The organism is Bradyrhizobium sp. B039 (assembly GCF_038965675.1).
Lineage (GTDB): Bacteria > Pseudomonadota > Alphaproteobacteria > Rhizobiales > Xanthobacteraceae > Bradyrhizobium > Bradyrhizobium diazoefficiens.
Genome location: NZ_CP152416.1, coordinates 4694306 through 5148796, shown reverse-complemented (window position 1 = coordinate 5148796; position 454491 = coordinate 4694306). Strand labels below are relative to the sequence as shown.

Annotated in this window: 424 protein-coding genes, 5 tRNA genes, 4 pseudogenes and 1 riboswitch (2 of these 434 only partly in view); of the genes and pseudogenes, 266 read left to right on the top strand and 167 right to left on the bottom strand. The window is 64.6% G+C overall.

Annotated elements, in window-relative coordinates:
* The 4 genes in view from AAFG50_RS24105 to AAFG50_RS24090 are tightly spaced (at most 19 nt apart) and all read left to right on the top strand, a layout consistent with a single transcriptional unit that may run on beyond the window.
* A protein-coding gene (locus AAFG50_RS24105; RefSeq protein WP_231166496.1) for an adenylate/guanylate cyclase domain-containing protein crosses the window boundary here: on the top strand, positions 1–1373 show its end. Its footprint begins 1651 nt before the window's first position; only the last 1373 of its 3024 coding nucleotides appear in the window; the start codon falls outside the window, past its left edge; the stop codon is at positions 1371–1373.
* The gene (locus tag AAFG50_RS24100) at positions 1370–2656 is read left to right on the top strand and encodes a hypothetical protein (RefSeq protein WP_011087803.1); all 1287 of its coding nucleotides are present in this window, start codon (positions 1370–1372) and stop codon (positions 2654–2656) included. The genes AAFG50_RS24105 and AAFG50_RS24100 overlap by 4 nt, the downstream gene beginning before the upstream one ends.
* 19 nt (positions 2657–2675) lie before the next feature.
* Positions 2676–4487 carry a hypothetical protein gene (locus AAFG50_RS24095; protein WP_028171626.1) on the top strand — a complete coding sequence of 604 codons (1812 nt, stop codon included), beginning with the start codon at positions 2676–2678 and terminating at the stop codon, positions 4485–4487.
* Complete coding sequence (locus tag AAFG50_RS24090) at positions 4484–5923, top strand: Dyp-type peroxidase domain-containing protein (protein ID WP_231166495.1); 1440 nt, start codon at positions 4484–4486, stop codon at positions 5921–5923. The genes AAFG50_RS24095 and AAFG50_RS24090 overlap by 4 nt, the downstream gene beginning before the upstream one ends.
* A 20-nt stretch (positions 5924–5943) precedes the next feature.
* Here the strand turns inward: AAFG50_RS24090 and AAFG50_RS24085 are convergent, their stop codons facing one another.
* The 3 genes from AAFG50_RS24085 to hemB all read right to left on the bottom strand — a co-directional run bounded on the left by AAFG50_RS24085 (position 5944) and on the right by hemB (position 8787).
* The gene (locus AAFG50_RS24085) at positions 5944–6720 is read right to left on the bottom strand and encodes an arginyltransferase (RefSeq protein WP_011087800.1); all 777 of its coding nucleotides are present in this window, start codon (positions 6718–6720) and stop codon (positions 5944–5946) included.
* A gap of 119 nt (positions 6721–6839) precedes the next feature.
* Complete coding sequence (locus AAFG50_RS24080; protein ID WP_028171628.1) at positions 6840–7397, bottom strand: RDD family protein; 558 nt, start codon at positions 7395–7397, stop codon at positions 6840–6842.
* Between the two features lie 328 nt (positions 7398–7725).
* Complete coding sequence (hemB, locus tag AAFG50_RS24075; RefSeq protein ID WP_028171629.1) at positions 7726–8787, bottom strand: porphobilinogen synthase; 1062 nt, start codon at positions 8785–8787, stop codon at positions 7726–7728.
* A 123-nt stretch (positions 8788–8910) separates the two neighbouring features.
* On the opposite strand from hemB, the gene AAFG50_RS24070 reads away from it, so the two are divergent.
* The 12 genes from AAFG50_RS24070 to AAFG50_RS24015 all read left to right on the top strand — a co-directional run bounded on the left by AAFG50_RS24070 (position 8911) and on the right by AAFG50_RS24015 (position 19625).
* On the top strand, positions 8911–9402 hold the full coding sequence (locus tag AAFG50_RS24070; RefSeq protein WP_028171630.1) for a DUF6163 family protein: 492 nt from the start codon (positions 8911–8913) through the stop codon (positions 9400–9402).
* Positions 9403–9881: 479 nt separating this feature from the next.
* Positions 9882–10400 carry a MarR family winged helix-turn-helix transcriptional regulator gene (locus AAFG50_RS24065; RefSeq protein WP_011087797.1) on the top strand — a complete coding sequence of 173 codons (519 nt, stop codon included), beginning with the start codon at positions 9882–9884 and terminating at the stop codon, positions 10398–10400.
* Between the two features lie 194 nt (positions 10401–10594).
* Positions 10595–10831: a hypothetical protein gene (locus AAFG50_RS24060; protein ID WP_028171631.1), complete on the top strand. Its 237-nt coding sequence runs from the start codon at positions 10595–10597 to the stop codon at positions 10829–10831.
* Positions 10832–10868: 37 nt separating this feature from the next.
* On the top strand, positions 10869–11090 hold the full coding sequence (locus AAFG50_RS24055; protein WP_011087795.1) for a hypothetical protein: 222 nt from the start codon (positions 10869–10871) through the stop codon (positions 11088–11090).
* A 266-nt stretch (positions 11091–11356) separates the two neighbouring features.
* Complete coding sequence (glyA, locus tag AAFG50_RS24050) at positions 11357–12655, top strand: serine hydroxymethyltransferase (RefSeq protein WP_028171632.1); 1299 nt, start codon at positions 11357–11359, stop codon at positions 12653–12655.
* Between the two features lie 15 nt (positions 12656–12670).
* Entirely contained in the window at positions 12671–13153 is a 483-nt protein-coding gene (nrdR, locus tag AAFG50_RS24045) for a transcriptional regulator NrdR (RefSeq protein ID WP_011087793.1), read from the top strand.
* Positions 13150–14298, top strand: coding sequence for a bifunctional diaminohydroxyphosphoribosylaminopyrimidine deaminase/5-amino-6-(5-phosphoribosylamino)uracil reductase RibD (gene ribD / locus AAFG50_RS24040; RefSeq protein ID WP_028171633.1), 1149 nt, complete (start codon positions 13150–13152; stop codon positions 14296–14298). The genes nrdR and ribD overlap by 4 nt, the downstream gene beginning before the upstream one ends.
* Before the next feature lies 1 nt (position 14299).
* Positions 14300–14908 (top strand): riboflavin synthase, encoded by a 609-nt coding sequence (locus AAFG50_RS24035; protein ID WP_028171634.1) that lies wholly within the window; start codon positions 14300–14302, stop codon positions 14906–14908.
* Positions 14909–15060: 152 nt separating this feature from the next.
* Positions 15061–15552, top strand: coding sequence for a 6,7-dimethyl-8-ribityllumazine synthase (ribH, locus tag AAFG50_RS24030; RefSeq protein ID WP_011087790.1), 492 nt, complete (start codon positions 15061–15063; stop codon positions 15550–15552).
* 3 nt (positions 15553–15555) lie between these two features.
* Positions 15556–16053, top strand: coding sequence for a transcription antitermination factor NusB (nusB, locus tag AAFG50_RS24025; RefSeq protein WP_011087789.1), 498 nt, complete (start codon positions 15556–15558; stop codon positions 16051–16053).
* 157 nt (positions 16054–16210) lie between these two features.
* On the top strand, positions 16211–17209 hold the full coding sequence (thiL, locus tag AAFG50_RS24020; protein WP_028171635.1) for a thiamine-phosphate kinase: 999 nt from the start codon (positions 16211–16213) through the stop codon (positions 17207–17209).
* Between the two features lie 295 nt (positions 17210–17504).
* Positions 17505–19625, top strand: a complete 2121-nt coding sequence (locus AAFG50_RS24015) for a sodium-translocating pyrophosphatase (RefSeq protein ID WP_028171636.1) — start codon at positions 17505–17507, stop codon at positions 19623–19625.
* A 276-nt stretch (positions 19626–19901) separates the two neighbouring features.
* Here AAFG50_RS24015 and AAFG50_RS24010 read toward each other — a convergent pair whose 3' ends face one another.
* Together AAFG50_RS24010 and bamE are read right to left on the bottom strand one after the other, a co-directional pair.
* Complete coding sequence (locus AAFG50_RS24010; RefSeq protein WP_011087786.1) at positions 19902–20903, bottom strand: tripartite tricarboxylate transporter substrate binding protein; 1002 nt, start codon at positions 20901–20903, stop codon at positions 19902–19904.
* Positions 20904–21020: 117 nt separating this feature from the next.
* Positions 21021–21506, bottom strand: a complete 486-nt coding sequence (gene bamE / locus AAFG50_RS24005; protein ID WP_028171637.1) for an outer membrane protein assembly factor BamE — start codon at positions 21504–21506, stop codon at positions 21021–21023.
* A 98-nt stretch (positions 21507–21604) separates the two neighbouring features.
* Between bamE and AAFG50_RS24000 the strand changes: the two genes are divergently transcribed.
* From AAFG50_RS24000 to AAFG50_RS23960, 9 genes are all read left to right on the top strand, one after another.
* Positions 21605–22156, top strand: a complete 552-nt coding sequence (locus AAFG50_RS24000) for a ubiquinol-cytochrome C chaperone family protein (RefSeq protein WP_028171638.1) — start codon at positions 21605–21607, stop codon at positions 22154–22156.
* Positions 22153–22716, top strand: coding sequence for a DUF177 domain-containing protein (locus AAFG50_RS23995; protein WP_028171639.1), 564 nt, complete (start codon positions 22153–22155; stop codon positions 22714–22716). Before AAFG50_RS24000 ends, AAFG50_RS23995 begins: the two co-directional genes overlap by 4 nt.
* A gap of 298 nt (positions 22717–23014) precedes the next feature.
* A complete protein-coding gene (gene plsX, locus AAFG50_RS23990) occupies positions 23015–24076 on the top strand; it encodes a phosphate acyltransferase PlsX (protein ID WP_011087782.1) in 1062 nt (353 codons plus the stop codon).
* On the top strand, positions 24073–25053 hold the full coding sequence (locus AAFG50_RS23985) for a beta-ketoacyl-ACP synthase III (RefSeq protein WP_028171640.1): 981 nt from the start codon (positions 24073–24075) through the stop codon (positions 25051–25053). Before plsX ends, AAFG50_RS23985 begins: the two co-directional genes overlap by 4 nt.
* 134 nt (positions 25054–25187) lie before the next feature.
* The gene (locus tag AAFG50_RS23980; RefSeq protein ID WP_028171641.1) at positions 25188–25529 is read left to right on the top strand and encodes an integration host factor subunit alpha; all 342 of its coding nucleotides are present in this window, start codon (positions 25188–25190) and stop codon (positions 25527–25529) included.
* Between the two features lie 26 nt (positions 25530–25555).
* On the top strand, positions 25556–26134 hold the full coding sequence (locus AAFG50_RS23975; RefSeq protein WP_028171642.1) for a MerR family transcriptional regulator: 579 nt from the start codon (positions 25556–25558) through the stop codon (positions 26132–26134).
* Between the two features lie 125 nt (positions 26135–26259).
* A tRNA-Pro gene (locus AAFG50_RS23970) sits at positions 26260–26337 on the top strand.
* Between the two features lie 592 nt (positions 26338–26929).
* Positions 26930–27172, top strand: coding sequence for a hypothetical protein (locus AAFG50_RS23965; RefSeq protein WP_162185839.1), 243 nt, complete (start codon positions 26930–26932; stop codon positions 27170–27172).
* 195 nt (positions 27173–27367) lie between these two features.
* Positions 27368–27775 carry an EF-hand domain-containing protein gene (locus tag AAFG50_RS23960; protein WP_028171644.1) on the top strand — a complete coding sequence of 136 codons (408 nt, stop codon included), beginning with the start codon at positions 27368–27370 and terminating at the stop codon, positions 27773–27775.
* Positions 27776–28047: 272 nt separating this feature from the next.
* Here the strand turns inward: AAFG50_RS23960 and AAFG50_RS23955 are convergent.
* Positions 28048–28131 (bottom strand): annotated as a pseudogene (locus AAFG50_RS23955) (integrase); the annotation flags it as partial.
* A 262-nt stretch (positions 28132–28393) separates the two neighbouring features.
* Between AAFG50_RS23955 and AAFG50_RS23950 the strand changes: the two are divergent.
* The 3 genes from AAFG50_RS23950 to AAFG50_RS23940 all read left to right on the top strand — a co-directional run bounded on the left by AAFG50_RS23950 (position 28394) and on the right by AAFG50_RS23940 (position 30743).
* Complete coding sequence (locus AAFG50_RS23950; RefSeq protein ID WP_028171645.1) at positions 28394–28813, top strand: CopG family transcriptional regulator; 420 nt, start codon at positions 28394–28396, stop codon at positions 28811–28813.
* Between the two features lie 3 nt (positions 28814–28816).
* Positions 28817–30007 carry a PHB depolymerase family esterase gene (locus tag AAFG50_RS23945; protein WP_028171646.1) on the top strand — a complete coding sequence of 397 codons (1191 nt, stop codon included), beginning with the start codon at positions 28817–28819 and terminating at the stop codon, positions 30005–30007.
* A 223-nt stretch (positions 30008–30230) separates the two neighbouring features.
* Positions 30231–30743, top strand: a complete 513-nt coding sequence (locus AAFG50_RS23940; protein WP_028171647.1) for a phasin family protein — start codon at positions 30231–30233, stop codon at positions 30741–30743.
* Positions 30744–31094: 351 nt separating this feature from the next.
* Here AAFG50_RS23940 and AAFG50_RS23935 read toward each other — a convergent pair whose 3' ends face one another.
* The 4 genes from AAFG50_RS23935 to AAFG50_RS23920 form a co-directional block, all read right to left on the bottom strand.
* Positions 31095–31295, bottom strand: a complete 201-nt coding sequence (locus AAFG50_RS23935) for a hypothetical protein (RefSeq protein ID WP_323922752.1) — start codon at positions 31293–31295, stop codon at positions 31095–31097.
* 148 nt (positions 31296–31443) lie between these two features.
* Complete coding sequence (locus tag AAFG50_RS23930) at positions 31444–32229, bottom strand: outer membrane beta-barrel protein (RefSeq protein WP_028171648.1); 786 nt, start codon at positions 32227–32229, stop codon at positions 31444–31446.
* Between the two features lie 160 nt (positions 32230–32389).
* Positions 32390–32779 (bottom strand): hypothetical protein, encoded by a 390-nt coding sequence (locus AAFG50_RS23925; RefSeq protein ID WP_311996925.1) that lies wholly within the window; start codon positions 32777–32779, stop codon positions 32390–32392.
* Complete coding sequence (locus tag AAFG50_RS23920; RefSeq protein ID WP_028171650.1) at positions 32766–33050, bottom strand: hypothetical protein; 285 nt, start codon at positions 33048–33050, stop codon at positions 32766–32768. Before AAFG50_RS23920 ends, AAFG50_RS23925 begins: the two co-directional genes overlap by 14 nt.
* 170 nt (positions 33051–33220) lie before the next feature.
* Here AAFG50_RS23920 and AAFG50_RS23915 point away from each other — a divergent pair, with 170 nt between their 5' ends.
* Positions 33221–33736, top strand: coding sequence for a class I SAM-dependent methyltransferase (locus AAFG50_RS23915; RefSeq protein WP_231166494.1), 516 nt, complete (start codon positions 33221–33223; stop codon positions 33734–33736).
* Positions 33737–33914: 178 nt separating this feature from the next.
* Positions 33915–34571 (top strand): phosphoribosylanthranilate isomerase, encoded by a 657-nt coding sequence (locus AAFG50_RS23910; protein ID WP_028171652.1) that lies wholly within the window; start codon positions 33915–33917, stop codon positions 34569–34571.
* A 1174-nt stretch (positions 34572–35745) separates the two neighbouring features.
* Here the strand turns inward: AAFG50_RS23910 and AAFG50_RS23905 are convergent.
* The gene (locus AAFG50_RS23905; protein ID WP_028171653.1) at positions 35746–36369 is read right to left on the bottom strand and encodes a TetR/AcrR family transcriptional regulator; all 624 of its coding nucleotides are present in this window, start codon (positions 36367–36369) and stop codon (positions 35746–35748) included.
* Positions 36370–36491: 122 nt separating this feature from the next.
* Here AAFG50_RS23905 and AAFG50_RS23900 point away from each other — a divergent pair, with 122 nt between their 5' ends.
* Positions 36492–37466, top strand: coding sequence for an alpha/beta fold hydrolase (locus AAFG50_RS23900; RefSeq protein WP_028171654.1), 975 nt, complete (start codon positions 36492–36494; stop codon positions 37464–37466).
* Between the two features lie 132 nt (positions 37467–37598).
* Here AAFG50_RS23900 and AAFG50_RS23895 read toward each other — a convergent pair whose 3' ends face one another.
* Positions 37599–37838, bottom strand: coding sequence for a hypothetical protein (locus AAFG50_RS23895; protein WP_027547402.1), 240 nt, complete (start codon positions 37836–37838; stop codon positions 37599–37601).
* A 327-nt stretch (positions 37839–38165) separates the two neighbouring features.
* On the opposite strand from AAFG50_RS23895, the pseudogene AAFG50_RS23890 reads away from it, so the two are divergent.
* The 3 genes and pseudogenes from AAFG50_RS23890 to AAFG50_RS23880 all read left to right on the top strand — a co-directional run.
* Positions 38166–38510, top strand: a pseudogene (locus AAFG50_RS23890) (dihydrodipicolinate synthase family protein); the annotation flags it as partial.
* A 300-nt stretch (positions 38511–38810) separates the two neighbouring features.
* Positions 38811–39782, top strand: a complete 972-nt coding sequence (locus AAFG50_RS23885; RefSeq protein ID WP_028171656.1) for an SDR family NAD(P)-dependent oxidoreductase — start codon at positions 38811–38813, stop codon at positions 39780–39782.
* Between the two features lie 272 nt (positions 39783–40054).
* On the top strand, positions 40055–41170 hold the full coding sequence (locus AAFG50_RS23880; protein WP_028171657.1) for an alpha/beta hydrolase: 1116 nt from the start codon (positions 40055–40057) through the stop codon (positions 41168–41170).
* 15 nt (positions 41171–41185) lie between these two features.
* On the opposite strand, the gene AAFG50_RS23875 is transcribed toward AAFG50_RS23880, so the two are convergent.
* On the bottom strand, positions 41186–41692 hold the full coding sequence (locus AAFG50_RS23875; RefSeq protein ID WP_028171658.1) for a MarR family transcriptional regulator: 507 nt from the start codon (positions 41690–41692) through the stop codon (positions 41186–41188).
* Positions 41693–42099: 407 nt separating this feature from the next.
* On the opposite strand from AAFG50_RS23875, the gene AAFG50_RS23870 reads away from it, so the two are divergent.
* A complete protein-coding gene (locus tag AAFG50_RS23870) occupies positions 42100–43656 on the top strand; it encodes a porin (RefSeq protein WP_011087746.1) in 1557 nt (518 codons plus the stop codon).
* Positions 43657–43920: 264 nt separating this feature from the next.
* Here AAFG50_RS23870 and AAFG50_RS23865 read toward each other — a convergent pair whose 3' ends face one another.
* From AAFG50_RS23865 to AAFG50_RS23855, 3 genes are all read right to left on the bottom strand, one after another.
* Positions 43921–44397, bottom strand: a complete 477-nt coding sequence (locus AAFG50_RS23865) for a GcrA family cell cycle regulator (protein ID WP_028171659.1) — start codon at positions 44395–44397, stop codon at positions 43921–43923.
* A 73-nt stretch (positions 44398–44470) separates the two neighbouring features.
* On the bottom strand, positions 44471–44668 hold the full coding sequence (locus AAFG50_RS23860) for a hypothetical protein (RefSeq protein ID WP_007603456.1): 198 nt from the start codon (positions 44666–44668) through the stop codon (positions 44471–44473).
* Between the two features lie 201 nt (positions 44669–44869).
* The gene (locus AAFG50_RS23855) at positions 44870–45811 is read right to left on the bottom strand and encodes an acetamidase/formamidase family protein (protein WP_028171660.1); all 942 of its coding nucleotides are present in this window, start codon (positions 45809–45811) and stop codon (positions 44870–44872) included.
* A gap of 131 nt (positions 45812–45942) precedes the next feature.
* Between AAFG50_RS23855 and AAFG50_RS23850 the strand changes: the two genes are divergently transcribed.
* From AAFG50_RS23850 to AAFG50_RS23840, 3 genes are read left to right on the top strand one after another with little or no spacing between them, the layout of a single operon-like run.
* Positions 45943–46746 carry a YdcF family protein gene (locus AAFG50_RS23850; RefSeq protein WP_028171661.1) on the top strand — a complete coding sequence of 268 codons (804 nt, stop codon included), beginning with the start codon at positions 45943–45945 and terminating at the stop codon, positions 46744–46746.
* 60 nt (positions 46747–46806) lie between these two features.
* Entirely contained in the window at positions 46807–47589 is a 783-nt protein-coding gene (locus AAFG50_RS23845) for a DUF169 domain-containing protein (protein ID WP_028171662.1), read from the top strand.
* Positions 47590–47598: 9 nt separating this feature from the next.
* The gene (locus tag AAFG50_RS23840; protein ID WP_028171663.1) at positions 47599–48777 is read left to right on the top strand and encodes a saccharopine dehydrogenase NADP-binding domain-containing protein; all 1179 of its coding nucleotides are present in this window, start codon (positions 47599–47601) and stop codon (positions 48775–48777) included.
* A 131-nt stretch (positions 48778–48908) separates the two neighbouring features.
* On the opposite strand, the gene AAFG50_RS23835 is transcribed toward AAFG50_RS23840, so the two are convergent.
* Positions 48909–50105, bottom strand: coding sequence for an FAD-dependent monooxygenase (locus AAFG50_RS23835; RefSeq protein WP_028171664.1), 1197 nt, complete (start codon positions 50103–50105; stop codon positions 48909–48911).
* Positions 50106–50252: 147 nt separating this feature from the next.
* Here AAFG50_RS23835 and AAFG50_RS23830 point away from each other — a divergent pair, with 147 nt between their 5' ends.
* Entirely contained in the window at positions 50253–50729 is a 477-nt protein-coding gene (locus AAFG50_RS23830; protein ID WP_049832408.1) for a MarR family transcriptional regulator, read from the top strand.
* Here the strand turns inward: AAFG50_RS23830 and AAFG50_RS23825 are convergent.
* From AAFG50_RS23825 to AAFG50_RS23815, 3 genes are all read right to left on the bottom strand, one after another.
* Positions 50698–51954 (bottom strand): O-antigen ligase family protein, encoded by a 1257-nt coding sequence (locus AAFG50_RS23825; protein ID WP_028171666.1) that lies wholly within the window; start codon positions 51952–51954, stop codon positions 50698–50700. The genes AAFG50_RS23830 and AAFG50_RS23825 overlap by 32 nt on opposite strands.
* A 178-nt stretch (positions 51955–52132) precedes the next feature.
* Positions 52133–53680 (bottom strand): undecaprenyl-phosphate glucose phosphotransferase, encoded by a 1548-nt coding sequence (locus AAFG50_RS23820; protein ID WP_028171667.1) that lies wholly within the window; start codon positions 53678–53680, stop codon positions 52133–52135.
* Positions 53681–53797: 117 nt separating this feature from the next.
* Positions 53798–54931, bottom strand: coding sequence for a glycosyltransferase family 4 protein (locus AAFG50_RS23815; RefSeq protein WP_028171668.1), 1134 nt, complete (start codon positions 54929–54931; stop codon positions 53798–53800).
* Between the two features lie 201 nt (positions 54932–55132).
* On the opposite strand from AAFG50_RS23815, the gene AAFG50_RS23810 reads away from it, so the two are divergent.
* Positions 55133–57403: an exopolysaccharide transport family protein gene (locus tag AAFG50_RS23810; RefSeq protein WP_028171669.1), complete on the top strand. Its 2271-nt coding sequence runs from the start codon at positions 55133–55135 to the stop codon at positions 57401–57403.
* Between the two features lie 211 nt (positions 57404–57614).
* Here AAFG50_RS23810 and AAFG50_RS23805 read toward each other — a convergent pair whose 3' ends face one another.
* Positions 57615–58796 (bottom strand): GNAT family N-acetyltransferase, encoded by a 1182-nt coding sequence (locus AAFG50_RS23805; protein ID WP_028171670.1) that lies wholly within the window; start codon positions 58794–58796, stop codon positions 57615–57617.
* Between the two features lie 130 nt (positions 58797–58926).
* On the opposite strand from AAFG50_RS23805, the gene AAFG50_RS23800 reads away from it, so the two are divergent.
* Complete coding sequence (locus AAFG50_RS23800) at positions 58927–59967, top strand: polysaccharide deacetylase family protein (protein ID WP_028171671.1); 1041 nt, start codon at positions 58927–58929, stop codon at positions 59965–59967.
* An 18-nt stretch (positions 59968–59985) separates the two neighbouring features.
* Here AAFG50_RS23800 and AAFG50_RS23795 read toward each other — a convergent pair whose 3' ends face one another.
* Positions 59986–60204 (bottom strand): DUF2842 domain-containing protein, encoded by a 219-nt coding sequence (locus AAFG50_RS23795; RefSeq protein WP_011087732.1) that lies wholly within the window; start codon positions 60202–60204, stop codon positions 59986–59988.
* A 124-nt stretch (positions 60205–60328) separates the two neighbouring features.
* On the opposite strand from AAFG50_RS23795, the gene AAFG50_RS23790 reads away from it, so the two are divergent.
* The gene (locus AAFG50_RS23790) at positions 60329–61411 is read left to right on the top strand and encodes a COX15/CtaA family protein (RefSeq protein ID WP_028171672.1); all 1083 of its coding nucleotides are present in this window, start codon (positions 60329–60331) and stop codon (positions 61409–61411) included.
* 19 nt (positions 61412–61430) lie between these two features.
* Here AAFG50_RS23790 and AAFG50_RS23785 read toward each other — a convergent pair whose 3' ends face one another.
* From AAFG50_RS23785 to AAFG50_RS23770, 4 genes are all read right to left on the bottom strand, one after another.
* On the bottom strand, positions 61431–61775 hold the full coding sequence (locus AAFG50_RS23785; protein ID WP_028171673.1) for a hypothetical protein: 345 nt from the start codon (positions 61773–61775) through the stop codon (positions 61431–61433).
* 205 nt (positions 61776–61980) lie between these two features.
* Entirely contained in the window at positions 61981–63261 is a 1281-nt protein-coding gene (locus AAFG50_RS23780) for an O-acetylhomoserine aminocarboxypropyltransferase (RefSeq protein ID WP_011087730.1), read from the bottom strand.
* A 138-nt stretch (positions 63262–63399) separates the two neighbouring features.
* Positions 63400–63984 (bottom strand): CoA-binding protein, encoded by a 585-nt coding sequence (locus AAFG50_RS23775; RefSeq protein WP_028171674.1) that lies wholly within the window; start codon positions 63982–63984, stop codon positions 63400–63402.
* 131 nt (positions 63985–64115) lie between these two features.
* Positions 64116–64940 (bottom strand): enoyl-CoA hydratase, encoded by an 825-nt coding sequence (locus tag AAFG50_RS23770; RefSeq protein WP_028171675.1) that lies wholly within the window; start codon positions 64938–64940, stop codon positions 64116–64118.
* A gap of 85 nt (positions 64941–65025) precedes the next feature.
* Between AAFG50_RS23770 and AAFG50_RS23765 the strand changes: the two genes are divergently transcribed.
* The 6 genes from AAFG50_RS23765 (at position 65026) to AAFG50_RS23740 (ending at position 68700) form a co-directional block, all read left to right on the top strand.
* Entirely contained in the window at positions 65026–65454 is a 429-nt protein-coding gene (locus tag AAFG50_RS23765; protein WP_011087727.1) for a PaaI family thioesterase, read from the top strand.
* A 158-nt stretch (positions 65455–65612) separates the two neighbouring features.
* Entirely contained in the window at positions 65613–66077 is a 465-nt protein-coding gene (gene rplM, locus AAFG50_RS23760) for a 50S ribosomal protein L13 (RefSeq protein ID WP_011087726.1), read from the top strand.
* Position 66078: 1 nt separating this feature from the next.
* On the top strand, positions 66079–66558 hold the full coding sequence (rpsI, locus tag AAFG50_RS23755; RefSeq protein WP_011087725.1) for a 30S ribosomal protein S9: 480 nt from the start codon (positions 66079–66081) through the stop codon (positions 66556–66558).
* Positions 66559–66788: 230 nt separating this feature from the next.
* Positions 66789–68009, top strand: coding sequence for a GGDEF domain-containing protein (locus AAFG50_RS23750; protein WP_342714007.1), 1221 nt, complete (start codon positions 66789–66791; stop codon positions 68007–68009).
* Positions 68010–68065: 56 nt separating this feature from the next.
* Positions 68066–68302, top strand: coding sequence for a hypothetical protein (locus tag AAFG50_RS23745; RefSeq protein WP_028171677.1), 237 nt, complete (start codon positions 68066–68068; stop codon positions 68300–68302).
* Positions 68303–68403: 101 nt separating this feature from the next.
* The gene (locus AAFG50_RS23740; protein WP_028171678.1) at positions 68404–68700 is read left to right on the top strand and encodes an antibiotic biosynthesis monooxygenase family protein; all 297 of its coding nucleotides are present in this window, start codon (positions 68404–68406) and stop codon (positions 68698–68700) included.
* A 6-nt stretch (positions 68701–68706) separates the two neighbouring features.
* Here the strand turns inward: AAFG50_RS23740 and AAFG50_RS23735 are convergent, their stop codons facing one another.
* Positions 68707–69840 (bottom strand): AI-2E family transporter, encoded by a 1134-nt coding sequence (locus tag AAFG50_RS23735; RefSeq protein WP_028171679.1) that lies wholly within the window; start codon positions 69838–69840, stop codon positions 68707–68709.
* 253 nt (positions 69841–70093) lie between these two features.
* Between AAFG50_RS23735 and AAFG50_RS23730 the strand changes: the two genes are divergently transcribed.
* Complete coding sequence (locus AAFG50_RS23730; protein WP_028171680.1) at positions 70094–70867, top strand: gamma-glutamyl-gamma-aminobutyrate hydrolase family protein; 774 nt, start codon at positions 70094–70096, stop codon at positions 70865–70867.
* 95 nt (positions 70868–70962) lie between these two features.
* Here AAFG50_RS23730 and AAFG50_RS23725 read toward each other — a convergent pair.
* The 3 genes and pseudogenes from AAFG50_RS23725 to AAFG50_RS23715 all read right to left on the bottom strand — a co-directional run.
* Positions 70963–71232, bottom strand: a pseudogene (locus tag AAFG50_RS23725) (EF-hand domain-containing protein); the annotation flags it as partial.
* 154 nt (positions 71233–71386) lie between these two features.
* Positions 71387–71944: a cytochrome b gene (locus tag AAFG50_RS23720; protein WP_028171681.1), complete on the bottom strand. Its 558-nt coding sequence runs from the start codon at positions 71942–71944 to the stop codon at positions 71387–71389.
* Positions 71945–72233: 289 nt separating this feature from the next.
* Positions 72234–73211 carry a helix-turn-helix domain-containing protein gene (locus AAFG50_RS23715; RefSeq protein WP_028171682.1) on the bottom strand — a complete coding sequence of 326 codons (978 nt, stop codon included), beginning with the start codon at positions 73209–73211 and terminating at the stop codon, positions 72234–72236.
* Positions 73212–73363: 152 nt separating this feature from the next.
* Between AAFG50_RS23715 and AAFG50_RS23710 the strand changes: the two genes are divergently transcribed.
* The 4 genes from AAFG50_RS23710 to AAFG50_RS23695 all read left to right on the top strand — a co-directional run bounded on the left by AAFG50_RS23710 (position 73364) and on the right by AAFG50_RS23695 (position 77186).
* Complete coding sequence (locus tag AAFG50_RS23710) at positions 73364–73621, top strand: tautomerase family protein (RefSeq protein WP_011087716.1); 258 nt, start codon at positions 73364–73366, stop codon at positions 73619–73621.
* Between the two features lie 180 nt (positions 73622–73801).
* Positions 73802–75208: a nodulation protein NfeD gene (locus AAFG50_RS23705; protein WP_028171683.1), complete on the top strand. Its 1407-nt coding sequence runs from the start codon at positions 73802–73804 to the stop codon at positions 75206–75208.
* On the top strand, positions 75205–75966 hold the full coding sequence (locus AAFG50_RS23700; RefSeq protein ID WP_028171684.1) for a slipin family protein: 762 nt from the start codon (positions 75205–75207) through the stop codon (positions 75964–75966). Before AAFG50_RS23705 ends, AAFG50_RS23700 begins: the two co-directional genes overlap by 4 nt.
* Before the next feature lie 131 nt (positions 75967–76097).
* Complete coding sequence (locus AAFG50_RS23695; RefSeq protein ID WP_231166493.1) at positions 76098–77186, top strand: asparaginase; 1089 nt, start codon at positions 76098–76100, stop codon at positions 77184–77186.
* A gap of 82 nt (positions 77187–77268) precedes the next feature.
* Here the strand turns inward: AAFG50_RS23695 and glnA (AAFG50_RS23690) are convergent, their stop codons facing one another.
* Positions 77269–78678 carry a type I glutamate--ammonia ligase gene (glnA, locus tag AAFG50_RS23690; RefSeq protein WP_011087712.1) on the bottom strand — a complete coding sequence of 470 codons (1410 nt, stop codon included), beginning with the start codon at positions 78676–78678 and terminating at the stop codon, positions 77269–77271.
* 153 nt (positions 78679–78831) lie between these two features.
* Positions 78832–79170 (bottom strand): P-II family nitrogen regulator, encoded by a 339-nt coding sequence (locus AAFG50_RS23685; protein ID WP_007603495.1) that lies wholly within the window; start codon positions 79168–79170, stop codon positions 78832–78834.
* 380 nt (positions 79171–79550) lie between these two features.
* Between AAFG50_RS23685 and AAFG50_RS23680 the strand changes: the two genes are divergently transcribed.
* Positions 79551–81050 carry a bifunctional ADP-dependent NAD(P)H-hydrate dehydratase/NAD(P)H-hydrate epimerase gene (locus AAFG50_RS23680; RefSeq protein ID WP_028171686.1) on the top strand — a complete coding sequence of 500 codons (1500 nt, stop codon included), beginning with the start codon at positions 79551–79553 and terminating at the stop codon, positions 81048–81050.
* Positions 81051–81158: 108 nt separating this feature from the next.
* On the opposite strand, the gene AAFG50_RS23675 is transcribed toward AAFG50_RS23680, so the two are convergent.
* Positions 81159–82463 carry a multicopper oxidase domain-containing protein gene (locus AAFG50_RS23675; protein WP_028171687.1) on the bottom strand — a complete coding sequence of 435 codons (1305 nt, stop codon included), beginning with the start codon at positions 82461–82463 and terminating at the stop codon, positions 81159–81161.
* Between the two features lie 154 nt (positions 82464–82617).
* Here AAFG50_RS23675 and AAFG50_RS23670 point away from each other — a divergent pair.
* The 9 genes from AAFG50_RS23670 (at position 82618) to AAFG50_RS23630 (ending at position 93348) form a co-directional block, all read left to right on the top strand.
* Positions 82618–82702: transfer RNA gene (locus AAFG50_RS23670), tRNA-Leu, on the top strand.
* Positions 82703–82879: 177 nt separating this feature from the next.
* Entirely contained in the window at positions 82880–84241 is a 1362-nt protein-coding gene (tig, locus tag AAFG50_RS23665) for a trigger factor (protein ID WP_028171688.1), read from the top strand.
* A gap of 291 nt (positions 84242–84532) precedes the next feature.
* Positions 84533–85168, top strand: a complete 636-nt coding sequence (locus tag AAFG50_RS23660) for an ATP-dependent Clp protease proteolytic subunit (protein ID WP_011087708.1) — start codon at positions 84533–84535, stop codon at positions 85166–85168.
* Positions 85169–85616: 448 nt separating this feature from the next.
* Entirely contained in the window at positions 85617–86888 is a 1272-nt protein-coding gene (gene clpX, locus AAFG50_RS23655) for an ATP-dependent Clp protease ATP-binding subunit ClpX (RefSeq protein WP_008547851.1), read from the top strand.
* A 324-nt stretch (positions 86889–87212) separates the two neighbouring features.
* Positions 87213–89636 carry an endopeptidase La gene (gene lon, locus AAFG50_RS23650; protein ID WP_011087707.1) on the top strand — a complete coding sequence of 808 codons (2424 nt, stop codon included), beginning with the start codon at positions 87213–87215 and terminating at the stop codon, positions 89634–89636.
* A 70-nt stretch (positions 89637–89706) separates the two neighbouring features.
* Complete coding sequence (locus AAFG50_RS23645) at positions 89707–90111, top strand: GFA family protein (protein ID WP_011087706.1); 405 nt, start codon at positions 89707–89709, stop codon at positions 90109–90111.
* Positions 90112–90160: 49 nt separating this feature from the next.
* Positions 90161–90237: transfer RNA gene (locus AAFG50_RS23640), tRNA-Val, on the top strand.
* Positions 90238–90420: 183 nt separating this feature from the next.
* Positions 90421–92376: an acyltransferase family protein gene (locus AAFG50_RS23635; RefSeq protein WP_080668034.1), complete on the top strand. Its 1956-nt coding sequence runs from the start codon at positions 90421–90423 to the stop codon at positions 92374–92376.
* Between the two features lie 111 nt (positions 92377–92487).
* Positions 92488–93348, top strand: coding sequence for a methyltransferase domain-containing protein (locus tag AAFG50_RS23630; RefSeq protein WP_028171689.1), 861 nt, complete (start codon positions 92488–92490; stop codon positions 93346–93348).
* Between the two features lie 51 nt (positions 93349–93399).
* On the opposite strand, the gene AAFG50_RS23625 is transcribed toward AAFG50_RS23630, so the two are convergent.
* The 11 genes from AAFG50_RS23625 to AAFG50_RS23575 all read right to left on the bottom strand — a co-directional run bounded on the left by AAFG50_RS23625 (position 93400) and on the right by AAFG50_RS23575 (position 107546).
* Positions 93400–94368 (bottom strand): cation diffusion facilitator family transporter, encoded by a 969-nt coding sequence (locus tag AAFG50_RS23625; RefSeq protein WP_028171690.1) that lies wholly within the window; start codon positions 94366–94368, stop codon positions 93400–93402.
* 2 nt (positions 94369–94370) lie between these two features.
* Entirely contained in the window at positions 94371–97583 is a 3213-nt protein-coding gene (gene ihpC, locus AAFG50_RS23620) for a divalent metal ion exporter subunit IhpC (protein WP_028171691.1), read from the bottom strand.
* Positions 97576–98553 carry a divalent metal ion exporter adaptor subunit IhpB gene (gene ihpB / locus AAFG50_RS23615; protein WP_028171692.1) on the bottom strand — a complete coding sequence of 326 codons (978 nt, stop codon included), beginning with the start codon at positions 98551–98553 and terminating at the stop codon, positions 97576–97578. Before ihpB ends, ihpC begins: the two co-directional genes overlap by 8 nt.
* A complete protein-coding gene (gene ihpA, locus AAFG50_RS23610) occupies positions 98550–99824 on the bottom strand; it encodes a divalent metal ion exporter subunit IhpA (protein WP_028171693.1) in 1275 nt (424 codons plus the stop codon). The genes ihpB and ihpA overlap by 4 nt, the downstream gene beginning before the upstream one ends.
* A gap of 56 nt (positions 99825–99880) precedes the next feature.
* On the bottom strand, positions 99881–100246 hold the full coding sequence (locus AAFG50_RS23605; protein ID WP_028171694.1) for a hypothetical protein: 366 nt from the start codon (positions 100244–100246) through the stop codon (positions 99881–99883).
* Positions 100247–100397: 151 nt separating this feature from the next.
* Positions 100398–103556 carry a CusA/CzcA family heavy metal efflux RND transporter gene (locus AAFG50_RS23600; RefSeq protein ID WP_028171695.1) on the bottom strand — a complete coding sequence of 1053 codons (3159 nt, stop codon included), beginning with the start codon at positions 103554–103556 and terminating at the stop codon, positions 100398–100400.
* Entirely contained in the window at positions 103553–104989 is a 1437-nt protein-coding gene (locus AAFG50_RS23595) for an efflux RND transporter periplasmic adaptor subunit (protein WP_028171696.1), read from the bottom strand. Before AAFG50_RS23595 ends, AAFG50_RS23600 begins: the two co-directional genes overlap by 4 nt.
* A complete protein-coding gene (locus tag AAFG50_RS23590) occupies positions 104986–105384 on the bottom strand; it encodes a FixH family protein (RefSeq protein ID WP_028171697.1) in 399 nt (132 codons plus the stop codon). Before AAFG50_RS23590 ends, AAFG50_RS23595 begins: the two co-directional genes overlap by 4 nt.
* Positions 105385–105505: 121 nt before the next feature.
* Complete coding sequence (locus tag AAFG50_RS23585) at positions 105506–105865, bottom strand: hypothetical protein (protein WP_028171698.1); 360 nt, start codon at positions 105863–105865, stop codon at positions 105506–105508.
* Between the two features lie 485 nt (positions 105866–106350).
* Entirely contained in the window at positions 106351–106992 is a 642-nt protein-coding gene (locus AAFG50_RS23580; RefSeq protein ID WP_011087694.1) for a DUF1109 domain-containing protein, read from the bottom strand.
* Positions 106989–107546, bottom strand: coding sequence for a sigma-70 family RNA polymerase sigma factor (locus AAFG50_RS23575; protein WP_028171699.1), 558 nt, complete (start codon positions 107544–107546; stop codon positions 106989–106991). The genes AAFG50_RS23580 and AAFG50_RS23575 overlap by 4 nt, the downstream gene beginning before the upstream one ends.
* A 293-nt stretch (positions 107547–107839) precedes the next feature.
* On the opposite strand from AAFG50_RS23575, the gene AAFG50_RS23570 reads away from it, so the two are divergent.
* Positions 107840–108496 carry a cation transporter gene (locus tag AAFG50_RS23570; RefSeq protein ID WP_231166734.1) on the top strand — a complete coding sequence of 219 codons (657 nt, stop codon included), beginning with the start codon at positions 107840–107842 and terminating at the stop codon, positions 108494–108496.
* 176 nt (positions 108497–108672) lie between these two features.
* Here AAFG50_RS23570 and pepT read toward each other — a convergent pair whose 3' ends face one another.
* Together pepT and AAFG50_RS23560 are read right to left on the bottom strand one after the other, a co-directional pair.
* Positions 108673–109923, bottom strand: a complete 1251-nt coding sequence (pepT, locus tag AAFG50_RS23565; protein WP_028171701.1) for a peptidase T — start codon at positions 109921–109923, stop codon at positions 108673–108675.
* A gap of 104 nt (positions 109924–110027) precedes the next feature.
* Positions 110028–110327: an HU family DNA-binding protein gene (locus AAFG50_RS23560; protein WP_028171702.1), complete on the bottom strand. Its 300-nt coding sequence runs from the start codon at positions 110325–110327 to the stop codon at positions 110028–110030.
* Positions 110328–110561: 234 nt separating this feature from the next.
* Here AAFG50_RS23560 and AAFG50_RS23555 point away from each other — a divergent pair.
* Both AAFG50_RS23555 and AAFG50_RS23550 read left to right on the top strand, forming a co-directional pair.
* A tRNA-Asp gene (locus AAFG50_RS23555) sits at positions 110562–110638 on the top strand.
* Positions 110639–110857: 219 nt separating this feature from the next.
* Positions 110858–111700 (top strand): FkbM family methyltransferase, encoded by an 843-nt coding sequence (locus AAFG50_RS23550; protein ID WP_231166492.1) that lies wholly within the window; start codon positions 110858–110860, stop codon positions 111698–111700.
* Positions 111701–111845: 145 nt separating this feature from the next.
* On the opposite strand, the gene AAFG50_RS23545 is transcribed toward AAFG50_RS23550, so the two are convergent.
* From AAFG50_RS23545 to AAFG50_RS23535, 3 genes are all read right to left on the bottom strand, one after another.
* On the bottom strand, positions 111846–112049 hold the full coding sequence (locus AAFG50_RS23545) for a hypothetical protein (RefSeq protein ID WP_028171704.1): 204 nt from the start codon (positions 112047–112049) through the stop codon (positions 111846–111848).
* A 144-nt stretch (positions 112050–112193) separates the two neighbouring features.
* Complete coding sequence (locus AAFG50_RS23540; protein ID WP_028171705.1) at positions 112194–113489, bottom strand: MFS transporter; 1296 nt, start codon at positions 113487–113489, stop codon at positions 112194–112196.
* Positions 113490–113552: 63 nt separating this feature from the next.
* The gene (locus tag AAFG50_RS23535; RefSeq protein ID WP_028171706.1) at positions 113553–114743 is read right to left on the bottom strand and encodes an aromatic ring-hydroxylating dioxygenase subunit alpha; all 1191 of its coding nucleotides are present in this window, start codon (positions 114741–114743) and stop codon (positions 113553–113555) included.
* Positions 114744–114959: 216 nt separating this feature from the next.
* Between AAFG50_RS23535 and AAFG50_RS23530 the strand changes: the two genes are divergently transcribed.
* Together AAFG50_RS23530 and AAFG50_RS23525 are read left to right on the top strand one after the other, a co-directional pair.
* Complete coding sequence (locus tag AAFG50_RS23530) at positions 114960–115469, top strand: MarR family transcriptional regulator (protein WP_028171707.1); 510 nt, start codon at positions 114960–114962, stop codon at positions 115467–115469.
* Between the two features lie 177 nt (positions 115470–115646).
* Positions 115647–117902, top strand: a complete 2256-nt coding sequence (locus tag AAFG50_RS23525; protein ID WP_028171708.1) for a TonB-dependent siderophore receptor — start codon at positions 115647–115649, stop codon at positions 117900–117902.
* A gap of 344 nt (positions 117903–118246) precedes the next feature.
* Here the strand turns inward: AAFG50_RS23525 and AAFG50_RS23520 are convergent, their stop codons facing one another.
* Positions 118247–118441, bottom strand: a complete 195-nt coding sequence (locus tag AAFG50_RS23520; RefSeq protein WP_028171710.1) for a hypothetical protein — start codon at positions 118439–118441, stop codon at positions 118247–118249.
* A 164-nt stretch (positions 118442–118605) separates the two neighbouring features.
* Between AAFG50_RS23520 and AAFG50_RS23515 the strand changes: the two genes are divergently transcribed.
* From AAFG50_RS23515 to mtnK, 22 genes are all read left to right on the top strand, one after another.
* On the top strand, positions 118606–118971 hold the full coding sequence (locus AAFG50_RS23515; RefSeq protein ID WP_008136158.1) for an NADH-quinone oxidoreductase subunit A: 366 nt from the start codon (positions 118606–118608) through the stop codon (positions 118969–118971).
* On the top strand, positions 118962–119549 hold the full coding sequence (locus AAFG50_RS23510; protein ID WP_028171711.1) for an NADH-quinone oxidoreductase subunit B: 588 nt from the start codon (positions 118962–118964) through the stop codon (positions 119547–119549). The genes AAFG50_RS23515 and AAFG50_RS23510 overlap by 10 nt, the downstream gene beginning before the upstream one ends.
* A gap of 11 nt (positions 119550–119560) precedes the next feature.
* Entirely contained in the window at positions 119561–120172 is a 612-nt protein-coding gene (locus AAFG50_RS23505; protein WP_011087683.1) for an NADH-quinone oxidoreductase subunit C, read from the top strand.
* 2 nt (positions 120173–120174) lie between these two features.
* Positions 120175–121371 (top strand): NADH-quinone oxidoreductase subunit D, encoded by a 1197-nt coding sequence (locus AAFG50_RS23500; protein ID WP_011087682.1) that lies wholly within the window; start codon positions 120175–120177, stop codon positions 121369–121371.
* Positions 121371–122363, top strand: coding sequence for an FkbM family methyltransferase (locus AAFG50_RS23495; protein WP_028171712.1), 993 nt, complete (start codon positions 121371–121373; stop codon positions 122361–122363). The genes AAFG50_RS23500 and AAFG50_RS23495 overlap by 1 nt, the downstream gene beginning before the upstream one ends.
* Before the next feature lie 10 nt (positions 122364–122373).
* Positions 122374–122985: an NADH-quinone oxidoreductase subunit NuoE gene (gene nuoE / locus AAFG50_RS23490; RefSeq protein ID WP_011087680.1), complete on the top strand. Its 612-nt coding sequence runs from the start codon at positions 122374–122376 to the stop codon at positions 122983–122985.
* Positions 122985–123191 carry a hypothetical protein gene (locus tag AAFG50_RS23485; RefSeq protein ID WP_011087679.1) on the top strand — a complete coding sequence of 69 codons (207 nt, stop codon included), beginning with the start codon at positions 122985–122987 and terminating at the stop codon, positions 123189–123191. Before nuoE ends, AAFG50_RS23485 begins: the two co-directional genes overlap by 1 nt.
* Positions 123192–123206: 15 nt before the next feature.
* Complete coding sequence (nuoF, locus tag AAFG50_RS23480) at positions 123207–124532, top strand: NADH-quinone oxidoreductase subunit NuoF (protein ID WP_011087678.1); 1326 nt, start codon at positions 123207–123209, stop codon at positions 124530–124532.
* 5 nt (positions 124533–124537) lie between these two features.
* Positions 124538–126613, top strand: a complete 2076-nt coding sequence (gene nuoG, locus AAFG50_RS23475; protein WP_028171713.1) for an NADH-quinone oxidoreductase subunit NuoG — start codon at positions 124538–124540, stop codon at positions 126611–126613.
* A gap of 10 nt (positions 126614–126623) precedes the next feature.
* A complete protein-coding gene (gene nuoH, locus AAFG50_RS23470) occupies positions 126624–127691 on the top strand; it encodes an NADH-quinone oxidoreductase subunit NuoH (protein ID WP_074076914.1) in 1068 nt (355 codons plus the stop codon).
* 14 nt (positions 127692–127705) lie between these two features.
* Entirely contained in the window at positions 127706–128194 is a 489-nt protein-coding gene (nuoI, locus tag AAFG50_RS23465) for an NADH-quinone oxidoreductase subunit NuoI (RefSeq protein WP_026232873.1), read from the top strand.
* A gap of 137 nt (positions 128195–128331) precedes the next feature.
* The gene (locus AAFG50_RS23460) at positions 128332–128970 is read left to right on the top strand and encodes an NADH-quinone oxidoreductase subunit J (protein ID WP_028171715.1); all 639 of its coding nucleotides are present in this window, start codon (positions 128332–128334) and stop codon (positions 128968–128970) included.
* Positions 128967–129275 (top strand): NADH-quinone oxidoreductase subunit NuoK, encoded by a 309-nt coding sequence (nuoK, locus tag AAFG50_RS23455; RefSeq protein WP_008547737.1) that lies wholly within the window; start codon positions 128967–128969, stop codon positions 129273–129275. Before AAFG50_RS23460 ends, nuoK begins: the two co-directional genes overlap by 4 nt.
* Before the next feature lie 8 nt (positions 129276–129283).
* The gene (nuoL, locus tag AAFG50_RS23450; RefSeq protein WP_161534773.1) at positions 129284–131356 is read left to right on the top strand and encodes an NADH-quinone oxidoreductase subunit L; all 2073 of its coding nucleotides are present in this window, start codon (positions 129284–129286) and stop codon (positions 131354–131356) included.
* Positions 131357–132865: an NADH-quinone oxidoreductase subunit M gene (locus tag AAFG50_RS23445; protein WP_028171717.1), complete on the top strand. Its 1509-nt coding sequence runs from the start codon at positions 131357–131359 to the stop codon at positions 132863–132865.
* A gap of 22 nt (positions 132866–132887) precedes the next feature.
* The gene (gene nuoN, locus AAFG50_RS23440; RefSeq protein ID WP_011087671.1) at positions 132888–134324 is read left to right on the top strand and encodes an NADH-quinone oxidoreductase subunit NuoN; all 1437 of its coding nucleotides are present in this window, start codon (positions 132888–132890) and stop codon (positions 134322–134324) included.
* Between the two features lies 1 nt (position 134325).
* A complete protein-coding gene (locus AAFG50_RS23435; protein WP_028171718.1) occupies positions 134326–135132 on the top strand; it encodes a biotin--[acetyl-CoA-carboxylase] ligase in 807 nt (268 codons plus the stop codon).
* Positions 135132–136802 carry a ribonuclease J gene (locus AAFG50_RS23430; RefSeq protein WP_028171719.1) on the top strand — a complete coding sequence of 557 codons (1671 nt, stop codon included), beginning with the start codon at positions 135132–135134 and terminating at the stop codon, positions 136800–136802. Before AAFG50_RS23435 ends, AAFG50_RS23430 begins: the two co-directional genes overlap by 1 nt.
* Positions 136803–136868: 66 nt before the next feature.
* Entirely contained in the window at positions 136869–137273 is a 405-nt protein-coding gene (mce, locus tag AAFG50_RS23425) for a methylmalonyl-CoA epimerase (RefSeq protein ID WP_011087668.1), read from the top strand.
* 9 nt (positions 137274–137282) lie between these two features.
* Positions 137283–137558 (top strand): DUF1467 family protein, encoded by a 276-nt coding sequence (locus AAFG50_RS23420; protein WP_011087667.1) that lies wholly within the window; start codon positions 137283–137285, stop codon positions 137556–137558.
* 36 nt (positions 137559–137594) lie between these two features.
* Positions 137595–137942, top strand: a complete 348-nt coding sequence (locus AAFG50_RS23415; protein WP_011087666.1) for a hypothetical protein — start codon at positions 137595–137597, stop codon at positions 137940–137942.
* Positions 137943–137975: 33 nt separating this feature from the next.
* A complete protein-coding gene (gene mtnK / locus AAFG50_RS23410; RefSeq protein ID WP_028171720.1) occupies positions 137976–139268 on the top strand; it encodes an S-methyl-5-thioribose kinase in 1293 nt (430 codons plus the stop codon).
* Positions 139269–139281: 13 nt separating this feature from the next.
* On the opposite strand, the gene AAFG50_RS23405 is transcribed toward mtnK, so the two are convergent.
* Positions 139282–140157, bottom strand: a complete 876-nt coding sequence (locus AAFG50_RS23405; protein ID WP_028171721.1) for a hypothetical protein — start codon at positions 140155–140157, stop codon at positions 139282–139284.
* 298 nt (positions 140158–140455) lie between these two features.
* Here AAFG50_RS23405 and AAFG50_RS23400 point away from each other — a divergent pair, with 298 nt between their 5' ends.
* From AAFG50_RS23400 to AAFG50_RS23380, 5 genes are read left to right on the top strand one after another with little or no spacing between them, the layout of a single operon-like run.
* On the top strand, positions 140456–142045 hold the full coding sequence (locus AAFG50_RS23400; protein WP_028171722.1) for an ABC transporter substrate-binding protein: 1590 nt from the start codon (positions 140456–140458) through the stop codon (positions 142043–142045).
* Positions 142046–142105: 60 nt separating this feature from the next.
* Positions 142106–143029: an ABC transporter permease gene (locus tag AAFG50_RS23395; RefSeq protein WP_028171723.1), complete on the top strand. Its 924-nt coding sequence runs from the start codon at positions 142106–142108 to the stop codon at positions 143027–143029.
* Complete coding sequence (locus AAFG50_RS23390; RefSeq protein WP_011087661.1) at positions 143026–143847, top strand: ABC transporter permease; 822 nt, start codon at positions 143026–143028, stop codon at positions 143845–143847. Before AAFG50_RS23395 ends, AAFG50_RS23390 begins: the two co-directional genes overlap by 4 nt.
* Entirely contained in the window at positions 143844–144824 is a 981-nt protein-coding gene (locus AAFG50_RS23385) for an ABC transporter ATP-binding protein (protein ID WP_028171724.1), read from the top strand. The genes AAFG50_RS23390 and AAFG50_RS23385 overlap by 4 nt, the downstream gene beginning before the upstream one ends.
* Complete coding sequence (locus AAFG50_RS23380) at positions 144817–145869, top strand: oligopeptide/dipeptide ABC transporter ATP-binding protein (RefSeq protein WP_028171725.1); 1053 nt, start codon at positions 144817–144819, stop codon at positions 145867–145869. Before AAFG50_RS23385 ends, AAFG50_RS23380 begins: the two co-directional genes overlap by 8 nt.
* A gap of 87 nt (positions 145870–145956) precedes the next feature.
* On the opposite strand, the gene AAFG50_RS23375 is transcribed toward AAFG50_RS23380, so the two are convergent.
* Both AAFG50_RS23375 and AAFG50_RS23370 read right to left on the bottom strand, forming a co-directional pair.
* Complete coding sequence (locus AAFG50_RS23375; protein ID WP_028171726.1) at positions 145957–146790, bottom strand: hypothetical protein; 834 nt, start codon at positions 146788–146790, stop codon at positions 145957–145959.
* A gap of 259 nt (positions 146791–147049) precedes the next feature.
* Entirely contained in the window at positions 147050–148504 is a 1455-nt protein-coding gene (locus AAFG50_RS23370) for a DUF1254 domain-containing protein (protein ID WP_011087657.1), read from the bottom strand.
* A 680-nt stretch (positions 148505–149184) separates the two neighbouring features.
* On the opposite strand from AAFG50_RS23370, the gene AAFG50_RS23365 reads away from it, so the two are divergent.
* Positions 149185–149460, top strand: a complete 276-nt coding sequence (locus tag AAFG50_RS23365; RefSeq protein WP_028171727.1) for a hypothetical protein — start codon at positions 149185–149187, stop codon at positions 149458–149460.
* Positions 149461–149567: 107 nt separating this feature from the next.
* Here AAFG50_RS23365 and AAFG50_RS23360 read toward each other — a convergent pair whose 3' ends face one another.
* Positions 149568–150194: a LysR family transcriptional regulator gene (locus tag AAFG50_RS23360; protein ID WP_011087656.1), complete on the bottom strand. Its 627-nt coding sequence runs from the start codon at positions 150192–150194 to the stop codon at positions 149568–149570.
* 128 nt (positions 150195–150322) lie between these two features.
* Between AAFG50_RS23360 and AAFG50_RS23355 the strand changes: the two genes are divergently transcribed.
* Together AAFG50_RS23355 and AAFG50_RS23350 are read left to right on the top strand one after the other, a co-directional pair.
* Entirely contained in the window at positions 150323–150715 is a 393-nt protein-coding gene (locus AAFG50_RS23355; RefSeq protein WP_028171728.1) for a RidA family protein, read from the top strand.
* A 47-nt stretch (positions 150716–150762) separates the two neighbouring features.
* Entirely contained in the window at positions 150763–151452 is a 690-nt protein-coding gene (locus AAFG50_RS23350; RefSeq protein WP_028171729.1) for an L-2-amino-thiazoline-4-carboxylic acid hydrolase, read from the top strand.
* Positions 151453–151809: 357 nt separating this feature from the next.
* On the opposite strand, the gene AAFG50_RS23345 is transcribed toward AAFG50_RS23350, so the two are convergent.
* The 4 genes from AAFG50_RS23345 to AAFG50_RS23330 all read right to left on the bottom strand — a co-directional run bounded on the left by AAFG50_RS23345 (position 151810) and on the right by AAFG50_RS23330 (position 155946).
* Positions 151810–152838, bottom strand: coding sequence for an ABC transporter permease (locus tag AAFG50_RS23345; RefSeq protein WP_028171730.1), 1029 nt, complete (start codon positions 152836–152838; stop codon positions 151810–151812).
* 12 nt (positions 152839–152850) lie between these two features.
* Positions 152851–154353 (bottom strand): sugar ABC transporter ATP-binding protein, encoded by a 1503-nt coding sequence (locus AAFG50_RS23340; protein WP_011087652.1) that lies wholly within the window; start codon positions 154351–154353, stop codon positions 152851–152853.
* Between the two features lie 21 nt (positions 154354–154374).
* Positions 154375–155397, bottom strand: a complete 1023-nt coding sequence (locus tag AAFG50_RS23335) for a sugar ABC transporter substrate-binding protein (protein WP_028171731.1) — start codon at positions 155395–155397, stop codon at positions 154375–154377.
* Positions 155398–155541: 144 nt separating this feature from the next.
* Positions 155542–155946, bottom strand: coding sequence for a globin (locus tag AAFG50_RS23330; protein WP_028171732.1), 405 nt, complete (start codon positions 155944–155946; stop codon positions 155542–155544).
* Positions 155947–156427: 481 nt separating this feature from the next.
* Between AAFG50_RS23330 and AAFG50_RS23325 the strand changes: the two genes are divergently transcribed.
* From AAFG50_RS23325 to AAFG50_RS23290, 8 genes are all read left to right on the top strand, one after another.
* Positions 156428–156802 carry a DUF2946 domain-containing protein gene (locus tag AAFG50_RS23325; protein WP_028171733.1) on the top strand — a complete coding sequence of 125 codons (375 nt, stop codon included), beginning with the start codon at positions 156428–156430 and terminating at the stop codon, positions 156800–156802.
* 84 nt (positions 156803–156886) lie between these two features.
* A complete protein-coding gene (locus AAFG50_RS23320) occupies positions 156887–159355 on the top strand; it encodes a TonB-dependent receptor (protein WP_063623007.1) in 2469 nt (822 codons plus the stop codon).
* A gap of 40 nt (positions 159356–159395) precedes the next feature.
* Entirely contained in the window at positions 159396–159917 is a 522-nt protein-coding gene (locus AAFG50_RS23315) for a copper chaperone PCu(A)C (RefSeq protein WP_028171735.1), read from the top strand.
* Positions 159918–159949: 32 nt separating this feature from the next.
* A complete protein-coding gene (locus AAFG50_RS23310) occupies positions 159950–160468 on the top strand; it encodes a DUF1775 domain-containing protein (RefSeq protein ID WP_028171736.1) in 519 nt (172 codons plus the stop codon).
* A complete protein-coding gene (locus tag AAFG50_RS23305; protein ID WP_028171737.1) occupies positions 160468–162027 on the top strand; it encodes a CopD family protein in 1560 nt (519 codons plus the stop codon). The genes AAFG50_RS23310 and AAFG50_RS23305 overlap by 1 nt, the downstream gene beginning before the upstream one ends.
* Positions 162028–162179: 152 nt before the next feature.
* A complete protein-coding gene (gene proS / locus AAFG50_RS23300) occupies positions 162180–163499 on the top strand; it encodes a proline--tRNA ligase (protein WP_011087644.1) in 1320 nt (439 codons plus the stop codon).
* Between the two features lie 90 nt (positions 163500–163589).
* A complete protein-coding gene (locus AAFG50_RS23295; protein ID WP_011087643.1) occupies positions 163590–164870 on the top strand; it encodes a lipoprotein-releasing ABC transporter permease subunit in 1281 nt (426 codons plus the stop codon).
* Positions 164871–164877: 7 nt separating this feature from the next.
* Positions 164878–165582, top strand: coding sequence for an ABC transporter ATP-binding protein (locus tag AAFG50_RS23290; RefSeq protein WP_011087642.1), 705 nt, complete (start codon positions 164878–164880; stop codon positions 165580–165582).
* Between the two features lie 131 nt (positions 165583–165713).
* Here AAFG50_RS23290 and AAFG50_RS23285 read toward each other — a convergent pair whose 3' ends face one another.
* On the bottom strand, positions 165714–166793 hold the full coding sequence (locus AAFG50_RS23285; protein ID WP_028171738.1) for a zinc-binding alcohol dehydrogenase family protein: 1080 nt from the start codon (positions 166791–166793) through the stop codon (positions 165714–165716).
* Positions 166794–166902: 109 nt separating this feature from the next.
* On the opposite strand from AAFG50_RS23285, the gene AAFG50_RS23280 reads away from it, so the two are divergent.
* Positions 166903–167688 carry a helix-turn-helix domain-containing protein gene (locus AAFG50_RS23280; protein WP_011087640.1) on the top strand — a complete coding sequence of 262 codons (786 nt, stop codon included), beginning with the start codon at positions 166903–166905 and terminating at the stop codon, positions 167686–167688.
* A gap of 19 nt (positions 167689–167707) precedes the next feature.
* Here the strand turns inward: AAFG50_RS23280 and AAFG50_RS23275 are convergent, their stop codons facing one another.
* Positions 167708–168964, bottom strand: a complete 1257-nt coding sequence (locus AAFG50_RS23275) for a hypothetical protein (RefSeq protein ID WP_039184594.1) — start codon at positions 168962–168964, stop codon at positions 167708–167710.
* Between the two features lie 218 nt (positions 168965–169182).
* Between AAFG50_RS23275 and map the strand changes: the two genes are divergently transcribed.
* A complete protein-coding gene (gene map, locus AAFG50_RS23270; protein ID WP_028171740.1) occupies positions 169183–169932 on the top strand; it encodes a type I methionyl aminopeptidase in 750 nt (249 codons plus the stop codon).
* Between the two features lie 35 nt (positions 169933–169967).
* Here map and AAFG50_RS23265 read toward each other — a convergent pair whose 3' ends face one another.
* Positions 169968–171305, bottom strand: a complete 1338-nt coding sequence (locus AAFG50_RS23265; RefSeq protein WP_049832401.1) for an MFS transporter — start codon at positions 171303–171305, stop codon at positions 169968–169970.
* 253 nt (positions 171306–171558) lie between these two features.
* On the opposite strand from AAFG50_RS23265, the gene AAFG50_RS23260 reads away from it, so the two are divergent.
* Positions 171559–171921, top strand: a complete 363-nt coding sequence (locus tag AAFG50_RS23260) for a hypothetical protein (RefSeq protein ID WP_162185838.1) — start codon at positions 171559–171561, stop codon at positions 171919–171921.
* A 499-nt stretch (positions 171922–172420) separates the two neighbouring features.
* Here the strand turns inward: AAFG50_RS23260 and AAFG50_RS23255 are convergent, their stop codons facing one another.
* Together AAFG50_RS23255 and AAFG50_RS23250 are read right to left on the bottom strand one after the other, a co-directional pair.
* Positions 172421–172675 carry a DUF3551 domain-containing protein gene (locus AAFG50_RS23255; protein ID WP_028171742.1) on the bottom strand — a complete coding sequence of 85 codons (255 nt, stop codon included), beginning with the start codon at positions 172673–172675 and terminating at the stop codon, positions 172421–172423.
* 1 nt (position 172676) lies between these two features.
* A complete protein-coding gene (locus tag AAFG50_RS23250) occupies positions 172677–172985 on the bottom strand; it encodes a DUF3551 domain-containing protein (RefSeq protein WP_028171743.1) in 309 nt (102 codons plus the stop codon).
* 255 nt (positions 172986–173240) lie between these two features.
* Here AAFG50_RS23250 and AAFG50_RS23245 point away from each other — a divergent pair, with 255 nt between their 5' ends.
* From AAFG50_RS23245 to fabZ, 17 genes are all read left to right on the top strand, one after another.
* A complete protein-coding gene (locus tag AAFG50_RS23245; protein ID WP_028171744.1) occupies positions 173241–173963 on the top strand; it encodes an outer membrane beta-barrel protein in 723 nt (240 codons plus the stop codon).
* 506 nt (positions 173964–174469) lie between these two features.
* The gene (gene dnaE / locus AAFG50_RS23240) at positions 174470–177973 is read left to right on the top strand and encodes a DNA polymerase III subunit alpha (RefSeq protein ID WP_028171745.1); all 3504 of its coding nucleotides are present in this window, start codon (positions 174470–174472) and stop codon (positions 177971–177973) included.
* Between the two features lie 114 nt (positions 177974–178087).
* The gene (locus tag AAFG50_RS23235; RefSeq protein WP_011087633.1) at positions 178088–178831 is read left to right on the top strand and encodes a carbonic anhydrase; all 744 of its coding nucleotides are present in this window, start codon (positions 178088–178090) and stop codon (positions 178829–178831) included.
* 208 nt (positions 178832–179039) lie between these two features.
* Positions 179040–179480 (top strand): DUF2846 domain-containing protein, encoded by a 441-nt coding sequence (locus AAFG50_RS23230; RefSeq protein WP_231166491.1) that lies wholly within the window; start codon positions 179040–179042, stop codon positions 179478–179480.
* A 59-nt stretch (positions 179481–179539) separates the two neighbouring features.
* Positions 179540–180280 (top strand): carbonic anhydrase, encoded by a 741-nt coding sequence (locus tag AAFG50_RS23225; RefSeq protein ID WP_028171747.1) that lies wholly within the window; start codon positions 179540–179542, stop codon positions 180278–180280.
* Positions 180281–180522: 242 nt separating this feature from the next.
* Entirely contained in the window at positions 180523–183030 is a 2508-nt protein-coding gene (locus AAFG50_RS23220) for a caspase family protein (protein ID WP_028171748.1), read from the top strand.
* Positions 183031–183262: 232 nt separating this feature from the next.
* Positions 183263–184258, top strand: coding sequence for a 30S ribosomal protein S2 (locus AAFG50_RS23215; RefSeq protein ID WP_028171749.1), 996 nt, complete (start codon positions 183263–183265; stop codon positions 184256–184258).
* A 133-nt stretch (positions 184259–184391) separates the two neighbouring features.
* The gene (tsf, locus tag AAFG50_RS23210) at positions 184392–185315 is read left to right on the top strand and encodes a translation elongation factor Ts (RefSeq protein WP_011087628.1); all 924 of its coding nucleotides are present in this window, start codon (positions 184392–184394) and stop codon (positions 185313–185315) included.
* A 61-nt stretch (positions 185316–185376) separates the two neighbouring features.
* Positions 185377–186093 carry a UMP kinase gene (gene pyrH, locus AAFG50_RS23205; RefSeq protein ID WP_027545778.1) on the top strand — a complete coding sequence of 239 codons (717 nt, stop codon included), beginning with the start codon at positions 185377–185379 and terminating at the stop codon, positions 186091–186093.
* A 68-nt stretch (positions 186094–186161) separates the two neighbouring features.
* Positions 186162–186725, top strand: a complete 564-nt coding sequence (gene frr, locus AAFG50_RS23200; RefSeq protein ID WP_028171750.1) for a ribosome recycling factor — start codon at positions 186162–186164, stop codon at positions 186723–186725.
* Positions 186726–186735: 10 nt separating this feature from the next.
* The gene (locus AAFG50_RS23195; protein ID WP_011087625.1) at positions 186736–187494 is read left to right on the top strand and encodes an isoprenyl transferase; all 759 of its coding nucleotides are present in this window, start codon (positions 186736–186738) and stop codon (positions 187492–187494) included.
* A complete protein-coding gene (locus AAFG50_RS23190; protein ID WP_028171751.1) occupies positions 187491–188333 on the top strand; it encodes a phosphatidate cytidylyltransferase in 843 nt (280 codons plus the stop codon). The genes AAFG50_RS23195 and AAFG50_RS23190 overlap by 4 nt, the downstream gene beginning before the upstream one ends.
* A 4-nt stretch (positions 188334–188337) precedes the next feature.
* Positions 188338–189561, top strand: coding sequence for a 1-deoxy-D-xylulose-5-phosphate reductoisomerase (dxr, locus tag AAFG50_RS23185; protein ID WP_028171752.1), 1224 nt, complete (start codon positions 188338–188340; stop codon positions 189559–189561).
* Positions 189562–189605: 44 nt separating this feature from the next.
* Complete coding sequence (gene rseP, locus AAFG50_RS23180) at positions 189606–190757, top strand: RIP metalloprotease RseP (RefSeq protein ID WP_028171753.1); 1152 nt, start codon at positions 189606–189608, stop codon at positions 190755–190757.
* Positions 190758–190933: 176 nt separating this feature from the next.
* The gene (gene bamA, locus AAFG50_RS23175) at positions 190934–193468 is read left to right on the top strand and encodes an outer membrane protein assembly factor BamA (protein WP_028171754.1); all 2535 of its coding nucleotides are present in this window, start codon (positions 190934–190936) and stop codon (positions 193466–193468) included.
* A gap of 148 nt (positions 193469–193616) precedes the next feature.
* Positions 193617–194684: a UDP-3-O-(3-hydroxymyristoyl)glucosamine N-acyltransferase gene (gene lpxD, locus AAFG50_RS23170; protein WP_011087620.1), complete on the top strand. Its 1068-nt coding sequence runs from the start codon at positions 193617–193619 to the stop codon at positions 194682–194684.
* The gene (fabZ, locus tag AAFG50_RS23165) at positions 194681–195142 is read left to right on the top strand and encodes a 3-hydroxyacyl-ACP dehydratase FabZ (protein WP_011087619.1); all 462 of its coding nucleotides are present in this window, start codon (positions 194681–194683) and stop codon (positions 195140–195142) included. The genes lpxD and fabZ overlap by 4 nt, the downstream gene beginning before the upstream one ends.
* A 25-nt stretch (positions 195143–195167) precedes the next feature.
* Here fabZ and AAFG50_RS23160 read toward each other — a convergent pair whose 3' ends face one another.
* The gene (locus tag AAFG50_RS23160; RefSeq protein ID WP_028171755.1) at positions 195168–195491 is read right to left on the bottom strand and encodes a KTSC domain-containing protein; all 324 of its coding nucleotides are present in this window, start codon (positions 195489–195491) and stop codon (positions 195168–195170) included.
* A 175-nt stretch (positions 195492–195666) separates the two neighbouring features.
* Between AAFG50_RS23160 and lpxA the strand changes: the two genes are divergently transcribed.
* The 3 genes from lpxA to lpxB are packed head-to-tail and all read left to right on the top strand — an operon-like array spanning position 195667 to position 198510.
* The gene (lpxA, locus tag AAFG50_RS23155) at positions 195667–196458 is read left to right on the top strand and encodes an acyl-ACP--UDP-N-acetylglucosamine O-acyltransferase (protein WP_028171756.1); all 792 of its coding nucleotides are present in this window, start codon (positions 195667–195669) and stop codon (positions 196456–196458) included.
* Between the two features lie 19 nt (positions 196459–196477).
* Complete coding sequence (gene lpxI / locus AAFG50_RS23150) at positions 196478–197335, top strand: UDP-2,3-diacylglucosamine diphosphatase LpxI (RefSeq protein ID WP_039185206.1); 858 nt, start codon at positions 196478–196480, stop codon at positions 197333–197335.
* Positions 197332–198510 (top strand): lipid-A-disaccharide synthase, encoded by a 1179-nt coding sequence (gene lpxB, locus AAFG50_RS23145; protein ID WP_039184587.1) that lies wholly within the window; start codon positions 197332–197334, stop codon positions 198508–198510. The genes lpxI and lpxB overlap by 4 nt, the downstream gene beginning before the upstream one ends.
* Before the next feature lie 20 nt (positions 198511–198530).
* On the opposite strand, the gene AAFG50_RS23140 is transcribed toward lpxB, so the two are convergent.
* The 5 genes from AAFG50_RS23140 to AAFG50_RS23120 all read right to left on the bottom strand — a co-directional run bounded on the left by AAFG50_RS23140 (position 198531) and on the right by AAFG50_RS23120 (position 201365).
* Positions 198531–199307, bottom strand: coding sequence for a GntR family transcriptional regulator (locus AAFG50_RS23140; RefSeq protein WP_063623008.1), 777 nt, complete (start codon positions 199305–199307; stop codon positions 198531–198533).
* Positions 199308–199490: 183 nt separating this feature from the next.
* Entirely contained in the window at positions 199491–199823 is a 333-nt protein-coding gene (locus tag AAFG50_RS23135) for a 2Fe-2S iron-sulfur cluster binding domain-containing protein (protein WP_028171759.1), read from the bottom strand.
* A 37-nt stretch (positions 199824–199860) separates the two neighbouring features.
* Positions 199861–200157 (bottom strand): hypothetical protein, encoded by a 297-nt coding sequence (locus AAFG50_RS23130; RefSeq protein WP_028171760.1) that lies wholly within the window; start codon positions 200155–200157, stop codon positions 199861–199863.
* Positions 200158–200246: 89 nt separating this feature from the next.
* Complete coding sequence (locus AAFG50_RS23125; protein WP_039184585.1) at positions 200247–200579, bottom strand: 2Fe-2S iron-sulfur cluster-binding protein; 333 nt, start codon at positions 200577–200579, stop codon at positions 200247–200249.
* Positions 200580–200594: 15 nt separating this feature from the next.
* Entirely contained in the window at positions 200595–201365 is a 771-nt protein-coding gene (locus tag AAFG50_RS23120) for an iron-containing redox enzyme family protein (protein ID WP_049832404.1), read from the bottom strand.
* Positions 201366–201655: 290 nt separating this feature from the next.
* Between AAFG50_RS23120 and AAFG50_RS23115 the strand changes: the two genes are divergently transcribed.
* The 4 genes from AAFG50_RS23115 to AAFG50_RS23100 all read left to right on the top strand — a co-directional run bounded on the left by AAFG50_RS23115 (position 201656) and on the right by AAFG50_RS23100 (position 206213).
* Positions 201656–203206, top strand: a complete 1551-nt coding sequence (locus AAFG50_RS23115; RefSeq protein WP_342714005.1) for a hypothetical protein — start codon at positions 201656–201658, stop codon at positions 203204–203206.
* A gap of 13 nt (positions 203207–203219) precedes the next feature.
* Positions 203220–204713, top strand: a complete 1494-nt coding sequence (locus tag AAFG50_RS23110; RefSeq protein WP_198046583.1) for an aldehyde dehydrogenase family protein — start codon at positions 203220–203222, stop codon at positions 204711–204713.
* A 103-nt stretch (positions 204714–204816) separates the two neighbouring features.
* Positions 204817–205248, top strand: coding sequence for a heme-binding protein (locus AAFG50_RS23105; RefSeq protein ID WP_231166490.1), 432 nt, complete (start codon positions 204817–204819; stop codon positions 205246–205248).
* Positions 205245–206213: an alpha/beta hydrolase gene (locus tag AAFG50_RS23100; RefSeq protein WP_198046584.1), complete on the top strand. Its 969-nt coding sequence runs from the start codon at positions 205245–205247 to the stop codon at positions 206211–206213. The genes AAFG50_RS23105 and AAFG50_RS23100 overlap by 4 nt, the downstream gene beginning before the upstream one ends.
* 84 nt (positions 206214–206297) lie before the next feature.
* Here the strand turns inward: AAFG50_RS23100 and AAFG50_RS23095 are convergent, their stop codons facing one another.
* The 9 genes from AAFG50_RS23095 to gltX all read right to left on the bottom strand — a co-directional run bounded on the left by AAFG50_RS23095 (position 206298) and on the right by gltX (position 216334).
* A complete protein-coding gene (locus AAFG50_RS23095) occupies positions 206298–207065 on the bottom strand; it encodes an SDR family oxidoreductase (RefSeq protein ID WP_028171765.1) in 768 nt (255 codons plus the stop codon).
* A complete protein-coding gene (gene ugpC, locus AAFG50_RS23090) occupies positions 207062–208177 on the bottom strand; it encodes a sn-glycerol-3-phosphate ABC transporter ATP-binding protein UgpC (RefSeq protein ID WP_028171766.1) in 1116 nt (371 codons plus the stop codon). Before ugpC ends, AAFG50_RS23095 begins: the two co-directional genes overlap by 4 nt.
* Positions 208178–208187: 10 nt before the next feature.
* Positions 208188–209045, bottom strand: a complete 858-nt coding sequence (locus AAFG50_RS23085) for a carbohydrate ABC transporter permease (protein WP_028171767.1) — start codon at positions 209043–209045, stop codon at positions 208188–208190.
* The gene (locus tag AAFG50_RS23080; RefSeq protein ID WP_028171768.1) at positions 209038–209961 is read right to left on the bottom strand and encodes a sugar ABC transporter permease; all 924 of its coding nucleotides are present in this window, start codon (positions 209959–209961) and stop codon (positions 209038–209040) included. The genes AAFG50_RS23085 and AAFG50_RS23080 overlap by 8 nt, the downstream gene beginning before the upstream one ends.
* Positions 209958–211244 (bottom strand): ABC transporter substrate-binding protein, encoded by a 1287-nt coding sequence (locus AAFG50_RS23075; protein ID WP_028171769.1) that lies wholly within the window; start codon positions 211242–211244, stop codon positions 209958–209960. Before AAFG50_RS23075 ends, AAFG50_RS23080 begins: the two co-directional genes overlap by 4 nt.
* Before the next feature lie 58 nt (positions 211245–211302).
* Entirely contained in the window at positions 211303–212481 is a 1179-nt protein-coding gene (locus AAFG50_RS23070; RefSeq protein WP_028171770.1) for an ROK family transcriptional regulator, read from the bottom strand.
* 147 nt (positions 212482–212628) lie between these two features.
* Positions 212629–213393 (bottom strand): hypothetical protein, encoded by a 765-nt coding sequence (locus tag AAFG50_RS23065; RefSeq protein ID WP_028171771.1) that lies wholly within the window; start codon positions 213391–213393, stop codon positions 212629–212631.
* A 41-nt stretch (positions 213394–213434) separates the two neighbouring features.
* On the bottom strand, positions 213435–214739 hold the full coding sequence (gene gltA, locus AAFG50_RS23060) for a citrate synthase (RefSeq protein WP_011087607.1): 1305 nt from the start codon (positions 214737–214739) through the stop codon (positions 213435–213437).
* Between the two features lie 167 nt (positions 214740–214906).
* Positions 214907–216334: a glutamate--tRNA ligase gene (gltX, locus tag AAFG50_RS23055; protein ID WP_028171772.1), complete on the bottom strand. Its 1428-nt coding sequence runs from the start codon at positions 216332–216334 to the stop codon at positions 214907–214909.
* Between the two features lie 154 nt (positions 216335–216488).
* Between gltX and AAFG50_RS23050 the strand changes: the two genes are divergently transcribed.
* Together AAFG50_RS23050 and AAFG50_RS23045 are read left to right on the top strand one after the other, a co-directional pair.
* Positions 216489–218165 carry a glutamine--tRNA ligase/YqeY domain fusion protein gene (locus AAFG50_RS23050; protein ID WP_028171773.1) on the top strand — a complete coding sequence of 559 codons (1677 nt, stop codon included), beginning with the start codon at positions 216489–216491 and terminating at the stop codon, positions 218163–218165.
* Between the two features lie 7 nt (positions 218166–218172).
* A complete protein-coding gene (locus AAFG50_RS23045; protein ID WP_028171774.1) occupies positions 218173–218559 on the top strand; it encodes a nuclear transport factor 2 family protein in 387 nt (128 codons plus the stop codon).
* Positions 218560–218594: 35 nt separating this feature from the next.
* Here AAFG50_RS23045 and glnA (AAFG50_RS23040) read toward each other — a convergent pair whose 3' ends face one another.
* Both glnA (AAFG50_RS23040) and AAFG50_RS23035 read right to left on the bottom strand, forming a co-directional pair.
* Positions 218595–220025 (bottom strand): type I glutamate--ammonia ligase, encoded by a 1431-nt coding sequence (gene glnA / locus AAFG50_RS23040; protein ID WP_011087603.1) that lies wholly within the window; start codon positions 220023–220025, stop codon positions 218595–218597.
* 126 nt (positions 220026–220151) lie between these two features.
* The gene (locus tag AAFG50_RS23035) at positions 220152–220334 is read right to left on the bottom strand and encodes a hypothetical protein (protein ID WP_028171775.1); all 183 of its coding nucleotides are present in this window, start codon (positions 220332–220334) and stop codon (positions 220152–220154) included.
* 236 nt (positions 220335–220570) lie between these two features.
* On the opposite strand from AAFG50_RS23035, the gene AAFG50_RS23030 reads away from it, so the two are divergent.
* Positions 220571–220933 (top strand): SPW repeat protein, encoded by a 363-nt coding sequence (locus tag AAFG50_RS23030; RefSeq protein WP_039184579.1) that lies wholly within the window; start codon positions 220571–220573, stop codon positions 220931–220933.
* Positions 220934–220996: 63 nt separating this feature from the next.
* Here the strand turns inward: AAFG50_RS23030 and AAFG50_RS23025 are convergent, their stop codons facing one another.
* Complete coding sequence (locus AAFG50_RS23025; protein WP_011087600.1) at positions 220997–222325, bottom strand: MFS transporter; 1329 nt, start codon at positions 222323–222325, stop codon at positions 220997–220999.
* A gap of 392 nt (positions 222326–222717) precedes the next feature.
* On the opposite strand from AAFG50_RS23025, the gene AAFG50_RS23020 reads away from it, so the two are divergent.
* Complete coding sequence (locus AAFG50_RS23020) at positions 222718–222951, top strand: DUF2171 domain-containing protein (protein ID WP_028171777.1); 234 nt, start codon at positions 222718–222720, stop codon at positions 222949–222951.
* 95 nt (positions 222952–223046) lie between these two features.
* A complete protein-coding gene (locus tag AAFG50_RS23015; RefSeq protein WP_028171778.1) occupies positions 223047–225320 on the top strand; it encodes a ComEC/Rec2 family competence protein in 2274 nt (757 codons plus the stop codon).
* A gap of 9 nt (positions 225321–225329) precedes the next feature.
* On the opposite strand, the gene AAFG50_RS23010 is transcribed toward AAFG50_RS23015, so the two are convergent.
* The 8 genes from AAFG50_RS23010 to AAFG50_RS22975 form a co-directional block, all read right to left on the bottom strand.
* Positions 225330–226271, bottom strand: coding sequence for a GAF domain-containing protein (locus AAFG50_RS23010; protein ID WP_028171779.1), 942 nt, complete (start codon positions 226269–226271; stop codon positions 225330–225332).
* Positions 226272–226495: 224 nt separating this feature from the next.
* Positions 226496–226927, bottom strand: coding sequence for a hypothetical protein (locus AAFG50_RS23005; protein WP_028171781.1), 432 nt, complete (start codon positions 226925–226927; stop codon positions 226496–226498).
* A gap of 193 nt (positions 226928–227120) precedes the next feature.
* Positions 227121–227312, bottom strand: a complete 192-nt coding sequence (locus AAFG50_RS23000; protein ID WP_028171782.1) for a hypothetical protein — start codon at positions 227310–227312, stop codon at positions 227121–227123.
* 287 nt (positions 227313–227599) lie between these two features.
* Positions 227600–228295, bottom strand: a complete 696-nt coding sequence (lexA, locus tag AAFG50_RS22995) for a transcriptional repressor LexA (RefSeq protein WP_011087594.1) — start codon at positions 228293–228295, stop codon at positions 227600–227602.
* Between the two features lie 175 nt (positions 228296–228470).
* Positions 228471–229682 (bottom strand): gephyrin-like molybdotransferase Glp, encoded by a 1212-nt coding sequence (gene glp / locus AAFG50_RS22990; RefSeq protein ID WP_028171783.1) that lies wholly within the window; start codon positions 229680–229682, stop codon positions 228471–228473.
* Positions 229683–229905: 223 nt separating this feature from the next.
* Positions 229906–230124, bottom strand: a complete 219-nt coding sequence (locus AAFG50_RS22985; RefSeq protein ID WP_039184576.1) for a hypothetical protein — start codon at positions 230122–230124, stop codon at positions 229906–229908.
* Positions 230125–230289: 165 nt separating this feature from the next.
* Positions 230290–230916: an HAD family phosphatase gene (locus tag AAFG50_RS22980; RefSeq protein WP_028171784.1), complete on the bottom strand. Its 627-nt coding sequence runs from the start codon at positions 230914–230916 to the stop codon at positions 230290–230292.
* A gap of 14 nt (positions 230917–230930) precedes the next feature.
* On the bottom strand, positions 230931–232064 hold the full coding sequence (locus AAFG50_RS22975; RefSeq protein ID WP_028171785.1) for an alpha-hydroxy acid oxidase: 1134 nt from the start codon (positions 232062–232064) through the stop codon (positions 230931–230933).
* A 304-nt stretch (positions 232065–232368) separates the two neighbouring features.
* Between AAFG50_RS22975 and AAFG50_RS22970 the strand changes: the two genes are divergently transcribed.
* Entirely contained in the window at positions 232369–233706 is a 1338-nt protein-coding gene (locus AAFG50_RS22970) for a S41 family peptidase (protein ID WP_011087590.1), read from the top strand.
* A 73-nt stretch (positions 233707–233779) separates the two neighbouring features.
* Here AAFG50_RS22970 and AAFG50_RS22965 read toward each other — a convergent pair whose 3' ends face one another.
* Complete coding sequence (locus AAFG50_RS22965; protein ID WP_080668037.1) at positions 233780–234016, bottom strand: hypothetical protein; 237 nt, start codon at positions 234014–234016, stop codon at positions 233780–233782.
* A gap of 148 nt (positions 234017–234164) precedes the next feature.
* Positions 234165–234428: a hypothetical protein gene (locus AAFG50_RS22960; protein WP_028171787.1), complete on the bottom strand. Its 264-nt coding sequence runs from the start codon at positions 234426–234428 to the stop codon at positions 234165–234167.
* 492 nt (positions 234429–234920) lie between these two features.
* Between AAFG50_RS22960 and AAFG50_RS22955 the strand changes: the two genes are divergently transcribed.
* From AAFG50_RS22955 to AAFG50_RS22920, 8 genes are all read left to right on the top strand, one after another.
* Positions 234921–236150 (top strand): OpgC domain-containing protein, encoded by a 1230-nt coding sequence (locus AAFG50_RS22955; protein ID WP_049832411.1) that lies wholly within the window; start codon positions 234921–234923, stop codon positions 236148–236150.
* Positions 236147–236560 carry a DUF1622 domain-containing protein gene (locus AAFG50_RS22950; RefSeq protein WP_028171789.1) on the top strand — a complete coding sequence of 138 codons (414 nt, stop codon included), beginning with the start codon at positions 236147–236149 and terminating at the stop codon, positions 236558–236560. The genes AAFG50_RS22955 and AAFG50_RS22950 overlap by 4 nt, the downstream gene beginning before the upstream one ends.
* The gene (locus AAFG50_RS22945) at positions 236538–237392 is read left to right on the top strand and encodes a Spy/CpxP family protein refolding chaperone (RefSeq protein WP_074076924.1); all 855 of its coding nucleotides are present in this window, start codon (positions 236538–236540) and stop codon (positions 237390–237392) included. The genes AAFG50_RS22950 and AAFG50_RS22945 overlap by 23 nt, the downstream gene beginning before the upstream one ends.
* Positions 237393–237415: 23 nt before the next feature.
* The gene (locus AAFG50_RS22940; RefSeq protein WP_011087584.1) at positions 237416–239365 is read left to right on the top strand and encodes an FAD-binding oxidoreductase; all 1950 of its coding nucleotides are present in this window, start codon (positions 237416–237418) and stop codon (positions 239363–239365) included.
* 1 nt (position 239366) lies between these two features.
* Entirely contained in the window at positions 239367–240074 is a 708-nt protein-coding gene (locus AAFG50_RS22935) for a hypothetical protein (protein ID WP_039184572.1), read from the top strand.
* An 11-nt stretch (positions 240075–240085) separates the two neighbouring features.
* The gene (locus AAFG50_RS22930) at positions 240086–240850 is read left to right on the top strand and encodes a cytochrome c3 family protein (RefSeq protein ID WP_311995817.1); all 765 of its coding nucleotides are present in this window, start codon (positions 240086–240088) and stop codon (positions 240848–240850) included.
* Positions 240847–241467 carry a hypothetical protein gene (locus AAFG50_RS22925; RefSeq protein WP_131234182.1) on the top strand — a complete coding sequence of 207 codons (621 nt, stop codon included), beginning with the start codon at positions 240847–240849 and terminating at the stop codon, positions 241465–241467. The genes AAFG50_RS22930 and AAFG50_RS22925 overlap by 4 nt, the downstream gene beginning before the upstream one ends.
* A gap of 350 nt (positions 241468–241817) precedes the next feature.
* On the top strand, positions 241818–242429 hold the full coding sequence (locus AAFG50_RS22920; protein WP_028171794.1) for an RNA polymerase sigma factor: 612 nt from the start codon (positions 241818–241820) through the stop codon (positions 242427–242429).
* Here the strand turns inward: AAFG50_RS22920 and AAFG50_RS22915 are convergent.
* Positions 242426–245158 carry an EAL domain-containing protein gene (locus tag AAFG50_RS22915; RefSeq protein ID WP_028171795.1) on the bottom strand — a complete coding sequence of 911 codons (2733 nt, stop codon included), beginning with the start codon at positions 245156–245158 and terminating at the stop codon, positions 242426–242428. The two genes, AAFG50_RS22920 and AAFG50_RS22915, sit on opposite strands and share 4 nt — an antisense overlap.
* Before the next feature lie 312 nt (positions 245159–245470).
* On the opposite strand from AAFG50_RS22915, the gene AAFG50_RS22910 reads away from it, so the two are divergent.
* Positions 245471–245635 (top strand): Flp family type IVb pilin, encoded by a 165-nt coding sequence (locus AAFG50_RS22910; protein ID WP_028171796.1) that lies wholly within the window; start codon positions 245471–245473, stop codon positions 245633–245635.
* Between the two features lie 11 nt (positions 245636–245646).
* Here AAFG50_RS22910 and moaC read toward each other — a convergent pair whose 3' ends face one another.
* From moaC to AAFG50_RS22890, 4 genes are read right to left on the bottom strand one after another with little or no spacing between them, the layout of a single operon-like run.
* Positions 245647–246165, bottom strand: a complete 519-nt coding sequence (gene moaC / locus AAFG50_RS22905; protein WP_028171797.1) for a cyclic pyranopterin monophosphate synthase MoaC — start codon at positions 246163–246165, stop codon at positions 245647–245649.
* Position 246166: 1 nt separating this feature from the next.
* Complete coding sequence (gene trpC, locus AAFG50_RS22900; RefSeq protein ID WP_028171798.1) at positions 246167–246985, bottom strand: indole-3-glycerol phosphate synthase TrpC; 819 nt, start codon at positions 246983–246985, stop codon at positions 246167–246169.
* Positions 246986–246992: 7 nt separating this feature from the next.
* Positions 246993–248006: an anthranilate phosphoribosyltransferase gene (gene trpD, locus AAFG50_RS22895; RefSeq protein WP_028171799.1), complete on the bottom strand. Its 1014-nt coding sequence runs from the start codon at positions 248004–248006 to the stop codon at positions 246993–246995.
* 14 nt (positions 248007–248020) lie between these two features.
* Positions 248021–249919 carry a SurA N-terminal domain-containing protein gene (locus AAFG50_RS22890; RefSeq protein WP_028171800.1) on the bottom strand — a complete coding sequence of 633 codons (1899 nt, stop codon included), beginning with the start codon at positions 249917–249919 and terminating at the stop codon, positions 248021–248023.
* Between the two features lie 223 nt (positions 249920–250142).
* Between AAFG50_RS22890 and tpiA the strand changes: the two genes are divergently transcribed.
* The 3 genes from tpiA (at position 250143) to AAFG50_RS22875 (ending at position 253226) form a co-directional block, all read left to right on the top strand.
* Positions 250143–250898, top strand: a complete 756-nt coding sequence (gene tpiA / locus AAFG50_RS22885; protein ID WP_028171801.1) for a triose-phosphate isomerase — start codon at positions 250143–250145, stop codon at positions 250896–250898.
* Positions 250899–251038: 140 nt separating this feature from the next.
* A complete protein-coding gene (gene secG, locus AAFG50_RS22880) occupies positions 251039–251428 on the top strand; it encodes a preprotein translocase subunit SecG (protein ID WP_011087574.1) in 390 nt (129 codons plus the stop codon).
* Positions 251429–251594: 166 nt separating this feature from the next.
* Positions 251595–253226: a CTP synthase gene (locus AAFG50_RS22875; protein ID WP_028171802.1), complete on the top strand. Its 1632-nt coding sequence runs from the start codon at positions 251595–251597 to the stop codon at positions 253224–253226.
* 4 nt (positions 253227–253230) lie between these two features.
* Here the strand turns inward: AAFG50_RS22875 and AAFG50_RS22870 are convergent, their stop codons facing one another.
* The 3 genes from AAFG50_RS22870 to AAFG50_RS22860 all read right to left on the bottom strand — a co-directional run bounded on the left by AAFG50_RS22870 (position 253231) and on the right by AAFG50_RS22860 (position 256052).
* Positions 253231–253893, bottom strand: coding sequence for an rRNA adenine N-6-methyltransferase family protein (locus AAFG50_RS22870; RefSeq protein WP_039184566.1), 663 nt, complete (start codon positions 253891–253893; stop codon positions 253231–253233).
* A 111-nt stretch (positions 253894–254004) separates the two neighbouring features.
* Positions 254005–255381: a HAMP domain-containing sensor histidine kinase gene (locus AAFG50_RS22865; protein ID WP_028171804.1), complete on the bottom strand. Its 1377-nt coding sequence runs from the start codon at positions 255379–255381 to the stop codon at positions 254005–254007.
* Positions 255378–256052 carry a response regulator transcription factor gene (locus tag AAFG50_RS22860; RefSeq protein WP_028171805.1) on the bottom strand — a complete coding sequence of 225 codons (675 nt, stop codon included), beginning with the start codon at positions 256050–256052 and terminating at the stop codon, positions 255378–255380. The genes AAFG50_RS22865 and AAFG50_RS22860 overlap by 4 nt, the downstream gene beginning before the upstream one ends.
* A gap of 196 nt (positions 256053–256248) precedes the next feature.
* Between AAFG50_RS22860 and AAFG50_RS22855 the strand changes: the two genes are divergently transcribed.
* The 4 genes from AAFG50_RS22855 to glsA all read left to right on the top strand — a co-directional run bounded on the left by AAFG50_RS22855 (position 256249) and on the right by glsA (position 260725).
* Entirely contained in the window at positions 256249–256575 is a 327-nt protein-coding gene (locus tag AAFG50_RS22855) for an NIPSNAP family protein (protein ID WP_028171806.1), read from the top strand.
* Between the two features lie 115 nt (positions 256576–256690).
* Positions 256691–257539: a 3-deoxy-8-phosphooctulonate synthase gene (kdsA, locus tag AAFG50_RS22850; RefSeq protein WP_028171807.1), complete on the top strand. Its 849-nt coding sequence runs from the start codon at positions 256691–256693 to the stop codon at positions 257537–257539.
* Positions 257539–258744 carry an MFS transporter gene (locus AAFG50_RS22845; RefSeq protein ID WP_028171808.1) on the top strand — a complete coding sequence of 402 codons (1206 nt, stop codon included), beginning with the start codon at positions 257539–257541 and terminating at the stop codon, positions 258742–258744. The genes kdsA and AAFG50_RS22845 overlap by 1 nt, the downstream gene beginning before the upstream one ends.
* 106 nt (positions 258745–258850) lie before the next feature.
* Positions 258851–260725, top strand: coding sequence for a glutaminase A (gene glsA / locus AAFG50_RS22840; protein ID WP_028171809.1), 1875 nt, complete (start codon positions 258851–258853; stop codon positions 260723–260725).
* A 10-nt stretch (positions 260726–260735) separates the two neighbouring features.
* On the opposite strand, the gene AAFG50_RS22835 is transcribed toward glsA, so the two are convergent.
* Genes AAFG50_RS22835 through AAFG50_RS22825 form a run of 3 tightly spaced genes read right to left on the bottom strand, consistent with a single transcriptional unit; the run spans position 260736 to position 263043 of the window.
* On the bottom strand, positions 260736–261545 hold the full coding sequence (locus AAFG50_RS22835) for a substrate-binding domain-containing protein (protein ID WP_028171810.1): 810 nt from the start codon (positions 261543–261545) through the stop codon (positions 260736–260738).
* A gap of 16 nt (positions 261546–261561) precedes the next feature.
* Positions 261562–262014, bottom strand: a complete 453-nt coding sequence (gene queF / locus AAFG50_RS22830; protein ID WP_038967228.1) for a preQ(1) synthase — start codon at positions 262012–262014, stop codon at positions 261562–261564.
* Positions 262015–262065: 51 nt separating this feature from the next.
* Positions 262066–263043 (bottom strand): lyase, encoded by a 978-nt coding sequence (locus AAFG50_RS22825; protein ID WP_028171811.1) that lies wholly within the window; start codon positions 263041–263043, stop codon positions 262066–262068.
* Between the two features lie 177 nt (positions 263044–263220).
* On the opposite strand from AAFG50_RS22825, the gene eno reads away from it, so the two are divergent.
* The 4 genes from eno to AAFG50_RS22805 all read left to right on the top strand — a co-directional run bounded on the left by eno (position 263221) and on the right by AAFG50_RS22805 (position 270287).
* Entirely contained in the window at positions 263221–264504 is a 1284-nt protein-coding gene (gene eno, locus AAFG50_RS22820) for a phosphopyruvate hydratase (protein ID WP_011087562.1), read from the top strand.
* Between the two features lie 208 nt (positions 264505–264712).
* Complete coding sequence (locus AAFG50_RS22815) at positions 264713–268204, top strand: hypothetical protein (protein ID WP_231166489.1); 3492 nt, start codon at positions 264713–264715, stop codon at positions 268202–268204.
* Between the two features lie 35 nt (positions 268205–268239).
* A complete protein-coding gene (locus AAFG50_RS22810; RefSeq protein ID WP_011087560.1) occupies positions 268240–268995 on the top strand; it encodes a hypothetical protein in 756 nt (251 codons plus the stop codon).
* 155 nt (positions 268996–269150) lie between these two features.
* Entirely contained in the window at positions 269151–270287 is a 1137-nt protein-coding gene (locus AAFG50_RS22805; protein WP_028171812.1) for a zinc-binding dehydrogenase, read from the top strand.
* 29 nt (positions 270288–270316) lie between these two features.
* Here AAFG50_RS22805 and AAFG50_RS22800 read toward each other — a convergent pair whose 3' ends face one another.
* Entirely contained in the window at positions 270317–271054 is a 738-nt protein-coding gene (locus AAFG50_RS22800) for an SDR family oxidoreductase (protein WP_011087558.1), read from the bottom strand.
* Positions 271055–271150: 96 nt separating this feature from the next.
* Here AAFG50_RS22800 and AAFG50_RS22795 point away from each other — a divergent pair, with 96 nt between their 5' ends.
* The 15 genes from AAFG50_RS22795 (at position 271151) to AAFG50_RS22725 (ending at position 286575) form a co-directional block, all read left to right on the top strand.
* Positions 271151–272131, top strand: coding sequence for an AraC family transcriptional regulator (locus AAFG50_RS22795; RefSeq protein WP_028171813.1), 981 nt, complete (start codon positions 271151–271153; stop codon positions 272129–272131).
* Positions 272132–272240: 109 nt separating this feature from the next.
* Positions 272241–273239: an MBL fold metallo-hydrolase gene (locus AAFG50_RS22790; protein WP_028171814.1), complete on the top strand. Its 999-nt coding sequence runs from the start codon at positions 272241–272243 to the stop codon at positions 273237–273239.
* 174 nt (positions 273240–273413) lie between these two features.
* Positions 273414–273965: an NAD(P)H-dependent oxidoreductase gene (locus AAFG50_RS22785; RefSeq protein WP_028171815.1), complete on the top strand. Its 552-nt coding sequence runs from the start codon at positions 273414–273416 to the stop codon at positions 273963–273965.
* Between the two features lie 145 nt (positions 273966–274110).
* Complete coding sequence (locus tag AAFG50_RS22780; protein ID WP_011087554.1) at positions 274111–274428, top strand: septum formation initiator family protein; 318 nt, start codon at positions 274111–274113, stop codon at positions 274426–274428.
* Positions 274429–274636: 208 nt separating this feature from the next.
* The gene (locus tag AAFG50_RS22775) at positions 274637–275596 is read left to right on the top strand and encodes a GAF domain-containing protein (protein WP_028171816.1); all 960 of its coding nucleotides are present in this window, start codon (positions 274637–274639) and stop codon (positions 275594–275596) included.
* A 280-nt stretch (positions 275597–275876) separates the two neighbouring features.
* The gene (adh, locus tag AAFG50_RS22770; RefSeq protein WP_028171817.1) at positions 275877–277394 is read left to right on the top strand and encodes an aldehyde dehydrogenase; all 1518 of its coding nucleotides are present in this window, start codon (positions 275877–275879) and stop codon (positions 277392–277394) included.
* 226 nt (positions 277395–277620) lie between these two features.
* Positions 277621–278643 carry a pyruvate dehydrogenase (acetyl-transferring) E1 component subunit alpha gene (gene pdhA / locus AAFG50_RS22765; RefSeq protein WP_028171818.1) on the top strand — a complete coding sequence of 341 codons (1023 nt, stop codon included), beginning with the start codon at positions 277621–277623 and terminating at the stop codon, positions 278641–278643.
* A gap of 29 nt (positions 278644–278672) precedes the next feature.
* Positions 278673–280064, top strand: coding sequence for a pyruvate dehydrogenase complex E1 component subunit beta (locus AAFG50_RS22760; RefSeq protein WP_028171819.1), 1392 nt, complete (start codon positions 278673–278675; stop codon positions 280062–280064).
* Between the two features lie 3 nt (positions 280065–280067).
* Positions 280068–280370, top strand: coding sequence for a DUF5076 domain-containing protein (locus tag AAFG50_RS22755; protein WP_008142223.1), 303 nt, complete (start codon positions 280068–280070; stop codon positions 280368–280370).
* A gap of 2 nt (positions 280371–280372) precedes the next feature.
* Positions 280373–280825 carry a nucleoside deaminase gene (locus AAFG50_RS22750; RefSeq protein ID WP_027548267.1) on the top strand — a complete coding sequence of 151 codons (453 nt, stop codon included), beginning with the start codon at positions 280373–280375 and terminating at the stop codon, positions 280823–280825.
* A 62-nt stretch (positions 280826–280887) separates the two neighbouring features.
* Complete coding sequence (locus AAFG50_RS22745) at positions 280888–282243, top strand: pyruvate dehydrogenase complex dihydrolipoamide acetyltransferase (RefSeq protein ID WP_011087547.1); 1356 nt, start codon at positions 280888–280890, stop codon at positions 282241–282243.
* Positions 282244–282251: 8 nt separating this feature from the next.
* A complete protein-coding gene (locus tag AAFG50_RS22740; protein ID WP_028171820.1) occupies positions 282252–282485 on the top strand; it encodes a hypothetical protein in 234 nt (77 codons plus the stop codon).
* 17 nt (positions 282486–282502) lie between these two features.
* Entirely contained in the window at positions 282503–283924 is a 1422-nt protein-coding gene (gene lpdA / locus AAFG50_RS22735) for a dihydrolipoyl dehydrogenase (RefSeq protein WP_011087546.1), read from the top strand.
* A 229-nt stretch (positions 283925–284153) separates the two neighbouring features.
* Positions 284154–285395 carry a threonine synthase gene (locus AAFG50_RS22730; protein WP_028171821.1) on the top strand — a complete coding sequence of 414 codons (1242 nt, stop codon included), beginning with the start codon at positions 284154–284156 and terminating at the stop codon, positions 285393–285395.
* 208 nt (positions 285396–285603) lie between these two features.
* Positions 285604–286575, top strand: coding sequence for a tripartite tricarboxylate transporter substrate binding protein BugD (locus tag AAFG50_RS22725; RefSeq protein ID WP_028171822.1), 972 nt, complete (start codon positions 285604–285606; stop codon positions 286573–286575).
* Positions 286576–286644: 69 nt separating this feature from the next.
* Here AAFG50_RS22725 and AAFG50_RS22720 read toward each other — a convergent pair whose 3' ends face one another.
* The 3 genes from AAFG50_RS22720 to AAFG50_RS22710 form a co-directional block, all read right to left on the bottom strand.
* Entirely contained in the window at positions 286645–287031 is a 387-nt protein-coding gene (locus tag AAFG50_RS22720; protein ID WP_028171823.1) for a response regulator, read from the bottom strand.
* Positions 287032–287117: 86 nt separating this feature from the next.
* Entirely contained in the window at positions 287118–287783 is a 666-nt protein-coding gene (locus tag AAFG50_RS22715; protein ID WP_011087542.1) for a response regulator transcription factor, read from the bottom strand.
* A complete protein-coding gene (locus tag AAFG50_RS22710; protein ID WP_039184555.1) occupies positions 287780–290218 on the bottom strand; it encodes a PAS domain S-box protein in 2439 nt (812 codons plus the stop codon). The genes AAFG50_RS22715 and AAFG50_RS22710 overlap by 4 nt, the downstream gene beginning before the upstream one ends.
* Positions 290219–290928: 710 nt before the next feature.
* Between AAFG50_RS22710 and AAFG50_RS22705 the strand changes: the two genes are divergently transcribed.
* The 3 genes from AAFG50_RS22705 to AAFG50_RS22695 all read left to right on the top strand — a co-directional run bounded on the left by AAFG50_RS22705 (position 290929) and on the right by AAFG50_RS22695 (position 291862).
* Complete coding sequence (locus AAFG50_RS22705; RefSeq protein ID WP_231166488.1) at positions 290929–291300, top strand: hypothetical protein; 372 nt, start codon at positions 290929–290931, stop codon at positions 291298–291300.
* Positions 291297–291485, top strand: coding sequence for a hypothetical protein (locus AAFG50_RS22700; RefSeq protein ID WP_060912348.1), 189 nt, complete (start codon positions 291297–291299; stop codon positions 291483–291485). Before AAFG50_RS22705 ends, AAFG50_RS22700 begins: the two co-directional genes overlap by 4 nt.
* Positions 291486–291697: 212 nt before the next feature.
* Positions 291698–291862: a hypothetical protein gene (locus AAFG50_RS22695; protein WP_231166487.1), complete on the top strand. Its 165-nt coding sequence runs from the start codon at positions 291698–291700 to the stop codon at positions 291860–291862.
* A gap of 84 nt (positions 291863–291946) precedes the next feature.
* Here the strand turns inward: AAFG50_RS22695 and AAFG50_RS22690 are convergent, their stop codons facing one another.
* Positions 291947–294133 (bottom strand): lytic transglycosylase domain-containing protein, encoded by a 2187-nt coding sequence (locus tag AAFG50_RS22690; RefSeq protein WP_028171826.1) that lies wholly within the window; start codon positions 294131–294133, stop codon positions 291947–291949.
* Positions 294134–294458: 325 nt separating this feature from the next.
* On the opposite strand from AAFG50_RS22690, the gene AAFG50_RS22685 reads away from it, so the two are divergent.
* From AAFG50_RS22685 to AAFG50_RS22645, 9 genes are all read left to right on the top strand, one after another.
* The gene (locus AAFG50_RS22685) at positions 294459–296195 is read left to right on the top strand and encodes an adenylate/guanylate cyclase domain-containing protein (protein WP_028171827.1); all 1737 of its coding nucleotides are present in this window, start codon (positions 294459–294461) and stop codon (positions 296193–296195) included.
* 103 nt (positions 296196–296298) lie between these two features.
* Positions 296299–296475: a hypothetical protein gene (locus AAFG50_RS22680; RefSeq protein WP_166466009.1), complete on the top strand. Its 177-nt coding sequence runs from the start codon at positions 296299–296301 to the stop codon at positions 296473–296475.
* A gap of 155 nt (positions 296476–296630) precedes the next feature.
* Positions 296631–296843, top strand: a complete 213-nt coding sequence (locus AAFG50_RS22675) for a hypothetical protein (RefSeq protein WP_028171828.1) — start codon at positions 296631–296633, stop codon at positions 296841–296843.
* A 139-nt stretch (positions 296844–296982) separates the two neighbouring features.
* Complete coding sequence (locus AAFG50_RS22670; RefSeq protein WP_028171829.1) at positions 296983–297240, top strand: hypothetical protein; 258 nt, start codon at positions 296983–296985, stop codon at positions 297238–297240.
* A gap of 87 nt (positions 297241–297327) precedes the next feature.
* Positions 297328–297549, top strand: coding sequence for a hypothetical protein (locus tag AAFG50_RS22665; protein WP_028171830.1), 222 nt, complete (start codon positions 297328–297330; stop codon positions 297547–297549).
* A gap of 65 nt (positions 297550–297614) precedes the next feature.
* Positions 297615–297829, top strand: a riboswitch (cobalamin riboswitch).
* 113 nt (positions 297830–297942) lie between these two features.
* Complete coding sequence (locus AAFG50_RS22660) at positions 297943–300177, top strand: TonB-dependent receptor (RefSeq protein WP_028171831.1); 2235 nt, start codon at positions 297943–297945, stop codon at positions 300175–300177.
* Positions 300178–300251: 74 nt separating this feature from the next.
* Entirely contained in the window at positions 300252–300833 is a 582-nt protein-coding gene (locus AAFG50_RS22655; RefSeq protein WP_028171832.1) for a hypothetical protein, read from the top strand.
* A 1247-nt stretch (positions 300834–302080) separates the two neighbouring features.
* Entirely contained in the window at positions 302081–303805 is a 1725-nt protein-coding gene (ilvD, locus tag AAFG50_RS22650) for a dihydroxy-acid dehydratase (protein WP_028171833.1), read from the top strand.
* A complete protein-coding gene (locus tag AAFG50_RS22645) occupies positions 303792–304613 on the top strand; it encodes a tetratricopeptide repeat protein (protein ID WP_028171834.1) in 822 nt (273 codons plus the stop codon). The genes ilvD and AAFG50_RS22645 overlap by 14 nt, the downstream gene beginning before the upstream one ends.
* Positions 304614–304739: 126 nt before the next feature.
* Here AAFG50_RS22645 and xth read toward each other — a convergent pair whose 3' ends face one another.
* Positions 304740–305537 (bottom strand): exodeoxyribonuclease III, encoded by a 798-nt coding sequence (gene xth, locus AAFG50_RS22640; protein WP_039185184.1) that lies wholly within the window; start codon positions 305535–305537, stop codon positions 304740–304742.
* A 133-nt stretch (positions 305538–305670) separates the two neighbouring features.
* Between xth and AAFG50_RS22635 the strand changes: the two genes are divergently transcribed.
* Entirely contained in the window at positions 305671–307998 is a 2328-nt protein-coding gene (locus tag AAFG50_RS22635; protein WP_271557906.1) for an ATP-binding protein, read from the top strand.
* A 4-nt stretch (positions 307999–308002) separates the two neighbouring features.
* Here the strand turns inward: AAFG50_RS22635 and erpA are convergent, their stop codons facing one another.
* Positions 308003–308332 (bottom strand): iron-sulfur cluster insertion protein ErpA, encoded by a 330-nt coding sequence (gene erpA, locus AAFG50_RS22630; protein ID WP_011087527.1) that lies wholly within the window; start codon positions 308330–308332, stop codon positions 308003–308005.
* A gap of 124 nt (positions 308333–308456) precedes the next feature.
* On the opposite strand from erpA, the gene AAFG50_RS22625 reads away from it, so the two are divergent.
* From AAFG50_RS22625 to surE, 12 genes are all read left to right on the top strand, one after another.
* Positions 308457–309665, top strand: coding sequence for a deoxyguanosinetriphosphate triphosphohydrolase (locus AAFG50_RS22625; RefSeq protein WP_028171837.1), 1209 nt, complete (start codon positions 308457–308459; stop codon positions 309663–309665).
* Between the two features lie 9 nt (positions 309666–309674).
* Positions 309675–311465, top strand: coding sequence for an arginine--tRNA ligase (gene argS, locus AAFG50_RS22620; RefSeq protein ID WP_028171838.1), 1791 nt, complete (start codon positions 309675–309677; stop codon positions 311463–311465).
* A gap of 140 nt (positions 311466–311605) precedes the next feature.
* The gene (locus tag AAFG50_RS22615) at positions 311606–313177 is read left to right on the top strand and encodes an SPOR domain-containing protein (RefSeq protein WP_028171839.1); all 1572 of its coding nucleotides are present in this window, start codon (positions 311606–311608) and stop codon (positions 313175–313177) included.
* Positions 313178–313223: 46 nt separating this feature from the next.
* Positions 313224–314252: a beta-N-acetylhexosaminidase gene (nagZ, locus tag AAFG50_RS22610; RefSeq protein WP_028171840.1), complete on the top strand. Its 1029-nt coding sequence runs from the start codon at positions 313224–313226 to the stop codon at positions 314250–314252.
* Positions 314249–315088, top strand: a complete 840-nt coding sequence (locus tag AAFG50_RS22605; RefSeq protein ID WP_011087521.1) for a ScpA family protein — start codon at positions 314249–314251, stop codon at positions 315086–315088. Before nagZ ends, AAFG50_RS22605 begins: the two co-directional genes overlap by 4 nt.
* A 21-nt stretch (positions 315089–315109) precedes the next feature.
* On the top strand, positions 315110–315862 hold the full coding sequence (gene scpB / locus AAFG50_RS22600; protein ID WP_028171841.1) for an SMC-Scp complex subunit ScpB: 753 nt from the start codon (positions 315110–315112) through the stop codon (positions 315860–315862).
* Between the two features lie 166 nt (positions 315863–316028).
* Positions 316029–316262 (top strand): twin-arginine translocase TatA/TatE family subunit, encoded by a 234-nt coding sequence (locus AAFG50_RS22595; protein ID WP_011087519.1) that lies wholly within the window; start codon positions 316029–316031, stop codon positions 316260–316262.
* Positions 316263–316351: 89 nt separating this feature from the next.
* On the top strand, positions 316352–316879 hold the full coding sequence (tatB, locus tag AAFG50_RS22590; RefSeq protein WP_011087518.1) for a Sec-independent protein translocase protein TatB: 528 nt from the start codon (positions 316352–316354) through the stop codon (positions 316877–316879).
* Positions 316876–317688 (top strand): twin-arginine translocase subunit TatC, encoded by an 813-nt coding sequence (gene tatC, locus AAFG50_RS22585; RefSeq protein WP_011087517.1) that lies wholly within the window; start codon positions 316876–316878, stop codon positions 317686–317688. Before tatB ends, tatC begins: the two co-directional genes overlap by 4 nt.
* 216 nt (positions 317689–317904) lie before the next feature.
* Positions 317905–319236: a serine--tRNA ligase gene (gene serS, locus AAFG50_RS22580; RefSeq protein ID WP_028171842.1), complete on the top strand. Its 1332-nt coding sequence runs from the start codon at positions 317905–317907 to the stop codon at positions 319234–319236.
* Positions 319237–319330: 94 nt separating this feature from the next.
* On the top strand, positions 319331–319693 hold the full coding sequence (locus tag AAFG50_RS22575) for a hypothetical protein (protein WP_028171843.1): 363 nt from the start codon (positions 319331–319333) through the stop codon (positions 319691–319693).
* 188 nt (positions 319694–319881) lie between these two features.
* Positions 319882–320649 (top strand): 5'/3'-nucleotidase SurE, encoded by a 768-nt coding sequence (gene surE / locus AAFG50_RS22570; protein WP_028171844.1) that lies wholly within the window; start codon positions 319882–319884, stop codon positions 320647–320649.
* A gap of 3 nt (positions 320650–320652) precedes the next feature.
* Here surE and AAFG50_RS22565 read toward each other — a convergent pair whose 3' ends face one another.
* Positions 320653–321024, bottom strand: a complete 372-nt coding sequence (locus AAFG50_RS22565; RefSeq protein ID WP_011087513.1) for a response regulator — start codon at positions 321022–321024, stop codon at positions 320653–320655.
* Between the two features lie 241 nt (positions 321025–321265).
* On the opposite strand from AAFG50_RS22565, the gene AAFG50_RS22560 reads away from it, so the two are divergent.
* From AAFG50_RS22560 to AAFG50_RS22530, 7 genes are all read left to right on the top strand, one after another.
* Entirely contained in the window at positions 321266–321916 is a 651-nt protein-coding gene (locus tag AAFG50_RS22560) for a protein-L-isoaspartate(D-aspartate) O-methyltransferase (RefSeq protein WP_011087512.1), read from the top strand.
* Positions 321917–322025: 109 nt separating this feature from the next.
* A complete protein-coding gene (locus AAFG50_RS22555; RefSeq protein ID WP_028171845.1) occupies positions 322026–323411 on the top strand; it encodes a LysM peptidoglycan-binding domain-containing M23 family metallopeptidase in 1386 nt (461 codons plus the stop codon).
* A 622-nt stretch (positions 323412–324033) separates the two neighbouring features.
* Positions 324034–325026 (top strand): formylglycine-generating enzyme family protein, encoded by a 993-nt coding sequence (locus AAFG50_RS22550; RefSeq protein WP_028171846.1) that lies wholly within the window; start codon positions 324034–324036, stop codon positions 325024–325026.
* A gap of 109 nt (positions 325027–325135) precedes the next feature.
* Positions 325136–326806, top strand: a complete 1671-nt coding sequence (locus tag AAFG50_RS22545) for an arylsulfatase (protein ID WP_074077696.1) — start codon at positions 325136–325138, stop codon at positions 326804–326806.
* A gap of 375 nt (positions 326807–327181) precedes the next feature.
* Entirely contained in the window at positions 327182–328159 is a 978-nt protein-coding gene (locus tag AAFG50_RS22540) for an HAD family hydrolase (RefSeq protein WP_049832412.1), read from the top strand.
* 284 nt (positions 328160–328443) lie between these two features.
* Positions 328444–329511, top strand: a complete 1068-nt coding sequence (locus AAFG50_RS22535) for a transporter (RefSeq protein ID WP_231166486.1) — start codon at positions 328444–328446, stop codon at positions 329509–329511.
* A 103-nt stretch (positions 329512–329614) separates the two neighbouring features.
* Positions 329615–330928 carry an arylsulfatase gene (locus tag AAFG50_RS22530; protein WP_342714003.1) on the top strand — a complete coding sequence of 438 codons (1314 nt, stop codon included), beginning with the start codon at positions 329615–329617 and terminating at the stop codon, positions 330926–330928.
* A gap of 220 nt (positions 330929–331148) precedes the next feature.
* Here AAFG50_RS22530 and AAFG50_RS22525 read toward each other — a convergent pair whose 3' ends face one another.
* Complete coding sequence (locus AAFG50_RS22525; RefSeq protein WP_028171850.1) at positions 331149–332153, bottom strand: ATP-binding protein; 1005 nt, start codon at positions 332151–332153, stop codon at positions 331149–331151.
* Between the two features lie 181 nt (positions 332154–332334).
* Here AAFG50_RS22525 and yajC point away from each other — a divergent pair, with 181 nt between their 5' ends.
* From yajC to AAFG50_RS22495, 6 genes are read left to right on the top strand one after another with little or no spacing between them, the layout of a single operon-like run.
* Positions 332335–332712 (top strand): preprotein translocase subunit YajC, encoded by a 378-nt coding sequence (gene yajC, locus AAFG50_RS22520; protein ID WP_028171851.1) that lies wholly within the window; start codon positions 332335–332337, stop codon positions 332710–332712.
* 47 nt (positions 332713–332759) lie between these two features.
* Positions 332760–334364 (top strand): protein translocase subunit SecD, encoded by a 1605-nt coding sequence (gene secD / locus AAFG50_RS22515; protein ID WP_011087503.1) that lies wholly within the window; start codon positions 332760–332762, stop codon positions 334362–334364.
* Positions 334365–334374: 10 nt separating this feature from the next.
* On the top strand, positions 334375–335394 hold the full coding sequence (gene secF, locus AAFG50_RS22510) for a protein translocase subunit SecF (RefSeq protein WP_011087502.1): 1020 nt from the start codon (positions 334375–334377) through the stop codon (positions 335392–335394).
* A gap of 60 nt (positions 335395–335454) precedes the next feature.
* Complete coding sequence (locus tag AAFG50_RS22505) at positions 335455–335838, top strand: Mth938-like domain-containing protein (RefSeq protein WP_011087501.1); 384 nt, start codon at positions 335455–335457, stop codon at positions 335836–335838.
* Positions 335835–336698 carry a phytoene/squalene synthase family protein gene (locus AAFG50_RS22500; protein WP_028171852.1) on the top strand — a complete coding sequence of 288 codons (864 nt, stop codon included), beginning with the start codon at positions 335835–335837 and terminating at the stop codon, positions 336696–336698. Before AAFG50_RS22505 ends, AAFG50_RS22500 begins: the two co-directional genes overlap by 4 nt.
* A gap of 45 nt (positions 336699–336743) precedes the next feature.
* Entirely contained in the window at positions 336744–337988 is a 1245-nt protein-coding gene (locus AAFG50_RS22495; protein WP_028171853.1) for a threonine ammonia-lyase, read from the top strand.
* 17 nt (positions 337989–338005) lie between these two features.
* Here AAFG50_RS22495 and AAFG50_RS22490 read toward each other — a convergent pair whose 3' ends face one another.
* The 6 genes from AAFG50_RS22490 to AAFG50_RS22465 all read right to left on the bottom strand — a co-directional run bounded on the left by AAFG50_RS22490 (position 338006) and on the right by AAFG50_RS22465 (position 343181).
* Positions 338006–339184 carry an aminotransferase class V-fold PLP-dependent enzyme gene (locus tag AAFG50_RS22490; RefSeq protein WP_028171854.1) on the bottom strand — a complete coding sequence of 393 codons (1179 nt, stop codon included), beginning with the start codon at positions 339182–339184 and terminating at the stop codon, positions 338006–338008.
* Positions 339185–339209: 25 nt separating this feature from the next.
* Entirely contained in the window at positions 339210–339623 is a 414-nt protein-coding gene (locus AAFG50_RS22485) for a GFA family protein (RefSeq protein ID WP_027546610.1), read from the bottom strand.
* Positions 339624–339714: 91 nt separating this feature from the next.
* Positions 339715–340299 carry a CAP domain-containing protein gene (locus AAFG50_RS22480; RefSeq protein WP_028171855.1) on the bottom strand — a complete coding sequence of 195 codons (585 nt, stop codon included), beginning with the start codon at positions 340297–340299 and terminating at the stop codon, positions 339715–339717.
* A gap of 73 nt (positions 340300–340372) precedes the next feature.
* A complete protein-coding gene (locus AAFG50_RS22475) occupies positions 340373–341467 on the bottom strand; it encodes a serine/threonine protein kinase (protein WP_028171856.1) in 1095 nt (364 codons plus the stop codon).
* A gap of 7 nt (positions 341468–341474) precedes the next feature.
* Positions 341475–342902, bottom strand: a complete 1428-nt coding sequence (gene trmFO / locus AAFG50_RS22470; RefSeq protein WP_028171857.1) for a methylenetetrahydrofolate--tRNA-(uracil(54)-C(5))-methyltransferase (FADH(2)-oxidizing) TrmFO — start codon at positions 342900–342902, stop codon at positions 341475–341477.
* Positions 342903–343028: 126 nt separating this feature from the next.
* A complete protein-coding gene (locus AAFG50_RS22465) occupies positions 343029–343181 on the bottom strand; it encodes a DUF1127 domain-containing protein (protein WP_007590701.1) in 153 nt (50 codons plus the stop codon).
* 666 nt (positions 343182–343847) lie between these two features.
* Here AAFG50_RS22465 and AAFG50_RS22460 point away from each other — a divergent pair.
* The gene (locus AAFG50_RS22460; protein WP_028171858.1) at positions 343848–344174 is read left to right on the top strand and encodes a hypothetical protein; all 327 of its coding nucleotides are present in this window, start codon (positions 343848–343850) and stop codon (positions 344172–344174) included.
* Positions 344175–344232: 58 nt separating this feature from the next.
* On the opposite strand, the gene AAFG50_RS22455 is transcribed toward AAFG50_RS22460, so the two are convergent.
* Both AAFG50_RS22455 and AAFG50_RS22450 read right to left on the bottom strand, forming a co-directional pair.
* Complete coding sequence (locus tag AAFG50_RS22455; RefSeq protein ID WP_011087492.1) at positions 344233–345057, bottom strand: lytic murein transglycosylase; 825 nt, start codon at positions 345055–345057, stop codon at positions 344233–344235.
* Between the two features lie 131 nt (positions 345058–345188).
* Positions 345189–346097 (bottom strand): DUF2189 domain-containing protein, encoded by a 909-nt coding sequence (locus tag AAFG50_RS22450; RefSeq protein ID WP_028171859.1) that lies wholly within the window; start codon positions 346095–346097, stop codon positions 345189–345191.
* Positions 346098–346431: 334 nt separating this feature from the next.
* On the opposite strand from AAFG50_RS22450, the gene AAFG50_RS22445 reads away from it, so the two are divergent.
* Entirely contained in the window at positions 346432–346833 is a 402-nt protein-coding gene (locus tag AAFG50_RS22445; RefSeq protein WP_028171860.1) for a DUF3597 domain-containing protein, read from the top strand.
* A gap of 52 nt (positions 346834–346885) precedes the next feature.
* Here the strand turns inward: AAFG50_RS22445 and AAFG50_RS22440 are convergent, their stop codons facing one another.
* On the bottom strand, positions 346886–347161 hold the full coding sequence (locus tag AAFG50_RS22440) for a GNAT family N-acetyltransferase (protein WP_028171861.1): 276 nt from the start codon (positions 347159–347161) through the stop codon (positions 346886–346888).
* Between the two features lie 104 nt (positions 347162–347265).
* Between AAFG50_RS22440 and AAFG50_RS22435 the strand changes: the two genes are divergently transcribed.
* Together AAFG50_RS22435 and AAFG50_RS22430 are read left to right on the top strand one after the other, a co-directional pair.
* Positions 347266–348201 (top strand): tetratricopeptide repeat protein, encoded by a 936-nt coding sequence (locus tag AAFG50_RS22435; protein ID WP_028171862.1) that lies wholly within the window; start codon positions 347266–347268, stop codon positions 348199–348201.
* Between the two features lie 194 nt (positions 348202–348395).
* On the top strand, positions 348396–348794 hold the full coding sequence (locus AAFG50_RS22430) for an SPW repeat protein (RefSeq protein ID WP_028171863.1): 399 nt from the start codon (positions 348396–348398) through the stop codon (positions 348792–348794).
* 49 nt (positions 348795–348843) lie between these two features.
* Here AAFG50_RS22430 and AAFG50_RS22425 read toward each other — a convergent pair whose 3' ends face one another.
* The 5 genes from AAFG50_RS22425 to AAFG50_RS22405 all read right to left on the bottom strand — a co-directional run bounded on the left by AAFG50_RS22425 (position 348844) and on the right by AAFG50_RS22405 (position 357057).
* Positions 348844–349119 carry a GNAT family N-acetyltransferase gene (locus AAFG50_RS22425; protein WP_028171864.1) on the bottom strand — a complete coding sequence of 92 codons (276 nt, stop codon included), beginning with the start codon at positions 349117–349119 and terminating at the stop codon, positions 348844–348846.
* Positions 349120–349130: 11 nt separating this feature from the next.
* Positions 349131–349646, bottom strand: coding sequence for a DUF3828 domain-containing protein (locus AAFG50_RS22420; protein ID WP_028171865.1), 516 nt, complete (start codon positions 349644–349646; stop codon positions 349131–349133).
* A gap of 135 nt (positions 349647–349781) precedes the next feature.
* Complete coding sequence (locus AAFG50_RS22415) at positions 349782–350633, bottom strand: outer membrane protein (RefSeq protein WP_011087483.1); 852 nt, start codon at positions 350631–350633, stop codon at positions 349782–349784.
* 109 nt (positions 350634–350742) lie between these two features.
* The gene (locus AAFG50_RS22410; RefSeq protein ID WP_053815132.1) at positions 350743–356319 is read right to left on the bottom strand and encodes a tail fiber protein; all 5577 of its coding nucleotides are present in this window, start codon (positions 356317–356319) and stop codon (positions 350743–350745) included.
* A 372-nt stretch (positions 356320–356691) separates the two neighbouring features.
* Positions 356692–357057, bottom strand: a complete 366-nt coding sequence (locus tag AAFG50_RS22405) for a hypothetical protein (protein ID WP_028171867.1) — start codon at positions 357055–357057, stop codon at positions 356692–356694.
* 94 nt (positions 357058–357151) lie between these two features.
* Between AAFG50_RS22405 and AAFG50_RS22400 the strand changes: the two genes are divergently transcribed.
* From AAFG50_RS22400 to AAFG50_RS22390, 3 genes are all read left to right on the top strand, one after another.
* Positions 357152–357649, top strand: a complete 498-nt coding sequence (locus tag AAFG50_RS22400; protein WP_028171868.1) for a hypothetical protein — start codon at positions 357152–357154, stop codon at positions 357647–357649.
* A gap of 105 nt (positions 357650–357754) precedes the next feature.
* Entirely contained in the window at positions 357755–359362 is a 1608-nt protein-coding gene (locus AAFG50_RS22395; protein ID WP_028171869.1) for an acyl-CoA synthetase, read from the top strand.
* Positions 359363–359371: 9 nt separating this feature from the next.
* Positions 359372–360232: a DUF296 domain-containing protein gene (locus AAFG50_RS22390; RefSeq protein ID WP_028171870.1), complete on the top strand. Its 861-nt coding sequence runs from the start codon at positions 359372–359374 to the stop codon at positions 360230–360232.
* A 16-nt stretch (positions 360233–360248) separates the two neighbouring features.
* On the opposite strand, the gene AAFG50_RS22385 is transcribed toward AAFG50_RS22390, so the two are convergent.
* Entirely contained in the window at positions 360249–362312 is a 2064-nt protein-coding gene (locus AAFG50_RS22385) for a DUF1217 domain-containing protein (RefSeq protein WP_028171871.1), read from the bottom strand.
* Between the two features lie 267 nt (positions 362313–362579).
* Here AAFG50_RS22385 and AAFG50_RS22380 point away from each other — a divergent pair, with 267 nt between their 5' ends.
* From AAFG50_RS22380 to AAFG50_RS22370, 3 genes are all read left to right on the top strand, one after another.
* Positions 362580–363347 (top strand): AAA family ATPase, encoded by a 768-nt coding sequence (locus tag AAFG50_RS22380; RefSeq protein WP_028171872.1) that lies wholly within the window; start codon positions 362580–362582, stop codon positions 363345–363347.
* A 791-nt stretch (positions 363348–364138) separates the two neighbouring features.
* Positions 364139–364705, top strand: a complete 567-nt coding sequence (locus AAFG50_RS22375; RefSeq protein ID WP_011087475.1) for an SRPBCC family protein — start codon at positions 364139–364141, stop codon at positions 364703–364705.
* A 2-nt stretch (positions 364706–364707) separates the two neighbouring features.
* On the top strand, positions 364708–365655 hold the full coding sequence (locus AAFG50_RS22370; protein WP_028171873.1) for a cytochrome D1 domain-containing protein: 948 nt from the start codon (positions 364708–364710) through the stop codon (positions 365653–365655).
* A gap of 39 nt (positions 365656–365694) precedes the next feature.
* On the opposite strand, the gene AAFG50_RS22365 is transcribed toward AAFG50_RS22370, so the two are convergent.
* Both AAFG50_RS22365 and AAFG50_RS22360 read right to left on the bottom strand, forming a co-directional pair.
* Positions 365695–366621: a nucleoside hydrolase gene (locus AAFG50_RS22365; RefSeq protein ID WP_028171874.1), complete on the bottom strand. Its 927-nt coding sequence runs from the start codon at positions 366619–366621 to the stop codon at positions 365695–365697.
* 35 nt (positions 366622–366656) lie between these two features.
* On the bottom strand, positions 366657–367298 hold the full coding sequence (locus AAFG50_RS22360; protein WP_028171875.1) for an HAD-IA family hydrolase: 642 nt from the start codon (positions 367296–367298) through the stop codon (positions 366657–366659).
* A gap of 99 nt (positions 367299–367397) precedes the next feature.
* On the opposite strand from AAFG50_RS22360, the gene AAFG50_RS22355 reads away from it, so the two are divergent.
* Complete coding sequence (locus AAFG50_RS22355) at positions 367398–367625, top strand: DUF433 domain-containing protein (RefSeq protein ID WP_028171876.1); 228 nt, start codon at positions 367398–367400, stop codon at positions 367623–367625.
* A 249-nt stretch (positions 367626–367874) separates the two neighbouring features.
* Here the strand turns inward: AAFG50_RS22355 and uvrA are convergent, their stop codons facing one another.
* From uvrA to AAFG50_RS22335, 4 genes are all read right to left on the bottom strand, one after another.
* Positions 367875–370850, bottom strand: a complete 2976-nt coding sequence (uvrA, locus tag AAFG50_RS22350) for an excinuclease ABC subunit UvrA (RefSeq protein WP_028171877.1) — start codon at positions 370848–370850, stop codon at positions 367875–367877.
* 299 nt (positions 370851–371149) lie between these two features.
* Positions 371150–371902, bottom strand: a complete 753-nt coding sequence (locus AAFG50_RS22345; protein WP_028171878.1) for an outer membrane beta-barrel protein — start codon at positions 371900–371902, stop codon at positions 371150–371152.
* Positions 371903–372125: 223 nt separating this feature from the next.
* Positions 372126–372797 carry an outer membrane protein gene (locus tag AAFG50_RS22340; protein WP_028171879.1) on the bottom strand — a complete coding sequence of 224 codons (672 nt, stop codon included), beginning with the start codon at positions 372795–372797 and terminating at the stop codon, positions 372126–372128.
* A gap of 235 nt (positions 372798–373032) precedes the next feature.
* Positions 373033–373812 (bottom strand): outer membrane beta-barrel protein, encoded by a 780-nt coding sequence (locus tag AAFG50_RS22335; RefSeq protein WP_028171880.1) that lies wholly within the window; start codon positions 373810–373812, stop codon positions 373033–373035.
* 448 nt (positions 373813–374260) lie between these two features.
* Between AAFG50_RS22335 and AAFG50_RS22330 the strand changes: the two genes are divergently transcribed.
* From AAFG50_RS22330 to gyrA, 3 genes are all read left to right on the top strand, one after another.
* Positions 374261–374755 carry a single-stranded DNA-binding protein gene (locus AAFG50_RS22330; protein WP_011087466.1) on the top strand — a complete coding sequence of 165 codons (495 nt, stop codon included), beginning with the start codon at positions 374261–374263 and terminating at the stop codon, positions 374753–374755.
* A 200-nt stretch (positions 374756–374955) separates the two neighbouring features.
* A complete protein-coding gene (locus AAFG50_RS22325) occupies positions 374956–375354 on the top strand; it encodes a DUF2306 domain-containing protein (protein ID WP_028171881.1) in 399 nt (132 codons plus the stop codon).
* A 167-nt stretch (positions 375355–375521) separates the two neighbouring features.
* Positions 375522–378254, top strand: a complete 2733-nt coding sequence (gyrA, locus tag AAFG50_RS22320) for a DNA gyrase subunit A (RefSeq protein WP_028171882.1) — start codon at positions 375522–375524, stop codon at positions 378252–378254.
* Between the two features lie 123 nt (positions 378255–378377).
* Here the strand turns inward: gyrA and AAFG50_RS22315 are convergent, their stop codons facing one another.
* Positions 378378–380231: a KUP/HAK/KT family potassium transporter gene (locus AAFG50_RS22315; protein ID WP_011087463.1), complete on the bottom strand. Its 1854-nt coding sequence runs from the start codon at positions 380229–380231 to the stop codon at positions 378378–378380.
* A gap of 218 nt (positions 380232–380449) precedes the next feature.
* Positions 380450–380707, bottom strand: coding sequence for a hypothetical protein (locus AAFG50_RS22310; protein WP_008131028.1), 258 nt, complete (start codon positions 380705–380707; stop codon positions 380450–380452).
* Between the two features lie 257 nt (positions 380708–380964).
* On the opposite strand from AAFG50_RS22310, the gene coaD reads away from it, so the two are divergent.
* The 6 genes from coaD (at position 380965) to AAFG50_RS22280 (ending at position 385516) form a co-directional block, all read left to right on the top strand.
* Positions 380965–381462, top strand: coding sequence for a pantetheine-phosphate adenylyltransferase (gene coaD / locus AAFG50_RS22305; protein ID WP_028171883.1), 498 nt, complete (start codon positions 380965–380967; stop codon positions 381460–381462).
* Between the two features lie 37 nt (positions 381463–381499).
* The gene (locus AAFG50_RS22300) at positions 381500–382075 is read left to right on the top strand and encodes a peptidylprolyl isomerase (RefSeq protein ID WP_028171884.1); all 576 of its coding nucleotides are present in this window, start codon (positions 381500–381502) and stop codon (positions 382073–382075) included.
* 8 nt (positions 382076–382083) lie between these two features.
* A complete protein-coding gene (locus AAFG50_RS22295) occupies positions 382084–382494 on the top strand; it encodes a hypothetical protein (RefSeq protein ID WP_028171885.1) in 411 nt (136 codons plus the stop codon).
* The gene (locus AAFG50_RS22290; RefSeq protein WP_028171886.1) at positions 382491–382955 is read left to right on the top strand and encodes a peptidylprolyl isomerase; all 465 of its coding nucleotides are present in this window, start codon (positions 382491–382493) and stop codon (positions 382953–382955) included. Before AAFG50_RS22295 ends, AAFG50_RS22290 begins: the two co-directional genes overlap by 4 nt.
* 113 nt (positions 382956–383068) lie before the next feature.
* Positions 383069–384169 carry a tRNA preQ1(34) S-adenosylmethionine ribosyltransferase-isomerase QueA gene (gene queA / locus AAFG50_RS22285; RefSeq protein WP_028171887.1) on the top strand — a complete coding sequence of 367 codons (1101 nt, stop codon included), beginning with the start codon at positions 383069–383071 and terminating at the stop codon, positions 384167–384169.
* 417 nt (positions 384170–384586) lie between these two features.
* Positions 384587–385516 carry an acyltransferase family protein gene (locus tag AAFG50_RS22280; protein WP_074076939.1) on the top strand — a complete coding sequence of 310 codons (930 nt, stop codon included), beginning with the start codon at positions 384587–384589 and terminating at the stop codon, positions 385514–385516.
* 48 nt (positions 385517–385564) lie between these two features.
* On the opposite strand, the gene AAFG50_RS22275 is transcribed toward AAFG50_RS22280, so the two are convergent.
* From AAFG50_RS22275 to AAFG50_RS22260, 4 genes are all read right to left on the bottom strand, one after another.
* Complete coding sequence (locus AAFG50_RS22275) at positions 385565–386602, bottom strand: aspartate-semialdehyde dehydrogenase (RefSeq protein WP_028171889.1); 1038 nt, start codon at positions 386600–386602, stop codon at positions 385565–385567.
* 283 nt (positions 386603–386885) lie between these two features.
* Positions 386886–387488 (bottom strand): PepSY domain-containing protein, encoded by a 603-nt coding sequence (locus AAFG50_RS22270; RefSeq protein ID WP_028171890.1) that lies wholly within the window; start codon positions 387486–387488, stop codon positions 386886–386888.
* Between the two features lie 251 nt (positions 387489–387739).
* Positions 387740–388486: a TetR/AcrR family transcriptional regulator gene (locus AAFG50_RS22265; protein ID WP_028171891.1), complete on the bottom strand. Its 747-nt coding sequence runs from the start codon at positions 388484–388486 to the stop codon at positions 387740–387742.
* A 126-nt stretch (positions 388487–388612) separates the two neighbouring features.
* Entirely contained in the window at positions 388613–389821 is a 1209-nt protein-coding gene (locus AAFG50_RS22260; protein WP_028171892.1) for a patatin-like phospholipase family protein, read from the bottom strand.
* Positions 389822–390011: 190 nt separating this feature from the next.
* Between AAFG50_RS22260 and tgt the strand changes: the two genes are divergently transcribed.
* Positions 390012–391169 carry a tRNA guanosine(34) transglycosylase Tgt gene (gene tgt / locus AAFG50_RS22255; protein WP_028171893.1) on the top strand — a complete coding sequence of 386 codons (1158 nt, stop codon included), beginning with the start codon at positions 390012–390014 and terminating at the stop codon, positions 391167–391169.
* Positions 391170–391172: 3 nt separating this feature from the next.
* Here the strand turns inward: tgt and AAFG50_RS22250 are convergent, their stop codons facing one another.
* On the bottom strand, positions 391173–391391 hold the full coding sequence (locus AAFG50_RS22250) for a hypothetical protein (RefSeq protein WP_028171894.1): 219 nt from the start codon (positions 391389–391391) through the stop codon (positions 391173–391175).
* A gap of 223 nt (positions 391392–391614) precedes the next feature.
* Between AAFG50_RS22250 and cysK the strand changes: the two genes are divergently transcribed.
* The 3 genes from cysK to ltrA all read left to right on the top strand — a co-directional run bounded on the left by cysK (position 391615) and on the right by ltrA (position 394690).
* Positions 391615–392592, top strand: coding sequence for a cysteine synthase A (gene cysK, locus AAFG50_RS22245; RefSeq protein ID WP_028171895.1), 978 nt, complete (start codon positions 391615–391617; stop codon positions 392590–392592).
* A 3-nt stretch (positions 392593–392595) separates the two neighbouring features.
* Positions 392596–392835, top strand: a complete 240-nt coding sequence (locus AAFG50_RS22240; protein ID WP_028171896.1) for a BrnA antitoxin family protein — start codon at positions 392596–392598, stop codon at positions 392833–392835.
* A 478-nt stretch (positions 392836–393313) separates the two neighbouring features.
* Positions 393314–394690, top strand: a complete 1377-nt coding sequence (gene ltrA, locus AAFG50_RS22235) for a group II intron reverse transcriptase/maturase (RefSeq protein ID WP_028144467.1) — start codon at positions 393314–393316, stop codon at positions 394688–394690.
* A 97-nt stretch (positions 394691–394787) separates the two neighbouring features.
* Here the strand turns inward: ltrA and AAFG50_RS22230 are convergent, their stop codons facing one another.
* Both AAFG50_RS22230 and AAFG50_RS22225 read right to left on the bottom strand, forming a co-directional pair.
* Positions 394788–396215: a caspase family protein gene (locus AAFG50_RS22230; RefSeq protein WP_028173937.1), complete on the bottom strand. Its 1428-nt coding sequence runs from the start codon at positions 396213–396215 to the stop codon at positions 394788–394790.
* Between the two features lie 201 nt (positions 396216–396416).
* Complete coding sequence (locus tag AAFG50_RS22225) at positions 396417–397292, bottom strand: DMT family transporter (RefSeq protein ID WP_028173938.1); 876 nt, start codon at positions 397290–397292, stop codon at positions 396417–396419.
* 147 nt (positions 397293–397439) lie between these two features.
* Here AAFG50_RS22225 and AAFG50_RS22220 point away from each other — a divergent pair, with 147 nt between their 5' ends.
* On the top strand, positions 397440–397838 hold the full coding sequence (locus tag AAFG50_RS22220; RefSeq protein WP_011087447.1) for a RidA family protein: 399 nt from the start codon (positions 397440–397442) through the stop codon (positions 397836–397838).
* 52 nt (positions 397839–397890) lie between these two features.
* Here AAFG50_RS22220 and AAFG50_RS22215 read toward each other — a convergent pair whose 3' ends face one another.
* The 3 genes from AAFG50_RS22215 to AAFG50_RS22205 form a co-directional block, all read right to left on the bottom strand.
* A complete protein-coding gene (locus AAFG50_RS22215; protein ID WP_028173939.1) occupies positions 397891–398436 on the bottom strand; it encodes a hypothetical protein in 546 nt (181 codons plus the stop codon).
* Positions 398381–398731: a hypothetical protein gene (locus AAFG50_RS22210; RefSeq protein WP_038967470.1), complete on the bottom strand. Its 351-nt coding sequence runs from the start codon at positions 398729–398731 to the stop codon at positions 398381–398383. Before AAFG50_RS22210 ends, AAFG50_RS22215 begins: the two co-directional genes overlap by 56 nt.
* Positions 398732–398903: 172 nt before the next feature.
* Positions 398904–399491 carry a formyltransferase family protein gene (locus AAFG50_RS22205; protein ID WP_011087445.1) on the bottom strand — a complete coding sequence of 196 codons (588 nt, stop codon included), beginning with the start codon at positions 399489–399491 and terminating at the stop codon, positions 398904–398906.
* Between the two features lie 190 nt (positions 399492–399681).
* On the opposite strand from AAFG50_RS22205, the gene AAFG50_RS22200 reads away from it, so the two are divergent.
* Together AAFG50_RS22200 and AAFG50_RS22195 are read left to right on the top strand one after the other, a co-directional pair.
* Positions 399682–399966 (top strand): hypothetical protein, encoded by a 285-nt coding sequence (locus AAFG50_RS22200; protein ID WP_028173940.1) that lies wholly within the window; start codon positions 399682–399684, stop codon positions 399964–399966.
* A 333-nt stretch (positions 399967–400299) separates the two neighbouring features.
* Entirely contained in the window at positions 400300–400533 is a 234-nt protein-coding gene (locus AAFG50_RS22195) for a hypothetical protein (RefSeq protein WP_028173941.1), read from the top strand.
* 5 nt (positions 400534–400538) lie between these two features.
* Here AAFG50_RS22195 and AAFG50_RS22190 read toward each other — a convergent pair whose 3' ends face one another.
* On the bottom strand, positions 400539–400841 hold the full coding sequence (locus AAFG50_RS22190) for a hypothetical protein (protein WP_028173942.1): 303 nt from the start codon (positions 400839–400841) through the stop codon (positions 400539–400541).
* A 199-nt stretch (positions 400842–401040) separates the two neighbouring features.
* Here AAFG50_RS22190 and AAFG50_RS22185 point away from each other — a divergent pair, with 199 nt between their 5' ends.
* Complete coding sequence (locus tag AAFG50_RS22185; RefSeq protein WP_028173943.1) at positions 401041–401253, top strand: hypothetical protein; 213 nt, start codon at positions 401041–401043, stop codon at positions 401251–401253.
* Between the two features lie 6 nt (positions 401254–401259).
* Here the strand turns inward: AAFG50_RS22185 and AAFG50_RS22180 are convergent, their stop codons facing one another.
* Both AAFG50_RS22180 and AAFG50_RS22175 read right to left on the bottom strand, forming a co-directional pair.
* A complete protein-coding gene (locus tag AAFG50_RS22180) occupies positions 401260–403308 on the bottom strand; it encodes an acetoacetate--CoA ligase (RefSeq protein WP_028173944.1) in 2049 nt (682 codons plus the stop codon).
* 263 nt (positions 403309–403571) lie between these two features.
* Positions 403572–404141 carry a pyridoxamine 5'-phosphate oxidase family protein gene (locus AAFG50_RS22175; RefSeq protein ID WP_028173945.1) on the bottom strand — a complete coding sequence of 190 codons (570 nt, stop codon included), beginning with the start codon at positions 404139–404141 and terminating at the stop codon, positions 403572–403574.
* Positions 404142–404239: 98 nt separating this feature from the next.
* Between AAFG50_RS22175 and AAFG50_RS22170 the strand changes: the two genes are divergently transcribed.
* Complete coding sequence (locus tag AAFG50_RS22170) at positions 404240–405043, top strand: helix-turn-helix transcriptional regulator (protein ID WP_028173946.1); 804 nt, start codon at positions 404240–404242, stop codon at positions 405041–405043.
* A gap of 55 nt (positions 405044–405098) precedes the next feature.
* Here AAFG50_RS22170 and AAFG50_RS22165 read toward each other — a convergent pair whose 3' ends face one another.
* Complete coding sequence (locus AAFG50_RS22165; protein WP_028173947.1) at positions 405099–405326, bottom strand: hypothetical protein; 228 nt, start codon at positions 405324–405326, stop codon at positions 405099–405101.
* Positions 405327–405581: 255 nt separating this feature from the next.
* Between AAFG50_RS22165 and AAFG50_RS22160 the strand changes: the two genes are divergently transcribed.
* From AAFG50_RS22160 to AAFG50_RS22150, 3 genes are all read left to right on the top strand, one after another.
* Positions 405582–406304 (top strand): outer membrane beta-barrel protein, encoded by a 723-nt coding sequence (locus AAFG50_RS22160; protein ID WP_231166485.1) that lies wholly within the window; start codon positions 405582–405584, stop codon positions 406302–406304.
* A gap of 150 nt (positions 406305–406454) precedes the next feature.
* The gene (locus AAFG50_RS22155) at positions 406455–407546 is read left to right on the top strand and encodes an AI-2E family transporter (protein WP_162185837.1); all 1092 of its coding nucleotides are present in this window, start codon (positions 406455–406457) and stop codon (positions 407544–407546) included.
* A 145-nt stretch (positions 407547–407691) separates the two neighbouring features.
* Complete coding sequence (locus tag AAFG50_RS22150) at positions 407692–408087, top strand: NUDIX hydrolase (RefSeq protein ID WP_028173949.1); 396 nt, start codon at positions 407692–407694, stop codon at positions 408085–408087.
* Between the two features lie 100 nt (positions 408088–408187).
* Here the strand turns inward: AAFG50_RS22150 and AAFG50_RS22145 are convergent, their stop codons facing one another.
* Together AAFG50_RS22145 and AAFG50_RS22140 are read right to left on the bottom strand one after the other, a co-directional pair.
* Complete coding sequence (locus tag AAFG50_RS22145) at positions 408188–408370, bottom strand: hypothetical protein (RefSeq protein ID WP_231166484.1); 183 nt, start codon at positions 408368–408370, stop codon at positions 408188–408190.
* A 325-nt stretch (positions 408371–408695) separates the two neighbouring features.
* Positions 408696–408935, bottom strand: coding sequence for a hypothetical protein (locus tag AAFG50_RS22140; RefSeq protein ID WP_028173951.1), 240 nt, complete (start codon positions 408933–408935; stop codon positions 408696–408698).
* Positions 408936–409513: 578 nt separating this feature from the next.
* Here AAFG50_RS22140 and AAFG50_RS22135 point away from each other — a divergent pair.
* Complete coding sequence (locus tag AAFG50_RS22135; RefSeq protein ID WP_039185169.1) at positions 409514–412618, top strand: DEAD/DEAH box helicase; 3105 nt, start codon at positions 409514–409516, stop codon at positions 412616–412618.
* A 63-nt stretch (positions 412619–412681) separates the two neighbouring features.
* Here the strand turns inward: AAFG50_RS22135 and AAFG50_RS22130 are convergent, their stop codons facing one another.
* Both AAFG50_RS22130 and AAFG50_RS22125 read right to left on the bottom strand, forming a co-directional pair.
* Positions 412682–412924 (bottom strand): hypothetical protein, encoded by a 243-nt coding sequence (locus tag AAFG50_RS22130; RefSeq protein WP_011087435.1) that lies wholly within the window; start codon positions 412922–412924, stop codon positions 412682–412684.
* Between the two features lie 701 nt (positions 412925–413625).
* Positions 413626–413796 carry a hypothetical protein gene (locus AAFG50_RS22125; RefSeq protein ID WP_165448161.1) on the bottom strand — a complete coding sequence of 57 codons (171 nt, stop codon included), beginning with the start codon at positions 413794–413796 and terminating at the stop codon, positions 413626–413628.
* 271 nt (positions 413797–414067) lie between these two features.
* On the opposite strand from AAFG50_RS22125, the gene AAFG50_RS22120 reads away from it, so the two are divergent.
* Positions 414068–414736 (top strand): hypothetical protein, encoded by a 669-nt coding sequence (locus AAFG50_RS22120; RefSeq protein ID WP_028173954.1) that lies wholly within the window; start codon positions 414068–414070, stop codon positions 414734–414736.
* 333 nt (positions 414737–415069) lie between these two features.
* Here the strand turns inward: AAFG50_RS22120 and AAFG50_RS22115 are convergent, their stop codons facing one another.
* The 5 genes and pseudogenes from AAFG50_RS22115 to AAFG50_RS22095 form a co-directional block, all read right to left on the bottom strand.
* The gene (locus tag AAFG50_RS22115; RefSeq protein WP_028173955.1) at positions 415070–415282 is read right to left on the bottom strand and encodes a hypothetical protein; all 213 of its coding nucleotides are present in this window, start codon (positions 415280–415282) and stop codon (positions 415070–415072) included.
* A 735-nt stretch (positions 415283–416017) separates the two neighbouring features.
* Positions 416018–416254, bottom strand: a pseudogene (locus AAFG50_RS22110) (hypothetical protein); the annotation flags it as partial.
* Positions 416255–416891: 637 nt separating this feature from the next.
* Positions 416892–416967: transfer RNA gene (locus tag AAFG50_RS22105), tRNA-Lys, on the bottom strand.
* Positions 416968–417296: 329 nt separating this feature from the next.
* Entirely contained in the window at positions 417297–419966 is a 2670-nt protein-coding gene (locus AAFG50_RS22100) for a glycosyltransferase (RefSeq protein ID WP_028173956.1), read from the bottom strand.
* 218 nt (positions 419967–420184) lie between these two features.
* Positions 420185–420781: a hypothetical protein gene (locus AAFG50_RS22095; protein WP_011087384.1), complete on the bottom strand. Its 597-nt coding sequence runs from the start codon at positions 420779–420781 to the stop codon at positions 420185–420187.
* Positions 420782–421004: 223 nt separating this feature from the next.
* Between AAFG50_RS22095 and AAFG50_RS22090 the strand changes: the two genes are divergently transcribed.
* Entirely contained in the window at positions 421005–422669 is a 1665-nt protein-coding gene (locus tag AAFG50_RS22090) for a beta-1,6-glucan synthase (RefSeq protein WP_011087383.1), read from the top strand.
* On the opposite strand, the gene AAFG50_RS22085 is transcribed toward AAFG50_RS22090, so the two are convergent.
* Together AAFG50_RS22085 and AAFG50_RS22080 are read right to left on the bottom strand one after the other, a co-directional pair.
* Positions 422629–423009 carry a hypothetical protein gene (locus tag AAFG50_RS22085; protein ID WP_011087382.1) on the bottom strand — a complete coding sequence of 127 codons (381 nt, stop codon included), beginning with the start codon at positions 423007–423009 and terminating at the stop codon, positions 422629–422631. The genes AAFG50_RS22090 and AAFG50_RS22085 overlap by 41 nt on opposite strands.
* A 114-nt stretch (positions 423010–423123) precedes the next feature.
* A complete protein-coding gene (locus AAFG50_RS22080) occupies positions 423124–424503 on the bottom strand; it encodes a hypothetical protein (protein ID WP_028173958.1) in 1380 nt (459 codons plus the stop codon).
* Positions 424504–424676: 173 nt separating this feature from the next.
* On the opposite strand from AAFG50_RS22080, the gene glmU reads away from it, so the two are divergent.
* Positions 424677–426032: a bifunctional UDP-N-acetylglucosamine diphosphorylase/glucosamine-1-phosphate N-acetyltransferase GlmU gene (gene glmU / locus AAFG50_RS22075; protein WP_028173959.1), complete on the top strand. Its 1356-nt coding sequence runs from the start codon at positions 424677–424679 to the stop codon at positions 426030–426032.
* 3 nt (positions 426033–426035) lie between these two features.
* Here glmU and AAFG50_RS22070 read toward each other — a convergent pair whose 3' ends face one another.
* Entirely contained in the window at positions 426036–426254 is a 219-nt protein-coding gene (locus AAFG50_RS22070) for a hypothetical protein (RefSeq protein ID WP_028173960.1), read from the bottom strand.
* Between the two features lie 220 nt (positions 426255–426474).
* Here AAFG50_RS22070 and glmS point away from each other — a divergent pair, with 220 nt between their 5' ends.
* The 4 genes from glmS (at position 426475) to panE (ending at position 431291) form a co-directional block, all read left to right on the top strand.
* Positions 426475–428301, top strand: a complete 1827-nt coding sequence (gene glmS / locus AAFG50_RS22065; protein ID WP_028173961.1) for a glutamine--fructose-6-phosphate transaminase (isomerizing) — start codon at positions 426475–426477, stop codon at positions 428299–428301.
* 79 nt (positions 428302–428380) lie between these two features.
* Positions 428381–429151: a DUF502 domain-containing protein gene (locus tag AAFG50_RS22060; RefSeq protein ID WP_011087377.1), complete on the top strand. Its 771-nt coding sequence runs from the start codon at positions 428381–428383 to the stop codon at positions 429149–429151.
* Positions 429152–429256: 105 nt separating this feature from the next.
* Complete coding sequence (locus AAFG50_RS22055) at positions 429257–430126, top strand: NAD(P)-dependent oxidoreductase (RefSeq protein WP_028173962.1); 870 nt, start codon at positions 429257–429259, stop codon at positions 430124–430126.
* Between the two features lie 235 nt (positions 430127–430361).
* On the top strand, positions 430362–431291 hold the full coding sequence (gene panE / locus AAFG50_RS22050) for a 2-dehydropantoate 2-reductase (RefSeq protein ID WP_028173963.1): 930 nt from the start codon (positions 430362–430364) through the stop codon (positions 431289–431291).
* Here panE and recG read toward each other — a convergent pair.
* A complete protein-coding gene (gene recG, locus AAFG50_RS22045) occupies positions 431288–433396 on the bottom strand; it encodes an ATP-dependent DNA helicase RecG (RefSeq protein ID WP_011087374.1) in 2109 nt (702 codons plus the stop codon). The genes panE and recG overlap by 4 nt on opposite strands.
* Before the next feature lie 218 nt (positions 433397–433614).
* Here recG and AAFG50_RS22040 point away from each other — a divergent pair, with 218 nt between their 5' ends.
* The 3 genes from AAFG50_RS22040 (at position 433615) to AAFG50_RS22030 (ending at position 438449) form a co-directional block, all read left to right on the top strand.
* Positions 433615–433905: a succinate dehydrogenase assembly factor 2 gene (locus AAFG50_RS22040; RefSeq protein ID WP_011087373.1), complete on the top strand. Its 291-nt coding sequence runs from the start codon at positions 433615–433617 to the stop codon at positions 433903–433905.
* A complete protein-coding gene (gene mfd, locus AAFG50_RS22035; RefSeq protein ID WP_028173964.1) occupies positions 433902–437420 on the top strand; it encodes a transcription-repair coupling factor in 3519 nt (1172 codons plus the stop codon). The genes AAFG50_RS22040 and mfd overlap by 4 nt, the downstream gene beginning before the upstream one ends.
* 318 nt (positions 437421–437738) lie before the next feature.
* A complete protein-coding gene (locus AAFG50_RS22030) occupies positions 437739–438449 on the top strand; it encodes a carboxymuconolactone decarboxylase family protein (protein ID WP_338141320.1) in 711 nt (236 codons plus the stop codon).
* Positions 438450–438489: 40 nt separating this feature from the next.
* Here the strand turns inward: AAFG50_RS22030 and AAFG50_RS22025 are convergent, their stop codons facing one another.
* Positions 438490–439383, bottom strand: a complete 894-nt coding sequence (locus AAFG50_RS22025) for a LysR family transcriptional regulator (RefSeq protein WP_011087370.1) — start codon at positions 439381–439383, stop codon at positions 438490–438492.
* Positions 439384–439666: 283 nt separating this feature from the next.
* Between AAFG50_RS22025 and AAFG50_RS22020 the strand changes: the two genes are divergently transcribed.
* The 6 genes from AAFG50_RS22020 (at position 439667) to AAFG50_RS21995 (ending at position 444146) form a co-directional block, all read left to right on the top strand.
* Positions 439667–440062 (top strand): cupin domain-containing protein, encoded by a 396-nt coding sequence (locus AAFG50_RS22020; protein ID WP_028173966.1) that lies wholly within the window; start codon positions 439667–439669, stop codon positions 440060–440062.
* A gap of 39 nt (positions 440063–440101) precedes the next feature.
* Positions 440102–441097, top strand: a complete 996-nt coding sequence (locus AAFG50_RS22015; protein ID WP_028173967.1) for an aldo/keto reductase — start codon at positions 440102–440104, stop codon at positions 441095–441097.
* A 42-nt stretch (positions 441098–441139) separates the two neighbouring features.
* On the top strand, positions 441140–441904 hold the full coding sequence (locus AAFG50_RS22010) for an SDR family oxidoreductase (protein WP_028173968.1): 765 nt from the start codon (positions 441140–441142) through the stop codon (positions 441902–441904).
* Positions 441905–442139: 235 nt separating this feature from the next.
* On the top strand, positions 442140–442349 hold the full coding sequence (locus AAFG50_RS22005) for a cold-shock protein (RefSeq protein ID WP_028173969.1): 210 nt from the start codon (positions 442140–442142) through the stop codon (positions 442347–442349).
* A 202-nt stretch (positions 442350–442551) separates the two neighbouring features.
* A complete protein-coding gene (locus AAFG50_RS22000) occupies positions 442552–443676 on the top strand; it encodes an acyl-CoA desaturase (protein WP_049832508.1) in 1125 nt (374 codons plus the stop codon).
* 233 nt (positions 443677–443909) lie between these two features.
* Positions 443910–444146, top strand: a complete 237-nt coding sequence (locus tag AAFG50_RS21995) for a hypothetical protein (protein ID WP_028173972.1) — start codon at positions 443910–443912, stop codon at positions 444144–444146.
* Between the two features lie 62 nt (positions 444147–444208).
* On the opposite strand, the gene AAFG50_RS21990 is transcribed toward AAFG50_RS21995, so the two are convergent.
* From AAFG50_RS21990 to AAFG50_RS21980, 3 genes are all read right to left on the bottom strand, one after another.
* Positions 444209–445429: a hypothetical protein gene (locus AAFG50_RS21990; RefSeq protein WP_028173973.1), complete on the bottom strand. Its 1221-nt coding sequence runs from the start codon at positions 445427–445429 to the stop codon at positions 444209–444211.
* An 84-nt stretch (positions 445430–445513) separates the two neighbouring features.
* Positions 445514–447016 (bottom strand): class I adenylate-forming enzyme family protein, encoded by a 1503-nt coding sequence (locus AAFG50_RS21985; RefSeq protein ID WP_011087362.1) that lies wholly within the window; start codon positions 447014–447016, stop codon positions 445514–445516.
* A gap of 23 nt (positions 447017–447039) precedes the next feature.
* On the bottom strand, positions 447040–448878 hold the full coding sequence (locus AAFG50_RS21980; RefSeq protein ID WP_028173974.1) for an extracellular solute-binding protein: 1839 nt from the start codon (positions 448876–448878) through the stop codon (positions 447040–447042).
* Positions 448879–449138: 260 nt separating this feature from the next.
* On the opposite strand from AAFG50_RS21980, the gene AAFG50_RS21975 reads away from it, so the two are divergent.
* Positions 449139–449966 carry an invasion associated locus B family protein gene (locus tag AAFG50_RS21975; RefSeq protein ID WP_028173975.1) on the top strand — a complete coding sequence of 276 codons (828 nt, stop codon included), beginning with the start codon at positions 449139–449141 and terminating at the stop codon, positions 449964–449966.
* A 77-nt stretch (positions 449967–450043) separates the two neighbouring features.
* On the opposite strand, the gene hspQ is transcribed toward AAFG50_RS21975, so the two are convergent.
* Positions 450044–450376, bottom strand: a complete 333-nt coding sequence (gene hspQ, locus AAFG50_RS21970) for a heat shock protein HspQ (protein ID WP_011087359.1) — start codon at positions 450374–450376, stop codon at positions 450044–450046.
* 106 nt (positions 450377–450482) lie between these two features.
* Here hspQ and AAFG50_RS21965 point away from each other — a divergent pair, with 106 nt between their 5' ends.
* Positions 450483–451436, top strand: coding sequence for an AEC family transporter (locus tag AAFG50_RS21965; RefSeq protein ID WP_028173976.1), 954 nt, complete (start codon positions 450483–450485; stop codon positions 451434–451436).
* A gap of 6 nt (positions 451437–451442) precedes the next feature.
* Here AAFG50_RS21965 and AAFG50_RS21960 read toward each other — a convergent pair whose 3' ends face one another.
* Entirely contained in the window at positions 451443–452627 is a 1185-nt protein-coding gene (locus AAFG50_RS21960) for a UbiH/UbiF family hydroxylase (protein WP_028173977.1), read from the bottom strand.
* An 87-nt stretch (positions 452628–452714) separates the two neighbouring features.
* Between AAFG50_RS21960 and pcsA the strand changes: the two genes are divergently transcribed.
* The 3 genes from pcsA to AAFG50_RS21945 all read left to right on the top strand — a co-directional run.
* Positions 452715–453482 (top strand): phosphatidylcholine synthase, encoded by a 768-nt coding sequence (gene pcsA, locus AAFG50_RS21955; RefSeq protein WP_028173978.1) that lies wholly within the window; start codon positions 452715–452717, stop codon positions 453480–453482.
* A complete protein-coding gene (locus AAFG50_RS21950) occupies positions 453479–454204 on the top strand; it encodes a TerC family protein (protein ID WP_028173979.1) in 726 nt (241 codons plus the stop codon). Before pcsA ends, AAFG50_RS21950 begins: the two co-directional genes overlap by 4 nt.
* A 92-nt stretch (positions 454205–454296) precedes the next feature.
* Positions 454297–454491: the beginning of a quinone oxidoreductase gene (locus AAFG50_RS21945; protein WP_028173980.1), read on the top strand. Its footprint extends 780 nt past the window's final position; only the first 195 of its 975 coding nucleotides appear in the window; the start codon lies at positions 454297–454299; its stop codon lies beyond the right edge, outside the window.

The window sequence follows — 454491 nt, the reverse complement described above, 5'->3', positions numbered from 1 at the left end:
GCCTATCGCTCGAGTCGCAGGCGTTCGCGTTCCGCCACGCGCTGGTGCGCGACGTCGTGCTCGGGGTGCTTACGCGCAGCAGGCTCAAGGCGCTGCATCGACAGGCCTTCCTGGCGCTCCACGCGCAGCCGGGAGCCGCGGATGCCGATGCCGCGCCGGTGTTGGCGCATCATTCCTTCAAAGGCGAGGAATGGGAGCAGGCGGCGAAGTTCGCCATCAAGTCGATGGCACGAGCCATCTCGCATTCGGCCAATCAGGAGGCCCTCCAATTGTTCGAGAAGGGGATCCAGGCTGCACGGCGTGTCGACGGCGCCCCGACTGCGCAAGCCCTGGAGCTTGCGCTTCGTCTGGAAGCCATCGGGGCAATGATGGCCCTTGGGCAGATCGACGACATCTTCAGCAACATGGAAAGGGCTGAAGCCATTGCCGTGCAACTGAACGATCAGCGCGCACGGGCGGCGGTTTCGACCGAGACAGCGGTGTTTCTGTGGATGCGCGGTCGTTTCGAGCAAGGCTTGCGCTACGCCTCGCAGGGCCTGGAAGCGGCCCGCCTTGCACAGCGTCGCCACATGACGATGGCGGCGCATCAGACGCGCCTGATGCATCTGCATGCCCTCGGGCGATACGCGGAAGCGGCCATCGAAGGCAACGTCCTGCTGTCCGAATACGGCCCGGAACTGTCGGCGCACTACGTTCAGCCCGGATGGGCCGCCATTCCCATCATCAACCTGTATGCGTTTCACGCCAGCACGCTCTGGCGCCTCGGGGACAGCGAAGCCGGTAGCGCCTTCTGCGCCAAGGCCTACGAGATCTTGTCGAACATCGACCACCCATACTCCCGTCTGCTGATCGATACCGTCCAATCGCAGATGTGGATCGAGAACGACGAGCTCGACCGGGCGGAACGCATGATGCGCATGGACCTGCAGCAGTGCCGGACGCACAACGTGCCGACCATGCTTTCCGTTTGCATGGGCGTTCTCGGCAGCGCGCTTGCACGCAACGGCAAGGCTGCCGAAGCGGTGCCCATGCTGGAGAGAGGGTTCGCCGATCGCATCTACGAGGCGGCCGGCCCCTACGGCCGGACGTTCATGCGTGTGAGCCTCGGTGTCGCCTATCGCAAGCTCCGACGGCTGGACGATGCGATCGCGGTCGGACGCAAGGCGGTCGAGCAGGCCGCTGAAGAATACGGGCACCAGACCGAAGCTCTGTACGAGCTCGCTGAAACGTTGCGGCACGCTGGCGATCAGGCCGGGGCCGAAGCGCATTTCAAGCGAGTCGCCCTGGCGGCGGAACGCCTGGGCATGCCCCACTATCAAAGGCGGGCCGCAGCGGCCCTCGCGGATTGGCGGAAGGATGGGCATGCAGCATGAAACTCTCCACTTATGAACCCGACGCCTTGCAGCCGGGAGCACGCAGTCTCTCCTATGGTGTCTTTTGCTGGCTCAACCGCCACATCACCGTCTTGCGTGCGCTCGGCGCACTGCTGCGGCGCTGGCCCTCGGTGGGGGGCTTGTTCGGCATGGTGGCGCGCGCCAGTGCCGTCAAGGACGTGCTGACGCGCACGCGCAGCTTTTCCAACACGGCGCATGCGGCCAACATGGTCTCCGGAGACTATCTCATCGGGATGGATCCCGGCCCGACCTATTCGGCCGATCGGGATCTCGTCCATGCGCGGTTGGCGGCTCTGGACGTTCCAGCCGATTCCGATGCCGAGGCACAGCGCCGGATCAAGGACCTGAGCAAGCCCGGAGCGGCCGAATTCGATCTGATCGATGATTACCTGATGTGGGTCGTATTCCACGCCATGAGACCCCTGTTTGGAGATGCGATAGGCGCCGTGGTTGCGGGGTCGGCGACCAACGCTGCGCAAGGCGATGTCGATGAAGGCTTGCAACGACAGTACATGCTTGAGATCCGATACGTCGCGGGGCAGCTGCTGGCCGGCAACCTGGCGACACTCGACCTCCGGCGGCGGGCGGAATCGTGTGGGGATGCGCTACAGGCGCGCATCGATCGCGTCACCGGCCCCATCGGCGCTGCGTGGGGCGTCAAAAGCTCCTCCGAGGACATTGAACGAAACGCGGTAGGCCTTGCCTGGATCTCACATCCGGTCACCGTCCAGTCGGGAGCCCTTGTCATGCAAGAGCTGCTGGGACGCCAAAAGGTCTATGAACAGCTGCGATCGCGGGCCAGGGCTCTCGGCGAGTCCCGCGTCTGGACCGACCCCGATTTTCGCAAGGCCGTGCGCAACCATGTACTCGAGCTCATGCGCTTCCGGCCGATTTTTCCGCTGCTGGCGCGCGACGTGCCGCGGGATACGGAAATGGAGACGGGCGCGCGAAGCAACGCTGGATGTCCGGGCGGCGGCAAGGTCTCGCTGTTGTCGATCGCTGCCCTGTTCGATCCCAGCGCGGTGCCCCAAAGCGGTCGCTTCTGCCCGAACCGCGATTGGGGCAGCGAAGATGCCTTGCGGTATCTCATGTTCGGCTATGGCTACCGCCAATGTCCCGCCCGGGACTACGCGGTGGATATCCTGACAAGCGCGCTGATCGGCTTGCTCACCTTGCCCCGGCTGCAACTGGCGCGCGGTGAAGGCAAGGCCATTGCGTATGACGGACCGCTGATGTTGTGCATGCGCATGCGTATCACCTGAGCACGCGGAGAAGACAGCCATGCTCGAGATTGTCCGGCAGCAGATGATCTGCATCGTTGCGCCCGGCTGGCCCGGCGGAGGCGGTCTCCCGCAATCACTCCAGGATGCGCTGGACAGCCTCTTGCGCGATGTCGCGGTGGTTCACTTCGCTTCGATCGGGCTCCTGCCGGCGGTGGCCGATGCCGCGGAGCAAAGGCCCTCGCTGATGCTCGAGCTTGCGGTCGAGGAGGGCCTGCGCCCGTACGACCTGCTGTATCGCCTCATCCACCATCCCGGCGGCGCGATGTGGTCGCTGTTCGGCGCCATGGTCGCTCCCGGCGTTGCGGTCCCCACGGCGCAGCACGAGCAGCAATTGCTGGACAAGCTGATGCAGTGGCACAGCATCGCCGATGGCGCCTTCGTCGGCGCCCGCGACCGGTCGGTCCGGCAGATCAAGATGGAGCAGGACCTGCTCGAGCGCACGCGAGCCGAGGCGCGGACGCTGAAATCCAAATACGGCAATGATCGCACTGCGTTCGCGCTGGCGCTGGCGCGATGGGCATACGCAGACCCACGCTTCGAGTGGGCGGCCACGCCTGCACCGCGTTCCTACTGGCGCGGGAAGGGGGCCGGCATCGGCGCGAAGCTCGCCTATCCGGTAGCGGCGATCGTCCTGTGGTTTGTCGCGCTCTGGCTCATCTCGGCACTTCCGCGCGCCTACAATTGGTTCTTCGGCGAACCGGGTCCCATCGTGCAGGCCGTGGAGGACGCTGTCAGCAAGACGAGCAAATGTCTGCTGGCGATAAGTGGACACGGTTTGCTGGCGTTCGCGGTGATTGCATTTCTCGTGTGGCTGTTCCTGGTCCCGCTGCCTGCGCAATTCGTGTCATGGAGGCGCTGGTTGAACAGCGTTCAGCAAGAGCTCGACCGGCCGACTGAGACGTTCTCATCGCTGTCGACCTATGTCGGTGGCTGGGTCATCGGCGTGCCGCTGCTGCTGGCCATAGCCGCGTGCGCCATAGCCTACACTTTCGCGCCGCTGGCCTATGCGCTCGCTCCGGACTATATGGCGCGTATCGTCGAACCAAAGATACCAAAGCTGACCGGATTGGAGATCATCGGGATCGCCGTCGCTGTGATCGCCGTGGTGCTTTGCATCGGTGCGCTGTTCTATTGGCTCAATCGCCGCTTCACGAAGCTGAGCGAGCAGTTCTTCCATCCGCTCGAAGACGACGTTCCGCGTGCCCAGCAGATCCATCCGTCGGTCGAGAGATGCGAGGCGGAGCTGGTCCGCAAGACCCAGCACATGTTCAGCCTTACGGATGTGCGTCGTCCGAACGGGTGGAGCGCGTGGTGCATCCGGACGGCCCTGCGTATCGTGACATTCGCCGGACGGGTGTTTTTCACGCAAGGGTGGCTCGGAAATGCGCCGGGCATCCATTTCGGTCACTGGCACATCATCGACAACGGTCGCCGCTTTCTGTTCTGCTCGAACTATGACGGCAATTTCGGCGGCTATCTCGACGATTTCATCAACGGTGCTTCTACCGGAACCACGCTGGCCTGGCGCTGGACGGAGCTCAGTCCACGCGCGCCGGCGGTGGACGGTCAGCCTGGCATTGCCGCGCCGCGCAGCTTCCCGCCGACGCGCTTTGTCATCTTCCGTGGTGTGAAGTGCGAGCTGAAATTCAAGTCCTACGCGCGCGACAGCATGCTCCCGCACATCTACCATTTCGACGCGTGCAACAGGACGATCGAGCAGATCAATCTTGCGACCGGACTGCGCGACGCCCTGTTCGGCGAGCGCAACGAGAAGAACGACGACCTGATCATGAGGGCGATCGAGACATGAAGCACGCACCGCTTCTCTCCGAGCAAAGCGACGACATCCAGGGCATGCTGAAGAGCGGCTTCGGCTGGCTCAAGAGCAGCCGTTTCTGGTTGCTCACGATCCGCGAAGGCCGCGTGGATCAGGCCCGGGCCTGGCTCGCGAAACTCGTCGACAGCGGTTTGGTCGTCAGCGCCAAGCGTGTCGGGACGGGCAGGAAGAAACCGGAAGAGTCGATCAGCGAGGCCGTGGCGGTCGCCTTCAGTTTTTCAGGGCTGAAGAAGCTTGGCTGTACCGAGGCGGAAACGCATCCGTTTCCGACTGCTTTCAGCAGTGGCATGGGAAGCGCATTGCGCAAAGAGCTGTTGAGGGACGCTGGGCGTGATCAATGGCGCTGGTCGGATGTTGAAGACCCCGACGGCCGCCAAACCGTTCACATCCTCGTTGCGCAATGGTGGGTGCTCGACAAGAAATCGCGAATGGAGGATCCCGATCCGGATGCGTTCATCGTCAGGACCGTTGAAAACAATCCTTGCTCGTTCAAGAAAGAGGAAGATGGCAAACTGCGCGAGCCGTTCGGGTTCCGCGACGGCCTCGCTCAACCCGTGATCCGCGGCCTCAGGGAAGAGGGGGGTGCCGCGCTGAAGCAGGCCAAGCGCGATGCCGGGGACCTCTATGAGGATCGTGTCGTCGAGCCCGGAGAATTCATTCTTGGCTATCGCAACGAATATGACGAACTCACCTACTGTCCCAACGTGAAGGAGTGGCCGCAGTCCAGTGCCCGCTTCACGCTGAACGGAAGCTACCTGGCCGTGCGGCAGATCGCGCAGGATGTCGATGCGTTCGAGCAGTTCAAGACGGCTAATGGCCAGCACATCTGCGAAAAAATGATGGGGCGTCGGATGGACGGCATGCCGCTCGGATGGCAGGGACCTCTGGGGTCGGATTCGGCGGCGGACGCCTTCCGCTATCGAGTCCAGGACGCAAACGGCTTCGTTTGCCCCCAGGGAGCTCATGTCCGCCGGTCCAATCCGCGCGATTCCCTTGGCATCGATGTGCCATCGAGCATCAAATCATCCAAGCTGCACAGGTTGCTCCGCCGTGGACGGCCCTATCGTGAGACGACCGAAAGCGGCACGTCGTGCGATGGCTTGTTCTTTATCGCGTGCAATGCCGATCTCGAGCGCCAGTTCGAGTTCATCCACCAGCGCTGGGTGCAAAACCCCCGGTTCGGGACTCTTGAAGGCCAGGACGATCCTGTCGTGGGTTCGTCGCCTGTCCCGAAGACGTTCACCATTCCGGGATTGCCGAGCGGCAGCGAAGTGACGCTGGCCTCGTTCACGCAGGCGCTCGGAGGCGGTTACTTCTTCTTGCCGGGGATCGCGGCGCTTCAGTTCATCGCCGGAGGTCGCGCCGGTGCAAAGCCTGCCCCGTCGCGTCAGGTTGAAGCGGCCTCCTGAGAGGGAAGACGGCGGAGGGCTTAGTCCTGCGGCTCTGACGCCGCATCCCCTTGCGCGTCGATGCGCAGCCAGCCCGACGGAGCGAGGCGCTGCTGCGGCAGGAAGCGGGCCTTGTAGTCCATCTTCTTCGAGCCCTCGATCCAGTAGCCGAGATAGACATAGGGCAACCCTTGCCGACGGGCGCGGGCGATGTGGTCGAGGATCATGAAGGTGCCCATCGAGCGGCTGACCTGGCTCGGCTCGAAGAAGGAATAGACCATCGACAGGCCGTCGCTGAGCACGTCGGTGAGCGCAACCGCGATCAGCTCCTCGCCGCGGCCGGTGATACCGCTGTCGGGGCCGCGCTTGCGGTACTCGATGATGCGGGTCTCGACATGGCTGTCCTCGACCATCATGGCGTAGTCGAGCACGGTCATGTCGGCCATGCCGCCGTGGCGGTGGCGAGCGTCGAGATAGGCACGGAATACCGAATATTGCTCGGAGGTCGGGACCGCACTGCGCTGCTCGCCGATGATGTCGGCGTTACGCGCTATCACCTTGCGGAAGTTGCGGGACGGGCGGAACTCGTTGGCGATGACCCGGACCGACACGCAGGCGCGGCACTGGTCGCAGGCGGGCCGATAGGCGATCGACTGGCTGCGGCGGAAGCCGCCATGGGTCAGGAGGTCGTTGAGGTCGCCCGCGCGGTCACCCACGAGGTGCGTGAACACCTTGCGCTCATGCCGGCCCGGCAGATACGGGCAGGGAGAAGGCGCCGTAAGGTAAAATTGGGGGGTGTCGCGCGAGTGCTGGGTCAAGGGACGTCGTGGGCCTCCAAAACGGGTGTCAGCATCGCGCTACGGAAGCCCCCGGTCAATTGGTCTGCTCGGCAGGTCAGATCAGTCAGCTTAGCCGGTCCTGGTTGATAGGTTCTTGATCAGTAGGTTCTGGCGCCCTGGGGCAGGGGTGCGCGGACCGAGTTGTTGATCACGACCGTTCCGAGCACGAAGTCATGCAAAAGGCGCCGCCGGCCGTTGAACAGGCCGACCAGGACCACGAAGGGCGACAGGAACGAAACCGTCACCCAGAACAATACGGCATGGGTGGCGCCGAGCACGAAATAGCCAGGAGCGCCGTACCAGGTGCGCAACTCCAGGTCCATCACCCGCATGCCGATCGTCGCCGACGACGGACCGCCGATGCAGGCGCCGTAATAGACGATGGCCCAGATCACGGACGCCGGCCAGGCCAGCCAGAACAGCGCCCAGCCGATACCGAGCGTGACCACGCCGAACAAGGCGATGAAGAGGTAGCCGAGGATGACCGGCACCGCGATCACGACCATGTCGATCAGGAAGGCGAACACCCGCCGCGTCGCGACGCCGCGGAACAGTTCCGGGTGCAGATATGGATCGTAAGCGTGCGGTTGCACCCCGCCGTCATTGCGCCAGGCGCCTGCCTGGGGTCCTGAATTGCCCGAGTCCGAATACGACATGGTCCATCCTCCAGATGGGAAACTTCCGTGGCAGGACATGGGAACAGGCCGTCCGCGTGCCAAGGGCGTCGGGATTAACAAGCCGAAATATTCCGGCGATTCGGGGGCGAGGGGGCGGGAGGGACGAGCTGCAACCGCGAACCCAAGCGTCGTCCTGGCGAAAGCCAGGAGCCATTACCCCAGGGAGGAGTTTGGCGAAGACCAGAAGTTTGATTCCTTCGCTGGTACGAATACCGCCCGCCATCGATGGATCACGCGGTATGGGTCCTGGCTTTCGCCAGGACGACGACGGAGGCGAGGTCCCGGCCATCGCCAGGACGACATGACCTTACCCCTGCGCCCGCAGCTTCTCCGCCGCCTTCGGGGCAAAGTAGCTCAGCACGCCATCCGCGCCGGCGCGCTTGAAGGCGAGCAGGCTCTCCATCATCGCGCGGTCGCCGTCGAGCCAGCCGTTGCCCGCGGCCGCCGCGATCATCGCGTACTCACCGGACACCTGGTAGGCGAAGGTCGGCATCGCAAAGGTGTCCTTCACGCGGCGGACCACGTCGAGATAGGGCATGCCCGGCTTCACCATCACCATGTCGGCGCCCTCGGAGATGTCGAGCTCGACCTCGCGCAGCGCCTCGTCGGTGTTGGCGCTGTCCATCTGGTAGGTGCGCTTGTCGCCGGTCAGCGTCTTGGCCGAGCCGATGGCGTCCCGGAACGGGCCGTAGAAGGCGGAGGCGTATTTGGCCGCATAGGCCATGATCTGCACGTCGATGAGCCCTGCCTGGTCCAGTCCCTCGCGGATCGCGGCGACGCGGCCGTCCATCATGTCGGAGGGCGCGATGATGTCGCAGCCGGCTTCGGCCTGCACCAGGGCCTGGCGCACCAGCACGGCGACCGTCTCGTCGTTCAGGATCGCGCCGTCCGCGATCAGGCCGTCATGGCCGTGGCTGGTGAAGGGATCGAGCGCGACGTCGCAGAGGACGCCGATCTCCGGAAATTCCTTCTTGATCGCGCGTACCGCCTGGCAGACCAGATTATTCGGGTTGCAGGCCTCCGAGCCTTCCTCGTCGCGCAGGGACGGGTCGGTGTAGGGAAACAGCGCGATGCAGGGGATCGTGAGCTTCATCGCGCGCTCGGCCTCGCGCACGGCCTGGTCGACGCTGAGGCGCTCGACGCCCGGCATCGAGGCGATCTGCTCGCGCTTGTTGTTGCCGTCGATCAGGAACAGCGGCCAGATCAGATCGTCGGTGGTGAGCACGTTCTCGCGCACCATCCGCCGGGCCCACTCGGCCTTGCGGTTCCGGCGCGGACGGATGGCCAGATCGAGGGCAGGGGAGGCGGCTGCGCCATCCCGGCGCGAAACCTCGCGCAATTCGATCGGACGCCCGTATTTGATCGCCATCACTCTTCCTCCGGCTAGAATTATTCTTATACCAGCTCGCATGGTTCCCGTCACCGCGGCTTGACCTGCCGCAAGGGATGGCAGCCGATTGATTTTGCGGGGCGAAACAGCCAGAAGGGAGCCATGTCCGAGATCTCCACCCGCGATGCGGCCCGCGACAGCGCCAACGCCAGGGACGCCGCCAGAGACAATGCAATGTCGGTGGCGGCGATCTCCTCGGAGCGCCCGGAGTCCGACGACAATGTCTGGACGCGCCGGCTCGTGCTGTTCCTGCGGGTGATGGCGGTGCTCTCGATCCTCAAGGGCCTCTATCACTGGGCGCAGGTGACCGGCTTCGTCGGCGGCGAGGACGAAGCGTTCGAGAACCAGTCGATGGCCTGGCAGGCCGCGACCGTCTACTTCGCCGTGATCGAGCTCGTCGCCGCCGTCGGGCTGTGGCTCGCAACGCCCTGGGGCGCGGTGGTGTGGCTGACGACCGTGGTGTCGATGGCGGTGATCGAGCTGATGTTCCCGGGAATCTACGGCGGCAGCCTGGTCGTGGTCGGCGTCGAGGTCTTCATGCTCGCCGCTTATCTGGCGCTCGCCTGGATGGCCGCGCGCGAACGGCCGCCGTAGGGCGGATGCAGGACTCTTGTAGGATGGGTAGAGCGCAGCGAAAGCCATCACCGACGTGCGCCCGCATCGATGGGTTTCGCTTCGCTCTACCCATCCAACGATCTGTTCAGCTCCGGGACACGAGAGCAGAGTTCGGCGCTTGGTTGACCGCTGGTTGCCTAAAATTCGAAGTAAGTTTTCGCTAACCTAGCCTGGTCCGCCACAGCTCTTACGCGCGCGTTTCGAAACGGGGCGGGGCTGTTCTGGAATGCGACAACCGGGGCGGACGGAGGGTGAACAGGACCTTGCGAGGGTCAACAGAGGGTTGCGAAAAGCCCTTGTGGCACAGGCTTAATCCGCAATTCACTGTCTTAAATTCATGATCTCTTTATTCTCTTATTTAAGCCGATCTTCAAACGAGCCCCTTAAGTTGCACCTATCAGACGGGACACAAGTTTCGTCGAATAAGTGTCGATAAAAACGACAACAGGGGAAGTGTCATGATGAAAGCCGTCGCAACTGCGGCAGATACCGCAGAGCGCGTCTCCGGCCAGCAGGGTTCGGTGCAGTCGCTCTATCTGGAAGCTTTGACTCTGGTGGAGCGGCTGCATCGCCGGCTCCTCGACGTCATCAAGGACGAGTTCGATCGCCGCGGTCGCGCCGACATCAACTCGGTGCAGGCGCTCCTGCTCTACAACATCGGCGACAAGGAGCTGACCGCGGGCGAGCTGCGCACGCGCGGCTACTATCTCGGCTCCAACGTCTCCTACAATCTGAAGAAGCTCGTCGAGCTCGGCTTCCTCGATCACCAGCGCTCGCGCGTCGATCGCCGCTCGGTGCGCATCCGCCTGACGCCGCAGGGCCAGGAAGTCCGCCGTATCGTCGACTCGCTCTACCAGAAGCACGTCAAGACGGTCGAGCAGGTCGGCGGTATCTCGGGCGAGGAATTCTCGACCCTCAACAAGTCGCTGCACCGTCTCGAGCGGTTCTGGACTGATCAGATTCTCTATCGGCTCTGAGTTTCCAAGGGATGGCCAAGCCGGCCCGCAACAAGACCGGCAAGCCTCCCGAACGTGCCTGACTTCCCCAAGCGCACCGGCCCGGTTTCTCCCGGACCGGTGCGTTTTGTCATTTTGCAGCTGCGAGAAAATTCGCCGATCGGGTGGAACCGGAGCCCGGTATCGCCGTTAGTTCTCTGGATTCGGAGGATGCGATGCTGGTCGGGCGCGGGCTGCAGGTCATGAACGTCCAACTCGTGAGTGATGCCTATGCCATCGCCGCGAATTACCTCCGCCGCTCCGGTGCGATTCCCGACACGCTCGTCACCAACGAACACCTGCTCGAGATCATCATCAAGCTGCTCCAGCACGGCGAATTCAACAAGATCAGGCTCGCCAACAAGGCGATCGCCAGATTCGAGACGCAGTCCGAGGCCCGCGCGGTTGCCTGATCAAAACTCCCGACATTCCAGAGAACCAGAGGGTGCCATGGACGCTGCCATCGACCGCATCATGCAGACTTATGACCTGCTCGCCAATCGCACGGCGGCGGCCAGCGAGGAGGCACGCGCCAAGGTGACGAACTACCTCAACACGCTGATTGAAGCGGGTGAGAAGGACCCGCACAGGTTGACGGTCTGTGGCCTGACCTATCTGCGCCAGCTCGACGGCAGCGTGGACCCCGTGAAGGCCGGGTATACGGGGCTCTAAGGGGGAGGGGCGGCTCTCATCGGCCGGCAGGACTTTAAGGTCCAAAACGGCCCCTTCAGGCATCATCGGAACGGGGCGGTTCCAGCGAACCGCTCCAGCGTCCGGATCCTTCAATCCCCACCATATCTTGCATAAATATCAGGCCCGACCCGCAACTACTTGGCCGGGGGCGGGCGATGTGGTAGATCGCGCTCGCCGCTTCCGATCGCCACACCAGACCCGCCCGTAGCCCGCCAAAAGGCTGCGGCGGTGGAGATATTCGCAAGATGACCTCAGCCAGAACCGCCTCCGCACCCGATTCGTTTTTCACCGCCTCGCTCGACCAGGCCGACCCGGAAATCGCAGCCGCCATCAAGGGCGAGCTCGGCCGGCAGCGCCATGAGGTCGAGCTGATCGCCTCCGAGAACATCGTCAGCCGTGCCGTGCTGGAAGCGCAGGGTTCGGTGATGACCAACAAATATGCGGAAGGTTATCCGGGCGCGCGTTACTATGGCGGTTGCGAGTGGGTCGACGTCGCCGAGAACCTCGCGATCGACCGCGCCAAGAAGCTGTTTGGCGCTGGCTTCGCCAACGTCCAGCCGAACTCCGGCAGCCAGATGAACCAGGCGGTGTTCCTGGCGCTGCTCCAGCCCGGCGACACCTTCATGGGCCTCGACCTCGCGGCCGGCGGCCATCTCACCCATGGCTCGCCCGTCAACATGAGCGGCAAGTGGTTCAAGGCCGCGCACTATACCGTGCGCCGCGAGGACCAGATCATCGACATGGACGCGGTCCAGAAGCAGGCCGAGGAGGTCAAGCCGAAGCTGATCGTGGCCGGCGGCTCGGCCTATTCGCGCGCCTGGGACTTCAAGCGCTTCCGCGAGATCGCGGACAGCGTCGGCGCGTATCTGCTGGTCGACATGGCGCACTTCGCCGGCCTCGTCGCCGGCGGCGTGCATGCCTCGCCGGTGCCGTATGCGCACGTCACCACCACGACGACGCACAAGTCGCTGCGCGGTCCGCGCGGCGGTCTGATCCTCTCTAACGACGAGACACTCGCCAAGAAGCTCAACTCGGCGATCTTCCCGGGCCTGCAGGGCGGCCCCCTGATGCATGTGATCGCGGCGAAGGCGGTCGCCTTCGGCGAGGCGCTGCGTCCGGACTTCAAGGTCTATGCGAAGAACGTCGTCGAGAACGCCAAAGCGCTGGCCGAGGCGATGAAGAGCCACGGGTTCGATATTGTGTCCGGCGGTACCGACAACCATCTGATGCTGGTCGACCTCAGGCCGAAGGGCCTGAAGGGCAACGTCTCGGAGAAGGCGCTGGTCCGCGCGGCCATCACCTGCAACAAGAACGGCATTCCCTTCGACCCCGAAAAGCCCTTCGTGACCTCGGGTCTGCGTCTCGGCACCCCGGCGGCGACGACCCGCGGTTTCGGCGTCGCTGAATTCCAGCAGGTCGGCGGCATGATCGCCGAGGTTCTCAACGCGATCGCGCAGTCCGACGACGGCAAGGCGCCGCTGGTGGAAGCCGCGATCAAGGAACGGGTCAAGGCGCTCACCGATCGGTTCCCGATCTATCAGTAAGGCTAGGCCAAGCGGATGCGCTGCCCGAACTGCAACAGTCTCGATACGCAGGTAAAGGACTCGCGTCCGACCGAGGACTCGTCCGTGATCCGCAGGCGGCGCGTGTGCGTCGCCTGCAATTTCCGCTTCACCACCTTCGAGCGCGTGCAGCTGCGCGAGCTCACGGTGATCAAGCGCAACGGCCGCCGTGTGCCGTTCGACCGCGACAAGCTGATGCGCTCGGTGCAGATCTCGCTTCGCAAGCGGCAGGTCGAGCCGGAGCGGGTGGAGAAGATGGTCTCCACCATCGTGCGCGAGCTCGAGACCGGGGGCGAAGCCGAGATCTCCTCCGAGGTGATCGGCGAGACCGTGATGGAGCATCTGCGCACGCTCGACGACGTCGCCTATGTGCGCTTCGCCTCGGTCTACCGCAATTTCCGTGAGGCCAAGGATTTCGCCGACGTGCTCGGCGAGCTCTCCGGTGAGGAGGAAGCGCGGCTCGCCGCGATCCGCAAATGATCTTCCGCATCCTGGAGGATCAGTTCGCGCAGAAGATCCGCGAATCCAAGGACGCCGATCGCCGCTTCATGCAGCTTGCGCTGGCGCTCGGCCGGCGCGGGCAGGGACGGACTTGGCCCAATCCGGCCGTCGGCGCCGTCATCGTGAAAGACGGCGTCATCGTCGGCCGCGGCTGGACGCAGCCCGGCGGACGTCCGCATGGGGAGCCCGAGGCCTTGCGGCGTGCTGGTGAGGCGGCGCGCGGGGCCACGCTCTACGTCACGCTGGAGCCGTGCTCGCATTTCGGTAAATCGCCGCCTTGCGCCGATGCGGTGATTGCGGCCGGCATCAAGCGCGTGGTGGCGGCGATCGAGGATCCCAATCCTGAAGTCGCAGGCCAGGGCCATGCCCGTCTGCGTGCTGCCGGCATCACCGTGGACGTGGGTCTCTGCGCGGCGGAGGCTGCGTTCGACCACGCCGGGCATTTCCGCCGCATCCGCGACAGGCGCCCACATGCGATCCTGAAGCTCGCAGTCTCGCCCGACGGCAAGATCGGCGCCGCCGGCGGCAAGCCGGTCGCGATCACGGGCGAAGCTGTGCGCAATCGCGTCCATCTGCTCCGCGCGCAGAGCGATGCCATCCTGGTCGGCATCGGCACGGTGCTGGCGGATGATCCGCTTCTCACCTGCCGCCTGCCGGGCATGGCGGCGCGTTCGCCGGTGCGCGTTGTGCTCGACCAGAGCCTGCGCATGTCCGCGGCGAGCCAGCTCGTGCGCTCCGCGCGCGAGACGCCGCTGTGGGTGGTGGGCTCTGAACTTGCCGAGGCTGCGGCCGCCACGCGGCTTGGAGCAGCCGGCGCGCAGATCATCCGCGTACCGCCGGGAAACGCCTCCGGGCTCGATCTGCCGGCAGTGCTGCATGTGCTGGCCGAGAAGGGCATTTCGCGGTTGATGGTCGAGGGCGGCAGCCGCGTTGCGGCTTCGTTCGTGGCGGCCGATCTCGTCGACGAGATCTGGCTGTTCCGCGGCGCGGAAGAGGTCGGCAGCAGCGGCGTCGATGCGCTCGATGCATTGCCCCTGTCGAAAATCACGCAGTCGCAGGCCTACAAGGTTCATGCTAGCGAGACATTCGACAAGGATACTCTCACCATCTACGAGCGCGCCTAACATGTTCACCGGCATTGTCACCGATCTCGGCGAGATCGTCAGCTTCACGCCAACGGCGCAGGGCCAGTTGCACCGGCTGCGCATCGCCTGCAGCTATGATCAGACCACCATTGCCGATGGCGCCTCGATCGCCTGCAATGGCGTCTGCCTGACGGTCGTCGCTTCAGGTGTCGCGGGCGGCAAGACCTGGTTCGACGTCGACGCGGCCGCCGAGACGCTGGCGCTCACGACGGCAAAGCACTGGAGGGTGGGCACCAGGCTCAACCTCGAACGCGCGCTCAAGATCGGCGATGAGCTCGGCGGCCATATCGTCGCCGGTCACGCCGACGGGATCGCGACCATCGTCAGCCGCGAGGACCTGCCCGACATGGCGCGGTTCGTGCTCTCCACGACGCGCGAGCTGGCGCGGTTCATCGCCACCAAGGGATCGATTACGCTCGACGGCGTCTCGCTGACAGTCAATACGGTTGCGGACGTGACCTTTTCGGTGCTGATTATCCCGCACACGCTGACCGTCACGACGATCGGCGGCTGGAAGGCGGGGGCCGAGGTCAATATCGAGGTCGACCTGATGGCCCGCTACGCGGCGCGGCTGACGGAAATGAAGTGACGGCAAAGCCGTCATTCCGGGGCGGTCCGTAGGACCGAACCCGGAATCTCGAGATTCCGGGTTCGCTTCGCGCCCCGGAATGACAGTTTAAAACTTGGCTTACATGCGTTCGGCGACTACATAGCGCCGACCCCTGTGAAACGGATTGAACGATGGCAGACGCGCGGCGCGCACCCTTGAAGGACCAGACCGACATTTCCGGCGCGCGTGCGCTGATTGTCGAGGCGCGGTTCTATGACGATCTCCAGGATGCGCTACTGGACGGCGCAGTGGCCGAGCTGAAGGCCGCCGGCCTGACGCATGACGTCATCACGGTTCCCGGTGCGCTGGAGATCCCGGCGGCGGTGGCCATTGCGGTCGATGCCGCGGCGGCCAACGGCAAGCCCTACGATGCGGTGATCGCGCTCGGCTGCGTGATCCGCGGCGACACCATCCATTTCGAGATCGTCTCGCAGGAATCCTCCCGAGCGCTGATGGACCTTGCGGTTTCGCGAAAGCTCCCGCTCGGCAACGGCATTCTCACCGTCAACACCGAGGCGCAGGCCTGGGCGCGGGCGCGCGCCAGCGAGCTCAACAAGGGCGGCGATGCCGCGCGCGCTGCGCTTGCGATGCTGCGCATCAAGCGCCGCCTGGCGCGGGCCTGAGCCATGGCCGACAACAACAAGAAGCCGGCGGGGCTTACGGAGAAGAAGGCGAACCGGCGCGGTGCGGCGCGGCTCGCGGCCGTCCAGGCGCTGTACCAGATGGATATCGCCGGCGCCGGCATCAACGACATCTTCGCCGAGTTCGAGAGCCACTGGCTCGGCAACGAGGTCGAGGGCGACACCTACCTGCCGGCCGAAGCCGCGTTCTTCCGCGACGTCGTCTCCGGCGTCGTGCGCGACCAGAAGAAGCTCGACCCCCTGATCGACGAGGCGCTGTCGAAGGGCTGGCCATTGAAGCGGATCGAGGCGATCCTGCGCGCGGTGCTGCGGGCCGGGGCCTATGAGCTCCAGCATCGCAAGGACGTGCCGGGCCGCGTCGTGGTCTCCGAATATGTCGACGTTGCCAATGCCTTCGTCGATCGCGAGGAGACCGGCATGGTGAATGCGGTGCTCGACCAGATCGGCCGTCAGTTTCGCGGTGACGAGTTCGGGCGAGGGTAAACACAGATTCCGCTGTCATCCCCCGCCTTGTGCGCAGTTGCGCACTGGGGCGGGTGATCCAGTACGCCGCGGCAGCGGTTATTGAAATCGGGCGTCTCGGCGTACTGGATCGCCCGGTCAAGCCGGGCGATGACAGTGGAGTTTGGGGCTAGCGCCGATGACCAACGCACCGGAAAACTCCGCCGAAGACTCCCTCATCGCGCGCTATTTCAAGCCGCTGGCGACCGATCCCGGTGCGTTCGGGCTGGTCGACGATGCCGCGGTCCTGTCCTCGTCCGGCGACGACATCGTCGTCACCACCGATGCCGTGATCGAGGGTGTGCACTATCTTGCCACCGACCCACCCGACACCATCGCGCGCAAGGCGCTGCGGGTGAACCTGTCCGATCTCGCCGCCAAGGGCGCCGTGCCGGCCGGCTTCGTGCTGACGCTGGCGCTGCGGAGCAAGGAGGACGCCTGGCTCGGGCCGTTCGCGGATGCGCTGGGCGAGGATGCGAAAACCTTCGCGTGCCCGCTGCTCGGCGGCGACACGGTGTCGACGCCGGGGCCGCAAATGATCTCGATCACCGCCTTCGGCCGTGTGCCGCGGGGTCGGATGGTCGGCCGCACCGGGGCGCGGCCAGGCGACCGTATCCTGGTGACAGGCACGATCGGCGATGCCGCGCTCGGACTTGACGTGCTCACGGGCGGCGCTGCGGCTGCGGCGCTGGCGTCCGATCCTGCCGCAAGGGAAGCTCTGGTTTCGCGCTATCGCATTCCGCAGCCACGCAACATGCTGGCGCGCGCGGTGAGGGACCATGCGTCGGCTGCGATGGACGTCTCCGACGGGCTCGCCGGCGACCTGATAAAACTCTGCGCGGCGTCGGGCGTCTCGGCCTCTGTGGACGTGGCGAACGTGCCGCTCTCGGCCGCCGCGGCGGGCCTGATCGTGCGCAACGCCGTTTGCGTCGAGACGCTGCTTGCCGGGGGCGACGATTACGAGGTGCTGTGCACGGTGCCGCCGGCGCAAAGCGATGCGCTGATTGCCGCGGGGCGGGCCGCTGGCGTTGCGGTCACGGCGATCGGCACGATTGTCGCAGGGAGCGCACGGCCGCGCTTCCTGGACGGGCAGGGCCAGGAACTGGCTTTGAAGCGGCTGTCCTACAGCCACTTCTAGGAATTGCTCCAAATCGCGGCGTCCGGGCGATGGGCTCAGGACTTGGAGCTCAGGACTTGGAGCTCAGGACTTGGAGCTCAGGACTTGCTCAGGACTTGGCCTAAATACTTGCCGAGATCGGCTTTTTCGGCCGCTTCCGGCGTTGCACCATCAAGTTGATTTTGGCAAGCTCGCGACCGACTGAGGCCGCCCCTTCGGGAAAGGGGGCGGCCTTGTTCGAAATCAAGGCGCCGCACCGCACGACGGACAATAAAAGGCGCCGGGGACACATCAAGGATCTGAGGCAAAAAATCACATGACAGCATTATGGTTGATAGTGCTCTGCGGAGTGCTTTCCGTCGTCTACGCGATTTGGGCGACGTCTTCGGTGTTGAGCGCGGATGCGGGGTCGCCGCGCATGCAGGAGATCGCAGCTGCGGTGCGCGAAGGCGCACAGGCCTATCTGCGGCGCCAGTACACCACGATCGGTATCGTCGGCATCGTCATCTTCGTGCTGCTTGTCTATTTCCTCGGGCTCTATGTCGCGATCGGATTTGCCATCGGTGCCATCCTGTCGGGGGCGGCCGGCTTCATCGGCATGAACGTCTCGGTTCGCGCCAATGTGCGCACCGCCCAGGCGGCGACCACGTCGCTCGCCGGCGGCCTCGAGCTCGCCTTCAAGGCGGGCGCGATCACCGGCATGCTGGTGGCGGGTCTCGCGCTGCTCGGCGTGACCCTCTATTTCGGCTTCCTGGTCTATTCGCTGAAGCTCGCGCCTGACAGCCGCGTCGTCGTCGACGCCATGGTGGCGCTTGGCTTCGGCGCCTCGCTGATCTCGATCTTCGCCCGTCTCGGCGGCGGCATCTTCACCAAGGGTGCGGACGTCGGCGGCGACCTCGTCGGCAAGGTCGAGGCCGGCATTCCCGAGGACGATCCGCGCAACCCGGCGACCATTGCCGACAACGTCGGCGACAACGTGGGCGACTGCGCCGGCATGGCCGCCGACCTGTTCGAGACCTATGCGGTGACCGCGGTCGCCACCATGGTGCTCGCGGCGATCTTCTTCGCCAAGACGCCGATCCTCATGAGCATGATGACGCTGCCGCTCGCCATTGGCGGCATCTGCATCATCACCTCGATCATCGGCACCTTCTTCGTCAAGCTCGGGCCGAGCCAGTCGATCATGGGCGCGCTCTACAAGGGCCTGATCGCAACCGGCGTGCTGTCGCTGATCGGCATTGCCGTGGTGATCTACACGCTGATCGGCTTCGGCAAGCTCGATGGTGTCGATTATACCGGCATGTCGCTGTTTGAATGCGGCGTCGTCGGCCTGATCGTCACCGCGCTGATCATCTGGATCACCGAATACTACACCGGCACCGACTATCGTCCGGTGAAGTCGATTGCGGCTGCGTCGGTGACCGGCCACGGCACCAACGTGATCCAGGGCCTTGCGATCTCGATGGAGGCGACCGCGCTGCCCGCGATCGTCATCATCGCCGGCATCCTCGTCACCTACAGCCTTGCCGGCCTGTTCGGCATCGCGATCGCGACGGCCACCATGCTGGCGCTGGCCGGCATGATCGTCGCGCTCGACGCCTTCGGTCCGGTGACGGACAACGCTGGCGGCATCGCCGAGATGGCGGGCCTGCCGAAGGAGGTGCGCAAGTCGACCGACGCGCTCGACGCCGTCGGCAACACCACCAAGGCGGTCACCAAGGGCTACGCGATCGGTTCGGCCGGTCTCGGCGCGCTCGTGCTGTTCGCGGCCTACAACCAGGACCTCAAGTTCTTCGTTGCGGACTCCGCGCATCACACCTACTTCGCCGGCGTCAATCCGGACTTCTCGCTGAACAATCCCTATGTGGTGGTGGGCCTCCTGTTCGGTGGTCTGCTGCCGTATCTGTTCGGCGCGATGGGCATGACGGCCGTGGGCCGCGCGGCGAGCGCGATCGTCGAGGAGGTGCGGCGTCAGTTCCGCGAGAAGCCCGGCATCATGCAGGGCACCGACAAGCCGGACTACGGCAAGGCGGTCGACCTGCTGACCAAGGCGGCGATCAAGGAGATGATCATCCCCTCGCTGCTGCCGGTGTTGTCGCCGATCGTCGTCTACTTCCTGATCTACGCGATCGCCGGAGGCGGTGCGACCGGCAAGTCGGCGGCGTTCTCGGCGGTCGGCGCGATGCTGCTCGGCGTGATCGTGACGGGCCTGTTCGTCGCGATCTCCATGACCTCCGGCGGCGGCGCCTGGGACAACGCCAAGAAGTACATCGAGGACGGTCACTACGGCGGCAAGGGCAGTGATGCCCACAAGTCAGCGGTGACCGGCGACACCGTCGGCGATCCCTACAAGGACACGGCGGGACCGGCGGTGAACCCGATGATCAAGATCACGAACATCGTGGCTTTGCTGCTGCTGGCGATCCTGGCGCACTGAACCTGTCGCGCGCTACAAACGACAAACCCGCGGTGCAAACCGCGGGTTTTTTGTTGTCCGCTTTACGGGGGACCGTCGCCATGAAGGTCGAGACGACCAAGTGTATCCGGTGCGGCTGCGACATGCTGATGGCCGACACGGTCTGTCCGACTTGCGGCAGGGTGCAAGCCGGTGGCCGGCAATCCGGTGCGCGTACAATGCTGGCGGTCGCGCTGGCGGCGGCCGTCCTCATCGCCTTCAACTGGTTCAAATCTCCTGCGCCGCAAGCGAGCCCGCCTACTGCACATCCATCTGCAAACCTTCCTTCTGGATGATGCCGGCGAACTTCTTCGTCTCGGCGTCCACGAAGTCGGCGAACTGCTGCGGCGTGCCGTAGTCGGCGCGGGCGCCCATGGCGGCGATGTTCTTCTTGATGTCGTCGCGCTCCAGCATCGCCTTCACCTGGAGATTGAGCGCTTCGAGCACCCCGGCGGGGACGCCTTTCGGCAGGAACACCGAGAACCACGACGAGACGTCGAAATTGGCCAGCTCCGGTGCGCTCTCGCGCATGGTCGGCAGGTTCGGCGCGAGGTCGCTGCGCTCGGCGGTCGTCACGCAGAGGCCGGTGAGCGTGCCGTTCTGGACCTGCGGCAGGCTCGGATAGAGGTTGTCGAACAGGATCTGGATGTCGCCGGCGAGCGCGGCCTGGAGCGCGGGCCCGGCGCCGCGGAACGGGATGTGCGTCATCTTCAGCCCGGTGAGCTGCAAGAACCAGGCGCCGGTGAGGTGAGGGCTCTGGCCGACGCCGGAGGAGGCATAGCTGAGCTTGTCCGGATTGGCCTTGAGATAGGCGATCAGCTCGGCGACCGACTTGATGCCGGTCTTCGGATGCGCCGACACGATGTTCGGGATCCGGATCATGTTGGAGACCGGCTGGAGCTGGTCCGGCTTGTAGGTGAGGTTCTTGAAGATGCTGTAGGCGATCGCGTTCGGCCCGGGGTTGCCAATCAGGATGGTGTGGCCGTCCGGCTTGGCGCGAACCACCTCGGCGGTGCCGATCGTGCCGCCGCCGCCGGAGCGGTTTTCCACGACGGCCGACTGGCCCCAGGCGGTTTGCAGATGGGCGGCCAGGAGCCGGCCCATGACATCAGTCGAGCCGCCGGCCGCAGCCGGCACGACGAGGCGGACGTTTTCGGTGGGTTTCCAGTCCGCCAGGCTCGATCGCGGCAGGATCGCTGCAGCCGACAGGCCGGCAGCGCCGGTGAGCACGCGGCGGCGGGACAACAAGGTTTTCGGCACGAATCCACTCCCAGCTTCTTGTTTTGCAGGGAGCGTATGGAACCCGGCGCGCGACGGCAAGTCGCACGCGCCGGTAAGTGCCGCGCGGAGGGCGGCACGACGCCGCAGGCTGAAGGCTCAGTTAAAGCTGAGCAGCTTGAACAGCGGCGTGAGGTAGCTCATCTCCTGGCCCGATGTCGGCGTGGTGCGGCTGATGAAGTCGAAGATCTTGCCGTCCTGGAGGCCGTAATTCGCCAGCCGGCGCACGCGCCGATTCTTGTCGAAATAGATCGCGATCACGCGTTGATCGACCACCCTCTGGTTCATGAAGGCGACCATCCGCTCCGAGCGCTGCGAGATGTAGTAGAAGACCTCGCCGTCGAGGGTCGCGACCGTGGAGGGCGTGCCCATCACGATCAGCACCTGGTCCTGGCTCGCGCCGATCGGAATCTGCTCCAGCGCGCCGGGCGGCAGGATGTAGCCCTTCTGGAACTGCTCGCCGGTGCAGCCCGCGAGCGCCACGCCGACCAAGGCCGCAGCGGCAGCCATGCGCAGGCCGCGCCAGCGTGCATGAAGGCCGCGCCGCGTGTCTGCGCGCGGGCTCGTCTGGTTCGTTATCGTCATAGCGGAACTGATTCCGTCCCCTTGCGTCGCGCGAGGCGCTGAAGTACCGGGCTGAGGCTCTGAATGCAATACGCGCGCGCCCGCTTGCGGAAACCACAATGCTTTGGCCGTTCAATCACTTCAGGAAACCCCGGCTAGCCCCGCCGGGCACCATTGAAGCCATCTATGGCATGATCGTGACGCAGGCGCGAGAACCCATATTTTACCGCGACTTGGGCGTGCCCGATACGGTTAACGGGCGTTTCGACCTGTTGCTGCTCCATCTCTGGCTGCTGCTGCGGCGCCTGCGCACGGTGCAGGGCGCCACGGAGCTGTCGCAGGCGCTGTTCGACCGCTTCTGCGAGGACATGGACGACAATCTGCGCGAGATGGGGGTGGGCGACCAGACCGTGCCGAAGCGGATGCGGGCCTTCGGCGAGGCCTTTTACGGCCGGGTGCAGGCCTACGATCATGCGGTCGAAGGCGGCGGTGGGGCGCTGGCGGCGGCGATCTGCAAGAATATCTTGAATGGGTCCGGCATGGACCAGGCGGAGCGGCTCGCGGCCTACACGCGGGCCACGGACGCCGATCTCGGCCGGACCGGCGAGGCCGCGCTGCTGCGCGCGGCCTTCAACTTTCCCCCGGCGCTTCCCGAGGATGTCACGCCATGAGCCGACCGAATACTGGACCCGATCCCTGGCGGTCCCCCGTCATCGTTGCGCAGATTCCCGACACCGGCCTGCACCGCGAGATCGAGGCGTCGGCCGCCGAACGGCAGGTCATGGCCGAGGTCGCGGGCGTGCGGGAGATCCTGTCCGCTAACGCCAGCTTCGACGTCGTGCCGAAAAGCGGCGGCCGGGTCCAGGTCACGGGCCACGTCCGCGCCCGGGTCGGCCAGACCTGCGTGGTCTCGCTCGATCCGATCGAGAACGAGATCGAGGAGGAGGTGGACCTGACGTTTGCCCCCGAGGCCGAGGCACGCCGCCTGTCCGACCTGATCGAGGAGGGCCAGGACGACGAGGAGCCACCGGAGGTCATCGACCCGCCGGAGGCCATCATCAATGGCATCATCGACCTCGGCCGGCTCGCCACCGATGCCCTGTTCCTGGCGATCGACCCCTATCCGCGCAAGCCGGGGGCTGTGTTCGAGGCGGAGGTCGTTGAGCTCGACCCGGCGGACCATCCCTTCGCAGCGCTGAAGGCGCTTCAGGACAAGAAGAAGGGCCAATAGCTGCCGATTCCCCGTAAGACCGCTCTGCCAGGCAGCGCGAGGCCTTTGCGGGAGTGGTTTGAAAACCTGATTTATCTATCTGATTTCCATATATTTCTTGCGAATCTTCTGGTTTGCCGCCGGATCGCCCCGAATGCAAAAGGCTGGGGGCAAGAGGTTGTTTCGGGATAACAAAACGCTATTGTCGCGCCCCGGTCCGGGCGCGGCGTGGCGCTTGGCCGCCGCCACGTCCGTGGCGAACCCATTTCGCGGCCCCCGCTCGTTGAAGACCGCACCAGACCAGGTTTCCAGGACTTTTATGCTAAGCAAGGTTCGCATCGCGCTTGACGCCATGGGAGGCGATGTCGGCCCCGCCGTGGTCATTCCAGGCGCCGCCATCTCGCTTCAGAGGCATAGCGCGACCGAATTCCTGCTGGTCGGCGACCGCGCCAGGATCGAGCCCGAGCTCGAGAAGCACCCCGCGCTCAAGGCTGCTTCCAGGATCGTCCATACCGACGTCGCCGTCAGTGGCTCGGACAAGCCGAGCCAGGCGCTGCGCCGTGGCCGCAGGACCTCCTCGATGTGGCTTGCCATCGATGCGGTGAAGAAGGGCGAGGCGGATGTTGCGGTCTCCGCGGGCAATACCGGCGCGCTGATGGCAATGTCGCGCTTCCACCTGCGCACGCTGCCGGGCATCGACCGCCCGGCGATCACGGGGATATGGCCGACCAAGCGCGGCGAGTCCGTCGTGCTCGACCTCGGCGCCACCATCGGCGGCGATGCGCACCACCTGGTGTCGCTGGCCGTCATGGGGGCGGCGATGGCAAGCGTCCTGTTCAACAAGCCGCGCCCCACGGTCGGCCTGCTCAACATCGGGGCCGAGGAGATCAAGGGGCACGAGGAGATCCGCGAAGCCAGTGAAATCCTGCGGGCGAGGAACCTGCCGGAACTCGACTATATCGGCTTCGTCGAGGGCGACGGCATCGGCAAGGGGCTGGCCGACGTGATCGTCGCCGAGGGTTTCAGCGGCAACATCGCGCTTAAGGCTGCCGAGGGAACCGCGCGGCAGATGGCGGAATTACTCCGCAACGAGATGCAGCGGAGCTGGCTGTCCAAGCTCGGCTATCTCTTTGCGCGCAGCGCCTTCCAGGCCCTGCGGGACAAGATGGACCCCAACAAGTCCAATGGCGGCGTGTTCCTGGGGCTCAACGGACTGGTGGTTAAAAGCCACGGCGGAACCAGCGCCGAAGGCTTTGCCTATGCGATCGATGTTGGCTATGAGATGGCTCACTACGATCTCCTGAACAAGATCAATCAGATGCTCAACCGCGAGGGTGGTGCACTCAATTCCGTGCAGGCCGCGCAGGAGGCTGTTTCGTGACCAAAATTCGTTCGGTCGTGCTGGGCTGCGGCTCTTACCTGCCGGAGCAGGTGGTGACCAACGCCCAATTGGCGGCGCGTATCGACACGTCCGACGAGTGGATCGTCCAGCGTACCGGCATTCGCGAGCGGCACATTGCGGCCGAGGGCGAGTTCACCTCGCACTTGGCGATCAAGGCCGCGCAGGCCGCGCTCACCGATGCCGGCGTGGACGCGCAGTCGATCGACCTGATCGTGCTGGCGACCTCGACGCCTGACAACACCTTCCCCGCGACGGCGGTCGCCGTGCAGCACGGGCTCGGCATCAACCACGGCGCGGCCTTCGACCTGCAGGCGGTGTGCTCGGGCTTCGTGTTCGCGCTCGCCACTGCCGACAATTTCCTGCGCACCGGCGCCTTCAAGCGCGCGCTGGTGATCGGCGCCGAGACCTTCTCGCGCATCCTCGACTGGAACGACCGCGGCACCTGCGTGCTGTTCGGCGACGGCGCCGGCGCGGTCGTGCTGGAGGCCCAGGAGCAGCCGGGCAGTGCCGCGACCGACCGCGGTGTCGTCACCACGCATCTGCGCTCCGACGGCCGCCACAAGGCAAAGCTGTTCGTCGACGGCGGCCCGTCCTCGACCCAGACCGTCGGCCGTCTGCGCATGGAGGGCCGCGAGGTCTTCAAGCACGCGGTCGGCATGATCACCGACGTGATCGTCGATGCCTTCGAGGCGACCGGGCTCAATGCCGACAGCATCGACTGGTTCGTGCCGCACCAGGCCAACAAGCGAATCATCGACGCCTCCGCGCACAAGCTGCACATCGCGCCGGAGAAGGTGGTGCTGACGGTGGACCGTCACGGCAACACGTCGGCGGCCTCGATCCCGCTGGCGCTGGCGGTGGCGCGCAAGGACGGCCGCATCAAGCGCGGCGACCTGATTCTGCTCGAGGCCATGGGCGGCGGCTTCACCTGGGGCTCGGCGCTGGTGCGCTGGTAGAGCCACAGTCGATAAAATTTTGCCGGAATCAGCGGCGATTATCGATGCTTCTGCATTGATGAGCGCTGTTGACCGGCGTATCGTAACCTCATAATTTCAGACAACAATTGTTCGCCGTGATGTGGGGCAGGGCGATGACCGATACAAGTAAAACCGTAACGCGTGTTGATCTGTGCGAAGCCGTCTACCAGAAGGTCGGCCTGTCGCGCACGGAATCGTCCGCCTTCGTGGAACTCGTGCTGAAGGAGATCACCGACTGCCTTGAGAAGGGCGAGACGGTGAAGCTGTCGTCGTTCGGGTCCTTCATGGTCCGCAAGAAGGGGCAGCGCATCGGCCGCAACCCGAAGACCGGCACCGAGGTGCCGATCTCGCCGCGCCGGGTCATGGTGTTCAAGCCGTCGGCGATCCTGAAGCAGCGGATCAACGCCCAGCACCGTACCAACGGCGACGGCAGCAAGGTTCAACCCGAGGCGTAATCGCCTTTCGGATAAGGATTTGGCATTTGGACAAGGCGCCGGATGCGTTCCGAACCATCAGCGAAGTAGCGCAGGAACTCGACATTCCGCAGCACGTGCTGCGGTTCTGGGAGACCCGGTTCTCCCAGATCAAGCCGATGAAGCGCAGCGGCGGCCGCCGCTATTACCGCCCCGACGACGTCGACCTGCTCAAGGGCATCCGCCGGCTGCTCTACGGGGAGGGCTACACCATCCGCGGGGTGCAGCGGATCCTGAAGGAGCACGGCGTCAAATCGGTACAGGGCCTCGCCGACGGCGCGGCCGCGGTCTCGTTCGGAGCCATCGAGGACGCCATCGGCGCGAGCCTGATGGAGCCGGACGACGAGGCACCGATCAAGGGCGTCGCCGACGCCGACGATGATGACTACCAGGGCGACGAAGAGGACGGCATCGACTTCCGCTTCACGGAGGTCGACGACGAGGAAATCCTCACCACCTTCCGCAAGGGCGGCACCCCCGCCGCGCCGGCCGGCCCCAGCGCGCTCGACCGGGAGCGGTTAGGGCGGGTGCTCGCCGACCTCGTCGCCTGCCGGGAAATGCTGGACCAGGCGCTGAAGGACGGCTAGGGCGGTATCGGCCGGCTTTGCGGGCAGTTCCGGGGCTCTGGGCTCAGAGCCAATCAGAGCGCGATACCAAAATGCTGCGACCTCGCCTTGCGCAAAGCGGCGATCCTAGCTAATGGAACGACGTTCGGAGCGTGGCGCAGCCCGGTTAGCGCACTAGTCTGGGAGACTAGGGGTCGGAGGTTCAAATCCTCTCGCTCCGACCATTTTTTCCAACTCATCTGTCGGGTGGATTGAGGGGCGGCGTGGAGCCGGCTCCCGCCGGTGACGCATGTGCGATCGATGGCGGGTGGCCGCGTCGGGGGGCGGCAAACTAAAATGCCGAAAACAACCCCATGCACAGTAGCGAAGCTGTTGGCGAATCATGTTTTTCCGAATCGGTTTGACCCGTCGGGCAAAACAAGGGCATGATGTCATCGTGGCAGCCCGTCGGATGGAGGAGTATCTACGACAGCTGCTTCATGCGTTGCGTCGCAGGGGTCTGGGCGCGCGACTTCGGGAGCGGAGTTGTCTTCTCCCCGGCGCAGATCTTCGCCGCCGAGCGCGAGAACGTCGAACGACGAGCGGACTTTCAACCAAATTCTGCGGAAGCTATCGCGCGGCGGCTGTAACACAAATGAGATTGGCACGCGATCAAGCAGGATGATCTGTCGATGCGGTCTTCTCTTGCGCACTTGGAACGACATAGGACCGATTGGCGCATCTCAAACAGCGCCGCTGACCTATTGATCTGCATCATGGCGCTTTACGGCTTTAGTGGTCCGCTTCCTCTGCTGTCAGCTAAGCTGGGAGAAGATCATGACAATCAAATACGTTCTCGCAGTAGCGCTCGTCATGCCACTCCTGATGGTGTCCAGCATTGCGCAAACCGTGGACCGGCACACCTATCAGGGCGGCCCAAAAACAAACATTCCTCATGCCACACGTATGCCAACCGCGAGCAGCGCATTCGCAATGGCACCTTCCGCAGTCGCACCAAAGCCCAAGCGTCAGCATTTTTATAGCGGCGGGCCACAAACGGTCGTGCCGCATTCCTATTGAGATAAAGATAAAATACTCGGCAGTGGTCGAGAGCAGCTTTCTTCTGGTTGCACCGCGTGGGATCGCCGTCACGTTATCTAGTCACATGGGCGTGAGAGTGTAAGCGACACAGTCCGGCCGAGTAGCAATTGACGGCGCGAAGCGCCTTCGATTTGGCTCTTTGGGGTGACCGCAGCTTTTCGGAGGAGGTTCGAAATGTATACGCGCGTTCTACAACTCACGATATCCGCTCTCATTCTAACGTATGGCACGTTCGGTGCCTTTGCACAGAGCCAAATGACACCGCAACCAGATCAGCAACAAATGCAATCGCAATCGCATCCCATGGGCCAGGAAGGCGTGGGTACGATGGGACACGGAAGCATGCCGGGCGGCGGCATGATGGGACATATGATGGGGCGCAGCATGATGGGTGGAGGCGCGATGGGACCACCTTTTATGATGCGTATGATGTTCGCACTGATGGACGCCGACGGCGATGGGACCATCTCACTGCAGGAGTTTCAGGCAGCTCACGAACGAATTTTCAAGGCAATGGACAGCAATAAAGATGGCAAGCTTACGTTAGAGGAGATGCAAACGTTCATCCACGGAACCAGGTGATCGGCTGCCCGCGGATGGCGCGTCATCCCGTGTGCCATCTGCTCCTACAATGGATCTTTCCTGCTGATGAAACGAAGCCTTAAGCCTTCAGGTCCGCGATCCGCGTAATCGCGACCACGTTCGCGTCGTTGTACGCTTGTTCTTTTGTCTCCTTGTTTACGTCACCTGCCGCGTCCACGCAGACATTGCAGCCTCGTTAGGAATGGCCGCAGTTGGCCCGAAGCCGGCTGCAAATGAGGGGCAGAGCATGTCCGCTCTGCCCAGTTAGTTCGGACGTCGACCTGCTCTGCTATTGCGAGTGCATCGTCGACTTCAATTCCCAGGTGCCGGACGGTGCTCTCGATTTTGGTTTGCCCCCGGCGTGGGAGCACGACGAACCTGTTTCCGTTTGATGCCTTTGAACGAGCTGGCCAGTGGGCTTGCGATGATCGGAGAGGCGCGTTTCGCCAGGAATTTGTCTGGCCTCCACGATGCGACGACCGCCCTCGACGTGAGACGGCCCGCCTGCGCGAGCGGCTCATGCAGGTCATTGGATGGCTCCATCCCTTGAAAGGCGCCCGGGAGCATCTAGATAACATCCATAAGCCATCCAAGGGGATGGTGAATGGATGTTTCGCGATGCCCGCTAATGTGCACGAGCTGCGACCCAAGGCCCCCGACACCGAGAAGATCACGATCAACCTTGGCTATGTCGACCTCGGTCACGTCGATCTTATGGTGCAGGAAGGATTTTATTCGAACCGGACCGATTTCATCCGGACAGCAATCCGGAACCAGCTCGAGCGACACGTAGAGGTCGTCAGACAGTCCACGGCCCGGAAGAAATTGGACCTCGGGCTGCGCAACTACACTCGCGAGGATCTCGAAGCGGCGCGGCGCGCCGGCGAGATGCTGCAGATCAATGTTTTGGGCTTAGCCACCATCGCCCAGGACGTCACTCCCGAGTTGGCTCGCGCCACAATCGCGTCGGTCTCGGTGCTGGGGGCCCTTCACGCCACTCCCGCGGTCAAGGCCGCACTCGCCGACAGAACGAGGTGAACGATGCTGAATCAAGACATAGTCCGCGAAGCAACCCGCCTCACGCGTGCCGGCCAACTGGTCGAGGCCACCGCGCTGCTGCAGCGCATGCTCCAGGGCGGTCGCGCTCCAAGACCGGAGTCTCGCAGCGCCTCTCAGGCTCGGCTCCCGCGGCTCGATCCGCTTACTATCGACGCCACGGCCGACGTCGTCGAGGAGCGGAAAGCTCCGCAGATTGCGCCGGCCCGCTCTGCTCAGGGACGCAGACACTCCTTACCGCTCGACGGCATGCGGGATTTTTCCGGACTCGGCCTGCGCAGTCCGATCAAGCGCGCCCCTCTGTCCCCATCGGACATCGTGCCCGAGGGCACACGGTTTATCGCCGGTACCTTCAGTAACGCCGCGGGAAGCCGGACCTACAAGCTGTTCATCCCAAGCCGCTGTCAGGGACAACGGCTTCCCCTGATCGTCATGCTTCACGGCTGCACCCAGTCGCCGGACGATTTCGCGGCCGGCACCCGGATGAACTTCCTGGCGGAAGAGCAGAATTGCTTCGTGGTCTATCCGGAGCAGCCGAGCGGATCCAACCAGGCGAAGTGCTGGAACTGGTTTCGCACGAGCGACCAGCGCCGCGGTGGGGGCGAGCCCTCGATGATCGCCGGCATTACCCGGCAGATCATGCGCGACCATGTGATCGATCCGAAGCGCGTATACGTCGCGGGTCTGTCGGCCGGCGGGGCCGCCGCCGCCATCATGGGCGCAACGTATAGCGACCTGTACGCGGCCGTCGGTATTCATTCAGGCCTCGCGTGTGGAGCCGCGAGCGATCTTCCCTCCGCGTTCGTCGCCATGCGGCAGGGAGGCGGCTCCAAGGCAATTGCGGATGGCATAACTTCTGTGCCGACCATCGTTTTCCATGGCGATCGTGACACTACTGTGCATCCAAAGAATGGCGATCAGATTATCGAGCAGTCCGCCGGGGCAACGAGACCGACGACGAAGGTACTTCGCGGACGCGTACCCCACGGCCATGCCTATACTCGCACCGTCCTGATTGACGGGGCCGGTCGGGCGATATCCGAACACTGGAACATCGACGGCGCCGGACACGCGTGGTCAGGCGGCAGCCCCGCCGGGTCCTACACTGATCCGCAAGGACCGGATGCGACGAGGGAAATGCTGCGCTTCTTCCTCGAGCATTCGCTCGGTGGATAGTCTGGCTTATTCTCAGACTGACGCCGCTGAGCATGGGTCAGGAAGATCGCCAATTAGACGTTTGTTGGTTGGAGTTGCTACCTAAAATCATCGTCGACCTCGTAGAACGTGCGATTGATGCGGGACTCCAACGATGCACGGGTTTGGAACGCTACGTCACAAAGCCTGTTGTCCTTTCAGAAGTGACCGTTTTGGTCGCCCCCCCATTTTCGTGGAGCGTCAGATGAGCAAACGCAAACCGGAGACAGCGCCAAAGCGCGCCCGCAATCCGAAAATGGCCGCGCGGGCCCAACGGAACAAGCAGGCCATTGTTAGAAGCCCGAAAGAGAATTTACTTCACTCTGCTGCGGCAGTCTCGGTCGAACCGCCTCCCGAGCTTCATGATGATCCTAAACACGAGGTTTCTATCATTAAGCCTCGGATGGATACCTTACCAGGTGACCTCAGTCAGAGAATGACGGATAGCGATCCAACGAACGGCTTTGCTTTAGCGACGGCAAACATGCAGGCGTATCAAGCGAAGCTTCTTGAGATAGCCGGGGCCAACGCGCAATTTGCTTTTGAATTCGGCCTGAGACTTGCGACGATCAGGTCACCAACTGAATTTTTCGGCGTCATTACGGAATTTACAAGCAGACGGGTCGATATGTTCGCGCAGCATTCGAAAGAACTGGCGGCATATCCGTTCTGGCGCATCAAGCCGCCCCGAGAGCTCACGGCTCTGCCGGGACGATAACTGCAAGCCGTACCCGCTGCGGCAAAGCTTGTCGTTCTGATCCTCGGCGGCGACAAGGCGCTGCCCCAGGAACGCCGGCCTCTCTTGACCGCGCGCTGCGCATCATGTTCCCGATGATCTCGGAGGTCGCCGAATTCAACAGGAGGCCCGCCGGTTCACGCTGGCGGGCCTTGGTGACTAAACCCGGCAAGGTGTATCCTTCCAAAGGGGCGGGCGGAGCTTGATTCGTCATGCTGGAAGCCATTCTCCTATTGCTGGGAATTGGGGCCGCAGCTCTCCTGCTGATCGCGTTTTGGGGACTGCATCGCCACGTATAGGCACAAAAAAAAGCTCGGAGGCGTATCTGGCGGATCAGAAGCTCGAATGCCCGCCGCGTTTGGGGGCTACCTTCAGCTGCAAGCCCATAGCCGTGAGTACCCCCAGGACGGTAGAAAAATTCGGAAGCTGTTCGTTGCCGAAAGCACGATAAATGCTCGTTCGCTGCAGCTCGGCCATTTTCGAGATTTCTGAAATGTTGAAATCTTTGAGGGCCTGTCCGATCGCCCTGGAGATTGTGTGAGGTTCGGTCGAGGCGAATGCTTGGTTCAGCTCATCGGCGAGCTGCGAAAGGTGTGACTGGTCGGTAGGTCTTCGTCACTCGAGCCTCCCAACGCACAAGGCCGGCTCAAAGAGCCGGCCTTGTTCGTTTGCATAATGCTAATCAGTACCTCGCGACGAGAGGGCCGCCGAACCGATAGTTCAGGCGCACGAGACCCATATCGACATCTTGGCTGATGCGATTAGTCTGAAATAACAACCCGGTCCCAGGGACCGTGAGGTCTCTCGTTTGATGGCCGAGGAAGATGTGATCGTACTCAACACCGACCGACCAGTTCGGCGCAAAGCCAAACTCAAGGCCGGCGCCAACTGTGGCCCCCCAGCGCGTGTCGCGACCTGAGGCTAGCAATGTGCCAGCACCGGGAGTGCCGGGAGCAGCGTAGATGTCAAACTTATCGCCGACCACAGCCGCGCCACCCTTCACGTAGAGCAGAACGCTGTTCCAGGCGTAGCCCACCTGACCCGTGATGAGACCGAAGGAATCGATCCGTGACCGATTGCGGTCGCCCGTTACCAGAGCGCTACCCGGGAACAGGAGGCTGATGTTGTCGCCGGAGAAGTCGGCCCAATTGCCCTGGCCTTCGAGACCGAACACCCAACTTGCTGACTGCCAGCGATAGCCGACCTGACCACCGACCGTGCCGCCAGTCGCGTTGTGACAGCCTTCACCGACGAGGGTGCCGGTAACTGGCGTGACAAAGTCCCAGCAGCTGTGCGCGGAGCCGCCGCCACCGTTGATACCAATGTAGAAGCCGCTCCAGTCGTAGATGGCGGCGACCATCGGCGCCGGGGCCTTGGTGTACGGCCGGGCGGCCAGATCCGCCGCACCGGCGGGAGCCGCCAGAGCGAGAGCCAATGTTCCGGCCGCAGCCGCAAGAACCTTCTTCATGCGAGTATCTCCCCAGAGTAACGAGTTCAATGAATTGGCGCGTTCGCCCACCTGCCTGACAAAGAGTAAGTCGATGGTTGATAATTGCTGTAGCCCGCATGCCACACTCGTTGCCAAAGGTTGGCCGAAATTCTCAACGTTTACAGATGGTTGAGTGGAACTAAACGCACGTTAGCGTGCGTATGATGTCGAGAGTGCCAAGAGTATCCGGGCCCGTGGAATATGTGAGACCACATTGCCTTGCGCAGACTCGGCGGCAGCTGGCGCAAATCTTCGCCGCCGAGCGCGAGAACGTCGAATGCGTAGAGCTGCACCTCGTTGTCGTGCCAGCGCGAATGCTGCGCGTTGAAGTCGGACACGCCGTCGACGCCGAGCACCACGCCTCGCCGTCGATGATGAATTGTTGCTCGCGGTTCTTCAGCACGGCCTCGACGATCCAGGGGAAGCGCGTGGTCCGGTCGTGGCCGTTGCGGGTGAATAGCCGGGCGGTCTTGCCGTTGCGCTCGACGCGCGAGCGGTAGGCGTCATATTTGATTTCAGTCGGGGCCATCAGGCACCGCCTTGGCGGCGGTGGCCAGGCAGAACGCGAACGCGCGGTGCATGCGAACGGGATAGTCACGCGGCTGCGAATATGCGAATCTCGCTAGCGTTTCAGCATCGGAATTCGTCAGTGAGGAACCGATGACAATTGCATTGCCGTACCTTGGAATTGCGCTCTGCTGCTCGATCGCGCTCTGGTTGGTGAGCCAGGTGCTGTAGGGTGTGGAACATCGCGACAGCGGCAGCGACGCTACTTGTGGCGTTTGCTGCAACTCGCGCATATGCCGCTGACATAGGTTATCTGGCTCCTCCCGGAGTCGCTGCAAACGAGTTTCCCTCACCGCAGCGCCCCGTCGCACGAATTGTCAGCCCACGCCGCGCCGCCGAAGAGCACCGCGACGCTCTCAATGAGGCCGGCCAGATCGCACGTGTTCTTGAACTGAAACCTGGCATGACAGTCGGCGACATTGGTGCGGGCAGTGGCTACCATACGGTTAGACTCTCGTACCTCGTCGCACCCGCCGGCTCTGTTGTTGCCCAGGACGTCACGCGGGATTACCTCATAGAACTCGCCAGGCGAACAAAACTCCTGAAGTTGACGAACGTGCAATTCGCGCTCGGCGAACCACACGACCCGCGTCTGCCCGCTTCCTCGCTGGATGCCGCAATCCTCGTGCACATGTATCACGAGATAGCCCAACCCTATGCCTTCCTCTACAATCTCGCGCCCGCCTTGAAGCAGGGTGCACGGGTCGGAATTGTCGACCTTGAGCTTCCGACGTCGAAGCATGGCACGCCAATTGAGCTCCTGCGCTGCGAATTGACCGCCGTCGGCTATCGCGAGGTCGCCACATACAAGCTCGAAGGGGACGGAGGGTACCTCGCAGTATTCTCTCCGCCGGAGGTCGCGGGTCGAAAATCTCCCCGCGACATCGTTGCTTGCAGGGATCCCGCCGGCACTCGCTGACACCACGCCCGCCGCCCGGCCTATTCTTTTCGCGCCAGGGAGCGCGTCGCCAGCAAGGACGATCGCGATCAGAAGCGGTTGGCCGAGCGCCCGACCGACGCGATTGACCCAAAACGGCCGTTGACCCAGGACCAGCCCATCCTGTCTACTCAACTGAGTGGTGGCAGCGTGTAAGACAATGCTGACGCAAATTTACGAAGTCGCGACACCTGCGGAAGCCGAGGCGATATCGGTAATCGGCGTGGATCATGTCGGCGTGCTCGTCGGCGATGGAGCCTTCCCCCGGGAGCTTCCGGTTCAGAAGGCGTTAGCGGTTATGAAGATGGTGCGGGCGCCGTCCGTAGTTTCCGCGCTGTTCCTTTCGGCGGATGTCGCTCTTATCGAACGGATGGCGAGAGAGCTTGATCCGCCCATTGTTCATCTTGGCGCATCCAGCGAATTGCTTACGCCTGATCTTGTCGTGGCGCTGCGAAAGTCCCTGCCGAAGACCAAATTCATGCGCAGCGTACCTGTCACGGGACCTGAGGCAGTAGGCGTGGCGCAAGCTTATGATGGGGTTGTCGATTGGATCCTGCTCGACAGTCATCGGACAGGTGATGTGCAAATCGGCGCGCAAGGGGTGACGCACGACTGGAGCATCAGTCGAACGATAGTGGAGAGTGTTCGCACCCCGGTCATACTTGCTGGTGGCCTCGGACCGGACAATGTCAAGGAAGCTATTCGGTCGGTGCGACCTGCCGGCGTTGATTCGAAAACAAGAACGGATCGAGAGGGCACTCACTCAAAAGACCTGAGGAAGGTAGAAGCCTTCTATCGCGCTGCGACGAGCGGTTAGATCGCACCTCTCTTCTTGGCCCATCGCGTCAGATCTGACCCGGAACAGCAATCGCAATGCGCCCAATGCGCCAACGCCCACCTTCCTAGCGGCAAACGCGGGCTCTGCGTCTGGCACGTTTTTAGCTTGTTTTGGTGCGGGGCTGGCGCGGCAGCTCCCCGCTCGACGGCCTAGACCACCAGACAGGGGCGGGGAGCTTGCCGAGGTTGCTTTCAATCTTCCCGCCAACCGAGGCGGCCTTACGGGGTTACCAGTTGTTGCTCCAAGCACCTGTCTGCGACGCTGTCTAATTCTCGAATTACGAAATACTCTTGAAACAATGAGTCGCCATAGTCACCGGTATTTTTGAGGAACTTTGCCACCACTCTGTTTCATTTCGATCGGTCTCTTTGCGAGGCGCAACCATGGATTTGAGAACAAATAGGATTGAAGTCGGCGCGCGTTTTAAGCTCAGCGAAATCGGAAAAATTCGTTGCCCAGACCTGGCTGACAAGGTTGGCGTCGTTGTCGCCCTAGGCCAACGTACAACCGGCATCACCGTTCTGTTCGATGGTGCCCAACGACCAACCGTTCTGCATAGGGATTACATCAGACCCAGCTCTGATGAGGATTAACGGATCGCTCCGTTCCGGCACTCGGGCCATCCTGATGAGGTACCCAAAAGGGGTCGTCAGAATAGCCGGCGCGTCTTGATTCGCTTCCTGGACAGTCGCAAACTGCCCGTAGGGGCTCGTTACGCAGTTCTTCTACTTTCCCTGCTTCAGTCAGTTTGCAATCTCCACCAGGTCACCTCAGACGGGGGGCGCGACTCATGGAAATATTCCGTGCTGAGAAGATTTGCGTTGTCGAGGACAACTCAACCAGAACGTGCCGCATCTGCGGCAAGAAAATGAAGCTTGTCCGAGCGGTGGTGGACTCTGAGAGCGGAGCCATCACTCGTATGTTCGAATGCGGCTGCGGCAAGCGCGTCTGGGACGACTGAGGCGCGCGACCGGTAGTGGCTGATGACGCATTGCCGCCGGCTGATGCGGTAGAGTGGTACAGGGCGGGTTTCGCGTCCTTTTTTAATTCCCCAAGCTTCGCGGAGCGAAAGTTTGGAGCGGAGTTCTCTCCTATGCTCAGTCCTAGCTTTCCAACGTTCTTGTAGGCGTCCACTCTCCAGACATCGTTCCACCTACCTCAAATACCCCACCACCATCCTCGTCGTCTCGTCCACCAGCGTCCGCACCGTCTTCTCCGACAGCATTTCGGCGTGGTTCAGCACCGTGTTGTGCGCGACGGCCTCGATGGCGCTGACGCAGATGAAGGTGGCAAGGGCCGGGTCGATCTTGCGCATCTCGTTGCGGCGGCTTTCGAGATAGGCGCGGACGAGGGTGTGGACCTCGCGATTGAAGGCCTCGACGTCCTTGAGCTGGCCGGTGCGCGGGATCTGCTCGGCGAGCACCCGATGTAGTTTCGGATCGATGCGGTGGGCCTCGATCGCGACGCTCACGAGTTTTCGCACCGCCTTCTCGATCGGCATGTCGGCGACCTCGGTCAGCGCTGAGCGGACGATGCCCATGATCTCCTCGTTGTGGCGGTCGATCACGGCGGCGACGAGGGCCTCCTTGCCCGGAAAATATTGGTAGAGCGAGCCGACGCTGACGCCGGCGACTTCGGCGATCCGGTTGGTGCTCGCCTTCTCAAAACCTTCGCGGACCAGAATGCGAGCGGTTGCCTCGACCAGTGCGTCGACGGTGGCGCGGGACCTCTTCTGGGAGGCGGTTTTCCGGGGTTTTGTCGGTGGTTTGCGCGCCATGGGCCAGCGGTCCGAATGCGAGTAGGAAAAGCGAGTGAATGCTCGCATTATATCCGCAAGTGGCGACGGGTCGGCAAGCGTCTTTGCCGCCGCGTCGGGAGAGCCCGGAGGGGAGGTGGCCAATGAGCGTTGCGAAGATCGTGTCGGCGTTGCAGTTTTGCCCTGGCGGCCGCGCGCTGGATGCGCCGCCGCAGCGCGATCCCGCGCCGAGCTTGCAGAGCCGTTGCTTCAACGTGCTGCTCAGGCTGCTTCCGTTCAGGAAGCAGCTCGCATCCGCCGAGGCGGTGCAGGCGCATGTGCACAAGCGCGCCTTGCAGCCGGCCTCGCATGAGCCGACGGGGCTCGGCCGCGGTGTCGAGGTGACGCTGACCAGGATGGGCGGATGGCCGGTCTATTACACCGCGCCGTCTTCCGGCCATGAGGGCTGCAACTACGTCATGTTCCTGCATGGCGGCGGCTTCATCAACGAGATCGTGCCGGCGCATTGGCGGCTCATTGGTCAGATGACGCGCGAGGCGCGCGTCGTTTGCGTCGTGCCGATCTATCCGCTCGCGCCGCGCGTCACCGCGAAGGACGTCGTGCCGGCGACGGCCGAGCTGTTGCGGATGCTGCTGGAAGATGCCGGGCCTGCAAAGGTCACGGTGGTCGGCAATTCGGCCGGCGCGGGCCTGGCGCTCGCCGCCTGCCAGTGGCTGCGTGATCGCGGACATCGGCAGCCGAACCTGATGGTGCTGATCTCGCCCGCCGCGGATGCGTCGGTCAGCCGTCCGGAGCAGGTCGAGATCGCGGCGCGCGATCCGATGCAGGACATTCCGGGGATCATCGAGGCGGGACGCCTCTATGCCGGCGAGCTCGATGTCGGCCATCCCTTCGTCAGCCCGCTCAACGGCGCGTTCCGTTCGCTGCCGCCAATGACGATCTTCGCAGGGACTCGCGATCTGCTCTACCCCGACAGCGTCGATCTTGCGGAGCGGGCGAGGGCGGTTGGTGTGCCGGTCGAGCTGCATCTGCTCCGCAACCAGCCGCACAATTATGCGCTGATGCCGACGCCGGAGGGGCGAAAGGCGCGCGCGATCATCTTGCGTGCGATTGCTTGAGGGAAGAGCGTGACGATAGTCACAAAGCGCGCCGCCGCGATGGGTCTGGCGCCAGCGGTGCCCGCGCAGAGGAGAAAGGCGGCCCCCGGGGCGTTTCCTCAGTCGTCTTGATATCAGTAGTTTTGCGGGGCCTTAGGCGTGGCCCTTGATCTCGTAGTGACCCGGCACGCATTTGTAGCGCTCGAGGCGCCAGTTGGCGTGATAGATCGGATGCTCGCCCATCCACTTCGCCAAGGGTGCCTGTGCGCCGATTGCACACTGCATCATCGACATTTCGGGCGTCATGTTGCTGTCGGTCACGATTTCCTCGACGCAAGCGCCCGAGGCAGATGCACCAAGCCGGCAGAGCACGGCAACGACGGTCACGAACATTCCTGTCACCTCATCGGTAGTTTCTGACCACGAAGAGGATGCAAGCGGAGTGCCAGAGCCTGTGACACAAACAACACGCTGACCTGGCCGACTCGACCCAGCGTCCACCCCATTTGATGATTCGGATTGTAAAAAAATTGCCCCTAACCCGAAGCCGGACAAATACGGGAACCGGAGGGGGTGATCACAGGAATGTTGGATTCTGCGGGGCTGCGCCGCGCGGGCGGCCCTTCACAGGGCTTGCACAGCCAATAGGCTTCGAAGCGGGCGGATACTCGTCAAAAGAGCGGGACCGCCACAAGGGTTATGGAAACGCGAGGGCAGAACATGAAGGTACGTCCGACCGGCGTGATCCCGCCGATGACGACGCCGTTCCGGAAAGACGGCGAGATCGACTTTGGGCTCGTGGCGCCCCAGGTCGACTGGATGATCGGCGCCGGCGCGCACGGCGGCTCGACCGGCGAGGGGCACACGCTCGATCACGAGGAATATCGCGACCTGATGGCCGCAACGGTGGAGGCGGTGAAGGGGCGCATTCCCGTGATCGCCGGCATCATCGTGGACTCCACGCGCGATGCGATCCGCCGCGGCAAGCTGGTTCGCGACATGAATGTCGCCGCGCTCCAGGTCACGCCGGTGCACTATTTGTTCGAGCCGGACGAGGAGGCGCTCGGTGCGTTGAACGGGCCGTGCGTCGAAGCGGCGGAATAGTCCGTCCGCCGAAATAACGATGGCGAAGATGGCAGCGCCGATCCGCTTTTACCTGCGGATGCGGCGCTGTTACATTTTGCGCGCGCTGCGATGAGCGGCGCTAAAGCGCGATGAGATTGGGATGAATCGTCATCGCGCTTTAGGTTATTGTTTGAGCATGATCTCTTCGGAAAACCGCTTCACACTTTGCGCTAACGCGGCCCTCCGGGTCCGGATCATGCTCTGAAGAAACATACCGACAAGGGAGGGGCCGAAAGTCCCATGAAGGATTTTGCAGGAAAGATCGCGGTCATCACCGGCGGCGGCACGGGAATGGGACGCGAGCTCGCGCGACAGCTCGTGGCCGAAGGCTGCAATGTCGCAATGTGCGACGTCTCGGAGGCCGCAATGGCCGAGACCAAGCGGCTCTGCGAGGTCGAGAAGCTGCCGCAGGGCCTGCGCGTCACGACGCATGTTGCCGATGTCGCGATCGAGGATCACCTGAAGCGCTTTCGCGACGAGCTCGCCGAGCAGCAGAAGACCGACAAGATTCATCTGCTGTTCAACAATGCCGGCATCGGCGGCGGCGGCAGCCTGTTCACCAACACGCGCGAGCAGTGGGAGCGCACCTTCAACATCTGCTGGGGCGGGGTCTATCTCGGCGTGCGCACCTTCCTGCCGATGCTGGTGGCGGCGGACGAGGCCCACATCGTCAACACCGCGAGCGTCAACGGCTTCTGGGCCTCGATCGGCATGGGACAGGCGCACACCGCCTACAGCTCCGCCAAGTTTGCGGTGAAGGGATTTACCGAAGCGCTGATCAACGACCTCCGCCTGCATGCCCCGCACGTCAAATGCTCGGTGGTGATGCCCGGCCATATCGGCACCTCGATCGTCTCCAATTCGCGCAAGGTGCAGAGCACGGACGGGTCGGAGCGGCTCAACGCCGACGAGGTCGCGCTGACCCGCAAGCGCATGGTCGCGGCCGGCGTGCCGGATGCCGACAAGATGTCGGACGAGGACATCCAGGCGGCGTTCGCCGAGCGGGCCCGCAGCTTCCTGGAGGATGCTCCGACGACGGCTGCGCAGGCCGCGAAGATCATCCTCGACGGGGTCAAGGCGGAGCGCTGGCGCATCCTCGTGGGCGAGGACGCCAAACGCCTCGACGAGCGCGTGCGCGCGACGCCCGAGCAGGCCTATGACCGCGCCTTCTACGAGAGCTTTACGCAGGAGGTCGGCTGGCGGCTCGGCTGAGTCTACCTCGCTGTTGTGACCAGCGAGGCGCGGATATGGGTATGATGATCATCATGACAAGAGGTGCGCAGGTCATTTGACGTGCCAGCTCTTGCCAATATTCGCGGCCTCATGACGAATTGGAATGTCACGCATGCGGCGCGGCGCATCGTTCAATCATCGTTCAAGCGATGGTGATCTCAAACACCTGTAATGGCGCGCACGGCGGCTTGGTTGGCGAACCAAAATAGTTTAGTGAATCAGGGGTAACGCGATGATAGAGCGTAGCTCCGATGATACCCGCATGCCTCTCCGACGACTGGTCCCTTTGCCCGGAGAGAGAGGACATCTCCGCTGAATTCACGCGGCTCCTGACCGCAGCCCAGGAGGGCGGCGCCACGATCGCGGAATGCCTGATGATCGCGCGGCAGCTCAAGCGGGGCGACGAGCAATCCTGGCACCGCGAGTGGAAGCGGCTTGCGCAGGCCAACCGGCACCGCGCCGAGGCTGCGTTCGCGGAGGGCCACATGGCGACCGCGCAGCGCAACTGGCTGCGGGCGTTGAACTACTACGGTGCAGCGGCAATGCCGCTCGATCAGGCCGATGAGCGGCGCTGGGTTGCGGTGCTGGCGATGCAGGAATGCGCCCGCCGCTACCTCACGGCGCGCGCACCGGCCGGCGAGGTCGTGACGATTCCCTGGGTCGACGATCATGCGTTGCAGGGCTACTTCCTGCCCGCGGCGTCGGCGAGCGGACGGGCGCCGACCGTGATCTGCATCGGCGAGCCGGGACACCGCAAGGAGGAATTCCTGTTCAAGCTCGCACCGCATGCGCGCGAGCGCGGACTGTCGATGCTCGCGCTCGACCTGCTCGGCGACCAGCGCGACGATTATACCGATACGCTCCTGCAGCGCCGCGATCTCGAGAGCTCGATCGCGAGCGTCATGGATTATCTGGAAACGCGCGGCGACGTCGATTTCGATCGCGTCGCCATCGTGGCGGACGGGTGGGGATCCTCATTCGTGGCGCGCGCGGTGTTGCAGGAGCCGCGGCTCGCCGCCGCCGTCTGCGATGGCGGCCTGTGGGATCTGCACGAACGATCGTTCTTCGCCAGCCGCTTCGCGATGAGCGACCTCAGCATCGTCCCGGTGCCGCATGCGCCGCTGATGGCCTCCAGTGCCGACTGTCCGGTGCTGATCACGCTCGGCGAGGATGGCTGGCTCAAGGCCGACCGGGCGCGTCAGATCGTCCAGAAATCCCGGCTCGGCAGCTCCGATATCGTGTTGAAGGTGTTCACCGCGGCGGAGACCGGCGCGGCGCAGGCCCATGCGGACAATCCGAGTCTCGCCAACGAATACATCTTCGACTGGCTGGAATCGCGGCTCGGCGCCGCCGGTCGGCGGAGCTGAGCGCGGCCTCGCGTCTCAGAAGTCGAGCGATATCCTGACGCAGGCCTTTTCGAGCCGGTTCTTGAGCGTCGCGAGCTTGGTGGTGAATTCCGTCAGCTCGTTCTCGTCGAACTCCTGGAAGACGAACTCGCGAATCGTCTTGTACTGCTCGTTGAGGCTCGCAATGTGCTTCTGGGTCTTGTCGACCAGTGACAGCCGCACGACCCGGGCGTCGGTCGGCGAGGGCCGCCGGCGGAGCAGGCCCTTCTTCTCGAGCAGCTTGGACTGGGTGGTGACGAACGAGGGATCGACGTGGAGCAGCTTGGAGACCACGTTGACCGGTACGCCGTCGTCCTTGTCGAGGTCGGAGATCGCCATCAGGATCAGCCATTGCGGGCCGCTGATGCCGAGCGTCCTCGCCCAGAACTGACGCAGCTCCTCGAGATACATGTTGATCGACGATATCTCCCAGGTGAAACGCCTGATGAGATCCAGGTTACCGATGGGGCGCAGGCGCGCTCCTTCTTTCCTCGTCGCGGACACAGCGTCACTCCCGTGAACTGATTCTTCAGGCCAGTGTTCGTGGAAGGCCATAGTCCACGCAAGCCTGCTCTGACGCAAGTGCAGAGCAGGGTAATTTTGTCACTAAAATTACAAAGATGAGCAGGTCAGCATATTTGGTCCGCCCGGGTGTGGCGCCCGGGGCACAGGTTTAGTGAAACTACAAAGCTTACCAAATAAACTATTTTAATTAGCGTAATGGCGCAGGCATAGTGGTGCGCGACGGTGGGGGGTACTCGATCGTCCCGTTGCAGGTGGTTCGCTCACGTCCCTCGCGTCGAATGCGGGTGTGTCCGAAAGCGCAAAGCGGCCGAGCGGATTTGAAAAGACGGGGATCTGGGGGGCCTCACGGTCCGGTCTCCGTAAAATGAGCAACTTGGAGGTTTTATATGAAAGTGGTGAAGAGCCTTTTGCTCGGCACTGCGGCGGGTCTGATCGCCGTCGGTGGAGCCCAGGCGGCCGATCTTCCGGTCAAGGCCAAGGCGGTCGAGTACGTCAAGATCTGCACGCTCTATGGCGCGGGCTTCTACTACATCCCGGGCAGCGACACCTGCATCAAGCTCGGCGGCTATCTGCGTGCCGAAGTGGCGCTCAATGCCGGCGGTAACTACAGTGCCCAGTACAACGGCGTGTTCGCGGCCAACAACCGGCTGACCAACTACTACTCGATGCGCGCTCGTGAAGATCTCAACATCGACACGCGCACCGCAACGGAATACGGCGTCGTCCGCACCTATTTCGATGCGGTCTTCACCTGGACGACCGGCAACTATGGCGGCACCGGTTCGGGCACGGGCGCGACCCAGTACAGCGGCACGATCGGCCTCAATGCCGCGGGGACCGGTCTCACGGGCTCGGGCGGCGGCAACGTCAACGGCACCGACGGCAACCTCTCGGGCGGCGCGCTCGGCGTCTACTACGCGTTCATCCAGTTCGCCGGCTTCACCATGGGTAAGGCGGTGTCGCAGTTCGACGCGCCCTGGATCAACTATCCCGGCAACAACTTCGACCAACTGGTCGGCGGTAGCGGCACCACCAACGGTGTTACCCAGTTCACCTACACGGCCGATTTCGGCCAGGGTGTGACGGCCGCGTTCTCGGCGCAGGACCAGACCCAGGTCTTCCAGACCAACATCTGGAACACCGCCGGCATGTCCACGACCGGCGTCCTCGGCGGAGCCTACGGCTCGAACGATCTCGGCGGCACCCGGGCTCCCGACCTCGTGGGCATGGTCCGCGTCGATCAGGCCTGGGGCCTGTTCCAGGCGTCGGTTGCCGCGCACGACAACCATGTCGGCTACTACGGCGCGAGCGAAGTCACCGGCCATCCGGAAGACAAGTGGGGCTGGGCCGTTCAGCTCGCTCTCCAGATCAAGAACATCCCGACCGGCGCCGGCGACGTGATCAACCTCTCGGGCGTCTATACCGACGGTGCGAGCCGCTACAACTTCCAGGAGCTGGCCGCGACCAGCTACTCGATGTTCGGCAGCTCCAACGCGGCGTATCAGAGCATCGGCTTTGCCGGCGTGTCTGACGCGGTGTTCGGTCCGGGCGGCGGCCTCGAGCTGACCAAGACCTACGGCTTCCGTGGTGCCTATACCCACAACTGGAGCCCGTACTGGAACACGGCGCTCTACGGCGCGTGGGCTGCGGTCAACTACAGCGGCACGGCCAAGGGCCTGATCTGCGGCAGCGCCGCGTTCGCCACCCTGACCGGCACTTGCAATCCGGACTTCAACATCGGCCAGGTCGGCGTCATCACCCGCTGGACGCCGGTGAAGAACCTGACCTTCTCGGCTGACTTCACCTACAGCCATCTCGACCAGAAGTACTCGGGCGTGATCACGACCCCGGCGCTCACGGGCGTTGCCAAGCCTGCGGCAACCTATGAGCTGAAGGATCAGGACACCTACAGCCTGCTGCTGCGCGCCCAGCGCAACTGGTAAGCTTCAGGGCTTTCGGATCTGACGCAGCCCCGGCGGGACACCGCCGGGGCTTTCTGCTGGGCCTTCGGAAAATCCGGCAGCCTGTGCAGGCGACGAAGACGAGCCATGCGATTCGATCGCCTCAAACTTATTTACTTACCTGAGTTACTAAGCTATATAGCTTTCAGCCAAATACGAAAGTTGCGGCTCTTAGCTTCACGCTAAGCCTCCAGAAACCTCCGGTGATGCCCCGCCGGAGGTTTTTCGTTTTTGGGACGTGCGGCCTCAGCCTCGCATCATGCGGGCGCGCGAGTTCGGCCGGTAGGCGAGGCGGCTGTGGCCGGCGCAATACGACTGGCCGTCGGGCGCAGTATTGCCGCAGAAGCAGAAATCGTCTTCACCCGGCGTCGAGATCGGCCAGCGGCAGCGGTTCTCGGACAGCTCCAGCAGCGAGCAGCGATTGGCGTCGTCGATTGGACCGGCGACCACGGGCGCGTCGGTCTCGCCGTAGATGGTGGCGAGCATCTCGTATTGCAGCCGCGGCACGGCCCTCCTCGTACGCGGCGGCGCAAGGCTCCGCTCGAGCCTGCGGTCTTCGACCGCGCGGCTGCGCGTCAGATTGAGCCGGGACAGCTTGCCGATCACCGCGTTGCGGCTGACGCCGATGTCGGCGGCGATCTCGCGGCAGGAGAGACCGGCCTCGAAATGTTGCTTCAGAAGTTCAATTCGTTCGTCAGTCCAGGTTGGTGAGAGAACAGGCATTTGTAACGGTCCCAGGTTGCAGATGTCGGCCATCCGCCTCTCGAGATCCGTCCGCCTCACGTCCGGCGCGCGCTCACGTCCTGCCATTGTCGCGAATCGACAAAAGCCCGTCCTTGATGGCGAGACGGATGCCTTCCTCGATCAATGTCCGTGCGACGCCGGGAACGCTGGTGCCGTGGGTGCCCTGTCTCACCAATTTCTCCAGATAGGTGATGGTCGAGAGCGCCAAGGTTACGGGAATGCGGTCAGTCTCGGCTTTTTCGGTGGCCATGGCCCGAACGCTAGCCTCTTACTCGGGTACATAAAAGTAACGATTAAGACTCTATTTAGGTTCGGGGCCGGAAGTCAAATCCGGACTGAATCGGCGTTTCAGCTCATTGGAATCGCTTGAGAAATTGGGCACGGCGCGGCGCGCCGCGCGGCAGACCGGGCGGCGGCGTGGCGTCAACGGGTCAGGAAAGGCGCCGGCGGCTCAGCCGTGCACGATCGCCTTTTCGATCATGCAATGGATGCCCTTGGAGCCGTTGACGGTCTGGGTCACCCGTAGATCGGCCGCCAGGCTGCACAGCGTGTAGGCGTCCTCGCGCGACAGGTTACGCGTCTCGCCGAGCAGCGCGATCATGTCGCGCAGCGCGCGCACCACGCACTGGTCGAGATCGGGGTCCATCGCCATGGTCATGTAGTGCGTCGGCGTCTCGGCACGGGGATAGTCGAGCCTGAGGTCCTTGCGCAGCGTCAGGCGGAAGCGGCCCTGGAGCGCGGTCTCGATCGCGGTGACGCAGACCTCGCCGTCGCCCTGCACGCCATGGCCGTCGCCGCAGGAGAACAGCGCCCCCGGGACGATCACCGGCAGGTACAGTGTCGCACCGGCGCCGAGCTCCTTGTTGTCGAGATTGCCGCCCATGGCGCGCGGGACCAGCGAGGAGATACGGCCCCAGGCCGGCGGCGGCGAAACGCCCATCACGCCGAAGAACGGCTTCAGCGGCAGGTCGAGGCCCCAGGGCATGCGGCCGACCATTCGCGTCCGATCCAGCGGGATGTTGAGGATGCGCGTCTCGTGGAAATCGTCGGGCAGGGTGCCGGACAGCGGCCTGATCAGATTCCAGCCCCAGTCCTGCCGGAGCTGGACGTCGAGGATCTCGACCGCGAGCACGTCGCCGGGTTCGGCCCCCTCGATCGCGATCGGTCCGGTGAGGATGTGGCCGGGCAGCATGCGCTCACTCTTCGCGTGGACCTCGTGCATCTCCGGCGGAATGTGAAATTTGTCGCGGTCGGGCAGCACGTCCGGGCTGCCGCTGATGGTGTCGACCGTCACCTCGTCGCCGCTCTTGACCGTGAGGACGGGCTCGAGCGCGGCTTCGAAGAAGCCCCAATGGCAGGTTTCGGGGCTTGAATGCAGGTGATGATGGGTCATTTGCGGCCGTCCGTTCGGTTTGACTTGCTGTGCCCGGGCTTGACCGGGCGATCGATCCTCTTTCAAGAAGATTTAAGATGGACGGGCCGGTCAAGCCCGCGCATGACCCGATCATTCCAGCGAGGCTCCCCCTGTATTTCGTTCTTTCCAAGACCCTCGGCACGGCGCTGCTGCCGACCAATCTTCTGGTTGAGCTCGGAATCCTGTCGCTGGTGTTGATGCTGACGCGCTTTGCGGCGCTCGGCCGCAAGCTTGCGGTGACCACGCTGGTCCTGCTGGCGCTCGCCGCGTTCTCGCCGCTGGGCAACCTCCTGCTTTATCCGCTGGAGTCGCGCTTTCCGAAGTGGGACCCGTCGCGGGGCGCGCCCGACGGAATCATCGTGCTCGGCGGTTCCGTCGACACCGATCTGTCGGCCGCGCATCGCACGCCGGTGGTCGCGTCCGCAGCCGATCGCATGCTGGCACCGGCCGAGCTCGCGCGCCGCTATCCGAATGCGCGCATCGTCTTCACCGGCGGCTCGGCGAACCTCGTCTCCACCGATGCGAAGGAGGCCGACTACTCCGCGCCGATCCTGGAAAGCCTCGGGATCCCGAAGGAGCGCCTGATCGTCGAGCGGGACTCGCGCAACACCTGGGAGAATGCGGTCTTCACCAAGCAATTGGTGTCGCCGAAGCCGGGCGAGCGCTGGCTCCTGGTGACGTCGGCTTTCCACATGCCGCGCGCGATGGGGATCTTTCACAAGGCCGGATTTGACGTCGAGGCCTATCCGGTGGACTGGCGAATGGGCGGGCGTGACGATCTCTTCGCGTTCACCCATATCGGCAAGGAGGGGCTCGGCAGGACCGACGTCGCCATGCGCGAATGGATCGGCCTGTTGACTTACCGCGTCATGGGCCGGACCGGCGAGTTGCTTCCGGGGCCGGGCAAGGACTAGAACGAGAGGCGCAAAACAAGAACACAGCACCGGCGCACGATCGCCGGCCCGGAGGACGCCATGCAGCAGCAGAGCGCTGAGAACATCGATCTTGCCGGCCTCGTCGCCGATCTCAACAGCCTGTTGCGGCTGAAGACCACGGTGATCGGCATGAAGCTGTTCGCACGCGCCGCGGACATGGAAGCGATCCCGAAAATCCGGCGGCCGAACGCGATCCACACCACCGACCAGATCGTCAGCATGGCCGCGCGTCTGGGGTGGACCGTCGGCATCACCGCCGACGATCTCGTAGGTAGCCAGTGCCGCGCGGTGATCGGCCTTGCGCCGCAGGACGACAAATGGCTCGCCGGCGAAAATTACGTCGGGGTCTGGCACGGCACGGCGGAGGACGCGCGCAAGCGCCAGGAGGCGCTGGACGTGGTGCCGTTCGGGCACTATCAGGCGCTCGCGGTCAGCCCGCTCGCCAGCGGCCGGCTCGATCCGCCCGACATCTGCCTCGTCTATGCGACGCCCGGGCAGATGATCATCCTGATCAACGGGCTGCAATATACCGGCTACAAGAAGTTCGAATGGGGCGTGGTCGGGGAGACCGCTTGCGCGGATTCGTGGGGGCGGGCGCTCAAGACCGGGGAGCCCAGCCTGTCCTTGCCATGCTATGCCGAACGGCGCTATGGCGGCGTGCCGGACGAGGAGATGCTGATGGCCCTGAAGCCCTCGCATCTCGCCAAGGCGATCCTGGGCATGAAGGCGCTGGCGAAGAACGGCCTGCGCTATCCGATTCCGCCCTATGGCATTCAAAGCGACGTCCGTGCCGGCATGGGCGTGAGTTACGCGAAAAAGTAAAGGCCAGTCATGAGCTCTGCGAAATTCGACATCGTCGTCTACGGTGCGACCGGTTTCACCGGCCAGCTCGTCGCCGAATATCTGGCGGCGCATTACAAAGACGACAAGGCGCTGAAATGGGCGATGGCGGGCCGCAGCCTCGACAAGCTGAAATCGGTGCGCGAGGCGATCGGCGCGCCCGCGGATACGCCGCTGATCGTAGCAGATGCGTCCGATGCCGCCTCGCTGAAGGCAATGGTCGCGCAGACCAAGTCGGTGATCACGACGGTCGGTCCGTATCAACTCTATGGCGAAGAGCTGCTCGCGGCCTGCGTCGCTGGCGGCACGGATTATTTCGACCTCTGCGGCGAGCCCGTCTGGATGCGGCAGATGATCGACAAGTACGAGGCGGCGGCCAAGGCGAGCGGCGCGCGCATCGTGTTTTCCTGCGGCTATGATTCCGTGCCGTTCGAGCTCGGTACGTTCTTCGTCCAGGAGGAAGCCAAGCGCGTGTTCGGCGCAGCGGCTGCGCGCGTGAAGGGCCGCGTGCGCGACATGCGCGGGACGTTGTCGGGTGGCACCGCGGCGAGCGCGAAAGCGACCTTCGATGCTGTCGCGAAAGATCTCAGCCTTGTCGCCATTCTCAACGACCACTTCGCGCTGACGCCCGGGTTCACCGGACCAAAGCAGCCGAAGGGCAACAAGGCGGCGTTCGAGGAGGATCTGCAATCCTGGGCCGCGCCGTTCATGATGGCGCTGATCAACACGCGCAACGTCCATCGCTCCAACATGCTGATGGGATTCCCTTACGGCCAGGAGTTCGTCTACGACGAGATGGTCTTGACCGGTCCCGGCGAGAAGGGCGAGGCCAATGCGAAGCGCGTGATGGCCGTCAACGCCGAAAAGACCGGTCCGAAGGCGCCGAAACCGGGTGAGGGGCCGTCGAAGGAAGAGCGGGAGAACGGTCTCTTCAATCTGCTCTATGTCGCGATCGCGCCTGACGGCCGCCAGGTCCGTGCCGGCGTCACCGGCGACCGCGATCCCGGCTACGGCTCGACCTCGAAGATGATCTCGGAATGCGCGATCTGCCTGCTGCGCGACACGCCGGACGTCGCTGCGGGCTTCTGGACGCCGGGCGCAGCGATGCAGCACAAGCTGATCAAGCGGCTGCAGGATCATGCGGGGCTGACGTTCGAGGTGGAGGGGTAGGGCCGCATCACGGACGCTGTCATGCCCCGCGAAGGCGGGGCATCCAGTACGCCGCGACTTCTCCGTATCCCATCGCTGTCTCTGGAATACTGGATCGCCCGCCTTCGCGGGCGATGACACCGTGTTCGGCGCTACACCGCCCGCGCATCATACGCGTACATGAACTCCATGCTCTTCGAGCCCAGCGGCAACAGCCATTTCAGCATCTGATTGCGCATCCACGCGCCGGTGGCGCTGAACTCGCGCTTGCTGTTGCCGTTGCGGCGGGCCATGGCGACGATCTTTTCCGTGCGCGGGCGGCGCTCGGCTTCGAAGGCCTGGAAGGTGGTGCCGAGCTCCTGTCCGTCCTGCATCAGGCGCGCGAGCCGCATCGCGTCCTCCAGCGCGAGCGAGGCGCCCTGGCCGGCATGGGGGCTGGTCGCATGCGCGGCGTCGCCGATCAGCAGCGAGCGCTTGCGCGACCAGGTCGGCAAGGTCGCGACATCGAGCGTGTCGGTGACCACGATGTTCTCGGCCGCCTCGATGATGTCGGGGATCGGATCGTGCCAGCCGCGATGGAAGCCGCGCAGATGCTGCTTCAGTGTCGCCGCATCGAGCGCGCGGAACATCGCCGCGTCCATGCCGTGCGCGGGCTGCGTGCTCCACCACATCACGCCGTCGTTCGGATCCGGGCTGCAATAGCCGTAGCCGAAGAAGCCGCTCTGGCCGAACGTGGTCTCGACGTGCCGGCCGATCGGCCTGCCGTCGAGCACGGCGTGCGGCACGAAGCCGCCGAAGCCGATCAGGCCGGTGTCGAAGGGCCGGGGTCCGTCCGGCACCACCTGGCGTCGCGTGATTGAATGCACGCCGTCTGCGCCGATCAGGAAGTCGCCTTCGGCGGTGGTGCCGTCGGCGAAATAGGCGATGATCGGCTGGTCGCCGCGGTCCTCGATCTTGATCAGGCGCTTCTCGAAATAGAGCGAGACGCAGGCGCACCAGGCCTTGTCGATCAGCATTTCGTTCAGCGTGGCGCGGCAGACGTTCACCGCGGGCTGGCCGAAGCGGCGCTGCATGTCGCGGTTGATCGAGCCGAGCTTTCGGCCTTCCTGCGAATAGAAGTCGAAGGCCTCCGCGACCGAGCCGCGGCTGATCAGCTCGTTCGAAAGCCCGATCTCGTCCATCACATGCATGCCGTTCGGCGCGATCTGAAGGCCGCCGCCGATGCCCTTCGAATAGGGCCAGGTCTCGTAGATCGCGGACTCGATGCCGGCGCGGCGGAGCAGGATGGCGGCGACGGGCCCGGCGATGCCGGCGCCGATGATCAGGGCTTTGCGGGGACGGTTGGACATGGCTTGCTCCCGACGTTTCCGTGGTGCTAGGAGAAATTACGGTCGCTAAATCTCTTAGTGACTAAGATATATATCGACTAAGATATGAGGTCGGCCTTGTCAAGGACGAAGGCGCGCGCGGCGCTGTTGCAGGAGCTCGAGGAGGCGATGCGCCGGTCGTCCGCGCAGGGCGTGCTTTATGGCCAGACCGTTGCGAACGTTGCCGGAATTGCCAATTCCGACCTCGAATGCATGGACATCCTCTATCTCGAGGGACGCGTCACCGCGGGCCGGCTCGCCGAGGTGACAGGCCTCACGACGGGCGCCATCACCGGCGTGATCGACCGGCTCGAGAAGGCTGGCCTCGTGCGCCGCGAACGGGACGAGAAAGACCGCCGCAAGGTCTTCATCGCGGTCGTGCCGGAGGCGGCGATGAAGATCGGCCAGTTCTACGTGCCGATGCAGCAGGCGATGGAGAAGGTCTTTGGCGCCTATTCCGACGAGGAGCTGCGTCTTTTGCTGCGCTTCGCGACTGAGGGCTACAAGGGCGTGCTTGCCGCCACTGAAGCGCTGAAGAGCCTCCTCGACACGCCGCCGGAGAAGCGTCCCGATCTCAAGCTGAAGAAGCTTCGTCGCCAGCCCTAGTCTTATAGACTTGGGCTGCCGCGATCATGCCCCACATCGCGCCCAGCATCATCCAGAAGTGCCGCCAATGGTCGGTGTCGATCACGAAGCTTTCGCCGACGGTGCCGACGAAGGCTGAAAACACGGCGAGATAGGCGCGCTGCCAGGGCACGCGGACGAAGATGTGCCGGAAGCCCGTGATCACCGTGGTGAAGACCAGCGCGGGATAGCACACGCCGGACAGCCAGCCGCCCGACATGAAGGCGTTGAGATAGGAGTTGTGGGTGTCCTCGGGGAAGAAGCGGTGGAATTGCAGGGGGCCGATCCCGAATGGCAGGTCGAGCGCCATCTCCGCACCCAGGATGTGCCGGCCGAACCGGCCGAAGCGGCCTTCGTCATAGCTCTGGTCGAAGCTGGCGCGCTGCTTGAACATCTCGGCGGTGGAATCGAACGACAGCAGCACCGCGATCAGCGCAACGCCCAGCACCGCGGCGACGATCGCCATGACGACGATGCGCGAGCGCTGCGCGTTGGTGCGGCTGGTCAGCACCATCAGCGCCAGCATGAAGGCTGAGGTCAGCGCCAGCCCGCCCCAGGCGGCGCGGGAGAAGGCGAGCAGGATGGCCAGTGACATGATTCCGAAGGCGATGACGTTGCGGAAGGCCTTAGCCGGCTTGTCCGAGACCACGCTCTGGAGCGCGAACAGCGCCGGCAGGATCAGGAAGGCGCCGAGCACGTTCGGGTCCTTGAACGTGCCGCGCGCGCGCCCGTAGAGCGTGAGGAGGTCGTCTCCGCCGGGAATCAGGTGGAAGTAGCCGGCGACCGCCGACAGCGAGGCAATCATCGCGCCGACCACGAGGCCGCGGCGGAGCATATCGAGCCGGGCCGCGGTGTCCTCGGACGTGATCGTGGCGAAGAACACCACGGTCACCGCCATGTACCAGGAGGTTGCGATCCAGCTCACCACCTCGGGCTGATCGCACAGCGGGATCGCGCTGATGGTGTAGCCGACATTGAGCAGGACCAGCATCAGCAGCAGCGGCATCAGCGCGAGTCGCAGGCGCAGGCCGGTGGCGAAGAAGGTGACGGTGGCGAGCAGCGTCACGATCTCGTAGGGGCTGGGTTCGATGAAGACGATGGCGCCGGAGGCGCCGACCAGCCACACCAGCGCGCGCTGGAGGGCCAGCACGCCGGGCGCAGCGCGAACGGCTGCATTCATCTCCCCGGCTGTTGCCGCATACGCCATCACACGCTCACGCTACTCGTACACACAACTTCCGCCGTCATGCCCCGCCTAGTGCGCGCTTGCGCACGGGGGCGGGGCATCCAGTACTCCGCGCCGTCAGTGGCGACGTTCGCCGCCGGCGTTTACTGGATCGCCCGGTCAAGCCGGGCGATGACAGCGCGTTCTTGACGCAAACAACTCAATACGCGTTCTCGTTCTTGGTCAGCAGCGAGATCGGCGTCTTCAGGAGAATGACGAGGTCGAACAGCACCGACCAGTTCTCGATGTAGTAGAGGTCGAACTCGACGCGCTTCTGGATCTTCTCTTCATTGTCGATCTCGCCGCGCCAGCCGTTGATCTGGGCCCAGCCTGAAATGCCGGGCTTGACGCGGTGGCGGGCGAAATAGCCGTCGACGGCCTCGTCGAACAGGCGGCTCTGGAGCTTGCCCTGCACCGCATGCGGGCGCGGGCCGACCAGGGAGAGGTTGCCGGAGAAGACCACGTTGAAGAGCTGCGGCAGCTCGTCGAGGCTGGTCTTGCGGATGAAGCGGCCGACGCGGGTTACGCGCGGATCGTTCTTGGTCACGACCTTCGAGGCCGTCGGATCCGCCTGGTGATGGTACATCGAGCGGAACTTGTAGACGTCGATGCGCTCGTTGTTGAAGCCGAAGCGCTTCTGGCGGAACAGCACCGGGCCGGGGCTGTCGAGCTTCACCGCCAGCGCCACCAGTCCCATCACCGGCAGGGCTGCGAGCAGCGCGAGGCCGCCGACGACACGGTCGAACAGCCATTTCATCACGAGGTCCCAGTCGGTGATCGGCGCCTCGAACACGTCGAGCGTCGGCACTTCGCCGAGATAGGAATAGGAGCGCGGACGGAAGCGCAGCTTGTTGGTGTGGGCGGACAGGCGGATGTCGACCGGCAGCACCCAGAGCTTCTTCAGCATCTCCAGGATGCGCGTTTCCGCCGAGATCGGCAGCGCGAACAGCACGAGATCGACGCGGGTGCGGCGGGCGAACTCGACGATATCGTCGACCTTGCCGAGCTTGCGCGCGCCGGCGCAGGTGTCCAGCGCCCGGCTGTCGTTGCGGTCGTCGAACACGCCGAGTACGTGGATGTCGGAATCGTCCTGCGCCTTCAGTGCCTCCACCAGTTGCTCGCCGTTACTGTCGGAGCCGACGATGATGGTCCGGCGGTCGAGCCGGCCCTCGCGCCCCCAGGCGCGCACCAACGAGCGCAGCACCAGGCGCTCGGCGATGAGCGCTGCGAGCCCGATGAAGTAGAAGGCGGCAAGCCACAGCCGCGATATTTCGCTGCCGAACTTGGCGAAGAAGGAGATGCCGATGAAGAGCAGGAAAACGAATGACCAGGACGAGATCATCCGCGTCATCTGCCGGAGTTGACCGCGGAACAGCTGCACCTGATAGATGTCGGCGGCCTGGAAGCAGACCACGGCGGCGACCGCGACGGCGAGGATCTCCGCCGGATATACCCAGCTGAAGCCGGAAAGCGGCATGACGTAGCCGACATAGACCGCGATGCCGACGAGGCTCAGCAGCGCGAAGTCGGCAAGGCGTACGATGCCGGTGATCACGATCGGCGAATAGGCGCGGGCGACCTTCTGGTTGACGACGTCGAGTGCAGCGGGCGAGAGCCGGCGGCGGCGCTCCACAAAGGGCTGGTCAGCCGGCTTGGCCGCGGCACTGGTCGCGGCATCGAGCATCGAGCGTGCGTTGAGCGGTTCCACGGGCGTCCACGTCCATTCCAAAAACCCGTGGCGCAGCCTTGCACCCCGGGCGAGCATCCCCCGGCACCTCGATTATCGGACAAATCGGAAGAATCTCTAAAGCGACCTTAAGGGTGGTTAATGATTGGCAAATGCGTCGCGATAGCCCGCGATCACGCCGTCAACCATCGCCTGCTGGGAAAAATGCGCGGAGATGCGCTCGCGCAGGGAGGATGCGCGCTGCGCTGTCGCCTGCGGATCGTCGAGTGCGGCCGCAATCGCTTCCGCCATCGCCTCGGCGTTGCTTGCCGCGAACAGGGCCGGGCTCTCCGTGCCGAAGATCTCTGGAATGCCGCCGACGCGCGCGGCGATCATGGGAATGCCGGCCGCGCCCGCCTCGATCACCACATAGGGCATGGAATCGCCGCGCGAGGGAACGACCAGCAGCCGCCCTTTGGAGAAGCCGTAGCGTGCCTTGACGTGGCCGATGAAGCGGATCGCGCCGGAGAGGCCGAGCCTCTCGACCTGCGCCTTCAGCGCTGCCGTCTCCTCGCCGTCGCCGCCGAGCGTGAGGGTGACCTTCTTGCCGCCTTCGTGCAGGCGCGCCACGGCATCGACCAGCAGATCCGCGCCCTTGATGTGCCTGAACTCGCCGACATAGCAGAGGTCGGTGGCATCCTCGGTGGTGACAACAGGCTCGAATTCCTCCGGCGTCACGCCATTGAAGACGCAATGCACCACGCCCTTGGGTGTGCCGACGATGCGCTGATAGGTGTCGCGGGCAAACGCGCTCTCGAACAGGAACAGGTCCGTCGAGTCCATCAGCGAGCGTTCGAGCCGCGCATAGAACTCGCCCTTCAACGTGTTGAGCGGATAGTGCAGTGAGCCGCCATGGGGCGTGTAGATGCGGATGGTGTCATCGGAGCGCCGCCGCATGCGAATGAACGCGCCGGCCTTGGCGCCGTGGCCGTGCATGACATCGGGCTTGAGCTCCGCGATCAGGCGCCGCATCCGAAGCCACACCAGGACATCGTCGGGCGACGGCTCGCGGCGGATCGCCATGCGGTGCACGCCGAGCTTCAGTCGCGGCGCGAGCTCGGCCAGCGCCTTGTCGGCGCGCTCGCCGCCGGTGAGGCGGTCGGCGAGAATCCCGACATGGTGGCCGCGATCGACCTGGCCGTTGGCGACGTCGAGGATGTGGCGGAAGATGCCGCCCACGGGGGCGCGCACGGCGTGCAGGATGCGAAGCGGCCGGTCGGGAGAGGGGGGCATGATCTGAACCAGCGCTCGACGGCGAATGCCGAACAATTTCCGAAATATCGAGACGGATTAAGAGGCCTCGTGGTTAACAAATGGTGACGGGCGCGCGTGTACCCATCGCGGGATTAACGCGATTAACCCAGCGGCAACCTTAATGGAGTGTAATCGCCCCGGTTGAGGTAGCTTGGTGGCGTTGCCCTGCGGGAGTGTTCGATGCGTTTAGCGTTCTGGCGTGCCGGCAAGGACAAGGCGGTGGTCGAGCGGGCTGTTTCGAAGTCCAAAGCCGAAGCCAAGCCCGAAGCCACGCCCAAGGTCGAAGCAAGACCTGCGCCTGCTGTCACCAGGCAGGCGTCCGGTGAATCCGGCGACATCGATCTGCACGCGCTCGGTGGCGCGCTCGCCCGCAAGCGCGGCTGGATCATCGTGCCGACGGTGCTGGCGCTGGTTGCGTCCGTCGCCGCCGTCAATCTCGTGACGCCCCGCTACAAGTCCGAGTCGCGCATCCTCATCGATGGTCGCGAGAACGTATTCCTGCGTCCGAGCAGCGACCGCAGCACCGAGGAGCGGCAGGCGCTCGACCCCGAGGCTGTCACCAGCCAGGTACAGCTCGTGCTGTCGCGCGATCTCGCGCGCGAGATCATCAAGAAGAACAAGCTTGCGGAGCGGCCCGAATTCGATCCGGTGCTGCAAGGCATTTCGCCGCTGAAGTCGCTTGCGGCGCTGGTCGGCATCGGCCGCGATCCGTTCTCGATGACGCCGGAAGAGCGGGTGCTCGACGCCTATTACGATCGCCTCCAGGCCTATGCCGTCGACAAGTCGCGCGTGATCGTGATCGAATTTCAGTCGGCTGACCCGGATCTCGCCGTGCGCGTCGCCAATTCGATCGCCGACGGCTATCTCGTGCTTCAGCAGAATGCGCGCCAGGACCAGGCGCGCAATGCCAGCCAATGGCTCGCGGGCGAGATCGAGAATCTGCGCAAGAAGGTTTCCGACGCCGAAGCGAAGGTCGAGGACTTCCGCTCCAAGTCGTCGCTGTTCGTCGGGACCAACAACACGACGCTGTCGAACCAGCAGATGGGCGAGGTCAATACCCAGCTCAACAACGCGCGCTCGATGAGGGCAGATGCGGAATCCAAGGCGCGGCTGATCAAGGAGATGCTCCAGAGCGGCAAGCCGATCGAGGCGTCCGAGGTGGTGAACTCTGAATTGATGCGGCGGCTGTCCGAGCAACGAGTCACGCTGCGGGCGCAGCTCGCCGAACAGTCGTCGACGTTGCTCGGCAATCACCCGCGGATCAAGGAGCTGAAGGCGCAGCTCGGCGACCTCGACAACCAGATTCGCGACGAAGCGGCCAAGATCTCCCGCTCGCTCGAAAGCGATGCGCGCATCGCCGGTGGCCGGGTCGACGGCCTGACCACGAGCCTCGAGCAGCTCAAGAAGCAGGCGACCTCGACCAACGGCCAGGACGTCCAGCTCCGCGCGCTCGAGCGCGAGGCCAAGGCGCAGCGCGACCTGCTGGAAACGTATCTTGGCAAGTACCGCGAAGCCAGCACCCGCGAGAGCATCGATACGGCGCCGGCGGAGGGCCGCATCATCTCGCGCGCCGTCGTCTCGAACACGCCGGCCTATCCGAAGAAGCTTCCGATCGTCCTGATCGCAACCATCGCGACATTGCTACTCTCGTCCGGTGTCGTCGTCACCGGCGAGCTATTGCGCCAGACCGCGCCGCGCGCTGCGGCTGTCTTTGCTCCGGCGCAGCCGCAGGCACAGGCGGCGGTTCGTCAAGAACCATTCGTCCGGCCGATGGTCGAGCCGGTGGTCGAACCGGTCATGGACGAGCCCGCGCCGCTTCAGCCGGAGATGACGGCCGATGCCGATGTCACCGAGTTTGCAGAGATCGAGCATCTGGCCGACAGGCTGCGCGCCGCGGCGGCAAAGAAGATCACGGTGCTCGGCACCGCGCCAGGCGAAGCCGTCACGCTGTCGGCGCTGACGCTGGCCCGGCACCTGGCGCGCGATGCGCGGGTGGTCGTGGTCGATCTCGCCGCGTCCTCGCCGACGATTGCCGCGGTGTCCGTCGATGCCTCGGCGCCCGGCCTTGCCGAGCTGATGCAGGGCGAAGCCTCGTTTGCGCAGGTGATCACCCGGGACAAGCTGTCGCGGCTGCATCTGGTCATGGCTGGTCGTCCCGGCTTCGACCGCAGCCTGCTGCAATCGCCGCGCGTGACGCTCGCGATCGACGCCTTGCTTCGCGCCTACGACCACGTGCTGCTCGACGCCGGCAGCGCCTCCGACCTGCCGGCAGAATTGCTGACCGCCAATGCCCGCGCCGTCGTGGTGCCCGATGCGTCAATGGAGCCGGATGCGCGCAGGCTGATGAGCGAGCAGCTCAAGGCCGTCGGCTTCAGCGAGGTGACGATGCTGAGTAGGCCGGTCCAGCCGTCGGATGCACGCGAGATGGGACCGCGCGTGGTCGCGGCTTAGTAGATTTTACCCTCTCCCCGTGTGGGCCCCGTGTGGGAGAGGGTGGCTTCGCGAAAGCGAAGCCGGGTGAGACGGGTGAAGGGTCTCTCTCCACGAGTTCGGAATCGTAGGGTGGGCAAAGGCGCACTTGCGCCGTGCCCACCACCCTTCAACGATTGCGGCAGAGGTGGTGGGCACGCTTCGCTTTGCCCACCCTACGTTACTACGAAGTCTACCCGAACGCGCGTCGCAGCCGCTGCGCCAGGTCGAACAGCATCTGGTTCTGCTTCACCAGCCGCTTGCCGTGGCTGAGCGAGGACATCGCCATCGCCGCAAGCTTGCCGCGCGAGGTCAGCGGCACGAAGCTGTCAAAGATGTCCTCGTCGTCCTTGCAGAACATCCGCTTGTAGTCGTCCGAGCCGATGCCGAGGTCGAGCGAGCGGTAGCCGCGCTCGGCGTAGCGGTCGATGATGTAGCGCATCAGGATCAGGCCCGGGCTGTAGCGGGCGTGCTCGGACATGGTGTAGGTGTTGAACATCATCGAGAAGCGCTGGCCGTCGGCGACGCCGGCGAAGATCGCGATCACCTCGTCGTCGCATTCGAGCGCGTGGATGTCGATGACACGGCCGTCGCCGCGCGGCGACAGGCAGGCGCTGCGGACGAACTGTTCGACGCCCGGCTCGGCGAAGACGTTGGGCAGTTTCTGTTCGGCCATCCGCACCGGCTTGACGCGGAAGAACCAGTCGAGCAGGCGGGTGACGTCGGCGTCGTTGGTGGCGAGGTGATAACGATAGCCGGCGAGCGCCTGGAGCTTCTTCTCCTTGCTCTTGAGGCGGCGGCGGAAGGAGTTGCTGATCCGCGACGCGGGCGGGCCGCCCGGCTCCATCACCAGCAGCGGGCAGCCGTTGATCGCACTCTGCCGCGGGAGAGCCGCGAACGGGTTCTGCTGATCGTTCCAGCGCAGCGGCTGCTGCGTCAGCGAGAGCACGTCGACATGCTCGCGCAGCGGCGCGAGCAGTGCGTCGAGATCGGCGGCGACGGCCTGTGCCGCGAACTCGGCGTTCCACAGTCCCATGTTGAAGGTCGTATGCTTGCCGCCCATGAAGCAGGCCGTGCGCACCCCGTGGCCTTGGCGCAGCGAGAGCGGCAGCAGCAGGACCGGTGCATGTTCGGCGTCGCGGGCGATCACGATGAAGGGGCGCGCGCCCTCGCAGCCGCCGACCAGCCGCTGCCAGGGGCTGAGCAGGTCGAAGCGCTGGTAGGGCGTGAAGAGGTGGCCGCTCTCCTCGAGGGCGCGCCAGACCGGCTCGGCCTGATCGAGATCGGTGACGATATCGACCTGCGCGATACGGCTCGCTTTCGACCGCGCTGGCGCTTCTGCCGTCCGGCTTTGCATCGCCGCAGCCATGGTCATTCGCGAAACCTGTCGAGAAATCAAAAATATGCGTAATTCGGCCTGTGGCCGACCTTTGCAAAGAAATGTCAACAAAGGGTAATGACAATAGGCGAGGGAACGGGCCGCCGGCGAGCGCGAAGGTGGGATATTGGCATCCGACGACAGATGGCTGGAACGGCTGCGCCATGAGCTGACCTGGTTCACCGGCCAGGCCGCGCTGCGCAGTCGTGGAGCTGGCGCCATCCTGCGCTTTCAGCACGTGCGGCCGCGGCGGCGCGGCGGATTTCAGCCGCTGCGCGAGAACGAGATCACGCCGCAATTCCTCGACCGTGCCATTCGGGCGCTGAAGCGCTGGAAGTACGACATCCTCGGCATGGACGAGGTTTGCCGGCGTGCAGTGACGCTGCCGGAGAAGCGGCGCTTCGCGGCGCTCACCTTCGACGGCGCCAGCAAAGATCTGATCACGTTCGCCTACCCGGTGCTGGCCCGCCACGCCGTGCCGTTCACGATCTATGTGCCCACCGCGTTTCCCGACGGGGTCGGAGAGGCCTGGTGGCTCGGGCTCGAGCAGGTGATCGCGCGCGAGAGCCGCATCAGCCTGATGATGGGCGAGAAGGAGCAGCGTTTCACAGTCACTGATAATGCCGAGAAGCAGGCGCTGTTCTCGCATCTCGAGATTTGGCTGCGTTCGCTGCCGCCGGCGGATGTGTCGGCTGCGATCGCCGATCTCCGCACGCGCTACCGGATCGATCTGGCTGCGCTCTCGCGCGAAGCGTCGATGGATTGGGAGGATCTGGCGAAGCTCGCGGCCGATCCGCTCGTCACGATTGGCAGCGCGACCGTGAACTATCCCGTTCTCGCCAACATGAAGGACAGTGCGGCGCTGCGTGAGATGACGATGGGCAAGGTGGTTGCGGAAGCGGCCTTCCACCGCGAGATCAGGCATCTCGCTTTTCCGTTCGGCGATCGCGCCTCGTTCCGGCGCAGCCACGTGGTGATGGCGGAGGAGGCGGGCTTTACCAGCGCGGTGTCGGCGATACCAGGCATCGTGGATGCGGAAGGGCGAACCAATCTGCGCGCGCTGCCGCGCATTTCCTGGGATGGCCGGGTGCGCTCGTTGCGCATGCTGCGCGTGCTGGCGTCGGGTGTCGCCTTTGCGCCGGTGAAACCGACCGGCCGCGCGACGTAGGAGCGTTACGTAGAAGCGTTAGGTGGGCTTGGCGCGATCAGGCCGCTGCATCCAGCTCACGATCGGCATCGCCGGCAGCACCCAGCCCATGCCGACCACCACGTAGTAGATCGCCTGCCGCCAGCCGGATTCGGCGATCCACGGCATCTGCGCCGCCGCCATGCCGAGCAGGGCCCAGACGGTAGCCAGCACCAGGAGCAGGATGGCGCCGAGGAACTTGCGGGTGCGGATCGTCATGACGGAATGTCGCGGTCTCTTGCGTAACTTGCGCTGCGGGAGCGGGGGACTATAAGGGGCACGCAGTCCGGTTCAAGCCTCCTGGTTCAAGTCTCTTAGCTACAAGGTTTGGTTTCGCCCTGAAATGACGACGATTTCCGCCCCGTCCGAGCCGTATCGCGCCGTGCGCTGGTGGCTGATTTCCGTGGCCGCGCTGATCGCGCTGATGGTGCTGGTCGGCGGCGCGACGCGGCTGACGGAATCCGGCCTCTCGATCGTCGAATGGAAGCCGGTAACGGGCAGCCTGCCGCCGCTCTCGGCGGCGCAGTGGACCGAGGCGTTCGAGGCCTACAAGAAGATCCCGCAATATCGCGAGCTCAACGCGGGCATGAGCCTGTCCGAGTTCAAGGAGATTTTCTGGTGGGAGTGGAGCCACCGGTTGCTCGGCCGCTTCATCGGCGTCGCTTATCTGTTGCCGTTCCTGTTCTTCCTGTGGCGCGGGGGCTTGTCCCGTGAGTTGAAGCGCAGGCTGTGGCTGCTGTTCGCGCTCGGCGGGCTTCAAGGCGCGGTCGGCTGGTGGATGGTGGCCTCGGGTCTCTCGGAGCGGGTCGAGGTGTCGCAATATCGGCTGGCGACGCATCTTGTGCTCGCGCTGCTGATCTTCGCCGGCATCGTCTGGACGGTGCGGCGGCTCAAGGAGCGGGCGCAGATCGCCGCGCCCGCGCGGCTGCGGTTCACAAGTGCGCTGCTGCTTCTCGTGACCTTCGTGCAGATCTATTTCGGTGCATTGGTCGCGGGCCTGCGCGCGGGCCGCGCCTACAACACCTGGCCTGAGATCGACGGCGCGCTCATTCCCTCCGCCGAGCGGCTGTGGTTCGAGACGCCGTGGTGGCGCAACATGTTCGACAATGTGCTGACGGTGCAGTTCGAGCACCGCATGACGGCCTATGCGCTGTTCGTGTTGGCGGCGCTGCATGCGTTCGACGCGGTGCGTTCGCGCGCGGGTCTGGCTGCGAGCGGCGCGCTCTGGCTGTTTGCGGCGGTGAGCCTGCAAGCGGTGCTCGGCATTCTCACGCTGCTCAACCAGGTGCCGATCGGGCTTGCGCTCGCGCATCAGGCAGTCGCGATCGCGGTCTTGACGCTCGCGGTGATGCAGACGGAACGGCTGGCCTCGCGGCAATCTGCCGAGACGCAGCCGCGCGTGGTTCCGGTCAGTCAGCCCGGCTGATCACCATCAGCCCGGCTGATCAGCAATAGCCGTAGACGCCGCACGCGTAGGGCAGGCGCCAGAAATAGTCGACCTGTTTCCCGCCGTAATACGGGCCCTGATAGTCGTAGTCCCAGGGGCGGCCATAGTAGCCCGGCAGCGTGTGAGAGCCGGGCAGCAGCGGCGTGCCCGGCAGATTGCGGACGTAGCTGCCGATGCCATAGGCCGGCGAGATCAGCGCATCCGGATCGGTCTCGACATAGACGGTTGGCGCCTCCTGCGGCGGCACGGCGGCCCGCCGCTTCGGCGTGGCCGGAAGGTCGGCGGCGAGCGCGCTTGAGAGCGTCAGCATCGCCGCAAGGGCAGGCACCATCCAGCGCAGCATCGTCGGCTCCGAATCAAAGGGCGATCCAAAGACGATGTATGCGGCCGATATGGTTAATGAGTGTTAACTGAGGGGCGGCGCCGCCACCATGCGCCGTCCGTCATTCCGGGGCGGTCCGGTAGGACCGAACCCGGAATCCAGAGATGAGCAAATGACGTCGAGATTCCGGGTTCGGTGCTTCGCACCGCCCCGGAACGACGGGCAACTAAGCCCCCAGCGCCTGTTCCAGATCGGCGATCAGGTCTTCCTTGTCCTCGATGCCGATCGAGAGCCGCACCACGTCGGGGCCGGCGCCGGACTTCACCTTGGCGGCGTCGTCGAGCTGGCTGTGCGTGGTCGAGGCCGGATGGATCACCAGCGAGCGGGTGTCGCCGACATTGGCCAGATGCGAGAACAACTGCAGTTTCGACACCAGGCTGACGCCGGCGTCATAGCCGCCCTTCAGGCTGAAGGTGAACACGGCGCCTGCGCCCTTTGGCGCGTATTTGCGCGCAAGCCGGTTGTACTTGTCGCTGGCAAGGCCCGCGTAGCTGACCGAGGCCACCGCCGGATGGCCGGCGAGGAATTCGGCGACCGCCTTGGCGTTGTCGCAGTGCTTCTGCATGCGCAGCGGCAGCGTCTCGATGCCGGTCAGGATCATGAAGGCGTTGAACGGCGACAGCGCCGGCCCGAGGTCGCGCAAGCCCAGCACGCGGCAGGCGATCGCGAAGGCGAAATTGCCAAAGGTCTCCTGGAGGCGGATGCCGTGATATTCCGGCCGCGGCTCCGACAGCATCGGATATTTGCCGCCGGTCGACCAGTCGAACGTGCCGGCATCGACGATGATGCCGCCGAGCGAATTGCCGTGGCCGCCCAGAAACTTCGTCAGCGAGTGCACGACGATGTCGGCACCGTGATCGATCGGGCGGATCAGGTAGGGCGAGGCCAGCGTGTTGTCGACGATCAGCGGCACGCCCGCCTTGCGCGCCACCGTCGAGACCGCCTCGATGTCGGTGATGCTGCCGCCGGGGTTGGCGATGGACTCGATGAAGATCGCCTTGGTGCGCGGGGTGACGGCGCGCTCGAAGCTGGCGATGTCGTCGGAATCGGCCCACACCACGTTCCAGCCGAAGCTCTTGAACGCATGCGTGAACTGGTTGATCGAGCCGCCATAGAGCTTTCGCGCGGCGATGAACTCGTCGCCGGGCTGGAGCAATTGCTGCAACACCACGACCTGCGCGGCGTGGCCGGAGGCAACGGCCAGCGCCGCCGTGCCGCCTTCGAGCGCCGCGACGCGTTCTTCCAGCACCGCGTTGGTTGGGTTGCCGATGCGGGTATAGATGTTGCCGAACGCCTGCAATCCGAACAGCGAGGCGGCGTGGTCGGCGTCGTTGAAGACGAAAGAGGTCGTTTGATAAATCGGCGTCGCGCGCGCACCGGTCGTGGGGTCGGGCTGTGCACCGGCATGCACGGCGAGGGTTGAAAATCCCGGAAGGCGATCGCTCATTGAGGGCGTCCTGTTCTTGTGGTCTGAAATCGCGCGGCATGCTGATCGGCGCCGCTGCTGCCGTCAAGGCGCGGCTTCACATCGGAACGATCGTTCTGCGTATTGTCGCGTTCGCGAAACGAATCGTTCGCAATTGCGTCAGCTTTGCTCGCTCTTGTTTTTGGCGGCACGATCGGATGCCGCGGTATCGCCACCGCCGACACTCATCCGATTGAGGGAGAGCCGCATACCTTGCGTCGGCGCCGGCGCGCGCTTGGAGCTGAGCGTGCGCGAATTGACGCCCATCCAGGAGATCTCGGACGACAGGCGGCCATATTCGATCTTGGGGCAGCGGTTCATCACGACCTTGATACCGGCCGCTTCCGCCTTCGCCGCCGCGACGTCGTCGCGCGCGCCGAGCTGCATCCAGATCACCTTCGGCAGCGGATCGAGCGTCAGCGCTTCCTCGACCACGGGCATGATGTGACTGGAGTTGCGGAAGATGTCGATCATGTCGACGGGACGGCCGATGTCGGACATCGAGGCGACGAAGGGTTTTCCGAGCAGCTCCTTGCCGACATGGCCGGGATTGACCGGAATCATGTCATAGCCGCGCTGCGCCAGATATTTGAACGCGAAATAGCTCGGCCGCACATTGACCGGCGAGGCGCCGACCATCGCGATCGACTTCACGCTGTTGAGGATGGCGCGGATGTAATTGTCGGGATAGGCGTCGTGGTTCATCTTTTTCTTTCGTTCGTCATTCCGGGGCGGCTCGCAGAGCCGAACCCGGAATCTCGAGATTCTCAGGTGCGCAATTGCGCACCATAGTTCGATGCTCCGCATCGCCCGGAATGACGGTGTGTGAAACGTCGCTATTCATCCCGCCATGTCGGGGGGCGCTTCTCGATGAAGGCGCCGATGCCTTCCTCGGCGTCGCGCGCCATCATGTTCTCGGTCATCACCTCTGCCGCATAGCGATAGGCGTCCGCAAGGCTCATCTCGGCCTGACGGTAGAAGGCCTCCTTGCCGAGTTTGACCGTATAGGCCGATTTGAGTGCGACCTGTTGCGCGAGCTCGATCGCGGCACCGAGTTCGGTGCCGGCGGGCACCACGCGATTGACGAGGCCGATCTCGCGGGCGCGGTCGGCCGTGACAGGCTCGCCCGTCAGCAGCATCTCCATCGCCTGTTTGCGCGGAACGTTGCGCGACAGCGCCACCATCGGCGTCGAGCAGAACAGGCCGATGTCGACGCCGGGCGTGGCGAACTTCGCGTCCTCCGAGGCGATCGCGAGATCGCAGCTTGCGACGAGCTGGCAGCCGGCGGCGGTCGCGATGCCCTGGACGGCGGCGATCACGGGCTTTGGCAGGTGCACGATCGCCTGCATCATCGCGCTGCAGGAATTCATCATCGCGGCGAAATATGCGCGGCCGCGATCGGGGTCGCTGCGGCGCGCGGTCAATTCCTTCATATCGTGGCCGGCGGAGAAGGCCGGACCGTTGGCGGCGATGACGGCGGCGCGGATGCGCTTGTCCTCGGCAATTGCGTTGAAGCTCGCATGCAGCTGGCCGATCATCGCCTCCGACAGGCTGTTGCGCGCGGCGGGGCGGTTCAGCGTGAGCACGGCGACGGTGCCGACGATCTCCCGCAGCAGGATCGGCGGTTCCGGGAAGGGGGGGCGGGCGGGCTGGACGGACATCGAAGCGTTTCCAGTTGGATTATTGCAATTGGATGATGCAGATAACCTAATGTAACAGCGGACCTGAAGCGAGGGTGGGGGTGGCATGGCGTTAGCGAAAATGAGCGTGGCGGAGGTCGAGCAGTTTCTCCGTGACGAGTTTCCCCAGGCCTTCAGTGGCGGCGACATCACGATCGAGAGCGCGGACGGCCAGACCTGCCTTTTGCGCCAGCGCTACAGCGAAAGGATGCTGCGGCCGGGCGGAACCGTGTCCGGCCCGACGCTGATGGCGCTCGCCGATTTTGCGATGTACGTGGTGCTTCTGTCCGCGATCGGGCCGATCGGGCTCGCGGTCACCACCAATCTCAACATCAACTTCCTGCGCAAGGGCCAGCCCGGCCAGGACGTTCTGGCCGAGGCGCGGCTGCTCAAGCTCGGCAAGCGCCTGGCGGTCGGGGAAGTGAACCTCTTGTCCGGCACCTCGCCCGATCCGATCGCCCATGTCACCTCGACCTATTCCATTCCAAATGTTTGAGCTTTTTGCGGGTAATATAGCACCATATTTTTAAGCTGTTGATTTTACGAGCGTAATTTCCGTCTTCGGGCATTGACCGTTGCGCGTCTCTTCTCTAGAAAACCGCGCAGTCCGGTGCGGTGTTCGCGCCGATATCTCCCGTCCACGGAAACTCCGATATGAAAACCTTTTCGGCAAAGCCGGCTGAGGTGACGAAGAAGTGGGTGCTGATCGACGCCAAGGGTCTGGTCGTCGGCCGTCTCGCCACCATCGTCGCCATGCGCCTGCGCGGCAAGCACCTCCCGACCTACACCCCGCACGTTGATTGCGGCGACAACGTCATCATCATCAACGCGCAGCATGCGGTCCTTACCGGTCGCAAGCGCGAGCAGAAGACTTACTACAAGCACACCGGCTATGTCGGCCACGTCAAGGAGCGCACCGCGCGCCAGATCCTCGAGGGCAAGCATCCCGAGCGCGTGCTCGAGAAGGCCGTCGAGCGCATGATTCCGCGTGGTCCGCTCGGTCGCGTGCAGATGGGTAACCTCCGCGTCTACGGCGGGGCCGATCATCCGCACGAGGCGCAGCAGCCCGAGAAGATCGACATCGCCAAGTTGAACCGCAAGAACACGAGGGCCGCATAACATGGCCGAATCCATTCAGTCGCTCGACCAGCTCTCGCAGCTCAAGACGGCGGCCGCGCCCGACGCGCCCAAGCACGAGAAGAAGGTCGACAAGTTCAACCGCGCCTATGCCACCGGCAAGCGCAAGGACGCGGTCGCCCGCGTCTGGATCAAGCCGGGTGCCGGCAAGGTCACGGTCAATTCGCGTGAGGTCGAGGTCTATTTCGCGCGTCCCGTGCTGCGCATGATGATCGAGCAGCCGTTCTCCGTGGCCCAGCGTTCCGGCCAGTACGACGTGATCTGCACCGTCGCCGGCGGCGGTCTGTCCGGCCAGGCCGGCGCCGTCCGTCACGGCATCTCCAAGGCGCTCACCTATTTCGAGCCGGAGCTGCGCACGGTGCTCAAGAAGGGCGGCTTCCTCACCCGCGACAGCCGCGTGGTCGAGCGCAAGAAGTACGGCAAGGCCAAGGCCCGCCGGTCCTTCCAGTTCTCGAAGCGTTAATCGCTTCGGTCACATTCGCCGCGAAAGCGGCTTCAATGAGATGCAAAAGGGCGCTGATTTCAGCGCCCTTTTTGTTGTTCGTTTGTATGCAAATTGACGACGTGTTTCCCGAAAAGTTGGGGCCGCGTGAAAACCTGAATGGAACCCGCGGGAACTTAGCGTCGCCTTTGGAAGGGCGCGCAAATCGGCTGGGCCGGTCGCGTAACTGCTATGTTTTCAAGGGGGCCGACATGATGTCGCTCGATAGCATCACGCTCTATTTGGTTGCCACCATGGTCGCCGCACTGCTCGGCGCCATGATGGTGTTCTTCGGCAGGCAGGAGAACAGTCCTGCGCTGAAATGGTGGGGCACCGCCTATCTCCTCGGCGCGGCCTCGGTCGCGTTGTGGACGGCGGCAGGCGACAGGCTGGGGCCGCATCTCTATCTGGCGTTAAATGCCGTCGGCTTCGTCGCCTGCGGCATGGTGTGGAACGCGGGGCGCGTCTTCCACGGTCGCAAGCCGAACTGGCCCGGCCTCGTGCTCGGCGCGTTCGCATGGGCCGCTGCCGTGACGCTGCTCGATCCCGCGGCGTCCATGCTGCGCATGATCATCGGCGCCGGCATCGTCTCGGTCTATGCCGCGCTGACCGCAAGCGAGCTCTGGGTCGAGCGGCGCAAGAGCCTGCAACGGCGCTGGCCGGCCTTCGTGGTGCCGGTGATGCACGGCTGCGTGCTGATGCTGCCGATCCTGCTCGGCAGCTTCCTCCGCCCGCACGATGCCGGCTTCTCCAGCAGCATCTGGGTCACCGTGTTCGCGGTCGAGCTCGTGCTCTATGCCGTCGGCACCGTGTTCGTGATCTTCATGCTGGTCTCGGAGCGCACCGTCACCGCGCACCGGACCGCCGCGTCCACCGATCCCCTGACCGGTATGCTCAACCGCCGCGGCTTCTCCGAAGCCTGCGGCCGCGTGATCGAGCGCGAGGCCAAGGCCGGGCGTCCCGTGACCGTGATGATCTTCGACATCGACCACTTCAAGTCGATCAACGACCGCTTCGGCCATCCCGCCGGCGACGAGATGCTGAAACTGTTCTCGACCGTGGTCGTCAGCAATCTGCGCATCACCGACATGTCGGGCCGCATCGGCGGCGAGGAATTCGCGGCGTTGCTGCCGTGTTCGCTGGAGGAGGGCGTGCTGGTCGCCGAGCGCGTGCGCGAAGCCTTCGAGACCTCCGGCGTCGTGGTCGATGAGGGCCCGGTCGACACCACCGTCAGCATTGGCGTCGCCGGCGGTCCGGCCGGTACCGAGCTCGAGGTGCTGCTGGCCTCGGCCGACACAGCACTCTACCAGGCCAAGCGTGGCGGCCGAAACCGCGTCGAGGCGGCGGAGGAGCTGCCGTTGTCGCTGGAGAACTGGCGCCGCCAGAGCGCCGCGCGGATCGGCGCGCCGCAGGCGCGTCAGGTCACGGCTTGAGGCAAAGGGCCCTGCGGTAATTCCTTGTTTACCATTCGATCCCTACCATTCCGGTCATGGAATCGATCCGTCGACAGACCCCGCAGGCCGCCCTGATGTCGCTCGAAGCTCAAGCCGCCTCGGCGCGAGGCGGCTTCGCCTGTCTGTTCTCGACCGCGGAGGAATATGAGACGGCGCTGATCACCGAGCGCCGCGCCCAAGGACGCTACACGCAGGGCCGCAGCTATTGGCCGCTCGCGCTGTTCGTCGGTTGCGCGCTCATCGTGGCAGGCACCGTCCTGCTGTTCGCCTGAGAGACCTGCAGTTTCCGGCCAGCCAGGGCGCCATTTCGGCGCCTTTTTCTTTTGGGCGGGGTGCGGTAGACACGCCCGTCAAACAAGAAGGGTGGAAGCCGATGATCACCGAGATCGCGCAAATCGACGTCAAGCCGGGCAGCGAGAAGGATTTCGAGGCCGCTGTCGCCAAGGCCAAGGCCGCGTTCGGCCGCTCCAAGGGCTTTCACGGCTTCGAGCTGCACAAATCGATCGAGAAGCCGCAGCGCTATCGCCTGATGGTGAAGTGGGCGACGCTGGAGAACCACACCGTCGATTTCCGCGGCTCCGAGAATTTCGCCGAATGGCGCGGCCTCGTCGGCCAGTATTTTGCCGCGCCTCCGGAGGTCGAGCACACCGAGACCGTGCTGACGACCTGAGCCGCCTCAAGCCGCCTCCGCCAGGGGCGGCGCCTCATAGGTCTTGAAATGGTCGATCATGACCTTGGCGATGGCGACCAGTGGCAGCGCCAGCGCCAGGCCCCAGATTCCGAAGACGACGCCGAGCAGGATCTGGAACGCGAACAGCGTGGCCGGCGGAATGTCCAGCGCCTGCCGCTGGAGCAGCGGCGTCAGCACGTAGCTCTCCATCGCATGCACGCCGAGAAACAGGATCAGTGCGGATAGCGCCGGGATCCAGCCCGAGGCGAGACTCGCCAGCACCACGACGACGCCGGCGATGATGGCGCCGACGGTCGGGATGAAGGCGAGGAGGCCGGCCTGGATTCCCAGGATGAACGAGCCGGGGATGCCGATGATGGCCAGCCCGATCCAGGTCACCACGCCGACTGCCAGCATGACGATGATCTGCGCGATCAGCCAGCGCTCCAGCGTCTCGCTGATGCGGTCGACGATCAGCGTAGCCCGCGTGCGGTGCCTGGCCGGCACGAGGAACAGCAGGCCGTCGTGATAGACGCTGGGCTGGGCAGCGAAGGCCAGCCCGAGAAACAGCACGATGAAGATGTTGCCGACGGCGCTGATGGTGCCGAGCAGCAGCTTGAAGGTCTGGCTCACGATCGCCCCGCCGCTGGACGCGAGGGCGCCTGCACCCGGCAAATTGCCGCGCGGGGCCGTGTTTGGGGTGGGCGTCGACCCTGCATCGGTGGAGGCGGCGGGTGCGGGGTTGCCGAAATCGAAGAAGCTGGTGTCGATGCCGTGGTTGTCGAGAAAGGACTTCACGTTGGTGATCTGCGACCTGATGGTCTTGCTGAGCAGCGAGGCCTGTTCGGCGATGGTGGCGCCGCCGAGATAGGCGACGCCCGCGAGCATCAGGGCCAGCGCGATGCAGACGATCGCAAGCCGCATTGTGTGCGGCAGGTGCACGCGGCGGCCGAGTGCATTGGTCAGCGCGTTGAGGCCGACGCCGAGCAGCATGCCGGTGAAGATCAGGAGCAGGGTGGCGGCAAAATACCAGGTGAAGGCGAGCAGCGCCGTGACCAGCACGACGCTGATGCCGCCGACCGAGATGGCCCAGGCCAGGTCGCTGCGGGTCCGGGGTCGTTCATCTCGGGAAATTGTCACGTCGTCTCCTTTTGGGAAGGCCGCAGAGCGCACTCTTTCGCCAAATCTCACCTGGGATCAAGCCGAGGCTAAGCACCGGGGTTTGACGCCTCGGCGGGCCTGCTTTGGCCGACGCCGGGGCGCGAAAGGGGGGCCGAGGCGGCGCCAAAGGCGCGAAAATAGCATTGCCGTCCCGCAATCCCTTCGGTTGAATTTGTTCCATCGGAAGGGCATGTTTGGAGAATCTTCTTACGGGGGAGGTCGGAAACGGAAGATGAGAAAGCCGGTCGTCGGCGTGATCGGGAACGCCCATCGCGTCGAAAATCGATTTCAGGTCCAGATGGTCGGCGAGCGCAATTTGCGTGCGGTGGCCGAGGTCTCCGGCGGCCTGCCGGTGATGTTTGCGGGCTCGCCCGACATCACCGACATCGGTGCGTTGCTCGATACCGTCGACGGCATCGTCCTCACGGGCGCCCGCGCCAACGTCCATCCGACCCGCTTCAACGTAGACCCTTGCGAGAAGCACGAGCCCTACGACATCCACCGCGACGAGGTGGCGCTGGCGCTTTCGGTCGCCTGCGTTGCGCGCGGCATCCCGCTGTTCGGCATCTGCCGCGGCCTCCAGGAGATGAACGTCGCCTTCGGCGGCTCGCTGCACCCCGAGATCCGCGAGATCCCGGGCCGCATGAACCATCGCATGCCCCGGCTCGAGAACGGCGAGATCCACCCTGATCCGACCGTGGTGTTCGCCGACCGCCACGATGTCGACCTCACGCCGGGCGGGGCGTTCGCACGGCTGCTGGGCTGTGAGAGGATCCGGGTCAATTCTCTGCACGGCCAGGGCATCCTCGATCCCGGCAAGCGCGTGCTGATCGAAGGTGTCGCCGAGGACGGCACCATCGAGGCCATCCGCATCGCGGAAGCCCCGACCTTTGCGCTCGGCGTGCAATGGCACGCCGAATACGATCCCCAGCGCAATCCGATCAACCGGAAGCTGTTCGAGGCGTTTGGCGCAGCGCTGGTGGAGCGGCAGCGCGCGACGGCGTAGATCACGTTCGTGTCCCGGACAAGCGAAGAGCTGATCCGGGACCCACGCCGCTCGGAGGTCCTGCTGGGGGATAGCTCGTTTGGCGGATAGTCAGCCTATCTTCTGGTTTGTAGGAACGCTTGCATCTCTTCCGGCGTGAGTTTGCCATCCTCATTGCTGTCCATTGCCTTGAAAATTCGCTCGTGGGCTGCCTGAAACTCCGCCGACGAGATGGCTCCGTCGCCGTCGGAGTCCATAAGCGCAAACATCATGCGGAACATTATGGGAGGCCCCATCGCGTCCACACCCATCGTGCTGCGCCCCTTCATCGCGCGACCCATCATGTCTCCACCACCCATCATGCCTTGTCGCTCTCCGGACGGGCTTGCGGGGGGCGTCGTTTGCGCTGGATGAGCCGGTCGCGAACCTGCACCCACGGTTCATGCGGCGCCACAAAGGTCCAGAAATAGCACGTTGGTCCGCCGCCGCCTCGATCGTTGCATCACTCGCCGAGGATGTTGCGGTACCCGTGGTACGCCATCATTTGCCGCGAGGTAGCATGCGGTTCAACGTATTGTCGCGAAAAACGATATGATGGATCAGAGCTGCGCCAGCATGAAAGAACGCGACGAATACAAGCGCGTGGGCCGCAATTTCGTGGATCTCCTTGACCGAATGCGCGAAAGCTCTATCTCGTATCCATGGCGATGATATTTCGTAGATGCCGAGCAGCGGCAACGCCTCGCCACGCGCAAACTGCGTAACGATCCCGGCGACCGGAACGACAACGAGCAAGGCGTAGAGCGTATAATGAAAAAGACGGGCGGATGGGTCGGCGAAGGCGCCAAGCCATCTGCGGAATTCGTTTGGCTCGGGAGGTGGCGGCGGAACGGCCGCCCTCCACACCAGCCGCATGATCAGTGCGGCCAGGATCAACAGGCCGGCGGAAACATGAACAAGCAGGCCTGTCTCGCGCGCGCCACCCTTGGGCAAGTCATCGCCAAATATGCCGAGCGTCCACGCAACGATCACCAGAACTACCGTCGCCCAGTGGAGGAACTGGGGAACAGTACCGTATCGGTCAGGGGAACTCGTCAATGTCGCCTCCCTTCGGCTTCGATCCGGTGGCGCGGGTCAACTCTTCAAACATCATTACATCAGAAAAGTCGCGCCAACTCGTTGATCCACCTCATGGCGCGACCTGTTTCTCGCGCGAGGATGGCTGCATCTTTCTGAGACGAGTTCGATTACTGCGTATTACGGTATTGCTCGGCCGCGATCTGCTCACGGCGTCGGGCCGGAGCAGAGTTAAGTGCACTGTCGCCGCAGTTGTGGATTTGCCGGGCGAACAAGGCGCTAAGCTGGGTCGAACACCCTTGGTCAGCGGTTACGCCGTCCGCTCCATCCGCCGCGCGCGATACGCCTGAGGCGACATCAACGTCAGCTTGCGGAACGCCTTGCGAAAGCTGCTCTCGTCTTCATACCCTGTCGTGCGCGCGATGGTCTTGATCGGCTGCGTCGTCGTCTCCAGCAGCGTGCGCGCGTGCTCGACGCGGCGGCGCATGATGAAGGCTTGTGGCGGCTCGTGCGTGAGCTCCTGAAACTTCCGGTTCAGCGTGCGCTCGCTGAGGCCGAGCGCGCCGGCAAGGCGCTTGACCGTCATCGGGCTCTTGCCGGTGCGACGAACCAGCAGGTCGGCCCTGGTCAGCAGCGGGTCCTGCGAGAGCAGGTAGCCCACGGGCATGAAGATCGATTGGGTGCGCTGTGCGGTGTCGATGACGACGTAGTCCGCGCACAGTTTTGCGATCTGCTTGCCGTCGACCATCTCGATCAGCCTGAGCAGGAGGTCGACCCACGACATCGGGCCGGCGGCGCAGACGACGCGGTCCGCGCTGGTGATGACTGCGTCGGGGGCGAGATCGATCGCGGGATGGCGCTGCCGGAGCTCGCTTTGCAGCCACCAGGTGATGGTGGCGCGGCGGTTGTCGAGCAGGCCCGCTCCGGCAAGCAGGAAGACGCCGCTGCAAAAGGCGCCGATCAGCCGGCCGTTGGCGTGCTGTTGCCGCAGCCAGGCGCCGGCACGGACGTATTGCGGCCGCAGGCGCTCGGCCGTGACGTGATCGACGAGGTTGCCGGGGACGAGGATCGCGTCGAAGCCGGCGCGCTTGCCGATCGCGCCGTCGACTGCGACCGTCTGGCCGCCGCCGGCGCGCACCGCCTTGCCGTCGAGCGACAGCGTCTGCCAGGTGAAGCGGGATTTTTCGCCGCTCTGCTGCATGACATGATTGGCGAGCGACAGGACGTCGGCGACGCCTGAGATCGCCGAATGCATGCAACCTTCCAGCGCCAGAACTGCGAGCTTCATGGGATCTCCTGCCAGCCACTGGCGACCCTAACCGATCGGCGCCAGCGATGCGTGGCGGAAATTGCCCGATCTCTGGCTGATCCGCCACTGCCCTGCCCGGGGCGCCGGGTCCAAATTCGCTCTGTCGTCACACGACATGATTGGAGAGAGACATGCCTTACGTCACCATATCCACCGTCCGCGGCATCCTGGACGCCGCGCAGAAGAAAACGCTGCTCGAACGCGTCACCGACCTCCTGGTCGAGGTCGAAGGGCAGGGCAGTCCGGACTTCCGCCGCAACGTCTGGGTCAGGATCGAGGAGCAGGAACCTTCGCACTGGTCGCTCGGCGGCATGCAGCCGACGAGCGAGATCATCGCGAGTACGTTCGGCGCGATCGGAGCGGACGGGGTGCGGATCGCGAGGCCGTAGCCGCCAAGTGCGCGGGCGGATCAGCCCAAGGCATGGTCCCCAAGGCATGGTCCGCCACCGCCCTGCTCAACCGATCCGCGGGGCGATTTCCATTGCATCGCACAATCAGACAAGGGCCTGCACACGGCTGCATTGAGGTTCAAGAGACGAACACCATATGCTCTGCAAGGGAGCCCTGCCGTGCAGACCATGAAGGCGGCCCTCGTTACGGCGATTGGCGTCGTGGCTTTGATCTGCTGCCTCCTTCCCAGTTCAGCAGAGGAGAACGGCCGTCTTGCACTGATTGTTTCGATCGACGGGGCCATTGGCCCCGCGTCGGCCAGTTACGTGAAGGAGGCCTTGGCCCACGCAAGCGAGCGGCGCGCCGAGGTCGTGCTTCTGAGAATCAACACTCCCGGCGGACTCAATTCCAGCATGCGCGAGATCATTGCGGATGTGCTGGCCTCACCCGTCCCTGTCGTCGGTTACGTCGCTCCCTCCGGCGCCCACGCGGCGAGCGCGGGGACCTATATCCTTTATGCGACCCACATCGCGGCGATGGCGCCGGGCACCAATATTGGTGCAGCAACGCCGGTGCAGATTGGCGGACCGCTGCCGGGTCTGCCGAGCGGTACACCGGACAAGGGCGGCAAGGACAAGAAGGACGGTGACCAGCAGGGCGAGAAGGATCAGCCCAAGGATGCGATGACGGCAAAGGTGACCAATGATGCGGTTGCATTCATCCGTAGCCTTGCGGAGCTGCGCAACCGCAATGTGGACTGGGCGGAGAAAGCGGTCCGTGAGGCCGCCACTCTCTCTGCCAACGGCGCGCTAGAGGCCCATGCCATCGATCTCGTCGCGCGCGATCAGGCCGAATTGCTGAGGCAACTCGATGGCCGCGTGGTGGAGGTTGCAGGCGGCAAAACGCAACGCCTCGCGACGAAGGATGCGGTCGTTGAAGCCATCGACCCCGGATGGATATCCCGCTTCCTGGCGGTCATCACCGATCCGAATGTGGCGTTCATTCTCCTGATGGTCGGCATCTACGGCCTGATCTTCGAGTTCATGTCTCCCGGGGCCGTCGCTCCGGGAGTCGTCGGCGCGATCTGCCTGTTGATCGGCCTCTATGCGCTCAATTTGCTGCCGATCAACTATGCCGGGCTTGCCCTGATGCTGGTCGGCATAGTGCTTCTCACTGTCGAAGCCTTCAATCCGACGGTGGTGATCGGTCTCGGAGGGATCGTCGCTTTCGTGCTGGGAGCGCTGATGCTTTTCAGGGTCGAGGCGCCCGGCTACCACCTGTCGTGGTGGGTAATCGGCATCGCTGCAGCTGTGTTCACCGGCTTTGCGCTCGTCGTGCTTGGTTCGCTGCGGCGTGCCGCCAACGCTCCTGAACGGGTCGGCGCGCAAGCCATGCGAGGCTTGCCCGCCGAGGTTCTCGACTGGCGTGGGAGCGAAGGTCATGTCTTCGCCCATGGCGAGCGCTGGCAGGCGCGCGGCGCCGAAACGTTCAAGCCCGGAGAGACGGTCGAAGTCGCAAACGTCGTCGACCTGACGCTGCTGATACGGCGCGCACCAGCCCGAACAGGCGAGGGAGATCCGTCATGATGCTGGAATATCTGACCTATGCGGCGCTCGCGTTGCTTGTCATCATGTTCCTATCCCAGGCTATTCGAATCCTGCGTGAATACGAGCGTGGCGTCGTCTTTACGCTCGGTCGCTTTACCGGCGTGAAGGGCCCGGGCCTCATCATCCTCATTCCGGTAGTGCAGCAATTGGTAAAGGTCGATCTACGGGTGATGGTGCAGGTCGTCCCGCCCCAGGACGTGATTTCGCGGGACAACGTCTCCGTCAAGGTCAACGCCGTTCTGTATTTCCGCATCGTCGATCCCGAGCGGGCCATCATCAAGGTCGGCGATTACATGGCCGCCACCAGCCAGCTCGCGCAGACCACGTTACGCTCGGTGCTCGGCAAGCACGAGCTCGACGAGATGCTTGCCGAACGCGACAGGTTGAACGCCGACATCCAGGAGATCCTCGACAAGCAGACCGACGTCTGGGGCATCAAGGTCACCGGGATCGAGATCAAGGACATCGATCTCAACGAAACCATGGTGCGCGCGATCGCCAAGCAGGCCGAAGCGGAACGGTTGCGGCGCGCCAAGGTGATCAACGCGATGGGCGAGCAGCAGGCCGCCGAAAAGCTCGTCGAGGCCGGCCGGATTCTCGCGCAGGAGCCACAGGCGATGCAGCTACGTTACTTCGCGGCCCTGCACGACATCGCGGGCGAACGGTCGTCGACCGTCGTCTTTCCGCTACCGACGGGTTTGCTCGATCATTTTATGCCGCGGCGGGACAACCCATAGGGAAAGCAGCAGGCTGACCCATCTTCGGCCTCAATGGGCGTATCGAATGTCGATCCCTACTTGAACGGGAGGACAATTCGATGACGAAGCCTACCGCCAGCCCAGCCAGCTGTCGCCAACGTCGAACATCCATGCTTGCCATTCCACTGCTGTCTTTTGCGCTCTGGTCCGGCGGCATCGGCGCAGCGGCGCACGCTGCAGAGCCGGGCAAGGACGCTTCGGCCGGAGGCCTGCCGCGCATTCTCGTGCTTGCGACCGGAGGCACCATCGCAGGCCAGGCCGACGCGCGTGCGACCGGTGCGTACAAATCGGGCCAGATCACGGGCGAGCAATTGATGCAGTCGGTGCCGGGTCTGGACAAGCTGGCAAAGCTGAACGCCGAACAGATTTCGTCGATCGGATCCCAGGACATGAACGACAAGGTCTGGTTTGCGCTGGCCCGTCGTATTCAGGAGGCCTTCGACAAGAACGAGGCCGACGGCGTCATCGTGACCCACGGCACGGATACGCTGGAGGAGACGGCGTTCTTTCTCGACAATGTGGTGCGTGGCGACAAGCCGGTGGTCATCGTCGGCTCGATGCGTCCGGCTTCAGCCGTCAGCGCGGATGGCCCCGGCAATCTGTACGAAGCGGTCCAGGTGGCCGCCGATCCCCGATCCCGCGGTCGCGGCGTCATGGCCGTGCTGAACGACAAGATCGAGGGAGCACGCTCGGTCACCAAGACCAACACCACGAGCATCGAGACGTTCAATTCTCCCAACGGCGGGCCGATCGGCTATGTCGACACCGCGGGCGGCATCCGTTTCATGGCCCAGGCTGCCGGTCTCAAGCGCGCGGCCTATCAGCTCCCGGCAGGCGAGCAATTGCCGCGGGTCGAGATCGTCTACTCGCATGCCAACATGGACGCCGTTCCGATCGAGGACGCCATTTCCCACGGCGCCAAAGGCATCGTGCTGGCCGGTGTCGGTGACGGCAATACGTCGAAGCCGGCGCTCGATGCGCTCGAAGCGGCCGCGAAGAAAGGGATCCTCGTCGTCCGTTCCACGCGGGTTCGGTCTGGCTTCGTCACCCGCAATGTCGAGGTCGACGATGACAAGAACGGCTTCGTCGTGTCCGAGGACCTCAATCCCCAAAAGGCACGGGTTCTCACCCAGTTGCTGATCGCGAGCGGCGTGACGGGGCCGGCCGAGCTCCAGCGGGCTTTTACAGCGACATGGTGACTGGATCGGCGACGAGGCGCCCCAAAACGAAAAGGCGCCCCTCGCGGAGCGCCTTTTGCTTGTCGCAGACAGTTCGGGCCGCTTAGCCCGAATAGTACATGTCGAACTCGACCGGGTGCGGGGTCATTTCGAAGCGCTCGACTTCGGTCATCTTCAGCTCGATGTAGCTGTCGATGAAGTCGTCGTCGAACACGCCGCCGGCCTTGAGGAAGGCGCGGTCCTTGTCGAGGTTCTCGAGCGCCTCGCGCAAGCTGCCGCACACCGTCGGGATCTGCTTCAGCTCTTCCTTCGGCAGGTCGTAGAGGTCCTTGTCCATCGCCGGACCCGGATCGATCTTGTTCTTGATGCCGTCGAGGCCGGCCATCAGCATCGCGGCGAAGCCGAGATAGGGATTGGCGAGCGGATCCGGGAAGCGCACCTCGACACGCTTGGCCTTCGGCGAAGCGGTGTAGGGGATGCGGCAGGAGGCCGACCGGTTGCGCGCGGAATAGGCGAGCAGCACGGGAGCCTCATAGCCCGGGACCAGACGCTTGTAGGAGTTGGTCGAGGGGTTGGTGAAGGCGTTGATCGCCTTGGCGTGCTTGATGATGCCGCCGATGTAGTGGAGGCAGGTCTCCGACAGGTCGGCATATTTGTTGCCGGCGAACACCGGCTTGCCGTCCTTCCAGATCGACTGGTGCACGTGCATGCCCGAGCCGTTGTCGCCATAGACCGGCTTCGGCATGAAGGTGGCGGTCTTGCCGTAGATGTGGGCGACCTGGTGGATGCAGTATTTGTAGATCTGCAGATGGTCGGCCATCAGCGTCAGCGTGTCGAACTTCATGCCGAGCTCGTGCTGGGCGGAGGCGACCTCGTGGTGATGCTTCTCGACCTTGACGCCCATCTTGGCCATGGCGCCGAGCATTTCCGAGCGCATGTCCTGCACCGAGTCCTGCGGCGGGACCGGGAAGTAGCCGCCCTTGGTGCGGACGCGGTGGCCGAGATTGCCGCCTTCATATTCGGTGTCGGTGTTGGTCGGCAGCTCCGAGGAGTCGAGCCTGAAGCCGGTGTTGTAGGGGCTGGAGGAGAAGCGCACGTCGTCGAACACGAAGAACTCGGCTTCGGGGCCGACGAAGACGGTGTCGCCCACGCCCATCGACTTCACCATGGCTTCCGCCTTCTTGGCGATGCCGCGGGGGTCGCGGTTGTAGGGCTCGCCGGTGGTCGGCTCGAGCACGTCACAGGTGATGACCATGGTGGTCTCGGCGAAGAACGGATCGATCGTCGCGGTCACCGGATCCGGCATCAGGCACATGTCGGACTCGTTGATCGCCTTCCAGCCGGCGATCGAGGAGCCGTCGAACATCGTCCCTTCGGCAAATATGTCTTCATCGATCATGCTGACGTCGAACGTCACATGCTGCCACTTGCCGCGCGGATCGGTGAAGCGCAGGTCGACGTACTTGACGTCGTTGTCCTTGATCGATTTCAGGACGTCTTTGGCGGTCTTCATGCATACCCCTTTTGGCTCTGCGGGTCGGTTTCCAGATGAGCAGGATTATTCTCGCTTTTGGCGAGTTCGCGCGCGACCGCACAAACGAATTCGGGCCGCCGAAGCAGCCTTATTTCTTGTCAGAGTGTCGCAAAATGCGGGATAGCACCCGGCTCAGATAGCGTCCAGCCCGGATTCGCCGGTTCGGATGCGGATCGCCTCTTCGATGTTGGAGACGAAAATCTTGCCGTCACCGATGCGACCGGTCTGCGCAGCGCGGCGGATCGCGTCGATGGCGCGCTCGACCAGATCGTCGCCGATCACGATCTCGATCTTCACCTTGGGCAGGAAGTCGACGATGTATTCTGCGCCGCGGTAAAGCTCGGCGTGTCCCTTCTGCCGGCCAAAGCCCTTGGCCTCGGTGACGGTGATGCCCTGAAGGCCGACTTCCTGAAGCGCTTCCTTCACCTCGTCGAGCTTGAACGGCTTGATGATGGCTTCGATTTTCTTCACTGCGCGCCTCCCGGCATTTCGATCAAATAGCAACGTCTTCGTCAGGATGCGCTTTTCTCACGCACGATCTTGTCTTCGCTATGCCGGGATCCCTGACCAGCCCGGCACCAACGGCCGGCCACACCCTGATAGATGTCAGTGAGCACGACGAACCGAAGCGGCTTCCTCGAAAGCAGGGTCTATGCCAAGTTGCAAATGCCCTGATTATTGGAGCGTTATCAGCCTTTTAACGAGCATCTCTGATAGGTGGAGCCGACCGGCCCAAAATACCGAAGACTACGAAATAGGCAAACGGTTCAATCTGTGGGCAAATCGGCGTTCCGGCGGTCGGATCGGCACCGAAGATGCCTGTTGAAGAGGCGTTTGTACAGGGAAGTGGCATGGAAGTTCTGACCAACGCCGAAATGCAGCGCGCCGACCAGCTCTCGATCGCGGCCGGCACGCCCGGCTTCAAGCTGATGCTGAGCGCGGGCCAGGCGGTCGCCGAGGCCGCCAACGCGCTGGTGGAGGAGGGGCCTATCCTGATCGTGGCCGGCCCCGGCAACAATGGCGGCGACGGTTTTGTCGCAGCCGCCGAGCTCGCCGCCCAGGGGCGCGAGGTCTCGGTGATCCTGATGTGCGAGCGCGACCAGCTCCAGGGCGACGCGGCCTCCGCCGCGCGCGGCTGGAAGCACCCGGTGCTCCCGTTCAATCCGCAGGCGATCGGAAAGCCCGCGCTGATCATCGACGCGCTGTTCGGGGCGGGCCTCAGCCGCCCCGTCGACGGCGAGGCGCGCGCGATGATCGAGGCCGTCAACGCCAACGGTGCCTTGGTGCTCGCGGTCGATCTGCCGAGCGGCATCAACGGCACCAGTGCCGCCGTGCTGGGCGCCGCGGTCAACGCCACCGAGACCGTCACCTTCTTCCGCAAGAAGCCGGCGCACCTGCTGGTGCCGGGGCGGATGCATTGCGGCCGCGTGCGCGTTGCCGATATCGGTATCGACGCACAGGTGCTTGACGAGATCAGGCCGCAGACCTTCGAGAACGACCCGGATTTCTGGGGCGCGGCCTTTCCGGTGCCGCGGATCGACGGCCACAAATATGCGCGAGGGCAAGTGCTGGCGGTCTCGGGCGATGCAGCCGCGACCGGCGCGGCGCGGCTTGCCGCGCGCGGCGCGTTGCGGGCCGGCGCGGGCCTGGTGACGCTGGCGAGCCCGCGCGATGCGCTCGCGATCAATGCGGCCGCGCTGACCGCGGTGATGGTTCGCCCCGTCGACACCGCGATCGAGTTCGGCGAGCTGCTCGGCGACAAGCGCTACAACACCTGCATCATCGGCCCCGGCACGGGCGTTGGCGATCGCACCTGCGATTTCGTCCACACCGCGCTTGGCGCGCAGCGGCATCTGGTGCTCGACGCGGATGCGCTGACGAGCTTTGCCGCAAATCCCGAGCGCCTGTTCGAATCGATCAAGTCCTCGCACGACAATGCGGTGGTGCTGACGCCGCACGAGGGCGAGTTTCCGCGCCTGTTCTCCGATCTCAGCAACAAGCACCCCGGCCGTTCCAAGCTCGAGCGCGTCCGTGCCGCCGCCGAACGCTCCGGCGCGGTGGTGCTGCTGAAGGGGCCGGATACCACCATCGCCGCGCCGGACGGCCGCGCCACCATCGCCGCCAATGCGCCGCCCTGGCTCGCCACGGCGGGTGCGGGCGACGTGCTCTCCGGTATCATCGCGGGGCTCCTGGCGCAGGGCGTGCCGGCCTTCGAAGCCGCCAGCATCGGCGTGTGGATGCATGGCGAGGCGGCAAGCGAGGCGGGGCCGGGGCTGATCGCGGAGGACCTGACTGAGACGCTCCCGGCCGTGCACCGGCGGATTTATAACGCACTGGGGATCGAGTACTGAGCTGCTCGCTACGGCGGGTAGGATGGGTAGAGCGAAGCGAAACCCATCATCTCAAACCTCGGCACGGTGGCGGTGGGTTTCGCTGCGCTCTACCCATCCTACGAAACCTCACTCCACCGCGTACCAGCGCACCAGCCGCGGCGCGGCCCAGTCGGTCACGACGGATTCGATCAGCCATCGTCCGGGCGAGGTCGCCGCGAACGCGATGCGTTGGGTCTGGCCGGACTCGATCGCGAGCGTGTCGAGCCAATAGGGCTTCCAGCCGTCGTCGAGCTTGTCGAGCAGGCGAAAGGGATGGCCGTGCAGGTGGAACACCGTGGTCAGGGGCGCGGGGTTCTTGAGGGTCAGCACGACGGTGCGGCCGGTCCTGGCGCGGAAGGCGGGCGCCGAGGAGGTGGAGAAATCCGCAGGCCGCGTCCAACCGGTATCGGGTGCACTTAGCGCGACATCGAACCGCAGGGCGCCTTTGAGATCGAGCTGGTCGGGCAGGGCATTCGCAGGGAGCGGTTGTGGCGGCAACAGCGGCGCGCGCCGCTCCAGTCTGCCGGAGATCGAGAGGTTTCCGATCGGGCGGGCCTCCTTGCTGTCATGCAGCAGAAATTGGGCCGATGTGGCTGCGTCCACAAAAGCGTCGGCCCGTCCGCCCGGGGCCAGCACCAGGGCGCCGTTGCGGGCCGGGAACGGCTCGGCCGGCTGTCCGTCCAGGGCCATCACGCGGACCTCGTGATTCTCCAATTTGATTGCGAGGACAGTGCGTTGGGAGCCATTGATAAAGCGCAGCCGCAGCCGCTCATTGGCGGCGGCTGAGAGCTCGCATGAAGTCTGCCCGTTGATTGTATAGAGCGGGGTCGTGTCCTTGGGGTCGCGGCCCGGGGGCAGCGCGGTCCCATCCGGCCGCAGGCGCCATTCCTCGATCAGCAGGACCTCGTCACGATCGACGGCGATGCGGCTCGTCTCCTCCGCGATGATCGGAAGCGGCCGCGCCGGCTGCTTCAGGCCGTCCTCGAAGAGGCGAAAGTCGGTCAGCAGGGTTCCGGCGTTTGGTATTGAAATAATTGAAGTTTCAGTCGCATCCGGCGCCGTCGGCGCGCGTCCTCGCAGCGGGTCCGCCGCAGCCGGGCCGTTGAGGCCGTACCAGACTGGGGCAAGCGGCACAGGCAGGTCGTTGCGGAACACCACCTCGCAGCGGTCGCCGCGCTTGAGATGGACGCCCCTGGTATGGCTTACGGCGGCCAGCTCCCAGATTGGTGTGGGCGGCTGCCCCGGCTTCAGAGCCAGCGTTGCCGGCCTCGCCTGAAGGGCGATCTGGGCGGTCACGGACGGACCTGCGCCGCCGGCCATCAGCCCCGCAGCCGAGGCTCCGAGGCCAACCAGAACCTCGCGTCGGCTCGGGTGAAAGATCCGCGGTTTCATGGCCCGATCCGGACCACGCCGCGCTGGATAAGTCCAGCCATCGTGCCTACTTGAAGCCTGCCTCCATCAGGCCATTTTTTTGCTGCGAACAGTCAGGCGCATGCTATAAGCCCGGCCGCCCGCGGCATCGCGGCCGGTCTTGATGCAAATTCACGCGGGCGTGGCGGAACTGGTAGACGCGCTGGATTTAGGTTCCAGTGACGAAAGTTGTGGGGGTTCGAGTCCCTCCGCCCGCACCAAGCGCTTTCAGCGTTTGCACGGATTACCGAAGGGCCTCGCTTCGTGCGGATGTTTTCCGTCTGGAGCAGGGCTCTGATGAACCACCGGCGTTGAGGCGTTTGCCTCGCGTTGGATCGATTAATGACAGCGTCCCGACGCATGCGTGCCGGGGCCGAACGAGAAGAAGATTGGACGCCATGCAGGTCACAGAAACCCTCTCGGAAGGTTTGAAGCACGAGTTCAAGATCAGCGTTCCCGCGTCTGATCTCGACGCCAAGGCCGGCGCCAAGCTCGTCGACCTCAAGGACAAGGTCCGCATCAACGGCTTCCGTCCCGGCAAGGTGCCGGTCGCTCACCTGAAGAAGGTCTATGGCCGCTCGGTGATGGCCGAGACCATCGACCAGACCATCCGCGACACCAACACGCAGCTGTTCTCCGAGCGCGGCTTCCGCCTCGCGACCGAGCCGAAGATCACGATGCCGAGCGAGCAGGCCGAGGTCGAGGAGCTGCTGAGCGGCAAGACCGATCTGACCTACACGGTTGCGATCGAGGTGGTGCCGTCGATCGCGCTCGCCGACTTCAAGACTTTCCAGGTCGAGAAGCCCGTGGCTGACGTTACCGACGCCGACGTCGACGAGGCGATCAAGCGCATCGCCGACACCAACCGCGGCTATGCCGCGAAGGCCGACGGCGCCAAGGCCGGGTCGGGCGACCGCGTCACCATCAACTTCAAGGGCACCATCAACGGCGAAGTCTTCGAGGGCGGCACCGGCGAGGGCATTCAGGTCGTCATCGGCTCCAACACCTTCATCCCCGGCTTCGAGGAGCAGCTCACCGGCATCGGCGCGGGCGAGACGCGCACGCTGAAAGTGTCGTTCCCCAAGAACTACATGAACGACAAGCTCGCCGGCCAGCCGGCCGAGTTCGAGACCACCGCGACCTCGATCGAAGCGCCGCAGGACATTGCGATCGATGACGAGTTCGCCAAGACGCTCGGCCTCGAATCGCTGGACAAGCTGAAGGAAGCCGCGCGCGAGCGTCTGGTTGCCGAGTTCGCCGGTGCGACCCGCCAGCGCGTCAAGCGCGCGCTGCTCGACCGTCTCGACGAGGCGCATCGCTTCGAGGCGCCGCCCTCGCTCGTCGACGAGGAGTTCAATCTGATGTGGAACTCGGTCAAGGCCGAGATGGACTCGGCCGGCAAGACCTTTGCCGACGAGGACACCACCGAAGATGCCGCCAAGGAAGAGTACCGCAAGATCGCCGACCGCCGCGTGCGCCTCGGCCTCGTGCTCTCCGAGATCGGCGAGAAGAACAAGATCACCGTGACCGACGACGAGGTCGGCCGCGCCGTGATCGAGCGGGCCCGCCAGATGCCCGGCCGCGAGAAGGAAGTCTGGGACTATTACCGCAGCAACGCCCAGGCGCTGGCCCAGCTTCGTGCGCCAATCTATGAGGACAAGGTCGTCGACTTCATCCTCGAGCTCGCCAACGTGACCGAGAAGAAGGTTTCGCGCGAGGACCTCTACAAGGACGACGAGGCGGAAAAGACCGCGGCCTGAAGGCTTTGAGACAGTCTTCTATTAAGGATGATCAGCGGAAGGGCCCGGCTAGCCATGTGGCTGGCTGGGCCTTCTTGCGAGAATCAGCTTCAAGTGCCCGGCGGATTAAGCCTTAATGCGCTCCGCACTTGTCTGGCGCGAATTGGGCTATATCTGTCGGTACACCCTGTACCCAAACTTCTACCGCTACCAACTTCCTGCATCACGGGCGTCCATCGGCCCTCCGGCAAATCCAGCCCAAACTGGCAGCCAAGAGTGGCGATGTCCGCCTCCGAAAACCCTAGGTGACTCATGCGCGATCCGGTTGAAACCTACATGAACCTCGTGCCCATGGTGGTCGAGCAGACCAACCGTGGCGAGCGCGCCTACGACATTTTCTCGCGCCTGCTGAAAGAGCGCATCATTTTCCTGACCGGTCCGGTCGAGGACGGCATGTCGACGCTGGTCGTCGCGCAGCTGTTGTTCCTCGAAGCGGAAAATCCGAAGAAGGAAATCTCGATGTACATCAACTCGCCGGGCGGCGTGGTGACGTCGGGGCTTGCGATCTACGACACCATGCAGTTCATCCGCCCGCCGGTCTCGACGCTGTGCACGGGGCAGGCGGCCTCGATGGGCTCGCTGCTGCTCGCCGCCGGCGAGAAGGACATGCGCTTCTCGCTGCCGAACGCGCGCATCATGGTGCATCAGCCCTCCGGCGGCTTCCAGGGCCAGGCCACCGACATCATGCTGCACGCGCAGGAAATCCTGAACCTGAAGAAGCGGCTCAACGAGATCTACGTGAAGCATACCGGCCAGACCTACAAGACGATCGAGGACGCGCTGGAACGCGACAAGTTCCTGACCGCCAACGACGCCAAGGAGTTCGGCCTGGTCGACAGGGTCATCGACAAGCGCGCCGAAGAGCCGGCCGCGGCGAAGACCCAGTAGCACTACCGGTCGGTAGCGGCGTCCCTCGGGGGCGCCCGGGTACCTTCAGGGGAGTGTTCACGTTTAGGACTCGTGTGCGCGCTGCAAAACGCCGTTTTGCGCCCTGCGACAGGCAGAAAGTTCCGCTTTCGTGCTTGTTTTTCGTGGCAATCCAGCAACGCCGGGGTGATTTCGATCACTTCGCCCGTGCCAAGACCTGAAATCACGGTATTGTCACGGGTAGCCGGCGACCCCCGATTAGCGAATTCTTGATAGTCGGGTGACAGCATGGTTGGCTACGAATGATCCGCTATGATCGCGGGAGAATCGAGTGACCGTGATTCGCACGGGATGTAGCGCGTAGGGTCTTTTTTGGTACGGAATTTGCTCTATTTGAACTTCATACCGACCGGTGTGTCGGGATGGAGCGATCGAGCGGAACGGGATCGAACCGCGGACGGAGACATGAATGAGTAAGGTCGGCACGAGCGACTCCAAGAACACGCTATATTGCTCGTTCTGCGGCAAGAGCCAGCACGAAGTCCGCAAACTGATCGCGGGTCCCACGGTCTTCATCTGCGACGAGTGCGTCGAGCTTTGCATGGACATCATCCGCGAGGAGAACAAGTCCTCGCTGGTCAAGTCGCGCGACGGCATTCCGACGCCGAAGGAAATCTGCAAGGTGCTGGACGATTACGTGATCGGCCAGAGCCACGCGAAGAAGGTCCTGTCGGTCGCGGTGCACAACCACTACAAGCGCCTCAACCACCAGACCAAGCACAACGACGTCGAGCTCGCGAAGTCGAACATCCTGCTGATCGGTCCGACCGGTTCGGGCAAGACGCTGCTCGCGCAGACGCTCGCCCGCATTCTGGACGTCCCCTTCACGATGGCGGACGCAACGACGCTGACCGAAGCCGGCTATGTCGGTGAGGACGTCGAGAACATCATCCTGAAGCTGCTCCAGGCCGCCGACTACAACGTCGAGCGCGCCCAGCGCGGCATCGTCTACATCGACGAAATCGACAAGATCAGCCGCAAGTCCGACAATCCCTCGATCACGCGCGACGTGTCGGGTGAGGGCGTGCAGCAGGCGCTCTTGAAGATCATGGAAGGCACGGTGGCTTCGGTCCCGCCGCAGGGCGGCCGCAAGCATCCGCAGCAGGAGTTCCTGCAGGTGGATACCACCAACATCCTGTTCATCTGCGGCGGCGCCTTCGCCGGCCTCGAAAAGATCATCTCGGCACGCGGACGGTCGACCTCGATCGGCTTCGGCGCCCAGGTGCTCGCGCCGGAGGACCGCCGTACCGGCGAGATCTTCCGTCACGTCGAGCCTGAGGATCTCCTGAAGTATGGTCTCATCCCCGAGTTCGTCGGCCGTCTGCCTGTCGTGGCGACGCTCGAGGATCTGGACGAGACCTCGCTGAAGAAGATCCTGACCGAGCCGAAGAACGCGCTTGTGAAGCAGTACCAGCGCCTGTTCGAGATGGAGAACATCGAGCTGACCTTCGCCGACGAGGCGCTTGGCGCGGTCGCCCGCAAGGCGATCGAGCGCAAGACCGGCGCCCGTGGCCTGCGTTCGATCCTCGAGGCGATCCTGCTCGAGACCATGTTCGACCTGCCGGGTCTGGAAGGTGTGGAAGAAGTCGTGATTTCCCGCGAAGTCGTGGAAGGCACGGCCCGTCCGCTCTACATCTACGCCGATCGATCCGATCGCGCCGTCGAGAACGCCAGCGCCTGATTTGCGGCGCTGGAACGCTCCAATCGTCCTGAGAAGTGACGGCTGCGGAAGGTATCTCCGCAGCCGAGTTTGCGTCGCTTACCCGTGTGCGTAAGCGCCTGATGGCGCGCGTTTTTCAATGACTTGACACCCCCCCGGTCGATAGCCACCTAATGTCGGCGGCGAGCGTGAATTCTCTTCAAGATTCGCCTCAGTTCCGATCCGGCAAGCCCGGTCCACCCTTGGAATGGTAGACTGGTTTTGTGGATCACCTCGGCACCTTGTGGCGGTTGCGCATGAGCATGGCGGGCTGCGTGCAAGGGGGCAAAGCAAAAGGAAAAGGCCATGACTAATCCAAAACCCAGGCCAACCATCGTCCATGGCGAAACGCACGCTTATCCCGTGCTTCCCTTGCGCGACATCGTCGTCTTCCCGCACATGATCGTGCCGCTCTTCGTCGGCCGCGAGAAGTCGATCCGCGCGCTCGAAGAGGTGATGAAGAACGACGCGCTGATCATGCTCGCGACGCAGAAGAACGCGTCCGACGATGATCCGGCGCCCGATGCGATTTACGAGACCGGTACGCTTGCCAGCGTGCTCCAGCTCTTGAAGCTTCCCGACGGCACCGTGAAGGTGCTGGTCGAAGGGCTCGAGCGTGCGCGCGTGCAGAAATACACCGATCGCGCCGACTACTATGAAGCGACCGCGATTGCGCTCGCCGATACCGATGCGAAGTCGGTGGAGGCGGAAGCGCTGGCACGCTCGGTCGTGTCCGACTTCGAGAGCTATGTGAAGCTCAACAAGAAGATCTCGGCCGAGGTCGTCGGCGTCGTGCAGGCGATCACCGATTTCGCCAAGCTCGCCGACACGGTCGCCTCCCATCTCGCCGTCAAGATCGCGGATCGCCAGGGCATCCTGGAGACGCTGTCGGTCACCACGCGCCTCGAAAAGGTGCTGGGCCTGATGGAGAGCGAGATCTCGGTGCTTCAGGTCGAGAAGCGCATCCGCTCGCGCGTCAAGCGCCAGATGGAGAAGACCCAGCGCGAGTATTATCTCAACGAGCAGATGAAGGCGATCCAGAAGGAACTCGGCGACGACGACGGTCGCGACGAGCTCGCCGATCTCGAAGAGAAGATCTCCAAGACCAAGCTCTCCAAGGAAGCGCGCGAGAAGGCGCAGCACGAATTGAAGAAGCTGCGCCAGATGTCGCCGATGTCCGCGGAAGCGACCGTCGTGCGCAACTACCTGGATTGGCTGCTGTCGATCCCGTGGAACAAGAAGTCCAAGGTCAAGAAGGACCTGGAATCGGCGCAGGCTATCCTGGACTCCGATCACTACGGTCTGGAGAAGGTCAAGGAACGTATCGTCGAGTATCTCGCGGTGCAGTCGCGCGCCAACAAGCTGACGGGACCGATCCTGTGCCTCGTCGGACCTCCCGGCGTCGGCAAGACCTCGCTCGGCAAGTCGATCGCGAAGGCGACCGGACGCGAGTTCGTGCGCGTCTCGCTCGGCGGCGTGCGCGACGAGGCCGAGATCCGCGGTCACCGCCGCACCTATATCGGCTCGATGCCCGGCAAGATCATCCAGTCGATGCGGAAAGCCAAGTCGTCCAATCCGCTGTTCCTGCTGGACGAGATCGACAAGATGGGCGCCGACTTCCGCGGTGATCCGTCCTCGGCTTTGCTCGAGGTCCTCGACCCCGAGCAGAACGGGACCTTCAACGACCACTATCTCGAGGTCGACTACGATCTGTCCAACGTGATGTTCATCACGACCGCGAATACGCTCAATATTCCGGGACCGTTGATGGACCGCATGGAGATCATCCGGATCGCGGGCTACACCGAGAACGAGAAGGTCGAGATCGCGCGCAAGCACCTGATCCCGAACGCGGTGTCCAAGCACGGCCTGGACTCCAAGGAGTTCTCGATCGACGACGACGCGCTGCTGCTGCTGATCCGCCGCTACACCCGCGAAGCGGGCGTGCGTAACCTGGAGCGTGAGCTCTCCACACTCGCCCGCAAGGCGGTGAAGGAGCTGATGATCTCCAAGAAGAAGTCGGTCAAGGTCACCGAGAAGTCGCTCGAAGAGCTTCTGGGTGTGCCGAAGTACCGCTTCGGCGAGATCGAGAGCGAGCCGCAGGTCGGCATCGTCACCGGCCTTGCCTGGACCGATGTCGGCGGCGAGCTGCTGACCATCGAAGGCGTCATGATGCCGGGCAAGGGCAAGATGACGGTCACGGGCAACCTGCGCGACGTGATGAAGGAATCGATCTCGGCGGCGGCGTCCTACGTCCGCTCGCGCGCGATCGTCTACGGGATCGAGCCGCCGCTGTTCGACCGGCGCGACATCCACGTGCACGTGCCGGAAGGCGCGACGCCGAAGGACGGTCCGTCGGCGGGCGTGGCGATGGCCACCGCGATCATCTCGGTCATGACCGGCATCCCGGTCCGCCACGATGTCGCGATGACCGGCGAGATCACGCTGCGCGGCCGCGTGCTGCCGATCGGCGGTCTGAAGGAGAAGCTGCTGGCTGCTGCCCGCGGCGGCATCAAGACGGTGCTGATCCCCGAGGACAACGCCAAGGATCTCACGGAGATTTCCGATGCGATCAAGGGCGGCATGGAGATCATCCCGGTCTCCCGTCTCGACGACGTCGTCGCCAGGGCGTTGGTGAAGAAGCCGGTGCCGATCGTCTGGGAAGAGGACACCAAGGTGACGGTGAAGCCGGACGGCGACGAAGCCGCCGGTGGCCTGACCGCTCACTGAGCTCCAGCGAAAGATGATAAAACGGCGCCTTCGGGCGCCGTTTTTGCTTTGATGCAAGGGAACGAGGGCGATGCAGATCGACGGGCAATGCCATTGCGGGCAGATCACCTTTGAAGCCGAGATCGACCCCGAGGCGGTCTCGGTCTGCCATTGCCAGGACTGCCAGACGCTGACGGGATCACCGTTCCGGGTCACCGCGATCTGTTCCGCCGGCGACGTCAAGCTCACCGGCGGCACGCCAAAAATCTACGGCAAGCGCGGCGACAACGGCCGGATGCGCTTCCAGCATTTTTGCGCCGACTGTGGTTCCCCGCTGTTCACCAGCGGCGAGGGCGACCAGGCCGACGACTGGGGCATCCGCTGGGGCAGCATCCGCCAGCGCGACGCTCTGAGGCCCAGCCGACAGATCTGGTGCCAGTCGGCGGCAGTGTGGATCGACGCCGTGCCGGGGCTGCCGGGGAGGCCGCAGGATTGATGTTCCGTACTTGCTCACCGAGGGCGGGTAGGGATAAAGAGGCGGCGAGGGGCGGTTAGCTCAGCTGGTTAGAGCATCTCGTTTACACCGAGAGGGTCCGCGGTTCGAATCCGTGACCGCCCACCAACGCGTTTTTCGGTACTGCCTCGTCAATTGGAACGGGCCGAGCGGGCAGCACCGAGCCGACGGCCATCGGTTCCGGCTGCATCTTGTGCTTGCGGCCGGTCTTCGCGTCGGGCATATCGGCCCGAACTGGGACGCGTAGAGCGGCTGCCCTGCCAAGCACCACCTGGATCCGACGCCGGCCATATGCCGACCAAGCTGCCCTACCGACCGGAGATCGACGGCCTGCGAGCGATCGCGGCCCTGCCTGTCATTCTCTATCATGCCGGGGTTCCCGGATTCTCGGGCGGCTTTGTCGGAGTCGACGTCTTCTTCGTGATCAGCGGCTATCTGATCACGTCGATCATCCTCGACGAATATGAAAATGGCGGCTTCAGCTTCGTCGGCTTCTACGAGCGGCGCGCCCGGCGCATTTTGCCGCCTTTGTTCCTGGTCTGCCTTGCGTGCATTCCGTTCGCCATCTATTCGCTGAGCCCGCGCGATCTCGAGGAGTTCGCCAGGAGCCTGCTCTCGGTCTGCGGTTTCGTTTCGAACTTCTTCTTCTGGTCGCAAAGCGGATATTTCGACGGGCCGACCGAGCTCAAGCCACTCGTCCATACTTGGAGCCTTGCGGTCGAAGAGCAGTTCTATCTGGTCTTTCCGATCGCGCTGTTCTTGTTGCTCAAGCTCGGTCGACGTCACGCCATCGCGTTGTTTGTCGCGACCGCTGTACTGAGCTTCGCTCTCGCTGTTTGGGGATCGCGTCACGCGACGGCAGCGACCTTCTACCTCCTGCCGGCAAGGTATTGGGAGCTTTTGATCGGTGCGCTGCTGCCGCTGTGCCGCATCGAGACCGAAGCGCGGCGCCTGCCGCGCCGGCTCGCCGAGCCGCTTGCGTTGCTCGGTCTTGCATTGATCGCGATTCCGATCTTCACCTATCACAACATTCCCTATCCCGGCGTTTACACGTTGCCGCCGACACTCGGCACGGCGCTGGCGATCGTGTTCCTGCGACCCGATACGCTATCGGGCCGCATCGTTGCGACGCGCGGCCTCGTTGGCATCGGCCTGATCAGCTACAGCGCCTATCTCTGGCATCAGCCCGTGTTTGCGTTTGCGCGGCTCGGCGCGATCTATGAGGCCAATATCCCGGTCTTCATCGGCCTTTCGGCGATTGCGCTGCTCCTGGCCTACCTGACCTACGTGCTGGTCGAGCGCCCGGCGCGCGACCGCAAGCGGTTCACCCGGAACGAGGTGTTCGCCTATTGCGGTGCTGCCTCCGCGGGACTGGCCGGCCTCGGACTGGTCGGCATCTTCACCGGCGGGCTCGAGAACAGCTATCTCGCCCGCAACGACATGGCGACCCAGCGGGCCTATGCGCTCATCAAGCAATATGGCTTGCGCGATATCAAGGCCCGGCTGATCGACAGCGGCTGCCAGTTCTGGTCTCCCCGTCCGGACGAGGCGTTCGAGGCGCGGTTTCGATCCTGTGCCGAGAAGTTTGGCCCGGCCACCATGGTCGTCGGCGATTCCCACGGCGAGAACGTCTACAATGCGGTGGCCAAGGCGAGCCCCGGCGAGTTCGTCGTCGGTCTGGTCGACGAAGGCTGCCGTGCGTGGAACGACAGCGATGCCTGTCCGTATTCCAGGCTCAAGGGCTTCCTCGATCGCAACGGAGCTTCCGTGCGCGGGATCGTCTTCAACGTGTCGGGAGCTCACCTTCTGACCGACCTGGAAGGCAATTCGGAAAACCACCACCTGTTCGAGTGGAAGACGGGATATCTCATCAATTACGAGAAGGTCGCCTTCACGATCAACTATCTGCGGACGATCGCGCCGCTGGCGAAGATCGTGTGGCTCGGTCCCTTTGTCGAAGCACGGGTCAACTTCCGCGATCCGCCGTCAATCGCAAGGGACGCGTTCAGGATGAATCCCGTCTCGCTCCATCATTTCAAGGCGCTGGACGCCGAGATTGCCAAGGAAGTCGCCGAAGGGCCACAGACCTTCAAGTATCTGTCATTCTACGACGTGCTCAAGGTCGATCAGTATTTCCTGCTGACCGGCGATTGTCTGACGTTCAGCGATCCCGATCATCTGAGCGCCTGCGGCGAGGAGTTGCTTGGCGAGAAGCTCAAGGCCCAACTGCCCTGGCCGAATTCGTAGGCTCCAGGCACAAGCATCCAAGCGGTGCCCGTCCGACCTTCAATTTGAATGGGCCGCAACTTCGGTTCGTGATATGGGCTGAACGGCGCGTGAGTGCGCGATGAGGTCCCGATGCAGCAACCCAGCGGACACGAGCAGAATGTCGACCAGATCGCCTATTGGAACGGCCCCAGCGGGCAACGCTGGGCCGATCGACATGCGGTGCAGGAGAGGCTGCTCGGGCCGATCGCGGATGTCCTGATCGATCGCGCCGGGCCGAAGCCGGGCGAGCGCGTGATCGACGTCGGCTGCGGCTCCGGCGCAACGACGGTGGCATTTGCGAAGGCGGTGGCGCCTGATGGCTTCGCGCTCGGCCTCGATGTCTCCGACCCCATGTTGTCGCAGGCGCGTGCGCTGGCGCCAAAGGGCCTGCCGCTCGATTTCGTGCTGGCGGATGCGACGGTGCATCCGTTCGAGCCGGCGAGCTTTGACCTCCTGGCCTCGCGCTTCGGCGTGATGTTCTTCGCCGATCCCATTGCGTCCTTCACCAACCTTCGTCGCGCGCTGAAGCCGTCCGGGCGGCTCGCCTTCGCCTGCTGGCGCGAGCCGAAGGAGAACCCGTGGATGATGGCGCCGCTGATGGCGGTCTACAAGCACGTGCCCAAAATGCCGCCGGTCGGGCCGGAGGAGCCGGGCCCGTTCGCCTTCGCATCCGAAGAGCGCGTGATGCGCATCCTGAAAGGGGCGGGCTTCGTCGATGTGGCGACGGAGCCGCACAATCTCGCGATGGATATCGCCATCGGCGGCGGCCTCGATGCCGCCGTCGAGGGCTCGCTCCAGATCGGCCCCGCCAGCCGAGCGCTGCAAGGGCATCCGCCGGAGACGTATGAGGCCGCTAAGGCCTCGATCCGCAAGACGCTCGCGCCGTTCTTGAAGGGACAGTCGGTGGCGCTTCAGGGCGCGATCTGGATCGTGACGGCGAAGGCGTCGTAGCGCTCGCTGCTCGACGCGGTTGTGCGCAGTTGAAGCTGAGCAAATGCCGTTTCACACCACGTCATCCGGCGCCAGCGCACAGCCATTATCCGGATGCGTCTCCACCTGAAGCGTGGTGTGGCCGATGCGGAAGGATGTCTTCAGCATCTGCGCGGTCTCCATCAGGAACGCATCGCCGCTACCTGCGGGCATGACGAGATGGCAGGTCAGCGCCGTCTCGGTGGTCGAGATCGGCCAGACGTGCAGATCGTGGATCGCGGACACACCCGGGCGCGCCAGCAGGAGCGCCCTGATCGCGGCGAGGTCGGTGCCCTTGGGGGCGGCCGCCATTGACATGTCGATGGAGCCGCGGAGCAGGCTGGTCGTGCTCCAGAGAATGGCGGCGCAGATGACGAGGCTGGTGACGGGGTCGAGCCAGAGCCAGCCGGTCCAGATGATCAGCGCCGCCGAGACGACGACGCCAAGCGAGACGGCGGCGTCGGCGGCCATGTGCAGATAGGCGCCCTCGATGTTGATGTCGTCCTTGCGACCGCTCGCGAACAGCATGGCGGTGAAGCCGTTGACGAGGATGCCGATGCCGGCGACCACCATCACGGTCACCCCCGCGACCGGCTCCGGCTCGCGCAGGCGTAAAATCGCCTCCCAGCCGATCGCGCCGGTCGCGACCAGCAGGAACACGGCATTGGCCAGTGCCGCCAGGATGGTCGAGGCACGCAGGCCGTAGGTGAAGCGTCCGCTCGGCGCGCGCCGCGCCGCGATTGCGGCGCCCCACGCCACGACCAGGCCGAGCACGTCGGAGAGATTGTGTCCGGCGTCCGCGAGCAGGGCGGTGGAGTTGCCGATATAGCCATAGACCGCCTCGGCCACGACCAGCGCAGTGTTGAGCGAAATGCCGATCGCGAAGGCCTTGCCGAAACTGGCGGGCGCATGGACATGCGCGTGGCCGAGACCACGACCATGATCATGCCCGTGACCTGCATCGTCATGATGGTGATCGCCGTGGTGGTCGTGGCTGCCCAAACCTAGCGCTCCCCGGACGCTGCCAAATCAGCCGCCATTGTAGGCGTTTCGCTTGCCACGTCACGCCGGAACAGCATGTAGAGCGCCGGTAGCACAAGGAGCGTCAGCACGGTCGAGGAGATGATGCCGCCGATCACCACGGTTGCGAGCGGCCGCTGCACCTCGGCGCCGGCGCCGGTGGCGAGCGCCATCGGCACGAAGCCGAGCGAGGCGACCAGCGCGGTCATCAGCACCGGGCGCAGCCGGGTCAGCGCGCCCTCGCGCACCGCCTCCGCAACGGATCGTCCCTCGCTGCGCAGCCGCTCGATGAAGGCGATGATGACGAGGCCGTTGAGTACGGCGACGCCCGACAGCGCGATGAAGCCGACGCCGGCGCTGATGGACAGCGGGATGCCGCGCAGCAAGAGCGCCGCGACGCCGCCCGTCAAAGCCAGCGGCACGCCGGAGAACACCAGCGCCGCATCAGCCGCCGATCCCATGCCCATGAACAGCAGCAGGAACACCAGCAGCAGCGCCACCGGCACCACGATGGTCAGCCGCTTGGTGGCCGAGACCAGCTGCTCGAACTGGCCTCCCCAGCGGATCCAGTAGCCCGGCGGCAGCTTGACCTTCTCCGCGACGGCGGCTTGCGTCTCGGCGACGAAGGAGCGCAAATCGCGCCCGCGAACGTTGGCCATCACCACGACGCGGCGCTTGCCGTTCTCGCGGCTGATCTGGTTGGGACCCGGCGCGATCTCGATTGCCGCAACGGAAGAGAGGGGCACGTAGCGCGGCGTCGTTCCCGATGTCCCCGGCCAGGCGGTTTTCGTGACGGCCGCGACGTCTTCGCCCGGCGGCAGCGGGATCGGCAGCGACTTGATCGTGTCGGGGTCGGCACGCAGGCTTTCCGGCAGCCGGACCACGATGTCGAAGCGGCGATCGCCTTCGAACAGCTTGCCGACCGGCTTGCCGCCGATCGCGATCTCGAGGAGGTTCTGCACCTCGCTGAGGCTGAGGCCATAGCGCGACAGCGCCTGGCGATCGAGCTTGACGGTGAGGATCGGCAGGCCCGCGACCTGCTCGGTCTTGACGTCGGCGGCGCCCTCGATGCCGCGGACCACGCCGTTGACCTGCTGGGCGATGCCGGCGAGCACGTCGAGATCGTCGCCGAAGATCTTGACGCCGACGTCGCTGCGGATGCCGGCGATGAGCTCGTTGAAGCGCATCTGGATCGGCTGGGTCATGCCATAGGCGGTGCCGGGCAGGGTGTTGGCGGCGCGTTCGATCTCCTCGATCACCTCGTTCTTCGGCTTGGCGGGATCGGGCCATTCCTCGCGCGGCTTGAGCGTGACATAGGTGTCGGCGGCGTTCGGCGGCATCGGGTCGTTGGCGATCTCGGCGGTACCGACCTTGGAGAAGATGGTCGCGACCTCCGGCACTTGCTTGACCGCCTTCTCCAGCCGAATCTGCATGTCGACGCTCTGGGTCAGGCTGGTGCCGGGAATCCGGATGGTCTCGATGGTGATGTCGCCCTCGTCGAGGCTCGGGATGAATTCGCCGCCCATGCGTGTCGCGGCGAAGACGCTGCCGGCGACGATCAGGACGGCGCCAAACGCGACGCTGCCGCGGTAGCGGATGGCGCGGTCGAGCAGCGGCACATAGAACCGCTTGGCGGCCCGCATGAAGAGGTTTTCCGTCTCCGAGACCCTGCCGGTCACGAAGATCGCCACCGCGGCCGGGACGAAGGTGATCGACAACAGCGCCGCGCCCGCGAGCGCCATCAGCACCGTGAGGGCCATCGGCGTGAACATCTTGCCTTCGGTCCCCGTCAGGGTCAGGACCGGCAGATAGACCACGGCGATGATGAGCGTGCCGAACAGGCTCGGCTTGATGACCTCGCTGCTGCCGGCGCGGATCGTCTCCATCCGTTCCTCGAGCGACAGCAGCCGGCCGCGCCGGTGCTGCTCGGCAGCGAGCAGCCGCAGGCAGTTTTCGACGATGATGACCGCGCCGTCGACGATGATGCCGAAGTCGATTGCGCCGAGGCTCATCAGATTGGCGCTGACCTTGCTCTCGACCATGCCTGATATCGTGAACAGCATCGACAGCGGGATGACGCAGGCCGTGATCAGTGCGGCGCGGATGTTGCCGAGGATCAGGAACAGCACCGCGATCACTAGCGCCGCGCCTTCGACGAGGTTCTTCTCGACGGTCTGGATGGTCGCTTCCACCAGATGCGTGCGGTCGTAGACGGCGCGCGCGATCACGCCGTCGGGAAGCGATTTCGCGATCTCCGTGAGCCTCGCCTTGACGCGCTGGGCTACGGTGCGGCTGTTCTCGCCGATCAGCAGCATGGCGGTGCCGAGGACGGTTTCGCTGCCGTTGGTGGTCGCGGCGCCCGAGCGCAGGTCCTGGCCTTCCTGGACGTCGGCGACGTCGCGGATGCGCACCGGCACGCCGCCGCGCGAGCCGATCACGATGTCCCTGATGTCCTCGATATTGGCGACTTGGCCGGGTGCGCGGACGAGATATTGCTCGCCGTTGCGCTCGATATAGCCGGCGCCGACATTGGCGTTGTTGGCGGCCAGCGCCGTCATGATGTCGCGGAAGCCGAGCTTGTAGGCCATCAGCCGGCCGGGGATCGGCAGCACGTGGAATTGCCGCTCATAGCCGCCGATCGAGTTGACCTCGATCACGCCGGGGATGGTGCGCAGTTGCGGCTTGATGATCCAGTCCTGGATGGTGCGCAGTTCCGTCGGCGTGAACTCGGCGCCGGTCGGTGACTTCGCGCCGGCCTTGGCCTCGACCGAGTAGACATAGATCTCGCCGAGCCCGGTCGAGATCGGCCCCATCGCGACCTCGGTGCCTGCAGGCAGCAGGTCCTTTGCCTGCTGGATGCGCTCGTTGACGAGCTGGCGCGCGAAGTAGATGTCGGTGCCGTCCTGGAACACGACGGTGACCTGGCTCAGGCCGTAGCGCGAGATCGAGCGGGTGTAGTCGAGCCTGGGCAGGCCGCCCATCGCGGTCTCGATCGGGAAGGTGATGCGCTGCTCCGCTTCGAGCGGCGACAGGCCCGGCGCGCGCGTGTTGATCTGGACCTGGACGTTGGTGACGTCGGGCACCGCGTCGATCGGCAGGCGGGTGAAATTCCAGGCGCCGAAGCCGCCGGCGACGAGCGCGAACAGAACGACGAGCCATCGTTGACGAATGGAGAAGGCGAGGAGGGCGTCAATCATGGTCGGCGTCTCCCTTGCCCATCTCCGCCTTGACCACAAAACTGTTCTCGGCGACGTAGCGCTCGCCGGCCAAAAGGCCTGCGCGGATCTCCACGAATTTCGGATCGGAATCGCCGAGCTCGACCGGACGTGCCTCGATCTTGTCGCCGTCCTCGCGGACGAACACGATGGTTTTGTTCTCCAGCGTCTGGATCGCACTTCGCCGCACGGCAACTGCGACATTGCGTGCGGCGAGGATCAGCCGCGCCGTGACGAACAGGCCGGGGCGGAGCCGGCCGTCGGGATTTGGCAGCACCACGCGCGCCAGCGCGGTCTGGGTCTCGCTCGAGCCGATCGGCGCTATGTAGGAGATCGCGCCCTTGATCTCGCCGCGGCCATCGTCGGGGTCGATCAGCACCTCGTCGTTGAGGCGGACGCGCCGGAGGTCCTGCCGGTAGATCGACAGGTCGACCCAGATGCTGGAGAGGTCGGCGACGACGAAGGCCGGTTTCTGCTCGGAGGCGTATTCGCCGAGCGAGATCTGCCGCTCGATGATGGTGCCGGCGATCGGCGCCTTCAGCTCATAGACCGTGAGGCTCTGATTGCTCTCGATCGCGGCGAGCAGGTCGTCCCTGGCGACCTTGTCGCCGATGCGCTTCTGGATCGACTTGGCGACGCCCGGAAAGCGCGGTGTCACCTGCACCACGGCTTCCTGATTGGCGCGCAGGATACCGTTGAAGGCCAGCGTGTCGGTCAGCGTGGCGCCCGCGGCTTCCGCCAGCGTCACGCCGGCGGCCGCGAGCTTGACGTCGGAGATGCGGATGCGGTCGGCGCCATGCTCGTCCTGCTCGACGTGGTCGTTTGGTTTCTCCGGCTTCTTGTCCGCGGCATGTTCGGTCGGTGCGACCTTGGGCGCTGCAAGCATGGCGTAGCCATAGGCACCGAGCGCTGCGGTCACGATCGCGACGAGGATTGTGGAGGATGTCTTCATCGAGCGCCCTCCCGGGCCAGCGCAAAGGGATTGCCGACGAGGCCTTCGATGGTCGCCACACCGGCATGGAAATTCTGCAGCGCTTCCTGCTCGCGCAGCCGCGCCTGGGTCACGCTCGCTTGCGCGTCGAGCACTTCGAGCAGGGAGAAGCGGCCCTGGCCGTAGCCTTGCGAGATCGCTTCCGCAGCCTCAGTGGCCTTGGGGATGGCGATCTCGCGCAGCACCGCGAGCTCGCGCAGCGAGCCCTGGAGCGAGTCATAGGCACGGCCGGCAATCACGATCAGCGTGTTGCGGTTGGCCTCGCGCTCGGCCCCGGTCTTGGCGAGGCTTTCCTGCGCCGAGAGGATGTTGCCCTGGTTCTGGTCGAACACGGGTATCGGCACCGAGACGGTGAGGCGCGCCGCATCGTCATTGGTTTCGTTGAAATGGCGCCAGCCGGCCGCGATCCGCACGTCCGGATAGGGCTTGAGCCGCGCCATCAATAGTTCGGCATTGCGCTGGGCAAAGACCGCCGTCCAGCGCACCAATTGCGGATTGGCATCGATGGCGGCGACCACCGACTGGAACGTCGGCGGGCGCCCCGTGGTGTCGAGCCGGCCGGAGACCTCGCCGAATTTCGCAGAGGGATCGCCCATCAGCACCGCGAGCTCGCGCCGGGCGCTTGCCAGCGTCGCCTTGAATCGCTCGCGGTCGGCCTTCACCAGGGCGGAGGCGACCTCGGCGCGGCCGGTCTCGGCCGGAGAGGAGGCGCCGGCTTCCACGCGGCGGCGGAGCAGCGGCGTCAGCCGGTCGATCGCGGCGATCTGCTCGTCCAGGATCTGGATCCGCCGCTGCGCGCCGAGCACGCTGAGGAAGGCGATCGCCGTCTCCGACAGCACTTCCAGCCTGACGGCCTTGCGCTGGATCGCGGCGACCTCGATGCCGGCCTGTCCGGCCGCGATCCTGGCGTCCCGCTTGCCGAACAGCTCGAAGGCCTGGCTGATCTGGAGCGTGGTCTCGGCCGATTTCGTGCCGCGATAGATGCCCGACCCGAATGAATTGTCCTGTTCATAGGACAGTTCCGGATTGAGGAGCGCGCCGGCCTGGATGCGCTGACCGGTGGCGATGCCGACGTCGCGCTCCGCCGCCGTCAGGCGCGGGCTCGCGGCCAGCGCGCGCGAGAGCGCCGCGCGCATGGTCAGCGTCTGGGCGTGTGACGTCAGCACCAGGGGTGGGCTGATGAGAATAGCCAGCGCGCACGCGATGCGCGCAGCCAGTCGCCTGCAAAACATGAACAGAACCTGTGAAGGAGAACCGATGGGCGCGATGGGGCGCCCGGCTGATCCGTTCAGGTCAGGTGCTTGGGGGGCGGGGATGCCGTATCGGGCGCGATGCCGGCGAGCGCCGGCTGCCGCTGCGGGACCGGCGCGGCCATCACATCGGCCGCGGCTTCCGGCTGCACCGGTTGCACGACAGCGATGGAGAAGCAGCCGTGGCAGTGATGGCCGGCAAGCGCCTTATGATCGCCATGGCCGGCCGCGCCGTGGTCGAGCATCGCCGCGATCTCGGAGCCGCCGGACGGGCTGGTCACATCGATGTCGTGGGCGCCGTGGAGCGCGCCCGAGAGCAGATACATGACCGCGACGAACACAGCCACGAGCCTGCGCCAATGGCGCGTGGTGCTCCGTCTGAAGGGTCGGCGATTCAGGACCACGAATTCACTCTCGCTGTCGGTTCGGCTGGCCTAGCATGGCAGCGGGAACAGTGTCGACCCGCAATAGTGTTACGTGTGGGGAACTCAACGTCGCAGCCGCACCTCTTGATGCGAGCGCGACCGGGGCGCAACATTCCGGGGGATTACGAGCTCATTCGGCGGCCTCCGGAATTTGCTCCGACGCGACAGCCCCATCGCCCGTACGCAGCCCGAAGCCCTTCACCAGGCCGAAGATTGCGGGGATCACGATCAGCGTCAGCAGCGTCGACGAGATCATGCCGCCGATCATGGGCACGGCGATCCGCTGCATGATCTCCGAGCCCGTCCCGCTGCTCCACATGATCGGCAGCAGGCCGGCCATGATCGCAACCACCGTCATCATCTTCGGGCGGACGCGCTCGACCGCGCCCTCCATGATCGCCTTGTCGAGATCGTCGCGGGTCAGGACGCGTCCGGCGCGCGCGCAGCGCGCTTCGGCTTCGGCAAGGGCGTGGTTGAGATAGATCAGCATCACCACGCCGGTCTCGGCCGCCACGCCCGCGAGCGCGATGAAGCCGACCGCGACCGCGACCGAGAGGTTGAAGCCGAGCCACCACATCAGCCACAGGCCGCCGACGAGGGCGAAGGGCAGGGAGAGCATCACGATCATGGTCTCGGTGATCGAGCGGAAGTTGAGGTAGAGCAGCAGGAAGATGATCAGCAGCGTCACCGGCACCACGATCTTCAGCCGCGCGGTGGCGCGTTCCAGATATTCGTATTGCCCGCTCCAGACCACGTAATAGCCTGATGGGAACTGGACGCTCGCCTGCACCGCGGCCCTCGCATCGGCGACATAGCCGCCGAGGTCACGGTCGCGGATGTCGACATAGATGTAGGTGGCGAGCTGGCCGTTCTCGGTCCGGATCGAGGTCGGCCCGCGCGCCGGCGTGACGCTTGCGACCTCGCCGAGCGGGACGGCGCCGCCGCCCGGCATCGGCACCAGGATGTCGCTGGCGATCGCCTTCGGATTGTCGCGCAGGTCGCGCGGATAGCGCATGTTGACGGTGAAGCGCTGCCGGCCCTCGACGGTCGTCGTCACCGTTTGGCCGCCGAGCGCGGTCGCAATCGTGTCCTGCACGTCCTGCACCATGATGCCGTAACGCGACAGCGCCTCGCGGTCCGGCGTGATCTCGAGATAGTAGCCGCCGAGGCTCCGCTCGGCATAGGCCGAGGAGGTGCCGGGCACCGCCTTGAGCACCTGCTCGATCTGCCGGGCCAGCTTGTCGATTCCGGCGAGATCGCTGCCCATGACCTTGATGCCAACGGGGGTACGGATGCCGGTCGAGAGCATGTCGATGCGCGCCTTGATCGGCATGGTCCAGGCGTTGGAGACGCCCGGAAACTGCAGCGCCTTGTCCATCTCGGCGATCAGGCTGTCGATCGTCACGCCGGCGCGCCACTGCTCCTTCGGCTTGAGGTCGACGATGGTCTCGAACATCTCCGATGGCGCCGGATCTGTCGCGGTTGCCGCACGACCGGCCTTGCCGTAGACCGAGGCCACTTCCGGAAACGAGCGGATGATGCGGTCCTGGGTCTGCATCAGCTCGGCCGCCTTGGTCACGGAAATGCCGGGAAGCGTCGTCGGCATGTAGAGCAGGGCGCCTTCGTTGAGATTCGGCATGAACTCGGAGCCGAGCCGGCCTGCCGGCCAGATCGACGCGGCGAGCACGCCAAGCGCGAGCAGGATCACTGGGATCCGCGCCCGCAGCACGCCCGAAATCACCGGCCGGTAGATCCAGATCAGGAAGCGGTTGATCGGGTTCTTGTGCTCCGGGATGATCCTGCCGCGGACGAAGATCACCATCAGCGCCGGCACCAGCGTGACCGACAGCAGCGCCGCCGCCGCCATCGCGAAGGTCTTGGTGAAGGCGAGCGGGCTGAACAGCCGGCCCTCCTGCGATTCCAGGGTGAAGATCGGCATGAACGAGACGGTGATGATCAGCAGGCTGAAGAACAGCGCCGGGCCGACCTCGGCGGCGGCCTCGATCAGGATCGCCACCCGCGAATGGCCGGGCGCGGCGCGCTCGAGATGCTTGTGCGCGTTCTCGATCATGACGATCGCCGCGTCGATCATGGCGCCGATCGCGATCGCGATGCCGCCGAGGCTCATGATGTTGGAGCCGATCCCGAGCAGCTTCATCGCCCCGAACGCCATCAGCACCCCGACGGGGAGCATCAGGATGGCAACCAGCGCGCTGCGGACATGCAGCAGGAACACGATGCAGACCAGCGCCACCACGATGCTCTCCTCGAGCAGCGTATGCCGGAGCGTCTCGATCGCGGCCTTGATCAGGTTGGAGCGGTCGTAGACCGGAACGATCTCGACCGATTTCGGCAGGCTGGTTGCGATCTCCCTGAATCGCTTCTTGACGCCCTCGATTACGTCGAGTGCGTTCATGCCGAAGCGCTGCAGCACGATGCCGCTCGCCACCTCGCCCTCGCCGTTGAGCTCGGCGATGCCGCGCCGCTCGTCCGGTCCGAGCTCGACGCGGGCGACGTCGCGCAGCTTGACCGGCGTTCCGTTGTCGGTCTTCAGCACGATGTTGCCGATGTCGTCGACGCTTTTCAGATAGCCCTTGCCGCGAATGACATATTCGAACTCGGAAAGCTCGACGGTGCGGCCGCCGACGTCGGCATTGCTGGCGCGGATGGCATCGCGCATCTTCTGCATGGTGATGCCGAGGTCGCGCATGCGCTGCGGATCGAGGATGACGTTGTATTGCCGCACGAAGCCGCCGATGCTCGCGATCTCCGCCACGCCTTCCGCCTTGGCGAGCGCAAACTTCAGATTCCAGTCCTGGATCGTCCGCGTCTCGGCGAGATTCAATTCCTTGGACATCACCGCATATTGGTAGACCCAGCCGACGCCGGTGGCGTCGGGCCCGATCGTGGGCGTGACGCCGGCGGGCAGCCGCGACGCGGCGCCGTTGAGGAATTCGAGCACGCGCGAACGGGCCCAGTAGATGTCGGTACCGTCCTCGAAGATGACGTAGACGAAGGAGACGCCGAAGAAGGAGAAGCCGCGCACCACCTTCGACCTTGGCACCGTCAGCATCGCAGTGGTGAGGGGATAGGTGACCTGATCCTCGATCACCTGGGGCGCCTGGCCCTGATATTCGGTGTAGACGATGACCTGGGTGTCGGAGAGGTCTGGAATGGCGTCCAGCGGCAGATGGAGCAAGGCATAGAGGCCGGCCGCGGCGGCAAAGCCGGTGCCGAACAGGACCAGCAGCAGGTTGCGTGCCGACCAGGCGATGATGCGCGCGATCATGGCTTGCCTCCCATCGCGTGGCCGCCGTGCGCATCAGTGCCTTGCGCGTTAGTGCCTTGGACGTTGCCGCCTTCGGCGAGTCCTTTGAGGGCCGCCTTGAGGTTGCTCTCGGCATCGATCAGGAAGTTGGCGGAGGTGACGATGACGTCGCCCTCGGCAAGCCCGTCGCGGATCTCGACATACCCATCGCCCCGCCGCCCGAGCTTGACCTCGCGCGGCTCGAAGCGGCCCTGTCCCTTGTCGACCAGGACGGCCTGCCGGCTGCCGGTGTCGAGCACCGCGCTTTCGGCCACGCTGAGCACCGGCGCCGGATTGCCGGTATCTATCGCGGCATCGACATACATGTCGGGAAGCAGCGCGAGATCGTCGTTGGCGAGTTCGATCCGTATCCGCGCCGTGCGCGTTTCCTTGTTCAGCTGCGGATAGATGACGCTGATCCGGCCGTCAAAATCCCGACCGGGATAGCTGCGCGCCCGCACCGTCACGGGCTGGCCGACGGCAATGCCGCCGAGGTCGCGCTCGGCGACGTCGACATTGGCCCACACCAGCGAGATATCGGCGATGCGAAACAGGATGTCGCCGGGCTGGGCGCGCATGCCGTCGATGGCGTTGCGCTGGAGCACGATGCCGTCACGCGGCGACGACCATTGGATGGTGATCGGCACCGCATGGCTCTTCTCCATCTCGGCGATGACGGGTTCGGGGACATCGAGATTGACCAGCCGCTGCCGCGAGCCCCGGCCGTAGGGTTCGATGCCCGCGGTCGTCTTCGAGGTGATGGTCGCGAGATATTCGGCCGCTGCGGACGATACGGCCGGACTGTAGATCTCCATCAGCGACTGCCCCTTGGTCACGCGGCTTCCGGTGGTGACGTCGGCAACCTTCTGCACAAAACTCTCGGCGCGCATGGCGATGACCGAGATCCGGCGTTCGTCGAGCTGGATAGTGCCGGGCGCGCGCACCAGCGTCCGCAGCCGCCGTAGTTCGGCAGGCTCCGATTTGACGCCGCTGCGCTGGATTTTGCCGGGCGACAGCTTGACCGAACCGTCGTCGCTGTCGTCGCCGTCATAGACGGCGATGTAATCCATCCCCATCGAATCCTTCTTCGGCACTGGTGAGGTGTCGGGCAGGCCCATCGGGTTGCGGTAATATTTGATCTTGCGATCGGCCTTGTGCTCGCCTTTAGGCTCGTCGGCATCGGACGGCGCCGGTACGGCGACGTAGTCGCGGCCGTCCTCGGTCTTCTTCGGCGTCGGCGAATAGAGCGGCTTGCCGTCCGGATCCTGATAATAGAGCGGGGCGACCGTATCCGCCGCATTCGCTGCGAACAAAATCGGATCGCCATTCGCCGGCAAAAAGCTGCCGGCAAACAGCGCGGCGCCTACCGCTGCGACAAGCGCAGCGGCAGTGCCGATGAGGCGGCTCTTGCTCATTGCTCGGCCGTGACGACGAGCTTGTTTTCGACCGTGCCGCTTTCGCCCTGCACCTTGGCGCCAAGCGAGAGCTGCCAGCGCCCGGCCATGCCGAAGGTGGCCTTGAAACGGTAGGTGCCGGGCTCGGTGCCCGGCATCGGCGTGACCTTGGTGGCCATCTCCTGCATGCCGTCGGGCGCCATGTCGAGCCGGCTGGCGAAGACCACGGCATCCGGCACGGTCTTGCCGGAGGTCTTGTTGACCAGCCGTACCGTCACGATGCGATCGGCGCCGGCCTTGACGGTCGGCTGCATGAGCTGGAATTCATAGTTCTTGATTTCGGCGCGTGCGGAGGTCGCAAACGCGGTTGCGATCAGCGCGGCCATGGCGGCGCGCGCGACGTGGGACGTTGTCATGATTTCAATTTCCTCGATGGGTCTGATGGAGTCGCACGCAACGACGTGACGCGTCGCAAGACGGTATGCAGCCATGCGCGCCGATTGCGGCACGCATGTTCACCAGGCGGCGGAGCGCCTGTCAGACGATCGATCGAGGGGGATGATCCGGAGGTGGGCGGGTGAGGCCGTCGCCGATGGCATCATCGAGCGGCCGAAGCAGCGCGAGAGGACGCGCATAGCGGATGGCGGTCGCGACGACAGGTCCTGCCTGCAACGCCTTCAGCATGCAGATCGCGAGGAGCGGGCAGTCCTGGCATTGCTTGCTGTTCTGCTCGTCGGGGCAGCACGGCATGTCCGCCGACATGTCCTGTGCGCCGGTCATCTGCATGTCGCTAGCCATCAGGGGCTCCGCCGCTGCTGGTGTCACCAGCGGCGCAACCATCAGCCCCGCGGTCACGAGGACCGCGAGCACTAGCCTGAGGATGCGACAAGCCATCATTGCGCGACACTCTCACACGGTGGCAACACTGGAAAGTCCCCCGGTTCACAAGTGTGAGAGCAGGGAGCGCTGGTGGTTAACCGTTTCGAGCGATCGCGGAGTACCATGTTATTGCGCAATCCTAGTGGGATTTGGGGCCTCCCTGATAACGCCATCCGGATGCGCCGCCCGCCGGTGCGGTGGCGGGCAGCTCAGGAGCTTGTCGATCATAGGCCAACGCGGAATACGGGCCTTGAGGTAGGACAAACGTTCTGGATTGCGAGGTTTGCCTGGCCTCATTCGGCCAATAGCTCCTGTCGGAAATGGTCGAGCCCGCATGGGCGCTGACCGAGACGGCCAAGAGAAGCGTGAGTGCGAGAAGGCTCTTCGTCAACATAGTTCCGGCTCCATGATTTTCGCGGAAGCGCCTCTGTTGCGCTTCTTCTGAGGAGTTCGGAGCCATCCGCGACACGGTTACAGGCTCACGCCGACGTGAGTGCAGCCTCTCACCAGCGCAGCAGTCGGGGTCCCAACAATGCGCCTGCGAGGGTGCACAGCACGATCGTACCGCCATACCAGAGCGCGACGAAGGGCAGCGAGTCGTCGGTGCAGTGAAGCGCATAGGCCATCGCGCTCATGCCACCTGCGACGAGCCCGCTGAAGGCGCCGGTACGGACCAGATTGGTCGGAGCTGCCTGTCGCACAGCCCAGATGACGACGGCAAACGGTACAATCGCGATGATCGGAATCGAGATGAGGCATTCGAGCCATTGATCGCCCATCACCATCCTGTCCCAGTGTGAACTCGGCGCCTGCCCAAGGCTGATGCCGGCAAGCAGGAGGATCGCCACAAAGGGCAGTGCGGCGAGGCCCGGGGATACCCTTCGTTCCCCGCCAGGCCGCGCCAGCCGTGCCAGATAGACCGCCGCCGCGCCTGTGGTGCCGAACGCGAATGCGATCTTCAGGAACAGAAAAATCAGGGTGCGTGGCGTGGTCAGGTCGGTGCGGACACCGAGTGCCAAGAACGTGACTCCGATTGCAACGGCCATTCCAACCACAAGCGCAGTGCCGACGCTGCGGTTGACCTGTCGCCGGTTGACCGGTTCGACACCCGCGCTGAGCGCGCTGATCAGCTCGTCCGTCTTCATGTTTGCGTCCTCTGTGCGATCAACGCCGCCAGGGTCTTTAGCCCGCGGTGAATATTGACCTTCACGCCCGATTCCGAGATGTGGCAGCGCTGTGCCGCTTCAGCGACGCTCAGCCCGTCGAGTTTCACGGCCTCGATCGCGCATTGCATCTTTTCCGGCAGGTGTTTGAGCAACCGCCTGAGATCGAAGCTGCTCTCGGCACTGAGGTTATCGTCATTGGCAATGACGTCGCCCGCCTCGTCGATCGGCACGTCGGTAACCGAGGCCCGGTTTCGGCGGAGAAAATCGATCAGCTTGTAGCGCGCGATCGCGTGCACCCAGGGCGTTAACAGCTCCTGCGGATCGTAGGTGTGTCGCTGGAGGTGAATCGCCAGCACGGCCTCCTGAACCAGATCCTCGGCCTCCGCCACGCCTCGGCCTATTTTCGCGAACTTGCCCTTGTAATAGGCGCGCAAATGGCGGCTCAGCCGCTCAAGCAGCATGCGATGCGCCGCAGCATCGCCATCCTGGCTGGCAAGCATGAGTGCCTTGAGCTCGGTTTCCGTGGTCGTCATACCCACATGGCTATAGTTCGCTCGTATTGCCGACTTGGTTACAGTCAGTTCGCAAGATTCTCATTTTCCTCCTCCAAGGCAAACGGTGCGAGGGGTCGATCGAGTGGTCCGCAACGCGGATTGACATGACTTCGTTCGTAGGGACTAGAGGCCGAGGCAATTGTGGAACCGCGCCTGGAAGATCGCCATCGTTACAGGCGCATGGTAAAATGGGACGCCGGAGGGAGCCTGGAATGCCTGAAGAGTCCTGCTGCTCACACGACGCGTGCTGCGAGAAGGCCGCCAAACCCCGGATGGAGGAGGTCGCCACGTCGGGCTGCGCCGACTGCTGCTCGGCAGGCGTTCCGGTCTTCGACGGGCTTGATCCACGATACAAGCGCATATTGTGGACCGTCATCGCCATCAACGCGGCGATGTTCGTGAGCGAAATGGTGGCGGGCCACTTGGCCGGCTCGCAGGCTCTCAAGGCCGATGCTCTCGACTTCCTGGCCGATACAGTCACCTACGGCTTGAGCCTTTCGGTCATCGGCGCGAGCCTCAAGACACGGGCCACCGCCGCACTGTTCAAGGGGTTGTCGCTCAGTGCGATGGCAGCCTGGGTGTTCGGATCAACGGTCTATCAGACCCTGATCCTGGGGCTTCCTCGCGCGGAGCTGATGGGAGCGATGAGCCTGGCCGCGCTGGCGGCGAATCTGACCTCGGTTCTCTTGCTCGCGCGCTACAAGGACGGCGACGCCAACGTGCGGTCGGTATGGCTCTGCTCGCGCAATGACGCGGTCGGCAACGTCATCGTGATGATTGCTGCCGTTGGCGTATTCGGTACCGGAACGGCATGGCCTGATCTCGCTGTTGCCGCCGTGATGGCGGGAATCTTCCTCACCTCATCTTTGCAAATCCTGCGGCAAGCGTGGGCGGAGTATCGCGGCGGCCAAGCTGCTGCGACCGCCTGAGGGGCAGGCTGGTCCCGGGCGCAATCGAGACGCGAAAAGGCCCCAGCCCGGGGCTGACCGGCTGAGGCCTTTGTGCTCACAATCTTCGTCCTTGGGACTTGGATCGCCAACGCGCCCCGCGCCGGCTCGTTCCCTAGGGCTTGGAATTATTTCGCGCGCCGAGATTAGCCGCGCGCCTACGCTTTCTCCTCCCAGATCATGGCGAGGTGCACGATCGTCTGCACCGCCTTTTCCATGTCCTGCCGGCTGACCCATTCCAGGCGCGAATGGAACGCGTGCTCGCCCGCGAAGATGTTGGGGCAGGGCAGGCCCATGAAGGACAGGCGCGAGCCGTCGGTGCCGCCGCGGATCGCGGTGCGCATCGGGCGCAGGCCGGCGCGGCGGATCGCCTCGATGGCGTATTCGAGAATGTGCGGGTGACGGTCGATCACCTGCTTCATGTTGCGGTACTGCTCCTTGACCTCGAACTTGTAGGTCGAGCGCGGATAGTCCTTCATCACATCCTTGACGATGTTCTCGAGCAGGACCTCCTTCTCCTTCAGCCCTTCCTCGGTGAAGTCGCGCACGATGAAGGAGAGCGTCGCCTGCTCCAGCGCACCGTCGATGCCGATCGGATGCAGGAAGCCCTGCTTGCCTGACGTCGTCTCGGGCGAACAGCCTTCCTTCGGGAGTCGCTCGACGATGGCGGCTGCGATCTTGATCGCGTGCTCCATCTTGCCCTTGGCATAGCCCGGATGGGCGCTGACGCCGTTGATGGTGATGGTGGCGCCGTCGGCCGAGAAGGTCTCGTCCTCGACGGAGCCCGCGGTCTCGCCATCCATGGTGTAGCCGAAATCGGCGCCGAGCTTCTTGATGTCGACATTGTCGACGCCGCGGCCGATTTCCTCGTCCGGCGTGAACAGGATCTTGAGGGTGCCGTGCTTCGCATCGGGGTTGTTGATGAAGAAATGCGCGGCATCCATGATCTCGGCGACGCCGGCCTTGTTGTCGGCGCCCAGCAGCGTGGTGCCGTCGGTGGTGATGATGTCGTTGCCGATCTGGTTCTTCAGCGCGGGATGCTCGGCGAAGCGGATCACCTGGCTGGTATCGCCCGGCAGGGTGATGTCGCCGCCGCGATAGTTCTTCACGAGCTGCGGCTTCACGTCCTTGCCGGTGACGTCGGGCGAGGTGTCCATGTGCGAGCAGAAGCAGATCACCGGCACCTTCTTGTCGGTGTTGGCCGGGATCGTTGCGTAAACGTAGCCGTAGTCGTCGAGATGGGCGTCGGCGACGCCCATGGCCTTCAGCTCGGTGACGAGGACGCGGCCGAGGTCTTTCTGCTTCTCGGTCGAGGGCGAGCTGGGGGATTCCGGATCGGACTGGGTGTCGATGGTGACGTAGCGCAGGAAGCGCTCGGTCACGGTATGCGTGAAGATGAGTGAGGACATTTCTGGTCAAACCGCCGGGGGTCAGGGGGAGCAGGCGGTATATCAGAAAAGCGGGCCACGTTGCGGCCGGAACGAGCTTCGATCAGGCTTAACGAACAGTCACCTCAGATCGCCTCTTTCAGTTCCTTGACCGGGCGGAAGGCGACCTTCTTGCTGGCCTTGATGTGGATGGGCTCGCCTGTGGCGGGATTGCGGCCGGTGCGGGCCGCGCGCTTGCGGACCTGGAGGATGCCCAGCCCCACGATCCGGACGCGGTCGCCCTTCTTCAGGTGCTTGGCGATCAGCTCGACCATGTCGGTGAGGACGGCCTCGGCTTGCTTCTTCGACAGGTCCTGGCTTTCCGCGATGTCGGCGGCGAGGTGCTTGAGGGTGATGGTGGCGGGAGCGGCTGCCTTCTTCGCCATGTCTGGCCTCCTCGATTCTTGCCGGTGGCTGGGGAGACCGCCCCCGGACCCCGCAGGTTCCCGGAGGCGTAGACGATTCGGGACCGGACTGACTACGCCGCCCGGCGCGGCCGGGTCACGTTCCTGCGCGCCACCGGCGGATATCCGCTCCTTCAGGCTGTGGATGCAACGTCCTTGACTTCACCAAGCCCGGCCTTTAAGTCCCCCCTCGTTCCGCGGACATCTGTGCGCCACGCGGGAGTAGCTCAGTTGGTTAGAGCGCCGGCCTGTCACGCCGGAGGTCGCGGGTTCGAGCCCCGTCTCTCGCGCCATTTTATGGCGGAAATCAATAACTTAATCGCTGAATAGAAACCCTCCCTGGCAAACCGCCAGCGGAGCAAAGCGCGTATGCGACGCTCGGCGAGCGGGTGGTCGTTATTTTCGATTTTTTCGTGTTTCCGATCTTGCCCGCAACAAGCGGTGTGCAACACATTGTGCAACCCGCCAGACCGCCGACGACCGGTCAAACCGCTCTCATTCGGATCAATCCAATGCAGGCAGCCGATTTCAGCGCAACGCTGCAAAATTTGTTCGCCAAGGGCGTGCGGTACGGGGCCGTGATCGACCTTGGCTGTGCCGATGGGCATTTCGTTCTTAACCACCTGTCACGGCTCGGTGGTGCGGTGCCGCTCAACATTGATGCCAACCGGATCTATGAGAACTCCCTGAAGGCCATCAAGGAGGTGCTTGGCGGGCACTATCGGATCTGCGCCGTCACCGACCATGAGGGTGAGATCGAGATCACCGAGTCGGTGCATCCCTACTGGTCGTCCGTGCGCCCGGCGGGCGATCTCTACTGGGCGCGGCTCAACGACCTGATCAAGAGCAAGGTCAAGGTGCCGGCGACGACACTCGATGCGCTGGTCAAGGAACTGTCGCTCGAGCCGCCGTTCCTGCTCAAGCTCGACGTGCAGGGCGCCGAAAAGGCCGCGCTGAAGGGCGCGCGTTACGTGCTCGAAAATTGCAGCGTCGTCGTGTGCGAGGCCGACATCGACGACTTCCAGGACATCAACGCGACGCTGCTGGAGGCAGGTTTCTTCCTCTACGACCTGACGACGCTGCAGCGCCTGCGCGACGGAACGCTCGGCTGGTTTTACCCCGTCTATGTCAGCGGCAAGCTCGCCCACCTGAAGCCGCAGGCGTTCTGGGATACCGGCGACAATGCGGCGGTCATCGAGGTGCAGGAGGCGCGCCGCAAGATGATCCTCGAACAGAACAGCAAGATATTGAACCGGCTGCGCTACGGGCAGGCCGATGCCGGCCGGAATGATCCCTGTCCCTGCGGCTCGGGGCAGAAATTCAAGCATTGCTGCGGCAGCTACCGGGCCGACTGACTTTGGCGCAGTCTGCCGGCTCGTCGAGCTATAGAATACACCCCTGACATTTCAAAGGCTTGGCAGGCCACCTTCAGTCGACGGCTGAAAATCAAAAGGCCGCCCGAGGGCGGCCGGTTGGGGGTCAAATCGAACCTTTTCGCCGTCAGCGAATCTCCGACGTGCCCGCGCTGGTGATCGCCACAGGCTTGCCGGCCTTGATCATCTGGGTGGACTGGGCGGTCTGGCCGTAATCGGCGTTGGTACGGGCAGCAATCCCGAAACCGGCCACTGCAATGCCGGCAACCAGCGCCACCACCACGATCTTCAGGTGGGTCGCACGATCAGCAGAGTGAATTGAGTGGTTCATCTGAGCCTCCCGACGGGCTTTTGCCGCCGTCTATGGGCTCATGTCTTAAGGACCATCTGTTTCCGGATGGTTTCGCGGGTTCCGCAAAATGGTTTCATTAATAAGCCGGGTTGGTTTCGCCGGGCTTGCGGCGAGGCGGCGCCCTCAGGCGGCGGCCCGGCCGATATCGTCCCGGATGGTGCAGGCCGCCCAGACGAACAGCAGGGCGCCCAACGTGGTCGTGACCGCCGCCGAGAGCAGGGAATAACGCACGGCGTCCGCACCATAGCTGCCCCTCAGGGCATCGTTGACCATGCCCACGACCAGCGGGCCGACGCCCTGGCCGAAGCAGGTGGCGGTGAGCGCGATCAGCGCGGAGGCCAGCGCCCGCATGCTCGGCTTTGCCACGGTCTGCGCGATCGCGAAGATCGGCCCGAGATGGAAGCCGACCAGGAACGAGGTCAGCGCCAGCATCGCGACCATCATCGCGAAATCCTGCGTCAGCATGCACAGCGCGAACACCGGACCGGCGAGGCCTGAGGTGATCGCGGGCGCCCAGAGCTTCCAGCGGTCGTCGCGGCGGCTCACTTGCGCCACCACGAAGCCGCCGAGCAGGGTGCCGGCCATTCCGGCGAGCCCCTTGAAGGTGCCGGCATAGGTGCCGATCTCGGCGCTCGACAGGTGGTGCACGCGCGCGAGGAACGGCGGGATCCAGGCCGCGGTCGCGTAGTTGGTGTAGGTGGTGAGGCAGAAGCCGATCAGCACGATGATGAAGCTCCGCTGCGAGGCGAGGAAGCGCAGCGTCGGGCCGAGCGGCTCGGGCACGAAGCTCTCCTGCATCGCGCCGCGCTTCGGCTCCGAGATCGTCAGCCACAGGATAGCCGCGAGCAGGATGCCCGGCAGGCCGGCGACGTAGAACGCCATCCGCCAGCCATAGTGCTGGTTGACGTAGCCGCCGACGAAATAGCCGAGGAAGACGCCGAGATAGGTGCCGATGGCGTAGATGCCGAGCGCGCGCGGGCGTTCGTTCTTGGCAAAGAGATCGGCGACGATCGACTGCGAGGCGGGCGAGCCCGCGGATTCGCCGATGCCGACGCCGATGCGCGCCAGCGCCAGCGAGGTCACGCTCGAGGCCGCGCCGCACAGCGCCGTCATCGCGCTCCAGAACGCGAAGGCCACGGCCACGATGTTGCGCCGGTTGAGCCGGTCGGCGGCGCGCGCGATGGGGATGCCGAGCAGGGAGTAGAACAGCGCGAAGCCGAAGCCTGCGAGCAGGCCCATCATGGTGTCGCTGAGGGCAAACTCCTTCTTGATCGGCTCGATCAGGACGTTGAAGATCGTGCGGTCGAGGAAGTTCAGCGCGTAGATGACGGTGAGCAGCCCCAGCACGTAATAGCGCCGCGCCGAGGGCTTTGCCGCGGCAGTCGTTTGCACCGACACTTGTGACGTCACATCGACCATCGCATCCCCCCAATTTTGTCTTTGTTGTCGTTGTCGGTCCAGCCCTTATTGGAGCTGGCCGCTTCACGCGTCGCGGATGTAATTCCCCGCTTCGAATTCGACCGGCGCCGCGCCCACATCGAACGACACGCCGATCGGGTCGCGATCTGCCTCCATCGCCTCTAGTTGCTCGCTCAGCATGCGCCGGATCATCAGGATGCCGCGGTCGCTCTGGCCGAAATGCTCCTCGGAGTGAACGGTCACTTCGCCCTGGCCGACCTGGGCTTCGTAATCACCCGGGAATTGCTGGTGCTCGGCCTCGGTCATGTCCCACCAGAATTTTCCGTTGAACTTGGAGCGCATCCGGCCGATGTCGCCTGATGCCTTGACGCGGCCGGCAACGTAGATGCGGAACGAGGTGTCGTCGATCGGCAGTGTCCAGCCGATCGACTCGACGCGGGCGAACTGCGCCACGCGCGGATTGGGCACGACGCGCAAGGTGGGGAGGGCGGCTTCGGTGACGCGATAGAACACCTTGCCGTCATCCTGCCTGCGGATCGAACGCACGGCGATCCCGCGCGGCGTCTTGTCGAACTTCACCTCCGGCATCGAGGCCATCATGTCAGTGAATTGCGGGCCCGAGAACGAGCCGTGCAGCACCGGCACGTGATAGGGATCGACCACGTTCTCGAAATGCTGCAGCCAGTTGCAGGGAATGACTGCCGGTCCGCCGCCGCCGATCGAGGAATCGTCGGCCTCGACGAACTCGCCGTCGTCCATGTTTTCGAGGCACTCATAGCGCGGCAGCACCGGGCGTTTCTCGGCCGGGCCCATATAGGCGAAGATCAGTCCGTAGCGCTCTTCGACCGGGTACCAGGGCTGGCGCACCTTGTCCTTGAACTGGCCGCCGTCGGGCTCGCAGGGCTGCTCCAGGCAGTGGCCCTCGGTGTCGAACTTCCAGCCGTGATAGCAGCAGCGGATGCCGTCCTCCTCGACCTTGCCATAATAGAGCGTGGTGCCGCGATGGCAGCATCGCGCGTGCAAGAGGCCGGCGCGGCCATGCTTGTCGCGGAATAGCACCAGATCCTCGCCCAGCGCCCGCACCTTCTTCGGGGTGTCGGTGGCATCACCGATGAGCCCGACCGGGTGCCAGTAACGGCGGAGCAGTTCGCCCATTGGCGTGCCGCGCACGACCGAGGTTAGCTCGGTGCGCGTCTGCGCCGGTTTCATCGCATAGGCCGTGCCGAGATCGCGATCCCGCTGGGTGATCGTCATGCTGGTCCTCCCGCTGTGGGCCGTGCTGGCCAGGCCTTTTTTGTGCCTTTGTCGCAGTGAAAAATAATTCGATGACAATGTCAACGATCTTCCAAGTGCCGCCTGGTCGCATTCGGATGAGGTAGGAGGCGGCCTGCCTCAAGCTTGGGACTTGAGCCCGGCACTTGCTTCGGACTTGGACTTGGCAGGTCACCGCTTTCTTGGCACAGGTGAACGATGAACCAGACACCGAGGGATGGGTGGACGACGCCCGAGGCGGGCGAGAGCGAGGCGGCGCCGATCACCGTGATGCTGTCGTCGCGGCTGATGGTGTTGGCCAATCTGCTCAAGCGCGGCGCCATCCTGCGCTACAAGCGCCTCGCTGGATTGTCCTCGGTCGAGTTCGGTCTGGTCGCCTCGCTCGGCCGGCGGCCGCCGATGAGCGTCGCGCGGCTCGCCGAAGCGGTCGGCCAGGACAAGGGACAGATCAGCCGCGCGCTTGCGGAACTCGTCTCGCGCAAGCTGATCGCGAAATCGGCCAACCCGAAGGACAGTCGCGAGGTGCTGGTCTCGCTCACCGCGGCGGGGCTCGCCGCGCATGACGTGATCGTCGAAGGCGCGCAGGACCGCAATCGGCGCCTGCTTGAATCGCTGAGCGAAGCCGAGTTCGACACGCTGCTGCGCCAGGTCGATCAGCTCACGGCGATTGCCACCGAGATGCTCGAGGCCGAAAAGAATTCGCGTTGATGTCTCAGCAATCCCTGGAAATGTTGGATCGCTTCTAAGAGTCTCTCTAAGACCTTTTCAATTAGGGAAATCGCGCACCCTCACATAAGCGTCGCTGCAAACGCATGCCGTGTCGGGACACGACGGCATGTCGCTTCAAACATGCAGCTTCGGGGTGGCGCGTTGAACAGTCTTGGAATGCTGCGGTCGGCCGTGTTGGCGACCGCGTCGGCTTGGGTCCTGGTGCCGCAAGCATCGCTCGCACAATCCTCTACACAGAGTGGCGCTCAGAACCTGCCGTCGGTGACCGTCACGGCGCCCGAGGCGCGCCGCCGCGCACCCGTGTCTACCGTGCGTAGCGCGCCGCGACGGTCGATGCAGGCAGTGAATAGAAGCAAACCGCAGCCGCAGCGCAATGTCGGCTTCGTCGAGACGCCGCGCGGCCCCGTGCGCGGCTACGTCGCCGGTCGCAGTTCGTCAGGCACCAAAACCGACACGCCGATCATGGAGACGCCGCAGTCGGTGTCCGTCATCAGTGCGGAGCAGATCCGCGACCAGAAGGCGAACAAGCTCGACGAGGTGCTGCGCTACACCGCCGGCGTGCGGGCAGGGACCTTCGGCGCGGATACGCGCAACGATTGGTGGCTGATCCGCGGCTTCAAGTCCGACGACGTCGGGCTGTTCCTCGACGGCATGCAGCTGTTCTACACGTCCTATGCGAGCTGGAAGCTCCAGACGCCGAACATGGAGCGCGTCGAGGTGCTGCGCGGCCCGTCAGCGGTGCTCTACGGCGGATCGAGCCCGAGCGGCATCGTCAACGTCATCAGCAAGCTGCCGCCGGCCGAGCCGATCCGCTATGTCGAGACCGGCGTCAACAATTTCGGCAACGCCTATGTCGGCTTCGATGTCGGCGGGCCGGTCGCGACGCAAGCGCAGAACGGCAAGCTGTTCTACCGCGTCGTCGGCCAGGTCCAGAACGGCCCGACGCAGGTCAATTTCACGCCCGACAACAACTACTTCATCGCACCGTCCGTGACCTGGAAGCCGGATGCCGACACGACGTTTACGGTGCTGGCATCCGCTTCCCGGCAGGAAACCCGCGGCATCAACTTCCTGCCCTATGTCGGGACGGTCACCAATGCCTCGTTCGGCAAGATCCCGACCAGCTTCTTTGCCGGCGATCCCAGCGTCGACAAGTTCACGCGCGAGCAGGAGATGCTCGGCTACCAGTTCGAGCGCAATCTCACCGACGATCTGACATTCCGGCAGAATGCGCGGTTTGCCCATGTCGACGTGACCTATCGTGGCTATGTCGGCAACGACTACGGCAATCAGGCAACCGCCACGCTCAACCGCTACAATTGGTATGCGAAGAACACCGCCAACCAGGGCGATCTCGACAACCAGCTCGAATATCGCTTCGACACCGGTCCGGTGAAGCACACGATGCTGTTCGGGGTCGACCTGAAGGGTTATCAGATCGATGACTATCAGGCCTTCGGGTTCGGCGTGTCCTCGATCAACATCTTCAATCCGGTCTACGGTCAGGCGGAAACCCCGTTGCCGACCACGCCGTTCCGCAACTTCCAGATCACGCAGAAGCAGGCCGGCACCTACATCCAGGACCAGATGAAGCTCGGCAATTTTACGCTGGTCTTGAGCGGCCGCAATGACTGGGTCGCGACCACGCAAGACGCCCGCGACACGGGGGCTACGGTCAGCAGCCGCGATGACAGCAGGTTCAGCGGGCGCGCCGGCCTGATCTACAATTTCGACAACGGCATCGCGCCCTACGTCTCCTATTCGACGAGCTACAATCCGATCATCGGCCTCAACGCACAGAACCAGCTGTTCCTGCCGGAGACCGGCAAGCAGGCCGAAATCGGTGTGAAGATCGCGCCGAAGGGCTTTGACGGCTATTTCACCGTATCTGCCTTCGATCTGGTCCGTCAAAATGTGGCGACGACACTGCCGGGCAGTGTTCCGGTCTTGCAGAACCAGACCGGCGAGGTGACCTCGCGTGGCATCGAGCTCGAAGCGGTAGCGAACGCCACCAAGGAGCTGAAGCTGATCGGCGCCTTCACGGCTTATCACCTGTTCAACAGCAAGGATCTCGATCCGTCGTTGGTCGGCAAGACGCCGACCAACACGCCGGAGCTGCTGGTGTCGGGCTGGGCGGACTACACCTTTAGGGACGGACCGCTCGAGGGCTTCGGCTTCGGCGGCGGCGTGCGCTACATCGGCTCCTCCTGGGCCGACACCGCCAACACGCTTGAAGTTCCCGCGGTCGTGCTCGGCGACCTCGCGCTCCACTACGAATGGCAGAACTGGCGCACGGCACTCAACGTGATCAACCTGACCGACAAGATCTATGTCGCGAGCTGTGCCTCGGCCACGTCGTGCTTCTACGGCGATCGCCGGCGCGTGACCGCCAGCGTCTCCTACAAGTGGTGAGGGCGGGCGAGCGCACGGCATGTTGACGCTGCACATATCGAGGTCCCGACCGGCCTGAGCTCGACCATGCCCTTGTTCTGCTGACCGGACGACCGCTGATCTTCCAGCGGGAGATCGATGAGCTCCCGGGCTATGCCCCCCGGCCCGGAGCTCATGCGAGCGCGGCGCGTGCGACGGTCCTGCAAGTCGCCGACGCCGCGCTCGCGGTCGATCCGAGGCGGGGTCTGCGCCGACGCATTCGCCAGACGAGCCCCGGTCCCGTCGCGATGCATGGCTCGTCCGACCATCCGCGCCTGATACGTGTCCTTGCTGCACCTGTCCTCTTGCCGCCGCGGCCGCCAGCACTATGTCGCCTGGGTGACGGTAAGGGCCTCCGCGACGGTCATTGCCTGGGTCCGGGTGCGCTGCCGCACGGAAAACCCGGGCATTTTGACCGGATGCCATGCGGCCAGCGCTGCCTTGCTCTGTGCACCGCAATCTCGGTACGGCCGCTGCACAAAACTGCGGTCGCCCTTGCTGGGCTTGGCGATCTGCTCCATACCAGCCGCGGGGTGATTCCGGGATTTTCTCCGTTCTGGGGGCGGCAAAGGGCCTAAAAAGAGCGTGTCTTGCGCCCATTGGTGCACTGCGCTAAGGCTCAGAATAATTCCAAATCGGGACGAATCCGCGGCTCCCCCGACGTCGCGGGAAAAAGGGCTCGCCAATGAGCGGCATTCTACAGAACTATCTTCCACTCGTCGTCTTCATAGGGGTAGCGGGCCTCATCGGCCTTGTGCTGCTGATCGCGCCTTTCATCGTGGCGTTCCAGCAGCCGGACCCCGAAAAGCTGTCGGCGTATGAGTGCGGTTTCAACGCCTTCGACGACGCCCGCATGAAGTTCGACGTCCGCTTCTACCTGGTCGCCATCCTCTTCATCATCTTCGATCTCGAGGTGGCGTTCCTGTTTCCCTGGGCGGTGGCGTTCGGCAAGCTTGGCGCGACCGGCTTCTGGTCCATGGTGGTGTTCCTCGCCGTGCTGACGGTCGGGTTCGCCTATGAATGGAAGAAAGGGGCACTGGAATGGGATTGAACCCAGCACCGTCCACAGGTCCGGTTCTCGCGCCGGCCCCCAAGGGCATTCTGGATCCGTCGACCGGCAAGCCGGTCGGGGCCAATGATCCGTTCTTCCTCGAGGTCAATTCGGAGCTGTCCGACAAGGGCTTCTTCGTCGCCGCGACCGACGACCTCATCACCTGGGCGCGCACCGGCTCGCTGATGTGGATGACCTTCGGTCTCGCCTGCTGCGCGGTCGAGATGATGCAGGTGTCGATGCCGCGCTACGACGTCGAGCGTTTCGGCTTCGCGCCGCGTGCCTCGCCGCGCCAGTCCGACGTGATGATCGTCGCGGGCACACTCACCAACAAGATGGCGCCGGCGCTGCGCAAGGTCTACGACCAGATGCCCGAGCCGCGCTACGTCATCTCGATGGGTTCGTGCGCCAATGGCGGCGGCTACTACCACTATTCCTACTCGGTCGTGCGCGGCTGCGACCGCATCGTGCCGATCGACATCTACGTGCCGGGCTGCCCGCCCACGGCGGAAGCGCTGCTCTACGGCGTGCTGCTGCTTCAGAAGAAGATCCGGCGCACCGGCACCATCGAACGCTAAGGTTTTACGTCATGGACGATGGCAAGCTCGACGCCCTTGGGCAAACGATCGTTAGCGCGCTTCCGGGCGCGGCTACCGGTCATTCGGTGGCCTTCAACCAGCTCACGGTGGATGTCGAGGCCGCCAGGATCGTCGAGGTGGTCAAGTACCTCCGCGACGACCCGAACTGCCGCTTCGTCAACTTCACCGACATCACGGCGGTGGACTACCCGTCGCGCGAGAAGCGCTTCGACGTCGTCTACCATCTGATGTCGCCGACCCTGAACACGCGGATCCGGCTCAAGGCCCAGGCCGACGAGACCACGCAGGTGCCGTCGCTGATCGACGTGTTCCCCGGCGCCGACTGGTTCGAGCGCGAGGCCTACGACCTCTATGGCGTGTTCTTCGTCGGCCATCCCGACATGCGCCGCATCCTCACCGACTACGGTTTCGAGGGCCATCCGCTGCGCAAGGACTTTCCGACCACCGGCTTCGTCGAGGTCCGCTACGACGACCAGGAGAAGCGGGTGGTGTACGAGCCTGTCAGGCTCAACCAGGAATTCCGCAAGTTCGATTTCCTCTCGCCGTGGGAAGGGGCGGACTATCCGCTTCCCGGTGACGAGAAGGCGGGACCGAAGGCCTGATCATGAACGAGCAACCTGAAAATCTCCGCAACTTCACCATCAACTTTGGGCCGCAGCATCCGGCGGCCCACGGTGTGTTGCGTCTCGTGCTCGAATTGGACGGCGAAATCGTCGCGCGCGTCGACCCGCATATCGGCCTGCTTCACCGCGGCACCGAGAAGCTGATCGAGCAGAAGACCTATCTTCAGGCGATCCCGTACTTCGACCGTCTCGACTATGTCGCGCCGATGAACCAGGAGCACGCCTTCTGCCTCGCCGCGGAAAAGCTGCTCGGCATCGAGGTGCCGCGCCGCGGCCAGCTGATCCGCGTGCTCTATTGCGAGATCGGCCGCATCCTGTCGCATCTGCTCAACGTCACCACGCAGGCGATGGACGTCGGCGCGCTGACCCCGCCGCTGTGGGGTTTCGAAGAGCGCGAGAAGCTGATGGTGTTCTACGAGCGCGCCTCGGGCAGCCGCATGCATGCGGCCTTCTTCCGCGTCGGCGGCGTGCATCAGGACCTGCCGCAGAAGCTGGTCGACGACATCGAGGCCTGGTGCGATCCGTTCCTGAAGGTGGTGGACGACCTCGACCGCCTGCTCACCGCCAACCGCATCTTCAAGCAGCGCAATGTCGATATCGGCGTGGTGCCGCTGAAGGAAGCCTGGGAGTGGGGTTTCTCGGGCGTGATGGTGCGCGGCTCCGGCGCGGCCTGGGACCTGCGCAAGTCGCAGCCCTATGAGTGCTACGCCGAGATGGATTTCGACATTCCGATCGGCAAGAACGGCGACTGCTACGACCGCTACCTGATCCGCATGGAAGAGATGCGCCAGTCCGTGCGCATCATGAGGCAGTGCATCCAGAAGCTGAACGCGCCTGAGGGCAAGGGCCCCGTCGTCGTCGAGGACAACAAGGTCGCGCCGCCGCGCCGTGGCGAGATGAAGCGCTCGATGGAAGCGCTGATCCATCACTTCAAGCTCTACACCGAAGGCGTTCACGTGCCGGCCGGCGAGGTCTATGCCGCGGTCGAGGCGCCCAAGGGCGAGTTCGGCGTCTATCTCGTCGCCGACGGCACCAACAAGCCCTACAAGTGCAAGATCCGCGCGCCGGGCTTCGCCCATCTCCAGGCGATGGATCACATCTGCCGCGGCCATCTGCTCGCCGACGTCTCGGCGATCCTGGGTTCGCTCGACATCGTGTTCGGAGAGGTCGATCGGTGATGGCGCAGGCGCCAATCCAGTTTGACCGCGCCTCGGGGGCCCTTGAAGGGGCCAACCTGTGGGAGCGGGCGGCTGCCTTGGCGCTGGTGACGGGCTCGAAGATCTCGTCGCACTTCTCGCATATGGGCTATATCGCCTGCGCGAACCTGCTGCGGAAAACGCTGCCCGAACGCAATATCGCGATCAAGCTCAATCCCGACGCCGTGTTCGAGTTCCCGTATGGCGACGGCTATTGGAGCAAGCTGCTCAACCGTTCCTATATCTATGAGGACGAGCTGGAGCTCCTGTTCGCCGACTCCATCGACGTCGACTACACGCTGCTCGATTGCGGTGCCAACTACGGCTACTGGTCGGTGCTGGTGTCGAGCAGGCCGTTCGGCTCGCACAAGGCGATCGCGATCGAGCCGTCGGGCCAGAACTATCCGAAGCTTGCCAACAACGCCCGCATCAACGGTGGCCGCTTCGAAACCATGAAATGCGCGATCGGCGCTGCCCGCGGTACTGCGCGGCTGTCCGGCACGAAGCACGAAGCCTTCAGCATCGCCGGCGATCCGTCGGCGGGTGGCGAGGACGTGCCCGTGATCGCGCTCGACAATCTGATCGACGACGGCAAGGTCGAGGCCAGCGGCAAGTACCTGATCAAGCTCGACGTCGAGGGTGTCGAGATCGAGGCGATCAAGGGCGGCGCCCGGCTGCTTGAGACCGACAGCGTCATCATGTGCGAGGAGCACGGCAGCGACCGCAGCCACGCGGTGTCGCGCTTTATCCTCGAACAGACCCCGCTGACGCTGATCGTGTTCGATCCGCGCAGCAACCGGATGGAGACCGTGAAGGAGCTGTCGATCCTCGACCGCATCAAGGTCTCGACCCACGTCGGCTACAACGTTTTCGGCACCGCAAGCGCATTCTGGCAGGACAGGATCGATGCCCTGAATGCCAAGTCCCTGAATGCCAAGACCCTGAGTGCCAACACCGCGCGCCGCATGCAGTGAGAGATAAGAGATGTCCGTCCGCCGATTAGCACCGAAGGAAGTCCAGCCCGCGAGCTTTGCGTTCACGGAGGAGAACCTTGCGTTCGCCAAGCAGCAGATCGCGAAATATCCGGCCGGGCGCCAGGCCTCCGCGGTCATCGCGATCCTCTGGCGCGCGCAGGAGCAGCACGACGGCTGGGTGTCGGAAGCCGCCATCCGCGTCATCGCCGACATGCTCGACATGCCCTATATCCGCGTGCTCGAGGTCGCGACCTTCTACACGATGTTCCAGCTCGCCCCCGTCGGCAAGAAGGCCCACGTCCAGGTCTGCGGCACCACGCCATGCCGCCTGCGTGGCGCCGAGGACCTGATCCACGTCTGTGAGCACCGCATCCATCACGAGCCCTTCCATCTCTCCAAGGACGGCAATTTCAGCTGGGAAGAGGTCGAGTGTCTCGGCGCCTGCGTCAATGCACCGATGGTGCTGATCGGCAAGGACACCTATGAGGACCTGACCAAGGAGAGCTTTGGCAAGGTGCTCGACGGCTTTGCCTCCGGCAATCCGCCGAAGCCCGGTCCGCAGAACGGCCGCCAGTTCTCGGCGCCGATCACCGGGCCGACCACGCTGAAGGAGATCACCTGATGCGTGATCTCTCGTCGCCGGCAGTGGAGGGGAGCGGTGCCATGAAGAAGTGGGGCTTCATCGCGATGCATGCCGCCGTCGCGGCCATTTTCATCTTCCTGCTGCAGCGTTTCAGCCTGAACGCGTCGCTAGAATCCAGCCTGCTCTGGGCGCTGACCTTCGCCGTCTGCGCCGCCGGACTTGCCTACAAGCAGTCCAATCGTTGATCGGAAAGCACTGATATGCTCGAGGACAAGGACCGCATCTTCAAGAACCTCTACGGCCTCCATGACTGGGGGCTCGAGGGTGCGCGGCGCCGCGGCGCCTGGGATGGTACGAAGAACATCATCGACAAGGGCCGCGACTGGATCATCAACGAGATGAAGGCCTCGGGCCTGCGCGGCCGCGGCGGCGCGGGCTTCCCGACCGGCCTGAAATGGTCCTTCATGCCGAAGGAATCGACCGACGGCCGGCCGAGCTATCTCGTCGTCAACGCCGACGAATCCGAGCCCGGCACCTGCAAGGATCGCGAGATCATGCGGCACGACCCGCATCTCCTGATCGAGGGCTGCCTGATCGCCAGCTGCGCAATGAACGCGCATGCCTGCTACATCTATGTCCGCGGCGAGTTCATCCGCGAACGCGAGCACCTCCAGGCCGCGATCGACCAGGCCTATGAGGCCAAGCTGGTCGGCAAGGACAATGTCAACGGCTGGCCGTTCGACATCTACGTTGCGCACGGCGCCGGCGCCTATATCTGCGGCGAGGAGACCGCGCTGCTCGAAAGCCTCGAGGGCAAGAAGGGCCAGCCGCGGCTGAAGCCGCCGTTCCCTGCGAATGTCGGCCTGTTCGGCTGCCCGACCACCGTCAACAACGTCGAGTCGATCGCGGTGGCGCCGGATATCCTGCGCCGTGGCGCGGCGTGGTTCGCCGGCATCGGCCGTCCGAACAATGTCGGCACCAAGCTGTTCTGCATCTCCGGCCACGTCGAGCGGCCCTGCAACGTCGAAGAAGCCATGGGCATTCCGTTCCGTGAGCTGATCGAGAAGCATTGCGGCGGCATCCGCGGCGGCTGGGACAACCTCAAGGCCGTGATCCCCGGCGGCTCGTCGGTGCGCATGGTGCCGGCCGAGCAGATCATCGATACGCCGATGGATTTCGACAGCCTGAGCAAGCTGCGCTCGGGTCTCGGCACCGCGGCCGTGATCGTGATGGACAAGTCCACCGATTTGATCCGCGCCATCGCCCGCATCTCGTACTTCTACAAGCATGAGAGCTGTGGCCAGTGCACGCCGTGCCGCGAGGGCACGGGGTGGATGTGGCGCGTCCTGACCCGCATGGCCGAAGGCCGCGCCCACAAGCGCGAGATCGACATGCTGCTGGAAGTCACCAAGCAGGTCGAAGGCCACACCATCTGCGCGCTCGGCGACGCAGCCGCCTGGCCGATCCAGGGCCTGATCGCGCATTTCCGTCATGAGATCGAAGCGCGCATCGACCAGTATTCGCATAAGTCCGACATCGACGATATCGGCGTCCGCGATCCCGTGAACATGGTCGCGGCGGAGTAAGAGACATGACCAAGCTCATCATCGACGGCAAAGAGATCGATGTTCCGGCCGAGTACACGCTGCTTCAGGCGTGCGAGGCGGCTGGCGCCGAGATTCCGCGCTTCTGCTATCACGAGCGGCTGTCGATCGCCGGCAATTGCCGGATGTGCCTCGTCGAAGTGAAGGGCGGCCCGAAGCCGGTCGCGAGCTGCGCCTGGGGCGTGCGCGATTGCCGTCCGGGCCCCAAGGGCGAGCCGCCGGAAATCTCCACCCGTTCGCCGATGGTGAAGAAGGCACGCGAAGGCGTGATGGAATTCCTTCTCATCAACCATCCGCTGGACTGCCCGATCTGCGACCAGGGCGGCGAGTGCGACCTGCAGGACCAGGCGATGGGCTATGGTGTCGACACCAGCCGCTTCGCCGAGAACAAGCGCGCCGTCGAGGACAAATATCTCGGCGCACTGGTCAAGACCTCGATGAACCGCTGCATCCAGTGCACGCGCTGCGTCCGCTTCTCGGCGGAAGTCGCCGGCGCGCCTGAGATGGGCGCCACCGGCCGCGGCGAAGACATGGAGATCACGACCTATCTCCAGCACGCGCTGACGTCCGAATTGCAGGGTAACCTCGTCGACATCTGCCCGGTCGGCGCGCTGACCTCGAAGCCCTATGCCTTTGCGGCCCGTCCGTGGGAGCTCGGCAAGACGCAGTCGATCGACGTCATGGACGGTGTCGGATCGGCGATCCGCGTCGACACCCGCGGCCGCGAGGTGATGCGCGTGCTGCCGCGCATCAACGAGGCCGTGAACGAGGAGTGGATCTCCGACAAGACCCGTCACATCGTCGATGGCCTGCGCACCCAGCGCCTCGACCGGCCCTACATCCGCGAGGCCGGCAAGCTGCGCGCGGCGAGCTGGACTGAGGCCTTTGCCGCGATCGCCGCGAAAGCGGCGCGCAGCGACGGCAAGCGCATCGGCGCGATCGCCGGCGACCTCGCCGGCGTCGAGGAGATGTTCGCGCTGAAGGACCTGCTCGCCAAATACGGCTCGAGCAACCTCGCGGTGCAGGGCGGCGACGCCTTCGATCCCGCGCTCGGCCGCGGCTCCTACATCTTCAATCCGACGCTTGTCGGTGTCGAGCAGGCGGATGCGCTGCTCATCATCGGCGCCAATCCGCGCAAGGAGGCGGCCGTGTTCAACGCCCGCATCCGCAAGCGCTGGCGCTCCGGCGGCTTCAAGGTCGGCGTGATCGGCGCCAAGGCCGACCTGACCTATGACTACGACCATCTCGGCGCAGGCACCGAGACGCTCGGCGAGCTCGCGGCCGGCAAGCACTCCTTCATGGATGTGCTGAAGAACGCCAAGAACCCGATCATCCTGGTCGGCGCGGGCGCAGCCTCGCGTCACGACGGTGCCGCCATTCTGGCCGCCGCCGCCAAGCTCGCGATGGATGTCGGCGCGGTCAAGGACGGCTGGAACGGTTTCGGCGTGCTGCACGAGACCGCCTCGCGCGTCGGCGCGCTCGACATCGGCTTCTCCGCCGCGGCCGGTGGCCTGAACGCCGCGCAGATGACGACCTTCGGCACGCTCGACCTGCTGTTCCTGCTCGGCGCCGACGAGATCAAGGCGCCGGACGGCACCTTCGTCGTCTATATCGGCACCCATGGCGACCGCGGCGCGCACCGCGCCGACGTGATCCTGCCGGCAGCCGCCTACACCGAGAAGTCCGCGATCTACGTCAACACCGAAGGCCGTGTGCAGATGACCGGCCGCGCCGCGTTCCCGCCGGGCGAAGCCCGCGAGGACTGGGCGATCGTCCGCGCGCTGTCGGAAGCGCTCGGCAAGAAGCTGGGCTACGACTCGCTTGCCGCGCTGCGCCAGGCGATCTTCAAGGCGGTGCCGCATCTGATCCGGCTCGACCAGATCGAGGCGGGCAGCGCCGACCAGATCAAGAAGCTGGCGGGCAAGGGCGGTTCGCCCGAGAAGGCGCCGTTCAAGCCCCTGGTCGACGACTTCTATTTGACCAACCCAATCGCGCGTGCGTCCGCCGTGATGGCGGAGTGCTCGCGGCTTGCCTCCGGGCAGATGCTGACCGCAGCGGAGTGAGCGTGATCTGATGGAATTCTTCGAAAGCGCATTCTGGACCGGTTTCCTCTGGCCGCTGATCATCATGGTCGCGGAGAGCGTCTTGGTGCTCGTCGTCCTGCTGGTCGCGATCGCCTATATCCTGCTTGCCGACCGCAAGATCTGGGCGGCGGTGCAGATCCGCCGCGGCCCGAACGTGGTCGGCCCCTGGGGCCTGCTGCAGTCCTTCGCCGACCTTCTGAAGTTCGTGCTGAAGGAGCCGATCATCCCGGCAGGCGCCAACAAGGGCGTGTTTCTCCTTGCTCCCTTGGTCTCATGCGTGCTCGCGCTTGCCGCCTGGGCGGTGATCCCGACCAATCTCGGCTGGGTGATCTCCGACATCAATGTCGGCATCCTCTTCATCTTCGCGATCTCGTCGCTGTCGATCTACGGCATCATCATGGCCGGCTGGTCGTCGAACTCGAAGTATCCGTTTCTGGCCGCGCTGCGCTCGGCCGCGCAGATGGTGTCCTACGAGGTCTCGATCGGCTTCGTCATCATCACGGTGCTGCTCTGCGCCGGCACGCTGAACCTGTCGGCCGTGGTCGAGGCCCAGCATGTCCGCGGCCTCGCCAGCCTGATCGGGCTGCCGCAGCTCACCATCCTGAACTGGTACGTCTGGCCGCTGTTCCCGATGTTCGTGGTGTTCTACGTCTCGGCGCTGGCGGAAACCAACCGTCCGCCGTTCGACCTCGTCGAAGCCGAATCCGAGCTCGTCGCCGGCTTCATGGTCGAGTATGGCTCGACGCCGTATTTGCTGTTCATGCTCGGCGAGTACGTCGCGATCGTCACGATGTGCGCGATGGCGACGATCCTGTTCCTCGGAGGCTGGCTGCCGCCGGTGGACCTGCCGCCCTTCAACTGGGTGCCGGGGATCATCTGGTTCTCGCTCAAAGTCTTCTTCATGTTCTTCCTGTTCGCGATGGCGAAGGCGATCGTGCCCCGCTACCGCTACGATCAACTGATGCGCCTCGGCTGGAAGGTGTTCCTGCCGCTGTCGCTGGCGATGGTGATCGTGGTGGCCGGTGTGCTGCACTTCGCCGGCATCGCGCCGAAGTGAGGGCCGTCATGGGTATCAACATCAACGCCACTGCACGCTCGCTTCTGCTGTCGGAATTCGTCTCGGCGTTCTTCCTCGCCATGCGTTATTTCTTCCAGCCGAAGCCGACGCTGAACTATCCCTTCGAGAAGGGCCCGATCTCGCCGCGCTTCCGCGGCGAGCACGCGCTGCGCCGCTATCCCAACGGCGAGGAACGCTGCATCGCCTGCAAGCTGTGCGAGGCTGTGTGCCCGGCCCAGGCCATCACCATTGAGGCCGGTCCGCGCCGCAACGACGGCACCCGCCGCACCGTGCGCTACGACATCGACATGGTGAAGTGCATCTATTGCGGCCTCTGCCAGGAGGCCTGTCCGGTCGACGCCATCGTCGAAGGTCCGAACTTCGAGTTCGCGACCGAGACCCGCGAGGAACTGTTCTATGACAAGGCCAAGCTGCTCGCCAACGGCGACCGCTGGGAACGCGAGATCGCGAAAGCGATCGAGCTCGACGCGCCGTACCGGTGAGATGAGAGCATGATCCTTCCCGCCACCTCCTCGTCATTCCGGGGCGCGCAAAGCGCGAACCCGGAATCTCGCGCCACAACCTCTAGATTCCGGGTTCGCGGGCTTTGCCCGCGCCCCGGAATGACGGGGAATGTCCAATGATCCTTCCCGCGCTGTTCTTCTATCTCTTCGCCGGCATCTGTGTCGCCTCGGCGGTGATGGTGATTGTCTCGCGCAATCCCGTGCACTCCGTGCTGTACCTGATCCTGGCCTTCGTCAACGCCTCCGGCCTGTTCGTGCTGATGGGCGCCGAGTTCCTCGGCATGATGCTGATCGTCGTCTATGTCGGCGCGGTCGCGGTGCTGTTCCTGTTCGTGATCATGATGCTCGACGTCGACTTCCTCGAGCTGCGCGAGGGCTTCATCGAGTACCTGCCGGTCGGCCTCGTCATCGGCGGCATCTTCCTGTTCGAGCTGCTGCTCACCGTCGGCTTCTGGGTCATCAACCCCGGCGTCTCCAAGACGATCACGGCGGCGATCCCGACCAACGTGTCCAACACCGAGGCGCTCGGCCTCGTGCTCTATACGAAGTACGTCTACTACTTCCAGCTCGCGGGGATGGTGCTGCTGGTCGCCATGATCGGTGCCATCGTGCTGACGCTCAGGCACAAGGTGAGCGTGAAGCGGCAGGACATCAACGTTCAGAACGCGCGCACGCCCGACATGGCGATGGCGATGCGCAAGGTGGCGCCGGGGCAGGGGCTCTCGGATGCCGATGCGGCGGAGTGGGTGAAATGACGATCGGGCTCGGACACTATCTGGCGGTCGGCGCGATCCTTTTCACACTCGGGATCCTCGGCATCTTCCTGAACCGCAAGAACATCATCGTCATCCTGATGTCGATCGAGCTGATCCTGCTCTCGGTCAACATCAATCTCGTGGCGTTCTCGACCTTCCTCGGCGATATCGTCGGCCAGGTCTTCGCGCTTCTGGTGCTGACGGTCGCTGCTGCCGAAGCCGCGATCGGTCTCGCCATCCTGGTGGTCTATTTCCGCAACCGCGGCTCAATCGCGGTTGAGGACGTCAATCTGATGAAGGGCTGAGCTCAGTCATGGTTCAGGCAATCGTATTCCTGCCGCTCCTGGGCGCCATCTTGGCCGGCCTGATTGCGCTGTTCGGCGCTCATGCCCGCAACCCCTCAGGCGACGAGGTCGAGCATCACGGCGACCACGGTCACGGCGATGCGCATGCGTCCGCGGCCCATGACGACCATGGCCACGACGATCACGCTCACGATGACCACGGACCGGTCGAGCCTGCAGCGGCGGGCTCGCGCGCGGCGGAGCTGATCACGACGGGACTGCTGTTCGTGTCGGCGGTGCTGTCCTGGATGACGCTGGTCGATGTCGGCTTCATGCACCACGACATGCGGATCCCGCTGTTGCCGTGGATCCTCTCCGGCGACCTCCAGGTCTACTGGACGCTGCGGGTCGACACGCTCACCGCCGTGATGCTGGTGGTGGTGACGACCGTGTCCTCGCTCGTGCACCTCTATTCCATCGGCTATATGGACGAGGATCCGTACCGGCCGCGCTTCTTCGGCTATCTCTCGCTGTTCACCTTCGCCATGCTGATGCTGGTGACGGCGGACAACCTCGTGCAGCTGTTCTTCGGCTGGGAGGGCGTGGGTCTCGCCAGCTACCTGCTGATCGGGTTCTGGTACCAGAAGCCGTCGGCGAACGCCGCCGCCATCAAGGCCTTCGTGGTCAACCGCGTCGGCGACTTCGGCTTCGCACTCGGCATCTTCGCGATCTTCATGCTGGTCGGCTCGACCGATTTCGAGACGATCTTCCACGCCGCGCCCGGCCTCACCGGCAAGACCATCAACTTCCTCGGCTGGCACGCCGATGCGCTGACCCTGACGTGCCTCCTGCTGTTCATGGGCGCGATGGGCAAGTCGGCGCAGTTCCTGCTGCACACCTGGTTGCCGGACGCGATGGAAGGCCCGACCCCGGTCTCCGCGCTGATCCACGCCGCGACTATGGTCACCGCCGGCGTGTTCATGGTGGCACGCCTGTCGCCGCTGTTCGAGCTCGCCCCGAACGCGCAGGCCGTCGTGATGTTCTTCGGCGCCACCACGGCGTTCTTCGCCGCGACCATCGGCCTCGTCCAGAACGACATCAAGCGCATCGTTGCCTACTCGACCTGTTCGCAGCTCGGCTACATGTTCGTGGCGATGGGAGCAGGGGCCTATTCGGTCGGCATGTTCCACCTGTTCACGCACGCCTTCTTCAAGGCACTGCTGTTCTTGGGCTCCGGCTCGGTGATCTACGCGATGCACCACGAGCAGGACATCCGCAATATGGGCGGCCTCTGGAAGAAGATCCCCTACACCTACGCGGTGATGGTGGTCGGCACGCTGGCCCTGACCGGCTTCCCGCTCACTGCCGGCTACTTCTCCAAGGATGCGATCATCGAGTCAGCCTACGCCTCGCACAATCCGTTCGCGATCTACGGCTTCCTGATGACGGTCGTCGCCGCCGGCCTGACCTCGTTCTACTCCTGGCGCCTGATCTTCAAGACCTTCCATGGCGAGCCGCATGACGAGCATCACTATGAAGCCGCGCATGAGGCCCCGCTCTGGATCCTGATCCCGATCGGCGTGCTCGCGGTCGGCTCGATCGTCGCGGGCTTCCCGTTCAAGGAGCTGTTCGCCGGTCACGGCGTCGAGGAGTTCTTCCGCGAGTCCGTGAAGATGAACCCGCACATCATCGAGGAGATGCACCACATCCCCGAGACCATCGCCTTGCTGCCGACGGTGATGATGGTGCTGGGCTTCCTGGTCTCGTACCTGTTCTACATCCGCCGGCCGTATCTGCCGGTCGAGCTCGCGAACACGCAGCCGATGCTGTACCAGTTCCTGCTCAACAAATGGTACTTCGACGAGCTGTACGAGGTCATCTTCGTCCGTCCGGCGAAGTGGATCGGCTACCAGCTCTGGAAGAAGGGCGACGGCTTCATCATCGACGGCCTCGGTCCCGACGGCGTCTCGGCCCGCGTGCTGGACGTCACCCGCAACGTCGTGAAGATCCAGACCGGCTATCTCTATCACTATGCATTCGCCATGCTGATCGGCGTCGCCGGCCTGATCACTTGGTTCATGTTCGGCTTTGGAGGCCAGTAAATGACGACCTGGCCCATTCTATCGGTCACCACGTTCCTGCCGCTGGTCGGCGCGCTGATCGTCTATCTCACCCGCGGCGACGACGAGGCGGCGCGGCGCAACTCGCGCTGGATCGCCCTGTGGACCACGCTGATCACCTTCGCGGTGTCGGTGATCCTGGTCATGCGCTTCGATCCTTCGAATGCGGACTTCCAGTTCGTCGAGAAGGCGAACTGGCTCGCCACCGGCATCACCTACCACATGGGCGTGGACGGCATTTCGCTGCCCTTCGTGATCCTGACCACCGCGTTGATGCCGATCTGCATCATCGCGAGCTGGAAATCGGTCACGAGCCGCGTGCGTGAATACATGATGGCGTTCCTGATCCTGGAAACGTTTTTGGTCGGCACCTTCGCCGCGCTCGATCTCGTGCTGTTCTACCTGTTCTTCGAAGGCGGCCTGATCCCGATGTTCCTGATCATCGGCATCTGGGGCGGCCCGCGCCGGGTCTACGCGTCGTTCAAGTTCTTCCTCTACACGCTGCTCGGCTCGGTCCTGATGCTGCTCGCCATCATGGCGCTGTACTGGAACGGCGCCACCACCGACATCCCGACCCTGATGCACACAGCCGTGCCGCGGTCGCTGCAGACCTGGGCGTGGCTCGCCTTCTTCGCATCCTTCGCGGTGAAGATGCCGATGTGGCCGGTGCACACGTGGTTGCCCGATGCGCATGTCGAGGCGCCGACCGCCGGCTCGGTGGTCCTGGCCGCGATCCTCTTGAAGTTGGGCGGCTACGGCTTCCTGCGATTCTCGCTGCCGATGTTCCCCCTCGCGTCGCACGACTTCGCGCCGCTGATCTTCACGCTCTCGGTCATCGCCATCATATACACCTCGCTGGTGGCGCTGATGCAGGAGGACATGAAGAAGCTGATCGCGTACTCTTCAGTGGCGCATATGGGCTTCGTCACCATGGGCATCTTCGCCGGCACCTTGCAGGGCGTCGCCGGTGGCGTGTTCCAGATGATCTCGCACGGCATCGTCTCCGGCGCGCTGTTCCTCTGCGTCGGCATCGTCTACGACCGCATGCACACCCGCGAGATCGCGGCCTATGGCGGCCTCGTCAACCGGATGCCGCTCTACGCGCTGACCTTCATGGTCTTCACCATGGCCAATGTCGGTCTGCCCGGCACGTCCGGCTTCGTCGGCGAGTTCATGACGCTGCTCGGCACCTTCAAGACCTCAATCCCGACCGCGTTCTTCGCTTCGACCGGCGTGATCCTGTCGGCGTGCTACGCGCTCTGGCTCTACCGCAAGGTCGTGTTCGGGACGCTGGTCAAGCCGTCGCTGATGACGATCAAGGATCTCACCTTCCGGGAGTGCCTGACGCTGTTCCCGCTGATCGCGCTGACGATCCTGTTCGGCGTCTATCCGAAGCCGGTGCTCGACATGTCGGAGGCCTCGGTCCAGCAACTCGTCAACAATTACAACACCGCTGTGACGGCCGTGAAGGCCGCCGCACTGCTCCATTGATCGGGCAGGTCAGGATATCGCCATGAGCTTTGAGACTGCAGGTTATCAACTGGCGCCGGTGCTGCCCGAGCTCGTGCTCGCGGTCGGCGCCATGGCGCTTCTGATGCTCGGCGCGTATCGCGGGCAGGAGACCACAAAGACGGTCACGACGCTGGCGATCCTGCTCCTGATCGTGGTCGGCGTGCTCGAATACATGCTGCCCGCGGGCAAGCAGGTGACCTTCGGCGGCAGCTTCATCGTCGACGACTTCGCCCGCTTCATGAAGATCCTGGCCCTGATCGGCTCGGCGGTGACGCTGGTGCTGTCGACCGAGTTCCTGTCCGACCCGTCGCGCCGCATCTTCGAATACGCCATCCTGGTACTGCTCTCGACCCTCGGCATGATGGTGCTGATCTCGGCCGGCGATCTGATCTCGCTCTATCTCGGCCTCGAATTGATGTCGCTGGCGCTCTACGTCGTGGCGAGCTCGAACCGCGACAACGCCAAGTCGACCGAAGCCGGCCTGAAGTACTTCGTGCTTGGCGCGCTGTCCTCGGGCATGCTGCTCTACGGCTCCTCGCTGGTCTATGGCTTCACCGGCACGGTCAGCTTCACCGGCATCGCGGCAACCGCGACGACCGCGAATGTCGGCCTCGTCTTCGGTCTCGTCTTCCTGCTCGCCGGGCTCTGCTTCAAGGTCTCGGCCGTGCCGTTCCACATGTGGACGCCCGACGTCTACGAGGGCGCCCCGACGCCGGTCACCGCCTTCTTCGCCTCGGCGCCGAAGGTGGCCGCGCTCGCCGTCTTCACCCGTGTCACGCTCACCGCTTTCCCGGGCATCGTCTCGCAGTGGCAGCAGATCCTGGTGTTCGTGGCGATCGCCTCGATGGCGCTCGGCTCCTTCGCCGCGATCGGCCAGAGCAACATCAAGCGCCTGATGGCCTATTCCTCGATCGGCCACATGGGCTTTGCCCTGGTCGGCCTTGCCTCCGGCACCGTCGAGGGTGCGCAGGGCGTCCTGATGTACATCGTGATCTATGTCGCGATGACGCTCGGCTCGTTCTCGATCATCCTCGCCATGAAGCGCAACGGCCAGGCCGTGGAGCAGATCAGCGATTTCGCCGGTCTCTCGCGTACCAATCCGCTGCTCGCCTTCATGTTCGCGATGCTGCTGTTCTCGCTCGCCGGCATTCCGCCGCTCGCCGGCTTCTTCGCCAAATGGTACGTCTTCGTCGCGGCCATCAAGGCGAACCTGTTCACGCTCGCCGTGATCGGCGTGCTCTCCAGCGTGGTGGGCGCCTACTACTATCTCGCCATCGTCAAGACGATGTATTTCGACGAGCCGGCCGGCCAGGTCGACCCGGTGCGCGTCGAGGTGAAGACGGTGCTGGCGGTCGCGGGCCTGTTCAACATCCTGTTCGCGCTGTTCGCGGGCCCGGTGGTGAGCGTCGCCTCCGCCGCCGCAAAGTCGCTGTTCTAGGATGGGGTTCGCGCTCGGTCCTCGCGCACTCTCGGCGGGCTACAAGCTCGCGGCTTTCGAGCGGACCGGCTCGACCAATACCGAAGCGATCGAGCACGCCAGGGGCGGCGAACCCGGCCCGATGTGGTTCGTCACATCGGAGCAGACCGCCGGCCGCGGCCGGCGCCAGCGCGCCTGGATCGCGCCGCGCGGCAATCTTGCCGCCAGCATCCTCGAAGTCATGACTGTTCCGCCAGCCGTCGCGGCCACGCTCGGCTTTGCGGCGGGGCTCGCGGAGGAGGCGGCCCTCGAGAAGGTGAGCCTGGAGGCCGCGCTGCGCCTCGGCGAGGGCCGTCCCCGCTACGCCCTAAAATGGCCGAACGACGTGCTTGCCGACGGCAAGAAGCTCGTCGGGATCGGGCTCGAGGCCGAAGTCATCGGAGACCGCCTCGCCGTCGTCGTCGGCATCGGCACCAACGTCGTCGCCGCGCCGGAGGGCACGCCGACGCCCGCGGTGTCGCTGGCCGCGCTTGGCGTCCAGATCAGCGCGGAGGAGCTGTTTTCCGCCCTGTCCGATGCCTGGGTCGAGTTCCGCGGCATCTGGGACAATGGCCGCGGCTTTGCCGAGATCCGCAAGCTCTGGCTGGTGCGGGCCGCCGGTCTCGGCGAGAGGGTTGCGATCAACACGGGAACGACGACGCTCGAAGGCATTTTCGACACGATCGACGACGCCGGTTGCCTGATCGTCCGCACTGCTGACGGCCGACGCCTGCCGGTGGCGGCCGGCGAGGTGTTCTTCGGCTCGGCCGCCTCAGTGGGAGCTGCGTGATGGCGAAGCCTGACGAACTGGTCTTTGCGCCGCTCGGCGGCGTCGGCGAGATCGGCATGAACCTGTCGATCTACGGCCTCGGCAACCGCCAGCAGCGCGCGTGGCTCGCGGTCGATCTCGGTGTCTCCTTCGGCGACGAGGAGCATCTGCCGGGCATCGACCTGATCATGCCCGACATCAGCTTCCTGGAGAAGGAACGCAAGAACCTGATGGGCCTGGTGCTGACCCACGCCCATGAGGACCATTTCGGCGCCATCATCGACCTCTGGCCGAAGCTGAAATGCCCGATCTATGCGACCCAGTTCAGCGCCGCGCTGTTCGAGGCCAAATGTGCCGCCGAGCGCAACGCGCCGAAGATCCCGGTGACGGTGGTGCCGTCGGGAGGGCGCGTCGATATCGGCCCGTTCAACGTCGAGTTCATCCCGGTCGCGCATTCGATACCGGAGTCGCACGCGCTGGCCATCCATACCGAAGCCGGCATCGTGCTGCACACCGGCGACTGGAAGATCGACCCGACCCCGATCATCGGCCGCCCGACCGACGAAAAGCGGCTGCGCGAACTGGGCGACGAGGGCGTGCTCGCCCTGATCGGCGATTCCACCAACGCGGTGCGCGACGGCCGCTCGCCCTCCGAAGCCGAGGTTGCCAGGACCATCGCCGGGCTGGTCAAGGCCGCCAAGGGCAGGGTTGCCGTGACGACCTTCGCCTCCAACGTCGCGCGCATCAAGGCGGTGGCGGATGCGGCGCGGGCCGCCGATCGCGAGGTCGTCGTGGTCGGACGCGCCATGGACCGCGTGTCGCAGGTCGCGCGCGAGACCGGCTATCTCGACGGGGTGCAGAACTTCCGCTCGATCGACGTCTACGGCCATCTGCCGCAGGACAAGGTGCTGGCGCTCTGCACCGGCAGCCAGGGCGAGGCCCGCGCGGCGCTGGCGCGCATCGCCAATGACGACCATCCGGAGATCACGCTCAACCGCGGCGACTGCGTGATCTTCTCCTCGCGCACCATTCCCGGCAACGAGAAGGCGGTCGGTTCGATCATCAACAACCTGGTGCTCCAGGGCGTCGAGGTCATCACCGATCGCGACGCCCTGGTCCACGTCTCCGGCCATCCCCGCCGCGACGAGCTGCGCGACATGATCGCCTGGGTGCGTCCGCAGCTCCTGATCCCCGTCCATGGCGAGGCCCTGCACCTGCACGAGCACGCCAAGCTCGCGCGCGCCGCCGGCGTGCCGCGCGTCCTGGTCTGCCGCAACGGCGACCTCGTCAAGCTCGGTCCCGGCGATCCCGGCATCGTCGGCGAGGTGCCCTCGGGCCGTCTCTACAAGGACGGCACGATCCTGGAGGATTCCAAGTCCCGCGCGGTGGTCGAACGCCGCCGCATGGCCTTTTCCGGCTGCGCTTTCGTCGCCATCGCCATGACCGCGCAAGGCGAGCTTGTCGACGAACCCGAGGTCGATCTCGTCGGCGTTCCCGAGAAGAACAGGGCGGGCGAGGCCTTTGACGACCTGGTCTTCGAGGCCGTGATGTCCACGATCGAGGGGCTGCCGAAAGCGCGCCGCCGCGATCCGGACGCGCTGGCCGAGTCGGTGCGACGCGCGGTCCGGGCCGTGATCAACGAACATTGGGGCAAAAAGCCCGCCTGTCTGGTACATGTGCTGACAGTCTGATTGAGGCATGGTCTTTTCGGAAAGGCGCTTCACGCTTTTCCGGATCGTGCTCTGAGGGAGAGAAACATGCTGGGTCGGCTCAACCATGTCGCGATCGCGACCAAGGATGCCGTCAAGGCTGCAAAAATCTACGGCGCCGCGTTCGGGGCGCAGATCTCGGAGGCGGTCGCGCTGCCCGAGCATGGCGTCACCACGGTGTTCGCGACACTGCCCAACACCAAGATCGAGTTCATCGAGCCGCTCGGCGAAGCTTCTCCGATCGCAAAGTTCCTGGAGCGCAACGCGGACGGCGGCATCCACCATGTCTGCTACGAGGTCGTGGACATCATCGCCTCGCGCGACACCTTGGTGAAGGAGGGCGCCCGGGTGCTCGGCGACGGCGTGCCGAAGATCGGCGCCCACGGCAAGCCGGTGCTGTTCCTGCACCCGAAGGACTTTTCCGGCGCGCTGGTCGAAATCGAGCAGGCGTAAGGCCGTCCCATGGCCATCCAGATATCGACCGCGATCGCGATCTACTTCGTCATCTGGTGGGTCGCGCTGTTCCTGACGCTGCCGTTCGGCGTGCGCAGCCAGCACGAGGACGGCGTGGGCGCGCCCGGCACCGATCCCGGTGCGCCGATCCTGACGCGGATGGGACGCAAGCTGATCTGGACCACGATCATCTCGGCGATCATCTACGGCGCGGGCCTTGCCGCCTATCACGCCGGCTATCTCTCGATCGAACGCCTGTCGAAATTGATGGGCATGCCGTTCTAGACGTTCTTTGCTGACGATATTGTTTTGGGGGAACGAATGACTTTTCAGAGGATCGTCGTTGCGCTTCTAGTGCTGATCGTCGCCGGTCTTGGTGCCATCGGCTATTTCGAGTGGAAGATGGCCGTCCAGGTGCGAACGCTGAAGGCGTTCGTCGAGGGCTATGTCTTCAACGAGGCCGTGATGGCCTGCGAGCAGGCCAAGAGCTCGACGCCGTTCAAGTGGAACGGCGGCAAGAGCACCTCGGTGATCGGGCTGAACTCGGTCAAGCTGGACAAATACAACGTCAGCGCCAGCTACACGCTGGTGGCGGACGGCGTCTATTGCGATTACGATCCGATCAAGAGAAAGGCCGGGATCGGCTCGAGCTTCCTGGAGCGGGAGTAACGATCCGGCCCATAGTTATGGGGTAGGATCGTCATGACCGGGGACCGGGCAGGGGACTATCGGATTCTGCATGAGGCGGCGCTGCGGGACTATCTCGCGGGCCTGCCGGACATCGCGGCGCTGCTCGGCGCCGAGCCGGTGTCCTGGTCGATCACCGAGGTCGGCGACGGCAATCTCAATCTCGTCTTCATCGTCAAGGGCGACCGCGGCGGCGTCGCCGTGAAGCAGGCGCTGCCCTATGTCCGTCTCGTCGGCGAGAGCTGGCCGCTGCCGCTGTCGCGGGCCCATTACGAATATCTCGCTTTGTCGCGGCAGGCCGAGCTCGCGCCCGGCCTCGTGCCGGCGCTGCTGCATCACAACGAGAAGCTGGCGCTGACGGTGATGGAGCTGCTCGAGCCCCACATCATCATGCGCAAGGGGCTGGTCGCGGCGACGCAATACCCGCGCTTCGCGGGCGACATCACCACCTTCATGGCGCGCACGCTGTTCTTCACCTCAGACCTCGCGCTGTCCGCGGCCGAGAAGAAAGAGGGCATCGCCGCGTTCGCCGGCAACCATGCGCTGTGCAAGATCACCGAGGACCTGATCTTCACCGATCCCTACCGCATCGCCGAGCAGAACCGCTGGACCGCGCCTTACCTCGACGGCCTGGCCGCCTCGTTGCGCGACGACATGGACCTGCATGTCGCGATCTCCCGGCTGAAGCTGAAGTTCATGGCAAGCCCGGAGGCGCTGCTCCACGGTGATCTCCACACCGGCTCGATCATGGTCACGGGCAGCCAGACGCGGGTGATCGACCCGGAATTCGCATTCTACGGCCCGATGGGGTTCGACGTCGGCGCCGTGCTCGCCAATCTGCTGATGGCCTATTTCGCCTCCGCCGGTCACGAGCGCGCGCCGGGCGAGCGGGCCGCGTTCGAGGGCTGGGTGCTGGAGACGGTCGAGCGGGTCTGGACCGAATTCGCCGGCAAATTCCTCGACTTCTGGCGCGCCGGTGCTTCGGGCGATGCCTATCCGGTCTCGCTCTTCGCCGGCGAGAAGGGCGCCGCGCGCCTGGAGGCGGAGCGGCAGGCCTATATGCAGCGCCTGTTCGCGGACACGATTGGCTTCGCCGCGGCCAAGACCATTCGCCGCATCTTCGGCCTCGCCCACAACATCGATTTCGAGCTGATCGAAGACCCGAAGAAGCGGGCGATCAGCGAGGCCCGCGCGGTGCGGCTGGCGAGGGCGATGATGGTGGAGACGGGGGCGTTTCGGACGATCGCTGACGTGACAGGCGCCGCGCGAAAGCTGCGCGACTGGATGCCGGAGTTTGCGAACGGCTAGAGGCCGATGCGCTTCAATAAAGCCGCATCGGCAGCAGGACGCCGTCTGTGCCGGCCAGCAGACCCCAGGTCTCGTTGGCCGCGACCTCGAACTCCCGGCTCGCTGCCGCACCGCCGTCGACCTTGAGCGTGACCTTGTATTTGCCGGGCGGCAGATCGATCTTCTGACTGTCCGGTATTTCGGCTGCGGCACCGTCGGAGTTCGTCAAGTTCTCGCCGGCGTGCGCCGCCAGCTTGATGGTCTGGTCGGCGACGGTGATGACCGCCCCCTCGTCCGACTCGTTGCCGAGCATCAGCTTTGCCTGCCTCGGCCTCGGCAGGAGGCCGGCATTCGCGATACCCGGCTTGCGCAGCGAAAGCTCGGCGATTGTCCTGTCGTTCTGACGGGAAAGCCGGAGCAGGACCGGTCCACGGGGCGTCGTGAAGGTGATCACCGCCCGGTCTGGTTCGACCACCGTCTCGATCCAGCCACGCTTGCCGAGCTCGGCGCGATAGAAGCCGAGCACCGCCGCGAGATCGCGCGGGGTCTCGGCGTAGACCGACGTGATGAACGGCGAATTCTTCGCCGTAGCGATGCTCCAGCTCTCCGGCAGTGGCAGACCGGTGCCCTGGAAAACCCTGGCTTCGAAACCCGCACCTGCGCCCCGTGCGACCGCTCCGACGGGGATGCTGAGCAGTCGTTCGACGAAATTATCCGGAGTGTCATGGCCCCGGACCGCCCACCCCGTTTCGTCAAGATAGTCGTTCACGCCGGTGGTGCGACTCCAGCCGAACCGGATGCTGTCCGCCTCGCTGTACCGGCCGAGGCTGGCCGCGACCGGGCTTGCCAGCACGGCCGTAGCGGCGACCAGTCCGCCGATAAGCAAAGCACCGAGCGTTCGGCTTTTCATGTGCGGATTCCCATCTCGACGAGATCACTGGGCTGAAGGCCCTTGTCCTGAGCTTGGTCGCATCGATCACGCCGGACGTTCACCGCTCGTAGATCGTTGTTTCCGCTTCCGATTCTCGACGGGTTGAGAGGGTCGCCGCAAGCTACGGCTTCACCTGAGGGCTCGCCCCCCGGGCGGGCGTCTCGAACGAAGCGTTGCAAGGAACTGCGGCATCGAAGGCGAAAAGAGGAGCTTGCACTCGACGTGCCGCGAGTGGTCAACTCTGTGACTGGAATAAGCCTGCGGTGCCGGAGGGGACATGATGTTCAGGATTGTGGCGATCGTCGCTGGGTTGGGACTGGCGCTCGCCGGATCGGTGGAGGCTCAGACTCCGCGCAAAGGCGGAACCATCCGGATGACGGCGCCCTACGGTTCCAGCTTCACCAGCCTGGACATTCACACCACGCAGCGCGCCCAGGACGAGATCTACGCCAAGGCGCTGCATCGGTCGCTCTACATCTGGAATTCCGCGGAAGGAAAACCCGTCCTGGAACTTGCCAAGGAGGACGTGGTCTCGGGCGGAGGCCTCGTTCACACCTTCAAGCTGCGCGATGACGCCTATTTCCACAATGGCCGCAAGATGACGGCCGACGACGTCATCTGGTCCTACAACCGCATCATGGACGGCGCCAAGGCCTATCCCGGCGCGCGCTTTGTCCGCGTGATCGAGGGCGCCGCCGCGGTCGAGAAGGGCCAGGCCAAGGAAATCTCCGGCCTGAAGAAGATCGACGACTTCACCCTCGAGATGAAGCTGACCGAGAAGGTCGATCCGGGCTTCTACTTCTTCACCGCGCTGACCTCGATCTATCCCGCCGACGAGGCCGCGAAGGATAGCTTCATCCAGAAGCCGATCGGTCTTGGACCGTTCAAGTTCGTCGAGCACGTGCCGGGATCGCGCATCGTCCTGGAGCGGTGGGACCGCTTCTACAAACCCGGCAAGCCCTACGCCGACAAGGTCATCGTGTCGGTCATGGGCGAGGCCGCGGCGCGCGATGTCGCCTTCCGCAACAAGGAGATCGACACCTCGGTGCTGGGACCTGCGCAGTATGTCGCCTACCAGTCCGACGCCGACCTCAAGGGCACCATCGTCGAGGTCGCCGAGGTCTTCACGCGTTACATGGGGATGAATACTGCATTCAAGCCGTTCGCCGACAAGCGCGTTCGGCAGGCGATCAACTATGCGATCGACACCGACCTGATCATCAACAAGCTGGTCAAGAACAAGGCCTATCGCGCCACCAGCTGGCTGCCGCTGACCTCGCCGCTCTACGACAAGACCATGAAGCCCTATGCCTTCGATCCGGCCAAGGCCAAGCAGCTGCTGACTGAGGCCGGCTATCCCTCTGGCTTCGAGTTCGAATGGACCACCAGCCAGAACGAGAGCTGGGGTTTGCCGATCGTCACGGCCGTCATCCCGATGCTGGACAAGGTGGGCATCAAGGCGAAGGTCAAGCAGGTCGAGACGGCGGTGCTGGCGGAGGTGGTTCGCAGCGGCGACTACCAGGCCTTCATCTATTCCCAGCAGACCGGCCCGGATCCCCAGGCCGCGCTGAAATGCTTCCACTCGTCGACGCCGCAATCGGCGTGCAACTACATGAACTTCAAGAACGCCGATTTCGACAAGCTGATCGACGAGGCCGGGCAGACCGACGACGCCGCAAAGCGCGGCCAGCTGCTGCAAAAGGCCAATGCGCTGCTCTACGAAGAGGCGCCGGTCTGGTTCTTCAACTACAACAAGGCGGTCATGGCGGTGCAGCCGTGGCTCAAGGGGGTCCAGCTGAACGCGACCGAGCTGACCCACCAGAACGTCGAAGACCTCTGGGTCGACGAAACCTCGCCCGCGAAGTGACACCCGCTCTCGCGCTCCCTCCCTCGCGACAAGCGATGGAGGGAGCGAGGAAAAGTGCCGATGCTCTCCTTCCTGATCCGTCGCCTCCTGCAAACCATTCCGACCGTGCTTGCCGTGGTGATGCTGGTCTTCGTGCTGTTCAGCGTGGTTCCCGGCAGCATCGCCTCGACCATGAGCGACGACGTCGATCCGCAGGTCGAGGCGCGCATGAAGAAGCAGCTCGGCCTCGACGAGCCCGTCTACCTGCGCTTCGGCTCCTATATCGCGAAGCTCGCGACCGGTGACTTCGGGACCTCGTTCCGGACGCGCGAGCCGGTCACGACCATGATTGCCAAGCGGATGGGGCCGACCCTGCAATTGATCTTCGCGTCCATGGCATTTGCGGTCGCGATCGGCGTGCCGCTCGGCTTCGTCGCGGCGTTGCGGCCTGGTGGTGTCGTCGACAGCGCGGCGATGGTCGTGGCGGTGTCGGGTCTTTCAATGGCCAAGTTCTGGCTCGGACTGCTGCTGATGTACCTGTTCGCGTTGAAGCTCGGCTGGCTGCCGAGTTTTGGCTATGGCGATGGCGGCCTCAAAAATCTGATCCTGCCGGCCGTGACACTCGGCGTTTCGCCGATGGCGCTGCTGGCGCGAACGACGCGCGCCGCAGTCCTCGAGATCATGCACGCCGACTTTGTCCGCACGGCGCGATCGAAGGGCATGAGCGAGACGCGCGTCGTGAAGTGGCACGTGATGCGCAACGCGCTCGTCCTGATTCTCACGACAATGGGCCTGCAATTCGGCGCGCTGATGGGGCAGGCGGTCGTCGTCGAGAAACTGTTCTCCTGGCCCGGCATCGGCTCGCTGCTCGTCGACAGCGTCCTGCAACGCGACATTCCCGCCGTCCAGGGCTCCATCCTCGTGGTGGTGCTGTTCTTTCTCGCGATCAATCTGCTGATCGACCTGCTTTACGGCGTGATCGATCCCAGGATCAGATACGCATGAAGCTCCGCGCCAATCTCGTCATCGGTGGTGCCTTGTTCGCGCTTGCGATCCTGGTCGGCCTGCTCGCACCCTGGCTGGCGCACACCGATCCCGTCCTGGACGCCAATTTGATGAATGCGGAAGAGCCCCCGAGCTGGACCTGGTGGTTCGGGACCGACGGGCAGGGCCGCGACATCTATTCCCGCGTCGTCTACGGCGCGCGCATCTCGCTGACGGTCGGCATCGTCTCGCAGCTCATCAACAGCGTCATCGGCGTGGCACTGGGCCTGAGCGCCGGCTATTGGGGCGGCTGGTGGGACGATGTCGTCAACGGACTGACCAATCTGATGCTCGCGATCCCCTCGCTGATCTTCGCGCTGGCCATCATGGCGGTGCTTGGACCGGGCCTGACCAGCCTGCTCATCGCACTTGGGCTGACCAACTGGTCCTTTACCTGCCGGATCGCGCGGGCCTCGGCGCTGTCGCTGAGGAGCCAGGGCTACGTGCAGGCGGCAACCGTGCTCGGCTACGGCGATCTGCGGATCATGATCACGCAGCTCCTGCCGAACATGCTCGGACCCATCATCGTCATCGGCACGCTTGGGATGGGCAGCGCGGTCTTGTCCGAAGCAGCCCTTTCGTTCCTCGGCCTCGGCGTCCGCCCGCCTTTTCCGAGCTGGGGCAGCATGCTGTCGGAAGCCCGCGACCAGATCACGACGGCGCCGTGGCTCTCGGTCTTTCCGGGCCTTGCCATCTTCCTGACGGTGCTCGGCCTCAACCTGCTCGGCGACGGCCTGCGCGACATTCTCGATCCGCAATCGCGGAGCCGGCGCACATGACGGGCCCGCCGCTGATCGAAGTCGAGGATTTGCGCATCGATCTCGACGACGGATCGCGGCGCGTTGCGGCGGCCGAGGGCATCTCGTTCCGCATTGATCGTGGCGAGACGTTCGGCCTGGTCGGCGAATCCGGATGCGGCAAGAGCATCACGGCGCTCGCCTTGATCGGCCTGTTGCGGCCGCCGCTGTCGATCGGCGGCGGCGCCATCCGGTTTGAGGGGCGGGAGATCCAGCACCTTTCCGCGGCCAGGCAGCGGGAGCTGCGCGGCAATCGCATCGCCATGATCTTCCAGGAGCCGATGACGGCGCTCAATCCGGTCTCGCCTGTGGGGCGGCAGATCGCCGAGATGTTCGTGCTGCACCAGGGCAAGAGCTGGCGGGAAGCAGACCGGCTGGCGGTCGAGGCGCTGGCGAGCGTCCGCGTCCCCGCGCCCGAGCGACGCGTCAAGGATTACCCGCACCAGCTGTCGGGGGGCATGCGACAGCGCGTGATGATCGCCATCGCGCTCGCATGCGGTCCGGACCTTCTGATCGCCGACGAGCCGACCACCGCGCTCGACGTGACCGTGCAGGCCGAAATCATCGAGCTGATGCGGAATCTGTGCGCCGAGCGAGGAACGGCCATCCTGATGATCAGCCACGATCTCGGCCTGGTCGCCAATGTCTGTCGCCGCGTTGCCGTCATGTATGCCGGCCGCATTGTCGAGGAGCGCGGCTCGGCCGATATCTTCCGGGCGCCCTCGCACCCCTATACGCAAGGCCTGGTCGACTCGCTGCCGCGGCTGGGCAGCCGCGCGGCGCTTGGCCGTACCAGGCTCCAGGAGATCGCGGGCGTCGTGCCGGCGATCACGGCTTTCCCTGATGGCTGCAGGTTCAATCCGCGTTGCGCGCGGGCGACCGATATTTGCCGGACCGCGGCGCCGGAGACGACACGGCTGGACGCGGGCGGTCTGGTGAGGTGTCACCACCATGCATGAACCGCAAGAAAGGCCTGGTGAGGGGAGGCCGGATGACGATGTCATTCTCAGCGTCGAGGATCTCGCGGTTCATTTTCCGCTGGGAGGCGGCTTGCTGGGCCGCGGCCGGCGGCTGCTCCGTGCCGTCGACGGTGTCGATCTCAGGCTGAAGCGCGGCGAATGTCTCGGCCTCGTCGGCGAGTCCGGCTCCGGCAAATCGACGGTCGCATTGTCGATCCTTGGTCTGTTGGGGCCGACGCGCGGCCGCATCGTGCTGGACGGACAGGTCGTGACGAACAGGCAATCCGGCGATCGCAAGGCGCTGGCCCGCATCGTGCAGATGGTCTTCCAGGATCCGTACGCCTCGCTCAACCCGCGCCAGACCGTTCGTCGCACGCTTGAAGATCCGCTGCGGGTGCATGGCGTCACCGCCGCAAGCGAGATCGAGGACCGCGTTGCGACCATGCTCAAGCATGTGGGATTGCGCCCCGAACAGGCGGGCCGCTACCCGCATGAATTCTCGGGCGGCCAGCGCCAGCGCATCGGCATTGCGCGTGCCCTGATCCTCAACCCCAAGATCGTCATCTGCGACGAACCCGTGTCGGCGCTCGATGTCTCGATCCGCGCCCAGATCATCAACCTGCTGCTGGAACTAAAGGAGACGCTCGGCCTGTCCTACATCATGATCAGCCACGACCTCGGCGTGGTCGAGCACATGAGCGACCGCGTCGCCGTGATGTATCTCGGCCGCATCGTGGAGAATGGCGACTGGCGCGAGATCTTCGAACGGCCGGCGCACCCCTATACGCAAGCCCTGATCGCAGCCATCCCCGATCCGCTGCGCCACGCACCGCTCGCGACGACAGGGGGCGATCTTCCCAATCCGCTCAATCCGCCGAATGGATGCGCGTTCAGCCCGCGCTGTCGTCACGCCGAAGCCGTGTGCCGCCAGGAGCCCGGTCCGTCGCTGGAGACGCGTCCCGACGGGCACGCGGTGCGGTGCTGGCGGGCTGACGAGATTGCGGGGCAGGCGGCATTGGCCTCGACCGAAAGCGGACATCCCTAGAATGGAGGGCGCGTCCGTTGCCGGATCCCAAGTTCGCCGGCTGCCAGCGCTAGCAGCGTCAATTTCTGTGGAACGTCGATGCCCGCTTTAGTGCGCTGACCATGGCCATGAGATTGACGGTCGCGGCTTCTTGGCCTCGGGCCGCTCCGGGGTTCGCGCCGGCCTTTGCGCTTGGACGACATTGGCCGACTGCCGCGGACGTGGCAGCGGTATGTCAGGCACCGCTTTGGGCTCTTCAGAGCTCAGCGTTGGTGGCGCTTCGGGCATCGTCTTTGGTTCTTCGGGGCTCGTCGTTGGTGACGTTTCGGGGATTGCCTTTGGCTGTGAAGCGTTGGCGATGACGCGGGCGAGTTGGTCCTGACTTGCGTTGAGCCGCTCGGTGAGCGTCTGGCTTTCGCGCGCCATTTGCATCTGATCGGCCTTGATCTGGAAGATGATGCCGTTGTTGCGCTCCGATTCCTCTCGACTCGCCCTGAGTTGGCTTGCCAGATTTTCATTGTCGCGGATCAATTGTTCCTGCCTCGCCTTAAGCTGTTCGACCGTTTGGCTCAAGGCAGCGAGATCACGCGCCATCGGTTGAAACTGCTGCGACAACTCGGAACGCAGGACAACGGCGCTCGGCACGACCGCCTCCGGCGCGGCGCGAGCCAGAGGTGCTGGGTCGGAGGGAGGCATCTTTGCTGCATCAGCGGAGAATGACCACCACCAGGCAACCACACCAAGGGATGCCGCCAACAGGAATCCGACGGAAGCCACATATCGCCAATCCGCCTGAAGCGTTGCGAGGGTGATGGAGGACCGCTCGATGCTGATCGGCGCGGCCGAAGAACTGACTCCTGCTTCGCGTGCCAGGTTCGACAGTTGCTCCTCCAAGCTTGCGATCTGCCCTTCCACGAGCCTGTCGTCTAGCATGGAGTTCATTTGATGCTCCGTATCAAAATGCAATGGCAATCGCGTGAGAGCGATCCGCGCTACGGCGAGCGAACACTCAACGCATCGGTTCTTGGGCCTGCGAGGATTGTTTCTTGCCAGCCGCTCGGTGTTGATTTTTAACGCAGCCGAGGAGGGCGGAACTATGTTCGTACTTGGAGAACTATGGAAGGAGTGCTGACCCTTCACCGCCTGCTTCGCGTTCGCGCGGTCGGACGCCGGCGCCGAAGCGCCGGCGTGCCGCCAACTTTTATTGGGCAGAAATGCCCACCGTTGTTTGCGACTTCACAACCGGCGGCGGATTCCATTTGCCGGTCAGCGCTTCCGACTTCGGCGCGTACAGGCGCATGGTCAGATTGAACGGCGCCTTCGGTGCAGGAAGCCAGTTGGCTTCGAGCTCCTTGCCGGGGCTCGCGTTCTGGAAATAGAGGTCGAGCGATCCATCCGCATTGTACTTGAACGGCATCCAGCTGGAGACCGCAAAACGGTTCAGCGTGTTGCCGACCTGGAAGCCGTCCTGATCGTAGAGCGTGATCGACCAGAACGCGTTGACAGGCGGCGTGGCGCCCTTCTCGAAGGTGACGGTGTATTTGTTCGCGCCATCGAGCGGCTTACCGGTGTCGTCGGCGAGATTGAGCGGATAGATGGCATCCTCGACCACGTTGGCGCCAAGCCCCTGCTGCGCGACAATGGCCCGCTTCAGGTAGTAGTTGCCGTAAACACCCATCGTGTCGGTGTTCATCCCCCAGCCGTTGGCAACCCGCGCCAGCGTCGGCACCTTCCAGGCCATCAGCTTCTGCGCGTCCTGCGGTGCGGTCTCCAGCGCTCTTTGCACGGCCGGGTCGAGCTTGCCGATGTCAAAGCTCTTGCCGGGCTCGATGCCGATTTTCTTCATCTGCGCGAGGATCGGTTCGTCGGTGACGTGAGGCGGATGCAGCTTCAGCAATTCCGCGGCATAGGCGAAATACACCCCCGCCGTCATGGTATCGACCTGCGTCTTTGGCGGCGTCTTCATGTCGACGCTTGGGTCCGGCTTGAATTCGACCGGCCTGGGCGTTTTGCCATACTCGGAAAGCAGGGTGACCTTGTAGCCGGCCTGGATCTTGTGGACCGCATCATAATCCGGCGGCCCGTCGGTCTTAGTCCGGCCGATCAGCCAGACGTAGGGCGTTGGCGCGTCGATGCGCTGGGTGTCTTTTGGAAGCTTGAACTCCTCGGCGAATCTGTCCCGCAGATCCGGCCGCCAGTTCGCCGGCGCCACCAGGAACGTCCCGGCCTTGGTGCCCGTCGTGCGCCAGCCCGGCGATGCGAAGACGTCCGTCCACATGTCGAGCATCGGCAGCAGATAGTAGCGCCCATCGGTATCCGGTGCTGAGATGACAACCGGCTCCTTGGTCATGTCGAGCCAGGAGGCCGAATACAGCGTATCGAAGTTGGACCGCACCACGCCTTTGAAATCCGCCGGCGGGTATTCGGGCACGTTGACGAACGTGTTCATCGGTCCCCTGAAATCGGTCGTGCCGTTGGTGAATTGCTTGCGGGATACATCCATCGACATGATGGAGTAGAAGTAAACATAGGCGTCGACCGCGATGGCGTGCGCCTCCTGTTCGGTGATCGGCGGCGCCGATTGAGCCAGCGCTGCGGGTGCCGTCGCCGCACCAAGGCAGAGAGACAATGTCAGTGGCAGGAATCCTCGAAACATCTCGAACCTCCTCTGCTGATGATTGATTTGGATTTACGCCTTCGTTCAATTCTCCTTGTCCAACGTCGGAATCGTCTCGCCTCTCGTGACGGTCGAGCCCGGCGAATTTTCGATCATTTGATCCACATCATATCGCCGGGACCTCGACCCACGCGTCGCGCGCGTTCCCCGCGTCTTCGTTCGTCTCAATGACAGGGTGGAGGCGGGGCTGCCGCGTTCTGGGCGAACGCTGTTTCGGTCCCGCGCAACGGCGCGGTTACGGTGAGCATTCCGAAAATCTGATTCAGTATTGTGTTACGCATGACATCATTCCTTGTACAAAAAACTACGGAACGACTTGAAACACTCGTGCTTGGGCGCGCCATTGCGAGGCAATGTGCAATGCATCAAACGCCTGACGGCGTATTCGGAAATCGAAACGAGGCGTGGTGGAAACGTTGCAACGAGGCGATTATAGATAGTTCTGGAAAGCTCCTTGCGAATGAAACGCTAGCACAACCGCCCAGTGAGGACCAGCCTTGGTCGTTATTTTGTGCCTCTACTTCGTCGCGCTATGGGCCGGCGTGGAGGCGAACCGGAGCACGCCGCGCTAAGGTGGGGGGCGGGCGCGGACAACGCCGGTGTTTCTGCTATAGTGCGACATTCGAACTCGCGGGGCGGCCGCTTCAAGGGTTGAAATCATGCACAGAGCATCTGGATCATTACTGTTTGCCATCGCTTTTATTCTTCTTGGTCCGCAAGCGCGCGCGCAGCAACTTCCGGCCGAAACGATTCAGGGAATGCTGGCGGCCCAGATCCGCACACAAGGCTTCACTTGCGAAAAGCCACTCGGCGCAAGGAAGGATGCGAAGTTGTCTCGACCTGATCGCGACGTTTGGGTTCTGAAATGCAGCAACGCCATGTACAGGATCTCGCGCGTTCCCGACATGGCGGCAAAGGTCGAACCGCTCCGCTGAGCTCGACGCTCTCTACGGATTGGCGCCGTGATGGAATTGCGCCGGTGTTTTGCCCGACGTGTCGAACGTCCTGGCGGCGAGGGCTCAAGCCATGCCTCACGGTCGTCTCAGCTCCCGCTGATGCCGACCAGGCGAGGGCGGCGGTTTGCGAGCGGGTTCTCGGCCGGCAGGGCGCGCAGCCATTCGCGAAAACTGACGATCTCGGGACAATCCGCGGTGCCTTCAGGCGCGATCAGCCAATCGCCGAGGCCCGACCCCTCGTTGAGCCGGTCGCAGCGATAGCCCGGATGGCGGCTGAGGCCGCGGGCAATCAGCAGGTCCACCTTGCCCTCGACCAATTCGTGCAGGCCGGCGGGCTGCAGCACCCGCAAACCGATGTCCGCATGCGCGCTGCGAAACTCCGCCAGATCGAGGCGGCGCAGGTCGAAGCTGCCATGGACTCCCAGTTGCAGCAGCACAGTACCTGACGGTTTCAATTGCGAAGTCGCCTCCGCAATGTGGCGAAAGCCTTCGGAGACCCCGGGCAGATAGGCCTGACCGGCCGCCGTGAGGATGAGCTGCTTGTGCAGCCGCTCGAACAGCTGCACGCCGAGGCGTGCCTCCAGCGCCTTCACCTGCTGCCCCACGGCGGCGGGTGTCACGTGTAGCTCGTGGGCGGCGAGCTTGAAGCTGAGATGCCGTGCGGCGGCCTCGAAGGCGCGGAGCGCGTTGAGCGGGGGAAGGGCGTAGGTCATTGCGCCGCAGTTTGACACCGATGGGCCGTGGCCTTGCAATAGATTTTCTTGCGCTGAACCGCAGGAATGATGCTTTGCGCCGAGGCGATGTCGCCGGTTACGGTCAGCCCGCAATCCGGAGAAACCCCATGCCCTCAGCTCAAATCGTCAGCCACAATCCCGCAGCGGTCCACCCTCCCGCCGGCGGTTACAGCATGGGACTTGAACTGACGCAGCATCGCCGCCTCTTGTTCATCAGCGGCCAAGTGCCCGAGAGATCCGACGGCACCGTGCCCGAAGGTTTCGAGGCGCAATGCGAGCAGGCCTGGCGCAACGTCATCGAGGTGCTCGCCGCCGCGGGCCTTGGCGTCGAGCATCTGGTCAAGGTCACCACGTTCCTGACCGAACGGGATCAAGTCGTGCCCAACCGCGCCATTCGCCGCACGGTGCTCGGCGAACACCGGCCTGCGCTCACGGTCGTGATCGTCGAGACCGTTGACAGCAAATGGCTGCTGGAGATCGAGGCGATCGCTGCGGAATGAGGCCGGCTTCGCCGACCTTGCAAACAGCCAATTATGTCAGGTGCCCAATGGCCGAGAACATCCATCCCTTCTACGAGACGCATCGGGGCGCAATGGAAGCCGCCATGCGTAATCGACTCGACCTTGCCGAGCCGATGTTGCGCGAGCGCGCGCATCTCACCGACATCGGCGGGATCAGACGGGAGGTGATGGACGAATTCGAGATCGTGCTCACCCAAATGCCCTATGTCGGGGGCGCGGCAAGCCGCATGAGCGATTTCTTCATGCGTCTCATGGGCTTCATGGCCATCAGCCGGGTGCTGCGGCGACACGGCGTGCCGCTGGCCGTGATCGGCGAGATCGAGCGCGAAACCTACAAGGCGCAATTGCTCACCGACCCCGAAACGGAACGTCTCGCCTCGGGCCGTCAGTTCATGTCGCCGGAGAACCAGGCTTTGCTGCGCGCGCAGGCTGCAGGAAGTGTTACTGAAAGCCATCAGGAAGAGTTTCCGGAGGATTTCGTTTACGATTTCGTCGAGCCGGGGCCGGATGACAATTTCGAGTTCGGCATCAACTACAAGGCTTGCGGCTTCTGCAAATTCGCGGCTCGCCATGGCGACAAGGACATCCTGCCGAACATCTGTGGACTTGATTTCGACGCCTATGCAACGCGAGGCATCCGCCTGGAGAGGACACAAACCTTGGCTGGCGGCGCGAGCCACTGCAATTTCCGATTCTCGCGGCTGCCGTCGGAGTAGAACCGTCACACTGAGGTGGCCGCTTCTTCAGCCGCCCTCGAAGGGCGACGGCCCGGCTGCATCTCGGCCGTTCATCCTTCGAGGCTCCGCGTGCGATTCCTTCGCATCGCCTGCCTCGCACCTCCAGCGACAACGGCTTCGCCGTTGCGCGGGGATGACGGATCATTGTTCCTGCGGTCTTGGAAAGCTGCACGGACGTACCAGTTGCAACGATGACATCCTGCACCTGTTTTGCCCGACGGGTCAAATGTCGGTGCGGTCGCACTCGCGCAGTCGCGAGTTTGGTAAGCGACTGAACTTCCTCACAGTGTCTACTGTGCATGGGGTTGTTTTCGCGCTTTTTGTTTTGAGGGCTGGCTACTCCGCCGCCTTCTCCCTCAACCGCTGGGCGTAGACGTTGATGATCAAGGCCGCCAGCAGGATCAGGCCACGGATCAGGATCTTCAAAAAGCTGTCGATGTTGACGTGGTCGAGGCCGTTATTCAGGACCCCCAGGACGAAGAGCCCGACGATGGTGTTGCCGATGCCGCCGCGGCCGCCGAACAGGCTGGTGCCGCCGACCACGACGGCGGCGATGGAGTCGAGCAAATAGGTGTCGAACTCGTTCTGCTGCGCGCTGCCGAAATGGGCGACGCCCAGCATGCCGCCGATGCCGGAGCACACCGCCGAGATCACCATCACCGCGCCGAGGATGAACTTGACGTTGAGGCCGGAATATTCGGCGGCCTCGCGGTTGCCGCCGACCATGTAGACGTAGCGGCCGAAGCGCGTGTAGGTCAGCACCAGATGGCCGCCGAGCAGCATGATGGCCGCGACGATGACGATCCAGGGGATGCCGCCGATCGATCCGGAGCCGAGCGTCGTGATCAGGCCGGGCACCTTGTAGGCGATCTGGCCGCGCACCAGCAGCGCCGAGATGCCGGCGGCGATCTGCATCATCGCCAATGTCATGATGAAGGAAGGGATGCCGATCACGGTCAGGCCCAGCGCGTTGACGAGGCCGAGCAGGGCGCAGAGCAGGATCGACAGGATGATCGCAACCGCGCCGGGCAGGGGGATGTTGGCGATGTTGACGTAGGATTCTTGCAGCGTGAAATAGGCAACCGCGATGCCGGTGACGTTGGCGATGCTGGCGATCGACAGGTCGATCTCGGCGCAGAGGATCACGAAGGTGAGGCCGACGGCGATGATGCCTGTCACCGACACCTGCGTCAGGATGTTGCCGAGATTGTCGAGCGTGGCGAAGGAGGGGCTGGCGAAGGCGAAGAAGGCGGACAGGAAGATCAGCGTCAGGAACGGCGCGATGTTGCGCATCTGCGAGCGCAGGAAGGGCGCCAGACCACGCGCCCGATGAGCTTCAGCAAAGGCCGTCTCACTGCTCGCCATGGTGCTTCTCCGTCACGCCGCTTCCAGCAGGCGGTCCTTGCTGACCGGCTCGTTCGAAAATTCCCGCACCAGTGCGCCGCGCTTGAGCACGAGGATGCGGTCGGCCAGCGACAGCACCGTCTCCGGCTCGGTCGACAGCACGATGATCGCGAGCCCCCTGGCGCGAAGGTCGCGGACGATGTTGATGACGTCGTTCTTGGCGCCCACGTCCATGCCGCGGGTCGGCTCGCACAGCACCAGCAGCTTCGGCGGATAGGTCAGCCATTTCGCCAGCGCGACCTTCTGCTGGTTGCCGCCGGAGAGCATGCCGAGATCGAGGCCGACCACCGGCGGCCTGATCTGCAATTGCTCGACCTGGCGCCTGGCGATGTCGCGCTCCTGTGCCGGCTTGAGCAGCAGCGACGAGATGCGATCCAGAATGCTGATCGAGATGTTCTTGTAGACCGGCTCCTGGTGAAACAGCATGTCGCGCCGGCTCTCCGGCACCAGCGCGACGCCCGCGCGGCGCGCAGCCGCCGTGCTGGCGAAGGTCTTGGGTTTGCCCTCGACGGCGAGCGTGCCGCCGTCCGGCTTCAGCTTGCCGAACAGGATGCGCGACAGCTCCTGCTGCCCGCAACCCATGAAGCCGTAGATGCCGAGCACCTCGCCGGCGCGCGCCTCGAAGGAGATGTCCTTCAGGCTGCGCGCCAGCGAGAGCTGGTCGACCTTCAGCACCACCGAGCTGCCGCTCGGCTGGGGCAGCATCAGATCGTCGGTGTAGCTATGCTCGAGCGCTTCGCCGCCGCGGCCGATCATGGCCTCGATCAGCGCGCCCTTGCTGGTCGCCGCGCTCGCTGTCTCCGCGATCTTCCGTCCGTTGCGGAACACGGTCACCGTGTCCGACACGAGCAAGATGTCCTCGATGAAATGCGAGATGAAGACGATTGCGGTGCCTTCCTCGCGCAGGCGCCGGAGCGTCGCGAACAGCCGCTCGACCTCGGGCGGGGAGAGGGCGGAGGTCGGCTCGTCCAGGATGACGATGCGGGCGCCGGAGAACAGCACGCGGGCGATCTCGATCAGCTGCTGGAGCCCGATCGGGAGGTCGCCGAGCCGGCTCATCGGATCGACGTCGATGCCGAAGCGGGCAAGCTGCTCGCCGGCCTCGCGCGCCATGCGCCGCCACTGCACCAGACCGAGGGCGTTGGTCGGTTGGTTGCCAAGGAAGACGTTCTCCGCGACCGTGAGGTCGGGCGCGACAGAGAGCTCCTGGTGCACCATGGCGATGCCGGCCGCATGCGCGTCGCGCGTCGAGCGGAAATGGGTCTCCTTCCCGTCGAGCAGGAAACGGCCGGAGAATTCGGTGTGCACGCCGGCGATGATCTTCATCAGCGTGCTTTTCCCGGCGCCGTTCTCGCCGACGAGACCGTGAATCTCGCCGGGATGAAGCGCGAAGTCGACACCACGAAGCGCCTCGACGCCGCCGAAGCTCTTCGTGATGCCTTGCAGTTCCAGGATGGGCGAACGATCCTCTCGCATTGCAGATCAGATCTTGGAGGCTCAGATCAGGAAGTGATCCTGCATCCACTGCATCCCGGCGGCGTTGGCCTTGGTCACGACCGGGCCGTCGGTGACGACGTTCTTCGGGATGCCCTGTCCGCTCTTCTCGCCGCCGACGACGGCGGAAACGCCCGCGATGATCGCACCGCCATGGATGCGGCAGGACGGATTGCGCACGGTCGCGAACATGCGGCCCTCGCTCACCGCCTGGATTGCCGGCGGCATCGCGTCGACGCCGCCGATCAGGATGTTGGTGCGGCCCCGCGCCTTCATGATGTTGGCAGCGGCCAGCGCCATGTCGTCATTGTGGAAGAACGCCGCGTCGATCTGCGGATATTTCGTCAGATAGGTTTCCCAGAGGCGCGCGGTCTTCGAGACGTCCCAATCGGCCGGCTGGGTGTCGAGCACCTCGATGCCGGGAAATTGCTTGACGACGTTGTTGAAGCCCTTGGCGCGGCCCTGCGCGCCGGTATGGCCGAGCGCGCCCTGCGTCATGATGATCTTACCCTTGCCGCCCATGGCGTTGCACAGCGCCTGCGTCACCGAGGCGCCCATGAACTCGTTGTCGGGAGCGAGGAAGGAGTGGACGTTGATCTGGTCGAGCGGAGCGATCAGCGTGTCCATGTCGATCACGGGCGTGCCGGCGTCGATCATCTTCTGCACGGGCTGGGTGAGGGTGCCGATGCCGAAGGCCTGGATCGCGACGAAATCCCATTTCTGCGAGGCCATGTTGTCGATCGCGGCGCGCTGCTTCACCGCATCGAGCTGGCCGTCGAACCAGGTGACTTCGACGTTGAACAGCTTGCCCCAGAATTCCGCGGCCTGCTTGCCCTGCGCACACCAGGTGGCCTGGAGGCCGGCGTTGGAGAACGCCGCCTTCAGCGGCTTCTCCGATCGTCCGACTTCGGCTGCCAATGCGGGCTTTATGCCCATGCTGCCGAGGATGGCAGTTGCGGCGCCGGCGGTCGCTGCCGCCTGAAGAAGATCGCGCCTCGTCGTCGAGAAATCTTTCGTCCCGGACATCGCTCGCTCCCATAGATTTTGGCGTCGGCGCGTCATTGATTGCGCGACCGAGGCGGAAAGTGTCTCACAATCGAGGAGTTCACGCCACCCAATCTGCGATTGCGCGCAACGTCGCGGCGAGCCGTGGTGGTGCAGCGCAAAGCGTCAGGCCGGAACGGCGACGTATGCCTCGATGTCGGTCAGCAACGTATCCCAGGCCTGCGCGATCTCGGCCGACCATGCATCGCCGAGCAGGTCGCGTAGCGTATCCCTGATGATGGCGAAGAAGGCGATGAACAGCTCGCGCGGCGTGCCATAGGCATCGTGCGAGACGATTTCGCAGGCGATCAGCCGGAAATGTCCGCTGCGTGTCCCGGCGAAATCGAGGATCGCCTCGATCGTCAGCGCAAGCATCGATCCCTTGACGAGATCGCTGCCTTGCGAGCGGAACATCGTCCGCGTTTCCGGGTGTTCGTCGAAAAGACGCCGGTAGACCAGCGGCGTGAGATCCGCGCAGCGCGAGGCCGCGCGTTCAAAGCTCTGTTCGATCGGATTGGGGGAGATAGTCATCGGCGTAGGCGCCATGCAGACAAAAAAAGAGCGGGGCCCTAGCCCCGCTCAAAAATTGTGTCGACCCTATTATCCCCGATTCTAAGATTTGCTCTTGATTGACGGGGCGACGCTGCGTTTTGCGCGCCAGGGGCTCCTCCCGAGACTTGGACCACCAGACTTCGACCTCTCGGCCAGCCTGAGCAAGAGGGATGCTAGATCAACTTTTCTCACTTGTCATCATTTTCGGCAACGATTGTTCAAAATAAGAGCAGTTAACGAAACGATCGGGCTTTTAGCCATGTAAGCATATGACAAATATAAGAAATCTGTGGATGGGCGGGGCGGATCGGTTGCCTCAAATGCCGGACCCGCCCCCGGATGGGGCGCCCCCGACCACGGTTTTCGGCAAATTTGCGCTGGATCAAGAAGGCGGCGGAACTGACCTCGACTCAGGTCCCGGCGCGGTGTTTAGTTAGCGCACGAACGAATGGTTCGGCGGATGCGCGCACGGCTGCAAAAATTCCTACCCCTGGTCCTGCTCGCCCTGGCGATGCAGGTGCTGGCGCCGATCGCCGCCTGCTGGGCGGCCGGCCAGGCCGTGGCCGATCCGCTGTCGGCCGCCGTCATCTGCCACAGTGCGAATGAACAGGGCGGCCTGAACGATCAGACGGGCACGCCAACCGCGCATGGTGCTGCGTGCGCGCTCTGCTGCCTGGCCCAGGCCAATGCGTCGCTCGATTCGCCGCCAGAGGTTGCGCTCGCCATTCCCTTCCGCCATGCCGAATGTGTGGCGTGGCACGTGGCGGACGCATCCGCTGTTTCCGTCCATAAGGACGGAAGTGCTCAGGCGCGCGCGCCTCCTCGATTTTCCTGACGACCCTCGGTGTCGCCGCGGTCCGTCCGCTGGCGACTGATGCTGTCGAACAGCCGGGAAGAAAGCCGGCGTCAGGAATGCCTCATGTTACGTTGCCATGCCCGCCGTGGCGTGAGCGTCGTTGCCGTTCAGGCCGCGCTGCTTGCGTCGTCGAGCGGAGCCTTCGCCCAAAGCAGCAGCGCAGTGCTGCCGCCGGTGACCGTCGACGCGCCCGCTGCAGTGAAGCCCAAGCCACGCAAGCCGGCCGCTAATACGGCTGCCGCCAGGAACCGGTCGGCAAAGCCCGCCGGCGAGCGCGCGGCTCCTGCTGTTGCCAGCGAGCAGGGAGCGGCCAGCGCCCGAGCGTCGCTGGATCCGCCGGCCGCCGTGGCGCGCTATCAATTGCCGCAGCGCTCCTTCAGCGTCACGGCGAAGGAGGTCGATGAGACGATCAACCTCAAGGACCCCGAGGACGCCGTCAAATACATGCCGAGCCTGTTCGTGCGAAAGCGGAACGACGGCGACAATCAGGCGGTGCTCGCGACGCGAAGCTGGGGGCTGAACTCCAGTGCGCGCACGCTGGTCTACTACGATGACCTCCTCATCTCGGCGCTGATCGGCAACAACAACACGAACTCCTCGCCAAGATGGAACCTGATCTCGCCGGAAGCGATCGGGCGGGTCGATTACCTCAACGGTCCGTTCGCGGCCGCCTATCCCGGCAATTCGATTGGCGGCGTGCTGCTGATCACGTCAAAAATGCCGGACAAGCCGTTTGCGGTCGCCAAGGAAACGGTGTCGGTGATGCCGTGGAATCAGTACGGCACCAAGGACACCTACGTGACCAGTCAGACCAGTGCGGCCGCGGGTAATCGCGACGGCGCGCTGTCCTGGCTTGTCAGCGCCAATTACCTCGACAGTTTTCAGCAACCGTTGAGCTACACAACCTTCGGCACCACGCTTGGGGTGGGACCTGCCGGCACGACGGGAACGATCGCCGCCCAGAACAAGGCAGGTGGTGTCGCCAATGTCGTCGGCACCGGCGCGCTGGCGCATTCGCAGCAGACCTCGGGCAATCTGCGGCTCGCCTACGACATCACGCCGCTGGTGCAGGCGACGTACTCGTTCGGCATCTGGAACAATCACCAGACCTCCGATCCGCAGACCTATCTGAGGTCGACTGTGACGGGTCTGCCGACTTTCGGGGGCGTCAGCAGCTTTGCCAACAGCAAATACACCTGGGATCAGATCCATGTGAGCAATGCCGTCTCGCTCAAAAGCGATACCAAGGGTGTCTTCGACTTCGACCTCGCGGCCTCAAGCTACAACTATCTCCAGGACATCCAGGTCAGTCCCTATACGGTCTCGCCGTCGCCGGGCCTTGGCTATTCCCTGAACGGCAAGGTGACGCGGATGGATGGCACCAACTGGCAGAACGCCGACGCCAAGGGCATCTGGCGTCCGCTGGGCTATGACGGCGCGCACGAGGTCAGCTTTGGCATCCACGGCGACCGGTACCGGCTCGAAAACCCGGTCTATGCTTCGAGCGTCTGGTATAACACGCCATCGACGGGCAACGGCCAGCTCTATTCGACCGGCGTCGGCGAGACGCGCACTGGGGCTTTGTGGGTGCAGGACGCCTGGAAGATCATCCCGACTGTCAAGTTGACACTCGGCGGACGGCTGGAGAGCTGGCAGGCAGTTGAAGGCTTCAATCTCAACACCATGGCCACCAGCGCCGGCGTCATCACGTCCGTTGTGCCGACATGGCAACCGGGGCTGTCCTCGACCAACTTCTCGCCGAAGGCGTCGCTGTCGTTCGATCCGAACAAGGACTGGAATATCTCGGCGAATTTCGGTGAGGCGTACCGCTATCCGACGGTCACCGAACTCTATCAAAACATCACCGTCAACGGCGTCACCTATCTTGCCAATCCGCTGCTGTCGCCGGAGCAGGATTTCACCGGCGAGCTCAATCTTGAGCGGCGCTGGGTGGATGGTCGGGTGCGGCTCACGGTATTCGGCGAGCGGACCAACAATGCACTGATCTCACAGTCGACCACGGTGACCGACGCAAGTGGGGCGCAGTCTGTGCAGACAGCGATCAGCAACGTCGCCGCGATCCGGATGCAGGGCGTAGAATTGTCTGCCGACAAGGATAACGTTCTCATCGCGGGCTTGCAGGTGTTTGGTAGCGTGACCTACGTCGACTCGCGGATCATCTCTGACCCGAGCTGGAAGGGCGCGACCACCGTCGTCGGCAAGCGCGTGCCTTACGTGCCCGACTGGCGCGCCAAGTTCGGTGTCACCTACAGGCCGAATGAGAATTGGGCCTATACGGTCGCGGCCCGCTACAGCGGCAAGCAGTACTCGACGCTGGACAACACCGATCGCATCTCCCACGTTTACGGCGCGTTCGATAACTTTTTCGTTGTGGACTTGAAGATGCACTATAACGCGACGAAGAATTTCGCGTTCGACTTCGGCATCGATAATCTCTTCAACGAGCAGTACTTCCTGTTCCATCCGTTCCCGGGGCGAACCTTCGTTCTCGCCGGCAAGTACACGTTCTGAAGGGTGGGGCGATGTTAACGACGACAAGAAAGGTAACGACATGAACAAGCTCTCACGCATCTTCGCACTGGCGGCGCTCTCGGCCGTCGTGTTCGCCGCACCCGCGTCGGCCGACGACGTCAAGGCCGGCGATCTCGTCATCTCGCAGGCGTGGAGCCGGGCGACGCCGGGCGGCGCCAAGGTCGCGGGCGGCTATCTCACCATCGAGAACAAGGGCACAGTGGCAGACAAGCTGGTCAGCGTTTCCGCCGATATCGCCGGCAAGGCAGAGGTCCACGAGATGGCGATGGACAATGGCGTGATGAAGATGCGCCAGCTTGACAAGGGGCTCGTGATCGAGCCGGGCAAGACCGTGAAGTTCGCGCCCGGCGGCTATCATTTGATGCTCCAGGAGCTGAAGGGTCCGTTCAAGCAGGGCGACAAGGTGCCGGTGACGCTTCAGTTCGAGAAGGCCGGCAAGGTCGCCGTTTCCCTGGACGTCCAGGGCGTCGGCGCGCAGGCGCCCGGCGACGGCGGGCACATGATGAAGAAAATGCCGGACCATTCGGGAATGAAGATGTGACGAGCATGATCAGGACCTTCGGGAGACCGAACATGTCGAAGCGAACCTGGCTGATCCTTCTCGGCGTGCTTGCGGCAGCGCCGGCAAATGCGCACGTCTTCCTCGAGGGCAAGCAGGCGAGTGTGGGGGCGTCGTACAAGGCCGTCTTCGCCGTGCCGCACGGCTGCGCGGGCTCGCCCACGGTGAAGATCCGCGTCCAGATCCCCGAAGGGGTGATCGCGGTGAAGCCGATGCCGAAGGCGGGCTGGAGCGTCGATGTCGTCGAGGGCCAATATGCCAGCGAGTACGACTATCACGGCAACAAGCTCGCCTCGGGCGTCAAGGAGGTGTCGTGGTCCGGCGGCAAGCTGCCGGACAAGAACTATGACGAGTTCGTCATGCACACGGTGCTGACCGACAAGCTGAAGCCGAACACGACCCTGTACTTTCCCGTCGTCCAGGAGTGCGAGGCCGGCGTCAGCCGCTGGATCGAAATTCCGGCGGAGGGGGCAGGGCATTCGCACGAGGGCAAGTCGCCCGCGCCTGGCGTGAAGCTGTTGCCAAAACCCTGATGCGCGTTCTCGCCGCGCTCGCGACGCTGCTCCTGATTGTCGGCTTCGCGACCGGCGCGTCGGCGCATGCCGCGCTCGTCTCGGTCGAGCCGGCGAGTGGCAGCATCCTGAAAACGGCGCCGAAGGCGGTGGAGCTGCGCTTCAACGAGGCGGTGACGCCGGGCGCGATTCTGCTGATCGACGGCGCGGGCAGGGCGCGGGACGATGCCAGCGTCAGCGCATCGGGCGAGACAATCTCGGTCGCGCTGCCGCCGGACCTGCCGCAGGGAACGGCGGTGGTCAGCTATCGCGTGATCTCGCAGGACGGCCATCCCGTCTCGGGATCGGTGGTCTTTTCGATTGGCACGCCGACGGCGACGAAGCCTCCGACCTCTACGGATAGCGGGCTGAACGCGCTGATCTGGCTGGCGCGGGTCGGTCTCTATCTCGGGCTGTTCGTCGGCGTCGGCGGCGTGTTCTTTGCGCGCTGGATCGCGTGGTCGATGATCGGGATGACCGTTCCGCGCGTAGCGCTCGCCATCGGTATTCCGAGTGCCACGGCGTCGCTTGGCGCGTTGGGCCTCGATCTCCTCGGGCTGCCGCCAGCGGCTCTCTCGACGGCTGCTCCCTGGAAGGTCGCATTCGCGACCAGCGCCGGCCCCGCGCTGCTGGTTGCCATTGGCGCGATGCTGCTCGCCTTGATGGCGTTGCGCAGCGCTTGGTATGCGCGTGCTCTTGCGAGCATCGCGCTCGTCGGCGTCGGTCTGTCGCTCGCCATGACGGGGCACGCTGCAACGGCGCCGCCGGAGGCGTTGACCCGGCCGGCGATCTTTCTCCACGGCCTCGGCGTCAGCATCTGGATCGGTGCTCTCGCGCCGCTCATCGCGCTGGTGTCGAAGCCGACGATCGCGACTCTTCCCGTCGTGAACCGCTTTTCGCGCATCGCTGCGCTGGCGGTCGGCGTGCTGGCCTTGACCGGCCTCGCACTCGCGATCGTTCAGCTCGAAAAGCCGGCAGCGCTGGTCGAGACCCGCTACGGACTGATTCTCTCGACCAAGCTTGCGTTGGTCACAGGATTGCTGGCGCTCGCCGCGCTGAATCGGTTCCGGTTGACGCCGGCCCTCGCCCGGGGCGAGAAAGGAACGCCCGCGCTCAAGCGCTCGATCCTGCTGGAAGGCGCGATTGCACTCGCGATCCTTGCCGTTGTCGCCGGCTGGCGCTTCACGCCGCCGCCGCGGACCATCGTCCCGGAGACGCCCTTGGTGGTCCACATCCATACCGACAAGGCGATGTTCCAGGTCCTGGTTTCGCCGGGCAAGGCCGGTGTAGATGACTTCGTGCTCCAGCTCATGACCGGTGAAGCAACGCCGCTGGCGGCCAAGGAGGTGACGCTGACCCTGAGCCTGCCCGAGCGCGGTATCGAGCCGATGGAGCGGGACGCCTCGCTCGGGCCGGATGGCTATTGGCATGTAGGCAAGGTGGAGCTGCCCTTTGCCGGCCGCTGGCATGTGCGGATCGATGCGTTGGTGACCGACTTCGAGAAGATCACGCTCGAGGACGAGCTTGAGGTGACGCCGTAAGGGGCGCCGCTGCGGCTCAAGCAGAACCTGAAGTCGACGGAAAATTGACAAGGAATCCCGCCGTGTTAGCGGCTTTTCCTCATTCCCGGTCTTGTGTTTTCGCTCCCAATCCGGTTTCACTGCAACCCCTCACTGATTCCCCGAGTGTTGCCATGCGGTTGTCGCGGTTCTTTCTGCCCATCCTGAAGGAAAATCCGAAAGAGGCGGAGATCGTCTCGCATCGGCTCATGCTGCGCGCCGGCATGATCCGGCAGGAGGCGGCCGGCATCTATGCCTGGCTGCCGCTCGGCTTCCGCGTGCTGAAGAAGATCGAGCAGATCGTGCGCGAGGAGCAGGACCGCTCAGGCGCACTGGAACTTCTGATGCCGACGCTCCAGCTCGCCGACCTCTGGCGCGAGAGCGGCCGCTACGACGCCTACGGTCCGGAGATGCTGCGCATCGCCGATCGCCACAAGCGCGAGCTGCTGTACGGGCCGACCAACGAGGAAATGATCACCGAGATCTTCCGCGCCTATGTGAAGTCCTACAAGAACCTGCCGCTGAATCTCTATCATATCCAATGGAAATTCCGCGACGAGCAGCGTCCGCGCTTCGGCGTGATGCGCGGCCGCGAATTCCTGATGAAGGACGCCTATTCCTTCGATCTCAACGAGGCGGCGGCGCGCGTCGCCTACAACAAGATGTTCGTCGCATATCTGCGCACCTTCGCGCGGATGGGGCTGAAGGCGATCCCGATGCGCGCCGAGACCGGGCCGATCGGCGGCGATCTCAGCCACGAATTCATTGTGCTCGCCGAAACCGGCGAATCCGGCGTGTTCATCAATCGCGACGTGCTGGACCTGCCGGTGCCGGGCGAGGACGTCGACTATGAGAGCGACCTCACGCCGATCATCAAGCAATGGACGTCGGTCTACGCTGCGACCGAGGACGTGCACGACGCCGCACGTTTCGAGCAGGAAGTGCCGGAAGCCAAGCGGCTCAACACCCGCGGCATCGAGGTCGGCCAGATCTTCTATTTCGGCACGAAGTATTCCGAGCCGATGAAGGCGATGGTGGCCGGCCCCGACGGTGTCGACGTGCCGATCCATGGCGGCTCCTACGGTGTCGGCGTCTCGCGCCTGCTCGGCGCCATCATCGAGGCCTGCCATGACGACGCCGGCATCAAATGGCCGGAAGCCGTCGCCCCGTTCCGCGCGGTGGTGCTGAACCTCAAGCAGGGCGATGCCGCGGTGGATGCGGCCTGCGAGAAGCTCTATGCGGAGCTCCAGGCCAAGGGCGTCGACGTGCTCTATGACGACACCGACCAGCGCGCCGGCGCCAAATTCGCCGCCGCCGACCTGATCGGCATTCCCTGGCAGATCATGATCGGGCCGAAGGGGCTCGCGGACGGCAAGGTCGAGCTCAAGCGCCGCAGCGACGGCTCACGCGAGACCATGTCGCCAGCGGACGCGGTCGCAAGACTTGTGGGCTGATAAGCCTGGTCGGCTGAATATTGTTCATCGCGCGATATCGCGGCCGCCAATCCGGCCACAATTGACCCCGAATCATGGGATTATCGAGCGATGGATGAAACCATGACCGAAACCGTGCAAACCGCGCCTTTTGCGCCATTCGAGTGGATGCTGTCGGCGCGCTACTTGCGGGCGCGCCGCAAGGAGGGATTCATCTCGGTCATCGCCGGGTTCTCCTTCCTCGGCATCATGCTGGGCGTGGCGACGCTGATCATCGTGATGGCGGTGATGAACGGCTTCCGCAAGGAACTGCTCGACAAGATCCTGGGGCTGAACGGCCACATCCTGGTCCAGCCGCTGGAATCGCCGCTGACCGACTGGAAGGACGTCGCCGACCGCATCAGCCAGGTCCAGGGCATCCGGCTCGCCGCGCCGGTGGTGGACGGCCAGGCGCTGGCGTCCTCGCCGTGGAACGCCTCGGGCGTGCTGGTACGCGGCATCCGCTCCGACGACCTCAACAACCTCACCTCGATCGCCAAGAACATCAAGCAGGGCTCGCTCGAAGGCTTTGACGACGGGCAGGGCGTTGCGATCGGACGGCGCCTCGCCGATCAATTGTCGCTGCACGCCGGCGACAGCATCACGCTGGTGGCGCCGAAGGGCGCGGTGACGCCGATGGGCACGACGCCGCGCATCAAGCCGTACAAGATCGTCGCCGTGTTCGAGATCGGCATGTCCGAATACGATCTCGGCTTCGTGTTCATGCCGCTGGCGGAGGCGCAGGCCTATTTCAACCGCAGCAACGACGTCACCTCGATCGAGGTGTTCACCACCAATCCCGATCGCATCGTCGCCTTTAACAAGGCGGTGACGGAAGCCGCGGCACGGCCGGTGTTCCTGGTCGACTGGCGGCAGCGCAACTCGACCTTCTTCAACGCGCTCCAGGTCGAGCGCAACGTGATGTTCCTGATCCTGACCATGATCGTGCTGGTCGCGGCGCTCAACATCGTGTCCGGCCTGATCATGCTGGTGAAGGACAAGGGCAGCGACATCGCCATCCTGCGCACCATGGGCGCCTCGCAAGGCTCGATCATGCGCATCTTCCTGATCACGGGCGCCTCGATCGGCGTGGTCGGCACGCTGGTCGGCTTCTTCGTCGGCCTCGTAATCTGCCTCAACATCGAATCCATCAGGCAATTCCTGTCCTGGCTCACCAGCACCGAGCTGTTCTCGCCGGAGCTCTATTTCCTGTCGAAACTGCCCGCCGAGATCGACGTCGGCGAGACCACGGCCGTCGTCATCATGGCGCTGACGCTGTCGTTCCTGGCGACGCTGTACCCGTCGTGGCGCGCCGCGCGCCTCGATCCCGTCGAAGCGCTCCGGTACGAGTGAGGGGCTGATGGAGCAGCAACAGGGGGCTGAGGATGTCCCGGTCATTTATCTCCACGAGATAAAGCGGCAGTACTTGCAGGGCGAGGTACCGCTGACGATCCTGGACGGCGCCAAGCTTGCGCTGTGGGCCGGACAGTCGGTCGCGCTGGTGGCGCCGTCGGGCTCGGGCAAGTCGACGCTGCTGCACATCGCGGGGCTGCTGGAGGCCCCCGATTCCGGCGAGGTCTACGTCAATGGCGCGCCGACCTCGCAACTGCCCGACATCGAGCGCACGCAGCTTCGCCGCACCGACATCGGCTTCGTCTACCAGTCGCACCGGCTGCTGCCGGAGTTCTCGGCGCTGGAGAACGTGATGCTGCCGCAGATGATCCGCGGCCTGAAGAAGTCCGAGAGTGTCAAGCGCGCCAAGGAGATCCTGGGCTATCTCGGCCTCGGCGACCGCATCACCCACCGCCCGGCGGAGCTGTCGGGCGGCGAGCAGCAGCGCGTCGCGATTGCGCGCGCGGTGGCGAATGCGCCGCGCGTGCTGTTTGCGGACGAGCCGACCGGCAACCTCGATCCGCACACGGCGGACCACGTGTTCCAGGCCCTGATGCAGCTCGTCAAGGCGACGCGGGTCTCGATGCTGATCGCGACCCACAACATGGAGCTCGCCGGCCGCATGGACCGGCGGGTCTCGCTGTCGGACGGCCAGGTGGTCGAGCTCGAATAACAAAAAACTGCGAAAACAACCCCATGCACAGTAGCCGGCCCTGGCCGGCTACGATCGGGGTGACGCCTTGCAGCCCTTTGACAGGTCAAGCAAAACGGCAGCGACGGCGCATCGCCCCGGTGTATGGCGCTCTATGGCCAGATCACCGTCAATTTGAACGGCCCGCCATTGGCCGCGGCGTGTGCCACCGCCTCATTGACGTGATCGAGGTCGAACGCCGTCGTCTTGTACTCGTCAAGCCGCAGGAGTCCTGATCGCACCAGCGCGATCAGGCGGCTGGCCGCATCCGGCGGGTACATCCAGACGCCGTGGATGGTGATGCAGTTGCGCATGATCCAGGGGTAGGGCAGCTCGAGGCCCGCGCCGCCGGCCATGCCGACGCCGCCCATCAGCACGACGCGGCCATAGGCGCGCACCGTCATGACCGCCGCGCGCACCACAGTCGGACTCACCGAGGGCGGCATGATGTCAAACACGCAGTCGATCGGCCCCGTCGCGGCGCGCTTCATCGCCTCGCGGTCGTCGTCCTCGTTACCTGTGAGCTTGACCGGCTTCACACGGCTGCCGAAACGGCGGACGAGGTCGGCCAGAATCGTCTCGTTGCGCCCGGGCGTGACCACGCAGGCTGCGCCCATTGCGAGCGCGACAGAGACGGCGGCGCTGCCGAAATTGCCGGTGGCGCCACTCACCAGCACGGTTTCGCCTGCTTGCAGGTTGGCGGCGAGGAGGCCGCCATAGGGCACCAGCAGTGTCCCCAGCGCGCACCATTGTGCGGCTTCCTCGGACGTGATCGCGCCAAGGCGTTTGACGTTCTCGGTCGGCACCCGCATCCGCTCGGCAAACGAGCCATGGCGAAAATGCTTTTGCAGAAGCATGCCGCCGGCGCCGGCGGCCGTTAATCCCTGCAGGGCGATGTCGGGCGCGATCGCGTCGTCGCGCGAACGCACCGTCGGGTCGCAGAACACCCAGTCGCCGATCTTGAGCTTCGTTGCGTCCGGGCCGATCGCGCGCACCCGGCCGATGCCGCCCGGGCCCGGGATGATCGGCAAATCGAGTGCATAGTTGCGTTCGCCGCTGAAGACTTCGTTCATGTAGGACAGCACGCGCGTGGCGACGACGTCGACGATGACCTCGCCGGTGCCGAGCACCGGTTCGGGGGCATTCTCGATCACCAGCGGCGTTCCGAAGGATTTGAGTACGGCGGCTTTCATGATGTTCACCTCAAAGTGGGGTGAAACTCATATGCGCCGCCTTGGAGGGGACAAGAAGGCCTGGTATTATCCTAGTATCCTTTAGACCCTCCATCGCGGGAGCGACACCATGGCCGACCCACGCCGCGTCGAATTCGGCGATTTCCTGAGGTCCCGCCGCGAAAAGCTGTCGCCGAAAACCGTCGGGCTCCCGGCGGGAAGGCGGCGGCGCACCGCGGGCCTGCGCCGCGAGGAGGTCGCCCAGCTCGCCGGCATCGGTGTGGACTGGTACATTCGCCTCGAACAGGGCCGCACCGTCAGCCCGTCGGTGACCACCGTCGACGCGCTGGCCCGCGCGCTACGGCTCAGCAAGACCGAGCATGCGCATCTGAAGGCGCTGGCGCGCGACGGCGACAAGCGCGCCTTCACGCGCGAAATCGTGCCGCCGCCGATCCTGCGGATGATCGAGAGCCTGAATCAGCCGGCTTACATTGTCGGACGGCGCTGGGACGTGCTGGCCTGGAACGCCGCCGCGGAGCAGGTGTTTGCGTTTGGGCGATTGCCTGAGGAGGATCGCAACACGCTGCTCCTCGTGATGACCAACAAGCAGACGCGAAAGGCTTACGGCGCGGGCTGGGCGGACGTGGCCAAGCGCATGGTGGCGATGTTCCGGGCCACCCACGACGTCTGGGCCGGCGATCCCGCGTTCGCCGAACTGCTGACGCGGCTGCGGCAGGGCAGCCCGGAATTCGTCAAATGGTGGGAAGCCCACGAGATCCGCAGCACGTCGTCGGGCCTCAAGACCATGTCGCATCCGACCCTCGGCGTGCTGCATTTCGAGCACACCAGCTTCCAGGCCAATGACGATCCCGCACTGAAGCTCGTGATCTACACGCCGGTGACGGGCAGAGGCTGATGCATCGCGAGGCCTGAGCTCACGGCGACGGCGTGGCCGGAGGCGTCGTGCCGGCGTTCGGCAGCGTGGCTGGCCAAGGGCTTATCGGGTTGAGCGTCGACAGAGCGCAGGATGATTTGAGCTGTGTCCACACCGACGCCAGGCCCGTCAAGTCGATGTCGAATTTCGTCATGTCCGTCTTGTCGTCCGGCATCGAAATGGTTTCGCGGACATGCAGGGAGCGGGACGCCAGGATCGCCTTGACCATGTCGGGGTCGATGCTGCCGCGCCAGATCTCGACCTTGCCGGAACGTAGCGGAGCCCCTCCGACCTCCCTGTCCGTGCCGGCGTCCGCCGTCACCAGGATCGTGCTCTTGCCGGTGGCTGCTTCGTCGATTTCTCCCGCGAACGTCAGCGGCACGCGTTTCCTGCTTTCGCAAGACAGGCGCCACTCCATCATCCGGAACGAAGCGCCGTTCTCCTTCTTCAAGACCGCGATCTTGCGGACAAACGGGCGCGCTTCCTTCTCCAGCTTCCACATCGACTCGGCAAGCGGTCGGGTGTCGATTCCGAAACGATAGAGCTCGGCGCGCGTCAGCACGTGCAGGTTCTCGTACTTCACGGTCCGGATGAGGGCGTCGAGCTCACGGCTGATCCCCATCGACGCGATGAACGCAGTGCGGTCGCGATCGGCGCTCGCCATGCGGCGCTGCCTCGCCTCGGCGACCACCTGCGGGGGCGGATCCCCACGAAAGCGCAGGACCAGCCTGGAGTTATGGACCGCCAGCGCCGCGTCGGGCGCCACCTCGCGGGATGTCGCCCCGAGAAACAGGTAACCGCAGGCCGAGTTGCACATCGCATTGCGCGTGGTGAGCTCGGCCTCGACCTCGCCGCCCGCGTTCTTCACCTTCAGGCAGGTGGCGTCCACCTGCGTGCCCGCTGAGCACGCGGTCGCGGTGGTGTGACCAACCCGGGCGACTGCCTTGCGGCTGCGCAGCAACCGCCCGATCACGTAGGACTGCTCCACGTTGCCGCCGGGCGAATGAAGGTAGATCGGAAGCTGCGTCTCCTTGACGCCGGCGAGGAAGCGGCGAATGCGCGGCGCGGCGTCCTGATCGATCTGGCCCTCGATGGCAATCCAGCGGTCGCAACCCGGCCCGCACGCGTCGGGCGCTCCCTTGGCGAGATAGATCGTCAGCCTGGATGCAAATCCGGCCTTCTCGGCCGGCGTTCCTTCTGCACGCAAAGCGCCCTGGATCGACAGCAAGGTTACGAGGAGCAGAATACGGGCGAGCATGAACTGACGGGACCACACGCGGCGAAAACAGACGCGAAAGCTATCCGAAGATCGGTGCGATCACAACCTTTGGTGGCGTGTCGGAGCGCCGATTATTCTGCGTCCACGAACGCAACCTCATCCGGCTCCGCATGCGAGGTCTACGAATTCGCGCGGGGCTCGCACGTTTGCAAGTCGAGTTCGCAAGCGCTATGTCCGGGCTTTCGAGAGCGCCCAAGATGACAATCTCCGATGACAACGACCTCACGCGCCTGAAAGAGATCGGGCGCATCGTCGCCAATACCCTTGAGGCGATGGGGAAGGCGCTCGAACCGGGCATGACCACCTCCGAGCTGGACCAGATCGGACGAAGATACCTGGAGACAGCCGGCGCGCGTTCGGCTCCGGAGCTGGCCTATGCCTTCCCGGGGGCGACCTGCATCAGCGTGAACGAGGAGATCGCTCATGGCATCCCCGGTGACCGACGGATCGCGCGTGGCGACCTCGTCAACATCGACGTTTCAGCGGAGAAGAACGGCCTCTTCGCGGATACGGGAGCCTCGTTCGCCGTCCCGCCCGTAACCCGCGCGATCGAACGTCTTTGCAGGGATGGCCGGCGGGCCATGTGGACGGGCCTGCGGCAGGTCGGGGCTGGCAAGCCGATCGCCGGCATCGGCCAAGCCATCGGAACCTTTGCGCGGAAGAACGGCTACAGCCTTGTCAGGAACCTTGCCAGTCACGGTGTCGGCTTGTCGCTCCATGAGGAGCCGACAGAGATCGCAACATGGCCTGACTCTTCCGAACGTCGCATCATGAGCGACGGCCTGGTGTTCACCGTCGAGCCATTCCTGTCCTTTGCCGCCGAGTGGGCGGAGAATGGTGATGATCCGTGGACGCTCTACAGCAGTCCCGAGGCGCCAACCGTGCAGTACGAGCACACCGTTGTCGCCACCCGACATGGACCTTTGATCGTTACGATGGCCGGTTAAGTCCGCCCAGGCCAGAGCCGGAGACGTCTCATGCGTCACCCGGCTAGAGATAACGTCATGCCACCGGATCCCTGTGAGAAGCCGAACGGCTGGTCATCCGGCGCCAGCGGTGGCGACGGTCTTGCGGCAGCGTTCTTCAGCGGAGCAGCGTCGGGTCCTGAGGTGACCCTGACCGGCGTAGACCTGGCGTCGCGCCAGGCGACAATCCAGATCAGGAAGCCGAGAAGCGCGAGCGCAGCGCCGACGGGCCCGGTGGAGGTCCAGCCCAGCCCCTCGCGAATGGCAAGGCCGCCGAGGAACGGGCCGAGCGCATTGGCGGTGTTGAACGCCGAATGGTTCAGCGCGGCGGCGAGCGCCTGCGCGTCGCCCGCGACGTCCATCAACCGGGTCTGGAGGATGGCGCCGAGCGAGACACCGGCGCCGATCGCGAAGATGTCGATCGCCAGCAGCCAGGGATTGCCGGCCGCAAGCGGAAACACCAGCAGCGCGACCGCCGAGAACAAGAGAATGACGCCCGCCGTCGGCATCAAGGCGTGGTCCGCGAAGCGCGGCACGAACAGATTGCCGAGCGTGGCGCCGACGCCGAACACGGCGAGAAAGAACGGAATCACCGCGGGGCTGACCTTGGTGACCTCGATCAATGTCGTTGCGAGGTAGGTGTAGACGGCGAACATGCCACCGAAGCCGATGGCGCCGATCGCCAGCGTGATCCAGACGCGGCCGCTTCTGAGGGCGCCGAGCTCTCGCAGCGGGTTCGACCTGCCGGCCTGGTCGCGCGGAGCGAACAGGGCGCAAAGCAGGACCGTGAGCACGGCCAGCAGCGACACGAGGCCGAAGCTGGCGCGCCAGCCGACCGTCTGGCCGACCAGGTTGGCCAAGGGCACGCCGATGATCGTGGCGCCAGTCAGGCCGAGCATCACCTGGCCGATCGCCCGCGAGCGGCGATGTTGAGGAACGAGCGAGGCTGCGACCAGCGCGGCGATGCCGAAATAGGCGCCATGCGGCAGCCCTGCAAGAAAACGGGCCGCGATCATCCAGCCAAACCCCGGCGCAAGCGAGGTGAGCGCATTGCCGAGCGCGAACACGGCCATCAGGACCAGGAGCTGCGTGCGCCGGGCGAAGCGCGCGCCAAGCACGGCGATCAGCGGTGCGCCCAGCACCACGCCGAGCGCGTAGGCACTGATCGCGTGTCCCGCGGTCGGCTCGTCGACCCGAAGGTCGGCGGCGAAGAACGGTAGCAGGCTCATCGATGCGAATTCGGTGGTTCCGATCGCAAAGCCGCCCATCGCGAGCGAAAACAGGACGATGGCGAGGTGAGGGGGCGCGGAGGCCGCGGTCGCGCGGGGCGAGGTCGCTTGAGGCGATATCGACATGTGTCCTGCATTGGTGGCGTCAACGGGAACCAGCCCAGCGAACGTCGCCACCCCTGCAAGATTTGTCTGTCGTACTTAAACCGAGAGCGGTCTGCGTCAACACCGGAGACGCGATGCAAGGCTGGCCGCATATCAGTGTCCCGATTTGGGTGTGCCACTGCTCGCGCACATACGGTCATCAGGCACGCAGGTCACGTCGTTGTGCGGGAACAGGAGGCTGAGAGGATTTGCGCATCCTTGCCGGAATGCCCCGATGACTGAACCCGCGACGTCAAGCTACGCCAGCCATCGCGCACTCATCGATCCCGGTCCTTACGCCGCGTTGATCAGCGACCTGCCGGCGGATGTTGCAATTGTGTGCCGCGCCTTGCACGGCCTGCTGATCCACGAAGCATGGATCGAGAGGCAAGGATCGAATCCCACGGCCTTCGCCGGTCAAAGCCGTGATACGCTGCCCGTGGCCCGGCGCCTGGAGCAACTTCTGATGATCCCGGACCGGCGCCATCGATCCTGCGCAGCTTGGCCACGGAACGACGACCGGCCTGTTCATTGCGCGGGTCAACCTCGCGCGCGATCTGCTCGCGCTCGCCAGGATCGAGACCTCGGCATGGGATAATTGGTGCGCCGCGCGCGAACCACATCGCGTGTTGGACGACGCAGCTCTGTCGCAATGTGATGGCATCGCGCAGCGCGGTGAGGCGGGCGCGATCGAGATCGCGCCCGCGCCAGGTGCGCCGCCGTGGCAATAGATCGTTCGAGACCCGCGCCGGGCTGCAACGGAACGTCCAGCTCCAGGGCAGGGCAATCGCATGTCGTGTGAACGATGCGGCGGCATCCGCACTCGGCTCCCTCTCCCGCTTGCGGGGGAGGGCTGGGGTGGGGTGTCTCCGCGGCGGGATTGTTGAGGATTACGGAGGATGTCCCTGCGTGGTGAGAGCCCTCACCCGCCGCGCTCGGGACGATGCTTCGCATCGCCCGGGGCGCGTCGGCCTCTCCCGCAAGCGGGAGAGGCGAAGTAAGCCCGGACGATCCTCGTGAAATCCGTATGCGATAGCCCTGAGCTCCAGGGCAGGGGGATGAAACGATGGATGGGGCAGGTGTTGTGAGCTCGTGCCCTAATCGGCGCGCCTCGACTTCCGAGGGCTCCTCGGCCGCTCCTGCGGGAAATACGGGTTCACGACGCATGTCGCGGAGCGGCCGACGGCGAGATATTGGCACTGCTGGAGCGAGGTGTAGCGGCAGTCGAAATAGCCGACGGGGCCGTAGATCTGCATGCAGACGGGATAGCTCGGATCATAGGTCTGCGCGCGCGCAGGTCCGCTCATGAGGAGCGTGCTGATCGCAACGAGCGTGAGGCACGCGCGGCGCATCTCAACGCGGCCAGGAATAGCCCGGCGTCAACCCGCGGGGGCGATTCTGGTAGGCGTAGAGATCATCGCTCTGGCCGGCGAAATACGGGTTCGCGATACAGGTCAGCGCGCGGCCCGATGCGCTCGCCTGACACTGCGCGTAGGTGTCGAACCTGCAATTGCTCAGCCCCGGCCATTCATCGCCGGTCAGGCAGAACGCATGACTGGTTCCGAACGCGCGCGCCGGTGTGCTCGCGATGAACGCAAGCGTGAATGTGGCGATTGCGAGCGAAAATGTGGCGAAAATGGGGAGGGTGAATAATGCACGCATCTCGAATCTCCAATCACGCGAATGTGCGCGCGACGATGTTACGCGCGTACGCAGTGTATCTCGTGTAGTCGACATTGAAATTGCTGAAAACTCTTGTTTCAAAGGGTTTCCAGCGCGCGCCGATAAATCTTCATTAATGAAGCGCGGCCCTTTGGAGCGAACTGTTGCGTCGCGGTTACAGCAATTCCGCCGATCACTGTTATGACCATGCCCACGGCCCGGGGGCCTACTGAAGAAAACTGGAACGGGATTCAAATGAAGAAGAATTTGTTGCTGGCCGCTGTGAGCCTCGTCGCACTGAGCGCGGCTGCACCGGCGGTGGCTGCTGATCTCGCGGCTCGGCCGTACACCAAGGCGCCTGCGATGGTCGCCGCGATCTACGACTGGAGCGGCTTCTACATCGGCATCAACGGCGGCGGCGGTTCGGCGCACTCGACCTGGGATCTGGTCGGCGGTGGCCGTGAAGGTTCGCACGATGCGACTGGCGGCACGGTCGGTGGCCAGATCGGCTATCGCTGGCAGTCCGGCCAGTGGGTGTTCGGCGTGGAAGGCCAGGGCAACTGGGCCGACTTCTCGGGCGACAACGTCAGCGCGCTGTTCGCGACTCGCAACCGATCGAAGATCGACTCGTTCGGTCTGATCACCGGTCAGGTCGGCTATGCCTGGAACAACGTGCTTATCTACGTCAAGGGCGGTGCGGCTGTGGCCGGCACCAAGTACGAAGTCTTCAGCACGGCCTCGGGCGCGCTGCTGTCGTCGAACGACCAGACCCGTTGGGGTGGCACGGTGGGTGCCGGCCTCGAGTACGGTTTCGCCCCGAACTGGTCGGTTGGCGTCGAGTACAACCACATCTTCCTGCAGGACAAGGACGTCACCTTCGCGGGTCTCGCGGGTACCGACCGCATCCGTCAGGACGTCGACATGGGCCTCGTCCGCCTGAACTACAAGTTCGGTGGCCCGATCATCGGCCGCTACTGATACCAATCGCTCATCTTCGAGCGGTTGTCGAAAGCCCCGGCCATCGGCCGGGGCTTTTTTGTTGTTTGAAGTCAGCGAGTTAACCATTCCTTTTTGGGACGGTTCGGACGGCTTGACTCCCGAGAACGAAATGAGAACAATGTTCTTCATACGTTCCAGCAAGGGAGCAGGCCATGTTCAGGATTTTCGTGGAAGAAGCCGCCGCACTGGCATCGATCACCCTGTTCGTCGGGATGATCGCAATCTGGGCGCAGGTGATTCCGCAGCTCTAGGTCCAGGGTTTGGACAACCGTTGCCGGGAACTCCTCGGCGCGCCTGGGGAAAAGCGGGACGACGCGGCCGATCGGCCGCTCTGGCGTGGACTCCGCGGCGGCGACGCCCCACCATTGGGCGGCGAGTCGGCAAAGGCGGCTGGGAGGTGGGTGCAGGATACGCCATGATCCCCTCAGCATTCCCTTGGGGCCGGCGACCGTTCCATCCCATCTGCAAGAGGCCGTCACGCGACCATGCCGAGCGCCGGATTTGTCCACCTTCACGTTCACTCGGCCTATTCGCTGCTCAAGGGCTCGATCAAGATCGGCAAGCTCGCCGAGCTCGCCAAGAAGGACCATCAGCCGGCCCTGGCGCTGACCGACACCGACAATCTGTTCGGTGCACTGGAGTTCTCCGACAAGATGGCGGGCTCCGGCATTCAGCCGATCGTCGGCTGCGAGCTCGCGATCGACTTCGGCGACCAGGATCCGACCGCGCGCAACGCCATTGGCCCCTCGCGCGTGGTGCTGCTGGCGGCGCAGGAGCGCGGCTATCGCAGCCTGATGCGGCTGAATTCGCGGGCGTTCCTGGAGACGCCCGACAGCCATGCCCCGTTCATCAAGTTCGACTGGTTCGACGGCGAGACCGAGGGGCTGATTGCGCTCACCGGCGGCCCTGACGGGCCGATCTCGCTGGCGCTTGCCGGCGGTATGGCCGAACTCGCGGCGACGCGCTGCGAGCGTCTCGCCACGCTGTTCGGCGACCGGCTCTACATCGAGTTGCAGCGCCACAACATCGACAAGGAGCGGCGCGTCGAAAGCGGCCTGATCGACATCGCCTATGCCAAGGGGCTGCCGCTGGTTGCGACCAACGAGCCATATTTCGCGGCGACCGACGATTACGAGGCGCACGATGCGCTTTTGTGTATCGCCGGCGGCCGACTGATCGCCGAGAGCGATCGCGTGCAGCTCACGCCGGATCACCGCTTCAAGACCCGCGCCGAGATGGCGGTGCTGTTCGCCGACATTCCGGAGGCGCTGGCCTCGACGGTCGAGATCGCCGAGCGCTGCTCGTTCCGCCCGATGACGCGCAAGCCGATCCTGCCGTTCTTCACGGTCGGCGCCGCCGCAAGCTCCGATGCCGCCGCGGTCGAGGCCGCCGAGTTGAAGCGGCAGGCGGAGGAGGGGCTCGCCAACCGCCTGCGCGTGCACGGCCTGTCGCAGGGCACCACGGAAGAGGACTACAGCAAGCGCCTGGCGTTCGAGCTCGACGTCATCATGCGCATGAAGTACGCGGGCTACTTCCTGATCGTGTCCGACTTCATCAAATGGGCGAAGTCGCAAGGCATTCCGGTCGGACCGGGCCGCGGCTCCGGCGCAGGCTCGCTGGTCGCCTGGGCGCTGACCATCACCGATCTCGACCCGATCAAGTTCGGCCTGCTGTTCGAGCGCTTCCTCAACCCGGAACGCGTCTCGATGCCGGACTTCGACATCGACTTCTGCCAGGACCGCCGCGGCGAGGTGATCCAGTACGTGCAGCAGCGCTACGGCCGCGACCAGGTCGCGCAGATCATCACCTTCGGTACGCTGCAGGCGCGCGGCGTGCTGCGCGACGTCGGCCGCGTGCTGCAAATGCCTTACGGCCAGGTCGACAAGCTGACGAAACTGGTGCCGCAGAATCCGGCCGCGCCGGTGACGCTGGCCGCCGCGATCGAGAGCGAGCCGAAGCTCCAGGCGTTCCGCGACGAGGATCCGGTGGTGGCGCGCGCCTTCGACATCGCCCAGCGTCTCGAAGGCCTGACGCGCCACGCCTCGACGCATGCCGCCGGCATCGTGATCGGCGATCGCCCCCTGAGCGAGCTCGTGCCGCTCTACCGCGATCCCAAATCCGACATGCCGGTGACCCAGTTCAACATGAAATGGGTCGAGCCGGCGGGCCTCGTCAAGTTCGACTTCCTCGGCCTGAAGACGCTGACCGTGCTCGACGTCGCGTGCAAGCTGCTCAAGCCGCGCGACATCCATGTCGATCTCGCGACGCTGCCGATCGACGATGCCGAAAGCTACCAGATGCTGGCGCGCGGCGAGGTGGTCGGCGTGTTCCAGGTTGAAAGCCAGGGCATGCGGCGCGCGCTGGTCGACATGCGGCCCGACCGTTTCGAGGACATCATCGCGCTGGTGGCGCTCTACCGCCCCGGCCCGATGGCGAACATCCCGACCTATTGCTCGCGCAAGCACGGCGACGAGGAGCCGGAATATCTGCATCCCGTGCTGGAGCCGATCCTGAAGGAGACCTTCGGCGTCATCATCTACCAGGAACAGGTGATGCAGATCGCGCAGGTGATGTCGGGCTATTCGCTCGGCGACGCCGACCTGCTGCGCCGCGCCATGGGCAAGAAGATCCGCGCCGAGATGGACAAGCAGCGCGACATCTTCGTCGCCGGCGCGGTGAAGAACGGCGTGCCGAAGGGGCAGGCCGAGACCATCTTCGAGCTGCTGGCGAAGTTCGCCGACTACGGCTTCAACAAGAGCCACGCGGCGGCTTACGCGCTGGTGTCCTACCACACCGCCTACATGAAGGCGCATTATCCGGTGGAGTTCATCGCAGCGTCCATGACGCTCGATCTCAACAACACCGACAAGCTCTCCGAATTCCGCTCCGAGGCGCAGCGCCTCGGCATCAAGGTCGAGCCGCCGAACATCAACCGGTCGGGTGCGACCTTCGAGGTCGGAGAGAAGACCATCTACTACGCGCTCGCCGCGCTCAAGGGCGTCGGCATCCAGGCGATCGACCAGATCATCGAGGAGCGCACCAAGAACGGGCTGTTCACCTCGCTCGCCGACTTCGCCGCGCGGGTCAATCCGCGTGCGATCAACAAGCGCATCATCGAGAGTCTCGCCGCCGCCGGCGCCTTCGACACGCTGGAGCCGAACCGCGCGCGCGTCTTCGCCGGCGCGGACGCGATCCTCGCCGCCTGCCAGCGCGCGCATGAGGCCGCGACCATCGGCCAGAACGACATGTTCGGCATGTCGGCGGACGCGCCGACCATCATGCTGCCGCAGATCGAGGCGTGGCTGCCGGCCGAGCGGTTGCGCCGCGAATACGACGCGATCGGCTTCTTCCTGTCCGGCCATCCGCTCGACGATTACGCCACCGTGCTGAAGCGCCTGCGGGTGCAGAGCTGGGCGGAATTCTCGCGCGCGGTGAAGACCGGCGCCACCGCCGGCAAGGTCGCGGCCACCGTGGTCTCGCGCATGGAGCGGCGCACCAAGACCGGCAACAAGATGGGCATCATGGGGCTCTCCGATCCCACGGGCCACTTCGAGGCGGTGCTGTTCTCGGAAGGCCTTGCGCAATATCGCGACGTGCTCGAGCCGGGGGCGGCCGTGCTGCTCCAGCTTGGCGCCGAGCTCCAGGGCGAAGACGTGCGCGCCCGCGTGCTGCATGCCGAGCCGCTCGACGATGCCGCGGCCAAGACGCAGAAGGGCCTGCGCATCTTCCTGCGCGACACCAAGGCGCTGGAATCGATCGCCAAGCGTCTCGCCGGCCCCGAGATGGCGTCCTCGAACGGCGCCGCGCCAAAGGTCGGCAGCCCGGGGATTGCGCCGCGCTCCAACGGCGACGGCGAGGTCTCGCTGGTGATGATGCTCGACCTTGAGACCGAGGTGGAGATGAAGCTGCCCGGCCGCTTCAAGGTCTCGCCGCAGATCGCCGGCGCGATCAAGGCGGTCGCGGGCGTGGTGGACGTCCAGCAGCTCTGACGTTGCACGCGCCGCCGCAAACCAAAGCTTAACTATCAAGTTCACACCTGGTTTCGAAGTCTGCCGCGCGCAGCTATCAGTTGTTTCCCGGCGCGAGACCAAGGAAGAAGAATCATGTGTGACAAATGCTCCGAAAATCTGCATCAATCGGTTGCTCCCTCCCGACGCTCGATGATGCTTTTCGCCGCCTCCGCGCTCGGGGTGGCAGCGTTTGGCGGGCCTGCGGTGGCCAAGGAGGCGAAAGCGCCGCCGAAACCTCAGAACGTGCTGTCGCCCGATGCGGCGCTCAAACGGCTGATGGACGGCAATTCGCGCTACGTATCGGGTGTGTCGCGCCGTCACGACTTCGCGCACGAGCGCGAGGCATTGGTCGGCGGTCAGAATCCCTACGCTGCCGTTCTGAGCTGCGCCGATTCGCGGATCGCGCCTGAATATGCCTTCGACAGCGGACGCGGAGACCTGTTCGTGTGCCGCGTCGCCGGAAATTTTGCCGGCGATGAGACCGTTGCGAGCATGGAGTACACCGTCGCCGTGCTCGGCACGCCCCTGATCCTGGTGCTCGGCCACGACAATTGCGGCGCCGTCGACGCGACGATCAAGTCGCTCAAGGACGACAAGCCGCTGCCGGGACATATCCCTTCGCTGGTCTCCGCGATCGCACCGGCGGTGAAGACCGCTGCTCAGCAGAGCGGGAATGCGCTCGACAATGCCATCCGTCAGAATGTCATCGACAACGTGGCCAAGCTGAAATCGGCTGCGCCGATCCTCAATGCGGCAGTCGAGCAGGGCAAGCTCAAGGTGGTCGGCGGCATCTATCGGCTGAGCACAGGGACCGTCGAATTGCTGGCCCAAGGCTGAGGTTGGTGGCGCGTCTTTCCGGTGGCTTGTCCGCGCGATCCACGCAGTGGTCGTCGGATGTTGTTGCAACCCTGCGCTGATTTTGGCTAGCATACACCCGGGGAATGGACTGGGGTGTGCGATGCTGCGATGGGGCGCGTTGGTGGTGACCGCTGGCGTCATGTTGGCGGGGTGCGTGAGCGATCAGGTCGGAACGGACTTCGCATCCGTGTCAAAGAAGATCGGACCTCCGCGCGCGGGGCAGTCGCGCGTGGTGTTCCTGCAGGACAAGCGCAACGGCCTCAGCATGGCGTTTTGCGCCTGCGAGGTGAAGCTCGACGGTGCGCCGATGGGTAAGGTGCTCGCCGGCAAATATGCCTACGCCGATCGTCCGGCCGGCCGTCACGACGTGCTGGTGACCGAGCTGATGTTTCCCGGCGACACCAAGCGCGAGATCGTGATGGAATCCGGCCGAACGCACTTCTACCTCATCAAGAGCAGTGCCAGGCACGATGCCGCCACGGGCGGGGCGGTGCTTGGCGGGCTGGCCGGGCTTGCGGTGGTTTCCGTCGCGACGGCTGGCGAGGCCAATCCCGGGCCCGCCGAGCTCGTTGCGCTGGATGAGGCGACCGCGCGAACGAAGCTCGCGGAATTGCAGGCCGTCGAGTAAGATGCGCGGCACGATTGCCGCTGCATCAACGACGGCGGCTCGATGGGCAGGAGCACGGCATGTGCGAGAATTGCGGCAGTGTTCGCGGCGTCCACATCCGCCCTTCGCGGAGATCGCTCATCCACTTCACCGTCTCCGCGATCGGCCTGGCCTTCGCCGGCACAGCCTTCGCCAAGGGGTCCAAGGCGCCGCCCAAGCCGCAGAATGTGCTGGCGCCCGATGCGGCGTTGAAGCGGCTGATGGAGGGCAATGCGCGTTATGTCGAAGGCGTGTCGCGGCGGCACGATTTCAAGCATGAGCGCGAGGCGCTGGCCGGCGGCCAGAACCCGTTCGCGGCCGTGCTGAGCTGCGCCGACTCGCGCATCGCGCCTGAATACGCCTTCGACACCGGCCGCGGCGACCTGTTCGTCTGCCGCGTCGCCGGAAATTTTGCCGGCACCGAGACCATCGCCAGCATGGAATATGCCGTTGCCGTGCTCGGCGCGCCGCTGATCCTCGTGCTCGGCCATGACAGCTGCGGCGCGGTCGATGCGACGCTGAAGGCGATCAAGGACAACACCTCGCCGCCCGGCCACATCCCCTCGCTGATCGATGCGATCGCGCCCGCCGCCAAGGCTGCGATGCAGCAGGGCGGGGACGTGCTCGACAAGGCGACCCGGCAGAACGTGATCGACAACGTCGCCAAGCTGAAGTCGGCCGCACCGATCCTCAATGCGGCCGTGGAGCAGGGCAAGCTGAAGGTGATGGGTGGCATCTATCGGCTCACGACGGGAACGGTCGATCTGATCGCACAAGGCTGATCGCGCTAGGCTGAGCAAGCAGGACCGATCGCGCAAGGCTGAGCAAGACGGCCGCAACGCGGTTGCCGGGCGGTCGAGAAGCTGACGTGGGCCTGACGAAAGGCGCCTGGACGACAGGCGCCTTTCGGCGGCGGCCTGCGTCATGCCGCCGCCTCAATCCGGGCCTTTCGTTCAAGCGCCATTCAGCCAGCCGCGCGTCTGATGCGTGTTGGCAGCTCAACAACAAAGCGGGCAAGCAAGCCATGCGTGGGACCCACAAGGCCTTCCTCTGTTTCCTCTTGCCGATCTTGTTCCTTGCCGCGGGCGCGCTGGAGCCGGCGCGCGCGCAGCAGCAGGAAAAGCGAATCGCGCTCGTGGTCGGCAACGGCGCCTATGCCAAGTCGCCGCTGGCGACGACCGCGAACGATGCCGGCCTGATCGCGCAGACGCTGCAGGCGGCGGGCTTCGACGTCGTCGGCGCGCGCGATCTCGACGGCGACACGCTGCGCAAGAGCTTTCGCGATTTCATCCAGAAGGCGCAGGCCTCCGGCCCCGGCACCGTCGCGATGGTCTATCTCGCCGGCTACGGCGTGCAGCTTGCCGGCGAGAACTATTTCATCCCGGTCGATTCCAACATCACCCGCGACACCGACATCCCGACCGAGGCCCTGCGCATCAGCGACTATGCGCGCCAGCTTGCGGCCATTCCGCTCAAGGCCAACATCGTGGTGCTCGACGCGGCGCGGGCGCAGCCCTTCATCGAGGGCGGCCAGCCGATCGCGAGCGGGCTGGCGCTGGTCGAGCCCGATCAGAACATGTTGATCGCCTTCAATGCCGCGCCCGGCACGGTGGCGCCGGAGGAGCCGGGGCCCTACGGCATCTATGCGCAGTCGCTGGCGGAGATGATCCGCACCGGCGGCCTGCCGCTGCCTGACGTGTTCGATCGCGTCCGCCTGCGCGTCAACGAGGCCTCCAAGGGCGCGCAGGTGCCCTGGAACGAGCAGAAGATATCGGCGCCATTCTCATTCTTCGATCGCGGGCCCGACGCGCCGCCGCCGGAGGCCTCGGCCGCCCAGGTCGCCGCGATCCGCAACAAGCCGATCCGCGATCTCGGTGTGCAAGACGCCTACGCCGCCGCGCTGGAGCGCGACACGCTGCCGGCCTATGAGGAATTTCTCGCGGCCTATCCGACCGATCCGATGTCCAAGCGCGTGATGGCGATCGTTGCGGCGCGCCGCGAGGCGATCACCTGGCGGCGGACTTATCGCACCGACACGCCGGAAGCCTATTGGTCGTATCTGCGCCGCTATCCGCGCGGGCCGCATGCAGGCGATGCGCGCCGTCGCCTCGCGATCCTCACCGCGCCGGCCGAGCCGCCGCCGAGCTTCGCGATGATCGACTATGACGTGCCGCCGCCGCCGCCGGAGGAGGTGGTCTATGTCGACCGTCCCGTGCTGTACTTCAGCGATCCCGATTTTGGCTTCGCGCCGCCACCACCGCCGCCGGTCTACTATCTGCCGCCGCCGCCGCCGGATTTCGTCGTGCTCGAGCCGCCGCTGCCTGTGGTCGGCCTGTTCGTGTTGCCGCAGCCGATGTTCGTGCCGATCCCGGTGTTCGTCAGGCCGCCGGTCTATGTCGCGCCGCCGCCGAACAACATCATCTTCAACAACATCCATAACACCACGGTCATCAACACCGTGATCAACCGGCCTCCCGCCCCGCCGCCGGCGGGTGGGGGAGGAGGAGGGACCGGGCCTGGCAATCTGACGCCGGCGATTGCCGGCCGCGCCAACCCGGTAGCACCGATGTTGCCGCAAGCCGCTACGCAGCGCGCGGCTCTGATCCAGCAGGGCAAGGCGCCGATGCCGCTGAGCGCGACGGTCCAGCCGACGGCGAGGCCCGGGATACCTCCCGGGACGCCGGCCAATGTCGCGCCAAATGCGCGACCAAGTGCGCTACCTGGTGGCCTCCCAGGTACAGCACCGAACGTCGCGCCGCAGACCAGGTTGCCTGCCGCCAACACGCTGCCGGTTCCGGGCTCCCATGGTGGGCCGCCGGCGCCGCCGGCAGGGGCAGCAGGGACTCTGCCGGGCGGAAAGCCCTTGCCGTCGACGGCAACTGCACCCGGCACGACCCTGCCGACGCATCCGGGGGCGCCGACCACGGCTGCGCCCGGCACAACGCCGCCGCCCCATCTTGGTGCGCCAACGGCCGCCGCTCCGACCACCGGTGCGCCCACCACGACAAATCCGGCCGTTGTGCCCGGCCAACCGCCCAAGCCCCCGGTCGCGCAGACCCCGCCCGGGGCCGGGCCTGCCGACCGTGCCAAGTCCGCAACCCGTGAGCCGGCCGGCCCGCCGCCTGCTGCCGCGGGAAAACCGGTCGTACCGCCTCCGTCAGCAGTGCACGAGCCGATCAGGCCGCAGGCTCACCCGCCGGCCCCGCCGCAGGCGGCCAAGCCAGCAGCACCGCCCCCGCGGCCCCAGGCCGTGGCGCGGCCCACGCCGCCACCTGCGCCGCGCGTGTCGGCGCCGCCGCCACGGATGGCTGCACCTCCGCCGCCACGCCCCGCTCCGCCGGTGGCAGTGGCGCGTCCGGCGCCCCCGCCAATGGCTCGGCCCGCGCCGCCCCCGCCAGTAGCCCGGCCGGCGCCCCCGCCGCCGCCTCGGGTGGCCGTTGCACCTCCGCCGCGTCCGGCGGCACCTCCGCCCCGCCCAGCGGCCCCGCCGCCGGCGGCCAAGAAGTGCCCGCCGAACCAGCCCAAGTGCTAGGCAAGCGCTAGTCCAGCGCCAGAGCTTGGCGCGGTCTTTACGGAAGGGGGGCCATTCGCGGGCGAAACCGCCCGCGAATGGCCCTTATTTCCTTGCTTCTGGCCGAAATCGCGCTATATAGCGCGCCATCTCACACGGAAGCATGGCTCACAAGGCCGTCCGGTGGCAGCCGGGGCGCAACGCTCCGTTTTGCTCACACGCTTCCGGAGGAACCAACCGGAGAATTATAACAATGGCGCTACCCGACTTCACCATGCGTCAGCTTTTGGAAGCTGGCGTGCACTTTGGTCACCAGTCTCACCGCTGGAATCCGAAAATGGCTCCGTTCATTTTCGGCACCCGTAACAACATCCACATCGTCGATCTCGCCCAGACCGTGCCGATGCTGCACCACGCCCTCCAGGCCGTCAGCGACACGGTTGCCAAGGGCGGCCGCATCCTGTTCGTCGGCACCAAGCGCCAGGCACAGGACGGCGTTGCGGACGCGGCCAAGCGCTGCGCGCAGTATTTCGTCAACTCGCGCTGGCTCGGCGGCACGCTGACCAACTGGAAGACGATCTCGGCTTCGATCAAGCGCCTGCGTCACCTCGACGACGTGCTCTCGGGCGGCGAAGCCAATTCGTACACGAAGAAGGAGCGCCTGACGCTTCAGCGCGAGCGCGACAAGCTCGACCGCTCGCTCGGCGGCATCAAGGACATGGGCGGTCTGCCCGACCTGATCTTCGTGATCGACACCAACAAGGAAGACATCGCGATCCAGGAGGCCCAGCGCCTCAACATCCCGGTCGCCGCGATCGTCGACACCAATTCGGACCCGAAGGGCATCACCTATGTGGTGCCGGGCAATGACGACGCTGGCCGCGCGATCTCGCTCTATTGCGACCTGATCGCGCGTGCGGCGATCGACGGCATCTCGCGCGCCCAGGGCGATTCGGGCATCGACATCGGTGCTTCGGCCCGTCCGCTCGCCGAAGAGCTGCCGGCGGCCTCCTCGAGCGGCTTCCAGGGCCTTGCAGGTCCCCGCGGCACCGCCGACGACCTCAAGAAGCTCCCGGGCGTGTCGGGCGCGATCGAGAAGAAGTTCAACGACCTCGGAATCTTCCACTTCTGGCAGCTCGCCGAGCTCGATCACGACACCGCGCACACGATCGGCGAAGAAGTCGGTCTGCCGAGCCGTGCGGATGCCTGGGTGGCCAAGGCCAAGGCGCTGACCGCGGAAGCGGAATAGTCAAAAAGAGCGATGGGTTGGCCGGATAGACTCCGGCCACCATTTCAGTTGACGCGAATTCCTGAGATGGACCGCGGCGGGGCAATTTGATGCCACGCCGCGGCAAACCGGCAGGCACAAAGGATATTCAACGATGGCAACGATCACAGCTGCGATGGTCAAGGACCTGCGCGAGTCGACCGGCGCGGGCATGATGGACTGCAAGGCCGCACTGACCGAAAACGACGGCAACATGGAAGCGGCGCAGGATTGGCTGCGCAAGAAGGGCCTTTCGAAGGCCGCCAAGAAGTCGGGCCGCGTCGCGGCCGAGGGCCTCATCGGCGCGCTCACCAAGGGCACCAAGGGCGTCGTGGTCGAGGTCAACTCCGAGACCGACTTCGTTGCGCGCAACGGCCAGTTCCAGGGCCTGGTCAAGATGATCGCCCAGGTTGCGTTCGACGTCGGCGCCGATGTCGAGAAGATCAAGGCCGCCAAGGTCGGCGACGTCACGATCGAAACCGCGATCAATGACGCGATCGCGACCATCGGCGAGAACATGACGCTGCGCCGCGCAGCTTCGCTCGAAGTGAGCCAGGGCGTGGTGTCGCACTACGTCCACGGTGCGGTCATCGACGGTGCCGGCAAGATGGGCGTGATCGTGGCGCTGGAATCGCCGGGCAAGGCCGACGAGCTTGCCGCGCTCGGCCGCCAGATCGCGATGCATGTCGCCGCCGCCAACCCGCTGGCGCTCGATCCGTCCGGCCTCGATCCGGCGGTCGTCAAGCGCGAGAAGGACGTGCTCGCCGACAAATATCGCCAGCAGGGCAAGCCGGAGAACGTGATCGAGAAGATCGTCGAGTCCGGCCTCAAGACCTACTACAAGGAAGTCTGTCTGCTCGAGCAGGCCTTCATCCACGACACCGGCAAGTCGGTGGCGCAGGCGGTGAAGGAAGCCGAAGGCAAGGTCGGCGGCGCTGTGAAGATTGCGGGCTTTGTGCGCTATGCTCTCGGTGAGGGAATCGAGAAGCAGGAAAGCGACTTCGCAGCCGAGGTCGCTGCGGCCAGCGGCAAGAAGTAAGCGCCGGAACGTTCCTTCCGGCGTGCCGCCGGAAGCGGCGGCCGGACAAGGAAAAGTGCTCATGACTGATCCGGTCTATCGTCGCGTCGTGATCAAGCTGTCCGGCGAATATCTCGCGGGACAGCAGGGTTTTGGCATCGATCAGCCGACCGTCGATCGGGTTGCGGACGATCTGATCGCCGCCCGCCATCTCGGCACCGAGGTTGCGGTCGTGATCGGCGGCGGCAATATCGTGCGCGGCGTCGAGGTGTCCTCCCGCGGCGTCTCGCGCCCGACCGGCGACACCATGGGCATGCTCGCCACCATGATGAACTGTCTCGCGCTGGAAGCGGCGATCGAGCGCAAGGGCACGCCGGCGCGCACGCTGTCGGCCTTCGTCATGCCCGAGATTTCCGAGCTGTTCACCCGGACTGCGGCGCACAAATACCTCGCCGAGGGCCGGATCGTGCTGCTCGGCGGCGGAACCGGCAATCCGTTCTTCACCACCGATACGACCGCGGTGCTGCGCGCCGCCGAGATCGGCGCACAGGCGGTCCTGAAGGCGACCAATGTCGACGGGGTCTACTCGGCCGACCCGAAGAAGGATCCGACCGCCACGCGGTTCGACCGGCTGACGCATTCGCAGGCGATCGAGGGCGGCTACAAGGTGATGGATGCGACCGCCTTCGCGCTTGCCCGCGAGACGTCGCTGCCTATCATCGTGTTCTCGATCGCGGAGCCGGGGTCGATCGGTGCGATTCTGCGTGGCATCGGCCACGGTACCATCGTCGCCGGCTGACGGCTCATCTGGCGCGCCCTGAAGGGAGGGGCGCGGTGAGGTCGCCGGGATTTTGAAGGAGAAACGTGATGCCCACGGGAAATTTCGACCTCAACGAAGTAAAGCGCCGCATGCAAGGCGCCGTCCAGTCCCTCAAGCACGAGCTCGGCGGCTTGCGCACCGGCCGCGCCTCTGCCTCGATGCTCGATCCGGTGCAGGTCGAGGCCTATGGCAGCCACATGCCGCTGAACCAGCTCGCCACCGTCAGCGTGCCCGAGCCGCGCCTGATCTCGGTGCAGGTCTGGGACAAGTCGATGGTCAAGGCGGTGGAGAAGGCGATCGTCGATTCCAATCTCGGCCTGTCGCCCGCGACCGAGGGCCAGGTGCTGCGCCTGCGCATCCCCGAGCTCAACGAGGAGCGGCGCAAGGAGCTCGTCAAGGTCGCGCACAAATACGCGGAGGCCGCCAAGGTCGCCGCGCGTCACGTCCGCCGCGACGGCCTCGACGTTCTGAAGAAGCTCGAGAAGAATCACGAGATGTCGGAGGACGATCAGAAGCGTCATGCCGACGAGGTCCAGAAGGTGACCGACGGCACGATCGCCGAGATCGACCAGCTGCTGGCCGCCAAGGAAAAAGAAATCCTCACCGTCTGAGGCTGCCGTCATGTCCAACGCCGCCGCGCCCGCAACGGAAGGACCCGATCGGTCCGACGCGCCTGCGCATGTCGCCATCATCATGGATGGCAACGGGCGTTGGGCCGCCGCGCGCGGTTTGCCGCGGGCCGAAGGTCATCGCCGCGGCGTGGAGGCCTTGCGCCGCGTGGTGCGCGCCTCGCACGAGCTCGGCATCCGCTATCTCACCATCTTCTCGTTCTCGTCGGAGAACTGGTCGCGTCCGGCGAGCGAGATCGGCGATCTGTTCGGCCTGCTCAGGCGGTTCATCCGCAACGATCTCGCGAGCCTGCATCGCGACGGCGTCAAGGTCCGCATCATCGGCGAGCGCGACGGGCTCGAGAGCGACATCTGCGCGCTGCTCAACGAGGCCGAGGAACTGACGCGCGACAATTCGCGTCTCACGCTCGTCGTCGCCTTCAACTACGGCTCGCGGCAGGAGATCGCGAAGGCGGCACAGAAGCTCGCGCGCGAGGTCGCGGAGGGCAGGCGCGATCCTGCCACGATCGACGCCGAGACGCTTGGGGCGCATCTCGATGCGCCCGACATTCCCGATCCCGATCTCATCATCCGCACCAGCGGCGAGCAGCGCCTGTCCAACTTCCTGATGTGGCAGGCGGCCTATAGCGAGCTCGTGTTCGTGCCGATCCACTGGCCCGATTTCGATAAGGCGGCGCTGGAAGGCGCGATCGCCGAATTCGCCAGGCGCGAGCGCCGTTTCGGCGGCCTGGTCGCGAAAACCGCCTCGTGAGCGAACCCGAGACCGTACCGGCTGGCTCGAAGCCTGCCCCGAGCAATCTCGTGATGCGGGTCCTCGCAGCGCTGGTGCTGGCGCCGCTTGCCATTGCGCTCGCTTATGCCGGCGGCTGGCTGTGGGCGCTCCTCGTCACGCTGGTCTCGATCGGGCTGTTCGCGGAATGGCTGATGGTGGTGGGCGCGGGGTCCGTTGCGCTGACCGCGTCCGGAACGATCGTCCTCGCCATCATGGGCTCCTGCGTCGCCTTCGGCGCGCTCAAGACCGCAATCGTCACCGGCCTCGTTGGTGGGGCGATCGTGACGCTGATCGCGCGAGGCAAGTTCGTCTGGGCGGCCGCCGGATTCGCCTATGCATCGGCGGCGCTGCTGGCCTCGATCCTGGTACGGCAGGATCTCGTGAACGGCTTTGCCGCGCTGATGTTCGTGCTGCTCGTGGTGTGGGTGACCGACATTGGCGGCTATTTCGCCGGCCGCGGCATTGGCGGACCGAAGCTGTGGCCGCGCGTGAGCCCGAAGAAGACCTGGGCCGGCGCGCTCGGCGGCTTTGCCGCCAGCCTTGCGGTCGCCGCCGGCTTTGCGGCTTGCGGGCTCGGGAAGGCGGTTCCACTGCTGCTCGTCAGCGCCGTCCTGTCGGTGGTCTCGCAGCTCGGCGATCTCTTCGAATCCGCGGTGAAGCGGCGCTTCGGTGTCAAGGATTCCAGTCACTTAATTCCCGGCCATGGCGGTCTACTGGACCGTCTGGACGGTTTTGTCGCCGCCATCCTGGCGGCATGGATTATCGGCTTTCTCCGCCATGGTGTGCATAGCGCCGGAAGCGGTCTTGTGGTTTGGTGAGGATATGAGCGCGGTCCCATTGCGTAACAATAAGGCTGCGGCGTCTGCCGTCCGCAGCGTCACGGTTCTCGGTGCCACCGGCTCGATCGGCGACAGCACGATGGATCTGCTGCGCGCCTCTCCCGAACGCTACCGTGTCGAGGCGCTGACGGCGAACGGCAATGTCGAAGCGCTGGCGAAGCTCGCGAAGGAGTTTTCGGCGCGCTTCGTGGCGATCGCCGACACCTCCAAGTTCGCCGAGCTCAAGGCTGCGCTTGCGGGCACGAGCACCGAATGCGGCGCCGGCGAAAGCGCGGTGATCGAAGCCGGCGCGCGTCCGGCCGATTGGGTGATGGCTGCCGTGAGCGGCGCCGCCGGACTGAAGCCGGCGCTCGCCGCGGTCGATCGCGGCGCGCATGTCGCGCTCGCCAACAAGGAATGCCTCGTCTGCGCCGGCGATTTCTTCATGCAGCGCGCGGCGAAGGCCGGCGCCTGCATCCTGCCAGCCGATTCCGAGCATAATGCGCTGTTCCAGGCGCTCGGCTCCGGTAATCGCGACGAGCTGGTCCGTGTCATCATCACGGCATCCGGCGGTCCGTTCCGGACCTGGAAGCCTGCCGACATCGAGCAGGCGACGCTCGCCCAGGCGCTGAAGCATCCGAACTGGAGCATGGGCCAGAAGATCACGATCGATTCCGCCTCGATGATGAACAAGGGGCTCGAGGTGATCGAGGCCTCCTATCTGTTCGCGCTCTCGCCCGACGAGATCGACGTTCTCGTTCATCCGCAGTCGATCATCCACGGCATGGTCGAGTTCTCCGACCGTTCGGTCGTGGCCCAGCTCGGCTCTCCCGACATGCGCACCCCGATCGCCCACTGCCTTGGCTGGCCCGACCGCATCAAGGGACCGGCGGCCAAGCTCGATCTGGCCAAGATCGGCCAGCTGACCTTCGAGGCGCCCGATTTCGAGCGGTTCCCCGGACTACGGCTGGCTTACGATTCGCTCCGGACCGGGAAGGGGGCGACCACAGTGTACAATGCCGCCAACGAGGTCGCGGTCGCCGCCTTCGTCGCCGGCAAGATCCGGTTCGGCGCGATTGCCCGGCTGGTGGAGGCGACGTTGGAGGACTGGATCCGCGGCGGGAACCAGACGCCTCTGACGTCCGCCGACGATGCAATCTCTGTTGACCATGTTGCTCGAAATAGAGCTGCCGCCCTATTGCCTCAAATTGCCTTAAAGGCATCCTAGATGGTTCGGGGCCAGGGCCTTGCGGCGCTGGATGAGGGAATTCGATGATCGACTTTTTTGTCCATAGTTTCAATACGTTGAGCCATGGGCTCCTCGGCTACGCAGTTCCCTTCCTCTTCGTCCTGACCATCGTCGTGTTCTTCCATGAACTCGGCCATTTTCTGGTCGCGCGCTGGGCGGGCGTTCGGGTGTTAACCTTCTCGCTCGGCTTCGGGCCTGAGCTGGTCGGTTTCAACGACCGCCATGGCACCCGCTGGAAGATCTCGGCGATCCCGCTCGGCGGTTACGTCAAGTTCTTCGGCGACGAGAGCGAGGCTTCGACGCCGTCGGCCGAGACGCTCGCGGCCATGACGGCCGAGGAGCGCGCCGGCAGCTTCCACCATAAGAAGGTCGGCCCGCGCGCCGCCATCGTCGCGGCCGGACCGATCGCCAATTTCATTCTGGGCGCGCTGATCTTCGCCGGCATGGCCCTGTATTACGGCAAGCCGAGCACGATCGCGCGCGTCGACGGCGTCGTCGCCGATGGCGCGGCGGCTGCGGCCGGCTTCAAGATCGGGGACATCGTCGTCCAGATCGACGGCAAGCCGATCGAGAGCTTTGCCGACATGCAGCGGATCGTGGCGATGAATGCCGGTTCGGCGCTTGCCTTCCAGGTGAAGCGCGACGGCGCCATCGTGTCGCTGAGCGCGACGCCGGCGCTGCTCGAGCGCAAGGATCCGTTCGGCAACAGCCACCGCCTCGGCGTGCTGGGCGTCGAGCACAAGTCACAGGCTGGTGAGGCCTCGACCGCACCGGTCGGGGTCGGCGAGGCGCTCAAGATCGGGGTCGAGCAGGTCTGGTTCATCATCACCAGTACCTTCAAGTTCCTGGGCTCGCTGTTTGTCGGAAACGGCAATCCCAACGAGGTCAGCGGCGTCCTTGGAATCGCGAAAATGTCGGGGCAGGCGGCCAGCGCCGGGTTCCAGTTCGTGATCAACCTCTGCGCGGTGCTGTCGGTGTCGATCGGCCTGCTGAACCTGTTCCCGATCCCACTGCTGGATGGCGGTCACCTTATGTTCTATGCGGCGGAGGTGGTTCGCGGCCGGCCCCTGTCCGAGCGGACTCAGGAAATGGGGTTCCGAATCGGGCTGGGTTTGGTGCTGATGTTGATGGTGTTTGCGACCTACAACGACATCCTGCGGATGGCAGCTTCCTGATAGGGGCTTTTTTGTGGCGTTGCTGTTAGGCAACGTCTTGGAATGAAATTGAAATTGCGGCGCGCTCGGCCGTTTGCGGCGTCGGTGAAATTGGCTACAAGCGGCCTGAACTTGGGGAATCTCCGGACCGGCGTTGGGGTTGGGTCTGGCACGGAATGATAAGGGCGCGTTGCGCAATGAAGTTTGGACTGCGACTCCGGGGGGGCTTGCTTGCCACCCTGATCATGTTCGGCGCGCCGGTGGTTGCCCCGATTGGGGCTGCTCTTGTGTCTTCGTCTGCGCTTGCGCAGACCGTCCAGTCGATTTCCGTCGAAGGAAATCGCCGGGTCGAGGTGGAGACGATCCGCTCCTATTTCAAGCCGGGTCCGGGCGGTCGCCTGGATCAGGGCGCCATCGACGACGGCCTCAAGGCGCTGATCGAGACCGGGCTGTTCCAGGACGTGAAGATCAACCGCGGCGCCGGTGGCCAGATCGTCGTCTCCGTGGTGGAAAACCCGGTGATCGGTCGCATCGCCTTCGAGGGCAACAAGAAGATCAAGGACGAGCAACTCGGCACTGAAGTCCAGTCCAAGGCGCGCGGCACCTTCTCCCGCGCCATGGTGCAGTCCGACACGCTGCGAATCGCCGAAATCTATCGCCGCTCCGGCCGCTACGACGTCCGCGTCACGCCCGAGGTCATCGAGCAGCCGAACAACCGCGTCGATCTCATCTTCACGATCGAGGAGGGCGCCAAGACCGGCGTCAAGTCGATCGAGTTCGTCGGCAATGTCGCGTTCTCGTCCTACCGCCTGCGGGACGTCATCAAGACGCGCGAATCGAACCTGCTGAGCTTCCTTGCCAGCGGCGACATCTACGATCCCGACCGCGTCGAGGCCGACCGCGACCTGATCCGCCGCTTCTACCTCAAGAACGGCTTCGCCGACGTCCAGGTCGTGGCCGCGCTCACCGAATACGATCCGGAGAAGAAGGGCTTCAACGTCACCTTCAAGATCGAGGAAGGCGCCCAATACCGCGTCGGCGCGCTCGACTTCCGTTCCAGCATCCCGAACTTCGATCCGAACTCGATGCGCGCCTATTCGCGCGTCAATGTCGGCTCGCTCTACAACGTCGAATCGGTCGAGAAGTCGGTCGAGGAGATGCAGATCGAGGCCTCGCGCCGTGGCTATGCCTTCGCCGTGGTCCGTCCCGGCGGCGACCGCAACTTCGAGGCGCACACCGTCTCCGTCGTGTTCAACATCGACGAGGGCCCGCGCACCTATATCGAGCGCATCAACCTGCGCGGCAACACCCGCACGCGCGACTACGTCATCCGCCGCGAGTTCGACATCTCCGAGGGCGATGCCTACAACCGCGCACTGGTCGATCGTGCCGAGCGGCGCCTGAAGAACCTCGACTATTTCAAGAGCGTGAAGATCACGACGGAGCCCGGCTCGTCCAGCGACCGCGTCATCCTGATCGTCGACATGGAAGAAAAATCGACCGGCGACTTCTCGATCTCCGGCGGTTACTCCACGACCGACGGCGCGCTTGCCGAAGTCTCGGTCTCCGAGCGCAACCTGCTCGGTCGCGGCCTGTTCGCCAAGGCGTCGGTGACCTATGGCCAGTACGCACGCGGCTATTCGCTGTCGTTCGTCGAGCCGTATCTGCTCGACTACCGCGTCGCGCTGGGCCTCGACCTCTATCAGCGTGAGCAGAAGTCCAACAGCTACATCTCCTACGGCACCAAGACGCTCGGCTTCTCGCCGCGCCTCGGCTTCTCCTTGCGTGAAGATCTGGCGCTGCAGCTGCGCTACTCGATCTATCGGCAGGAAATCACGCTGCCGTTCTACCTGGCGAACTGTAACAACATCGCCGGCCCGGCGTTCAACCCGAGCCCGGCCTTCGCTGCGTCGCAGGTTCCGCCGATCGATTTGAGCTCGACCAACGGCCTCGGCTGCTACAGCGACGGCGAAGCCTCGCTGCCGGTGCGCAAGGAGCTTGCCAACGGCAAGACCCTGACCTCGGCGCTCGGCTACTCTCTGAGCTACAACACGCTGGACAACAACAAGAACCCCACCGACGGTCTGCTCGTCGACTTCCGGCAGGACTTCGCCGGCGTCGGCGGCGACGTCACCTACCTGAAGAGCGTTATCGACGCGAAGTACTACACCCCGCTGGTGTCTGACATCGTCGCCGTCGCGCGCCTTCAGAGCGGCATCCTGACCAAGATGGGCAGCGATCTGCGGATGCTCGACCAATTCCAGATGGGCCCGAACCTCGTCCGCGGCTTTGCTCCGAACGGCATCGGCCCGCGCGACCTGAACCCCTTTGGCACGCAGGATGCGCTCGGCGGCACCAAGTACTGGGGCGCTTCGATGGAATTGCAGATGCCGTTCTGGTTCCTGCCGAAGGAAGTCGGTCTGAAGGGCGCGGTCTATGCTGACGCCGGCGGTCTGTACGACTATCAGGGACCGACGACTTGGTCGGCGACCGGTGAGACGACCACCACAAGGAACTCAAACTGCATCCCGTCCACCATCAATCCGGCGACGGCGGGCACCTGTACCGGCCTCGTGTACGACGACAGCAAGGTGATCCGCTCGTCGGTCGGTGTCGGCCTGATCTGGCAGTCGCCGTTCGGACCGCTGCGCTTCGACTATGCCGTGCCGCTCAGCAAGGGCAAGTATGACCGCACGCAGGAGTTCCGGTTCGGCGGCGGCACCTCGTTCTAATTCGATCAGCAGGGCATGATCCGGCCCCCTTGGGTTTCCCTTGGGTTTTCCTTGGGGCCGGTCTCCAATAAGATCGTGCTCAATCCGGGAGAAAAGGCATGATGCGGTTTGGTCGCTTCATGTCGAAGCCGGACCGCGACGGGGTGGAATGGCGCAGCCGACCTTCTTCACAAAGCCGCCTGCGACGGCGCTGGCCGATATTGCCACGCTGACAAAGGCGCTGCTGGTCGACCCCACCAGGGGCGATCACGTCATCACGGGCCTGGCCTCGCTCGACGAAGCCGGCCCGATGCATCTGGCGTTCTTCGACAACCTCAAATATGCCGATCAGCTCAAGGCGACCAGAGCGGGTGCCTGCCTGGTCAGCCCGCGCTTCGAGGCCCAGGTGCCCGCACACGTCGCCGTGCTGCGGGCGGCGCAGCCGTTCCGCGCCTTCGTCAGGATCGCGCGGGAATGGCATGGCGACGCGCTGAGGCCGCAATCCTGGGTCGGCAATGACGGCATCGCGCCGTCGGCCATCATCGATCCCACGGCCCGGCTCGAGGACGGCGTGATCGTCGACCCCCTGGCGGTCATCGGTGCGGATGTCGAGATCGGCAGCGGCACGGTGGTCGGCGTCGGCGCCGTGATCGGCCCCGGCGTCAAGATCGGCCGGGACTGCAATGTCGGCGCCCGCACCGCCATCCAGTGCGCGCTGATCGGCAACGATGTGCTGATCCATCCGGGCTGCTCGATCGGCCAGGACGGTTACGGCTTCATATTCTTCGGCCCTGAGGGGCACCTGAAGGTGCCGCAGACCGGGCGCGTGCTGATCCAGAACAATGTGGAGGTCGGCGCTGGCACCACCATCGATCGTGGGTCCCTGCGCGACACCGTGATCGGCGAGGGCACCAAAATCGACAACCAGGTCCAGATCGGCCACAATGTGACGATCGGCCGGAATTGCCTGCTGGCGGCCCAGATCGGGCTGGCCGGCAGTTTGACCATCGGCGACAATGTGGCGCTGGGAGCAAAGGTTGGCATCAACAATCACCTCAAGATCGGCGACGGAGCCCAGGTCACTGCGATGAGCGGCGTCAAGGACGACATCCCGCCGAACGGACGCTGGGGTGGTTTTTTCGCCAAGCCGACCAAGCAGTGGTTCAAGGAAATTATCGCGGTGGAGCGCCTGGTACGCGACAGCAGGGCCGATCCGAAGGACGAGGGACGGGAATGACGGAGGGATCTCCTATTAAGTTCGAGCTGGTGGACATCAACGCGATCCTCCAGACGCTGCCGCACCGCTTTCCGATGCTGCTGATCGACCGCGTGATCAACATCCGCGCCGATTACAGCGGCATCGGCATCAAGAACGTCACCTTCAACGAGCCGGCCTTCCAGGGGCATTTCCCCGAGCGCCCGGTCTATCCCGGCGTCATGATGATCGAGGCGATGGCGCAGACGGCGGGCGTGATCGGCATCAAGTCGGTCGAGGGCACCGAGAAACCGCGCGCGGTCTATTTCCTCACCATCGACAAGTGCAAGTTCCGCAAGCCCGTGCTCCCTGGCGATACCATCGAGTATCACATGCGCTCGCTCGGCCGCCGCAAGACCATGTGGTGGTTTCACGGCGATGCCAAGGTCAACGGCCAGGTCGTCGCCGAGGCCGACGTCGGCGCCATGCTGACCGACTGAGCGGCTTACGACCCCGCGGACGGGCTCATACGCCGCAATCGTAGCGGCTGCCCGCTGCCTCGCGTCTGATCTTCTGGTTGAAGAACTGGCCCATGGACGGCGCGCCCAGGAGGCTGTCGACCGTTTCGGGATCAACGCCGCAATAGCGGTCATACGCGCCGTTGATCGCGACGATCAGGTCCTGCTGCGCGCGGTCGTAGCAGACGCGCTGAAGCACCGTGCTGCGGGTGATGTCGCGGCATTCGAATGTCGCGAGGTCGACGGGCCGGTGTCCGCCGGTCTCGACCGTCTCGGAGACGACCGGTGCGGCCGCGAGCTGTGCGAGCAGCATTGCCAGGGCCCTGACCACGATAGCTGAAGCTCCGCATGAACGTGTTGATGGGCCGGGAAGGCCGCCTCATCCGGCACGTGAAACACGTCGAGATCATACGTCACTGGACAGATCGGGCATAGTCGGGCTAACCAGCGGAAAACCGAACGACTTCAACACATAACCAGACCTTCTTGACGAGTTAGATTGCTTGATGAGCAAGATTGATCCCACCGCACGGGTCGAGGACGGCGCCGTGATCGGCGAGGGTACCGAGATCGGCCCCTATTGCATCATCGGCCCGAATGCCGTGATCGGCGCGAACTGCAAGCTGATCGGACAGGTCACCGTCATCGGCCACAGCTCGGTCGGCGACAACTGCGTGATCTCGCCGTTCGCGGTGCTCGGCGGCGCGCCCCAGGATCTCAGCTACAAGGGCGAGCCGACCCGGCTCGAGATCGGCTCGGGCTGCACCATCCGCGAAGGCGCGACGATGAACGTCGGCACCATCAAGGGCGGCGGGCTGACGCGCGTCGGCAGCGGCGGCTACTTCATGAACAACAGCCATGTCGGCCATGACTGCATGGTCGGCGACAGCGTGATCTTCGCGACGTCGGCGACGCTCGGCGGCCATTGCGAGATCGGCGATGCCGTCTATATCGGCGGCCTGTCTGCCGTGCATCAGTTCACGCGCATCGGCCCGTATGTCATGGTCGGCGGGGTCTGCGGCGTACGCGACGACGTCATCCCTTATGGGCTGGTCAACGGTCAATATGCGGTGCTGGAGAGCCTCAACCTGATCGGCATGAAGCGGCGCAAGTTCACCAAGCAGCGGCTTGCGACCGTGCGCGCGTTCTACCAGAAGCTCTTCCACGGCCCAGGCACCTTCGCCGAGCGGCTCGAAGCGTCCAGGCCGCTGGCCGGCGAAGATCCGGCGATCGCCGAGATCCTCGGCTTCATCGGCAAGGGCAAGCGTCCGCTCTGTCTTCCCGCCATCGAGAAGTGAACCTGCGATGGCCGCGGACATGACATCGGCGGCGGCAGGGATTTCATCGCCCGTCGGCGTGGTCGCCGGCGGCGGCGCCATGCCGTTTGCGGTTGCCGACTCGCTCGCCACGCGCGGCATCACGCCGGTGCTGTTTCCGCTGCGCGGCGCCTGCGATCCGGTGCAGGTGGAAAAGTTCCGCCACCGCTGGATCTCGGTCGGCCAGCTCGGGCGCGCGATGCGGCTGTTCCGCGAGGAGGGCTGCCGTGACCTCATCTTCATCGGCACCTTGGTGCGGCCTTCGCTTTCGGAGATCCGGTTCGACTTCACGACATTGCGGTTGCTCGGCAATGTCATCCGTGCCTTTCGCGGCGGCGACGATCATCTGCTGTCGGGCGTCGGGCGCATTCTCGAACAAGGCGGCTTTCGCATGGTCGGGATCAAGGACGTCGCGCCCGACCTCTTGATGCCCGAGGGCTGCATCAGCCGCGCCTGGCCGAGCGACACCAGCAAGGCCGACATCGAGCGCGGCCGCGCGGTCCTGACCGCGCTCGGGCCGTTCGACATCGGCCAGGCTGTCGTGGTGATCGACGGTCATGTGGTGGCGGTCGAGGATATCGAGGGCACCGACGCGCTGCTCGCGCGCGTCGCGCGGCTGCGCGAGGAGGGCCGCATTCGCGCGGCGACGGGCCGCGGGGTGCTGGTGAAGGCGCCGAAGAGCAGCCAGGACCTGCGTTTCGACCTGCCGACGATCGGCCCGCGCACCATCGAGGGCGTCGCGAGAGCCGGCCTTGCCGGCATCGCCGTGATCGCCGGCAACACCATTGCCGCCGAGCCGCAGGCGATGATCGCGCTCGCCGACGCAAAGTACCTCTTCATCATCGGCATGCCGGCATGATGCAGGGGCGCGATCCCAAGCGAAAGATCTTCCTGATCGCCACGGAGGAATCCGGCGACCGGCTCGGCAGCGCCTTGATGAAGGTGCTGCGCCAGCGCCTCGGCGACGGCGTGCAGTTCGAAGGCGTCGGCGGCCGCACCATGGCGCGCGAGGGGCTCGAGACGCTGTTCCCGATCGAGGAGCTGTCGATCGTCGGTTTCGCCGCGGTGGTGCAGCAATTGCCGAAGATCCTGCGCTTGATCCGCGAGACCGCGGACGCCGTGCTGGAGGCCGTGCCCGACGCGCTCGTCATCATCGACAGCCCCGATTTCACCCATCGCGTCGCGCGCCGCGTGCGGGCGGGCAATCCTGCGATCCCGATCGTCGACTACGTCTCGCCGCAGCTCTGGGCCTGGCGGCCGGGACGGGCGCGGACCATGCTCGGCTATGTCGATCACGTCCTCGGCCTGTTGCCGTTCGAGCCGGAGGAATACCGCAAGCTCGGCGGGCCGCCATGCAGCTATGTCGGCCATCCCTTGATCGAGCAATTGGGGTCGCTGCGGCCGAATGCGGAGGAGCAGAAGCGCCGCAACAGTGAGCCGCCGGTGCTGCTGGTGCTGCCCGGCAGCCGGCGCAGCGAGATCCGGCATCATATCGAGGTGTTTGGCGCGGCGCTCGGCCGGTTGCAGGCGGAGGGGCGCGCGTTCGAACTGATGCTGCCGACCATGCCGCATCTCGAAGCCACCGTCCGCGAAGGCATCGCCAGTTGGCCGGTCAAGCCGCAGATCGTGATCGGCGAGGCCGAGAAGCGCGCCGCCTTCCGGATCGCGCACGCCGCGCTGGCGAAATCCGGCACGGTGACGCTGGAACTGGCGCTATCGGGCATTCCGATGGTGACGGCCTATCGCGTCGGCGCCATCGAGGCCTTCATCCTGCGCCGCGCGATCCGCGTCTCCTCGGTGATCCTCGCCAATCTCGTGATCGGTGAGGATGTCATTCCGGAGTTTTTGCAGGAAGACTGCACGCCGGAGAAGCTCGCACCGGCGCTGTCAGAGGTGCTCACGGACAGCGATATGCGCCGCCGGCAGGTCGAAGCCTTCGCCTGTCTCGACACCATCATGTCCACAGGCAACAAAGCGCCGAGCGTGCTCGCCGCCGACATCGTGCTGGCGACCATGCGTAAGGGAACGGGCTAACTGGAGCAGGTCCTGCTGGTCTATTTCTTGGGCTGTCCGGCAGTCGTCGCGTGACTGGCCCGCGATTTACCGGACGCCTTGCTCGGCTGCACGGACGGGGCCTCCAGCGACGGACTCTCGTGGGGAACCTGAAGCGTCGATAGAAAATCGGCGCCGGCCCGCATCACGTGCTCGGCGGCAAGCGTGGCGGCCGCCCGTTCGTCGCCTGCAATGATGGCGCGCAGAATGCCGGCATGCTCATCCCAGGTACGCGCCTGACGCTCCGGATCGGTCGGTGCGAACAGCATCGCAGTCCGCTCGCGCAGTCGTTTGAGCAGATCGGACAGAACGCGATTGCGGCCGGCCGCGGCTAGCTCGTGGTGAAACTGTTGGTTGAGATCGGACAACAGGTCGTAGCGCTTGGTCGCAACCGCCTCCGAACCCTTGTTCAGCACGGCCGCGATCCGCGCCAGAATGTCCTGGTCGCGTCGGCGTGCCGCAAGCCGCGCATTCTGGCCCTCGAGCAGCGCGCGGACTTCGATGGTTTCGCGCGCCTCCTCGTCCGTCATTGCAAGGACTGACGCGCCGCGCCGCGCGGTCACTTCAACCAAGCCTTCCGATGTCAGCACGCGGATGGCTTCGCGCACCGGATTGCGCGAGACGCCGAGCTCTTCGGCGAGACGTCCCTCGACTAGCCGTTCGCCGGGTTTCAGCCGCCGGCTCAAGATGGCCTGGCGCAGTTCCTCGATGACCCTGTCGTGAAGGGAAAGGTAATCGTCACCAAGACGCCGTTTTGGGTTTTCCAACCTGCCCGCCATGAGATGACCTGCTCAGCCGCCGACTGAATATCTGAATCGCGCGGCGAGATCCAAGCCGCCATCGGCCGAACGGAATTCCGGGCAAGGGCGACAGGGGTAGACTTAGACCGGCCGGTGCACGTCGGCAAGGCGTCGCCATGACCGTCAACAGAGCGATTGCGCCGGAAGTGTCCCAGCCGGTGCTCAGTCCCCGGCACGGCCTTCGGCTAGCCGGGGTGCCGGTGAGGCCGGCCTGGGCGTCCAGGACACGCTGACATTGCCAAGGAGGAACGTCTGGCACGCCATTCTGTAGCCGTCGGCGAACTGCTCCTCGCTCAGGTGCTTTCGTTCCTTCGGCTTGATTGCGTCGGTGTTCTCAAGGCCCTTCTCGATGCGGCATTTGCATGTTCCGCAAATCCCGCCGCCGCACTTGAACGGGATGCCGCCTTGCTCTCGCAGGGATATCCGCAGCAGGTTGCTGTTCTCCGGAGCCGTTACGGTCTTGCTATCGTTGGTCAGGAACGTGACTTCGATCATGACAGCCTTCGCGACTGGCGCATGCGCTTTTCGGAGATCACGACTTGCGCAGCTCCGTATCCATGTGGCCGAACGTCGTGAGGTGCTGAAGCTCGCTGAAGGCACGCTCAGGCGTTTCAAACTTCTCGAGGAACTTGGAGGGTACCTCGTTCACGATGGGGGGCGACCAGGCTTCGTCGATGACCTTGATCTTCGTATCCCTGAGCAGTTCCGCGATCACGAAGGTCGCTTTCTTCGTGCCGTAAAACAGGTAGTCGTAGGATGCGAGCGGCTTGAGCCCGTCGACGATCTCGGTCCGGAACTGTCCGGCCTTGCTGGTCAGTATCACATACATCGTTCGCAACTCCCGTGTTCTCCGCACAATCAGTCCGTCAGGTCATCGAGGACTGCGCGCGTATCCGCCCCCAAGGACCGGCCGGCGCATCAGTCGGCGTTGCCCGGCGCGACGACGTCCGCGAGCGGCGTTGCCTCCTGCGACAGCTCGATGTCGTGGGTCAGCCAGACCTGGCAGGCGAGGCGATAGCCAAGTTCAATTCTGGCTCCCAAGCGCTTCTTTTCCTTCCAGTTCGGCTCTGGCAGATGCTCGCTCCCCTTGATGATCAGGGATGCGCACTTCCCGCATTTACCCATGCCGCAGCCGTACTGAAAGTTCGGGTATGGAAACTGGCGGATGCCCGCCCGCACGACGAGATTGGTGTTTTCGTTGACCTCGCCGTGAAAGGTCTGGCCGGCCCTGTGAAAAACGACGTGGGGCATCCCGTTTCGCTCCGCTTAGGCCTGCAGCAGCGCGCGCTCTTCGGCGGGAACTCTGGTCTCAGCCATGTCGAGTTCGGACAGCGGAATGTCCTGGGCTACATAGTCGTGATAGAGCGCGGTGGTGTAGAGTAGCCGCATCTGCGCGCCGATCTCGCAGATCTTCAGGCAGCGCTGCTGCAGCTCGACGGTGTTGGCGTGCTCGAGCACGATCTGGTAGCCGCGTTCGCCGTGAATCTCATCCGACACGATGTGGAGATCGAAGAACTCGACCTCTTCATCGGTGAACTTGTACTTCTCGCGCAGGGTCGGCGTTTGCTTCCGATAGATCGACGGCACCTGCGATTCCAGGCCGACCACGAGACCTGCCACAGCCACGATCGGATCCTCGCGCATCGCGACCGAATAACACCAGCTTTGCAGCCCGCGCGTGGTGGCGGTCATGTTGTCGGGATCCTTGACCCGCGCCGCGGTCGTGCCGCAGGCCTCGGCGAAACGGATCAGAAGGTCGGTGTGGCGATCGCCGCCGATCTCCTCCTCGTACATGTTGGCCAGAAGGAAGTCCTTGGCTTCCTGATATTGCTCCGGCATCCGCGCATAGATGTAGCCGAGATAGTCGGCGAATGGGCCGACATAGTGGTAGTGGTTCTCCGCCCATGACGCGAGATGCGCCCGGCTCAGCTTTCCACTCGCCCAGGCGATGCTGAAGGGGGCCTTGTTGGCGCTCTTGCCCTTGATGGCGTTTTCAAGGGCCGTGCGAAATTCGACGTGGTTCATAAGCTTCTGCATCGTCGCGCTCCTGTCACCGCAGAGATTGGGCCGTTCAATCACGGGCCATAGGGCATTTCGTCCCCGAACTGCCATTTTAAGTATACAGTATACAATTTTTGTCGCCTGTCAACGGTTCGGACGAGCCGGCAAGATAATTCGTATGTGGATAAGTTGATAAGTATCAATGATATAAAATAGTTACAGGATTCCTCAAACGTAACCTTGGATGCCTCTGCAAGGCATTCGCAGTTATTTGTTGCATTATTAGAATACAGTATACAATATTGCGACGGTTCGGGGAGCACCATATGACCATGCAGCCGCACGTTCCGATCGTCGCCGCACACTGGGTTTACCTGTTCGGCGTCGCCCTCATCGTTCTGACAATGATCTGGCGGGCCAATGTGGTCGTGCCGTCGGTCATCGCCACCGTCCTCGTCACGCTGGCCTGGACGCATAGCCCGATCGCGGCGCTCGGCAGTATCTTCAATGCGAGCTTCACCGCGGCGAAGGAGCTCTTCAACATCTTCCTTGTGATCGCGCTGATGACGGCGCTGTTGAACGCGCTCAAGGTGCTGCGCTCCGACATCCGCATGGTCGAGCCATTTCGTGCGGTGATGAAGGACGGCCATACCGCCTATTTCGTCCTGGCCGCCATCACCTACGTCATTTCCCTGTTCTTCTGGCCGACGCCGGCGGTGCCGCTCGTGTCTGCGGTGTTATTGCCGGCGGCGATCGCAGCCGGGCTGCCGCCGCTCGGCGGCGCGCTGGCGATCGCGATCGCGGGGCAGGGCATGGCGCTGTCGTCAGACTACGTCATCGGAGTCGCTCCGGGCATCAGCGCCAAGGCCGCCGGTATCGCGGTCAGCGCCGCCACGGTCGCCGACCGCGCGCTCGTGTTGTCGCTGATCACCGGAATCATCGCGCTGGTGCTGGGCTATCTCGCGATCCGCAAGTTCATCACCAAACCGGACGACAAATTGCTCGAGCGCTGGCAAGCGCAGTCGATGAACGGCGAGCTGGCGCGCATCGAGGAGGAGGGCACGTTCGACAAGGCCGAGATCGCGCGCGGGACCGCCGGCGACGGGCAGTCGTTCGCGACCCAGGAGCACATCGACACCGAGCTCGCCGCGATTCCGAGTCGGCGCGAAAAATGGTCGAAGTTCTTCGCCGTCGCCACGCCGGTCGCGTTCCTCGCCGTCATCGTCGTAATGGTGCTCTCGAAGCTCGGCATCGGCCATGATCTCAAGGGCGGCGCTGCCGCGGCCCTGGTCGGCGGCGTCGCTGCCGCGCTGATGATCTGCGCGTCCTTTGTCACCGACCAGTTGCGGAAGTTCCTCGACGCCAGCGCCGACCATGTCACGGAGGGCTTCGTCTTCGCCTTCAGAGCGATGGGGTCGGTGTTGCCGATCGCCGGCTTCTTCTTCCTCGGCGCCGAGCCGAGCCTGTCCGCGCCGATTCTCGACGTTCCCGTGACGCAGGCGCCGAGCCTGCTGTTTGAGCTGATCCACGCGGTGCAGGGATCGATTCCGGGCAATCAGATATTCGTCGCGTTCGGCGTACTGATCGCCGGCATGATCACCGGTATCGATGGTTCGGGTTTCGCCGGCCTGCCGCTCACCGGCTCGCTGTCGGGCGCGCTGGCGCCCACCGTCGGGCTTGATCCCGCTACGCTCGCCGCGATCGGCCAGATGGGCGCGGTGTGGACGGGAGGCGGCACGCTGGTCGCGTGGTCGTCCCTGATCGCGGTGGCCGGGTTCGCCCGCGTCCCGGTCTTCCAGATCGTGCAGACCGTCATGGTTCCGGTGCTGGTGGGACTGGCGACCTCCACGATCTGCGCCGTCTTGATCTGGCACTAGAGAAGGTTCGAACATGAGCGACGTTGCGATGAAGGCTGCGCCGATGTCCGGTGATGCGGCGCGGATCGACGAATTCCGGAACTTGATCGATGGCGAGTGGCCCCGCGGCGGAGGCGAACCCTTCGACAACCTCAATCCCGCGGATACGTCGGACATCGTTGGACGATTCCAGGCATCCACGGCGGAGGACGCGACGCGGGCCGTCGCTGCGGCGGCCGCGGCGTTCGAAGGCTGGAAGAGGACACCGATCTCGAAGCGCGCCGCCGTCCTGAACCGGGCCGCCGATTATCTCGAGGCGCATGTCGATCGAAGCGCGCGGGAGATGACGCGGGAAATGGGCAAGGCGCTCAATCTTGCCAAGGACGAGATCCTGCGCTCGGCGCAGACATTGCGGTTCTACGCTGTCGAGGGGCAGTCTTTGACCGGCGAGGTGTTTCCGAACGACGATTCCGACATGACCGTCTACACGCTGCGCGAACCGCTCGGCGTGGTATCGGTCATCACGCCCTGGAATTTCCCGATCTCGATCCCGGCCCGCAAGATCGCGCCCGCGCTCATCACCGGAAACACCGTCGTCTTCAAGCCGTCGTCCGATGCGCCGCTGAGCGGCTACCGGCTCGCCGAGGCGCTTGTCGCGGCGGGCCTGCCGAAAGGCGTGCTGAACTTCATCACCGGCAAGGCCGGCGAGGTCGGTCCCGCCATTACCGAACCGCCGGTCATCCGTGCAATTTCCTTTACCGGATCGACCGCGGCCGGCGAGCACATCTGCCGCTCGGTCGGCTTCACCACCCGCACTCAGATGGAATTGGGCGGCAAGAACCCGCTGATCGTGATGGACGACGCCGATCTCGACAAGGCGGTCGACCTGACCATCAAGGGCGGCCTGTCGCTCGCCGGACAGGCCTGCACGGGTACAAGCCGCGTCCTGGTCATGAAGGCGGTGCGGGCCGAGTTCCTCGCGCGGCTGGTCGCCAGGGTGAAGGCCCTGAAGATCGGCTGCGGCCTGACGGAAGGGATGGATATGGGGCCGCTGGCCACCGCGAGGCAGCTCGATACGGTGCTGCGCTACATCGCAATAGGAAAGCAGGAGGCGACGCACGTTCACGGTGGCGAGCGGCTCACCGACGCCGGCCATGATCGCGGCTACTACGTCTCGCCGGCGATATTTGCCGACGTCACCCAGCAGATGACGATCGCGCGCGAGGAAATCTTCGGTCCCGTGATCGCGGTCATCGATGTCGAGTCCTATGCGGACGCCATCACCAAGGCCAACGACACCGAATATGGATTGTCGGCCGCGATCGTGACGCGCAACCCGCGCGTCATGCACGACTTTGCCAACGACATTCAGTCGGGAACGGTCAAGATCAACCGCACCACGACCGGCAATCTCGTCAATGCGCCATTCGGAGGCCTGAAGCGATCGAGCACATCCACGTTCCGTGAATCCGGTCGCACGGGGTTGGAATTCTATACCCAGATCAAAACCGTCTATCGCGGATGCTGATGGACAATCTTGCCGGGCGCCGCGCGAGCGGCGGATGGCAGTCAGATGGATAAGGTGTGAGATGAAGACATCGCTCAAGCTCGAATTGCCGGAGGCCAGGCATATGGCCGCGGCCGCGCTCCGGAAGGCCGCCGAACTCGGCGTACCGGAGACGGTCTGCGTGGTCGACGATGGCGGCTATCCCATTGTTCTCGAACGCATGGACGGCGCACGCGTCACCGGCCCGCAGATCGCCTGGAACAAGGCGTTCACCGCCGCCGGACACAAGCGCGCGACGCATCTCTTCAATCAGGTGCCGAACGGTCCGGCGCTGCCCGGAAACGAAGCGTTCGGAATCCAGTGGAGCTTCGAAGGCCGATTCGCCGTGTTCGTCGGCGGCTTTCCGATCGTCGTCGACGACGAGGTCGTGGGCGGCGTGGGGCTCAGCGGCGGAAATGGCGAGCAGGATACCCAATGCGGCGTGGCCGCCTTGCAGGCCTTGCAGGACCTGCTGCGCGATCATCGCGTGCTCGTTGCCGCCGATATCAAGAAGTGATCAAGCAATCTGAGCCGGGCATGCCGACGGCTTCGACCGCAGCGCCCCACACCGCCATGCTCCACCTGTCTCCCGAGGATCGTTCGCGTCTGGCGGGGCTGAACCGGTGCTGGAACGACAATATCGTTAAGCATCGCGCCGAGGTCCTGGAAATCTATGCGCCGTTGGTCCGGCGCGCCGACACGGCGGGAATAGAGGTGCTCCGGGAGATCGGCTATGGCGCCGATCCGCGGCAGCGGCTCGACGTGTTCGTCCCACAAGGCGCCCGGAAGCGTCGGGTCCTGATCTTCGTTCATGGAGGCGCCTTTACGCGCGGCAGCAAGAGCGCCGACGGCGTCTTCTACGACAACGTCGCTTATTGGTTCGCCAGCCAGGGCTTCGTCGCGGTCAATGTGGAATATCGTCTGGCTCCCGCGGCGCCGTTTCCCGCTGGCGCTCAGGACGTCGGCCTCGCGGTCGACTGGGTGGCTAAGAACATCACTGCTCATGGCGGCGATCCCGGCGACCTGGTCTTGATGGGCCATTCGGCCGGCGGCTGCCATGTCGCGTCCTATCTGCTCGATCCGCTGGCATGGGACGCCCCCCGTGCCGGCATCGCCGCGGCCGTTCTCGTCAGCGCGCGGTTGCGCCTGGAATGCCTGCCGAGCAATCCCAACGCCGCGAATGTCGCGGCCTATTGCGGCTCGGACCCGGCCGTGCTCGAACGCTGCTCCCCCGTCAATCACGTCGAGCGCTGCCGCTGGCCCGTGTTCGTGGCGGTCGCCGAGCACGAAAACCGCCATCTTGATTCATACGGATTGGAGTTCGCGGCGCGATTGACGACGACCTGCGGGCGCGCTCCCCGCGTGGTGCAGATGCATGGGCACAACCATAGCTCGATCGTCGCGCACTTCAATTCCGGCGAAGACGAACTCGGCCGCGAGATCCTCGCCTTCGTCGCGACCAGGAAGGGACCCCCGCAATGACCGATCTTCCGCTGCCGCCCAAGCCGCCAGGCAACTACCGGCCCGCGGCGACCTTCGGGGAGTTGGTCCTGGTCAGCGGACCGGCTAGCCGAGGCCGCCGTCGACCTGAAAACACTGGCGCGTGATGCGCTGGCTCTCATCGGAGGCGAGATACAGCGCCATGTTGGCGATGTCGTCGGGCGTCACTGCATCGGGAATGGCCTGACGCGCACGAATCTCGGCGATGGTCTGCTCGTCGGGATACCACAGCCGGCGCTGGCGTTCGGTGATCACCATGCCGGGCGCAATGGCGTTGACGCGGATGCGGTCGGGACCGACCAGCCGCGCCAGTGAGTTGGTGAAGCCGACGATCGCCGCCTTTGCCGCGGCGTAGACCGGCAGCGCCGGCCCGCCGCGCATCCAGGCGATCGACGACATGTTGATGATCGAGCCGCCGCCGCGCGCCTGCATCTGCGGCACGACGGCTTGTGCGGCGAAGAAGACGTGCTTGAGGTTGACGCCGATCATCCAGTCGAACTCGGATGGCGTCACCTCGGCCAGCACCTGGCGCTGGTCGTTGGCGGCGTTGTTGACGAGGACCGCGGCATCGCCGAGCGATCCGTGGACCTGCGCGATCGCGGCGCGCAAGGCGTCGATGTCCAGGAGGTCGCAAGGCACGAACAGTGGTGCCGTGGCGGATGCGGCCGCCACCTCCGCGACCAGCGATCCGCCGGCCGCTTCGTCGATATCGAGGAACGCGACGCGGGCGCCCTGGGCCGCGAAGGCGCGCACGAAGGCGGCACCGATGCCGCTGGCGCCACCGGTGATCAGCACCACGCGGTCCGCGAGGCCGGCATAGCTCGTCTGGGTCATGCGATCAGTCGCTCCGTCTCGGGGTCGAACAGGCAGATGCGGCGGGTGTCGAGCGCGAACGGCGCCACGGCGCCCGGCGTGGGGCGGATGTCGGGCGAGATGCGCGCCTGCGCGGGCTCGCCGCCTAGCCGCAGCAGGACGATGGTCTCGGCCCCTGTGGGCTCGACCATCTCGACCGGCGCGGTGACGACGACGGGTGCACCGGTGCTACCGGAGAACACGCGGTCCCCCTCGGCGATGCATTCCGGCCTGATCCCGAGCACCACCTCGCGCCCGACATAGGACGCCGCGGCATCGTAACCCTGGAGGCGGAGACGGACCTCGTCCGGGCGTCCCGCGCCGATCACGACCACCGGCCCGTCGGCGTCGGCATCGAGCCGTGCGGGCATCGTGTTCATGGGCGGCGAGCCCATGAAGCGGGCGACGAACAGATTAGCGGGATAACGATACACCGTATCGGGGTCGGCAAACTGCTGCACGCTGCCCTGATGCATCACCGCGATCCGGGTCGCCATCGTCATCGCCTCAATCTGGTCGTGGGTGACATAGACGATGGTGGCACCGATGCGCTGATGCAGGCGCTTGATCTCCATCCGCATCTCCACGCGCAGTTTTGCGTCGAGATTGGAGAGCGGCTCGTCGAACAGGAAGAGCAGGGGATCGCGCACCAGCGCCCGGCCCATCGCCACGCGCTGACGCTGGCCGCCGGACAGTTGCGACGGCTTGCGGCCGAGCAGTGGTTCGATCTGGAGCAGGCGAGCCACATTCGCCAGTGCCTTCTCCTGCTCGGCCTTCGGCACATGCCGGCATTCCATGCCGAAGGTGATGTTCTGGCGCACCGTCATGGACGGATAGAGCGCGTAGGACTGGAACACCATGGCGATGTCGCGGTCCTTGGGCGGGACGTCGTTGACGACGCGTCCGCCGATCTCGATCGTCCCCGCGCTCGGACGGTCGAGCCCGGCCACGATGTTGAGCAGCGTGGACTTGCCGCAGCCGGACGGCCCCACCAGCACGGTGAACTCGCCGCTCTCGATATCGAGATCGATGCCCTTCAGCACCTCCAGATTGGCGTAGCGCTTTGACAAGGTACGGATGCTCAGCGCTGCCATGACGGCTCCATCATTTCACGGCTCCAGCGGTCAGGCCGCGTACGAAGTACTTGCCGCCGATCAGATAGATCAGCAGGGTCGGCAGAGCGGCGATCATCACCGCGGCGCTTTGCACGCCATGCTGCGGGATATCGGCGACCGCGGCGGACAGCGCGATCAGCGCGGCGGTGACCGGCTGCTGCTGACCGGTTGTGAATGTCACGCCATAGAGAAACTCGTTCCAGATATGCGTGAACTGCCAGATCACGGTGACGACCAGGATAGGCGGGGAGAGCGGCAGAATGATGCGCCAGAAAATACGAAAGAACCCGGCGCCATCGATACGCGCAGCTCTTATCAACTCCTGCGGGATGGCAGTGTAGTAGTTGCGGCAGAACAAGGTGGTGAAGGAAAGCCCCTGGATCGTGTGGATCACGACCAGGCCCGTCAGCGTGTTCATCAGGCCCGTATCGCGCAGCACGATGGTCCAGGGCAGCAAACGCATCTGCTGCGGAAGAAAGATGCCGAGCGTGACGATACCGTAAATCCAGCTGTCGCCGCGAAAGCGCCAGAGCGAAACCGCGTAACCGGCGATCGCACCAAGCAGGGTGGAGAAGATCGTCGCGGGAATGGTCACGAGCGCGGAGTTCAGCACGTATGGCCGGATGCCGGCGCACGTCTCGGCGACGCAGAAACCGCTCCAGGCGGCAGCGTAATTGCTCCAGGCCAGATGTTGCGGCCAGCCGATCATCGACCCCTGCGCGATCTCCTCGTTGCTGCGGAGCGAATTCAGCACGACAACAGCCAGTGGCGCGAGCCATGCTACCGCGATCAAGAAAACGACGAGATAGATCAAAATCCGGCTTGGTGCGAAGGTTCGGTCACGCATGGTTCGACCGCCGCCGTTGGACATATCGCCACGCTGCATAGGGCAGCAGCACCGCGAGAAGAATGAGCAGCATGAGCACTGCCGCCGCCGCTCCTCGTCCGAGCAGGCTGCGCTGGAACATCAGGTCATAGACGACAAGCGCTGGAAGCTGCGTCGCGATTCCAGGCCCGCCATTGGTGAGCGCGCGGACGAGGTCGAAGGTCGAAATCGCGAACTGCAGCTGGATGACGATGACGGTGATGGTGATCGGCCACAGCGTCGGCAGGATGACGCGGCGGTACATCCGGATCGGTCCGGCGCCGTCGATCTGCGCGGCCTTGATCAGGTCGGCATCGACGGAGCGGAGGCCGGCGAGGAAGAGCGCCATGGCAAAGCCCGAGGATTGCCAGATCGCAGCGATGACAATGGTCCAGATGGCCATGTCGCGGTCGATCAGCCAGTCGAACCGGAAGGAAGTCCAGCCGAGGTCGCGGACCAGCTTCTGGATTCCAAGGCCGGGGTTGAGCAGCCAGCTCCAGACCGTGCCCGTGACCACGAACGACACCGCCAGGGGGTACAGGAAGATGGATCGCAGCAGGTTCTCGCCGCGAATGCGCTGATCGAGCAGGATCGCAAGCATGAGGCCGGTCGCCAGACTCAGCAACACGAAGGCGCTGCCAAAGAGCAGCAGATTGTCGAGGGCGATCTGCCAGTTTCGCGATGCCGCAACCGCGGAATAGTTGCGCAAACCCACCCAGCCCGAGACCGGGACCAGAGTGGATGGCGTGAACGATATCCAGATCGTCCACAGCGAAAACGCAATGAGGTGCGCAGCCGACAACAGCAGCGGCACCCAGATCGTCAGAACTTCGGGCAGCCGGCGCACCGCGTCAGAGGCCGCCGGCCGGCCCAATCTTGTCGAGACGGCGTTGGTCAACGTGCGCCCTCGACGGCCTCGGCGAGGCGAGTGGCCGCCTGCTCCGGCTTGATCGTCTTGTTCTTCACGTACTCCGTGATCACATCGATCATCGCCGCGGTCATCCCGTTTTCCTGCGCCATATTGTGCGCGAGGCTGAGGACCGCCTGATTGCTGGCGATGGCATCTTTCAGAGCAGCTGCGGTCCGCCGCTGACCGTCCGACCAGCCTTCACCGGAAAGATCGACATCCGTTCGCACGGGGATCGATCCCGTGATCTGCGAATACATCGTCTGGATCGCGGGATCCATGACGAGCTGGGCCATCAGCGTCTGGCCGGCTTGCAGGTCGGGCTCCTTGCGCTGCCAGAATATGAAGGCATCGGCGTTCAACAGGAAGACCGGCTTGGCATTGTCGCTGGGGCCTGGCGCGATGATGAAGTCCTCGAACTTGAAACCGGCATTGCGCAATACGCCCTGCGCCCAGCCGCCCATGATCATCATGCCCATGTCGCCGTCGATGAAGCGCTTCAGGTTGGTCGAAAAGTGTTGGGCGCCGACGTTGGGGTCCATCCAGTCGGCGATCTTGCGCACCTGTGCGAACGCGGCCTTGATCTCGGGACCCTCCAGGGTCTTCTTCTCGAGATTCATGATGGCGGCGCGGTATGCGATGGGACTGATGCCCGCCAGAGCGGCCTCGAATTTCTGCCCATCGTCGGGGCGGGTGCCGCCATTGGCGACGGGATATGCGACGCCGCCTGATTTCATCTTTTCGGCGAGATCATTGAAGTCGGCCCAGGTGACCGGGATCTTGTCGGCCTTGGCCTTGTCCATCGCGCGCCTGGAGAGGAACAGCATGTTGGTGCTGTAGATCTGCAACGGCAGCGCGATCCACTTGCCGCCCGGCTTGTGCAATTTCGCGAGGTCTGGCGCGACGACCTTCTCGTAACCTGCAGCAGCGACGACAGCGTCGAGATCGACGGTCGGGGCGATCTTCGACCAGGCCGCGATCTCGGGGCCCTTGAGCTGCGAACATGCCGGCGGATCGCCGGCAATGATCTGAGCGCGCAGCTTGTTCATCATCTCGGTGGTGAACCCGGGGACGGGCGAGTGCTGCCAGACGCCGCCTTTCTCCTCGAATTTCTTGCCGAGCGCGGTGATCGCCGCGCCGTCGCTGCCTGCGGACCATTGCGAGATCGCGGTGAGGCGCGGCTTGACCGCGCCTTGCGCCCGGGCAAATGCCGGCAGCGCGAGCGCGGCAGCAGACCCAGCGAGCAGACGGCGCCTTGTTGTTGTGATCGGCATGGCAAGTTCCTCCCGGTGTGAACTCTCTTGCGCGACAGCCGCGCAGCTTCAGGGCATCTCAGGCGGCCTCCGTCGATGCGGCCGGCATACCGCCGCGGCAAGCAAGGCAGAACGCAGCAAACGCCAGCGCGGCCCTGGGATCATTGCCATTCGAGGGCGGCACGAAAGCGAGCGACACCTGCGCATGCTCAGGGCCGCCGAGCAGGCTGGCGTCGACGCCGTCGACCAGCGCCTTTCGATCGTCCTCCGCAAGGAGCGACGGCCAGCCACTGATTGCAACGCCGCGGCATGGCTTGACGTTCAGCGTGTTGCCGATCGCGAGCCCGAGCCGGAACAGCCGCCGCTGCAGTTCCTGGCGAGCGCGCGCCGAGAGCGGGACCGCGGTCACCCAATCGCTGCCGAGCTGAAGCAGTTCGGCCTCGGAAACACCAAGGAGCTCGGCCAGGGCGGGAAGCGACGTATAGGCTTCGACGCAACCGTGATGGCCGCAGCGGCAACGCGGTCCGTCGGTGCCGAACACCATGTGGCCGAGTTCGACCGGCTGGAGTGCATCGGCCTCGGTCGGATCGTCCACCCAGGTGCCTGCGACGCCCTGGCCGACGAAGACGAAGAGATGCGCGCCGCTGAACGGATAGTTCTCCCTGCGGCAGCGGTGAAAGGTGGCGTGTGCGACGACCGAATTGGTGAACTCCACCGGCACGCCGGCAAACATCTGGGCGAGCATGGCGCCGATGCGCCCGACGTCGCAGGGGATGATCGGATTGGCCGACATGCTCAGCCGGCCGAGGCCTGGAATGGAGACGCCGATCTGTGCAAGCGCGATGCGGCGCCGCCGCGTCCAGTCACGCAGCAATGTCAGCGCCTCGCGAAACACCCCGCCGACGGACTCGGCCGTGGGCTTTGCCGGTAGCGCCACACGCTCCGTATAGTGCAACTCGCCCGACAAGGTCCCAACGCCGACGCTGAGCCACTGGCCGGTCAGCTCGACGGCCGCAAGCGCCACCGAACCATCGAGCGACACCAGGCCCGTCGGGCCGCCGACGTAAGGGGCAGGGCGCCGCACCTCCTCGATCAGGCCTTCGGCCTTCAGATCAAACAGGATGCGCGACAGGCTCGCTTCCGACAGGCGCACGGCCTTGGCCAGAGGCGGGCGAAACGAACCGCCCGACTGAAGCAGATGAGTCAAAATGGCAGCCCGCGTCTGCCGCCGACTTCTCGGCTGCTCCGGCATTTCCATCCCTGTCGTCATTCTTACTTAGTGTAAGAATTTGCGCGCGGAGCGTTTCAACTGTCAAGCGTTTGCGGGGGAGAGGCACCGACTTGTTGTTGTGCGCGGCAACAAGATTGATGAGCGCAACCTGCATTCGCAGAGCAGCGACACCACTCAGGAGAAACGGGCGACGTCGACGATGATCCGGTTGCGATTGTCCGGGTCGACCAGGACTGGCAACTCGCCCCCGACGGCGGTGCGGCTTTCGCGGCGGCTTGAACTGCTGAATGACATGCGCGTGACTGCTTCCCAACCCGGCCCGCCGCTCGGGTCGCTCACCGAGACCGTAATGTCCCACGTCCCGCCCGGCGCGCTGCTCGGTTGCACCTCGTGCGCGGTTAACACCTTCGCCGTGGTCGGGACTAAACCCAGGGCTCCAGCGCCGCCGGCGAGCGCAATCTCCATCTGCTGAGGCGTCAGGCCATTGACCAGACCGGGCGACGATGCCGAGTGCTCCACCTCGCGCCAGATGCCGGGAAACGGCCGGCGGCTTGGCGTGTCGGCCTGCTGCTCGCCGCGCAAATGCTCCGCGAGCCGTTCGGACGCGTCTCGCTCGGTCGGCACCAAATCCCATTCGATCCTGAACCGTGTGGGATCAGCGAGGTCCAGGGTGACCGGAAGCACCGTCCCGGGGCGCGGCCATTTCGGCTTGGGAACGTCGTAAGCGCTGTACCGCACGGCGGTCGCCGCGATGCGCTCCGCGGTGACGACCCCGTCAATGTCGCACCGGGGATAAAGCACCATCTCGCCGGCCGCATCGGGGAACGGCGAACAGGCCGCGACCTGCAGCCATCCCTCCACCGGGTTCGTGATCCGCATCGGCTCGCCCTGCGCTTTGCTCGCTGTTCCCGGTATCCTGCCAAACAAAAACGGCGCCATCGTGAGATGGCGCCGTTTCGAAAGCCGTGCTGGCTGAAGACTTACTTGCGATCCTTGATCGCCACGTAGTCGCGGCGGGTGACGCCGGTGTAGAGCTGGCGCGGACGGCCAATCTTCTGCTGCGGATCCTCGATCATCTCGCTCCACTGGCTGATCCAGCCGACGGTGCGGGCGACCGCGAACAGCACGGTGAACATCGAGACCGGGAAGCCCATCGCCTTCAGCGTGATGCCCGAATAGAAGTCGACGTTCGGGTACAGCTTGCGGTCGATGAAGTACTGGTCGCTGAGCGCGATCTTCTCGAGCTCCATCGCCACCTTCAGCATCGGATCGTCGCCATGGCCGGTCTCCTTGAGCACGGCGTGACACATCTTCTGCATGATCTTGGCGCGCGGATCGTAGTTCTTGTAGACGCGATGACCGAAGCCCATCAGGCGGACTTCGCTGTTCTTGTCCTTCACCTTGGCGATGAATTCCGGAATCTTGTCGACCGAACCGATCTCGGCGAGCATCGCGAGCGCGGCTTCGTTGGCGCCGCCGTGGGCCGGGCCCCAGAGGCAGGCGATGCCGGCGGCGATGCAGGCGAACGGGTTGGCGCCGGAGGAGCCGGCGATGCGCACCGTCGAGGTCGAGGCGTTCTGCTCGTGGTCGGCGTGCAGGATGAAGATCTTGTCCAGCGCGTCAGCCAGCACCGGATTGATCTTGTACTCCTCGCACGGCACGGCGAAGCACATGTGCAGGAAGTTCTCGGCGAACTTCAGCGAGTTCTTCGGATACACGAAGGGCTGGCCGATCGTGTACTTGTAGGCCATCGCCGCCAGCGTCGGGATCTTCGCGATCATGCGCATGGAAGCGATCATGCGCTGCTTCGGGTCGTTGATGTCGGTGGAGTCGTGGTAGAACGCGGCGAGCGCGCCGACGGAGGCCACCATGACGGCCATCGGATGGGCGTCGCGGCGGAAGCCCTGGAAGAAGCGGGCCATCTGCTCGTGCACCATCGTGTGATGGATCACGCGGTCGTCGAAATCCTTCTTCTGCGCGGCGGTCGGCAGGTTCCCGTAGAGCAGGAGGTAGCAGGTCTCCAGGAAGTCGCCGTTCTCGGCGAGCTGCTCGATCGGATAGCCGCGGTATTCCAGCACGCCCGCGTCGCCGTCGATATAGGTGATCTTGGACTGGCAGCTCGCGGTCGAGGTGAAGCCCGGGTCATAGGTGAACAGGCCCGACTGGCCGTAGAGCTTGCCGATATCGATGACATCAGGCCCGACGCTGCCGCTGTGGATCGGGAGATCGTAGTTCTTGTTTCCGACCGTCAGCGTGGCGGTCTTATTGCTTGCTTTTGCGTCCATCGTAGGTCCCCGATGTATGGTGAAACGGGCCGGACCCGGAAGGCCCCAATAACATGGTGGGGCAGGCCGGATGTTCCAGAAGGTACGGGGGAGATGGGTATATTATTGCTGTGTGCGCTGCAAGATGGCGCCGCGCATGCTCGACTTACGTCTAGCCTGGTCCTTGCCTAGTCCTTGGCCTGATCCTTAAGCCGACCCAAACTTTCCTGGCGTCCCAGCACGTCCAAAACCTCAAATATACCAGGCGACGTGGTCCGTCCGGTCAGCGCCGCCCGCAGCGGCTGGGCGACCGCGCCAAGCTTGAGACTATTTTCCTCGGCAAAGGCGCGCAGCGCGGCTTCCGTCGTGGCGCCGCTCCATGTCTCGACATTCTCCAGCGCGGAATGAAGCTGGCCGATCAGCTTGCGGTTGTCGGGCGTCAGCAGCGCCTGCGCCTTGGGATCGAGCTCCAGGGGCCGGTCGGCGAAGATGAAATAGGCGCTGTCGATCAGCTCGATCAGCGTCTTGGCGCGCTCCTTCAGGGCCGGCATGGCCTTGAGAAGCTGCGCGCGCGTGGTGTCGTTTAACTTGGCCTTAAGCTCGTCGCGGCTGGGCACGACGTGGTCCAGCACATCCTCGAACATCTTCACGAGTGATTGATCGTCGGCGTGGCGGATGTAATGGCCGTTGAGGTTTTCGAGCTTGGCGAAGTCGAAGCGAGCAGCGGCGCGGCCTACGCTCGAGAGGTCGAACGCCGCGATCATCTCCTCGGTCGAGAAGATCTCCTGGTCGCCATGGCTCCAGCCGAGCCGCACGAGGTAGTTGCGGAGTGCGGCCGGCAGGTACCCCATGGCGCGGTAGGCGTCGACGCCGAGCGCGCCGTGGCGCTTCGACAGCTTCGAGCCGTCCGGGCCGTGGATCAGGGGGATGTGGGACATGCTCGGCAGCGCCCAACCCATCGCATCATAGATCTGCTTCTGGCGGGCGGCGTTGATCAGATGGTCGTCGCCGCGGATGACGTGGGTGACGCCCATGTCGTGGTCGTCCACGACCACCGCGAGCATGTAGGTCGGGTTGCCATCGCCGCGCAAAAGGACGAGGTCGTCGAGGTTCTCGTTCTGCCAGACCACGCGGCCCTGGACCTGGTCCTCGATCACGGTCTCGCCGGTCTGCGGCGCGCGCAGGCGAATGGTGGGCTTGACGTCGCTCGGTGCCGTGGCCGGGTCGCGGTCCCGCCACATGCCGTCATAGAGGCGAGTGCGGCCCTCCGCGCGCGCCTTCTCACGCATGGCGGTGAGCTCCTCGGCGGTGGCGTAGCAGCGATAGGCCTTGCCGTCGGCGAGCAGCTGCTCGGCGACCTCGCGGTGGCGGGCGGCGCGGCTGAACTGGTAGATGACGTCGCCGTCCCAGCCGAGCTCGAGCCATTTCAACCCGTCGAGGATGGCGCCGATCGCCGCCTCCGTGGAGCGCTCCCGGTCGGTGTCCTCGATCCGGAGCAGCATCTTGCCGCCATGCTTCTTCGCATAGAGCCAGTTGAACAGCGCCGTGCGGGCACCCCCGATATGGAGGAAGCCGGTCGGCGAGGGAGCAAAGCGGGTGACGACGGAATCGGTCATTCTTGGCAGGGCCTATGCATTGGAAGCGGTGGTGTATAGCAGGACCGGAGCATAACTAAAGCCCACGGCGGACCTGCCAGGCCTTGCTTAAGCTCTTGGCTCAGCCTCGCGAATTTGGCAGAAGGACCGCTGATTTCCCTACAGGATTTTCGTAATGACAGAACCGGTGGCAGCTGAGGTTGGGCGCGATTTCATTCGTGACATCATCCAGGCCGACCTCGATCAGGCCAAATACAGGGAGATCGTGACCCGGTTCCCGCCGGAGCCGAACGGCTACCTGCATATCGGCCACGCCAAGTCGATCGCGCTCAATTTCGGCATCGCCCAGGAGTTTCCGGGTCGCTGCCATCTGCGTTTCGACGACACCAATCCGGTCAAGGAAGAGCAGGAATATATCGATTCCATCCAGGCCGACGTGCACTGGCTCGGCTTCGATTGGGGCAAGAACCTGTTCTTTGCCTCGGATTATTTCGACCGCCTGTACGAATGGGCGGAGACGCTGATCCGCGACGGGCTCGCCTATGTCGACGACCAGACCCAGGAGGAGATCCGCACCTCCCGCGGCACGCTGACCGAGCCCGGCAAGAACTCGCCGTTCCGCGACCGCACGGTCGAGGAGAATCTCGACCTGTTCCGCCGCATGAAGGCGGGCGAATTCCCCAACGGCGCGCGCGTGCTGCGGGCCAAGATCGACATGGCCGCGGGCAACATCAATCTGCGCGATCCCGTGCTGTACCGCATCCTGCATGCGCACCATCCGCGCACCGGCAACGCATGGTGCATCTATCCGAGCTACGACTATGCCCACGGCCAGTCGGACGCGATCGAGGGCATCACGCACTCGATCTGCACGCTGGAGTTCGAGGACCACCGGCCGCTCTACGACTGGTTCATCGAGAAGCTGCCGGTGCCGTCGAAGCCGCACCAGTACGAGTTCGCGCGGCTGAACCTGACCTACACGCTGCTCTCGAAGCGCGTGCTGACCCAGCTCGTGCGCGAGGGCCATGTCGCGGGTTGGGACGATCCGCGGATGCCGACCATGGCGGGCATGCGCCGTCGCGGTGTGCCGCCGGCGGCGCTGCGTGAATTCGTCAAGCGTATCGGCGTCGCCAAGGCCAACAGCGTGGTCGATGTCGGCATGCTCGAATTCTGCATCCGCGAGGAGCTGAACCGCACCGCGCAGCGCCGCATGGCGGTGCTGAAGCCGCTCAAGGTCGTGATCGAGAACTATCCGGAGGGGCAGACCGAGGAGCTCGATGCGATCAACCATCCGGACGATCCCTCCGCCGGCACGCGGAAGATCACGTTCGGCCGCGAGCTCTATATCGAGCAGGACGACTTCATGGAGAACCCTCCCAAGAAGTTCTTCCGCCTGTCGCCCGGCAACGAGGTCCGGCTGCGCTACGCCTATTTCGTCAAATGCACCGGCGTGATCAAGAACGAGAACGGCGAGGTGGTGGAGCTGCGCTGCACCTACGATCCCGCGACCAGGGGCGGCAATGCGCCCGACGGCCGCAAGGTGAAGGCGACCATGCACTGGCTGCCTGCGGCAGCGTCGAAGCCGGCGGAGATCCGCATCTACAACCAGCTGTTCGCGAACCCGAGCCCGGACGCCTCGAACTTTGCCGCCGATCTCAATCCGCAGTCGCTGGAGATCCTCAGCGACGCGCGCATCGAGGCATCGGTGGCGGAGAGCAATTCCACCGAGCCGATGCAGTTCGAGCGCCAGGGCTATTTCGTGCGCGACAAGGACTCGACGCCCGGCAAGCCGGTGTTTTCACGCACCATCGGCCTGCGCGACACGTTCGCGAAGGAAGTCGCGAAAGGTTGAGGCACTCATGAGCAGTGAGGCCGACGCCATCGTTTCCGCCATCATCGCGAAATGGTGCTCCGGCTTCGCGACGCTAGATGCGGCCGCGCTGTCGTCGCTCTATGCCAAGAGAGCGTTCTTCTTCGGCTCTAACCCGAAGCTCTATCGGGGCAGGGACGGCGTTGCCGATTACTTCAATGGCCTGCCGCGATGGCGCAAGCCGAGTGCTGCGTTTTCCGAGGTGCAGGCCGCGCAGGCCGGTCCTGATATCATCAACATGGCCGCGATCGTGTCGTTCGATTTCGCGGGCGAACGCCCGGAACTCGTCGTCAAGATGAGCTGGGTCATCACGCGCGAGGACGCCGACTGGAAGATCGTCAATCACCATGCCTCGTCGAGGGTCCCGATGATCTAGCAGCGGAGGGCTCCGCCAGGTGCGGTCGCCGCCCGCTAGATGTCGTAGTAGAGATGGAACTCGTAGGGATGAGGTCGCAGGCGGATCGGGTCGACCTCCTTCTTGCGCTTGTAGTCGAGCCAGGTTTCGATCACGTCGGCGGTGAAGACGTCGCCGCGCAGCAGGAATGCGTGATCGCGCTCGAGCGCGTCGAGCGCCTGGTCCAGCGATCCTGGCGTGGACTTCACCTCCTTCGCCTCAGTAGGCGGGAGGTCGTAGAGATTCTTGTCGATCGGGCTGCCGGGGTCGATCTGCTTGTCGATACCGTCGAGGCCAGCCATCAGCATTGCCGCGAAGGCCAGGTAGGGATTGCAGGACGGATCCGGCGAACGAAACTCGACGCGCTTGGCGCGCGGATTCGGCGAATACATCGGAATCCGGCAGCAGGCGGAGCGATTGCGCTGGGAGTAGACGAGGTTGATCGGAGCTTCATAGCCCGGCACCAGACGCCGATAGGAATTCGTCGTGGGGGCGCAAAGCCCGCACAACGCCCAGGCGTGGCTCAATAGCCCGCCGATATAGTAGCGGCCGAGCTGGCTCAACTCGGCGTAGTCACCTTTATCGTAGAACAGATTTGTCTCACCCTTCCAGAGCGATTGGTGAACGTGCATGCCCGAAGCGTTGTCCTCGAACAGCGGCTTCGGCATGAATGTCGCGGTCTTGCCGTGCTGATGCGCGGTGTTCTTCACCACGTATTTGTAGATCATCAGGTTGTCGGCCATCCGGGTGAGGGTGGTGAAGCGCATGTCGATCTCGTTCTGGCCGCCGGTTGCGACTTCATGGTGATGGGCCTCGATCTGGATCCCCAGAGATTCCATTGTCAGCACCATTTCGGTGCGTAGCGCCTGCATGCTGTCGGTCGGGGGAACGGGAAAGTATCCCTCCTTCGGGCGCGGTTTGTGGCCGAGGTTCGGCCCTTCCTCGGAGCCGGTGTTCCAGCTGCCTTCGCTGGAGTCGACTGCGTGCATGGCGTAGTTGATGCCCTGTGCGTAGCGCACCTCGTCGAAGACGAAGAACTCCGCTTCCGGGCCGAAATAGCTCGTATCGGCGCGCCCGGTGCCCTTAAGGTGGATTTCGGCTTTCTGGGCGATGTAGCGGGCATCCCGGCTATAGGACTGGCCGGTCACGGGGTCGCGGATGTTGCAGATGAGAACCAGCGTTTTGGCCGGACTATAGGGGTCGACGAATGCCGTCGTCGGATCGGCGACGACCAGCATGTCGCTTTCCTGGATCTCCTGGAAGCCTCGGATCGATGAGCCATCGAATCCGATGCCCTCATTGAGTGCATCGGCATTCACCGCGCTCGGCGGGACGGAAAAATGTTGCCACACCCCCGGCAGGTCGGTGAACCGCAAATCGATCATCTGGACTTTCTCGTCCGTGATCGCCTTCACGAGGTCTTCGGCTGTCGTACATTTCGCAACCATGGCTTCGCTCCCAGGTCAGCGTCCCGAGATCGCGTAGCCGTTGGGCCGCAACCTGGCGGCTCGCGACGGACTGTGGTCCACGTTCGGCGTTGTCGCCGCAGTCAGGCAAGCTTCGCGCGACGGCAGTCAGCTTTGATGTGGCCCGCGCATCAGCTTCATCGCGTCTTCGATGTGCCGCCAGGTTTTTGCCAATTCGAGCTCGCCCTTCTGCTCGAGGTCGATGGCGTTTTGAGCGGCCTCCGCAATGGCCTTCGGGCCATGGGCTTCCAGCAACTGCCGCGCATAATCGTGGATTTCCATTTCGCGCATGGCGTCATCTCCCTCTTGTTCTGGGCGCGAACCGGGTGGGCCGAGAACGGCAGACATTGACACCTGTCAAGCGCCGATAGTCTGCATCCTGGTGCGCCGCACTTGCAAGGGTCCTTTCCGGGGCATGGGCGGCCGGACGGGGCGCCGGCTCCTGGTCGCGGCAACACAGCGCAGGTCGGAGGGATGATTCTTCATCGGTGCGCCCCCACATCAATACGAGAAGGGAGGTGAGCATCATGCGCATCCAACATTGGCAAGACGCTGGTAGCCTGTTGGTGGGCGTGTGGCTGGTCCTGTCGTCCTTCGTCCTCGGCTTATCCGGGGCTGCTGTCTGGATCACCATCGCACTCGGGCTCGGCGTCATGCTGTTTGCCGTGGAGGCCTTTGTCGTCCCGTCCTACCTGGAAGAGTGGGGCGAAATGCTGCTGGGCTTGGCTCTGGTGCTGGCGCCTTGGTCCATTGGCTATGAGCCGGTATCGGCCACGGTCAGCAGCGTATTGTCGGGCCTATTGGTGATCTTGCTCGCTGCTTGGGAATTGATGACCGATCGCGACTTCAGCACCTGGTGGCACGATCACTGGCCTCACCGCGCCGGCTGAGACGAGAGGTTGCCGGCTTCTCTCCGACCGCCATCGGCGGCGGCCGGAGGAGAGGTGGTTACGTTACAATGCGGCTCTGGGCTCGATCGGTTGCCAGATGCTGATCTTGCGAGTCTCCGGCATCAGGAAGACCGCAAGCACGAAGCACACCGCAGGCACCGCAATCGGGTAGATCAGCGCGTAGCCGATGCTGCCGGTCGCGGCGAATGCCGCCGAGGTGATGAACGGCACCAATCCGCCACCCCAACCGTTGCCGATGTGGTACGGCACGGAGACCGACGTGTACCTGATCCTGGCGGGGAAGAATTCCGCCAGAAACGCGCCGACCGGCCCGTACACCATCCCGACGTAGCAAACCAGGATGAAGATGATGAAGATCGCGGTCGGATAGTTGATGTTGCCGGGCTGCGTGACCGTTCCCAGCCACAGATAGAGCGGATAGTACGTGATCGCAGCGAGCAGCATGCCGCCCAGGATCACCGGCTTGCGGCCGATCTGGTCCGACAGCCAGCCGAAGAAGATCAGGCTCGGCGTTGCGATCAGCAGCGCGGCTCCCACGATGTAGGCCGAGGTCAGCGCATCCACCTTGGAGACCTGCTGCAGGAAGTACAGCGCCCAGAACTGGCCGCTGTACCAGACCACGCCCTGTCCGATCAGGACCACGATCGCGATCCCGATGTATTTGATGTTGGAGCTGAGGAAGGCCTCCTTCCACGGGTTCGTCGTCATTTGGCCGCGGGCCCTGATCTCCTGGAAGATCGGCGTCTCCTGGAGCTGGAGCCGAATGTAGATCGCGATGGCCACCAGCAGGAAAGACACCAGGAACGGAACGCGCCAGGCCCATTCGTCGAAGACCTGATTGCCGAACCAGGTCCGAGTCAGGACGATCACGGCCAGCGACACCACGATGCCGAGAGTCGGAGAGGTCTGTAGCCAGCCGGTGTAGTAGCCGCGCTTGTCGTCCGGCACATGCTCCGCGACATAGGTGATGGCGCCGCCATATTCGCCGCCCAGGCACAGACCCTGGATCATGCGCAGGCCGAACAGAACGAACGCCGCCGTTAGACCTATGGACTGGTAGGTCGGGATCAACCCGATTGCCCCCGTACCCAGTCCCATTCCGCTCAGCGTGATGAGGAATGTATATTTTCGTCCGACCCTGTCACCCATCCATCCAAAGAGGAAGGCTCCCAGGGGGCGGATCAGGAAGCCCGCAGTGAACAGAGCGATCGTGCTGAGGAGGGCTGCAACCGGGTGGGATTGCTCGAAGAACTTGACCGACAGAACGGCGGCCAGGCTGCCAAAGATATAGAAATCATACCATTCGATGACGTTTCCCACCGATGCAGCAACGATCACGCGGCGGAAATCGTGCGGTACTTGAACTGCCATGTGCTGCTCCTATCAAACTCAAACCCACTCCTCGCGCATTTCAGCGCCAGTTCGCTCGCGGAGTGCGTTTGGTGTGCGACGCTACAGGCGAGAATTGCGAGTTGCGTCCGCAACGCCTGGTCTCAGAGGAACCTTGAACCACCTGAGAAGAGCTTCGGCGGCCTTCGGTACCGCGAGCTGTCACGACCTGGCCCGTCTGTGCGGGGGAGGCGTGGAGAGCAGTTTAGTCCTGCCAAGGCCGACCCCTTATGAGACTTTCGGCGCAATCGACCCGAACCCAGGCTGCCCCCGTCCAGAGACAGAACGGTCGCCCATCGCGCCGGGCGGTCGTGTCACGAATGAACGGAAAGGACCTCTCGGGCGTTGTGTGGGTCCCGAGCGAGGAGCCCACCATGCAGAACATCGCAGAGCATATGGAAGTCATCGGCGCCGACGGCGTCCACATCGGCACGGTCGACAAGGTCGAAGGCCATCGGATCAAGCTGACCAAGAAGGACAGCGGCGAGGGCAGCCACAGGGGCCATCATCACTTCATCGACAGGGGCCTCGTCGCCGGCGTCGAGGGCAACAAGGTCCGGCTGTCGGCCAAGGCGGATGTCGCCGTGACGATGGAAGAGGAAAAGTAGGGCTCGATCGAGTTCGTTCCTGATCTGTACCGCTATTCGCCGCCCTGCACGTTCCGGTAGCCTCGGCCTCCGTCACGTATCGCAAGGTGCAGGGAATGGCGGAGCCGGGCCGGCCAGCACGGTCCCAAGGGATTGCGGGGACCTGGCCCGTTGGCCGGGCTGCTCCGGCCGGCGGGTTTGCGCCGGCGGGCTATGGCGCCTGGCCCGCACTCGTCGAGGCGCTGCGCGGATGGATGCGCGCGGAGGCCGGCGCCGGGCGGCTGTTGCCGTGGGTGCCGGTCGCCTTCGGCAGCGGCATCGCACTCTACTTTACCGCCGATCACGAGCCGGTGCTGTGGGTCGTTGCCGCGATAGCGGCCGCGCTCATGCTTGGCGCCGTCCTGTTGCGGCGGAGCCGGCTGTTCGCCCCCGCGATCATGATCGCGGCGATTGCGGCCGGTTTTGCCGTGGCGACCTGGAAGACGGCGCGCATTGCTCACACCGTTCTCGCAAAACCGCTCTATTCGGTGTCGTTGTCGGGCTTCGTCGAGACGCGCGACATCCGCGAGCGCACCGACCGTTTCGTGCTGCGTGTCACCGCGATGGAGGCGCAGCGGAGCGAGGTGAAGCTGGAGCGCGTGCGCCTCTCGGTGCGCAAGGGGACTGCGCCGGAGGTCGGCAGCTTCGTGCAGTTGAAGGCGCGGCTGATGCCGCCGATTTCGCCGGTGCGCCCCGGCAGCTACGATTTCTCGCGCGACATGTTTTTCCAGGGCATCGGCGCCTCCGGCTTCGTGATGGGGGCGATTGCGGCTGCGGTGCCGCCCGATGCCGGTGGCTTGCGGCTGCGCTATGCCGCCTTCATGCAGGGCCTGCGCGATGCGATCGACGCGCGCATCCGGGCAATGCTCGAAGGCGACAATCGCGCGATCGCGACGGCGCTGCTGACGGGGCGGCGCGACGCGATCACCACGCCCGTCAACGATGCCATGTTCATTTCAGGGCTGGGCCATGTGCTCTCGATCTCCGGTTACCACATGGCGGTGGTCGCCGGCGTCGTGTTCTTCGCGGTCCGCGCGCTGCTCGCTCTGATTCCGGGACTGGCGGTCGGCTTCCCCATCAAGAAATGGTCGGCGGCTGCGGCGCTGGTGGCCGCCGCATTCTATCTGCTGCTCTCGGGCGCGGAGGTCGCGACGCAACGCTCGTTCTTCATGACCGCCGTGGTGCTGATCGCCGTCATGGTCGACCGACGCGCCATCACCTTCCGCACGCTTGCCGTGGCCGCGTTGATCGTGCTCGCGGTCGCGCCCGAAGCGCTGGTGCATCCGAGCTTCCAGATGTCGTTTGCGGCAACGCTGGGGCTGGTTGCGCTGGTGCAGATCGGCATGCCGAACCTGTTCGCTTCGCCCGATCATTCGGCGACCGCGCGCATCGCGATGTGGGGCGGCCGCGAGATCGCGATGCTGTTTCTGGCCTCGCTGATCGCGGGGCTTGCGACCACGCCCTATGCCGCCTTCCACTTCCACCGCGTCACCCCGTTCGGCGTGCTTGCCAACCTCGGGGCGATGCCGGTGGTGTCGGCGCTGGTGATGCCGGCGGGACTGCTCGGATTGCTCGCGGCGCCGTTCGGGCTCGACGGCGTGTTCTGGTGGCTGATGGGGATCGGCATCGACTGGATGGTCGCGGTCTCGCGCTGGGTGGCCGCGCTGCCGGGCGCGGTCGGCCGCATCCCGGCGTTCGGCATTGCGCCGCTGATCGCGGCGAGCCTCGGGATCATCGTGATGGGCCTGCTGCGCACGCCCTTACGCTGGTCAGGCGCGCTGGTGCTGTTGGTCGCGATCCTCTGGGGGCTGGCAGGCCGGCAGCCGGATATCCTGATCGCCGGGGACGGCCAGAGTGTCGCGGTGCGGGGCAGGGACGGGCACCTGCAAATGATCCGGGCGAACAAGGACGGCTTTCTGCTGAAGGAGTGGTTGGCTGCCGACGCCGATCCGCGCGATGCCGGTAGTCCCTCGCTCGCCGCCGGCGTGTCGTGCGACGAGGCCGGCTGCGTGACGCCGCTCGCCGACGGGCGCCTGGTCGCGCTGGCCTTGCGCATCGACGCTCTGGCGGATGATTGCAGCCGCGCTGCGCTGGTGGTGACGGCGCGACCGGCGCCACCGGATTGTGTGGCGATGGTGGTCGACCGGCAGCGACTCGCGGCGCAAGGCGCGCTCGCTCTGACACGGCGCGGCGACGGCTTTGCGGTTCAGGCGGTGAAAGCGAGAGGCACCGATCGTCCGTGGTCGCCGGCGACCGCCGGCGAGGGCGATTTCAGCGTGAGCCTTGCGCCGCAGGCGGCCGCCCCCCGGGACGCGACGCCGTTCGAGGCGGACATGCAGGCCGAGGATTGAGCGGACGGGCTACAGGTACCAGGCCAGCACGGCTTCGAGCCCAGCACTCCCGATTACCGGCAGGGCCACCATCTGGCTCAGTCCGATTGCGCGGGCCTCCGCGGCTGCGGCCGAGCCGTCGTGCCCGAGATCGTCGTTGAGCGCGGGCATGCCGGTGGCCCAGGCTCCGCCGATGCTGCCGTCGCCCCTGCCGATGGATTTGTCCGCATAGAGCGCGGCAAGGTCTGTCTGCGCGCTGCAATCGCCGGCGCGAAAGACCAGTGCCGAACGGGCCTCGTTCGGCACCCAGATCTCGAAGCGTCGCGCAATCGGCGTCGCCTGTGCGGACAGGAAAGTCAGCACCCAGGTCTGGTCGGTGCCGGTCCGATAGGGCACGCCGACGCCGAGATTGATCCCGACCTCGGCGGCGTCTTCCCAGCGCAGAAAACTCCTGGCGTTGTGCAGGTCCTTGATGATCAGCGGCAGGCCCGCTTTCCAGGTGCGTCCGGGCAGGCCGAAGCCGCGGGGAAACCTGGTGTGGCGGGAGTTGAATTCGAACATGTCGGCGGTGCCATAGTAGCCGTCGACGAGCCCCATCTCGTGGGAGCTATCGGGATCGTTGTGCCAGAGCTCGATCGCGCCGACATGCGCCTCGTCGTCGCCGCAGAACAGCACCATGACGGCCTGCAAGAATTCGCCTGAAAACACCGGCACCGCCACGCCACAGGTGAGGCCGGCCGCGAGCGCTTGGTCGGTCCGCTTGAAATAGGAGTTGGCGAATTTAGTGAGGATCACGGGATGGCCGCTGGCCCAGGCCTTGCCGGGAAGGCCCTCGTCGTATCCGAAGCGCAAGTCCTCGCTCACGGCCTTGAACGCAGACAGCCCTTCGCCGTAGAGGCCGCCGCCGAATTCCAGCCGCATGCGCGTCCGGTCCGGCACCCAGAGTTCAACGACGCGAATGAAGGTTTTCATCGAACGTGTCCGCCGCCTCAAGCCTTTGACAGCATCGGCGATCTGGCCGCGGAACGGACGTTCAAAATTCAGGCAGGGCCGCGCAAACTTCGTGCGATGGGCAGGTGCGAGCCTGATCTCGGCGGATTGGATTCCGGAAGACGCAAATCATACCATCTCGCCGGCCACGGCCGGCGATGGCAATTTCAATCCCGGCCCCGACCTCTGCGCCGGGGGGAGGTGCATCAGCCGATCGGCAGGCGTGTGATCGTCGGCCTGTCAGCGATGATCTCCGGCTTGTGTTCACGCTCGCCGGCCGGCTGGGTCACCGGCAATTGCAGCACGGTCGCGCGCTGGCCTTCGACGAGTTGCGTCACGAGTACGTATTTGCCGTCGGGGAATTCGATCGCGTCATGATGGCGATCGGGAATGTGCGGATCGATCTTGCCGAACTTGCCGACGCGGGAGTTGATGGTGCGCGTCCAGATCCAGCGATTGTCGTAGCGGACGTTGTCGGCGAAGGCGAGCTCCGTTCCCGGCAGCAGGCAGACCGCGACGGACATGTCGGCCTCGGAGGCGAAGCCGCGCGTCGAGGTGCCGCGGAAGGTGGTCGTGACGATCGTCTCGCCGACTTGTGCGGGACGCGTCGCGACGGCATGCAGGCTGTAGTCACACATCGGGTGCTCCTCATTCAGGGATAGCGACCCGCGCCTCCTTCGGAGGCACTGGCCTCTATCAGAGTGGAAGCATGTTAGCGTCTTCTTGGTTGTAGGCAAATCTGCGGCTTGGCTCCGCAGGCTGCCATCACAATATCTTTTTCAAATGCGTCAGGAACAAAAACCGCTTCCGTGCATTTGGCGTGCATCTTCGTCAGCGACCAGCAGGTGCCGACCAGCCCGAATATTGCCAGGCGGGTTGCGACGGCTGCGCGACGGCGTTGCGGGCATTGCGCAATTGCTCGCTCGTCGTCTGCGTTGCCCTGCGGGCATGGTGCGACTGTGCGGCGAAGGCTTGCGACGCGGATGCTGCGATCAGCGCCACCGTCAAAACGATCTTGCGCATTGATTGTCTCCTCGATCTCCAGGGCCACGAAGCGATGAGGGCTTCGTGCGGCGTGGCGAGGATGTAGCGCTAGCGGAGGGCCGGATAATCTGAGCAAAACCAGAAAGACTATCCAGCCGGAGCGGACAATCGTCCGCTCCAATCGTCAACGCGCGGGTCGCCAACCGGCGGGGCGCGCTTTAGGTGATTGCTTGAGCATGATCTCCGCGCAAGCGCGTCCTGCGCTTGTCGCGAGGGAAAACCGCTGCGCACTTTGCGCTAACGCGGCCCTCCAGTCCGGATCACACTCAGTACTTCCGGTACAGGCCGATCAGCTTGCCCTGAATCTTCACCCGGTTGGGCGGCAGGATGCGGACCTCATAGGCCGCATTGGCGGGCTCGAGCGCGATCGAAGCGCCGCGGCGGCGGAAGCGCTTCAGCGTCGCTTCCTCGTCGTCGATCAGCGCCACCACGATGTCGCCGGTGTCGGCGCTCTCATTGCGCTGGATCAGCGCCATGTCGCCGTCGAGGATGCCGGCTTCGACCATCGAGTCGCCGCGCACTTCGAGCGCGTAGTGCTCGCCCGAGCCGAGCATGTCGGGCGGTACGCTGATGGTGTGGCTGCGGGTCTGCAACGCTTCGATCGGCGTGCCGGCCGCGATACGGCCCATCACCGGCACCGCAACGGGGCGTTCGCCCTCGTCCGCGCTGGAGCTCGCTCGCACCTTGCCGAGATTGCCCTCGATGACGCTCGGCGTGAAGCCACGGCGGTTGCCAGCGGCGGCCTGCAGCTCGGGCAACTTGATCACCTCGATCGCGCGGGCCCGGTTGGGCAGGCGCCGGATGAAGCCGCGCTCCTCCAGTGCGGTGATCAGGCGATGGATGCCTGACTTCGAGCGCAGGTCGAGCGCGTCCTTCATCTCGTCGAAGGAGGGCGGCACACCGCTTTCCTTCAAACGCTCGCTGATGAATCGCAGAAGCTCGTATTGTTTGCGCGTTAACATCTCGACCAAATCCCCCGGTTGATGTCGTTCGATTCCGAGACGGTGAATTCAGCGGCGAGCCGCCAGATGCTCGAAACAAATCATGAACGGACACTATATGTTCGATATGTGTTCCGCAACTGCTTAATTTACCGTGAACGCGACAAAGTTCGCGGAACGCGCAGGACCAGTGCGTTCAGGCGGGCAGTCGCAGCACCTCGCAAGGCGCGCCTGCCTCGACCTTCGGCGCGAACGGCGCGCGCACGAGAAGTGCCTGCGCCGCAGCGAGATTCGCAAGCAGCGAGGAATCCTGATGATTGACGGGAAGGGCGACAAGCATGCCGTCGTCGCGCCGCTCCAGGCGCGCACGAAGATAGTCCTCGCGCTGGTCATTGGCACCGACATCGCGGCCGAGCACGGCGCGCTCGCGACGATGGTGAATCACGGCGCGGCCCGACAGGGCGCGAATCAACGGAACCATGAACAGGAAGCCACACACATAGGACGACACGGGATTGCCGGGCAGGCCGATCACACCCATCGCCCCTAGCCGGCCGTGCATCATCGGCTTGCCCGGCCGCATCGCGATCTTCCAGAACGCCATCGCAATGCCTTCGGCCTTCAGCGCCTGCTGGACCAGATCGTGGTCGCCGACCGAGGCGCCGCCGATCGTGATCAGGATGTCGGCGCCGCTCTCTCGGGCACGGCGGATGCCGGCTGTGGTGGCCTCCAGCGTATCGGCGGCAACGCCGAGGTCGATGGTATCTGCGCCCTCCTGGCGGGCGAGGGCGTGCAGGGCATAGCCGTTGGAATAGACGATCTGGCCGGGGCCCGGCGTGGTGCCCGGCATCACCAGCTCGTCGCCGGTGGCGAGGATCGCGACCTTCGGACGGCGGCGGATGGGCAGGTCCGGGTGGTTCATCCCGGCGGCGAGCGCGAGGTCGCGCTCGGTGAGCCGGGTTCCCTTGCGAAGGAGCACGTCGCCCTCGCGGAAGTCGACGCCGGCGGGCCGGATGTGCCGACCGGCGATAGCGGCTTCCTTGATCGTGATGCGCTTGCCCTCGGCGACCGTATCCTCCTGGATCACGACCGCGTCCGCGCCGGCGGGAACGACGCCGCCGGTGAAGATTCGTACCGCTTCGCCGGCGCCGACCGCTCCCGCGAACGGCCGGCCCGCCGCGACCTCGCCGATCATGGTGAGCTGCGCGTCGACCCTGGCCGCATCGGCTGCGCGCACGGCGTAGCCGTCCATGGCCGACATCGCCTCGGGCGGCTGGGTACGCCGCGCCGCGACGTCGCGTGCGAGCACGCGGTGGTAGGCCTCGTCGAGGGGAATCATCTCTTCAGGCAGCGGCTCCGCGCCGGCCAGCACCGCGGCGAGCGCGTCAGAAACCGGCATCAAGGCCACGGCGAAACTCCTGCTCGGAAAGTCTGGACGAATGGGCGGCAAGAGTTCTAGCCGAGCGCGGGCGATGAAGCAAAATGGGACCGGATCAGGATTTATCCTGCTTGATCCGTCCAGTCATGAGGGACCGTCAGCCCTGCCGCGGCATGATCTGACGGACGAGAAAGACGGGAACGAGCGTGGCCATGGCAAGGACGACAATGACGGGAGCCACGGCCAGCATCGGTCAACGACCGGTCTGGCGGTCCGGACGGAGGTCCGGCGCCACGTCGGGAGCCACGTCAGGGGGCTTGGGGCCTTGATCCTTGTCGGGCAGCGGATCGGCCTGGGATTTCAGGTCGGCGGCCTTGCTGATCAGCTTGGCGGAGAGGTCAGCATCCGAAGTCGTTCTGGCGAATTCGAGCAGAAGAGAGGCTTGTTTGGTGAGGTAGGTCTTGCCCAACACGATGATACGTCCGTCTGTAGAAGTCCCAACGGACTCAAGAGTCCGGAAGCGGGCATTCCGTTCCCGGAACTCTGTATAAAAATGTACAAAGCGATTTGGTTCCTCATCTCGGCCAGATCGGTTTCGGGAGCTCCCCGGTTTCACCCGCCGGCCGATGCGTCTCGATCAGATTCCCAGCGCCTCGAGCGCGTCGCCGACATCGCGGGGCGAGGTCACATGCACCGCGGTCAATCCGCGCGCCCGCGCTCCCTCGACGTTTTCGGCGAGGTCGTCGAAGAACACGATGCGCCTGGCGGGCACACCGATGGCCGCCACGACATGGTCGAACGCCGCCGCGTCCGGCTTGCGCAGGCCGATGCTGGACGACAGGTACAGCTCGCGGAAATGGCCGAGCAGGTCGGCGTATTCCTTCGAGAAATGGTCGACATGCGGCCGGTTGGTGTTGGAGAAGGCGTAGAGCGGCATCTGTTTCGCCGCACGCGGCAACAGCTCCGCGACATCGGGCATCTCACCCGCGAAGATCGCGTTCCAGCCCTCGAGGAATTGCGCATCCGAGATGCCGATCCCGAGCGAGGCGCGTAGCGAGGCGAAATACTCCTCGTCGCTGATCTTGCCGACCTCGTGCAGCCGATACGCCTCGCTGTCGCGCACATAGCGGGCAATGATCGCCTCCGGCTTGCAGCCGGCGTGTCTCGCCCAGCAGGCGATCGCCTTGGAGAAATCGATGTCGAGCACGACGCGCCCGAGGTCGAACAGAAGCGCATCCGCGCTGCCGGGAGAGAGCGAGGTCATTGCGTCCTTTCGGATCAGTACCGGTAAGGCTCGTGGTCGAACAACGGGAACGCGCTGAACACGCTCGGCGCGTTCGTTGCGGTGGCTTGGTGCAGGCAGGACTTGTTGACCTCGGCGAACGAGGTGGCGCCCAACAGGCCGAGGCAGCGCAGCACCTCGTCCTCCAGAAGCTCCAGCATCCGCGTCACGCCGGCTTCGCCGGCCGCCGCCAGCGCCCAGCATTGCAACCGGCCGATGCCGACGAGGTCGGCGCCCGCCGCGATCGCCTTGACGATGTCGGTGCCGCGGCCGAAGCCGCCATCGACCATGATCTTGGCGCGGCCCTTCACGGGCTCGACGATCTCAGGCAGCACATGCATGGCGCCGCGGCCGTGATCGAGCTGGCGGCCGCCATGGTTGGAGACGTAGATCCATTCGACGCCGTGATCGAGCGCGATCAGGGCGTCCTCGGCGGTGGCGATACCTTTCAGGATCAGCGGAATCTTGAACTTGTCCTTGATCATCTTCACGGTCCGCCATTCCAGGCCTTTCTGGAAATCGCCGCCGGTGGCGCGCAGGCGGCTCTCGCGAACGTAGCGCTTGGCGATGTCACGTTCGCGACGGCTGTAATGGGCGGTGTCGACGGTCAGGCAGAAGGCGGCGTAGGCGTGCTTTTCGGCCCGGCTGACGACATCGGCGACGAAGGCGTCGTCGCCGCGCACATAGAGCTGGTAGAGACGCAGCGCGTCGGGGGCGGCTGCGGCGGTCTTCTCCAGGCCAGGCTCGGACACCGAGCTCAGCATGTGCGCCGCCCCAAAGGTGCCGGCGGCGCGCGCGACGCTCGCGGCGCCATCCGGATTGAAGATCTCGAGCGCGCCGACAGGGGCGAGCACCACCGGCAGGCGCATCCTGCGGCCGAACTGCTCGACGGAGCCATCGACCTTGCGCACGTCGCGCAGCACGCGCGGGCGAAAAGCGAGCTCGTCCAGCGCCATCCGGTTGCGGCGCATCGTGGTCTCGGTCTCGGCGGCGCCGACGATATAGTCCCAGGCATTCTGGTTGAGGTTGGCGCGTGCTTTGCGGATGAATTCGTGCAGATTCTGGAACGGCTCGCTGCTGGCGCCGAGTTCGACGTTCCTTTCCGGCTGGATGCGGGGTTTTTCGTTCATTATTATCCTCCCGAGAATTTGAAGCCTTGTTTCATCGCCTAACCCGTCCGGCTCTCCAAAACCATCCTAAAATCGCATAGCTGCGAGGCGCGGGCGATCGACCGATTCCTGCTTTGCATGAAACGGTTTCGGAACGTTGCCAAAAGTTTAGGTCCGGGCGAAGGGATTTTTACGGTGTACCCGCCGGCGCGGCGTCCCGGCCTTGAAGAAACCAGAATGGTATTGTGAGAAGCGGGCTGGATCGCCATTTGCATGGCGCCTCCCAAGCCCAAGAGAACCGCCAAGCAAAAAGGCCAGCCTATCCATGCGGAAAACCCTGCTGTTCCCCCTGGGCGCGCTCACCGGAGCGTGTTTGACCCTTCTGGTAGCTAGTCCGCACGGCGGAGTATGGGCGGCACGGGCGGCGGCGGGCGCGGATGATGCCTATTCACAGCTCAACTTGTTCGGCGAAGTCTTCGAGCGCGTGAAGGCGAGCTATGTCGAGAAGCCCGACAACGCCAAGCTGATCGAAGGCGCGATCACCGGCATGGTGACCTCGCTCGATCCGCATTCGCGCTACATGAACGACAAGGCCTGGACCGAGATGCAGGAGACCACCTCCGGCGAGTTCGGCGGGCTCGGCATCGAGGTCACGATGGAGGAGGGCCTGGTCAAGGTCGTCTCGCCGATCGACGACACGCCGGCGTCCAAGGCCGGCATCATGTCCGGCGATCTCATCAGCAAGATCGATGGCGATGCCGTGCAGGGCATGACGCTCGAGCAGGCCGTCAACAAGATGAAGGGCCCGGTCGACACCAAGACCAAGCTCACCATCGTGCGCAAGGGCGCCGACGCCCCGCTCGACATCGCGATCACCCGCGAGATCATCCATGTGCGGCCGGTCCGCTTCCACGTCGAGAATGGCGACATCGGCTATATCCGCGTCACCTCGTTCAACGAGCAGACCACCGACGGCCTGAAGAAGGCGATCGCGGCGATCTCCAGGGAGATCCCGCAGGAGAAGCTCGCGGGCTATGTGATGGACCTGCGCAACAATCCGGGCGGCTTGCTCGACCAGGCCGTGTCGGTGTCGAGCGCGTTCCTTCAGCGCGGCGAGGTGGTCTCGACCCGCGGCCGCAATCCAGAGGAAACCCAGCGCTTCACCGCGCATGGTGGCGACCTCACCAAGGGCAAGCCGCTGGTGGTTCTGGTCAATGGCGGCTCGGCTTCGGCCTCGGAGATCGTCGCCGGCGCGCTGCATGACCACAAGCGTGCCACGATCATCGGCACGCGCTCGTTCGGCAAGGGCTCGGTGCAGACCATCATTCCGCTCGGCGCCGGCAATGGCGCGCTGGCGCTGACCACGGCGCGCTACTACACGCCGTCCGGCCGCTCGATCCAGGCCCAGGGTATTGCGCCCGACATCGAGATCCTCCAGGACGTGCCGCCCGAGCTGAAGGGCCGGATGGATACCATGGCGGAGTCCCAGATGCGCGGCCACCTGCAGGCTGCCGACGGCACCGAGCAGACCGGATCGCAGTCCTACGTCCCGCCGAAAGAGGAGGACGACAAGGCCCTGCACGCGGCCTACGACTTCCTGCACGGCGTCACCGCGAATGCGGTCGCGGCCAAGCCCGCGCCGAAGGCTGCGGTGCCGAACTAAATCCTACGACGTCCAGATAATCGCCCGGGAGCGGATGACCGCTCCCGGGCGAATTCGTTTTGAGGCTGGCGTGTCAAAGGCGGAGCGCCAGGATTTCGAATGTGACCGCTGTCGAAGCACCGAAAGCAGTGAATTGTTGCAATTGATCATCGACCGTAACGACGGCTTCGAAGATGTTCACGTTGCCATTGAGGGAGGGTGACGAGGCCTGGATGACACGATCTCCAACCTTGAGGCCCGGCGCAGCGACGGTGCCGGCCGATGACAAGCCGGTAACTGTGACCACGACATATCCGGAAATCTGAGCCATCTTGCGCTCTTTCTTGGAACGAGTTGAACGGACCTCGTCTTACAATCAGTTCAAATCTCAGTCGACGGGTCTGATCAATTGCGAGCTTAGGACATAGGGCTCTGCGGTGATCCCGCGGCTCGCAAGCCGCGAGATCACAGCGCGATCGTCATTGCTCCTTCTTCGGGCCCATGTGATGCGGGACTTCCGTCTTCGGTCCGCCGCCGTAATGGTGGCTGCCGCCCGATCCGCTGGTCGATCCGCCGTCGCTCTCTTTCTTGCCCATGTGGTGCGGGACCTCGGTCTTGGGCCCGCCCGAATAGTGGTGGCCGTTCTTCTCATCGGTGGTGTTCGTCGTGCTCGTCTGCGCCAAGGCGGGCAACGCGACGAGCGACATGATCGCGGCAGCGATGATCAGCTTGCGGTGACTCATTCTGGTTTCTCCTGTTTGAACTTGTCGAGTTGGTGTCAATCAAGTCCCGGTGGCTTGACTGACAGGCAACCAAACCCGGAGCGCGATTGTCTAGGTTGAGCAAAATCAAATGTCGACGCGCGCACTTGCGTGCGCCGATGCGTGGATCGTCGAGTTGCCGCAGTCGACGGGAAGTATCGATCTTCTTACAGAAAAAAATTTGCATCGATCTCGCGAATTCGATGACTTCATGTCGTGCCCTCGATCACTTGCAGTGCCGGCAAGAGGCGTTGCTGGAAAGATGGCGATGTCGATCGAATGACTCGAGGACGAGAGGCGTCTCAACTCATTACAAGACCGCGCGAAAAAAAGATTTGGCCGGTGCATCGCTCGAGTTTGATGTCCGTCAAAAGAGCATCAACGACGCCACCTAGCGTGCCGGCTCGCGAGTGGATAGAGCATCGCGGCGCGGTTGCGATCCGCAAACATCGCGCAAGAATGGGAAGCACGCTCTTGATTGACGAGACGATCCTGGTGGCCGGTCGGCCGCTGCAAGTTGCATTTGTCCTGCGCCGCCGGCTCTGGGAGACGATCACGATCAGATCGGTGCTGGCCAAGCCCCGGCGCGATGTCCGGCTGGATCTGTTTCGCGGTCTGGCGAACTGGCTGATCTTCCTCGGACACATTCCGAATTCGGTGCTGGTCTGGTTCACGACGCGCAATTACGGCTTCAGCGACGGCGCCGATCTGTTCGTGTTGATCTCCGGCTACACCGCGACGTTCGTGTTCGGCACCATGATGATGGAGCGTGGCTTCGTCATCGGGGCAACCCGGCTGCTGCGGCGAGTATGGCAGCTCTATGTCGCCCACCTTCTGCTGTTCTTCGTCTATCTCACCGCCGTGCATTACCTTGCGCACAGGTTCGACGACCTTCACCTGATGGATCAGTTCAACGTCGCGCCACTGATGGACTTTCCCGTCGAGACGCTCTCGCAAGGCCTGGTCCTCAAGTTCAAGCCGCTCAATCTCGACGTCCTGCCGCTCTACATCGTGCTGATGGCTGCGTTTCCCGTCGTGCTCTGGTTCATGTTGCGATGGCGGAACGCGGTGATGATCAGCTCGTTCGGTCTCTATCTGGCCGCCCGCCATTACGGCTGGAACTTGCCCGCCTATCCGGCCGGGGTCTGGTATTTCAATCCGTTTACCTGGCAACTGCTCTTCGTATTCGGGGCCTGGCTGGCATTGGGAGGGGCGACGGCAAGTCGCTGGCTGCTGTCGTCCCGCACGCTCCTTGTCATGAGCGGCGGCTTTCTGCTCTTCGCGCTTGTGATGACACTGGCCGAGCGAATTCCCGAGCTCAGGGGCTACCTCCCCGAGGGACTCGTCGCCGTCTTCGTACCGAACGACAAGACCAATCTCAGCCCCTATCGGGTCGTTCATCTGGCGAGCCTGGTGCTCATCGTCGTCTCGCTCGTTCCGATCGATTGGCCGGGACTGAAGTCGCCTTTCCTGCAGCCGTTGATTCGATGTGGCCAGCAATCCTTGCCCGTGTTCTGCGTCGGTCTCTTCCTTTCGTTCATCGCGCATTTCCTGCTTGATTTTGGATCGGAGGGAATCCCGGCTCAGCTCATCGTCGGAGCCGCGGGCCTCTGGATCATGACGGGCGTTGCCTACTACCGGACCTGGTCGAAGGGCGTGGACAGAAGCCGTTCGTCCGGGCAGGGCGGGGAGGCGGGCGAATGATAACTTCCGAGTTGATTTTCACCGAGGACGTGCAGGGCGTCATCCTGCATGGCCTGCACTGGACCGCATCGACGATCGAGCTGCTTGGCGTGGTGGTGATCGTGTGCGGCGTGGTTGCCGCAACGGTCTGGTCGTTGAACGAGATGCGGCGCGGTGCGCCTGCAGACGCATTTCGTTCCTATCGCGCGAACCTCGGTCGCGGCATCCTACTTGGCCTCGAATTCCTGATTGCCGCCGACATCATCGGAATGGTCGCGATCGTGCCGTCGTTCGACCGGCTCGGCATCCTGGCCTTGATCATCGTGATCCGCACCTTCCTGAGCTTCTCGCTCCAGATTGAAATCGAGGGGCGATGGCCGTGGCGAAGGCATGACAGGGAGGTGAGCGATGCAGCACGCAGCGGCCTTTGACACCTCCGTGCGTAAGAGTTTCCGGCGCGTCGCGTCTATATGGCCTGACCCGCACCTCGCTGCCCTCATCGCCGAAATCGATGAGCAGACGACCATCCGAATCAAACCCTGGAGAATGACCATGAATCGTCCGAAGAAATTTGTCGTGAGCGCAGCCGCCCTTGCCGCCCTCGTGCTGGGTCCGGGTGGACTGTCGTCCGCAGTCGCTGCAACCGATCTGACTCGCGTCGCGATGATGGACGACGACAAGATGTCGAAGATGCCCGCACCGTCGGATTCCAGCGGCAAGATGAATACGGGACAGCCATCGGGTCAGCCGCAGAACATGAGCGGCGGCCAGATGAACGACGATAAGATGAAGATGCCGCCGCAAGGCCAGATGCGGGACTGCCAGGGCGCCGGCTGCCAGGACAATTCCGGCATGATGCAGATGATGCAAATGATGGAGACGATGATGCGCGGCCAGATGAGTTCGTCTGGCAGCAGCGGCGCGATGAGTGGCCCGGCGGACGTGACCGAGCGGCTCGAAGGGCGGATCGCATTTCTGAAGGCGGAATTGCAGATCAGCGACAAGCAGGCTGCCGATTGGAATAATGTGGCGGATGCCCTGCGGTCGAGCCGGCAGCACCTGCTGGATGCGCGCAAGATGCTCGCGATGGATGACAGGCTGGGAAGCGCGGACCGTCTGGAGCATTACGAGCGGCACCTGTCCGAGCGCCTGGAGGCGCTCAAGGCGGCTCGCGTGGCCTTCACGCGGCTCTACGCGTCGTTGAACGAGAGCCAGAAGCAGACCGCAGACACGATCCTGCTGCCTCTGATTGCGTCGTTCTGAGCGCTGGAATCGAGAGCGAGATCATGTTCGGTCTGCCCCTTCGATGTCGAGCCGGCCTGTCTGCGCTCGTCGTCCTCACGAGCCAGCTTGTGGCGAATGCCGCGCTCGCATCGGACTTCGGCCTCGGCCGCGCGCATCCGACAGGGCAGGTCGCTCAGGGTTGGGAGCTGGCGCAGGCAGAGGACGACCACGCCGCACATCATCCCGCAGCGTCCGGCTCCGCAGGCGGTGCGGCCGGCGCGCCGCCCGGCGGCGCCACGCCGGGGATGATGGGCGGAATGGACGGCATGATGGGCCGGCCGCGCAAGGAGTTTTATCCGGCATTGATGGAGATGCCGTCGCTGTCCGCCGAACAGCGGAGCAATCTGGAGATCCAGGCGCGCGAGCGGATCAGCGCGGAGACCGATCGCTTGGCGGGTGCTGAGATGGATCTGCGGCACGCCATTGCCGGGAGCGACATCGTTGCCGCGGATCAGGCGGCGCGTCGGCTTCGCGAATCCCTGAACGCCGTCCAGAGTGGCGTGGTCGCGCTGCGCTCGCTGCACGAGGGCAAGCCGCCGCAGCAAATCGCACAGGCCTGGTTCAAATCGCAGATGAACCTCCTGCCTCAGCGCGGCGCCATGGATGCGGATGACGGCACGCCAGGGGTCTCCTGGTTTCACGTCACGACCATGGCGCTGCTGGTGCTGTTCTCGCTCGCGATGCTTGCCGTCTACCTCGCGCGCATGCGCCGGGCGAACGCGCTGGTCGACCGGCTGACGCGCGCTGCGGTCGCTCCGGCTGCTGCCGCGCCCCTCGTGTCCCCGCCGGCCGCCGGCGTGCCGAACGACAAGCCCGAGGCGACATCCTCCCAGGAGACAGATCGCCATCCGCGGCGGGTTGAGGCGAGCCGCTCCTGGAAGGGCAAGCTGAGGATCTGCGCGATCTATCAGGAGACACCGAACGTGAAGACCTTCCGTCTGCAAGCACCAGACGGCGGCGCGATTCCGTTTGCATTCCTGCCGGGACAGTTCCTGACCTATGCCATCGAGATCGACGGACAGGCCGTCAGGCGTTCCTACACGATCGCATCGTCCGCCGCCCAGACCGCCTATGTCGAGACCACGATCAAGCGCGAAGACGGCGGGCTTCTGTCCGACTACATGCATGGCCACCTGAAGGAGGGAGACCTCGTTGAAGTGGCGGGCCCCTCAGGCGCCTTTACATTCACGGGCGTGGAAGCCGACAGCGTCGTCCTGATCGGTGGCGGGGTCGGTATCACGCCGCTGATGGCGGCGATCCGGTATCTCTCGGATATTGCATGGCCCGGCCAGATCTACCTCGTCTATGGCGCGCAGACGACCGAGCAATTCATTTTCCGGGACGAGCTGGAATATCTTCAGCGCAGGATGAGCAATCTGCACGTCGCGGCCACGATGGTGCGGGCCGCGGGCACGTCGTGGATGGGAAGCGAGGGGCAGATCACGGCCGAGTTCCTGACGCAGGCTGTGCCCGATCTCGCCAGACGACGCGTTCACCTGTGCGGTCCGCCCGGAATGATGGACGCGCTCAGAAAGACGTTGATCGGGCTCGGCGTGCCGCGCGAGCAGATCAAGACGGAGGCCTTTGGGCCGGCCCGCGGCGCCGTTCCACCTCCCGGCAAGGTCGCGGCCGAAGCGCAAATGCCGGCCGCCGAGGCGAGCAATCGAGGGGCTGCGACAGTCGGTCCTGCAACGGCCACCATTCGCTTTGCGACATCCGATAAGGTTGTGGCGCTGCCTCCGGACAAGAGCGTCCTGGAGGTGGCCGAGAGCGCGGGCGTTTCGATCGATTATTCCTGTCGGGTCGGGGTCTGCGGCGTCTGCAAGACGCATCTGTTGCAAGGAAACGTCACGATGGAGGTCCAGGACGCCTTGACCGCAGACGATAAGGCGAACGGTCTCATCCTGGCCTGCCAGGCGAGATCGGTCGGAGATCTGGTCGTCGAGGCCTGACATGATGGACGGGAGAGAGCGCCTGATCGCCGACGTCGTTCTGGCGGCCCTGTTGCTGCTGGTGCCGGCTTTCCTGCTGCACTCCGACAGCCGGTTCGCAGGAAGCCTGGCGGGCTTTGTCCTCGGGGCCGGTGCGGCCGTGCTGATGGTTCTCCTTCTCGTCTATCCGATGACGAAATACAGCGTGGGTTTGAAGGTCCTGGTCACGCGAGGCGTGTCGATGCCGACGCTCCTGGCGTTTCACGCCTATGACGGAATCGTCGCAGCATTCTTCGCGCTTCTGCATACCGGTCACAAGTTTCAAAGTCCGCTTGGGATTGCCCTGGTGACCAGCATGCTGATCGTTGTCGTCACCGGATTTGTCGGGCGGTACTACCTGCCGCAAACCGCGATGGAGCTGCGCCAGCAGCAATCGCATCTGGCGACCTTGAGGTCGGCCTATGAGCACATTGCGTCGGCGATGTCGTCGCCCGATCGTGTGGTCCGTGAGGGGGACGCCGCGCCTGCATCGGCGTTGCCGAATGTGCCCGTGCTGCAACTCGTCGATGGCATTTCCGATCTCGAATCGGCGATCGGATCCAGCGAAGCAATCAAGAAGATCTTCCTGAAGTGGATCGGGCTGCATGTCATGGCGGCGATCGTCATGTATGCGCTGCTGGCGGTGCATGTGGCGGCCGAGGTCTATTACGGGCTGCGGTGGCTGGCGTGACGATCAGGGGCGTGCTCTACGCCGTGGTTGCGACACTGGCCGTCGCAAGCGCGGCCGTCGTATCGATCGCTCTCTATCGGGGCAGCTCCGAGCTAGTCCCGGGCTGGACGAGATTTGTGGCGCCCGGGCCGCTGTCCGGGAAGCACGCTTTTCTGTCCGACAGATGCGAGAGCTGCCACACGCCGGTCAGGGGCGTCGACGCAGCGGCCTGTATCTCCTGTCACGCGCCTTCCGCCGCGGATCTCGCCAAGCAGTCGACGGCGTTTCATGCCGCGGCGGGCACTCAATGTTCCGGCTGTCATCTCGAGCACATGGGCGAGTTGCGGCCGATCAGGATGGACCACGCGGCACTGCTGCAAGTCGCGGCGGCCGGCTCCGGCACGAAGTTGTTCGACCGGGCCACGGCCGATCAACTGACTGCGGACCTGAAGGAGTTTCTCGGCCTGCCAAAGTCAGAACGGCGGGAAAAGGCTGCGCTCGACTGTGCCAGCTGCCACAGCAACCGGGAGCCGCACCGCGAATTGCTCGGACGGGACTGCGCGGATTGCCATGGGCTCGCGTCCTGGAAGATCGCCGGTTTCCTGCACCCCTCGCCGACTTCGAGGGACTGCGCCCAATGCCATCAGGCGCCGCCGAGCCACTACATGGGCCACTTCGTCATGATGGATCGGATGATCACGGGACAGGAGCACGCATCGGTCGATCAATGCTTTCTGTGTCACAGAACCGACTCGTTCAACGACATCAAGGGCACCGGCTGGATGAAGCACCATTGACGGATTCGGTCGCGCGACGGAGAGGGGTGCAATATATTACAGGGCTCGACGAAAGAAATCGGGAGCTGATTTCCGCGCCGCATCTGGCACGGCGCACGACTCTCATCGCCGTTCTTGCAATGTCGAAGCCGCGAGCGTCGTTTTCTATTGGCCGTCACTGCAACCAGAGCTATATGTTTCCGGTCGGGACAGCAGGTGCAGGGATGATTGGCTTGCGAAAGCCAAGGCGAAGATGGTGGGGATGGCTTGTCGCCATCGCTTACCTGCTCGCGTCGATGACGCCGTCCCTCGCGATCTCGATCTCCCTCGACGTAGCGATGCAGTGCGACCATCCGAGCGATCAGCCTGGAGATGCGCATGAGCACGATCACGCTGGCGGATCGGCAGTACATTCGCATGACGTTGCGATGGCCGGGGATTGCGACGACGACGACCATGACCGGCCCGGCGAGCGGCATGCGACCTGCTGCGGCTCGGTGCTTTGCTTCAGCGCCGTGTGGCCGCAAGCTCCGGCCGTTGCGGAGTTCGTCGTGCCGCGCTCGCGCTGCGAAGCGCAGCCTGACGTGATCGGCGACGAAGGCACGTTCCGTCGCCACTACCGGCCCCCCATCGCCTGAGATAGCTCCTGAAAACCGGACTGCGTCGCTCCAGGTGCGAGCGCGGATCGACTCGTCTGCGAGAGGCACGTTGCCATGCGGATGACGACGATGCGCGCCAGGACCTCACACGCGGCGGAGTGACGGCGCCGGCCTCGGTGCTGTTCCCGCACGCTGCGTGCTGAGAGGAAGAACGCCGAAAGAGCGATCGCCGGTTTGCGGAAACAGAGGTCGCCACGTGAGCGCCGCTGTCGCAGCGATCGCTCGCGCCCGCTGTTCGGGAGGCTGCCGCACCGGCTGATGGCAGCCGCGCCGTCGCGTTCCCGCTCCAACGAAGCGATCTACCGAATGTCATGCAAGGACGATGGGTCATGAAATCGCCGAACGAGAATCTGCCGATGCTGACAGCCGGCTCCCTGGAAGTGCAGGAGGCAGTCGTTCGTGCTGCCCTCGTCGGCAGCTACGATCGCCTTCGCAATTATTTGCAGCGGCGCTTTGGCGGGAAGGCGGAAGCGGAGGAGGTGCTCCAGGCGTTCATGTTGCGTGCACTGGAGCGATCCGGCGACATTCGTGATGCGGACTCGGTTCGAGGCTGGCTGAGCAGGGTCCTGGCCACGTCCATCGCAGACTTTCACCGCCAGGCATCAAGGAGCAGGACTCGCGAGATGCCTTTTCCGCATGAGCTCAACGACCGTCTTGCAGCCGATCAGGATTCCGCTGCGAATGCCGCGGTCTGCGAGTGTCTTCATACCCACCTGTCCCTGCTGAAGCCGGAGCATGCCGAAGTCATCAGAAGGGTGGATCTCGCCGGCGAGCCGCGGGAGCTGGTTGCGGCCGATCTGGGCGTGACCGTCAACAACCTGACCGTCCGCCTTCATCGCGCCCGGCACGCCCTGAAGGTGCGTCTGGAGCAGACCTGCGTTGTGTGTTTGGAGGAAAGCTTCTGGGAATGCCGCTGCGCTGATAACCGAGGTCCGACCTAGCCTGCCTCGCGGCGGCGACTCTCGTTGCCGCCGCGCTGGGCGAGCCGGCTGCGATGCAGTGCGAACAGCTCCAGCACCTTGTCCGCCGGCTTTGCGGCGCTGAACAGATAGCCCTGCATTTCGGAGCAGCCGAGCGTGCGGAGCAGGCGCTGCTGCTCCTCGGTCTCGACGCCCTCGGCGGTGGTGGTCATGCGGCGGGCAGCCGCCAGATTGACGACGGCCTGGACGATGCTGGCGGAGCCGTCGGGGCCGGCGATGTCGTTGACGAAGCAGCGGTCGATCTTGATCTTGTCGAACGGGAAGCGGTGCAGGTAGCTCAGCGAGGAGTAGCCGGTGCCGAAATCGTCGAGCGCGATGCGCACGCCGATGGCGCGGAGCTGGTGCAGGATCGCCAGCGCGGTGTCGTCGTCGCGGATCAGCACCGCCTCGGTGATCTCGAGCTCGAGCCGGCTGGCCGGAAAATTGGAGGCGGCGAGCGCCGCCATGATCTTCAGCGCCAGCGTGCCGCTCTTGAACTGCACCGGCGAGACGTTGACGGCGAGGCGGATGTCGTCGGGCCAGCTTGCGGCGTCGCGGCAGGCGGTGGCCAGCACCCATTCGCCGATCTCGTTGATCAGGCCGGTATCCTCCGCGATCGGGATGAACTCGGCCGGCGAGACCATGCCGCGCTCGGGATGGCGCCAGCGCACCAGTGCCTCGCAGCCGGTGATGCGGTCGTCCTTCAGGCCGAGGCAGGGCTGGTAATAGACCTCGAGGCCGCCTTCGAGCCCTCCTTGGGCGATGGCGTGGCGCAGGTCGATCTCGAGCTGCCGCCGCTCGCGGACCTTGGCGTCCATCTCCGGCTCGAAGAAGCGATAGGTGCGGCGTCCGGAGGATTTGGCGGCGTACATCGCCAGGTCCGCGTTCTTCAGGATCTGATCCAGCACCGTGCCGTGTCCCGGCGCCAGCGCGATGCCGATGCTGGCGTCGGTGGTGAGATGATGGCCCATGCAGTCGAAGGGAGCGCGGATGGCCTGGAAGACCCGGGCGACGAGATCGTTGACCTGGTCCGGCGACGTCACCGCGCCCTGCACGATGGCAAATTCGTCGCCGCCAAGCCGCGCCACGAAATCCGCCGGGCCCGCGCAGCGGCTGAGGCTCGTTGCGACCGATTTCAGGAGCTCGTCGCCGACGAGGTGGCCGAGCGCGTCGTTGACGCCCTTGAACTCGTCGATGTCGATGTAATGCACCGCGATCTCGTCGCCGTCGGTGATGGCGGCCAGCTCCTGGCGCAGATGCTCGTGGAACATGGCGCGGTTGGGCAGGTCGGTCAGCGCGTCATAATGGGCGAGGTGGGTGATGCGCTCCTCGATGCGCCGGCGCTCGGTGATGTCCTCGTGCGTCGCCACCCAGCCGCCGTCCGCGAGCGGCTCGTTGAGGATGTGGATCGAGCGCCCGTCGGCGGTGTCGACCACCATGGAGTTGCGCGCGTGGATGTCGCCCAGCACGCGCGCGACATAGCCGTCGACGTCGCCGGTGAACGAGCCGGTCGCGCTGCGGTGGGCGATGATGTCATGGAAGCTGGAGCCGGGCTTCACCACCTCGGGCGACAGGCCGTACATCTCGATATAGCGTTGGTTGCACACCACGAGCCGCTGCTCGGCGTCGAACAGCAGCAGGCCCTGGGTCATGTTGTTGACGGCGCGGTCGAGACGCTGCTTTTCCAGCGTCAGCCGTTCCCGCGAGAGGCGGTGCTGCTCCAGAAGCTTGCGCACGATCGCGATCAGCACGCCGGCGATGGCGAGCGCGGAAGAGGCGGCGACCGAGATCAGGATGCCGATCTGCTCGCGCCAGTCCGTCAGGGCCGCCGCGCGCGTCGTGGTGGCCATCATCAGGATCGGGAAGTGGGGCAGGGCGTGCGAGGCGATCAGGCGGTCCTCGCCGTCGACGGGGCTGACGAAGCGTCCGGCAAAATGGTCGAGGCCGAAGACTCGCTGCTGCGAGAACGGGCCGTTCCTGAAGTTCCGTCCCATCAATTCGCCCGAATGCGGGTAGCGGGCGAGCAGCGTGCCGTCACGATGCAGCATCGAGATGGTCGCGCCTTCGCCGAGCACGACGGACTCGAAGAATTTCTCGAAGTTGGCCGGCTCGATGCCGCGTCCGACCACGCCCATGAACTCGCCGTTCGGGCCGACGATCTTGCGGACGATCAGGATGGTCCAGGCGCCCGAGATGCGGCTGTGCACCGGCTCGATCAGGACGTCGGGCGCATCGGGGGCATATCGGAAGGTGCGGAAATAGGCGCGGTCGGCGACGTTGACCTTCGGAGCCGGCCACGCCGTCGACGAGTTGATGAGATTGCCTTCGGCGTCGATGACGTTGACGCCGCCCATGTAGGGAAGCGCCTCGATCTTCGAGCGCAGCAGGCGGTGGATGTCCTGGCCGGAAAGGCGCTTGCGATAGTCTTCCGCGCTGGCAATGCCGATCGTGCGAACGTGGTCGACAAAATCCTTCTGGATGACCGCGAAATCCTGCAATTGCTGGTCGAAATGATGGGCGAGCATCAGCACGGTGTTTTCGAGCTCGCGGCCGGAGTTGCGCAGCGCGCGCTCGCGGAAGTTCTGCGCCATCAGGACCGCGCCGACGGCGATCGCGGCGATCAGCAGCGTGCCGCCAACGACCAGCCAGCGGATCGGCCCGCTGCGCACGAAGACCTGGTCAAGGAGGCGACTGCCGTATTTCGTCATCATGTGGATCGTTGCCGCGCACACGCCAGGATCAATTCTTGATCCTCAAAACATCCGTTGGTTTACGGGAACGGTGTGGAGGCGAAGTTAGGAAGCGCGGTTAATGCGACATGAATGCCCGCAGGCAAAAGCAATCGATACGCGGGATGCAGGACGTGCAGGAATTGCCGCAAGGATCCTGCGATGCCGGTCAATTCCTGCCGGCCGCACGATGATCAACCAAGGCTTAACCATCTAACATGCTGACGATCCTCAAGCCGGCGTTGGCACGTGATTTGCGAACACGCATGCCAACGACACAGAGAGGGCGCGACGATGAAAAACACCTTGAAGAACTTCCTCGCCGACGAGCGTGGCGCGACCGCGATCGAATACGGGCTCATTGCAGCCGGCATCGCGCTTGCGGTCATCACCGTCGTGAACGGCATGGGCAGCAAGCTCAACACGAAATTCGGATCGATCAGCACTTCGCTGAAGTGAGAACCGCGCGCTCAGGCGCGGTAGTGGCCGGACTTGCCGCCGAGCTTCTCGACGAGATGGATGCCCTCGATGCGCACGCCGCGTTCGACCGCCTTGATCATGTCGTAGATGGTGAGGCAGGCGACGGACACGGCCGTGAGCGCCTCCATCTCGACGCCGGTCGAGCCCGTCACCTTCACGCTGGCACGGACGAGGCAGCCCGGCAGCTTCGCGTCGGGCTCGATATCGACCGTGACCTTCGACAGCGCGAGCGGATGGCAGAGCGGGATCAGCTCCGAGGTGCGCTTGGCGGCCATGATGCCGGCGATGCGCGCGGTGCCGAGCACGTCGCCCTTCTTGGCATTGCCCGAGACGATCAGGTCCAGCGTTGCCCTGGTCATGAGGACGCGGCCTTCCGCGACCGCAAGCCGTTCGGTCGCGGGCTTGTCCGAGACGTCCACCATCCGCGCCTCGCCGGAGGCGCCGATATGGGTGAGGGCAGGGCCGGACTTCGTTTTCGACGGCTTTGTCTTGGACGGCTTGCGCGCCATGTCAGCGCGTACCGGTCGCGCGGGCTGTCTCGCGCGCGAGCAGCGTACGCGTGGCGGCGGTCACGTCAGCCTGCCGCATCAGGCTCTCGCCGACCAGGAAGGTCGACATGCCGACGCGCTCGAGCCGGGCGAGGTCGGCGGGCGTGAAGATGCCGCTCTCGCCGACCATCAGCCGGTCCCCGGGGATCAGCGGCGCCAACGCTTCGCTGGTCGCGAGCGTGGTCTCGAAGGTGCGCAGGTTCCGGTTGTTGACGCCGATCATCGGCGAGCGCAGCTTGAGCGCGCGGTCGAGCTCGGCGCGGTCATGGATCTCGACCAGCACATCCATGCCATAGGCGATAGCTGTGTCTTCCAGGTCCTTGGCGGTGGCGTCGTCGAGCGCGGCCATGATGATCAGGATGCAATCGGCGCCATGCGCGCGGGCTTCGACCACCTGATAGGCGTCGAACATGAAATCCTTGCGCAGCACCGGCAGTGACGTCGCCGCACGCGCGGCCACCATGAAGTCGAGATGGCCCTGGAACGACGGCGTGTCCGTCAGCACCGAAAGGCAGGCGGCGCCGCCCGCCTCATAGGCCTTGGCGAGCTGTGGCGGATCGAAATCGGCGCGGATCAGTCCCTTCGACGGCGAGGCCTTCTTGACCTCGGCGATCAGCGCGAAGTCGCCATTGGTGTGCTTGGCCTTGATGGCGTGCAGGAAGCCGCGCGGTGCTCCTTGCGCCTTGGCCGTTGCTTCGACGACGGAGAGGGGCTGCGCGCGCTTGGCGGCGGCGATCTCTTCGCGCTTGTACGTCTCGATCTTGGTCAGGATGTCCGACATGTCAGGCTCAGCCGTTGGAGACCGCGATCAGGTGTTTCAGCCGCGCGTTAGCTGCGCCGCTGTCGAGCGATTTCGCGCCGATCGCGACGCCCTCCTTGAGGTCCTTGGCACGCCCGGCCACGACCAGCGCGGCGGCCGCGTTCATCAGCGCCACGTCGCGGTAGGCGCTCGGCTTGCCGTTGAGCACGCTTTGCAGCGCAATCGCGTTGGCGTCGGCGTCACCGCCCTTGAGCGCACCGGGCTCACAGCGCGGCAGCCCCGCTTCCTCCGGCGTCACCTCGAAATTCCTGATCTCGCCATTGTGGAGCGAGGATACGAAAGTCGGGCCGGTGAGGGTGATTTCGTCGAGGCCGTCGGAGCCGTGCACCACCCAGGCGGATTCAGAGCCGAGGTTCTTGAGCACCTGCGCCAGCGGCTGCACCCATTGCCGCGAGAACACGCCGACCATCTGGCGCTTCACACCGGCCGGATTGGACAACGGTCCGAGCAGGTTGAAGATCGTGCGGGTGGCGAGCTCGACCCGGGTCGGGCCGACATTCTTCATCGCGGGATGATGGGCAGGGGCGAACATGAAGCCGATGCCGCATTCGCGCACGCAGCGCCCGACCTGCTCCGGCCTGAGGTCGATCCTCACCCCGAGCGAAGCCAGCACGTCGGCGGCGCCCGAGCGCGACGACAGCGCGCGGTTGCCGTGCTTGGCCACCGGCACGCCGGCGCCCGAGACGATGAATGAGGCGCAGGTCGAGACGTTAACCGAGCCGGAGCCGTCGCCGCCGGTGCCGACGATGTCGACGGCGTCTGGCGGTGCGGTCACGGTCAGCATCTTGGAGCGCATCGCCGCGACCGCGCCGGTGATCTCGTCCACGGTCTCGCCGCGCACCCGCAGCGCCATCAAGAGGCCACCCATCTGCGAGGGGGTGGCTTCGCCCGACATCATGGCGTCGAAGGCGGAAGCCGCTTCGTCACGCGACAGGCTGGCGCCGGTCGCCACTTTTCCAATGATCGATTTCAGGTCGTCCATCGCGTGCTTTCAACTCACTGGTTCGCGCCGGTCACCTGCGCGAAGGCGGCCTGATTAATGGTGGTCCCGATGTCGGTTTCAAGCTTGTTGACGTAGGAAGCGACCTGCTCCTCGGTCTGCGCCCGGTCGAGGCTCTCCTTCAGCTTCTTCACCGCGTCGGAGGCGGCGTCGACCGTGGGATCGACGATGTCGGTGACGCGGAAGACGATCACCTCGCTGCCGCCGCTCACGGGCGTCTGTCCGACGCCGTCCTTGGCGGTGCGGAAGGCGGCCGCAACGACGGTCGCGGGCACGCCGGCGGGCGAGTCGTCGCGCTTGAAGCCGGTCGCGGTCTCGACCTTGGCGCCGACCGCGGCGGCTTCATCGGCAAGCTTGCCGCCCGCTTCGAGCTTCTGCACCATCTCGGTCGCCTTGGCCTTCAGCTTGGTCGCGATCTGGTCCTGGCGCCAGCGCGCCTCGACCTGGTCGCGGACCTCGTCGAGGTTGCGATCGCGCGAGGGCGTGATGGCGAGCACGTCGTACCAGACGTAGCCGCCCTTGAACGAGATCGCGTCATTGTCGACGCCGACGTCGGTATTGAAGGCCTGCGACACCACGTCGAGGCCCTGCGGGATGTTGGCGACCGGCTGGCCGTTCGGGGCGCGGCCGGAGCGGTCGACGGCGTCGATGGTGACGGCGGTGAGGCCGAGCTTCTGCGCCGCGTCGATCACGCTGGCGCCGCCACCGCGCTCGTCTTCCATCTTGTCGCGGAGATCGGCGACCTTGACGCGCGCGCGCTCGGTGGCGATCTCGCGCTTGATGTCGCCGACGAGGCTGGCGTAGTTCGCCTCGACGCCCGGCTCGATCTTGTCGACCTTGACGATCGCGGTGCCGAGACGGCCCTGGATCGGCTGGCTGATTTCACCTGCGGGGAGCGCGAAGGCGGCATCGCCAACCGCCGGGTCGAGCGACGATTTGGTCACGAGCCCGAGATCGACGTCGGATGCGCTCAGTCCGCGCTCCTTGCCGAGATCCTCGAACGACATTCCACCGGCGAGGCGCTCGCGCGCGGTCTGCGCCTCGGCCGCGTTGGGAAACACGATCTGGTGGATTTGGCGCTTCTCGGGCGTGCCGAGCCGGTCCTTGCGCTGGTCGAACAGTTTCTTCGCGTCCTCATCGGAGACTTCGCTCCACTTGCCGATCTCTTCCGGCGAGATCACGACAAAGGCGATCTTGCGATATTCGGGCGCGCGGAACTGGACCTTGTGATCCTCGAAATAGGCGGCGAGCGCCTCGGGCGAGGGCGCATCGATGGTGCCTGCCTGCGCGGCGTCGAGCCTTGCGAACTCAATGGCGCGCTGCTCGTTCTGGAAGCGCGTCAGCACGTCGATCATCGCCTTCGGCGGCTCGAGACCCGCGCCGATCGTGCCGGTGAGCTGCCGGCGCAGCGACACCTTGCGCTGCTCGGACACGTAGCGCTGCTCGGTATAGCCGAAGTTGCGGATCACGGCCTGGAAGCGGTTCGCATCGAAGCTGCCGCCGACGCCCTTGAAGTTGGGGTCGTTCATGATGACCTGGCGGATCTGGTCGTCAGACTGGCCGAGCCCGAGCCGGCGCGCCTCTTCGTCGAGGGCGGCTTCCGCGATCGTCTGCTGGAGCACCTGACGGTCGAGGCCGAAGGCGCGGGCCTGATCAGGCGTTAGCGGACGGCCGAACTGGCGGCTGATCTGTTGCAAGCGGTCGGTATAGATCTGGCGGAACTCGTTCAGCGAAATCTCGGTGCGGCCGATCTTGGCCACCGTGGACTGTCCGAAGCCGCGGAAGATGTCGGCGATGCCCCAAATGCCGAAACTGATGATCAACACGCCCATCACCACGGCCATAATGGTCTTGCCGAGCCAGTTTGATGAGGCCTTGCGCATTCCTCGAAGCATTTGGTCCAACTTGTTTGGCAGGAAGGGAACGGGAGCGCGTCTTAATGCAGATTCCGCAAAAGCGCGTCACCAAATTGATAGATCATCATAAAGTGGCGGCTTTCCCCCCGCAACCTCAGGTCACGCGGCCTCGCGAAGCTGCGGTTAAAAGCCCTTAGGTCTCTGGAACTGCCGCGGCACCTCTGCTAGCGCATGCACAAACCTCATTTTGCTGGAAATTGACATGACCGACGCCATCCGACCGCTGATCGCCGGCAACTGGAAAATGAACGGCCTGAAGGCCTCCGCTGCCGAATTCGACGCCATGCTCAATGGCGCGGCAGACGTGGCCGCCAAGGCCGATCTGCTGGTCTGCCCGCCGGCGACCCTGATCGCGGCCTTTGCCGACAAGGCGCGCGGCAAGAAGGTCGCGGTTGGGGCCCAGGATTGCCACCCCAAGGCCTCCGGCGCCCATACCGGCGATATCGCCGCCGAAATGCTGGCGGATGCCGGCGCGACTGCCATCATCGTCGGCCATTCCGAGCGCCGCGCCGACCATGGCGAGGGCGATGCTTTGGTGCGGCAGAAGGCGGAAGCCGCCTGGCGGGCCGGGGTGACGGCGATCGTCTGCATCGGCGAGACGCAAGCCCAGCGCGATGCCGGCCAGACCCTGGACATCCTGCGCGGCCAGCTCGACGGCTCGCTGCCGGACGGCTCTACCGCGGCCAACCTGGTCGTGGCCTATGAGCCAGTCTGGGCAATCGGCACCGGCCTGACCCCCACGGCCCAGGATGTCGAGCAGATTCATGGGTTTATCCGGGAGTTCCTGACCTCCAGGTTTAGGGCGGACGGGGCGAAGATGCGAATCCTCTATGGCGGTTCGGTCAAGCCCTCGAACGCGGCCGAGCTGATGGCCGTGAAGAACGTCAACGGGGCGCTGGTCGGCGGCGCCAGCCTCAAGGCGGCCGATTTCCTTGCGATCGCCAAGGGCTGCCCCTAGCTAACCCAAACCGTTGGTCTGGACCCGATCGGGGGTGGCAATGCCGTTTCCGATCGTGTAACACCGCGCAACTTCAGGAAAACCCGCGAAGCGCGATCGGCCGCCGTCTCGGCGCTGTCGGCTTGTGACGGAAGGGCACTATGCAGACTGTTGTCATCGTCATCCATCTCATGATCGTCGCCGTCATGATCGGCGCCGTCCTGCTCCAGAAGTCGGAAGGCGGCGGCCTCGGCATGGGCGGAGGCGCGGGCTTCATGTCGAGCCGCGGCACCGCGAATCTTCTGTCGCGGACGACCGCGATCCTCGCCGCCGGCTTCTTCGTGACCAGCCTGTTCCTGTCCTGGTACGCCGGCTACAACCGCGCGCCTTCGTCGATCATTGGCCAGCCGGCATCGCAGGGCCAGCCGGCCGGCGGATCGCCGATTGCGCCGCCGACCTCGGGCGGCATCCTGGATTCGCTGAAGAAGGCCGACGAGCAGCAGCAGGCCCCCGCAGCGCCGAGCGGCCCGCAGGTGCCTCGCTCGCAATAAAGCAGGGGGGCCATGCAGGACGGCTTCTACCGTCCTGCGTCAACAATCCCCATCAAGGCTCTGTTACCATTCTTAGTTCTGGCTCACCCACAGGCCCGCAAAATCTTTGGGGCGGAATACGAATCGCTTTGGCGAATCGAATTCGAGGGATTAGAGGTTAAGTCCCATGGCGCGGTACATATTCATCACCGGCGGCGTGGTTTCTTCGCTCGGCAAGGGTTTGGCTTCAGCGGCACTCGGTGCGCTGTTGCAGGCCCGGGGCTACAAGGTCCGCCTCCGTAAGCTCGACCCCTATCTCAACCTCGATCCCGGAACGATGTCGCCGTATCAGCACGGCGAAGTGTTCGTGACCGATGACGGCGCGGAGACCGATCTCGATCTCGGTCACTACGAGCGCTTCACCGGGCGGCCGGCGACCAAGGCCGACAACATCACGACGGGGCGTATCTACCAGGACATCATCACCAAGGAGCGCCGCGGCGATTATCTCGGCGCGACCATCCAGGTGGTTCCGCACGTCACCAACGCCATCAAGGAATTCGTCCTCGACGGCAATGACGACTACGACTTCGTGCTGGTCGAGATCGGCGGCACCGTCGGCGACATCGAGGGCCTGCCGTTCTTCGAGGCGATCCGCCAGCTCAAGAACGATCTGCCGCGCGATCATGCCGTCTACATACATCTCACGCTGCTGCCCTACATTCCGAGCGCAGGCGAATTGAAGACGAAGCCGACGCAGCACTCGGTGAAGGAGCTGCGTTCGATCGGCATCCAGCCGGACATCCTGCTCTGCCGCACCGACCGCGAGATCCCGAAGGAAGAGCGGCGTAAGCTCGGGCTGTTCTGCAACGTGCGTGAAAGCGCGGTGATCGAAGCGCGCGACGTCGACAACATCTATGCGGTGCCTGAGGCCTATCACAATGCGGGCCTCGACGACGAGGTGCTCGCCGCCTTCGGCATCGCCTCGCGGATTTCGCCGGAGCTGCGGAGCTGGCAGCAGATCAACGAGCGCGTCCGCAATCCCGAAGGCAACGTCACCATCGCCATCGTCGGCAAATACACCGGCATGAAGGATGCGTATAAGTCGCTGATCGAGGCGCTCTCACACGGCGGCATCGCCAACAAGGTGAAGGTCAATCTCGACTGGATCGAGAGCGAGATCTTCGAGAAGGAAGATCCCGCGCCGTTCCTCGAGCACGTCAACGGCATCCTGGTGCCGGGCGGATTCGGCCAGCGCGGCGCGGAAGGCAAGATCCGCGCGGCGCAGTTCGCGCGCGAGCGTGACGTGCCGTATTTCGGCATCTGCTTCGGCATGCAGATGGCGGTGATCGAGGCCGCGCGCAATCTCGTCGGCATCGAGGACGCCAACTCCACCGAATTCGGCCCGACCAAGGAGCCCCTGGTCGGCCTGATGACGGAATGGCTGCGCGGCAACGAGCTCGAGAAGCGCTCGCAGGCCGGCGATCTCGGCGGCACGATGCGGCTCGGCGCGTATCCCGCGGCACTCAACCGCGGCAGCCGCGTCTCGCAGGTCTATGGCGGAGCGACCGAGATTTCCGAGCGCCACCGCCATCGCTACGAGGTGAACACCGCCTACAAGGACCGCCTCGAGCAGCACGGCCTGAAATTCTCAGGGCTGTCGCCCGACGGCGTCCTGCCGGAGATCGTCGAATACGAGGATCATCCCTGGTTCATCGGCGTCCAGTTCCATCCCGAACTGAAGTCGCGGCCTTTTGAGCCGCATCCTCTCTTCGCCTCCTTCATTCAGGCGGCGATGGTGCAGAGCCGGCTGGTCTGATGACTCAGCGCGCGGCGGAGTAGTCGCGCGCGTGATGTATCGGCTCCAAGGCGACTCGCGTCGAGGGGGCCGGCGCAAGCGATCCCGTGACGAGCTTCATCTGCGGCCGCCGTGTCAGCCTGTAGACGGCGGCGGGCGGCATGTTCAGCAGGGCGCGATCGACCAGCGTGGCGCGTAAGCCCAGCCGATCGAGAATCGGCCGCGGCACCGGGCAGCTCATGCCGTAGGTGAACTGGTAGAATGCGCCGCCGGGGCGCACATAGCTGAACGCGCCGCTGACGATCGAGACGACCTTGCGCGTCGACATGTTGAGCAGCGGCAGCCCGCTCACGACCGCGCCGACGGGCGCGCCGTCATAGAGGCGCTCCGTCGTCAGCCGCCCCGCATCCATCCACAAGACGCGCGCGTTGGGAAAGCGCACTTGCAGGAGCTTCATGAAGTCGGAGCCGTATTCGATCAGCGTGAGGTCCTGCTGGCGGACGCCGCGTTTCAGGAGGTTGTAGGTGAATGCCCCGGTGCCGGGGCCGAGCTCGAGGATCGGACCGGTCGATGCCGTGATCTCGCGGGTGATCAGATCGGCGAGCGCCGCGCCTGATGGCGCGATCGCGCCGACCCGGCGCGGGGCCGACATCCAGGACAGGAAGAAGGAGAGGAAATCGTTGGGCATGCGCACTCCGGCATCTTGGTTGCACCTCGAAAGATCGGAGGTGAAGCGGATGCAGTGTCACGGTCGTGCATTGTGACAGCATTGCGCTGTGAGGGGCGCACGCGGATTGAATCAATCCTGCGGGATTGGGCGCAGCGTTATTCTGAAACAGGCGCCGCCGTCCGGCCCGTCCGTGACCGAGACGTGGCCGCCATGCAGCTGCACGATCTCGCGCACCATGTTGAGGCCGAGGCCGGCACCGCGATCGAGCGGCGTCAGCCGGTAGAACGGCTCGAAGATCTGCTCGCGTTGTCCGACGGGAATGCCGGCACCTTCGTCCGTGACTTCGATGCTCGCGGGTCTGCTGACGCGAATGCCGATGGTGCCGCGGCGAGGGCCGTGCTGAATCGCATTTTGCACGAGGTTGGTCAGCGCGCGTTCCAACGCGGCCGCGTCACCGATCGTCTCGATCGGCGTCGTGGGTGCATCGAGCGCCAGCTCGTAGCCGCCGGCAATCGCCAGCGGCGCGAGGTCGGCAGCCGCGCCTTGCGCGACCCGGACAAGGTCGACGCGCGCGAACGGATGGCCGCAGCGGTCGAGCCGCTGAATGTCCAGCAACTGCTCGGCAAGCGTCGCCAGCCGCGCGGCATCTTCCAGCAGCCGGGTCTTGTCCGGCCCGGGGGCAAGCGACTCCAGGCGCGTGTTGAGGATCGCGATCGGCGTGCGCAGCTCGTGCGCGGCGTCGGCGACGAAACGCTTGTGGCGGGCATAGCCTTGGTCGAGCCGCGCCAGCGCGTCATTGACCGCAGTCACGAGCGGTACGACCTCCAGCGGAATTCTCTCCACCGACAGACGCGCGCCGCGCTGATGGATGTCGATACGACGCGCCTGGTCCGCGGTCGTATCAAGCCCTCTGAAGGCGCGCCGCACGATCATCGGTGTCGCGATGAAGGTCGCGGTTCCCATCAGAAGGAGGCCTGGCAGGGCGATGCCGAGGAACGCAAGCGATGTCATGACCAGCGCCTTGGCGCCGGTCAACCGGCCCTGTGTCGCCGTGATGACCTGCACATTGCCGGCCTCGGTATCGACCCGCTTCAGCCGCGCCGCCGGCTTGCGCGGATCGTCCTCGAACAGCTGCCAGCCGAGCCGCGCCTGGCTGATCTGGTCGAGGCCGCCGCCGATCGCGGCGAATTCAGCCGGCACGGCACCTTCGGCGAGCGAATGTCCCTGCCGGTCGCGGACCAGGAACCAGAGGTCTGGCGTCTCGCTACGCAATTGTTTGAGCTCGGGCGTCGGCCGCACGGTCAGGCCGCCCTGTGCGTCGCGCGTCAGTGCGTGCTGCACGACGTCAATCACGCGATCCTCGTCGCGCTCGGCGAGCACAAGTCCTGACGCGCACAGCGCTCCGACGACGACGGCAACCAGGGCCAGGAGCAGCGCGGCCTGGAGCGAGAGCAGGCGCCAGCTCAGGCGCGAGCGCAGGCAGTAGGGATCGTCGTGCCTGCTCATGGCAGCTTCTTCAGGAGATAGCCGACGCCGCGAATGCCGTGGATCTCGATGCCGGCATCCGCCTCGGCGAGCTTGCGGCGTAGCCGCGAGATATGCGTGTCCAGCGCGTTCGACTGGATCTCGTCGTCGAAATTGTAGACGGCCTCTTCCAGCGCCGAGCGTATCACGGTGCGGCCGATGCGGCGGATCAGCGCCTCGAGCACCAACAGCTCGCGACGCGGCAGCTCGAACGGCTGGCCGTCGATGCTCGCCTCGCGATGGCCGACATCGAAGGCGAGGCGGCCTGCGCGGATGACATCCGGCGTAAGTCCCGCGGGGCGCCGCATCACGGCGCGCAGGCGCGCCAGCAGCTCCTCGACCGCGAACGGCTTGGCCAGATAATCGTCGGCGCCGCTGTCGAGCCCGGCGATCCGGTCGGCGAGCTCGCCGCGCGCGGTCAGGACGATGATCGGCACGCCGTCGGCGCGCGCCCGGAGCTTCGGAATCAGCGCAAGGCCGTCGCCGTCGGGGAGCTGGCGGTCGAGCAGGACCGCGACATGGACGTCGGCGGAAATGGCCGCTTCCGCGTCGGCAAGGGTAGGGGCATGGTCTACCACCATGTCGTAGCGCTTCAGCGCCGACGCCAGCGCGCCCGCCATCTCCGCCTCATCCTCGACGAGCAAAATCCGCATGATCCGGCACCTGGGCTTCAACTAAAGCCATTCTAGCGGCCCGATCATTGCGGCAGCATTGCGGGAGCCGGACTTGATGCGTTACCGGAGGCCGCCGAGCCATGCGCGAAACGCCACAGGGGCGGCCGCGCAGGGCTCAAGACACGGTTATGGCCGGCCGTTATAAGCGGCGGACCTGTTCTGGGAGGAAGCAAGAATGATCTACGAAATGCGCGTCTACCGCTGCGTGCCCGGCCGCTTGCCGGCGCTCTTGAAGCGATTCGAGACGGCGACGCTGAAGCTGTGGGAGAAGCACGGCATCCGCCAGGCTGGATTCTTCACCACGCTGATTGGTGAATCCAGCCAGGAGCTGACCTATTTCCTCGCCTGGGAGTCGCTCGCCGAGCGCGAGAAGAAGTGGGGCGCGTTCGTGACCGATCCGGACTGGCTCGAGGCGCGGGCGAAGTCGGAGGCGGACGGCCAGATCGTCGGCAATATCGTCAGCCAGCTCCTGACGCCGACCGCCTTTTCGGCGGTGAAATAGCGTCGGCGGCGCCCGCGGAACTTCGGCGCAACCCTGATATTCGGACGGCCTGGGCCGATTGGGGTTGATCCGACCCCGATGGCGGCTATGGTCGCGCCGAAACGAGGGATTTGCCTTGAGCTCTTCGACGTCAGCGGCGCCGGTCGTCACCATTGGCAGGGTCAAGTTCGGCAATGATCTGCCGATTTCGATCATTGCCGGGCCTTGCCAGCTCGAAAGCCGCCAGCATGCGCTGGAGGTGGCCTCCGCGCTGAAGGAGATCGCCGCGCGGCTGAACATCAGTCTCGTCTACAAGACCTCGTTCGACAAGGCCAACCGCACCAGCGCGTCGGCGGCGCGCGGGCTCGGGCTCGCGCAGTCGCTGCCGATCTTCGCCGAGATCCGCGCCTCGCTCGGCCTGCCGGTGCTGACCGACGTGCACGAAGCCACGCAATGCGCCGAGGTGGCGCAGGCCGTGGACATCCTGCAGATCCCGGCCTTCCTGTGCCGGCAGACCGACCTGCTGCTGGCGGCGGCCGCGACCGGCAAGGTTGTCAACGTCAAGAAGGGCCAGTTCCTGGCGCCCTGGGACATGGCGAACGTCGTCACCAAGATCACGAGCGCGAACAATCCGAACGTGCTCGTCACCGAGCGCGGCGCCTCCTTCGGCTACAACACACTGGTATCCGACATGCGCGCGCTGCCGATCCTGGCGCGCACCACCGGCGCACCCGTGATCTTCGACGCGACCCATTCGGTGCAGCAGCCGGGCGGGAAGGGGACGTCCTCCGGCGGCGAGCGCGAATTCGTGCCGGTACTGGCGCGCGCGGCGGTCGCGGTCGGTGTCGCCGGCGTCTTCATCGAGACCCATCCCGATCCCGATAGCGCGCCTTCCGACGGCCCCAACATGGTGCCGCTACGCGAATTCGAAGGCCTGATCGCTAAGCTGATGGCGTTCGACGCGCTCGCAAAGAACCCGCGCTGATGCAGCACGGCGAGGCGCGGCCGCACGATCACGGTCTGCCGGCCGCGCTCTACGTCATCTCCGGCGCCAGCTTCGCCGCGGCGTTGTCGGCGCGTGCGCTCGACCCGGTGCTGCCGCACGTCGCCGAGGATTTTGGCGTCAGCATCGCGACCGCCGCGGGCTTTGCCGCGGTGTTCGCTTTCACCTTCTCGATCATCCAGCCGATCGTCGGCGCCGCCGCCGATCTGTTCGGCAAGACGCGGCTGATGATCGGCTGCCTCGCGCTGCTCGGGCTTGCCAATATTCTCGGCGCGCTCTCGACCTCGTTCTCGGTTCTGTTTGCGACCCGCGTCCTTGCCGGCATCGGCTCGGGCGGCGTGTTTCCGGTGGCGCTCAGCCTGACCAGCGATCTGGTCGGTCCGGAGAAGCGGCAGGTCGCGATCAGCCGCACGCTCGCCGGCGCCATGACCGGCAATCTGCTCGGTGCCTCGGCCTCCGGCCTGATCGGCGATTTCCTCGGCTGGCGCGGCGTGCTGGCGGTGCTCGGCGTGCTCGTGATCGTTGCATCGATCGCGGTTGCCGCCGGCTTTCGCGGCGCCAAGGTCAAGCATCCGCCGAAGACGAGCCTGTCGGCGCTGAAGGCCGGCTATCGCACCATCTTCACCAACCCCAACGCCTATGTGTGCTACTCGGCCGTGTTCGTCGAAGGCTGCTGCGTGCTCGGCCTGTTTCCCTATATCGCCTCGTTCCTGTTCGAGCTCGGCCAGACCTCGCTCTCGATCGCCGGCATCGTCATCGCGGGCTTCGCGGTCGGCGGCCTTTTCTACACGCTGACGGTGTCGCGCCTGCTGCCGTGGCTCGGCATGAAGGGAATGATGATCGCGGGCATGACGCTGGTGGCCTCGCAGCTCGTCGCCGTGGCCTTCGGTCCGCGCTGGGAGGTGCAGGCGCTGAATCTCATCGTCATGGGCTGGGGCTTCTACATCGCCCATGGCTGTCTCCAGGTGTTCGCCAGCGAGCTCTCAGTCGAGGCGCGCGCCACCGCGCTGTCGCTGCATTCGTTCTTCTTCTTCATGGGACAGACGGTCGGGCCGCTCGCCTACGGCTTCGGCCTGCAACACGGCGGCAAGATGCCGACGCTGTTCGTGAGCGCCGCGATCATGGTGGTCCTCGGCATCGTCTGCGCCCGGCTGCTCAGGCCGCGTGCACCAGCCGACGCGCGCTGAGATTTTATTCGGTCCTTAAGGGGGGATCGCCCCACCACGACACCGTCGGCTCCGTATACATGGCACACGAATTGCTTTTATTCTGGGCAAACCGAGGTGTGAGACCGTGGACGCCCAGCCCATCCGTTTGCCCAGCGTAGCCGGCGCGACCCGGTCGGCCGGATATCCCACCAGGCCGCCACTGCGGCGTTTCCTGACCGATTGCCACGAGGAGTTCAGGGGCGACGGTTCGGGCGAGCTTGCCGATTACATTCCCGAGCTGAAGCGCGCCAACCCCGATCATTTCGGCATCGCGCTCGTCACCATCGACGGCCATGTCTACGAGGTCGGCGACAGCGCGGTGCCGTTCACGATCCAGTCGGTCTCGAAGGCCTTCGTGTTCGCGCTGGCGCTGGAGACGGTGGGCGAGGAGCGCGTCTCGGCCACCATCGGCGTCGAGCCGAGCGGCGAAGCCTTCAATTCGATCCGGCTCACCAACGACAACCGTCCCTTCAACCCGATGGTCAATGCCGGTGCGATTGCCTGCTCGGGCCTGATCTACGAGGTGGACGGCAAGGGTGCTTTCGAGCGTGTCCGCTCAAAACTCAGCGAGTTCGCCGGGCGCGAGCTCGGCGTCGACGAGGCCGTGCATGCCTCGGAGACCGCGACGGGCAACCGCAACCGCGCGATCGCGTGGCTGCTCCGCAATTACGCGGTGCTGCCGGATGACGTCGACGCGGTGCTCGACGTCTATTTCCGCCAATGCGCGATCCTGGTGACGGCGCGCGATCTGGCGGTGATGGCGGCAACTCTCGCCAATCGCGGCATCAATCCGGTGACGGGCGCGCAGGTGATCACGCCGCACATCGTCGCCCGCACGCTGTCGGTGATGACGAGCTCGGGCATGTACGACTATGCCGGCGAGTGGACCTATCGCGTCGGCATCCCCGCCAAGAGCGGCGTCGGCGGCGGCATCGTCGCAGCGCTGCCCTCGCAACTGGGACTGGGCACCTTCTCGCCGCTGCTCGACAATCACTTCAACAGCGTGCGCGGCCTGAAGGTCTGCGAGGCACTGTCGGCGCGGTTCGACCTGCACATGCTCAACCGCAATGCCGACGTCCGCACCAGCGTCATGGCGGATTACGACGTCTACGGCATCTCCTCGCGCCGCAGCCGCCAGCCGCACGAGCAGCAGATTCTTGACGAGCGTCACAGCGACATCCGCATCCTCGAGCTCGTCGGCGCGATGAATTTCGGCACCATCGATTACGTCACGCGAAGACTGACCAGTGAGCCGCCGAACGCGCCGCTGTTGATCATCGATTTCCGCCGCGTGCCCGACATCACCGCGGCCGGTGCGGAGCTTCTGGGCGAGACGCTGACGGCGCTCGGCAATGCCAACGTCACCACGATTCTGTCCGGCCTCGAGGAGGCCTCCGCGGTCTGGGCCGCGATCGCCGCGCGCACGGGGGATCCACGCCGGCTGCGCCGCTTCGCGCTGCTCGACGATGCCATCGAATGGGCCGAGGACCAGGTGATCTATCGCTTCGGCGGCTTCACCGACGTGAAGGAGAGCGCGCATCTCGGCGAGCAGGCCTTGCTGGCCGAGCTCGACACCGACGAGATCGCCGCCATCGTCAAACTCTCGACCACACGGCACTACACGGCCGGCCAGCGCGTCATCGCCGCCGGCGCGCCCGCCAATTCGCTGTTCTTCCTCCAGAGCGGCATGGTCAGCGTGAAGCTGCGGAGCGGCGTTCGGCTGGCCTCGCTCGGTCCCGGCATGGAGTTCGGTGAGATGGCGATCCTGGAGCGAACCCGCAGCGCCGACGTGTTTGCCGATACGCCCGTTGCCTGCCTCGAACTGCCGCTCGACAGCTTTGCCGATTACCGCCGGTTGCACCCGGAGACCGCGCTGAAGATCATGCGCAACCTCGCCGCAATCCTGGCGCGGCGGCTGGTGGCGGCCAATGCCAAGGTCGACCTGCTGAGCGCGTATTAGGAGGCCGGGCCTAATTCGCTCCACCGGCAGCGATCGGCTCCATGCCGCTCGCAATGATCGTGTCGCGGGCAGCGGGGGAGGCGAGGAACTTGATCAAGGCCCGGCCAGCCTCGGGCTCCTTTGAAACGGTCGCGATGCCGGCTGAGAAGATCGTGATCTTCTGCAATTCGCTCGGCAGCGGTCCGACGATATCGATGCCCTTCACCGGCTTCAGTTCGCTGATCTGCTGAAAGCCCAGTTCGGCCTCGCCATGCGCGACGATCTCGCCGACCGGCGTGGCCGGAATCTTGCGCGCCTTGTCCTTCATGACATCGGCAATGCCAAGCTTGTCGAACATCTCGGTCGAGACGTAGACGCCGCTGGCGCTGTCCGAATAGGCGATCGTCTTCGCCGCCAGCAGCGCACGCTTGACGGCTTCCACCGAGCTGATGTCCGGCTTCGGCGCGCCCGACTTGACGGCAATCCCGATCGGCGATCTGGTCAGATCGACCTGACTGCCGGCAACGACCTTGCCCTTGCTGGCGAGGTCGTTGAGGGCATAGCCCACCATGATCAGGACATCGGCCGGCTCGCCCCGCTCCAGCCGGACCGGGATCGCATTGGTGGTGGTGCCCATCGAAGGCCCGAACGCGGTCAGCACCTTGTTCCCGGTGGCTTTCTCGAACTCCGGCACGAGCGCCTGATAGGCCGCTGTCAGACCGCCGGAAATCATCACCCGGACCTCGGCCGCGTCGGACGCGCCGGTCAGCCACAGGACGCTCAGAAGGCCCAAGGAAAGGTTCAGGACAAGGCCGCGAAATTTGTCAGATGTCGATTTCATCGTCGTTGGTCTCCAGCTAGCCCCGCCCGCGATAGGGCGCGACGCCTTGCTCCGGCACCCACAGGCCCTTCGGCACGCGGCCGGTCTGCCAGAACACGTCGATCGGGATGCCGCCGCGCGGATACCAGTAGCCGCCGATGCGGAGCCATTTCGGTTTGATCTCCGAGGCGATGCGCTTGCCGATCATCACGGTGCAATCCTCGTGGAAGGCGCCGTGATTGCGGAAGCTCGCGATGTAGAGTTTCAGCGATTTCGACTCCAGCAGCCATGGGCCGGGTGCGTAGTCGATCATCAGATGCGCGAAATCCGGTTGTCCTGTGACCGGGCACAGCGAGGTGAATTCCGGCACGGTGAAGCGCACCAGATAGTCGGTGCCCTTTTGCGGATTGGGCACGCGGTCGAGCTGGGCTTCTTCCGGTGTGTGCGGCCATTCGACCGCGCGGCCGAGCTGGAGGGATTTTTTCGCCATCGTCGTCACATCCTTTTGCGGATGCCGGGATGGACGCAATTGAAGCTGCCGTCAACCGGTCGCGATTGTCTGGATCATGACGATGCGGTCGTTGCCGGACTCGCAGCCCCAGAGCTCGCCCGGCCTGCCGTCGAGCTGGCGGACATTGGCATTCGGCTTGTCGCTGGCGAAGACGTTGAATTTTTCGGTCATGGGATCGAAGCGGACGATGGCATTGGCGGAAAAATCGGTCAGCCAGACCTTGTCCTTGTCGTCGACATAGACGGCGTAGGTGCGGGGACGATCTCCCGGCAGCTTCCAGGTCTTCCAGGAACCGTCAGCGGGATCGTGCACCGAGACATGGCCGCTGTTCCATTCGCTGACCCAGATCCGGCTCTTCGAATCCGACCAGACGCGCCGCGATCCCTGGTTCGGCGTTGGCGGCTCGACCACATTGGCGTTGCCGGTCGCAAGATCGATCTTCGCGATATAGCTGCCGGCGAGCGAGGCGTACCAGACGTCGCCCTTGGGCGTCACGGTGATGCCGTAGGGGCCGACGCCCTTGGGCGCCCGGAACACGTCCATCTCGCCAGACTTCGGCTTGAGCCGGCCGTAATAGCCGGACTGTCCGGTGAACCAGTAGGTGCCGTCCTTGTCGAACACGCCGGTATTGAGATTGGCGGAGGCGAATTTCTCCGGCAGGCGGAACAGCGTGACCTTGAGATCGCCGGGATCGACCCGCGCGATCGCGTTCTGGCCGCCCTCGGTGATCCAGGGCGCGCCATCGGGACCGATCGTCACGCCGTGCGGCGCGGCGCCCTGGCCGAGGCTGACGGTCTTGAAGGTGCCATCCTTCGGATCGAGCCTGCCGAGCATGCCCTTGCCCTGCGCGGTGAACCAGATTGTGCCGTCGGGGGCTGGCGCGAGGTCGTGCAGGCCGATCCCGGCACTGACGGGGAAATATTTTGTCCGGAACGGGCCCTCCTGCGCAAAAGATGGGCGAACGGCGAGGAGGGCGGCGCTGGAAGCAAGAAACTGGCGGCGATTCATGGCGTTACCCCGACTGTCTAGGATTGAGGATGGACGCGCAGACCCAGTGTTCTCAAGCTTAGTCTTGGGGAATTCACGCGTCAGTCGAAGCTCGCCGTCCAAGCGTTCACATTTGCTTGCGCTCCGTGTAAGACCCGCGGCGAACCGATCAAACCTAACGAACGGAAGTGCAACATCATGACCGCCATCATTGACATCATCGGCCGCGAAATCCTCGACAGCCGTGGCAATCCCACCGTCGAGGTCGACGTCGTGCTGGAAGATGGCGCGCTCGGCCGCGCCGCGGTGCCATCAGGCGCCTCCACCGGCGCCCATGAGGCGGTGGAACTGCGCGACGGCGACAAGGCCCGTTATCTCGGCAAGGGCGTCACCAAGGCGGTCGGCGCCGTCAACGGCGAGATCTTCGAGGCCTTGAGCGGCCTCGATGTCGAGCAGCAGGCCCAGATCGACCAGATCATGATCGACCTCGACGGCACCCCGAACAAGAGCCGCCTTGGCGCCAATGCCATCCTCGGCGTGTCGCTCGCCTGCGCCAAGGCGGCTGCGAACTCGCTCGACATGCCGCTCTACCGTTACGTCGGCGGCACCTCGGCGCGGCTGTTGCCGGTGCCGATGATGAACATCATCAACGGCGGCGTGCATGCCGACAACCCGATCGACTTCCAGGAGTTCATGATCCTGCCCGTCGGCGCGTCGAGCTTTGCCGAGGGCCTGCGTTACGGCGCGGAGGTTTTCCACACGCTGAAGTCGGAGCTGAAGAAGGCCGGCCACAACACCAATGTCGGCGACGAAGGCGGCTTTGCCCCGAACCTGCCGTCGGCGGACGCCGCGCTCGAATTCGTCATGAACGCGATCGGCAAGGCCGGCTTCAAGGCGGGCAGTGACATCGTGATCGGCCTCGACTGCGCCTCGACCGAGTTCTTCAAGGACGGCAAGTACGTCTATGAAGGCGAGGGCAAGACCCGTTCGATCTCCGAGCAGGCCAAGTACCTTGCCGACCTCGTTGCGCGCTATCCGATCGTGACCATCGAGGACGGCATGTCGGAAGACGACATGGACGGCTGGAAGGAGCTCACCGACCTCATCGGCAAGAAGTGCCAGCTCGTCGGCGACGATCTGTTCGTCACCAACGTCAAGCGCCTCGCCGAAGGCATCAAGGCGGGCCGGGCCAACTCGATCCTGATCAAGGTCAACCAGATCGGCACGCTGACCGAGACGCTCGCCGCCGTCGAAATGGCGCACAAGGCGGGCTACACCTCTGTGATGTCGCACCGCTCCGGCGAGACCGAGGATTCCACCATCGCCGACCTCGCCGTCGCCACCAACTGCGGTCAGATCAAGACCGGCTCCCTCGCGCGTTCCGACCGCACCGCCAAATACAACCAGCTCCTGCGCATCGAGCAGCAGCTCGGCAAGCAGGCGCTCTATGGCGGCAAGGCGGCACTGAAGGCGCTGGCGTAACGCGCCGCGTCGAGCCAATTCTCCGGCGTCACGTTAGCTTGATCGACGCTCAGTCGCATGCGCGTTGACGCCGGATGGTTGTCGTGATGTGCTCATACACCTTAAAGGTGAGGCTCTTTCTTTATTTCATTTTCTAGCAATTTGACGTTCCGCGCGCGTCAGGCGCGGAAGCGCCGGTGCTTTGCCTCGCCCAACGCGGAGCGCCAAAATGACCAGATTGCGAGCAACCCGAGCCGTCAGCACGGATGGAACCGTTACCGTTCAGGCCAGCGGTCAATTGATGGACGACTACGTCTACGCCACCGATCTGACCGGCGAGACGGATCTGACGGCGATACAACAGGCCGACGGCAGTTACAGCCTGCTTTACCTCGGAGCGACCGGCAACGTCATGTCGCTGCGCCGGGACCCTGGCAGCGATACGGGCTGGAGCGAGGAGGTGGTCGATGCCACCCAGCCGAGCCAGGCTGTCGGCGGCATCGATGCCAGCGGCAGGTTCACGGTCTTTGCCATCGGCTCGAATGCGGCGGCGCCCGATGTTTATGTCATGACGCGCCAGAGCGGGGGAAGCTGGAGCGCGCCGCAGCCGATCGCACCGGACGGCTCGGTGCCTGTATTCATGCAGGCCAGCAAGCTTGCGGCCTTTGCAATCGCGGGCAAGCTCGAACTGTTCGCGTTGCTCAGCCCCTCGCCGGGGTCCAACGGCCAGTCCAGCCTGTGGCGCATCGGCTGGGATGCTGCCGCTCCGAGCTGGCAGTACATCGCCGATACCGACCAGACCATCATCGAGAGCTGCACCGTCGCGGACATCGATTGTCTCTTGTTCGCGAACACCGCCGAGGCGACGCCCGTCGCGCTGGATCTGTTCACCGTGGCGGCTCCCTTCACGGCAACGGCAACATTGCTGGCGGCGAACATCGTATTCCGCTCGCTGGCCGTTGGTTCGCAGGCGGACAACAATTCGGCGGTGTTCATTGCCGATCCCGGTGACATGACCGATCGGCCGCAGATCCAGTATCTCGACGGTGGCAATCCGGACGCCGGCTTCGTGGTCGTGGATTCCACGATCAAGGCGACCGCGCTGGCGGTTGCGAGCGCCGGCGCCAATCCATTGGCGCTGTTTGCGCTCGATGACAGCGGCTCGCTGCAATTCATCGCGACGCCGCCGTCGGACACCAAATTCGACTTCTTCCTTCGCCTGAGGAACATCCTGACTGCGCGGGGGACGGAGGGCGATGCGGAGCTGGTTGGTTACGTGCCCACAAAGGGCCTGATGCGGATGTGGCAGAGTCCGCCGGACGATCCGGCTTCGCCTGACGGCAGCAAGGGCGGCTGGAATCAGGAGCCGATTCAGTATCCGCCGCTGACCCGCAAGCTCGTCGAGCAGAAGACCTATTCGACGACGCTGACTTTCTATGACGCGAAGGGTGTGACCCTTTCCAACGCCAAGGTCGCGCTGAAATCGACCGAGATCGTGAGCGCCTCGATCGCCGGGCAAGTCGTGACCCTTGGTCCGGCGCGGGCCCTGACGTTCACGACCGATGCGTCCGGCCGCCTGCGGGTCACGACGGAGACGCGGTCGCTGAATGCCGCGGGGCTGAGCGCCAGGCTGCCGGACCTGATGATGGACGGCGGCGATTTCGCGGTGACGCCCAATTATGATGTGCAGGAACGGCTGCGCAACATCACGACAGCCCAGGTCAAGCAGCTCGTGCCGAGCGAGTTCGCCGGCGATGCCGATCAAATCCGGCTGGCCGTCACGGAAGCGATGGCCAACATCCATGACGGGCCGGTCGCGTTGGTGCGGGCGCGCATCAATGCCAGGGACGACCTTCGGTTGCCGCTGCCGATGCGCGCGCAGCCCCGGCAGCCCTTCCGCTTCACCGTTGCCGGCGGGCGGGCCGTCTTCAAGACTCTCACCGATGCGGAGGCGGACGCCGCCATCGCCGAGATCGCGGCGTTGCGCACCAGTCCGGATTTTGGACTCCTCGACTTTTTCGAGGACGCGATCGAGGCGATCGGCAATGCGTTCGAGACCGCGGTCGATGCGGTGTACGACTACGTCATCAAGCCGATCGTCACCGGTTTCGAACTCGCCATCAACTGGGTGGCGGACAAGCTCAAGATCGCCTGGAACGGCATCGTCGACACCGTGGAAAGCGCGTTCCGCTTCGTGGAAACCGTCTTCAACGCGGTCAGGACGTTCTTCGTCGGGCTGTACAATTTCCTTGCCTGGCTGTTGAGCGATGCGCGCAAGGACATCTGGGCCACCAAGCGGAAGTTCGAGCGGATATTCAGCCAGGGTCTGGTTTCGCTCGCAGGCTTTGCCGCCGACGGCGGCAAGGTCAGTCACAGCTTCTTTGAGACCATGGAAGGTACCGTCAAGCAGGCCTTTGCGGGGATCGAGAAGGATCTCGGCAAGATCGATGCGGATGACGGGATGGATGCGCCGTCCGGCGTGAGCACGTTTCTCGAAATCATCGAGGACAGCGCAAGCGTCGCCAACTGGCTGATGGACAAGGTTTCGTTCGGCAGCCTCATCAGCCTTGGCATCAATATCCCGTCGGCGATGGTGCAGGATGCGATGGCTCTCATCTCGCGGGTCCAGTCGACATTCGCCACCGAGATCGCGAAGCTCATCCAGGCAAGCATGAAACGCTTGCGGGCGCTGGCAACCAGCACGTCGGAGTTCGGCAAGGTGCTGCTCGCCACGATCCTCGGCGAGGTGAAAGACCTGATCCTGGCCGTTCTGCGCGTCCTCGATGGACTGGTTCAATCCGTTTTGAACTTCTTCGCCAAGGATCTCGTCGCGCTCAACACCGCAGTGTTCGGCGCCTCCATCAATAACTTCGTCATTCAGGCGCTCTACGATCTGATCAACCCGGGGTCTTCGGAGGGGCTGACCGTCGTCGGCCTCGGCTCGTTGCTCTGCGCTTTCGTTGCGACCACGCTCTATCGCATCATCTTCGAGGATTCTCCGTTCTCGCTCGAACAAGCCGAGCAGGGCGTTGCGTCGAGCAAGAAGGAGATCGGCGTTCTGCTGATCCTGTCCGGCCTCGTTCAGGCGATGGTCTGGTGCGTCGCCGACGTCGGGCTCGATGTCGGATTGTTCGACAACCCGCCTGCCTGGCAAGCGCTGGCCGTCGTGATTCTCGGCCCGACCTTGATCCAGTTTCTCGCCTGGCCCGGAGGCCCGTTCGCAAGGCTTGCGTTCGACACGCCGGTCAACAAGGCCACCTCGGCGGCCTGGCTGTCCGGGTTCGGCAATATCGCGTTCAAGTTCTTGTGGGGTATCGCCCACAAGTTCAAGGATGGCCCGCGCGGCTCGTTCCCGGGATCTTGTGCACTGAGTGCCGGCGGCATCCTGTCCTTGGCGATGAATGCATGGATGCTCTTCGAGAAGGAAAGTGCGGGCACGGCGCGGGTGTCGGAATGGGTTGCCGGCGCCGCCGGGCCATTGTCGGCGATCGCAAAGCCGGCCAAGCACACGCTTGATCCGTTCGATGCCCGTATTCTCCTCGGCGTCATGGATATCGTCAGCGACGTCAGCGCCGGAATCGCCAAGATCGTCCACGGCAAGGAGATCATCGATTCGGAGCAAGGGACGACGCTGACTGCAAGGCGCGTCTCTTGGACTCGGCCTAGGTCACGGGCCGCGCGTCCGGAGGGACGCTCATACTGCTCGAATTTCGCAAACTGATTTTCACCCAGGCTGTTTCATCAGAGGATATTTTCATGCCCGCACTCTCGGATCCGACCTTGCAGACCAAAGGCAGGCTTACTGTCGGCCTCAACCTCGACAACAACGCATCGTACATCAGCAGCGGCGCGGTGAACGGACTGAAGGTGACGGCCGGAGCGCTTGCCTACGGGCCGCCCAACGAACCTCCGCCGCCGTGGAAGCCGGGCAAGCAATACTGGTCCGGAAACGGCACCGCGTTCGGCGCCCAGGGAATGGTCCCGACGACCTACGGCTACACTTACCAGGCCGGCATCTACCAGCCACTGTACATCAGCGACATGAGCAGCAATGCCGTGATGACCGGGAAGACCTATGTCTTCACGTTCTCGCTGGGAGCCGAATGGATTCAGCTCTACCTCAGGGTCACTGGCGGGCCCGACGGAGCTACGGTTTTGCCCGGCTTCGGACTTTGGAGCCTTGGCAGCAACCCGCACGCCTGGACCTACGTGACGCCAGAGGCCTTCACCGGCGAATGGATGATCGGGCTCCTCAGTCCGGCCTGCTTCAACATCGTGTGGCTTTCGGTTGAATATGCACCGCCCAAGGATTACGGCGGCGGTCTGCCGGAGGCGCGGCTGTGCTTCAAGGTATCCGGGCTGTCGCCGACCAATGCATTTGCGTATTCGACGGATGTCGATCTCGGCGGCCCCCGTCCGCTGGGGCAGGACATGCCGATCGGACTTCAGCATCTGCATCCGCGCAGCCAACCGCACATCCTGCAGCGCGAATCCGCCGTTCCCGTCGGCTAGGCTTCCTGTTCAATCAGTTGCTGCGCGGCGAGCCGGAACTTGGTAAGGAGGCCGCCTATCCGGGCGCGTCGCGCTGCAATGCCTGGGTCTGAGGCCATGAGTTGGTCGGGGGCCCAAGGCCTCGCTGACGCTCCTGCATCAAGTGGAGGATCGACATGAGCGATGGCGAAACCGGACTGCAACTGCGTTCGCTGATCAAGAAGAGCGGCGAGTTGGAAATCTCGCTTCTCGACGTGCCGACCCCCGAGCCCGCCGAGGACGAGGTGGTCGTCCGCGTCGAGGCGGCGCCGATCAACCCGTCCGATCTCGGTCTGCTCGTCGGCGCGGCCGACATGAGCACGGCGAAGCTCTCCGGCACAAGGCAGGCGCCCGTCATCACCGCGAAAGTGCCTGACGGTGCGATGCGCGCGATGGGCGCGCGGCTCGACCAATCCCTGCCGGTCGGCAACGAAGGTGCCGGCGTCGTCATCAAGACCGGCTCGTCGGATGCTGCAAAGGCGCTGATGGGCAAGACGGTCGCGATGATCGGCGGCGCCATGTACTCGCAATACCGGACCCTGAAGGCGAGGGACTGCCAGCCATTGCCTGACGGCACGACGGCGGCGGAGGGCGCGTCCTGGTTCGTCAATCCGCTCACCGCGCTCGGCATGACCGAGACGATGCGGCGCGAAGGCCACAAGGCGCTGGTGCATACCGCTGCCGCCTCCAATCTCGGGCAGATGCTGAACAAGATCTGCATCAAGGACGGCATTCCGCTCGTCAACATCGTGCGCAGCAAGGAGCAGGCGGAGATACTGAACAAGATCGGTGCCAAATACGTCGTCGATTCCAGCGTGCCGAGCTTCCTCGACGATCTCACGGCCGCGCTGGTCGAGACCGGCGCCACCATTGCCTTCGACGCCATCGGCGGCGGCAAGCTTGCCGGCGACATCCTCAACTGCATGGAAATCGCGATCAACAAGACCGCCAAGGAATACAGCCGCTACGGCTCCAGCGTGCACAAGCAGGTCTATGTCTACGGCGCGCTCGATATCCGTCCGATCGAACTGCCGCGTGGCTTCGGCATGGCCTGGGGCGTCGGCGGTTGGCTGCTGACCCCGTTCCTCCAGAAGATCGGTCCGGCCGACATCGGACGGCTGCGCCAGCGCGTCGTGAACGAATTGAAGACCACCTTCGCCAGCCACTACACCAAGGTGGTCTCGCTTCCCGAGGCGCTCGATCCCGCCAACATCGCGGTCTACGCCAAACGGGCCACCGGCGAAAAATTCCTCATCAACCCGAATAAGTCGTGACGAGCGATGGCGTCCAGGCCTGATCGAATTTATGCCTGAGCCGTGGGGCGAATAACGATCTCGCCGACGTCCACGCTATCCGGCTGCGCTATCGCGAAGGCCATCGCCTCCGCGATTGCGCTTGCCGGAATGGCCATCGCCTTCATGCTTGCCTGCCCTTGCTCCCGCAACGCGGAATCCGTCATGGAGGACGGCAGTTCGGTGTCGACATAACCGGGTGAGATGGTCGTCACGCGAAGGGACGGGCCGACCTCCTGACGAAGTCCTTCGGAAATCGCCCTGACGGCATTCTTGGACCCCGCATAGACGGCCATTGTCGGAACGATCTTGAGGCCGGCGGTCGACAGGGTGTTGACGAAATGGCCGAAGCCCTGACGACGGAAGACGGGCAGGGCCGCGGCGATCCCGTAGAGCACGCCCTTCACGTTCACGTCGATCATGTCGTCCCAGTCGTCGACCCTCAGATCGTCCAGGAGCGAAATCGGGGCAATTCCCGCATTGTTGATCAGGACGTCCAGCTTCCCGTATCGGTCCGTTGCCAGTCCGACGAGCCCGGCGACATCCTCGCGTTGCCTGACGTCGGTGACGAGGTACGACGCCTTTCCGCCCTTTGACGCGATGCTCGCGGCCAGCATTTCCAGCCGGTCGGCGCGCCGTGCGCCGAGGACCACGATGGCGCCACGTTCCGCGAGATGCCGGGCGGCGGCTGCGCCTATTCCGCTGCTGGCGCCCGTGATAGCGATGACTTTGCCTGCGATGCCCGTCATAGATGTTCCATGCAATTCGTTGCGATGAACTTCGCATCGAAAGCGAGGATGATCTATGCTCGAAGTGCTCGAAAATCGTCGAGATCGGATCAGGCCTTGGACACACCCCCAGATAGGCACGAGACCTCGGGTAACACCTCGGACCCGCTGTCTCAGGTCTTCTCGCTCCTGAACGTTCGCGCTGCGCGTTGCACGAGGTTCGAGGCGGGCGGCAATTGGTCGTATCGGTTTCCGGCCAAACCCGCCCTGAAGTTCGGCGCGGTCATCCGAGGTGATTGCTGGATCGATTTCGGTGACGAAGCCCATCATCGGCTTGTCACCGGCGACTGCTTTCTTCTGGCCAATGCACCAGCCTATGTTCTGGCCAACGACCAACGCCTTGTTCCCGAAGACGGTATAGCGGCGTCCGATTGGACGCAGTCGGATGTCGCGCGTCACGCGGGCAGCGATACCGTTCTGCTTGCCGGCAGTTTCGGTTTCGAAGCGTCGGACGCCGGATTGCTGCTCGATGCGCTTCCTCGCTTTCTGCTCATACCGTCGCGCAGCCCGTCGGCCCCCATCATTCATTCCACGCTTGGGATTCTCGACCTTGAAATCAGGGGGACGGGAATCGGAGCGGCCGTACTCACCGACAGGCTTGCCGACGTCCTGCTCGTCCAGGTGCTCCGCGCGGCGCTGGATCAGAGTGCCGGCGAGGGTTTTGGATGGATCAACGCGCTGGTCGATGCCAGGATCGGCAAGGCTATCAGGCTGATGCACGAAAACGCCGCTCACCCCTGGACCCTGGAAGCATTGGCCGACGCGATCGCCATGTCGCGATCCGCGTTTTCTAAGCGGTTTAAGTCGCTGGTGGGGCAGGCGCCGCTCGACTACCTTCTTCGATGGCGCATGCGGCTTGCACGCGATCAGCTACGACGTGGAGCGACCGTTTCGGCAACCGCCGCACAGCTGGGATACTCGTCGGAGAGCGCGTTCGGACATGCCTTCAAGCGAGTCTACGGCCACGCACCGAAGCGATACTGGCGCGGACAGGCCGCGGGCGAAAAATTCCCCAACGCCCCAAATAAATTATCGTGATCTGCGACGGCACCTCACCGAAGGAAGGTCTTGCCTTCTGAGCGAAGCGGGGGATTATTCCGCCGCTATTGAAAGCGGGACAACCGCAAGCAAAGAAGGGGACACTTCCATGACTGATCTGAATCGCCGCCACTTGCTGGCGGGCGCGGCCGCTGTGGGCGCGGCTGCCGTTACCGGGCTCGGACCGATCACTGCTCGTGCCTCAGTGCCGCCAAGCGGGACGCAGGCGCCGGGCTTCTACCGCTACAAGGTCGGCAGCCTTGAGTGTACCTCGATCAACGACGGCGCGCGCACCTTCCCGATGCCGGACAAGTTCGTCGTCAACGCGCCCAAGGACGAGGCGCTCGCGGCCGGCGAGGCGGCCTACATGCCGAAGGGTATGGTCACGGTGCCGTTCAACCCGCAGCTCATCAACACCGGCTCCAAGCTCGTCCTGATCGATGCCGGCAACGGCGCCGCCAATCTCGAGCCCAGCAAGGGTGCGGTCGGCCGCACCCTGCAAAACCTCGCGGCCGCCGGCGTCGATCCCAAGAGCATCGACGTCGTGCTGCTCTCGCATCTGCATCCCGACCACACCAACGGCATTCGGCTCGCCGACGGCGCGCTCGCGTTCCCGAATGCGGAGATCATGGTGCCGGGCAAGGACTGGGAGTTCTGGACCAGCGAGGACAACGCCGCCAAGGCCGAGTCCAACGCGATGATGAAGAACTACTTCGCCAACGTGAAGAAGACCTTCGCCGGCCTCGAATCCAAGGTCACCAAGTACGAGTGGGGCAAGGAGGTCGCGCCCGGCATCACATCGATCGCGACGCCCGGCCATACGCCCGGCCACACCTCGTTTGCGGTTGCATCCGGCGATGCCAAGGTGCTGATCCAGTCCGATGTCACCAACATTCCGGAGTTCTTCCTGCGCAATCCGGACTGGCACGTGGTGTTCGACACCGATGCCGCGTTGGCGCAGCAGACGCGCCACAAATTCTACGACATGGCGGCGGCCGAGAAGGCGACCGTGATCGGCTTCCACTTCACCTTCCCCTCGGTCGGCCATGTCGAGAAGGACGGCGCCAAATATCGCCTGATCCCGTCGGCCTGGAATCCGACGATCTGATCGGGCTGGACGTTTGTGCGAAAGATCGGGCCGCCGCTTGGCGGCCTGATTGTTTTGGACGACGGTTTCAGAAACTCAATGTTTCCAAATCGGACCGGTTCATGCACTTGCATCCATTGGTCCGGATCGCTTAAGTGCCGCCCGGCACTCCCGCTCAAGTTCTGAGGACACTCCATGGCCTACAATATCGTCGTGATCGCCGGCAGCCTGCGCAAGGACAGTTTTTCGCTGAAGATCGCCAATGCGCTCGCGAAGCTCGCGCCGGCCTCTCTCAAGCTCGAGGTCATCACGCCGGCGGGCATCTCCTTTTTCAACCAGGACCTCGAGAGCGCGCCGCCCGCGGACTGGCTGGCCTTCCGCGAAAAGCTCCAGAAATCGGACGGTGTCCTGTTCGTCACCCCGGAATACAATCGCGCCATCCCGGGCGTCCTCAAGAATGCCATCGACGTCGCCTCGCGCCCCTATGGCAAGAGCTCGTTCAACGGCAAGCCGGTCGGCATCATCTCGAACTCGCCGGGCCCGCTCGGCGGCGTCAGCGCGGCCAAGACGCTCCAGAACATCCTGCCGGGCATTGCCGGCCCGATCATGCAGCAGCCCGAGACCTACCTGAACGCGGTTGGCGACGCCTTCGATGCAGAGGGTAACCTCGCCAAGGACGCGCTCAAGACCGTGCTCCAGGCCTATATCGACGCCTTCGCCGCCCACGTGGCCAAGCATCACGGCTGAGGCTGAACAACCTTGTCATTCCGGGGGCGGCTCGAAGAGCCGAACCCGGAATCTCGAGATTCCGGGTTCGATGCTGCGCATCGCCCCGGAATGACAGTTTGCCAAGATTAGCGCTCCCTTAACCAAGCTGCCCCATCTTCCCAAGATGGTCTCCCGCGCGCGCCTCAAATCGATCCTGACCGGTCTTGCCCTCTATGCGATGGCGGCTGCCATCGTCGGCTATTTCGGCGTCAACGCCTATACCGGCAAATACGGCCTCAACGCCCGCCAGGAACTCGACCAGGAGATCATCGCGCTGACGAGCGAGCTGGCCCAGCTCAAGCGCGAGCGCGCCAGGAGCGAGCAGCGCGTCTCGCTGCTGCGTTCGGCGAGGATCGATCCCGACATGCTGGACGAGCGAGCACGCTTCCAGCTCGACTACGTCAATCCGCGCGATCTCGTTCGGATGATCCCGCCGAACTAGCGCTTGCGCAGGTTTCGAAACCGGTATCGAAAGCCGGCGCCGGGTCCGACCGCCTCCTGCAAAGGTCGCAAGACCGCAGTCGTCTTGCCGCCTTGACGGAGCAGCGCGGGCGGGGGCATGGCTTGTGCGGCGCACTGCTCCCAAGGATTGACAGAGATCAATCAGGCCGCGCCGGCACGCCGTAGATTGCCACCCGGAGGAAACGGTGATGAATGGGTCAATGCCCCAGCATCACGCGGCTCGTGTCGAAGCCGCTATTGCATCAGGCCAGGCGGCTCGCTCCGCGCTCGTGGCCTCCTGGCGCCGTTCGTCCCGACTGCATCATCTCGACCCCTCCGGCCGGGGCCTGCCCCAGCGGCTGACCGACGCGGAACTCCGCGAGGCGCGCGAGCGGATCGCACCGCTGCTCGCCGCTGCACGAGGCGCGATGGACCGGCTCTACCAGGCGGTTGGCGCGGCCGGCTGCTGCGTGCTGCTGGCCGACGGCGAGGGGGTACCGGTGGATCGTCGCGGCACGCCGGCGGACGACACCACCTTCCAATCCTGGGGTCTGTGGACCGGCGCGCTCTGGAGCGAGGAGCGCGAGGGCACCAATGGCATCGGCACCTGCGTCGTCGAGCAGCGGCCGCTGACGATCGACCGCGACCAGCACTTCTTCACGCGCAACACGCTGTTGAGCTGCACCGCCGTACCGATCTACGACCACGAGGCGGCGTTTGCCGGCGTGCTCGACGTCTCCTCCTGCCGCGCCGACCGGACCGATGCGTTTTCCAATCTGATCGCGCTCGCGGCAGGCGAGGCGGCAAAGCGCATCGAGGCCGACTTGTTCCGCCGGGCTTTCGCCCATGCCCGCATCGTGCTGACGCCGGCTGCGGACGGACAGTGCGGGGGCCTCGTTGCGGTCGATGCGGACGATCTCGTGGTCGGCGCGACACGCTCCGCCCGGGTGGGACTTGGGCTCGCGCCAGGCCGGGCGTTGCGGCCAGTGCCCGCGGCCGATCTTCTCGGCGGCGATACGGCGCGCGACCACCTCGCCGGCGGTCAGCGCGCGGTGGTGCAGCGGGCGCTGCTCCGCGCGGGCGGCAATGTTTCGGCGGCCGCCAAAGCCCTCGGCGTCAGCCGCGCAACCCTGCACAGGAAGCTCAAGCGGTTCGAGCTGAACCACTGAGGGCCACTGTCCTTTCAGCCGTCATTGCGAGCGTAGCGAAGCAATCCAGAATCTTTCCGCGGAGGGACTCTGGATTGCTTCGCTGCGCTCGCAGTGACGATGTGGAAGCCGCGAGCCCTCGATCTTGCACCTGCCTCACCCCGGACCTGTCGCAGAACTGCGACAGGTCCGCTCCGCCATCGCTCCTATCAGGGCTGACAGGAAACGCCTCCCGCATCATCGTCGGCGCAAGTCGCGACCAGCGACGAATTGCGCAAACAGCAAACATCGGGAGTGATCAATGAACAAGGTGGAATTCCTCAGCGTCACCAAAGTTCCCTTCGCCGAACGCTACGACAACTTCATCGGCGGCAAGTTCGTCGCGCCGATCTCGGGCAAATATTTCGACAATGCCTCGCCGGTGAACGGACAGATCGTCTGCAAGATCGCACGCTCCGACGCGCAGGACGTCGAAGCTGCGCTCGACGCGGCGCATGCCGCCAAGGCCGGCTGGGGGAGCACCAGCGTCGCCGAGCGCGCCGCGATCCTGAACAAGATCGCCGACCGCATGGAAGAGAATCTCGAGCGCCTCGCGATCGCCGAGACCTGGGACAACGGCAAGCCGATCCGCGAGACTCGCGCCGCCGACATCCCGCTCGCCATCGACCACTTCCGCTATTTCGCCGGCGTCGTCCGCGCCCAGGAAGGCTCGATCGGCGAGATCGACCACGATACTATCGCCTATCATTTCCACGAGCCGCTCGGTGTGGTCGGCCAGATCATCCCCTGGAACTTCCCGCTGCTGATGGCCTGCTGGAAACTCGCCCCGGCGCTTGCCGCCGGCAATTGCGTCGTGCTCAAGCCCGCCGAGCAGACCCCGGCCTCGATCATGGTCTGGGCCGAGGTCATCGGCGACCTGCTGCCGCCCGGCGTCCTCAACATCGTCAACGGCTTTGGCCTCGAAGCCGGCAAGCCGCTGGCCTCGAGCCCGCGCATCGCCAAGATCGCCTTCACCGGCGAGACCTCGACGGGCCGGCTGATCATGCAATATGCCAGCCAGAACCTGATCCCGGTCACGCTGGAGCTCGGCGGCAAGTCGCCGAACATCTTCTTCAAGGACGTCACCGCCGAGGACGACGACTTCTTCGACAAGGCGATCGAAGGCTTCGTCATGTTCGCGCTGAACCAGGGCGAGGTCTGCACCTGCCCGAGCCGGGCGCTGGTCCACGCCGACATCTATGACCGCTTCATGGAGCGGGCGCTGAAGCGCGTCGCCGCGATCAAGCAGGGCGACCCGCGTGCGGCCGACACCATGATCGGTGCACAGGCCTCGGGTGAGCAGCTCGCCAAGATCCTCTCCTATATCGACATCGGCAAGCAGGAGGGCGCCAAGGTGCTGGCCGGCGGCGGTCGTGCCGAGCTCGGCGGCGATCTTTCCGGCGGCTTCTACGTCCAGCCGACCGTGTTCGAAGGCCACAACAAGATGCGAATCTTCCAGGAGGAGATCTTTGGTCCCGTCGTCTCGGTCACGACCTTCAAGACCGACGACGAAGCGCTCGCGATCGCCAACGACACGCTCTACGGTCTCGGCGCCGGTGTCTGGAGCCGCGATGCCAACCGCTGCTACCGCTTCGGCCGGGCGATCCAGGCCGGCCGGGTCTGGACCAATTGCTACCATGCCTATCCCGCGCATGCGGCGTTCGGCGGCTACAAGCAGTCGGGCGTCGGTCGCGAGACCCACAAGATGATGCTCGATCACTACCAGCAGACCAAGAATCTCCTGGTCAGCTACAGCCCGAAGAAGCTCGGCTTCTTCTGATCGGAACAGGAGCGGGCGGCGCCGTTTTGGCGCCGCTCGTTCCGCTAAACGGGACCTGGCCCGCACGGCGTTAGATTTGTTGCCTGATCTGCGTCAAAGATTTTCCAATATTTCGATCACGTTGCAGTGCGGCATAATGAATGTCGTGTCATGCCGCCGCGGTGCTTTCCAAGGGTGTTTGACTTGGGTTAGAGAGGACGAAAGTTTTCTCTGACCCGGAATTCCCATGGCCGCACCCAAGAAAGCCGCCGCAAGCGCTCCACAGGACAAGACCAACGGCGGTTCGCCCCCGGAATTCACCAGGGAGCAGGAGCTCAAGGCGCTCCGCGACATGCTCCTGATCCGCAGGTTCGAGGAAAAGGCCGGCCAGCTCTACGGCATGGGCGCGATCGGCGGCTTCTGCCACCTCTATATCGGCCAGGAGGCCGTGGTGGTCGGCATGCAGATGGCTCTCAAGGAGGGCGATCAGGTCATCACCGGCTATCGCGACCACGGTCACATGCTCGCGACCGGCATGGACGCCAACGGCGTCATGGCCGAGCTCACGGGACGCCGCGGCGGCTATTCCAAGGGCAAGGGCGGCTCCATGCACATGTTCAGCAAGGAGAAGCACTTTTACGGCGGCCACGGCATCGTCGGTGCCCAGGTCTCGCTCGGCACGGGTCTGGCCTTCGCCAACAACTATCGCGGCAACGGCAATGTCAGCGTCACCTATTTCGGCGACGGCGCGGCCAACCAGGGCCAAGTCTATGAGAGCTTCAACATGGCGGAGCTCTGGAAGCTGCCGGTGATCTATGTCATCGAGAACAACCGCTACGCCATGGGCACCGCGGTCTCGCGCGCTTCCGCGCAGCAGGACTTTTCCAAGCGCGGCGCGTCCTTCAACATCCCCGGCCTGCAAGTCGACGGCATGGACGTCCGTGCGGTGAAGGCTGCGGGCGACGAGGCCGCCGCCTGGTGCCGCGCCGGCAAGGGGCCGATGATCCTGGAAATGCAGACCTACCGCTATCGCGGCCACTCGATGTCCGACCCTGCAAAATACCGCACGCGCGAGGAGGTCGAGAAGGTCCGCCACGATCAGGACCCGATCGAGCAGGTGCGCAACCGCCTGTTGGCCGCCAAGGTCAGCGAGGCCGACCTCAAGGCGATCGACGCCGAGGTGCGCGATATCGTCAACGCGTCTGCCGACTTTGCCCAGCATGATCCCGAGCCGGATGCCGCCGAGCTCTGGACCGACGTTTACCGCTGAACGCGCGCAAGCTTTCTTTTGGAGCCGATATGCCAATTCAAGTGCTGATGCCCGCGTTGTCGCCCACGATGGAAAAGGGCAACCTCGCCAAATGGCTGAAAAAAGAGGGTGAGGCCATCAAGTCCGGCGATGTCATCGCCGAGATCGAGACCGACAAGGCGACCATGGAGGTCGAGGCGACCGACGAGGGCACGCTCGGCAAGATCCTGATCCCCGAAGGCACCGCCGACGTCGCCGTCAACACGCCGATCGCGACGATTCTTGCCGACGGTGAGAGCGCCGCTGATCTCGCAAAGGCGCCCGCGCCGGCCCCGCAGCCGAAGGCCGCCGAATCCGCAGCCCCTGCCGCCGCAAAGGCCGAGGCACCCGCGCCCAGGGCTGCGCCGTCCGCACCACAAGCCGTCGCCGAGCCTGATCCGGAAGTGCCCGCGGGCACCGAGATGGTGACGCAGACCATCCGCGAAGCGCTGCGCGATGCCATGGCCGAAGAGATGCGCCGCGACGCCGACGTCTTCGTGATGGGCGAAGAGGTTGCCGAGTATCAGGGCGCCTACAAGGTCACCCAGGGCCTGCTCCAGGAATTCGGCGCCAAGCGCGTGATCGACACACCGATCACCGAGCACGGCTTTGCCGGCATCGGCGTCGGCGCCGCGATGACCGGGCTGAAGCCGGTCGTCGAGTTCATGACCTTCAACTTCGCGATGCAGGCGATCGACCAGATCATCAACTCCGCCGCCAAGACGCTCTATATGTCCGGCGGCCAGATGGGGTGCTCGATCGTGTTCCGCGGCCCGAACGGCGCCGCCGCGCGCGTCGCCGCGCAGCACAGCCAGGACTATTCATCCTGGTATTCGAACGTTCCGGGTCTCAAGGTCGTCGCGCCGTTCTCGGCCGCGGATTACAAGGGCCTGCTCAAGGCCGCGATCCGCGATCCCAATCCGGTGATCTTCCTCGAGAACGAGGTGCTCTACGGCCACACCGGCGAAGTGCCAAAGCTCGACGACTTCGTGATCCCGATCGGCAAGGCGCGCATCGTGCGCTCCGGCAGCCACGTCACAATCATCTCCTGGTCGAACGGCATGACCTATGCGCTCAAGGCCGCCGACGAGCTCGCCAAGGACGGCATCGAGGCCGAGGTGATCGACCTGCGCACGCTGCGCCCGATGGACACCGAGACCATCGTCAACTCGGTCAAGAAGACGGGGCGCGCCGTCACGGTGGAAGAGGGCTGGGCCCAGAGCGGCGTCGGCGCCGAGATCGCCGCACGGATCATGGAGAACGCCTTCGACTATCTGGACGCGCCCGTTGCGCGCGTCTCCGGCAAGGACGTGCCGATGCCCTATGCCGCGAATCTGGAGAAGCTCGCGCTGCCGTCGGCGGCGGAAGTCGTCGAGGCCGCCAAAGCCGTCTGCTACAGGTAGACCATGGCGGGCCCGAAGGAGCAGCCACTGCCACCCGACGTCATGACCCGCGAGGACGCGGTCGAGATCCTGCGCGTGTTCGTGCTGGACGGCGGGCTGTCGATGGCGTTCCAGCGCGCCTTCGAGGAACCCGACATGTGGGGCCTCTTGCTCGTCGATCTTGCCCGTCACGCCGCGCGCGCCTATGCGCGCGAGAGCGAATATACCGAGGAGGACGCGTTGAGCCGGATCCTCGAGATGTTCCAGGCCGAGATCGAGCGCCCCACGGACACCGGCACCACGACGCCGCGCGGGAAGGGGCACTGACAGTGGCGATCGAATCCTATCACTTCGATTTCATGCTGGAGGCGATCCGCGAGGCGGAGGCCTCGATCGCGCAGGGCGGCCTGCCGATCGGCGCCGTGCTGACGCGCGACAACCAGATCATCGCCCGCGGTCACAACAACCGCGTGCAGGAGAACAACGTGATCCTGCACGGCGAGATGAGCTGCCTGCGCGAGGCCGGCGCGATCACATTCCACGACACCGTCATGTACACCACGCTGTCGCCATGCTCGATGTGTGCCGGCGCGCTCGCATTGTTCAAGGTGAAGCTGGTGGTGATCGGGGAATCCGTCACCTTTCCGGGCTCCAAGGACATCCTCGACAAGTTCGGCATCCCCTGGATCGACCTTGCCGACGACCGCTCCATCACCATGATGAAGAATTGGCGTTCCATCCCTGCCAATGAGCGCCTCTGGCAGGGCGACATCGGCAACTAAACCTGGTCTGTTCGTCTTCGCTGTCGGAGACGACGTTTTGCAAAGTTCTTCTTGAGGTCAGCATGCCCATCAACATCCTGATGCCCGCTCTCTCGCCGACGATGGAGAAGGGCAACCTCGCCAAGTGGCTGAAGAAGGAAGGCGACAAGGTCAAATCCGGCGATGTCATCGCCGAGATCGAGACCGACAAGGCGACCATGGAGGTCGAGGCCATCGACGAGGGCACGATCGCCAAGATCCTGGTGCCCGAAGGCACGCAGGACGTCCCGGTCAACGACGTCATCGCCGTGCTGGCCGGTGAGGGCGAGGATGTGAAGGCCGCTGGTGCCGCCAAGCCCAGCGCCTCCGCCGCGCCGCCGAAAGCCACGGATGCTCCCGCTGCTGCGCCAGCTCCCGCGACAGCACCTGCTGCGCCCAAGGCTGCACCGCCGCCCGCCGCCGCACCCGCGCCGCAGGCTGCCGCACCGGCTGCTCAGAGCAACGGCCATGGCGGCCGCGTGTTCTCATCGCCGCTGGCGCGACGTCTGGCCAAGGACGCCGGCATCGACGTGTCGATGGTGACAGGCACCGGCCCGCACGGCCGCGTCGTCGCCCGCGACGTCGAGCAGGCCAAGTCCGGCAAGGGCCTCAAGGCGCCCGCCGCGGCGCCGTCATCCGCGCCCTCGATCGCGCCGACCATGTCGGACAAGCAGATCCTGTCGCTGTTCGAGCCCGGCTCCTACGACATCGTCCCGCACGACGGCATGCGCCGCACGATCGCGCAGCGCCTGACTGCGTCGATCCAGAACGTCCCGCATTTCTACCTCACCATCGACTGCGACATCGGCAAGCTGCTCGCCGCGCGCGAGGAGATCAATGCGGCGGCTCCCAAGGACAAGGAGAAGAAGCCGCTCTACAAGATCTCGGTCAACGACTTCGTCATCAAGGCGATGGCGGTCGCGCTCCAGAAGATCCCGAACTGCAATGTGAGCTGGACCGAAAGCGGCATGGTCAAGCATCACCATTCCGACGTCGGCGTTGCCGTGGCGATGCCCGGTGGCCTGATCACGCCGATCATCCGGAAAGCGGAGACCAAGACGCTCTCCACCATCTCCAACGAGATGAAGGACTTTGCCGCGCGCGCCCGCTCGCGCAAGCTCAAGCCCGAGGAATACCAGGGCGGCACCACCGCCGTGTCCAACCTCGGCATGTACGGCATCAGCCACTTCACCGCCGTGATCAACCCGCCGCATGCCACCATCCTCGCGGTCGGCACCAGCGAAGAACGGCCCGTGGTGCGGAATGGCAAGATCGAGATCGCGCACATGATGAGCGTGACCTTGTCGTGCGATCACCGCGCCATCGACGGCGCGCTCGGCGCCGAGCTGATCGGCGCGTTCAAGCAGCTCATCGAAAATCCGGTCATGATGATGGTCTGAGATGGCGCATGCGGACGCGCTGGCCCTGGATCTCAATGGTGATCTCGCTGGTGTTGACGCTCAGCCCGATCGGCCGCGACATCATTGAATCTGCCTTCTTTGCCGGAGAGAGACTGTCGCGCGACATCTGGAGACCCATTGCGCTGGTGATCATCGCCGTCATGGCGGCGGTCATCCTCGCGGAATGGCTGATCAGAACTTACATCCTCAATCGCCGCGCCCGCGGCGCAACGACCGCTTGAGTTGAACGGGAGCCGCCATGGCCGATACATCCTTCGACATCATCATCATCGGCTCCGGTCCCGGCGGCTATGTCACCGCGATCCGCGCCGCCCAGCTCGGCTTCAAGGTCGCGATCGTCGAAAAGTCCTACCTCGGCGGCATCTGCCTGAACTGGGGCTGCATCCCGACCAAGGCGCTGCTGCGCTCCGCCGAGATCTATCACTACATGCAGCACGCCAAGGATTACGGCCTGTCGGCCGAGAAGGTCTCGTTCGACCCGAAGGCTGTGGTGCAGCGTTCGCGTGGCGTCTCGAAGCGGCTGAATGACGGCGTCGGCTTCCTGATGAAGAAGAACAAGGTGACCGTAATCTGGGGCGCTGCCTCGATCGACGCGCCCGGCAAGGTCACCGTGAAGAAGTCCGACGTCGAAGCGCCGAAGGGCGCGCTGGGCGAGGGGACCTACCAGGCCAAGCACATCATCGTCGCGACCGGCGCGCGGCCGCGCGTGCTGCCGGGGCTCGAGCCCGACAAGAAGCTGATCTGGACCTATTTCGAGGCGATGGTGCCGGAGCGGATGCCGAAGTCGCTGCTGGTCGTCGGCTCCGGCGCGATCGGCATCGAATTCGCCTCGTTCTTCCACACCATGGGCTCTGACGTCACCGTGGTCGAGGTGCTGCCGCAGATCCTGCCGGTCGAGGACGCCGAGATCGCCGGCCTTGCGCGCAAGCGTTTCGAAAAGCAGGGCATCAAGATCCTGTCCTCGACCAAGGTGACGAAGCTCGAGAAGAAGGCCGACAGCGTCGTCGCCACCATCGACGACGGCAAGGGCAAGCCTGTGACCACCGAGTTCGAGCGCGTGATCTCGGCGGTCGGCGTCGTTGGCAACATCGAGAGCCTCGGCCTCGAAAAGCTCGGTGTCAAAACCGATCGCGGCTGCATCGTGATCGACGGTTACGGCAAGACCAACGTCCCCGGCATCTACGCCATTGGCGACGTCGCGGGCCCCCCGATGCTGGCGCACAAGGCCGAGCATGAAGGCGTGATCTGCGTCGAGGCGATCAAGGGCCTGCATCCGCATCCCATGGACAAGAACCTGATCCCGGGCTGCACCTATTGCCAGCCGCAGGTCGCCTCGGTCGGCCTCACCGAAGCCAAGGCCAAGGAGAACGGCCGCGAGATCCGCGTCGGCCGCTTCCCCTTCGTCGGCAACGGCAAGGCGATTGCGCTGGGCGAGGACCAGGGCCTGGTCAAGGTGATCTTCGACAAGAAGACCGGTCAGCTCCTCGGCGCCCACATGGTCGGCGCGGAGGTCACCGAGCTGATCCAGGGCTATGTCGTCGCCATGAATCTGGAGACGACGGAAGAAGAGCTGATGCACACCGTGTTCCCGCATCCGACGCTGTCGGAGATGATGAAGGAAGCCGTGCTGGATGCTTATGGGCGAGTGTTGAATATTTGAGGGAAGGGGGACTGCGGCGTCGGGGGCGCTCTGAGCAGTCCCGTCATCCTGAGGTGTGAGGCCGGCGGTGCGGAGCACCGTTGGCCGAGCCTCGAAGGATGAGCGGCCGAGATGCAGCCGGTCTCGTCGCCCTTCGAGGCTCACCATACGGCGCGATGCGCCGCATGGCTCGCGCCTCAAGGTGACGGATCACGTAATGAACGGAACAGAACAAGAAGAGGGCCAACCCATGCACGACAACGACAACCTCACCATCGAACGCCCGACCTTCGTCACCCATCTCGAATGCGCGATGGAAGGCGATCACTACGCGGCCGACCAGGTCCACAACCTCTCGAAAGCCGGCAAGCCGCTGCTGGTGCGCTACGACCTCGCGGGCGTGAAGAAGGCGCTGACCAAGGATGCGCTCAAGGAACGCCCCGCTGACATGTGGCGCTATCGCGAGCTGCTGCCGGTGCGCAAATGCAAGGACATCGTCTCGCTCGGCGAGGTGACGACGCCGCTGATCCGGCTGCCGAAGCTCGGAAAAAAGCTGGGCGGCGGTGAGATCATCGTGAAGGATGAGGGACGCCTGCCGACCGGCTCGTTCAAGGCGCGCGGTCTGGTGATGGCGGTGTCGATGGGCAAGGCGCTCGGCATCAAGCACATGGCGATGCCGACCAACGGCAATGCCGGTGCGGCGCTCGCGGCTTACGCGACCTCCTGCGGCATCAAGACCACGATCTTCTGCCCGGCCGATACGCCGGAAGTGAACGTCAGCGAGATCGAGCTCCAGGGTGCGACCGTCTACCGCGTCAACGGCTATATCGACGATTGCGGCAAGATCGTCGGCGAGGGCAAGGCGAAGGTCGGCTGGTTCGACACCTCCACGCTGAAGGAGCCGTACCGCATCGAAGGCAAGAAGACGATGGGCCTCGAACTCGCCGAGCAGCTCGGCTGGGACGTGCCCGACGTGATCTTCTATCCGACTGGCGGCGGCACTGGCCTGATCGGCATGTGGAAGGCCTTTGACGAGCTCGAGAAGATCGGCTTCATCGGTTCGAAGCGCCCGCGCATGGTCGCGGTGCAAGCCTCCGGGTGCGCGCCGATGGTGCGCGCCTTCGATGCCGGCACCGAGCATGCGACGCGCTGGGAGGACGCCCACACCATCGCGTCCGGCATCCGCGTGCCGCAGGCGATCGGCGATTTCCTGATCCTGCGCGCGGTGCGCGAGAGCAAGGGCTTTGCCATCGCGGTCGACGACGACAAGATCTCGGCGGCGCTGAACGAGGTCGCGCGCGAGGAGGGGCTTTTGCTGTGCCCCGAGGGCGCCGCGACCTACGCCGCTTACAAGGAAAGCCTGGCCGACGGCCGCGTCAGCAAGACCGACCGCGTGATGTTGTTCAACTGCGCGACCGGCCTGAAATACCCGCTGCCGCCGGTCACCCGCACGCTCGATCGTCACAAGCCGATCGACTTCTCGCAGTTCTAGAAATCTCTCCCTCTCCCCGTTCTTACGGGGGCGCGACGAGCTTCGCTCGCGCTGGGAGGGTTGGGGTGAGAGGCCTGCTTCCGCGCGAACACGGTGGCAGATGGGCTCGCGGAGGCTCCCGCTGACCCATTTGCTTCGCAATTCGACCTCTCCCCGCAAGCGGGGCGAGGTAAAGAAAAACAACAATGACATTGCTGGGGAGAACACAATGACGAAGGCCGTCTGGGCCGGGCTGATCGGTATTCTCGCTCTCACCGGCGCTGCGCGCGCCGACGACTATCCCTCGCATCCTATCACCATCATCGTTCCCTTCGCGGCCGGCGGCCCGTCGGATGCGATGGCGCGCGTGCTCGCCGAACGGATGCGGACGACGCTCGGCCAGCCCCTGGTGATCGAGAACGTCACCGGCGCCGGCGGTTCGATCGGCGTCGGTCGCGCCGTGCATTCGCCGGCAGACGGCTACACCATCTCGTTTGGCCATCTCGGCACCCATGTGGCCAACGGCGCCGTCTACAAGCTCAACTACGATCTCGTCGCCGATCTCGAACCGGTGGTGTTGTTGCCGAGTAACCCGATGATCGTCGTCAGCAAGAACGCGGTCCCGGCGACGTCGCTGAAAGAGCTTTTGGACTGGCTCAAGTCGCGGCCGTCGGCGGCAACCGCCGGCACGGCCGGTGCGGGCTCCGGCAGCCACATCGCCGGGGTCTATTTTGAGAGTGTCAGCGGCATCAAGCTGCAATACGTGCCGTATCGCGGCACTGCGCCCGCGCTGAACGATCTCATCGCGGGCCAGATCGACGTCATCGTCGACCAGACCTCCAACTCCATCAACCAGGTCCGCGCCGGCACCATCCGTGCCTACGCCGTCACCGACGACAAGCGCCTGTCCTCGGCGCCGGACGTCCCGACCGCGGAGGAGGCGGGCCTGAAAGGCTTCCACATGACGCTGTGGTCGGGGATGTGGGTGCCGAAGGGCACGCCGAAGGAGATCGTGACCAAGCTCAACGCCGCCGCCGTGGAGGCCCTGAACGATCCCGCCGTGAAGAAGCAGCTCGAAAGCCAGGGCCTGGAGATGACGCCGCAGGATCAGCTCACCCCTGAAGCCCTCGGCACCCGCCAGAAGGCGGAGATCGCAAAATGGTGGCCAATCATCAAGGCGGCGAATATCAAGGTGGATTAGAGCACCTTGCCGCTTCGTATGTCGCCACGACGACGAGTAGCCGCGGCCTGAGGGGCAGGCGCGGCCGCGTTACAACTTGGCTTCATCCGCCCCCGTCAGGGCCGCCTCCAGACATTGAAGCAGCTTCGGCGTGGAAAACGGCTTCGCGAGAAAGCAGGTCGCGCCGGCCTTCAGCGCGCGGTCGCGCACGGCCTCGTCGGGAAAAGCCGTCATGAAGATGAAGGGCGTGATGCGCCCGAGGCTGCGCATATGCGTCAACAGCTCGACACCGCTCATGGCCAACATCTGCACGTCGGCGATTACGCAGGAGGTCGTGTCCAGTTCGGCGGATTGAAGAAATTCGTGAGCGGAACCAAAGGTGTGGACCGTGTATCCGCGCGACGTCAGGAGGTTGTTCGTCGCAAGGCGAACGGAGGGATCATCATCAATGACGGAAATGATCGAGGGCACTGACAATATGATCGCTCCTGAACGGGGAGCCGCCGGGCACGGTTCAGCCGCTTACGGAAAGTGGGCCCCCGGAGCGGGATTGGAAAGCATACTTAGGTTTGCAGGTGACCCCTGTTGCGCGGGATTCCGAGCGCGTCGGTCATTCTGACGAGATCGGCCAATGACTTCGCCCCCATTTTCCGCATGATCTGCCCGCGATAGATCTTCACGGTGATCTCGGCCAATCCAAGTTCGGCGGCGACCTGTTTGTTCATCAGGCCGGATGCAACCAGGGCGAGCACGTCGCGCTCGCGCGCTGTCAGCCCCTCGAAACGGGATCGCACGCCCGAGATCGACTTCTCGGCATCGCGCCGCCTGCGATCCCGTTCGATCGCTGCCTGCACCGCATCCAGCATGTCCTGGTCGCGCACCGGCTTGGTCAGAAAATCGACGGCACCGCTCTTCATGGCTCTCACGGTCATGGGAATATCGCCATGACCGGTGATGAAGATAATGGGCGTGTGAATATTGGCCTTGGCGAGGTCCGCCTGGAGGTCGAGGCCGCTCGATCCTGGCAGACGGATGTCGAGCACGAGGCAACTGGGGACCGCAGGCGGTTGGGCTTCCATGATCTCCGCCGCCGAACTGAAGGCCTCGACCTTAAGGCCGACCGATTGAAAGAGATTGGTCAGCGCGCGGCGCATCGACGGATCATCATCGACGATCCGGACGATCGGGTCACCTGCGCTCGCCTGGGCCTGCTTGGCATTGTCGGTCACGACGTGTCCTTGTGCGGCAAGGGCAGGGCGATCTGGAATGTTGCACCGCTCCCCTCATTTTGAAAGGCCGAAAGCCGGCCCGCGTGAGCCTCGATGATCGATCGGCAGATCGAGAGTCCCATCCCCAGACCGCCCGACTTCGTCGTGAAGAAGGGGGTGAAGATGCGCTCCTTTACGTCTTTGCCGAGGCCGACACCGCGATCCGTCACGGTGAGGAGCAGGCGGTCGTCATCGTCGTCGTCGTCCGTCAGGCTCGAGCGGATCGCCAGTTCGCGCGGGTGGTCAACATTGGCTTGCATGGCTTCGATGCCGTTCATCACCAGGTTGATCAGCACCTGCTGGAGCTGGATCCGGTCGCCGCAAATCCTCGGCAGGTCGGACGCCAACTCCATCCGCACCGACACCCCATGGGTCGCGAGCTCGCGCCGAACGAGCGCCACCGCCTCCCGGACGACTTGGTTGATGTCGAGTGAAACCACTTCGATCTCGGTTTTCTTCGCGAGCGCCCTGATCCGGCGGATCACCTCGCTGGCCCGATTGGCGTCCTCGACAATCCATTCTGCGGAACGGCGCGCGGCCTTCAAGTCGGCGGGTTCGCGATCGAGCCAAGCGATGCAGGCGTCCGCATTGGAGATCACGGCGGCAAGAGGCTGGGTGATTTCGTGGGCAATCGAGGCGGTAAGTTCGCCAAGCGTCGTGACGCGCGTGACATGGGCGAGCTCGGCTTGTGCCTTGCGCAGCGCATCTTCAGCCTGCTCCGCGCGGATCGCCGCCGTTACATCGCTGCTGACGCCTCGATAGCCGAGAAAATGACCGTCCGCGTCATGCAAGGGCTTGCCGCTGGTGCGCACGTAAATTGGAGAGCCGTTGCGATCCCTGCCGCGGTAAACCAGATCGCGGAACGGGAGGTGGGCGTCGAGCGTCGCGCGATGCTGCTCCCACTTTCCGGGCTCGAGCTCGGCATCGGGCGGAATGTCCCACCGCGTCAGGCCGATCAAGGCCGTCGGCGCAGCACTGGCCGGATCGGAGTGTTCCGATATCTTCGTGATACGGTGATCCGGCCCGGTCTCCCAAAACCAGTCCGATGCGGTTTCAGCATAGTCGCGGAATCGCTGCTCGGATGCCTTGAGCTCGTCAAATGCCCTTTGAAGTGCTTCTTTTGCGGCGACCTGCTCGGTGACGTCCACGTGGGTACCGATAATTTCCGTCACTTCGCCGTCGCTGCCGACGACGGGATGTCCCTCGGTATGAACTCGTCGTATCGAGCCGTCCGGGCGCGCAATGCGAAAGTCAATTTCGAAGGGCTTCCTTCGCCGGAGGGCCTGACGTTCCACCTCGATGATCCGCTGGAAATCCTCGGGGAGGATGCGTTCCTGGAAAGCCCGTGCCGGTACATCGATCTGGTTCGGCTCAAATCCGAACAGGCGGTAGAGTTCAGCCGAACGGTATGCAAACTCCTGACGGCGCACATCCCAGGCCCAGCTGCTTGTATGGCTGAGCCGCTGGGCCTCGGCCAGATAGGCCTCGCTGCGACGCAGCCGCTGTTCGGCCTCCTTTGCAACCGTGACATCAGTGACGCCCCCGACAAGCTCGATGCACCCGGATCCGTGTCTCAGCGCGCGCGCCACGGAATGGAGATATTTGATTGATCCATCCGGCATCAGCAGGCGATACTCATGGTCGAAATCTTCTGCTCGTCGGGCGGCCCGATCGAGCGTCCTGCTGACCGCATCGCGATCTTCCGGATGGATGCGCTGGAAGACGAAATCCAAGGTCGGCTTCACCGCCGGGTCGCACTGGAAGATGCGAAAGGTTTGCCTTGACCAGACGATCGCGCCTGTCGCGACGTCCAGGCCGAAGCTGCCGGTGCGGCTCAGTTCCTGCGCCTCTGCGAGGTAGGCTTCGCTCTGCCGCAGCGCATCCTCCGCTTCCTTGCGCTGGGTGATATTTTCGCAGGCGACCAGCACGATCGGCGTTCCATCGCCGCGCAGCATCGCCTTGGCGTTCTCACGGACCCAAAGGACTGAGCCGTCCTTCCGGAACTTGCGAATCTCCCAGGTATGCGACTGGTCCAGGGTTTCCAGGCACAACGCTACGCATCGACGGACGGCGTCGTGGTCCTCCTCGAAGAAGACGTTGAGCACGGACTGGCCAATCAGCTCGGCCGGCGTGTAGCCCAGTTGTGCGGCGCCGAACGTATTGACGTTGAGCACTGTTCCGGCCGGATCGACCATGAAATACATGACCGGATTGTGCTCGAATACCTCACGCCACTGCTTCACGGCGTCGCGTAGATCGGCGGTGTCTTGCTGCGAGTCATCTGCGACCGCGGACGCGTCCTTCTCGCCGTTGCCGAACGATCGAAGCGCGGCAAGGCCGCCGAGCAGGAGTTGTGCTGCCGAATTCCCAAATTTCGCGATCTGGCCAGGCATCATCGCAGGCGTCCCGGCTCGCTGAGGCCAAAGCAAGTAGAGCACTTTGCAACAAGGGGAGCAATTCCTTCCGACTAAAGTGGAATCCGCCCGCCGAAACTCGCGGTTGCCGTGCAGCCAGCAGGCTTTGCCTCGTCTAATTGAAGGCGAAGGGCCGGAAAACTACGGGACAAACCTACGTATAGCTCGCGCATTCCTAATCATAGCGCACATTTACCTCCGTACAATTGAGCGGTCCGTTGCGTGCGGACTAGTCTCACGACCAATCGAGGGGACGCGATGTGCAAGGCACAAGCCAGCGATTTGCGCGATGTGCTGCTCATAGAACCAAGCTCTGCGTCCGTTGCCCCGAGTTGCCGCATGATTGGCGGGTCGTGATTGAGAGGCCGCATTTTCAAAAAACGAGCGTGGATGGCCGTGCACCAGCGTACGAGCGCAGCCACGATCATGAGAGACAGGAGGAGAGCATGATGTGCGATAGGCCTGAACACTCCGAGCGCGGTCATGATGTAAAGGGCTGCGCTGTCTGCAACGGCAAGTTTGGCCTGATCCGATATTATTCCTGGCGAACGCCGCTGTGCTCCAGAAAGTGTCTCGATCGCTTCAGGGCACGCCGCGAGCGCGACCGCCGATGGTTGTTTCGATTTCAGGCGGCGTGAATTCCGCAATTCTGAACGGGAGGCTGTGTGCTGAACCGTGCTTGCAAGCTCCTCTTGACGATCGCGCTGTCGCTTCTGTCGATGACCGGCGTGGAGGCCGAGGAGTTTGGACAGGATGGTGCGCATCGTCATCATCCGCCTCAGGATCAGCTCCTGCACGAGAAGTTCTATTCGAACTGGCACATGCCCGACAATCCGGTGCTGAGTTGCTGCAACAGCGCGGATTGCTATCCGACAGAGGTACGGTACGTCGAAGGCAGGATCTACGCACGGCGCCGGGAAGACGGGAAGTACATCCTCATTCCGTCCCAGAAGGTGGAACGAAACAGGGATAATCCCGACGGCCGCAACCATCTTTGCGCCCCGCCGCCGTCCGCGTCTCTGGTCGACACGGTCTACTGCTTCGCGCTCGGAGGTGCCACGTGAGGTTCATACTGGTGAACGGCCGAACCCCTTTCCGCAAGACGTTCTGCCTATGGTGCTGCGAGGAGATCAGCGGCAGCTACTTGCGCGATGTCAGGACGCTGCTGCCCTACTGCGGCTACGAATGCTACGCGCTTCAGCATGAAAGGGCACCGTTGATCGAGGAACGTACGCGCGCGGCGTCTTGAGCAGACAGGCGAACGAGACGCATCGGCGGGTACGCCTGCCGGCAGGAGAGGACACGGCATTGCGATTCATGCTCGTCAATCAGGAACGTCCCTGCCACGGCGCCGTCTGCAGCGCGTGCGCCCGGCCGCTGGGTTCGAGCTACGTCCGGCACGTGTCCAAGCAAGAGCGTTATTGCGACCAGGATTGCTACCGTCGAGATCAGCAGACCGCCATGGAACTGCTGTGGCCCTACCGCAGCTCGCTCGAAGTGATCGCGGTGCTGGCGGCGATCTCGAGCTGGAGCTGGATGATGCAGATGGGCGCGCTCTCGCGCTCGCTGACCGAGGCATATCTGCGCGCCCACGACCTTCTGACCACGGAAGGAGGTGACGGCTAGCTGAACGACGCAGGCCGCGCAGAGTCGTCGGCCGCAGTCACCGCGTCAAGCCCCGCGCCGCGTCCAGCCCCGGCGGTCGCGAGGCTAGGGCGAGGGGGCTGCGGCCGATACCGTTGGTGCCGCGCTCACTTCCTGCGTCGTGACGCGCTGCTCGGATTTCGCGGCGACCATGCCGCTGCTCTCGAACCGCGCGCGGTAGACCAGCACGTTCTCGATCACACGCTGGACGTAATTGCGCGTCTCCGACAGCGGGATGCGCTCGACCCAGTCGACCGGGTCGACCTTGGGATCCCTGGGGTCGCCGCGCGCCTGCACCCATTCGCGCACGCGGCCGCGGCCGGCATTGTAGCCGGCGAACGTCATGATCTGGTTGCCGCGATATTCCGACAGCAGCGCGCTGAGCTCGGCCGCCCCCATCTGCGTGTTGTAGACGGGATCGGAGACCATCCTGTCCCAGTCATAGGTCAGGCCGAAGCGCTTTGCGGTGTCGCGGCCCGCTTCCGGCGTCACCTGCATCAGCCCGACCGCGTTGGCAGCCGACCTGTCGCGCTGGTCGAACGAGCTTTCGGTGCGCGCCACCGAATAGATCACGCTGGTCTCGATCGCGGGTGCGACCTGCTTGTGCTCGGGGATGCCGATGGTCGGGAAGGCGTAGTGGTCGAGCGCGAGCCCGCGCGCCAGCGCCGACTTGCCCACCTCCAGCATCACGCGGGCATCGTTGCGCTGTCCGGCCAGCTCGCCGAGGCCTTCGAGCGCGGCGACGTCGGTGCTCTCCTTGGCAAGATCCTCGGCGTAGTAGAACACCGTGTCGCGCTCGCCGATGCCATAGAGCATGTCGGCCGCGCGCACGCGCTCGTCCAGGGCTTGCGGGTCGGCTGCGGCCAGCACGGGCGAGGGCGGGCGCAGCTCGATGCGGTCGAGGCCGAGCTTGGCGCGGGCGAGCTGACCGTAATAGGCGGTCGGGTAGCGCGCCGCCGCTTGATAGCTCTGGCGCGCATCGGCCGGCGCCCCCATCGCTTCCGCGGCACGGCCGCGCCAGTAATGGGCGCGCGACAGCGCGAGTGGATTGGCCGAGCCTTCGTCGATCGCGGCGAAGTGCATCATCGCCGTCCTGGGATCGTCGAGATAGCGCAGCGCGATCCAGCCGCACATGAAGTGGTAGTCGACGCGGTAGACCTCCATCGCCGGCACGGCCGCAGCGCGCACCACGTCGTAAGCGGTCTTGAACTTGCCCTGGTCGAGCAGTTTTCGCGCGAGCAAACGGCGCTCGCGCCACCAGGCGTCGGTGTCCTGCGCCGCCATGGCGTCGGGTGCGGCGGCCAAAATCACCTCGGCCGCATCGTCGATGCGGTCCTTCTGGAGATGCCATTGCGCGCGGCACAGCACATAGCCGAGATCGCGGCGCGCCTCGGTCGAAACGTCATCGAGATAGTCCTTGGCCTTGTTGGCCTTGCCGGTGACGGCGGCGCAGGCCTTGACGATCGCGAGCGCATCCTCGCCGAGCCGTTTTGCCGCGCGCCTTGCGCCGGCATAGTCCTTGGCGCCGAGCCGCTTGTCCATGCGGGCGCGGTGGTCGTCCGCGGTGAGGAGATCGCGGAACGCCTCGTAGGAATCTTCCTCGCTGCGCTCCGACAATTCGTCCGTGCGCCAGGCCTCGCGGACGAGCCGCGCGGCCCTGTCGCTGTCGCCTTCAGTGAGCAGCACGCGGGCGAGCGCGAACTTGCCCTTGGCGCTGCTCGGGCGGTCCATGGTGAATTTGTGCACGGTGGCCGCGTCGGTCTTCTCCTGCCACAGCCGCGCCTCGGCGCGCCGGCGCAAAAGCGCGCTGCTCGGCCAGTCAGGATTGACGGCGAGGAAGGCGGCATAGCGCTTGAAATTCGCGGTACTCTCGGAATGGCGCAGCATGAACCAGTCGGCGAGCTTCTGCCCGGCGGGATCAGCGATGCGGTCGCGCGCCGCGCTCGCGTCATCGGTCTTGCCCTTGCGCGCGAGATCGATCGCGTCCTTCAGCGCGGCGAGGTCGCCGGTCAGCGGCGGCGCTGCCGGCTTGTCTGACGGCTCGTCGTCCTGCTTCTTCGGCTTGCGCTTCGCCTCGGCGTGCTTGCCATGGCGCGATTTCGCCGCGGCGTGGCGCTGCTTGCCGGCTTTCGCCTCATGCGTCTTCTTCGACGCGGACGGTTTGTTACTGCTTTTCGCCGCCAGCTCCGTCGGAAGGAGAGCCAAGGCGGCCACGGCAACGACACACGCGAGCGAGCGTAGGCACTGGTTCATTCCGTGGTCCCCCCTGCGAAACCAGTACAAACCAAAGTCCGCGACGACATGCGGCTCGAGAATCAAAGTGACGCCGAAAACGATGCCACGGCATCGTTTCGCATTTGTCACGCTGTCGCAACAATGCGGCAAAATACGGATGGAAGGCGGGAACTCTTGCAACGGGGAATAGAATAGGCTCTTTAACCTTTGTTAACGAATAAGGCTCCGGCGACGGTTGCGCACGGTCCAGGGCGCCGTGAAGGGCCAGATTGCGCGTATTCCCGGGCTGAAATCCGGTGTATTGAGTTCCCTGACCCGTCCTTTCAGCCTTTGCCCCGCACCTATGCCGATTTTCAACCAGTCGATCCGGCGCAAGATCGTCGGCATCGCCCTCGGATTGATCGTCCTGATGCTGGTCACCTCGATCCTGTCGATGGTGATGTCGAGCCAGGTCGGCGTCCTCCTGGACGAGCTGACCAACCGCTACATCCCGGCCTATGGCGATCTGGCGCGCGCCAATATCCGCTCGCTGGAGCGGTCGGTGGCGCTGCGGCGCATGGTCATGATGAAGATGCAGGCGTCCTCGGACGAGGAGGCCTATGCGGCGCGCCTGCGCGAGTTCGAGGAAGCGGACCGCAAGATCGAGGAGGAGGCCGAGGGCGCACGCAAGCTCATCAACGCGATCATCGACGACCCGAGGACGCCGTCCGACAATGCCGCGCTGGCGCGGATCGAGATCCGCATCGAGACGGCCGTCACCGAGCTGCGCCGCGACCTGAACGAGGACCACGCAAAGCTGCTCAAGCAGGTCGACGCCAAGCAGATGGCAGAAGCCCGCGGCACGCTGGAACATATCGACGCCATCCGCGACCAGTTCAATCGGAAGTTCGATGCGATCCGTGCCGACATGCTGACACAGGTCTTCGCTTCGACATCGCAGGTGATGAGCCACCAGCGCCAGGCCATCATCGTGTCGGGCATCGTGACCCTGCTCGCCGCGATCGTCGGATTTGCCTTCGCGCTGCTGGTGTCCGGCGGCATCACGCGGCCGGTGCGGCTGTTGCTGGCCGGCACCCGCGAGGTCGAGGCGGGGCGGTTCGACAAGACCATCGCCGTCTCGACCCAGGACGAGATCGGCGAGCTCGCGGCCGCCTTCAACCGCATGATCGAGCAGTTGCGCCACAACGAGCGCATCCGCGAGACGTTTGGCCGCTACATCGATCCCAAGGTGGTGCAGGGCCTGATCGAACGGCCCGAGGTCGCCATCGACGGCCAGCGCCGGGTGATGACCATCATGTTCTGCGACATGAGCGGCTTCACCTCGATGAGCGAGGGCATGACCCCGCGCGGCCTCGTCAAGGTGATGAACCACTATTTTACGGTGATGTCGGCCCCGATCAGGAGCAATCGCGGCGTCATCGACAAATATATCGGCGATGCCATCATGGCCTATTGGGGCCCGCCCTTCATCGAGGAGGATGAGCCGGCACTTCTTGCCGGCTGTGCCGCCATCGACATGACCGACCAGGTGCCCGCGCTGCAGAAGCAATTGCCCGATCTGCTCGGCATCCGCGCCATGCCCGTGCCCTGCGACCTGCGCATCGGCATCGCCACCGGCGAGGTCCTCACCGGCAGCATCGGCTCCGAGCTGATGATGAGCTTCACCGTGATGGGCGATGCCGTGAACCTCGCTTCGCGGCTCGAGGCCGTCAACAAGGTCTACGGCACCCGCATCCTGATCTCGCAGGCGACGGCGGATGCGGTCGGTGAGCGCCTCGAATTGCGCGAGATCGATCGTCTCGCGGTCGCCGGCCAGAGCGCGCCCCAGGCGATCTTCGAGGTGATGGCGAGGGCCGGCGTGCTCACCGCCGCGCAGGACAGCTTGCGCACGCACTATGCCGAAGGTCTTGCCGCCTATCGCGCCCGCCGCTTCGACGAGGCCCGCGCCGCCTTCAACGCGGCGCTCGAAGCCGTCCCCGGCGACGGTCCCTCGCGCGCGCTGCTCGCCCGCATCGCGCAGTTCGAGGTCAATCCGCCGGACGAGAGGTGGGACGGTGCCTGGCGGCTGGAGCAGAAGTAAGCCGCCGCGGGAAAAATTGTTTCTACTCGATAACGATGTTCGCCGTGACCTATTTCCCAGGCTTAGGTTGATCGTCCTTGAGGCGTTTGATGGGGACACGCCGATGACAGAACTTGAGGACAGGCTGGAACGGTTCGAGACGCTCACGGCCGAATGCGAGCTGATCGCCAAGCTCGCCACCGACAGCACCAAGCGCGAATTCTATCTCAAGCTCGCCGAGCACTATTATCAGCTTGCGCGCGAGACGCGGGCTGCGGTCGCGACCAGCGCTGCGGCCTGAAGGCGGCTGCAATCCGTTCTTAACATTTGGCACGCATCCTTTGATGGGAGCGAGCGTCGCGATTCGCGATGGCTCGCAGTGGGAATGCCGGGACTCGCTGCAATGCAACGTGTCTCGCTGATGTTGCTTTGCCGGTGCTTTTTCGGGGCAATCCCATGCGTCTGCTTGCGGTCCTCATCCTCGCGCTCATGGCGGCGGCCTGCAACCAGGAGCAGGACATCACCGGCTCGACCGCAGCCTGCCCGGTGCGGAACTACAGCTCCTACAACCCCCGCGACATGAACCAGTGCGTGGCCGCCTGCAAGGCGTGCGACCATGGCAACACGGTCACCTGCACCACGTCCTGCACGCTCAAGGGCGCGCACTGAGCGGCCAGCGGTTTGCAGAAGCTTGGGGGCCGGGATCGCCGGCCCCTTGGGCATTGAGGGGTTGACGGTGTCGGGGCACCGGAACGATTCACCTGACATAATCATTGGTAGGAGCAGGCAGGACGCGGAGTCGGATGGAATGGGTATGCTCGATCCCGGCCGGTTTCTGGTGTCGTGCTCGCAGTGCGACGCGTGGCCGATGGCGGCCAACGTCAAACGCTCGAGCTGGTCGACGTCCCCGAGCGAGGTCCGCTTCGTGTGTCCGCGCTGTCGCCGCGAGGAGACCGCGATCATCTCCGCCTCGGGCGAATTGACGCCGATCCGGCGCATCGACATCCCGCCGCGCGACGTCACGGTGGCCTGGGCTCAGGCACAGCGCCAGAGAGGGCGGGCGTAGGCGGCCGCTCTATTGCGCGATCCCCTTTCGGAACCCGGGCGATCGTCGGACGTTTCCGCCCCAACATCACGTATCGAGGCCGGGCGAATGATCAGCGCGCATTTCGACACCCGTACACGGATCAACATGAAGCTGGCGCTGGATCGGATTTGCCGCAATCGGCCCAGGGGCGAGGATCATGGGTTCCGCAGGTCGGTCGCCGAGAACATCGTCCGCTGCGCGCTCGCGGGCCGAACCGGCATCGGTCAGCTTGTCGATGCCGGTGAGCGGGCGGTGGTCACGACGCGCGCGGTGCCGAAGCCTGACTGATTGTGTTTGCCTCGCGTTTGCAGCTCATCGTTCAACCGGTCGATTGACTCTCCGTACGGCCGCCTCGTAGATTGATCGGTGACGGTTCTCCGCACGGAGATCAAAAGGGAACGTGGTACGAGATTGTCCCAACGCCGGGATTGTCCCAACGCCACGGCTGCCCCCGCAACTGTAAGCGGTGAATCTTTCGTCATATGCCACTGGGAATCTCGGTCCTGGGAAGGCGACGTAAGGTAACGACCCGCGAGCCAGGAGACCTGCCGTCAGCCGTGGTCACACGCGAAGATGTCGGTCGGGGAGTACAGGCATTAGCTTCACCGGAGCAATCGATTGCTCCGCCGTAAAGCCTCGTTCGCTGTGACGTGCCACTGACGTCATGCCGAGGTTACAACTGTGTCCCGTATTGTCTCTGCCGCCAGGCGCCTTCGCGCCGGTATCGTTGCTGCCGTTTTCCTCCATGCGATCGATCTCCCCACAGCTTTCGCGCAGCAAGCCGCCACCGAGCAGCTGCCGCCGGTCGAAGTGACCAGGCCCGACGATCAGAACCGTACACGCGCCAGGGCGATCGGCGACGGCGACACGGCGAGGCGGCGAGCCCCGAGTGGAGCGCCGGCAGGCAATGGCGCCGGCTCGTCCGGCTCCGGCGGCGAGGCGGTCGCCAGCAACGGAGGCATCGTCGGGGCCGCCACGACCGTCATCACGGCCGCGGATATCGCACATGCGCCCTCGCAGACGCTTGCCGAGATCATCGCGACGCAAGTCCCGGGTGCCCAGATCACAACGCTCTATGGCGGCCAGATCGGCGCGAAGACCAGCGTCGACCTGCGCGGCTTCGGCGCGTTTGCCACTGCCAATTCGCTGGTGCTGATCAACGGACGGCGGCTGAACGACATCGACATCGCGCAGGTGGACCTCTCCACTGTCCCGCTCAATTCCATTGAGCGTATCGAGATCACGCGCGGCAATGCCGGCGCGGTGCTCTATGGGGACAATGCGGTCGGCGGCGTGATCAACATCGTCACCAGGAACGGCGTCGGCGGGCCGCCCGTTGCCGCGCGCATCGAGGCCGGCTTCGGCTCGTTCGACACCAGGCTTGGCAATGTCTCGACGTCGCTCAATTCCGGTCCGTGGTCGACCTCGTTCTACGGCAATGCCGTCAAGACAGACGGCTACCGCGACAACAATCGCCTTGTCCAGGAGAATGGCGTCGGCAACCTGAACTACACGACATCAGACCTGACTGCTTTCGTCACCGTTACCGGCGACAATCAGGAGCTGCGATTGCCGGGCGGCCGCACCGTCGATCCGTCCATCGGCGTCGACGAACTCGCGACCAACCGACGGGGCACCAGCACACCCTTCAACTACGCCAACCAGCAGGGCTTTGGCGCGACGGCCGGCTTCACGAAGACGCTGGCCAACGGCATCGATCTCATCGTGGACGGCGGTGTGCGCGACAAGAAGCAGCAGAGCGCGTTCTTCTCCGGCCCAGCGCCGGTTCCCGCGTTGTTCACGTCCACCTATGTCGATGCCGATCTGACGACATGGTCGATCACGCCGCGGCTCAGCGTGAAGGGCTTGCTGCTGGGGATGCCGTCGCAACTGCTGACCGGCCTCGATTATTACGATGCGAGCTTTCAGCAGAACCGCGGCGCCGGCCAGGGGCTCGCGCCCTGGCACAATTACGATCTCAGGCAGCAGACGGTTGCGGGCTATTTTCAGCACGCATTGGGTGTGGCGCCGGCGACGGACGTCTCCTATGGCGTGCGGGTGCAGAACGTCAGTCTCTCGGCGCGCGATCATTTTGACGCCGCAGCTCCGTTCAACACCGACATCGGCGCGCTCCCGCTCAGGAGCGACGAGACCCAATACGCGCTGCATCTCGGTGCCGAGCATCGCCTCAATGACATGGTCTCGCTGTTCGGCCGCGCTGCGCGCGCATTCCGCACGCCGGATGTCGATGAGCGTGTGTCGTCGGGGCCGTCCTTCGATCCCTTTACCTTCGCGCCGATCCCGCAAACCTTCCAGCTCAAGACCCAGACCTCGCAGGATGTTGAGGGCGGGCTGCGCATCAAGGGAGGCGGGCTGCAATTGCAGAGCAGCCTCTATCTGATGGACCTCGCCAACGAGATCCACTTCAGTCCGATCCTGTTCTACAACACCAACCTCGATCCGACCCGTCGTTACGGCTCGGAGACCAGCCTGTCCTATCGCGTCAACGGCTCTCTGCTCCTGCGCTCCGGCATGGCCTATACAAGGGCCGTGTTTCGCGAGGGCGTCTGGGCCGGCAACGACGTGCCGCTGGTGTCGCGCTACACCGCGAGTGCAGGCGTCACTTGGAACATCTGGCAGAACTATGTGGTGCTCGACGCCACCGCGCGCTTCTGGAGCGAGCGGCGCATGGACAATGACCAGGCGGGAACACAGCGGCCGATCCCAGCCAATGGCACGATCGACCTCAAGCTCAGCGGTCAGTACGAGCGCTACTTCTGGTCTTTGAGCGTCAACAACGTGCTGAACGCGCTCTACTACGACTATGCGATCGCAAGCACCTTCACGGACGGCCGCTTCAGTGCCTATCCGCTGCCCGGCCGCACCTATCTGCTCAAGGCCGGCGCCAATTTCTGATCAAGGCTCTGACCGCGACGGGGGCTGTCATAGGCCCCCGAATGGACTAGAATTCGAAAAGAAGGAGATCACTCATGGCTCTCAGCACCCTGCCGCCTTACGCCGACCGTTTCCGGCTCCATCCGGTCGCGCCGCGCCTTGCATCGATGTTCTGCTTTGCGCTGCTGGCGGTGTCATGCGCGCTCGCAAGTCTTGCGCTCGCCTGCGCAACGCCCTTTGCGGCCTTCGCGGTCGTCGCGGCCGCGATGTTGCCGCTGCGGCCGGCACTGCTCGTCGTCAGCGGCGCGTGGCTCGTGAACCAGAGCATCGGCTTCGGCGTGCTGCACTATCCCGTTGCCGGCAGCACGATCGCCTGGGGCATTGTCATTGGCGCTGCTGCACTCGTCGCGACCGCCGCCTCGTCCGCCGCGCTCCGTGCGCTGGCGCATGGCCGCACGCCCCTGATGCTGGCGATCACATTCGTCCTCGCCTACGCGGCCTATGAGCTCGTGCTGCTCGCTGCGACGCCGGTCCTCGGCGGAGAGGGCGCCTTCACCGCGGCCATCGTGGCGCGGATTGGACTGACCGGCGCCGTCTGGCTCGCCGGCCTCGTCGCCGCCTGCGAGATCGTCCGCCTGGTCGATCCGTTCGGGCGCAAGGGCGCGATGTCGGCCTGAGCGGCCCTCTGAAAGCCCCGGATGGGAGCGCAGTGAAATCCGGGCTACGAGATCTTGCGTTGCCCGACGGGCAAAACACCCCCGCGGTCGGTCAATCCGCTTGCGCAAAAATATTCCACTTTGCCGAAATTCGGATTTGTCGTATGTGTCGCCCATCCCGGCTCAACCTTGAGGGGCGATCTTGTGTCGTCACGTTTCGCGAGCCGGGCTTGCGGTGGACGCGGCAGCGTCGGGCGCGAGAGGCGTGGGCAGGGCGGATTGCTCTCCGTGAGCCCAGGACTTCGTGCTGGATGAGCGACGCTGTCAGGTTCGTCTCGCCTGTAAGTTTCCGGCTCCGTCGACAGGGCTGGGAAAACTGCGGCGAAATGGCGGGCCGTGCGTACGGCAAAACCGTGTGGTCCTGGCCGTCGTTGCTACGGTCAAGCTCCTGCGGATGCGGCCGTCGCGTCAACCGGCGCGATGTCGGCGACTTTCGCGAGAGTGAGGGAGGCCAGAACGAACTCGGCTCCCGGGAGAGCACGGCATAAGCCGTCCAACCACTGCGCAGGGAAGGCCGAGTGATTGGCTACACCTGTATGCTGCTGTGCGGTTTCTCTGCGCGTGCTTTCGCGCAGCAGACCGCGGGTGCCGTCGGGCACCCGGCCTTCCCTGCGCCCTCTCGATTGAGAGGGTGGAGCGATCAAGCAAAGCTCGGGCGAAATCCGCCGCGAGGATGCGAAGGCGTGTCTGCGATTTACGATGCGAGTTGGAGGATGACGCCGATGCATCTCGCTCCGTCATTGCGAGCGCAGCGAGGCAATCCAGAATCCGTCAGCGGAAAGACTCTGGACTGCTTCGCTGCGCTCGCCACGACCATGTGGAGAGTGCGTGTCCACTGCCGGGGATGGCGGGCTTGGTGATGTCGACAGCGACTCACTCCAAGGTGTGGTGCGTGATCGGGCGCGTCGTACCCGCCTGGAAATCTCAGGTTGTGGATTGTCATCTTCGCGGGGGTATCCCAGTAGGCCGATCCGTGTCTTCCCGGTAACGAATGTGCCATCCACGCAACACTCCTTCCGGATTAAGCCCTCATCGTCAGCCGTTCGCATCACCGCCGCTTTTTAGCCACACCCGAACATGAATAAAATTGCTCGAATGTTTTAGGGGCAGCGGCGGTCCTCGAGGCGAACGGGAAATCCCAAGGTCGATTCAAATCTTGGGTCTGATTTTTCGGGTCTGAAAGGGTTGGCCGGGGAAACTGGTTTGCGATGAACGCAAAGACCAACATCAAGCAGAGGCTGCCGAGCCGTCACGTGACGGAAGGCCCTGCGCGCGCGCCCCATCGGTCCTACTTCTACGCCATGGGTCTGACGACGGAGCAGATCCACCAGCCCTTCGTCGGCGTCGCCTCCTGCTGGAACGAGGCCGCGCCCTGCAACATCGCTTTGATGCGCCAGGCGCAGGCGGTGAAGAAGGGCGTCGCGCATGCCGGCGGCACACCCCGCGAATTCTGCACCATCACCGTGACCGACGGCATCGCCATGGGCCATGACGGCATGCGCTCCTCGCTGCCGTCGCGCGAATGCATCGCCGATTCCGTCGAGCTGACCGTCCGCGGCCATGCCTATGACGCCCTCGTCGGCCTTGCCGGCTGCGACAAGTCGCTGCCGGGCATGATGATGGCGATGGTTCGCCTCAACGTGCCCTCGATCTTCATCTATGGCGGCTCGATCCTGCCCGGCAACTTCCGCGGGCAGCAGGTCACCGTGCAGGACATGTTCGAGGCCGTCGGCAAGCACTCGGTCGGCGCCATGTCGGACGAGGATCTCGACGAGATCGAGCGCGTGGCGTGCCCCTCGGCGGGTGCCTGCGGCGCGCAGTTCACGGCCAACACCATGGCGACCGTCTCGGAAGCCATCGGCCTTGCGCTGCCTTACTCGGCCGGTGCTCCGGCACCGTATGAAATCCGCGACGCCTTCTGCATGACCGCGGGCGAGAAGGTGATGGAGCTGATCGCCCAGAACATCCGGCCGCGCGACATCGTCACCCGCAAGGCGCTGGAGAATGCCGCAGCCGTTGTCGCGGCTTCCGGCGGCTCGACCAATGCTGCGCTGCACCTGCCGGCGATCGCGCACGAGTGCGGCATCAAGTTCGATCTGTTTGACGTCGCCGAAATCTTCAAAAAGACACCTTATGTCGCGGATTTGAAGCCGGGCGGCCGTTATGTCGCCAAAGACATGTTTGAAGTAGGTGGCATCCCGCTTCTGATGAAGACGCTGCTCGACAACGGATTTCTCCACGGCGACTGCATTACGGTCACCGGTCGAACGATCGCCGAAAACCTCAAGAGCGTGAAGTGGAATCCGCACCAGGATGTGGTGCACCCGGCAGACAAGCCGATCACCGTCACCGGTGGTGTGGTGGGTCTGAAGGGCAATTTGGCGCCAGAAGGTGCGATCGTGAAAGTCGCGGGAATGTCCAACCTGAGGTTTACCGGTCCGGCACGCTGCTTCGACCGGGAAGAGGACGCCTTCGAGGCCGTCCAGAACCGCACATACCGCGAAGGCGAAGTCATCGTGATCCGCTACGAGGGCCCCAAGGGCGGCCCCGGCATGCGGGAAATGCTCCAGACCACCGCGGCGCTGACCGGGCAGGGCATGGGCGGCAAGATCGCGCTCATCACCGACGGCCGCTTCTCCGGCGCCACCCGCGGCTTCTGCATCGGCCATGTCGGGCCGGAAGCCGCCATCGGCGGCCCGATCGGGCTGCTCGAGGATGGCGACATCATCGAGATCGACGCAGTCGCCGGCACCCTTAACGTAAAATTGAGCGACCAGGAGCTTGCCCAGCGCAAGACCAAATGGAGCGCTCGCGCGACTAACCACACGACGGGCGCGCTCTGGAAATATGCTCAGCAGGTTGGACCAGCGGTCGGGGGGGCGGTCACCCATCCGGGCGGTGCGCACGAGAAACAGTGCTATGCGGACATCTAGGCGTGCCATTGTTGCGTTTGTGTTAGGGGCCAGTGCGCTGGCCGTGCCGGCGCTCGCCTTCGACGGCGCGCCGGTCAACCAGAAGGACGCGACCATCCCTGTCGTGACCACCTTGCCGGGGGCCGCGGGTGCGGTGCGCAGCAAGGTGCCGCCGGCGACCCAGGAAACCTCGCTCAGCGCCCTGCAATATGCCGCCGAGGGCGGCCATCCGATCGCGCAGTGGAAGCTCGGCCGCATGTACGCCAATGGCGACGGCGTCGCCCAGGACGACGTGCGCGCATTCGAATATTTCAGCCGGATCGCCAACGCGCATGCGGAGGACAGTCCCTCGGCGCCTCAGGCGCAGATCGTGGCCAATGCCTTCGTCGCGCTCGGCCGCTACTATCTCAGCGGCATCCCGAATTCGAAGATCAAGCCGGACCAGGACCGGGCGCGGGAGATGTTCTCCTATGCGGCCTCCTATTTCGGCAATGCGGACGCGCAGTACGATCTCGCCCGACTGTATCTGAAGACGCCGGACGCCTCGCGCGAGGATTTCCGCTATGGTGCGCGCTGGCTCGGGCTCGCCGCGCAGAAGGGCCAGCACGAGGCCCAAGCGCTGCTCGGCCAGATGCTGTTCAACGGCGATCGCCTGCCGCGGCAGGCCGCCCGCGGCCTGATGTGGCTGACGCTGGCGCGCGACAGCGCCGGCAGCGAAGAGACCTGGATCAAGGAAAGCTACAATCGCGCCTTCGCGAAAGCCTCGGACGACGACCGCGCCATGTGCCTGCAAATGCTGGAACAGTGGGTGCAGGGCCGCCGGGAGTAATCACTGTACGCAGTCATTCCGGGGCGATGCGAGGCATCGAACCCGGAATCTCGAGATTCCCCGGTGCGCAATTGCGCACCTGAGGTTCGGCTCTTCGAGCCGCCCCGGAATGACGACGATGATGGCTTACGCCGCCTCGAGATCCAGATCCGCCCATACCGGCACGTGGTCCGACGGCTTCTCCCAAGCCCGCACATAGCTGTCGATGCCGACATTGGCGAGCCGGTCGCTGGCCTGCGGCGACAGCAGCAGGTGGTCGATGCGCAGGCCATGGTTCTTCTGCCAGGCGCCGGCCTGGTAGTCCCAGAAGGTGTAGAGGCCCGGCTCGTCGGTGACGGCCCGCAAGGCATCGGTCAGGCCGAGGCCGAGCAGGGACTGAAAGCTCTCCCGCGTCTCCGTCTTGAACAGGGCGTCCTCGGTCCATGCCGCCGGATTGTGGACGTCGCGGGCATGCGGGATGACGTTGAAGTCGCCTGCGAGGATTAGCGGCTCCTCGGTCTTGAGGCGCTCCTTCGAATATTCAAGAAGTCGCGACATCCATTTGAGCTTATAGGGATATTTCTCGGTCCCGACCGGGTTGCCGTTGGGCAGATAGAGGCAGGCGATGCGCAGCACCCCGTGCTTGAGCGTCACCACGCCCTCGAGGAAGCGGGCATGGCTGTCCTCGTCGTCGCCGGCCAGCCCCGACTTGGTCTCGTCGAAGCGGAGCTTCGAGAGCAGGGCGACGCCGTTGAACGTCTTCTGCCCGTGCGTGACCACGTTGTAGCCGAGCGCCTCGATCTCCAGGCGCGGGAAGGCCTCATCGACGCATTTGATCTCCTGGAGGCAGACGATGTCCGGCTGGCACTCCTTCAGCCAGGTCAGGAGCAGGTCGATCCGCTGCCGGACCGAGTTGACGTTCCAGGTGGCTACTCTGATGGGCATTTCGACGGCTCCGGGCAGGGGCACCCGTTAGAACAAAATGCAAACGCCCCCGTCAAGGACGCCGCAAAATCTCCCACAAAATTAACCCGGCTTAAGCGGACCGCAGGCCATTGATACGGAAAAGGTTCCACGGATGGGATGGCGGGTCGAAACTTCACAACAGGCTGAACCGCGCGACGGACTGGTCGGCGCGTTCCTGTATTGGCTCGGCGGCTTCGAGATCGAGGACGGCCTGACCGCCGATCTCAGCGAGCGTGAGTTCGGCCGAATCCGCGCCAAGCAGATCGACGCGGTGACGCAGCTGATCCCGGTGACGATGGCCGTCACCATGCTCAACGTCGCCATTGTGCTGATCCTGTTCTGGGGCAGGGGCTGGAACGGCTTCCTCGCGATCTGGGGCCTGACGCTGGCCGCCACCGCCTCGCTCGCGGTACGTTCGTGGCGGCGGTCGCATCGGAACCCGCCGCAGGAGGCTTCGCCCCGCGCCGCACGGCACATGCTGCGGCAGGCCTTCTTCCTCGCCGCGATCTGGGGCACGCTGCCACTCGCGGTGTTCAGCCACATCGAGCCGACCAGTCAGCTGATCCTGGCCTGCCTGATGGTCGGCGTGATGTCCGGCGGCGCCTTCACGCTCTCGACCTTCCCGCGCGCCGGCCTCGTCTATCTCGCCACCATGACGGTCGGCTGCGCCGGCGCGCTGCTTTTGTGCGGCGCCGGGCCGTATCTGGTGACCGCGGGGTTCCTGCTGCTGTTCGCGTTCTTCATGGCGCGCAACATCGTCTCGCAAGGCAACCTGTTCCTCGGCAATCTCAAGGCCCAGCTCGAGCTCGAGCGTCAGACCGAGATCATCTCGCTGCTGCTGAAGGATTTCCAGGAGAACGCCAGCGACTGGCTGTGGCAGACCGACGCCGAGGGACACCTGGTTGACGTGCCCGAGCGCTTCGCCGATGTGGCGCAGCTGCCGCTTCCGCTGCTGAAGGGCTCGCATTTCGCTGACGTGCTCGACATGCTCTGCCCCGAGGACAAGAGCGCGGCCTACAACATCGTCGGCCTGATGGAACATGCCGAGCCGCTGCACGAAATGAACCTCAAGGTCGTTGCCGGCGGCGAGGCGCGGCTGTGGTCGCTGACGGCGAAGCCGGCCTACGACCGCGACGGCCAGTTCCTCGGCTATCGCGGCTTCGGCCGCGACGTGACCGAGCGCTGGCGCGCGGAAAAGGCCGAGGCCGAGAGCCGCGCCAAGTCCGACTTCCTCGCCGTGATGAGCCATGAGATCCGTACGCCCATGAACGGCGTGCTCGGGCTCGCCAGCATGCTGCTCGAGACCAAGCTCGATCCGGAGCAGCGCGAGGCCGTCGCCACGATCCGCGAGTCCGGCGACAACCTGCAGCGCATCCTCAACGACATCCTCGATCTGTCCAAGCTGGAGGCCGGCCGCTTCGCATTCGAGGCGATCGACTTCGCACCGCAGGCGCTGGTCGAGACGGTCGCGACCGTCGTGCGCGCGAGCGCAAAGAGCAAGGGGCTCACGGTCAAGGTCGAGCTCGATCCGAACCTGCCGCCGACGCTGCGCGGCGACGTCGCGCGCATCCGGCAGGTGCTGTTCAACCTCGCGTCCAACGCGGTGAAGTTCACCGACGACGGCGAGGTGACGATCTCGGCCACCTGCCAGACGCGGCGCGACCTTCTGGCGACCGTCGAATGGACCGTCAAGGACAGCGGCATCGGCATCGCGCCCGAAAAACTCGGCCTGCTCTTCAGCGATTTCGCCCAGGCCGACGCCTCGATCAGCCGCCGCTTCGGCGGCACCGGGCTTGGCCTTGCGATCTCCCGGCGCATCATCGAGCAGATGGGCGGCACGATCGGCGTCACCTCGACGCCGGGCGAGGGCTCAACCTTCCGCTTCACGCTGGTGCTGCCCTGGAGCCAGGCGCCGGCATCCGACCAGGCGGCCGGCCGCGACGAGGCCGACGAGCTCAAGGCGCATATCGCCGAGCTCGACCGGCCACTGAAGGTGCTGGTCGCCGAGGACGATGCCGTCAACCGCCTGGTCGTGAGCAAGATGCTCGGTGCCTTCGATGTCGAGCTGCGCGTCGTCACCGACGGCGTCGAGGCCGTCGCGGCGGCCTCGGAGGGGGACTACGATGTCGTTCTGATGGACGTGCGCATGCCCGACATGGACGGCCTTGCCGCAACCCGGGCGATCCGCGCGCAAGGCGGCCGCTTCGAGGCCCTGCCGATCATCGCGCTCACCGCCAACGCCTTCCCCGAAGACGTCAAGATCTGCCGCGAGGCGGGCATGTCGGACTTTTTGGCAAAGCCGCTGCGCAAGCCCGCGCTGGTCGCGGCGTTGCTGCGGGCGCTGAACCACGTGGCATCGGACGACGCGCCGCTTCAGCCGGAGCTGATGCCGGTCGAGGTCGAGTGGACAGAGGAAGAAAGGCAGATCACCGGCGCGTAAGCGCTCAGATCGAGAAGCTGGTCCCGCAGCCGCAGGACGCCGTCGCGTTGGGATTGTTGACGCGGAACGAGGCGCCGATCAGGTCGTCCACGAAATCGACCTGCGATCCCGCCAGGAAAGGCTGGGAGGCGGAATCGACCAGCACCACCGCATTGTCCTGCTCGATCACGAGATCGTCGTCGGTGCGGTCGCGGTCGATGTCGAACTTGTACTGAAAGCCGGAACAGCCGCCGCCCTCGACCGAGATGCGCAGCATCGCGCCTGACCCTTCGCCCTTGAGGATCTCCCCAATCCGGCGTGCGGCCCGGTCACTGATGGTCACGGCAGTCGTCATCTCAGGTCTCCGATCGTCGGTGGCGTCATACCAAGGTTACTCGCCCAATTCATTTGGTATCCCGCGTCCGGCATAGTTAAGTGCCACCATACGCAGAATCAAATGGATAGGGACTAAATTCGCCGTGTCCGTCGGAATGGCAGCCCCCCACGCGCCCTATGCCTGCGACCCCGATCGCAGCCGCGGCCGGCTGGTCGCCGAGCCCCCGAGCCGGACCCGCAGCCCGTTCCGCCGGGATTGCGACCGGGTGATCCACTCCACAGCGTTCCGCCGCCTGAAGTACAAGACCCAGGTCTTCGTGTTCCACGAGGGCGACCACTACCGCACCCGGCTGACCCATTCGCTGGAGGTGGCGCAGATCGCTCGCGCCCTGGCCCGGCAGCTCGGGCTCGACGAGGACCTCACCGAAACCCTGGCGCTCGCACACGATCTCGGCCATCCGCCGTTCGGGCACGCCGGGGAGCGGGCGCTGGATGCGTGCCTGAAGGAATTTGGCGGCTTCGACCATAATGCCCAGGCCTTGCGCGTCGTCGCGGCGCTGGAGCACCGCTACCCCGAATTCGACGGGCTGAACCTGACCTGGGAATCGCTGGAGGGCATCGTCAAGCACAACGGCCCGCTGACCGATCGCAGCGGTGCGCCGGTCGGACACTATCGCGAGCATGGCATTCCCGTCGGCATCGCCGACTACATCAAGGTCTACGATCTCGAATTGTGGAGCTTCGCCTCGCTGGAGGCGCAGGTCGCCGCGATCGCCGACGACATCGCCTATGACGCCCACGACATCGACGACGGCCTGCGTGCCGGCCTGTTCGACCTCGACGATCTCAAGGCGATGCCGCTCACAGCTGCGATCATCGCCGAAACCTCAGCGCATTATCCCGATCTCGAAGATGTCAGGCGCGGCGCCGAGCTGGTGCGCGAGCTGATCTCGCATCTGATCGGTGCGGTGTTTGCGGAGGCGCAGAAGAACCTTGCCGCCACCAAGCCGCAATCGGCCCAGGACGTGCGCCAACAGAGCCGGGCGCTGATCGCGTTCCCCGCTGACGTCGCCGAGGAGGAGGCCGCCATCAAGCGCTTCCTCTACCAGCACATGTACCGTCACAAGCGGGTGATGCGGGTGATGGGGGAGGCCGAACAGATCCTGTTCGACCTGTTCGCGAAATACCTGAAATCGCCGGCCGAGCTGCCGCCGGAATGGCTCACGGGGGCGGAGGCGGACAATGAGGGCGACCGGGCCCGGCGGATCGGCAATTTCATTGCCGGAATGACCGACCGTTTCGCCCTGACCGAGCACCAGCGGCTCTTTGACTCGACCCCGGATTTGCGTTAGGCGGCGGCCATGCCCGACACATCCTCATCCCTGCACCTGTTCGCTGACGTGCTCGCACGCGTGCACGCCGCCTGCCGCGCGCTCGCGGCGGATGCCAGCTGGCCCGAGGGCATCGATTTCTCGCGCGTGGTGGTCGAGCCGCCGCGCGATGTCTCCCATGGCGACATGGCGACCAACGCCGCGATGGTGCTTGCGAAAGAGGCAAAGGCGAAGCCCCGCGATCTCGCCGAGCAGATCGCCGAGCGGCTGCGTGCCGACGCGCTGATCGCCAAGGTCGATGTCGCCGGTCCCGGCTTCATCAATCTGACGCTGAAGCCGGCTGCCTGGGCGGAAGCGCTGCGCACCGTGCTGCGCGAGGGCGCCGATTACGGCCGCGTCCGCGGCGGCTCGAAGGTCAACGTCGAATACGTCTCGGCCAATCCGACCGGACCGATGCATGTCGGTCATTGCCGCGGCGCCGTGTTCGGCGACGCGCTGGCAAGCCTGCTCCAGTTCGGCGGCCACGACGTCACGCGCGAATATTACATCAACGATGCCGGCGCGCAGGTCGACGTGCTCGCGCGCTCCGCTTTCCTCAGGTATCGCGAGGCGCTGGGCGAGGATATCGGCGCGATTCCGGAGGGCCTTTATCCCGGTGACTATTTGAAGCCGGTTGGGCAGGCGCTGGCGAAGGAGCATGGCGACAAGCTGCGGACGATGAGCAAAGCCGAATGGCTGCCGACCGTGCGCGCCAAGGCGATCGCGATGATGATTGACGAGATCAAGGACGATCTCGCCGCCCTCAACATCCGCCACGACGTGTTCTTCTCGGAGCGCTCGCTGATCGAGAGCGGCAACAACAAGGTTGCCGAGACCATCGATTTCCTGAAGGCCAAGGGCGACATCTACGAGGGGCGCCTGCCGCCGCCGAAGGGCGCGCCGGTCGAGGATTGGGAAGACCGCGAGCAGCTGCTGTTCAAGGCGACCGCCTATGGCGACGACGTCGATCGTCCGCTGATCAAGTCGGACAATTCCTATACCTACTTCGCCTCCGACATCGCCTACCACAAGAACAAGTTCGACCGTGGTTTTGCGGAGATGATCGACGTCTGGGGCGCCGACCATGGTGGCTACATCAAGCGCATGCAGGCGGCAGTGAAGGCGACGACCTCCGGCAAGGGCGCGCTCGACGTCAAGATCGTCCAGCTCGTGAAGCTGCTGCGCAACGGCGAGCCGGTGAAAATGTCGAAGCGGAGCGGGGACTTCGTCACCTTGCGTGAGGTGGTGGATGAAGTCGGCCAGGACGCCGTCCGCTTCATGATGTTGTATCGCAAGAACGACGCGGTGCTCGACTTCGACCTCGCCAAGGTCATGGAACAGTCGCGCGACAACCCGGTGTTCTACGTCCAGTACGGCCACGCCCGCGGTCACTCGATCTTCCGCAACGCGCGGGCCGAGGTGTTCCCGGACCTGCCGGATGATACCGCCAAGCGCATCGCCTGGCTCAGTGAGTCGGCGGTGGAGCGGCTGTCGGACCCGGTGGAGCTCGACCTTCTCAAGCGTCTCGCAATTTATCCGCGGATGCTGGAAGCCGCCGCCGCGGCCCATGAGCCGCACCGGATTGCCTTTTATCTCTATGACTTAGCGAGCGAATTTCACGCACTTTGGACGAAGGGGCGCGATTTGCCCTATTTACGCTTCATTATCAATAATGATGCAGATCTTACAAAGGCGCGACTGGCCATGGTCCAGGGCGTCGTCTCGGTCCTGGCATCGGGCCTCGCCATCCTCGGCGTCCATGCCCCGGACGAGATGCGGTAGTTTGGGGCGAACTACTTAAGGGGAATTAGGGGGTAACCGGCAGAAGCCGGACCGCTTAGACTTGGTTGAAAGCCTTGTGGGTCGAAGGCCGTGCCTTGGTCGAGGGGCGCGCGGCTTTCCCGAAGGGACGCATCATCACGATGGCCGAACGATATCAGGACAGACCGTTTCCTTCCGATGACTATGGTCGCGGCGGCGATCAGCATGGGAAGGCGGAAAATGATCCCTTGGCCGAGCTCGCCCGTCTGATCGGACAGACCGATCCATTTGCAGCGCAGGGGCGGCCCACCGCGCGCCCGCCGGCCGCACCGGCGCCCGCCCAGAGCTATCAGGAAGACGACTATCGTCAGGACGATGACCAGCAGGACTATGCCGCGCAGGCGCCGTCGGCTCCGCCCGGGCCGCCCTCATGGATGCGGCGCGCCAACGTGCAGCCGCAGCCGGCACCCGCGCCGGAGCCTGACTACCCCGTCTCCGTGAACCCGGTTCATCCGTTGCATCGCTATTCAGCCCAGCCGACCGCGGCCGAGCCTGATTTCCATCAGCCGCAGGCCTATCAGGATCACGCTTATCAAGATCAGCCTCATCAGGCTCCGGCTTATCAGCAGGATCAAGCCTATCAGCAGGAGCAGGCCTACCAGGAGCCGTACGCGCAGCCCGATCCGTCGCGCTATGACGATGCGCTCTACGGCAAGCTGGAGGCGGGTGAGCAGGACTATCAGCGCGATCCGGCCTATCCGGACGATCCCTACGCATTCCAGAGCGACTATCCCGAGGCCGATCTCGACGAGCCGAAGAAGCAGCGCGGCGGGATGATGACGGTCGCGGCGATCCTGGCGCTTGCCGTGGTCGGCACTGGCGCGGCCTTCGCCTACAAGACCTATGTCGGCTCGCCCCGCAGCGGCGAGCCGCCGATCATCAAGGCCGACAACACGCCCACCAAGATCGTGCCCGCGCCGACGGATTCCTCGGCCAAGGTGCCCGATCGCATGGTCAGCGGCGATGGCACCGAGAAGATCGTGCCGCGCGAGGAAGCGCCTGTTGACGTCAACGCCAAGGCGGGCGGTCCCCGCGTGGTGTTCCCGCCGCTGAACCCGAATGCGAACCCGCCGCCGGTGGCGAGCGTGTCGCCGTCCACGATCCCGCCGCCGAGCGCGGGTCCGATTCCGAGCAACGGTACGCTGCCGAACAATTCGCCGCGCACGATCCGGACCGTGGCCGTGAGGGGCGATCAGACCGATAGCGCCACGCCGCAATCGGCCGCTGCTGCCAAGTCGGCTACTCCGCCGAAGCCGGTCGCTGCGCCGCCCGCGCCGCGCACGCCGCCGACCTCGGCCAATGCCAGCGCCAACCAGCCGCTCTCGCTGGCACCGCAATCGACGCCCGCAGCCGAGCCGCCGCAGCGGATGGCTGCGACCAATCCGACGCAGATCGCGCCCGCCAGCAGTGGCGGCGGTGGCTACATTGTGCAGGTCTCCTCGCAGCAGAGCGAGGACAGCGCCGCCGCGTCGTACCGGGTGCTTCAGAGCAAGTACGGCAGCGTGCTCGGATCGCGCTCGCCGGTGATCAAGCGGGTCGATCTCACCGACAAGGGCAAGGGCATCGTCTATCGCGCCTTCGCCGGTCCCTATGGCTCGGCCGAGGAGGCGACGCAGGCCTGCAACAGCCTGAAGTCCGCAGGCCTGTCCGCCTGCTTCGTCCAGAGGAATTAACGGCCGTTTCCTTGACCCCCTCGCGGGGCAGGGTTAATCGGCCCTTATGAGCACGCGGGCCTTCATTACCGGCGTATCCGGAACGGAACTGACCGCCGCCGAGCGGGAGTTTATCCGTGCGGAGCGCCCATGGGGCTTCATCCTCTTCAAGCGCAATATCGCCACGCCGGCTCAAGTTGCTGCATTGGTTGCAGAATTGCGCGCGGTTGCGAACGCGCCCGACGCCCCCGTCCTGATCGATCAGGAGGGTGGACGGGTGCAGCGGCTGGGTCCGCCGCACTGGCCCGTCTATCCGCCGGGCGCCGTATTCGCGAATCTGTACGACAGTGATTCGGCGCTTGGGCTCACCGCGGCACGCCTCAGCGCGCGGCTGATCGCGGCCGACCTCGCCGATCTCGGCATTACCGTGGATTGCTTGCCGCTGGCTGACGTGCCGGTTCAGGGCGCGGATGCCGTCATCGGGAACCGGGCCTACGGCACCGAACCTCGCAAGGTCGCTGCGATCGCGCGCGCGGTGACCAAGGGCCTGGAGCAGGGTGGCGTGCTGCCAGTCCTCAAGCACATTCCCGGCCACGGCCGCGCCACCGCCGATACCCATTTCAAGCTGCCGACCGTCGACACGCCCAGGGACGAGCTGGAGCGGACCGACTTCGCGGCGTTCAAGCCGCTGGCGGACCTGCCGATGGCCATGACTGCACATGTTGTGTTTAGCGCGGTCGACCCCGCCCATCCGGCGACGACATCTGCGACAATGATTGCTCAGGTGATTCGCGGCGCAATCGGGTTCCAGGGTTTGTTAATGAGTGATGACGTGTCGATGAACGCGCTGGAGGGAAGCATCGCCGATCGGACCCGCGCCATCTTCGCGGCCGGCTGCGACATGGCTCTGCATTGCAACGGCAACATCGAGGAGATGCGTGAGGTCGCCGGCCAGACGCCTGAACTGTCCGGCAAGGCGCTGGAGCGGGCGACAGCCGCGCTCGCGGCGCGCAAGGCGCCGCAGCCATTCGACCGGGCGGCCGCACGCGCCGAACTGGACGCATTGATCGTACGGGCAAACACGGCATCCGCATGACCGCAGAAATCCTATCGTTTGAAACCGGGCGGCCTGCAGAGCTCGCCGAGGGTGAGCCGGCGTTGGTGGTGGACGTCGAGGGCTATGAAGGCCCGCTCGACCTCCTGCTCGCGTTGGCGCGGCAGCAGAAGGTCGATCTCGCCAAGATCTCGATCCTGGCGCTGGCCGACCAGTATCTCCACTTCATCGAAGCCGCGCGAAAGATCCGGCTCGAGCTCGCCGCCGACTACCTCGTGATGGCCGCGTGGCTCGCCTTCCTGAAGTCGCGCCTGCTGCTGCCGGAGCCGCCGAGCGCGGAAGGGCCGAGCGCCGAGGAGATGGCGACCGCGCTTGCCAACCGCCTGCGCCGGCTGGAAGCCATTCGCGAAGCGGCCAACCGGCTGATGAACCGGCCGCAATTGCAGCGCGATATCTTCCCGCGCGGCGAGCCCGAACAGATCGCCGAGATCAAGCATCCGAAATACACCGCGACGCTGTACGACCTGCTCACCGCCTATGCCTCGCAGCGCCAGTCGCGCGTGTTGGCGAGCGTGCATCTGGCCAAGCGTACGGTGTGGTCGCTCGCCGAGGCGCGCGCCACGCTGGAGCGGCTGGTCGGCAGCATCAGCGAACAGGATGACTGGGGCGTGCTCGACGACTTCCTGATCCGGCACGTCGCCGATCCGACGCAGCGTGCCACGGTGTTCGCCTCGAGCTTCGCCGCCGCGCTGGAGCTGGTGCGCGAAGGTCAGCTCGAGCTGAACCAGAAAGAGGCGTTTGCGCCGATCTATTTCCGGAAGGGGCGTCCCAAACCGGTCCCTGACGCAGCTCCCGCGCCCGATGCGCCGGTCGCTTAAGTGCAAGAAGGAGAATCTGCCATGGCAAGCCTGGCTGAAGTGCGGGTAGACGAGGCCGAGCCGATGGAGAACGAATCCCAGGCACGTCCTGAAGAATTGCGGCTGCTGGAAGCGCTGCTGTTTGCGTCGAGTGAACCGCTGGATACCGCGACACTGGCCAAGCGCATGCCTGACGGCGTGGACGTCAAGGCCGCGCTCGAGCAGCTGCAGGCCGATTATGCCTCGCGTGGCGTGAACCTTGTGCGCGTCGCCAACAAATGGACCTTCCGCACCGCCGGCGATCTCGCCTGGCTGATGACGCGGGAGAGCACCGAGACCCGCCGCCTGTCGCGCGCGGCGATCGAGGTGCTGGCGATCATCGCCTATCACCAGCCTGTGACGCGCGCCGAGATCGAGGAGATCCGCGGTGTCGTCACCTCGAAGGGCACGCTCGACGTGCTGCTGGAGACCGGCTGGATCAAGCCGCGCGGCCGGCGCAAGACGCCGGGCCGTCCCTTGACCTTCGGAACCACCGAGGACTTCCTGTCGCAGTTCACCCTGGAACAGCTGGGCGATCTGCCGGGCCTGGAAGAGCTGAAGGGCACGGGCCTGCTGGATTCGCGCCTGCCGACCGGATTCAGCGTGCCGACGCCGTCCGATGACCCGCAATTGCGCGAAGACGAGGATCCGCTGGAACCGGGCGAGGACCTCGATCTCGCGCTGGCACCTGCGGTTGAGCCCGAGAGCCCGCCGGAAGGTGGCAATGAGGGCGGCGAGGGCGGCAGCGAGGACTAACCTCCCGGCCAATTACGGGCCCCCTGCGACCGGTTAACACTAGCAAGATTACGTAGCGCCAACAGCGAATTGGCGCCGGCTGGTCCTTGTTTTTGAGGCCTGCGGAGCCTACGTTCCGGTGAAGATCGGCCGGGTCCCCGGCCATGCGCGTTTGGAGGGTTGCAGGATGGGTTCACTCAGCATTTGGCACTGGATCTTGGTGATCGCAGTGGTCCTGCTGCTGTTCGGCCGCGGGAAGATTTCGGATCTGATGGGCGACGTGGCGCAGGGCATCAAGGCGTTCAAGAAGGGCATGCAGGACGACGACAAGCCCGCTGACAAGCCTGAGCCGGCCAAGTCCATCGAGCACAATGCCGCGCCGACCGCGGCACGCTCCGACGTCGGCAGCAAGGCCGTCTGAGCCAGAGAGCACGCGAGACGCGGGTAGCGGCCCCGATCCTGCGCGCGAGGGATTGGGCCGGCTTGCTGCTGGCGTGAACGGAAGACCTCATGTTCGACATCGGGTGGAGTGAACTGGTCCTGATCGGGGTCGTGGCCTTGATCGCCATCGGCCCGAAAGAGCTGCCGGGCGTTCTGCGCATGGTCGGGCAGTGGATGGGCAAGGCCCGCAAGATGGCCGCCGAATTCCAGGGCCAATTCCAGGAGGCGATGCGCGAGGCCGAGATGGCCGACCTCAAGAAGAGCTTCGACGAGGTCAAGGAAGCCGCCTCCGGCTTTGCCGGAAACAATCTGATGACCTCGCTCCAGAAGGACGTCAGCGACGCGCTTCGCGTCGATGCGCTCGACAAGCCAGCCGAGACGTCCTCAACAACTGCCATCGAAGCGCCGGCGACCTCAAGTGAGGCGCTGACGACTCCAACAACCCCGGAAGCCCCAACGCCGGAAACCTTCGTGGAAGCGGAAGCCCATGCCGCGGTGAACGAGCCGCTCGCCATCACCCGTGAGGTCGAGCAGGCGCCGGTCGTTGCGCAAGACACCGCGCCATCCGAAGCGATCAAGGACGCCAAAGCGTCATGAGCGACGCCGATATCGAGGCCAGCAAAGCCCCGCTGATGGACCATTTGATCGAGCTGCGCTCGCGGCTGATCAAGGCGCTGCTCGGCTTTGGCGTGGCCTTCATCTTCTGCTTCTTCTTCGCCAAGCAGATCTACAACGTGCTGGTCTGGCCCTTCGTGTGGGTCGCAGGACCCGAGAACTCGAAATTCATCTACACGGCGCTGCTGGAATATTTCATCACGCAGCTCAAGCTCGCGCTGTTCGGCGCCGGCTTCATCTCGTTCCCGATCGTGGCAACGCAGATCTACAAGTTCGTCGCGCCCGGGCTCTACAAGCACGAGAAGCAGGCCTTCTTGCCCTATCTGGTCGCGACCCCGTTCTTCTTCGTGCTGGGGGCGGCGCTGGTTTATTTCGTCGTGCTGCCGATGCTGGTCCGCTTCTCGCTTGGCATGCAGCAGGCCGGCAGCGACGAGACCGCCCAGATCCAGCTGCTGCCCAAGGTCGGCGAATATCTGTCGCTGATGATGTCGCTGATCTTCGCCTTCGGCATCGCCTTCCAGCTTCCGGTGATCCTGACGCTGCTCGGTCGCATCGGCATCGTCACCTCGAAGATGCTGCGCGAGAAGCGCCGCTATTTCATCGTGATCGCCTTCGTGATCGCGGCCGTGCTGACCCCGCCGGACGTACTGAGCCAGTGCTCGCTCGCGATCCCCTTGCTGGCGCTCTACGAGGGGTCGATCATCGCGGTGGCGATGGTGGAGAAGAAGGCGGCCGCCGCGCAGGCTGCGGCCGGCACAGACGTGTCGACGCCGGCCAATCCGGCAGAGTAGGGCGGCCCATCCTCCGGTCTCATTCCCCGCCTTGTGCGCAATTGCGCACTGGAGCGGGGAATTCAGTACGCCGCGCCCTCTCGGAGAATCACCGCCGTCTCTGGAATACTGGATCGCCCGCTTTCGCGGGCGATGACAGCCGTGCTAGGAGACGCGCTGATGTAAACTGTCAACATTCGGCGTTGACTGTTTACACGCTGATCCAGGACCACGGCCATGCACGACATCAAATCGATCCGCGACAATCCGCAAGCCTTCGACGCCGGTCTCGCCCGGCGTGGCCTGAAGCCGTTGTCGGCCTCGCTGCTCGCGATCGACGAGAGGCGGCGCGCAGCGATCCTGGCCTCCGAGCAGGCGCAGGCACGGCGCAATGCGGCCTCCAAGGAAATCGGCGACGCCAAGAAGGCCAAGGACGAGGCGCGTGCGGCCACGCTGATGGCCGAAGTCGCCGAGCTCAAGACCACGATGCCGCAGCTCGAGGCGGCCGCGAAGGCCGCCGACGAAGAATTGACGAAAGAGCTGTCCGCGATCCCGAACATTCCGTTCGATGAAGTGCCTGACGGTGTCGACGAGCACGGCAACGTGCAGCACCATGTGTTCGGCAACAAGCGCAACTACGGCTTCGCGCCGAAGCTGCATGACGATCTCGGCAACGCGCTCGGCTACATGGATTTCGAGGCGGCGGCAAAACTCTCCGGCGCGCGCTTCGTCGTGCTGAAGAAGGGACTGGCGCGCCTCGAGCGCGCGATCGGCCAGTTCATGCTCGACCTGCACACGACCGAGCACGGCTACACCGAGATCAACCCGCCGCTGCTGGTGCGCAACGAGGTGATGTTCGGCACCGGACAGCTGCCGAAGTTCGAGGACGATCAGTTCTGGGCGATCAAGGGCGAACTGCTCGCCTCACCCGACCACGAGCGGCTGAAGACAGAGCGCCTCGGTCTCATCCCGACGGCGGAAGTCTCGCTGACCAACCTCGCGCGCGAATCCATCCTCGACGAGAAGCAATTGCCGATGCGGCTCACCGCGCTGACGCCGTGCTTCCGTGCCGAGGCGGGCGCTGCCGGGCGCGACACTCGCGGCATGATCCGCCAGCATCAGTTCACCAAGGTCGAGCTGGTCTCGATCACGACGCCGGAAACGAGCAAGGACGAGCTGGAGCGGATGCTGTCCTGCGCCGAGCAGGTGTTGCAGAAGCTCGACCTGCATTATCGCGTGATGACGCTCTGCGCAGGAGACATGGGCTTTTCGTCGCAAAAAACCTATGACATCGAGGTCTGGATGCCCGGGCAGGGCGACGGCGGCATGTTCCGCGAGATCTCGAGCTGCTCGGTCTGCGGCGACTTCCAGGCGCGCCGCATGGACGCGCGCTCGCGCGGGCCGGACGGCAAGCCGCGTTTCGTGCATACGCTGAACGGCTCCGGCACTGCGGTCGGCCGCGCGCTGATCGCCGTGATGGAGACTTATCAGCAGGAGGACGGCTCGATTGCGGTCCCCAGCGTGCTCCAGCCGTACATGGGTGGATTGAAGGTGATCTCGCGCGACTGAGGTGTATTGCTCGCTGAAATGCAGAAACGTTTGGTTGCGAAGATCAGGCGGGCGGTTATCCTGACGGCCACCCGTCAATGCGAACCCACCGTTCATGGCCTTGCACCGCGACATCTTCTGGGTTGGCAGACAATGGGCGGTGACGGGTTGCGGCATCCAGGCCGTCGATCAGCGCCTGCGCGGTGTGCTCGATATCGAGATCGCGCGGCTCTGGGACGAGGATCTCGTGCAGAGCCGGCGAGCCAAGCCCGGCGTCAATGCCGCGGATTTCGACAAGGCGCTGACAGTGGCACGCGAGCGTTTTCCGCAGACGCCGGCGTCGGATCCGATCGTTGCAGAGCTGGAGGCGCTCGGCGTGATTGAGACTCCGGTTGTCAGTCCGGTCGTACCGGCGATGAAGTTGTATGCCGAAGGCAGGCTCGCACGCTTCCTGCCGCAATGGCGCATCCGCCGCTAGCCTTGTACGGGCACCGGGCTCGAACAGGTGGGCGGCATCCGGAAGCCAGCGTCGGGAACCGAAGCCGGCCGCGTGCTGCGCTGCGGCAATAAGCGGGATCACAGATGAGATCTGCGCGGTGGCCGGTTTGCCTGATCGGTCCCAGCCGGATAAGACGGCTCAGACCCCTTCAGGAATCGACCTTTCGCATGCGCATCCTCTGCACCAATGACGACGGCATTCACGCTCCCGGCCTCAAGGTCGTGGAGGAGATCGCGCGGGCATTGTCCGACGACGTCTGGGTGGTGGCGCCCGAGCTCGACCAGTCCGGCGTGTCGCATTCGCTGTCGCTGAACGATCCCTTGCGCCTGCGCGAGGTCGGGCCGCGGCACTTCGCCGTGCGTGGCACCCCGACCGACTGCGTCATCATGGGCGCGCGCCATATCCTGGGCACCAAGCCGCCCGATCTCGTGCTGTCGGGCGTCAACAAGGGCCGCAACGTCGCCGAGGACGTGGTCTATTCCGGCACCATCGCCGGCGCGCTGGAGGGCACCATCCTGGGGCTGCCGTCGTTCGCGCTGTCGCAGGAGTTCAGCGTCGAGACCCGCGAGCGGCCGCCGTGGGACACCGCGCGCACGTTCGGCCCCGACATCCTGCGCAAGGTGATGGCCGCCGGCATCCCGAAGGAGACCGTCATCAACGTCAACTTCCCGTCCTGCGCGCCTGAGGATGTGCTCGGCATTCGCGTCACCCGCCAGGGCAAGCGGAATCTCGGCTTCCTCAGGATCGACGAGCGCAGGGACGGCCGCAACAATCCCTATTTCTGGATCGGCTTCGAGCGCGCGGCGATGATGGATACGCCCGCCGAGGGCACTGATCTGGCGGCGCTGCGCGAGCGCTATGTCTCGGTCACGCCGCTCAGGCTCGACCGCACCAACGAAGCGTTTTCCGAAGCACTGGGTGCGGCCCTGAAGTAGCGGCTAGTCGCCGCGAAGGGCGGCCTCGATGGTCCTACCGAGCGCATCGAGCTGGAACGGCTTCTGGAGCGCGGGCCGGTCGCGATACTGCTCGGGCAGGCCGGAGGAGCCGTAGCCGGTGGCGAAGATGAACGGGCAGCCCTTCGCCTTGATCAGGTCGGCGACCGGGGAGATCACCTTGCCGTTGACGTTGACGTCGAGGATAGCGATGTCGAACTGGGTAGCTTCGGCTAGCCGCATTGCTTCGGGGATATCGCCGGCTTCAGCTGCGACCTTGTAGCCGAGCTCTTCCAGCATGTCCGCGACCATCATCCTGATCATCACCTCGTCTTCGACGAGAAATACAGAGCGGCCGGAAAGCCCTGTCGCGGTCATTGTCGGTGAGTCCTTGCCCAATCAAGAAAACGTTCGCAGATAACGCGAATCGACGCAATGCGCGTTTCGGCCAACGGACACCTGAAAATGGCCTTCGTAGCCAGTCCGCTGCAAGCCAATTTGTGGTCAAATGCCTCGACGAAAGGCTATCATGAGTTCCTGAGCCGGAACAGGATTCTTGCCCCAGCCCTTGAGCTCCGCAAGCGATGATCCGGACCCTGACGAGACAACACTGGCAGCAATGACCTCCCATCAGCACCCGCCGGAAAAGATGATGTTTCAGCTCACGCTGAGGCGTCGGGGTATCAGCGATCAGGCGGTGCTGCGAACCATGGAGGAGGTGCCGCGCGAGCTGTTCGTCGACGAGGCCGATCGCGACGTGGCCTATCGCGATAGCGCGCTGCCGATCGCGTGCGGGCAGACCATCAGCCAGCCCTTCGTCGTCGCCTACATGACCGAGCAGCTCCAGCTCCAGAAGCAGCACCGCGTGCTCGAGATCGGCACGGGCTCCGGCTATCAGGCCGCCGTGCTGTCGCGGCTCGCAGGCCAGGTGCTGACGGTCGAGCGCTACCGCAAACTCGCGGACGCAGCACGCGCCAGGCTTGAGAAGCTCGACTATCACAATGTCGAGGTGATGCTGGGCGACGGTCTCAACCTGCCTGCCAATATCGGCCCGTTCGACCGCATCATCGTCACCGCCGCCATGGAGCAGATTCCGGAGAACCTGGTCGATCGGCTCGAGGTGGGCGGCATCCTGATCGCGCCCGTCGGCCCGCATCAGGGGGTGCAGACGCTGATCCGTCTGACCCGCAGCGCGACCGGGATCGACCGCAAGGAACTCGTCGAGGTCCGTTTCGTGCCGGCACTGCCCGGCGTGGCGCGGGAGCTGTAGATTTCCGGATTGGCTGTGCGGCCAACATCTTATTGGGAGGGTTAAGCCGTTATTTACTCGGCGCGTGTTTACTTAAAAGACCAGTTCTGTTGCGTACGAGTGAGTAACCATGTCTGTCGTCGCCGAGTTGCTTTACTCGCGCCGCGTACCGCAGGTCGCGGTGCTGGCGCTGATCTCCTTCAGCTTCGCTGGGTGCAGCGCCGACATGTCGTCGCGGCTGTCCCAGTCGAACTTCTCCAATCCTTTTGCCTCCGATCAGACCGGTTCGGTGCAGCAGGCACCGCCGCCGCAGCGTGAGTTGCCGCAATATTCGCGGCCGCAGACGCAGCCCGGTTATTACCAGTCGCAGCCCTTGCCGCCGCCGGCGGTGTCCGCGCCGCAATCCTATCCGGTTGCGGCAGGCGGCGGGATGTCCGGTGGCGGGCGGGGCGTCGGGTCCTACGCGCCCCCGGCGCAGCCGCATCTGGAGACCACGGCCACCGTGCCGTCGCGCTCGGTCGCGGCCGCCCAGCCGGCCGGCGGGACCAAGATCATCGTCGGCACCAGCGACACGCTCGACGTGCTGGCCAAGCGTTATCACGTCACGCCGCAGGCGATCCTCGCCGCCAATGGCTACAAGGGGCCACGTGCGCTCTCGCCAGGCCAGCAGCTGATCATCCCGCATCCGGGCGCGACCGCGGCTGCACCCGCGCCGGCGATGGCTCCCGTCGCCGCGGCGCCGGCGGCGAAGCCGGTTGCGGCCCTCGCCGCGCCGCCGAGCATGCACTTCGTCAACCGCGGCGACACGCTCGCCAGCATCGCCCGCAAGAATCACATCTCGGCGGCTGAACTGGCCCGCGCCAACGGCCTCGATCCGTCGGCGAAGCTCAAGCTCGGCACCAAGCTGACCGTTCCCGGCGCGAAGACCGCCGCCGTCGCTGCACCTGTTGCTGCGCCAGTCGGGGCAGCCCCGGTCGCCGGTACACTCCAGCCGGTTGCGGCCGCTCCGGCGCCTGCCACCAAGATGGCCGCTGTCGCCGCGCCGGTGCAGAGCGCGCGCCTGGCCCAGGCCACCGCCAATGTCGAAGAGAAGGCTGTCGAGGCACCTGCGAAAGCTGCGGAGACCACCAGCGCGCTGCCGACTTTCCGCTGGCCGGTGCGCGGCAAGGTGGTCACGACCTACGGCGCCAAGACCAACGGCAAGTCCAACGACGGCATCAATCTCGCTGTGCCCGAGGGTACGCCGGTCAAGGCGGCTGAAGACGGCGTCGTCGCCTATTCCGGCAACGAGCTGAAAGGTTACGGCAATCTGGTCCTGGTTCGGCACTCCAACGGCTACGTCACCGCATATGCCCATGCGAGTGAGCTGTTGGTGAAGCGCGGCGATACCATCAAGCGCGGTCAGGTCATTGCCAAGTCGGGTCAATCCGGAGAGGTGGCGTCGCCGCAGCTCCACTTCGAGATCCGCAAAGGATCGAGTCCGGTTGACCCGCTTCAATTCCTGAACGGGGCGTGAGGCGTAGGGCCTGAGGAGTAGGGCAGGCCATCGCCACAAGGAAACTGCCATCGCCCGCGAAAGCGGGCGATCCAGTATTGCATAGACAGCAGTCGCTAGGCCGAGACGCTGCCGTGAACTGTGGCGTAGATCAGCACGCAGCAAAATTCGGATTAATAAAAGTTTGGCGAATGCCGGAAGCAGATCGCGTTCATGCGATTTCGCTCCGGCGGAATGTTTGTGCTTGCTCCTTCTTTTCCGGCAAGCTCTCTGAATCCCGAACCATTCAAAATCGCTGAGTTCGTCGCGTATGATTCGAGGGTCCGGTGTCGGAGCCTGGAACGCGTTGGTCGCGAGACCGCTAAAGAGAATGAGATCAGGTTCGGCCTGAGGCTTTTGTGACCGGACGATCAAATTATCGAAGAACAACCCCATACAAAGTAGCCGATGGCTGCCGGTGCGATGTCCTAATGTTCTGAATCTGCTTCGGTTTTGATGGCGCAGCGGACATGGCAGGGCTTGCTGGCGATCCAGCGCTGTCGTGAATGACCCGACCGGGCCCCTTTGATCTAGATCAACCTGGAAGTCTGGCGTTCCGTGTCCGTAGCAGCGCAGGCCAACGACACACGGGGCGGAGACCGGCATGAAGCTGGCTGATACGAAATCGTCGCCTGATTCCGGACAATCGTACCAGCAACCAGCAGGTGAGGGGATGCTGTACGTGCCGGGCGGCACGTTTCGCATGGGTTCGGATCGGCACTATCCGGAGGAAGCGCCGGTCCACCGCGTCACCGTGGATGCGTTCTGGATGGATTGCCATCCAGTGACGAACCGGCAATTCAAGGCGTTCGCCAAGGCTACCGGCCACGTCACCGTTGCCGAGATCACGCCCGATCCAAAGGACTATCCCGGAATGCTCCCGCATATGATCTACGCGGGCTCGCTGGTGTTCTCTCCGCCCGCGCACCCGGTCAGTCTCCGGGACTTCAGCCAGTGGTGGACCTTCGCCAAGGGCGCGGACTGGCGACATCCCTACGGGCCGGGCAGCGACATCCGTGGGCTGGACGATCATCCCGTGGTGCATGTGGCCTTCAGCGATGCGCTCGCCTACGCAAAATGGGCTGGCAAGGATTTGCCGACCGAAGCGGAATGGGAATTTGCGGCGCGCGGCGGGCTGGATGGCGCCGAGTTCGCGTGGGGAGATGTTTTTGCGCCGGACGGCCGCCACATGGCCAACACCTGGCAGGGCGAATTTCCGCGCCAAAACACCAGGGACGATGGATACGAACGGACTTCGCCGGTCACCGCATTCCCGCCGAACGGACACGGGCTGCACGATATGATCGGCAACGTCTGGGAATGGACGTCAGACTGGTATTCGCCTCGGCATGAGGCCGACGCAGCAAAAGCCTGTTGCATTCCAGAGAACCCGCGCGGCGGCCGCGAGGCCGATAGCTACGACCCAAGAACGACCAACGTGAAGATTCCACGGAAGGTCATCAAAGGCGGCTCGCATTTGTGCGCGCCGAATTACTGCCGACGCTACCGGCCGGCTGCGCGGCATGCGGAGCCGATCGATACTTCCACGAGTCATCTCGGCTTTCGGTGCGTCAGGCGAGGAGCCTCTGACGCATAATAAACAGGAGAGCGTAACCATGTTGAGTACTATATTGCCCGACAAGTCACGCAAGACACCTGGTTGGCACAAGCGGTCCTGCGCATCGCTGCTTGGCGCGACGATGTTGATGTCGCTGTCCGGGGCAGCCAGCACGCCGGCGACCGCACAGCCGGCACAGAAACCCAATATCCTCTTCATCATGGGCGACGACATCGGCTGGATGCAGCCGAGCATCTACCACCGCGGCCTGATGGTCGGGGAAACGCCCAACATCGATCGCATCGGCAACGAAGGCGCGATCTTCATGCACTATTACGCCGAGCAGAGCTGCACGGCCGGCCGCAATGCCTTTCTCACCGGCATGAATCCGCTGCGCACCGGGATGATTCCTCCGCAACTGCCCGGCAGCCCGTCCTATCTGCGGCCCGGCACTCCATCGCTCGCCAAGTTCCTGCTCGATCTCGGCTACAACACCGGCGAGTTCGGCAAGAACCATCTCGGCGACCACACCGACGCGCTGCCGACCGCGCACGGCTTCCAGGAGTTCTGGGGTTATCTGTATCATCTCGATGCGATGCAGGGCGTGAGCTTCCCGGACATCAACAAGACCCCGACCCAGCAGACGGTTGTTCCGCCATGCAAGAATACGCCGATCCCCGGTATCCCGGAGGTACCGGGCGCGGTCGATCCGCAGACGACGGTTTGCCTGACGCCTCCGCGCAACGTGCTGGCGTGCAAGTCGGACGGTACATCCAGGACTCAGCAGTGTGTCGACCAGGGCCCGCTGACGCTCGAGCGATCGAAGGGTGTCGACGAGGAAATCTCGGCCAAGGTCATCGACTTCATCGATCGCAACGACCCGAAGACGACGGGCAAGCCTTTCTTCGTCTGGTACAACCCTGCGCGCATGCATGTGACGACCGTGCTTAACGACAAGTACATGGCAATGGTCGGCGAGCCGGGCGGCAAGGACTGGGGCGTCAACGAAGCCGGCATGAAGCAGATGGATGACAACATCGGCTATGTGCTGAAGAAGCTCCAGGACATGGGCCAGCTCGACAATACGATCGTGGTGTTCACCACCGACAACGGCGCCGAAACCTTCACCTTCCCCGACGGCGGCGTCACCCCGTTCAAGGGCTCGAAGATGAACACCTGGGAAGGCGGCATGCGCGCTCCGTGTGTCATTCGCTGGCCGGGCGTCATCAAGCCTGGAACGGTCAAGAACGACATCTTCGCGTCGCTCGACTGGCTGCCCACGCTTGTCAACATCGCCGGCGGAGCCAAGGGCGATGCGCTGAACAAGCGGATAATGGCCGGTGCCTATCCGGGCATCGTCAAGACCAAGCTCGATGGCGTCGATCAGACCGAGTACCTCTCGGGACGTTCGGAGAAGTCGGCGCGCGATACCTTCTTCTACTATTCCAGCAGCCACCCGTCGGCAGTGCGCTACAAGAATTGGAAGATGTATTTCGCGATCGCGCCCGAAACCGCGACGGGCTTCCTCTCGCCGGGAGTCCAGACCCAGTTCGCAGCCGGCATGGTTAACCTCAAGCGCGATCCATTCGAGACGTCGTGGGGCGATGAGAAAAAGGCGAGTTTCTGGTTCAGCGGCGCGCTCGCCGGGCCGGTCACGGCTTACATATACGACTGGAACCTGCTGCCCATCGGGCAGGTGCTGTGGCTGAAGGAGCTGGAATCCTACAAGGAGTTCCCACCCCTTCAGGATCCCGCGAGCTACAACCTGGATCAGGTCATGGAACAGCTCAAGAAGGGTCAGGGGCACCCGAGCCAGTAGCTCGGATGCTTGATGCGGGCGCCCGACATAGGGCGCCCGCCAACGGAATCGCGAGCAAAGTGATCAAGGAGGCCGCGCCGGACCGGTCGGCACCTCCACAAGCCACGTCCGCTTCCGATGCATCAAGCGAACAGAGCCAATTGCATAACAACAGGAGGAGCACGTCATGAGTAACAAGCGTCCGCTAGAAGAATCCCACGACGTTCCGCCGTAATCGGACGGCGGAATGAAACGCCGCGATCTGCTGCTGAGCGGAAGTTCGCTTGTGGCCGCTTCAATGTTGGCCAGTAGGGACCGCACGATCGAAACGGATCGACAATGAAACAGATCACGCGATCACGCCTTGACCGGCGCGCACTGCTCTCGTCTCTGGCGATGCTTCCGTTTCTATCTGCCGCTCTGCGTTCCACGTCCGCCATGGCCCAGACGCAAGCCGGTCCTCTGCCGTCCTGGAACGAGGGCCCGACGAAAGCCTCGATCGTCGACTTCGTCGCACGGGTCACGGAGAACGGTGGACCCTATTTCGTGCCCCCCGATCAACGCATCGCAACCTTCGACAACGACGGCACGCTTTGGATCGAACAGCCGATGTATGTGCAACTGGCGTTTGCGCTGGATCGCGTGAAGGTCCTTGCGCCTATGCATCCGGAATGGAAGGACAAGCAGCCCTTCGCGGCAGTGCTGAATGGCGACTTGAAGGCGCTCGCAGCTTTCGGGGAGAAGGGCGTGGCCGAGCTGCTGGCGGTAACTCACGCCGGCATGACGACGGCGGAGTTTGAGAAGATCGTCACAGACTGGCTTGCGACCGCGCGTGATGGCCGTTTCAAGCGTCCGTATACCGAACTTGTCTATCAGCCTATGCTCGAACTGCTCGCTTACCTCCGCACCAACGGCTTCAAGACCTTCATCGTGTCAGGTGGCGGCGTCGAATTCATGCGACCATGGACCGAGGCGATTTATGGCGTGCCTCCCGAGCAGGTCGTCGGATCGTCAATCAAGACCCGGTATGAGATGCGCGACAGCACGCCGGTTCTATTTCGCTTGCCGGATATCGATTTCATCGACGACAAGGCCGGCAAACCGATCGGGATCAATAGCCACATCGGCCGGCGTCCGATCGCCGCCTTCGGCAACTCCGATGGCGACCTCGAAATGCTGCAATGGGCGACGCTCGGTACCAGTGGCGCGCGGTTCGGCCTGATCGTCCACCATACCGATGCGGAACGCGAATATGCCTACGATCGCCAATCACATTTCGGCAAGCTCGATGTCGCTCTCGATGCTGCAGCGCTGAACAGGTGGACCGTTGTGGACATGAAGAACGACTGGAAGAGTATCTTTTCGTTTGATTAGAGGTGAAATCGTAAGATCCACGGCTGCGCGAATGCAGTGCGCAGCCAGCCATTGAGCTCAATGCACGCCGTTGGGCATAGCACCCGACTATATTTTTAGATGTGGCCAATTCACAACGGACATCGGGTCTGGAGCATGCCTTACTTACAGCCCGTAGACGAAACTCCGATTCCTTCGGTCTCGAGATAGGCTTAGGCCTGATGACGGGACCAGGTCTTAAAACGGAAGGTGGGTTCGCGACCGCCAAATCTCGATGCATCCGTCGAACCGCTAGGAGATTGCAGATGAAGCCCACGTTGGAATTTGCGGGTGCCTCTCAACCGACCCTGCTCAGCGCGGTTGTGGTTGCAGCTCTCACGTTTTCGCCGCAAATCGCGAGCGCCGACGAGAGCGGCATCTCGTTCTGGGTCCCGGGGCTGTTCGGCAGTCTGGCAGCGGCACCCACCGCCCCAGGCTGGTCCCTCGGGACGATCTATTACCACACCAGTGTGTCCGCCTCCGGTGCTGCCGCAGCGGCCCGAGAAGTTCAGATTGGCCGCTTCTCTCCGAACGTCAATGTCAACTTGAACGTAAATCTCAAAGCGCCGCCAGACCTGCTGTTTCTGGCTCCGACGTATACGTTCGCGACGCCGGTCCTCGGCGGGCAATTGTCCGTCGGTGTCATGGGCGTTTACGGCCGAAACAGCACGACCCTTGATGGCACGCTGACGACCGGGTTCGGTCCGATTTCGGCGACCCGCACGGGAAGCATATCGGACTCGCTCACCGGGTTCGGCGACCTCTATCCCATGGTCTCGATGAAGTGGCACGACGGCGTCCACAACTACATGACCTATGTGACCGGCGACATTCCAGTCGGCGCCTATGAACCCAGCCGCCTCTCCAACATCGGTATCGGTCATGGCGCCATCGACGCAGGCGGGGGTTACACTTACCTCAACCCGATGACGGGATATGAATTCTCCGGCGTCGGCGGCTTCACATACAACTTCAAGAACCCGGACACGCTGGTTCAGAGCGGCGTCGATTTCCACTTCGATTGGGGCGCGTCGAAATTTCTCTCAAAGCAGGCCTTCGTAGGTCTGGTCGGCTATGCCTATCAGCAGGTCTCCAACGATACCGGCGGACTGCCGGCCCTTGGCGGATTCAGGTCGCGAGTTTTCGGCATCGGTCCGCAGTTCGGCTATCTTTTTCCGATCGGCAGCATGCAGGGATATCTGAACATAAAGGGATATGGCGAATTCGAGGCGGCGAACCGGCCGTCGGGCTGGAATACCTGGCTGACCTTTGCGATTTCGCCCGCCGCACCTGAAAGCACCGTTGCGCCGACCCGGCACAGGGTGACGAAGTAGGGGATCAACTGGAGAAAGGCACAAACCGGCAACCGGCTCTAGCGGCACGTAGAGAATTGGTGCCGAGCTTGGTCGGAAGGTGGCCTATTGATCTGAGGGCAAAATGCCGAAGAGCAAAACCATCTGGCTCGGTTCGTTGGCATCAGTGGCCGCCATAGCGATTGCGAGCGCGCCTGCCGCAGCGCAGCAACCTAAGAATCCCAATATTGTCGTCATCCTCGCGGATAATCTGGGCTACGGCGAGTTGGGCGTATATGGCGGCGGTATCCTCCGCGGCGCGCCCACGCCACGTATTGACGCGCTCGCCGGTGAGGGCACCCGCCTCCTCAACTTCAATGTTGAAGCGCAGTGTACGCCGTCCCGATCGGCCCTGCTTACAGGACGCTTTGCCATCCGCTCCGGAACGTACGAAGTTCCGATCGGCGGCATCCCCGACGGATTAACACAGTGGGAGATCACGACCGCGGAGCTGTTGTCGGGGCAGGGCTACGCGACCGGGATGTGGGGCAAATGGCATCTCGGCAGCGCCGAAGACCGGATGCCGACCAATCAGGGCTTCGACGAGTGGTATGGCATCCCGCGCACGTATGACGAGGCGATGTGGCCGTCCCTGGACGAGACACGAAGCATGTGGCCGTCGGTCGGAAACAGGCAGGGTTGGAATGCGAAAGTCGTTCACCCTCAACATATCTATGAAGCACGCAAGGGCGATAAACCTCGACAGGTCGCCGTGCTGGATGTGGATCACCGCCGCACCATGGACGCGGAAATCACCAGCCGTGCGGTGGAGTTCATCAAGCGCAACGCGAGCTCAGGCAAGCCATTCTATGCCTACGTCCCGTTCGCGCACGTTCACATGCCGACGCTTCCAAATCTTGAGTTCGCGGGCAGAACCGGCAACGGCGATTGGGCCGATTGCCTGGCCGAAATGGACTACCGAACCGGGCAAATCCTCGATGCCATCAAGCAAGCAGGCATCGAAAACGACACGCTTGTGATATTCACCAGCGATAATGGCCCGGAGGCAACCAACCCCTGGGAGGGTGACAACGGACCTTGGCGCGGAACTTACTTCACGGCGATGGAAGGTTCACTGCGGGCACCGTTCATCATTCGCTGGCCCGGCAAGGTGCCGGCGGGCCGCATCAGCAACGAAATCGTTCACATCGTTGACCTCTTCACGACGCTTGCGCGGATCGGGGGCGCAGAGGTCCCTACGGATCGCGCGATTGACGGCGTGGATCAGCTAGATTTCTTTTTGGGCAAGCAGGAGGCCTCTAACCGCGAAGGGTTCCCCGCCTACGTGGCCGACCGGCTGTCAGCCGTCAAATGGCGAAACTGGAAAGTCCATTTGATCTGGCAGGAAACTATGTACGCCACGCCGCAGAAATTGCCCTTGCCGACATCAATCTACTGACCGACCGGAAGGAGGAGCGTGATGTTGCCGCGCAAAACTCCTGGGTCGCCGATCCCGCAGTGAGAATCATCGGAGAACTGGAAGCGAGCTTCAAGAAGTACCCTCCGATCAAACTTGGCACCCCAGATCCCTACACGCCGCCATAACCGGTTTTTATGCGCGCGCCCTTGATTCCCCGCCTTCGGGGAAAGACAGCCGTAAGTGGGTTGCGATCCGACCGCTACTGCGCCGTGAGCTTCACGCCCAGTCGTCCCGCAAGCTCCTGCACGAACTGCCAGGCGACACGGCCCGAGCGCGAGCCGCGCGTGGTCGACCATTCCAGCGCCTCGCGCTCCAGCGCCTCATCATCGACCTTGATGCCGAAATGGCTGCAATAGCCGCGCACCATGGCGAGATATTCGTCCTGGCTGCATCGGTGGAAGCCGAGCCAGAGGCCGAAGCGATCCGACAGCGACACCTTTTCCTCGACCGCTTCGCCGGGATTGATCGCGGTCGAGCGCTCGTTCTCGATCATCTCGCGCGCGAGCAGATGGCGGCGGTTGGAGGTGGCGTAGAGGATGACGTTCTCGGGCCGGCCCTCGATGCCGCCCTCGAGCACGGCCTTGAGCGACTTGTACGAGGCGTCATTGCCGTCGAAGGAGAGGTCGTCGCAGAACACGATGAAGCGGAAGGACGAGGCGCGCAGCTGCTCCATCAGCGCGGGCAAAGTCTCGATGTCCTCGCGGTGGATCTCGATCAGCTTCAGCTTGTCGGCCGGCTTGCGGTCCGCATTGATGCTGGCATGCGCGGCCTTCACCAGCGACGACTTGCCCATGCCGCGCGCGCCCCAGAGCAGGGCGTTGTTGGCGGGTAGGCCGCCTGCGAAGCGCTCGGTGTTCTCCATCAGGATGTCGCGCATCCGGTCGACGCCCTTGAGGAGGAACAGCTCGACGCGGCTGACCCGCGGCACCGCCGAGAGGCGGCCATCCGGATGCCAGACATAGGCATCCGCCCGGCCGAACGACTCGGGTTCGGCCGCCGGCTTGCCCTGGGCGGAGAGGTGCGCCGCAATGGTCTCGAGGGCGAGGACGATCCGCTCCTGGTTGAGGTCAGGCGCTGCCTTGGAGATCGCCTTGGAGACTGCTTTGGAGGCTGCCGTGGGGCGTTTTGCCGCGACGCGGGCAGGCTTCCTGGCAGGGGTACGGGGGCCTTTGCCGGCCGGGCTTTTGCTTGGTTTTTTGGGCATGTCCGAAGTTCCTGAGAATGCAGCCTTATCGGGCCTGACGGCGCGCCGCAAGGTGACCAAAAGGACGGTCTGGCAGCGTTGCAATTGGGGCGGTGGCCGCTATAGTCCGCGCGAATTTGACCGAGCCGGTCGCCTTTGAGGGCCTGACCGGCTTTCCCCCGTTGTCACGAGGATCGTCCGAATGCTGATTACCCCTGCGTATGCCCAGGCCGCGGGCGCCGGCGACACCAACAGCATGTTGATGTCGCTGCTGCCGTTCGCCCTGATCTTCGTGATCATGTACTTCCTGATTCTGCGTCCGCAGCAGAAGAAGGTCCGTGACCACGCCGACCTCGTGAAGAACATCCGTCGCGGCGACACCGTCGTGACCTCGGGCGGCCTCGTCGGCAAGGTCACCAAGGTCGTCGACGACGACCAGATCGAGTTCGAGATTTCCGACGGCGTCCGCGTCCGGCAGATGCGCCAGATGATCTCCGGCGTGCGCGCCAAGGGCGAGCCGGCGAAGGAATCCAAGGATAGCGCGAAGGAAACCGCCAAGGACGACGCCGCGTCGAAGTGAACGCTTCCGCGAGCATCTCAAGTCTCCTGATCTGACAGGTCCAGTCGATGTTGTATTTCACGCGGTGGAGGGCGCTGGGGATTATCCTGACGGCGCTGATCGTGTGCCTCTGCGCGGTCCCGAACTTCTTCCCCGAGGCACAGGTCAAGACCTGGCCCGCCTGGGCGCAGCGCCGGCTCGTGCTCGGCCTCGACCTCCAGGGCGGCTCCTATCTGCTGCTCGAGGTCGATTCCAACTATGTGAAGAAGGAGAGGCTGGACCAGGTCCGCGACGACGTTCGCCGGACGCTGCGCGATGCCAAGATCGGCTTCACCGGCGGCGTCACCGTGCGCAACGACGCGGCCGAGGTTCGCATCACCAAGGAAACCGATGTGCAGCCGGCGCTCGCCAAGCTGCGCGAATTGGCCCAGCCGCTCGGCGGTCTGATGGGCTCCAGCGGTCAACGCGACCTTGAAGTGACCGATGCCGGTGGCGGCGTGATCCGCCTGAGCATCCCGCAGGCCGCGATGCTCGACCGCATGCGCAAGACCATCGAGCAATCGATCCAGATCGTCGAGCGCCGCGTCAACGAGCTCGGCACCGTCGAGCCCGTCATCCAGCGCCAGGGCAACGACCGCATCCTGGTGCAGGTCCCCGGTCTTCAGGACCCGACCCGCCTGAAGGAACTGCTGGGCAAGACCGCGAAGATGGAATTCCGCATGGTCGACACCTCCGTGCCGCCGGATCAGGCGCAGCAGGGCAGGTTGCCGCCGGAATCCGATCTGCTGATGAGCGCCTCGCCACCGCCCACACCTTACGTGGTCAAGAAGCAGGTGCTGGTCGCCGGCGGCGACCTGACCGATGCCCAGGCGAGCTTCGACCAGCGCACGGGTGAGCCGGTCGTCAGCTTCAAGTTCAACACGTCGGGCGCGCGCAAGTTCTCGCAGGCCACGCAGGAAAACGTGGGGCTGCCGTTTGCGATCGTCCTCGACAACAAGGTGATCTCGGCGCCCGTCATCCGCGAGCCGATCACCGGCGGTCAGGGCCAGATCTCCGGCAATTTCACCGTGCAATCGGCCAACGATCTCGCGATCCTCCTGCGCGCCGGCGCGCTGCCGGCGCCGCTCACCGTGGTCGAGGAGCGCACCGTCGGTCCGGGCCTCGGCCAGGACTCGATCGAGAAGGGCGAGCTTGCGGCTTACGTCGGCTCGATCCTGGTCATCATCTTCATGCTCGTGACCTATCGGCTGTTCGGGGTGTTCGCCAACATCGCGGTGGCCATCAACGTCGCCATGATCTTCGGCCTGCTGTCGCTGCTCAACGCCACGCTGACGCTGCCCGGCATCGCCGGCATCGTGCTCACCGTCGGCATCGCCGTGGACTCCAACGTGCTGATCTACGAGCGCATCCGCGAGGAGCTGCGCGGCGGCCGTAACGCGATCTCGGCGATCGACGCCGGCTTCAAGCGGGCGCTCGCGACCATCCTCGATTCCAACATCACCACCTTCATTGCCGCCGCGGTGCTGTTCTACATCGGCACCGGCCCGGTGCGCGGCTTCGCCGTGACGCTCGGTATCGGCATCATCACCACGGTGTTCACCGCCTTCACCCTGACCCGGCTGATCGTCGCCGGGTGGGTGCGGTGGAAGCGGCCGCAGAGCGTGCCGATCTAGGAGCCTGATTGTGAATCACACCGTTCTCATCGGGCTCGGCGTCCTCATCACTATTCTCACCGTGGTCGCGGCCCTCGGCTTGCTGCCGTCGTTGCGCATCGTCCCGGACAACACGCATTTCGACTTCACGCGATTCCGCCGCATCAGCTTCCCGATCTCGGCGGCGCTGTCGATCGTCGCCATCACGCTGTTCTTCACCCACGGCCTGAACCTCGGTATCGACTTCAAGGGCGGCACGTTGCTGGAGGTGCGGGCCAAGTCCGGCGCCGCCGACATCGCGGCGATGCGCACGACGCTGGATGGCTTGCGTCTGGGCGAAGTCCAGCTCCAGCAGTTCGGCGGGCCCGAGAACGTCCTGATCCGCGTCGCGGAGCAGCCGGGCGGCGATACCGCCCAGCAGGAGGCCGTGCAGAAGGTCCGTACCGCGCTCGGCGATTCCATCGAGTACCGCCGCGTCGAGGTGCTCGGTCCGCGCGTCGCCGGTGAGCTCTTGGCCTACGGCATGCTCGGCCTGATGCTCGCGATCGTCGCGATCCTGATCTATCTCTGGTTCCGCTTCGAATGGCAGTTCGCGCTGGGCGCCATGATCGCCAACGTGCACGACATCGTGCTGACGATCGGCTTCATGTCGATCAGTCAGGTCGATTTCGACCTGACCAGCATCGCCGCGCTTCTGACCATTCTGGGCTATTCGCTCAACGACACGGTCGTCATCTACGACCGTATCCGTGAAATGCTGCGGCGCTACAAGAAGATGCCGATGCCGCAGCTGCTCAACGAGTCCATCAACTCGACGCTGTCGCGCTCGATCATCACCCACGTCACGGTGACGCTGGCGCTGCTCGCGCTGCTGCTGTTCGGCGGTCACGCCATCCACAGCTTCACCGCGGTGATGATGTTCGGCGTGGTGCTGGTCGGCACCTACACCTCGATCTTCATCGCGGCGCCGATCCTGATCTATCTCGGCGTCGGCGAGCATCGCGAAGATGCGCCGGATACGGCTACGCCGGCGAAGAAAAACAAGGCATGATCCGAACCGCACGCCCTCGCACGCGTTTGCGAGGGCAGTAAGCCCATTCGGACGAACCTCATGGCCGGCGATCCCAACGCACCGCATTTCCCGCGCTCGGCGCCGATCGAGGCCTATGGCAAGGGCGGCTTCGCCTTTGCCGGCATGTCGCATCGGGGATCGCTGCTCTGCCTGCCTGACGCGATCTGGGCCTGGGATGTGACGGACCCCGCGAAGATCGACCGCTATTCGCTGGATCGGGTCTTCGCGGCCGCCAACAGCATCGATACGCTCCTGATTGGCACCGGAACCGGGGTCTGGCTGCCGCCGCCGGCGCTGCGGCAGGCCCTGAAGGCGGTGAGGGTGGTGCTGGACACGATGCAGACCGGCCCGGCCGTGCGCACCTACAACATCATGATCGGCGAACGGCGCCGCGTTGCGGCCGCGCTGATCGCCGTGCCATGAGCAGCGCTGCACCTTCGCCCGATTCCGTCGCCTTCTGCGCCGATCTCGTGCGCAGCCACGATTTTCCGCGCTATGTCGCGACCCTGTTCGCGCCCGCCGCCGAGCGCCGTGCGCTGCTCGCGCTCTATGCCTTCAATGTCGAGATCGTCCGGGTCCGCGACCAGGTGAGCCAGCCCTTGCCCGGCGAGATCCGCCTGCAATGGTGGACCGACATGCTTGCCGGCCATGTCCATGGCAGCGCCGAGGGCAATCCGGTGGCGGCCGAGCTGCTGCGCGCGATCCGCGATTTCGACCTGCCGGTCGAGCCGTTGTCGCTGCTCGCCGACGAGCATCAGTTCGATCTCTACAACGATCCGATGCCGACCATGGCGGCGCTGGAAGGCTATCTGGCCGCGACCTCATCGGCGCTGTTCATGCTCGCGGGACGGATCATGGGGCCGCCGTCGGAGGCGGTCGAGCACCTTGCCCGTCATGCCGGGCTGGCGCAGGGCATCGTGCAGGTCATCGTCAACCTGCCGCGCGATGCCGCGCACCGGCAATTGTTCCTGCCGCAGCAGGTGCTGACGAGCCACAATTGCAACATGGAGGATGTGTTCGCCAGCAGGCAGACGCCCAACCTCCATGCGGTGCTCGAGCAGCTTGCGGGTGAAGCCCGGCAGCATGTGACGACGGCCTCGTCGCTGCTGGCGCAGGTGCCGTCGTCGGTGCGGCCGGCGTTCCTGCCGCTGAGCCAGGCGCAGGCCGACCTCAAGCGCCTGTCGCGTCCGGGACGCAATCCGTTCACGCCGCAGCCTTCGTCGCGGCTGCGCACGCTGTGGACGCTATGGCGGGCTTCACGTTCCCGGGAATTTACCAAATAGCGGTTGGCTTGTCGCCCGAGCCGGGCAAATGCTCTATGCTGTCCCATGGCTGACTTGTCCCAAACCACGTCCTCCGATCTCAGCGGCCTTCCGGTCGCGCCTGGTGACATTCAGGCAGCCGCCGAGACCATCCGCGGTGCCGTCGTCGAGACGCCCTGCAGCTACAGCCGCACGCTGAGCAACATCTGCGGCTGTGACATCTGGCTCAAATTCGAGAACCTCCAGTTCACCTCCTCGTTCAAGGAGCGCGGCGCGCTCAACCGCCTCACCGCGCTGACGCCGGAGGAGCGTATGCGCGGCGTCATCGCCATGTCGGCGGGTAACCACGCGCAGGGCGTCGCCTATCACGCCAGGCGGCTCGGCATTCCCGCCACCATCGTGATGCCGGTCGGCACGCCCATGGTGAAGGTCGAGAACACGAAGCACCACGGCGCGGAGGTGGTGGTGACGGGCGCGACGCTGGAGGAGGCGGCCGCGTTTGCGCGCAGCCACGGTGAAGCTCACGGCATGATCTTCGTCCACCCTTACGACGATCCGCTTGTGATCGCGGGGCAGGGCACCGTCGGGCTGGAGATGTTGAAGGCGGTGCCGGAGCTCGACACGCTGGTTGTCCCGATCGGCGGCGGCGGCCTGATCAGCGGGATCGGCATTGCCGCGAAATCGATCAAGCCATCGCTGCGGATTCTTGGCGTCGAGGCCTGGCTCTATCCCTCGATGTACAACGCCATCCATGACGGCAATCTGCCGGCGCGCGGCGATACGCTCGCCGAGGGCATCGCGGTGAAGTCGCCCGGCAAGATCACGACTGAAATCGTCCGGCGCCTCGTCGACGACATCGCGCTGGTCAACGAGGCCGAGCTCGAGCGCGCGGTCGCGACCCTGATCTCGATCGAGAAGACGGTCGTCGAGGGCGCCGGCGCCGCCGGCCTTGCCGCGCTGATGTCCGACCCGTCCCGCTTTGCCGGCCAGAAGGTCGGCCTGGTGCTGAGCGGCGGCAATATCGATACGCGGCTGATCGCCTCCGTCCTGACCCGCGAACTGGCGCGCGAGGGACGGCTGACCCAGTTGTCCCTCGACATTCCTGACCGGCCCGGGCAGCTGGCGGCGGTGGCTGCGCTGCTGGCCGAGGCTGGCGCCAACATCATCGAGGTCTCGCATCAGCGGACCTTCTCCGACCTGCCGGCCAAGGCGACGCTGCTGCAACTCGTGATCGAGACCCGCGACAGCGCCCATCTCGACGAGGTCATGGCGAGGCTTAGTGCATCCGGATTGAGCGCGCGCTGTACCTGAGCGGCGCGGCCGTCCCGCTATCGCGGCGTCAGGCCTGCGAGGTGGCCGATCAGCCGGTCGATCTCGGCTTCGGTGTTGTAGTAATGCGGGGAGGCGCGCACGAGCGGTGGCAACGCCCGGATCTCGGCGTCGATGCGGGTGCTCGACGGATGTGAAGCACCGATGGTGATGCCGGCGGCAGCGGCACCACTGACAATCGCGTCCGCCTCATACCCGTCCATCGTGAAGCTGACGATGGCGCCTGGTTTGCGTCCGAGGTCGCGAATGGTGATGCCGCGAACGGAAGCGAGGCCGCCCCGCAGGCGGTCCGCCAGCAGGCGGCAGCGCTGCTCGATAGGACTCATGCCGATAGCGAGCGCGTAGTCGACGGCAGCGCCGAGCCCGAGCCGCGCTGCGTAGTTGTTCTCCCAGGTCTCGAAACGGCGCGCATCGTCACGGAGCCGATATTGATTGCGCGAGACCCAGGGCGCCGCGAAGTGATCGATCATCGGCGGCTCGAGCCGTTGCAGCAGAGCTCGGCGAACGTAGAGAAAGCCGGTGCCGCGCGGGCCACGCAGGAATTTGCGGCCCGTGGCCGACAGCATGTCACAGCCGATGGCTTCGACGTCGACGGCCATCTGGCCGACCGCCTGGCAGGCGTCGAGCAGATAGGGAATGCCGTGCGCCCGTGCGATCTTGCCGACGGCCGCTGCGGGATTGACCAGCCCGCCATTGGTCGGAATCCAGGTGATGGCGATGAGCTTCACGCGCTCGTCGATCATGCGTTCGAGCGCGTGGATGTCGAGCTCGCCGCTGGCATTGCTCGGCACGACCTCGATGATCGCGCCCGTGCGCTTTGCGACTTGAAGAAACGCAACATAGTTGGCGGCGTATTCCGCCTCGGCGGTCAGGATTCGATCGCCCTTGCGAAACGAAAGCGCATAGAATGCCATCTGCCAGGCAACTGTCGCGTTCTCCAGAAGCGCGATCTCGTTGGGCGCGGCATTCAGCAGCCGGCCTACCGAGCTGTAGACTGAATCAAGCCGGCGCGCCTCGCGGTCGGCGGCGGCATAGCCCCCGATCTCGCTCTCGAGGTCGATATGCTCCTTCATCGCCGCGACGACGGGCGCCGGCATGAGCGCCGCGCCTGCGTTGTGCAGATAGGCGATCCGCTCAGCGGCCGGTGTGTCGATGCGTATTTGGTCGATGTCGATCAAACGGGGCTCTCGCGCTTTGGCCGCGTCAATGCGGCATCTCTTCGAACTGCGGCAGGTGGAGCGGCGTATTCCACGGCAGGCGACGTTTGGTGAACATCTCGAGCTTCGGTGCGACCAGGTCGGGCCGGTCGAGGCTTCCCAACTGAACGAAGACCGTTTTGGGGAAACTGTCGAGGTTCGAGCTGAACACCCGCGAGCCGCATTCGGGGCAGAAGTTGCGGTCGAGGCCTTTGCCGGAGTTCGCGACGTAGTGAAAGGCCTTCGGCTTGCCGCTGAGCAGCGTGAAGTCATCCTCCGGCACGGCAAAGAAAGTTGCCATCTCGCCGCCCGAGGCGCGCTTGCAGTCGTTGCAATGACAATTGGCGATGAAGGACGGATCGGTGTCGAATTCGAACTTGATGGCGCCACAGGCGCATTGAGCGGTGTATTTTTTGGCCATTGATCGCCTCGAATTGGTCCAAGACAGCGGCATGGCATATTGGCCGGCCGGGGGAGCGCACGCAACAGTGGTTGCCGCGCAGCGTGTCGTCTCAGATGCAGAGGCTGAGCAGCTTGATGTGGCACTCGCTGGATTTTGGCTTCTTCGCGGGCGCGGCCTCGCGCTTCACGGCAACCAGCGGCTCCCCGTCCTTCTTGCCTTTGCCTTTGCCTTTGCCCTTCGGCTCGTAGTCGCCTGCGATCACCATGGCCCAATAGGTTCGCTTGCCGCTGGCATTCTTGGCGCTGGCGATGCCGACGCGGGAGGCGTTGTGCAGCAACAGGTTCTTGCGGTGTCCGGACGAGTCGATCCACTGTCCGAGCGTCTTCTCGAAATTGTCGTAGCCATAGGCGATGTTCTCGGCGGCGCGCCCCGCGCCGGCCGGTGCGACGCGGCGGTTGAACGGTCCGAGAGCGTCGTGGCTGAGGTCGTCCTTCGCCGCCATCGCGCGCGCCTGGTCCATGGCGATGCGGTCGAGGGTTGAATCGCGGAGGACGCGAACTTCACCGTGCTTGAGGCGGAAGCTGGAGATCAGCTCGGCCGGGGTTTCGGCCATTGCGGGCGTCGCTGCCAACAGCAGAAGGCCGGCGATCATGCCGCCGACCACGCGATGCCTCATCGTCCCCCGAGTGCTCATGACCCCGCCACGCCTGCGTTATCCGACTGCTTCTCTATCGCCAATGTGGACGCTTCAAGGCGCATTGCTTCCGTCAGCCCGCGGGCAGGTCCGCCTCGAAATTGAAGCGGTCGCGCAGGTTCTTGCGCTGCTCCAGAATGTCCTTGAGGAAAGCGCGGTCCTGGTCGTTCTTCATCATCGGCTCGATCAGGTCGAGCTGGTTCATGGCGACCAGTTGCAGGATCTCGGTGCGCGGCTTGCCACTGGTGTCGCGCGGCAGTGCATGCACCACCTGGATGTGTTCCGGCGGTTTCGGCCCTTTGGCGGCCGTGAGCTCGCTGCGGAGCTGGCCTTCGAGCGTGGCCTGATCGGCTTCGACGAAGGCATAGAGCCCGACGCCGGAACGGCGGTCGGCAAAGGCGACGATGGCGGTGTCGCGCACGGCGGGATTCTTGCGGATCAGCTCCGCCAGCACCGGCGCGTCGTTGACGAGGCGGCGCCCACCGCCCTCGCGATCGGTGAAATTGAACAGGCCGCGCGTGATCGCCCGGTAGACCTTCTTGCCGGTGGCGAGCCACAGGCTCGCGGCAAATGATTTCTTCGCCAGGATCTTGCGCTCGCGCGGCGTCAGCGCCTCGGGCGCGTAGGAGCGCTTGTGCTTGAGCAGGTGCCGGAGGTCTTCATAAGCGAGGATGCGATACAGCCGGCCGCGGCGCGCAAAGCAGGCGGCGAGCTGGAAGTCGGTCACATAGGCGCGGCCGTCGCGGCCGACCAGCCAGTTCTGCTCCTTGGCAAGATCGTTGTGGCAGATGCCGGCGCGGCGCAGCCGGCGCAGCGCCGCCTTGGCCGAGCGGAAATAGGCGAGGTCGCCATGCGGTTTTGCCAGATGCAGCGCGACGCCGTCGACGAAGCCGCGCACCAGCGCCCGGCGTCCGGCCCACAGCAGCTCGGGACCGACGTTCAGGCCCTTGGCGAGGGCGAGCGCATGCTTCTCGCGCGCGAACAGATGGCGGGCCAGCAGGAACGACCACCACGGCACCTCGTCGAGCCGGCGCAGCACCGCATCGACCTCGCCGGTGTCGGCACGAAAGCGGCCGCGCTCGACGGTCGAGAACACGTCGCGCTTGAGCAGCACGCCCTCGGTCCAGCGCGCCGAGAGCGTTGCGGCGTCGTCTTTGGGAAGGCTCATCGACAACTCACGCTGCTGCGGCGATGCGCAGGTGATCGGCGATCCAGCGATCGAGATCGGCAAGCGCCAGTGCGCTCATCGCCTGCTTCTTGGCCACCGTCTTCTCGTTACCGCGCAGGCGCGTGCCGTCGGGCTTCTTCGTCGGGGCGCTCGCAAGCGGCGGGAACAGGCCGAAATTGATGTTCATCGGCTGGAACGAGCGCGTGCCGGGCTCGATGGTCTCGATATGGCCGCCGGTGATGTGGCCGAGCAGCGATCCCAGCGCGGTCGTAGCAGGCGGGCTCGCCAGCGTCTCGCCGCGGGCATCGGCTGCTGCGTAAAGGCCGGCGATCAGGCCGACGCTGGCGGATTCCACATAGCCCTCGCAGCCCGTCATCTGTCCAGCAAAGCGCAGCCGCGGTTGCACACGCAGCCGCAGCTGGCCGTCGAGCAGCTTTGGCGAGTTGAGGAAGGTGTTGCGATGCAGGCCGCCGAGGCGGGCGAACTCGGCCTTCTCCAGCCCGGGGATGGTGCGGAAGATGCGCTGCTGTTCGCCGTATTTCAGCTTCGTCTGGAAGCCGACGATGTTGTAGAGCGTGCCGAGCTTGTTGTCCTGGCGCAGCTGCACGATCGCGTAGGCCTTCGTTGTCGGATCGTGCGGATTGGTGAGGCCGACCGGCTTCATCGGGCCATGGCGCAGCGTCTCGGGGCCGCGTTCCGCCATCACCTCGATCGGCAGGCAGCCGTCGAAATAGGGCGTGTTGGTCTCCCACTCCTTGAACTCGGTCTTCTCGCCGGCGATCAGCGCGGCGACGAAGCCCTCATACTGCTCCTTGGTCATCGGGCAGTTGATGTAGTCGGCGCCGTTGCCGCCGGGGCCGACCTTGTCATAGCGAGACTGGAACCAGGCCACCGACATGTCGATGGATTCGCGGTGCACGATCGGCGCGATCGCGTCGAAGAAGGCGAGCGCGTTCTCGTCGGTCAGTTCGCGGATGGCGTCGGCCAGCGGTGCGGAGGTGAGGGGCCCGGTCGCAACGATGACGTTGCCCCAGTCGGCCGGCGGAAGGCCTGCGATCTCGCCACGGGCGATCTCGATCAGGGGGTGGTCGTTCAGCGCCTTGGTGACGGCCGCCGAAAAACCGTCGCGATCGACCGCCAGCGCACCGCCGGCGGGAACCTGGTTGGCATCGGCCGCGCGCATGATCAGCGAACCGAGGCGGCGCATCTCCGCATGGAGCAGGCCGACGGCGTTGTTGGCGGCGTCGTCCGAGCGGAACGAATTGGAGCAGACGAGCTCGGCGAGTCCGTCGGTGCGGTGCGCCTCGGTCATGCGGTCCGGCCGCATCTCGTGAAGCACCACGGGCACGCCGGCTTTGGCGACCTGCCAGGCGGCTTCTGAGCCAGCAAGGCCCGCGCCGATCACGTGCACAATATTGGAATGGGGTCCTGTCATGGGGCGGACAGGTAGCGCTTTTCGGCGGTCAGTGGAATCGCCGAGATCGAGTTTTCTGCCTTCAGAAACGACAACGCCCGCACGAGGCGGGCGCTATCGGTTCGTCCGGTGAAGGGCTGAACGATATCAGCCCTGATACTGACCGGCGGCAACGCGCGGGATGTCCGAGCGATCAAGGCCGATGTCGGCCAGTTCGCGATCGCTGAGCTGGGACAGCTCGGCAACATTGCGCTGATAGTCCCGGAAAGCCTGGATCATGCGGATGAGCGAGAGCAGCATTGGTAGTCTCCTGTAGTTCGATTCAGCCCTTGCCCGGGCGTCATCGTTGAAATGAATATAGGTGAGAGTGGTGCACTGCGAAAGTTCCGATGTTGCGATGCAGCTAAGCGAAGGACGCATGGCATCGGTAAGGGGCGATTAACCTCTTGGCAGTCCCGCCCAAGAGCTGGGCGCCAGCCGTTGTAGATTGCAATAAATCTCCGTGAGATCACGGGTTTATGCCGACCAATGCGGTTCCCGTGACGATGGAAATATGTTGCATTCCGGTGACCTGCAAGGCGATGTGGCAGCTTGTAAGCCCAAGTCTCGCATGCGCGAATCGCATGAAGCGAGATGATGTAGAAATGAATAAATATTCATATCATTTGTGGATTACGCCGGCCTGACGGAGTCCGCCGACGCCGGGGGATGGGAGCGGCGATTTGCTCGATCCTGCCACTGGGGCCGCCGAACGGCTTGCGGCGAAGCCGGATATCGAGCGCCGGTCGCCCGGGAGCCGAGCGCGTTCGTCGTTGATGCGGTGCACACACGCCAAGGGTGTGAGCGCTTGATTACAAGGTTGTAATGAAAATCAGAATTTCCGCATGCGGCTCTGCGCCGCGCGCAACATCACGCAATTCTCGCGGGGAATTTATTGCGGCAAGTTGCCGCGTCGGCAGCAAAGTCGTGTCGCAGATTCCGGCAATGTCGCTGGGTCTGTCCCAAGAAGAAGAGAAGGAAAGTAACATCATGACGAAGTTACTCGGGGTTATCGCCATTGCTGCCGTCGCGTTCGCCGTCGCGCCGGCCCAGGCCGCCAAGCACGCCATGGGCGGCTGCAGCGGATCCAATCTGGAGAAGACGGAGACCGCGATCGAGAACATGGCCGACGGCGACAGCAAGTTCGTCGCGCAGAAGGAGATCGCGGCGGCGCAGGACTCGCTGCTCAACGGCAAAATGGGTGCGTGCGGCGCGCATCTGAACAAGGCGATGCACGCCACCATGGGCAAGTAAACGCTTCAAGAGAGGGCCGGTCGCCGGGCGATCGGCCCTACGCTTTTATCAGGGGATCTTAAGGGGCGCGCGCGAGCTGGGTGGCGAAATAGGCGACGGTCTTGGAATAGACCTCGCTCTTGTTCCACTGCTGTAGCACCGCGAAATTCGGGCTTCCCGGCTGCCAATCCTTGCCACGCTGCCAGCCATAGCCGGCGAGGTAATTGGCGGTGGAGGCGAGCACGTCGGGCGCGTTGTGCAGGAGATCGCGCTTGCCGTTGCCGTCGAAATCGACGGCGTATTTCATCCAGGACGAGGGCATGAACTGGGTCTGGCCGAGCTCGCCCGCCCAGGCGCCCTTCATGTCGGCGGGTGCGAGATCGCCGCGCTGGACGATGCGCAGCGCATCCATCAGTTCGCCGCGGAACTGCTCGGCGCGCCGGCAGTCATAGGCCAGCGTCGCCAGCGAGCGGATGGTTGCGAACTTGCCGGTGTTGACGCCGAAATCGGTTTCCAGGCCCCAGATCGCGACGAGCACCTCGCCTGGGACGCCGTAGGTCTGCTCGATGCGGGACAGCACCGAGCCGTATTGCTTCATCATGTTGGAACCGCGCGTCATGCGCGGCGGCACCATGCGGCCGGAAAACTCCTCGAAGGTCTGGGTGAAGACCTTTTGCGAGCGGTCGCGGTTGAGCACGCTCTGATCGAGCGTCACGCCGGCGAGCCCGGCAGCAATGGCCTGCTGTGAGATGCCTTTGGCCGCGGCGTCGGTCTTGAAGTCAGCAAGCCATGCGTCGAAATTGCCCGAGCCGCAGGCAACGGCGGCGAGCGCTGGCTGGGCGGAGAGGATTGACGTGGTGAGGGCTAAGGCTGCGAGAGCGAGACGAGAAATCGTCGGGGTCATCAGATGAAATGGATTCCGTGAAGTGATCTGACCGGCGAGGTGCAATCTCGGTCGGAACCGCGGCCAAAGCAAGGCGCATGACGGGGGCCGGTCCCGCCCGGAGCCGGGCAGGACCGGATGTCACGAGATCGTTAGGCGTCTGTCCGATTCCGCCACGGGAAGAGGTTGGCGGGGAAGTCGGCGGCGGGCTTGCGCGGACGATGCGGCGGAGGCGGCACAGGCCGGGCACCGGGATCGGACACGATCACCTTGCGGTAGAGATGCCAGGTGGCATGGCCGAGCAGGGGGATCACCACGGCGAGCCCCAGGAACGCCGGGATCGTGCCGAGCGCCAACAACACCGCCACGATCAGGCCCCAGGCCGCCATCGGCACCGGGTTTTTTGCGACAACGCGCAGTGAGGTGACCATGGCCTCGAACGCGCCGGCATGGCGGTCGAGCATCAAGGGGAACGACACGGCGCTGATGCAGAGCGCGGCGAGCGCGAACAGGAATCCGGTGCCGCAGCCGACCACGATCAGCCACCAGCCCTGCCGGGTCGTCAGCACGCGCGTAACGAAATCCGAGATCCCGGTCACGCCCTCATAGCCGAAGGCTGCGACATAAATCGCCTGTGCGGTTGCAACCCAGGTCACGAACAGGGCGAGCAGCAATGTGCCGAGACCGAGCATGGCACCGAACGAGGGCGAGCGCAGCACCTCCATGGCATCCCAGGCGCTGGCCTCTTCATGGCGTTCGCGACGGCTCGAGAGCTCGTAGAGACCCAAGGCAGCGAAGGGCCCGATCAACGCGAAGCCCGCAGCCAGCGGAAACAACAGCGGCAGCACCGAATAGCCCATCACCACGCGGGCGAGCACGAGGCCCAGCACCGGATAGATCACGCAGAGGATAATGGCGTGGCTCGGAACCGCCTTGAAATCCTCCCAGCCGCGCCTCAGCGCGTCATGCAGGTCGGATAGCTGGATGGTCCGGATGGTTGGTCCCGCCGCATCAGCGGGCGGGGCCATTGTGGGCACATTGCCCTGGTAGAGTGTGGCCATGGTCGCTAGCTCCCTTGCCATGCGGCCGCATCCAGCGCCGGCAAACGGCGCAAGCGGCCGCTCTTCTTGGATGATCGCGATCCCAACCAGGCGCGAATTCCGGAAGGCATCGCGAGCTGAATAGAAACCGTACTCTCAATTCCGAGTCCTGTCCCTCACGCTTGGGTGAGATTCGATGCCGCACCGCAACCTCGACGATGTCATTCGGCCGTCATTTCGCCGCAGATAAGCTGATGCTGGTTGTCGGTTCGCATGATCCGCGGGCGCAACGCAGAAACTTCGTCTATAAGTGCCACTCAAGGCCCTTCCAACGGATCCTTTTCGGGGAGAAGACATGAGCATTTTCGGGAAAATCATGAGCGCGATCTTCGGTAGCCAACCGGCTTCCGCCGCGCCTGCCGGTGGCGCAGCGCCGGCCGGTGCCCCCGCAGGGGCCGCGCCGGGCGCATCGGCGCCGGCAGCCGCGCCCATGGCGTCCGTCGACGTCGCCGCCATCGTCGACAAGGCGGTCGCCGCGCACAAGGGCGAGAAGCTGGAATGGCGCACCTCGATCGTCGATCTCATGAAGGCGCTCGACATCGACTCGAGCCTCGCCGCGCGCAAGGATCTCGCCCGGGAGCTCGGCTACAGCGGCGACACCAACGATTCCGCGAGCATGAACGTCTGGCTGCACAAGCAGGTGATGTCCAAGCTCGCTGCCAATGGCGGCAAGCTGCCGCCTGAGATCAAGCACTGACCGATCGCTCGGACGCAGCCAAGGGCCCGCGAGATCGCGGGCCCATTTGCGTTCAGGCAACGAGGTCCGCGTCCTCCGGATGCTTGTCGAGATAGTCGACGACGAAGCCGCAGCCGGCGATCACCTTCCTGCCGTCGCGGCGGATCAGCTCCAGCGCGCCCTTGACCAGCTCGGAGGCTATGCCGCGGCCGCGCAGCGCGCGCGGCGTCTCGGTATGGGTGATGATCACCGCCGACGGCGTCAGCCGGTAATTGGCGAAGGCGATGTCACTGCCGACATCGAGCTCGAAGCGGCTCCTGTCTTTGTTGTCGCGTACCGATGCCGCCATGCGTAATCCTTCCGAAGCGATGTCTGCGCTCTGATCTAGGCGCCTGAACCCGCCCTTGCCAAGGTGCGACCAAGGGAGGTTGCCGCAGGGGAGATACCCGAAAAATGCGCGTCCCGCTCAGCATCATGGCGTTGCTCGCTGCGCTCGCCTCGACGGCGCCAGCGCCGGCGTCGGCCGAAGGCGGTCCGGCCTGGGACGCCTGCGTCGGATTGACGAGCACGCCGGACGAACGGGTCGCGGCCTGCTCGAGCGTCATTGACACGAAGAGCGAGACCGGCCGCAGGCTCGCCGGCGCCTATTGCAACCGCGGCCATGGCCTCACCGAGAAACGCGAGCTCGATGCCGCGCTGTCCGATCTCGACGAGGCGGTCAGGCTCGATCCGGCCTACGCCTGCGCCTACAACAACCGCGGCCGCGTCTACAGCTTCAAGCGCGACTATGATCGCGCCATCGCCGATTACGACGAGGCTATCAAGCTCGATCCGTCGCTGGCGCTCGCCTACAGCAATCGCGGCGAGTCGCGCTTCAACAAGGGCGACCTCGACGGTGCCATTGCGGATTTTGACGCGGCGATCAAGCGCGATCCCAACTATGCCACCGCCTACGCCAATCGGGGCTTCGTCTACGCCCGCAAGCACGACACGGCGCATGCGCTCGCCGACTACACCATGCGGATCAAGCTTGCGCCCGATCTGCTCGCCTATATCGACCGCGGCAACGTGTATCGCGACAACGAGCAGCTCGACCGCGCCGCCGCCGACTATGGCGAGGCGATCCGCATCGCACCGACAGATGCGCGCGGCTGGCGCAATCGCGGCATGATCCGTCTCTTCCAGGGCGACAACAAGGGCGGCCTCGCCGACTACGACAAGGCGCTGCAATACGATCCGTCCGACGTGTTCTCATGGAGCAACCGCGGGCAGGCCCGCTTGCGGCTCGGCGACAAGCAGGGCGCGATTGCAGATTTCCGGAAGGCGCTGGAGTTGCGGCCCGGACTGCCCGTCGCGCATGATGCACTGCGAAAGCTTGGGGCGCTGTAGCCGGTGTGAATTCTTGACCCGTTGGACGTCACGTGGCGACCGCAAAAAATCCTCAGTGTCGCTCTTGCAAGTTCCACCGCGGTTCCCACGTCCTTGAGAGGACATACGCCCGAATGCGGCCGGCACGGTCGCTAGACATTCGGAGTGTCGTGATCGCCAGCCGCAGACGTATGCCTCTTTTGCAGGAGGTTACGATGTCGGACTTTGGTTTCTTGAATACTCATCGAACATGGGAAGACTGGTGCGGGATGCTGCTCGGTGCGCTGATTGCTGCGTCGCCGTGGTTCCCAATCCAGGTTAGCTCGGGGATTGCCGGACACGACACGATGGTCCTGAACACGGTCGCAGTCGGCCTCGTCGTATTTGGCCTCAGCCAGCTCGAATATGTCGCCTTGCAGCGCTGGCAGGAGGTGGCGACCATCCTGGTCGGGCTGTGGCTCATTGTCTCGCCCCTGGTGCTTGGCTATTCCGGCGAAGGTTTTCTCCGGATCTACCACACCAGTCTGGGCGCAGTGGCGGTGATCCTGGGCGTACTCCAGTTGTGGCAGGACTGGGACATGAGTGACCAGGATTTACTGAAGCATGGGCAATAGGCTGCGGATTTCGGCAGGCCCGCCGCGCGATCGGTGGGCCTGCGCTCGCTCATCTCTTCACCAGATCCGCATAGTCCGGGTGCTTCTCGATCCACGCCTTCACGAACGGGCATTGCGGGATCAGCTTCAAGCCGGCGGCGCGGACCTGATCGAGCGCGCCTTGCACTAGTTTCGAGCCGACGCCCTTGCCGCCGAGCTCCTTCGGTACGTCCGTGTGCTCGAACGTGATGACGTTGCCGTCGAGCTTGTAATGTTCGGTCGCAAGATATCCCTCCACCTCCAGCTCGAAACGGTGATGGGCCTTGTTGTCGATGACGTCGCTCATGTCGTCTCCGGTCAGCTCTTCAGCGAGTCCGTCAGCATCTTGCGGATCGACCAGGCTTCGCCGTCGGAGGAGCCCTTGATGTCGTCGATCCGCCAGCTCCCAGCCTCGCGCACGAAGTCGTAACGCACGATCAGGTCGGCGGGTTTGCGGTCGTTGCGGTGCCCAGTGATGGTCACCGCAAGTATCGCCTTGTCGGCCTCCATCTTCTCGGCGTCAACCTTGAACGACTTCACGTCCGGTTCCTGCGAGTTGGTGACGGGATCGAAATCGACCGGTCCGACGTCGCCCTTGCGCGTATGCGCATCGGCCTTGGCCCACAGCGCGACCAGGGCCTTGGAGAGATATTTGGCCTTGGCCGCCTTGTTCTCGATGATGAAGGCACCGCCGCCATCGCCCTTGCCCTTGGCGGCGCGGGTGTAGATCGCAGTCAGAATAGCGAGCGGTTCACTGGTTGCGGGAGCCTGGGCGAGGGCGGGGCCGACGCCGGCGAGGAGGACAGTAGCGATGAGGCTGCGACGGGTGAGCATGGAGTGTCCTGGTTGGGGTGCGCACGTCAGTAGAGCTTGATTGCGCCCGGCAGGTTCAAACGCGAAGGCCGATCAGAGCGGCTCTGATCGGCCTCGGCCATGCGTGCACGGGTCGGCGGACCCAGGGCGTCTTGATCAGTATTTGGCGACGACGGGGCCGGCCGAGAAATGATAGTTGACGCCGACCCGGGCGATCTGCTCGCGGAACGGGGTCGATGTCGTGAACACGATGGCCGGAACGGTGGAGGAGGCGACGTTCAGCGTCCGCCGGCCAAGGTCGACGTAAAGGTACTCGGCCTTGAAGCTCCAGTTCGGCGCGAACATCACTTCGGTGCCGGCGCCGGCGGTCCAGCCGGTGCTCGTCCCCGAGGAGGCGCCGCTGGCGCAGATGGTCGCGCCCACGATGCATCCGCCGGTCACGTCGGTGGTGCTGAACGAGGATTTGGTGCGGCCATAGGCGAAGCCGCCGGTGCCGTAGAGCAGCCATTGCGGCGCTACCAGCACGCCGACCCGGCCACGCACGGTGCCGAACCAGTCGATGCCCTTGCTGACCGTCGTCGAGGTGGCATCGAAGCCGACCGGTGCGAGCGCCTGGGTGGTCGTGCCCTTGACGTCCGCGCCCTGGAAGTCGGCCTCGAGGCCGACCAGCCATTGCGGGGCGACCTGCCAGTTGTAGCCGGCCTGGACGCCGCCGATCACGCCTTTCGCCGACGGCGACAGCGCGGTCGGAAATGAACCGGCCGCAACCAGCGCGGCGAGCGGGGCCGCCAGTGCCGGATCGGTCGACAGGACGGAAATACCCGTGGAGCCCGTGCTCCAGTCGTAGCCGACATTGCCGCCGACATAGAAGCCATTCCAGGTCTGAACCGGGGCGATCGCCTTCACCGGCATTTTATAGGTCGGGGCAAGATCCGCGGCATGTGCCGTCCCCCAAGCCGCCCCGACAGCCACGACGCCCGCAAGCACAAGTTTCTCGAAATTTTTCATTGGCCCAATTCCCCGATTCCGACGTGGTTTTACGCTACATGGCGGCTGAACGCTGTGACCAATTGGCAACTCCGGGTCGGGATCGGAGCGCCTTCAGGCTGGATCGCACTCAAACCAGATGGAAATTGGCCGAGGTCAGGCTTGCCAACGCGGTGTTGGTGATGGTGACCACGTGAGTAGCGTCGAGCGTGAGCACGGTGTCCGCCCCAACCTGATGCAGGTCCGCGAAGACGTTGGCGAGACTTCCGAACTGCGACGCCTGCAGCTGAATGTCGTTCAGGGCCGTATGGAAGTTGTTGATGGTGTTGTGACCGAAATCGCCGGCGAACACGAACGTATCCCGGCCGTAATTGCCGGCAATCAGCGTGTCGCCGGGGCCGCCGATCAGGATCTCGTGGGCGTTGAAGGTCGAGGCGGCCGTGATGGTGGCGCCGCCAGCGCTGCCGTCGAGGACGGTATTGCCATAACCGGTGGTGGCGGATCCGCCGGCGGGAACGAGCACGAAGTTCTGGTTGCCGCCGATCACCTGGACGGTCAGCGTCGATGTCGAGGGCGCCGCATGGCCGTTGCTCGCGGTGTAGGTGAAGTTGTCGTAGGCGACGCCGGTGACGCCGCCGCTGGCAGCGTAGGAATAGCTGCCGTCGGCATGCACCGTGAGGCTGCCATAGGCGCCTGCGATGCTGTGATCGACGGCGCCGGCGAGCCCGTTGACGGCGCTGACCACGACGTGATCGGCGGGGTTGGTGTCGGTGTCGTTGGCGAGCAGGCCGTGCGCGGCATCGGCGGTGACGGTCTGGCCGGCGACGACACGGTTGCTGTCTGCGTGCGCCGTGACGAGTGAATCGATCACGGCAAGTCCGGTGAATGTCGTGGCGATATTGCCGAGATTGGCGGCGTTGCCGGCGAGGTCGCCGATCGCTCCGCCGTGCAGATCTATGCCCGTGACCGCCAGCGCAGATGTGAGCGTGTCGCCGGCTCCCACCGTGTAGTTGAACACGAGCTTGCTGGAATCATGCAAGGCCGCGGTCGCAGCCGCATCGAAGGTGGCGATGCCGTTATCGTTGAGCGAGAGGGTGGGCGCACCGCCCGACAAGGTCACGGCTTCGGCGAGAGCGACCGTGATCGTGACAGACTGGCCGGCTCCGACCGCGCCGCTCGCGGGCGATGCGCTGACGGCGACGATATCCGGCGCGTGCGTGTCGATCTGCAAGATCCCGGCGGGGTTGACGGTGCCGCCCGGCAAGGTGAGATCGTTTCCGGCGAGGTCGCGGATGGTCCCTGCATTGAGCAGGATCTGGTTGACCGAAAGATCGCTCGTGTTCTCACCCGCAGCCACGAGATAGCTGAAGGTCAGCACGCTGCTGCCGCTGCCGCCCGCATAGGTCGCGACGCCGCCATCGTTGAGCTGCATGGTCGGCGTGCCGCCGGTCAGATCGACGTTGACCGCTTCGCTGAGATTGAGCGTCAGGATGACGCTATGGCCGGCGTTGAGATCGCCGCTGCCTGCGACGATGCCCGCGCCCGAGGTCGCGATCGACATCACCGTCGGCGCGATCGAATCCACCCGAACGCCGGCGGTCGAGCCGACATTGTTCAGCGTGAGCACGGCGGCGTTGCCGACCGCGTCCTTGATCGTGCCGCCATTGAGAACGATCGCACTGCCGAGCGCGACGCCATTGGCATCGCTCTCGCCGGCAGCCACCGTGTAGCGGAAGGTCAGCGAGGAGGCGCTGCCTTGGCCGACATATTGGGCTTCGACGAGGCCACCGGTGTCGAGCATGATCGCGACTTCCGGGGTGCCCGTCACCGACACCGCCTCGCTGAAATTGACCGTGAAGTCGAGATTCTGACCGGCGACGTAGGTACCGTTCGCGGGCACGCTCACCGACGTCACGGCCGGGGCCGTATGCTGAACGGTGTAGACGTCGCCACCGGTGAATCCGTTCGCCACGGCGTTGCCGGCGGCATCGGCAATGCCGGTGCCTGAAGCGTTCAGGTCGAGGCGCAGCGTGCCGTCGCCGGTCACGCCGTTGACGGTCACGGTATAGACGTTGCCGCTGACGGGCGTCACGACGATGCCGGTGTCGGTGACACTGCCGGTGCGGGTCGCCGTGAAGTCGCTCGCATCGACGCCGGTGACGTCTTCCGAGAACGTCACCGTGAACTGATCGCTTCCGGCATTGTTCGGGTTCGAGCCGTTCGCGACGATCGACGAAACGCTCGGAGCGGTATGTCGAATGGTGTAGACGTCGCCGCTCGAGAAGCCCGCGCTGGCGCCATTGCCGGCAGTGTCGGTGACGCCGCTCGAGCCGCTCTTGAAATCGAGGCGCACGGTGCCGTCGCCGGTGACGCCGCCGACAGTCACCGTGTAGGTCTTCCCGTCGGCGGAGGTGATCTGGCTGATGCCGGTGGTGGAGAGGGCGATACCACCCGGTGTGTTGGTCGTGGTCAGGGTGAAATCGGTGGCGGTCAGGCCGCTGACGCTCTCCGAGAAGGTCACCGTGAACTGTTCGGTGCCGGCGTTGTTCGGGCTGGCGCCCGACGCGGCAATCGACGTCACGGTCGGAGCGGTGTGATCGATCGTGTAGGTCTGTCCGGTGAAGCCGGCAAATATGGCATTGCCGGCGCGATCGGCGATGCCGGTGCCGGACGCGTTGAGCTTGAGGCCTAGCGTGCCATCGCCCGTGACGCCGGTGACCGTCACCGTATAGACGCTGCCGCTGAAGGGCAGCACGACCATCCCGCCATATGAGACGGACCCGCCGGTGACGATAGTGAAGTCACTCGCGTCGACCGCGCTCACGATTTCGGAGAAGGTGACGGTGAAGGTATCGCTGGTCGCGTTGCTCGGATTGCTGCCGGCGGTATTGATCGACGAGACCACAGGTGCGGCGGTGTCGATCGTCAGGTGCAGGTCGGTGGCTGTGCCGGCCAGCACGGCATCGTTGCCCGAGCCGTCCTTGATGGTGCCGCCGTTCAGGAGAAGGTTCTGCACCTGCAGATCACTGCTGCTGTCGCCGGCCTGCACCGTGTAGCTGAACGTCAGCGCGGTGCCGCCGCTGCCGCCTTGATAGGTCGCGATCACATTGTCGCTGAGCTGGAGCTCTGGCGCGCCGGTGACATTCACCGGGTCGGTGAAGGCCACCGTAATGGTGACGACCTTGCCGGCATTGAGATCGGTCGCATTGCCCGTCGTCGCCGCCGTGACCGAGCTGACGAGCGGAACGTGGAGCAGATTGACCGTGCTGGTCGCGGTGTTGCTGGTCCCGTTGCTGGAGGAGCCGTCGGTCACGGTCCATTCGATGGTCCGGGAGCCGGGCGCGGTCGATCCGGGGGCGCTGAACGCGATCGATTCCAGCACGGTCTGGTAATGATCGAGCGTGTCGGTGCCGCTCAGCGTGAGCAGGCCGGTAGCGGCGTTGTAACTGCCGGTGATGTTGTTCTGGCTGATGAAGCTCAACGCATCGCCGCTGACGAAGCCGCTGGCAATCTTGATGGTCGCGCCGGTCAGATTGCCGCCACTGTCGGGGTCGGCGACGATCAACGTGCTGTCGAGCAGGGCTGCCACACTGCCGACCGGATAGTTCAGGCTGGCACCTGCGGTGACGGTCGGCGCGGTATGGACGACGCCGAGCACGCTCGCCGTCAGAGGCACCTCGCTCGAGATGAGCGTTGTGGAGGCGGTGCCGTATTGCTCGCCGAGCTCGACCTGATTGCCCTGGGAGTTCGTGCCCACGCTCGCGACGGCGCGACCGGTCAGGTCCGGGAGGGCGAAGGTGGACTGGCCGTCGCCGCCATAGGTCGTTCCGATGAGCGCAAACAGGACCTGGTTCTGTGAGATCGACAGTAGCTGGCCCTGGCACTCGGCCCAGCCGTGCGCCAGCATATAGTCGAGGTCCGTGCCGTTTCCGGCGTAGGAAATGATCTCGCCGACCCATGGAGCGGAGTCCGAGTACGAGCCGCTCTGGGAGGGAAATATTCCTTCGAGAGAGATCAGACAGTGCAGAGCGATGGAAGGCTGGTAGTTGCTGAAGTCGGCTGAAGCCCCGACTGGATGGGGCAGGTTCAACGTCGAGAGCGTGGTCGTGTCCTGGCCGATGACCGTGCCAAGTTGGAAATCGCCGATCGAGTTCGTTCCGACCCCGATGATGGTGCGGCCGGTGAGGTCCGGCAGCGCGAACGTCGTGACACCATCGCCGCCATACGTCGTGCCGATGGCGTTATAGAGGTTCGGATAGTCGGCGATGTTCAGCACCTGGCCAGCCGCCAGCAGATATCCTGTCGGCGCAAAATTGCTGAGAAACGGGACAATTTCGCCGGCTACGTCGAGCCAGTTCGAGGCTGAGCTCGCGCCCGGTCCGCCGGTGTTGATGAGATAGTTGATGGTCAGCGAAGGCTGGTCGTTGGTGAAAGCCTGCCCCGCGCCGAAGCCCGAGGGCAAGTTCTGGGTCCCCAGCGTGACCGTGTCCGTGCCGTAATTGGCTCCGAGCGAAAGATTCGCGCTGTTCTCGGAGCCGACCGTGAGCTTGGCCTGGAGGTTGGGTAGCTCGAAGGTCGTCTGTCCGTTGCCGCCATAGGTCGTGCCGAACAGCGAGAACAGGGCGGTGTTCTGGGCGATCGACAGCAGCTGCCCGCTGGCAAGCGCCGTGTGGTTGGGAGCAAGGCTTCCGGCGAAGGTCCTGATGGACCCGAGATCGATGGTGCCGGGATCGGACGTGCCGTCTCCATGCGAGGGATAGGTGCCTTGAAGCGGGATCAGCTGGGTCAGCCCGAGTGAGGGCTGATCGTTGTTGATCGGGGATGCCGTGATGTTCGTGTTCGTCCCGTCCGACACCTGCCAGGTAATATCGCGAACCTGGTGCGTGCCGCCGTCGGTCGGATCGCCGTTCCCCGAAAAACTGTAGGTGATCGAGCGCAGCGCATCCTGATAGTCGGCGACCGTATCGCTCCCGCTCAGGGTGAGGATGCCGTGCGCGGCGTCGTAGCTGCCGTGAATGTTGTTCTGGTCCGTGAAGTTCAGCGTGTCGCCCGCGACGAAGCCGACGAGACTCACCACGGCCGATGAGAGTGTTGAGGAGGCGCTGTCCGTTACGATCAGGTTCGGTGCGATGGACACGGCGGCGCCACCGCCGTGGAACGTCGCTGACGTGCCGGGGGTCAGGCCGATGATGCCGAGCGTCGTGCTGAAATTTGCAAGCGCCTGCTCCGCGAAGGGCGCGCTAACGGCAGCCGCTGCCGGGGTGGTCGAGACGTCGAGCGTCCAGCTTGCGGGATCGGCATTGCCGATCACATGCGTCGCCCCGTCGACGGTGACGCCGCCGGCATAGGCGGAGAGGTCGGCGATGAACTGGCTTCCGGTCGCGCCCGCGGCCGTGTCGCAGGCATAGAGGGCGAGAGCTCCGTCGGATGCGAGCGAGGCGCCGATCGCGGAGAGTACGGCGGCATCGTTCGCGAGGTCCGCGTCGTGGATGACGGATGAGCCGATCTCAATCTCGCCCGGAGCGCCGTGACCGACGATCGAGATCGACGCGAGCCCGGTCAGGCCGTTGTTCTTGAGGATGGTTGCGATCTGGGCGAAGCCGTCGCTGGCGCCGTTGAGGACAAAGGCCTGTTCGTCCGGGGCCAGCCCGTCCAGCAAGGCATCGATGTCGGAAACGCGGGAATCAATGAAAACAACTCTTCCCATACTCACCACATTCCACGCCGAAACGGCGCATATCCACCCGGGAGCCAGCCGCCGGGCCAGCCAAACAAATGCATTAAGCAGCGATTAACTAGCGTGAAGCTTGCGCCGGAACAAGCCTGCGCGCGGCACATGCAACCGGAGCGCGACCGCCGTCCTGCGAGGCAAATGTCGCGTTTTTCCGCGTTTTTTGGCGATAGTTGTTTGAAAACGAGACATCGCGCAGGGCGCAGCGCTTCGCCGTAGATCAATGGCGGTTGATCATTGCGCGCACGATCGCACCGATCCGTGTCGGCGCGCGTGACCGGCTCGTTGCCCACCGGCTCCGGCGCGGCGGTCTCCCGGCCTGGCTCGGCCGCTTCAATCCGGTGTGTTTCAGTCCGCGGCCTTGGCCACGCGCGTGTCCTCGCTCGGCTGTTGGCGGACGCAGCCCTGGCAGATGACGAGGGCGCGGTTGACCCTGGCGTCCTGCTCGGCCTCGATACCGTCCTGCGCCTGCCACCATTCCTTCGAATAGGGCTGAAGTCCGGCTTGCGAACTGTTGCGCTCGGATACCGCGGCGGATCGCGTTGTTCGCGATGGCCCCGAGGCGGGGCGCTGCTGATTGGGATCTTCGCCCGCACCATCCCAGGCAAAGCGGGCAGGCTTGAAGGCCGGATCGGAAGCGAGATGCGCCTGCGGCGCGACGGCACATCCGGCAAGCGCCAGCGACAACAGGAGGAAGGCGGGCGCTTTGACCATGATGCGGCACTCTGTACGCGAGAACTGGCTGAGGTTGCGCCGATCATGTTTAAAAATCCCTGAACGCCTGCGGCATCGCCGACGACCAATGCGCATGCGCTGTTTCATCCTCCTGCTCGCTCTGCTCGTCACCGCTGCGCGCGCCGACGACGCAAGACCATTCAACCCGGCCGACTATCCAGCCGGTGTGCAGAAGGCGCTGCGCTACGCCAACGAGGAATGCGACAGCCAGGACGGTGGCGCGGTAACCTTTGCGCCGGACACGGTGCGCCGGATCGACCTGACCGGTGACGGCCGCGACGACTACATCGTCGATTTCCGCGACACAAAATGCGGGGAGCGCGAGACCACTTATTGCGGAACCGGCGGCTGCGTCATGGACATCCTGGTGACGCTGCCGGATGGCAGCGTGCGCCCCGTGTTCGACGGCTATGTCCGCAGCTACAAGATCGTGACGTCGCCGGTGAAGCGCGGCGCCGCGCGCACCATCCGGTTCGATCTGCATGGCAGCTATTGCGGTGGTTTTGGCGCGCAGGCCTGCGTCAAGGAGAAGACGATCACGGCGACGCCGTTCGCGTTCAAGCAGCCGTAGAGCAGGTGCGCGGCCGGCGGCCTTGCGGGGGTGCGGGCGTTGGCGATAAATGGGCTGCAAGGAGCGGGCGGCTTGCGCGCCGTCCGCAGTCGAAGAGGAAGCCCCATGCAGCCCCTGCGCATGTCCCGCCGCGTCATGAATCTCGCTCACATGCTGACCCAGAATGCGCGGCGGCATGGATCGCGTCCCGGTTTCGTCTGGGGGGACAGGTCCTGGACCTGGCGCGAGATCGACGCCCAGGTCTCGGCACTGGCGGCGGCGCTCGCCGCGCGCGGCATCGCGAAGGGCGACCGCATCCTCGTCCATTCCAAGAATGGCGACGAGATGTTCTTCTCGATGTTCGCAGCGTTCAGGCTCGGTGCGGTCTGGGTGCCCACCAATTTCCGCCTGATGCCGGACGAGGTCTCCTACCTCGCCCAGGCCTCCGGCGCGAAGGCGTTTCTGTGCCACGTCGATTTTCCCGAGCACGCGGCGGCCGTGAGCGGCGGTGCGCTCGCGTTCACCTGGAGCATTGACGGCAAGGGCGCGTTCGGTGAGACGTCGGTTGCAGATGCCATCGCATCGCATGCGGGGCACGTGGTCGAGAACGTCGCTGTCGAGCACGACGATCCCTGCTGGTTCTTCTTCACCTCCGGCACCACGGGCCGCTCCAAGGCCGCGGTGCTGACCCACGGCCAGATGGGCTTTGTCGTCACCAACCATCTCGCCGACCTGACGCCTGGGGTCACCGAGAACGACGCCTCGCTGGTGGTAGCGCCGCTCTCGCATGGCGCCGGCGTGCATCAGCTGGTGCAGACCGCGCGCGGTGTACGCACCGTGCTGCTGCCGACAGAGAAATTCGACATCGACGAGGCGTTCCGCCTGATCGAAAACCATCGGGTCAGCAATCTCTTCACCGTGCCAACCATTCTGAAGATGATGGTCGAGCATCCCGCCGCCGACAAATACGATCACTCCTCGCTGCGTCACGTGATCTATGCCGGCGCGCCGATGTATCGCGAGGACCAGAAGGCCGCGCTGAAGAAGCTCGGCAAGGTCATCGTGCAGTATTTTGGACTGGGCGAGGTCACCGGCAACATCACCGTGCTGCCGGCGGCGCTGCACGACCCCGAGGACGGCCCGCATGCGAAGATCGGCACTTGCGGCTTCGAGCGCACCGGTATGCAGGTCTCGATCCAGGACGACGAGGGCCGCGAGCTCGGGTCGAACCAGAGCGGCGAGATCTGCGTGATCGGTCCTGCGGTGCTCGCCGGCTATTACGACAACCCCGAGGCCAATGCGAAGGCGTTCCGCAACGGCTGGTTCCGCACCGGCGATCTCGGCCACATGGACGAGGAGGGGTTCGTCTACATCACCGGCCGTGCTTCCGACATGTACATCTCCGGCGGCTCCAACATCTATCCGCGCGAGATCGAGGAGAAGATATTGACGCATCCCGCGGTCGGCGAGGTTGCCGTGCTCGGCGTGCCCGATGCGACCTGGGGCGAGGTCGGCGTCGCCGTCTGTGTGGCGCGCGAGGGTGCGAAGGCTGTGAGTGAAGCGGAGATGGCGGCATTCCTGTCGCCAAAAGTGCCGCGCTACAAGATGCCGAAGCGGTTCTTCTTCTGGGAGGCGCTGCCGAAGTCCGGCTATGGCAAGGTGCCGAAGCGCATGGTGCGTGACGAACTCGAGGCGCGCGGATTGCTCGACCTCGACAAGACGAAAACAGGCTGAGCGAGGGTCATGCGCAGCATCAAGCAGCCGGGCGCACCTGGCGCAGAACGCATCCAATGGGTGGAGGCGAGGGGACGCGCTTTCACGTTCATGCTTGAGGCAGGCGTGCCGCTGCTGGAAGCCGCACGCCGCGGCTTTGCGGGGGAGGGTTTTGCCGGCGGCGTGCTGAACTTCGGCCGCGGCACGCTCGGGCCGTTTGCCTATGTGATGCCGGCGCTGTCGAAGACCGGCGAGAACGCCGCGTTCTACAGCGAGACGTTCCGGCCCGAGGGCGTGACGCGCACGAAGCTCGGCCGCATGACGCTCGGCACGCGGGACGGCGCGCCGTTCTTTCATTGCCATGGGCTGTGGACCGAGGCAGACGGCAAGGCAAGCGGTGGCCACATGCTGCCGGACGAGACGATCGTGACTGAGCCGTTCGAGGTCGAGGCCTTCGGCCTCGACGGCGCGATGTTCACGGCCGAGCCCGATCCCGAGACCAATTTCAAGCTGTTCGGACCGGTTGCGGCTGCGAGCACTGGTGCGCGCACGACCAGCCGCGCCTTCGCGCTGCGGCTGCGCCCCAACCAGGACTTCGCTTTCTGCCTCGAAGGCTTTTGCCGCGAGCACGGCATTGCGCGCGCGAAGATTCATGGCGGCGTCGGCTCGACCATCGGCGCCCGCTTCACCCATGGCGGCGTGATCGAGCCGTTCGCGACGGAGCTTGCGGTGACCGCGGGTGCGATCGCGCCGGGCGCTTCCGGTGCGCTCGAGGCCGCTCTCGACGTTGCCCTGATCGACTACACCGGCGGCATCGCGGAGGGGCGTCTGATCCGTGGCGACAATCCCGTGCTGATGACCATGGAATTGGTGCTCGAGGTGTTGAGCTAATCTCGGCGAGCGATCGTCAGTGAGAACGTAGCTTGGCAATGGCCAAGTACGTAGAGTCACTTAGCCCCGAGCCGGATCCCTGAAAGAGATTGAGCAAGGGGGATTGTCCCTGACCGATGCTCTGGCCGGTTTTGACGTCATACATGGCGGAGAAACGGCCCAGCAGCTTTTCGACCTTCGCGGGATCGGAAAGATCTTTGATCTTCATGAATTTGTCCACGAACTTGGCCTGCTGGTCGATTGGCATCGCCGCCATCGAGTCAGGCAAATTGAAGGTGGTCCTGAACACCTCCGAAAGAGCCTTGTCGGCAAGGATGTCGTATGCGGACGTGATCTCCCCCGCCTTTCGCTGGAAATAGAGCGCGAGGCGCACGCCGGGATTCGTATCGCCCTGCTGCTGCTCGAGGCTTTGCTGGAGATAGTTCGCCTGTGTTTCCCGCAGCTGGACTTGCTTCTGAGGACCAACCATCGCAAGGCGCGCGACATTGCCCTTGCTGTCGAAATTGAACGACGCCGCGATCTCGGCAAAGCGATGATCGCTCTCGGTGTTCGCGAAGCTCTTTGGATTGTTCAGATCGGACGCGAATATCTTCTTCAGATATTCGGTGCTGACCTTCTTGGGGTCCAGGCCCTTGGCGACGAGAATGAAATCGACCATCTTCCGGTTCGCAAGCAGCTCAGAAACGCTGTCGATGCCTGCGATGGCCTCCTGATAGGACGTCGCGTCTTTCTGGGCCTGTTCCCGAACCGCTTTCTGCTGCTCAGGGCTTGCCTGTTTCAGCACTGCAATGACGTAGTCCTTCGCGGTCTGGAGGACTTTTGCCGAGTCCTGAGCCACCAAGGGGGTCGTCAGATTGCCCTTTGCGTCGAAGTTGAAGGCGCGCGCGAGCTCGACGTATCGGTTGTCCTTGAGCGTATAGACGAAGCTCTTGGGATCGCTGAGATCGCTTTCGAGGGCCGCCTTGACGGTGGCCTGCGAGACCTCTGCAGGATCGAGGCCGACGGCGCCCAGCGCAAAATCATACACGGCTGGAGTCGATACGAACGCCTGGACTGAATCGATCTTGCCGATCGCGTTTCTGAATTGAACGGTTGCGAAGGCCTCATTCAGGGGACTTGCCGCCGCATAGACGTCGGACTTGCTGTCGTCGAACCGCTTTGTCGTGAGCGTGACGTTTGCAGCAGTCTGCGCGGGCACACCCGACGGCAGCGACCCGTCAGCCGAAAACTCGAACGCGCCGGCCAGGTCTACAAAGCCACCTATCGTCGCGATCTGGTCGTTGAGGCTGGAAATGCTCTTCGTGTACGACTCCAGGTGATATTTTTCGACCAGGATCTGGACGTTCAACTGAGCCACGTCGGCGCCCGGTTGCGAGAGTTGGGCCGTGTAGTCGGCAATCTTCGTATTGGTGGCGCTCACGTCCGATTTGGCTTGAGCGAGCTGGGCGTTGAGGCCGGTCAACTGAGACGCGAAGGCGGTGTTGACGTAGCTGTTCGGATCGGATGGGTCGCTGCGCAGGACCTGGCTTATCGTGTCGGGCGGCCACTTGCTTTGATCGATCCCGAATGCCGAATAGACATAGTTGCGGAGACGATCGTTGTTCAGCAGCTGATCAGCACTGCTGATGCTGCCGATCTGGGCGCTGTAGTATTTCGTATCGTCCGCAAGTGCGTCGACCTGGCTCTTCTTGGTTGCCGTGTACAGACCGATCGTCTCGTCGGTCTGGTTCTCCGATTGCGCAACCGGCGTCGCAGTGCCGTTGAAGGAAAATGCCGCGGCAAACTCCCGGTAACGCTTGTCGACCAGCTTGTTGACAAAGCTCTTTGCGTCGGAGAGGTCGCTCTCCAGCACCTTTCTCATGAAAGCCTTGGCGTAGGCCATGTCTTCCAGGCCATACGCCTTCAGTGCGTAATGATACAGGCGATAATCCTTCATGAGATCATCGACGGTCTTCACCTTGCCGATGTTGGCCTTGTAGTAGGCGGCCTCTCGCGCGACGTCGGTCTGCTGTTCGACCCGCGTCAGGGATTGCTTGAGATGGTGCGCAATGTAGTTGTAGCTGAAATACGTTGATACCATCGCGCATTCCTCGCGGCTTCTTACGGTCCTGGACGTCCGTCAATCATTGCCGGGTCGCGAGGTGGGGGCTGGCCTCATGCCAACAGATTGTCTCACAGCAACGTCTTCTTAAGGCGATTCTAGAGTACAATCTTAAGTTTTAGTTTGCGTCCAAGTGACGCGTGCCGAGTTTTGTTGCTGTATGTTTCTCAGATGCAGCTTTCGCGAAGATTGTGTTCCTGATATGTTCCGGCCGAAATATCGACCGGAGTGGGTTGGAAGCCGGACATGAGCCGAAGAAGCAATCGCACGATCAACCTGCCGGCGCCGTATCTGAAGCGGATCTGGCTCGATCCGTCGCAGGTTCACGATCGCGAGGCTTATCCGTTTTGCCTGCCCATCTTCCCGGATGATTTCGAGCTTAGCTTCGACGCCGCCATCACGATCATCGTCGGAGAGAATGGCACCGGGAAGTCGACGATCCTCGAGGGTATCGCGGCGCTTGCCGGCTACGACGATGCTGGTGGCGGCAAGGGCTACATGCCGGTCGATCATTCCGACGCGCGGGAGAAGATGGGTGGCCAGCTTTCCAAGGCGTTGCGCGCAAGCTGGCTGCCGAAGATCACCAACGGCTGGTTTTTCCGCGCCGAGAGTTTTTTCTCGGTGGCGCGATATCTCGACAAGGCCGCACGTGATGCCGGCCAGGTCGGACCCGATTTTCTGTCGCATTCCCATGGCGAAGGTTTTCTGCGCTTCTTCGAAGAGCGCTGCCAGCGCCAGGGCATCTTCATCTTCGACGAGCCGGAATCGGCGCTGTCGCCGACGCGTCAGATCGAATTCCTGAAGCTCTTGCGACGCATGGACGACTCCCGCATCTGCCAGGTCATCATGGCGACCCATTCGCCGATGCTGATGGCCTATCCCAATGCGAAGCTGCTGCGGCTCGGGAAATACGGGCTGGTGCCGGTGACGGTGGAGGAGACCGACCATTACCGGCTGATGCGGGAGTTTTGTGACGACCCGCGGGGCTTCGTGGAGGCGACGCTGGCGGAATGATTGGGGGACGTCTGCCGCTTCAATGAGGCACGCGCATTGTTTTTCCACTCGCATCTGAATCGCGAACACACCTTCGCGGCCCCGCGGCATGAACTGCCCGAGCCTTGCTGTCGTCACCGCCCTCGAAAGTGCCGAGGGCGCAGGGAAGGCCGGGTGCCGGCTGGCACCCGCGGTCCGCTGTGCGCGAAATGCGCTGGAAGCAGATGCACAGCGGCATACAGGTGAAGCCGAACATCCGGCCTTCCCTGCGCAGTGGTTTTACGGCTTATGTCGTGATCTCCCCGGGGAGCGATGCACTATTGCCCCCGTCGCCTTGCGGATGGCTGACGCGCCCGCCCGGTCGGGCAGCACGCGTCACCGCAAGACTTGGCACACAGACCCCGGATGCCAGGACCACACGATTTTGCCGTACGCAGGCTGCACCGGTCGTGTGCGCGCGGGTCGTTGCTCACGGCGCGAGCCGCCCTGCAAACCACCTTCGCGCCGACGCCGCCTGCGTCCACCACGTCCCATCCCGCGTGTCGTGACGATCGCGATACGCCCCTCGGACCGGGCTGGGATGGCCGAAACATGCGACATTTCCGAATTCGCGTAAAGCGAATTGTTTTGATCGGAACGGATTGACCCCGGCCTTGTGTGTTTTGCCCGTCGGGCAACGCAAGGGATGGCGTGGATGCGGGAGCGATCCCCGCCACAGCCGTGCCACGAACCGGTCTCCCCACGGCCCGAAAATGCGCTACGATGATCGCAGCGCGCCTCAAGTCGCGCAGATCCAGGAGTGAGGAAACGGTATGAGGATGAGAAGCGGAACGGCGGTCGCCGGGGTGGCGGCGCTGGCGGTGGCGGGGATGGCTCTGACGGCCGCATTTGAGCCGGTTTGGGCACACGGGCCGACCCGGCAGAAGGTGCGCGAATCCATCGAGATCAACGCAGCCCCGGCCAAGGTGTGGGCGGTGATCGGCAATTTCCAGGACATGAGCTGGCTCCCGCCCGTCACCAAGACCGAGGGCGAGAAGGGCAACGAGATCGGCGCGACGCGGCGGCTGACCCTGACCGGCGGGGCGACCGTGGACGAGGAGCTCTACAAGTTCGACGCGGCCGCGATGACCTATTCCTACCGGATCACCGCCGTGGACGTGAAGGTGCTGCCGGTCACCAACTATTCCTCGACGCTGACGGTGACGCCGAGCGCCGACGGCAAGGGCGCGACGCTGGAATGGGCCGGCGCGTTCTACCGCGGCTTTCCCAACAACGATCCGCCGCCAGAGCTGAGCGACGAGGCCGCCAAGACTGCGGTGAGCGGGCTCTACAAGGCCGGCCTCGAGGCACTGAAGAAGAAGATCGAGAGCGGAAGCTGACCGTGCGCGTGCTGGTCCTGGCGGCGCTCGCCGCCAGCCTTGCCTGCCTCGGCAGCGCGTCCGCCGAGGAGGCCTTCGTCACCAACCAGCTCAGCGACGATCTGATGGTCGTGGACCTTGCCACCGCACGTGCGGTGGCAACCATCCCGATCGGCGGCAAGCCGGCGGGCGTCGCCGTCAGCGGCGACGGCCGCTTTGCCTATGTCACCAGCCCGGATGCCAAGGCGGTGACGGTGGTGGACGCGGCAACGCGGCAGGTGATGGGGCGGATCGAGGTCGGCGGCGGCCCGCTCGGCATTGCCGTGGCGCCCGACGGCCGCACCGTCTATGTCGCCGACTGGTACGCCGCGGCGGTGCGGGTGATCGACGCGGCGAGCCGCAGCGTCACTGCCAGCATCGCGGTCGGCGCCTCGCCGTCGGGCCTTGCGGTAACGCCTGACGGCAAGCTGCTGCTCTCGGCGGACCGCGACGACGACAGCGTCTCGGTGGTGGACACGGCGACGCGCGCGCGGAAGGCGGTCATCAAGGTCGGCACGCGCCCGTTCGGCGTCACCATCGATACCGATGGAAAACGCGCCTACACCGCCAATGTCGGCTCCAACGACGTCTCCGTGATCGACATCGCCACTGGGTCCGAGATCGGCCGCGTGCCGGTCGGGATGCGGCCCTATGCGGTGGCGCTGGCGCAGGGGCGCGGCTTCGTCACGGACCAGTATGGCGGCACCGTCAGTGTGTTCGATCTGGCGACGCTGAAGCCGGTGAAGCGCATCAATGTCGGCGACTACCCCGAAGGCATCAATGCAACGGCCGACGGCAAGCGCATCATCGTGGCCTGCTGGGAGAGCAACACGCTCGATATCATCGACACCACCGAACTGAAGGTGATCGGCGAGGTCAAGACCGGCGACGGCCCGCGCGCGTTCGGGGCGTTCCTGCGGAGGACGGAGTAGGGCGGGCAGAGGCGCGGCGGACAAGTCGCTTTGCCCACCCTACGGCACTTTCGACGCGGTGAAATCCCGCAGCTTCAGGAAGAAGTCCTTCAGGATCGGGTTGCGATCCACGTAGGTCACGTAGCGGATCGGATGCCGCCTGCGGTCGATGCTCCACGTCATCTGGTCCGTGAGGACCGGAGCGGGGATGATCACGCTCGGCGCCCACATGGGGTTCAGCAGCCAGCCGACCGGCGCCATGTCCCAGATCTCCTTGGCCCAGCCCATGTGGTCGGATGAATACTCCTTGAACCGCATCGCGAGGAATGCGCCGATGCTGCCATGCGGTTCGACGTAGCGCTCGATCTCCGGCACCGTGCTGTGGAGGCGCGAGGTGACGCCCTTGCACGGCACCAGCACGAGCGGCACGCCGCTGTCGAGCAGCACCTGCGCACCGCCGACATCCTGCTTGAGGTTGAATTCGATGGTGTCGGGCCATTCCAGCGCATGGCCGCCGAGCCAGACCACGACGATACGGTCGATGATATCGGGTGCCTTCAGAAGGGCGGAGGCGACGTTGCTGATAGCGCCGATGGCGATGACGTAGAGCGGATTGTCCTGCGTGCCCGCGCGTGCCCGGGCGATGAGGTCGTCCACGGCGGGTGCCGTCCGCGCCGTCTTGCCTGGGCCGACATACTCGGTGACGCCGCGATGAACCAGGCCTTCCGGCGCGACGCTCAGACGCTCCAGCAGGCGGAGGATTTCCTGGTAGCTCAGCTCCATGCCGTGGCCGGGACTGTCCGCGCGCGCATTGAAGAACGGCGCGGCGTAGATCGCCTCGACCTCGAAGCGCTCCGGTGACAGCAGCATCTGCACCAGCGCGAACTGGTCGTCGATCTCGTTATAGGTGTCGGTGTCGAGCACGACGCGCAACCGGCCGACCGGCGGTTCCAGGAGCTTGAGGCGCACTGCGTCCGTGAGTGTCATTGCCGTCTCCCTGGGCCGTGCGTGGCGATTGTGGATCAGGCTCTCTGCGGAATCCGGCAGACCACTTCGGCAATGTCCTCCATCTGCGCGAACATGTGATCCGGCGCAAGCGCCCGCAACGCCGCTGGGGCCGCATAGCCCCAGCTGACCGCGCCGCAGGCGATGCCGACCGCGCGCGCCGCCTCGATGTCGCGCACCTCGTCGCCGATCGCGATGACACAGTCGAGCTCCACGCCGGCGCGCCGGATGACGCGGCGGAATTTCGCGGGCTTGCCGAATATCGACGCAGAGCAGTCGAAATGCGCGAACAACGCCGCGGCCTCGCCGAGCTTCTCGCGGGCATTGGCTTCGCTGTCGGAGGTCACCAGCGCGAGCTGCACGCCGTTCCCGGCCAGCGTCCGCAGCATCGTCTCGACGCCGGCAAACAGCGAGATCTCGCTAGCTGCCTCGGCCTTCAGCCGCCGCGCATGCCGCGCGATCGCCGGCAGCTTCCAGAGCGGCACCTCGAGCCGGCTGAGGATCTCACGGCTTGAGGCATGCCGCAGCCCCTCGATGTCCTCATCGGCGACACGCCGAAAGCCGAAGCGGTCGGCGACGTCGTTGATGGTGCGCAGGAACCAGGGGAAGCTGTCGGCGAGGGTGCCGTCGAGGTCGAAGATGGCGAGGGCGTAGGGCATGGGGGAGTGGAAGTGTCGGGCGGACCTGCGCATCCGGTCCGCTGGCGACGCGCTGACAGATGCCATCGGAGATGCTAGATTAGGCTTCAGAGGTGACAGATGTCGGACCTACTGGCAAGGATTGCGGTCGATCCGCAGCCTGTGCATGGACGCCCATGTATTCGCGATCTGCGCATCACGGTCGCCGACGTCTTGGGACTGCTATCCGCCGGACAGTCGCGCGACAGCATTCTCGAGGACTATCCGTATCTGGAAGAGGCGGATATCGACGCAGTGCTCACCTATGCCGCGCGTCAGGTTGACCACCCGATCATAGCGGCCAAATAGCTTGCTTTACCTGATCGACGCTCAGCTTCCCCCTGCACTCGCGGAAGCCTTACGTCGTGCTGGATACGATGCGGCTCATGTGGTCGAGTTCGGAATGGCGGCAACATCGACAATCGCGCGCTGGTGCGACAGTTTCTGAGCGCCATGCCGCAAATTGTCGAAGCCGTCGCGCGGGGCGAGGCCGTCATCGAGTTCGTCGGTGGTTAGTCATGGCAAGCGGGACCGAACCACAGTAGCGGCGAGGCTGCGCTACTCCGCCGCCTCGCTCGTGCTCCGCCGCTTCGGCTTCCTTGCCTTCTTCAGCACCGGCTCCAGAAACTTGCCGGTATAGCTCCTTGGCGCCTTCGCGATGTCTTCCGGCGGGCCCCAGGCGACGATCTCGCCGCCGCCGTCGCCGCCTTCGGGGCCGAGGTCGATGACCCAGTCGGCGGTCTTGATGACTTCGAGATTGTGCTCGATGACGACGACCGTGTTGCCCTGCGCGACCAGCTCGTGCAGCACTTCCAGGAGCTTCTTGACGTCGTGGAAGTGCAGGCCGGTGGTCGGCTCGTCCAGGATGTAGAGCGTGCGGCCGGTGGCGCGCTTGGACAGCTCCTTGGCGAGCTTGACGCGCTGGGCTTCGCCGCCCGAGAGCGTGGTGGCCTGCTGACCCACGTGGATGTAGTCGAGGCCGACGCGGTGCAGGGTCTGGAACGTCTCGCGCACGCGCGGCACCGCCTTGAAGAAGTCGGCGGCTTCCTCGACGGTCATGTCGAGCACATCGGCGATGCTCTTGCCCTTGAACAGGACTTCGAGCGTCTCGCGGTTGTAGCGCTTGCCCTTGCAGACGTCGCAGGTGACGTAGACGTCGGGCAGGAAGTGCATCTCGATCTTGATGACGCCGTCGCCCTGGCAGGCCTCGCAGCGGCCGCCCTTGACGTTGAAGGAGAAGCGGCCGGGCTCGTAGCCGCGCGCCTTGGCTTCGGGCAGGCCGGCGAACCATTCGCGGATCGGCGTGAAGGCGCCGGTATAGGTCGCGGGGTTCGAGCGCGGGGTACGGCCGATCGGCGACTGGTCGATGTCGATGATCTTGTCGATGTGCTCGAGGCCCTCGATGCGGTCGTGCGGGGCGGCGCCTTCGCTGGCATTGTTCAGCTTGCGGGCGATGGCGCGGTAGAGCGTGTCGATCAGCAGCGTCGACTTGCCGCCGCCGGAAACGCCGGTGACGCAGGTGAACAGGCCGAGCGGAATCTCGGCGGTGACGTTCTTGAGGTTATTGCCGCGCGCGTTGACCACCTTGATGGTGCGGCGATGGTTCGGCGGACGCCGCTCCGGCACCTCGACCTCGAGCTCGCCGGTCAGGTATTTTCCGGTGAGCGATTTCGGGTTGCGCATGATCTCGGCGGGCGTGCCTTCGGCGACGATGTGGCCGCCATGCATGCCGGCGCCGGGGCCGATGTCGAGCACGTAGTCGGCGAGACGAATGGCGTCCTCGTCATGCTCGACCACGACAACGGTGTTGCCGAGGTCGCGCAGGCGCTTGAGCGTGTCGAGCAGGCGGGCGTTGTCGCGCTGGTGCAGGCCGATCGAGGGCTCGTCCAGCACGTAGAGCACGCCGGTCAGCCCCGAGCCGATCTGCGAGGCCAGGCGGATGCGCTGGCTTTCGCCGCCCGACAGCGTGCCGGAGGAGCGGGAGAGGGTGAGGTAGTTGAGGCCGACGTCGAGCAGGAAGGTGAGGCGCTCGCGGATCTCCTTGAGGATGCGGCCGGCGATCTCGTTCTGCTGCTTGTTCAGCGCCTCCGGCACGGTCTCGAACCACTCGCCGGCCTTCTTGACCGACAGTTCGGAGATCTCGCCGATGTGCTTGGTGCCGACCTTGACGCAGAGCGCCTCGGGCTTGAGCCGAAAACCGTTGCAGGCGCCGCAGGGCACGTCGTGGAAATACTTCGCCAGCTCCTCGCGCGCCCACTCGCTCTCGGTCTCGCGGAAGCGGCGGTTGATGTTGGTGATGACGCCCTCGAACGGCTTCTTGGTGTCGTAGGAGCGCACCCCGTCCTCGTAGGAGAACTTGATCTCGTCCTCGCCGGAGCCATGGAGGATCGCGTCTCTCGTCTTCTTGGGCAGATCCTTCCACTTGGTGGTCAGCGTGAACTTGTAGTGCTTGCCGAGCGCCGTCAGCGTCTGCACGTAATAGGGTGATGACGATTTCGCCCAGGGCGCGATCGCGCCCTTGCCGATGGCGAGCTCCTTGTCGGGGATGACGAGGTCCTCGTCGACATGCTGCTCGACGCCGAGGCCGCCGCAGGCGGGGCAGGCGCCATAGGGATTGTTGAACGAGAACAGGCGCGGCTCGATCTCGGGAATCGTGAAGCCGGAGACGGGGCAGGCGAATTTCTCCGAGAACAGGATGCGCTCGGGTCCGCTCTTGTCGTGGATCTTCGCGGTCTTCTTCTTTTCCTCGGCCGGCGCGGCTGCGGGCGCATCGGCGAATTCGACAACGGCAAGGCCCTCGGCGAGCTTCAGCGCGGTCTCGAAGCTTTCGGCGAGACGCTGGCCGATATCGGCGCGCACCACGATGCGGTCGACGACGACGTCGATGTCGTGCGGAAACTTCTTGTCCAGCGTCGGCGCTTCCGCGAGCTCATGGAAGGTGCCGTCGATCTTGATGCGCTGAAAGCCCTTCTTGAGCCATTCGGCGAGCTCCTTGCGGTACTCGCCCTTGCGGCCGCGCACGACCGGCGCGAGCAGATAGAGGCGGGTGCCCTCGGGCAGCGCCAGCACGCGGTCCACCATCTGCGAGACGGTCTGGCTCTCGATCGGCAGGCCGGTGGCGGGCGAATAGGGCACGCCAACGCGCGCCCAGAGCAGGCGCATGTAGTCGTAGATCTCGGTGACGGTGCCGACGGTGGAGCGAGGGTTCTTCGAGGTCGTCTTCTGCTCGATCGAGATCGCCGGCGACAGGCCGTCGATCTGGTCCACGTCAGGCTTCTGCATCATCTCCAGGAACTGGCGCGCATAGGCCGACAGCGATTCGACGTAGCGGCGCTGGCCCTCGGCATAGATGGTGTCGAAGGCGAGCGAGGATTTGCCGGAGCCGGAGAGGCCGGTGAACACCACGAGCTTGTCGCGGGGAATCTCGACGTCGATGTTCTTGAGGTTATGCTCGCGCGCGCCACGGATCGTAATTGCGCGCAGGCTCGAGCCCGCGTTCTGTTGTTGGCGCTTCGCCTTGATCACTTCATCCATCCCGGTGTCCTCAGGGAATCCCAAAGACGCGCGGCCGCGCCAATGGTGAAGGCGCGCTTTGCCCGGAACCGGGATCGGCGCCGATGGGGTTGTCAGCGAACGTAGGAAGAACAGCGGCGGATTTCCAGTGGGACTTGCGAATCGTCAACGGATTGTTGGCGTGCTGGCGGCATCTGGCAGCAGCGGAGCACCGGAACGGCCTCTCGCCCCACGATTCCCTGACGGCTCGGCTGTCCGCGAAAACAAAAAGGCCGGCACAAGGCCGGCCTTTCGTAACGCGATCCCGTTGGAGGCGAAGCTCAGTACTTCGCGACGACGGGGCCGCCGAAGGTGTAGTTGAGGCGGACGGTGCCCATGTCGACGTCCTGCTTGATGCTGTCGCTGCGGGTGGCCACGCCGAGGAAGGTGAAAGTGTCGGTGTGCTTGCCCATGAACAAGTGGTTGTATTCGACCGCGACCGACCAGTTCGGAGCGAAGCCGAATTCGATGCCGGTGCCGACGGTCCCGCCCCAGCGCGTTTCGTTCGCGGTGTCGAGCGTAATGCCAGCCAGAGTGCCGCTGAACTTGTTGTGGGTGACGGCCGCGCCGCCCTTCACGTACCAGAGCACGTTGTTCCAGGCATAGCCGACTTGGCCGGTGAAGAGGCCGATGGCGTCGATCTTGGTATTGTTCACCAGCGGGAAGAGAGCGGCGGGAGCGCTGACGTTCGAGCCCTTCAGGTCAGCCCAATCGCCCTGGGCTTCAAGGCCGAACACCCAGCTGCTGGACTGCCAGCGATAGCCGATTTGGCCGCCGACGAGAGCGCCGGTCGCATTGTGACAGCCTTCAGCCGTGACCGGAATTGCGGCGACTCCGACGGCGGTGAGATCCCAGCAATTATGGCTCGAGCCGCCACCGGCGTTGCCGCCGATGTAGAACCCGCTCCAGTTGTAGATCGAGGCCACGGCCACGGGCGCCTTGGTGTAAGGGCGGGCCGCCAGGTCAGCCGCCGAGGCAGGAGCCAACGCGCTGAGCACGAGCAGACTGGCCGAAGCCAGCACAGTTCTCTTCATTTCAAATTCCCCAGTTTCGTTTCTCTTCGTCGGCGAAAAGCAGCGGACCCAACGACCCGACTGATGTCATTGCTATACATTATTAAAGCCAAAGGTTGTGTCACCGAGGTGCCACACCTCTCCGAAAACGCTAGCGAGCGGCTGGATTGGATACTTGGGCGCGAACAACAAAAAGGCCGGCGCGAGGCCGGCCTTTCGTGACGATGTGCGTCGGTGGCGAAGATCAGTACTTCGCGACGATCGGGCCGCCAAAGTGATAGTTCACGCCGACCTGCACGGTGTGGAAGTTGAGCGTGCCGGACGCCTGGGGAACGCCGATGTTTCCGAAATAGTTTTCGCTGCCGAGGCTGCGATAGAGGTACTCGCCCTTGACCGACCACTGCGGAGCGAAGAACGCCTCGACGCCCGCACCGACGGTCCAGCCCGAGTGGAACTTGCTGTCGGAGATGGTCAAGGCGCCCGCGGTGCCGCTGATCTTGTTGTCGATCCACGCGTAACCGCCCGTGCCGTAGAACAGGACGTTGTTGACGGCGTAGCCGATGCGGCCGCGGACGGTGCCGAGTGCATCGGTCTTGGAGGACGCGGTGATGCCAAGCACGGTCGCCGAGGCGCTGACGTCAGCCCAAGCGGCGTCGGCTTCGAGGCCGAACACGACGTTGCCGGTCTGCCAGTTGTAGCCGGCGGTGCCGCCGACGAAGCCACCCTTCATCTTCGGGTCGCCCGAGCCGTTTTCCCAGGCGCCGCCACCGACGATACCGAGGTAGAAGCCGGTCCAGTTGTAGACCGAGGCCACGGCCACCGGAGCCTTCGTGTACGGGCGAGCCGCGAGATCAGCAGCCGACGCGGGGGCCGCAAAAGCGAACAAACAGGCCGAAGCCAACAAAACCTTCTTCATTTTCAACCTAAATCCCAGTCCCAGTTTCTGTTGTGCCTTCCACGATCGGGAAGGGCATCGGACGCTGTGGTCCAACTGACGTCGTGCTTACACCAGCAAAGCCGCAAGTTGTGTCTCTCAAAAGCCACAACAGTCACAAAACGTAATGGTTGCTGACTTATAGCCGCCGGCATGTCGCACAAAAAAAGGCCGGCACGGGGCCGGCCTTCAATCTTCAAGTGATATCAAAGAGATATCAGTACTTCGCGATGACCGGGCCACCCCAGCGATAGTTCACGCGGACCAGGCCGATATCGACGTCCTGACCGATGCGTTCCGAGCGTGTGAAAGCGCCGGCCGGAGCCACAATGAAGTTGCCGGAGCCGGCGAAGCCGATGGTGCGATTGCCCATGAAGATGTGATCGTACTCGACGCCGACCGTCCAGTTTGGCGCGAATCCGAACTCGAGGCCGGCACCCACGGTGCCGCCCCAGCGGGTCTCGTTGGCCCGATCGAATTCGAGGCCGGTGATGACATCGTAGCCGCGGTAGCGATCGCTGACGACGGCGCCGCCGCCCTTCACGTAGAACAGCACGTTATTCCAGGCATAGCCGACTTGGCCTGTGAACAAACCGAACGCGTTGATCTTGGAGCGGTCGCGAAGACCCGTGCCGATGAACGTCGTGCTGACGTTGTCTCCGGAGAAGTCGGCCCAGTTGCCCTGGCCTTCGAGCCCGAACACCCAATTGGCCGACTGCCAGCGATAGCCGACCTGGCCGCCGACCGTGCCGCCGGTCGCGTTGTGACAACCTTCGCCAATCAGAACGCCGGTGACGGGAGTTACAAAATCCCAGCATTTGTGGGCCGAGCCGCCGCCGCCGTTGATGCCGATGTAGAAGCCGCTCCAGTCGTAGATGGCCGCGACCATTGGCGGCGGAGCCTTCGTGTAGGGACGCGCCGCCAGATCCGCCGCGCTTGCAGGAGCCGACAGGCTCAACGCCACTGCACCGATTGCACCAATCAAAATCTTATTCATTGCAGTCTCCCCAATTCCGCCGCTTCTTGAAATCCCAGAAGCGGCCAAGCAGGCGCGACGCCCATATGAAATCAATTCCGAGGCAAACGTAGCCTAACGGGTGAGCAGAGTCCGTCGCCGAAATACAACAGTCGCGCGATAAGTGCGGCGTATGTAACTTAATGAATGTTAAGTGCTTTTTGTCGTTCACGGGAACCTGAAAAGGTTCCATCTGGCGCCAGCCATTTGAGCAGTACGCGGGCACCGCCCGGGCCATACATTTCGCGCTTGCTCGAACAGGAACAAATCTGGAACGAGCCGACGGCCGATGCTATATGTGGGGATAACCTGAGGGCTGGTGGGCTGATCGGTCCGCGCAAGCGTATAGGGTCGCCTCAATAGGTTGCAGAGGACCGCGGGGCGCGGTCGGGCCTTATCAATTCAGTGGCATTCGGAGTGGAGAGCGGCGATGGCGGGAAGCGTCAACAAGGTCATTCTGGTTGGAAATCTCGGCAAGGATCCTGAAATCCGCCGTACCCAGGACGGGCGGCCGATCGCGAATTTGAGCATCGCGACCTCGGAGACCTGGCGCGACAAGAACAGCGGCGAGCGCAAGGAAAAGACCGAGTGGCATCGCGTCGTGATCTTCAATGAAGGCCTCTGCAAGGTCGCCGAGCAGTACCTGAAGAAGGGTGCCAAGGTTTATATCGAGGGCGCGCTCCAGACCCGCAAATGGACCGACCAGAGCGGCGTTGAGAAGTACTCCACCGAAGTCGTGCTCCAGGGCTTCAACTCGACGCTCACGATGCTCGACGGCCGTGGCGGCGGGGGAGGCGGCAGCTTCGGCGAGGAGCCGGGCGGCGATTTCGGCTCCTCCGGTCCCGTCAGCAGCGCGCCGCGCCGCGCCGTCGCCGCCGGTGGCGGTGGCCGCAACAGCGACATGGATGACGACATCCCGTTCTGAGGCGGGCGGGCGCTTCGCCCCGAATGTTGTCGTGCTCGCGTAGAGCCGCAGGAATTCTTACCAATTGGCGGGCAGGGCTCGGTTTTTCCGAGCTTGCCTCATGTGCTGCTTCAAGCCTTTGACGGGGCATCATGTGAATGGTATTAACTTGATGTTAATCCTATTCACATGGATCACCCGCCGATCGGAGGAAGCCCCGCATGAGCCTCGCGCCGCTGCTTACGGCTGCTCCGGCGATCCCGCTGCATGCCTTTGCCGCCATGGCCGCCTTCGTGCTCGGGCTCGTCCAGTTTGCCGCTCCCAAAGGCACGCTGCCACACCGGACGATCGGCTGGATCTGGGTGGCGCTGATGGCGGTCGTGGCCGCCTCCTCGTTCTGGATCCACCAGAGCCGCCTGATCGGGCCGTTCAGCCCGATCCATGTCCTGTCGATCTTCACGCTGGTGGTGCTGCCGCTCGCGGTATGGCGGGCGCACGCCCATCGCGTCGCCGATCACCGGCTGATGATGATCTTCATCTTCGCCGGCGCGCTGGTGGTGGCGGGCCTGTTCACGCTGCTGCCCGGGCGCATCATGCACCGCGTGGTTTTCGGGGCCTAAGGGGCGGTTTCGGGCGGCTCGTCCGGGCCCCGCCCAGGGCGGTGCCGGGGAGGGCGTAAGTCTCTGGAAAAACAGTCGGAAAAAGCGCTTCCTTTACCCCGGCAAGGGTGGTTATCAGGGGCTCGATGCGCTATATGATTCCCAGATAAACCTCACCGGATTTCCCCTTGGCTGACGACGACGACAAGCCCGGCGACCAGCCGGCGCAACCCTCGGATATTCGCCCCGTCTCCATCTTCGAGGAGATGAAGAAGTCCTATCTCGACTACGCCATGAGCGTGATCGTGGCGCGTGCGTTGCCCGATGCGCGCGACGGTCTGAAGCCGGTGCATCGCCGCATCCTGTACTCGATGAACGAGCAGGGGCACACACCCGACAAGAAATACGTCAAGTCCGCCCGCGTGGTCGGTGACGTCATCGGTAAGTATCATCCGCACGGCGACCAGTCGATCTACGACGCCATGGTCCGCATGGCGCAGGACTTCTCGATGCGCGTGCCGCTGATCGACGGCCAGGGCAATTTCGGCTCGGTCGACGGCGATCCCCCGGCCGCCTATCGTTACACCGAAGCGCGCCTGACGAAGGCGGCGCTGGCTCTGCTGGCCGACATCGACAAGGATACCGTCGACTTCCAGCCGAACTACGACAACAACGAGACCGAGCCGTCGGTCCTGCCGGCCAAGTTCCCGAACCTTCTCGTCAACGGCGCCGGCGGCATCGCGGTCGGCATGGCGACCAACATCCCGCCGCACAATCTCGGCGAGGTCATCGACGCCTGCGTCGCGCTGATCGACAACCCAGCGCTCACCATCGACGAGCTCATCAACATCGTGCCGGGACCTGATTTCCCGACCGGCGGCGTCATTCTCGGGCGCGCGGGCATCCGCGCCGCCTATCATCTCGGCCGCGGCTCGATCGTCATGCGCGGCAAGGTCGCGATCGAGACCATCCGCAAGGAGCGCGAGGCGCTCATCATCACCGAGATCCCCTACCAGGTGAACAAGGCGACGATGGTCGAGCGCATCGCCGAGCTGGTCAAGGAAAAGAAGATCGAGGGCATCGGCGACCTGCGCGATGAATCCGACCGCGACGGCTACCGTGTCGTCATCGAATTGAAGCGCGACGCCGTGGCGGACGTGGTGCTGAATCAGCTCTACAGATTCACGCCGCTGCAGACGAGCTTCGGCGTCAACATGGTGGCGCTCGACAGCGGCCGTCCGCGGATCATGCATCTGAAGGACCTGCTGGCCATCTTCGTCGACTTCCGTGAGCGGGTCGTCACGCGGCGCACCAAGTTCCTGCTCGCCAAGGCGCGCGATCGCGCGCATATCCTGGTTGGTCTCGCGATCGCGGTCGCCAATATCGACGAGATGATCCGCGTCATCCGGACCTCGCCCGACCCGACCACCGCCCGCGACACCCTGATGTCGCGCGACTGGCCGGCCCGGGACGTCGAGGACATGCTGACGCTGATCGACGATCCGCGTCACCGCATCAGCCCGGACGGCACGATCCGGCTGTCGATGGAACAGGCGAGGGCGATTCTCGACCTGCGCCTGCAACGCCTCACCGCGCTCGGCCGCGACGAAATCCGCGACGAGCTCGACAAGCTCGCCGGCGAGATTGCCGATTATCTCGACATCCTGCGCTCGCGCGAGCGCGTGCTGGGCATCATCAAGACCGAGCTCGCCGAGGTGAAGGCCGAGTTCGCCACCCCGCGCCGCACCGTGATCATGGAGCAGGAGGGCGAGGTCGAGGACGAGGACCTGATCCAGCGCGAGGACATGGTCGTCACCGTCTCGCACGCCGGCTATGTCAAGCGGGTGCCGCTGTCGGCCTACCGGGCGCAGCGCCGCGGCGGCAAGGGCCGCGCCGGCATGCAGACCCGCGACGAGGATTTTGTCTCGCGCCTGTTCGTCGCCTCCACGCACACGCCGGTGCTGTTCTTCTCGTCACGCGGCCAGGTCTACAAGGAGAAGGTCTGGCGCCTGCCCATGGCCGCGCCGAACGCGCGCGGCAAGGCGCTGATCAACATCCTGCCGCTGGAGCAGGGCGAGCGCATCACCACCATCATGCCGCTGCCGGAGGATGAATCCACCTGGGGCAACCTCGACGTGATGTTCGCGACCACAGGCGGCAACGTCCGGCGCAACAAGCTGTCCGACTTCGTCGATGTCCGCCGCTCCGGCATCATCGCCATGAAGCTCGACGAGAATGAAGCGATCGTCGACGTGCAGATCTGCACCGAGCGCGACGACGTGCTGCTCACCGGCGCCGGCGGCCAGTGCATCCGCTTCCCCGTCACCGATGTGCGCGTGTTCACCGGGCGTACCTCGATGGGCGTGCGCGGCATTGCGCTTGGCGAGGGCGACAAGGTGATTTCGCTCGCGATCCTGCGCCACGTCGAGACCACGTCCGACGAACGCTCGGCCTATTTGAAGATGCGCCGCGCGGTGGCCGGCGAAGCCACGGCCGAGGAGCCGGCAGCGGACGCCGAAGCCGAGGAGACCTCCGGCAGCTTCCAGCTCGCCCAGGAACGCTATGTCGAGATGTCGGCGGCCGAGCAGGTTGTGCTCACCGTCTCCGTCAACGGCTATGGCAAGCGGACCTCGTCCTACGAGTACCGCACCACCGGCCGCGGCGGCAAAGGCATCGTCGCCATGAGCGTCAACAACCGCAACGGCAATCTGGTTGCGTCCTTCCCGGTGGAAGACGCGGATCAAATCATGCTGGTCACCGACAAGGGCCAGCTGATCCGCTGTCCGGTCGAAGGCATCCGCATCGCCGGCCGCTCGACGCAGGGCGTGATCGTGTTCGACACCGCCGAGGACGAGCATGTCGTCTCGGTCGAGCACATCACGGAAGAGGCCGAGAGCGGGAATGGCGCGAACGGGGAGTGACGCGTAGTCCGGATGGCGCAGGAGGTCGGTGCGAAGCGCCGACCGACGGCGCAATCCGGGACCTCTGTGCGCCTGGCAAGAATCCCGGATTACGCTTGCGCTCCATCCGGCCCACGAACTTCCCTAGATCTCCAGCTCCGTCCCGAACTCCACCACCTGCTTGGTCGGCACGCCGAAGAACGCGGCGGAGCGTTCGGCGTTGCGCTGGAGGAAGGCGAACAGGCCTTCGCGCCAGACCCACATGCCCGGGACGTCCTCGCGCGGGATGATGGTCTCGCGGCCGACGTAATAGGTGATGTCGGAGAGGTCGATGCCAGGCAGCTTGCCCTGCCGGCAGGTCAGCGTCAGCCCGTCAAAGATCGTCGGGTTCTGCATGAAGCCGTAATGCAGGATCACGCGGGTGATGCCGGGAATGATCTCGATCACCTCCGCGCGTTCCTCGTCGGGAATGTGCGGGGATTCCTCGATCAGCACGGTGACCAGCAGCACGCGTTCGTGCAGCACGCGGTTGTGCTTGACGAACTGGGTCAGCGCGAGCGGCACGCCGCGCGGAGCGGACGCCAGGAACACAGCGGTCCCGGGCAGTCTGGCGCTGCACTTGTTGACGGCGGTCTCGATCAGGTCCTCCTCGGGCTGGCGCAGCTTCGCGCGCGCCGCCTCGACCAGCTTCACGCCGCTGCGCCACGTCAGCATCATGAAGGCGACGAGGGCTGCAAGCAGCAGCGGAAACCAGCCGCCCTCGAACAGCTTGATCGAATTGGCCGAGAAGAAGATCACGTCGATGACGAAGAAGGCGCCGTTCACGGCGACCACGAGCCAGGGCGAATAACCCCACTGGATCGCAACCAGCGCAGCCAGCAGCGTCGTGATCGCCATCAGCAGCGACACTGCGATGCCATAGGCGCCTGCGAGCGCGTCCGAGCTGCCGAAGCTCAGGACCGCCCCGAGCGTTGCGGCCGCGAGCAGCCAGTTCACCAGCGGCACATAGATCTGGCCGATCGCGTCGCTGGTGGTGTGGCGGATCTGCATGCGCGGCAAGAAGCCGAGCTGGATCGACTGCTGGGTCAGCGAGAACACGCCGGAGATGATCGCCTGGGAGGCGATCACGGTCGCGACCGCCGAGAAGGCGACCAGCGGATAGTGCAGGGCGTCGGGGCAGAGCTGAAAGAACGGGTTCTCGATCATCGCGGGATCGGTGATCAGCAGCGCGGCCTGGCCGAAATAGTTCAGCACCAGCGCGGGCAGGCAGATCGCGAACCAGGCGAGCCGGATCGGCAGGCGGCCGAAATGGCCCATGTCGGCATACATGGCTTCGCCCCCGGTGACCGCGAGGAAGGCTGCGCCGAGGATCGCGAAGGAGACGTGAAAATCCTGGTGGATCAGGAATTCGACGGCGTAGAGCGGGCTGAGCGCCGCCAGCACGGCCGGCGCCTTGACGATGCCGTGGATGCCGAGCGCGGCGAGCACGGCGAACCAGGCCAGCATCACCGGTCCGAAGATGCGGCCGATGAAGCCGGTGCCCTGTTTCTGCATCATGAACAGGCCGACCAGGATGACGACGGTGACGGGCACGACGGCTGGCGCGAGCGAGGGCGCGTCCACCTTGAGGCCTTCGATGGCGCTCAGCACGGAGATCGCCGGCGTGATCGCGCCGTCACCGTAGAGCAGGGCGGCGCCGACGAGGCCGACCACCAGCAGATGCGAGCGCCAGGTGCCGGGCTGGGCGTTGCGGGCGTGGAGCAGGGCCAACAGGGCGACGATGCCGCCTTCGCCGCGGTTGTCCGCGCGCAGGATCAAGAGCGCATATTTCAGCGAGATGATCAGCAGCAGCGCCCAGAGGATCAGCGAGGCAACCCCCAGGACAGCGTCGGGGGTCACTGTCGCGCCGTGGGCGGCCGCCTTGGCGGCTTCCTTCAGGGCGTAGAGCGGGCTGGTGCCGATATCGCCATAGACCACCCCGAGGGCGCCCATGGTCATTGCAAGCGGCAGTGGATCAGGATGATGGCCGGAAGCGACTGCGGGCGTACTGGACAATGGCGACCCCTCGATGGGTTCGCGCCCGGCGGGGCATTCCGACGGGCGCGAGCATCACGCAGTCTGCGACGAGACGTCGCAAATATCCATGGGGTTTATCTTTGGGGTTTATCTTGTCGTCGATCTCGAAGGCTTACCTGACGCGAAGCTGACAGACCGGGCTACGGGGTGCGGTCGGCCGTCACGAGGCGAGCGACGCGGACGTCGGCCTTGGTGCCGGCACGGCGCAGGCACGACGCCTCAAAGTTCGGCCAGGCTTGCTGCGAGCAGTCGCGGCCGATGCTGCGGATATCGAGCCGGTCGCTCTTGGCCAGCGGCTGCGGCACGCTGGCTTCGACGGTCGGGGCAAAGCCGGGCAGGAGGGTGAGGGCTGCGGCAACACACGCAGAGATAGCGATCGCTGAAAGAGCCTTGATCATTGACTGTCCCCTGTGATGCGGCCGCCTACGCCCAGTGTGCGGCCCGTCATTCGTTGGCTGGATTAGTAACCATGGCCAGTTTCCGGACGTCTTCGCGGACGCGGGAAATGGTTTCGTTCGCGCTCCGTTTTGTTTCGTGGCCGTCCCGAGGACGAAACAAAGCGGCCGTCGCCGACACGAAAGGGGGACATTTTCCGGGAAACGGCGGGGAACCAGCCCGGCTTGCCGGGCCGGGCCGGGCGCGGTAGGACGGGGCCATGCCGCGCATTGCCTTCTACCCAGGTTCCTTCGACCCCATCACCAACGGCCATCTGGACGTGGTCCGGCATGCCGTTCCGCTGTGCGACCGGCTGGTGGTCGCGATCGGCGTCCATCCCGGCAAGAAGCCGCTGTTCTCCACCGAGGAGCGTCTGAAGATGCTCGAGGACGTCTGCGGGCCGGTGGCAACCCAGGCCGGCTGTGTGCTCGAAGCCGTGACGTTTGACGATCTGTCGGTGACCGCCGCGCGCAAGCACGGCGCGACCATCATGATTCGCGGTCTGCGCGACGGCACCGACCTCGACTACGAAATGCAGCTTGCCGGGATGAACGAGGCCATGGCGCCGGAGGTCCATACGGTGTTTCTGCCGGCCTCTCCCATGGTCCGCCCGATCACCGCCACTTTGGTGCGCCAGATCGCGGGCATGGGCGGAGATGTTTCGACCTTCGTGCCGCCGCTCGTAGCCAGTCTGCTCAAGGCCAAATTCGCCGGATAACGGCGCGCTTCTTCATCTCACCTGATCCGGAGTTTTCATGATCCGTCGTCTCGCAATTCTTGCCACGATCTTTGCCGCGCTCGTTGGCGCGGTCCCGGCGGGCGCACAGACCCTGCCGGCCGGCCTCGACAAGGCCAACGCGGTCGTCATCGACACCACCAAGGGCCGCATCGTCATCAAGCTGCGGACCGACCTTGCACCCCAGCACGCCGAGCGCATCAAGCAGCTCGCGCGCGAGGGCTTCTACAACAACGTGCCGTTCCACCGCGTGATGGACGGCTTCATGGCGCAGACCGGCGACGGCCAGAACTTCAACGGCACGGGCGGCTCGAAATATCCGAACCTGAAGCAGGAATTCTCCAAGGTGCACTTCGCACGCGGCATCGTCGGCATGGCCCGGCGCGGCGACAGCGTCGACACCGCCAACTCGCAGTTCTTCATCATGTTCGCCGACGGCGGCAGCCTCGACAACAATTACACCGTGATCGGCGAGGTCGTGCAGGGCATGGACGTCGTCGACAAGCTGAAGAAGGCACCGGCCGGTTCGCCGAGCGGCACCGTTACCGATCCCGACAAGATGGTGAAGGTGCAGGTCGCCTCCGACATCAAATAGGAGAGGCGATGGCGCGCTGCGGCAACAAGCTTCTGCTGGCTGCCGCGGTGCTGCTTGCCGGAATCTCCGGCGCGGCCGCCGAGGACGCGCAGGTCAACACCATCCAGGACGTCTTCCGGCATCTGCGCACCTGCTGGAAACCACCTCCGGCCGCCAAGGCTCGCCCTATCGACATCACCGTCGTCGTGAGCTTTAACCGGTCCGGAAACATTCTGGGCCATCCGAGGATTACCTATGAATCCGCGGATGCCTCCGACGATGACCGGCTGCAATACCGGATCGCGGTGATGGAGGCGTTGCAACGCTGCACGCCGATGCCATTTACCGATGCAATGGCCGGCGCCGCCGCGGGGCGTCCATTCGCGATCCAGTTCCGCAGCCGGAAGACTTCACCTCCAACGCAAGAGAGACGAGCATGAGCGTCACCGAAAACACATTGATCCTCGAAACCACGCAGGGGCCCGTCACCATCGAGATGCGGCCCGACCTCGCACCCGGCCATGTCGCGCGCATCAAGGAGCTGGTCCGCGAAGGCTTTTACGACGGCATCGTGTTCCACCGCGTGATCGAGGGCTTCATGGCCCAGACCGGCTGCCCGCATGGCACCGGCACCGGCGGCTCCGGCAAGAAGCTGAAGGCCGAGTTCAACAAGGAGCCGCATGTGCGCGGCACCACCTCGATGGCGCGCGCAGCGAGCCCCGATTCCGGCGACAGCCAGTTCTTCATCTGCTTCGACGACGCCCGCTTCCTCGACAACCAGTACACGGTGTGGGGCAAGGTCACCGAGGGCATGGAGAACGTCGACAAGATCAAGCGCGGCGAGCCGGTGCAGAACCCGGACAAGATCGTCAAGGCGCGGATGGCGGCGGACGCGGAATGACCGCGTAGCGGTCATTCCGGGGCGCGCGTTAGCGCGAACCCGGAATCTCGAGATTCCGGGTTCGATGCTGCGCATCGCCCCGGAATGACACGAACTAAGGCGCAACGGCGCTCATGCGCACCGACCTCTTCGATTTCAACCTGCCCGCCGAGCGCATCGCGTTGCGCCCGGCGACCCCGCGCGACTCCGCCAAGATGCTGGTCGTGGAGGGCGGCGCGCTGCGCGACCGGACCATCTCCGAGCTGCCGCAATGGCTGAAGCGCGGCGACCAACTCGTCGTCAACGACACCAAGGTGATCGCGGCGCAGCTCAAGGGTCGCCGCATCGGCCGCGAGACCGAGCCGAAGATCGAGGCGACGCTGATCAAGCGGCTCGACGGCTCACGCTGGCAGGCGCTGGTGAAGCCCGCCAAGAAGCTCATTGCCGGCGATCGCATCCGTTTCGGCAACGAGGGCAAGGTCTGCCTGCTCGGTCATCTCGACGCCGAGGTCGAGGCCAAGGGCAGCGAAGGCGAGGTGACGCTGTCGTTCTCGTTCCACGGCCCGGCGCTGGACCAGGCGATCGCCGATCTCGGCAGCCCGCCGCTGCCGCCCTACATCGCCTCCAAGCGCACGCCTGACGATCAGGACCTCGCCGACTACCAGACGATGTTCGCGGCCAACGAGGGCGCGGTCGCAGCGCCCACCGCAGGGCTGCATTTCACGCCCGCGCTGGAGCAGGCGCTGCGCGAGCGCGGCATCGGCCTCAACCGCGTCACGCTGCATGTCGGGGCAGGGACGTTCCTGCCGGTGAAGGTGGAGGACACCGCAGGCCACAAGATGCATGCCGAGTGGGGCACGATCTCGGCCGAGACGGCGGAGCGGCTGAACATTGCGCGGCACAACGGCGGGCGCATCATCGCGGTCGGCACCACGTCGCTGCGGCTGCTTGAAAGCGCCGCGAGCGAGGACGGCACCATCCAGCCGTTTGCGACCGAGACGTCGATCTTCATCACGCCCGGCTATCGCTTCCGCGCCGTCGATATCCTGCTGACCAATTTCCACTTGCCGAGGTCGACGCTGTTCATGCTGGTGTCGGCATTCTCGGGGCTGGAGACGATGCGGCGGGCCTATGCGCACGCGATTGCGCAGGGCTATCGGTTCTATTCGTACGGCGACGCCTGCCTGCTGTTTCGCGCAGGGGAGACTGAAGTCCGCGACCCGTCGCCGCCGTAGCGCGCACAAAACGAGGCGGGCCCATTGGTCGGCACGGCGTTTGCGCACCGTTTCCCCCCGGGAATCTCGATCCATCTTTGCTGTTTCGCAAGCAATTGAGCCTACCGTCATGCCGTTTGATGAGCGGTGGAGACGCCTGCTCGCCTGATGCGGGCGTTTTGCTGCGCGGGGAGGGCCCGCCAATCGACGGCGTCGATCAGTTGAGGAACCTTAAACTTGCCGACCCCGGCAGCGCGCACCGAAACGGCCCTGTTCACGGAACGAACGTTCGTTGCGCTTGACGGACTGCGCGGTGTCGCGGCGATCATGGTCGCGCTGCGACATGCTCCTTTCCTCTGGGAAGGCCCGGCTGCGTCGACCGGGTGGATGGGGAATAGCTAACTGGCTGTTGACCTGTTCTTCGTTCTGTCGGGCTTCGTGCTGGAGCACGCCTATCGAAGACGCTTCCGCCAGGGATTGTCGGTTCGCTCCTTCATGCTCGCGAGACTCCAGCGGCTATACCCGTTGTACGCCCTGGCATTCATCCTCTCATTGCCGTTTCTCCTCGGGCAGCTTGCCGCTGGAGCGCCGGACCGGGCGCAAACGATCCTCGGCCTCCTTTGCAGCGCGCTGATGCTGCCGACCCCCGATCCCGCCCATCTCGATGCCGATCTGTACCCGTTCAACTTCGCCGCCTGGTCGCTGTTCTTTGAAGTTGCGGCAAATCTGCTATTTGCGGCTCTCGGAAAGCGGCTCGATACGAAATCCGTGATCTGCCTCGTCGGCGGCTTCGCGCTCGCGCTCGTGGTCTGCGCCACGATGGGGTGGCTTGGGTTCGGCATCGAAGCCGACAAGCGAGGTGTCCTGGGGGGCGGACCGACCTGGGAAACTTTCGGCGCCGGCGTGATCCGGGTCGGGTTCTCGTTCTTTGCGGGCGTCCTGGTCTACCGCTTCTACGAAACGGCCCGATTGCCGGCGGCACGCCCCGGATTCGCGATCAGCGCGTTTGCTCTCGTCACCGCCATCCTTGCGCTGGATTTTCCGAGCAGTCTCGATCTCGCGCTGAGCCTGTTCTCCGTCATCGTCGTATTTCCGCTGGCCATCACGATCTGCGCGCGTTTCGATCCGCCGCGGGGCGCGTTTGCAAACATGATGCAGACCCTTGGACTGCTTTCCTACGGGATCTATGTTCTCCAGGTCGTGACGTTCCACGCCGTGGAGGCCTGCGCGCGGCATCTTGAGGTTCAATCCGCTCTTGTCGGGCTTGTCGCGATACCGGTTGTTGCAGCGGTGGCGTACGCGGCCACCGTCTTCGTCGATGTTCCTGTCAGGCTTACGATGAAACAGGCGTTGAAGGGGCTGGCGTAGGAGACGCGAGACAGGCGGACGCTTGACGCCGCCTGTCCGCTGGTCGGCTTACGCCATCACGCGCTGCGGCAAAAGCTCCGCGATCTGCACCGCGTTCAGCGCGGCACCCTTGAGCAGCTGATCCGCCGCGACGAACATCGAGATCGAATGCCCCGTGGGATCGCTGAGATCCTTGCGGATGCGGCCGACCAGGACGTCATCCTGGCCCGAGGCGTCGATCGGCATCGGGAAGTGGTTCTTCACGCGGTCGTCGACGATCTTCACGCCGGGCGCCTGCGCCATGATGGCGCGGACCTGATCCTCGCTGATCGGCTTCTCGCATTCGAACGTGATGGCCTCGCAATGGGCGCGCAGCACCGGCACGCGGACGCAGGTGACGCCGACGGCGATGGTCTCATCCTCGAAGATCTTGCGGGTTTCCTTGATGACCTTGGTCTCTTCGTCGTTGTACCCGGTCTCAGGGTCAACCGCGGTGTTGTGGTTGAAGAGATTGAAGGCGTAGGGGTGCGGCATCACCTTGGGCGTATAGACCTGCCCGTTGAGATTGGCGCGGGTGGACTCGACGAGCTCCTCCATCGCGGCGGCGCCGGCGCCGGAGGCCGCCTGGTAGGTCGAGATGATCACGCGCTTGATGCGGTTCTTCTGGTGGATCGGCCAGAGCGGCACCAGCGCGGTGATCGCGGCGCAGTTCGGGTTGGCGATGATGCCCTTGTGGTCGCGGATGCGGTTCGCGTTGATCTCGGGGATCACCAGCGGCACGTTCGGATCCATCCGGAAGGCGGAGGAGTTGTCGACCACGACCGCGCCGGCCTTGACCGCGAGCGGCGCATACTTCTTCGAGATGCTGCCGCCGGCGGAGAACAGGGCGATATCGACACCCTCGAAGGCGCGCTCGGTCAGTTCCTCGATGACCACGTTTTGCCCGCGGAACGACACCGTCTTGCCGGCCGAGCGGGCGCTGGCCAGCGCCTTGAGCTTGCCGACGCGGAAACCACGCTTGTCCATGGTGGCGATGAATTCGGCGCCCACCGCACCGGTGACGCCGACAATCGCGACGACGGGATCGTTACTCACATTCTCCTCCATTCAAGTTGAGCATGATCTCGTCGGAAAACCGGATTCCACTTTTCCGGATCATGCTGTGAGCTTTAGACAACAAAAAAGCCCCGGACCATCGAGGGCGGGGCTTCGGTAGAGCTGATGCGTTTCAGTCGACGACTACGCGCGCACGCCTCCCCGGGCCCCGAAGGCCGTGGTGGTTTTGGTCGTGCGTTTGGTGGTCGTGAACATGGCGGCGACTTATGGGGGAGAGTCTTGCGTCCGTCAATGGCTTTTCGGCGGGATTGTGGCCGCCGGCCGGGAGCCGTCTCTACTTCGTTCGGGCGCCCGGCGGCTCGAGGATGACCTCCTTGAGGTCGTCGCCGCTGATCACGACGATCGCGAAATTGAGCCGGCCACGTTCGCGCACGAGGCCGCCGCTGATCGCCTTGCCCGACGCTGCCTGCTCGGCGACGCGCACGGCATCCGCAAGGCGGTGCCGGATCGCGCCGAGTGCTGCGAGGTTGCTGCGATCGTCGCGGTCGAGCTCGGCAAGGGGCAGGGCGGCCTCTCCGCCGACGAACTCGCCGGTCGCGGCATTGATGGTGTGGCGCCAGATCCGGTCGTTGTGCAGCGTCTTCACCCGGTAGACCGGCACGCCGGAGGCGCCATCGAAACTCACGTCCGCCGTGGTGGCGCCGGCGTGGCGGGACTCTGCGAGAGCCATGGCCTGGCTGATCGAGATCGACGAACCGCGGAAGCGCTCGATCTCGCGGCTGACCGCTTGGCGATCCGCCTCAGCGTCACCATCTGTGTCGCTGTGAAGCGCGGTCGGTGTGCCTGCGGTCACGATTGCCCGCGCGGGCGCTGCGAGGAGCAGCGCGGGCAGGGCGATCGCAAGCAGTCGTGAGGTCCATCGTTTGGCTGTCGTCATGCTCGAAACCCTCGGCCAGCGAGTGTGCCGGATGATCGTAAAGAATTCGCGGCCGGCCTTGGGCATCGGCCGGCCGCGGAGCGCCGCGGCGAGCTGTACCCGCCGCGGCGATCGAAGCGGTACGGACCTCTTTTGGGGCTGGTGAAAAAAGCGGCCCGTACCGACTTAACTAAACCATACCGTATCGTTTTATTTTGGTCAATGGCGAGGGCGTGTTCCCCCAGGGGATAGATCGCAACCTCACGGAATTGTCAGCGGGATGGGCGTCGCCGCGGCGTGCCCTTGGTGGCGTCCTCGACGCGGTCGGCCGGACCCAGCGCGCCGGCCAGGAACAGCTTGATCGCGGTACGCATCCGCTTTTCCGCGGACTTCAACTCCAGTGCCGTTCCGAATGTCGCCATGCGGTGGGTATGACCGACGACGACGTCGAGAAACACTTCCGCTGCGATGGTGGTGTCGTCGAGGTCGAGCGCGCCTTGCGCCACCAGATGGTCGAAGAAGCGTGCCGTCGTGGCGACAGCCTTGAGCCAGCCTTCCTCCATGCCGAGCTTGGCGACATCGGGGAAGTTGATGGCCTGTGACGTCATCATGCGGCTGAAGGCGACAGCATCGGGCCCGCAGGTGAAGCTCAGCATCTCGCGCCCGATCTCGACCAGCCGCTGCTCGACGGGGATGTCCGAGGCGCTGCTGAGCTGCGTCTCGGCGGCCGCCGACAGCGGCGCCAGCCAGCGCGCGATCTCGCGCCTCAGCACGGCGGCGAACAGGCCACGCTTGTCGCCGTAACGGGAATAGACGGTCGGCTTGCTCACCCGTGCCGCTTCCGCAACCGCATCGAGCGAGGTGGCGTCGAAGCCGCGATCCAGGAACAGGCGGGTGGCGACCTCGATCAGCCGCTGATCGCGCTCGATCGCGGCGGTCTTCGTCGGCCGGCCGCCGCGCGATTTCGGCACCTCGCGCCGTGCTGCTGCCGGTCTTGTCTTGGTCGCAGTCAATCCCATGCCCAATGATTCCTGCGCGGTCGTCACTGCTCTATAACGCGCAGCAACCGGGGCGTCATCGCGAATCTGGCCGAATTGGCCGTATCGTCAACGGTCTCGATACGACCTCGTTCCGGCACGGAGGTCTCATGGGAGCGCCGAAGTCCAGGCCTGGCCCGCGGCCGCCTTCTCATATCCGTACTGATACAGCGCCCGCATATAGGCGGTGTCGAATCCTTCCGAGGGCGGTGCGGGGTAGTCGCGCGCGATGTAGGAGAGATGGAAGCCCAGGTGGTTGCGCCTGGCGAAATCATAGGTCGAGAAGATGATCGAGCGCGTCTGCGACTGCGTGATCGCCGACAGGCTGCGTGAGGCGACATCGACGGTGCTGTTGGACACGAGCTCGAAGTTGCGTTCGATCTTCTTGTTGACGAGGATGTAGATGTCCATCTTCGCACTGCCCGGCAGGCGGTTGCCCTGGAAGAGCAAGGCTTCCGGTAGCGTCAGCACCGGGGCCGTCACGCCGCCGTCGACGTGCATCTCCTGAAACCTGCGGCCCTGGCCTTCGGCGTCGATCATGATCGGTGGAAACACCAGGGGAATGCTGGCGGAGGCCGCCATCACGTCGCGAAACAGTTTGAGCGCCTCGGGCGTGCCGATCTCGGCGATCTTGCCCATGTTCCAGATCGCGGTGCGCTGGGTGTCCAGGTCGGTCGTCACGATCAGCAGCCGTCGGCCCCTGGCGTTTTCGCGCGCGACTTGCGCCATGATCTCTGGCCCGACATAGCGGGCGACCAGTTCGCGCAGCCTTGTGTTGCCGAACAGGCCGGATCCGAACAGCACGCGGATGATGCTGGGGTCGTTCAGGAGGCTTTCCGCGATGCCGCTGGTGTAGACCTCCTTCAACGTGTCGTCGTATTGCGGGCCGAGAAACGCAAAGGGCGCGATCAGTCCGCCGGTGCTCACGCCGGAGACGACCGAGAAGGTGGGGCGGGTTCTGGCCGCGGTCCAGCCGTTGAGCACGCCGACGCCGTAGGCACCGTCCGCACCGCCCCCGGAGAGCGCCAGATAGGACTTTGACGCGTTGCTGTTGTCCTTCTCGAAGCTGAACTTCGTGACGGGGTCGTCGGCGTAGCGCCGGAGGCCATCGATATCGAGCACGCGCGAGGTGCTGGCCTCGGCGGCGGTGTAGGGCGCGCGGGGCAGGGAGGTGCAGGCGCCGAGCGCCAGGCTGCACGCCAGGACCAGGAACCCGATCAGGCGGGCGCCTGTCTGCCTGTCCCGGCCATGTGAAGGGACGGGCACGTCAGTCGAATGTGAAGCGAAGGGCATCGTCGGTGGCTGGCGATCACGCATCTACCGCCGCCGGCAAACTCGCCGCGGCTTTTCGTCCAGCCCCCACCGTAAAACTACACGGTATCGTTTTGTTTAACAAGGTGGCGGGGACCATATCCGGGGCCATTTGTGTCCCAGTCTGAGGCACGGGGTGGCCGAAGTGCGGTCCCGCGGGTTGATCGGCCTTCTCCGACACGCAATAAGCACCGCCATGAATCGTCCTGACGCAGCTCTCCCCAATCATTTCGAACTGCTCGCCACCGATGGCACCGCGCGCACCGGGCGCCTGACCACGCCGCATGGCGTGGTGCGCACGCCGGCCTTCATGCCGGTCGGGACCGCCGGGGCCATGAAGGGCATGCACTGGCGCGAGGTGCGCGATGCCGGCGCCGACATCGTGCTCGGCAACACCTATCATCTGATGCTGCGCCCGGGCGCCGAGCGGATTGCGGCGCTCGGCGGCCTGCAGCGGTTCACCGGCTGGAACGGGCCGATGCTGACGGATTCCGGCGGCTTCCAGGTGATGTCGCTTGCTGACTTACGCAAGGTCAGCGAGCACGCCGTCACCTTCCGTTCGCATATCGACGGCGCCAAGGTCGAGCTGTCGCCGGAGCGCTCGATCGAGGTGCAGCGTTTCCTCGGCTCCGACATCGCCATGCAGATGGACGAATGCGTGCGGCTGCCTGCCGAGCACGCCGATATCGAGCGCGCGATGCAATTGTCGCTGCGCTGGGCCGAGCGCAGCAAGCGCGCCTTCGAGAGCGCGCCGGACGGTTACATGCTGTTCGGCATCGTGCAGGGCGGCGACGTGCCCCAGCTTCGTCATGCGAGCGCGGAAGGGCTCGTCGCGATCGGCTTCCACGGCTATGCGATCGGCGGCCTCGCGGTCGGCGAACCGCAGGCGGTGATGCTGGCGATGATCGACGAGACCGCACCGATGCTGCCGAAAGAGCGGCCGCGCTATCTGATGGGTGTCGGCACGCCCGACGACATCCTCGAAGCCGTGAAGCGCGGCATCGACATGTTCGATTGCGTGATGCCGACACGCAATGGCCGCCACGGCGTCGCGTTCACCCGCTTCGGTCAGGTGAATCTGCGCAATGCGCGTCATGCGGACGATCCGCGTCCGCTCGACGAAGAAAGCACATGGCCGTCGACGCGCAGCTACGCGCGCGCCTACCTGCATCATCTCGTCAAGGCGGGCGAGACGCTGGGGGCAATGCTGCTGTCCGAGATCAATATCGCTTACTATCAGTCCCTGATGCAGGGCATCAGGGATGCGATCGCACACGGAACGTTCGACGAGTTCTACCAGCGTACACGCGAGGACTGGGCGAGGGGCGACATCGCCCCGCGCCAGGGCGACTGAGGGTCAGTTGCACACGATCCGCTGCCTGACGGCATGCTTGGTCACGAAGCCGTAACCGCAATTGTCGCAGGTCCAGAGATAGCTGATCATGTGGTCCGAGACGTAGGCGGATGCTTCGGCGGCGACCATGGAGTCGGCGCAGACCGGACAGGTGGGCAACTCGCTACAACGCGGATCGCGGTTCAGCGCGACGGTCGACAACACTTCAGCAACTGCTGACATCGTGGTGACCTCCCTGCTTTAAGACGTAAGTCTAACATAAGCAGAATCACTTGACGAGGTCGCAACACAAAAGCGTTGGTTTTCTGATATTTGTAGCTCACGTGATTTTGCGATGCAGCGTATTTAACATGTGCCGCATTGTCGCTTGCGTGTCGCCGCAAGCTGTCTGTAACTGCGCAAGAGCCACGGCAGAAGCGCAAATTGTCGCTACAGGGAGTTCATCATGGACGCATCGTCCGCCACGCGTGCAGCGCATCAACCCGGCCGCGGCCGGATCTATGACTCGATTGTCGAAGCTTTTGGCGACACGCCGATCGTGCGATTGCGACGGCTGCCGGGCATGCACGGTGTGAACGCGACGATTTTGGCAAAACTTGAATATTTCAATCCGGCCGCGAGCGTGAAGGACCGCATCGGCGCGGCCATGATCATCGCCATGGAGAAGGCCGGTATCGTCAAGCCGGATACCGTGCTGATCGAACCGACCTCCGGCAATACCGGCATCGCACTCGCCTTCGTCGCCGCCTCGCGCGGCTACCGGCTCAAGCTCGTGATGCCGGAATCGATGTCGATCGAACGGCGCAAGATGCTGGCCTTTCTCGGCGCGGAGCTGGTGCTGACGCCGGCCGCACAAGGCATGAAGGGCGCGATCGCCGCCGCCGAGGAGCTGGTCAAGACGACGCCGAACTCGGTGATGCCGCAGCAGTTCAAGAACCTCGCCAATCCCGAGGTGCACCGCCGCACCACCGCGGAGGAGATCTGGAACGACACCGGCGGCAACATCGATTTCTTCGTTGCAGGCGTCGGCACCGGCGGCACGATCACCGGCGTCGGCCAGGTGCTCAAGCCGCGCAAGGGCTCGTTGCGGGTGGTGGCGGTCGAGCCGGAGGAGAGCCCGGTGCTATCAGGGGGACAGCATACGCCGCACAAGATCCAGGGCATCGGCGCGGGCTTCGTCCCTGATATCCTCGATCGCTCCGTGATCGACGAGATCGTCAAAATCAACTCGACCACGGCGATCGAGACCTCGCGCGCATTGGCGCGGCACGAGGGCATTCCGGGCGGTATCTCCTCGGGTGCTGCGATCGCCGCGGCGCTCCAGATCGGCAAGCGGCCGGAAGCTGCGGGAAAAACCATCCTGGCGGTGGTACCGTCCTTCTCCGAGCGGTATCTTTCGACGGCTCTGTTTGAGGGAATCTAGGACATGGCGGATCTACCGAGGCGGCCGCGCACGCTTGGCGATGCCAGGACCGAGGCCGAGGCGGCGTTCAAGAAGGTGACGGCCAAGGTCGCCGCGGCGCCGCCGAAGCAGAACGTGGCGCCTGGGATCAAGGAGCAGGTTACGCTGCGCATCGACCAGGACGTGCTGGAGTTCTTCCAGGAGGGCGGTCCCGGCTGGCAGGATCGCATCAACGAGGCGCTGCGGAAGGCGACGGGGAAGTAGCGCCCGGTCTTTCCAGGTCGCCCAACGAAAAAGCCCGGCGCGAGCCGGGCTTTTGTATTGTGTGCCGAGTATGAGCGACAGCTTGGAGGTGGAAGTCCTCTATCCAGCCTGATGGCGGCGAAGGATTAGCGAAGCGCAAGGGCGTCATCGTGAGGTGGGGTCTGAAGAAAGCGTGGAGCAAAGCCGCGGCCCGATGGACAAACACCGGATAACGAGGCCTACCCGGCCGGACGAGCGAGCAATTGATCGCGAAGTCCAAGGTCATCAAAGGTCGGGGTGGTAAATTCGGCGGGCGTGCGGTGAAGGCGGTCGGTCTTACCTCGGGAGGTCTGCGCTGTGTCTCGGCAACGAGACTGAGACCGTCGCAAGACGGCCTGACCGCAGCGCAGAAGTCAGCCGAGGGCGTAGTAGGCGGCAGCGCGCCGCTGAAGGCCTGAACGGTGGAAGTGGTCAGTAGAGCGGCGATCTCGTGCGAGCCATGCGGCAGAAGAATCAGGTCGAGCTGAACTTGAGCCCCGGAGCGGAGGGTGAAGCCCGAAGCGCCGGCGCCCGAGAGCCTGAAGCGCGTGCGGCGGAAGTCTGTCTCGAACGCCCGGCGGTCGCAGGACCGTCGATGGAAGACGTTGTCGAGAGTGAGAATCTGAAGGCAGCGTTGGCGCAAGTAAAGCGCAACAAGGGCGCGGCGGGCGTCGACGGGATGACCGTCGGCGAGCTGTCAGCCCACCTGAAGGAGCACTGGCCTGCGATCCGAGCCCAGTTGCTTGACGGCACCTACAAGCCACAGCCGGTGCGGCGGGTGGAGATACCGAAGGCGTCGGGCGGCCTGCGGCCGCTCGGCATTCCGACGGTGCTCGACCGCTTGATCCAGCAGGCGGTGATGCAGGTGCTGCAGGCGGATTGGGATAGGACGTTCGCCGAGACGAGCTTCGGCTTTCGGCCGGGGCGCTCGGCACATCGGGCGGTGGAACGGGCGCAGGCGTACATTGCGGCCGGCCACAGCATCGTGGTGGACATCGACCTGGAGAAGTTCTTTGACCGGGTCAACCACGACATCCTGATGGGACTGGTTGCCAAGCGGGTTGCTGACAAGCGCATCCTGAAGCTCATCCGCGCCTTCCTGAATGCGGGTGTGTTGGAAGGAGGGCTGGTCAGTCCGACGGAAGAGGGCACGCCGCAGGGCGGTCCGCTCTCGCCGCTGTTGTCGAACCTGATGCTGGATGTGCTGGACAAGGAACTGGAGAAGCGCGGCCACCGCTTCGTGCGTTACGCCGACGACTGCAACATCTACGTGCGCAGTCAGCGGGCGGGCGAACGGGTGCTGGCTGGCGTCGAGAGGTTCCTCGAAAAGCGCCTCAAGCTCAAGATCAACAAAGCGAAGAGCGCGGTTGCCAAACCGAGTGTTCGCAAGTTCCTGGGCTTCAGCTTCACCGGCGGGCAAGAACCGCGGCGGCGCATCGCGCCGCAGGCACTCGCCCGCTTCAAGGCGAAGGTTCGGGAGCTCACGCGACGCACGCGTGGTCGATGCCTCGTGCAGATCGCCAAAGAACTGTCGACCTACCTGATTGGGTGGCACGGCTACTTCGGCTTCTGTCAAACCCCGTCGGTGTTGCGCGTGCTTGACCAGTGGATCAGGCGACGGTTGCGCGCCGTTGCCTGGAAGCAATGGAAGTATGGACCCGCTCGCTTTGCCGAGTTGCGACGCCGCGGCGTCGGCCGGGATCTGGCGGCGCAAACCGCCGGCAGCCCACGTGGCCCTTGGCGGCTCGCGAACAGCCCCGCGCTCACCATTGCTCTGCCAAACGGCTTCTTTGCCTCACTCGGCTTGGCTTCCGTCGCGGCACGGCGACCCGCATAATCCGCTGAACCGCCGGATACGGACCCGTATGTCCGGTGGTGTGGGAGGGGCGGAGCCGCGAGGCTTCCCCCTATCCCGATTGGGGTTTGATCTGGCCTCAGCGGCGGAACATGCCGCCCATCATGCCGCCGACGACGCCGCCGACGAAGGCCGCGCCGGCCGCATCGCCGGGGTTGCTGCGTTGGGGAGCCGGCGCCGGTGCGCTGCTGGCCGCGGGGGCGCTGGCGCGCCGGGCCGCCTTCTGGCTGTTGTCGCTCGCAGTCGGCGGAGCAGCCACGACCTCCGAGAGCAGCGCCTTGTGCTGGAGCTTGTTGAGGTAACCTGACGAAGGATAGCCGCGCGCGGCCTGCCAGCGCTTGAGTACGGTCCGGGTCTCGTCGCTGAACACGCCAGTCTGCTTGGTGTCGAAGCCGAGGCCGGTGAGGCGACGCTGCACGTCGCGGCGCTGGTTCTTGTCGAGGCCGATCTGGTCCTCGGTAATCTGAGTGGCCTCATCGGTGAAGGTCGCAGGATCGACGCCGGCGTTGAGGGTGCGCGTCGCGGTCGAGGGGCCGCTCTTGATCGCGGCAAGCCGCGCCAACGCCAGGGCCTTGAACTGGCCGTTCGGATAGGCCGAGAGGTAGGCGTTGAGCTCTTCCGGCTTGTTGGACTCCTTCACCGAGCGCCAGTATTCGAGTTCGACGCCGTCCGAGCCGCCAGTCGCCGCCGGCACGCTGCCAGCCGCCGTCGGCGCCGCGTTGGCAACCTGGGTGGTCGGGGCCTGGTTGAGATAGACGGCGCCGATCAGGTTGGTGTGGCCCCAGGGAAGCTGGCCCTTGTGGGTCTCTTCGTTGACCTGGGCGCGCACCGACGTCATCGCCTGCTGGATCTCGATGCCGGGCTTGGTGATGTTGTCGATCAGCGCGCGGGTGAACGGGCTGTTGTTGCCCTCCTGGCCGTCGAGCGCGGTCTGGCCGGGGCCGGTTGCGAACGCGATCAGCGTGCCTTCGCCGGACTTCATCTCGGCAAGGCCGCTCTGCACGTTGACGCTGCGGGTCGCGGAGTTCGACTTGATCTTGGCGGCGAACGGATTGTCGCGGCAGGCATCGAGGAAGACGAGCTTGACCTTGGCATCGCCCATGGTCTGCTCGAGTGTCAGGTCGATGTTGATCGCAGCGCCCAGCTTGACGTCCATCTCCGACTTGATGTCGGCGTCAACCGGCAGCAGGTAGTTGGTGCCGCCGACGGCGATGCCGTGACCGGCATAGTAGAACAATGCGATGTCGGAGCCCTGCGCCTTGCGGCCGAAGTCGAGCAGCTTTTCCGTCATCTGGTCGCGGCTGAGATTGGACCCTTCGATCACGTCAAAGCCGACATTGCGCAGCGTCGCCGCCATCGCCTTGGCGTCGATCGGCGGGTTCGGCAATTGCGCGACGTTCTTGTAGGAACCGTTGCCGACGACGAAAGCAACACGGCGGTCCGCCTTCGCGGCACTGACCGACAGTGCCATGCACATCAGCGAGGCGATGAGGGTGAGATAGCGCATCTGAAATCCCCAGAATCGAATTGCAGGCAGCAACAAATTGGCGACGAACCTACACGAAAACGCCCGGCTTCGCGCTAGCGAAACGACGGTTCGCCCAACCCACTGCTTCGCGGCCGAATGTGCACGATGGAATGCCCCTTCCAACGTGATCCAGATCACGTTCGACCACTTTGTTTTTGTCGCGCGACGCCGCGCGCCGGTTCATTGCGCGCGGGCCGGAATCGGGGCCGCCGGCTTCAGATTCAGGAGGTTGCCGAACAGGATCAGCGCCGCCCCGAGCACGGTCCAGCCGTCGAGCCGTTCTGAATACAGCAGCCAGCCGGCCGTCGCGGTGAGAGGAACCCGCAGGAAGTCCATCGGAACCACCACCGTCGCGTCCGCGTAGCGCATGGCGCTGGCGAGGCAATAATGCGCGAACGTGCCGCAGACCGAGATCACCGCCACCCAACCCCAGACATAAGTGGGCGGCCAGGCCCAGACATAGAGCGCCGGCAGGAAGCCTGCGACCGACTGCACGACCAGCATCCAGAACAGGACCGCCAGCGCGCTCTCGGTCCGGGTGAGCGATTTCACCAACGCCATGGACACGCCGAACCCGACCGCGGCGCCGAGCGCGATCAACTGGCCCTGATTGATCTCGCCGGTCGCGGGCCGCACGATGACGATCACGCCGACGAGGCCGAGCATGATCGCAGCGATCTTCCACGAGGTCATGCGCTCCGACAGAAAGCTCGCGGCGAGGATCGCCGTCCAGATCGGCATCGTGAACTCGATTGCCACCACCTGGCCGATCGGAATCAGCGTCAGCGCGAAGAACCAGCCGAGCTGTGAGACGTAGTGGATCAGATTGCGCGCGATGTGCTGCGGCAGGCGCCTCGTCCTGAGCGTCCCGAATCCGCCGGCGCGCCGGATCATCGGATACAGCATGCAGAGGCCGAGCAGCGAGCGAACCTCCATCACCTGGAAGACGTTCATCTCGCGCACGGCCTCGCGTCCCGCGACCGCCATCACCAGGGTCAGCGACAGCCACCCGGCCATCCACAATGCAGCCATCGTTTTGGACGGAGGAGTGGTCATTGGCGCGCGATGCGGAAGGAAAGGGCGTTGGAGGGCAGGCTGGTATCCGCGACATCAATACGGTTTACAACGGCCAAAACTGCGGATGCAGCGATGCACGGGTGCGTGCTAAGGGAGGGCCAACGAGCGAAATGGGAGAAACAGCTCATGCGTATCCTGCAGCCGGCCGAGTGGAAGAAACCGCGCGGCTTTTCCCATGGCGTCGTGGTCGAGGGGCCGGGCCGCTGGGTGGTGCTGGCCGGGCAGACCGGCGGCGACGAGGCGGGCGAATACGCCCCTGACATGGCGGGCCAGGTCGCAACCGCGCTGAAGCGGATCATCAAGCTGCTGGGCGAGGCCGGCGCCGGCCCCGAGCACATCGTCCGCCTAACCTGGTACCTGACCAGCCGCAGCGAATATGAGGCCGCAGGCGCCGGCATCGGCGCGGCCTGGAAGGAGACGCTGGGCCGCAATTTCCCGCCTTCGACGCTGCTCTACATCGGAGGCCTCGTCGACGACCGGGCCAAGGTCGAGATCGAGGTGACGGCGTTCGTTCCCAGCGCATAAAAAAATCGATCCGGCGCGGGCGCCGGATCGATTGTCGTGTCGTCGTACTGGCTTAGCGCGACATCGAGATGTTGGCGCCGCGGAACTGGCTGTCCGCGCGCATCGTGACCGTCTGCTTGTTGCCGGAGGTCCGCAGCGAGATGTTTGCGTTGAAACCAGCGGCGCTGGCGACCACCTCGAAACTTCCACCGCCACCGCGGCCCTGGAGCGAGCCGCTGATGTTACGGCTGGCCTCGCTCCAACCGCCGGTAATGGCGCTGCCTTCGGACCGGACGTTGGCGGCGAGGTTGAACTTGTAGGCGTCGCTGGCACAGGTCAGCGACATCTCCATGGTGGGCCCGATCGGAGCATATTTGGCCCGGCAACGGATGCGTTCGGTGGAGCCGTCATCCAGGGTGACGATCCCGCCGCCGCTCCAGCTGCCCGCGAGCGGGGCAAACGGGCCGGACTGGGCCTTGCTTTCAGTGTTCGCGAACGCTGCCGCAAGCAAAACGGCGGCCGCGATCAGCAGCCGCCGGCCTCCGGCGCGAGTCTCGATTGGTTTATTGGCGCGATGCTTCCCACCGCCCGCTGCACGGTATGCCTGCAGATGCTCCATTCCACTTCCCCGATCCGGCGTTGCCGCTGAGTTGACCGTTGGCATATGCACCATTGATCGAAACTTTCACAAGTCCCCCGCTGCCGATGGTGCCGGAAACGTTAGCGCCGGGCGCGGTGATCTTGCCGTCGGCGACTGTCAGCATGGAGCTTGCGGTCGGCTCGCAGGAACCGGACTTGGTCACGATGGTGACCTGCCAGTTGCCGTCATAGGGGGTCTGGGCGAAGGCGGTGGCGGCGAGGGTGCCGGCGAAAACTGAAGCGGCACAGAACGCCGCGATGCGACCAAAACGCATGAATTCCGTCCTTGAATTTGTCTGATATCCTGACGCTTATTCGGACGAAATGTGACGGAAATTTGTTGCAATGCCAAATCGAAAATTGTTCCTGTGGAAACAATGGTTTATTTGTGATTTTGGCTCCGATTTTTCAAGCGGAATCAATGCGGCTTCACGTTAAGGGTAAACGTCAGGACAGACTCGGCGCGGAAGTCGCGAACTGCTCGTCCTGAACCTTGGCCGGCAGTGCCTTGTGGACTTTGACGTAATCGATCACGTCGGCCAGCAATTTGAGCCCGAGCGGGGCGAGCGCGCGCTCCCAGAGTTCGCGGGCGGTCTCGCCCTTCTTGACGAAGCACCAGTCCTGCGCGGCGATGGCGCCGGCATCCATGCGATCGGCGAGATGATAGATCGTGCCACCGGCGATCGGATCGCCTTCCTTGATGGTCCATTCCACGGCGGCCTTGCCACGGTGGCGCGGCAGCAGCGAGGGGTGATAGCCGATCCCGCCGAACCGGGCGGCGGCGAGCGCGTCCTTTCCGATCCGGGCATGGCTATGCGCGGTGATGATCAAATCGGTGTCGGGCGCGATCTCGGAGGCAACCACCAGCTTCGGATTGGCCTGCACCACCACCTCGATGCCGGCCGCCCTGGCGGTCGCTGCAAGGCGGTCCTCGGCATCGGCCACCACGACCCGCGCGATCGACACGCTGTGCTCCCGGAGCATGTTCAGGGTGGTCACGCCGAAATGGCGGGAGCCGACGAGGGTAATGCGCATGTGTGTCCGATCCGTCTCGCAACTGCGTCATACCCCCGATAACACGTCCGGGCGCCGTGTCACCATCTGCGGGCCGTTTCTGCCGGTTATCAACAATGCGCCGGGCGCAGGAGACGGTGAATTCCGCGATTGCGCGGCCGACCGTTCCGGTGCTTGCATGCGCGCCATTGCACCGGCTCGGAGCGAGCGCATGCGCAGCGCCTGGTTCATCGTTCTTGCGACACTGATTGCGGCCACCCCGGGCCATGCCGGCGGGCCGTACCCGGCGGTCCCGCCCGAGATCGGCGTCGCGCCGTTCATCGGGCCGACCTGGGACGCTTATCGTTGCGCGGGGGGACCGGTCTATAATTTCTATGATGGCGCCTATTACGGCGAGGAGCCGCCGGCGCTCTATCGCGGCTACGCCTACCGGCCGCATTATCGCTACAGCGCCTATCGCCGACTGCCGCGGACGTACTTCTGCGTCGCCGACTAGCGTTGCCGCACGGCCACGGTCGAGCGGCAAATGATGATGTGACGGTTCCTGTGTTTCATTTCGAACAGAAAGAATCCATCCCGCCGTTAGAATGGCGATACCGGGGCTGGCGACATTTGATCCGGATCCATTTTCGAACCCGGCTTTGGCCGCTGGCCTGATCGCCAGCGGCCTTTTCATGCCGCGCGTCGCAAAATCATCTGACGGTAACGCGTTCTCAACCTGCCTGGCGTATCGACGAATCCGTCGCGGATTTGTAATGCGTACCGCGACACCGAAAATGTCCCGCCGGCGTGGGTGCGCCGCGCGGGCTTTTTCGCCGGGACCGATTTCATGCCGAGCGCGATTGAGCAGATCGTCGACATCTATGTCCGACTGAAGAACAGGCGCGGCCTCGACGAGCTGATGATGCACAGGCAGCGGCTCGCGGTCGATCTGAAGAGCAGGTCGGGCTATGATTTCAGCCTGCCGATCGGTCAGATCGACGAGGAGATCGCGATCATCGAGGCAGGTCTCAGCCGGCTGAAGGCTGGCTCCAACGATGCCGATACGACACGTTTGATCTGACGCGCTCAGTCGCGCCGGCCGCCGTCGATGACGGTGAACAATGGCCGCGCCGGGGTCGGCTCCGCCAGCAATTCCTCCACGAGTGCGGTGGCCGCATCGACATATTTTCGCGTTGGCTTGTCGAGCTCCCGCTTCGCCTCGTCGTCGAGCGCGACCTTGGCCGCCTCGACCAGCTTGCGCATCCGCGCCGCATGATCGTCGCCGGCCGTCAGGGTTGCGCGCGCCAGCGAGCGCAGCACGAACAGCTCGCCCTCGAGGCGGAGCAGACGATCGTTGAGCCTGGTGAGGACGGCGTTGAGGTCGGCCATTTCCGCGGTTCGTCGCTGTGGATTCGTCCTGATCTAGCGGCGATCGGTGAACGGAGTGCAAACGGCATCGGCGCAATTGGGCTGATCGTCCGCATGTCGCGGTGCCGCCGTTGTGACCGGTCGTGACGTCGCTTATGCGTGGGCACAGCATGGTTCCCGCACCACATGTCAGCCCGGGTGGACGTTTGGAGCCCGTGCGATGCGGTTTATCCCGATTGTGATCCTCTTGATGTCAGCATGCGCGGCTGCCGCCGCCGCGCCGGCGCACCACGCGCGCCCGCACCACCCCGTGGTCGTCCGTCCGGCCGAGGACGCGCCGGTGCCGCCCGGCTGGTACAAATTTCCCGGGTGGCCGCCGATCCCGCCGTCGGAGAACAGGAATCTCGATCCCTCCAATTTCGGCGGAGGCTGATCGCAGCTACGCAGCGCTTCGCGCCAGGTAGTCGCGCGCGAAGGCGAGATACCAGTCGAGGCAGCCGGGGTTGGCCATCGCCTCCTTGTTGATGACCTTCTCGACGGGCTGGCCGAGCAGCAGCTTCTTGATCGGCAGCTCCTGCTTCTTGCCCGACAGCGTGCGCGGGATCTCGGCGACGGCGAAGATCTCGTCCGGCAGGAAGCGCCGGGAGAGACCGGCCTCGATCGCCTTGTTGATCTTCTCCTGCATCGCGGCGTCGAGCGCGACGCCTTCGCGCAGCACCACGAACAGCGGCATGTAGCTGTCGCGGCCGAGATATTCGAGGTCGACGACGAGGGAGTCCAGCACTTCCGGCAAGGCTTCGATCGCGGAATAGAGTTCGCTCGTGCCCATGCGCAGGCCGTGCCGGTTGATGGTGGCATCGCTGCGGCCGTAGATGATGCAGGAGCCGTCCGGATTGACCTTGAGCCAGTCGCCGTGCCGCCACACGGGGCCGCGGCCGCTGCCGTCGAAATTGTCTGGATAGGTCTCGAAATAGCTTGAGCGGTAACGCACGCCGTCCTTGTCGTTCCAGAAGTAGAGCGGCATCGACGGCATCGGCTCGGTGCAGACGAGCTCGCCGACCTCGTCCGTGACGGCGCGGCCCTGTTCGCTGAAGGCTTCGACGGCGGCGCCGAGCAGGCGACACTGCATCGCGCCGGGCGTTTGTGGCAATTCGCGGTTGCCGCCGATGAAGGCGCCGGCGAAATCGGTGCCGCCGGAAATGTTCGCCCACCAGATGTCGGCCTGCGCCTTGCTGCCATTGGTCTTCGACAGTGCGGCGAAGCGGTCGTTGAACCAGGCTTGCGTGTCGGCGCTGAGCGGCGATCCGGTCGAGCCGAGGCAGCGCAGCCGCGACAGGTCGCCCGCGGCGGCAAGATCGATTTCGGCCTTGGCGCAGTTGGCGAAGAACGCCGCGCCCGCGCCGAAGAAGGTCGCTTTCGATTGCGCCACGAAGCGCCACAGCGTGGTCCAGTCCGGCTTGTCCTTGGCGCCGCCGGGGCTGCCGTCGAAGATGCAGCAGGTGGCGCCGCCGAGCAGGCCGCCGACTTGCGAATTCCACATGATCCAGCCGGTCGAAGAGTACCAGTGATAGCGCTCGCCGAAAGAGTTTTGGTGATAGGAGCAGCCGATGTCGTTGTGCAGGCCGAGCAGCGCCAGCACCACGATGACGATGCCGCCATGGCCGTGCACGATCGGCTTGGGCAGGCCGGTGGTGCCGCTGGAATAGACGATCCAGAGCGGATGATCGAACGGCAGCCAGGCCGGCTCGAACGTGTCAATCGCGGCGCTTGTCCTGGCGACAATATCGGAGAGCAGGGCATCCGGCGCGGCAGGCGCACCGGCCTCGCTGTGCAGGATGACATGCGCGACCGTGGGCAGCGATCGCCGCAGTTCGGCGACGACGTCGCGCCGGTCGTGCCGCCGGCCGGCATAGGTGACGGCGTCGCAGGCGATCAGCACTTTGGGTTCGATCTGCTTGAAGCGGTCGATCACGGCGGGCGCGGCCATGTCGGGTGCGCAGACGCTCCAGACCGCGCCGATGCTGGCGGTCGCGAGGAACGCGATGATGGTCTCGGGAATGTTGGGCAGATAGGCCGCGACGCGGTCGCCGGGCTTGATACCGTTATCCTTCAGATGCAGCGCGAGCGCGGCCGCCTTGCGCCGCAGCTCCGGCCAGCTCGTTTCCCTCAGCTTGCCGTCCTCGCCGCCGCTGACGATCGCGGGCAGGCCGGCGGCGTCGGCGGCTTCGACATGCCGGAATACCTGACGCGCGTAGTTCACCTGCGCGCCTGGAAACCAGACCGCGCCGGGCATCTTGCGCTCGGTGATCACGGCCGCGAACGGCGTCGGCGATTGCAGATCATAATAGTCCCAGATGCTGCGCCAGAAGCCGTCGAGATCGCGCACCGACCATTGCCGCATGTCTTCGTAGCTGCCGAAGGTGAGGCCACGCTGCTCGGCGAGCCAGTTGCGATAGAGGGCGATCTGGGGAACGAAAGGTGCGGTCATTGCGTGTCGGCTTCAGTTGCGGGGAAGGGGAGTTTAAGCCGTCTCGCAGCTTAGCAGAAGCCGCGGTACTAGCGGGCGGCTTTGACCGGGCTAACGGGTCCGGCCTTCGCCAGCGCGACGTGGCAGAGATCGCAACCATCGCTTCAACAGATTCGTCATTGCGAGCGCAGCGAAACAATCCAGGCTGTCACGCGCGGAACGATTCTGGATTGCTTCGCTGCGCTCGCAATGACGGAGGTGTGGGGGAACGCAATCTTGGTCTGTCAGCGTGGCGGAGCCATGCTGTCGGGGGCAAAGTCGGTCGGCAGGCCGTCGATGCTCTTCATGTTCTTCAGACCCCAGTATTTTCGCAGATTGTTGACGCCCTGCGCCGTCCAGTAGCGCACGAGGTTGCCACGCTCTTGCTTGTAGTCGAACAGCGGCACGCCCAGACCGCACGACGTCTGCACGAGGTCAATCGAGAGGCGTACGATTTGGCGGGCGCCTGCAACTTCCTCGAACTTCGGAACGAGATCGGCGTACTCCGGCGTGCCGCGCATCAGCGATCGACCCTGACCATAGAGCCGCAGGATCATCGGATCGCCATCGAAGGCGCAAAACATGATGGTCAGCCGCTTGTCGTTCGAGGCGACCAGATGCGCGCGGGTCTCGCTGCCGCTGCCAGTGCAATCGAGGTAGGCGACGTCAGTTTCTCCGAGCACCCGGAATGAGGACAGGCCCTTGGGCGAGACGTTGATGCGTCCCTTCGGCGGGGCGCTGGCGACGAAGAAGATCTTCTGCCGCTCGATGAAAGCCCTGTGCTCTGGCTCGATCCTTGCGAATTGCTTGCCCATTTCCGTCCGTCCTTTGCGTAGCGACGAAGCCGAGGCCGAAACTAACATGTCAAATGTACCGGTTTAAGGATACACGTTATCCTGGTATAAAGACCACCATGAAAGGACAGGATCCGATTGCTCCGGCACTCTCGCTCAGCGCGTTCTTGCGGGCGCTCCGGGAGCGCCAGTCTCCGGCGGAATTCGGTCTCGCCGCCGGACCACGACGGCGCACGCCCGGCCTCCGGCGCGAGGAGGTCGCTCAGCTCTGCGGATTGAGCGCCACCTGGTACACATGGATCGAGCAGGGGCGCGATGTGTCCGTCTCTGCTTCGACACTTGCGCGCCTCGCACGCGGATTGCGCCTGTCACGAGCCGAGCGCGGCTATCTGTTTGAGCTTGCGGGCAAGCGCGATCCGGAGCGGCCGGGCAACAGGGATGATCCACCTGAGGGGGTACTGGCCTGCGTCGATGCGATCGATGGTCCCGCCTACATCCTCGATCGCACATGGAGCGCGCGCCGTTGGAACGCGAAAGCGTCCCGACTGTTTGCGGGATGGCTCGATGCTGACGGCGAAAAAAACTTTCTGCGCTACATCTTCCTCCGGCCTGAGGCGCGAACTCTGATCCTGGACTGGACGTCCCGTGCGCATCGCGTCGTCGCAGAGTTCCGCGCCGTGGTGACGGGCTACGCCGACGATCCGGATATTCGCCGCCTCGTAGACGAACTGAGAATTGGAAGCTCGGACTTCGAGCGCTGCTGGGAGACGCAGGGGGTTTTGGCACGCGAAGGGGGCGAACGTGCGTTCGATCATCCGACCATGGGACTGCTGCGCTATCAGCAGGTGTCGCTGTCTCTTGCGGGCTGGCCCGACTATCGACTGACGATGCTTCTCTCTGCGCCAACCATACGCAATCGATGACCGGTATCGCGGCCAAACCCGCCGCGCGGCCCGCTCGCTCGTCAGCGTCCGTCTACTACCAACCCACGCCCGCCCAGCGCCGGCCGAATACCGGCGGCTTCGTCTTCACGGCTTGCCAGTCGAAGAAGTGATGCTTGCCGGACCATGCGTGCACCACGCCGCTGCAGATTTTGCATTTGAAGCTGCCGGAATGCGCTTCGCTGTGCTCTTCCCTGGTCGCGGTGTAGTTCATGCTGCAACCGGTGCAGGTGAATTCTTCGATCGTCCAGATGCTGTTGGCCATTTGCACGGAATGTTTTCTTGGGACCTCGGTGCACGGTAGGAGCGGGTCTTTGCATCGGCGTAAACTGGGGCAACGAAATCCGGTTAATCGCCGTTAGCCAAACCGGGCTCCGCTCCGAGCCAGTGCAGGATGTTCCGGGTGTTCGGAGCGCCGGTCAGTCCAAATCGCGCCGCCGACAGGTCCAAGCGCGCGCCTGGTCCGGCAGCTAGATTTCACCCAGTCGCCTCGGTCGGGAGGCGCGCAAGCGGGGGTGAGATGATGGGGACAAAGCTCGTTTTGACGGCCGCGCTGCTGTCGCTGGCAACGCCGGCATTCGCTGCGGATATCATCGCGCCTGCGCCGGTGAAGGCGCCGGTGCCGGCTGCGATCTTCACCTGGACCGGCTTCTATATCGGCGCCCACGGCGGCGGCGCCTGGAGCAAGTGGACAGGCATCGACCCGACCGATCCGACCGCGGTCTGGAGCTCCGTCACCGCCAGCGGCGGCATCGTCGGCGGCCAGATCGGCGGCAACTACCAGATCGGCAATGTCGTGGTGGGGCTCGAGGGCACCGGCGCCTGGTCCAGCGTCGCGCAGAACGCCGGCGGTCCGTTCGGCGGCGGCGCCGGCTTCACTTTGTCGCTCAAGAACGACTACATCGCCACGGTCGCCGGCCGGTTCGGCGTCGCCTTCGACCGCGTGCTGCTCTACGCCAAGGGCGGTGCGGCCTTCACCCGCGACAAGTACAATGCCAATAATGGCCTTGCCGGCGCGCTCGCCGGTTCTGCCTCGGGCAGCTTCAACCGCACCGGCTGGCTCGCCGGCGGCGGCGTCGAATGGATGTTCATGCCGAACTGGTCGGTGAGGGCCGAGTACAACTACATGGGCTTCGCCGCGATCACCGAGCAGCCGGCGACATCAGGCAACCTGGCGGCCACGCCGGCCAATGTGAAGCTGAACATCCAGACCGGAACGGTCGGCGTGAACTACCACTTCTAGCCGCGCAGGCGTTGCCGCAGGATCAGCCCTCGGTCCGGTCAAGCCGGAGCGGGAGCCCGGTCGTCTTGACGCCGGATGCGGGGCTGGCAATAACGGCTGGCCCGTGCATGTGCCGGAACCAGCGTCGATGCCGCAAAGAAAGTCGTGCCCGTGAAAAGCCTCCGTCAGCTCCTGACGGGAGAGGACATCATCCAGCTCGTGATCCGGCTCGGCCTGCTCGCCCTGCTGATCATCTGGACCTTCCTGATCATCCGCCCGTTCGTGCCGATCCTGGCCTGGAGCGGCGTGCTCGCGGTCGCGTTCTATCCGGCCTTCAGCTGGGTCGCCAAGATCCTCGGCGGTCGGCCCAAGACCGCCGCGGCGATCCTCACCTTGATCACGCTCGGCATCGTCATCGGCCCTGCAACCTGGCTCGGTATCAGCGCGGTGGACGGCGTGCGCGAGCTGGCGCACCAGCTCGGCACCGGCGATCTCGCGCTCCAGTCGGCGCCGGAGCAGCTCAAGTCGTGGCCGCTCGTCGGCCCGTGGCTCTACGACCTCTGGGACCAGGCCTACACCAACATCCGCGCGGTGCTGCGCGAAGTGGCGCCCTATCTCCAGCCGCTGGCAGGACCGCTGCTGTCGTTCGCGGGCGATGCCGGCGTCGGCACGCTCCAGTTTCTGGTCTCGGTGTTCGTCGCCGGCTTCCTGTTCCCGCATGGGCCGCGGTTGGTTGCGGCCAGCCGCGGCTTCCTGTTTCGCATCGTGCCCGAGCAGAGCGAGCATTTCCTGGGGCTCGCCGGCGCGACCATCCGCGCCGTGGCTCAAGGGGTGATCGGCGTCGCGATCGTGCAGGCACTGCTCGCCGGCATCGGCTTCAAGCTCGCAGCCGTTCCGAGCGCCGGCCTTCTCGCCTTCATCGTGCTGCTGCTCTCGATCGTGCAGATCGGCGCCTTCCTCGTGCTGCTGCCGGTGATCATCTGGATCTGGACCGCCAAGGACGTCACCACGGCGCTGCTGCTCACGGTGTTTCTCGTCCTGGTCGGCTTCATCGACACCATGTTGAAGCCGCTCGTGATGGGGCGCGGTCTGACCACGCCGACCATCGTGATCTTCGTCGGCGTGATCGGCGGCACGCTCGCCCATGGCATCGTCGGCCTGTTCATCGGGCCGATCATCCTGTCGGTTGCCTGGGAGATGATGATGGCCTGGATCAGGACGGAGGACCGGGCGGGGGCGGGCGCGAAGGCGAGCGAAGGCTGATCTTGCGTCCTCGAACGGCGCGATCTGAACGCCGTGTCGCAGCTGGCCCGAAGGCCCGCGGCCTGTGATCAAGGCGCGTCCCGAACTTGTCTATCCGACTAGACAAGTTACGATTGGGACGATTCTAATTTCGATTACGGCAGCAATGGCGAAGTCTTCCAAGCTGGTTGCCGCCAAGCGCGGCAAGGTATTGTTGGTCAGACGCCGGTCGGACGGCCTGTGGATGTTCCCGGGCGGCCGCAAGCGCGCGCGCGAGTCCGAGAAGGACTGCCTGCGGCGCGAGATCAAGGAGGAGCTGCCCAAGCTGAAGCTCGGCCGGATCAGCCTCTGGAAGGAAGTGAAGGCCAGGAACAAGCGCTCCGGCCGCAAGATGAGCGATGCGATCTTCATCGCCAAGGGCGCCAAGGGCAGGCTCGCGATCGGCGACAAGAAGGAGATCGACCGCGCCGCCTGGCAGAAGCCGCGCGGCATCCGCCTGACCCCGACCTCGCGCTATATCCGCGACCGCCTGTTTCCGAGGAAGCCGCGGCGGCGCGGCTGAGTTCGCGTTCTCGCGAAGTGGATACCGGTTGGCGTCAAGACAACGCGTCAAAATAGGAATCCAGGGCCCCGTTCCGATTCTATCGGAACGGACAACGGCTCTAGTCTTCCCGATCCACCGATCGGTCCCGCCCGGCGAATGACCGCGAGCGCGCCGCGCGCGGCTCCGGCGCGACGCGCCTTGCCGCCTCGGCCTCGCGCTGTTCCTTGCGCGCCTTGCGCGCGTTGCGCATCGCGCGCTTGACGAAGGGGTGCTGCGAATCCTCGGCGAAAAACAGCACCACCTCGCAACTCGGACATTGCCTGGAATAGCCGTCCTGCAACCGCCCGGCGCGATCGCGGAACACGGACTTGCAGCGCGTGCACTGAATCTGGACGAAACTCATGCGCGACCGACAATGACCGATGGGAATGGATCGTCAGGTGATCCCAAATGTCTGAAGAAAGCCTGAAGGCCTTGGTGAATTCACCGGAGGTCTTGTCGCAGCCGATGTCGTGCGCACGACGGCGATGCTCGCAAGATGCGGCCGGGCGTCATCGGCCCGCCGCGACTGGCGGCAGGCAGAGGTCGTCAACAGGCTCAGGTCGTTAGAGCTGCCCGACCAGCCGCTATTGCCTGGCTGCGAGCGTGTCGAGGCAATGGTTCAGATACGCGGTGCGATCCCTGGGCAGCACCTTGTCGAGATCGGCCTTCAGCGCGCATTCACGCTGCCGCAACTGCTCGGCCCGGCGCTTCTCGGCTGCCTCGCGGAATTCGGGAGCAACCTTGTTGGGATCGACCAGCGGCTGCGAGCGGGCAGGGGACGCCGCAAGGAGTGCAATGGCGGCGACGAAAATGAATGGTTTCAAATGAGCCTCCGTAAAAGAAGGCATCCTAGCCCGCGGCGCGCGCAGGCTCAAACCGGAGGTGCGGTACCCCGTTCCGGCATGATCGGGCCGCGCCAACAACCAACAGCGCGTGTGAACCAGTTCACAAGCACGCGACACATTCGCTGCTATGAAAGCGTATTGCTTGACCATTTCATTTTGAACGAAACGCCCCAGCGTCCAAGCGCTGGGGTTTTTCGTGCTGGACATGCGAGCAGCGCGTCCTCGATCGCAGCAGCCCGTGCATCCAGAGAAGCAGGTCCCACGCCGCGTTGAATGCTTCGGAAGCGGCGAGTTCCGATCCACAGCCAAAGATTTCGGGAGCGCGATGGCGCTCCGAACGTTGCCACGAGGCGTGCGTTGGCAGGGCAAATCCCATATGGATGGCGGCGAACCGCCGAATCGACAATGAGGCGGCTCGTGTTCGGTGGGTGACAGTTTACGACCAGAGACGGATTCAAGTGAGGCTTTCCAAAAAGGCGAAGGCGACCAAGACATCGCCAAAGAAGGGCAAAGGATCGCAGCGCGCCACGATCTCGTCTTCATCGCCCCTCGGTTCGATGGCTCTGCATCTGCTTGCACAATGGAAGCAGTCCGGACGCAGCGGCATCGTTTTTCTCGCCGAGAGCGAGAACAGGGCGGAGCGGCTCGGTAGCGTCATTCACGCGCTCGATCCCGCCTGCGAGGTCCTGGTGTTTCCGCGATTGAACACTTTGCCGTTCGATCAGCTCGAGCCGTCGCACGAACTGGCAGGGCGCAGAGCCTCGGTGCTGCGACGCCTCGCGAAATCCAGGAAGCCGCTCTTTCTGGTCTCGACGGCGGAAGCCGTGATGGAGCGCCTGCCGCCGCCTGCGAGCCTGTCGCGCCTGAGCGTGAGCCTGAAGGTGGGCGGCGCGTTTTCCGAGCGGGACCTGCGCGGGCGCCTCGAAGAGCTGGGATACGATCTCGAGGACGAGCCGGATTATCCGGGCGGAGCCCTGTTTCACGGACAGACCTTCGAGATATTTCCCGCGGGCGCGCTGGGGCCGTTCCGGATCGAGCATTCAGGCCGCGCCATCAGCCGGATCGTGGCGTTCGATCCGAAAGAGCACGACATCATCTTCGAGACCAGCGAGCTTCTGGTCGATCCCATGTCGGAGCGGCTGGCCTTCGCCGGCAAACGCGGCAAGCGCGCGACGCTGTTCGACTATTGCGGGCGCGCCAAATGGATCGCCGATGCAGGGGTCCCGTTGCATGTCGACGGCTGGCTCAGCACGATCGAGGAGGCCGCGCCTCGCGCGGAGAGAGAACGCGAATACATCGGACGGCGCGACTGGAAGCAGCTCTCCAGGGGCATGAAGGTGTTGCCGCGGACAGCGTCGTTCCAGCCCATCCCGGAGTTTTCGAAGCTGACCTCCTCCAGGAAGGCGCTGCGTGCCTTTGTCGAGGAGACGCGCCGGGCCGGCTCGCGGCTGATCCTGGTCGCGGCGCAGGAGGACGACCTGCGCGTGATGGAGCGGATGGGCGGCGTCAAGGCGCAGCGCTGCGAGGATTGGGACGAGGCTGCGCGCGGGCGGAGCGGCGAGGCGGCGCTTCTGGCCGATCTCGATGCGGGCTTCGTCGTCCCGGGGAAAAAGTCGCTCGTTGTCGTGACGGCGCCCGACGTGCTCGGCAGCCGGGCGCATCATGCGCAGCCGATGGCGCGGGCCTGGAGCGCGGCCTTCGACCATGCCGACGTGCCCGAGCAGGGCACGGTGGTCGTGCATCTCCAGCGCGGCCTTGCCGTGCTCGATGGCCTGCAGACCGTGAACACGGGCGGCGGCGCACTGCGCGAGATGATCCGCCTGGTGTTCGCAGGCGACAATGCGGTTCTCGTGCCGCCGCCCGATCTGGCGCTGATGTGGCCTTACGCAACCGAGCCCGGCAAGCTGGCGCTCGACAAGGCGGACGGCAGCTCATGGTGGGCCCGCCGCACCGAGGCCGAGCGCGAAATCCAGATCGCCGGCAAGGTGCTGGCCAAGCACATCAGCCAGCGCCGCAGGCGGCGCGCCGACAAGCTGGTTCCGCCGGGATCGGCCTATGAGAAATTCGTCGCGCGCTTTCCTTATTTCACGACGGTCGACCAGGCGAAGGCGATCCGCGACGTGCTGGAGGATCTCGCATCCGGCCATCCGATGGACCGGGTGATCTGTGGCGACGTGGGATTTGGCAAGACCGAGGTGGCGCTGCGGGCGGCTGCCGCTGTGGTGCTGTCGGGCAAGCAGGTGGCGATCGCGGTGCCGACGACGGTGCTGGCTCGGCAGCATGTCGCAACGTTCCAGAAGCGCTTCGCCCCGTTCGACATCGAGGTGGGGAACCTGTCGCGGGCGACATCCGGCGCCGAGCTGCGGGCGACCAGGGAGGGACTGCGCAGCGGCCGGATCAAGGTCGTGGTCGGAACGCAGGCGCTCGGCGGCAAGGACGTGAAGTTCGACGATCTCGGCCTCGTCATCATCGACGAGGAGCAGCATTTTGGCGCGGCGGAGAAGGCCAGGCTTTCCAGTCTCGCCAAAAATGTCCATGTGCTGATGATGAGCGCCACGCCGATCCCGCGCACGCTCGCCGCGGGCCTTGCCGGATTCCGCGACCTCAGCGTGATCGCCTCGCCGCCGGTTCACCGGCTTCCGGTCGCAACCAGGATTGCGCCGCTGTCGGATGCGGCCATTGCGTCGGCGTTGCTGCGCGAGCAGCGGCGCCATGGCCAGAGTTTTCTGATCTGTCCGCGCATCCAGGATCTGGATCCGATGCTGGCGCGGGTGCAGGCGGTGGCCGGTGATCTTCGCATCGTGTGTCTGCACGGCAGATTGGCTGCCGACGAGATCGACGACCGGATGATGAGCTTCGTCGAGGGCAGGGCCGACGTCCTGCTCGCGACCAACATCGTGGAGAGCGGCCTCGACATTCCGCGTGCGAACACCATCGTGGTCTGCTGGCCCGAAAAGTTCGGCCTTGCCCAGTTGCATCAGCTGCGCGGACGGGTCGGACGCAGCGGCATCCGCGCGTTCGCCCATCTGCTGACCGAGACGAATTCCGGGCAGTCGGAGAAGCGGCTGGCCGTGCTCGAGGAGTTCAGCCGGCCGGGCGCCGGCTTTGCCATCAGCGAGCGCGATCTCGATCTCAGAGGTGCGGGCGACCTGTTTTCGGAGCAGCAATCCGGCCATGTCCAGGTGTTCGGGCCCGTGCTCTACAGCCACCTGCTGAAAATGGCTTCGGAGAAGGTCGACGAGGAACGGGCCGCGGTGTGGGTGCCCGACCTGAACCTGCCGGTCGCGGACATGCTGCCCGAGACCTATGTGCATTCCGAGCCCGTGCGGCTCGAACTCTATGCGCGCGCCGCAAGATGCAGCAGCGAGGACGACCTCGTCGACCTCGAGGAGGAAACCTCCCGCCGCTTCGGCCCGCTGCCGAAAGTCGCGCGCGACTTCTTTGCCGCCGCGAAGCTCAGGCTCGAATGCAAGCGAAGGGGCATCATCCGGCTCGACGTCGGCCTCGGGGCGGTGGCCGCAACGTTCCTGCCCGGACGGTTGCGGAAGTCGAGAGGGAAGTCACTGCAGCGCGACGGCGATCGCGTCGTCTATCACAGCCAGATGCGCGACGCGCCGTTCGAGCGGGTTGAAGAGTTGTTCGAGGTGCTGGACGAGGGGTGAGGACGGATGCGCCGATCTGGCGCCGTCTTCATCCAGCCGGGTCAATCAGACAGGTGACATCAGTCACTTCGAGGCGTGGTCGATCTTGTGCCCCAAATGCCCGGTGTCGTGATCGCGGCGCAACTGGCTCAGCGACGTCTCGTTCAGCTGAGCCAGGACCTCGCTGAGCTGGGTCGCATCGGGGTAGCCGGCCGCAAAACCCTTTCCGTAGATCTTGCGCAACGTGCCAACCAGCGTGTTGCCGTGCTTCTTGCTGATCCCGCCATCCTTGTCCCGATGGCGGCCATCCAGGCCCGATTCCTTCATGTGTCTCTCCCTGTGTGGCGTCTTGAGCGCCTGGAGAGAGCGTGCTCCCAAATGAGTTGATTGGCAACGGCGCGGCGCGCGGGCGTTGAGCGGCGGTTCGTGCCACCGCAAGGGCGTTGCGCTCGCGTATCTATCGCTTAGCTGTGATGCCGCGTCAGATTGCGGCGGGACGGTTGGCGCATCACATCAGCCCGAGCGGGTTACTCGATTGGAACCGATACGATGCGCTCTGTTCTGGCCATGGGTCTGTTGATCGTCCTGTGCACCGCCGCAAACGCGGCGACGGCGCAACGCTCCCGCGCACATCATCCGCGCTCTCCCGCGGTCGATCGTTCCGGCGCGGACGTGAATCCGCGGGCGCGCTTCGCGGTCCCCGGCTGGAGCGATGAAGCAACGCAGCGGTGGCTGAACAGCGCCTCGTCCAATGTCGGTCGAGGCGGATAGCGGATCGGTTACGTTGTCGGCCAGCGCTGGCGACCGTCGCAGATATGGAAAAATCGGCGACGTGCTGTGAACCGGCTCACAGTCGGTCTCCGAGGCCGCTGCTATGAAGGCCGCATTGCTTTACCGATTGATATTTTGAAAACGCCCCAGCGCTTCCCACCAGGCGCTGGGGTTTTCATTTGGATCACGGCAACGCCAGGAGTTCGCGAAGCGCGATCCGACGGCTGGGTGATTTCTGAAAAGGGAAGGCGGGGCGGCTACGCGGCCTGCTCCTCGAACGAGGTGTATATCCGGCCGGTTGGATCAACGATCTGAACGTCCCAGCACCCGTCCGCGACGAGCTCTCTGGCCTTCTTGAGGGCGGCCTCGAGTGACAGCCGCTTGAGGCTGACGACGCCTGCCGTGTCGAAACCGTTGATTTCAAACATGCCGCTCCCTCCTGTTTTGCTGAATCTTACACCTTTTGAGGGCGTTGTCTCGCGGCTTTGTCGCGCTTCGGAGCAGGCTGCCCCATTGCTCATTCCATCGCCTGGGCCCCGCAATCGGCCGGGGCGGCCGGGCCTGCCGGGCGGCCCGGCCGCTAACGTGAAATTAAGCCGAAAAGCCTACAATTTTAGACAGTTGTAGGTGGGTGCTGCGTAGAGGAGCCGTCGCGAGGACGTTCCGGCGTCGGCTTCCTTTTGCTCGCTCATGAGGTCAATGCAGATGACCACGACTTTGGAAGCGCAAGGCCTCGTCGAACAACTCGACCCGGCAGCGCTCGCGCTCGCAGCCGCAGCGCCCGAACCCGCCGCACCGGAAGCTCCAGTTCCGATCAAGCGCTCCAGCCGGAAATCGGTCCTGGCGCTGTCGGTGTGTGCCCTGGCCATCAACGGCTCGGCGGCCATCTATACATCGCCGGCCGATTTCTCGTCGTTGAATATCGGCAGTCTGGCCGAACTGCTTCCGCGCCGGGACGCACCCGCACCGAAACCGGATCCGGTCGTCGCCGCCTTGAAGGATATCCAGTCGGCCCAGCAGCAGCACACGGCTTCGCTGCAGGAGAACAACCAAGCATTGCAGCAAAATGCCGCCCTGCTGCAGCAGGACACAATGGTGCTGCTGTCCCTGCGCCAGAGCATCACGGACGAACGCTTCGACGTGAGGAAGATATCTTCGCAGCTGTCCACGCTGATCGCGAAGGTGGACTCGCTGCAAGGCGCAATGATGTCGGACGTCACGTCCTCCATTCGAAGAGCGAATGCTCGCTATGGACTGTCCGCGGCGATGCGCAAACGGATGGTCCGGCAGTCGAAGTCGGTGGGGCCTGTTTCGGTTGGTGGAGCGCCGCTGAGCATGCCGGCTGCAGTTGCGGCGCCGGAAAGCTGAAGATAGGTCGAACGAAACGCTTGGGACTGTGCCCGCACTGAACTGGCCCGCTGGTTCACGCTGGCGGGCCTCGGCGCTCCCGGCGCTCTGATCCGCAATTGAATCGGCAGCCGGGAGCCTTGGGGGCTGGAATGCAAGCCGTGCCACGCTCGCTCTTAAGCTGCAATCCGTGAGACGTCGAACTCCGGTAGTTGTACGGAGTCCATTTTCGGAACGGGGTGTTCTACTGTGAGAACACCGGCGAGATTTGAGTACCAGCCAATTTCTAGTTGTCCGGGAATGCCGCAGTGGGGGCTGGAACCACCCTGCGGCTTTTCCCGTTGGGCTTAGTTCCTAGCCGTCGCGGCACGGAACGCCGAAGTTGTCGCAGGTGAGAGCGAAGGTTTCTTTCGCCTTCGCATCTTCAAAGCAGAAGCGCGTGCCGACATCGGCATGATCGATCCACCAATCAAGTTTACTGTCCTTTGCAATGCGGGAGGCTTCTCCTCGCAGCAGATCCAACTGTCTTCCAGCAACGTAGACGATCAGGCAATTTTCCTTGGTCATGAATGACGTCCTTATAATTGAAGCAACGGCTCAATTTGATTCCGACTAAAAATGAAAATCGTGTGGCGTCTCCCGAGAGAAGACGATCATTGATCCCGCTTCAGCTTGCGTCGTCCCCAATGCGGTTCCTTGCCCTTGGGACTGAGCTCGGCGACGTGATGTCTGTTCAGCGGGTCCGTGTGGTTTTCGCAGACCCTCCGCCTCCGACGGAGTGCCCCTTTTGGGCAGTTCATTTCGCCACTTCACCGGCGTAAATTGAACTTGCCGACCGTGCTGGCTTTGCCCCTTCCAGCCCCAGCAAGGAAAGGCAGGCGGCCCTTCCACGCTATCAGCGAGGCGGGGTCGCTGCGTGTGGGGACGTGGAAAGGCAGCGCCACGGTTCACGCTGGCGGGCCTTCCTTGGGAAATTTACGGGTGGCTGTCCGCTGTGGGGTGGCGTTGCAAGCTTCGATAGCTTTCCGATAATACTCCGCCACCTTGAGAAGACCCTCACGCTCAAGATCGAGGGAAGCGATGGCTGCGTGCTCTCTGCAAGCGCGTTCGAGCCTGCGGAATTCCTTTAATTCCCGGTTCAACGACTGCTCCTCAGGCCCGAGGGACGCGATAAGCGGCGAGACCGGCAATGTATCCAATTGCCGAAAGTTCCCGCTTCATCAACTCGCACGCGAAATATGGCCTTTTTGCAGCGGTCTCACGTGCGTTCGAGCTCGCGAACTGCGGCGGCATGCCGCTCTCGAAATCTGGCCTGACCTCAGCTCCGCGGCGGCCGCAACCGGCACAGATGAAGCGCGGCTCGATACCAGAGAGGCGAACATCGTCAGGCCAGCGATCGGCGCTCAGAGCGATATGATGGCCGCAATGGCAATAGACGAGGACGCCGCGCAAGCCCATCTCCCGCATCTCGCCGAAGGTGATCTTGACGGGGCGGCCGTCAACGTGCGTGGGCGTGTGGCGGCGGGCAGGGCGGGGCATGCCGCCATCGAAACGCGGCGCAGGCCAGAGTCAAATTATCAATCCCTTGGGTCTCGGAACGCGCGCGAGCTACTGCGCGTCGTGGGGGCTTCGGTCCCGCGCTCACGCCGTCGGCGCTGAACTTGAACGAGCTAGGTTCGCTTGGCGATTTTTTCTTTTGCCCTTTCTGGGCGTGGCCAGCTGTCGATCATGCTTTTCAGGCCGATCCCATCGAGTTGCAACCGCTCCCCCCGACGGCGGAAATCGGGCGGCCCAGCGCTGTTCGAACCTTCGTTGAAGGTCTAGGGGGATGGTACTCATAACCCGCCTCCGTCCTCCTGCTCTGGTCCTTAACGCGTGTCGCGGTCGAAGGCTCCTTACGCGGCCCGTCCTTGTCCTGAGCGGGGCGCCGGAGTCTGATCAGCCGCATGGGGCAATATCAACACGACATCGACGAACTCGCGCGCATGGAGCGCATCTGCCTGGAATTGGCAGGGCAGGCGACCACGGCTGAGGAGCGCGCCGGCCTGCTTGTTACGGCGAACAATTACAGGGCCGAGATCTCCGACCGGGAGAGCAGCAATCGAATTGTCAGCACAGTGCCCACACGGGGCTTTTTCAATCGGTTGATGGTCTGCCGTAAGCTATTGAATTTGCTTGGTGAGCGCGCTGGGGCTCGAACCCAGGACCCCGTGATTAAAAGTCACGTGCTCTACCGGCTGAGCTACGCGCTCCCATGGCCGCGGATGGCTTTCAAGATCGATCGCCATCGTCTTCGGACATTCGAGAAGCATGTCTTACCGCTGCGCTGAAGCTCGCGTCGCGGGGAAAAACCGGCTGTTTCCGGATCATGCTTTCGGCCCGCGCTGTGTAGGGTGAGTGGCTGCTGAGGTCAATAGCGCGGGTGGCTGCCGCAACTCTTGGCAGGAGCGGGGATTTGCTCGCGGTGTCCGCAGCTTAAGCCGGAATTTTCAACCCGATTGGCGGCCCGCTATCCACTCCGAACGCTGCCTGTGGCTTGCCGGCGCGGAGGTTTCACCCGCGCCGAGAGGCCACCCGGCCGTCAGTTCGCCTCGCGCCGCACCTCGTTCGACACGGCTTGCGGCGTGCCGGCGGGGGTCGGCAGCGCGACCGGGCGCAGGCCAATCAGCTCGGCGGTGCGGATTGCGCTGTCGCGCCAGAACTGGAACGAGTTGATGCGGCTGAGCTCGAGGATCGCGATCGCGACCGCGGCCAGGAACGGCAGGCTTTGCAGCACCAGCACGCCGGCGAAGATGTAGATCTCGGTGATCTGCCGGAAACTGTTGGAGGCGATCAGCACGCCGGCGCCGATCAGGAGCAGGGCGCCGATCACGGCCTCCCAGAACGCCTGGAACTCGATCGACATCCTGGACAGGCCGCCCTTGGAGGTGCGCGCGAAGGCGATGTGCTCGGTGATCAGTCCCTGCGCGACCGCGCGCGACACCGTCCACTGCACGCTCATCGCCGCGATCATCGCGCCCAGCATCTGGCCGGGTTTGATCGCGACGCGCGCCCGGTACATCGACAGGAAATGCGCCAGCGAGACGACGAAGGCGCCGATGATCGGCAGCGTCAGGATCTTGTCGGGGATGGCGATGTCGGCAAAGGCAACGATCGGCACCCAGACGAGGTTGAGCAGCGCCACGACCACGCCGAGGCTTTCGGCTCCCAGCCAGTTCAGCCAGCCGAGGCCGTATTCGCGCTTCTGGTCCGGCGTCAGCCGGCTCCGGCCGGGCAGGAAGTGCCGCCAGTGCTTCTTCACGATCTGGAGGCCGCCATAGGCCCAGCGGTGACGCTGCTTCTTGAAGGCCTCGTAGGTGTCGGGCAAGAGGCCCTGGCCGTAGCGGTGGTTGGTGTAATGCGTGACCCAGCCGAGCTCCTGGATCGCAAGGCCGAGATCGCTATCCTCGCAGATCGTGTCGCTTGACCAGCCGCCGGCCATGTCCATCGCGGCGCGGCGGATCAGGCACATCGTGCCGTGCACGATGATGGCGTTGGCCTCGTTGCGCTGGACCATGCCGATGTCGAAGAAGCCGGCATATTCGCCGTTCATGATGTAGTGCATGATCGACAGGTCGCCGTCGCGATGTTCCTGCGGCGCCTGCACGAGGCCGACGCGCGGGTCGGCGAAAGCCGGCACGAGGTCCTTCAGCCAATCGGGATCGACGACATAGTCGGCATCGAGGATGCCGATGATCTCGGCATCGACGGCGGTGCGGTCCATCGCGATGCGCAGCGCGCCGGCCTTGAAGCCCTGCACCTTCTCGGCGTTGATGAACTTGAAGCGTTCGCCAAGCGCGCGGCAGTGGTCCTGGATCGGCTGCCAGAAGGCGGGATCCGGCGTGTTGTTGATGATGACCACGCATTCGTAGTTCGGGTAGTTCAGCCGCGACAGCGCATCGAGCGTCTGCTTGAGCATCTCGACCGGCTCGAAGTAGGCCGGGATGTGGATCGAGACCTTCGGGTAGTAATTTTCGGGAACGTTCTCGACCGGCTTGCTCTTGGCGAGCAGCCGCTGCGGCGGCCGGCCGAAGGCGACGGCCGCGATCTCGTCGATGCGTGCCATCGCGATCAGCACCAGCGGAACAAGCAGGATCATGCCGAGCGTCAGCGCGAAGGCCGAGCCGAAGATGAAATAGTGCCCGTTCCAGAACGCGAACACGGTGGCGGCCCAGGCGCCGACGCCGTTGGCGGTCGCCGACAGCAGGAACGCCTGCCTGGCGGTCGGCTGCTGCAGCCGCAGGATCGGAAGCGACAAGAGGACGCCGACCAGCAGCGCGATCGTCATCAGCTTCCAGTAATCAGGGTTCTCCACCGGGCCGGTCCAGGCGAATTTCGGCTCGCGGCTGGCGTTGAGGATGCCCCAGTACGGACCGACGCCGCCTTCGAAGAACTTCCAGGGCTGATCGATCGCTTCGACGATGTTGTATTCCATGCCGATGGCTTCGGCGCGGCTGACGAAGTTGCGCAAGGTCAGCGCCTGCTGGAACGGACCGGGGTCGGCGTTGCGCAAGTTGTAGCCCTGGCTCGGCCAGCCGAACTCGGCGATCACGATGCGTTTGCCGGGGAACAGGTTCCGCAACAGGTTGTAGCGGTCGACGGCCTGGTCGACCGCCTGGTCCGAGCGGAAGTTTTCCCAATAGGGCAGCACGTGCGCGGCGATGAAATCGACGTTGGAGGCAAGGTCCGGATTGTCGCGCCAGATGTTCCAGATCTCGCCGGTCGTGACGGGCACGCGGACCGCGCCCTTGACCTTCTTGATCATGTCGATGAGGTCTTCGACCTTCTGCTCGCCGCGGTAGATCACCTCGTTGCCGACAACGACGCCGACGACGTTGCTGTTCTTGCGGGCAAGCTCGATGGCGGCCTTGATCTCGCGCTCGTTGCGATCCTTGTCCTTGTCGATCCAGGCGCCGACGGTGACCTTGAGACCGAACTCGGCCGCGATCGCCGGCACCAGCTCCACGCCGCCGGTGGACGAATAGAGGCGGATCGCGCGCGTCATCGTCGACAGCGTCTTCAGGTCGGCGCGGATTTTCTCGACGGTCGGGATGTTGTCGATGTCGGGATGGGCCGAGCCTTCGAACGGCGCGTAGGAGACGCTGGGGAGCAGACTCCTGAAGTCGGGCGCGGGTTCCTTGTCGCGCAAGACTCCCCACAGCCCAGCGTGAAGTGCGGACACAAGCAACAGAACGGCGGCGACAACGCGCATCGCGGCTAAACCAAAAGGGGCTGGGGTGGCAGGGAAGCGGATCTGACCCCGAGATCCGACCGAGTCCGCGGCAAATGGAGCATATCTCTGCCGCGCGGTTTCACAACTGTCATGGCCTCATGTCCTTATGAGGGCATGTCCTTTTTCGAAGAACGCGTCGCAGTGCCAATCGTTTCTATGGCCGGTCGTTCATGAACGGAGGCTGAAGCGACCCGCTGCTATTTCTGGGGCGCCGGTGTCGGGCTTGCCGCAGGCGCGGGGCTCGCGGCGGGCTGCGGGGCCTGCGCGTTGCCCGATGTCGGCGCTGCCGGCTGGGATGCCGCGGCCGCCGCCTGCTGCGGCTGGGAGGCCGGATTGATCCAGCAGGCGTGCACACGGCTGTCCAGGGTCTCGGCGACCTTGGGATCGATCTGGCCGCCGAAGCGGGTCAGGCAGCGGAAGGCGGCCTGGATGTGGCCGCCGGGGCAGCCGAAGCGGTCGTAGAGGTCGAGATGGCGGAACGCGGTATCGAGGTCATCCCGCCACATTAGCCGCACCACGCGCCGGCCGAGCCAGACGCATTCGGGGTTGCCGGCCGGGCCGTTGATGACCTGGGCGGCTTCGGCGAACTCGTCGGTGCGGCGCTGGTTCTGGGCGGCATCCTTGGCGGCGGCGTCGGCGGGCTGGGCGGCGGCTTTGCCCTGATCGGGGGCGGGCGTGCCGCTCTGGGCGGAGGCGCCAGCGAGACCAGCCAAGGCCAGAAGAGAGGAGACGGCCAAGGTGGCGGCGAACTGCCGCAGGACCGCATTTCGTGACTGACGCACCCGTTGCCGCATGAATTCCCCAACTTCTCCGCTGACCGCCCGCGTCAGGATCCCGCGGACGCGTCGGTGATGGCGTCCAAATGGGTCTCCAATGCGGCGGAAAATTCCCGGCCAGTTGCATGACCTGTATTTCGAATTTTGTCCAGCAAAGTCACGATCCTAGGCCTCTGTCGAACGGCCGCAGGTAAATTCCTTGGGGGAGGGAGGGATCCGCTCCGAACCACCCCCTTGGCAGATGGCGCGCGAGCAGGTAATCGACGGCGCTTCGCGGAGGACGGAACCGATTTCACTTCGTACGCCACTGGCGCTTCTGCTCGTTTCACTGGGTGCGATTGCTGCCGTGTGGTGGTGGCTGGCCACGCCAATCACGCTCGCGCGCGCCCCGATCGACCCCGCCGACAAGGTTCAGTGCGTCTCCTACGCGCCGTTCCGCGGCGAGCAGTCGCCGCTGAACGCATGGACCCATATCGAGGCCGACCAGATCGAGCAGGACCTGCGCCAGCTCAAGGAGATCACCGACTGCGTCCGCACCTATTCGATGGAGAACGGGCTCGACCAGGTTCCGGCGATCGCCGCCAAGGTCGGCGGGCTCAAGGTGCTCCAGGGGATCTGGCTCTCCAGCAACCGCGCCAAGAATTTTGAGCAGGTCGCGCTCGCCGTTCGCCTCACGAAGGAATACCCCGACATCATCACCTCGGTCATCGTTGGCAACGAGGTGCTGCTGCGCGGCGAGATGACGACGGCCGACCTCGTCTCCTTCATCCGCGCGGTGAAGGTGCAGGTTCGCGTGCCCGTCACCTATGCCGATGTCTGGGAGTTCTGGCTGAGGAATCGCGAAGTCTACGAGGCCGTCGACTTCGTGACGATCCACATCCTGCCCTATTGGGAAGACGTTCCGGTGCGCGCGAAATTCGCGGCTGCCCATGTCGAACAGATCCGCGAGCGCATGGCGGTGGCGTTTCCGGGCAAGGAAATCCTGATCGGCGAAACCGGCTGGCCGAGCGAAGGGCGCATGCGCGAGGGCGCGCTGCCGTCGCGCACCAACCAAGCGCGCGTGGTCTCTGAAATCCTGAGCCTTGCGAAGGCGCAGAAGTTCCGCGTCAACCTGATCGAGTCCTACGACCAGCCGTGGAAGCGCAAGCTGGAAGGTACCGCGGGCGGCTATTGGGGTCTCTATGACTCCGTGCGCCGGAACCTGAAATATCCGCCGGGCGAGCCGATCAGCAATTTCCCGTACTGGAAATGGTACATGGGCGCGGGTATGGGCCTTTGCGCGCTGGTGTTCGCGGTCGCTATCATCACGCTGCGCCGGCGGCCCTGGACGCCGCGCTTCTCGACCTGGCTCGGCGTCGCCATCTCGGCGACCACGGCAGGCGTCCTGCTCGGGGTCGGCGCCGACAAGGTGTACTATGAGAGCTACGGCTGGGGCGGCTGGCTGCACTGGGGTGCGCTGCTCGCCGCCGGCATCCTGTCGCCGATCTTCTGCGCGCAGGCGCTGGTGATCGGCCGCAGCCTGCCGACCTTCCTTGATCTGCTCGGCCCGAGCGAGGGGCGGAAATGGTCAAAGCTCACCGCCGTGCTCGGCCTCACGCTGGCGGTGACGGCGGTGATCGCGGCACAGACCGCGCTCGCCTTCGTGTTCGACCCGCGCTACCACGACTTCCCCTACGCCGCGCTGACGATGGCGGTGGTGCCGTTCGCGATCCTGATGCTGAACCGGCCGCAGATCGGCGTGCGTCCGATCGCGGAAGCGGTGTTCGCAGGCGTGCTCGCGCTGTCGGCCGCCTATGTGCTCTTCAACGAAGGCCGCGACAACTGGCAGTCGCTGTGGACCTGCGCGATGTATCTCTTGTTCGCGCTCACGCTGTGGCGGGCGCGGGCCGAGCAAAGCCAAGAATGAGCAGGCCGATCGCGAGGCCCGACAGCACGACATTGTAGAGCACGATGCCGAGGCCGGCGGCGACAACGCCGACGGTGAGCAGCACGATCGACGGCCGCATCAGGTTCAGCGTCGCCACCACCAGCGCGACGATGCCGAACACCGAATTCTTGAACAGTACGGTCGAGACCGAACGCGCCTTGCACATCAGGGTCTGCAAGCCGGCGTCGCAGGCGAGTCCGACGTTCGAGTTCTCGATGCCGAGATAGCGCAGATAGATCGCATAACCGACGGCTACGAAGCCGACGACGATCAGGAACTGCACCTGGTAGGGCGTGAGGCGGAAGGGCTTTTTTGTCATGCGCGCAATATGGTCGGGATGACGGGAGGGGGCAACAGGGGCGACCAACTTTTCTGTCCGTCGCTCGCAAGCCGTTACTGGTTAGCTACCCGATCCAATCGGCACGACCATTCCCTACCGCCTGAAGAACGACGACAACGTCGATCCCGCCGAGGCCGTCTCCGGCTTGGCCGGTGCTGCCGGCTGCGCCGCAGGTGCAGGCGCGGGCTCCTCGCGCTTCGACGAGCGCTTTGAGGAATAGCTGCGGCGGCGCTTGTCCGGCTTGGCTGTGGGGGCGGGCGCAGGTGCGGTCTCGGCTTGCGGCGCCGCATCCGGATTCTTCTCGGCGTTCTTTTCCTGAATCCGGTCCTGAGACTTTTCTTGTCCCTTTTCCGAACCGCCGCGCATCGATAGCCGCTGGCCGTCGAACACGGTGGTCTCGCAGTGACGGTCGTTCTCGGCGAGACCCGCGCAGAGCTTTGCTGCGGCGGCCGCGTTGATCAGCGGGCCGGCGCCCAGTCGCAGCTGCATGCCGAGGCCGGTGGTGCCTTCCTTGATCATGATGATCGGCCGCAGCGTGGCAACTTCCGGATTCGATTTGGTCACGCCGCGCCAGAGCGCGCGCAGGCCATCGATCGAGTTGGCGCCGCCGAGATCGATCGCAAAGCGCGTTTGCTGAACCGCGATCGCGGGAGCCTCGCTTTCGGTTGCCTCCGGCGGCTTGGCTGATGCGGCTGCGATTTCGGTCGGGGCGGGTGTCGGCTCGGGCTTCTTCTCGGCGGTCTTCTCGGTTGTCTTTTCAGTCGTCTCGGGCTGAGTCAATTTCGACGCGGCGGGATCAGGCGGTGCCATGATCGACTTGGAGGGCACCAGCGGAAGCATCGGCAGCGCCGATGTCGTCGCCGGCGACTGCTGCACGAGGGAGGCTGCGGCCGCGCTCTGCGGCGGCGGGCTCGACGGCTCCTTTGCAGCCTCCTTCACGGTGTCTTTGGTCGGCTCCTTCGCCTGTTCCTTTGCGGCTGCCGCGCGCGGCTTGTCGCTGGATGGAGATGGCATCGAGACGACCGGCGCGACGCTGGGCGCCGCAGGCTGTGCGTCGGGCGCCGGCGTGTCCTGCGGCTTCGCGCTCTGCCTGGCGATGGCGCCGGTGACGGAATCGAGCCCCTGCTCGAGCACGGTGACGCGCGAATAGAGCCGGTCGCGATCAGCGTTCAGTGTCTCGACGGCGGCGGCGAGGCGGCGCGCCTCGTTCTGGCTTTCCCTGGTCAGTAGCTGGAGCCGGTCGGCCTGGCGCACGAGATCGGCGGACGCCACCTGGTCGCGCCGCCAGCCGAGCTGGGCCTGGTTGGCCATCACCGCGATGACGACGGCGCCGACGGCCGCAACGCCCCAGGAGCCCAGCCGCCACATCATGCGGCGGTCGAACGCGCTTTCCTCGGCCAGAAGTCCGGAGAATAGCCCGCCAGTCTCCTTGGTGCCGAAGGCATCCGCCAGTGGGTCGGAATCCTTTGCCATGAACGTTAAGTGCCCAGCCCCGTTCAGCTTCCCCGAATCAATCAGGGAACATTAACAGGAAAAGCGTGTCGCACTTGAATTCCGGGCGTTTGCGGGGGTAGCAAGGCGGGCAGCATAGGGGCGGCCTGCCGCCTGCCGCGCCAGTTGATTCGGCCGTATCTGACAGGATCTCGATGACCGCCCGCTCCAGCCTCACGATCGTGCTCGCCGCCGGCGAAGGCACGCGCATGCGCTCACACCTGCCGAAAGTGCTGCATCCCGTCGCTCACCAGACGCTGCTCGCCCATGTGCTCACCGCCGCCCCCAAGGGAACCGGCACCTCGCTCGCCGTCGTGATCGGCCCGGATCATCAGGCGGTGGCCGATGAGGCGAGGCGCATCCGCCCCGACGCGCTCACTTTCGTGCAAGCCGAACGGCTCGGCACCGCGCATGCGGTGCTGGCGGCGCGCGAGGCGATCGCGCGCGGCGTGGACGATCTGCTGATTGCCTTCGGCGACACGCCGCTGATTTCGGCCGAGACCTTTGCGCGTCTGCGCGCGCCGCTGGCCAACGGCGCCGCGCTCGCCGCGCTCGGCTTCCGCGCCGCCGACCCCGCCGGCTATGGCCGCTTCATCGTCGAGGGCGACCGCCTGGTCGCGATCCGCGAGCAGGCCGATGCCAGCGCGGACGAGCGCAAGATCGATCTGTGCAACGCCGGCGTGATGGCGATCGACGGGCGCCGCGCGCTCGCGATCCTGGATAAAATCGGCAATGCGAATTCCAAGGGCGAATATTATCTGACGGATGCGGTCGAGATCGTCCGCGAACAGGGATGGGAGTCCGTGGTGATCGAGACCAGCGAGGACGAGGTGCGCGGCATCAACACCAAGGCGCAGCTCGCCGAAGCCGAAAGCGTGATGCAGGCGCGCTTGCGCAAGGCGGCGATGGAGGCCGGCGTGACGCTGATTGCGCCCGAGACCGTTTATCTGTCCGCCGACACCGTGTTCGGCAAGGACGTCACTATCGAGCCGTTCGTGGTGATCGGCCCGGGCGTCTCGATCGCCGACGGCACGGTGATCCACTCCTTCTCGCACATCGTCGAGACCACGCTCGGCAGGAACGTCTCGATCGGACCCTATGCGCGGCTCAGGCCCGGCACCTCGCTCGGCGACGGTGCGCGGATCGGCAATTTCGTGGAGACCAAGGCGGCGACGCTGGAGGCCGGCGTCAAGGTCAACCATCTCTCCTACATTGGGGACGCCACCGTCGGCGCCAATTCCAACATCGGCGCCGGCACCATCACCTGCAACTACGACGGCTTCAAGAAGCACAAGACCATCATCGGGCAAGGCGCCTTCGTCGGCACCAACTCCTCGCTGGTGGCTCCGGTGAAGATCGGCAACGGCGCCTATATCGGCTCCGGCTCGGTGATCACGCGCGACGTGCCCGACGACGCGATGGCGCTCGAGCGCAACCAGCAGACCATCAGGGAAGGCGGCGCGGCGCGCTATCGCGAGATGAAGACGCGCGGCAAGAAGCCGGAGAAGTGAGCGCTATTCGTCGTCGGCGAATTCGGAGAAGATCGCGCGGGTCAGGCGCCAGCCGCGTGGCTTGGCGCGCTTGGCCGGCTCGCCCTGCGGGTGCTTGGTGAAGACGGGCTTGCTTTCCTTGCCGCGCTGGGGCGGCGGCCAATGGGCGAGGTGCGTGCCCGTGGTCTCGCTGGCACGCAGATACAACGACGACAGACCTTTGCGGTCGGATGAGCCTTTCATGGCCTTGTTCTCCTGACCGGAATCGTTGGTCAAACTTGTTGACAACAAGTTAACGTGCGAGGTTAAAGGCCGGCCACATCGACGCAGACCGGGCAATGGCGCCGGCGAATGCTGTCTCAATCAGCAATAATTATTGAGTATCTGGTTCCTTAGGAACTTCGCTAAAAACTGAGCGCGTCGTTTTGGCGATTTTTCGACGATTTGGGGGATATTGATCCGCATGTGCGGGATTGTCGGCATTCTCGGGCGCGAACCGGTTGCAGAGCAATTGGTGGATTCGCTCAAACGTCTTGAATATCGCGGCTACGATTCCGCGGGCGTCGCCACGCTCGAAGGCAGGCATCTCGAGCGCCGCCGCGCCGAGGGCAAGCTGAAGAATCTGGAGAAGCGCCTGGAAGCCGAGCCGCTGAAGGGCACGACCGGCATCGGTCACACCCGCTGGGCCACCCACGGCAAACCGACCGTCAACAACGCCCATCCGCATGCGACCGAGCGCGTCGCCGTGGTCCACAACGGCATCATCGAGAATTTCCGCGAGCTGCGCGAGGAGCTCGAGAAGAACGGCACGGTGTTTCACACCGAGACCGACACCGAGATCGTACTGCATCTCGTCGACGACCTGCTCACGCGCGGCAACAAGCCGGTCGAGGCGGTGAAGCTGGCGCTGGCGCGGCTGCGCGGCGCGTTTGCGCTCGGCTTCATCTTCGCCGGCGACAACGATCTGATGATCGGCGCCCGCAACGGCCCGCCGCTCGCGATCGGCTATGGCGACGGCGAGATGTATCTCGGCTCCGACGCCATCGCGCTCGGCCCGTTTACCGACACGATCAGCTATCTCGAGGACGGCGACTGGGTGGTGCTGACCCGCAATAGCGCCACGATTTTCGACAAGGACGGCCACGCGGTCCAGCGCGAGAAGATCAAGCACGCCGCCTCGACCTCGCTGGTGGACAAGGCCAATTACCGCCACTTCATGGCCAAGGAGATCCACGAGCAGCCGGAAGTGGTCGGCCACACGCTGGCGCGCTACGTCGACATGGCGACCGAGCGCGTCTCGCTGCCGGTCAAGCTGCCGTTCGACTTCAAGAACATCCAGCGCATCAACATCACCGCCTGCGGCACCGCGAGCTATGCCGGCTTCGTCGCCAAATACTGGTTCGAGCGCTTCGCGCGCCTGCCGGTCGAGGTCGACGTCGCCTCCGAATTCCGCTACCGGGAGGCGCCCTTGCGCAAGGGCGATCTCGCCATCTTCATCTCGCAATCGGGCGAGACCGCCGATACGCTGGCCGCACTGCGCTATGCCAAGGCCGAGGGCGTGCACACGGTGGCCGTCGTCAACGTGCCGACCTCGACGATTGCGCGCGAGAGCGAGACGGTGCTGCCGACGCTGGCCGGACCCGAGATCGGGGTCGCCTCGACCAAGGCCTTCACCTGCCAGCTGATGGTGCTCGCAAACCTTGCGATCGCGGCCGGCAAGGTTAGAGGCGAATTGTCCGACGAGGACGAGACCAAGCTCGTTCACGGCCTCGTCGAGATCCCGCGCCTGATGTCGGATGCGCTCACTACCGAGCTCCAGATCGAGAAGCTGGCGCGCGAGATCGCGAAATCGCGCGACGTGCTCTATCTCGGCCGCGGCACCAGCTTCCCGCTCGCGCTCGAAGGCGCGCTGAAGCTGAAGGAGATCTCCTACATCCACGCCGAGGGCTACGCCGCCGGCGAGCTGAAGCACGGCCCGATCGCGCTGATCGACGAGACCATGCCGGTCGTCGTCATCGCACCCTACGACCGGGTGTTCGAGAAGACGGTGTCGAACATGCAGGAGGTCGCCGCCCGCGGCGGCAAGATCATCCTGATGACCGACGCGAAGGGCGCGGAGGAGGCGACCGTCGAGTCGCTCGTCACCATCGTCATGCCCGACATGGCGGCGGCGTTCACGCCGATGGTCTATGCCGTCCCGGTGCAGCTGCTCGCCTATCATACGGCCGTCATCATGGGCACCGACGTCGACCAGCCGCGCAATCTCGCGAAATCGGTGACCGTGGAATAGGCAGAAGGGATCAGGCTGCGCTCTTCCAAAACCTGCTAGAAGACCCTAGCTTGAGTGCAGCGACTGACCTGGAACCCGAATGACCACCCGCGACGACGCGCCTGCGCCGCTTGATCCCATCCCGGAACCGCATACCGGCCTGATGGGCCGCATCCGCAACTACTTCCTGACCGGCCTCGTGGTGACGGGGCCGATCGCAATCACTCTCTATCTGGTCTGGTGGTTCGTCACCTGGGTCGACGGCGTGGTGCGGCCGTTCGTGCCGCTGGCCTATCGTCCGGAAACCTATCTGCCGTATGTCGTCCCCGGCTGGGGACTGATTGTCGCATTCTTCACGCTGACGCTGGTCGGCTTCCTCGCGGCCAACCTGATCGGCCGGACGCTGGTCGATGTCGGCGAGACCTTCCTCGGCCGCATCCCGGCGGTGCGCGCCATCTACCGCGGTCTGAAGCAGGTGTTCGAGACGCTGTTCTCGGGCAAGGGCTCGAGCTTCCGCAAAGTCGGCCTGGTCGAGTTTCCGTCGCCGGGCATGTGGTCGATCGTGCTGATCTCGCAGTCGCCGAATGAAGAGGTCGCGCGCAGCCTGCCCGGGCAGGAGGAGCACGTCTCGGTGTTCCTGCCGTGCTCGCCGAACCCGACCACGGGCTTCTTCTTCTACGTGCCCAAGAGCAAGATCGTCGAGGTCGACATGAGCACCGAGGATGCCGCGACCCTGATCATGTCGGCCGGCGTGGTGCAGCCGGGCGCGGCACCCGACCCGAAGAAGGCCGCGGCGCTCGCGGGCATGGCGAATGCCGCGCGCATCGCCAATGCGTCGGCACTCCAGCCCCAGCCTGCGAAGGTGGAGTAGGGCCATTCCCCTGCGGGATGGCCGCGATCACGCCAGGCCTCGCATCGTCTGCTAGTCTTCCGGTTGAATCGGGCGCATCGCTCGGTGTTCGACCTGGAGTGCACGATGTCCAAGACGACGTCAAAGACCATTGCGATCCTCGCGCCCGGTGCCATGGGCAGCGCCGTGGCCCGCCGCCTCAGCGAAAACGGAGCGCGCGTGCTGACGTCGTTGAAGGGGCGAAGCGAAGCGACGCAAAAACGCGCGGCGGATGCCGGCATGATCGGCGCGGACGACGAGGCGATCGCCGAGGCCGACATCATCCTCTCGATCGTGCCGCCGGGCGAGGCCGTTGCACTCGCCGAGCGCCTCGCCGCGCTGATCGTCCGGCGCGCGAAGAAGCCCGTCGTGGTCGATTGCAACGCCGTCAATGTCGACACCGTGCTTAGGATCGAGGAGATCATCGGCTCGGCGCAGGCGCCGTTCGTCGATGCCGGCATCATCGGCTTCCCGCCGCAGCCCGGCGGCAAGAGCCCGGCCTTCTACATGTCCGGCGAGCACGCCGGCGATGTGGCCGTTCTGAAGGAGCTCGGCCTCGACATGCGGATCGTCGAAGGCCCGGTCGGCGCGGCTTCCGCGCTCAAGATGTCCTACGCCGGCATCGTCAAGGGCCTGGCCGGCATCGGCTCGGCCATGGTGATCGCGGCAACGAAAGCAGGCGCCGCGGATGCGCTGCGCGACGAGCTCGCACTGAGCCAGCCCGCGGTCCTGGCCCGGCTCGAAGTCGCGCTGCCGGACATGATCCCGAAGGCCTATCGTTGGGTTGCGGAGATGCGGGAGATTTCCGGCTTCCTCGGCGCCGATCATCCGGCCAGCCAGATCTACGAGGGCTTTGCGCGCTGGTTCGAGCACCTCGCCGAGGACGCGAAAGGCGAGGCGGTGGATGCCGGGCTGATGAAGGCGTTCGCCGCGAGCATCGCGCAGAAGAAGGCCTAGTCGTCCGGTCTCACGTCGTTGACTTGCCGTCCATTGGCGCGGAATCCAAAAATCCCTGGACGTCCCGGTCGCGTTTCAGGCGCACGACCGGGACGTCAGCGCATGGCGGGAAGGTTGCATGAAGTCGGCCGCGGCGAAAGGGCAAGTCTTCTGAAACGGCTCTATCCACGTCGTCATTGCGAGGCTCATCTGTTATTGTCTCTGCGGAAGCAGTTCTTCTGCAACGGGAGTTCGAATGAGAGTGCTGGTGATCGGCGCAGGAGCGCTCGGAGGTTATTACGGAGCTTGCCTGGCCCGGTCCGGCGGCGACGTGACCTTTCTGGTGCGGCCCGCGCGGGCCGAGCAGTTGCGGCGGGATGGATTGCAGGTCGTGAGCCCGCACGGCGACTTTGCCGTGCAGCCGAAGATCATCCTGGCAAGCGATCTCAAGGAGCCGTTCGACGTTGTGCTCGTCGGGGTGAAATCCTATTCGCTCGACGATGCGATGGCCCAGTTTGCCCCGGCAGTCGGCGCCAACACGATGATTCTGCCGATACTCAACGGGTTGAAACATATCGACGCTCTGACTGCGCGGTTCGGCGCGGCGCGTGTCCTCGGCGGGTTGGCGAATGTCAGTGCCGGCCTCGATGCGGATGGCCGTGTCGTTCAGTTCATGGCCAATCAGACGATTGTGTTTGGCGAGATCAAGGGTTCGTTGAGCGAGCGTGCGCTCGCGCTGGAGGCACAGCTCCAGGTCCCCGGCATCGACGTGCGCGCCAGCGAAGCGATCATGCAGGACATGTGGGAGAAATTCGTCCAGCTCAGCACGCTGGCCGGCATCACCTGCCTGATGCGCGCAAGCATCGGAGACATCCTGGCCGTGCCGAACGGCGAACAGTCTATCTTTCGGTTATTCGCGGAATGCTGCACCGTTGCGACGGCTTCGGGGTTCGAGCCGCGCGCCCCGTTCATCGAGTTTGACCGAAAACTCTTCACGACCCTGGACTCGCCGCTCAAGGCCTCGATGCTGCGCGATATCGAGCGCGGCTCGATCACCGAGGCGGAGCACATCCTCGGCGATATGGCCAATCGTGCCCGTGCGCTGGGCATCGACACACCGCTGCTGGATCTCGCCCGCGCGCATGTGGCGGCCTACGAAGTGGGGCGCCGAAGAGCAGCAGGCTAGCCCGCCCCGATCAGCGGGATCGCCTCATCGCGCTCATAGAGGTAGAGCAGGCACCTGAGCGCTTCGCCGCGCTCGCCCTTCAGCTTCGGATCGTCCTTGAGGATGCGTAGCGCCTCGTCGCGGGCCTGGGTGATGAGCTGGCCGTGCACCTCCGAGCGCGCGATGCGGTAGCCGGGCAGGCCGCTCTGACGCACGCCCAGCACGTCGCCTTCGCCGCGCAGCTTGAGGTCCTCCTCGGCGATACGAAAACCGTCGGTGGTCTCGCGGATCACCTTCAGCCGCGCCTTCGACATCTCGCCGAGTGGCTCCGAGTAGAGCAGCAGGCAGGTCGAGGCCTCCGAGCCGCGTCCGATGCGGCCGCGCAGCTGGTGGAGCTGGGCGAGGCCGAAGCGTTCGGCGTTCTCGATCACCATGATGGTGGCCGCCGGCACGTCGACGCCGACCTCGACCACGGTGGTCGCGACCAGCAGCCCGATCTCGTGGGCGGCGAACTGGCCCATGACGCGGTCTTTCTCGGTTCCCTTCATCTGGCCGTGGACGAGGCCGACCCGGTCGCCGAAACGCTTCTGCAAATTCTCGAAACGTTTGGTCGCATTGGTGAGGTGCTCGGTGCCCTCGGCCTCGGATTCCTCGACCAGCGGGCAGATCCAGTAGACCAGCTTGCCAGCCTGGAGTGCGCGGCCGATGCTATCCGTGACCTCGTTGAGGCGGCTCATCGAGATGGTGCGGGTCTCGATCGGCTGGCGGCCGGCGGGTTTTTCGCGCAGCTCGCTGATGTCCATGTCGCCGAAATAAGTCAGCACCAGCGTGCGCGGGATCGGGGTTGCGCTCAGCACCAGCACGTCAACGGCTTCGCCCTTCGAGGTCAGCGCGAGCCGTTCGCGCACGCCAAAGCGGTGCTGCTCGTCGACCACGGCGAGCGCGAGGTCCCGGAAGATCACGTCGTCCTGGATCAGCGCATGGGTGCCGACGAGCAGGTCGATCTCGCCCTCGGCAAGCTGGGCGATGATCTCGCGCCGTTCTTTGCCTTTTTCTCGGCCGGTGAGGATCGCGACCCGTAAGCCCGCGCGCTCGGCGAGCGGCGCGATGGTCTTGATGTGCTGGCGCGCCAAAATTTCCGTCGGCGCCATCAGCGCGGCCTGCTTGCCGACTTCGGCCACCGCTGCGGCCGCCAGCAGCGCGACCACGGTCTTGCCGGAGCCGACGTCGCCCTGGAGCAGCCGCAGCATGCGCACCGGCTGTTGCAGATCGCTCGCGATCGCCGCGGCGGCGTCGCGCTGGGACAGCGTCAACGCATAGGGCAGGGCGTCGATGATCTTGTTGCGCAGATGCCCGTCGCCGGCATTGCGTATGCCTGCCGGGCGGCGCAATTGCGCGCGGATCAGGGCCAGCGCGAGCTGGCCGGCCAGCAGTTCGTCGAAGGCGAGGCGCGACCAGAACGGCCGATCGGGCAAAATGTCCGTGAGCTCGACCGGCTGATGCACGCGGGTGAGGGCTTCCGCGATTGGCGGGAAGTGGCAGCGGCGCATCACCTCCGGGCTGATCCATTCCGGCAAGGCGGGCAATTTCTGAAGCGCTTGCGCGATTGCGCGGCGCAGTGAGCCGAGCGCGAGGCCCTCCGTCAGCGGATAGACCGGGTCGATCCCTGAGAGTTTTGAAATCGCCTCCTCGTCCAGCACGCGGTCGGGATGCACGATCTGGGGGATGCCGTCATACATCTGGAGCGTGCCGGAGACGTAGCGCTTCTCGCCCACAGGCAGCAGCTTTTCGACATAGCCGGGCTTGGCGCGGAAGAAGGTCAGCACGACGTCGCCGGTCTCGTCGCTGGCGTAGACCAGATACGGCGCCCGCGCGTTGCGCGGCGGGGGCGGGCGGTGGCGGTCGACGGTCACCTCCAGCGTCACCATGGTTCCCTGCACGGCGTCGCGAATCTTCGGCCGGGCGCGGCGGTCGATGACCTGGCTCGGCAGGTGCAGCAACAGATCGACCAGCCGCGGCGTCTCGTTGCGGCTGAGCAGGTACTGCAGCAGCTTGTCCTGCTTCGGACCGACGCCGGGCAGGCTGGTCACGGGAGCAAACAGCGGATTGAGCAGGCTGGGGCGCATCGGGGGAATCTAGGATCGTTTCGGCCCGTCATGCCCGGCTTTATGCCGTGCATCCACGTCTTTTTTCACGGCTCTGCGGGGATGGCCGGGATAAAGCCCGGCCATGACGAATTGGCAGACGGCAGTGCCACAACAAAGAGCTGACACCGGCCCCCCAAGTAGCTATATCACGCCCGCCCGGCACGTCCGGGCTTTCGGCGTTTGACTGGAATTGAGACATGACGGGAACGACACGATCGAGCAACGGGCTGGACGACCGCCGCAAGCGGCTGCTGTTCCGCTGCTGGCACCGCGGCACGCGCGAGATGGACCTGATCCTCGGCCGCTTCGCGGACGCCGAGATCGGCAATCTGTCCGATGCCGAGCTCGACGAGCTCGAGCACCTGCTCGAGGTCAACGATCCCGACCTCTATGCCGCCATCACCGGCGACAAGGTGCTGCCGGCCGATGTCACAGGCGCGCTATTTGCCCGTATCAAGGCGTTCCCGATTACGGACGGCGATTTATGAAGCAGGGGATGAAGTCGCCGGCCGAGCTGCTCACGCCCGGCCGCGCCCTGACGCTTGCCAATGTCGCGGAAGGTGCCGAAGGCCTCGTCATCTCGGATCTGGCGCGCGCCATCGCGGCGCGGCCGAAGAAGCCGGCCGTCAGCCTTGCGGTGGTCTGCCGCGACGGCGCGCGGATGCAGCAGCTCGAACGCGCGCTGCAATTCTTCGCGCCCGATCTGCCGGTGCTGACCTTCCCGGCCTGGGACTGCCAGCCCTATGACCGCGTCTCGCCGCATGGTGGCATTTTGGCCCAGCGCCTGACCACGCTGGCGCGGCTTGCGCCGCTGACCGGCAGCGACAAGCCGTTGATCGTGCTGACCACGGTCAACGCAATCGTGCAGCGCGTGCCCGCGCGCGAGCTCGTCGCGGCGCAGGCGCTGTCGGTCGCCCCCGGCAATGTCGTGCCGATGGACACCATCATCGCCTGGCTCGAGCACAACGGCTACAACCGCTCCTCGACCGTGCGCGAGCCCGGCGAATACGCCGTGCGCGGCGGCATTCTGGACCTGTTTCCGGCCGGTCTCGACCAGCCCGTGCGCTTCGACTTCTTCGGCGACAGCCTGGAATCGATCCGCTCCTTCGACGCCGAGACCCAGCGCACGCTGCTCGACATGCGCTCGCTCGACCTCGTGCCGGTCTCGGAATTCCAGCTCGTCACCGACACCATCCGCCGCTTCCGCATGGGCTATGTCGCCGAGTTCGGCGCGCCCGAGCGCGACGATGCGCTGTACGAGGCCGTCAGCGAAGGCCGCCGCCATCCCGGCATGGAGCACTGGCTGCCGCTGTTCCAGGACCGGATGGATACGCTGTTCGACTATCTGCAAGGCGCAGCGATCGCGATCGAGCCGCAGGCCGAGGACGCCGTCCGCGAGCGCTTCAAGCAGATCCTCGACTATTACCAGGCCCGCCGCGAGGCCATGGAGCATCCCGGCGGCGGCGCCATCTACAAGCCGCTGCCGCCGGACCGGCTGTATTTCACCGAAGAGGAGTGGACCAGGCGCCTCGGCGACGTCCCGCTGGCGCGCCTGACTCAATTCTCCGTGCCGGCGGATGGCACTGGTGTCGTCGATGCCGGCGCGCGCAAGGGCCGCGACTTCGCACCCGAACGCAACGACACCACCGTCAACGTGTTCGAATCCGTGGTCAGCCACGTGATGGCCTTGCAGGCGCAGCGCAAGAAGGTCGTGATCACGCTGTGGAGCGAAGGCTCGCGCGACCGCATGACCTCGATGCTGCGCGACCACAAGCTGGCCCACACCACCAGCGTCAACAGCTGGCGCACGGTGCAGGCGACCCCGCGCAACGAGACCATGCTCGCCGTGCTCGGCCTCGACAGCGGCTTCGAGACCGACGAGATTGCGCTCATCAGCGAGCAGGACATTCTCGGCGACCGCCTGGTGCGGCCGCGCAGGGCGAGCCGCAAGCTCGACAATTTCATCTCGGAGGTGACGAGCCTTGCCGCGGGCGACATCGTTGTCCATGTCGATCACGGCATCGGCCGGTTCGTCGGCCTGCAAACGCTGGACGTCGCCGGCGCGCCGCATGATTGTCTCGAGCTGCACTATGCCGCCGAAACGAAACTGTTCCTCCCCGTCGAGAACATCGAGCTGCTGTCGCGCTACGGCTCCGACCAGACCACGGTCGAGCTCGATCGTCTTGGCGGCAGCGGCTGGCAGACCCGCAAGGCGAAACTCAAGAACCGCATCCGCGAGATCGCGGGCGAGCTGATCAAGATCGCCGCCGCGCGCCATCTGCACGAGGCGCCCAAGCTGCCGGTGCAGCCGGGCCTCTATGACGAGTTCTGTGCGCGCTTCCCCTATGACGAGACCGAGGACCAGCTAGGGGCGATCGAATCGACCCTGAAGGATCTCGAACTCGGCCGTCCCATGGACCGGTTGATCTGCGGCGACGTCGGCTTTGGCAAGACCGAGGTGGCCTTGCGCGCGGCCTTTGCCGTGGCGCTCGAAGGCAAGCAGGTCGCTGTCGTGGTGCCGACCACGCTGCTGGCGCGCCAGCACGCAAGAACCTTCACCGAGCGTTTCAAGGGCTTTCCGGTGAACGTGGCCCAGGCCTCGCGCCTGATCCCGACCAAGGAGCTGAACCAGGTCAAAAAGGGCATTGCGGACGGCTCCGTCGACATCGTCGTCGGCACCCACGCGTTGCTCGGCAAGGCGATCAAGTTCCGCGATCTCGGCCTCGTCATCGTCGACGAGGAGCAGCATTTTGGCGTCACTCACAAGGAACGGCTGAAGGCGCTTCGCTCCGAGGTGCACGTGCTGACGCTGTCGGCAACGCCGATCCCGCGCACGCTGCAGCTCGCGCTCACCGGCGTCCGCGAACTCTCGATCATTGCCTCGCCTCCGGTCGACCGCCTTGCGGTGCGCACCTTCGTCGCCCCGCACGATCCCTTGATGATCCGCGAGGCGCTCTTGCGCGAGCGCTATCGCGGCGGCCAGGCGTTCTACGTGGTGCCGCGCATCGACGACCTCGCCGAGGTCAAGGACTTCCTCGACAAGAACGTGCCGGAGATGAAGGTCGCGGTCGCGCACGGGCAGATGCCGCCCGCGGTGATCGAGGACATCATGACCGCGTTCTACGACGGCAAGTTCGACATCCTGCTGTCGACCACGATCGTCGAATCCGGCCTCGACATTCCCAACGCCAACACGCTGATCGTGCACCGCGCCGACATGTTCGGCCTTGCCCAGCTCTATCAGCTCCGCGGCCGCGTCGGCCGCTCGAAGCTCCGGGCGTATGCGCTGTTCACGCTGCCGGCGCAGCAGAAGATCACGACGCAGGCCGAACGCCGGCTCACCGTGCTGCAATCGCTGGAGACGCTGGGCGCGGGCTTCCAGCTCGCCTCGCACGACCTCGACATCCGCGGCGCCGGCAATCTTCTCGGCGAGGAGCAGTCCGGTCATATCAAGGAGGTCGGCTTCGAGCTCTACCAATCGATGCTGGAGGAGGCGATCGTCAACCTCAAGGCCGGCGTCTCCGAGCCCGCCGCCGACCGCTGGTCGCCGTCGATCACGATCGGCATGCCCGTGCTCATCCCGGAGGATTACGTCAGCGATCTCTCGGTCCGTCTGTCGCTCTACCGGCGCCTGGCCGATCTCGACACCGAGGAGGAGATCGAGAATTTTGGTGCCGAGATGCGCGACCGCTTTGGCGTGTTGCCCGACGAGGTGCGCTATCTCTTCAAGGTCGCCGCGATCAAGGCGTTCTGCCGCAGGGCCAATGTCGAGAAGATCGACGCCGGCCCGAAGGGCGCCGTCATCGCCTTCCGCGACAATTCGTTCGCCTATCCCGATCGCCTGGTGACGTTCATCCGCAGCCACGGCCAGGCTGCGAAGGTGCGGCCCGACATGAAGGTGGTGTTCCTGCAAGACTGGGAAACGCCGGAAGATCGGCTCGCCGGCACCACCGAGATCATGCGGCAGCTCGCACAACTCGCGCAGGCCAAGAAGGCGGCCTAGCGGTCATCGTGTCCCGGACAAGCGGAGCGCAGAGCCGGGACCCAGTTCTTTCCCGGCCGGCCATCATTCAAGTTTGGCGCGGGGCACGGACCAATTCATAAGCCTGGTCGATAAGTCCATGCGAACTACGTCATCTAATCGCACGGCGGCCCATCGCCTATAACAAGCTTGCAGAGGGCGATCACGCCCCGCCGGCGCGCGTGCGTCCGGGAAGCAGCTGCGGTGTACAGGAAATCCATCATGAAACTGCAAGCCGCGGTCGTCGCATTGCTTGCGCTGACGGCCATGCCATCGGCCCGCACGGAGGAGACTGCCGCCATGACCAGATCAAGCCCCGTGCTAACGTATGAGGATGTTCGGAAAGTCGCCCCGGCACTGGAGGCGTACACGCAGAACCGTCTCCTCGGCGATGTCTGGAAACGGCCCGGCCTTGCGCCGCGCGACCGCAGCATCGTCACGTTGGCTGCACTGATCGCGCGAAATCAGACGATCGAGATGCCATATCATTTCAATCTTGCGCTCGATAACGGTGTCAAGCCGCGCGAGATTTCGGAGATCATCACGCATCTCGCCTTCTACGCCGGCTGGGCAAATGCGATGTCGGCCGTCGCTGTCGCCAAGGACGTTTTTGCCGCCCGCGACGTCGGCGCCGCGCAGCTTCCGGTCGTCTCGGTGACGCCGTTGCCGCTCGACGAGGCTGGCGAGGCGCAACGCGCCGCGTTCGTTCAGGACCAGTTCGGCGCGTCGTTTCCGGGCGTCGTGCAGTACACCACCGACGTGCTGTTTCGTGATCTTTGGCTGCGCCCGGACCTCGCGCCCAGGGACCGCAGTCTCGTCACTGTCAGCGCGTTGATCGCCAACGGGCAGATGGCGCAGCTCACGCCGCATCTCAACAGGGCGATGGACAACGGCCTGACCCAGACGGAGGCTTCGGAAGCCATCACGCAGCTGGCGTTCTATGTCGGTTGGCCCAACGTGTTTTCGGCAATGCCCGTCGCCAAGGATGTGTTCGCGAAGCGGCCGCATTAGCCTTATCTCACCGCCATTGGCGCTCGGCCGAGGTGACATCTCAGTCCCGGTGGCGGAGCGCCTCGACAAGGAGTGCAAAGGCGGCTGAGGGCTGGCGCCGGCTTGGGTAGTAGAGGTGGTAGCCGGGATAGGGAGGGCACCAGTCCTCCAGCACCCTCTTGAGGCGCCCCTTGTTGATGTGGGACCGCACCAGGCCCTCCGGCAGATAAGCCAGCCCCAGGCCCGCAAGCGCCGCCTGGAGCATCTGGGTGGTGGTGTTGAAGACCAATTGGCCGTCGACCCGAACCTTCAACTCGCGAGAGCCCTTTTCGAACTCCCAGGAGTACAATCCGCCATGGGTCGGCAAGCGCAGATTGATGCAATTGTGCTCGACCAGTTGCGAAGGCTTCTTCGGCTCCGACCGGCTCCGGAAATAGGACGGAGCGCCGACGACGGCCATGCGCGCGTCGGGGCCGATTCGCACAGCAATCATGTCCCTCGCGACTTGCTCGCCATCCCGCACGCCGGCATCGAAACGTTGCGCGACGATATCCGTCAGTCCGTAGTCGCTGACGATCTCGAGCTTGATGTCGGGATATTCGCGTAACAGCTTCGCTAGCTTCGGCAGAAGGACGGCGTCGGTGGCATATTCGGTCGCCGTAATGCGAATGGTACCGGAGGGCTTTTCCCGGAGCTCGGTCAAGGCGACGAGTTCGGTCTCGATCTCCGCGATCCGTGGCCCCACGTTGCGCAACAGACGTTCACCCGCGGCCGTCGGCGACACGCTGCGCGTGGTGCGCGTCAACAGGCGCAGTTTCAGTCGCGCCTCGAGCTCCTTGATGGTGTAGCTGAGCGCGGACTGCGAAATGCCGAGCTTCGCGGCGGCTCTCGTAAAGCTGCCTTCGCGGGCGACGATCAGGAAGGCCGCGAGGTCGTCGAGATTTCCGCGCTGCATTTATCGATCCTCCTTATAAGTCCATGCCGATCATAGTGGCTAGTCCGCATAGCCGCACGCATTAGATATGGCGCAGTCCCGCGAGGTGAGGCGAGTTCGGCATATGGATCGATCGGACATTCCCTTCCGGCAATGCGAGAGCAGCGCTGCGGACGCCCCGAGCGCGCTGACGCGACGGAGCATGCTGTCAGGCGCTGCCGGATTGGCCATGCTGGCATCGTCGCACGCGGGCTTTGCGAGGGCCTCGGACGAGACTGGCCCGACAACGGGAAGGCAAGCAACTATGGATATCAAACGCAACGGCTCACGCCCCTCCGGCAAGGGCCCCGAAGCATGGTTCTCCGGCACGGTCCGTGTCGATCCGCTCTTTCAGCTGGGTGACCCGATACGTCTGAGCGGCGGTCAAGTAACTTTCGAACCCGGTGCCCGAACCATGTGGCACACCCATCCGCTCGGCCAAACCCTGATCGTCACGTCCGGCCTGGGCTGGGTGCAAAGCGAGGGGGGACCGATCGAGGAAATCCGCCCCGGCGACGTCGTCTGGTTTCCGCCCGGCGAGAAACACTGGCACGGCGCCACCGCGACAACCGCGATGACGCATATCGCCATCACGGAATCGCTCAACGGCAAGAATGTCGACTGGATGGAGCGGGTCAGCGACGAACAGTATCGCAAGTGATTGCGTGCTGGTGCGAGCGGCACGCCGAGGAGATTGAACATGCAGATGCGCGAGCTTGGCGATAGCGGCCTTGCGGTTTCGGCCATCGGCCTCGGCTGCATGGGCCTGAACTATCATCGTGGCCCGGCGCCGGAACGTCACGAGATGATCGTGCTGGTCCGGGCGGCGGTGGAGCGCGGTGTCACCTTCTTCGACACTGCCGAGGTCTACGGCCCGTTTACCAACGAGGAACTCGTGGGCGAGGCGCTGCAGCCGGTCCGGAAAGACGTCGTCATCGCGACCAAGTTCGGCCACGATCTCGGTCCCGCCGACGCGCGGCGTTCTGGCGGGCTCAACAGCCGCCCCGAACGCATCCGGCAGGCGGCCGAAGGCTCGTTGAAGCGGCTGCGGATCGAGACCATCGACCTGTTCTATCAGCACCGCGTCGATCCCAATGTCCCGATCGAGGACGTCGCCGGTGCGGTCAAGGATCTGATCGCCGAGGGCAAGGTCAGGCATTTCGGCCTCAGCGAGGCCGGCGCCTCTACCATCCGCCGTGCGCACGCGGTCCAGCCGGTCGCGGCGATCCAGAGCGAATATTCCCTCTGGTGGCGTCAGCCCGAGACGGAGGTGTTGCCGGCTTGCGAGGAGCTGGGGATCGGCTTCGTTCCCTTTAGTCCACTGGGCAGGGGCTTCCTCACCGGCAAGATCGACGAGACCACCAGCTTCGGCGGCAATGACAACCGCGCCGGCTTGCCGCGCTTTACGCCCGAGGCCCGCAAGGCGAACCGGCCGGTCGTCGACCTGCTGGCTCAGATCGGTGCCCAGAAACGTGCCACGCCGGCGCAGATCGCATTGGCCTGGCTGCTGGCGCAGAAGCCGTGGATCGTCCCGATACCCGGCACGACCAAGCTCGGCCGTCTCGACGAAAACATCGCTGCGGCCGCGGTCGCGCTGACACCCGACGATATCAGGCACATCGACGCCGCGGTCGCGCAGATCACCATCACAGGCGACCGCTACCCGCAGGCGGAAGCTGCACGTACGCAGCGCTGACGGCACGTACGACGACCCGACAGATCGACAGGAGAGATATCCATGAACATTTCATTCGAGGGACAGGTTGCGCTGGTGACCGGCGCTGCATCCGGGCTGGGCCTCGCCACGGCAAAGGCTTTCGCGGAATCCGGGGCGTCCGTTGCACTGGCGGACTGGAACGAGGACGCGGTGCGCGCCGCGGCAGGCGAGCTGGTCACCCGGGGTCACAAGGCCATCGCCATCCGCTGCGACGTCTCCAATGACGCGCAGGTCGAGGCCATGGTGGCGCAGACCGTTTCCGTCTTCGGCAGGCTCGATGCCGCCTACAACAATGCGGGCGTCCAGAATGTCCTCGCAGAGACCGCGGACACGACCCGTGAGGACTACGACCGCGTCATGGGGATCAATCTCCGCGGCGAATGGAGCTGCATGAAATTCGAGCTGCAACAGATGCGCAAGCAGGGCAGCGGCGCGATCGTCAATTGCTCGTCTCTCGGGGGACTTGTGGGAGGCGCCGAGCGCGGCATCTATCACGCCGCCAAGCACGGCGTCCTTGGCTTCACCAAGAGCGCGGCGCTCGAATATGCGGCACGCGGCATCCGTATCAACGCCATCTGCCCCGGGCTGATCTGGACACCGATGGCCGACCAGATGGTTGCCGCAGGCCAGGGCGATGCGCTCAAGGCCTTGGAGAAGAGCGTGCCGATGGGACGGGTCGGCCGTCCCGAGGAAATTGCGAGCGCGGTGTTATGGCTCTGCAGCGACGCCGCCAGCTATGTGACCGGCCAGTCCATCTCGGTCGACGGCGGGTTCATCATGCGGTGAATACAGCGAACCCGGAGGCCGCCAACCGGACATATAGGTCCGAAAACAGCGACATATGGCCCCTTGCGGAATGCCCGAACAATAGCCATACTCAATCCATCGAGTTTCGGCCGAACGACTTGGCCTCGCCGCTGATAAGCGTGCCTGACTGACGACCCTCCCTCCAGATCTCGAATTCGCTAACTGTGCTCTTGAGCGCGGTTCCAAAGACTTATCTATGTTAAAGGACGACCCCATGAATACGGGAACTGTGAAGTGGTTTAACGGCCAAAAGGGTTTCGGCTTCATTCAGCCGGACCAGGGCGGCCAGGATGTTTTCGTTCATATCAGCGCAGTTGAACGCGCCGGCATGAGCACCCTCAACGAGGGCCAGAAGGTTTCCTTCGAAATCGTCGCGGACCGCCGGACCGGCAAGTCTGCTGCGGAAAATCTGCGCGCCGTCTAGGCTACCGCAATCGGTACTATGTTGCTTTGACCACGGATGTACTGGCAGAGCTTCTGGTTCTCTCGACCCGCGACTGGTTTACCGGCCGCGGGTTTTTTTACATCGGTTGCGGGTCGGCCCGCCCATCGAAACAGCTGAGGTCGCGAGCGTGTCTATCAATATCGATTCAGGCCAGGACTCAGATCAGGAACACGACGACGTCATGTATCCGCAGGTCCTGCCGTTTGTATTGATCCACGCGGGATGCCTCGCGGCGATCTGGTCGGGCGTCTCGTGGCAAGCCGTTGCAATCTGCGTTGCCCTGTATTGGCTGCGCATGTTCGGCATCACTGCCGGATATCACCGGTACTTCTCGCATCGGGCTTACGCCACAAGCCGGGCGTTCCAGTTCATCCTTGCCTTCCTTGCCCAGAGCAGCGCCCAGAAAAGCGTGCTTTGGTGGGCTGCCAAGCACCGCCATCATCATCTTCACTCGGATACGGCGCAAGATGTCCATTCACCCCGGCACAAGGGCTTCGTGTACAGTCATCTCGGCTGGATCTTTTACCGGCAGCACGATGCGACCGACCTCGTGAAGGTATCGGATCTGGCGTCGTATCCCGAGTTGATGTGGCTGCACCGGCTGGAGCTGTTGCCGGCGGTCGTGCTCGCGGGTCTGTGCTTCCTGATTGCCGGGTGGTCGGGGCTCGTGGTCGGATTTATGTGGAGCACCGTGGTTCTGTATCACGCCACGTTCTGCATCAACTCCCTCGCACATGTTCACGGACGCAGGCGGTATGTGACCGGCGACGATTCCCGCAACAACTGGTTGCTCGCCCTGCTGACCATGGGTGAGGGGTGGCACAACAACCATCACGCCTACCAGGCCAGCGCCCGGCAGGGCTTCTACTGGTATGAGGTCGATCTAACCTACTATGCCCTGGTCGCCTTGTCCTGGCTCGGGATCGTCTGGGATCTGAAGTTGCCGCCCCGGCAGGTTCTGCGCAACGAGCATCGTTTGGGATCGCGCGTGGTCAAGCAAGCGGCCGAGCAGCTCGCCGCTCGCTTTGATCCTGAACACATCGCGCTCGCGATCAGAACGTCGATCCACGAGACCGAATTGTCGGTCCGGGACGCGCTCAGTCTGTTGCAGCACCGTGCCGACTTGCGCCTGTCCAGCATGCCGACCCGCGAGCAGTTGCTGGCTGAGGCGCAGCGCATGTTCGCCAAGACCATATCCCTCGACGATATCGTCGACCGCGCCTACGAACTCCTGCACGATTCTGTCGGTTTTCTCCTGGCAACTCCCGCTCTATCGGCCAACGCGAACGCGAAGAGTGGCATTTAGCGCGAGCATCCCCATATAGGGGTATGACCAATTGGCAGAAGTCGAGTCCACGGCAACCACCCAAGACGAAGGCTGAGCTTCGCGAGATGCTGACTGAGGCAGTCCGCAACACGCAGCCCAGCCGCGAGTCGAATCGCCCAGCGAAAGCCAGGAAGATCGCGGCCGGGATGGCCCGCGCCGATCAAGCGTCCGGGGTCACCGCACCCGTTCGCTGAGCCCCGAGAAGGAGCCGCATGCGCAAGTTTCCCAAGCCCACCGAGCAAGAGCTCAAAGAAGGGCCCCAAGCCGTGTCCTTTCAGATCGCGAACGGGAACGCGCGGCAGACCTGTGTTCTGCAGACAACGCTCCCAACCAAGGCGCAGGCGCAAAAATACCTTCTCGCGAATTGGCCGGCCGTCGAAAAGATGGCTCGCGACGCTCTCGCGATGGGAGCCGTTGAGGACGGCCAGATCAAGCTCATGATGACGTGAGCGTCCGAGGCCCGACGGCGGACATCAAGACGCGTATTGGATTATTGAACGCTGGCGAATGACTACGACGCCGCGCGCGAGGCGTCGGCGGACAGCCGCGCCAGCAACGACCTGGCCGTATCCGACGACGACAGCGAGTCCACGCTGACCACGGGATCGCTGCGCATCTCGTGCTTGCCGTTGGAGGTGTGCCGCATCACCGCGGAGAGACGGCGGGCGATCATGTGGGCGGTGCGGAAGTCGGTCTCGGCGAACACGACGATGACCGAGCCGTCCTTCTGCGCCGCGCCGAAATCCATCTGCCGCATCAGGCGGCTCAGGATGCGCGCAGCATCCAGTTGCGCGCGGGGATTTGAAGGATCGAAGGCGAAGCGCGCCACCGACAGGCCGCCGCCGCGGGCGAGCGTCTGCTCGACCGCTCTGGAGAAGTCGCGGGCAAAGGCTTCCGTCGTAAGCAGGCCGCTGCGCGGATCGAGCCAGCCGCCGGCGTCGATCGAGCGCAGCGTGCGGCTCAGTTGCGCTTCCATCGCGTGCTGGCGGATCAGCGGCAGCGCGTTGGCGGCGACCTTCGCCGGCTCGCCCGGAATAAGCTCGAGATTGGGCAGGTCGTAGGTCTGCACGAGCTGGTGTGCGGTCACGACCACGGGCAGGCTGCGGAAGCGGGTGTCTTCGGCGAGCACCGTGAGGAAGGCGTCGATGACGCGCGCGGTAAAACCTTCTGCGAGCACGACGCCATCGATATCGCGAGTGTTGAGATGCTTGGCTGCGGCCTCGATCGAGAGCGCGCCGATGACACCGACGCGCTCACCGAGCGCGACGGAGAGTGCGGGATAGGCCGCGCCGCGGCCGATCAGGAGCACGGTGGCATCGCGCGACGGGTCGCTCTCCGGCAGCGCGACCTTCGCCTCCGGCAGCCGGCGCAGCACGGTGGCATGAAGGGTGCGCACGCGCAGCGCGGCGCGCAGCCGCGCGCTCAGGCGGTCGGGATTGCCGCGCGAGGAGAAGGGCAGGGCGTTGTGAGGCAGCGTGCCCGCCGCGTCCAGGGCCACGAAGGGCAGGTAAAGCGATTGGTCGGCGATCTTCTTGGCGAGCAGCGCCAGATACGGCTCATATCCGCTGTTCATTGCGGCGAGAACCGCGGCCGGCTGCACCTGCTCGACCGCGCGCACCGCGCTGGCCCAGTCGGTGTCGACCACGGGGAAGAGACGGGCCTCGTCCAGCGCCGCAACGAAGGCGGGGCGCTCGGCATTGGACACAAAAAGGATCGGGCCCGCCTGGGACATCGCAAACTCTGATCACGCGACAGATGCTGCGCAATCTAGTTTGGCCGCCTTAATGCAGCGTCAACGAATGGGTCGAAAGTGCGCCTAGGCCGCCCCGGAGCGGTCGCGAAAAGCCTCAACCATCAGGGGGTTAAGCCCAAGCTCGTTGAGCGCCTCGCGGGCGCGGGCATTGTCCTGGGCCCGGCCCGCCAGCCGATGACCGGAAAGGCGGTCGGGCAGCGCGGTGAGCAGGGCGCCCTGGCCGAGCCGGCGCGCCCATTCCTGGAGGTCGTTGGAGAGGAAGCGGTAGCCGCCGACGGCCATGATGCCCGAGGGCGGCGCGGTGATGCAGATCGCACCGCTCGGACGGTCGAGCCGCGCCGCATAGCCGGTGTCGACATAGTCGCGCGGCGGCTGCGCGATCAGCGTCTCGCCGACCGGCTGCGGCGGGGCATAGGCCGCGATCGGCACCATCGCCCCGCGGAGGCCGAGCGTGCCCTTCGGCGTCAGCAGGATCTCGCCGGCGATGGAGGAGCCGGACTGTTCGCGCGGGGCGCCGTGCGGCCCCGGCATTACCGCAACAGGCATGCCGTCCTCGCCGCGGCGGGCGCCAAACAATCCGGCCTCGCCGAAAAGATAGACGTCGGTCAGCGGCGCATGCGGCGCGATCCAGGCATCGCTTGCCGCCACCTGTTCGGGCGCGCGCCACAGGCCGATAACGTTGCGTAAGGTAGGCATCCGCGCCGCCAGGTCGGAATCGCCGAGCCGCAGCGCGAGCTGCGCGGGCGCGATCAGCACCTCGCATTCATGCTCGTTGATCTGCTGCTCTAGCACGTCGTTCTCGAACGGATGATGCAGCGCCAGCGCGCCGCCCGAGAGCAGCCACACCGCGAGCGAGGAGGCGAGGCCGGCGAACGACATCGGCGTGAACGCCGCCATCACGGTTGCGCCCTGCTTGATGTCGGCCTCCAGCGACATCGCAAGGCCCCCGGCGATCAGGCTGAAATGCGGCCGCGGCACCGGGCGAAAGCCTTCCGCCGTGACGTCGAAGGAGATCATCGCCGCCTTGCGGCCGTCCTGGATCACGGCGCGCGTGGTGCCGGGCGGGCGGGCCAGGACCTCGTCGAGCGAGGCCATGCCTTCGGGCAGGTCGGTGCCGAAGCCGCAGACATGGCGGATCGAGAACGCCTCGGCCGCAGCGTGCATCGCGAGGTCGGAATAGCTGACGCCGTCGACCCTGCTCATGGTGACGATGGCGCGCGCGGCGGTGCGGTTGAGCGCAGCGGTCAGTTCCGCGTGGCGCCAGAGCAGCGGCAGCACGGCGACGACGAGACCGGCGCGATGGGCGGCGAGCACCGTCAGCACGAACTCGACCGTGTTCGGCAGCTGGATTGCGATGACGGAATTGGCCGGCAGGCCCGATTCGACGAAATAGGCCGACAGCGCCTCGATGGCGGTATCGGCCTCGGCATAGCTCAGCCGCCGCGGCTGGTGCCCGGTCACGCGCGCCTTGTTGAGGGGGTCGAGCAGGGCGGTCGCGTGCGGCTGCCGCATCAGCGTGCGCTGGAACAGCGTGTCGAGCGTCGGCGATACGGCTTGCTGGTTCACGGCGTCACTTCGCTTGACTGGCCCTAAGGCTCACCCTTCGACCACCAAGTCTCCGGCAGGTAGCCGGACAGCGCAGTGGCCTTTGGCCGTTCTATCCGATTCCAGCGCGCGATCCATTGCTCGGATACGTTAAACAGGGGGATTGTGTAGAAGCCCGCGATCAGGGCGCGGTCCAGCGCGCGCACCGCCGAGACGAAGGCCGTATGTTCACGGGCCTCCAGCAGGGCGGCGATCATGGCGTCGACCGCCGGATCCCTGGCGCCCATGTAGTTGCGGGTGCCTGGATTGTCGGCGGCAGCGCTGCCCCAATAGAAATACTGCTCGTTGCCGGGCGACAGCGACTGGTCCCAGCGGTTCTGGATCATGTCGAACTCGTAAGCGAGCCGGCGCTGGTCGAATTGCACGGGATCGACCGACCGTACGCTCGGCTCGATGCCGGCGCGCCTGAGGTCGCGCTGGAAGGCGAGCGCGATGCGCTCCTGGTCGCGGGTCGTGACCAGGATCTCGAACGTGAAGGGCGCCTTGGTCGTCCGGTTGCGCAGCACGGTGCCGTCGAGATCGTAGCCGGCCTCCGACAACAGTTTCAGCGCGGCGCGCAGCGTGGCCCGGTCGCGGCCGGAGCCGTCGGTCACCGGCAGGCGGTAGCTGCCGTCCATGACATCGGGCGGAATCTGTGCGGCGAACGGCTTGAGCAGCTCGCGCTCGCGCGCGTCCGCAGGCCTGCCATAGGCCGACAGGTCCGAGCCGGCGAAATAGCCGGCGACGCGCGAATAGAGCGAGAAGAAGTAGTTGCGGTTGACCAGCTCGAAATCGAACAGCAGCGTCAGCGCCTTTCGCACGCGGATGTCGGCGAACATCGGACGGCGGGTGTTGAAGACCAGGAATTCCGAGGGCTGCGGCACGCCGGGCTTGACGGTGTCGCGGATCACCTCGCCGCTTTTGACGGCCGGAAAATCATAGCCGTCGTGCCAGCGCAGCGGCTCGTTCTCGACGCGGAAATCGTAGAGGCCGCGCTTGAAGGCCTCGAACTGGCCGTTGGCCTCGCGGAAAAAGTCGAGCCTGATCTCGTCGAAATTGTAGAGGCCGCGATTGATGGCGAGGTCGCGGCCCCAATAGTCGGGATTGCGCTTGAGCGTCACGCTGGCGCCGGGCCGCACCGCGGTGACGCGATACGGGCCGGAGCCGACCGGCCCGGTCAGCGTCGTCTCCTCGAAGGTCGCGACATCGACCGCGTGCTTCGGCAGGATCGGCATCAGGCCGAGGATCAGCGGCAATTCCCGGTCGTTGGCGCCGGTGAGGTCGAAGCGGGCGGTGAGAGGATCGGTCGCCTCGGCCCTGGCGACCTTGGCATAGTATTGCCGAAGGTTCGGTCGGCCGTGGTCGCGCAACAGCTGCCAGGAGAACAGCACGTCCTCGGCGAGTACCGGTTTGCCGTCGGAGAACCGGGCGCGGGGATCGAGGCGGAACGTGACGTAGCTCCGCTCGTCGTCGGTCTCGACCGATCTGGCGAGCAGGCCGTAGAGCGTGAACGACTCATCTTGGCCACGCGCAAGCAGGCTTTCGACCACGTAGCCACGGATCGGCTGCACCGCCAATCCCTTCACGATGAACGGATTGAGGCTGTCGAAGGTGCCGAGCATGCCCCAGGTCAGCCGGCCGCCCTTGGGCGCATCGGGATTGGCGTAGGGCATGTGGGTGAAATCGGCGGGCATAGCCGGCTTGCCGTGCATGGCGATGGCATGGGCCTCCTCGGCCCGTGCGCTGGCCGGCAACCCGGCGCCGAGGGCCATAACGAGGGCCGAGGCGAGGATGATGCAATGGCGGATGCCGGGGCCCTCGAGAAGGCGTTGGAACATGAACATCGGCACACGTTGATTCGAGGACCGGCGGACCTGAATCCTATCACAGGGAATTTGGTGGGGCGCTGGCGCCAGAGTGACCAAAGACGCTTGTCGGCATTGATCTTTTCGTCGGCCACGTTAAGAAGGCGGGCAATCGCGCAAGAGCGCCGAGCCCGTCACTTATCCGCCTCATTTGACGGGGAGAGAGCCGCGCCCAAGGCGGCTTGGTTCGGCGCTTCGGAGCGGTTCGGGCACTTCCCGTTCAGAAAGGGTTTTCTGCAATGAATTTCCGTTACTTGGCCGCGTCCGTCCGGCCGCGCGGGCGACTTCTCGCCTTGTTGACGGCGACGGCGTTGGCCGTTCCGTTTGCCGCCGAGGCCCAGACCCCGGCGCCGGCTCCCGGTGCGCCCGCCGCGCCCAAGGCAGCTCCGGCCCCGAAAGCCGCTCCCAAGGCTGCGCCGAAGGCTCCGGCACCGGCCGCTCAGGCGCCCGCCCAGCAGGCTCCCGCCGCGGGCGCGCCGGCGCAGCAGGGCGCAGCCCAGCCGGCAGACCAGCAGATCCAGCTGATCTACGCCCCCTGGACCAAGTTCTGCCTCAAGGGCCAGGACGCCAACGCCAAGCAGGTCTGCTTCACCGGCAAGGACGGCCGCATCGAGTCGGGCCAGCCGGTCATCGCCGCCGTCATCATCGAGCCGGAAGGCGAGCCGAAGAAGATCCTGCGCGTGACGCTGCCGCTCGGCATGCAGCTCGTGCACGGCACCCGCATCATCGTGGACAGCAATGCGCCGTTGCAGAGCCCGTACGTGATCTGCTTCCAGAACGGCTGCATGTCGGACTACGAAGCGACGCCCGAGCTCATCGCCAACATGAAGAAGGGCCAGAATCTCGTTGTCCAGGCGATCAACGCCAACGGCGCGCCGCTGACGCTGCCGCTGCCGCTCGCCGGCGAATTCCAGAAGGCCTATGACGGTCCGCCGACCGATCCGAAGGTGTTCGAGGAAACCCAGAAGAAGCTTCAGGAAGAGCTTCAGAAGAAGGCGGACGAGCAGCGCAAGAAGCTCGAGCAGAGCGGTGCTGCGCCCGGCGCGGCTCCGGCCGGCCAGAAATAATCGGGACCAGATCCCTGACATGAAAAAGGCGCTCAGTCCGAGCGCCTTTTTTATTGGCCGCTTGCCGGCGGCTTAACTCAGTTCAGCGACGGATTGCGCGGGCGGTAGCCGCCGCCCTTGTCCTTGATGAAGATCTCGGCGACCTGCGAATGGCGGATCGGCTCGCCGGATTCGTCGGGCAACAGGTTCTGCTCGGACACGTAGGCGACGTATTCGGATTCCGCGTTCTCCGCGAGCAGATGGTAGAACGGCTGGTCCTTGTGGGGCCGCACCTCCTCCGGGATCGACAGCCACCACTCCTCGGTGTTGTTGAATTCCGGATCGATGTCGAAGATCACGCCCCGGAACGAGAAGATCCGGTGGCGAACGACCTGTCCGATCTGAAATTTCGCGGTCCGCGCTTTTATCATTCCCCGTCGATAGACCAGGATTGTGGCCGATGCTAGTGGCCTAACTTCGAATTAACGTCCGCTTAAGGGGCAGATAGCTCCCAAGTCTTCAGAAGAAACTTGAGAAATGGTCGATATCCTCAATCTGGCGCTACCGTATTTCGGCTTGATCTTCGTCGGATTTGCCTGCGGCAAGATCAAATCCCTGCCGGAATCGGGCCTGGCCTGGATGAACTTCTTCCTGCTCTACGTGTCGCTGCCGTCGCTGCTGTTCGCGATCATGTCGAAGACGCCGTTTGCGGAGCTGAACAACCCGCCGTTCCTGGTCGCAACCACGCTGTCGACGGTTACGGCGTTCACGCTGGCGCTCGTCGTCGGCAAGGTTCTCGGCCGCCTGACCCTGCGCGAGGCGACGCTCGCAGGGCTCTCCGGCGGCTACGGCAATATCGGCTATATGGGGCCGGGGCTGGCGCTCGCCGTGCTCGGGGCGAAGGCCTCGGCGCCGACCGCGCTGATCTTTTGCTGCGACAGCATCTTCCTGTTCACGATCGTGCCGCTCCTGATCGAGCTGTCCGACCGCGATCATCCCTCGATCGTCCATGCGTTCGGCGTGGTGCTGAAGCAGATCGTGCTCAACCCGCTGATCATGTCGGCCTGTTTTGGCGCGGCGGTGGCAGCGCTGCATATCGAGCTGCCGGTCGCGCTCGACCGCACCATCACATTCCTCCAGAACGCCGCAGCCCCGACCGCGCTTTTCGTGCTCGGCGTGACCGTGGCGCTCCGCCCGTTCGACCGGGTGCCGTGGGAGGTGCCGGGCGTGGTCGCGGTGAAGCTGCTGATCCATCCGCTCGCAGCGTTCGGCCTGATGCTGGCGTTCGGCCCGTTCGCGCAGCCTTGGGCCGCGACCGCCGTGCTGATGGCCTCGCTGCCGCCGGCGCTCAACGTGTTCGTGATCGCCCGGCAGAATGACGCCTGGATCGAATCCGCCTCCGTCGCCGTGCTGCTCGGGACGTTTGCGTCCGTGGTCACGCTGACCAGCGTGATGTGGGCGATCCAGACCGGCCGGCTGGCGTTTCCGTGAGCGAGCTTACCGCCGCCAGGTCGGCGTCAGCCCCTCCCGCATGGCGAAGCGCCGGAGCGGGCCGATGGCGCCGAGCAGGTGCATGCCGACCGCGCGGACCGGCTGGAGCGGCAGGAAATCGTTGAGCAGGGAGCGGTTGGCGATGTCGATCGCAAAGGTCCGGCTCAGGATGTCGGGCCGCCGGGCGCGGTCGTAGCGCTCGAGCACGTCGGGCGCGCCGGGATCCTCGCCCGAGGCGATGGCATCGCCCGCAAGCCTGGCAATGTCGGCGGCATCGCGCAGGCCAAGGTTGAGGCCCTGGGCGCCGATCGGGGGAACCACATGGGCGGCTTCGCCGACCAGCGCGATGCGGTCGCGGCCGAAGGATTTCGGACGTTCGATCGCCAGCGGAAACAGGTTGCGGCCGGGCTCGACCGTCATGCGTCCCAGGATGGAATGCGACTGCTTCTCGATCGCGGCGGACAGCTCGTCGTCGCTTAAACCGCGGAGCCGTTCCGCTTCCGCGGGAGCCGCGACCCAGACGATGCTGGAGCGGTTGCCGGGCAGGGGCACGAACACGCAGGGCCCGTGGGGCGTGTGGAACTCGGTCGAGACATTGCGATGCGGCCGCGCATGGCCGACGTTGAAGGTGAGCGCGGTCTGCGTCAGGTCGCGCCGCGTCACCGCGATGCCGGCAGCCTCCCGGCACAGCGAATGCCGGCCGTCGGCGCCGACCACGAAGCGGGCTGCGAGGAATTGCGCGGAGGCCGTGCGGATCGCGACATCGTCGGCTTCAATGACGACGCTTTCGGCCTCGTCGTCGAAACGGACGATCCCGGGCAGCTCGGCCGCGCGCTCTTCCAGCGCCAGCATCAGCGAGCGGTTGTCGATGTTGTAGCCGAAGGCGTCGAGCCCGATCTCGTGACAGGAGAAGCGGACCTCCGGCGCCCGGAACAGCCGGCCGGTGTCGTCGACGAGGCGCATGATTTCGAGCGCGGCCGCCTTGTCCTTGCAGCGCGGCCAGACGTCGAGGCTCTCCAGCAGCTCGACGGAGGCGCCTAGCAGCGCCGTGGTGCGGTTGTCGGCATAGGGCAGGCGGCGCGCCACCAGCGCGGTCCGTGCACCCGCCTGCGCCAGCGCGATGGCCGCGCTAAGTCCCGCCGGTCCGCCGCCGATCACGGCTGCGTCAAAGAGTGTCGATGCGTCTGTCATGGAACGACATTTGACACGCCCGGCGGCAAATTCAAGCCCACCTATTTTTCCGTGATTTTGTGGCGAATTGTGCGACCGGGCGCCGCAATGGCTTATGTGCAAACCGGCCTCGTTCTGATAGCAGAAGCCATGGATACCCAGCAGGATTCCCTGAAGCCGAGACCGGCGATGCGCGCCGCGGCCTTCTCGGTGCACGTCTTCACCGCCTTCGGCGCGGCCATTGCGCTGCTGGCGATGCTGGAGGCCGTGCGCGAGCACTGGGCGGCGATGTTTCAATGGCTGGGCGTCGCGCTGATCATCGACGCGATCGACGGTCCGATCGCGCGCCGGCTTGACGTCAAGAACGTGCAGCCGAACTGGTCGGGCGACGTGCTCGATCTCGTGGTCGACTTCGTCACCTATGTGTTCGTGCCGGCCTACGCGATCGTGGCGAGCGGCCTGCTGCTGCCGGTCGCGGCTCCCTTGCTCGGCGTCGCCATCATCGTCACCAGCGCATTATATTTCGCCGATCTGCGCATGAAGGCCGATGACAATCATTTCCGCGGCTTCCCGGCGCTGTGGAACGCGGCTGCGTTCTACCTGTTCCTGCTGCACTGGCCGCCGCTGTGGTCGACGCTGCTGGTCGCGGCCCTCGTGGTGCTGACCTTCGTGCCGTTCCACGTGCTGCATCCGGTCCGCGTCGTGCGGCTGCGCTGGCTGACGATGTCGCTGATCGGGATCTGGGCGGTGCTCTCCCTTTACACGCTGGACATGGATTTTCGCGTCGGTCCCGGCGTGACGCTCGCGCTGTGCGCCATCGCGCTCTGGATCAGCTTCAGCGACGCATTGATCCGCTTCGCAAGATCCTTCGCATGATGCATCTCCTCGCCAGCCCCGAAGCCTGGGCCGCGCTGCTCACCTTGACGTCGCTCGAGATCGTGCTCGGCATCGACAACGTGATCTTCCTGTCGGTGATCGTCTCGCGCATCCCGGAGAAGCAGGCGCACCGCGCCCGCCAGATCGGGCTCGCGCTGGCGCTGGTGTTCCGCATCATCCTGCTCAGCGTTCTGGTCTGGCTGATCGGCCTGACCGCGCCGGTGTTCTCGTTTGCGGGTTACGATTTCTCCTGGCGCGACCTCATCCTGATCGGCGGCGGCCTGTTCCTGATCGCGAAGGCGACGCACGAGATCCACGCCGAGGTCGAAGCCGATGAGGGGGAGGGCGACAGGGCTTCCGGCCGCAACGCCTTCTTCTGGGTGATCGTCCAGATCATCGTCATCGACATCGTGTTCTCGCTGGACTCGATCATCACCGCGATCGGCATGGCGCAGGACATCGAGATCATGATCGCGGCCGTCGTGATCGCCTGCCTGATCATGTACCTTTCGTCGGGGCCGGTGTCGCGATTCGTCGCGGAGCATCCGACCACGAAGATGCTGGCGCTGGCCTTCCTGGTGTTGATCGGCGTCGCGCTGGTTGCGGATGGATTCCAATTCCACATCCCGCGCGGCTACATCTATTTCGCAATTGCGTTCTCGGCCGCGGTGGAGTTCTTCAACGTGCTGGCCAAGCGCAACCGCAGGAAAGCCGGCAAATAGTCGCGTTTGGTCCGTTCCATTCCAAGTCGAGTTGACAAGGTGGTCGTGATGTCTTTGGCTTGCCGCCACGACGACCGAGAGGAGGTCAGTCAATGACCAAAGCCGTCCGTGTGCACAAGGTCGGAGGCCCCGAAGCCCTGGTCTATGAGAGCGTCGACGTGCCGGCGCCCGGCCCCGGCGAGGTGCGCATCCGCCAGCATGCGGTGGGGCTGAACTTCATCGACGTCTATTATCGCACCGGCCTCTACAAGGCGCCGGAGCTGCCTTTCATCGCCGGCAACGAGGCC

Coding starts and splice junctions, on each gene's coding strand:
- AAFG50_RS21965 (WP_028173976.1), top strand. CDS start 450,483: ATGGTCGATATCCTCAATCTGGCGCTACCGTATTTCGGCTTGATCTTC.
- ihpA (WP_028171693.1), bottom strand. CDS start 99,824: ATGTTTTGCAGGCGACTGGCTGCGCGCATCGCGTGCGCGCTGGCTATT.
- AAFG50_RS23780 (WP_011087730.1), bottom strand. CDS start 63,261: ATGAGCGATCGCCTTCCGGGATTTTCAACCCTCGCCGTGCATGCCGGT.
- AAFG50_RS23630 (WP_028171689.1), top strand. CDS start 92,488: ATGCAGCAACCCAGCGGACACGAGCAGAATGTCGACCAGATCGCCTAT.
- coaD (WP_028171883.1), top strand. CDS start 380,965: ATGCCGCGCATTGCCTTCTACCCAGGTTCCTTCGACCCCATCACCAAC.
- AAFG50_RS23925 (WP_311996925.1), bottom strand. CDS start 32,779: ATGGCCCCGACTGAAATCAAATATGACGCCTACCGCTCGCGCGTCGAG.
- AAFG50_RS22980 (WP_028171784.1), bottom strand. CDS start 230,916: ATGACCTCGCTCTCTCCCGGCAGCGCGGATGCGCTTCTGTTCGACCTC.
- AAFG50_RS22030 (WP_338141320.1), top strand. CDS start 437,739: ATGACCAGATCAAGCCCCGTGCTAACGTATGAGGATGTTCGGAAAGTC.
- AAFG50_RS22745 (WP_011087547.1), top strand. CDS start 280,888: ATGCCCATCAACATCCTGATGCCCGCTCTCTCGCCGACGATGGAGAAG.
- AAFG50_RS23645 (WP_011087706.1), top strand. CDS start 89,707: ATGCAGATCGACGGGCAATGCCATTGCGGGCAGATCACCTTTGAAGCC.
- AAFG50_RS23275 (WP_039184594.1), bottom strand. CDS start 168,964: ATGCTCGCCCGTATTCTGCTCCTCGTAACCTTGCTGTCGATCCAGGGC.
- tatB (WP_011087518.1), top strand. CDS start 316,352: ATGTTCGACATCGGGTGGAGTGAACTGGTCCTGATCGGGGTCGTGGCC.
- ihpC (WP_028171691.1), bottom strand. CDS start 97,583: ATGATTGACGCCCTCCTCGCCTTCTCCATTCGTCAACGATGGCTCGTC.
- AAFG50_RS22230 (WP_028173937.1), bottom strand. CDS start 396,215: ATGCGCTATCTCACCCTCATCGCCTCGCTGATGTGCATGGCACTGTCG.
- AAFG50_RS22425 (WP_028171864.1), bottom strand. CDS start 349,119: ATGAGCGACGTCATCGACAACAAGGCCCATCACCGTTTCGAGCTGGAG.
- AAFG50_RS22300 (WP_028171884.1), top strand. CDS start 381,500: ATGATCCGTCGTCTCGCAATTCTTGCCACGATCTTTGCCGCGCTCGTT.
- AAFG50_RS22550 (WP_028171846.1), top strand. CDS start 324,034: ATGAAGCTGGCTGATACGAAATCGTCGCCTGATTCCGGACAATCGTAC.
- tpiA (WP_028171801.1), top strand. CDS start 250,143: ATGACCGACGCCATCCGACCGCTGATCGCCGGCAACTGGAAAATGAAC.
- tsf (WP_011087628.1), top strand. CDS start 184,392: ATGGCAACGATCACAGCTGCGATGGTCAAGGACCTGCGCGAGTCGACC.
- AAFG50_RS22040 (WP_011087373.1), top strand. CDS start 433,615: ATGACGGGAACGACACGATCGAGCAACGGGCTGGACGACCGCCGCAAG.
- AAFG50_RS22385 (WP_028171871.1), bottom strand. CDS start 362,312: ATGGTATCAACGTATTTCAGCTACAACTACATTGCGCACCATCTCAAG.
- rplM (WP_011087726.1), top strand. CDS start 65,613: ATGAAAACCTTTTCGGCAAAGCCGGCTGAGGTGACGAAGAAGTGGGTG.
- AAFG50_RS23305 (WP_028171737.1), top strand. CDS start 160,468: ATGCGCGTTCTCGCCGCGCTCGCGACGCTGCTCCTGATTGTCGGCTTC.
- nrdR (WP_011087793.1), top strand. CDS start 12,671: ATGCGCTGCCCGAACTGCAACAGTCTCGATACGCAGGTAAAGGACTCG.
- AAFG50_RS22825 (WP_028171811.1), bottom strand. CDS start 263,043: ATGAATCGCCGCCAGTTTCTTGCTTCCAGCGCCGCCCTCCTCGCCGTT.
- AAFG50_RS22440 (WP_028171861.1), bottom strand. CDS start 347,161: ATGGCGGCATCGGTACGCGACAACAAAGACAGGAGCCGCTTCGAGCTC.
- trpD (WP_028171799.1), bottom strand. CDS start 248,006: ATGGACGACCTGAAATCGATCATTGGAAAAGTGGCGACCGGCGCCAGC.
- AAFG50_RS22400 (WP_028171868.1), top strand. CDS start 357,152: ATGCGCTGTTTCATCCTCCTGCTCGCTCTGCTCGTCACCGCTGCGCGC.
- AAFG50_RS22435 (WP_028171862.1), top strand. CDS start 347,266: ATGCGCGTCCCGCTCAGCATCATGGCGTTGCTCGCTGCGCTCGCCTCG.
- AAFG50_RS23795 (WP_011087732.1), bottom strand. CDS start 60,204: ATGACGATCCGCACCCGCAAGTTCCTCGGCGCCATCCTGCTCCTGGTG.
- AAFG50_RS22185 (WP_028173943.1), top strand. CDS start 401,041: ATGCGGTTTATCCCGATTGTGATCCTCTTGATGTCAGCATGCGCGGCT.
- AAFG50_RS22135 (WP_039185169.1), top strand. CDS start 409,514: ATGGCTCTGCATCTGCTTGCACAATGGAAGCAGTCCGGACGCAGCGGC.
- AAFG50_RS23860 (WP_007603456.1), bottom strand. CDS start 44,668: ATGGCCACCGAAAAAGCCGAGACTGACCGCATTCCCGTAACCTTGGCG.
- AAFG50_RS23375 (WP_028171726.1), bottom strand. CDS start 146,790: ATGAACTCCATGCTAGACGACAGGCTCGTGGAAGGGCAGATCGCAAGC.
- AAFG50_RS22780 (WP_011087554.1), top strand. CDS start 274,111: ATGGTCTCCCGCGCGCGCCTCAAATCGATCCTGACCGGTCTTGCCCTC.
- AAFG50_RS23245 (WP_028171744.1), top strand. CDS start 173,241: ATGAAGAAGAATTTGTTGCTGGCCGCTGTGAGCCTCGTCGCACTGAGC.
- AAFG50_RS22605 (WP_011087521.1), top strand. CDS start 314,249: ATGACCGCAGAAATCCTATCGTTTGAAACCGGGCGGCCTGCAGAGCTC.
- mfd (WP_028173964.1), top strand. CDS start 433,902: ATGAAGCAGGGGATGAAGTCGCCGGCCGAGCTGCTCACGCCCGGCCGC.
- AAFG50_RS22275 (WP_028171889.1), bottom strand. CDS start 386,602: ATGGAGGAGAATGTGAGTAACGATCCCGTCGTCGCGATTGTCGGCGTC.
- tgt (WP_028171893.1), top strand. CDS start 390,012: ATGAATCGTCCTGACGCAGCTCTCCCCAATCATTTCGAACTGCTCGCC.
- AAFG50_RS22195 (WP_028173941.1), top strand. CDS start 400,300: ATGCCGAGCGCGATTGAGCAGATCGTCGACATCTATGTCCGACTGAAG.
- AAFG50_RS22915 (WP_028171795.1), bottom strand. CDS start 245,158: ATGATGACGAAATACGGCAGTCGCCTCCTTGACCAGGTCTTCGTGCGC.
- queA (WP_028171887.1), top strand. CDS start 383,069: ATGCGCACCGACCTCTTCGATTTCAACCTGCCCGCCGAGCGCATCGCG.
- recG (WP_011087374.1), bottom strand. CDS start 433,396: ATGCGCCCCAGCCTGCTCAATCCGCTGTTTGCTCCCGTGACCAGCCTG.
- AAFG50_RS22465 (WP_007590701.1), bottom strand. CDS start 343,181: ATGCTGCTCTCGCTCATCCGCATGATCCAGGCTTTCCGGGACTATCAG.
- AAFG50_RS23345 (WP_028171730.1), bottom strand. CDS start 152,838: ATGGCGAGCAGTGAGACGGCCTTTGCTGAAGCTCATCGGGCGCGTGGT.
- AAFG50_RS23915 (WP_231166494.1), top strand. CDS start 33,221: ATGACAGTCGGCGACATTGGTGCGGGCAGTGGCTACCATACGGTTAGA.
- AAFG50_RS23905 (WP_028171653.1), bottom strand. CDS start 36,369: ATGGCGCGCAAACCACCGACAAAACCCCGGAAAACCGCCTCCCAGAAG.
- AAFG50_RS23140 (WP_063623008.1), bottom strand. CDS start 199,307: ATGGCGGGCAGGTTGGAAAACCCAAAACGGCGTCTTGGTGACGATTAC.
- AAFG50_RS23280 (WP_011087640.1), top strand. CDS start 166,903: ATGGCCGACCCACGCCGCGTCGAATTCGGCGATTTCCTGAGGTCCCGC.
- AAFG50_RS23125 (WP_039184585.1), bottom strand. CDS start 200,579: ATGCCCCACGTCGTTTTTCACAGGGCCGGCCAGACCTTTCACGGCGAG.
- AAFG50_RS23445 (WP_028171717.1), top strand. CDS start 131,357: ATGACGACCTGGCCCATTCTATCGGTCACCACGTTCCTGCCGCTGGTC.
- AAFG50_RS22970 (WP_011087590.1), top strand. CDS start 232,369: ATGCGGAAAACCCTGCTGTTCCCCCTGGGCGCGCTCACCGGAGCGTGT.
- AAFG50_RS23085 (WP_028171767.1), bottom strand. CDS start 209,045: ATGCGTGACCGAACCTTCGCACCAAGCCGGATTTTGATCTATCTCGTC.
- AAFG50_RS22920 (WP_028171794.1), top strand. CDS start 241,818: ATGAAATCGCCGAACGAGAATCTGCCGATGCTGACAGCCGGCTCCCTG.
- AAFG50_RS22015 (WP_028173967.1), top strand. CDS start 440,102: ATGCAGATGCGCGAGCTTGGCGATAGCGGCCTTGCGGTTTCGGCCATC.
- AAFG50_RS22315 (WP_011087463.1), bottom strand. CDS start 380,231: ATGACCATGGGCGCCCTCGGGGTGGTCTATGGCGATATCGGCACCAGC.
- AAFG50_RS22270 (WP_028171890.1), bottom strand. CDS start 387,488: ATGACGACAGCCAAACGATGGACCTCACGACTGCTTGCGATCGCCCTG.
- AAFG50_RS23745 (WP_028171677.1), top strand. CDS start 68,066: ATGGAATCGATCCGTCGACAGACCCCGCAGGCCGCCCTGATGTCGCTC.
- AAFG50_RS24065 (WP_011087797.1), top strand. CDS start 9,882: ATGATGAAAGCCGTCGCAACTGCGGCAGATACCGCAGAGCGCGTCTCC.
- AAFG50_RS22345 (WP_028171878.1), bottom strand. CDS start 371,902: ATGAAGAGAACTGTGCTGGCTTCGGCCAGTCTGCTCGTGCTCAGCGCG.
- AAFG50_RS22005 (WP_028173969.1), top strand. CDS start 442,140: ATGAATACGGGAACTGTGAAGTGGTTTAACGGCCAAAAGGGTTTCGGC.
- AAFG50_RS23070 (WP_028171770.1), bottom strand. CDS start 212,481: ATGGAAATGCCGGAGCAGCCGAGAAGTCGGCGGCAGACGCGGGCTGCC.
- secD (WP_011087503.1), top strand. CDS start 332,760: ATGTTGTATTTCACGCGGTGGAGGGCGCTGGGGATTATCCTGACGGCG.
- AAFG50_RS22595 (WP_011087519.1), top strand. CDS start 316,029: ATGGGTTCACTCAGCATTTGGCACTGGATCTTGGTGATCGCAGTGGTC.
- AAFG50_RS23550 (WP_231166492.1), top strand. CDS start 110,858: ATGCAGGCAGCCGATTTCAGCGCAACGCTGCAAAATTTGTTCGCCAAG.
- uvrA (WP_028171877.1), bottom strand. CDS start 370,850: ATGGATGAAGTGATCAAGGCGAAGCGCCAACAACAGAACGCGGGCTCG.
- AAFG50_RS22760 (WP_028171819.1), top strand. CDS start 278,673: ATGCCAATTCAAGTGCTGATGCCCGCGTTGTCGCCCACGATGGAAAAG.
- AAFG50_RS23540 (WP_028171705.1), bottom strand. CDS start 113,489: ATGGTCGATGTGACGTCACAAGTGTCGGTGCAAACGACTGCCGCGGCA.
- AAFG50_RS24000 (WP_028171638.1), top strand. CDS start 21,605: ATGCTTTGGCCGTTCAATCACTTCAGGAAACCCCGGCTAGCCCCGCCG.
- AAFG50_RS22240 (WP_028171896.1), top strand. CDS start 392,596: ATGGCGGATCTACCGAGGCGGCCGCGCACGCTTGGCGATGCCAGGACC.
- AAFG50_RS23900 (WP_028171654.1), top strand. CDS start 36,492: ATGAGCGTTGCGAAGATCGTGTCGGCGTTGCAGTTTTGCCCTGGCGGC.
- AAFG50_RS22455 (WP_011087492.1), bottom strand. CDS start 345,057: ATGACCCCGACGATTTCTCGTCTCGCTCTCGCAGCCTTAGCCCTCACC.
- AAFG50_RS23920 (WP_028171650.1), bottom strand. CDS start 33,050: ATGCGCGAGTTGCAGCAAACGCCACAAGTAGCGTCGCTGCCGCTGTCG.
- queF (WP_038967228.1), bottom strand. CDS start 262,014: ATGGCGAAAAAATCCCTCCAGCTCGGCCGCGCGGTCGAATGGCCGCAC.
- AAFG50_RS24080 (WP_028171628.1), bottom strand. CDS start 7,397: ATGTCGTATTCGGACTCGGGCAATTCAGGACCCCAGGCAGGCGCCTGG.
- AAFG50_RS22165 (WP_028173947.1), bottom strand. CDS start 405,326: ATGGCCAACAGCATCTGGACGATCGAAGAATTCACCTGCACCGGTTGC.
- AAFG50_RS23045 (WP_028171774.1), top strand. CDS start 218,173: ATGAGCAGTGAGGCCGACGCCATCGTTTCCGCCATCATCGCGAAATGG.
- AAFG50_RS22525 (WP_028171850.1), bottom strand. CDS start 332,153: ATGCCCAAAAAACCAAGCAAAAGCCCGGCCGGCAAAGGCCCCCGTACC.
- AAFG50_RS23805 (WP_028171670.1), bottom strand. CDS start 58,796: ATGACCATGGCTGCGGCGATGCAAAGCCGGACGGCAGAAGCGCCAGCG.
- AAFG50_RS23960 (WP_028171644.1), top strand. CDS start 27,368: ATGTATACGCGCGTTCTACAACTCACGATATCCGCTCTCATTCTAACG.
- AAFG50_RS22295 (WP_028171885.1), top strand. CDS start 382,084: ATGGCGCGCTGCGGCAACAAGCTTCTGCTGGCTGCCGCGGTGCTGCTT.
- AAFG50_RS23020 (WP_028171777.1), top strand. CDS start 222,718: ATGCAGAACATCGCAGAGCATATGGAAGTCATCGGCGCCGACGGCGTC.
- AAFG50_RS23395 (WP_028171723.1), top strand. CDS start 142,106: ATGCTCTCCTTCCTGATCCGTCGCCTCCTGCAAACCATTCCGACCGTG.
- ribD (WP_028171633.1), top strand. CDS start 13,150: ATGATCTTCCGCATCCTGGAGGATCAGTTCGCGCAGAAGATCCGCGAA.
- AAFG50_RS23810 (WP_028171669.1), top strand. CDS start 55,133: ATGCGTTTAGCGTTCTGGCGTGCCGGCAAGGACAAGGCGGTGGTCGAG.
- secG (WP_011087574.1), top strand. CDS start 251,039: ATGCAGACTGTTGTCATCGTCATCCATCTCATGATCGTCGCCGTCATG.
- pepT (WP_028171701.1), bottom strand. CDS start 109,923: ATGTCCTCACTCATCTTCACGCATACCGTGACCGAGCGCTTCCTGCGC.
- AAFG50_RS23030 (WP_039184579.1), top strand. CDS start 220,571: ATGCGCATCCAACATTGGCAAGACGCTGGTAGCCTGTTGGTGGGCGTG.
- AAFG50_RS22575 (WP_028171843.1), top strand. CDS start 319,331: ATGGCCTTGCACCGCGACATCTTCTGGGTTGGCAGACAATGGGCGGTG.
- AAFG50_RS23400 (WP_028171722.1), top strand. CDS start 140,456: ATGATGTTCAGGATTGTGGCGATCGTCGCTGGGTTGGGACTGGCGCTC.
- moaC (WP_028171797.1), bottom strand. CDS start 246,165: ATGGCGCGCAAGCCGTCCAAGACAAAGCCGTCGAAAACGAAGTCCGGC.
- AAFG50_RS22375 (WP_011087475.1), top strand. CDS start 364,139: ATGAGGATGAGAAGCGGAACGGCGGTCGCCGGGGTGGCGGCGCTGGCG.
- AAFG50_RS22545 (WP_074077696.1), top strand. CDS start 325,136: ATGTCGCTGTCCGGGGCAGCCAGCACGCCGGCGACCGCACAGCCGGCA.
- AAFG50_RS23405 (WP_028171721.1), bottom strand. CDS start 140,157: ATGAAAAGCCGAACGCTCGGTGCTTTGCTTATCGGCGGACTGGTCGCC.
- AAFG50_RS22380 (WP_028171872.1), top strand. CDS start 362,580: ATGAGCCGAAGAAGCAATCGCACGATCAACCTGCCGGCGCCGTATCTG.
- AAFG50_RS23005 (WP_028171781.1), bottom strand. CDS start 226,927: ATGTGTGACTACAGCCTGCATGCCGTCGCGACGCGTCCCGCACAAGTC.
- AAFG50_RS23765 (WP_011087727.1), top strand. CDS start 65,026: ATGGCGTTAGCGAAAATGAGCGTGGCGGAGGTCGAGCAGTTTCTCCGT.
- AAFG50_RS22405 (WP_028171867.1), bottom strand. CDS start 357,057: ATGGTCAAAGCGCCCGCCTTCCTCCTGTTGTCGCTGGCGCTTGCCGGA.
- ugpC (WP_028171766.1), bottom strand. CDS start 208,177: ATGGCAGCGCTGAGCATCCGTACCTTGTCAAAGCGCTACGCCAATCTG.
- AAFG50_RS22365 (WP_028171874.1), bottom strand. CDS start 366,621: ATGACACTCACGGACGCAGTGCGCCTCAAGCTCCTGGAACCGCCGGTC.
- AAFG50_RS22500 (WP_028171852.1), top strand. CDS start 335,835: ATGAGCAGCGCTGCACCTTCGCCCGATTCCGTCGCCTTCTGCGCCGAT.
- AAFG50_RS22890 (WP_028171800.1), bottom strand. CDS start 249,919: ATGCTTCGAGGAATGCGCAAGGCCTCATCAAACTGGCTCGGCAAGACC.
- AAFG50_RS22390 (WP_028171870.1), top strand. CDS start 359,372: ATGCGCAGCATCAAGCAGCCGGGCGCACCTGGCGCAGAACGCATCCAA.
- AAFG50_RS22355 (WP_028171876.1), top strand. CDS start 367,398: ATGTCGGACCTACTGGCAAGGATTGCGGTCGATCCGCAGCCTGTGCAT.
- AAFG50_RS22125 (WP_165448161.1), bottom strand. CDS start 413,796: ATGTTTGAAATCAACGGTTTCGACACGGCAGGCGTCGTCAGCCTCAAG.
- AAFG50_RS22965 (WP_080668037.1), bottom strand. CDS start 234,016: ATGGCTCAGATTTCCGGATATGTCGTGGTCACAGTTACCGGCTTGTCA.
- AAFG50_RS23515 (WP_008136158.1), top strand. CDS start 118,606: ATGAGCGGCATTCTACAGAACTATCTTCCACTCGTCGTCTTCATAGGG.
- AAFG50_RS23790 (WP_028171672.1), top strand. CDS start 60,329: ATGACGACGATTTCCGCCCCGTCCGAGCCGTATCGCGCCGTGCGCTGG.
- AAFG50_RS23675 (WP_028171687.1), bottom strand. CDS start 82,463: ATGAAACCGCGGATCTTTCACCCGAGCCGACGCGAGGTTCTGGTTGGC.
- AAFG50_RS23025 (WP_011087600.1), bottom strand. CDS start 222,325: ATGGCAGTTCAAGTACCGCACGATTTCCGCCGCGTGATCGTTGCTGCA.
- xth (WP_039185184.1), bottom strand. CDS start 305,537: ATGCCCATCAGAGTAGCCACCTGGAACGTCAACTCGGTCCGGCAGCGG.
- AAFG50_RS23885 (WP_028171656.1), top strand. CDS start 38,811: ATGAAGGATTTTGCAGGAAAGATCGCGGTCATCACCGGCGGCGGCACG.
- rseP (WP_028171753.1), top strand. CDS start 189,606: ATGATCGACTTTTTTGTCCATAGTTTCAATACGTTGAGCCATGGGCTC.
- cysK (WP_028171895.1), top strand. CDS start 391,615: ATGGACGCATCGTCCGCCACGCGTGCAGCGCATCAACCCGGCCGCGGC.
- AAFG50_RS22865 (WP_028171804.1), bottom strand. CDS start 255,381: ATGAGCAGGCACGACGATCCCTACTGCCTGCGCTCGCGCCTGAGCTGG.
- AAFG50_RS23570 (WP_231166734.1), top strand. CDS start 107,840: ATGGAGGAGGTCGCCACGTCGGGCTGCGCCGACTGCTGCTCGGCAGGC.
- glyA (WP_028171632.1), top strand. CDS start 11,357: ATGACCTCAGCCAGAACCGCCTCCGCACCCGATTCGTTTTTCACCGCC.
- AAFG50_RS23530 (WP_028171707.1), top strand. CDS start 114,960: ATGAACCAGACACCGAGGGATGGGTGGACGACGCCCGAGGCGGGCGAG.
- AAFG50_RS23740 (WP_028171678.1), top strand. CDS start 68,404: ATGATCACCGAGATCGCGCAAATCGACGTCAAGCCGGGCAGCGAGAAG.
- AAFG50_RS23495 (WP_028171712.1), top strand. CDS start 121,371: ATGGCGCAGGCGCCAATCCAGTTTGACCGCGCCTCGGGGGCCCTTGAA.
- AAFG50_RS23835 (WP_028171664.1), bottom strand. CDS start 50,105: ATGTCCAACCGTCCCCGCAAAGCCCTGATCATCGGCGCCGGCATCGCC.
- AAFG50_RS23135 (WP_028171759.1), bottom strand. CDS start 199,823: ATGATCGAAGTCACGTTCCTGACCAACGATAGCAAGACCGTAACGGCT.
- AAFG50_RS22945 (WP_074076924.1), top strand. CDS start 236,538: ATGCAGCACGCAGCGGCCTTTGACACCTCCGTGCGTAAGAGTTTCCGG.
- AAFG50_RS22175 (WP_028173945.1), bottom strand. CDS start 404,141: ATGGGCAAGCAATTCGCAAGGATCGAGCCAGAGCACAGGGCTTTCATC.
- ihpB (WP_028171692.1), bottom strand. CDS start 98,553: ATGAAGACATCCTCCACAATCCTCGTCGCGATCGTGACCGCAGCGCTC.
- AAFG50_RS22010 (WP_028173968.1), top strand. CDS start 441,140: ATGAACATTTCATTCGAGGGACAGGTTGCGCTGGTGACCGGCGCTGCA.
- AAFG50_RS23420 (WP_011087667.1), top strand. CDS start 137,283: ATGGCCATCCAGATATCGACCGCGATCGCGATCTACTTCGTCATCTGG.
- bamA (WP_028171754.1), top strand. CDS start 190,934: ATGAAGTTTGGACTGCGACTCCGGGGGGGCTTGCTTGCCACCCTGATC.
- tatC (WP_011087517.1), top strand. CDS start 316,876: ATGAGCGACGCCGATATCGAGGCCAGCAAAGCCCCGCTGATGGACCAT.
- AAFG50_RS23340 (WP_011087652.1), bottom strand. CDS start 154,353: ATGCGAGAGGATCGTTCGCCCATCCTGGAACTGCAAGGCATCACGAAG.
- thiL (WP_028171635.1), top strand. CDS start 16,211: ATGACCAACGCACCGGAAAACTCCGCCGAAGACTCCCTCATCGCGCGC.
- eno (WP_011087562.1), top strand. CDS start 263,221: ATGACCGCCATCATTGACATCATCGGCCGCGAAATCCTCGACAGCCGT.
- AAFG50_RS22260 (WP_028171892.1), bottom strand. CDS start 389,821: ATGCGTGATCGCCAGCCACCGACGATGCCCTTCGCTTCACATTCGACT.
- AAFG50_RS24015 (WP_028171636.1), top strand. CDS start 17,505: ATGACAGCATTATGGTTGATAGTGCTCTGCGGAGTGCTTTCCGTCGTC.
- AAFG50_RS22670 (WP_028171829.1), top strand. CDS start 296,983: ATGGGTATGCTCGATCCCGGCCGGTTTCTGGTGTCGTGCTCGCAGTGC.
- AAFG50_RS23940 (WP_028171647.1), top strand. CDS start 30,231: ATGAGCAAACGCAAACCGGAGACAGCGCCAAAGCGCGCCCGCAATCCG.
- erpA (WP_011087527.1), bottom strand. CDS start 308,332: ATGACGACTGCCGTGACCATCAGTGACCGGGCCGCACGCCGGATTGGG.
- AAFG50_RS22210 (WP_038967470.1), bottom strand. CDS start 398,731: ATGCGTTTTGGTCGCATCGCGGCGTTCTGTGCCGCTTCAGTTTTCGCC.
- AAFG50_RS22170 (WP_028173946.1), top strand. CDS start 404,240: ATGAAAGGACAGGATCCGATTGCTCCGGCACTCTCGCTCAGCGCGTTC.
- AAFG50_RS23840 (WP_028171663.1), top strand. CDS start 47,599: ATGAGCTCTGCGAAATTCGACATCGTCGTCTACGGTGCGACCGGTTTC.
- AAFG50_RS23315 (WP_028171735.1), top strand. CDS start 159,396: ATGAACAAGCTCTCACGCATCTTCGCACTGGCGGCGCTCTCGGCCGTC.
- mtnK (WP_028171720.1), top strand. CDS start 137,976: ATGACCGGGGACCGGGCAGGGGACTATCGGATTCTGCATGAGGCGGCG.
- AAFG50_RS23595 (WP_028171696.1), bottom strand. CDS start 104,989: ATGAGCAAGAGCCGCCTCATCGGCACTGCCGCTGCGCTTGTCGCAGCG.
- lpxB (WP_039184587.1), top strand. CDS start 197,332: ATGATGCAGGGGCGCGATCCCAAGCGAAAGATCTTCCTGATCGCCACG.
- AAFG50_RS23695 (WP_231166493.1), top strand. CDS start 76,098: ATGCTTGCCATTCCACTGCTGTCTTTTGCGCTCTGGTCCGGCGGCATC.
- AAFG50_RS22055 (WP_028173962.1), top strand. CDS start 429,257: ATGTCCAAGACGACGTCAAAGACCATTGCGATCCTCGCGCCCGGTGCC.
- lon (WP_011087707.1), top strand. CDS start 87,213: ATGACTAATCCAAAACCCAGGCCAACCATCGTCCATGGCGAAACGCAC.
- AAFG50_RS23000 (WP_028171782.1), bottom strand. CDS start 227,312: ATGCGCAAGATCGTTTTGACGGTGGCGCTGATCGCAGCATCCGCGTCG.
- AAFG50_RS23815 (WP_028171668.1), bottom strand. CDS start 54,931: ATGCCCCCCTCTCCCGACCGGCCGCTTCGCATCCTGCACGCCGTGCGC.
- AAFG50_RS22775 (WP_028171816.1), top strand. CDS start 274,637: ATGAATGGGTCAATGCCCCAGCATCACGCGGCTCGTGTCGAAGCCGCT.
- nagZ (WP_028171840.1), top strand. CDS start 313,224: ATGAGCACGCGGGCCTTCATTACCGGCGTATCCGGAACGGAACTGACC.
- AAFG50_RS23235 (WP_011087633.1), top strand. CDS start 178,088: ATGTGTGACAAATGCTCCGAAAATCTGCATCAATCGGTTGCTCCCTCC.
- AAFG50_RS23870 (WP_011087746.1), top strand. CDS start 42,100: ATGAAAGTGGTGAAGAGCCTTTTGCTCGGCACTGCGGCGGGTCTGATC.
- AAFG50_RS23115 (WP_342714005.1), top strand. CDS start 201,656: ATGACCATGCAGCCGCACGTTCCGATCGTCGCCGCACACTGGGTTTAC.
- AAFG50_RS22755 (WP_008142223.1), top strand. CDS start 280,068: ATGGCGGGCCCGAAGGAGCAGCCACTGCCACCCGACGTCATGACCCGC.
- AAFG50_RS22615 (WP_028171839.1), top strand. CDS start 311,606: ATGGCCGAACGATATCAGGACAGACCGTTTCCTTCCGATGACTATGGT.
- AAFG50_RS23290 (WP_011087642.1), top strand. CDS start 164,878: ATGGAGCAGCAACAGGGGGCTGAGGATGTCCCGGTCATTTATCTCCAC.
- AAFG50_RS23730 (WP_028171680.1), top strand. CDS start 70,094: ATGAGAAAGCCGGTCGTCGGCGTGATCGGGAACGCCCATCGCGTCGAA.
- glmU (WP_028173959.1), top strand. CDS start 424,677: ATGACCGCCCGCTCCAGCCTCACGATCGTGCTCGCCGCCGGCGAAGGC.
- AAFG50_RS23825 (WP_028171666.1), bottom strand. CDS start 51,954: ATGGCGTATGCGGCAACAGCCGGGGAGATGAATGCAGCCGTTCGCGCT.
- AAFG50_RS23910 (WP_028171652.1), top strand. CDS start 33,915: ATGCTGACGCAAATTTACGAAGTCGCGACACCTGCGGAAGCCGAGGCG.
- AAFG50_RS23545 (WP_028171704.1), bottom strand. CDS start 112,049: ATGAACCACTCAATTCACTCTGCTGATCGTGCGACCCACCTGAAGATC.
- AAFG50_RS23120 (WP_049832404.1), bottom strand. CDS start 201,365: ATGCAGAAGCTTATGAACCACGTCGAATTTCGCACGGCCCTTGAAAAC.
- AAFG50_RS22205 (WP_011087445.1), bottom strand. CDS start 399,491: ATGCGCATTACCCTCGTCGGCTCCCGCCATTTCGGCGTGACCACCCTG.
- AAFG50_RS23965 (WP_162185839.1), top strand. CDS start 26,930: ATGACAATCAAATACGTTCTCGCAGTAGCGCTCGTCATGCCACTCCTG.
- adh (WP_028171817.1), top strand. CDS start 275,877: ATGAACAAGGTGGAATTCCTCAGCGTCACCAAAGTTCCCTTCGCCGAA.
- lpxD (WP_011087620.1), top strand. CDS start 193,617: ATGGCGCAGCCGACCTTCTTCACAAAGCCGCCTGCGACGGCGCTGGCC.
- AAFG50_RS22740 (WP_028171820.1), top strand. CDS start 282,252: ATGCGGACGCGCTGGCCCTGGATCTCAATGGTGATCTCGCTGGTGTTG.
- bamE (WP_028171637.1), bottom strand. CDS start 21,506: ATGACGATAACGAACCAGACGAGCCCGCGCGCAGACACGCGGCGCGGC.
- AAFG50_RS23585 (WP_028171698.1), bottom strand. CDS start 105,865: ATGATGGCTTGTCGCATCCTCAGGCTAGTGCTCGCGGTCCTCGTGACC.
- AAFG50_RS23225 (WP_028171747.1), top strand. CDS start 179,540: ATGTGCGAGAATTGCGGCAGTGTTCGCGGCGTCCACATCCGCCCTTCG.
- AAFG50_RS22960 (WP_028171787.1), bottom strand. CDS start 234,428: ATGAGTCACCGCAAGCTGATCATCGCTGCCGCGATCATGTCGCTCGTC.
- argS (WP_028171838.1), top strand. CDS start 309,675: ATGCCCGACACATCCTCATCCCTGCACCTGTTCGCTGACGTGCTCGCA.
- AAFG50_RS23265 (WP_049832401.1), bottom strand. CDS start 171,305: ATGTCGATATCGCCTCAAGCGACCTCGCCCCGCGCGACCGCGGCCTCC.
- gltX (WP_028171772.1), bottom strand. CDS start 216,334: ATGACCGATTCCGTCGTCACCCGCTTTGCTCCCTCGCCGACCGGCTTC.
- AAFG50_RS22815 (WP_231166489.1), top strand. CDS start 264,713: ATGACCAGATTGCGAGCAACCCGAGCCGTCAGCACGGATGGAACCGTT.
- AAFG50_RS22910 (WP_028171796.1), top strand. CDS start 245,471: ATGAAAAACACCTTGAAGAACTTCCTCGCCGACGAGCGTGGCGCGACC.
- AAFG50_RS23775 (WP_028171674.1), bottom strand. CDS start 63,984: ATGAACCACGACGCCTATCCCGACAATTACATCCGCGCCATCCTCAAC.
- AAFG50_RS21975 (WP_028173975.1), top strand. CDS start 449,139: ATGAATTTCCGTTACTTGGCCGCGTCCGTCCGGCCGCGCGGGCGACTT.
- AAFG50_RS23895 (WP_027547402.1), bottom strand. CDS start 37,838: ATGTTCGTGACCGTCGTTGCCGTGCTCTGCCGGCTTGGTGCATCTGCC.
- glnA (WP_011087603.1), bottom strand. CDS start 220,025: ATGGTTGCGAAATGTACGACAGCCGAAGACCTCGTGAAGGCGATCACG.
- AAFG50_RS23880 (WP_028171657.1), top strand. CDS start 40,055: ATGATACCCGCATGCCTCTCCGACGACTGGTCCCTTTGCCCGGAGAGA.
- AAFG50_RS23590 (WP_028171697.1), bottom strand. CDS start 105,384: ATGACAACGTCCCACGTCGCGCGCGCCGCCATGGCCGCGCTGATCGCA.
- AAFG50_RS22540 (WP_049832412.1), top strand. CDS start 327,182: ATGCTTCCGTTTCTATCTGCCGCTCTGCGTTCCACGTCCGCCATGGCC.
- serS (WP_028171842.1), top strand. CDS start 317,905: ATGCACGACATCAAATCGATCCGCGACAATCCGCAAGCCTTCGACGCC.
- hemB (WP_028171629.1), bottom strand. CDS start 8,787: ATGGCGATCAAATACGGGCGTCCGATCGAATTGCGCGAGGTTTCGCGC.
- AAFG50_RS23220 (WP_028171748.1), top strand. CDS start 180,523: ATGCGTGGGACCCACAAGGCCTTCCTCTGTTTCCTCTTGCCGATCTTG.
- AAFG50_RS23320 (WP_063623007.1), top strand. CDS start 156,887: ATGTTACGTTGCCATGCCCGCCGTGGCGTGAGCGTCGTTGCCGTTCAG.
- AAFG50_RS23830 (WP_049832408.1), top strand. CDS start 50,253: ATGCGCCGGTCGTCCGCGCAGGGCGTGCTTTATGGCCAGACCGTTGCG.
- AAFG50_RS23365 (WP_028171727.1), top strand. CDS start 149,185: ATGCACAGAGCATCTGGATCATTACTGTTTGCCATCGCTTTTATTCTT.
- AAFG50_RS22100 (WP_028173956.1), bottom strand. CDS start 419,966: ATGCGCGTTGTCGCCGCCGTTCTGTTGCTTGTGTCCGCACTTCACGCT.
- AAFG50_RS23770 (WP_028171675.1), bottom strand. CDS start 64,940: ATGTCCGTCCAGCCCGCCCGCCCCCCCTTCCCGGAACCGCCGATCCTG.
- AAFG50_RS24095 (WP_028171626.1), top strand. CDS start 2,676: ATGCTCGAGATTGTCCGGCAGCAGATGATCTGCATCGTTGCGCCCGGC.
- AAFG50_RS22655 (WP_028171832.1), top strand. CDS start 300,252: ATGGCTCTCAGCACCCTGCCGCCTTACGCCGACCGTTTCCGGCTCCAT.
- AAFG50_RS23215 (WP_028171749.1), top strand. CDS start 183,263: ATGGCGCTACCCGACTTCACCATGCGTCAGCTTTTGGAAGCTGGCGTG.
- ribH (WP_011087790.1), top strand. CDS start 15,061: ATGGCAGACGCGCGGCGCGCACCCTTGAAGGACCAGACCGACATTTCC.
- pyrH (WP_027545778.1), top strand. CDS start 185,377: ATGACTGATCCGGTCTATCGTCGCGTCGTGATCAAGCTGTCCGGCGAA.
- AAFG50_RS22395 (WP_028171869.1), top strand. CDS start 357,755: ATGCAGCCCCTGCGCATGTCCCGCCGCGTCATGAATCTCGCTCACATG.
- AAFG50_RS22810 (WP_011087560.1), top strand. CDS start 268,240: ATGCCCGCACTCTCGGATCCGACCTTGCAGACCAAAGGCAGGCTTACT.
- pdhA (WP_028171818.1), top strand. CDS start 277,621: ATGGCCGCACCCAAGAAAGCCGCCGCAAGCGCTCCACAGGACAAGACC.
- AAFG50_RS22325 (WP_028171881.1), top strand. CDS start 374,956: ATGAGCCTCGCGCCGCTGCTTACGGCTGCTCCGGCGATCCCGCTGCAT.
- AAFG50_RS22730 (WP_028171821.1), top strand. CDS start 284,154: ATGCACGACAACGACAACCTCACCATCGAACGCCCGACCTTCGTCACC.
- AAFG50_RS22530 (WP_342714003.1), top strand. CDS start 329,615: ATGCCGAAGAGCAAAACCATCTGGCTCGGTTCGTTGGCATCAGTGGCC.
- AAFG50_RS22855 (WP_028171806.1), top strand. CDS start 256,249: ATGATCTACGAAATGCGCGTCTACCGCTGCGTGCCCGGCCGCTTGCCG.
- AAFG50_RS22290 (WP_028171886.1), top strand. CDS start 382,491: ATGAGCGTCACCGAAAACACATTGATCCTCGAAACCACGCAGGGGCCC.
- AAFG50_RS23930 (WP_028171648.1), bottom strand. CDS start 32,229: ATGAAGAAGGTTCTTGCGGCTGCGGCCGGAACATTGGCTCTCGCTCTG.
- AAFG50_RS21980 (WP_028173974.1), bottom strand. CDS start 448,878: ATGTTCATGTTCCAACGCCTTCTCGAGGGCCCCGGCATCCGCCATTGC.
- AAFG50_RS22635 (WP_271557906.1), top strand. CDS start 305,671: ATGGGATGGCGGGTCGAAACTTCACAACAGGCTGAACCGCGCGACGGA.
- AAFG50_RS22785 (WP_028171815.1), top strand. CDS start 273,414: ATGGCCTACAATATCGTCGTGATCGCCGGCAGCCTGCGCAAGGACAGT.
- AAFG50_RS22200 (WP_028173940.1), top strand. CDS start 399,682: ATGCGCAGCGCCTGGTTCATCGTTCTTGCGACACTGATTGCGGCCACC.
- AAFG50_RS22415 (WP_011087483.1), bottom strand. CDS start 350,633: ATGAAAAATTTCGAGAAACTTGTGCTTGCGGGCGTCGTGGCTGTCGGG.
- proS (WP_011087644.1), top strand. CDS start 162,180: ATGCGGTTGTCGCGGTTCTTTCTGCCCATCCTGAAGGAAAATCCGAAA.
- glnA (WP_011087712.1), bottom strand. CDS start 78,678: ATGAAGACCGCCAAAGACGTCCTGAAATCGATCAAGGACAACGACGTC.
- AAFG50_RS23995 (WP_028171639.1), top strand. CDS start 22,153: ATGAGCCGACCGAATACTGGACCCGATCCCTGGCGGTCCCCCGTCATC.
- AAFG50_RS22160 (WP_231166485.1), top strand. CDS start 405,582: ATGATGGGGACAAAGCTCGTTTTGACGGCCGCGCTGCTGTCGCTGGCA.
- scpB (WP_028171841.1), top strand. CDS start 315,110: ATGGCAAGCCTGGCTGAAGTGCGGGTAGACGAGGCCGAGCCGATGGAG.
- AAFG50_RS23510 (WP_028171711.1), top strand. CDS start 118,962: ATGGGATTGAACCCAGCACCGTCCACAGGTCCGGTTCTCGCGCCGGCC.
- nuoF (WP_011087678.1), top strand. CDS start 123,207: ATGCTCGAGGACAAGGACCGCATCTTCAAGAACCTCTACGGCCTCCAT.
- nuoE (WP_011087680.1), top strand. CDS start 122,374: ATGTCCGTCCGCCGATTAGCACCGAAGGAAGTCCAGCCCGCGAGCTTT.
- AAFG50_RS23035 (WP_028171775.1), bottom strand. CDS start 220,334: ATGCGCGAAATGGAAATCCACGATTATGCGCGGCAGTTGCTGGAAGCC.
- AAFG50_RS22505 (WP_011087501.1), top strand. CDS start 335,455: ATGGCCGGCGATCCCAACGCACCGCATTTCCCGCGCTCGGCGCCGATC.
- AAFG50_RS23750 (WP_342714007.1), top strand. CDS start 66,789: ATGATGTCGCTCGATAGCATCACGCTCTATTTGGTTGCCACCATGGTC.
- AAFG50_RS22940 (WP_011087584.1), top strand. CDS start 237,416: ATGTTCGGTCTGCCCCTTCGATGTCGAGCCGGCCTGTCTGCGCTCGTC.
- AAFG50_RS22875 (WP_028171802.1), top strand. CDS start 251,595: ATGGCGCGGTACATATTCATCACCGGCGGCGTGGTTTCTTCGCTCGGC.
- AAFG50_RS22250 (WP_028171894.1), bottom strand. CDS start 391,391: ATGTCAGCAGTTGCTGAAGTGTTGTCGACCGTCGCGCTGAACCGCGAT.
- AAFG50_RS22120 (WP_028173954.1), top strand. CDS start 414,068: ATGCAGATGACCACGACTTTGGAAGCGCAAGGCCTCGTCGAACAACTC.
- AAFG50_RS22805 (WP_028171812.1), top strand. CDS start 269,151: ATGAGCGATGGCGAAACCGGACTGCAACTGCGTTCGCTGATCAAGAAG.
- AAFG50_RS23430 (WP_028171719.1), top strand. CDS start 135,132: ATGGCGAAGCCTGACGAACTGGTCTTTGCGCCGCTCGGCGGCGTCGGC.
- AAFG50_RS22790 (WP_028171814.1), top strand. CDS start 272,241: ATGACTGATCTGAATCGCCGCCACTTGCTGGCGGGCGCGGCCGCTGTG.
- AAFG50_RS23500 (WP_011087682.1), top strand. CDS start 120,175: ATGAACGAGCAACCTGAAAATCTCCGCAACTTCACCATCAACTTTGGG.
- AAFG50_RS23525 (WP_028171708.1), top strand. CDS start 115,647: ATGCTGCGGTCGGCCGTGTTGGCGACCGCGTCGGCTTGGGTCCTGGTG.
- AAFG50_RS22445 (WP_028171860.1), top strand. CDS start 346,432: ATGAGCATTTTCGGGAAAATCATGAGCGCGATCTTCGGTAGCCAACCG.
- tig (WP_028171688.1), top strand. CDS start 82,880: ATGCAGGTCACAGAAACCCTCTCGGAAGGTTTGAAGCACGAGTTCAAG.
- AAFG50_RS23360 (WP_011087656.1), bottom strand. CDS start 150,194: ATGACCTACGCCCTTCCCCCGCTCAACGCGCTCCGCGCCTTCGAGGCC.
- AAFG50_RS22710 (WP_039184555.1), bottom strand. CDS start 290,218: ATGATGCCTGGCCAGATCGCGAAATTTGGGAATTCGGCAGCACAACTC.
- pcsA (WP_028173978.1), top strand. CDS start 452,715: ATGGCTTATGTGCAAACCGGCCTCGTTCTGATAGCAGAAGCCATGGAT.
- AAFG50_RS22070 (WP_028173960.1), bottom strand. CDS start 426,254: ATGAAAGGCTCATCCGACCGCAAAGGTCTGTCGTCGTTGTATCTGCGT.
- AAFG50_RS22090 (WP_011087383.1), top strand. CDS start 421,005: ATGGCGCGCGAGCAGGTAATCGACGGCGCTTCGCGGAGGACGGAACCG.
- AAFG50_RS22845 (WP_028171808.1), top strand. CDS start 257,539: ATGCAGCACGGCGAGGCGCGGCCGCACGATCACGGTCTGCCGGCCGCG.
- AAFG50_RS23390 (WP_011087661.1), top strand. CDS start 143,026: ATGAAGCTCCGCGCCAATCTCGTCATCGGTGGTGCCTTGTTCGCGCTT.
- fabZ (WP_011087619.1), top strand. CDS start 194,681: ATGACGGAGGGATCTCCTATTAAGTTCGAGCTGGTGGACATCAACGCG.
- AAFG50_RS23855 (WP_028171660.1), bottom strand. CDS start 45,811: ATGACCCATCATCACCTGCATTCAAGCCCCGAAACCTGCCATTGGGGC.
- yajC (WP_028171851.1), top strand. CDS start 332,335: ATGCTGATTACCCCTGCGTATGCCCAGGCCGCGGGCGCCGGCGACACC.
- nuoG (WP_028171713.1), top strand. CDS start 124,538: ATGACCAAGCTCATCATCGACGGCAAAGAGATCGATGTTCCGGCCGAG.
- clpX (WP_008547851.1), top strand. CDS start 85,617: ATGAGTAAGGTCGGCACGAGCGACTCCAAGAACACGCTATATTGCTCG.
- AAFG50_RS23130 (WP_028171760.1), bottom strand. CDS start 200,157: ATGTATGTGATACTGACCAGCAAGGCCGGACAGTTCCGGACCGAGATC.
- AAFG50_RS22975 (WP_028171785.1), bottom strand. CDS start 232,064: ATGAACGAAAAACCCCGCATCCAGCCGGAAAGGAACGTCGAACTCGGC.
- AAFG50_RS24100 (WP_011087803.1), top strand. CDS start 1,370: ATGAAACTCTCCACTTATGAACCCGACGCCTTGCAGCCGGGAGCACGC.
- frr (WP_028171750.1), top strand. CDS start 186,162: ATGCCCACGGGAAATTTCGACCTCAACGAAGTAAAGCGCCGCATGCAA.
- AAFG50_RS23310 (WP_028171736.1), top strand. CDS start 159,950: ATGTCGAAGCGAACCTGGCTGATCCTTCTCGGCGTGCTTGCGGCAGCG.
- AAFG50_RS23010 (WP_028171779.1), bottom strand. CDS start 226,271: ATGAAAACCTTCATTCGCGTCGTTGAACTCTGGGTGCCGGACCGGACG.
- AAFG50_RS22835 (WP_028171810.1), bottom strand. CDS start 261,545: ATGAAATCGACATCTGACAAATTTCGCGGCCTTGTCCTGAACCTTTCC.
- AAFG50_RS23845 (WP_028171662.1), top strand. CDS start 46,807: ATGCAGCAGCAGAGCGCTGAGAACATCGATCTTGCCGGCCTCGTCGCC.
- AAFG50_RS23535 (WP_028171706.1), bottom strand. CDS start 114,743: ATGACGATCACCCAGCGGGATCGCGATCTCGGCACGGCCTATGCGATG.
- AAFG50_RS23330 (WP_028171732.1), bottom strand. CDS start 155,946: ATGACTATCTCCCCCAATCCGATCGAACAGAGCTTTGAACGCGCGGCC.
- AAFG50_RS23260 (WP_162185838.1), top strand. CDS start 171,559: ATGACTGAACCCGCGACGTCAAGCTACGCCAGCCATCGCGCACTCATC.
- AAFG50_RS22180 (WP_028173944.1), bottom strand. CDS start 403,308: ATGACCGCACCTTTCGTTCCCCAGATCGCCCTCTATCGCAACTGGCTC.
- AAFG50_RS22420 (WP_028171865.1), bottom strand. CDS start 349,646: ATGCTCACCCGTCGCAGCCTCATCGCTACTGTCCTCCTCGCCGGCGTC.
- AAFG50_RS22645 (WP_028171834.1), top strand. CDS start 303,792: ATGCGGACATCTAGGCGTGCCATTGTTGCGTTTGTGTTAGGGGCCAGT.
- AAFG50_RS23635 (WP_080668034.1), top strand. CDS start 90,421: ATGCCGACCAAGCTGCCCTACCGACCGGAGATCGACGGCCTGCGAGCG.
- AAFG50_RS23355 (WP_028171728.1), top strand. CDS start 150,323: ATGCCCTCAGCTCAAATCGTCAGCCACAATCCCGCAGCGGTCCACCCT.
- AAFG50_RS22330 (WP_011087466.1), top strand. CDS start 374,261: ATGGCGGGAAGCGTCAACAAGGTCATTCTGGTTGGAAATCTCGGCAAG.
- AAFG50_RS23945 (WP_028171646.1), top strand. CDS start 28,817: ATGCTGAATCAAGACATAGTCCGCGAAGCAACCCGCCTCACGCGTGCC.
- lpdA (WP_011087546.1), top strand. CDS start 282,503: ATGGCCGATACATCCTTCGACATCATCATCATCGGCTCCGGTCCCGGC.
- AAFG50_RS22335 (WP_028171880.1), bottom strand. CDS start 373,812: ATGAATAAGATTTTGATTGGTGCAATCGGTGCAGTGGCGTTGAGCCTG.
- AAFG50_RS22450 (WP_028171859.1), bottom strand. CDS start 346,097: ATGGCCACACTCTACCAGGGCAATGTGCCCACAATGGCCCCGCCCGCT.
- AAFG50_RS22220 (WP_011087447.1), top strand. CDS start 397,440: ATGCGTATCCTGCAGCCGGCCGAGTGGAAGAAACCGCGCGGCTTTTCC.
- AAFG50_RS22025 (WP_011087370.1), bottom strand. CDS start 439,383: ATGCAGCGCGGAAATCTCGACGACCTCGCGGCCTTCCTGATCGTCGCC.
- AAFG50_RS22115 (WP_028173955.1), bottom strand. CDS start 415,282: ATGACCAAGGAAAATTGCCTGATCGTCTACGTTGCTGGAAGACAGTTG.
- AAFG50_RS21950 (WP_028173979.1), top strand. CDS start 453,479: ATGATGCATCTCCTCGCCAGCCCCGAAGCCTGGGCCGCGCTGCTCACC.
- AAFG50_RS24055 (WP_011087795.1), top strand. CDS start 10,869: ATGGACGCTGCCATCGACCGCATCATGCAGACTTATGACCTGCTCGCC.
- AAFG50_RS21960 (WP_028173977.1), bottom strand. CDS start 452,627: ATGACAGACGCATCGACACTCTTTGACGCAGCCGTGATCGGCGGCGGA.
- AAFG50_RS23015 (WP_028171778.1), top strand. CDS start 223,047: ATGGCGGAGCCGGGCCGGCCAGCACGGTCCCAAGGGATTGCGGGGACC.
- AAFG50_RS22085 (WP_011087382.1), bottom strand. CDS start 423,009: ATGACAAAAAAGCCCTTCCGCCTCACGCCCTACCAGGTGCAGTTCCTG.
- AAFG50_RS23295 (WP_011087643.1), top strand. CDS start 163,590: ATGGATGAAACCATGACCGAAACCGTGCAAACCGCGCCTTTTGCGCCA.
- AAFG50_RS23105 (WP_231166490.1), top strand. CDS start 204,817: ATGGCCGCGGCCGCGCTCCGGAAGGCCGCCGAACTCGGCGTACCGGAG.
- AAFG50_RS23580 (WP_011087694.1), bottom strand. CDS start 106,992: ATGAAGACGGACGAGCTGATCAGCGCGCTCAGCGCGGGTGTCGAACCG.
- AAFG50_RS22000 (WP_049832508.1), top strand. CDS start 442,552: ATGTATCCGCAGGTCCTGCCGTTTGTATTGATCCACGCGGGATGCCTC.
- panE (WP_028173963.1), top strand. CDS start 430,362: ATGAGAGTGCTGGTGATCGGCGCAGGAGCGCTCGGAGGTTATTACGGA.
- AAFG50_RS23075 (WP_028171769.1), bottom strand. CDS start 211,244: ATGCCGATCACAACAACAAGGCGCCGTCTGCTCGCTGGGTCTGCTGCC.
- AAFG50_RS22080 (WP_028173958.1), bottom strand. CDS start 424,503: ATGGCAAAGGATTCCGACCCACTGGCGGATGCCTTCGGCACCAAGGAG.
- AAFG50_RS22190 (WP_028173942.1), bottom strand. CDS start 400,841: ATGGCCGACCTCAACGCCGTCCTCACCAGGCTCAACGATCGTCTGCTC.
- AAFG50_RS23660 (WP_011087708.1), top strand. CDS start 84,533: ATGCGCGATCCGGTTGAAACCTACATGAACCTCGTGCCCATGGTGGTC.
- plsX (WP_011087782.1), top strand. CDS start 23,015: ATGCTAAGCAAGGTTCGCATCGCGCTTGACGCCATGGGAGGCGATGTC.
- AAFG50_RS23255 (WP_028171742.1), bottom strand. CDS start 172,675: ATGCGCCGCGCGTGCCTCACGCTCGTTGCGATCAGCACGCTCCTCATG.
- AAFG50_RS23700 (WP_028171684.1), top strand. CDS start 75,205: ATGATGCTGGAATATCTGACCTATGCGGCGCTCGCGTTGCTTGTCATC.
- AAFG50_RS23950 (WP_028171645.1), top strand. CDS start 28,394: ATGCCCGCTAATGTGCACGAGCTGCGACCCAAGGCCCCCGACACCGAG.
- AAFG50_RS23335 (WP_028171731.1), bottom strand. CDS start 155,397: ATGTCCGGGACGAAAGATTTCTCGACGACGAGGCGCGATCTTCTTCAG.
- AAFG50_RS23370 (WP_011087657.1), bottom strand. CDS start 148,504: ATGTTTCGAGGATTCCTGCCACTGACATTGTCTCTCTGCCTTGGTGCG.
- AAFG50_RS22485 (WP_027546610.1), bottom strand. CDS start 339,623: ATGGCCAAAAAATACACCGCTCAATGCGCCTGTGGCGCCATCAAGTTC.
- AAFG50_RS22725 (WP_028171822.1), top strand. CDS start 285,604: ATGACGAAGGCCGTCTGGGCCGGGCTGATCGGTATTCTCGCTCTCACC.
- AAFG50_RS22560 (WP_011087512.1), top strand. CDS start 321,266: ATGACCTCCCATCAGCACCCGCCGGAAAAGATGATGTTTCAGCTCACG.
- lexA (WP_011087594.1), bottom strand. CDS start 228,295: ATGTTAACGCGCAAACAATACGAGCTTCTGCGATTCATCAGCGAGCGT.
- AAFG50_RS23520 (WP_028171710.1), bottom strand. CDS start 118,441: ATGGAGCAGATCGCCAAGCCCAGCAAGGGCGACCGCAGTTTTGTGCAG.
- AAFG50_RS22225 (WP_028173938.1), bottom strand. CDS start 397,292: ATGACCACTCCTCCGTCCAAAACGATGGCTGCATTGTGGATGGCCGGG.
- AAFG50_RS23380 (WP_028171725.1), top strand. CDS start 144,817: ATGCATGAACCGCAAGAAAGGCCTGGTGAGGGGAGGCCGGATGACGAT.
- AAFG50_RS23110 (WP_198046583.1), top strand. CDS start 203,220: ATGAGCGACGTTGCGATGAAGGCTGCGCCGATGTCCGGTGATGCGGCG.
- nuoN (WP_011087671.1), top strand. CDS start 132,888: ATGAGCTTTGAGACTGCAGGTTATCAACTGGCGCCGGTGCTGCCCGAG.
- AAFG50_RS22555 (WP_028171845.1), top strand. CDS start 322,026: ATGTCTGTCGTCGCCGAGTTGCTTTACTCGCGCCGCGTACCGCAGGTC.
- nuoL (WP_161534773.1), top strand. CDS start 129,284: ATGGTTCAGGCAATCGTATTCCTGCCGCTCCTGGGCGCCATCTTGGCC.
- AAFG50_RS23415 (WP_011087666.1), top strand. CDS start 137,595: ATGACTTTTCAGAGGATCGTCGTTGCGCTTCTAGTGCTGATCGTCGCC.
- AAFG50_RS22695 (WP_231166487.1), top strand. CDS start 291,698: ATGGAACTGCTGTGGCCCTACCGCAGCTCGCTCGAAGTGATCGCGGTG.
- AAFG50_RS23350 (WP_028171729.1), top strand. CDS start 150,763: ATGGCCGAGAACATCCATCCCTTCTACGAGACGCATCGGGGCGCAATG.
- AAFG50_RS23325 (WP_028171733.1), top strand. CDS start 156,428: ATGCGCGCACGGCTGCAAAAATTCCTACCCCTGGTCCTGCTCGCCCTG.
- AAFG50_RS23460 (WP_028171715.1), top strand. CDS start 128,332: ATGATCCTTCCCGCGCTGTTCTTCTATCTCTTCGCCGGCATCTGTGTC.
- AAFG50_RS22150 (WP_028173949.1), top strand. CDS start 407,692: ATGGCGAAGTCTTCCAAGCTGGTTGCCGCCAAGCGCGGCAAGGTATTG.
- gltA (WP_011087607.1), bottom strand. CDS start 214,739: ATGGACGCAAAAGCAAGCAATAAGACCGCCACGCTGACGGTCGGAAAC.
- AAFG50_RS22690 (WP_028171826.1), bottom strand. CDS start 294,133: ATGAACCAGTGCCTACGCTCGCTCGCGTGTGTCGTTGCCGTGGCCGCC.
- nusB (WP_011087789.1), top strand. CDS start 15,556: ATGGCCGACAACAACAAGAAGCCGGCGGGGCTTACGGAGAAGAAGGCG.
- lpxA (WP_028171756.1), top strand. CDS start 195,667: ATGAGCAAGATTGATCCCACCGCACGGGTCGAGGACGGCGCCGTGATC.
- surE (WP_028171844.1), top strand. CDS start 319,882: ATGCGCATCCTCTGCACCAATGACGACGGCATTCACGCTCCCGGCCTC.
- mce (WP_011087668.1), top strand. CDS start 136,869: ATGCTGGGTCGGCTCAACCATGTCGCGATCGCGACCAAGGATGCCGTC.
- AAFG50_RS24090 (WP_231166495.1), top strand. CDS start 4,484: ATGAAGCACGCACCGCTTCTCTCCGAGCAAAGCGACGACATCCAGGGC.
- AAFG50_RS24070 (WP_028171630.1), top strand. CDS start 8,911: ATGTCCGAGATCTCCACCCGCGATGCGGCCCGCGACAGCGCCAACGCC.
- nuoK (WP_008547737.1), top strand. CDS start 128,967: ATGACGATCGGGCTCGGACACTATCTGGCGGTCGGCGCGATCCTTTTC.
- AAFG50_RS23785 (WP_028171673.1), bottom strand. CDS start 61,775: ATGCTGCGCTGGATGGTGCCTGCCCTTGCGGCGATGCTGACGCTCTCA.
- AAFG50_RS22130 (WP_011087435.1), bottom strand. CDS start 412,924: ATGAAGGAATCGGGCCTGGATGGCCGCCATCGGGACAAGGATGGCGGG.
- AAFG50_RS23980 (WP_028171641.1), top strand. CDS start 25,188: ATGACCGATACAAGTAAAACCGTAACGCGTGTTGATCTGTGCGAAGCC.
- AAFG50_RS22950 (WP_028171789.1), top strand. CDS start 236,147: ATGATAACTTCCGAGTTGATTTTCACCGAGGACGTGCAGGGCGTCATC.
- AAFG50_RS23050 (WP_028171773.1), top strand. CDS start 216,489: ATGACAGAACCGGTGGCAGCTGAGGTTGGGCGCGATTTCATTCGTGAC.
- AAFG50_RS23435 (WP_028171718.1), top strand. CDS start 134,326: ATGGGGTTCGCGCTCGGTCCTCGCGCACTCTCGGCGGGCTACAAGCTC.
- trmFO (WP_028171857.1), bottom strand. CDS start 342,902: ATGACAGGACCCCATTCCAATATTGTGCACGTGATCGGCGCGGGCCTT.
- AAFG50_RS22020 (WP_028173966.1), top strand. CDS start 439,667: ATGGATATCAAACGCAACGGCTCACGCCCCTCCGGCAAGGGCCCCGAA.
- AAFG50_RS23680 (WP_028171686.1), top strand. CDS start 79,551: ATGGAAGTTCTGACCAACGCCGAAATGCAGCGCGCCGACCAGCTCTCG.
- AAFG50_RS22675 (WP_028171828.1), top strand. CDS start 296,631: ATGCGTCTGCTTGCGGTCCTCATCCTCGCGCTCATGGCGGCGGCCTGC.
- AAFG50_RS23865 (WP_028171659.1), bottom strand. CDS start 44,397: ATGCCTGTTCTCTCACCAACCTGGACTGACGAACGAATTGAACTTCTG.
- AAFG50_RS22475 (WP_028171856.1), bottom strand. CDS start 341,467: ATGAGCCTTCCCAAAGACGACGCCGCAACGCTCTCGGCGCGCTGGACC.
- AAFG50_RS22665 (WP_028171830.1), top strand. CDS start 297,328: ATGATCAGCGCGCATTTCGACACCCGTACACGGATCAACATGAAGCTG.
- AAFG50_RS21990 (WP_028173973.1), bottom strand. CDS start 445,429: ATGTCCCAGGCGGGCCCGATCCTTTTTGTGTCCAATGCCGAGCGCCCC.
- AAFG50_RS23285 (WP_028171738.1), bottom strand. CDS start 166,793: ATGAAAGCCGCCGTACTCAAATCCTTCGGAACGCCGCTGGTGATCGAG.
- dnaE (WP_028171745.1), top strand. CDS start 174,470: ATGCCGAGCGCCGGATTTGTCCACCTTCACGTTCACTCGGCCTATTCG.
- AAFG50_RS23710 (WP_011087716.1), top strand. CDS start 73,364: ATGCCTTACGTCACCATATCCACCGTCCGCGGCATCCTGGACGCCGCG.
- AAFG50_RS22360 (WP_028171875.1), bottom strand. CDS start 367,298: ATGCCCTACGCCCTCGCCATCTTCGACCTCGACGGCACCCTCGCCGAC.
- AAFG50_RS22535 (WP_231166486.1), top strand. CDS start 328,444: ATGAAGCCCACGTTGGAATTTGCGGGTGCCTCTCAACCGACCCTGCTC.
- AAFG50_RS23250 (WP_028171743.1), bottom strand. CDS start 172,985: ATGCGTGCATTATTCACCCTCCCCATTTTCGCCACATTTTCGCTCGCA.
- AAFG50_RS22060 (WP_011087377.1), top strand. CDS start 428,381: ATGACCACCCGCGACGACGCGCCTGCGCCGCTTGATCCCATCCCGGAA.
- AAFG50_RS22870 (WP_039184566.1), bottom strand. CDS start 253,893: ATGCCCAACGATTTCCTCTCCTTCTTCCTGTCCTGGATGTCGGCCCCG.
- dxr (WP_028171752.1), top strand. CDS start 188,338: ATGAGCGCGGTCCCATTGCGTAACAATAAGGCTGCGGCGTCTGCCGTC.
- AAFG50_RS22935 (WP_039184572.1), top strand. CDS start 239,367: ATGATGGACGGGAGAGAGCGCCTGATCGCCGACGTCGTTCTGGCGGCC.
- AAFG50_RS21995 (WP_028173972.1), top strand. CDS start 443,910: ATGCGCAAGTTTCCCAAGCCCACCGAGCAAGAGCTCAAAGAAGGGCCC.
- lpxI (WP_039185206.1), top strand. CDS start 196,478: ATGACATCGGCGGCGGCAGGGATTTCATCGCCCGTCGGCGTGGTCGCC.
- AAFG50_RS23505 (WP_011087683.1), top strand. CDS start 119,561: ATGGACGATGGCAAGCTCGACGCCCTTGGGCAAACGATCGTTAGCGCG.
- AAFG50_RS24060 (WP_028171631.1), top strand. CDS start 10,595: ATGCTGGTCGGGCGCGGGCTGCAGGTCATGAACGTCCAACTCGTGAGT.
- AAFG50_RS23195 (WP_011087625.1), top strand. CDS start 186,736: ATGTCCAACGCCGCCGCGCCCGCAACGGAAGGACCCGATCGGTCCGAC.
- ltrA (WP_028144467.1), top strand. CDS start 393,314: ATGCGGCAGAAGAATCAGGTCGAGCTGAACTTGAGCCCCGGAGCGGAG.
- AAFG50_RS23385 (WP_028171724.1), top strand. CDS start 143,844: ATGACGGGCCCGCCGCTGATCGAAGTCGAGGATTTGCGCATCGATCTC.
- glmS (WP_028173961.1), top strand. CDS start 426,475: ATGTGCGGGATTGTCGGCATTCTCGGGCGCGAACCGGTTGCAGAGCAA.
- AAFG50_RS23485 (WP_011087679.1), top strand. CDS start 122,985: ATGCGTGATCTCTCGTCGCCGGCAGTGGAGGGGAGCGGTGCCATGAAG.
- AAFG50_RS22410 (WP_053815132.1), bottom strand. CDS start 356,319: ATGGGAAGAGTTGTTTTCATTGATTCCCGCGTTTCCGACATCGATGCC.
- AAFG50_RS22495 (WP_028171853.1), top strand. CDS start 336,744: ATGGCTGACTTGTCCCAAACCACGTCCTCCGATCTCAGCGGCCTTCCG.
- map (WP_028171740.1), top strand. CDS start 169,183: ATGACAATCTCCGATGACAACGACCTCACGCGCCTGAAAGAGATCGGG.
- rpsI (WP_011087725.1), top strand. CDS start 66,079: ATGGCCGAATCCATTCAGTCGCTCGACCAGCTCTCGCAGCTCAAGACG.
- AAFG50_RS23065 (WP_028171771.1), bottom strand. CDS start 213,393: ATGGCGCCGTTTTTGTTTGGCAGGATACCGGGAACAGCGAGCAAAGCG.
- AAFG50_RS22340 (WP_028171879.1), bottom strand. CDS start 372,797: ATGAAGAAGGTTTTGTTGGCTTCGGCCTGTTTGTTCGCTTTTGCGGCC.
- AAFG50_RS22685 (WP_028171827.1), top strand. CDS start 294,459: ATGCCGATTTTCAACCAGTCGATCCGGCGCAAGATCGTCGGCATCGCC.
- AAFG50_RS22680 (WP_166466009.1), top strand. CDS start 296,299: ATGACAGAACTTGAGGACAGGCTGGAACGGTTCGAGACGCTCACGGCC.
- AAFG50_RS22215 (WP_028173939.1), bottom strand. CDS start 398,436: ATGGAGCATCTGCAGGCATACCGTGCAGCGGGCGGTGGGAAGCATCGC.
- AAFG50_RS22860 (WP_028171805.1), bottom strand. CDS start 256,052: ATGCGGATTTTGCTCGTCGAGGATGAGGCGGAGATGGCGGGCGCGCTG.
- AAFG50_RS22430 (WP_028171863.1), top strand. CDS start 348,396: ATGTCGGACTTTGGTTTCTTGAATACTCATCGAACATGGGAAGACTGG.
- AAFG50_RS22800 (WP_011087558.1), bottom strand. CDS start 271,054: ATGACGGGCATCGCAGGCAAAGTCATCGCTATCACGGGCGCCAGCAGC.
- AAFG50_RS23575 (WP_028171699.1), bottom strand. CDS start 107,546: ATGACGACCACGGAAACCGAGCTCAAGGCACTCATGCTTGCCAGCCAG.
- AAFG50_RS22265 (WP_028171891.1), bottom strand. CDS start 388,486: ATGGGATTGACTGCGACCAAGACAAGACCGGCAGCAGCACGGCGCGAG.
- AAFG50_RS24035 (WP_028171634.1), top strand. CDS start 14,300: ATGTTCACCGGCATTGTCACCGATCTCGGCGAGATCGTCAGCTTCACG.
- ilvD (WP_028171833.1), top strand. CDS start 302,081: ATGAACGCAAAGACCAACATCAAGCAGAGGCTGCCGAGCCGTCACGTG.
- AAFG50_RS23715 (WP_028171682.1), bottom strand. CDS start 73,211: ATGAAGCTCGCAGTTCTGGCGCTGGAAGGTTGCATGCATTCGGCGATC.
- AAFG50_RS23560 (WP_028171702.1), bottom strand. CDS start 110,327: ATGGCGAAGAAGGCAGCCGCTCCCGCCACCATCACCCTCAAGCACCTC.
- AAFG50_RS22480 (WP_028171855.1), bottom strand. CDS start 340,299: ATGAGCACTCGGGGGACGATGAGGCATCGCGTGGTCGGCGGCATGATC.
- nuoH (WP_074076914.1), top strand. CDS start 126,624: ATGGAATTCTTCGAAAGCGCATTCTGGACCGGTTTCCTCTGGCCGCTG.
- AAFG50_RS22565 (WP_011087513.1), bottom strand. CDS start 321,024: ATGACCGCGACAGGGCTTTCCGGCCGCTCTGTATTTCTCGTCGAAGAC.
- AAFG50_RS22095 (WP_011087384.1), bottom strand. CDS start 420,781: ATGCGGCAACGGGTGCGTCAGTCACGAAATGCGGTCCTGCGGCAGTTC.
- AAFG50_RS23095 (WP_028171765.1), bottom strand. CDS start 207,065: ATGACCCAGACGAGCTATGCCGGCCTCGCGGACCGCGTGGTGCTGATC.
- hspQ (WP_011087359.1), bottom strand. CDS start 450,376: ATGATAAAAGCGCGGACCGCGAAATTTCAGATCGGACAGGTCGTTCGC.
- trpC (WP_028171798.1), bottom strand. CDS start 246,985: ATGTCGGACATCCTGACCAAGATCGAGACGTACAAGCGCGAAGAGATC.
- AAFG50_RS23600 (WP_028171695.1), bottom strand. CDS start 103,556: ATGATCGCGCGCATCATCGCCTGGTCGGCACGCAACCTGCTGCTGGTC.
- AAFG50_RS22310 (WP_008131028.1), bottom strand. CDS start 380,707: ATGATCAAGGCTCTTTCAGCGATCGCTATCTCTGCGTGTGTTGCCGCA.